416 protein-coding genes, 6 tRNA genes and 5 pseudogenes (2 of these 427 only partly in view) are annotated in these 453,847 nt (G+C 63.4%); 265 read left to right on the top strand and 162 right to left on the bottom strand.

Annotated elements, in window-relative coordinates; genetic code table 11:
* Positions 1-213 (bottom strand): annotated as a pseudogene (locus ABIA40_RS07995) (FAD-binding domain-containing protein); its annotated part reaches 9 nt to the left of the window's first position; the annotation flags it as partial.
* A complete protein-coding gene (locus ABIA40_RS08000; RefSeq protein ID WP_404546185.1) occupies positions 213-521 on the bottom strand; it encodes a deoxyribodipyrimidine photo-lyase in 309 nt (102 codons plus the stop codon). The gene ABIA40_RS08000 and the pseudogene ABIA40_RS07995, both read right to left, overlap by 1 nt.
* Positions 522-662: 141 nt before the next feature.
* On the opposite strand from ABIA40_RS08000, the gene ABIA40_RS08005 reads away from it, so the two are divergent.
* Positions 663-2,393, top strand: a complete 1,731-nt coding sequence (locus tag ABIA40_RS08005) for a methyl-accepting chemotaxis protein (RefSeq protein WP_404540407.1) — start codon at positions 663-665, stop codon at positions 2,391-2,393.
* Positions 2,394-2,514: 121 nt separating this feature from the next.
* Here ABIA40_RS08005 and ABIA40_RS08010 read toward each other — a convergent pair whose 3' ends face one another.
* Positions 2,515-3,174, bottom strand: coding sequence for a peroxiredoxin (locus ABIA40_RS08010; protein ID WP_157280498.1), 660 nt, complete (start codon positions 3,172-3,174; stop codon positions 2,515-2,517).
* A gap of 394 nt (positions 3,175-3,568) precedes the next feature.
* Here ABIA40_RS08010 and ABIA40_RS08015 point away from each other — a divergent pair, with 394 nt between their 5' ends.
* The gene (locus ABIA40_RS08015) at positions 3,569-4,141 is read left to right on the top strand and encodes a hypothetical protein (RefSeq protein ID WP_198399586.1); all 573 of its coding nucleotides are present in this window, start codon (positions 3,569-3,571) and stop codon (positions 4,139-4,141) included.
* Between the two features lie 830 nt (positions 4,142-4,971).
* Here ABIA40_RS08015 and ABIA40_RS08020 read toward each other — a convergent pair.
* The 4 genes from ABIA40_RS08020 to ABIA40_RS08035 are packed head-to-tail and all read right to left on the bottom strand — an operon-like array spanning position 4,972 to position 8,701.
* The gene (locus ABIA40_RS08020) at positions 4,972-5,292 is read right to left on the bottom strand and encodes a response regulator transcription factor (RefSeq protein WP_198399585.1); all 321 of its coding nucleotides are present in this window, start codon (positions 5,290-5,292) and stop codon (positions 4,972-4,974) included.
* Positions 5,293-5,334: 42 nt separating this feature from the next.
* Positions 5,335-6,558, bottom strand: a complete 1,224-nt coding sequence (locus ABIA40_RS08025) for an ABC transporter permease (RefSeq protein ID WP_404540411.1) — start codon at positions 6,556-6,558, stop codon at positions 5,335-5,337.
* The gene (locus ABIA40_RS08030; protein ID WP_404540414.1) at positions 6,555-7,280 is read right to left on the bottom strand and encodes an ABC transporter ATP-binding protein; all 726 of its coding nucleotides are present in this window, start codon (positions 7,278-7,280) and stop codon (positions 6,555-6,557) included. Before ABIA40_RS08030 ends, ABIA40_RS08025 begins: the two co-directional genes overlap by 4 nt.
* A complete protein-coding gene (locus ABIA40_RS08035; RefSeq protein WP_404540416.1) occupies positions 7,277-8,701 on the bottom strand; it encodes an efflux RND transporter periplasmic adaptor subunit in 1,425 nt (474 codons plus the stop codon). The genes ABIA40_RS08030 and ABIA40_RS08035 overlap by 4 nt, the downstream gene beginning before the upstream one ends.
* A 587-nt stretch (positions 8,702-9,288) precedes the next feature.
* On the opposite strand from ABIA40_RS08035, the gene ABIA40_RS08040 reads away from it, so the two are divergent.
* From ABIA40_RS08040 to ABIA40_RS08070, 7 genes are all read left to right on the top strand, one after another.
* Entirely contained in the window at positions 9,289-9,930 is a 642-nt protein-coding gene (locus ABIA40_RS08040; RefSeq protein WP_271544417.1) for a response regulator transcription factor, read from the top strand.
* A 133-nt stretch (positions 9,931-10,063) separates the two neighbouring features.
* Complete coding sequence (locus tag ABIA40_RS08045; protein ID WP_036029057.1) at positions 10,064-10,465, top strand: hypothetical protein; 402 nt, start codon at positions 10,064-10,066, stop codon at positions 10,463-10,465.
* Positions 10,466-10,583: 118 nt separating this feature from the next.
* The gene (locus ABIA40_RS08050) at positions 10,584-10,976 is read left to right on the top strand and encodes a curlin (RefSeq protein ID WP_271544414.1); all 393 of its coding nucleotides are present in this window, start codon (positions 10,584-10,586) and stop codon (positions 10,974-10,976) included.
* Positions 10,977-11,002: 26 nt separating this feature from the next.
* A complete protein-coding gene (locus tag ABIA40_RS08055; RefSeq protein ID WP_157280482.1) occupies positions 11,003-11,413 on the top strand; it encodes a curlin in 411 nt (136 codons plus the stop codon).
* Positions 11,414-11,458: 45 nt separating this feature from the next.
* The gene (locus ABIA40_RS08060) at positions 11,459-11,920 is read left to right on the top strand and encodes a curlin (protein WP_404540419.1); all 462 of its coding nucleotides are present in this window, start codon (positions 11,459-11,461) and stop codon (positions 11,918-11,920) included.
* 12 nt (positions 11,921-11,932) lie between these two features.
* Positions 11,933-12,214, top strand: coding sequence for a hypothetical protein (locus ABIA40_RS08065; protein ID WP_271544409.1), 282 nt, complete (start codon positions 11,933-11,935; stop codon positions 12,212-12,214).
* 175 nt (positions 12,215-12,389) lie between these two features.
* On the top strand, positions 12,390-12,839 hold the full coding sequence (locus ABIA40_RS08070) for a hypothetical protein (RefSeq protein ID WP_404540422.1): 450 nt from the start codon (positions 12,390-12,392) through the stop codon (positions 12,837-12,839).
* A gap of 1 nt (position 12,840) precedes the next feature.
* Here ABIA40_RS08070 and ABIA40_RS08075 read toward each other — a convergent pair whose 3' ends face one another.
* Positions 12,841-13,683, bottom strand: a complete 843-nt coding sequence (locus ABIA40_RS08075) for a GNAT family N-acetyltransferase (protein ID WP_404540425.1) — start codon at positions 13,681-13,683, stop codon at positions 12,841-12,843.
* A 131-nt stretch (positions 13,684-13,814) separates the two neighbouring features.
* Between ABIA40_RS08075 and ABIA40_RS08080 the strand changes: the two genes are divergently transcribed.
* Positions 13,815-14,519, top strand: coding sequence for an SDR family oxidoreductase (locus tag ABIA40_RS08080; protein ID WP_157280473.1), 705 nt, complete (start codon positions 13,815-13,817; stop codon positions 14,517-14,519).
* 10 nt (positions 14,520-14,529) lie between these two features.
* Here ABIA40_RS08080 and ABIA40_RS08085 read toward each other — a convergent pair whose 3' ends face one another.
* Entirely contained in the window at positions 14,530-15,585 is a 1,056-nt protein-coding gene (locus ABIA40_RS08085; RefSeq protein WP_404540428.1) for a serine hydrolase, read from the bottom strand.
* 276 nt (positions 15,586-15,861) lie between these two features.
* Between ABIA40_RS08085 and ABIA40_RS08090 the strand changes: the two genes are divergently transcribed.
* From ABIA40_RS08090 to ABIA40_RS08105, 4 genes are all read left to right on the top strand, one after another.
* Positions 15,862-16,248 (top strand): ArsR/SmtB family transcription factor, encoded by a 387-nt coding sequence (locus ABIA40_RS08090; RefSeq protein WP_404540431.1) that lies wholly within the window; start codon positions 15,862-15,864, stop codon positions 16,246-16,248.
* Positions 16,249-16,250: 2 nt separating this feature from the next.
* Complete coding sequence (locus ABIA40_RS08095; RefSeq protein WP_404540434.1) at positions 16,251-16,742, top strand: SRPBCC family protein; 492 nt, start codon at positions 16,251-16,253, stop codon at positions 16,740-16,742.
* Positions 16,743-16,904: 162 nt separating this feature from the next.
* Positions 16,905-17,402 (top strand): ferritin-like domain-containing protein, encoded by a 498-nt coding sequence (locus tag ABIA40_RS08100; RefSeq protein WP_036013491.1) that lies wholly within the window; start codon positions 16,905-16,907, stop codon positions 17,400-17,402.
* Positions 17,403-17,531: 129 nt separating this feature from the next.
* Entirely contained in the window at positions 17,532-17,798 is a 267-nt protein-coding gene (locus tag ABIA40_RS08105; RefSeq protein WP_271544396.1) for a hypothetical protein, read from the top strand.
* 16 nt (positions 17,799-17,814) lie between these two features.
* Here the strand turns inward: ABIA40_RS08105 and ABIA40_RS08110 are convergent, their stop codons facing one another.
* From ABIA40_RS08110 to ABIA40_RS08120, 3 genes are read right to left on the bottom strand one after another with little or no spacing between them, the layout of a single operon-like run.
* On the bottom strand, positions 17,815-19,029 hold the full coding sequence (locus ABIA40_RS08110) for an ABC transporter substrate-binding protein (RefSeq protein ID WP_404540438.1): 1,215 nt from the start codon (positions 19,027-19,029) through the stop codon (positions 17,815-17,817).
* A gap of 21 nt (positions 19,030-19,050) precedes the next feature.
* Positions 19,051-20,025 carry a tripartite tricarboxylate transporter substrate binding protein gene (locus tag ABIA40_RS08115; protein WP_157280468.1) on the bottom strand — a complete coding sequence of 325 codons (975 nt, stop codon included), beginning with the start codon at positions 20,023-20,025 and terminating at the stop codon, positions 19,051-19,053.
* Positions 20,026-20,060: 35 nt separating this feature from the next.
* Positions 20,061-20,945 carry an IclR family transcriptional regulator gene (locus ABIA40_RS08120; RefSeq protein WP_404540441.1) on the bottom strand — a complete coding sequence of 295 codons (885 nt, stop codon included), beginning with the start codon at positions 20,943-20,945 and terminating at the stop codon, positions 20,061-20,063.
* 216 nt (positions 20,946-21,161) lie between these two features.
* On the opposite strand from ABIA40_RS08120, the gene ABIA40_RS08125 reads away from it, so the two are divergent.
* Positions 21,162-22,004: a hypothetical protein gene (locus ABIA40_RS08125; RefSeq protein WP_036013504.1), complete on the top strand. Its 843-nt coding sequence runs from the start codon at positions 21,162-21,164 to the stop codon at positions 22,002-22,004.
* A gap of 63 nt (positions 22,005-22,067) precedes the next feature.
* Here ABIA40_RS08125 and ABIA40_RS08130 read toward each other — a convergent pair whose 3' ends face one another.
* The 4 genes from ABIA40_RS08130 to ABIA40_RS08145 all read right to left on the bottom strand — a co-directional run bounded on the left by ABIA40_RS08130 (position 22,068) and on the right by ABIA40_RS08145 (position 26,584).
* Positions 22,068-23,279, bottom strand: a complete 1,212-nt coding sequence (locus tag ABIA40_RS08130; protein ID WP_404540444.1) for an ABC transporter substrate-binding protein — start codon at positions 23,277-23,279, stop codon at positions 22,068-22,070.
* 42 nt (positions 23,280-23,321) lie between these two features.
* Positions 23,322-24,173, bottom strand: coding sequence for a fumarylacetoacetate hydrolase family protein (locus ABIA40_RS08135; RefSeq protein WP_404540447.1), 852 nt, complete (start codon positions 24,171-24,173; stop codon positions 23,322-23,324).
* A 23-nt stretch (positions 24,174-24,196) separates the two neighbouring features.
* The gene (locus tag ABIA40_RS08140; RefSeq protein WP_404540450.1) at positions 24,197-25,720 is read right to left on the bottom strand and encodes a bifunctional 3-(3-hydroxy-phenyl)propionate/3-hydroxycinnamic acid hydroxylase; all 1,524 of its coding nucleotides are present in this window, start codon (positions 25,718-25,720) and stop codon (positions 24,197-24,199) included.
* A 72-nt stretch (positions 25,721-25,792) separates the two neighbouring features.
* Positions 25,793-26,584, bottom strand: a complete 792-nt coding sequence (locus tag ABIA40_RS08145; RefSeq protein ID WP_404540453.1) for a DNA-binding transcriptional regulator — start codon at positions 26,582-26,584, stop codon at positions 25,793-25,795.
* A 147-nt stretch (positions 26,585-26,731) separates the two neighbouring features.
* Between ABIA40_RS08145 and ABIA40_RS08150 the strand changes: the two genes are divergently transcribed.
* Positions 26,732-27,715, top strand: a complete 984-nt coding sequence (locus ABIA40_RS08150) for a VOC family protein (protein ID WP_404540456.1) — start codon at positions 26,732-26,734, stop codon at positions 27,713-27,715.
* Positions 27,716-27,733: 18 nt separating this feature from the next.
* Here the strand turns inward: ABIA40_RS08150 and ABIA40_RS08155 are convergent, their stop codons facing one another.
* Positions 27,734-28,396: a response regulator gene (locus ABIA40_RS08155; protein WP_404540459.1), complete on the bottom strand. Its 663-nt coding sequence runs from the start codon at positions 28,394-28,396 to the stop codon at positions 27,734-27,736.
* Positions 28,393-29,775: a histidine kinase gene (locus ABIA40_RS08160; protein ID WP_404540461.1), complete on the bottom strand. Its 1,383-nt coding sequence runs from the start codon at positions 29,773-29,775 to the stop codon at positions 28,393-28,395. The genes ABIA40_RS08155 and ABIA40_RS08160 overlap by 4 nt, the downstream gene beginning before the upstream one ends.
* 186 nt (positions 29,776-29,961) lie before the next feature.
* On the opposite strand from ABIA40_RS08160, the gene ABIA40_RS08165 reads away from it, so the two are divergent.
* A complete protein-coding gene (locus ABIA40_RS08165; protein WP_404540464.1) occupies positions 29,962-30,846 on the top strand; it encodes a DUF2380 domain-containing protein in 885 nt (294 codons plus the stop codon).
* On the opposite strand, the gene ABIA40_RS08170 is transcribed toward ABIA40_RS08165, so the two are convergent.
* The 4 genes from ABIA40_RS08170 to ABIA40_RS08185 all read right to left on the bottom strand — a co-directional run bounded on the left by ABIA40_RS08170 (position 30,836) and on the right by ABIA40_RS08185 (position 36,687).
* Entirely contained in the window at positions 30,836-31,867 is a 1,032-nt protein-coding gene (locus ABIA40_RS08170) for an L-idonate 5-dehydrogenase (RefSeq protein ID WP_271544373.1), read from the bottom strand. The genes ABIA40_RS08165 and ABIA40_RS08170 overlap by 11 nt on opposite strands.
* Positions 31,868-31,893: 26 nt before the next feature.
* The gene (locus tag ABIA40_RS08175) at positions 31,894-32,661 is read right to left on the bottom strand and encodes an SDR family oxidoreductase (RefSeq protein ID WP_271544371.1); all 768 of its coding nucleotides are present in this window, start codon (positions 32,659-32,661) and stop codon (positions 31,894-31,896) included.
* Between the two features lie 145 nt (positions 32,662-32,806).
* A complete protein-coding gene (locus ABIA40_RS08180) occupies positions 32,807-34,057 on the bottom strand; it encodes an arsenic transporter (RefSeq protein WP_271544369.1) in 1,251 nt (416 codons plus the stop codon).
* A 152-nt stretch (positions 34,058-34,209) separates the two neighbouring features.
* On the bottom strand, positions 34,210-36,687 hold the full coding sequence (locus tag ABIA40_RS08185; protein ID WP_271544367.1) for a PAS domain-containing sensor histidine kinase: 2,478 nt from the start codon (positions 36,685-36,687) through the stop codon (positions 34,210-34,212).
* A 217-nt stretch (positions 36,688-36,904) separates the two neighbouring features.
* Between ABIA40_RS08185 and ABIA40_RS08190 the strand changes: the two genes are divergently transcribed.
* The 4 genes from ABIA40_RS08190 (at position 36,905) to ABIA40_RS08205 (ending at position 41,497) form a co-directional block, all read left to right on the top strand.
* Entirely contained in the window at positions 36,905-37,975 is a 1,071-nt protein-coding gene (locus tag ABIA40_RS08190) for a putative zinc-binding metallopeptidase (protein WP_271544365.1), read from the top strand.
* Between the two features lie 179 nt (positions 37,976-38,154).
* Positions 38,155-40,170, top strand: a complete 2,016-nt coding sequence (locus ABIA40_RS08195) for an acetyl-CoA carboxylase biotin carboxylase subunit (protein WP_404540469.1) — start codon at positions 38,155-38,157, stop codon at positions 40,168-40,170.
* Positions 40,171-40,334: 164 nt separating this feature from the next.
* Entirely contained in the window at positions 40,335-41,201 is an 867-nt protein-coding gene (locus ABIA40_RS08200; RefSeq protein ID WP_404540472.1) for an oxaloacetate decarboxylase, read from the top strand.
* The gene (locus tag ABIA40_RS08205; protein ID WP_157280453.1) at positions 41,198-41,497 is read left to right on the top strand and encodes an acylphosphatase; all 300 of its coding nucleotides are present in this window, start codon (positions 41,198-41,200) and stop codon (positions 41,495-41,497) included. Before ABIA40_RS08200 ends, ABIA40_RS08205 begins: the two co-directional genes overlap by 4 nt.
* Before the next feature lie 129 nt (positions 41,498-41,626).
* Here ABIA40_RS08205 and ABIA40_RS08210 read toward each other — a convergent pair whose 3' ends face one another.
* Entirely contained in the window at positions 41,627-43,144 is a 1,518-nt protein-coding gene (locus tag ABIA40_RS08210; RefSeq protein WP_271544358.1) for a PAS domain-containing sensor histidine kinase, read from the bottom strand.
* Between the two features lie 136 nt (positions 43,145-43,280).
* On the opposite strand from ABIA40_RS08210, the gene ABIA40_RS08215 reads away from it, so the two are divergent.
* Genes ABIA40_RS08215 through ABIA40_RS08225 form a run of 3 tightly spaced genes read left to right on the top strand, consistent with a single transcriptional unit; the run spans position 43,281 to position 45,953 of the window.
* Positions 43,281-43,838: a GbsR/MarR family transcriptional regulator gene (locus tag ABIA40_RS08215; protein ID WP_271544356.1), complete on the top strand. Its 558-nt coding sequence runs from the start codon at positions 43,281-43,283 to the stop codon at positions 43,836-43,838.
* 16 nt (positions 43,839-43,854) lie between these two features.
* Positions 43,855-44,520 carry a DUF4166 domain-containing protein gene (locus ABIA40_RS08220; protein WP_271544354.1) on the top strand — a complete coding sequence of 222 codons (666 nt, stop codon included), beginning with the start codon at positions 43,855-43,857 and terminating at the stop codon, positions 44,518-44,520.
* The gene (locus ABIA40_RS08225) at positions 44,517-45,953 is read left to right on the top strand and encodes a TIGR01777 family oxidoreductase (RefSeq protein ID WP_271544352.1); all 1,437 of its coding nucleotides are present in this window, start codon (positions 44,517-44,519) and stop codon (positions 45,951-45,953) included. Before ABIA40_RS08220 ends, ABIA40_RS08225 begins: the two co-directional genes overlap by 4 nt.
* A gap of 57 nt (positions 45,954-46,010) precedes the next feature.
* Here ABIA40_RS08225 and ABIA40_RS08230 read toward each other — a convergent pair whose 3' ends face one another.
* Positions 46,011-46,862 (bottom strand): LysR family transcriptional regulator, encoded by an 852-nt coding sequence (locus ABIA40_RS08230; protein WP_404540476.1) that lies wholly within the window; start codon positions 46,860-46,862, stop codon positions 46,011-46,013.
* Between the two features lie 111 nt (positions 46,863-46,973).
* Here ABIA40_RS08230 and ABIA40_RS08235 point away from each other — a divergent pair, with 111 nt between their 5' ends.
* The gene (locus tag ABIA40_RS08235) at positions 46,974-47,393 is read left to right on the top strand and encodes a 4-oxalocrotonate tautomerase family protein (RefSeq protein WP_157280447.1); all 420 of its coding nucleotides are present in this window, start codon (positions 46,974-46,976) and stop codon (positions 47,391-47,393) included.
* A gap of 45 nt (positions 47,394-47,438) precedes the next feature.
* Here the strand turns inward: ABIA40_RS08235 and ABIA40_RS08240 are convergent, their stop codons facing one another.
* On the bottom strand, positions 47,439-48,152 hold the full coding sequence (locus ABIA40_RS08240; RefSeq protein WP_404540478.1) for a DNA helicase: 714 nt from the start codon (positions 48,150-48,152) through the stop codon (positions 47,439-47,441).
* Positions 48,153-48,349: 197 nt separating this feature from the next.
* Entirely contained in the window at positions 48,350-49,087 is a 738-nt protein-coding gene (lipB, locus tag ABIA40_RS08245) for a lipoyl(octanoyl) transferase LipB (protein ID WP_271544346.1), read from the bottom strand.
* A gap of 82 nt (positions 49,088-49,169) precedes the next feature.
* On the opposite strand from lipB, the gene ABIA40_RS08250 reads away from it, so the two are divergent.
* Complete coding sequence (locus tag ABIA40_RS08250) at positions 49,170-49,412, top strand: FliM/FliN family flagellar motor switch protein (protein ID WP_018647371.1); 243 nt, start codon at positions 49,170-49,172, stop codon at positions 49,410-49,412.
* Between the two features lie 196 nt (positions 49,413-49,608).
* Positions 49,609-49,693, top strand: a tRNA-Leu gene (locus tag ABIA40_RS08255).
* 123 nt (positions 49,694-49,816) lie between these two features.
* On the opposite strand, the gene ABIA40_RS08260 is transcribed toward ABIA40_RS08255, so the two are convergent.
* Entirely contained in the window at positions 49,817-49,993 is a 177-nt protein-coding gene (locus tag ABIA40_RS08260; RefSeq protein ID WP_404540481.1) for a hypothetical protein, read from the bottom strand.
* Between the two features lie 702 nt (positions 49,994-50,695).
* Positions 50,696-50,911: a hypothetical protein gene (locus tag ABIA40_RS08265; RefSeq protein WP_074448160.1), complete on the bottom strand. Its 216-nt coding sequence runs from the start codon at positions 50,909-50,911 to the stop codon at positions 50,696-50,698.
* A gap of 696 nt (positions 50,912-51,607) precedes the next feature.
* Between ABIA40_RS08265 and ABIA40_RS08270 the strand changes: the two genes are divergently transcribed.
* The 3 genes from ABIA40_RS08270 to ABIA40_RS08280 all read left to right on the top strand — a co-directional run bounded on the left by ABIA40_RS08270 (position 51,608) and on the right by ABIA40_RS08280 (position 54,243).
* Positions 51,608-51,853, top strand: coding sequence for a hypothetical protein (locus tag ABIA40_RS08270; RefSeq protein ID WP_271544344.1), 246 nt, complete (start codon positions 51,608-51,610; stop codon positions 51,851-51,853).
* Between the two features lie 283 nt (positions 51,854-52,136).
* Positions 52,137-53,177, top strand: a complete 1,041-nt coding sequence (locus tag ABIA40_RS08275; RefSeq protein WP_271544342.1) for a serine/threonine protein kinase — start codon at positions 52,137-52,139, stop codon at positions 53,175-53,177.
* Between the two features lie 37 nt (positions 53,178-53,214).
* On the top strand, positions 53,215-54,243 hold the full coding sequence (locus ABIA40_RS08280) for a nucleotidyltransferase family protein (RefSeq protein ID WP_157280442.1): 1,029 nt from the start codon (positions 53,215-53,217) through the stop codon (positions 54,241-54,243).
* Between the two features lie 146 nt (positions 54,244-54,389).
* Here the strand turns inward: ABIA40_RS08280 and ABIA40_RS08285 are convergent, their stop codons facing one another.
* A complete protein-coding gene (locus ABIA40_RS08285) occupies positions 54,390-54,776 on the bottom strand; it encodes an H-NS family nucleoid-associated regulatory protein (protein ID WP_081493007.1) in 387 nt (128 codons plus the stop codon).
* Between the two features lie 705 nt (positions 54,777-55,481).
* Between ABIA40_RS08285 and ABIA40_RS08290 the strand changes: the two genes are divergently transcribed.
* Positions 55,482-55,850: an H-NS family nucleoid-associated regulatory protein gene (locus ABIA40_RS08290; protein ID WP_404540485.1), complete on the top strand. Its 369-nt coding sequence runs from the start codon at positions 55,482-55,484 to the stop codon at positions 55,848-55,850.
* 41 nt (positions 55,851-55,891) lie between these two features.
* Here ABIA40_RS08290 and ABIA40_RS08295 read toward each other — a convergent pair whose 3' ends face one another.
* The 3 genes from ABIA40_RS08295 to ABIA40_RS08305 form a co-directional block, all read right to left on the bottom strand.
* Positions 55,892-57,361: an exopolysaccharide biosynthesis polyprenyl glycosylphosphotransferase gene (locus ABIA40_RS08295; protein ID WP_271544336.1), complete on the bottom strand. Its 1,470-nt coding sequence runs from the start codon at positions 57,359-57,361 to the stop codon at positions 55,892-55,894.
* 147 nt (positions 57,362-57,508) lie between these two features.
* On the bottom strand, positions 57,509-59,521 hold the full coding sequence (locus tag ABIA40_RS08300; RefSeq protein WP_404540487.1) for a hypothetical protein: 2,013 nt from the start codon (positions 59,519-59,521) through the stop codon (positions 57,509-57,511).
* 78 nt (positions 59,522-59,599) lie between these two features.
* On the bottom strand, positions 59,600-61,936 hold the full coding sequence (locus ABIA40_RS08305) for an AAA family ATPase (RefSeq protein ID WP_271545081.1): 2,337 nt from the start codon (positions 61,934-61,936) through the stop codon (positions 59,600-59,602).
* 341 nt (positions 61,937-62,277) lie between these two features.
* On the opposite strand from ABIA40_RS08305, the gene rfbC reads away from it, so the two are divergent.
* The 19 genes from rfbC to ABIA40_RS08400 all read left to right on the top strand — a co-directional run bounded on the left by rfbC (position 62,278) and on the right by ABIA40_RS08400 (position 90,007).
* The gene (rfbC, locus tag ABIA40_RS08310) at positions 62,278-62,835 is read left to right on the top strand and encodes a dTDP-4-dehydrorhamnose 3,5-epimerase (protein WP_404540490.1); all 558 of its coding nucleotides are present in this window, start codon (positions 62,278-62,280) and stop codon (positions 62,833-62,835) included.
* Positions 62,836-62,849: 14 nt separating this feature from the next.
* Positions 62,850-63,908 carry a dTDP-glucose 4,6-dehydratase gene (gene rfbB / locus ABIA40_RS08315; protein WP_404540493.1) on the top strand — a complete coding sequence of 353 codons (1,059 nt, stop codon included), beginning with the start codon at positions 62,850-62,852 and terminating at the stop codon, positions 63,906-63,908.
* 7 nt (positions 63,909-63,915) lie between these two features.
* The gene (rfbD, locus tag ABIA40_RS08320) at positions 63,916-64,902 is read left to right on the top strand and encodes a dTDP-4-dehydrorhamnose reductase (RefSeq protein WP_271544328.1); all 987 of its coding nucleotides are present in this window, start codon (positions 63,916-63,918) and stop codon (positions 64,900-64,902) included.
* The gene (rfbA, locus tag ABIA40_RS08325) at positions 64,811-65,698 is read left to right on the top strand and encodes a glucose-1-phosphate thymidylyltransferase RfbA (protein ID WP_157280437.1); all 888 of its coding nucleotides are present in this window, start codon (positions 64,811-64,813) and stop codon (positions 65,696-65,698) included. Before rfbD ends, rfbA begins: the two co-directional genes overlap by 92 nt.
* Before the next feature lie 866 nt (positions 65,699-66,564).
* Positions 66,565-73,089, top strand: coding sequence for a DUF4082 domain-containing protein (locus tag ABIA40_RS08330; RefSeq protein WP_404546187.1), 6,525 nt, complete (start codon positions 66,565-66,567; stop codon positions 73,087-73,089).
* Positions 73,090-73,099: 10 nt separating this feature from the next.
* Positions 73,100-73,420 (top strand): hypothetical protein, encoded by a 321-nt coding sequence (locus ABIA40_RS08335; RefSeq protein ID WP_404540495.1) that lies wholly within the window; start codon positions 73,100-73,102, stop codon positions 73,418-73,420.
* The gene (locus ABIA40_RS08340; RefSeq protein WP_404540497.1) at positions 73,398-75,617 is read left to right on the top strand and encodes a peptidase domain-containing ABC transporter; all 2,220 of its coding nucleotides are present in this window, start codon (positions 73,398-73,400) and stop codon (positions 75,615-75,617) included. Before ABIA40_RS08335 ends, ABIA40_RS08340 begins: the two co-directional genes overlap by 23 nt.
* A complete protein-coding gene (locus ABIA40_RS08345; protein WP_404540500.1) occupies positions 75,614-77,041 on the top strand; it encodes an HlyD family type I secretion periplasmic adaptor subunit in 1,428 nt (475 codons plus the stop codon). Before ABIA40_RS08340 ends, ABIA40_RS08345 begins: the two co-directional genes overlap by 4 nt.
* A gap of 689 nt (positions 77,042-77,730) precedes the next feature.
* Entirely contained in the window at positions 77,731-78,243 is a 513-nt protein-coding gene (locus tag ABIA40_RS08350; protein ID WP_271540793.1) for a glycosyltransferase, read from the top strand.
* Positions 78,244-78,527: 284 nt separating this feature from the next.
* Entirely contained in the window at positions 78,528-79,592 is a 1,065-nt protein-coding gene (locus ABIA40_RS08355) for a Gfo/Idh/MocA family protein (protein ID WP_271540854.1), read from the top strand.
* Positions 79,593-79,640: 48 nt separating this feature from the next.
* Complete coding sequence (locus ABIA40_RS08360; protein ID WP_404540503.1) at positions 79,641-81,113, top strand: lipopolysaccharide biosynthesis protein; 1,473 nt, start codon at positions 79,641-79,643, stop codon at positions 81,111-81,113.
* Positions 81,114-81,127: 14 nt separating this feature from the next.
* Positions 81,128-81,655: an acyltransferase gene (locus ABIA40_RS08365; protein WP_271540795.1), complete on the top strand. Its 528-nt coding sequence runs from the start codon at positions 81,128-81,130 to the stop codon at positions 81,653-81,655.
* A gap of 89 nt (positions 81,656-81,744) precedes the next feature.
* Entirely contained in the window at positions 81,745-82,917 is a 1,173-nt protein-coding gene (locus ABIA40_RS08370; protein ID WP_271540796.1) for a DegT/DnrJ/EryC1/StrS aminotransferase family protein, read from the top strand.
* Positions 82,918-82,922: 5 nt separating this feature from the next.
* On the top strand, positions 82,923-83,915 hold the full coding sequence (locus ABIA40_RS08375) for an NAD-dependent epimerase/dehydratase family protein (protein ID WP_271540856.1): 993 nt from the start codon (positions 82,923-82,925) through the stop codon (positions 83,913-83,915).
* 276 nt (positions 83,916-84,191) lie between these two features.
* Positions 84,192-85,049 carry a glycosyltransferase gene (locus ABIA40_RS08380; RefSeq protein WP_271540797.1) on the top strand — a complete coding sequence of 286 codons (858 nt, stop codon included), beginning with the start codon at positions 84,192-84,194 and terminating at the stop codon, positions 85,047-85,049.
* Between the two features lie 170 nt (positions 85,050-85,219).
* Entirely contained in the window at positions 85,220-85,735 is a 516-nt protein-coding gene (locus ABIA40_RS08385) for a UDP-N-acetylglucosamine--LPS N-acetylglucosamine transferase (RefSeq protein WP_404540507.1), read from the top strand.
* A 506-nt stretch (positions 85,736-86,241) separates the two neighbouring features.
* Positions 86,242-87,390, top strand: a complete 1,149-nt coding sequence (locus ABIA40_RS08390) for a DegT/DnrJ/EryC1/StrS aminotransferase family protein (protein WP_271540800.1) — start codon at positions 86,242-86,244, stop codon at positions 87,388-87,390.
* 115 nt (positions 87,391-87,505) lie between these two features.
* Positions 87,506-88,663 (top strand): glycosyltransferase family A protein, encoded by a 1,158-nt coding sequence (locus ABIA40_RS08395; RefSeq protein WP_109143417.1) that lies wholly within the window; start codon positions 87,506-87,508, stop codon positions 88,661-88,663.
* Positions 88,664-90,007: a glycosyltransferase gene (locus ABIA40_RS08400; protein WP_271540803.1), complete on the top strand. Its 1,344-nt coding sequence runs from the start codon at positions 88,664-88,666 to the stop codon at positions 90,005-90,007.
* A 130-nt stretch (positions 90,008-90,137) separates the two neighbouring features.
* Here the strand turns inward: ABIA40_RS08400 and ABIA40_RS08405 are convergent, their stop codons facing one another.
* Complete coding sequence (locus tag ABIA40_RS08405) at positions 90,138-91,034, bottom strand: class I SAM-dependent methyltransferase (RefSeq protein ID WP_271540805.1); 897 nt, start codon at positions 91,032-91,034, stop codon at positions 90,138-90,140.
* Between the two features lie 813 nt (positions 91,035-91,847).
* Here ABIA40_RS08405 and ABIA40_RS08410 point away from each other — a divergent pair.
* The 5 genes from ABIA40_RS08410 (at position 91,848) to ABIA40_RS08430 (ending at position 97,354) form a co-directional block, all read left to right on the top strand.
* On the top strand, positions 91,848-92,861 hold the full coding sequence (locus ABIA40_RS08410; protein WP_271540807.1) for a glycosyltransferase family A protein: 1,014 nt from the start codon (positions 91,848-91,850) through the stop codon (positions 92,859-92,861).
* Positions 92,862-93,087: 226 nt separating this feature from the next.
* The gene (locus tag ABIA40_RS08415) at positions 93,088-94,362 is read left to right on the top strand and encodes an O-antigen ligase (RefSeq protein WP_271540809.1); all 1,275 of its coding nucleotides are present in this window, start codon (positions 93,088-93,090) and stop codon (positions 94,360-94,362) included.
* 72 nt (positions 94,363-94,434) lie between these two features.
* Positions 94,435-95,418, top strand: a complete 984-nt coding sequence (locus tag ABIA40_RS08420) for a glycosyltransferase (protein WP_271540811.1) — start codon at positions 94,435-94,437, stop codon at positions 95,416-95,418.
* Positions 95,419-95,465: 47 nt separating this feature from the next.
* Positions 95,466-96,632, top strand: a complete 1,167-nt coding sequence (locus tag ABIA40_RS08425) for a glycosyltransferase family 4 protein (protein WP_271540813.1) — start codon at positions 95,466-95,468, stop codon at positions 96,630-96,632.
* Complete coding sequence (locus ABIA40_RS08430; RefSeq protein WP_271540815.1) at positions 96,629-97,354, top strand: polysaccharide deacetylase family protein; 726 nt, start codon at positions 96,629-96,631, stop codon at positions 97,352-97,354. Before ABIA40_RS08425 ends, ABIA40_RS08430 begins: the two co-directional genes overlap by 4 nt.
* 4 nt (positions 97,355-97,358) lie before the next feature.
* Here the strand turns inward: ABIA40_RS08430 and ABIA40_RS08435 are convergent, their stop codons facing one another.
* Entirely contained in the window at positions 97,359-98,042 is a 684-nt protein-coding gene (locus tag ABIA40_RS08435; protein WP_057029397.1) for a bifunctional 2-polyprenyl-6-hydroxyphenol methylase/3-demethylubiquinol 3-O-methyltransferase UbiG, read from the bottom strand.
* A gap of 699 nt (positions 98,043-98,741) precedes the next feature.
* Here ABIA40_RS08435 and ABIA40_RS08440 point away from each other — a divergent pair.
* From ABIA40_RS08440 to ABIA40_RS08485, 10 genes are all read left to right on the top strand, one after another.
* Complete coding sequence (locus ABIA40_RS08440) at positions 98,742-100,406, top strand: FAD-dependent oxidoreductase (RefSeq protein WP_404540516.1); 1,665 nt, start codon at positions 98,742-98,744, stop codon at positions 100,404-100,406.
* Complete coding sequence (locus tag ABIA40_RS08445; RefSeq protein ID WP_271540817.1) at positions 100,403-101,419, top strand: aldo/keto reductase; 1,017 nt, start codon at positions 100,403-100,405, stop codon at positions 101,417-101,419. Before ABIA40_RS08440 ends, ABIA40_RS08445 begins: the two co-directional genes overlap by 4 nt.
* A 767-nt stretch (positions 101,420-102,186) precedes the next feature.
* A complete protein-coding gene (locus ABIA40_RS08450; protein ID WP_404540520.1) occupies positions 102,187-104,616 on the top strand; it encodes an Ig-like domain-containing protein in 2,430 nt (809 codons plus the stop codon).
* A 93-nt stretch (positions 104,617-104,709) separates the two neighbouring features.
* Positions 104,710-106,644, top strand: a complete 1,935-nt coding sequence (locus ABIA40_RS08455) for a type I secretion system permease/ATPase (protein ID WP_404540523.1) — start codon at positions 104,710-104,712, stop codon at positions 106,642-106,644.
* Positions 106,641-107,954: an HlyD family type I secretion periplasmic adaptor subunit gene (locus ABIA40_RS08460; protein WP_404540526.1), complete on the top strand. Its 1,314-nt coding sequence runs from the start codon at positions 106,641-106,643 to the stop codon at positions 107,952-107,954. The genes ABIA40_RS08455 and ABIA40_RS08460 overlap by 4 nt, the downstream gene beginning before the upstream one ends.
* A gap of 932 nt (positions 107,955-108,886) precedes the next feature.
* Positions 108,887-109,408: a transglutaminase-like cysteine peptidase gene (locus ABIA40_RS08465; RefSeq protein ID WP_333919223.1), complete on the top strand. Its 522-nt coding sequence runs from the start codon at positions 108,887-108,889 to the stop codon at positions 109,406-109,408.
* Positions 109,409-109,505: 97 nt separating this feature from the next.
* Positions 109,506-110,309, top strand: a complete 804-nt coding sequence (locus ABIA40_RS08470; protein WP_157287843.1) for a hypothetical protein — start codon at positions 109,506-109,508, stop codon at positions 110,307-110,309.
* A gap of 361 nt (positions 110,310-110,670) precedes the next feature.
* Entirely contained in the window at positions 110,671-111,744 is a 1,074-nt protein-coding gene (locus ABIA40_RS08475) for a glycosyltransferase family 2 protein (RefSeq protein ID WP_404540530.1), read from the top strand.
* 6 nt (positions 111,745-111,750) lie between these two features.
* A complete protein-coding gene (locus tag ABIA40_RS08480; protein WP_157287847.1) occupies positions 111,751-112,665 on the top strand; it encodes a polysaccharide deacetylase family protein in 915 nt (304 codons plus the stop codon).
* The gene (locus ABIA40_RS08485; RefSeq protein WP_157287849.1) at positions 112,659-113,495 is read left to right on the top strand and encodes a formyl transferase; all 837 of its coding nucleotides are present in this window, start codon (positions 112,659-112,661) and stop codon (positions 113,493-113,495) included. Before ABIA40_RS08480 ends, ABIA40_RS08485 begins: the two co-directional genes overlap by 7 nt.
* A 112-nt stretch (positions 113,496-113,607) precedes the next feature.
* Here ABIA40_RS08485 and ABIA40_RS08490 read toward each other — a convergent pair whose 3' ends face one another.
* From ABIA40_RS08490 to ABIA40_RS08500, 3 genes are all read right to left on the bottom strand, one after another.
* Complete coding sequence (locus ABIA40_RS08490; protein ID WP_404540534.1) at positions 113,608-118,830, bottom strand: DUF4082 domain-containing protein; 5,223 nt, start codon at positions 118,828-118,830, stop codon at positions 113,608-113,610.
* 262 nt (positions 118,831-119,092) lie between these two features.
* A complete protein-coding gene (locus ABIA40_RS08495; RefSeq protein ID WP_271540833.1) occupies positions 119,093-119,335 on the bottom strand; it encodes an acyl carrier protein in 243 nt (80 codons plus the stop codon).
* Positions 119,322-121,196 (bottom strand): HAD-IIIC family phosphatase, encoded by a 1,875-nt coding sequence (locus ABIA40_RS08500; protein WP_404540537.1) that lies wholly within the window; start codon positions 121,194-121,196, stop codon positions 119,322-119,324. Before ABIA40_RS08500 ends, ABIA40_RS08495 begins: the two co-directional genes overlap by 14 nt.
* Positions 121,197-121,326: 130 nt before the next feature.
* On the opposite strand from ABIA40_RS08500, the gene ABIA40_RS08505 reads away from it, so the two are divergent.
* Both ABIA40_RS08505 and ABIA40_RS08510 read left to right on the top strand, forming a co-directional pair.
* Positions 121,327-121,950, top strand: a complete 624-nt coding sequence (locus tag ABIA40_RS08505) for a GNAT family N-acetyltransferase (RefSeq protein ID WP_404540540.1) — start codon at positions 121,327-121,329, stop codon at positions 121,948-121,950.
* A 76-nt stretch (positions 121,951-122,026) separates the two neighbouring features.
* A complete protein-coding gene (locus tag ABIA40_RS08510; protein ID WP_404540542.1) occupies positions 122,027-122,425 on the top strand; it encodes a VOC family protein in 399 nt (132 codons plus the stop codon).
* Here the strand turns inward: ABIA40_RS08510 and ABIA40_RS08515 are convergent.
* Positions 122,406-123,503, bottom strand: a complete 1,098-nt coding sequence (locus ABIA40_RS08515; RefSeq protein WP_404540545.1) for a hypothetical protein — start codon at positions 123,501-123,503, stop codon at positions 122,406-122,408. The genes ABIA40_RS08510 and ABIA40_RS08515 overlap by 20 nt on opposite strands.
* 353 nt (positions 123,504-123,856) lie before the next feature.
* Between ABIA40_RS08515 and ABIA40_RS08520 the strand changes: the two genes are divergently transcribed.
* Positions 123,857-124,078 carry a hypothetical protein gene (locus ABIA40_RS08520; RefSeq protein ID WP_271540841.1) on the top strand — a complete coding sequence of 74 codons (222 nt, stop codon included), beginning with the start codon at positions 123,857-123,859 and terminating at the stop codon, positions 124,076-124,078.
* Between the two features lie 51 nt (positions 124,079-124,129).
* Here ABIA40_RS08520 and ABIA40_RS08525 read toward each other — a convergent pair whose 3' ends face one another.
* The gene (locus ABIA40_RS08525) at positions 124,130-124,447 is read right to left on the bottom strand and encodes an H-NS family nucleoid-associated regulatory protein (protein ID WP_404540547.1); all 318 of its coding nucleotides are present in this window, start codon (positions 124,445-124,447) and stop codon (positions 124,130-124,132) included.
* Between the two features lie 928 nt (positions 124,448-125,375).
* On the opposite strand from ABIA40_RS08525, the gene ABIA40_RS08530 reads away from it, so the two are divergent.
* The 3 genes and pseudogenes from ABIA40_RS08530 (at position 125,376) to ABIA40_RS08540 (ending at position 127,606) form a co-directional block, all read left to right on the top strand.
* Positions 125,376-126,065: a response regulator transcription factor gene (locus ABIA40_RS08530; RefSeq protein ID WP_271540845.1), complete on the top strand. Its 690-nt coding sequence runs from the start codon at positions 125,376-125,378 to the stop codon at positions 126,063-126,065.
* A gap of 635 nt (positions 126,066-126,700) precedes the next feature.
* Positions 126,701-126,961, top strand: a pseudogene (locus ABIA40_RS08535) (hypothetical protein); the annotation flags it as partial.
* Positions 126,962-127,333: 372 nt separating this feature from the next.
* Positions 127,334-127,606, top strand: a complete 273-nt coding sequence (locus ABIA40_RS08540; RefSeq protein ID WP_404540550.1) for a hypothetical protein — start codon at positions 127,334-127,336, stop codon at positions 127,604-127,606.
* Between the two features lie 151 nt (positions 127,607-127,757).
* Here ABIA40_RS08540 and ABIA40_RS08545 read toward each other — a convergent pair whose 3' ends face one another.
* On the bottom strand, positions 127,758-128,549 hold the full coding sequence (locus tag ABIA40_RS08545; RefSeq protein ID WP_404540553.1) for a Crp/Fnr family transcriptional regulator: 792 nt from the start codon (positions 128,547-128,549) through the stop codon (positions 127,758-127,760).
* A gap of 585 nt (positions 128,550-129,134) precedes the next feature.
* Between ABIA40_RS08545 and ABIA40_RS08550 the strand changes: the two genes are divergently transcribed.
* On the top strand, positions 129,135-133,640 hold the full coding sequence (locus ABIA40_RS08550; RefSeq protein WP_404540556.1) for a LuxR C-terminal-related transcriptional regulator: 4,506 nt from the start codon (positions 129,135-129,137) through the stop codon (positions 133,638-133,640).
* Positions 133,641-134,033: 393 nt separating this feature from the next.
* A complete protein-coding gene (locus ABIA40_RS08555; RefSeq protein WP_157286682.1) occupies positions 134,034-134,642 on the top strand; it encodes a cysteine hydrolase family protein in 609 nt (202 codons plus the stop codon).
* 50 nt (positions 134,643-134,692) lie between these two features.
* Here ABIA40_RS08555 and ABIA40_RS08560 read toward each other — a convergent pair whose 3' ends face one another.
* The 6 genes from ABIA40_RS08560 to ABIA40_RS08585 all read right to left on the bottom strand — a co-directional run bounded on the left by ABIA40_RS08560 (position 134,693) and on the right by ABIA40_RS08585 (position 140,450).
* The gene (locus tag ABIA40_RS08560) at positions 134,693-135,475 is read right to left on the bottom strand and encodes a Crp/Fnr family transcriptional regulator (protein ID WP_271540053.1); all 783 of its coding nucleotides are present in this window, start codon (positions 135,473-135,475) and stop codon (positions 134,693-134,695) included.
* 129 nt (positions 135,476-135,604) lie between these two features.
* Positions 135,605-136,759 (bottom strand): DUF305 domain-containing protein, encoded by a 1,155-nt coding sequence (locus tag ABIA40_RS08565; RefSeq protein WP_271540055.1) that lies wholly within the window; start codon positions 136,757-136,759, stop codon positions 135,605-135,607.
* Entirely contained in the window at positions 136,756-136,935 is a 180-nt protein-coding gene (locus tag ABIA40_RS08570) for a hypothetical protein (RefSeq protein ID WP_027575113.1), read from the bottom strand. Before ABIA40_RS08570 ends, ABIA40_RS08565 begins: the two co-directional genes overlap by 4 nt.
* A 161-nt stretch (positions 136,936-137,096) precedes the next feature.
* Entirely contained in the window at positions 137,097-138,701 is a 1,605-nt protein-coding gene (locus ABIA40_RS08575) for an alpha-amylase family glycosyl hydrolase (RefSeq protein ID WP_271540058.1), read from the bottom strand.
* On the bottom strand, positions 138,682-139,263 hold the full coding sequence (locus tag ABIA40_RS08580) for a hypothetical protein (protein WP_128265364.1): 582 nt from the start codon (positions 139,261-139,263) through the stop codon (positions 138,682-138,684). The genes ABIA40_RS08575 and ABIA40_RS08580 overlap by 20 nt, the downstream gene beginning before the upstream one ends.
* Before the next feature lie 11 nt (positions 139,264-139,274).
* Positions 139,275-140,450, bottom strand: coding sequence for a zinc-dependent alcohol dehydrogenase (locus tag ABIA40_RS08585; protein ID WP_404540562.1), 1,176 nt, complete (start codon positions 140,448-140,450; stop codon positions 139,275-139,277).
* 153 nt (positions 140,451-140,603) lie between these two features.
* On the opposite strand from ABIA40_RS08585, the gene ABIA40_RS08590 reads away from it, so the two are divergent.
* Positions 140,604-141,386, top strand: coding sequence for an SDR family NAD(P)-dependent oxidoreductase (locus ABIA40_RS08590; protein ID WP_404540565.1), 783 nt, complete (start codon positions 140,604-140,606; stop codon positions 141,384-141,386).
* Between the two features lie 345 nt (positions 141,387-141,731).
* Here the strand turns inward: ABIA40_RS08590 and ABIA40_RS08595 are convergent, their stop codons facing one another.
* A complete protein-coding gene (locus ABIA40_RS08595; protein ID WP_404540568.1) occupies positions 141,732-142,130 on the bottom strand; it encodes a response regulator in 399 nt (132 codons plus the stop codon).
* Positions 142,131-142,222: 92 nt separating this feature from the next.
* Here ABIA40_RS08595 and ABIA40_RS08600 point away from each other — a divergent pair, with 92 nt between their 5' ends.
* The 7 genes and pseudogenes from ABIA40_RS08600 to ABIA40_RS08630 all read left to right on the top strand — a co-directional run bounded on the left by ABIA40_RS08600 (position 142,223) and on the right by ABIA40_RS08630 (position 148,693).
* On the top strand, positions 142,223-143,230 hold the full coding sequence (locus ABIA40_RS08600) for a chemotaxis protein CheB (protein ID WP_404540571.1): 1,008 nt from the start codon (positions 142,223-142,225) through the stop codon (positions 143,228-143,230).
* 10 nt (positions 143,231-143,240) lie between these two features.
* Positions 143,241-143,516 (top strand): hypothetical protein, encoded by a 276-nt coding sequence (locus ABIA40_RS08605; protein ID WP_404540573.1) that lies wholly within the window; start codon positions 143,241-143,243, stop codon positions 143,514-143,516.
* Between the two features lie 313 nt (positions 143,517-143,829).
* Positions 143,830-144,473: pseudogene (locus tag ABIA40_RS08610) on the top strand (chemotaxis protein CheB); the annotation flags it as partial.
* A complete protein-coding gene (locus ABIA40_RS08615; protein WP_404546190.1) occupies positions 144,474-146,879 on the top strand; it encodes a CheR family methyltransferase in 2,406 nt (801 codons plus the stop codon).
* Positions 146,879-147,637, top strand: a complete 759-nt coding sequence (locus ABIA40_RS08620; RefSeq protein ID WP_404540576.1) for a Crp/Fnr family transcriptional regulator — start codon at positions 146,879-146,881, stop codon at positions 147,635-147,637. The genes ABIA40_RS08615 and ABIA40_RS08620 overlap by 1 nt, the downstream gene beginning before the upstream one ends.
* A gap of 477 nt (positions 147,638-148,114) precedes the next feature.
* Positions 148,115-148,297 carry a hypothetical protein gene (locus ABIA40_RS08625; protein ID WP_271540076.1) on the top strand — a complete coding sequence of 61 codons (183 nt, stop codon included), beginning with the start codon at positions 148,115-148,117 and terminating at the stop codon, positions 148,295-148,297.
* Positions 148,298-148,495: 198 nt separating this feature from the next.
* Entirely contained in the window at positions 148,496-148,693 is a 198-nt protein-coding gene (locus tag ABIA40_RS08630) for a hypothetical protein (protein ID WP_271540103.1), read from the top strand.
* A 159-nt stretch (positions 148,694-148,852) separates the two neighbouring features.
* Here the strand turns inward: ABIA40_RS08630 and ABIA40_RS08635 are convergent, their stop codons facing one another.
* Positions 148,853-149,137, bottom strand: a complete 285-nt coding sequence (locus ABIA40_RS08635; protein ID WP_271540078.1) for a hypothetical protein — start codon at positions 149,135-149,137, stop codon at positions 148,853-148,855.
* 270 nt (positions 149,138-149,407) lie between these two features.
* Between ABIA40_RS08635 and ABIA40_RS08640 the strand changes: the two genes are divergently transcribed.
* From ABIA40_RS08640 to ABIA40_RS08660, 5 genes are all read left to right on the top strand, one after another.
* Entirely contained in the window at positions 149,408-149,617 is a 210-nt protein-coding gene (locus tag ABIA40_RS08640; protein ID WP_271540081.1) for a hypothetical protein, read from the top strand.
* Positions 149,614-149,817 (top strand): hypothetical protein, encoded by a 204-nt coding sequence (locus ABIA40_RS08645; RefSeq protein ID WP_404540579.1) that lies wholly within the window; start codon positions 149,614-149,616, stop codon positions 149,815-149,817. Before ABIA40_RS08640 ends, ABIA40_RS08645 begins: the two co-directional genes overlap by 4 nt.
* A 64-nt stretch (positions 149,818-149,881) precedes the next feature.
* Positions 149,882-150,958, top strand: coding sequence for a flavodoxin family protein (locus ABIA40_RS08650; protein WP_404540582.1), 1,077 nt, complete (start codon positions 149,882-149,884; stop codon positions 150,956-150,958).
* Positions 150,955-151,857, top strand: coding sequence for an NAD(P)/FAD-dependent oxidoreductase (locus tag ABIA40_RS08655; protein WP_404540585.1), 903 nt, complete (start codon positions 150,955-150,957; stop codon positions 151,855-151,857). The genes ABIA40_RS08650 and ABIA40_RS08655 overlap by 4 nt, the downstream gene beginning before the upstream one ends.
* 54 nt (positions 151,858-151,911) lie before the next feature.
* A complete protein-coding gene (locus tag ABIA40_RS08660) occupies positions 151,912-152,100 on the top strand; it encodes a hypothetical protein (protein WP_036013742.1) in 189 nt (62 codons plus the stop codon).
* A gap of 22 nt (positions 152,101-152,122) precedes the next feature.
* Here the strand turns inward: ABIA40_RS08660 and ABIA40_RS08665 are convergent, their stop codons facing one another.
* Complete coding sequence (locus ABIA40_RS08665) at positions 152,123-152,380, bottom strand: hypothetical protein (protein ID WP_036013744.1); 258 nt, start codon at positions 152,378-152,380, stop codon at positions 152,123-152,125.
* 284 nt (positions 152,381-152,664) lie between these two features.
* Here ABIA40_RS08665 and ABIA40_RS08670 point away from each other — a divergent pair, with 284 nt between their 5' ends.
* Entirely contained in the window at positions 152,665-153,039 is a 375-nt protein-coding gene (locus ABIA40_RS08670; protein WP_404540588.1) for a hypothetical protein, read from the top strand.
* Positions 153,040-153,043: 4 nt separating this feature from the next.
* Here ABIA40_RS08670 and ABIA40_RS08675 read toward each other — a convergent pair whose 3' ends face one another.
* Together ABIA40_RS08675 and ABIA40_RS08680 are read right to left on the bottom strand one after the other, a co-directional pair.
* A complete protein-coding gene (locus ABIA40_RS08675; RefSeq protein ID WP_404540590.1) occupies positions 153,044-154,384 on the bottom strand; it encodes a polysaccharide deacetylase family protein in 1,341 nt (446 codons plus the stop codon).
* A 157-nt stretch (positions 154,385-154,541) separates the two neighbouring features.
* Positions 154,542-155,369 carry a polysaccharide deacetylase family protein gene (locus ABIA40_RS08680; protein ID WP_404540593.1) on the bottom strand — a complete coding sequence of 276 codons (828 nt, stop codon included), beginning with the start codon at positions 155,367-155,369 and terminating at the stop codon, positions 154,542-154,544.
* 83 nt (positions 155,370-155,452) lie between these two features.
* Between ABIA40_RS08680 and mgtE the strand changes: the two genes are divergently transcribed.
* The 4 genes from mgtE (at position 155,453) to ABIA40_RS08700 (ending at position 159,304) form a co-directional block, all read left to right on the top strand.
* The gene (gene mgtE, locus ABIA40_RS08685; protein WP_128265350.1) at positions 155,453-156,874 is read left to right on the top strand and encodes a magnesium transporter; all 1,422 of its coding nucleotides are present in this window, start codon (positions 155,453-155,455) and stop codon (positions 156,872-156,874) included.
* Positions 156,875-157,109: 235 nt separating this feature from the next.
* The gene (locus ABIA40_RS08690) at positions 157,110-157,427 is read left to right on the top strand and encodes a helix-turn-helix domain-containing protein (protein WP_404540597.1); all 318 of its coding nucleotides are present in this window, start codon (positions 157,110-157,112) and stop codon (positions 157,425-157,427) included.
* 148 nt (positions 157,428-157,575) lie between these two features.
* A complete protein-coding gene (locus ABIA40_RS08695; protein ID WP_157286670.1) occupies positions 157,576-158,394 on the top strand; it encodes an aldo/keto reductase in 819 nt (272 codons plus the stop codon).
* A gap of 49 nt (positions 158,395-158,443) precedes the next feature.
* Entirely contained in the window at positions 158,444-159,304 is an 861-nt protein-coding gene (locus ABIA40_RS08700) for a hypothetical protein (RefSeq protein ID WP_404540600.1), read from the top strand.
* A gap of 1,089 nt (positions 159,305-160,393) precedes the next feature.
* Here the strand turns inward: ABIA40_RS08700 and ABIA40_RS08705 are convergent.
* Entirely contained in the window at positions 160,394-161,110 is a 717-nt protein-coding gene (locus ABIA40_RS08705; protein WP_404540603.1) for a DUF599 domain-containing protein, read from the bottom strand.
* A 135-nt stretch (positions 161,111-161,245) separates the two neighbouring features.
* Here ABIA40_RS08705 and ABIA40_RS08710 point away from each other — a divergent pair, with 135 nt between their 5' ends.
* The 4 genes from ABIA40_RS08710 to ABIA40_RS08725 all read left to right on the top strand — a co-directional run bounded on the left by ABIA40_RS08710 (position 161,246) and on the right by ABIA40_RS08725 (position 164,027).
* Positions 161,246-161,908 (top strand): glutathione S-transferase family protein, encoded by a 663-nt coding sequence (locus ABIA40_RS08710; protein WP_157286667.1) that lies wholly within the window; start codon positions 161,246-161,248, stop codon positions 161,906-161,908.
* A gap of 275 nt (positions 161,909-162,183) precedes the next feature.
* Positions 162,184-162,387: a hypothetical protein gene (locus ABIA40_RS08715; RefSeq protein WP_085969273.1), complete on the top strand. Its 204-nt coding sequence runs from the start codon at positions 162,184-162,186 to the stop codon at positions 162,385-162,387.
* A gap of 155 nt (positions 162,388-162,542) precedes the next feature.
* Complete coding sequence (locus ABIA40_RS08720; RefSeq protein WP_404540606.1) at positions 162,543-163,544, top strand: hypothetical protein; 1,002 nt, start codon at positions 162,543-162,545, stop codon at positions 163,542-163,544.
* A gap of 42 nt (positions 163,545-163,586) precedes the next feature.
* Positions 163,587-164,027, top strand: a complete 441-nt coding sequence (locus tag ABIA40_RS08725; RefSeq protein WP_036015220.1) for a DUF1489 family protein — start codon at positions 163,587-163,589, stop codon at positions 164,025-164,027.
* Here the strand turns inward: ABIA40_RS08725 and panC are convergent.
* Entirely contained in the window at positions 164,024-164,875 is an 852-nt protein-coding gene (panC, locus tag ABIA40_RS08730) for a pantoate--beta-alanine ligase (RefSeq protein WP_404540609.1), read from the bottom strand. The two genes, ABIA40_RS08725 and panC, sit on opposite strands and share 4 nt — an antisense overlap.
* Before the next feature lie 283 nt (positions 164,876-165,158).
* Here panC and ABIA40_RS08735 point away from each other — a divergent pair, with 283 nt between their 5' ends.
* The 4 genes from ABIA40_RS08735 to ABIA40_RS08750 all read left to right on the top strand — a co-directional run bounded on the left by ABIA40_RS08735 (position 165,159) and on the right by ABIA40_RS08750 (position 169,018).
* Complete coding sequence (locus tag ABIA40_RS08735) at positions 165,159-166,082, top strand: division plane positioning ATPase MipZ (protein ID WP_225125063.1); 924 nt, start codon at positions 165,159-165,161, stop codon at positions 166,080-166,082.
* 343 nt (positions 166,083-166,425) lie between these two features.
* Entirely contained in the window at positions 166,426-167,286 is an 861-nt protein-coding gene (locus tag ABIA40_RS08740; RefSeq protein ID WP_157286663.1) for an alpha/beta fold hydrolase, read from the top strand.
* Positions 167,287-167,472: 186 nt separating this feature from the next.
* On the top strand, positions 167,473-168,222 hold the full coding sequence (locus tag ABIA40_RS08745; protein WP_404540613.1) for a VWA domain-containing protein: 750 nt from the start codon (positions 167,473-167,475) through the stop codon (positions 168,220-168,222).
* Between the two features lie 70 nt (positions 168,223-168,292).
* The gene (locus ABIA40_RS08750; protein ID WP_404540616.1) at positions 168,293-169,018 is read left to right on the top strand and encodes a DnaJ domain-containing protein; all 726 of its coding nucleotides are present in this window, start codon (positions 168,293-168,295) and stop codon (positions 169,016-169,018) included.
* A gap of 232 nt (positions 169,019-169,250) precedes the next feature.
* On the opposite strand, the gene ABIA40_RS08755 is transcribed toward ABIA40_RS08750, so the two are convergent.
* A complete protein-coding gene (locus ABIA40_RS08755; protein ID WP_404540619.1) occupies positions 169,251-171,101 on the bottom strand; it encodes a serine hydrolase in 1,851 nt (616 codons plus the stop codon).
* Between the two features lie 387 nt (positions 171,102-171,488).
* Here ABIA40_RS08755 and ABIA40_RS08760 point away from each other — a divergent pair, with 387 nt between their 5' ends.
* Positions 171,489-171,827 carry a phasin family protein gene (locus ABIA40_RS08760; RefSeq protein ID WP_028135884.1) on the top strand — a complete coding sequence of 113 codons (339 nt, stop codon included), beginning with the start codon at positions 171,489-171,491 and terminating at the stop codon, positions 171,825-171,827.
* 72 nt (positions 171,828-171,899) lie between these two features.
* On the opposite strand, the gene ABIA40_RS08765 is transcribed toward ABIA40_RS08760, so the two are convergent.
* The gene (locus ABIA40_RS08765) at positions 171,900-173,261 is read right to left on the bottom strand and encodes a TadE/TadG family type IV pilus assembly protein (protein ID WP_275510167.1); all 1,362 of its coding nucleotides are present in this window, start codon (positions 173,259-173,261) and stop codon (positions 171,900-171,902) included.
* A gap of 479 nt (positions 173,262-173,740) precedes the next feature.
* On the opposite strand from ABIA40_RS08765, the gene clpS reads away from it, so the two are divergent.
* Together clpS and clpA are read left to right on the top strand one after the other, a co-directional pair.
* Positions 173,741-174,073, top strand: a complete 333-nt coding sequence (clpS, locus tag ABIA40_RS08770; RefSeq protein ID WP_036015195.1) for an ATP-dependent Clp protease adapter ClpS — start codon at positions 173,741-173,743, stop codon at positions 174,071-174,073.
* A gap of 287 nt (positions 174,074-174,360) precedes the next feature.
* Complete coding sequence (clpA, locus tag ABIA40_RS08775) at positions 174,361-176,769, top strand: ATP-dependent Clp protease ATP-binding subunit ClpA (protein ID WP_036015184.1); 2,409 nt, start codon at positions 174,361-174,363, stop codon at positions 176,767-176,769.
* 78 nt (positions 176,770-176,847) lie between these two features.
* On the opposite strand, the gene ABIA40_RS08780 is transcribed toward clpA, so the two are convergent.
* The 3 genes from ABIA40_RS08780 to ABIA40_RS08790 form a co-directional block, all read right to left on the bottom strand.
* Positions 176,848-178,269, bottom strand: coding sequence for an MFS transporter (locus tag ABIA40_RS08780; RefSeq protein WP_271538209.1), 1,422 nt, complete (start codon positions 178,267-178,269; stop codon positions 176,848-176,850).
* A 133-nt stretch (positions 178,270-178,402) separates the two neighbouring features.
* On the bottom strand, positions 178,403-179,428 hold the full coding sequence (locus tag ABIA40_RS08785; RefSeq protein ID WP_157286657.1) for an aldo/keto reductase: 1,026 nt from the start codon (positions 179,426-179,428) through the stop codon (positions 178,403-178,405).
* Positions 179,429-179,549: 121 nt separating this feature from the next.
* Positions 179,550-180,455 (bottom strand): LysR substrate-binding domain-containing protein, encoded by a 906-nt coding sequence (locus ABIA40_RS08790; protein ID WP_404540626.1) that lies wholly within the window; start codon positions 180,453-180,455, stop codon positions 179,550-179,552.
* A gap of 227 nt (positions 180,456-180,682) precedes the next feature.
* On the opposite strand from ABIA40_RS08790, the gene ABIA40_RS08795 reads away from it, so the two are divergent.
* Positions 180,683-182,005, top strand: a complete 1,323-nt coding sequence (locus ABIA40_RS08795) for an aspartate aminotransferase family protein (protein WP_271538205.1) — start codon at positions 180,683-180,685, stop codon at positions 182,003-182,005.
* Between the two features lie 20 nt (positions 182,006-182,025).
* Positions 182,026-182,928 carry an amino acid ABC transporter substrate-binding protein gene (locus tag ABIA40_RS08800; protein ID WP_271538203.1) on the top strand — a complete coding sequence of 301 codons (903 nt, stop codon included), beginning with the start codon at positions 182,026-182,028 and terminating at the stop codon, positions 182,926-182,928.
* Positions 182,929-182,933: 5 nt separating this feature from the next.
* Here the strand turns inward: ABIA40_RS08800 and ABIA40_RS08805 are convergent, their stop codons facing one another.
* Positions 182,934-183,890, bottom strand: coding sequence for a helix-turn-helix domain-containing protein (locus tag ABIA40_RS08805; protein WP_404540630.1), 957 nt, complete (start codon positions 183,888-183,890; stop codon positions 182,934-182,936).
* Positions 183,891-184,084: 194 nt separating this feature from the next.
* Here ABIA40_RS08805 and ABIA40_RS08810 point away from each other — a divergent pair, with 194 nt between their 5' ends.
* Together ABIA40_RS08810 and ABIA40_RS08815 are read left to right on the top strand one after the other, a co-directional pair.
* Positions 184,085-185,101, top strand: a complete 1,017-nt coding sequence (locus tag ABIA40_RS08810; protein ID WP_404540633.1) for a carbon-nitrogen hydrolase family protein — start codon at positions 184,085-184,087, stop codon at positions 185,099-185,101.
* 29 nt (positions 185,102-185,130) lie between these two features.
* Positions 185,131-186,171, top strand: a complete 1,041-nt coding sequence (locus tag ABIA40_RS08815; RefSeq protein WP_271538197.1) for a phenylacetaldoxime dehydratase family protein — start codon at positions 185,131-185,133, stop codon at positions 186,169-186,171.
* Here ABIA40_RS08815 and ABIA40_RS08820 read toward each other — a convergent pair.
* On the bottom strand, positions 186,168-186,806 hold the full coding sequence (locus ABIA40_RS08820; RefSeq protein WP_271538195.1) for an HAD family hydrolase: 639 nt from the start codon (positions 186,804-186,806) through the stop codon (positions 186,168-186,170). The two genes, ABIA40_RS08815 and ABIA40_RS08820, sit on opposite strands and share 4 nt — an antisense overlap.
* A gap of 88 nt (positions 186,807-186,894) precedes the next feature.
* Here ABIA40_RS08820 and ABIA40_RS08825 point away from each other — a divergent pair, with 88 nt between their 5' ends.
* The 4 genes from ABIA40_RS08825 (at position 186,895) to tsaA (ending at position 189,676) form a co-directional block, all read left to right on the top strand.
* Positions 186,895-187,848 (top strand): lytic transglycosylase domain-containing protein, encoded by a 954-nt coding sequence (locus ABIA40_RS08825; protein WP_271538193.1) that lies wholly within the window; start codon positions 186,895-186,897, stop codon positions 187,846-187,848.
* A gap of 216 nt (positions 187,849-188,064) precedes the next feature.
* Positions 188,065-188,805, top strand: a complete 741-nt coding sequence (locus tag ABIA40_RS08830; RefSeq protein WP_036039333.1) for an AzlC family ABC transporter permease — start codon at positions 188,065-188,067, stop codon at positions 188,803-188,805.
* Entirely contained in the window at positions 188,802-189,152 is a 351-nt protein-coding gene (locus ABIA40_RS08835; RefSeq protein ID WP_404540637.1) for an AzlD domain-containing protein, read from the top strand. Before ABIA40_RS08830 ends, ABIA40_RS08835 begins: the two co-directional genes overlap by 4 nt.
* Before the next feature lie 32 nt (positions 189,153-189,184).
* Positions 189,185-189,676, top strand: coding sequence for a tRNA (N6-threonylcarbamoyladenosine(37)-N6)-methyltransferase TrmO (gene tsaA, locus ABIA40_RS08840; RefSeq protein ID WP_275510157.1), 492 nt, complete (start codon positions 189,185-189,187; stop codon positions 189,674-189,676).
* A gap of 121 nt (positions 189,677-189,797) precedes the next feature.
* On the opposite strand, the gene ABIA40_RS08845 is transcribed toward tsaA, so the two are convergent.
* The 4 genes from ABIA40_RS08845 to ABIA40_RS08860 form a co-directional block, all read right to left on the bottom strand.
* Positions 189,798-190,223 (bottom strand): HIT family protein, encoded by a 426-nt coding sequence (locus ABIA40_RS08845; RefSeq protein ID WP_275510156.1) that lies wholly within the window; start codon positions 190,221-190,223, stop codon positions 189,798-189,800.
* Between the two features lie 53 nt (positions 190,224-190,276).
* Positions 190,277-191,518 carry a GNAT family N-acetyltransferase gene (locus tag ABIA40_RS08850; protein WP_404540640.1) on the bottom strand — a complete coding sequence of 414 codons (1,242 nt, stop codon included), beginning with the start codon at positions 191,516-191,518 and terminating at the stop codon, positions 190,277-190,279.
* A gap of 200 nt (positions 191,519-191,718) precedes the next feature.
* Positions 191,719-192,465 carry a glycerophosphodiester phosphodiesterase gene (locus ABIA40_RS08855; protein ID WP_404540642.1) on the bottom strand — a complete coding sequence of 249 codons (747 nt, stop codon included), beginning with the start codon at positions 192,463-192,465 and terminating at the stop codon, positions 191,719-191,721.
* 6 nt (positions 192,466-192,471) lie between these two features.
* On the bottom strand, positions 192,472-192,939 hold the full coding sequence (locus tag ABIA40_RS08860; RefSeq protein ID WP_404540645.1) for a RidA family protein: 468 nt from the start codon (positions 192,937-192,939) through the stop codon (positions 192,472-192,474).
* Positions 192,940-193,168: 229 nt separating this feature from the next.
* Here ABIA40_RS08860 and ABIA40_RS08865 point away from each other — a divergent pair, with 229 nt between their 5' ends.
* Positions 193,169-194,014, top strand: coding sequence for a cell envelope integrity EipB family protein (locus tag ABIA40_RS08865; RefSeq protein ID WP_271538180.1), 846 nt, complete (start codon positions 193,169-193,171; stop codon positions 194,012-194,014).
* 218 nt (positions 194,015-194,232) lie between these two features.
* The gene (locus ABIA40_RS08870) at positions 194,233-194,634 is read left to right on the top strand and encodes a RidA family protein (RefSeq protein ID WP_018646938.1); all 402 of its coding nucleotides are present in this window, start codon (positions 194,233-194,235) and stop codon (positions 194,632-194,634) included.
* A gap of 101 nt (positions 194,635-194,735) precedes the next feature.
* Here ABIA40_RS08870 and ABIA40_RS08875 read toward each other — a convergent pair whose 3' ends face one another.
* Genes ABIA40_RS08875 through ABIA40_RS08885 form a run of 3 tightly spaced genes read right to left on the bottom strand, consistent with a single transcriptional unit; the run spans position 194,736 to position 196,755 of the window.
* Positions 194,736-195,143 carry an ACT domain-containing protein gene (locus ABIA40_RS08875; RefSeq protein ID WP_157286641.1) on the bottom strand — a complete coding sequence of 136 codons (408 nt, stop codon included), beginning with the start codon at positions 195,141-195,143 and terminating at the stop codon, positions 194,736-194,738.
* Positions 195,143-196,447, bottom strand: a complete 1,305-nt coding sequence (locus ABIA40_RS08880; RefSeq protein WP_275498696.1) for a DNA polymerase IV — start codon at positions 196,445-196,447, stop codon at positions 195,143-195,145. The genes ABIA40_RS08875 and ABIA40_RS08880 overlap by 1 nt, the downstream gene beginning before the upstream one ends.
* A complete protein-coding gene (locus ABIA40_RS08885) occupies positions 196,444-196,755 on the bottom strand; it encodes a DUF3572 domain-containing protein (protein ID WP_338122813.1) in 312 nt (103 codons plus the stop codon). Before ABIA40_RS08885 ends, ABIA40_RS08880 begins: the two co-directional genes overlap by 4 nt.
* A 242-nt stretch (positions 196,756-196,997) precedes the next feature.
* Here ABIA40_RS08885 and ABIA40_RS08890 point away from each other — a divergent pair, with 242 nt between their 5' ends.
* Both ABIA40_RS08890 and ABIA40_RS08895 read left to right on the top strand, forming a co-directional pair.
* Complete coding sequence (locus ABIA40_RS08890) at positions 196,998-197,363, top strand: response regulator (RefSeq protein ID WP_008566616.1); 366 nt, start codon at positions 196,998-197,000, stop codon at positions 197,361-197,363.
* A gap of 14 nt (positions 197,364-197,377) precedes the next feature.
* Complete coding sequence (locus ABIA40_RS08895) at positions 197,378-198,751, top strand: PleD family two-component system response regulator (RefSeq protein WP_225152436.1); 1,374 nt, start codon at positions 197,378-197,380, stop codon at positions 198,749-198,751.
* A gap of 346 nt (positions 198,752-199,097) precedes the next feature.
* Here the strand turns inward: ABIA40_RS08895 and ABIA40_RS08900 are convergent, their stop codons facing one another.
* A complete protein-coding gene (locus ABIA40_RS08900; protein WP_333919199.1) occupies positions 199,098-199,706 on the bottom strand; it encodes a TetR/AcrR family transcriptional regulator in 609 nt (202 codons plus the stop codon).
* A gap of 130 nt (positions 199,707-199,836) precedes the next feature.
* Here ABIA40_RS08900 and ABIA40_RS08905 point away from each other — a divergent pair, with 130 nt between their 5' ends.
* Together ABIA40_RS08905 and ABIA40_RS08910 are read left to right on the top strand one after the other, a co-directional pair.
* Positions 199,837-201,075 (top strand): MFS transporter, encoded by a 1,239-nt coding sequence (locus ABIA40_RS08905; protein ID WP_271538166.1) that lies wholly within the window; start codon positions 199,837-199,839, stop codon positions 201,073-201,075.
* Between the two features lie 345 nt (positions 201,076-201,420).
* Positions 201,421-202,839, top strand: coding sequence for an amidohydrolase family protein (locus ABIA40_RS08910; protein ID WP_271538164.1), 1,419 nt, complete (start codon positions 201,421-201,423; stop codon positions 202,837-202,839).
* A 170-nt stretch (positions 202,840-203,009) separates the two neighbouring features.
* Here the strand turns inward: ABIA40_RS08910 and ABIA40_RS08915 are convergent, their stop codons facing one another.
* The 8 genes from ABIA40_RS08915 to topA form a co-directional block, all read right to left on the bottom strand.
* Positions 203,010-203,363, bottom strand: coding sequence for a DUF3551 domain-containing protein (locus ABIA40_RS08915; protein WP_404540652.1), 354 nt, complete (start codon positions 203,361-203,363; stop codon positions 203,010-203,012).
* Positions 203,270-203,500 carry a DUF3551 domain-containing protein gene (locus ABIA40_RS08920; protein WP_271538160.1) on the bottom strand — a complete coding sequence of 77 codons (231 nt, stop codon included), beginning with the start codon at positions 203,498-203,500 and terminating at the stop codon, positions 203,270-203,272. Before ABIA40_RS08920 ends, ABIA40_RS08915 begins: the two co-directional genes overlap by 94 nt.
* A 352-nt stretch (positions 203,501-203,852) precedes the next feature.
* Positions 203,853-204,020: a 50S ribosomal protein L33 gene (gene rpmG / locus ABIA40_RS08925; RefSeq protein ID WP_007603295.1), complete on the bottom strand. Its 168-nt coding sequence runs from the start codon at positions 204,018-204,020 to the stop codon at positions 203,853-203,855.
* A 126-nt stretch (positions 204,021-204,146) separates the two neighbouring features.
* The gene (locus ABIA40_RS08930) at positions 204,147-205,466 is read right to left on the bottom strand and encodes an LLM class flavin-dependent oxidoreductase (protein ID WP_404540655.1); all 1,320 of its coding nucleotides are present in this window, start codon (positions 205,464-205,466) and stop codon (positions 204,147-204,149) included.
* 263 nt (positions 205,467-205,729) lie between these two features.
* Positions 205,730-206,482 (bottom strand): NUDIX domain-containing protein, encoded by a 753-nt coding sequence (locus ABIA40_RS08935; RefSeq protein ID WP_271538158.1) that lies wholly within the window; start codon positions 206,480-206,482, stop codon positions 205,730-205,732.
* Positions 206,483-206,511: 29 nt separating this feature from the next.
* Complete coding sequence (locus ABIA40_RS08940) at positions 206,512-206,952, bottom strand: DUF983 domain-containing protein (RefSeq protein ID WP_271538157.1); 441 nt, start codon at positions 206,950-206,952, stop codon at positions 206,512-206,514.
* Complete coding sequence (rnr, locus tag ABIA40_RS08945; RefSeq protein WP_404540658.1) at positions 206,946-209,294, bottom strand: ribonuclease R; 2,349 nt, start codon at positions 209,292-209,294, stop codon at positions 206,946-206,948. Before rnr ends, ABIA40_RS08940 begins: the two co-directional genes overlap by 7 nt.
* A 20-nt stretch (positions 209,295-209,314) precedes the next feature.
* Positions 209,315-212,071 (bottom strand): type I DNA topoisomerase, encoded by a 2,757-nt coding sequence (gene topA, locus ABIA40_RS08950; protein ID WP_271538154.1) that lies wholly within the window; start codon positions 212,069-212,071, stop codon positions 209,315-209,317.
* Positions 212,072-212,299: 228 nt separating this feature from the next.
* Between topA and ABIA40_RS08955 the strand changes: the two genes are divergently transcribed.
* Positions 212,300-212,539, top strand: coding sequence for a hypothetical protein (locus ABIA40_RS08955; RefSeq protein WP_036025554.1), 240 nt, complete (start codon positions 212,300-212,302; stop codon positions 212,537-212,539).
* A gap of 117 nt (positions 212,540-212,656) precedes the next feature.
* Positions 212,657-212,932: a hypothetical protein gene (locus ABIA40_RS08960; RefSeq protein ID WP_271538151.1), complete on the top strand. Its 276-nt coding sequence runs from the start codon at positions 212,657-212,659 to the stop codon at positions 212,930-212,932.
* 20 nt (positions 212,933-212,952) lie between these two features.
* Here ABIA40_RS08960 and ABIA40_RS08965 read toward each other — a convergent pair.
* Positions 212,953-213,430: pseudogene (locus ABIA40_RS08965) on the bottom strand (winged helix-turn-helix transcriptional regulator).
* 110 nt (positions 213,431-213,540) lie between these two features.
* Between ABIA40_RS08965 and ABIA40_RS08970 the strand changes: the two are divergent.
* Positions 213,541-214,314 carry an SDR family oxidoreductase gene (locus tag ABIA40_RS08970; RefSeq protein ID WP_271538148.1) on the top strand — a complete coding sequence of 258 codons (774 nt, stop codon included), beginning with the start codon at positions 213,541-213,543 and terminating at the stop codon, positions 214,312-214,314.
* A gap of 61 nt (positions 214,315-214,375) precedes the next feature.
* On the opposite strand, the gene ABIA40_RS08975 is transcribed toward ABIA40_RS08970, so the two are convergent.
* The gene (locus ABIA40_RS08975; protein WP_271538146.1) at positions 214,376-214,984 is read right to left on the bottom strand and encodes an FMN-dependent NADH-azoreductase; all 609 of its coding nucleotides are present in this window, start codon (positions 214,982-214,984) and stop codon (positions 214,376-214,378) included.
* An 83-nt stretch (positions 214,985-215,067) separates the two neighbouring features.
* Here ABIA40_RS08975 and ABIA40_RS08980 point away from each other — a divergent pair, with 83 nt between their 5' ends.
* A complete protein-coding gene (locus ABIA40_RS08980) occupies positions 215,068-215,508 on the top strand; it encodes a helix-turn-helix domain-containing protein (protein WP_271538143.1) in 441 nt (146 codons plus the stop codon).
* Positions 215,509-215,647: 139 nt separating this feature from the next.
* On the opposite strand, the gene dprA is transcribed toward ABIA40_RS08980, so the two are convergent.
* Entirely contained in the window at positions 215,648-216,790 is a 1,143-nt protein-coding gene (gene dprA, locus ABIA40_RS08985) for a DNA-processing protein DprA (protein WP_404540664.1), read from the bottom strand.
* 91 nt (positions 216,791-216,881) lie between these two features.
* Between dprA and ABIA40_RS08990 the strand changes: the two genes are divergently transcribed.
* Complete coding sequence (locus ABIA40_RS08990; RefSeq protein WP_271538139.1) at positions 216,882-218,126, top strand: amidase; 1,245 nt, start codon at positions 216,882-216,884, stop codon at positions 218,124-218,126.
* On the opposite strand, the gene ABIA40_RS08995 is transcribed toward ABIA40_RS08990, so the two are convergent.
* The 4 genes from ABIA40_RS08995 to ABIA40_RS09010 all read right to left on the bottom strand — a co-directional run bounded on the left by ABIA40_RS08995 (position 218,118) and on the right by ABIA40_RS09010 (position 222,531).
* A complete protein-coding gene (locus tag ABIA40_RS08995; RefSeq protein ID WP_404540667.1) occupies positions 218,118-219,323 on the bottom strand; it encodes a patatin-like phospholipase family protein in 1,206 nt (401 codons plus the stop codon). The genes ABIA40_RS08990 and ABIA40_RS08995 overlap by 9 nt on opposite strands.
* 309 nt (positions 219,324-219,632) lie before the next feature.
* On the bottom strand, positions 219,633-220,229 hold the full coding sequence (gene plsY, locus ABIA40_RS09000) for a glycerol-3-phosphate 1-O-acyltransferase PlsY (protein WP_404540670.1): 597 nt from the start codon (positions 220,227-220,229) through the stop codon (positions 219,633-219,635).
* Between the two features lie 47 nt (positions 220,230-220,276).
* The gene (locus ABIA40_RS09005; protein ID WP_404546192.1) at positions 220,277-221,578 is read right to left on the bottom strand and encodes a dihydroorotase; all 1,302 of its coding nucleotides are present in this window, start codon (positions 221,576-221,578) and stop codon (positions 220,277-220,279) included.
* Positions 221,579-221,583: 5 nt separating this feature from the next.
* Entirely contained in the window at positions 221,584-222,531 is a 948-nt protein-coding gene (locus ABIA40_RS09010; protein WP_128265307.1) for an aspartate carbamoyltransferase catalytic subunit, read from the bottom strand.
* A gap of 225 nt (positions 222,532-222,756) precedes the next feature.
* On the opposite strand from ABIA40_RS09010, the gene ABIA40_RS09015 reads away from it, so the two are divergent.
* The 4 genes from ABIA40_RS09015 to ABIA40_RS09030 all read left to right on the top strand — a co-directional run bounded on the left by ABIA40_RS09015 (position 222,757) and on the right by ABIA40_RS09030 (position 227,613).
* Positions 222,757-224,103: an NADase-type glycan-binding domain-containing protein gene (locus tag ABIA40_RS09015; protein ID WP_404540673.1), complete on the top strand. Its 1,347-nt coding sequence runs from the start codon at positions 222,757-222,759 to the stop codon at positions 224,101-224,103.
* A complete protein-coding gene (locus tag ABIA40_RS09020) occupies positions 224,100-224,873 on the top strand; it encodes a M15 family metallopeptidase (RefSeq protein WP_404540676.1) in 774 nt (257 codons plus the stop codon). Before ABIA40_RS09015 ends, ABIA40_RS09020 begins: the two co-directional genes overlap by 4 nt.
* A gap of 185 nt (positions 224,874-225,058) precedes the next feature.
* On the top strand, positions 225,059-226,702 hold the full coding sequence (locus tag ABIA40_RS09025) for an acyl-CoA dehydrogenase family protein (RefSeq protein ID WP_404540679.1): 1,644 nt from the start codon (positions 225,059-225,061) through the stop codon (positions 226,700-226,702).
* Positions 226,703-226,848: 146 nt separating this feature from the next.
* Entirely contained in the window at positions 226,849-227,613 is a 765-nt protein-coding gene (locus tag ABIA40_RS09030) for a CPBP family intramembrane glutamic endopeptidase (protein ID WP_275510131.1), read from the top strand.
* Positions 227,614-227,742: 129 nt separating this feature from the next.
* On the opposite strand, the gene ABIA40_RS09035 is transcribed toward ABIA40_RS09030, so the two are convergent.
* Together ABIA40_RS09035 and ruvX are read right to left on the bottom strand one after the other, a co-directional pair.
* The gene (locus ABIA40_RS09035) at positions 227,743-228,666 is read right to left on the bottom strand and encodes an AEC family transporter (protein WP_404540682.1); all 924 of its coding nucleotides are present in this window, start codon (positions 228,664-228,666) and stop codon (positions 227,743-227,745) included.
* A 3-nt stretch (positions 228,667-228,669) separates the two neighbouring features.
* Positions 228,670-229,161, bottom strand: a complete 492-nt coding sequence (gene ruvX, locus ABIA40_RS09040; protein WP_404540685.1) for a Holliday junction resolvase RuvX — start codon at positions 229,159-229,161, stop codon at positions 228,670-228,672.
* Between the two features lie 47 nt (positions 229,162-229,208).
* On the opposite strand from ruvX, the gene ABIA40_RS09045 reads away from it, so the two are divergent.
* Positions 229,209-229,421, top strand: a complete 213-nt coding sequence (locus ABIA40_RS09045; RefSeq protein ID WP_157287544.1) for a hypothetical protein — start codon at positions 229,209-229,211, stop codon at positions 229,419-229,421.
* Between the two features lie 274 nt (positions 229,422-229,695).
* On the top strand, positions 229,696-231,942 hold the full coding sequence (locus ABIA40_RS09050) for a DNA/RNA non-specific endonuclease (RefSeq protein ID WP_404540688.1): 2,247 nt from the start codon (positions 229,696-229,698) through the stop codon (positions 231,940-231,942).
* A gap of 119 nt (positions 231,943-232,061) precedes the next feature.
* Here the strand turns inward: ABIA40_RS09050 and ABIA40_RS09055 are convergent, their stop codons facing one another.
* Both ABIA40_RS09055 and ABIA40_RS09060 read right to left on the bottom strand, forming a co-directional pair.
* A complete protein-coding gene (locus tag ABIA40_RS09055) occupies positions 232,062-232,997 on the bottom strand; it encodes a cyclase family protein (RefSeq protein ID WP_036025535.1) in 936 nt (311 codons plus the stop codon).
* A gap of 199 nt (positions 232,998-233,196) precedes the next feature.
* Positions 233,197-234,087: a LysR substrate-binding domain-containing protein gene (locus ABIA40_RS09060; RefSeq protein ID WP_404540691.1), complete on the bottom strand. Its 891-nt coding sequence runs from the start codon at positions 234,085-234,087 to the stop codon at positions 233,197-233,199.
* 97 nt (positions 234,088-234,184) lie between these two features.
* Here ABIA40_RS09060 and ABIA40_RS09065 point away from each other — a divergent pair, with 97 nt between their 5' ends.
* From ABIA40_RS09065 to ABIA40_RS09100, 8 genes are all read left to right on the top strand, one after another.
* Complete coding sequence (locus ABIA40_RS09065; protein ID WP_404540694.1) at positions 234,185-235,162, top strand: NAD(P)H-dependent flavin oxidoreductase; 978 nt, start codon at positions 234,185-234,187, stop codon at positions 235,160-235,162.
* Positions 235,163-235,212: 50 nt separating this feature from the next.
* Positions 235,213-236,289 carry an NAD(P)H-dependent flavin oxidoreductase gene (locus ABIA40_RS09070; RefSeq protein WP_404540697.1) on the top strand — a complete coding sequence of 359 codons (1,077 nt, stop codon included), beginning with the start codon at positions 235,213-235,215 and terminating at the stop codon, positions 236,287-236,289.
* A gap of 76 nt (positions 236,290-236,365) precedes the next feature.
* Complete coding sequence (gatC, locus tag ABIA40_RS09075) at positions 236,366-236,653, top strand: Asp-tRNA(Asn)/Glu-tRNA(Gln) amidotransferase subunit GatC (protein WP_404540700.1); 288 nt, start codon at positions 236,366-236,368, stop codon at positions 236,651-236,653.
* Between the two features lie 14 nt (positions 236,654-236,667).
* A complete protein-coding gene (locus tag ABIA40_RS09080) occupies positions 236,668-236,892 on the top strand; it encodes a hypothetical protein (protein ID WP_404540703.1) in 225 nt (74 codons plus the stop codon).
* Positions 236,889-238,364 (top strand): Asp-tRNA(Asn)/Glu-tRNA(Gln) amidotransferase subunit GatA, encoded by a 1,476-nt coding sequence (gene gatA, locus ABIA40_RS09085; protein ID WP_271538108.1) that lies wholly within the window; start codon positions 236,889-236,891, stop codon positions 238,362-238,364. Before ABIA40_RS09080 ends, gatA begins: the two co-directional genes overlap by 4 nt.
* Positions 238,355-238,657, top strand: coding sequence for a hypothetical protein (locus ABIA40_RS09090; protein WP_404540706.1), 303 nt, complete (start codon positions 238,355-238,357; stop codon positions 238,655-238,657). The genes gatA and ABIA40_RS09090 overlap by 10 nt, the downstream gene beginning before the upstream one ends.
* Entirely contained in the window at positions 238,654-240,132 is a 1,479-nt protein-coding gene (gatB, locus tag ABIA40_RS09095; RefSeq protein WP_128265294.1) for an Asp-tRNA(Asn)/Glu-tRNA(Gln) amidotransferase subunit GatB, read from the top strand. The genes ABIA40_RS09090 and gatB overlap by 4 nt, the downstream gene beginning before the upstream one ends.
* Positions 240,133-241,689: 1,557 nt before the next feature.
* Positions 241,690-241,956, top strand: coding sequence for a hypothetical protein (locus ABIA40_RS09100; protein ID WP_157287348.1), 267 nt, complete (start codon positions 241,690-241,692; stop codon positions 241,954-241,956).
* A 59-nt stretch (positions 241,957-242,015) separates the two neighbouring features.
* Here the strand turns inward: ABIA40_RS09100 and ABIA40_RS09105 are convergent, their stop codons facing one another.
* Both ABIA40_RS09105 and ABIA40_RS09110 read right to left on the bottom strand, forming a co-directional pair.
* Entirely contained in the window at positions 242,016-244,037 is a 2,022-nt protein-coding gene (locus ABIA40_RS09105; protein WP_404540709.1) for a tetratricopeptide repeat protein, read from the bottom strand.
* A gap of 526 nt (positions 244,038-244,563) precedes the next feature.
* Positions 244,564-244,656 (bottom strand) — tRNA-Ser (locus tag ABIA40_RS09110).
* 759 nt (positions 244,657-245,415) lie between these two features.
* Between ABIA40_RS09110 and ABIA40_RS09115 the strand changes: the two genes are divergently transcribed.
* Positions 245,416-246,945 (top strand): porin, encoded by a 1,530-nt coding sequence (locus ABIA40_RS09115; protein ID WP_271538105.1) that lies wholly within the window; start codon positions 245,416-245,418, stop codon positions 246,943-246,945.
* Positions 246,946-247,066: 121 nt separating this feature from the next.
* Positions 247,067-247,378 (top strand): DUF3551 domain-containing protein, encoded by a 312-nt coding sequence (locus ABIA40_RS09120; protein WP_157287352.1) that lies wholly within the window; start codon positions 247,067-247,069, stop codon positions 247,376-247,378.
* A 317-nt stretch (positions 247,379-247,695) separates the two neighbouring features.
* On the opposite strand, the gene ABIA40_RS09125 is transcribed toward ABIA40_RS09120, so the two are convergent.
* A complete protein-coding gene (locus ABIA40_RS09125; RefSeq protein WP_404546194.1) occupies positions 247,696-250,119 on the bottom strand; it encodes a transglycosylase SLT domain-containing protein in 2,424 nt (807 codons plus the stop codon).
* A 282-nt stretch (positions 250,120-250,401) separates the two neighbouring features.
* Here ABIA40_RS09125 and dapA point away from each other — a divergent pair, with 282 nt between their 5' ends.
* From dapA to ABIA40_RS09145, 4 genes are read left to right on the top strand one after another with little or no spacing between them, the layout of a single operon-like run.
* Positions 250,402-251,292, top strand: coding sequence for a 4-hydroxy-tetrahydrodipicolinate synthase (gene dapA, locus ABIA40_RS09130; RefSeq protein WP_028179703.1), 891 nt, complete (start codon positions 250,402-250,404; stop codon positions 251,290-251,292).
* A gap of 53 nt (positions 251,293-251,345) precedes the next feature.
* On the top strand, positions 251,346-251,759 hold the full coding sequence (gene mscL, locus ABIA40_RS09135; protein WP_157287375.1) for a large conductance mechanosensitive channel protein MscL: 414 nt from the start codon (positions 251,346-251,348) through the stop codon (positions 251,757-251,759).
* A gap of 59 nt (positions 251,760-251,818) precedes the next feature.
* Positions 251,819-252,292 carry an SsrA-binding protein SmpB gene (gene smpB, locus ABIA40_RS09140; RefSeq protein ID WP_128265290.1) on the top strand — a complete coding sequence of 158 codons (474 nt, stop codon included), beginning with the start codon at positions 251,819-251,821 and terminating at the stop codon, positions 252,290-252,292.
* 4 nt (positions 252,293-252,296) lie between these two features.
* Positions 252,297-252,890 carry a peroxiredoxin gene (locus ABIA40_RS09145; protein WP_404540712.1) on the top strand — a complete coding sequence of 198 codons (594 nt, stop codon included), beginning with the start codon at positions 252,297-252,299 and terminating at the stop codon, positions 252,888-252,890.
* An 85-nt stretch (positions 252,891-252,975) separates the two neighbouring features.
* On the opposite strand, the gene ABIA40_RS09150 is transcribed toward ABIA40_RS09145, so the two are convergent.
* Together ABIA40_RS09150 and ABIA40_RS09155 are read right to left on the bottom strand one after the other, a co-directional pair.
* Positions 252,976-253,650, bottom strand: coding sequence for a uracil-DNA glycosylase (locus tag ABIA40_RS09150; protein ID WP_404540714.1), 675 nt, complete (start codon positions 253,648-253,650; stop codon positions 252,976-252,978).
* Positions 253,631-254,275, bottom strand: a complete 645-nt coding sequence (locus tag ABIA40_RS09155) for an NYN domain-containing protein (RefSeq protein WP_157287358.1) — start codon at positions 254,273-254,275, stop codon at positions 253,631-253,633. Before ABIA40_RS09155 ends, ABIA40_RS09150 begins: the two co-directional genes overlap by 20 nt.
* 330 nt (positions 254,276-254,605) lie before the next feature.
* Between ABIA40_RS09155 and rpoZ the strand changes: the two genes are divergently transcribed.
* From rpoZ to ABIA40_RS09195, 8 genes are all read left to right on the top strand, one after another.
* Positions 254,606-254,998 (top strand): DNA-directed RNA polymerase subunit omega, encoded by a 393-nt coding sequence (rpoZ, locus tag ABIA40_RS09160; RefSeq protein WP_007603391.1) that lies wholly within the window; start codon positions 254,606-254,608, stop codon positions 254,996-254,998.
* Between the two features lie 205 nt (positions 254,999-255,203).
* Positions 255,204-257,492 carry a bifunctional (p)ppGpp synthetase/guanosine-3',5'-bis(diphosphate) 3'-pyrophosphohydrolase gene (locus ABIA40_RS09165; protein WP_271538102.1) on the top strand — a complete coding sequence of 763 codons (2,289 nt, stop codon included), beginning with the start codon at positions 255,204-255,206 and terminating at the stop codon, positions 257,490-257,492.
* Positions 257,493-257,537: 45 nt separating this feature from the next.
* Complete coding sequence (locus ABIA40_RS09170) at positions 257,538-258,290, top strand: pyridoxine 5'-phosphate synthase (RefSeq protein ID WP_157287360.1); 753 nt, start codon at positions 257,538-257,540, stop codon at positions 258,288-258,290.
* On the top strand, positions 258,287-258,706 hold the full coding sequence (gene acpS, locus ABIA40_RS09175) for a holo-ACP synthase (RefSeq protein WP_025036721.1): 420 nt from the start codon (positions 258,287-258,289) through the stop codon (positions 258,704-258,706). Before ABIA40_RS09170 ends, acpS begins: the two co-directional genes overlap by 4 nt.
* A 249-nt stretch (positions 258,707-258,955) precedes the next feature.
* Positions 258,956-259,720, top strand: a complete 765-nt coding sequence (gene lepB, locus ABIA40_RS09180) for a signal peptidase I (RefSeq protein ID WP_036015031.1) — start codon at positions 258,956-258,958, stop codon at positions 259,718-259,720.
* Positions 259,717-260,538 (top strand): ribonuclease III, encoded by an 822-nt coding sequence (gene rnc / locus ABIA40_RS09185; RefSeq protein ID WP_271538101.1) that lies wholly within the window; start codon positions 259,717-259,719, stop codon positions 260,536-260,538. The genes lepB and rnc overlap by 4 nt, the downstream gene beginning before the upstream one ends.
* Entirely contained in the window at positions 260,528-261,454 is a 927-nt protein-coding gene (era, locus tag ABIA40_RS09190) for a GTPase Era (RefSeq protein ID WP_157287362.1), read from the top strand. The genes rnc and era overlap by 11 nt, the downstream gene beginning before the upstream one ends.
* A 21-nt stretch (positions 261,455-261,475) precedes the next feature.
* The gene (locus ABIA40_RS09195) at positions 261,476-261,856 is read left to right on the top strand and encodes a hypothetical protein (RefSeq protein ID WP_275510117.1); all 381 of its coding nucleotides are present in this window, start codon (positions 261,476-261,478) and stop codon (positions 261,854-261,856) included.
* A 4-nt stretch (positions 261,857-261,860) separates the two neighbouring features.
* Here the strand turns inward: ABIA40_RS09195 and ABIA40_RS09200 are convergent, their stop codons facing one another.
* Positions 261,861-262,268, bottom strand: a complete 408-nt coding sequence (locus ABIA40_RS09200) for a hypothetical protein (protein ID WP_404546460.1) — start codon at positions 262,266-262,268, stop codon at positions 261,861-261,863.
* Between ABIA40_RS09200 and recO the strand changes: the two genes are divergently transcribed.
* From recO to ABIA40_RS09225, 5 genes are all read left to right on the top strand, one after another.
* Positions 262,224-262,976, top strand: a complete 753-nt coding sequence (gene recO / locus ABIA40_RS09205) for a DNA repair protein RecO (RefSeq protein WP_271538098.1) — start codon at positions 262,224-262,226, stop codon at positions 262,974-262,976. The genes ABIA40_RS09200 and recO overlap by 45 nt on opposite strands.
* 100 nt (positions 262,977-263,076) lie before the next feature.
* Complete coding sequence (locus tag ABIA40_RS09210; protein WP_404540719.1) at positions 263,077-263,361, top strand: hypothetical protein; 285 nt, start codon at positions 263,077-263,079, stop codon at positions 263,359-263,361.
* A gap of 64 nt (positions 263,362-263,425) precedes the next feature.
* Positions 263,426-265,684, top strand: a complete 2,259-nt coding sequence (gene parC / locus ABIA40_RS09215) for a DNA topoisomerase IV subunit A (protein ID WP_404540721.1) — start codon at positions 263,426-263,428, stop codon at positions 265,682-265,684.
* 391 nt (positions 265,685-266,075) lie between these two features.
* Positions 266,076-267,626: an ABC transporter substrate-binding protein gene (locus ABIA40_RS09220; protein WP_404540723.1), complete on the top strand. Its 1,551-nt coding sequence runs from the start codon at positions 266,076-266,078 to the stop codon at positions 267,624-267,626.
* 4 nt (positions 267,627-267,630) lie between these two features.
* The gene (locus ABIA40_RS09225; RefSeq protein ID WP_404540725.1) at positions 267,631-269,172 is read left to right on the top strand and encodes a GMC family oxidoreductase; all 1,542 of its coding nucleotides are present in this window, start codon (positions 267,631-267,633) and stop codon (positions 269,170-269,172) included.
* A 634-nt stretch (positions 269,173-269,806) separates the two neighbouring features.
* Here ABIA40_RS09225 and ABIA40_RS09230 read toward each other — a convergent pair.
* The 3 genes from ABIA40_RS09230 to ABIA40_RS09240 form a co-directional block, all read right to left on the bottom strand.
* A complete protein-coding gene (locus ABIA40_RS09230) occupies positions 269,807-270,070 on the bottom strand; it encodes a hypothetical protein (protein WP_404540727.1) in 264 nt (87 codons plus the stop codon).
* Positions 270,071-270,158: 88 nt separating this feature from the next.
* Positions 270,159-271,541, bottom strand: coding sequence for a chromate efflux transporter (gene chrA, locus ABIA40_RS09235; protein WP_404540729.1), 1,383 nt, complete (start codon positions 271,539-271,541; stop codon positions 270,159-270,161).
* Entirely contained in the window at positions 271,541-272,359 is an 819-nt protein-coding gene (locus tag ABIA40_RS09240; protein ID WP_404540730.1) for a chromate resistance protein ChrB domain-containing protein, read from the bottom strand. The genes chrA and ABIA40_RS09240 overlap by 1 nt, the downstream gene beginning before the upstream one ends.
* Positions 272,360-272,553: 194 nt before the next feature.
* Between ABIA40_RS09240 and dmeF the strand changes: the two genes are divergently transcribed.
* The 4 genes from dmeF (at position 272,554) to ABIA40_RS09260 (ending at position 278,862) form a co-directional block, all read left to right on the top strand.
* Positions 272,554-273,516, top strand: coding sequence for a CDF family Co(II)/Ni(II) efflux transporter DmeF (gene dmeF, locus ABIA40_RS09245; protein WP_404540732.1), 963 nt, complete (start codon positions 272,554-272,556; stop codon positions 273,514-273,516).
* 288 nt (positions 273,517-273,804) lie between these two features.
* On the top strand, positions 273,805-275,637 hold the full coding sequence (locus ABIA40_RS09250) for an adenylate/guanylate cyclase domain-containing protein (RefSeq protein ID WP_404540733.1): 1,833 nt from the start codon (positions 273,805-273,807) through the stop codon (positions 275,635-275,637).
* 39 nt (positions 275,638-275,676) lie between these two features.
* Complete coding sequence (locus ABIA40_RS09255) at positions 275,677-276,825, top strand: phosphatase PAP2 family protein (RefSeq protein ID WP_404540735.1); 1,149 nt, start codon at positions 275,677-275,679, stop codon at positions 276,823-276,825.
* Positions 276,826-276,861: 36 nt separating this feature from the next.
* Entirely contained in the window at positions 276,862-278,862 is a 2,001-nt protein-coding gene (locus ABIA40_RS09260) for a hypothetical protein (protein WP_404540737.1), read from the top strand.
* A 195-nt stretch (positions 278,863-279,057) separates the two neighbouring features.
* Here ABIA40_RS09260 and ABIA40_RS09265 read toward each other — a convergent pair whose 3' ends face one another.
* Both ABIA40_RS09265 and ABIA40_RS09270 read right to left on the bottom strand, forming a co-directional pair.
* Positions 279,058-279,249: a hypothetical protein gene (locus ABIA40_RS09265; protein WP_157283483.1), complete on the bottom strand. Its 192-nt coding sequence runs from the start codon at positions 279,247-279,249 to the stop codon at positions 279,058-279,060.
* Positions 279,250-279,280: 31 nt separating this feature from the next.
* On the bottom strand, positions 279,281-280,438 hold the full coding sequence (locus ABIA40_RS09270; RefSeq protein ID WP_404540739.1) for an MFS transporter: 1,158 nt from the start codon (positions 280,436-280,438) through the stop codon (positions 279,281-279,283).
* Positions 280,439-280,602: 164 nt separating this feature from the next.
* Here ABIA40_RS09270 and ABIA40_RS09275 point away from each other — a divergent pair, with 164 nt between their 5' ends.
* A complete protein-coding gene (locus ABIA40_RS09275; RefSeq protein ID WP_404540741.1) occupies positions 280,603-281,862 on the top strand; it encodes an adenylate/guanylate cyclase domain-containing protein in 1,260 nt (419 codons plus the stop codon).
* 114 nt (positions 281,863-281,976) lie between these two features.
* Here the strand turns inward: ABIA40_RS09275 and ABIA40_RS09280 are convergent, their stop codons facing one another.
* Positions 281,977-283,221: an MFS transporter gene (locus ABIA40_RS09280; RefSeq protein WP_275499958.1), complete on the bottom strand. Its 1,245-nt coding sequence runs from the start codon at positions 283,219-283,221 to the stop codon at positions 281,977-281,979.
* A gap of 168 nt (positions 283,222-283,389) precedes the next feature.
* On the opposite strand from ABIA40_RS09280, the gene ABIA40_RS09285 reads away from it, so the two are divergent.
* Positions 283,390-284,742 (top strand): Nramp family divalent metal transporter, encoded by a 1,353-nt coding sequence (locus ABIA40_RS09285; protein WP_157283487.1) that lies wholly within the window; start codon positions 283,390-283,392, stop codon positions 284,740-284,742.
* A 67-nt stretch (positions 284,743-284,809) separates the two neighbouring features.
* Here the strand turns inward: ABIA40_RS09285 and ABIA40_RS09290 are convergent, their stop codons facing one another.
* From ABIA40_RS09290 to hemB, 3 genes are all read right to left on the bottom strand, one after another.
* Positions 284,810-285,586: an arginyltransferase gene (locus tag ABIA40_RS09290; protein WP_225151846.1), complete on the bottom strand. Its 777-nt coding sequence runs from the start codon at positions 285,584-285,586 to the stop codon at positions 284,810-284,812.
* Positions 285,587-285,654: 68 nt separating this feature from the next.
* Positions 285,655-286,197 (bottom strand): RDD family protein, encoded by a 543-nt coding sequence (locus tag ABIA40_RS09295; protein WP_057029747.1) that lies wholly within the window; start codon positions 286,195-286,197, stop codon positions 285,655-285,657.
* 242 nt (positions 286,198-286,439) lie between these two features.
* Positions 286,440-287,501 (bottom strand): porphobilinogen synthase, encoded by a 1,062-nt coding sequence (gene hemB, locus ABIA40_RS09300; RefSeq protein WP_271538085.1) that lies wholly within the window; start codon positions 287,499-287,501, stop codon positions 286,440-286,442.
* A gap of 138 nt (positions 287,502-287,639) precedes the next feature.
* Here hemB and ABIA40_RS09305 point away from each other — a divergent pair, with 138 nt between their 5' ends.
* From ABIA40_RS09305 to ABIA40_RS09380, 16 genes are all read left to right on the top strand, one after another.
* Positions 287,640-288,143 (top strand): DUF6163 family protein, encoded by a 504-nt coding sequence (locus tag ABIA40_RS09305; RefSeq protein WP_271538084.1) that lies wholly within the window; start codon positions 287,640-287,642, stop codon positions 288,141-288,143.
* Between the two features lie 504 nt (positions 288,144-288,647).
* Positions 288,648-289,166, top strand: a complete 519-nt coding sequence (gene ldtR, locus ABIA40_RS09310; protein WP_025036696.1) for a transcriptional regulator LdtR — start codon at positions 288,648-288,650, stop codon at positions 289,164-289,166.
* A gap of 202 nt (positions 289,167-289,368) precedes the next feature.
* Positions 289,369-289,605, top strand: coding sequence for a hypothetical protein (locus ABIA40_RS09315; RefSeq protein WP_157283491.1), 237 nt, complete (start codon positions 289,369-289,371; stop codon positions 289,603-289,605).
* A gap of 37 nt (positions 289,606-289,642) precedes the next feature.
* Complete coding sequence (locus ABIA40_RS09320; protein WP_128265268.1) at positions 289,643-289,864, top strand: hypothetical protein; 222 nt, start codon at positions 289,643-289,645, stop codon at positions 289,862-289,864.
* Positions 289,865-290,103: 239 nt separating this feature from the next.
* Complete coding sequence (gene glyA, locus ABIA40_RS09325) at positions 290,104-291,402, top strand: serine hydroxymethyltransferase (RefSeq protein WP_036010474.1); 1,299 nt, start codon at positions 290,104-290,106, stop codon at positions 291,400-291,402.
* 70 nt (positions 291,403-291,472) lie between these two features.
* On the top strand, positions 291,473-291,955 hold the full coding sequence (nrdR, locus tag ABIA40_RS09330) for a transcriptional regulator NrdR (RefSeq protein ID WP_011087793.1): 483 nt from the start codon (positions 291,473-291,475) through the stop codon (positions 291,953-291,955).
* Complete coding sequence (gene ribD, locus ABIA40_RS09335; RefSeq protein WP_271538083.1) at positions 291,952-293,100, top strand: bifunctional diaminohydroxyphosphoribosylaminopyrimidine deaminase/5-amino-6-(5-phosphoribosylamino)uracil reductase RibD; 1,149 nt, start codon at positions 291,952-291,954, stop codon at positions 293,098-293,100. The genes nrdR and ribD overlap by 4 nt, the downstream gene beginning before the upstream one ends.
* On the top strand, positions 293,100-293,729 hold the full coding sequence (locus ABIA40_RS09340) for a riboflavin synthase (protein ID WP_271538082.1): 630 nt from the start codon (positions 293,100-293,102) through the stop codon (positions 293,727-293,729). The genes ribD and ABIA40_RS09340 overlap by 1 nt, the downstream gene beginning before the upstream one ends.
* A 62-nt stretch (positions 293,730-293,791) precedes the next feature.
* Complete coding sequence (gene ribH, locus ABIA40_RS09345; RefSeq protein ID WP_271538081.1) at positions 293,792-294,283, top strand: 6,7-dimethyl-8-ribityllumazine synthase; 492 nt, start codon at positions 293,792-293,794, stop codon at positions 294,281-294,283.
* 4 nt (positions 294,284-294,287) lie between these two features.
* Positions 294,288-294,785, top strand: coding sequence for a transcription antitermination factor NusB (gene nusB / locus ABIA40_RS09350; RefSeq protein ID WP_036010453.1), 498 nt, complete (start codon positions 294,288-294,290; stop codon positions 294,783-294,785).
* A gap of 175 nt (positions 294,786-294,960) precedes the next feature.
* On the top strand, positions 294,961-295,959 hold the full coding sequence (gene thiL, locus ABIA40_RS09355) for a thiamine-phosphate kinase (RefSeq protein ID WP_271538080.1): 999 nt from the start codon (positions 294,961-294,963) through the stop codon (positions 295,957-295,959).
* A gap of 236 nt (positions 295,960-296,195) precedes the next feature.
* Positions 296,196-298,316: a sodium-translocating pyrophosphatase gene (locus ABIA40_RS09360; protein ID WP_271538079.1), complete on the top strand. Its 2,121-nt coding sequence runs from the start codon at positions 296,196-296,198 to the stop codon at positions 298,314-298,316.
* Between the two features lie 306 nt (positions 298,317-298,622).
* Positions 298,623-299,510, top strand: coding sequence for an AraC family transcriptional regulator (locus ABIA40_RS09365; protein ID WP_271538078.1), 888 nt, complete (start codon positions 298,623-298,625; stop codon positions 299,508-299,510).
* Between the two features lie 134 nt (positions 299,511-299,644).
* On the top strand, positions 299,645-301,294 hold the full coding sequence (locus tag ABIA40_RS09370) for a flavin-containing monooxygenase (RefSeq protein WP_404540748.1): 1,650 nt from the start codon (positions 299,645-299,647) through the stop codon (positions 301,292-301,294).
* Between the two features lie 26 nt (positions 301,295-301,320).
* Positions 301,321-302,376, top strand: coding sequence for an alpha/beta fold hydrolase (locus tag ABIA40_RS09375; RefSeq protein WP_404546196.1), 1,056 nt, complete (start codon positions 301,321-301,323; stop codon positions 302,374-302,376).
* 68 nt (positions 302,377-302,444) lie between these two features.
* Positions 302,445-303,650: an FIST signal transduction protein gene (locus ABIA40_RS09380; RefSeq protein ID WP_404546198.1), complete on the top strand. Its 1,206-nt coding sequence runs from the start codon at positions 302,445-302,447 to the stop codon at positions 303,648-303,650.
* 305 nt (positions 303,651-303,955) lie between these two features.
* Here ABIA40_RS09380 and ABIA40_RS09385 read toward each other — a convergent pair whose 3' ends face one another.
* Positions 303,956-304,957 (bottom strand): Bug family tripartite tricarboxylate transporter substrate binding protein, encoded by a 1,002-nt coding sequence (locus ABIA40_RS09385; protein ID WP_404540750.1) that lies wholly within the window; start codon positions 304,955-304,957, stop codon positions 303,956-303,958.
* Positions 304,958-305,171: 214 nt separating this feature from the next.
* Positions 305,172-305,657 (bottom strand): outer membrane protein assembly factor BamE, encoded by a 486-nt coding sequence (locus tag ABIA40_RS09390; RefSeq protein ID WP_036010444.1) that lies wholly within the window; start codon positions 305,655-305,657, stop codon positions 305,172-305,174.
* 98 nt (positions 305,658-305,755) lie between these two features.
* On the opposite strand from ABIA40_RS09390, the gene ABIA40_RS09395 reads away from it, so the two are divergent.
* The 10 genes from ABIA40_RS09395 to ABIA40_RS09440 all read left to right on the top strand — a co-directional run bounded on the left by ABIA40_RS09395 (position 305,756) and on the right by ABIA40_RS09440 (position 311,865).
* The gene (locus ABIA40_RS09395) at positions 305,756-306,307 is read left to right on the top strand and encodes a ubiquinol-cytochrome C chaperone family protein (RefSeq protein ID WP_036025467.1); all 552 of its coding nucleotides are present in this window, start codon (positions 305,756-305,758) and stop codon (positions 306,305-306,307) included.
* Positions 306,304-306,867, top strand: a complete 564-nt coding sequence (locus ABIA40_RS09400) for a YceD family protein (protein WP_404540752.1) — start codon at positions 306,304-306,306, stop codon at positions 306,865-306,867. Before ABIA40_RS09395 ends, ABIA40_RS09400 begins: the two co-directional genes overlap by 4 nt.
* A gap of 299 nt (positions 306,868-307,166) precedes the next feature.
* Positions 307,167-308,228, top strand: coding sequence for a phosphate acyltransferase PlsX (plsX, locus tag ABIA40_RS09405; RefSeq protein ID WP_404540754.1), 1,062 nt, complete (start codon positions 307,167-307,169; stop codon positions 308,226-308,228).
* On the top strand, positions 308,225-309,205 hold the full coding sequence (locus ABIA40_RS09410) for a beta-ketoacyl-ACP synthase III (RefSeq protein WP_036025462.1): 981 nt from the start codon (positions 308,225-308,227) through the stop codon (positions 309,203-309,205). Before plsX ends, ABIA40_RS09410 begins: the two co-directional genes overlap by 4 nt.
* 132 nt (positions 309,206-309,337) lie before the next feature.
* Positions 309,338-309,679, top strand: a complete 342-nt coding sequence (locus tag ABIA40_RS09415) for an integration host factor subunit alpha (RefSeq protein WP_036010431.1) — start codon at positions 309,338-309,340, stop codon at positions 309,677-309,679.
* A gap of 24 nt (positions 309,680-309,703) precedes the next feature.
* Positions 309,704-310,279, top strand: coding sequence for a MerR family transcriptional regulator (locus ABIA40_RS09420; protein WP_271538071.1), 576 nt, complete (start codon positions 309,704-309,706; stop codon positions 310,277-310,279).
* Between the two features lie 110 nt (positions 310,280-310,389).
* Positions 310,390-310,467, top strand: a tRNA-Pro gene (locus ABIA40_RS09425).
* An 85-nt stretch (positions 310,468-310,552) separates the two neighbouring features.
* Entirely contained in the window at positions 310,553-311,008 is a 456-nt protein-coding gene (locus ABIA40_RS09430) for a PadR family transcriptional regulator (protein WP_404540757.1), read from the top strand.
* Positions 311,005-311,481 carry a permease prefix domain 2-containing transporter gene (locus ABIA40_RS09435; protein ID WP_404540759.1) on the top strand — a complete coding sequence of 159 codons (477 nt, stop codon included), beginning with the start codon at positions 311,005-311,007 and terminating at the stop codon, positions 311,479-311,481. The genes ABIA40_RS09430 and ABIA40_RS09435 overlap by 4 nt, the downstream gene beginning before the upstream one ends.
* Positions 311,482-311,508: 27 nt before the next feature.
* Positions 311,509-311,865 (top strand): 4-fold beta flower protein, encoded by a 357-nt coding sequence (locus tag ABIA40_RS09440; protein ID WP_404540761.1) that lies wholly within the window; start codon positions 311,509-311,511, stop codon positions 311,863-311,865.
* 15 nt (positions 311,866-311,880) lie between these two features.
* On the opposite strand, the gene ABIA40_RS09445 is transcribed toward ABIA40_RS09440, so the two are convergent.
* From ABIA40_RS09445 to ABIA40_RS09455, 3 genes are read right to left on the bottom strand one after another with little or no spacing between them, the layout of a single operon-like run.
* Entirely contained in the window at positions 311,881-312,564 is a 684-nt protein-coding gene (locus ABIA40_RS09445; protein WP_404540763.1) for a hypothetical protein, read from the bottom strand.
* On the bottom strand, positions 312,555-313,313 hold the full coding sequence (locus ABIA40_RS09450; RefSeq protein ID WP_404540765.1) for a phage terminase large subunit: 759 nt from the start codon (positions 313,311-313,313) through the stop codon (positions 312,555-312,557). The genes ABIA40_RS09445 and ABIA40_RS09450 overlap by 10 nt, the downstream gene beginning before the upstream one ends.
* The gene (locus ABIA40_RS09455; protein WP_404540767.1) at positions 313,307-313,945 is read right to left on the bottom strand and encodes a hypothetical protein; all 639 of its coding nucleotides are present in this window, start codon (positions 313,943-313,945) and stop codon (positions 313,307-313,309) included. Before ABIA40_RS09455 ends, ABIA40_RS09450 begins: the two co-directional genes overlap by 7 nt.
* A 485-nt stretch (positions 313,946-314,430) precedes the next feature.
* On the opposite strand from ABIA40_RS09455, the gene ABIA40_RS09460 reads away from it, so the two are divergent.
* Positions 314,431-314,595, top strand: a complete 165-nt coding sequence (locus ABIA40_RS09460; RefSeq protein WP_404540769.1) for a hypothetical protein — start codon at positions 314,431-314,433, stop codon at positions 314,593-314,595.
* Positions 314,596-314,919: 324 nt separating this feature from the next.
* Here the strand turns inward: ABIA40_RS09460 and ABIA40_RS09465 are convergent, their stop codons facing one another.
* The 6 genes from ABIA40_RS09465 to ABIA40_RS09490 form a co-directional block, all read right to left on the bottom strand.
* Positions 314,920-315,903: an AAA family ATPase gene (locus ABIA40_RS09465; RefSeq protein WP_404540771.1), complete on the bottom strand. Its 984-nt coding sequence runs from the start codon at positions 315,901-315,903 to the stop codon at positions 314,920-314,922.
* A 34-nt stretch (positions 315,904-315,937) separates the two neighbouring features.
* Entirely contained in the window at positions 315,938-316,165 is a 228-nt protein-coding gene (locus ABIA40_RS09470) for a hypothetical protein (RefSeq protein WP_404540773.1), read from the bottom strand.
* Positions 316,162-316,362, bottom strand: a complete 201-nt coding sequence (locus tag ABIA40_RS09475) for a hypothetical protein (RefSeq protein ID WP_404540775.1) — start codon at positions 316,360-316,362, stop codon at positions 316,162-316,164. Before ABIA40_RS09475 ends, ABIA40_RS09470 begins: the two co-directional genes overlap by 4 nt.
* Before the next feature lie 128 nt (positions 316,363-316,490).
* Positions 316,491-316,703 (bottom strand): hypothetical protein, encoded by a 213-nt coding sequence (locus ABIA40_RS09480; RefSeq protein ID WP_404540777.1) that lies wholly within the window; start codon positions 316,701-316,703, stop codon positions 316,491-316,493.
* Between the two features lie 86 nt (positions 316,704-316,789).
* Entirely contained in the window at positions 316,790-317,281 is a 492-nt protein-coding gene (locus ABIA40_RS09485; protein WP_404540778.1) for a hypothetical protein, read from the bottom strand.
* The gene (locus ABIA40_RS09490) at positions 317,278-318,696 is read right to left on the bottom strand and encodes a tyrosine-type recombinase/integrase (protein ID WP_404540780.1); all 1,419 of its coding nucleotides are present in this window, start codon (positions 318,694-318,696) and stop codon (positions 317,278-317,280) included. Before ABIA40_RS09490 ends, ABIA40_RS09485 begins: the two co-directional genes overlap by 4 nt.
* 539 nt (positions 318,697-319,235) lie before the next feature.
* On the opposite strand from ABIA40_RS09490, the gene ABIA40_RS09495 reads away from it, so the two are divergent.
* From ABIA40_RS09495 to ABIA40_RS09505, 3 genes are all read left to right on the top strand, one after another.
* On the top strand, positions 319,236-319,727 hold the full coding sequence (locus tag ABIA40_RS09495; RefSeq protein WP_157283499.1) for a DUF421 domain-containing protein: 492 nt from the start codon (positions 319,236-319,238) through the stop codon (positions 319,725-319,727).
* A 571-nt stretch (positions 319,728-320,298) separates the two neighbouring features.
* Complete coding sequence (locus ABIA40_RS09500; protein WP_404540781.1) at positions 320,299-321,552, top strand: OpgC domain-containing protein; 1,254 nt, start codon at positions 320,299-320,301, stop codon at positions 321,550-321,552.
* Positions 321,553-321,694: 142 nt separating this feature from the next.
* Positions 321,695-321,850 carry a hypothetical protein gene (locus ABIA40_RS09505; protein WP_404540783.1) on the top strand — a complete coding sequence of 52 codons (156 nt, stop codon included), beginning with the start codon at positions 321,695-321,697 and terminating at the stop codon, positions 321,848-321,850.
* A gap of 87 nt (positions 321,851-321,937) precedes the next feature.
* Here ABIA40_RS09505 and ABIA40_RS09510 read toward each other — a convergent pair whose 3' ends face one another.
* Both ABIA40_RS09510 and ABIA40_RS09515 read right to left on the bottom strand, forming a co-directional pair.
* Positions 321,938-322,444: a septal ring lytic transglycosylase RlpA family protein gene (locus ABIA40_RS09510; protein WP_271538068.1), complete on the bottom strand. Its 507-nt coding sequence runs from the start codon at positions 322,442-322,444 to the stop codon at positions 321,938-321,940.
* A 376-nt stretch (positions 322,445-322,820) separates the two neighbouring features.
* On the bottom strand, positions 322,821-323,441 hold the full coding sequence (locus ABIA40_RS09515; RefSeq protein WP_338122638.1) for a TetR/AcrR family transcriptional regulator: 621 nt from the start codon (positions 323,439-323,441) through the stop codon (positions 322,821-322,823).
* A 121-nt stretch (positions 323,442-323,562) separates the two neighbouring features.
* Between ABIA40_RS09515 and ABIA40_RS09520 the strand changes: the two genes are divergently transcribed.
* On the top strand, positions 323,563-324,537 hold the full coding sequence (locus tag ABIA40_RS09520; protein WP_404540785.1) for an alpha/beta hydrolase fold domain-containing protein: 975 nt from the start codon (positions 323,563-323,565) through the stop codon (positions 324,535-324,537).
* Positions 324,538-324,684: 147 nt separating this feature from the next.
* Here ABIA40_RS09520 and ABIA40_RS09525 read toward each other — a convergent pair whose 3' ends face one another.
* Positions 324,685-324,924 carry a hypothetical protein gene (locus tag ABIA40_RS09525; protein WP_025036674.1) on the bottom strand — a complete coding sequence of 80 codons (240 nt, stop codon included), beginning with the start codon at positions 324,922-324,924 and terminating at the stop codon, positions 324,685-324,687.
* Between the two features lie 409 nt (positions 324,925-325,333).
* Here ABIA40_RS09525 and ABIA40_RS09530 point away from each other — a divergent pair, with 409 nt between their 5' ends.
* Complete coding sequence (locus ABIA40_RS09530) at positions 325,334-326,305, top strand: SDR family NAD(P)-dependent oxidoreductase (protein ID WP_157283505.1); 972 nt, start codon at positions 325,334-325,336, stop codon at positions 326,303-326,305.
* Between the two features lie 374 nt (positions 326,306-326,679).
* On the top strand, positions 326,680-327,792 hold the full coding sequence (locus tag ABIA40_RS09535; protein ID WP_404540788.1) for an alpha/beta hydrolase family protein: 1,113 nt from the start codon (positions 326,680-326,682) through the stop codon (positions 327,790-327,792).
* 15 nt (positions 327,793-327,807) lie between these two features.
* Here the strand turns inward: ABIA40_RS09535 and ABIA40_RS09540 are convergent, their stop codons facing one another.
* Complete coding sequence (locus tag ABIA40_RS09540; RefSeq protein WP_025036671.1) at positions 327,808-328,314, bottom strand: MarR family winged helix-turn-helix transcriptional regulator; 507 nt, start codon at positions 328,312-328,314, stop codon at positions 327,808-327,810.
* Positions 328,315-328,722: 408 nt separating this feature from the next.
* Here ABIA40_RS09540 and ABIA40_RS09545 point away from each other — a divergent pair, with 408 nt between their 5' ends.
* A complete protein-coding gene (locus ABIA40_RS09545) occupies positions 328,723-330,210 on the top strand; it encodes a porin (RefSeq protein WP_271538062.1) in 1,488 nt (495 codons plus the stop codon).
* Positions 330,211-330,480: 270 nt separating this feature from the next.
* On the opposite strand, the gene ABIA40_RS09550 is transcribed toward ABIA40_RS09545, so the two are convergent.
* The 3 genes from ABIA40_RS09550 to ABIA40_RS09560 form a co-directional block, all read right to left on the bottom strand.
* The gene (locus ABIA40_RS09550; RefSeq protein WP_404540790.1) at positions 330,481-330,957 is read right to left on the bottom strand and encodes a GcrA family cell cycle regulator; all 477 of its coding nucleotides are present in this window, start codon (positions 330,955-330,957) and stop codon (positions 330,481-330,483) included.
* Between the two features lie 75 nt (positions 330,958-331,032).
* A complete protein-coding gene (locus tag ABIA40_RS09555; protein WP_024341172.1) occupies positions 331,033-331,230 on the bottom strand; it encodes a hypothetical protein in 198 nt (65 codons plus the stop codon).
* Positions 331,231-331,430: 200 nt separating this feature from the next.
* A complete protein-coding gene (locus ABIA40_RS09560; protein WP_404540793.1) occupies positions 331,431-332,372 on the bottom strand; it encodes an acetamidase/formamidase family protein in 942 nt (313 codons plus the stop codon).
* A 168-nt stretch (positions 332,373-332,540) separates the two neighbouring features.
* Here ABIA40_RS09560 and ABIA40_RS09565 point away from each other — a divergent pair, with 168 nt between their 5' ends.
* Genes ABIA40_RS09565 through ABIA40_RS09575 form a run of 3 tightly spaced genes read left to right on the top strand, consistent with a single transcriptional unit; the run spans position 332,541 to position 335,334 of the window.
* On the top strand, positions 332,541-333,308 hold the full coding sequence (locus tag ABIA40_RS09565) for a YdcF family protein (RefSeq protein ID WP_036010382.1): 768 nt from the start codon (positions 332,541-332,543) through the stop codon (positions 333,306-333,308).
* A gap of 55 nt (positions 333,309-333,363) precedes the next feature.
* Positions 333,364-334,146: a DUF169 domain-containing protein gene (locus ABIA40_RS09570; protein ID WP_404540795.1), complete on the top strand. Its 783-nt coding sequence runs from the start codon at positions 333,364-333,366 to the stop codon at positions 334,144-334,146.
* A gap of 9 nt (positions 334,147-334,155) precedes the next feature.
* Positions 334,156-335,334 carry a trans-acting enoyl reductase family protein gene (locus ABIA40_RS09575; RefSeq protein ID WP_271538058.1) on the top strand — a complete coding sequence of 393 codons (1,179 nt, stop codon included), beginning with the start codon at positions 334,156-334,158 and terminating at the stop codon, positions 335,332-335,334.
* A 99-nt stretch (positions 335,335-335,433) separates the two neighbouring features.
* Here ABIA40_RS09575 and ABIA40_RS09580 read toward each other — a convergent pair whose 3' ends face one another.
* Positions 335,434-336,630, bottom strand: coding sequence for an FAD-dependent monooxygenase (locus tag ABIA40_RS09580; protein ID WP_404540797.1), 1,197 nt, complete (start codon positions 336,628-336,630; stop codon positions 335,434-335,436).
* Between the two features lie 147 nt (positions 336,631-336,777).
* Between ABIA40_RS09580 and ABIA40_RS09585 the strand changes: the two genes are divergently transcribed.
* A complete protein-coding gene (locus ABIA40_RS09585) occupies positions 336,778-337,254 on the top strand; it encodes a MarR family winged helix-turn-helix transcriptional regulator (protein WP_404546200.1) in 477 nt (158 codons plus the stop codon).
* Here ABIA40_RS09585 and ABIA40_RS09590 read toward each other — a convergent pair.
* The 3 genes from ABIA40_RS09590 to ABIA40_RS09600 form a co-directional block, all read right to left on the bottom strand.
* On the bottom strand, positions 337,223-338,479 hold the full coding sequence (locus tag ABIA40_RS09590) for an O-antigen ligase family protein (RefSeq protein WP_404540799.1): 1,257 nt from the start codon (positions 338,477-338,479) through the stop codon (positions 337,223-337,225). The genes ABIA40_RS09585 and ABIA40_RS09590 overlap by 32 nt on opposite strands.
* Before the next feature lie 77 nt (positions 338,480-338,556).
* A complete protein-coding gene (locus tag ABIA40_RS09595) occupies positions 338,557-340,107 on the bottom strand; it encodes an undecaprenyl-phosphate glucose phosphotransferase (protein ID WP_404540801.1) in 1,551 nt (516 codons plus the stop codon).
* Positions 340,108-340,223: 116 nt separating this feature from the next.
* Positions 340,224-341,357: a glycosyltransferase family 4 protein gene (locus ABIA40_RS09600; protein WP_404540803.1), complete on the bottom strand. Its 1,134-nt coding sequence runs from the start codon at positions 341,355-341,357 to the stop codon at positions 340,224-340,226.
* Positions 341,358-341,558: 201 nt separating this feature from the next.
* Here ABIA40_RS09600 and ABIA40_RS09605 point away from each other — a divergent pair, with 201 nt between their 5' ends.
* Positions 341,559-343,904 carry a GumC family protein gene (locus ABIA40_RS09605; RefSeq protein ID WP_404540805.1) on the top strand — a complete coding sequence of 782 codons (2,346 nt, stop codon included), beginning with the start codon at positions 341,559-341,561 and terminating at the stop codon, positions 343,902-343,904.
* A gap of 249 nt (positions 343,905-344,153) precedes the next feature.
* Here the strand turns inward: ABIA40_RS09605 and ABIA40_RS09610 are convergent, their stop codons facing one another.
* Positions 344,154-345,335, bottom strand: a complete 1,182-nt coding sequence (locus ABIA40_RS09610) for a GNAT family N-acetyltransferase (protein WP_271538052.1) — start codon at positions 345,333-345,335, stop codon at positions 344,154-344,156.
* A 128-nt stretch (positions 345,336-345,463) separates the two neighbouring features.
* Between ABIA40_RS09610 and ABIA40_RS09615 the strand changes: the two genes are divergently transcribed.
* Positions 345,464-346,510 (top strand): polysaccharide deacetylase family protein, encoded by a 1,047-nt coding sequence (locus ABIA40_RS09615; protein WP_271538051.1) that lies wholly within the window; start codon positions 345,464-345,466, stop codon positions 346,508-346,510.
* Here the strand turns inward: ABIA40_RS09615 and ABIA40_RS09620 are convergent.
* Positions 346,494-346,715, bottom strand: a complete 222-nt coding sequence (locus tag ABIA40_RS09620) for a DUF2842 domain-containing protein (RefSeq protein WP_225156946.1) — start codon at positions 346,713-346,715, stop codon at positions 346,494-346,496. The genes ABIA40_RS09615 and ABIA40_RS09620 overlap by 17 nt on opposite strands.
* A 110-nt stretch (positions 346,716-346,825) precedes the next feature.
* Here ABIA40_RS09620 and ABIA40_RS09625 point away from each other — a divergent pair, with 110 nt between their 5' ends.
* Positions 346,826-347,908 carry a COX15/CtaA family protein gene (locus ABIA40_RS09625; RefSeq protein WP_271538050.1) on the top strand — a complete coding sequence of 361 codons (1,083 nt, stop codon included), beginning with the start codon at positions 346,826-346,828 and terminating at the stop codon, positions 347,906-347,908.
* A 19-nt stretch (positions 347,909-347,927) separates the two neighbouring features.
* On the opposite strand, the gene ABIA40_RS09630 is transcribed toward ABIA40_RS09625, so the two are convergent.
* The 4 genes from ABIA40_RS09630 to ABIA40_RS09645 all read right to left on the bottom strand — a co-directional run bounded on the left by ABIA40_RS09630 (position 347,928) and on the right by ABIA40_RS09645 (position 351,246).
* Entirely contained in the window at positions 347,928-348,272 is a 345-nt protein-coding gene (locus tag ABIA40_RS09630) for a hypothetical protein (RefSeq protein WP_271538049.1), read from the bottom strand.
* A gap of 107 nt (positions 348,273-348,379) precedes the next feature.
* Entirely contained in the window at positions 348,380-349,660 is a 1,281-nt protein-coding gene (locus ABIA40_RS09635) for an O-acetylhomoserine aminocarboxypropyltransferase (protein WP_157283522.1), read from the bottom strand.
* 150 nt (positions 349,661-349,810) lie between these two features.
* Positions 349,811-350,395, bottom strand: a complete 585-nt coding sequence (locus tag ABIA40_RS09640; protein ID WP_157283523.1) for a CoA-binding protein — start codon at positions 350,393-350,395, stop codon at positions 349,811-349,813.
* A 26-nt stretch (positions 350,396-350,421) separates the two neighbouring features.
* Positions 350,422-351,246: an enoyl-CoA hydratase gene (locus ABIA40_RS09645; protein WP_404540809.1), complete on the bottom strand. Its 825-nt coding sequence runs from the start codon at positions 351,244-351,246 to the stop codon at positions 350,422-350,424.
* Positions 351,247-351,331: 85 nt separating this feature from the next.
* On the opposite strand from ABIA40_RS09645, the gene ABIA40_RS09650 reads away from it, so the two are divergent.
* From ABIA40_RS09650 to ABIA40_RS09675, 6 genes are all read left to right on the top strand, one after another.
* Positions 351,332-351,760: a PaaI family thioesterase gene (locus ABIA40_RS09650; RefSeq protein ID WP_024341189.1), complete on the top strand. Its 429-nt coding sequence runs from the start codon at positions 351,332-351,334 to the stop codon at positions 351,758-351,760.
* Between the two features lie 158 nt (positions 351,761-351,918).
* On the top strand, positions 351,919-352,383 hold the full coding sequence (rplM, locus tag ABIA40_RS09655) for a 50S ribosomal protein L13 (RefSeq protein WP_018642440.1): 465 nt from the start codon (positions 351,919-351,921) through the stop codon (positions 352,381-352,383).
* A gap of 1 nt (position 352,384) precedes the next feature.
* A complete protein-coding gene (gene rpsI / locus ABIA40_RS09660; RefSeq protein WP_018642439.1) occupies positions 352,385-352,864 on the top strand; it encodes a 30S ribosomal protein S9 in 480 nt (159 codons plus the stop codon).
* 229 nt (positions 352,865-353,093) lie between these two features.
* Entirely contained in the window at positions 353,094-354,314 is a 1,221-nt protein-coding gene (locus ABIA40_RS09665; RefSeq protein WP_157283525.1) for a GGDEF domain-containing protein, read from the top strand.
* Positions 354,315-354,374: 60 nt separating this feature from the next.
* A complete protein-coding gene (locus ABIA40_RS09670) occupies positions 354,375-354,611 on the top strand; it encodes a hypothetical protein (RefSeq protein WP_157283526.1) in 237 nt (78 codons plus the stop codon).
* A gap of 100 nt (positions 354,612-354,711) precedes the next feature.
* Positions 354,712-355,008, top strand: a complete 297-nt coding sequence (locus tag ABIA40_RS09675) for an antibiotic biosynthesis monooxygenase (protein WP_025036647.1) — start codon at positions 354,712-354,714, stop codon at positions 355,006-355,008.
* Positions 355,009-355,085: 77 nt separating this feature from the next.
* Here ABIA40_RS09675 and ABIA40_RS09680 read toward each other — a convergent pair whose 3' ends face one another.
* Positions 355,086-356,237, bottom strand: a complete 1,152-nt coding sequence (locus ABIA40_RS09680; protein WP_404540813.1) for an AI-2E family transporter — start codon at positions 356,235-356,237, stop codon at positions 355,086-355,088.
* 137 nt (positions 356,238-356,374) lie between these two features.
* Here ABIA40_RS09680 and ABIA40_RS09685 point away from each other — a divergent pair, with 137 nt between their 5' ends.
* From ABIA40_RS09685 to ABIA40_RS09695, 3 genes and pseudogenes are all read left to right on the top strand, one after another.
* Positions 356,375-357,079 carry a hypothetical protein gene (locus tag ABIA40_RS09685; protein ID WP_404540815.1) on the top strand — a complete coding sequence of 235 codons (705 nt, stop codon included), beginning with the start codon at positions 356,375-356,377 and terminating at the stop codon, positions 357,077-357,079.
* A gap of 90 nt (positions 357,080-357,169) precedes the next feature.
* Positions 357,170-357,943 carry a gamma-glutamyl-gamma-aminobutyrate hydrolase family protein gene (locus ABIA40_RS09690; protein WP_036025392.1) on the top strand — a complete coding sequence of 258 codons (774 nt, stop codon included), beginning with the start codon at positions 357,170-357,172 and terminating at the stop codon, positions 357,941-357,943.
* Between the two features lie 145 nt (positions 357,944-358,088).
* Positions 358,089-358,295: pseudogene (locus ABIA40_RS09695) on the top strand (transposase); the annotation flags it as partial.
* 209 nt (positions 358,296-358,504) lie between these two features.
* Here the strand turns inward: ABIA40_RS09695 and ABIA40_RS09700 are convergent.
* Entirely contained in the window at positions 358,505-358,759 is a 255-nt protein-coding gene (locus tag ABIA40_RS09700) for a hypothetical protein (protein ID WP_404540817.1), read from the bottom strand.
* A 190-nt stretch (positions 358,760-358,949) separates the two neighbouring features.
* Between ABIA40_RS09700 and ABIA40_RS09705 the strand changes: the two genes are divergently transcribed.
* Entirely contained in the window at positions 358,950-360,332 is a 1,383-nt protein-coding gene (locus tag ABIA40_RS09705) for a nodulation protein NfeD (protein ID WP_404540819.1), read from the top strand.
* On the top strand, positions 360,329-361,111 hold the full coding sequence (locus tag ABIA40_RS09710; RefSeq protein ID WP_404540821.1) for a slipin family protein: 783 nt from the start codon (positions 360,329-360,331) through the stop codon (positions 361,109-361,111). The genes ABIA40_RS09705 and ABIA40_RS09710 overlap by 4 nt, the downstream gene beginning before the upstream one ends.
* Positions 361,112-361,230: 119 nt before the next feature.
* On the opposite strand, the gene glnA is transcribed toward ABIA40_RS09710, so the two are convergent.
* Positions 361,231-362,640: a type I glutamate--ammonia ligase gene (gene glnA / locus ABIA40_RS09715; RefSeq protein ID WP_036010292.1), complete on the bottom strand. Its 1,410-nt coding sequence runs from the start codon at positions 362,638-362,640 to the stop codon at positions 361,231-361,233.
* A gap of 153 nt (positions 362,641-362,793) precedes the next feature.
* Positions 362,794-363,132 (bottom strand): P-II family nitrogen regulator, encoded by a 339-nt coding sequence (locus ABIA40_RS09720; RefSeq protein WP_007603495.1) that lies wholly within the window; start codon positions 363,130-363,132, stop codon positions 362,794-362,796.
* Positions 363,133-363,513: 381 nt separating this feature from the next.
* On the opposite strand from ABIA40_RS09720, the gene ABIA40_RS09725 reads away from it, so the two are divergent.
* On the top strand, positions 363,514-365,013 hold the full coding sequence (locus ABIA40_RS09725) for an NAD(P)H-hydrate dehydratase (protein ID WP_404540823.1): 1,500 nt from the start codon (positions 363,514-363,516) through the stop codon (positions 365,011-365,013).
* A 4-nt stretch (positions 365,014-365,017) separates the two neighbouring features.
* Here ABIA40_RS09725 and ABIA40_RS09730 read toward each other — a convergent pair whose 3' ends face one another.
* Positions 365,018-366,319 (bottom strand): multicopper oxidase family protein, encoded by a 1,302-nt coding sequence (locus tag ABIA40_RS09730; protein ID WP_404540825.1) that lies wholly within the window; start codon positions 366,317-366,319, stop codon positions 365,018-365,020.
* Positions 366,320-366,473: 154 nt separating this feature from the next.
* Here ABIA40_RS09730 and ABIA40_RS09735 point away from each other — a divergent pair.
* From ABIA40_RS09735 to ABIA40_RS09745, 3 genes are all read left to right on the top strand, one after another.
* Positions 366,474-366,558, top strand: a tRNA-Leu gene (locus tag ABIA40_RS09735).
* 174 nt (positions 366,559-366,732) lie between these two features.
* On the top strand, positions 366,733-368,094 hold the full coding sequence (gene tig / locus ABIA40_RS09740) for a trigger factor (protein ID WP_271538039.1): 1,362 nt from the start codon (positions 366,733-366,735) through the stop codon (positions 368,092-368,094).
* A gap of 282 nt (positions 368,095-368,376) precedes the next feature.
* Entirely contained in the window at positions 368,377-369,012 is a 636-nt protein-coding gene (locus tag ABIA40_RS09745; RefSeq protein ID WP_025036638.1) for an ATP-dependent Clp protease proteolytic subunit, read from the top strand.
* A 62-nt stretch (positions 369,013-369,074) separates the two neighbouring features.
* Here ABIA40_RS09745 and ABIA40_RS09750 read toward each other — a convergent pair whose 3' ends face one another.
* The gene (locus ABIA40_RS09750) at positions 369,075-369,281 is read right to left on the bottom strand and encodes a hypothetical protein (RefSeq protein ID WP_225150083.1); all 207 of its coding nucleotides are present in this window, start codon (positions 369,279-369,281) and stop codon (positions 369,075-369,077) included.
* 182 nt (positions 369,282-369,463) lie between these two features.
* Between ABIA40_RS09750 and clpX the strand changes: the two genes are divergently transcribed.
* The 3 genes from clpX to ABIA40_RS09765 all read left to right on the top strand — a co-directional run bounded on the left by clpX (position 369,464) and on the right by ABIA40_RS09765 (position 373,956).
* Positions 369,464-370,735 carry an ATP-dependent Clp protease ATP-binding subunit ClpX gene (gene clpX / locus ABIA40_RS09755; protein ID WP_157283535.1) on the top strand — a complete coding sequence of 424 codons (1,272 nt, stop codon included), beginning with the start codon at positions 369,464-369,466 and terminating at the stop codon, positions 370,733-370,735.
* A 320-nt stretch (positions 370,736-371,055) separates the two neighbouring features.
* On the top strand, positions 371,056-373,479 hold the full coding sequence (gene lon / locus ABIA40_RS09760) for an endopeptidase La (protein WP_036010279.1): 2,424 nt from the start codon (positions 371,056-371,058) through the stop codon (positions 373,477-373,479).
* Between the two features lie 72 nt (positions 373,480-373,551).
* Positions 373,552-373,956 carry a GFA family protein gene (locus tag ABIA40_RS09765; RefSeq protein WP_271538038.1) on the top strand — a complete coding sequence of 135 codons (405 nt, stop codon included), beginning with the start codon at positions 373,552-373,554 and terminating at the stop codon, positions 373,954-373,956.
* 142 nt (positions 373,957-374,098) lie between these two features.
* On the opposite strand, the gene ABIA40_RS09770 is transcribed toward ABIA40_RS09765, so the two are convergent.
* The 3 genes from ABIA40_RS09770 to ABIA40_RS09780 form a co-directional block, all read right to left on the bottom strand.
* Positions 374,099-374,175: transfer RNA gene (locus ABIA40_RS09770), tRNA-Val, on the bottom strand.
* Between the two features lie 216 nt (positions 374,176-374,391).
* On the bottom strand, positions 374,392-374,754 hold the full coding sequence (locus ABIA40_RS09775; protein ID WP_271538037.1) for a hypothetical protein: 363 nt from the start codon (positions 374,752-374,754) through the stop codon (positions 374,392-374,394).
* 231 nt (positions 374,755-374,985) lie between these two features.
* Complete coding sequence (locus ABIA40_RS09780) at positions 374,986-376,500, bottom strand: outer membrane protein (protein WP_271538036.1); 1,515 nt, start codon at positions 376,498-376,500, stop codon at positions 374,986-374,988.
* 481 nt (positions 376,501-376,981) lie between these two features.
* Between ABIA40_RS09780 and ABIA40_RS09785 the strand changes: the two genes are divergently transcribed.
* Together ABIA40_RS09785 and ABIA40_RS09790 are read left to right on the top strand one after the other, a co-directional pair.
* The gene (locus ABIA40_RS09785) at positions 376,982-378,937 is read left to right on the top strand and encodes an acyltransferase family protein (protein ID WP_404540829.1); all 1,956 of its coding nucleotides are present in this window, start codon (positions 376,982-376,984) and stop codon (positions 378,935-378,937) included.
* 111 nt (positions 378,938-379,048) lie between these two features.
* The gene (locus ABIA40_RS09790) at positions 379,049-379,909 is read left to right on the top strand and encodes a class I SAM-dependent methyltransferase (RefSeq protein ID WP_271538034.1); all 861 of its coding nucleotides are present in this window, start codon (positions 379,049-379,051) and stop codon (positions 379,907-379,909) included.
* Positions 379,910-380,056: 147 nt separating this feature from the next.
* Here ABIA40_RS09790 and ABIA40_RS09795 read toward each other — a convergent pair whose 3' ends face one another.
* From ABIA40_RS09795 to ABIA40_RS09820, 6 genes are all read right to left on the bottom strand, one after another.
* On the bottom strand, positions 380,057-381,037 hold the full coding sequence (locus ABIA40_RS09795; protein ID WP_404540831.1) for a cation diffusion facilitator family transporter: 981 nt from the start codon (positions 381,035-381,037) through the stop codon (positions 380,057-380,059).
* Between the two features lie 2 nt (positions 381,038-381,039).
* Positions 381,040-384,258 (bottom strand): efflux RND transporter permease subunit, encoded by a 3,219-nt coding sequence (locus tag ABIA40_RS09800; protein WP_404540833.1) that lies wholly within the window; start codon positions 384,256-384,258, stop codon positions 381,040-381,042.
* Positions 384,251-385,237, bottom strand: a complete 987-nt coding sequence (ihpB, locus tag ABIA40_RS09805) for a divalent metal ion exporter adaptor subunit IhpB (RefSeq protein WP_404540835.1) — start codon at positions 385,235-385,237, stop codon at positions 384,251-384,253. The genes ABIA40_RS09800 and ihpB overlap by 8 nt, the downstream gene beginning before the upstream one ends.
* Positions 385,234-386,508: a divalent metal ion exporter subunit IhpA gene (gene ihpA, locus ABIA40_RS09810; protein WP_275499863.1), complete on the bottom strand. Its 1,275-nt coding sequence runs from the start codon at positions 386,506-386,508 to the stop codon at positions 385,234-385,236. Before ihpA ends, ihpB begins: the two co-directional genes overlap by 4 nt.
* Before the next feature lie 55 nt (positions 386,509-386,563).
* Positions 386,564-386,926, bottom strand: a complete 363-nt coding sequence (locus ABIA40_RS09815; RefSeq protein WP_271538030.1) for a hypothetical protein — start codon at positions 386,924-386,926, stop codon at positions 386,564-386,566.
* Positions 386,927-387,046: 120 nt separating this feature from the next.
* A complete protein-coding gene (locus ABIA40_RS09820) occupies positions 387,047-387,277 on the bottom strand; it encodes a hypothetical protein (protein WP_275510062.1) in 231 nt (76 codons plus the stop codon).
* Positions 387,278-387,638: 361 nt separating this feature from the next.
* Between ABIA40_RS09820 and ABIA40_RS09825 the strand changes: the two genes are divergently transcribed.
* The gene (locus ABIA40_RS09825; RefSeq protein WP_404540837.1) at positions 387,639-388,529 is read left to right on the top strand and encodes a hypothetical protein; all 891 of its coding nucleotides are present in this window, start codon (positions 387,639-387,641) and stop codon (positions 388,527-388,529) included.
* Positions 388,530-388,547: 18 nt separating this feature from the next.
* On the opposite strand, the gene ABIA40_RS09830 is transcribed toward ABIA40_RS09825, so the two are convergent.
* The 3 genes from ABIA40_RS09830 to ABIA40_RS09840 form a co-directional block, all read right to left on the bottom strand.
* Positions 388,548-389,405, bottom strand: coding sequence for an alpha/beta fold hydrolase (locus ABIA40_RS09830; protein WP_271538027.1), 858 nt, complete (start codon positions 389,403-389,405; stop codon positions 388,548-388,550).
* On the bottom strand, positions 389,402-390,652 hold the full coding sequence (gene pepT, locus ABIA40_RS09835) for a peptidase T (protein ID WP_036025351.1): 1,251 nt from the start codon (positions 390,650-390,652) through the stop codon (positions 389,402-389,404). Before pepT ends, ABIA40_RS09830 begins: the two co-directional genes overlap by 4 nt.
* A 98-nt stretch (positions 390,653-390,750) precedes the next feature.
* Positions 390,751-391,095, bottom strand: a complete 345-nt coding sequence (locus ABIA40_RS09840) for an HU family DNA-binding protein (protein WP_275499854.1) — start codon at positions 391,093-391,095, stop codon at positions 390,751-390,753.
* A gap of 233 nt (positions 391,096-391,328) precedes the next feature.
* Here ABIA40_RS09840 and ABIA40_RS09845 point away from each other — a divergent pair.
* Positions 391,329-391,405, top strand: a tRNA-Asp gene (locus ABIA40_RS09845).
* Positions 391,406-391,504: 99 nt separating this feature from the next.
* Here ABIA40_RS09845 and ABIA40_RS09850 read toward each other — a convergent pair.
* Positions 391,505-393,004, bottom strand: a complete 1,500-nt coding sequence (locus ABIA40_RS09850) for a caspase family protein (RefSeq protein ID WP_271538024.1) — start codon at positions 393,002-393,004, stop codon at positions 391,505-391,507.
* Between the two features lie 16 nt (positions 393,005-393,020).
* A complete protein-coding gene (locus ABIA40_RS09855; protein ID WP_404540840.1) occupies positions 393,021-395,216 on the bottom strand; it encodes a caspase family protein in 2,196 nt (731 codons plus the stop codon).
* 238 nt (positions 395,217-395,454) lie between these two features.
* On the opposite strand from ABIA40_RS09855, the gene ABIA40_RS09860 reads away from it, so the two are divergent.
* Positions 395,455-395,706, top strand: a complete 252-nt coding sequence (locus ABIA40_RS09860) for a hypothetical protein (protein ID WP_271538022.1) — start codon at positions 395,455-395,457, stop codon at positions 395,704-395,706.
* A gap of 395 nt (positions 395,707-396,101) precedes the next feature.
* Positions 396,102-397,019 (top strand): hypothetical protein, encoded by a 918-nt coding sequence (locus tag ABIA40_RS09865; protein WP_404540842.1) that lies wholly within the window; start codon positions 396,102-396,104, stop codon positions 397,017-397,019.
* A gap of 167 nt (positions 397,020-397,186) precedes the next feature.
* Here the strand turns inward: ABIA40_RS09865 and ABIA40_RS09870 are convergent, their stop codons facing one another.
* A complete protein-coding gene (locus ABIA40_RS09870; protein WP_036010204.1) occupies positions 397,187-397,390 on the bottom strand; it encodes a hypothetical protein in 204 nt (67 codons plus the stop codon).
* A 361-nt stretch (positions 397,391-397,751) separates the two neighbouring features.
* Between ABIA40_RS09870 and ABIA40_RS09875 the strand changes: the two genes are divergently transcribed.
* The 22 genes from ABIA40_RS09875 to ABIA40_RS09980 all read left to right on the top strand — a co-directional run bounded on the left by ABIA40_RS09875 (position 397,752) and on the right by ABIA40_RS09980 (position 419,919).
* Positions 397,752-400,007: a TonB-dependent siderophore receptor gene (locus ABIA40_RS09875; RefSeq protein WP_404540844.1), complete on the top strand. Its 2,256-nt coding sequence runs from the start codon at positions 397,752-397,754 to the stop codon at positions 400,005-400,007.
* A gap of 677 nt (positions 400,008-400,684) precedes the next feature.
* Entirely contained in the window at positions 400,685-401,050 is a 366-nt protein-coding gene (locus tag ABIA40_RS09880) for an NADH-quinone oxidoreductase subunit A (RefSeq protein WP_008136158.1), read from the top strand.
* Positions 401,047-401,631, top strand: coding sequence for an NADH-quinone oxidoreductase subunit B family protein (locus tag ABIA40_RS09885; protein WP_193760674.1), 585 nt, complete (start codon positions 401,047-401,049; stop codon positions 401,629-401,631). The genes ABIA40_RS09880 and ABIA40_RS09885 overlap by 4 nt, the downstream gene beginning before the upstream one ends.
* Before the next feature lie 11 nt (positions 401,632-401,642).
* Positions 401,643-402,257, top strand: a complete 615-nt coding sequence (locus tag ABIA40_RS09890) for an NADH-quinone oxidoreductase subunit C (RefSeq protein WP_036010195.1) — start codon at positions 401,643-401,645, stop codon at positions 402,255-402,257.
* Positions 402,258-402,259: 2 nt separating this feature from the next.
* Positions 402,260-403,456, top strand: coding sequence for an NADH-quinone oxidoreductase subunit D (locus ABIA40_RS09895; protein WP_036010192.1), 1,197 nt, complete (start codon positions 402,260-402,262; stop codon positions 403,454-403,456).
* Positions 403,456-404,448 carry an FkbM family methyltransferase gene (locus ABIA40_RS09900; RefSeq protein ID WP_404546202.1) on the top strand — a complete coding sequence of 331 codons (993 nt, stop codon included), beginning with the start codon at positions 403,456-403,458 and terminating at the stop codon, positions 404,446-404,448. Before ABIA40_RS09895 ends, ABIA40_RS09900 begins: the two co-directional genes overlap by 1 nt.
* 12 nt (positions 404,449-404,460) lie before the next feature.
* On the top strand, positions 404,461-405,072 hold the full coding sequence (gene nuoE / locus ABIA40_RS09905) for an NADH-quinone oxidoreductase subunit NuoE (RefSeq protein WP_036025344.1): 612 nt from the start codon (positions 404,461-404,463) through the stop codon (positions 405,070-405,072).
* The gene (locus ABIA40_RS09910; protein WP_157283554.1) at positions 405,072-405,272 is read left to right on the top strand and encodes a hypothetical protein; all 201 of its coding nucleotides are present in this window, start codon (positions 405,072-405,074) and stop codon (positions 405,270-405,272) included. The genes nuoE and ABIA40_RS09910 overlap by 1 nt, the downstream gene beginning before the upstream one ends.
* 15 nt (positions 405,273-405,287) lie before the next feature.
* On the top strand, positions 405,288-406,613 hold the full coding sequence (gene nuoF, locus ABIA40_RS09915; RefSeq protein WP_036025343.1) for an NADH-quinone oxidoreductase subunit NuoF: 1,326 nt from the start codon (positions 405,288-405,290) through the stop codon (positions 406,611-406,613).
* Positions 406,614-406,618: 5 nt separating this feature from the next.
* On the top strand, positions 406,619-408,694 hold the full coding sequence (gene nuoG / locus ABIA40_RS09920) for an NADH-quinone oxidoreductase subunit NuoG (protein WP_271538018.1): 2,076 nt from the start codon (positions 406,619-406,621) through the stop codon (positions 408,692-408,694).
* 10 nt (positions 408,695-408,704) lie between these two features.
* A complete protein-coding gene (gene nuoH, locus ABIA40_RS09925; protein ID WP_085969087.1) occupies positions 408,705-409,772 on the top strand; it encodes an NADH-quinone oxidoreductase subunit NuoH in 1,068 nt (355 codons plus the stop codon).
* A gap of 8 nt (positions 409,773-409,780) precedes the next feature.
* On the top strand, positions 409,781-410,275 hold the full coding sequence (gene nuoI / locus ABIA40_RS09930) for an NADH-quinone oxidoreductase subunit NuoI (RefSeq protein ID WP_157283556.1): 495 nt from the start codon (positions 409,781-409,783) through the stop codon (positions 410,273-410,275).
* A 9-nt stretch (positions 410,276-410,284) separates the two neighbouring features.
* Positions 410,285-410,923, top strand: a complete 639-nt coding sequence (locus tag ABIA40_RS09935) for an NADH-quinone oxidoreductase subunit J (RefSeq protein WP_036010173.1) — start codon at positions 410,285-410,287, stop codon at positions 410,921-410,923.
* Positions 410,920-411,228, top strand: coding sequence for an NADH-quinone oxidoreductase subunit NuoK (nuoK, locus tag ABIA40_RS09940; protein WP_036010170.1), 309 nt, complete (start codon positions 410,920-410,922; stop codon positions 411,226-411,228). The genes ABIA40_RS09935 and nuoK overlap by 4 nt, the downstream gene beginning before the upstream one ends.
* Positions 411,229-411,289: 61 nt before the next feature.
* Positions 411,290-413,389, top strand: a complete 2,100-nt coding sequence (gene nuoL / locus ABIA40_RS09945; RefSeq protein WP_157283557.1) for an NADH-quinone oxidoreductase subunit L — start codon at positions 411,290-411,292, stop codon at positions 413,387-413,389.
* Positions 413,390-414,898, top strand: coding sequence for an NADH-quinone oxidoreductase subunit M (locus ABIA40_RS09950; protein ID WP_036025336.1), 1,509 nt, complete (start codon positions 413,390-413,392; stop codon positions 414,896-414,898).
* A gap of 22 nt (positions 414,899-414,920) precedes the next feature.
* Complete coding sequence (nuoN, locus tag ABIA40_RS09955; protein WP_225113103.1) at positions 414,921-416,357, top strand: NADH-quinone oxidoreductase subunit NuoN; 1,437 nt, start codon at positions 414,921-414,923, stop codon at positions 416,355-416,357.
* Between the two features lies 1 nt (position 416,358).
* Complete coding sequence (locus ABIA40_RS09960) at positions 416,359-417,165, top strand: biotin--[acetyl-CoA-carboxylase] ligase (protein WP_404540848.1); 807 nt, start codon at positions 416,359-416,361, stop codon at positions 417,163-417,165.
* A complete protein-coding gene (locus ABIA40_RS09965) occupies positions 417,165-418,835 on the top strand; it encodes a ribonuclease J (RefSeq protein ID WP_404540850.1) in 1,671 nt (556 codons plus the stop codon). The genes ABIA40_RS09960 and ABIA40_RS09965 overlap by 1 nt, the downstream gene beginning before the upstream one ends.
* Positions 418,836-418,845: 10 nt before the next feature.
* The gene (gene mce / locus ABIA40_RS09970) at positions 418,846-419,250 is read left to right on the top strand and encodes a methylmalonyl-CoA epimerase (protein WP_157283560.1); all 405 of its coding nucleotides are present in this window, start codon (positions 418,846-418,848) and stop codon (positions 419,248-419,250) included.
* A gap of 9 nt (positions 419,251-419,259) precedes the next feature.
* On the top strand, positions 419,260-419,535 hold the full coding sequence (locus ABIA40_RS09975; protein ID WP_025036606.1) for a DUF1467 family protein: 276 nt from the start codon (positions 419,260-419,262) through the stop codon (positions 419,533-419,535).
* Between the two features lie 30 nt (positions 419,536-419,565).
* Entirely contained in the window at positions 419,566-419,919 is a 354-nt protein-coding gene (locus ABIA40_RS09980) for a hypothetical protein (RefSeq protein WP_036025327.1), read from the top strand.
* Here the strand turns inward: ABIA40_RS09980 and ABIA40_RS09985 are convergent, their stop codons facing one another.
* Positions 419,920-420,183 (bottom strand): GlsB/YeaQ/YmgE family stress response membrane protein, encoded by a 264-nt coding sequence (locus ABIA40_RS09985; RefSeq protein ID WP_028178196.1) that lies wholly within the window; start codon positions 420,181-420,183, stop codon positions 419,920-419,922.
* Between the two features lie 31 nt (positions 420,184-420,214).
* Positions 420,215-420,664 (bottom strand): YidB family protein, encoded by a 450-nt coding sequence (locus tag ABIA40_RS09990; protein ID WP_036025325.1) that lies wholly within the window; start codon positions 420,662-420,664, stop codon positions 420,215-420,217.
* 230 nt (positions 420,665-420,894) lie between these two features.
* On the opposite strand from ABIA40_RS09990, the gene mtnK reads away from it, so the two are divergent.
* Positions 420,895-422,184, top strand: a complete 1,290-nt coding sequence (gene mtnK, locus ABIA40_RS09995) for an S-methyl-5-thioribose kinase (protein WP_404540853.1) — start codon at positions 420,895-420,897, stop codon at positions 422,182-422,184.
* A 68-nt stretch (positions 422,185-422,252) separates the two neighbouring features.
* Here mtnK and ABIA40_RS10000 read toward each other — a convergent pair whose 3' ends face one another.
* Positions 422,253-423,080: a hypothetical protein gene (locus tag ABIA40_RS10000; protein WP_404540855.1), complete on the bottom strand. Its 828-nt coding sequence runs from the start codon at positions 423,078-423,080 to the stop codon at positions 422,253-422,255.
* A 282-nt stretch (positions 423,081-423,362) separates the two neighbouring features.
* Between ABIA40_RS10000 and ABIA40_RS10005 the strand changes: the two genes are divergently transcribed.
* The 5 genes from ABIA40_RS10005 to ABIA40_RS10025 are packed head-to-tail and all read left to right on the top strand — an operon-like array spanning position 423,363 to position 428,747.
* The gene (locus ABIA40_RS10005) at positions 423,363-424,952 is read left to right on the top strand and encodes an ABC transporter substrate-binding protein (protein ID WP_404540857.1); all 1,590 of its coding nucleotides are present in this window, start codon (positions 423,363-423,365) and stop codon (positions 424,950-424,952) included.
* Positions 424,953-425,007: 55 nt separating this feature from the next.
* Positions 425,008-425,931: an ABC transporter permease gene (locus tag ABIA40_RS10010; RefSeq protein WP_404540859.1), complete on the top strand. Its 924-nt coding sequence runs from the start codon at positions 425,008-425,010 to the stop codon at positions 425,929-425,931.
* A complete protein-coding gene (locus ABIA40_RS10015; RefSeq protein WP_225140052.1) occupies positions 425,928-426,749 on the top strand; it encodes an ABC transporter permease in 822 nt (273 codons plus the stop codon). Before ABIA40_RS10010 ends, ABIA40_RS10015 begins: the two co-directional genes overlap by 4 nt.
* Positions 426,746-427,726, top strand: a complete 981-nt coding sequence (locus ABIA40_RS10020) for an ABC transporter ATP-binding protein (RefSeq protein ID WP_275499812.1) — start codon at positions 426,746-426,748, stop codon at positions 427,724-427,726. The genes ABIA40_RS10015 and ABIA40_RS10020 overlap by 4 nt, the downstream gene beginning before the upstream one ends.
* Positions 427,719-428,747, top strand: coding sequence for an ABC transporter ATP-binding protein (locus tag ABIA40_RS10025; protein WP_404540862.1), 1,029 nt, complete (start codon positions 427,719-427,721; stop codon positions 428,745-428,747). Before ABIA40_RS10020 ends, ABIA40_RS10025 begins: the two co-directional genes overlap by 8 nt.
* 518 nt (positions 428,748-429,265) lie before the next feature.
* Here ABIA40_RS10025 and ABIA40_RS10030 read toward each other — a convergent pair.
* The 3 genes from ABIA40_RS10030 to ABIA40_RS10040 all read right to left on the bottom strand — a co-directional run bounded on the left by ABIA40_RS10030 (position 429,266) and on the right by ABIA40_RS10040 (position 435,186).
* Entirely contained in the window at positions 429,266-432,592 is a 3,327-nt protein-coding gene (locus ABIA40_RS10030; RefSeq protein WP_404540864.1) for an AAA family ATPase, read from the bottom strand.
* An 18-nt stretch (positions 432,593-432,610) separates the two neighbouring features.
* The gene (locus ABIA40_RS10035; RefSeq protein ID WP_271538009.1) at positions 432,611-434,053 is read right to left on the bottom strand and encodes an FAD-binding oxidoreductase; all 1,443 of its coding nucleotides are present in this window, start codon (positions 434,051-434,053) and stop codon (positions 432,611-432,613) included.
* Positions 434,054-434,559: 506 nt separating this feature from the next.
* Complete coding sequence (locus ABIA40_RS10040; RefSeq protein ID WP_271538236.1) at positions 434,560-435,186, bottom strand: LysR family transcriptional regulator; 627 nt, start codon at positions 435,184-435,186, stop codon at positions 434,560-434,562.
* Between the two features lie 127 nt (positions 435,187-435,313).
* On the opposite strand from ABIA40_RS10040, the gene ABIA40_RS10045 reads away from it, so the two are divergent.
* Positions 435,314-435,706 carry a RidA family protein gene (locus ABIA40_RS10045; protein ID WP_157283570.1) on the top strand — a complete coding sequence of 131 codons (393 nt, stop codon included), beginning with the start codon at positions 435,314-435,316 and terminating at the stop codon, positions 435,704-435,706.
* 45 nt (positions 435,707-435,751) lie between these two features.
* Complete coding sequence (locus ABIA40_RS10050; protein WP_404540867.1) at positions 435,752-436,441, top strand: L-2-amino-thiazoline-4-carboxylic acid hydrolase; 690 nt, start codon at positions 435,752-435,754, stop codon at positions 436,439-436,441.
* 335 nt (positions 436,442-436,776) lie between these two features.
* Here ABIA40_RS10050 and ABIA40_RS10055 read toward each other — a convergent pair whose 3' ends face one another.
* From ABIA40_RS10055 to ABIA40_RS10070, 4 genes are all read right to left on the bottom strand, one after another.
* Entirely contained in the window at positions 436,777-437,802 is a 1,026-nt protein-coding gene (locus ABIA40_RS10055) for an ABC transporter permease (RefSeq protein WP_225125179.1), read from the bottom strand.
* An 11-nt stretch (positions 437,803-437,813) separates the two neighbouring features.
* Positions 437,814-439,316: a sugar ABC transporter ATP-binding protein gene (locus ABIA40_RS10060; RefSeq protein ID WP_404540869.1), complete on the bottom strand. Its 1,503-nt coding sequence runs from the start codon at positions 439,314-439,316 to the stop codon at positions 437,814-437,816.
* Positions 439,317-439,331: 15 nt separating this feature from the next.
* A complete protein-coding gene (locus tag ABIA40_RS10065) occupies positions 439,332-440,351 on the bottom strand; it encodes a sugar ABC transporter substrate-binding protein (RefSeq protein WP_036010114.1) in 1,020 nt (339 codons plus the stop codon).
* 142 nt (positions 440,352-440,493) lie between these two features.
* Positions 440,494-440,898, bottom strand: coding sequence for a globin (locus tag ABIA40_RS10070; protein ID WP_404540871.1), 405 nt, complete (start codon positions 440,896-440,898; stop codon positions 440,494-440,496).
* 469 nt (positions 440,899-441,367) lie between these two features.
* Here ABIA40_RS10070 and ABIA40_RS10075 point away from each other — a divergent pair, with 469 nt between their 5' ends.
* The 8 genes from ABIA40_RS10075 to ABIA40_RS10110 all read left to right on the top strand — a co-directional run bounded on the left by ABIA40_RS10075 (position 441,368) and on the right by ABIA40_RS10110 (position 450,328).
* A complete protein-coding gene (locus tag ABIA40_RS10075; protein WP_036010108.1) occupies positions 441,368-441,754 on the top strand; it encodes a DUF2946 family protein in 387 nt (128 codons plus the stop codon).
* A gap of 85 nt (positions 441,755-441,839) precedes the next feature.
* Entirely contained in the window at positions 441,840-444,050 is a 2,211-nt protein-coding gene (locus ABIA40_RS10080) for a TonB-dependent receptor family protein (protein ID WP_404540873.1), read from the top strand.
* Between the two features lie 67 nt (positions 444,051-444,117).
* Positions 444,118-444,651: a copper chaperone PCu(A)C gene (locus ABIA40_RS10085; RefSeq protein WP_157283577.1), complete on the top strand. Its 534-nt coding sequence runs from the start codon at positions 444,118-444,120 to the stop codon at positions 444,649-444,651.
* 29 nt (positions 444,652-444,680) lie between these two features.
* Complete coding sequence (locus ABIA40_RS10090; RefSeq protein WP_404540875.1) at positions 444,681-445,199, top strand: YcnI family protein; 519 nt, start codon at positions 444,681-444,683, stop codon at positions 445,197-445,199.
* Positions 445,199-446,761 carry a copper resistance CopC/CopD family protein gene (locus ABIA40_RS10095; RefSeq protein WP_404540877.1) on the top strand — a complete coding sequence of 521 codons (1,563 nt, stop codon included), beginning with the start codon at positions 445,199-445,201 and terminating at the stop codon, positions 446,759-446,761. Before ABIA40_RS10090 ends, ABIA40_RS10095 begins: the two co-directional genes overlap by 1 nt.
* A 164-nt stretch (positions 446,762-446,925) precedes the next feature.
* Positions 446,926-448,245 carry a proline--tRNA ligase gene (gene proS / locus ABIA40_RS10100; protein ID WP_271538002.1) on the top strand — a complete coding sequence of 440 codons (1,320 nt, stop codon included), beginning with the start codon at positions 446,926-446,928 and terminating at the stop codon, positions 448,243-448,245.
* A 90-nt stretch (positions 448,246-448,335) separates the two neighbouring features.
* Complete coding sequence (locus tag ABIA40_RS10105) at positions 448,336-449,616, top strand: lipoprotein-releasing ABC transporter permease subunit (RefSeq protein WP_157283581.1); 1,281 nt, start codon at positions 448,336-448,338, stop codon at positions 449,614-449,616.
* A gap of 7 nt (positions 449,617-449,623) precedes the next feature.
* Positions 449,624-450,328, top strand: a complete 705-nt coding sequence (locus tag ABIA40_RS10110) for an ABC transporter ATP-binding protein (RefSeq protein WP_036025279.1) — start codon at positions 449,624-449,626, stop codon at positions 450,326-450,328.
* A gap of 177 nt (positions 450,329-450,505) precedes the next feature.
* Here ABIA40_RS10110 and ABIA40_RS10115 read toward each other — a convergent pair whose 3' ends face one another.
* Positions 450,506-451,585, bottom strand: a complete 1,080-nt coding sequence (locus tag ABIA40_RS10115) for a zinc-binding alcohol dehydrogenase family protein (protein WP_275510036.1) — start codon at positions 451,583-451,585, stop codon at positions 450,506-450,508.
* 119 nt (positions 451,586-451,704) lie between these two features.
* Here ABIA40_RS10115 and ABIA40_RS10120 point away from each other — a divergent pair, with 119 nt between their 5' ends.
* On the top strand, positions 451,705-452,478 hold the full coding sequence (locus tag ABIA40_RS10120; protein ID WP_271538000.1) for a helix-turn-helix transcriptional regulator: 774 nt from the start codon (positions 451,705-451,707) through the stop codon (positions 452,476-452,478).
* A gap of 151 nt (positions 452,479-452,629) precedes the next feature.
* On the top strand, positions 452,630-453,847 hold the 5' portion of the coding sequence (locus ABIA40_RS10125; protein WP_404540881.1) for a GAF domain-containing protein. It continues 1,932 nt past the right edge of the window; only the first 1,218 of its 3,150 coding nucleotides appear in the window; the start codon lies at positions 452,630-452,632; its stop codon lies beyond the right edge, outside the window.

A 453,847-nucleotide genomic window follows, 5' to 3' on the forward strand; every position in this document is an offset into this window, starting at 1 on the left:
GCGAATTTCTGCGTAGGCGGCCAGCGCGCGTTCGCGTGCCTCGGCATGATCGACGATCGGCTGCGGATAGGTCTTGCCGATGATGCCCGCACTCGCAAGCTCGATCGGCGTTGCCTGCCAGGGCCGGTGGATCAGCTTGGCCGGCAGGGCCTTCAGTTCCGGAACCCAGCGTCGAACATAGGCTCCGTCAGGATCGAACTTCTCGCCCTGGATTAACCGCCTGATGAGGCGCCTGCGCGATCTCGTTCCAATAGACGGCGCGGGCACCCGCTCTGTCGCACCACCTCAGGGATCACCTTGGCCGCCGGTCCTCTGCGCAGGACAAGCGAGCCGCCGCGCGCGCCGATCTCGGCGCCGAGCGCCCGCAGCGACTGCGCCAGCCACCAGCGTGCCGCGCCGCCCGGCGCTCGCCCCGCCGCCTCGTCCAGTACGTAGAGGCAAAGCACCGGCGCTCCGGACGTGGCGGCGTGGAGGGCGTGTTGGTCGGACAGGCGGAGATCGTCGCGAAACCAGACGATGATGGACGGCTGACTGGGGCCGGGTCAGGGAAGGCCTCGTTTACCAATTGCAAACCATGCCGCTCGCCGCGGTGGGAACCCGTCGTTAATGCGGCTGTAAGTCAATTGCACCAATATGCAGGAATTACGGGGGTCATTCCATCCATGTCCAATCTTCTAACGGCGAAGTTCCTGCCGCGTTTCAAGCTCGGCACCAAGGCGGTCCTGTGCGCGGTGCTGCTGATCGCAATGAACACGGCGCTCGTTGTCGGCGCCGGCTATTGGTCGCTGACATCCGCCTTCAACGACCGCGCCCTGCGCGACATCGAGGTCAATCTGCGCACGCTGGCGCAGGCCTTTGCGGAGACCGTTCCCGAGGCCAAGATCACGATCCGGGACGGCGCGGTGGTCCGCGCCGAGATCCCCAAAATGCCCGACTTCAGGGATCACGCCATCGTCGACAGGGCGGTGTCCTATGTCGGCGGCAACGCGACGCTGTTCGTGTTCGACGCGGCGAGCGGACAGTTCATCCGCCGCTCGACCAACGTGAAAAAGGAAAACGGCGACCGCGCCGTCGGGACCCAGCTTGCCGCCGATCATCCGGGGCAGGCCCCGCTGCGCCGTGGCGAGGCCTATAAGGGGCCGGCGACGCTGTTCGGCAAGACGTTCATGACGGCCTATTTCCCGATCGCCGATGGCACCGGCAAGGTCGCCGGCATTCTCTATGTCGGCATCCCCATGACGCAGTTCGAGGGCATGCTGTCCCAGGCGATGGAGAGCATGGCTGCCGCTGCCGGCCTTGCCGCGCTTCTGGTGCTGGTCCTGACCCTGCTGGTCGTCCGCCGCATCACGCGGCCGCTGACCTCGGTGACGCATTCGCTCACCGCGCTTGCCAACGGCCAGGGCGACGTCGCGATCGAATGCGAGGACCGTGCCGACGAGATCGGCGAGATCGCCCGCACGCTCGCGGTGTTCAAGAGCAACTCGCAGGAGCGGGCGCGCCTACGCACCGAGCAGGCGGCGGCAACCGCTGCCGCAGCCGAGCAGCGCAAGGCCGAGCTGCGCAACTTCGTCGAGGGGTTCCGCGGCAGCGTCGGCGGCATTCTCGACAAGGTGCTGGCATCGTCCGGCGAGTTCGAGCGCGCCGCGCGACAACTGACCGACGCCGCGCGCTCCACGGCAGATCTGTCGGCGCAGTCGGCGGGAGCTTCCGAAAGCGCCTCCGAGCATGTGCGTTCGGCCGCGTCCGCTTCCGACGAGCTGTCTCAATCCATCTCCGAGATCACCCGCCGGGTGCAGGAATCGAACGAGATCTCCGCCGAGGCGGTGCGGCAGGCCGAAGCGACGGACCAGCGCATCGCGCAGCTCTCGGAGGCCGGCTCGCGCATCGGCGACGTCGTCAAGCTGATCACCTCGATCGCCGAGCAGACCAATCTGCTGGCGCTGAATGCGACCATCGAGGCTGCGCGCGCGGGCGATGCCGGCCGCGGCTTCGCGGTGGTGGCTCAGGAGGTCAAGACGCTCGCCGGCCAGACCGCGAAGGCGACCGACGAGATCTCGAACCAGATCGAGAGCATGCAGCTTGCGACCGAGGAATCGGTTGCAGCCATCAAGGCGATCAGCCAGACCATCGAGCGCATCAGCGGCATCGCAGGCTCGATCTCGGCGGCGGTCGAGCAACAGAAAAGCGCGACGCACAACATCGTGGCCAGCGTGCGCGCCGCGGTGTCAGGCACGGCCGATGTCGCGGTCAATGTCCGTCACGCCGCCAAGGGCGCCAGCGAGACGGGTGAAACGTCGAGCCGGATGTTTGCTTCCGCCCAGGCGCTGTCGGGCGAGAGCCTGCATCTGAAGGCCGAGGTCGAGAGCTTCCTCGACCGCGTGCACGCGGCGTGATTCTGGGTCGTCATCCCGGGATGGTCCTAAGGACCACCCCCGGGATCTCGAGATCCCGGGTTCGATGCTGACGCATCGCCCCGGGATGATTTTTGCGGCCGCTATCCGCGACCGCCAAAAGTCATCTGGGCTGCGGGACGATGCGGATGTAGGGCTTCGGCTCCTTCCACCCCTGCGGATAGATCGTCTTGGCCTCGTCGTTGGAGACCGAGCCCGCGATGATGACGTCGTCGCCCTGCGACCAGTCGGCCGGGGTGGCGACGCGATGCTTGGCGGTCAGCTGGAGCGAGTCGATGACGCGCAGGATCTCCTGGAAGTTCCGGCCCGTCGTCATCGGATAGACCAGCACCAGCTTGATCTTCTTGTCCGGGCCGATGATGAAGACGTTGCGGACGGTTTGGTTGTCGGCCGGCGTGCGGGTGAGGGGATCGCCAGAGGTCGAGGCCGGCAGCATGCCGTAGAGCTTGGAGACGTTGAAATCGGTGTCGCCGATCATCGGGTAGTTTGGCGCGGCGCCTTGGGTCTCCATGATGTCTTCCGACCATTTGGCATGACGGTCGACCGGATCGACCGAGAGGCCCATCAGCTTCACCCCGCGCTTGTCGAATTCCGGCTTCAGCTTGGCGAGGGCGCCGAGCTCGGTGGTGCAAACCGGCGTGAAATCCTTCGGGTGTGAGAACAAGAGGGCCCAGCTGTCGCCGATCCAGTCGTGGAATTTGATCTTCCCTTCGGTGGTTTCGGCTTCGAAGTCAGGGGCGGTGGCGCCGATCGGAAGTGTCATGATCTTACCTCATCTCATTGAATCTAATCGAGAATTCGTCTCCGGCCGTCACATCCATTATAAGGGCTTCGCCGGCCTAAGTGAACGCCAACTGAACCGGCTCAAGCAAAATGTGAATTCCTTCTTTGAAGGGCCGATTTTCTAGCAACCTTATTGTTACAGCGGCAGCTGCGGCGAAACAGCTCCACCCGGGGTCACACGGTCTCGCTCGCCCCGATAATGCCTTTTATGACTTTCATCACGCTCGCCCGGCGCGTTCTAGAACCAGATTGGTCCTGATAGCGACCAATTGGCAACCATCTAGAAAAGTCGCGATCCCCGTATCGAATCGTTAACCACCCCTTTACGCCGGCATGGAAATGCTGGTCGATCAGAAGAAGTCTGGAAGTGAACTATGTCCGCCGCTGCGCCTAAGCCTACCGAGCCGTCGTCCCTCGTGCCGTCCTGCCGCGATACTGCAGCTCATGCCCTTTCCGTCGTGCGCGACGGTGTGATCACGGGCGAAGGCCCGACCACCAAGGGACGGGTGCATTTCTCCCGCTCGCTCGACGCCGATGACACCGCCTGGTGCATGCGCATCCTCACCGCCACCGCCGTCAACGACCAGCCGGTCAGCCGCGCCGAGGCCGAAGTTCTGTTCGAGATCAACGAGGCCGCGACCGAGCGCACCGATGGCGGCCGGTTCGACGACCTGCTTGCCAAGGCGGTCGCCCATTATGCCGCGAGCGCCTCGGGCCTGAAGGTGCCGCCGCGCAGCGTCGCGCTGTCGGCCGACACCGAGATCGAGAGCTGGGCGCCGTCCTATGCTTCCAAGGTCAACAGCGAGATGCTGGAGTGGATCGCCGGCCAGATGCGCGGCAAGCGCCAGAACAACCGTCGCCTGATGGCGATGGTGGCGACCTTCCTCGGCGCCACCGCACTGCCTCTGGCGGGCCAATTGCCGAACGTGTTCGACATCGGGATGTAAGGCAAATGGGCCGCGGTCGCGGCTCGCAGCTTCGTTTCACGCTCGTGTCCAGCGCACGAGACTACTGCATTGTGACACCGCTGTCTCAACACCGTCATTGCGAGCGCAGCGAAGCAATCCAGAATCCCTCCGCGGAAAGACTCTGGATTGCTTCGCTGCGCTCGCAATGACGGAGTGTGTGGTGGGCAGCGCGTTCTTCAATTCGCATTTCGGTCGCGGACACGCCTTCGCATCCTCGCGGCGGACTCGCCCGAGCTTTGCTTCTTGCTCACCCTCATAATTGAAAGAGGGCGCAGGGAAGACCGGGTGCCGGCCGGGCACCCACGGTCCACTGTGCGAAAGTGGCAACGAAGAATTTGCACAGCGGCATACAGGTGAAGCCAAACATCCGGCCTTCCCTGCGCAGTGGCTTTACGGCTTATGTCGTGCTCTCCCCGGGGAGCGATGCACTATTGCCCCCGTCGCCTTGCGGATGGCTGATGCGTGGGCCCGGTTGGGCCGCTCACATCACCGCAAGACTTGGCGCACAGACCCCGGGCGCCAGGACCACACGATTTTGCCGTACGCCGATGACACCGGTCGTATGCGCGAGGTCTTTGCTCACGGCTCTCCGCCCTGCAAACCCTTTCGCGCCAACGCCATCAGCGTCCACCGCCCCCCGGCCCGCGTTCGTGACGATCGCGATACGCCCCTCTTCCTTGGGCCGGGTTGCGCGACACATATGTGATTTCCGAATTTCGGTAAAGTGGAATATTTTAGGCCGCGTGCGTTGACCCATAGATTGAATGTTTTGCCCGTCGGGCAACGCAAGGGATGGTAGCTGCAACCATTCAATCCGGCGCGGTCTGCGCCGCCGGTGGATTCGGTGCAAGCGCCTGCGCCGGCTTCGTCGCGGCCGGATAGAGTTCGGTCTTGGCGAGATCACGGCGGAGCGACGATGGTGCGGTGTGCAGGGCAAAGGCGATCGCGATCTGCGTTCTGTTCTGAAGCCGGTACTTGCGCATGATGTTGCCGATATGCGCCCGCACCGTGTTCTCCGAGATGTTGAGCTCGTAGGCGATGTTCTTGTTCTGCATCCCCCGCGCGATCAGCGTCATCAGCTCCCGTTCGCGCGGCGTCGGTGCGATCAAGTCCTTCGGATCCGAGCTCATGGCTGATGCCTCCCTGGCCTTTGCGAACATCCCGGCATGCTCTCACTCCGTCTTGAGCGCCTGGATCGGGCTCAGCTTGGACGCCTTGTGGGCTGGATAGAAGCCAAAGACGAGGCCGGTCGCGATCGAGAAGACGAGAGACAGGCCGATCGCCTGGCCGTCGATCGAGGTGACCCAACCGGCCATGCGGGCGACCGTCATCGAGAGCGTGATGCCGCCGGTGACGCCGATGGCGCCGCCGAGCAGGCAGAGGACGAGCGCTTCGCAGAGAAACTGCAGACGGATGTCGCGCATTCGCCCGCCGAGCGCCCGGCGGATGCCGATCTCCCGCGTGCGCTCGGTGACCGACACGATCATGACGTTCATGATGCTGATGCCGCCGACGAGCAGCGAAACCGAGGCGATGGCGACGAGCAGCAGCGCGACGGTGCGGATCGCGCCCTGCTGCGCCTCCATGGCGGCGGCGGGATCCTGGACCTTGAAGTCGTCGTCCTGGCCGGCGGGGATGCGGTGGCGCTGCCGCAGCAGGTTCGCGATCTCCGCGCGCGCGCCCGCCATCTGACCGTCTGCGGCCACCTTGGCGATGATGTAGGCGACCGCGTCGCGGTTGATCTTGCTGGCGCTGCCGAGGAAGCGCAGCTTGGCCGTGGTGAGCGGCACGAAGGCGACGTCGTCCTGAGCCGGTCCCTTGCGGTCGAGCACGCCGACCACCTCGAGCGGGACCTTCATGATCCTGATCTGCGCGCCGATCGGATCGTCGCCGGGTGCGAACAGCTCGCGCGCGACCGTGCTTCCGAGGATCACGACCTTGCCGGCGCCGGCTTCCTCGGTGGCGGAGAAATAGCGCCCGGCCGCGAGCTGCCAGTCGCGCACCATGAAGTGGCCGGTGGTCGTGCCGTTGATCGTCGTGTTCCAGTTCTTGCCCTCGTGGATGACCTGCGCCGTTCCCGCGATGGAGCCGGCTGCGGCCTGGATTTCCGGGATCTGCTCGAGAATGGCCTGCACGTCGCTCTCGGTCATCGTCAGCTTGCTGCCGTCCTTGAGACGCACGCCGCCCTGGTAGACCGCGCCGGGGGTGATCATTAGCACGTTGGCCCCGATCGAACGGATCTGCTCCTGGAGGCGGAGCTGCGCGCCGGCCCCGATCGCGAACACCGTCACGATCGAGGCGACGCCGATCACGATGCCGAGCATGGTGAGGAAGCTGCGCAGCGGATTGAGGCGCAGGGCGTGCAATGCGATCTGGAAGCCCTGCAGCATCGTCATGACACAGCGCTCTGTTTCGGCAGAGCAGGGGCCTGCGTTTCGTCGCCGACGAGCTCGCCGTCATGCAGGTGGATCGTGCGCCGGCACTGGGCCGCGATGCCGGGATCGTGGGTGATCATGACGATGGTCTGGCCGATCCGGTTGAGCGCGGCGAACAGGGACAGGATCTCGGCACCGGTGCGGCTGTCGAGCGCGCCGGTCGGCTCGTCGGCGAGCACGATCAGGGGGGAGGCGATCAGTGCGCGCGCGATCGCGACGCGCTGCTGCTCGCCGCCGGAGAGTTGCCGCGGGAAGTGATGGGCCCGGTGCAGCATGCCGACCGCCTGAAGGCTCGCTTCCGCGCGCGCCATGCGTTCCTTGCGCGCGATGCCGCAATAGACCAGCGGCAATGCGACGTTCTCGATGGCATCGTGGCGGGCGAGCAGATTGTAGGATTGGAACACGAAGCCGATGCTGCGAGCGCGCAGGGACGACCGGCGATCTTCCGTGAGATCGGCAACGTTGGCGCCCTGAAGATAGACCGCGCCCGCGCTCGGCAGGTCGAGCAATCCGATCATGTTCATCAGCGTCGACTTACCGGAGCCGGACGGTCCCATCACGGCGACGATCTCGCCTTGCGCGATGTCGAAGCTGACATTGCGCACCGCGGCCACCGCGACGCCCTCGGTGCGATAGGTCCTGCTGACCGACTGGAGGCTGATGAGGGGCGCAGCGGCGGTCATGACCCAAACCTGATTCCGAGAATTTCCATGCCCGCCGGGCGAATGGCCTGGCCGACCGCGACCTCGCTGCCCTCGACGAGGTCTCCGCTCCGGAGCGCGACCTGCTCGGTGCCGGCGGCGCCGACCGTGACGGCGACGCGCTGCAGCGCGCCGCTGGCGGTGCGCACCCACACGCCGCTGCGTCCGGCGTCCGGCCGCGTGCCGGTCGGCTGGAATCGCAGCGCTGCAAGCGGCACTTTCAGCACGTCGTCCTGGCGTTCGATGACGATCTTCACCAGGGCAGTCATTCCCGGCAGCAGCGCGCCGTCGAGGTTGGCGGTCGCCAGCACCACGGTGTAGGTGACGACGTTCTGCTGGGTCTGCGGCGCCTTGCGCACCTGGCGCACCACGGCCTCGAAGCGGCGGTCCGGGTAGGCGTCGACGGTGAAATGCGCGCGCTGCCCGGGTGCGATGCGGCCGATATCGGCTTCATCGACCTGCGCGTGAATCTCCATGTCCTCCAGGCGGTGCGCCACCATGAAGGTGGTGCGCGCTTCAAGTCCGACCGCGAGCGTCTGCCCCTCGTTGACGAACCTGCCGACCACGACGCCGTCGATCGGTGAACGGATCATGGTGCGGTCGAGATCGGCCTGGGCTGCCGCGAGAACGGCGGCTTTCTCCGGCACCGCCATGCGCGCTTGCTGCAACTCCGCCTCGATGCGGCGGACGTCGGCCTGTGCACCCTCCACCGAATAGGAGTTGAGGGACATCAGGATCTCGGCTTCACGTTCCTGGGCGAGGCGCGCGGTGAACTCAGTCTGCGCGTCGTCGACCGCGGTCGTCGCCACCACGTTCTGCGACTGCAGCGCCAGCTTGCGCTGCAGCGTCTTCTGAGCCGAGGACTTCACCGCCTGCGCGCTCTCGAGCTTGGCCGCGAGCACGTCGCGGCTGCCCCTCGCGTTCTGCAGATCGATCCTGGCCCGGTCGAGCTTGGCCCTGGCGATGTCGACCAGGGCATTGGCGACGGCCAGCGACGCCCGGGCCTCGTCGACCTTGGCCGCGAAGCTGCGCGGATCGATCAGAGCGAGCGGCTGATCCTTGGCGACGGCGTCGTTGAAGTCGACATAGACGCGGGCGAGCTGCCCCGACAGTTGCGATCCCACCTCGATCGTCTTGACCGGCTGCAGGGCGCCGGTGACGGTGACGGTCTGCTCGATGCTGCCGCGCTGGATCGAGGCATAGCGGAACAAGGGGGCATCCGATCCGAAGGTCGGCGCTTCGCGGCCGCCGGGCACGAGCAGCCGCCTGGTCTGCTCATAGGCGCGAGTCGCCGTGTCCGCCGCGCTCCCGGCAGCGCCGGCGATCGTGCCCGGAGCGGCGTAGAGGATCGCAGCGAGGCCGCATGAAGCTCCGAGCAAGGCAAATGCTGGCACAAATCGCATATCAAAACTCGCCGATTGAATTGACTTCGGGTAATCGGGAAGAAGTGGCAAACTCGCTATGGTTGTAAAACGTCTAAGGTTGTATCGAATGTCAGTATGTCGTCCTCGCCGGGCTGACGGTCGGGCGTGGCGCATCATCCAGTGGTAAAGCAGGTGGGGTGCTACTTTTCGTGATTTGATCAGGATGCATACGGAGCGTATCGATATGAGGCGCGCGGTATCGAACTCGATAAGCTGACTGAACGTCCCGTCTGATCCGGCCGGAGCGGCAGCAGCTGGCGTCGAGTCGTCACATGGGTGGCGTGCCATGATGCAGCCGGCGAGACCACGACGCAGCATTGCCGCATTCTCGATGTCGTTGCTCCCCGATGCCGCCGGCGGCAAGATGGACGCCCTTCCATCACGAAGCCCGATATGTGAACGCCTTCACTCGCCTCCGGCGCGCGTTGGCCCTATGACTTCGAACCGGCGGACCGACGCGCTTCGCTCGATCTGCGCGAATCATCCAAGCACCTTGATCTCGCTTGCAAGAAGAATGGATAGCTCGCTGCCTTTTCATCGAGCCCCAAGCCGGGGAGCCCATTGCCATGAGTTCGGACCAAGCCACAGTTTATGTCGTTGACGACGAAGCCCAGATTCGAGCCGCGATCGGAAGTCTCTGCGAGGAGACCGGGCATCAGGTGAAGTTGTTCGCCTCGACCGACGAGTTCCTCACCGAGACCGTTTCGCAAGGGCCGTCATGCCTCGTGCTCGACGTGAGGTTTCCCGGCACGTCGCCGACCGGGCTCGAGCTTCAGCGCCGGCTGGCCGAGACGGGCGTATCCATTCCGATCGTCTTCATCAGCGGCTACTCCGACGTCCGCGTCTCGGTCGAGGCGATGAAGCGCGGCGCGGTCGAGTTTCTGCCAAAGCCGTTTCGCGAGCAGGAGATCCTCGATGCGATCAGGCACGGCATCGAGCGCGACCGCAGGCGGCTGCAACGCGAGGATAGCGTCCGTGAAGCCCGCCAGCGCGTCGAGACGCTGACGGCCAGAGAGCGCGAGATCATGCTGCTGATGGCGGAAGGGCTCGTCGCCAAGCAGATCGCCGCGAGACTCGGCGTGAGCGAAGTGACGGCGAAGGTTCATCGTGCCAGGATGATGCGAAAGCTGCAGCTGCGTACGCCGATCGAGGTGGTGCGGCTGGTCGACAGCATGGGGCGCCAAGCCGAGACGACACGCAGCGTCTAGTCCGTAGCGACTAGCATGAACTGCAGTCTGTCGCGCCGGCCGCGATCGGTTCAGTCTCACCCCTACGATGTCGGCCTGTTTCCGGGAAGGCATCCGAAACCAGTCAGACAACTTGGCCAGAAAGGGATACTCCATGCGTAAATTGTTTTTTGCTTCCGTTGCCGTGTTCGCTCTGTCCTCCGCAGCTCAGGCCGCCAACACCTCCACCACCGTGCAGGTCGGCGTCGTGAACTCTTCGAGCGTTTCGCAGCAGGGACTCACCAACTCGACCTCGTCGACCAGCCAGCTCGGCATCATCAACGGTGCGACGACGATGCAGGGCACCAGTGCTGCCTCGCTCAACAACGGCAGCACCGTGAACCAGATCGGCGTGCAGAACACGGCGGCCACCGGCCAGGTGGCGCTCGGCAACAACGGCAGCGCGATCACCCAGAACTCGTTCGGGCCGGCCGCGCTCCAGAACAACTCCGCCGCCGTCGGCCAGCTCAGCGTGTTCGGCATCAACGGCAGCACCGTCTCGCAGACGGCGAACTGAGCCACGGTTGGTTTGGGTCGGACGCACCAGGTTGGTGCGTCCGGGCCACTCTCTAGAGCACCGCTACCGGGCAGGACGGTCAATTGCGACGCCGGCTCATTCTCGCGGAGGACAGGACATGCGGATCACCTATTTCATTGCAACTCTCGCAGCATTCGGTGCACTGACGGCAGCCGATGCCCGGGCCGGCAACTCGGCCAGCGTGCTGCAATTCGGCACGACCAACTCTTCGTTCATTTCGCAGAGCGGCGGCACCAGCAACAACGCCACCACGATGCAGTTCGGCGCCACCAATGCCGCGACGACCTTGCAGACGGGCTCGCTGCTCACCGTCAACACCTCCGTGATCGGGCAGGGCGGCACCACTGCGACCGCAACCAATACCGCACTGGCCGGCCAGGTTGGCGGCTCCAATTCGAGCCTGATCGGCCAGATCGGCGCGAACAACACCGCCGGCGTCGGACAGCTCGGGATCCTGAACGGATCGACTGTCCTCCAGCAGGCTCCGTGAGCTGATCCGAAGTGGTGAGGCATGTCATGAAACGTCATTTTGGCGGCGCATGTGCCGCAACGCTCGCTCTGTACCTGGCCGGCGCCCTTTCGGCGCAAGCGCAGACGGCCGACATCAAGACCATCGTGTCGGTCGGCGGGCCGCCCGTCGTGCTGAACCAGAACAGCCAGCTCAACATGGCGGGCGTGTTCATGATCGGGGGCACGACCAGCGCGACGGTCACCCAGAACGGCACCAACAACGCCACCGGCGTGCTGCAGTTCGGCGGAACGAATTCCGCATCGATCGGGCAGGCCGGCGTCAACAACTTCGCCTATGTCGGCCAGGCCGGTCAGTCGGCGACCAGCCTGATATCGCAGCTCGGCACGATGAATGCGGGCACGGTGGCGCAGTTCGGCACCGTCAACGCCTCGACCATCGTCCAGACCGGTCCCTGATGCGCGAGCGATCTCGCCAGTGTCGACAGCGAACGAGGAAGCGCGATGCGAGGCGGCAGACAGGTGCTGAGGCGGGCTTTGGTCCTGGCGGCGATGCTCGCCGCCGTCGGTGCGGCAACGCAGGCATGCGCCGGGACCGTCCAGCGCAGCGTGACCAACCGGAACGTAAGCATCCAAACGGTCGTGCAGTTCGGCGACAATGTTCAGCCTGTCACGATCGAGGAGAACAGCCGCATCAACATCGCGCGGGTGATCCAGATCGGCGGGACCGGCACGGTGGACGCGACCATCATCCAGAACGGCACGCACAACTATGCCAATGTGATCCAGGTCGGCGGCACCACCAATGCGGCGATCGGTCAATCCGGGGTGAGCAACACCGCCGAGATCACCCAGATCGGCAATTCCACCAATGCGCTCCTGCTCCAGATCGGCGACATGAACACGGGAGCGGTGAGGCAGTTCGGGCGTTTCAACTGGCTGGCGATGTTCCAGTTCGGCCGATGATGGAGGTGTAAGATGAAGCTGCTTCTGCTCGCATCCGGACTGGGATTCATGACCGTGGTTGCAATGGCGCCGGCCGGCGCCGGCGACGGTCACACCACCGTGGTCCAGGACGAGAACGGCACCTCGGTGATCACGCAGAGCGGTGATCCGGCGGAGGCCGAGGTCAAGATCGAGAAGGAGCCCGGGCGCACGACGGTCACTCGCCGCAGCGGCGGCAACACCGCGATCGTGACACAGGGCAGCGCAAGCCCGCAGGACATGCTCGACTGGCTTCGCAAGCTGCAGGGCCACTGACGCACGAAGCCATTGAAATGAGAGGGGAATTCCGGGCGTTCTGCCGCACTCTTGTTCCCGGTTATTCGCGTGCCTTAACCAATAATTAATTATACGTTTGCGGGTGGGCGACAGCCCGGCCTAGCCTCCTTCCGGGGAGCCGCTATCGCGAAGCCAAACGAGTGTGGTGCGTATCATGATTGCCAGATCATATGGGGCGTTGTTCGCCTCGCTCAGCGCAGCTGCGCTGCTGCTTAGCTCCAGTGACAATCCTGCCAGAGCTGCTGGCGCCACGGCGTCCGGCGTCGCCGCCGTTGCTGCCCCGCCGGCTGCGGCACGTCCGCACGTTGGGCCGGGCGCCAGGTTCCACCGCCGCAGCGCTCCCTGGGTCTATTGGCCGGGCGGCGGCAGCTACTTCTACGACGGCGCCGGCTACAGCCAGCCCTTCGCCGATGTGAACCAGTCGCTCTCCGCCGATGTGCGCTACACCTACACGTATGATGTGCCCTGGGACTGGACGCATCGCTATCCGCCGAACGTCGTGCCGTCCAATCGGCCCTACGTGCCGAGCTGCCCGACCGAGCAGGTGACGGTGCCCGGCCGCGGCGGCAGCGAGCACACCGTCAACATCATGCGGTGCTACTGAGCTAACCCAGCTCGAAGCTGGTGACGCCGAAGACGCGGTCGAGCCGCAGCGGCGGGATCGGCCCCGTATACATCCGCGCCGTCTCGAACACCGGCTCGAGGCCGAGCGCCTCGGCGAGCGCGATCGCGGCGGGATTGACGGCGGGGACGTCGAGGAAGACCTCGCCGGCGCCCGCGCTTCCCATTAGGGCCTGCACGACGTCATCCGCGGCGGCGCGATCGTCGGCTACGAGCGGGCCGATCTTGTAGCCCGTCCGGCAGGGGCGGATCACGCCCCATGCAGCGAGCCTGCCCTCGCGCAGCAACGCGCGGCCGACATGACCTCGCGTGTTGATCCAGGCGCGCAGGAAGGCGCTGCGCGCGGCGGGGAATACACGGGCGTCATCGGCTTCCACCAGCGCAAACGGGACCTTGTCGAGCGCAACGACATCGGCGGGCGGCTTCACCGATCCCGCGACGGTGCCGCCATAGCGGATATTGGCGTAAGCGAGCTGGAAACCCGACTTCTTGTAATTCTCCTGCTGCGCCACCACGCCGTCGAGGCCGATCACGCGCGCGCCTGCATGCGCGATCGCGGCATTCCAGATGCGCAGGCCATGGCCCGCGCCGCGAAAGCGCTCGCGCACGATGTAGAAGCCAAGGAAGGCGAAGCGGTCGTCGTAATTGACGCAGGAGACGGTCGCGACCGGCTCGCCCTCGATCTCGCCGACGAAGAAGCCTCGGGCGTCGGGGATCGCGAAGCAGGCGGCATCCGCCAGCCCCGGATTCCAGCCCTCCGCCGCGGCCCAGTCGACGGCGAGGGCGATTTCGTCGGGACGCAAATTGCGGATCTGCAAATCACTCATTTTCAAGCCGCTCATGATGGTGGCTGGATGATGGATGCCTTGGGCCATGGACCTGCCGACGGGTCTGGCTGTAGAAGGCCTCATGATAGGCCGAGCCTGCGGCTCGCCTCAACTGAAGGGATCATCGGATCATGGCAGTAGAGAAGGTTGCGCTCGTCACCGCCGGCGGCAGCGGCATGGGGGCGGGGGCTGCGCGGCGGCTGGCGGCGGACGGGTTTGGCGTCGCGATCCTGTCGTCCTCGGGCAAAGGCGAGGCGCTGGCGGCCGAGCTCGGCGGGCTCGGCGTTACCGGCTCGAACCAGTCGAACGACGACCTGAAGCGCCTCGTCGAGGCTGCGATGGCGAAGTGGGGACGGATCGACGTTCTCGTCAACAGCGCCGGGCACGGGCCGCGTGCCCCCATCACCGAGATCACCGACGAGCAATGGCACACCGGCCTCGACACTTACCTCTTGAATGTGATCCGTCCGACCCGGCTGGTAACGCCGCTGATGCAGGCGCAGAAGGGCGGCGCCATCATCAACATCTCGACCGCCTGGGCGTTCGAGCCCAGCGCGATGTTCCCGACCTCGGCGGTGTTCCGCGCAGGGCTCGCCGCCTTCACCAAGATCTTCACCGACACTTACGCGGCCGACAATGTCCGCATGAACAACGTGCTGCCGGGCTGGATCGACAGCCTGCCGCAACAGGACGCGCGGCGCGACAGCGTGCCGATGAAGCGCTACGGCAAGGTCGAAGAGGTCGCGGCGACAATCTCGTTCCTGGCCTCCGACGGCGCCGCCTACATCACTGGCCAGAACATCCGCGTCGACGGCGGGCTGACGCGCTCGGTCTGAGGCGGCCGCCTCAATGTGAGGCGATAAGCTGCGCCAGCTCCGGCAGGATCTTGTAGCGGGCGATCTCGTGCGGATACTCGCCGCGATTGGCCAAGAGGACGATGCCGATCCGCCGCGCCGGCACCAGGCCGATATAGCCGGAGGCGTTGTTGAGGCCGCCCGGCTTGTCGACGATGGTGATGCCTGGAAGGCGCACGGTCTCCCAGGCTAGGCCCTGTCCGAATTTTTCGTCGACGCGGAAGGCCTCGCGCTGCGTCAGCCGCAGGGCTTCGCGCAGATGCGGATCGATCGCGCGGCCATCGACGCAGGCGGCCGCGAAGGCGGCAAGGTCCCGGACGGAGGCGAACATCTGGCCCGTGCCGGGAAAATCAAAGTAGCTTTGCTGATTGCCGATCGGCCCGATCGCCATGCCCTGGTCGGAATAGCCCTGGACCGCGCGCTGCATCGCCGCCGCATCCATGACGGCGCGATTGTCCGGGCCGCGCTCGGGGACGAAAGTGGAGCCCATGGCGAGGGGGCGGAGAATGCGGTGCTGGATCAGCGCATGGATCGGCTTGCCGTAGCAACGCTCGAGCACGAGCTGAAGCAGCACATAGCCGGCATGGGTGTAGACGCGTTGCCGGCCGGGTGCGATGCCGGGTGCCGGCGTGAAGGCGTTCAGCATCGCGATGAACTGCTCGCGCGTATACTCTTCGTTCGGCCAGGGCGGATGATCGGTTGGGAGCAGCAGGCCCGAAGTGTGCGTTGCTAACTGGCCCACAGTGACGTTGCGGATGTAGTTGCCGCTCAGCTCGGGCAGGTATTTCGCCAGACGATCGTCGAGCCGCAGCTCGCCGCGCAGCACGCCGAGCGCCACGAGCGTGGCCTCGAACGGCTTTCGCAACGAGGCGAGGTTGAACAGCGTGTCGGGCGTCACCTTCCGCCTGGTGGCATCATCGGTGAACCCGTAGCTGAAGAATTCGACATGGCGCCCGGCATAGATGGCTGCGGCGAGGCCGCCCGCATGGTCCGCCGTCGCGGTCGGCGCCAGCTCGCCGGCGACGATGTCGCGCATTTGCGCAATCATGTCGGAATCGGCCGAGGCGCGGCGGGGGCAAAGCGCCATCGCCATAGCAATGGATGCGGCCTGGGCGAAGCCTCGCCGGGTGATCGGGGATGAGATGACAGGCGCCACGTGCTCTGATCGATCATGCTGTGCGCCCCCGGGATGGTTTTAGCGAGGAGGGCGCGAGGTCCCAATTCACGATTGCGCGTTGTGGGTTCCCGCCAATCCAGATCACAAAACTGAGCCGTTCGGCTAACAATTGTTGACGTCCGGGACCCGGCGTGTATAGTTAGCTTCATGGCTAACCAATTATCCGATCTCGACCAGATCTTCGCCGCGCTCGCCGATCCGACGCGGCGGGCGATCGTGATGCGGCTGTGCGCGGGCGAGGCGTCGGTCGGCGAGCTCGCCGATCCCTTCGATATGGCGCTGCCGAGCTTCATGAAGCACATCCACGTGCTCGAGACGAGCGGGCTCGTTCAGTCCGAGAAATCGGGACGCGTGCGCACCTGCCGTCTCAGCGCGGATGCGCTTGTCGGCGCCGAGGATTGGTTCCAGCAGCAGCGCGCGGTCTGGGAAGCGCGGCTCGACCGGTTCGAGGCCTATGTGATGAAGCTCAAGAATGAGAAGGAAAGGGCGGCTGCCAAGCGGCCGTCCCGAGCAACCAAACGGAAAGGTTCCTGACAATGACGAGTTCTGCCAATCCCGCTTTGTCGCAATGGTCGCTCGACCGCGAGATCGTGATGTCGCGCGTGATCGACGCGCCGCGCGATCTGGTGTTCGAGGCATGGTCCGACCCGAAGCATCTGCCGCAATGGTTCGGCCCGAAGGGATTCAAGGTCGAGACCTTCGAGATCGACGTTCGTGTCGGCGGCGTCTGGCGCTTCAACATGATCGGCCCCGACGGCACGGTCTATCCGAACCGGATGCGCTTCCGGCGCATCGAGCGGCCGTCGCTGATGGAGATGGATCACGGTATCGACCAGGATGACGATCCCCGCATGTTCCGCTTCACCGTCACCTTTGCCGAGCAGAGCAACGGCAAGACCGTGCTGATGATGCGCCAGCTGGCCTCGAGCACCGAGCAGCGCGATGGCATGATCGGCTTCGGCGCCGTCGAATACGGCTACCAGACGCTCGACAAGCTGGCGGCCTATGTGGCGGGCATGAAGCGGTGATGCGAGGTGATCGTTCTATCGCAGGTTAGCGCCGGATCCCTCGGCCGGAACAGGCGATGAAGACGGTCGTCTCTCCTGCGGCAATCAGCGCGGCATTGTTAGGAACAATCGCCTGTGCTTGCCGGTTGCGCGAACGACGCCAGTCAAATGGAGAACAGGAAAATGGCCAATGCAGCCCGCGATACGTTCGTGGTGGGACTACGCAATGCGCATGCGATGGAAGTGCAGGCGCGAGAATTGATGGAGCGCCAGTCGGAGCGGCTGGACGAATATCCCGAGGTCAAGGCGAAGATCACGGCGCACCTTCAGGAGACCAATGAGCAACTGCGTCGCCTCGAAAAGTGCCTGGAAGCCTGTGGCGAGAGTACGTCGAGCCTGAAGGATACGGCGCAGTCGGTGATGGCCAACATGATGGCCATGGCGCATTCGGTTGCCGGCGACGAGATTCTGAAGAACACTTTCGCGAACAACGCCTTCGAGAATTTCGAGATCGCCGCCTACAAGTCGCTGCTCGCGCTGTGCGGCGCCGCCGGCATGCCGGAGGCGAAGGAGCCGCTCGAGACGTCATTGAAGGAGGAGCAGCGCATGGCGGCCTGGATCGATTCCAATGTCGAGAAGGTCACCATGGAGTATCTGACGCATCAGCGCCAGGCCGCGTAGTTCTTCGCGTTCCTCGCCGACAGCGAACCACCGGCACGCACAGCGGCCGGTGGCTTTTTCGCTCCGCCGGGTTCCCTGCCATCTGCGCGTGAGCCTAGGAACGATCGCTGCGATCAGGCTTTGGCAGTGATGACGCACATCATCTTCAGCGACTACCGCAACCCCGCGGCGGAGCAAGCCTACGAGATCGCCTGGGACTTTCTGGTGCGAACGGGCGCCATCAGCGACGAATTCGACGCCTGCGTGTTCCTGGCGCAGCGTATCACCGTGATGGTCGAGGAGGGACACACGAATCGGATCCGCATGGCGAACCGCGCGATCTCCGAATTTCAGCGCCATGCCGCGGAACGCGACGATATCATCCGTGGCGGCGGCCGTTACGCCGAAGGGCGTTGAGCGCCGCGAAGCGGGTTCACTCCCTGGCTTTGTCCGTGACGATGTCGCCGAGCTTCTGCCAGCGCACGCCATCGAACTGTACCATCTGGAACTGCTTGTTGACGCGATAGTCCGTTGGCGTGGTCGTCACAGAGATTCCGGGGAGCGTCAGGTCGAGCTCGACGTTCTTGAGGTTGGCCGCCTGTCGCATCACGTTCTCGCGGGTCAGAGCGTCGCCGCATTGCTTCAGCACCTGCACCAGGAGCTGCGCGGTGATGTAGCCATAGACGTTCAGGTTCGAATCCTTGTCGCCCTCGGGATAGTACTTGGCCATGAAGGCGAGGTAGCGCTTCATGCCCGGGTCGTCCTTCCATTCGGGATCCGCGGCATCCTTGACGTAGCCGACGCTGATGATGCCCTTGGAATTGTCGAGCCCGGCGGGCTTCAGCACGGCGCTGAGCGAGGAGGCGTTGATGTCGATGATGTGCAGCGCCTTCCAGCCGATCTCGGCGACCTTTTTGATGGCCTGCGCCGCCTGCTTCGGCGTCGTCGCGCTGAACAGCACGTCGGCGCCCGCATCCTTCAACCGCAGGATCTGCGAGTCGATCGTCGGCTCGCTGATCTCGTAGGAGGTCTCGGCCACGACCATGCTCGCCTTGTCGCCGAGGCCCGCCTTGAGGCCGGCGAGATAATCCTTGCCGAGATCGTCGTTCTGGTAGAGCACGCCGATCCTGGCGTTCGGATGGTTCTTCAGCAGGTACTGCGCGTAGATCCGGCCCTCGACGAGGTAAGACGGGTTGAAGCCCATGGTCCAGGGGAAGTTCTTCGGATCGGTGAACCGTGCGGCGCCGGTGGCGGCGAAGAGCTGCGGGATCTTCTTGGCGTTGAGATATTTCTGCACGGCGACGTTCGGCGCGGTGCCGATGATCTGGAAGGTCAAAAGCACTTCGTCGCTTTCGACGAGCTTGCGGACCTGCTCCACCGTCTTTGGCGGCGAATAGGCATCGTCATACTGGATCAGCTCGACCTTGCGGCCGTTCACGCCGCCCTGGTCGTTGATCATCCTCATATAGGCGGCCTGGGTCTTGCCGATCACCGCATAGGCCGAGGCCGGGCCGCTGAGCGGCACGGTCTGGCCCACCTTGATCGCGGTGTCGGACGCGCCGGGATCGTATTTCATTTGTGCCTGCGCTGCCGCGACCGAGAGGAGAAGCGCGGAGGCTGCGACGAATTTTGTGACGACGTTTTTCATGTCGGTCTCCCCCAGCAATCCTCATTCGCCCTTGAGGCCGGCGTCGCGGATCAGCTTGGTCCATTTCTGCGTTTCGGCGTCGATGAACTTGCCGAACTCGGCGGCGGTGCCTGGGCGCACTTCGAGCCCCTGCGCGGTCAGCTTGTCCTTGATCGCAGGCTCGGCGAGCGCGCGCAAAACCTCGGCCTGGAATTTGTCCACGATGGCGCGCGGCGTCGTGGACGGCACCATGAAGCCGTACCAGCCGGCGGCGGCGACGTTGGGAAAGCCCTGCTCGCGCAGCGTCGGCGCCTGCGGGTAGAGCGCGCTGCGCTCGGCCGAGGCGACGCCGAGCACGGTGAACTTGCCGCTCTGGATGTAGGGCAAGGCGGTCGGCAGCGCGGTCAGCGTGGCGTCGACGCGGCCCGCGAGCAACTCGGTGTAAGAAGCCGCATCGCCCCGGAACGGGATGTTGAGGCCTTTGACGCCGGCATCGCGGAACAGGAGCTCTCCGGCGAGATGCGGCTGCGAGCCGGCGCCGGGGGAGGCGAAAGTCAGTCCGTCCGGCTTCGACTTGCCGTAGGCGATCAGGTCGGGAAGCGTCTTGAATGGCGCGTCGGCGCTGATGATGAGGAAGAGCGGCGCGATCACCACCATCGCCACCGGCTGCAGATCCTTGCGCTCATAGGTCAGCTTGCCGAACAGCGCCTCGGCGGTCGCGTAGGGCGCCGCGACATAGAGGATGGTATAGCCGTCGCCCGGCGCATGGGCGACCATGTCGTTAGCGATGCGCGTGCCGGCGCCCGGCTTGTTCTCGACGATGAATTGCTGGCGCAGGCTGCGGCCGAACTCCTCGGCCAGCAAGCGCAGCGAGATGTCGTTGGAGCCGCCCGGCCCGTAAGGCGAGATCAGCCGCACCATCCGCGACGGCCAGACCTCCTCAGCGCGCAAGGAAAATGGTGAGGCCGATACGCCGGCGGCGACGGCGCCCAGCAGTGCTCGGCGTGTGATGGTCATGACGGCCTCCCGGGGATGGGCGCCAGCTTGTTTGTTCATGTCCTGGCGCTCTTCTTGTTCTGCTTGTGCGTCTCGGCCGTCGGCATCGCCGCGTCGACCATGGTCCGGATGCTATCGGCGAGCGCCGCGATGCGCGGACCGATTTCGCCCTCGAGCTGCCCGGGCTGGAGCCGGAAGGCGGGGATGCCGCAATTGATCGAGAATGATTGTTTCGCTTCGCTGATGTGAAACAGCGGCGCGGCGACGGCATGGATCGAGGCCATGTACTCGCCCCAGCAGGTGCAAAAGCCGCGCCTTTTGCATTGCGCGATGCCGGCGCGGTATTTGTCGCGGAGCGCCGACCACAATCCGGCATCCTCGGCGGCGAGATTGCGTTCCAGCCGGTCTGCGTCGGCCGGCGGCAGGCTCGCCGCCGCAGCGCGGCCCATGGCGGTCATCACGACGGGAATGGGCATGCCGATGTCGGGCACGTGCGGGCCGACATCGCCGGAGCGCGCTGTCTCGACATAGATCATCGATGTCGCATCGAGCAGGCCGATCGAGACCGTGCCGCGGACGCTGTGCGCCAGCTCCTGCATCATCGGCCGCGCTACTTGGCGGAATTGCATTCCGGCGAGCAGGGGATGCGCCATCCGCAGCGCCCGTGCACCGACGCGGTACTTCGACCGCTCGGCGTCGTAACGGAGATAGCCGAGCTCGGCCAAGGTATGGGTCAGCCTCGCCACCGTCGGGCGCGGGATGCCGGTCAGCGTCGACAGCTCCATATTGCCCAGCAGCGTGCTCCCGGCCTTGAACGCCTCGAGCACGACGAGCCCCTTTGCCAGCGTCGTGGCGAAAGCGGCGTCATCGGCGCTCTCGGCCAGCACGGCTGCGGCAGAGGAGAGCGGGCGCTGCGGCTTGGGTGAGTCAGTCGGAGCCATCCCGGAATATCAGACGGACAGATTTCGAATGTCCAATAGATTCGCCATCTGCGACAAAATTGTCCGATATGTGGACACTCGGCTCGCAGCGCTTCTTGCGCCTTCCGGGCACCGCTGCAACGACTGGGCACACAGATTTTTGTCGTGATTGCATGCCGTTCTGTGACAGGATTATTACGACGACGTGTCAGATCGATAATTTTTGCGGAGCGGTTCATGTTGCAGTGGCAGGCGCGGTCAAATCCCCTGGCGTGGTGGTGGGGATCCCTCACGCTTGTGAGCAGCGCCAATATCCTCGTCTGGTTCATGCTCTATCGTGAGTTCTATCCGACGCCTTCGGCCAGCCTCGGTGGCGGCTCGGACATCGGGCTGATGTTCCTGCTGTGCGCCGGCTATGTGTTCGGCTGCGCCTTCCGTTCGGTGCTGCCGCGCGCCGACGTGCAGCGCATCTGCCTGTTCGACACCTGGCTCTCCAGCGTCGCCGTCGGCCGGACGGTGGCGACGGTGGCCGAGCTCTGCTTCGCCGCGCAATGGGCCATCATCCTGCATCAGCTCGGCAAGATGACGGGCGCGGAGACCGCGGTGAACATCGCGCTCGTGATCGTGCCGATCATCATCATCGCGGAATGTTTCTCCTGGTACGCGGTGGTGACGACCAACTTCCTCTACAACGCGATCGAGAATTCGCTGTGGGCTGTGACCTTCTTCCTGGCCGGCATCGCGCTGTGCCGTCTGATGCCGGAATTCCAGGGCGTAGTGCGCTGGGCGCTGATGTCAGGTATCGTCGGCATCGCCTGCTTCCTTGCCTTCCTCATCACAGTCGACGTGCCGATGTATCTCAGCCGCTGGCGGGCAGGGCATGAAGAGGGCAACACATTCCTCGGCTTCCTCGAAGGGCTGCATGACGTCTCGACGCGCTGGGTGGTGACCCACGACATCGCGCACTGGAAGGGCGAGCTAACCTGGATGTTCCTGTATTTCAGCGCGGCGGTGTGGTCGAGCCTCGCGCTCTGCGCGCTCTACGCGATGGAAGGCTATCTGACGCGCTATCTCGCCTGACGGTCAGATTCCAACTTGACGCGTTCTTTGAAGCGAAGCGGTATCCACTTCGCATCAGAGGGCTTACTTGCCGACCAGGCTGCATTTGCTGCGATCGAGCGGGCGGAAGGCCTGGTCGGGCGGGATCGTCGCGACCAGCTTGACGAAGTCCCACGGGTCCTTGGATTCCTCGGGTGTCTTGACCTGCACCAGATAGAGATCGTGCACCATGCGTTGGTCCTCGCGGATGCGGCCGTTGGGGGTGTAGGCGTCCGACACCGGCGTCGCCTTCATCTTGGCCATCACGATGGCGCTCTCGTCGGAACCGGTGTCCTTGATAGCCTGCAGATAGTGGCGTACGGCGGAGTAGACGCCGGCCTGGATCTGCGAGGGCATCGCCTTGCGGCGAGCATAGAACGCATCGGAGAATTTCCGGGCGGCCGGCGAGACATCCTCGAAGAAGGAGGTGACGATGAGATCGCCGCGCGTCGCTTTGAGCCCGACCGCTTCGATGTCGACGTTCTGGAACGACATCGGCACGATCTTCATGCCTTGGCTGGCGAGGCCGAATTCCTCGGCCTGCTTGATCGCCGTTGCATTATCGCCGGCAACGTTGATGGCCAGGATCTTGGCGCCCGACGACTGCGCCTGGAGCAGGAATGAGCTGTAATCGGGCGTGCCGAGCTGCGCCTTGACGCTGCCGGCGACCTTGCCGCCGAGTGCGGCGATGCGCTCGCGTGCGGTCACCTCGATCGAATGGCCGAAGGCGTAGTCGCCGGTGATGAAAAACCAGGGCTCCTTGCTGGTCTGCATGATGCCGGAGACCACGGCGGTCGCGGTGGAATAGGCGTCCTGGGTCCATTGCACGCTGGTTGGCGCGCACGCTTCATCGGTCAGCTGGTTGGCGCCGGCGCCGGAGATGAGGAATATCTTGCCGTTGCTGCGCACCAGCTCCTGCACCGCCAGCGCCGAGCCGGAGCTTCCGCCATCGGCGACGGCCTGGACCCCATCGCTGAACCATTTTCGCGCCAGCGATGCGGCGAGATCCGGCTTGTTCTGGTGATCGGCCTGCAAGATCTCGATCGGCTTGCCGTTGATCTTGCCGCCGAACTCCTCGGCGGCCATTCGCGCCGCTTCGACCGAGCCCGGACCCATGGCGGTCGCGAACACGCCGTTCATGTCCGTGAGGACGCCGATGCGGATGGCCTCGCCCTTGATCTCGGCCCGCGCGGGGAGGGGCGCGAGCGCAAGTGCGATCAGGAGGGTGGCGACGGAGGTGGTGCGGGTCGTGCCCATGGCGTTTCCTTGATGTTATCGTTGATTGATCGATGTTGACGGTCAGGCCGGTTCGGCGATCACCGTGTTGCGCAGGATGCCGATGCCGGAAATCTCGACCTCGACAGTGTCGCCGGGGCGCATCCACAGCGGCGGCGTGCGCTTGGCGCCGACACCGCCCGGCGTGCCCGTGACAATGACGTCGCCGGGCACGAGCGGGCAGATGGTGGAGATGTAGGCGATCAGCTCGGGGATGGCGGTGATCAGGAGATCCGTCGTGGTGTCCTGCACGACATTGCCGTTCAGCCTTGTCTGCAAGGTGAGCTTCGACGGATCCGGAATCTCGTCGGTCGTCACCAGCCACGGACCGAAACTGCCGCTCTCGGCAAAGGTCTTGCCGGCGAGGAATTGGCTGGTGTGGCGCTGCCAGTCGCGGATGCTGCCTTCGTTGTAGCAGGAATAGCCGGCGACGTGATCGAGCGCGCGGTCGGCCGGGATGTGACGGCCCGCTTTGCCGATGACGAGCGCGAGCTCGCCTTCGTAGTCGAAGTCGTCGCTCACCCCAGGTTTGACGATGGGCTGGAGATGGCCGACCTGGCTGCAGGCAAATCGCGCAAACAGCGCCGGCTTTTCGGTGACGGTGCGGCCGGTTTCGGCGACGTGATCGCGATAGTTGAGGCCGACGCAGATGATCTTGCCGGGATCGGGAATCACGGGCGCGAAGCTGATCTTGTCGAGCGGATGATCAGGGGCCGCGGAGGCGGCCAGCCTTGCCGCCTCGGCGAGCCGACCGGTTTCGAACAGCTGCCGCAGCGTGGCGCACCCCGCCATCCGCGCGCCGAGATCGACGACACCATTGTCCTTGACGGCGCCGAAGGTGGGGCGTCCATCCACACTGAATGAGAGCAGCTTCATGAAATGTCCTTGAGAGGGTTCGGTCAGGCCGCGGAGGGCGCTTGGGCTGAGGGAATATGGGTTGGAGGCGCGATGGCGGCGATGAGGCGGTCGAGCTCGGTCTCGTTGCGGGCGGAGCCGCGGATGTAACGGTCGGGGCGAACGAGTGCGGCAATGATGCCGTGCTCGCGCAGCCAGGGCCCAAGGCCGTTGGTATCGTCGCTGGTCAGGATCTTGATCTCCGTCTGCGACAGCGCGAGACGCGATGAGAGTGCCGCCGCCGTCTCGACGAGCAGCACGTGGCTGTAGCCGGTCCGGTCATCGCTGCGGCTGGCGTCGGTCAACGTGAACTGCGGCGCGAGATGTCCGGCGAGCGGCGGGTCGCCGAACGCGAGTCCAGGGCCGAGCAGGGGCTTCTTCACGTCCAGCTTGACCGGCGCGTTCTCGCGCGCTTCGCCGGCAGCAAGGCCGGCCTCGATCGCCTTGGTGTTGATGACACCGCCGAGGCGAATGGCGAGCGCGATGAACTCGCGTACATGCGGCAGCCGCTCGCTCTGATAGGTGTCGAGCAGATCGGGCGCGGCGCCTTCGCGGATCACGCTCGCCAGCTTCCAGGCGAGGTTGGCGGCATCGCGGATGCCGGCGCACATGCCCTGGCCGAGGAAGGGCGGGGTCTGGTGCGCGGAATCGCCGGCAAGCAGCAATCGCCCGTTCCGCCATTGCTGCGCGATGACCGAATGGAACGTGTAGACAGAAGCGCGCTCGATCTCGGCATCGTCGGGCGTGATCCAGCGCGACAGCAGCTCCCAGACTTTCGCGGGTTGCGCGACCTCCTGCGAATCCTCGTCCGGGAGAACCGTGATCTCCCAGCGCCGCCGCGTGCCGGTGCCGCGCACGTAGGTTGCGGGCCGGCGGGGATCGCAATGCTGGAGACTGTAATCACCGAGGTCGTCGCGCGCGCGCTTGAGCAGAACGTCGATCACGAGCCAGCGCTCGTGGAAGCCGAGGTCGTCCATGCCAGAACCGATGAAGCGGCGCACCAGCGAGCGGGCGCCGTCGCAGCCGATCACGTAACCGGCCCGGACCTCGCTGAGCCTCCCGTTGGAGAGGTCTTCGCAGCGGACGCGCACGCCGTGCTCGTCCTGATCGAGCGCGAACACCTCGCAGCGGTTGCGCAAGGTGACGTGCGGCCAGCGGGCGAGGCCGCCGATCAACACGTCCTCCAAATCCGGCTGGTGGAAGCGGTAGCTGAGATGCCAGCCCATCGGCGTCAGCGTTTGCGGACGGGACCAGTCCAGCAGCATGCGGCCGGCTGCATCGAGAAACAGCATGCCGGGACTGAGAATGACGTGCGGCAGGATCGCCTCGGCAAGCCCGATGGTCTGGAACACGCGCATGCATTCATCGTCGAAATGCACCGCGCGCGGCAGATGATAGGTCCGCGCCTCGCGCTCCAGCACCAGCGTCCGCACGCCGCACAGGCCGAGCAGGTTGGCGAGCGTGGCGCCTACCGGCCCGCGGCCGACGATCACGACGTCAAACTCTTCAGACGTGGATTTACCTTGCATGGGGTATCTCTTCCCCAAGCAGGGCCGGCGCTTCAACGCCGGCGTGGCAAGTGTCCGCCCAGCGGACGGCCTCTATTCCGCAACAGGAATGGCCGACGCCGTTTCCAGCAGCTGGCTCGCAAACTGCGCGACCGCTTCCTCGATCCCCAGCGCCGAGCGGATCCAGATGATCGAGATGCAGCCGAATACGGCGCCGTCCCGCACGATGGCAACGGCGATCGACGCCGTCTTGGGATTGTATTCGCCCTCGCTGCGGATGGCGTAGCCTCGCGCGGCGGTCTCAGCGATCATGCGGTCGAGCCGGCCCTGGTCGAGGAAGGGGCGGTCGTCGGCCTCATCGATGCGGCGGAGATGATTGATGATGAGATCGCGTTCGCGCGCCGGGCAGGCGGCGAGATAGGCGCGGCCCGCAGACGTGCGCAGCATCGGCAGGCGCTTGCCGATCATGCCGCGATCGATCGAAAGCGGGCTGCGAGAGTGCGTGGTCTCCTGCACCACCATCGCCGCGTTCTCGTAAGTCGAGAGATCGACCGGCCAGACCAGCTTCTTGCTGAGATCGGCGAGATAAGGCGCCGCCGCCTGGCAGATCACCACGCTGGGATCATAGCCGTCGCCGAGGCTCAATGCGCGCCGGGTGACCCGAAACCGGTCGTCGCTGGCGCTTCGGGCGATATAGCCGAGCTCCTCCAGGGTTTCGAGGAGGCGGTAGACGGTGGGTCGAGGCAGCTCGAGCGCGCGGGCAACGTCGCCGGCGCGGATGCCGCCGGAGCGGTTGACCTCCTGCAGCACGTCGAGTCCGCGCTTGAAGGCGCGGACGCCCTCAGACTGCCGGGGCTGGCCGTTTCGCGTCCGCTCCTTGGACACTTCCTATTTCCTCCCTTGTGGCACATCGCGGCGCGCTTATTGTCGTTGCGAACGCGAGGCGATTGCGGAACGCCACCGTAGGATCGCGCGCGGCCGGTATCAAGCTCGCCGCAGTACGGCGACCGCGATGCCTCCGGGAGGAATTCGATGGAAATCGCAGCGCTCGGATATATCGGAATCAGTTCATCCCAGATCGACCAGTGGAGCCGGATGGCGACCGGCCTGCTCGGCATGCAGCAGGTCGATCGCGGCGGCAAGATGCGGGCCTTCCGCATGGACGACCGCAAGCAGCGGCTGATCGTCGACGGCGGCAGCGATGCCGGTCTTGCGGTGATGGGATGGGAAGTTCCTTCGACCGCCGAACTGGATAAGCTGGCAGGACGGCTCGAAAGCCATGGCATCAAGGTGGCGAAGGGCTCGCGCGCACTCGCTGACGAGCGGCATGTCGCCGAGCTGATCGCGTTCACTGACCCCGCCGGCAACCGGCTGGAGGCTTTTTGCAAGCCGGAGCTTGCGAGCGAGCCGTTCAGGCCAGGCCGTCCGATCTCGGGCTTCCGCACCGGGGCGCTCGGCATGGGGCATGTCGTGCTCAACGTGGAGAATGTCGAGATGCTGTTGCCGTTCTATCGCGACGTGCTCGGCTTTCACGTCTCCGATTTCGCGCTGAAGCCTTACGGGCTTTATTTCTTCCACGTCAACGGCCGCCACCACTCCTTTGCGATGGTCGGCTCGGGACGGAAGGCGATGCATCATTTCATGGTCGAGCTCGGCTGCCTCGATGATGTCGGGCAGGGCTACGACCTCGCGCAGATGGACGAGGGACGCATCGCCTACACACTGGGCCGGCACACCAATGACCACATGACCTCGTTCTACGTGAATACGCCGTCCGGCTTCTTCATCGAATATGGCTGGGGCGGACGCGTCATCGATCCCGAAAACTGGCAGCCGCACGAGACCTTTGATGGGCCCTCCCTTTGGGGCCACGAGCGGCTGCATATGCCGGAAGAGCAGCGCACGCGATTGCGCGACATGCGGCTCGACGCGGCTGCCCGCGGCGTGCGCGTCGCCGATCCGCGCGTGCCGCCGCTCAATTGCGCGTGGCTGGACTCGGTGGTCGCGCGTGAGTGATCTGCGGCGACGCCGCGATCAGGCTTCGCCGAGATCGACCTCGGTCAAGATGCCCTGGCGCAGCGCCAGGCGGACCAGCTCGATGTCGGAGCCGACGCCGAGCTTGTCCTTGATCAGCGAGTGCAGGTTCGCCACCGTCTTCGGGCTGACATGCAGCGTCTCGGCGATCTCCTCCGTCGTGTTCTCGGCGAGCAGCAACCGCAGCACCTCGAATTCGCGCGGCGTCAAGACGTCGGCGGCGAAGGTTTCGCCGCTGATGCGGCTCAGCGCAAGCTCGTGGTCGATGTCAGGGCTGATGGCAATCTTGCCGGCGAGCACGTCCTTGACCGCGCGCACCAAGGTCTCGGGCGGGCTGGTCTTGGTCACGTAACCCCGTGCACCGGCGCGGATCGCCTGCACGGCAAAGCCGGCATTCTCGTGCATGGTGAAAACGAGGATTCGCGCCGCCTTGTCCCACTGCCGGATCCGCCTGACGGCCTCGATGCCGCCGATGCCGGGCATGCTGAGGTCCATGATGACGAGATCGGGCGTCTCGGATTTGTAGAGGCGATAGGCTTCTGCTCCGTCGGCCGCCTCAGCGACGACGCGCAGGCCCGGCTGCTTCTGCAGCACCGAGCGATAGCCCTCGCGGACGACGGAATGGTCGTCGACCAGCAGGATGGTCGCATCCGCCGCACTCATGCCGCGTGCTCCAGGGCCTCAGACGCGGCAGCCGCGAGCGGAATGAATACGCGCAGCGAGGAGCCCTCTGGGCTGGTCTCGAAGCTGAGCCGGCCGCGAAGCGCGGCGACGCGTTCGCGCATGCCGAGCAGGCCCATGCCCGATTTGGCCGAAGCCTCGTTCGGCCGGCCGTCGTCTTCGACCACGAGGGCAATCTCGCTTCCGGTCGCCGTCAGATGCAGGCTGACCCTTGTTGCGCCGGCATGCTTGGCCGCATTGGTGAGCGCCTCCTGCACGATCCGATAGAGATTGGCGCTGACGTCGGCGGGCACGCTGTCGAAGGCGCCGTCGAACCGGATCTCGAAGCGGGGCTGCCCGCGGCTGCGGCCGTTCCACCCCGAGACCAGACCTTCGAGGCTGGCGACGAGGCCGAGTTCGTCGACATCGGGCGGCCGCAGCCGGAACAGTGCGCCGCGCAGCGTCTCCATCATGCCGGTCGCGGTGCGGGCGATGCTGTCGCATTCGCCGAGCAGGTCGGGACAGTCCTGCGCCGCAGTCTGGCGGGCGGATGCGGCCAGTGCGCGGATCGCGGCGAGGGACTGGCCGAATTCGTCGTGCAGTTCGCGGGCGAGATGGCGGCGCTCCTCGTCCTGGAGTGCGATCAGCTTCCGCGTCAGCTCGTTGCGCTCGGCAAGCGCCGTGTCGAGGCTTTCGGCGAGGTGGTTGAAGACGTCGCGAATAGCCGAGAGCTCGGCGAGGTCGAACGGCGGCAGCCGCGTGGTGAGGTCGCCGGCGGCGATGCGTTCGAGGCCGCTGCCGATCATGCGGGTGGGGCGCAGGGCACGGGCCAGTGCGGCATAGACCAGCGCGCAGAGCAGCGGCAGCGCGATCGCAAGCGCGATCATCAGGCGGCCGGCCTCGTGCCAGGCCTCCGCCGTCTGCACCGCCGGATCGATAGAGACCACGGTCTCGCCGAGCTTGGTTCCGCGCACGATCACGGGCCGCGCCGCCTCGCGGCCGGGGTCGAACAGGCTGCGATAGAAGGCGGCGAAGGCTTGCGGCGGCGGGCTCGCCGGGGCAGGCGCGCCGCTACAGAAGCGCTGCAGCATGTCGCCGCTCGCGCTGCGGAAGCCGAGGCAGAGGCCGGGCGTCATCACATGGGCCGACACCGGGTCGAGGTCCGGAAAGTCCGAGCGGGGGCTCGCCCCCCATTGCACCTTGCCTTGCTGCAGCTCGAGCGTCTTGGCCACGATGGCGGCGATCCCGTCGATCCGCGCATGCGCGGCGTTATCGGCGGCGACGAGGAAATAGGTCGAGATCACGGCGAAGCAGGCAGCCGAGATCGCGGCCACGCGCAGCGTCAGACGGACCTTGAGATCGAATCTCGGGCGATTCCACATCGGCTTGCACCTGGTGCGAACGGGCTTGTCGCGCCTCATTAAAGGGCAGAACGCCGGCGGCGGGAAGCGTTCCCGACTTGCCGCACCGCAATGTCGTGAAAATTTCCCGGCATTGGTCGGGATAGTGGCAGCTGCGGGGCCTCAGGCGGCCCATCCAGATTTGCGTTGCATCCACGAGGTCCGTTCATGCACCGCTGCCGGCTGGTTCTCTCTGCCTGTCTCCTCCTCGTCCTCTCTTGCTCGCCCCTCGCTGCGCAGGCCGCCATCGGCGTCGCCATGGACGATTTCAGCTACACCGATACTTCGGGCGAGCCGACCGACCAGACCGCGGCCCACGAGCGGCGGCTGGCGGCGTTCATGGCCGCGCTTCGAAGGGACATTGAGGCAGACCAGCGCTACCGCTTGGTGCGATCCGCCCAGGACGGAGCGGTGTTCAAGGTGGTCGGCGGCATTCAGAAGACGAGCACGCTGGTGCAATGGGCCAAGGTCGCCGTGATCGACGTCGGCGCCAAGACGCTCGTGCTGGACAAGCTCTACAGCTTCCGCGGCGACAATGACCAAGCATGGGAGCGCGCCCAGATGTTCGTGTCCCGCGAGGTCATGGCCGCGCTCGGCGCGCCTGCGCCGGTCGCGCTGGCCGTGTTCGATTTCGAGCTCGAGGACATGACGGCCGCCTCAGCGGGGGCGTCCGCTGCGTCGGATTCGTCATATCTCGCGGAGGTCACTGGCGGTGTGCGCGAGGCGCTCGGCCAATCCGGCCGTTACCGCATCGTCGAGGTCGGCGCAGAGGCGGGGAAGGCCGGCGCTTTGCGGGATTGCGGCGGCTGCGAGGCCTCCATTGCGCGCAAGCTCGGCGCGGACCAATCACTGATCGGCGTAGTGCGCCGCGTCAGCCGCACCGAATACACGCTTGGTTTCCAGGTGCGCGATGCCAGGACAGGCGCGGTGCTGGCGCGCGGCGACAGCGGACTGCGCATGGGCGCGGACTATTCGTGGAAGCGCGGGGCCGTGCGGCTGGTCACCGACCGGCTGATCGAGGGGCAACAGGCCAAGGACGCGCCTAGAAGGTAAGCTGGACCTTCATCGACTGCGCGCGGTCGCTGGCGAGCTCGAAGGCGGCGACCGCGTTCTCGAACGGCATGGTGGCCGTGATTAGCGGCTTGACGTCAATCAGGCCTTCGCCCATCAGGCGCACCGCCAGCTCGAACTCGGGATCGAAGCGGAATGTGCCGCGCAGCTGCAATTCCTTGGCGACGATGGAGTTGATCGGCAGCGTCATCTCGCCGCCGAGGCCGAGCTGCACCAGCGTCGCGCCGGGCCTCAGCACGTCGAGCGCGGTGCGGAGCGCGGCCTGGTTGCCGGAGGCCTCGAACAGCGTGTCGAACACGCCCTTGCCGGCGCGCCAGGAATCGAGCGCAGTGGCATTGGTCGCGACGTTGATGGCATGCGTGGCGCCGAGCTTTTTCGCGACCGCGAGCGGGGCGTCGGCCACATCGGTGACAACGATCTCCGACGCGCCGCCGAAGCGCGAGACCAAAATCATCAGCGCGCCGATCGGACCGCAGCCGGTGATCAGCACGCGCTTGCCGAGCAGGGGACCGGCCTGCTTGCCGGCATGCAGGCACACCGCAAGCGGCTCGGCGACCGCGGCTTCCGCCAGCGACAGCTTGTCTGAGATCGGCACGGCCTGCGTCGCGTCGACCGTGATGAACTCGCGAAAGCCGCCCTGCACATGGGGAAAGCGCATCGCACTGCCGAGGAAGCGCATGTCGAGGCACTGGTTGCGCATGCCCTCCTGGCAATGCAGGCACGCCCCGCACGGCTTGCTCGGGTTGACCGCGACGCGCGTGCCCGGCCTGACATTGGCGACGCCGTCACCGACGTCAGCGACGACGCCGGCGATCTCGTGACCCAGGGCCATCGGTTGCTGAATCCGCACGACACCGAAGCCGCCGTGATGATAGTAGTGCAGATCGGAGCCGCAGATTCCGCCATTGGCGATCTTGACGCGGACCTCGCCAGGGCCGGGGGCGGGATCGGCATAGTTGTCGATCCGCAGGTCCTTCGGGGCGTGGATGACGACGGCGCGCATGGCTTGCTCCTTCGTAGTCTTGGCGGTCACATCGCGGCGATCATGCCGCCATCGACATAGATGATCTGGCCGTTGACGTAGGTGGAGGCATCCGAGGCGAGGAAGATCGCGGCGCCCACCAGCTCATCCGGCTTGCCCCAGCGCTTGGAGGGGATGCGGCCCATCAGCCAATTGTTGAAATCGGTGTTGTTGACCAGCGCCTCGTTCATGTCGGTGAGCATGTAGCCGGGGCCGATCGCATTGGCCTGGATGCCGTGCTGGGCCCATTCCACCGCCATCGATCGGGTCAGGTTCTTGATGCCGCCCTTGGCCGCGGTGTAGGGCGCAATGGTGGGGCGGGCGAGCTCGCTGCCAAGCGAGCCGATATTGATGATCTTGCCGTGCTTGCGCGGGATCATGCGCTTGGCCGCCTCGCGGCCGATCACGAAGGCGCTTGTGAGATTGGTCTCGATCACCTTGCGCCATTCGTCGGTGGTGAACTCCACCAGCGGCTTGCGGTGCTGGATGCCGGCATTGTTGACGAGGATATCGACGGCGAGGCCTTGTTTGTCGAACTCGTTGAAGGCGGCGACGATTGCGGGCTCATCGGTGACGTTGAAGGCGGCACCTTCGGCCTGATGGCCCGCGCTGCGAAACTCGGCGACGGCCTGCTCGACTCGCTCAGGATCGACGCCGTTGATGATGATCTTCGCGCCGGCCTTGGCCATGCCTTCGGCGATGGCGCGGCCGAGACCGCGGGACGAGCCGGTCACGAGCGCGGTGCGGCCGGAGAGATCGAAGAGGGAAGTGCTCATCTCAAGAATTCCTCAGACGTTGGAGCGGCGCACGGTAGATCGGTGCGCTCGAAAACGGAAGCAGGAGGTCGACGCCAAGGCCGGGTCCTTCCATCGGGTTTTGGTACCAGGCCGGCTTGTAGGGCTCGAGCGCACGGGCGATCTCTCACCAGATTGCAGCCGCCAATGCCGCGATCAGGGCCGGCGGCGTCACCAGGAAGCCGAGCTTGAGGAACGGCCAGGCACCGACCTCGATCTTCTCCCGCCGGAGCGCCACCAGCCAGAGGATTGTTGCGAGCGAGCCGGTGACCGACAGATTGGGGCCGAGATCGACGCCGATCAGGATGGCGCTGACCACGGGCGCGGGCAGATGATCGCTGGCGGCGACCGAGCCGGCGACGAGGCCGACCGGAAGGTTGTTGGCGATGTTGTCGGCGAGCGCGGTGGCAATACCGACGCTCCAGGCCGCCTGCGGGACCGATTGAGCCACCGCCTGGTGCAGCAACGCGCTGAGCTGCCCGATCACGCCGGTCTTGATCAACGCCTCCACCATGACGAAGAGCCCGCCGACGAGCGGCAACACGCTCCACGATACGCCCCTGAGCATAGGCAGTGGTGACTGGCGGCTGAGCAGCAGCACGAGAGCGGCTGTCACCACGCCGCAAATGAAGGTCGGCAGGCCCAGTTGCTTGTCCAGCGCAGACGCGGTGACCAGCACGACGCCGATCGCGACGATGCCTATTGCGGTGAGCTTGCCGCCGCGGCTGAGCTTGGGATGCGGCACGCTGTGCGCGATCGTCTCTTCCTTCAGCGCGCGGTGCTGGGTCAGGCGCAGCACGATGTAGGTCAGCAGGATCGACGCCGCCGAGGGCAAGGCGAACAGGCGCAGCCATTCCGTCAGATGCGGCATGCGCGCGCCGAACACGACGAGGTTGGCGGGGTTGGAGATCGGCAGCACGAAGCTCGCGGCATTGGCGATGAAGGCGCAGACGAACAGATAAGGCAGCGGCTTCGCGCCGGCTGCGCGCGTTGCGGCATAGACGGCCGGCGTCAGCACGATCGCGGTCGCATCGTTGGAGAGCAGCACGGTCACGAGCGTGCCGACGAGATAGATCAGCAGGAACAGCCGCTGCGGCGAGCCACGTGCGTATTCCACCGCAAGCGCGGCGAGATAGTCGAACAAGCCTTCGAGCCGCGCGAGCTCGGCGATCAGCATCATGCCGATTAGGAAGAGATAGACGTCGAGGCCTTTCTCGATGCCGACAAGCGCGTCCTGCCATGGCAGCAGGCCTGATAGCACCAGGGCGCTCGCGCCGATAGCGGCCCATATCGCTTCGGGCAGGGATAAGGGCCGGATGATGACGCAGGCGGTCGCGACGGCGATGATGCTCCAGGCCCAGATGGCGTCAGACGGCACGGTCAGTCCTTGAGATTCGGTCAGTCATTCGGCATCGATAACCGATGCGGGAACGGCTGTCTTCCCCTAGAGTCTTGCCGCGGTAACAGTCTGGATTGCTTCGCTGCGCTCGCAATGACGGAGTATGTGGCACCTTGGCGAGAACCCCACGCTCACCTTGCCACCGATAACTTCTCCATGATCGCCTTGCGCAGGATTCGCGAGAGCGACTCGACCGAATACGGCTTCTGGATCAGCTCGAATCCGCGGTGGGCGTTCTCGGCCAGCACGTTGCTGTAGCCGGAAGTGAGCACCACGGGCAGGCCCGGATAGCGCTCGCGGATGATGCCGGCGAGCTCGACCCCGTTCATGCCGGGCATGATGACGTCGGAGAACACGAGGTCCACGGCGAATTCATTCTCGCCGAGGATCGCCAGCGCCGCGTTGGCATTGGCGACGCGACGGACGACATAGCCGAGATCCTCCAGGAGCTCGGTGGAGAAGCGGCCGACCTCGTCGTCGTCCTCGACCACGAGCACGCGATAGCCACGCCCGGTCGTGGCCGCCTCGTGGCTCAGGGCCGCGGCTTCCTTCTCCGTGATGGGGCTTTGCGCCTGCGGCAGGTAGATGGTGAAGGTGGTACCTTCACCTTGCGTGCTCGTCACCGCAATGTCGCCCTCGGACTGCTTTGCGAACCCGAAGGCCTGGCTGAGCCCGAGGCCGGTGCCCTTGCCGACCTCCTTGGTGGTGAAGAACGGCTCGAAGATCGAGTCGAGATGTTCCGGCGCGATGCCGCTGCCGGTGTCGGTGACGGAGATCGCGACATAGTCGCCGCGGCGCGCCGATTGTGCGCGCAGGCTCGGTATTCCCGAGACCTTGCGCACGGCGATGGTGAGGCGGCCTTCGCCATCCATGGCGTCGCGGGCGTTGATGGCGAGGTTGATCAGCGCGGTCTCGAACTGGGCGATGTCGGCCACCGTGAAGCAATCGGCATCCTGAAGCTCCACGGCGATATCGATGCGGGCGCCGACCAGCGGCCGCACCAGCTGCGCCACGCCCTCGACCTGGCTGCCGACGTTGAAGATCTGCGGCTTCAGCGGCTGCCGGCGCGCGAAGGCCAGAAGCTGAGCGGTCAGCTTGGAGGCGCGCTCGACCGTCTCGGAGATGGCATCGACGTAGCGTCGGCGGCGCTCCTCCGGCAGCTCGCGCCGGCGCAGGAAATCGGTCGCGGAACGAATGATGGTGAGGAGATTGTTGAAGTCATGCGCGACGCCACCGGTGAGCTGGCCGATCGCCTCCATCTTCTGCGACTGCCGCAGCGCTTCCTCGCCGCGGCGACGCTCGGTGATGTCCACCGCCTCGGGCACGGCGCCGGTGATGTTGCCGTGGCGGTCGAGCACGGGGCGCATGCCGAAGTCGAAATCGCGCTCGCCGATCGGAAGGCGCAGGCGCATCTCCAGCCGCACGGGTTCGCCCTTGAGCACGGTGTCGAAGGCCTCGCGCACGGCGGCACTCATGCCCTCCGTGCCGGTGAACCAGGGTGTGTCCCAGAACGGCTTTCCGACCGCGTCCGCGGAATTCGCCTTGATGCCGGCGAGCGCGGTCTTGTTGGCGTAGACCAGCTGGCCCTCGAGATTGACCAGGCCCTGATACTGATTGCTGGTCTCCAGGATCGCGCGCAGCCGCGCCTCGTTGGCTTCGAGCTCGGCGGTGCGCTGGGCGATGCGCTCTTCCAGCGTCTCGTTGAGTTGCCGGAGCTCGATCTCCGCCTGCTTGGCGACGGTGATATCGTGGGCGACGCCGATGAAGCCGATATGCTTGCCTGTCGCATCCCAGCGCGGCTGCGATTCCGAGCGCAGCCAGCGCCATTCGCCGCCGGCGTTTTTGTAGCGCGCTTCCAGCACGAAGGGTTTGAGGGACGCTTCACCCTGCACGGATTGCTGCAGCACGTGCGGCAGGTCGTCGGGATGCAGCACCTTGCGCCAATCGAAGTCGATGGCCTGGTCGTAGGGCAGGCCGACGAAATCGACATAGGCCTGGTTGGCGAAGGACCGCTTGCGGTCGAGCTTGGTGACCCAGATCGGCACCGGCGCGCTGTCGGCGATCAGCCGGAAGCGCTCCTCGCTTTCGCGCAGCGTCTCGCGCGCCAGCGCCTGATCGGTGATGTCGATATGAGCGCCGACGAGCCGGATGGCGCGGCCGTCCTTGTCGCGCTCGATCTTTGCGACTACGCGGATCCAGCGGGTCTCGCCGTCGCTGGGGCGGACGATGCGGTATTCGGCGCTATAGTCTTCGCTCGCTCCGGCGAGCGCTTCGAAGAAATGCTTGACGGTGGCGTCGCGGTCGTCGGGATGGATACGGTTGACCCAATCCTCGTGCGACTCCTCGGCGGCTTCCGGCGGAAGGCCGTGGATCATCAGATATTCGGGCGAACGTCGGTTCTTGAAGCCTTCGCGGAAATCGACCTCGACGCCGCCGACCTTGCCGATGCGCTGGATGCGCGCCAGCTCGGCCTCGCGCTCTTGCAGCGCGCGATAGGCGTTGTCGCGCTCGCGCGCGACGTCTTCGAGGTGCTGGCGCAACCTTTCGGCGGCGATGGTCTCGGGCAAGGGATCGTTCAAGGCATCGGCCGTTGTCATGCAGGTGCGCACGTGCCGGACCGATATTCACACAGACGGAGCGTGATGGCCATTGTTTAGAGGGCAGGTGGTGCCGGGAAATGGGGGCGCGCGCCTGAACGCGGAGAAGTACGCGGTGGTAACGTCCGGTATGGCAATTTGTTCCGAATACTGGAACGATCGGCGGATTGAGGCGTCGTCGCGACGTACCAGCGCGCTCATAAGCTTTCCTTTCCCACGAGGCTAAATCTTGAAGCTCTTTATCTGCCAGGCCTGCGGCAACGTCCTTTATTTCGAGAACCGCGCCTGCGAACGCTGCGGCCATCGGATCGCCTTCCTGCCAGAGAAGGAGACGATGTCGGCGATTGAGGCCGACGGAGAGGCCTGGAGCATCCTCGCCGACAAGGGCGAGAGCCGGATGCTGTGCCGGAATGCCGAGTACGACGCCTGCAACTGGCTGACCGACGCAGGCGATAGCACCGGCTATTGCCGCGCCTGCCGCCACAATGGGACAGTGCCAAACCTTTCGGATCCGGCGCAGCTCGCCGGCTGGCGCGAGCTGGAGGTGGCCAAGCACCGGCTGTTCTATTCCCTGATCCGCTGGAAGCTGCCGCTCCAGACCCGCCAGGACAATCCCGAGCATGGCCTGATCTTCAACTTCCTCGCCGACGATCCGCACAGCGGCGAGAAGGTCATGACCGGCCATGACAACGGCCTGATCACGATCGCGCTGACCGAGGCCGACGACATCGAGCGCGAGCGGCGCCGGCTCGAGATGGGAGAGCCCTACCGGACGCTGCTCGGGCATTTCCGCCACGAGGTCGGACATTACTTCTGGGATGTTCTGGTGCGCGATGGCGGCAAGCTCGACCAGTGCCGCGCCGTCTTCGGCGACGATAGCGCCGATTACGGCCAGGCACTGCAGCGCCATTATGCCGAGGGCGCGCCGCCGGACTGGCAGCAGAACTACGTCTCGGCCTATGCCACGACGCATCCGTGGGAGGATTTTGCCGAGACATGGGCGCATTACCTCCACATCGTCGATGCCCTGGAAATGGCCGCCGAGTTCGGCATGGAGGTGCGTCCCAAGGTCGACCGCGACGGGGAGCTGACGGCGCGCATCCGCTTCAACCCGTACGAGGCGAGAGATGTCGAGGTGCTGGTCAACGCATGGCTGCCCTTCACCTTCGCCATGAACAGCGTCAACCGCGCCATGGGCCTGCGCGACCTCTATCCTTTCATCCTGTCGCCCGCGGTGGTCGGCAAGCTGGGCTTCATTCATGACCTGGTCCGGGACGCGGCCAAGGTCGGGAAGCCCTAGGGATGCCGCACGGCGGGCGCGCCCGGCGCATTTCGGTCTTGCGCTGGTACGCCAAAGGCGGCCCGATTTAGACCGTTGCCTCCGGCCCATTTTGATGTACCACGGGAGCCACACGGCCCCTCCCAAAGGCCCCAACGGCCAGGGAAGGGTCCCGCCCAAGGTCGAGACTCAAGAAAAGCATGTTCAAACGCATTCTGATCGCCAATCGCGGCGAAATCGCCTGCCGGGTCATCAAGACTGCCCGCAAGATGGGAATTCAGACGGTCGCGGTCTATTCCGAGGCCGACCGCGATGCCCTCCATGTCGAGATGGCCGATGAGGCGGTGCTGATCGGCCCGCCGGCCGCGGCCGAGAGCTACCTGGTGATCGAGAAGATCGTGGAGGCCTGCCGGAAGACGGGCGCCGAGGCTGTGCATCCCGGCTACGGCTTCCTGTCCGAGCGCGAGGCGTTTCCGCGGGCGCTGGAGGCCGCAGGAATCGTTTTCGTCGGCCCGAATCCCGGCGCGATCGCCGCAATGGGTGACAAGATCGAGTCCAAGAAGGCCGCCGCAAAAGCAAAAGTCTCGACCGTGCCGGGCTATCTCGGCGTCATCGAGGACGACAAGCACGCGGTGCGGATCGCCGACGAGATCGGCTACCCCGTCATGATCAAGGCCTCCGCCGGCGGCGGCGGCAAGGGAATGCGCATCGCCCATTCCAAGGCCGAGGTTGCCGAGGGCTTCAACCTCGCCAAGGCGGAGGCGAAGGCCTCGTTCGGCGATGACCGCGTCTTCGTCGAGAAGTTCATCGTCGATCCCCGCCACATCGAGATCCAGGTGCTGGGCGACAAGCACGGCAACGTGATCTATCTCGGCGAGCGCGAATGCTCGATCCAGCGCCGCAACCAGAAGGTCATCGAGGAAGCGCCGTCGCCGCTGCTGGACGAGGCGACCCGCCGCAAGATGGGCGAGCAGGCGGTCGCGCTGGCCAAGGCCGTGAACTACGATTCCGCCGGCACGGTCGAGTTCGTCGCAGGCCAGGACAAGAGCTTCTACTTCCTTGAGATGAATACTCGCCTCCAGGTCGAGCATCCCGTCACCGAGCTCGTCACCGGCATCGATCTCGTCGAGCAGATGATCCGCGTCGCGAGCGGCGAGAAGCTCGCCATCGCGCAGAAGGACGTCACGCTGACCGGCTGGGCGGTGGAATCGCGCCTCTACGCCGAAGATCCGTTCCGCAACTTCCTGCCCTCGATCGGACGCCTGGTGAAATATCGTCCGCCGGCGGAAGCGAGCCACGACGGCATCACCATCCGCAACGATACTGGCGTGCAGGAGGGCGGCGAGATCTCGATCCACTACGATCCGATGATCGCCAAGCTCGTTACCCATGCGCCCTCGCGCGCGGCGGCGATCGAGGCGCAGGCGACTGCACTGGACTCGTTCTATGTCGATGGCATCCGCCACAACATCCCGTTCCTGTCGGCCTTGATGCATCATCCGCGCTGGCGCGAGGGACGGCTCTCGACCGGCTTCATCGCCGAGGAATTCCCCAAGGGTTTTGCGGTGCGTGTGCCCGAGGGCGAGGTCGCGCGTCGCATCGCCGCGGTCGGCGCCGCGATCGATCACGTGCTCGGAGCGCGCAAGCGGCAGATTTCCGGCCAGATGGGCGGCCGCGTCGTGCAGCGCGAGCGGCGTCGCGCGGTCTGGCTCGACCGCCAGGAGATCCTGCTCGAGGTCGCGCGCGAAGGCGAGGCGATCGCGATCCGCTCCATCGACGCCGACGGCAAGGCCGGCAACACGCATCTGTTGCAGTCGCCGTGGAAGCCGGGCGATCCGGTCTGGCAGGGCACCATCGACGGTCAGTTCGTGGCCGTGCAGGCCCGCCCGATCGCCAACGGCATCCGCCTCGCGCATCAGGGCGTCGAGGTGCCGGTCTATGTCTGGACCGAGGCCGAGGCGGCCTCCGCGCGTCTGATGCCGGTGACCACGGCCTCCGACAGCGGCAAGAAGCTGCTCTGCCCGATGCCGGGCCTTGTCGTCTCGATCGCGGTGAGCGAGGGGCAGGAGGTCAAGGCCGGCGAGACGCTGGCGGTGGTCGAAGCCATGAAGATGCAGAACGTGCTGCGCGCCGAGCAGGACGGAACCGTGAAGAAGATCCACGCCAGCGCCGGCGCGACACTCGCGGTCGACGCGCTGATCCTGGAGTTTGCGTAAGATAAAAGATGTGAGTGGGGGTCTTGCCGGGCCCCAAGCTCACCGTCATTGCGAGCGCAGCGAAGCAATCCAGACCGCCGCTAGGGAAAGACACTGGATTGCTTCGCTGCGCTCGCAATGACGGAGTACGTTGCGGCTGCGTCGCAATAATTGGGAGGGCAACCATGGCCTTTCGTTCCCGCCGCGAGAAACTGCGATCGATCCTGTCGGGCGGGACGTGCGTCCATCCCGGCTCGGTCTATGATGCGATCTCGATCCGCATTGCCGAGGATCTCGGCGTTCCGCTCGGCATGTTCGGCGGATCGGTGGCTTCGCTCGCGGTGCTCGGCGATCCCGATGTCACGCTGATCACGCTCACTGAGCTCGCCGAGCAGATGCGGCGGATGTCGCGGGCCTCGGCGCTGCCGGTGCTCGTCGATGCCGATCACGGCTATGGCAACGCACTGAACGTGCGCCGCACGGTGCAGGAGCTGGAGACGGCAGGCGCGGCGGGCCTCACCATCGAGGACACGCTGCTGCCCGCGGCATTCGGTGAGACGAAGGCGCAGCTGATCTCGCTGGAGGAAGGCGTCGGCAAGATGAAGGCGGCGCTCGCGGGCCGCAGCGATCCCTCGCTGGTCATCATGGGCCGCACAGGCGCAGCCGCGATCACCTCGATCGAGGATGCGGTGCGCCGCGCCCAGGCTTATGAGGCCGCCGGCGTCGATGCGCTGTTTTTCACCGGCATCAAGTCGCGCGCCGAGCTCGAGGCCATCGTCTCCGCCACGCGGCTGCCGATCGTGCTCGGCGGCGCGCCGGAGGAATTGAGTGGGCTCGATTATCTCCAGGGCCAGCGCGTGCGCATCGCGCTGCAGGGCCATGCGCCGATCGCCGCCGCGACGCAAGCCGTCTACGAGACGCAGAAGGCGTTGCGCGAGGGTATGGCGCCAAAAAGCCTCAAGGGCCTGGCATCGTCGGAGCTGATGGCCCGCGTTACGCGCGAGGCCGCGGTCAAGGCGCGCAGCGCCGATTTGCTCGGATCGAAGCCATGAGCCGGGCGATTCTCCAAGTCATGGTCCGCGGCCGCGTGCAGGGCGTCGGTTATCGAGCCTGGGTGGAGTCTCAGGCCACCGCGTATGGCCTCGAAGGCTGGGTCCGCAACCGCCGTGACGGCAGCGTGGAAGCGCTGTTCGCCGGCGCGCCGACGCACGTTGCCGACATGGTCGCGCTGTGCCGCCACGGGCCGCCATCCTCGCGCGTCGACAGTGTCACCAGCGAGACGGCAAGCGTGGATGAGCTGAATTTGCGCAGGGCAGGGGAAGCATTTTCGGTGCTGCCGACGGTGTGATAGTTCACAAGCGATCGTCATGCCCGGGCTAGTCCCGGGCATCCACGTTCTTGGTGCACGTGTCCAGGCGTGGATGGCCGGGACAAGCCCGGCCATGACGGCGAGTTGGCCTTGGTAAGCGGTGAACATTCACCTCGGCAATTTCGCGATCGCCTCGCTCAGCTCGTGGATCTCATAAGGCTTGCGCAGGATCGGGAAATCGCCGCGGACGCCGGCGGCGACCTCGCTGTAGCCGGTGGCGAGCAGGATCGGCAGGCCGGGACGGATCTGACGGAGGTGATGGGCGAGGCTGAGGCCGTCCATCTTGCCGGGCATGACAATGTCCGAGAACACGAAATCGACGCCATCGCTCTCGAGCTCGCGCAATGCCGCTTCGGCATCGGCGACACGGCGCACCCGGTAGCCGAGCTGCTCCAGAAGACCGATGCTGACCAGCGCGACGTCGGGATTGTCCTCGACCAGCAGCACCGTGCCGCTGCCGCGGAACGCCACTTCCGGTACCTCCCGCGACGGCACATCTGTGCCGCGCGGCAGGACGATGGTGAATGTCGTGCCCTTGCCGAGCTCGCTCGCGACCTTCACCGTGCCGCCGGCCTGGTGGGCGAAGCCGTGGACCTGCGAAAGGCCGAGGCCGGTGCCCTTTCCGATCGGCTTGGTCGTGAAGAACGGCTCGAAGATCTTGTCGAGAACATCGGAAGGAATTCCGAGCCCGGTATCGCGGACGTCGATTGCGACGAAATCGCCGATGAGGGGGGCCTCGTTCAGCATGACGTTGCGCGCACCTATCGTCACCGTGCCGCCGTCCGGCATCGCGTCGCGCGCATTGATGACGAGGTTGAGCAGCGCGGTCTCGAGCTCGGAGACGTCGGCCTTGATCGGCCAGGTGTCGGAGTCGATCTCGAAAGCGAGACGCACGGAGCTGCCGACGCCCGCGTCGAGCACCTCGCGAATGGCTGCGATGCGTTCGCTAAAATCAATTGCCTGCGGGTTGACGCTTTGTCGCCGCGCGAAGGTGAGAAGCTGGTTGGTCAGCGCTGCGCCGCGCTTGGTCGCGGTGTCGATCGCCGAGATGGCTCGCTCGAGCTTGGGATCGTCGGCAGCGCCCTTCTTCAGGATGTGAAGGCTGCCGCTGATGATCATCAGAAGATTGTTGAAGTCGTGGGCGACCCCGCCGGTGAGCTGCCCGAGCGCATCGAATTTCTGCGACTCGGCCAACTGCCTCTGCATCGCCTCGAGCTTGAGCTGGGCATTGCGGCGCTCTGTGATGTCGCGTGTGATCTTGGCGAAGCCGATCAGCCTGCCGTCCTCGTAGATCGGGTCGATCACGACGCTCGCCCAGAAGAACGTACCGTCCTTGCGGACGCGCCAGCCTTCCTCCTCGTACCGGCCCTTTTCGCGCGCGATTCCGAGCGCCCGCGCCGGCTTGCCGTTGGCGCGGTCGGTTTCGGTGTAGAAACGGGAAAAATGCTGGCCGAGGATCTCCTCGGGGGAATAACCCTTGATGCGTTCGCCGCCGATGTTCCAGCTCGTAATGACCCCGTTGGGGTCGAGCATGTACAGGGCGTAGTCGGCAACCCCCTCAACTAACAGCCGGAAACTGCGCTCGCTCTCGAACAGGTCTCTCTGTTGACTGAACTTTTCGGCCATTCCGGACCCCGCCTCGACGGGAGCAAACGCGCCAATTGCGGGATGGTTCCCGCTCTGTGGGACATTTTTAGGCAGGACTGACGGGCGGCATGCAAGGCGTCTTGACAAGAAGGCGAGTTCGTCAGATATTTCTGTCATGACAGAAATAACCGGAAAGAAGAAACTCCCTGCTGCCGTCGAGCGCTTCATCCTGCACTGGGGCGACATGGGGGACGAGTGGGGAGTGAACCGCTCGGTCAGCCAGATTCATGGGCTGCTTTATCTCGCCGAGGCGCCGATGACGGCCGAGGACATCGCCGAGACGCTCGGCATGGCACGGTCCAACGTCTCCAACTCGCTGAAGGAGCTGCTCGCCTGGAATCTGATCCGGCGGGTGCCGATCCTGGGCGACCGCCGCGACCATTACGAGGCTGAGACCGACATCTGGGAGATCGCCGCGAGGATCGCGGCGCGGCGCAAGGAGCGGGAGATCGACCCGGCGATCGCGGCGCTTCGCGCCTGCGTGTCCGATGCCACGGACGATCCCGGCATCAGTCCCGTCGCTGCCAAGCGCCTGAAGGAGATGCTGGCGTTCACCGAACTCGCCGACCACTGGTTCATGCAGATGCTGAAGGTGCCGCGGCCGCGGCTGGTCGCCTTGATGCGGCTTGGCGAGAAGATCGCCAACCTGCTGCCGATCGGCAAGGTCAAATAGGATCGAGGAGGTTGCGATGACGTCGGCAAGACTATCGGGCTCCAACGCATCGACCTCCGCTCACGTAAGACTGCTCGACGACCGGCGTTTCCGCACGCTGCTGTCGGACGAGGATTGGGGCCGCCTGCCGCTCGCGACCTGGCGCCGCTTCTCGAAACGCGTCGCCGACGGCGACACTATCGTCTATGTCGGCGTGGTCGACGAGATCGCCTTCAGCGATTTCGGCTGGTGGTTTGCGCAGGCCGCACGCCTGATCGGCGGACCATTGCCGACCGGCCGCGATATCGGCATGCCCTTGATCGTCACGGTCACCGAGGACGGCGCGACCGGCGGCCAGACCTGGACACGCATCTGCGCGCGCAAGCGCGGCTTTCCTCAGGTGATCCATTCCGCAAAGCGTTTTGCCGGCCCAACCGGGCTCGAGGAATATGTCGGCTTCGGCGTGTCGATGGCGCTGCGCATCGCGGTCGAGGATCAGGTGCTAATCTTTCGCAGCGCCGGCTACGGCCTCCAGCTTGGACGGCTGTGGCTTCCGGTGCCGCGCTGGCTGACGCCGGGCGAGCTCATCGTGACACATCGAGATCTCGGCGAGGGCGCCTTCCGCTTCACCCTCGATGTCACTCACCCGCGTCGCGGCGCGCTGATCCATCAATCCGTCCTGTTCAGGGAGGCCGTATCATGACGCCGCTGTTGTGGACACTCATCGCCATCCAGATCGTGATGGGCGTGTTCGACACCTTCTATCATCACGAACTGACCGAGCGCCTGGCTTGGCGGCCATCACAGCGCTTCGAGCTGAAGCTGCACGGCATCCGCAACATGCTCTATGCGCTGCTGTTCCTGGTGCTCGGCTGGCTCGAGGTGCACGGCGTGCTGGCGCTGTTGATCGTCGCGGTGCTGGTTGCCGAGATCGTCATCACCTTGATGGATTTCGTCGAGGAGGATCTGAGCCGCAAGCTGCCGCCGAGCGAGCGCATCAATCACACGCTGCTTGCGATCAATTACGGCGCCATCCTGGTGCTGTTGATGCCCGTCCTGATCGCCTGGGCGATGCAGCCCGTCGGCGTGATCGTCGTCTATCAGGGTCTGCTCAGCATCGCCGCGACGGCCTGCGCAGTCGGCGCGGCACTGTGCGGCATCAGGGATTTTGCGGCGATGCGCCGGCTCGGCCGCATGCGAAGCGCGCCGGCGGCCGGGCTTGTCGAACAGCTACCAGGCCGCAAGACCGTGCTAATCACCGGCGCCACCGGCTTCATCGGCAGCCGGCTTGCGGCAAGCCTCAGCGGGGCAGGGCACCATGTCATCGCACTGATCCGCAATCCTGCGAAAGCCGAGATGCTGCCGCTGCCGGTGACGCTGATCACCAGCCTCGATCAGCTCGCCTCGGACACACAGATCGACGCCATAGTCAATCTCGCGGGTGAGCCGATCGGCAACGGCCTGTGGACCGATGCGAAGCGTGCGAAGATCGTCGGCTCGCGCATCGACACGACCGGTGAGGTCGTCAGGCTGATCGCGCGGCTCGCGCGCAAGCCAGAGGTGCTGATCAGCGGCTCCGCGATCGGCTGGTACGGCCTTTGGGCCGACCAGGTGCTGACGGAATCGGCAAAGTCGCATGCCTGCTTCAGCCACGAGCTGTGCGCGGCCTGGGAGACAGCGGCGCGGCCGGCGGAGGAGCTCGGCGTGCGCGTGGTGTATTTGCGCATCGGCCTCGTGCTCGGCACGGAAGGCGGCTTCGTCACGCGCATGCTGACGCCGTTCGAGTTCGGCCTTGGCGGCCCGCTCGGCACCGGGCGGCAGTGGATGTCCTGGATCGAGCGCGACGATCTGATCCGGCTGATCGCCTATCTGATCGCGACGCCGGATCTGTCGGGTCCCGTCAACGCCACGGCGCCGATCCCCGTCACCAATGCGAAATTCACCGAAGAGCTCGGCCGCCGCCTGCACCGGCCGGTCGTGTTCCGCATTCCCGGCGGCCTGTTGCGCCGGATCGGCGGCGGCTTTGCCGACGAGCTTCTGCTTGGCGGCCAGCGCGTGCTGCCGAACAAGGCGCTGAGCCGCGGCTTCGTGTTCCGCCACGAGACGCTGCGCAGCGCGTTCGAGGCGATCCTGTGAGGTGATGATATGCCTTGCGCGACTTGCGCACGAACAAGGCGAGGTTGGCTTGGCGCCCTAAGCTGCCAGGCTCCGGAATGTCGCCGCCACCGCACGCAGCGCGGCAAGTTTCGCGGGATCGCTGATCTTCGAATGCAGCATCACCTTCGAGCTGCCGAGCTTCGGCAGCTTGTGCGTGGGCCCGATGTCGATCAACCCAGGTGGCGCGATCCGTCGCGCCAGCGGCGCAATGGCGAGACCGGCGAGTGCGGCTGCGACCACGGCCGTGACGCCGCCGCCCATAAAGCGCTCGCGCCAGGCGATGCCGGCCTTGTCGAGCGCGCGCACGGCGACGGCGCGCACCCCGCAGGGTGGGGCGAGGGTCGCAAGCGGCAATGGTTCGCCCTTCGGCAGCGTGAAGCGGCGTGCGGCGAACCAGCCGAACTCGTCCTCAGCCAGCTTCTCGCCGCCGCGGCGGCTGCCTTCCTGGCGCACGATTACCGCATCGAGCTCGCCCGAATCGTAGGCATCCTGCATCTCGCGTGAGAAGCCGATGGTGACGGCGAGGGTGAGGTTCAACGACATCGCATGCAGGCGCTCAAGTAGCGGCACCAGTTCGGGCCCTGCGGCGTGATCGGAGATGCCGAGCGAGAGCGACTGCGCGGCCGGCGCGCCGCCCGACAATGCGAGATCGTGCGCCGCGATCAGCGCGCGGGCGCGATCGAGGAACGCGGCGCCATCGGCGGTAAGGCGGACTGCGCGCGGCGAGCGCTCGACAAGGCGCTTGTCCAGTACGGTCTCCAGCCGCTGCAGCTTCAGGCTAACCGCGGCCTGCGTCGTGCCGAGTGCTTCGGCCGCACGCGTAAAGCTCTGGAGGTCGGCGACCAGAAGGAAGGCCTGGACGGTAGCGATGTCGAGTGTGGCGGTCATTATAATCTGTTATCACTGATATCAATATTGATAAGATACCAAAATGACAGCGGCAGGTCTAGTTTCTTCCCGACCCCGCGCAAGTTGCGCGGCATATCGAGGAGAAAGACAATGCCCCTGATCACCGTGTCTTACACCACGTCCCGCCAGTCCCCCTCGCTGAAGGCCGATATCGCGAGCGCGGTATCCGCGCTCACAGCAAGTATCCTGCACAAGGATCCCAAGGTGACCGCGATCATCGTGAAGTCGGTCGAGGCAGGCGACTGGTTCGCTGGCGGCAAGTCGCTCGCCGAGCAGAAGCTTGCAAGCTACTGGATCGATATCCACGTCACCGAAGGCACCAACACCAAGGACGAGAAGGCAACCTATCTCGCCGCCATGTTCAAGCGCATGGCCGAGATCCTGGGGCCGCTGCATCCCGAGACTTATCTGCATGTCGACGAGGTCAAGGGCGACGCCTACGGCTTTGGCGGCCTGTCTCAGGAGCGGCGCTACATCGCAGGCAAGCTCGAGGTTTCGCTGCAGGCGTGATGCGAGAGGCCGCGGGTGAGCCATCTCACCCGCGGCCTGCAGCCATCAGCTCGCCGCGCGGAATTGCACTTCGGCGTTGTTGATGAAGCATGTTTTATCGAACAGCTTCAGGTCCAGCGGGTTCGGCAAGCGGACATCGCTGAGATCGGGGCAGGGCTTCGCTGCGGGATCATAGGATCGATCGATCTGCGAGATGAAGACGACGATCAGCCCCGTGTCGCGCGCGAACGACCTCAGCGCGCGCACCTGCACCGTCAGGTCGGGGTTTTCTCGCCTCTGATCGAGCAGTTGCAGATAGTCGATCACGACGAAGGTGCCGCGCGGCGCCGCTTCCATCTGCTTGACGATGTAATCGGCGCTGATTGCGTCCGAGCAATCCACCTCGAACAGCTTGACGAACTGTGCAGGCTCCACGCCGATCGCACGGAGGCGGTCCAACACATCCTTCTCGGTATATTCGAGCGAGAAGAACGCGGCGCGATGGCCGGACTTCATGGCTTCGACGGCAAGTTCGAGGCTCATCAGCGTCTTGCCCAGTCCGGGACGGGCCCCGACCAGCACCAAATCGCCCGGCCGGAATTGCGGGAACAGTTTGCTCGCGGGCGTCAGTGCGGCTGCTTTCGCCGCGAGCATGCTCCAGGCGGAAAAGCCCTCCGTCGCAGCGATGCGGTCAAGCGCGTCGTGGAGCGGAATGCCGGCCTCGCGGGACAGGCGCCTGGCCTTGCGCTTCAGATGGTAGATGGGCGCAGACAGTTTCATCGTCAAAACCTCCCATTGCGAGCATGGATCGCAACCCCTCCTGATGCCTGGCGCTCGAACAGTCGGCCGATGATCAACTCGCCCGGCATGAGGTCTGCTTTCCCGGCGGAGGGGGGAGGCGTGGGCGGCACCGAAATGAAGCGTAGCTGATTCCGCGGCGGGCGGAGAGCGGCGCGGTCGGCTCAAACAAAAAAGTATTAGACTGCCGCTTCCGGCAGCAGCGCGCGGGTCGGTCCGAACAGCTCTTCGAACGCCTGCCTGAGCGCGATATCGAGATCGGCCATGGTCACGAGCTGGCCGAGATCGACCAGCGAGGTGACGCCGTAACGGGGATCGACGACACCACAGGGCACGATGCCGGCGAAATGCGACAGCTCCGGCTCGACATTGATGGCGATGCCGTGAAACGAGACCCAGCGCTTCAGGCGGACGCCGATCGCCGCGATCTTGTCTTCGTGCTCAGGTCCCTTGTCGGGCCGCCTGACCCAGACGCCGACCCGGTCCTCGCGCCGCTCGCCGCGGACGTTGAAGGCGGCGAGCGTCTTCAGGATTAGCTCTTCCAGGCTCGCGACATAGGCCCGCACGTCCGGCCGGCGGCGCTTGAGGTCGAGCATGATGTAGGCCACGCGCTGGCCGGGCCCGTGATAGGTGAGCTGCCCGCCGCGCCCGGTCGCGAAGGTCGGGAATCGGGCCTCGAGCAGGTCGCCTTCCTTGCCCGAGGTGCCGGAGGTGTAGAGGGGGGGATGCTCGAGCAGCCAGACTAGCTCCGGCGCCTCGCCCGCGGCAATCGCCGCGACCCGCGCCTCCATGGCGGCCACGGCCTCCGGATAGGGCACCGGTGCGTCCGAAATCCGCCATTCGACGACCTCGCCGCCTGCGGCGGAAAACGACGTCAAATCGAGGTGTTGGCGGTGGCTTTCAGGGGAATTAACCATTGGCTAACCATAACGTGGTGATGATCTCTGGAGCAAATGAAGAGTCCCAAGTCCCAAGTCTCAAGTTGCGGCGGTCCTGACAGTGCCCACTCTCGACAAAGTCACCGTGGATCTCATGGTCGTCCTCGGGACGACCACCATGCCGATCCATCAGGTATTACGTCTTTCCCGCGGCGCCATCATCGAGCTGGACGCAACTGAGGCCGACGAGGTCAAGGTGCTCGCCAATAATCTGCCGGTCGCCTCCGGCGTTGTGCTGGTCGACCGCAACAGAATCGCGGTCGAGGTCAAGCAGATGCTGCCGCGCTCGCCGGGGACGCGGTAGGCCCCGGGTCACACGGGACCGGGCAAGCGGTAGCGGCCTGGGTATCCTATAAGGCCGATCTCCTGGGGGAGGGCGGTGTTTTTCCTGCCAAGCTTGTGGAATTCAGGGCTTTTGCAGGCTTGTATCCCCCTGATGGATTTGTTAGATCGGCGCCGCTGATCCGGCCGCCCGAACGACCTCAGGCCGGCATCTCCTAGCGCTCGTGGCGGAACTGGTAGACGCGCTGCCTTGAGGTGGCAGTGGGTAACACCGTGGGGGTTCGAGTCCCTCCGAGCGCACCATAATTTGCAAATCGATGGCGGGTTGCCCACCGCGGCGGTGAATACGAGTGTGCCAGAGCTGTCGAAAGTGAACGCAAACTCACTGTGTGGCTTGCTCGTTGCCTTCAAAATTTCACCCCCATCCTAAGTAATGATGAGTTTCAGCGGAGAGCTGGCCGCAATGACCTCACGCCCTCGGGCACGTTGCGGACGATTGGGGGCGGGGTAATCCGGGAAAATGCCTGGCATGCTCGGCAAGTTGCCGACGCTGCTGTTGAGCTCGCCAAACAAGCGGCGGATCGCGTCCACGTTCTTCGTCATCGAGTAGAGGTTGCACACGTTCAGGTTTCGGAAGGTGCCTGGCGAGGACGGTTGTCAGTTGCGGGTTGGGCATGCGCCAGCTCGCGGGTCGGTCAGACATACCAATTAGAACAGAATGGGAACGAAAGAGGCGATACCGTCGCTTGTTATCGACCGGGGGGCCACCAATGTTCTCCTGGGCCGTTGGGTATCGATGAAGTGGTCCTACACTAACGGGGTCCAGAAGAGCGCTTGCAATTCCATGCTGGCCTTCAACTCCAGGGAGCATAGTCGTCACAAATGCCCTGAACTGCGGATGCCTTGCATGCGATGTCTCATGCTCGGCGGCCTCGGGCGCGCGATGCGGACGCTGATCGTCGTCGTTGTCCCGAGCGCCGTGCTTCCGCCCTTCTTACTCTCTCGCGGAGCCGCCTCAATTGAGCCAGCAGGCTGACGAGCTCGATTCTTGTGTCACGCAGAACAGCCAGGCTGGAAATCCCACTACTCACTACAACACCCCCAAACAGGCCTTTGCCGAACTCGTGACGGAAGCTCGGATTTGTGGCGACGTGCCAACAACGTCTAAGCGATGGCCACCGGGGGCGTCGGTTCGTTTTACGACAATGCGCGAAAATATTCTAAATGGTTGCAATGCGTTGCAACAGCAACGCGCTATCGGAAGGGAACATCAACACACTCTCCGAAGCGCGCGCGTCATTTGCATCAGCACGTTGGCGCTGTACGAGCTACCTCTACTGTTCTGACGATCGGCTCCTCGACCCAGGCCTCGCGGGCAAACCAGTTGTGATTGGCCCGACAGTCCGGACAAAGAGTATTGCCGAAAAACACGATGCTTCGCAGGAAAGTCTCACGATCGGATTTGATGCCGGTCGGAATCGCGCGGCCGGATTGCGGACACTTGACCATGATCATGCCCATACGAGCCTCCCTGAAACACGTATTTGTGGGTAAAAGGGCCGGCCGGCTGGAGTGCGCTCTCGTCGGTGCGGGTGACTTGGGGGGCATCGCACCTGGGGTCGTTGTCGAGCAAAAGGGCAGCTTGCTCGTGACGACGCTTCTCCAACCGACCGGATTCCTGCTTGGCGAATTCTTGGGATAGCTGCGGGCTTTCGCCGCAACTCTGAATAATGTCCGACCTCAACCGAACGCTTCTGGGAGGCGCCTAATAACCGTCATGTCGAAATACCCGCGACTTCGTGTCGAACGTTCCCCCTGCGACGAAACCATCAATTTCCTCTCGACGGACAGATCAGCCAACCGCATCACTGGTGTCACTCCCCTCGGTGCAGTCCGTTAACTATTCTCTTTTTTATTATTTGTGCAAATTAAAACTCGCCTTGTCGGTCTGATTTACGACTCTCGGCAGATTTATCTTTTTGCGCGGCGCGATGCATTGCCGAAAAACGTCAGTCCCTTTTCTCGTAGGCTTCTGCAGGCCATCATTCTCAAGTCGGTTCGGCACGTGGTTGCGCTTTGTCAACGGTATTGAATGCTCGCCCGAGGTTCAAATATGAAACAAATTTTGATTATAAGCAAAATCTGTAAATCTCGTTGGTTAATTGCTGCCGATCACGTAAGGTACACTCGTCCAGGTTTCTTCGGCTGGAGGAGACAATGTGGGAATTAATTCTTAACCAGTGCAACCTCACCTCGGAGACGCTGCAGCTGGCTCAGATGCGCGCAGAATTGGTCAGCATTGGCGAGAAGGAGCGCATTCTAAGAGAACGGAGTGCCGATCGCGAAGCTTATCGGTACCTATTGGATGCTCATCGGTTGATCGCCAGGCCGAACCTCATGGGAGAGCAGGGGTTGAACATTTCTCCTCAAGACGGGGGCAAGGACGGTCAGCTCGCGGCATGACCAGCCGGATTGACATGTCCAAACGAGCCGGACAGGGTCGTGTATGTTCGTGTGAACGAAATCGCAGGCGCCGCAGGCCGGGCTAGATTGAGTCTCGCAGGTGGCGGCGGTCCGCTTGTCCGGTGCCGCGACAACATCGCATCCCGGAGGCTGTCGCCGCCTCGCCGGTACAGGCGAGGCAGAATGGTTCACATTGGTGGAAGCCGTGCTGGAAAGATCGTCGGCAGAGATAGTGTTGAGACCGGCTCCGGATGCAGTATTCGCGCTGTTGGATGGTCGACCAATGATCTTCAGCGAAGCGGGGCAGAAGATTTTTGAACTCGACCGAGTAGGGGCATTCATCTGGTGTAAGTTAGGGGAAGGCGCCTCGCTTGGAGACATTTATCGGGGGCTTGCCGCGCAAGGCATTGACGAGCACACGGCACGCCAGTTCACGCGACAGGTCGTAGATGTCTGGATCGATCGAGCGTTGCTCGAAGTCGATTGGCGAATGCCGACCGATTGCGCCTTCTCAGCTCATCTCGGTCGCCACAGAATAGACATCCGGGCTGCAAATCCGGACCTCTTGAGGCGGCTGCTGTCGCCATTCAGTGTGTCGGACCAGAGTGCCGGCGGCGACGGCGACATCGCGATCGAGGCAATGATACTGGATGAGCAAGTGTTCTTGCGCGCAGAGGATTCCAGCATTTCCAGATGCGAAGTCGATGCACTAGCCCCTACGATCAAAGCTCACGTCACCGAGCGGCTTATTCGAAACATTCGTTGGGTGTTCTCCCTTCATGCCGCTTCTCTCGTGAACGACGGCATGGGCCTGTTGTTATGCGGCCATCCGGGAGCAGGAAAGTCTACCCTCACACTGCAGCTGGTGGACGCCGGATTTCGGTACGCTGGCGATGACGTCGCGCTGGTTGGCGGTGACGGAACGATCTGCGGAGTCCCGTTTGCGCTCACCCTCAAGGAAGGATCGTGGGACTTGCTCTCGCGACTACATGGCGACCGCTACGATGCGACGCATTGCCGCTCCGACGGCGTTCGGGTGCGGTACGTACCCATTCCTGATGCGCAGAACGAAAGCTTCTCCGCAGGCTGGATCATCTTCTTGAACCGGGTCGCGAACGGTCCGACCGAGCTAACCGAAATAGATCGTGTGGATTCGATGAAGCGGCTCATCGAGCACGCATTCGCCGGCGATGGTAGACTGTCGCAGACTGGCTTTCTTGCTTTAAGGCGGATTGTCGCCGGCGCGCAATCGCTTCAACTCACCTACTGCGAGGCCGGAGAGGCTCGGCGCCTGCTTGTGGATCTGTGCAATGGCAAGGCATAGCAGCGCGGTCAGGAGCCTCTGCAACTGCTTGCGCGGCATGCCGCCCGTCGACGTAGAGTGGACCTCCGTCATCGGGCTCGCAAATCAGACCCTGACGACGCCGGCGCTCATCGACTTTGTCGACAAATTCGCGTCGGTGCTGCCGGAGGACGTCTGCGCCTATATTCGCCATATCCACCGCCGAAACGGGCTGCGCAATGACCGCCTCGTCGCTCAACTCGAAGAGGCCGTCGTTGCGCTGAACGGTCATGGCATTACGCCGGTCCTACTCAAGGGAGCTTCGACACTGGCGACCGCGCCCGAGGCGCGAAGAGGTGTTCGGATAATGTCCGATCTGGATATCATGGTCATGCCGGACGAGGCCAGAACGGCTGTCGCCGCGCTATCTGGAATTGGTTACGATATCCATAACCAGACCCCTCCCGAAAGCCATAGATGGTATGCCGATCTGAATCGCCCCCAGGATGTCGGGTCCATCGACCTGCAGCAGGCAGCTCCAGGTCCTGCGTACCTCTACCAGAACTTCGGGCATGCGCTGAACCATTGTATTCCTGCGCCGCTCGGACGGGCACGCGTATATATCCCTACGCCAACCTTCCAAGCGCTGATGTTGATCATCCATGACCAGTTTCAAGACTATGGTTATTGGCTTGGCGACCTCGACCTGCGGCACCTTGTTGAACTGCGCGACCTAAGCCATTCAGCCGAGCCTGTCGATTGGGAGAAGCTTACCTCTCGTGTCTCCGGCGACTTGATGAAGAACGCGGTTGAAACCCAGCTGATCGCCGTTGCCGAGCTGCTTGGCGTCGATATTCCACACGCGTTGCGCTCCCGACTGATTCCTCGCCTGCAGTTCATGCGTCAGTTGATGCAAGCACGCTTTCCGGCTACGCGCGTGCCTCTCCTGGCGATGAGCCTTCTGGACTTCAGAAACTACCGCAGAGAGGCAACTATCGTCTCGACAAAAACAGGGGCGAACCGACGGGGATTGTGGACTGTGCCAAGAGCTAGCACCTTACGACTTCTTTTGAATGCGACGACCGCAGCTCGTGCGGGCAAGGTCTAAGGCCAGCGAACTTCAGCGCTTTCGCGATTGAGGCGTCGGTTGGCCAAGCGGGTTTTCGATCCGCCGCCTGTTCGAGGCGGAATTCGCCGCTCGGGACGCACGGTGGAAATTCCCAGCTCAATGCGGTGTGTCCGACTTTCGCGCTTCTAGGAATGCTCTCGACCACCAGCATTCCGTTCGGACGATTCACCGTTCTCGGGGATCTTGAACTCCTCGAGCGTGTGGCCCGATTGCAGGGCGGCAACGAGCCAGCGGGGCTGCTTACCACGTCCGGACCAAGTCTCTGTTGGCTGAAGCGGATTGAAGTACTTCGGCACGACCTTCGGGTATTTGCGACGGGGCGGCTGGCCTGTTCCCGCCTCAGTCGCCCCGCTTTCAGCTCCACCGAGTTGATCCGGCTGGTTGAGCTGCGCAAGACGCTTTTCTAGCTCTCGCTTTTCGGCGGTGATCTTTTCGGCGAGAATCTTTGTCAGCTCCTCGTGAAGGAGCCAAAGTTCCTCAAAATCCATGGCTTCGAGATCTTGCCTTCGCATTAGCATCTCTCGACTGACCCGTCGTCATCCAGCCATTCTTCGTCAGTGACGAATGAATGTTTGACCAAATCAGTGCTCAAATTGACCATGCAATAAATCTATTATATATTATTTAATAATTATTGCGACGATTATTTTATTAATTGATCTCGGTGGCAAAGAATCTTGCGAAGATGCGTAGAGGAGGCATGGTTTGATAGAGTATCCTCTTGAACGTCTTCAGGATTCAGTCGGCCGGTTTGCGGCTCCGCCGACCGTGTTGTCCAATATCCGGGCCCTGAGCTTCCAAATCGAGCTCAGACGGCGCGCGCTGAAGGAGATTGGGATTATTAGCTGCCGTTTGCGTCTCGGGGGAGGCCGCAAGGCGGTAGGCAAGCCGAGGCTTAACAAAAAGCAGTCCGGCGCGTCAGCATCTAATGCTGCGGCGTGGCAGGTCCCTGACGGGATCGGCCATATGCCATCTCTGATGGGGCTTGAGCAGTTCCCGCACGGCGATTAAGCAAATAGATGTGCTCATGTCCTGTCCGTAGTTAAATTGTGCGGATCGCTCATTTTCCCGGCTTGATTATTAACGTGGACCCAGTTATCTGGAGCGACAGTTCCAGTTCGGTTCCCCACATTCTCTTGGGATAATCGGGATTCTCTGTCTTGATTAATATATGGACAGAGGCGATATTTGATTGGGCGCAACTACACGGTGAGACCATGTCGGCTAAGAAACTTGAGTTAGAGGCGATGTCCCTTGACGATCTCTGGTCGCTTCATGAGGAAATCAGCGGGATCCTGTCTGACCGGATCAAGGCGGAAAAGAACGAGCTGGAAAAGCGCTTAGCGGCACTTGGGGGCGGGATGGCTGTTTTGGCGGATTCGAGCCCGGCAGGCGCGTCTTCGACCGGCAAGCCGAGACGCAAATATCCTCGGGTGCTGCCGAAGTATCGGAATCCGCAGACGGCCGAGACCTGGTCGGGACGTGGTAAGCGGCCGCGCTGGTTGGTTGCCGCAATGAAGTCTGGCCGGAGAATTGAAGAGTTTCGCATTGGCGCAGCAAGTCCGAAGCTTCGCCAGCGGGCGTGACTAGTCGGCGATTGGCAGGCGCTACTCGCATGATCTGTGCTCTAGTAGGCATTGCGCCCTCGCAAGACCTCTACCGGAGTTCGCAGGAGGATTGCGAGATCCAGCCCAAGACTCCAGTTGTCGATGTACCAGAGATCATATTGGACACGTGTTTCGACCATGACTGCTGTGGGAGTGGCGCCCCGGCAGCCATGGACTTGAGCCCAGCCAGTCAATCCTGGCCTGACCCGATGCCGAAGCGCGTAGTTTCGCACAAGCTTGTCAAATTCACTGTCGTGAGCCACGGCGTGAGGACGTGGGCCCACGAGCGACATGCTGCCATCGAGAACGTTTAACAGTTGCGGCAATTCATCGAAGCTCATTCGGCGCAGCCATTTGCCGACGCGGGTAACGCGTCGATCGGCGCGGTTGGCCTGAAGGATTACGGGTCCGTCCTCGAGCACACGCATGGTCCGGAATTTACGGATCAAGAAGATTCGGCCGTTAAAGCCACAGCGTTGCTGCCGAAAGAATACAGGCCCGGGGGAATCTAACTTGATCGCCACCGCGGTGAGCGCAAGCAGCGGGGCGAGCATCACCAATGCGAGGCCCGCACCGATTACGTCAATCGTCCGCTTGATCGCGCACTCCAGCGGTGTGAGGGGGCCACGCTGGAGTTCTACACAAACGGCGCTTCCAAGACTCCGCTTGGGGTGTCGAAGCAATTCGGATGTCGTGCCAACGGGCACGAATATAATCGGGAAGGGCAAAACGCGCAGATCGGCAACAAAGGCTCGCAGTTCGGGCCATCGCTCCGGTTCAGCTTCCACCACCACCTGATCGAGATTGCAGGTGCGGATGTAGTCGATGACGCGCGTCGTGAGCCGCCTTCGGCAGGCAGGACCGAAGCCTAACGGAGGCAAGCTGAACCGTCCCTTGATGAGATACCCGTGCATCGACAAGGTCTCGGACAATCCCACGTTCTTCGCCAATGGTTGATCGCTGATCAGAACAATGTTTGTAGTGGCGAACCTCCTGCCGCTCAGGGCCCTTCCGAGAAGCACCTTGACTCCCCACCGTTCGCCCAAAAGTAAGCTCAGGCCCAAGACGGCGAAGAGCAGGACTGGGTGCTGAGAGGTGTCCGGGCGAATTGCGAAGCCGTACACCGCCAAGATGAAAAGTACTGAGGACATCCAAGCCAAACAGACCGCGCGCATCTGGTTCCGGAGGACGAGGAGCTCAACCGGCTGATAAAGGCCGTAGGTCTTCAGCAGGCAAACGAGACAAGCTGCGCTAACCAGCGCCAGGCCAAGCGCGTTGGCGAAGTTGGCCGCGGCTTGCCCATACTGAGCTTGGTAAAGCAATGTAGAGACGAGGCTGGCAAACAGAATAGTCGCAACATCAGCACCGAGCACCACGTGCTCGACCGCGTCATAACGGAGGGGCCATTTGGGCTCGCGGGATACCGTCGGTTCGGGACTGAGACGATCCGTAACCTCCCGATTGGGGAAATGTCGGTTCACGAAGTTCATGTGCCGGGGCTCTGCTATTTAATATTTAATTATTTATTAATTAATCGCTCTTATCAAGCAAAAACCCCGGTTCCGCGCATTTAATGGCGTGCGCCCCTTTGTCGCCGATCTGCGATCGCGGCTTGGGCTGAAGGCGCGCTCTTGAAGTTAGCGAGAACCCCTTCGCGAACTCTGCGCGTGCACCTGGTCGAGGAACGCCGGATCGAGTTCCGAAATCAGGCCTTCGAAATAGATCTTCCCATCAGCCGAGGCTAACCGGTACGCGGTCACAAGGGCTGGCTTGAGGGCAGGCCGATGTCTAACGACGAGGCTGACGTCCCGTTTGATCAATTCACGCAGGTCGGGCTCCCGCACCATGACATCTGCGGCGAGTGCGACCGATACGCGCAACGGAAGCAGGTCCAAATCATTCGGCGCAGTATAGTATGACATTCTAAGCATCGCTGCCGTGTTGGGCTGAGGCGAACTGTGCTTCGACGTCGCCGCGAGCAAGAGCCAAATGTCACCGCGGAGTGGCGAAGAGCGCAATGCGCGGGCAAACTCGTCCGAAGTCATGGGGGGAGCTGTCCTTTGTTCGTCGGCAGCCAGAGCCGAATCCCGGTTGAATCTTGATCCCCCTCGGATCCATAGATCTTCACGCGCTGCCGCAAGGGAACTCGTCTTTGACATCGCGCTCGGCCCTGCTGCTGCAGTCGACAGAACTGACGGCAAAGACGATCTTGCGCCGAGATACCGCTCAGGAAGAGCCATCCACGCTGCTTCCACGATCAGCACAATACCAAGTACCATCAGGCTAACGCGGGGCCAAATGGCGACTAGCGTTGGGGTCAACGTTCGGCGAGGCGCAGGTGCTTGATCTGCAATTTGGTCAGACGTCGCTTTCGACCCAGACGATATGGCATCACGTGCTGCGTCGGAGAGGCTTTGACCGAACGCCAGACCAATAAGCGCAGCGACCAAAAGCGATGCTCCCAATCCCAGAATTCCATGATCGGAGAACGCGAGTATCGTCACTGCAATCAAAGCGCCGGCGCCCAGCGCTGGGAAGACGTAATCGTAAGCACGTAACAGAGCACGTCGGATCAGCACAGTAGCGCAGAGCAAGGCAGCAACCACGACGGCGCAAAGAAAAGCCCATCCCATGTCTATAACGATTGTGGCGGCGGCGGTTGGTCTCTCTGGCGAGTCGCCAACGCCGGCGTCCTGGTAAATCGGCAAAAGTACCGTCGAAGCACCCGCACCGGATCCTGCCGGCGCGACGTCCTGCAGCATCCGTTCTGTTGCGGCCTGACTGCTCGTTGACAAGACGATCGTCAGGTCGGTGTTCGTTCTGAAGGGAATGACCGTAGCCGTGGCAATGAAGACAATCGTGGCAGTCGCAAGGACGCCAGCAGTACCCCACAATCCCGGGAACCACCTGCGAACCGCGAACACCGAGAGCAAGATTTCTAAGCCGAGGATGGCCGAGACGACTGCAGTCGCGTTGCCCCGAATGAGCAGCGCCGCCATACAGACAATCAATGCGATGGTCGCGACTGACAGCGCAGGGAGCGGGCCTAGCGCAATTGTCCCTGGTCGACTGCGTCGGAGTATTTGATCGACCGCACGAATTGCCGTTGCGCAGGAGAGCAACACACCGAGCACCGCGACGGTCGAGCCATCGGGCCCAGCCACACCGGCTATTTCCCTGCCGAACCACAAGGCGGTAACGATTGTGGCTATCGACAGCAGAATATGTAGCAGTTGCGCTGCGCGATACCGGTCAAGCGCGATGACTGCTGCAGCGAGAGCTGCAGCAAGCACGGCGCAATACTGCACGAGCGAGACCATGGTCGCCGTGGTGTCGACTGTGATTTTTTCGGCGAGGGGCTCGTTTAAGGTCGCCGATGCAGTTGCCCAAATGGGATTGCCGAGTTTGCCAATCGGCATCGGCACCGCCTGCAAAGCCATCCAGAGCGCCGGAGCCGCGAGTACAACGACGAGACTAGGACGGAGTAGTTTAGCGAGCCCGAGGGAGGAGGGCGGTGGAAAGATCGCGACCATTAGCGCCGCGGTTGCGAGTACCACCGATATCAATACCCAGGCCTGCAGGCTCTCCGGCATTGCGAACGCCGCGGCAATCGCCACCAACTCGGCCAATATGACAAGCCGGACCATCATGTGAACACCCGTGGTGTTGTGCGGCCACTCCGCTGGTCCCTCAGGCCAGCTAAAGGGGCAGGCCGCTATGAGCCAGCCTCAAGAGCCAGAAAGGCCATAACGGATGTAATGGCTATCATGGTAGTAGTAGCTCCGATGCCCGTCATATCGAGCCATCGCCTTGGTATCGGTCTTGCTGAGAACTGCCCCAATCAGAGATTCGTGAATGTTCGGTGCCGTGTGCAGTGCGTGTTGCACTACATCAATCTTGGTCCGGCCCCATTCAACAACGAGAATGTAGCAGTCAATCAGGGATGACGTGGCTCGAACATCCACCAACGGTGTCAATGGCGGAAGGTCGACGATGATGTAGTCATACTCGGCCCGTAAACGGTCGAAGAGCTTGCTTATCGAGTCCGCACAAAGAATTTCGCTGGTGTGAAGCAAAGGTCCCCGGCGCACGGCGGGCAGAAATGCAAGATTGGTCGCCGGGTCCCTCCAGACAGCGTCGGCGAGCGACCGGCTACCGTTTGCAACTTCGATGATCCCACAGGCCGCCTTGGGCGCGAAGATGCCGGTCAGTGAGGGATTCCTGAGGTCGCAATCGACGATGATAACTCTTTTGCCGGTGTGCCCGATCAACTGTGCGAGCGAGGCTGCAATCGTGGTCTTCCCCTCATTCGGTAACGCAGAGGTAATGCCGATGACCTGGGAGGAAATTTTCGCCGGGTTGTGGTCGATGGCTAGCTTGATGGAACGAATGGCCTCCGTATATCGAGATAGTGGCATCCCGACCACGGTCTGATGAATTGCGGTTGGAGACGAGGCTATTCGTCGCTGAACATCATCATCGGTCTTCTGAAGGCGGATTGGTGGTTTGGGAGATTTGCGGGCCGGCAGCAACGGGACCAAAGATAGACAAGGCAACTCCAGTACGGTTTCCACCTGTGAAGAGGTCCGAAAGACGCGGTCCATGAGGTCTCTGAGGAGCGCCAAGCCGATGCCCAGCGCGAGGCCGCCGAGAATACCAAACGCCAGGATCAACCTTGCTTTCGGCTTGCTCTTGCTCGCCGGCGGCGAAGCCGGAAAAAGTACCCGCGTATCCGAGGTGGGAAACGTCTCCTGCTGTGTAGAGCCCATGTAACGCTGAAGGAAGGTCTCGTACAAGCTATGCAGGCCCTTTGCCCTGCTTTCCAAGTCCTTGATGGTCAGCTCAGCAGAATTGACCGAACGGGATTGCGAAACGGCTTTGGTCAATTGCTTTTCGATCTCTTCCTGGCGCTGTTTAGCCAGTTCGAATTCGCTTCGGCTGACCTCGGCAAGTCTCTTGACCTCGTCAAAAATGGAGACGCGGAACTCTCGTGCGCGGTTCCGGATATTGACGACTGCCAAGTGGTCACGACCGACTCTCGCGGCCAACTCGGCCTCACGCCTGGTGAGCTCCAGATATTGCTGGCGCAGCCCCGTAATAATCTGGCTGTTCAGCGCATCCGTCCCGATAGCATCCAGATTGTCTATCGAGGACGGCCTTTTCGGGTCGACGGCAAGGAGAGTTTCATAACGAGCCAACTTGGCGGTGGCTTCAGATGTCTGAGCACGTGCGGCGGCCAGTCGATTGTTGATCTCCGTGATCTGCTGCTCGTCGATGGGCTTTCCACCCAGAGAAACAATGTTGTTCTGAGCCTTGTAGACGTCGACGGCACGTTGCGCGGCGAGGGCTTGGTCGCCGAGATCACGCAGCCTCTCCTGCAGCCAACTGGTTGCCTTGCGATTGGCGTCGAATTTTGCATTGAGCTGGTCTGCAACATAAGTGTCGGCTATCGCATTCACGATCTCCGCGGCTCGAGCTGCGTTGCTCGAACTGTAGCTGATCTCAATGACCCGGCTGTACCCGACACGTCCAGCGGAAAGCCGACTGAGAAATGCGTCTACGAGAGTGTCCGACGGTTCGCCATTCGTCTCGTGTGGCGCATCCTTCTTCGATCTGATCGACGGCCATGGCCAAATTCGTTGCCAGATCGCCTGCAAAGTGAGGCCGGACGCGCTAAAGTCCGGATCGTCGGCCAGTTTCAACTTGTCGATTACCGCAACCGCATTGGCCTTTGACCTCAGGAGCTGAAGCTGGGTCTCGATTTGACTGAGATCGAAGGCCGGTTCGGCAAGGAGTGATTGCTGCTGGACAAATTGAGGCCTGGGATTGGCCAACAGGATCTGAACCTGCGCCGTATAGGTTGGGGAGACCAAACGGAGATAGAGCAAGCTGGCCGCAGTGGCGAGTACGGCGGTAACAAGGATTACGAGATACTGGCGCCGTAGAAGCCCGATGCCGAAATTGATGATGTCGGTGATCCCTCCGCCGTCTGCCTGGGCGGGTTGAGCCGGTCCGTTCACCGGCAGCCGCATTCTATCCGCATGTTGAAGATTGTTCTGAAGCATCACGTACCTGTCCGACGATTGGTCACATTGCGCCCGCCCGCCCGCAGGCGGCATTTAAAGCGATCTGCGAGATGGTATGAAATTATATACCTTATAAAAACCTGCTTGCCAAATTAAATAGACAATATATTAATCTAAGCGGAGATGAAAAATGCAGGTGTGGCGGTTTTGCTCAAAGGGGCGTTTGCTAATGCCCTGAGATTTCCGTGACTTGCAGGCTGATCAACGGCTTTCGCCGAAATCGTGCGACGGTTTCGTGGTTGATTGTGAGCGTGAAAGATTAATCTCGACGGGGATTATGGTCCGCCTCAACGAATTGAGAGCGGGCAGAAGGGTACCCAATGTTGGAGCTGCGATCCTTGGCGATCCCTGATGTCAAAGTCATTCGCACAGATCGGTTTTCCGACGCCCGCGGTTACTTCTCTGAGACCTTCCAGCGATCAGCGTTTGCAGAGAAGGGAATTCTCCATGACTTTGTTCAAGACAATCAGTCCAGCTCGGATCGGATCGGCACGGTGCGCGGCCTGCACTTCCAGCGGCCGCCCTTCGCCCAGGCGAAGTTGATCCGGGTGTTGAGCGGGGCGATTCTCGATATTGCAGTTGACCTTCGGCGTTCATCGCCCAGCTTCGGCAAGCACATCTCGATACAGCTGGATAGTGAACGCGGCGAGCAGGTATTCATTCCGAAGGGGTTCGCGCACGGCTTCTGTACGCTGCAGCCCAAAACCGTCGTCTTATACAAAGTCGACCAGGTCTATGCCCCAAGTCATGACGGCGGCGTTTACTGGGCTGATTCAACATTAGCGATCGAGTGGCCCGTGACGCCCTCAGAAGCCCACGTGTCGCCAAAGGATCAGACTCTTCCTACGCTCAGCCAGCTCGGTTGCGTTTTCGACTAGTGGAGACGAGTAGAATGCGTATCTTGGTGACCGGCGGAGCGGGCTTTATCGGTTCTGCGGTCTGTCGCCGTTTGGTGCTACAGACTGGTGCCGCAGTGATCAACATAGACAAGTTGACGTATGCAGCCAATCTGGCTTCGCTCGCGAGCATCGAGAAGCTGGAGACTTATGCGTTCCTGCAATCCGACATCTGCCATCGCGCGGCCATGGATCTTGCGTTCGCCGACTATGAGCCTGACGCGATCATACATCTGGCCGCCGAAAGCCACGTCGACCGCTCCATCAACGGACCCGACGCCTTCGTCAATACCAATGTGGTTGGCACCTACACGCTCTTGGAGACGGCCAGAGCCTACTACGAACGCCTACCGGCTTCGAGGCGGAAGCACTTCCGATTCATCCATGTGTCGACAGACGAAGTCTACGGCTCGTTGGGACCAGATGATCTATTTCGCGAGGATACGCCCTACAGGCCGAGCTCGCCCTATTCGGCGAGCAAGGCCGCCGCGGACCACCTCGCACTCGCATGGTTTCGGACCTACGGCCTGCCGGTGATCGTGTCGAACTGCTCGAACAATTACGGGCCGTATCAGTTTCCGGAAAAGCTCATCCCGCTGACGATTCTCAATGCGATCGACCGGAAGCCTCTGCCGGTCTATGGCGACGGAAGGAATATCCGCGACTGGCTTCACGTCGATGATCATGCCGCGGGCTTGATACGACTTTTGCACGAAGGAAGGCCCGGCGAGAAGTACAACTTCGGCGGAGATGCCCAGCGATCCAACCTGGAGGTCGTCACCCGGATCTGTGACGTTGTGGATCGCTTATCTCCGGGCGCAGGGTGCAGACGTTCTCTCATTACGTTCGTGCCGGATCGACCCGGGCATGATGCCCGCTATGCAATAGACGCATCGAAAGCACATCGCGAGCTCGGCTGGAAACCGATCAGAACCTTCGAACACGGCCTGTTCGAAACCGTCGGATGGTATCTCAAGAACCGTGCCTGGTGGGAGCGTGCTCGCAGCGGAGTCTATGACGGCTCGCGTCTGGGTCTCCTGGCCGCCCAAAGCTGAGGTCGAGATGACAGATCGACCAATCCTCTTTGCCGGACGGAATGGTCAGCTGGCAATGTGCCTTCGTGATCTTGCCACAAGGCGCGGTTTGCCTGCGATCGCTCTCGGGCGCCCAGAACTCGATCTAGAGAACCGGGAAGGTATCGACAAGCTCATTGCGTCGATCGGGCCGTCTGCGATCATCAACACGGCCGCCTATACGGCGGTAGATCAGGCCGAATCTGAAGTGGCGAGGGCCTTCAGCATCAATCGCGATGGCGCGGCCGCGCTGGCGGATGTCGCGTGGCAAATGAACATTCCGCTCATCCATCTCTCGACCGACTATGTATTCGACGGTGCGAAACCCGAGGCGTACGACGAAAGCGACATTCCGGCGCCGTTGAACGTCTACGGCGCATCCAAGCTTGCTGGGGAGGCTGCTGTATTGGCAGCGCACCCGCTCGCGACCGTGATCAGATGCTCCTGGCTTTACAGTCCCTATGGCAGCAACTTCGTCCGAACGATGCTGCGGCTATGCGAGACGCAGCAGGTCGTGAGGGTTGTCAGCGACCAACATGGTAACCCGACTTACGCGTTCGACCTCGCGGAAGCCGTCCTCCGGATCGCACAACAGTCAGTAACGGAAGATCGCAGGGCCACCGCCGGGATCTTTCATCTCGGTGGCCAAGGTGAGGCAAGCTGGCACGATTTTGCGCAGGCAATCTTCCACGAGTGTTCCCGTCGTGGAGCGCGGATTCGGGCGCTCGAGGCGATAACGACTGAGGAGTTTCCGACCGCTGCGCGTCGGCCTCGGAACTCGCGCCTGGACTCATCCAAGGCCGAACGCGTGTTCGGGATTCGCCTGGCGCCTTGGCGCCATTCACTCCAAGCTTGTCTGGACCAGCTGGTCGGAGGAGAAACCGATGCTGAAGGGAATCGTGCTGGCTGGCGGCAGCGGAACGCGCCTCTATCCGATCACACGAGTGGTCAGCAAGCAGTTGCTCCCGATCTATGACAAGCCCATGATCTACTATCCCCTGTCGACGCTGATGCTGGCAGGGATCCGCGAAATTCTGATCATTACCACGCCTTCGGATCGGTCTCAGTTCGAGGGATTGCTAGGCGACGGCAGCCAATGGGGGATCAAGCTTAGCTATGCCGAACAAACCCGACCCGCTGGTCTGGCAGACGCGTTCATTGTCGGGGCCGATTTCATCGGAAGCGATCGCGTGGCGATGGTGCTTGGGGATAATATTTTCTTCGGCGATGGCCTGAGCGAGTTGCTTGCCAGGGCGGCAGGTCGCGCGGAAGGCGCAACCGTCTTTGCCTATCACGTGCGAGACCCAGAACGGTACGGCGTGGTCGCGTTTGATGAAGCGGACCGCCCCGTGTCGATCGAAGAGAAACCCAAACGGCCGGCTTCGAACTGGGCAATCACAGGGCTGTATTTTTTCGACAACCGCGTCGTCCGCTACGCTCGCCGTGTCGAGCCATCGGCGCGCGGCGAGCTCGAGATTACCGATCTTCAGATGCGTTACCTTTCGGCCAATACGCTCCACGTTGAACGCATGGGGCGGGGATTTGCGTGGTTGGATACCGGCACGGTCGAATCTCTCATCGACGCAGGGACGTTCGTCCAGACCCTGGAAAAGCGGCAGGGAATGAAGATTGCGTGCCTCGAAGAGGTCGCGTTCAGACTTGGCTTCATTGATCGCGATCAACTTCTAGCGTTGGCTCAACCGTTGGAGAAGAGCGGCTACGGCAAATATCTGAGCGAAATCACGCGACTGCCGCAGTTTGCCTCGCGTTAGCACCACTCGGCCGATATCGATGCCGGCTTAAATTATATGTATTGAATTGACCGTGGTTTAAAATGCAATTAAAATATTAAGAGGCGATTAATCATTTAATCGGTATGCTCATGCTGATTCAAAAGGCGACCGCCTTCGGCCGGGGAACTCGGCACGTTTTTTGGGAGCAGGATATTCCAGCCCTTTGGCAGGAATCGCCGTTCGCCAGCGCTTTCGCGAGTTTCGACGCACTTGGCCTCTGGGCTCCGCGGGTTGTTGATCGGTCAGTAAGCGGGTCATTCGCGGCAGGGGGGGACGCCTCGTTCTTCGAACGGACGTCTCGGGCCGACTCGGCGGGCTTGCGCGGCGTTATGCCCGCTCTCTTCGCTGCACCTTCCCGCTCGCGACTGCCTGCGCTGCTGTCTTCGACGTCTTTGACGAGCGGTCATAATGGCCTGGCGCCAACGTTCTCATCTGTGGCGGGCGAAGCGGCGCAGAAATCACAATCGGCTTCCACTCCCGGCGCCACTCACTGGGTCCATCCGACTGACGGCGCCTGGAATGTCGCAGCGAACTGGAGCGCCGGGCTCCCAGGCGCCATCGACGCTGCCTTCCTCGATGCGGCAGGAACGTATGTCGTCACGAGCTCGGCCGGTGTTGATATTGGGAGTCTGATCCTCGATGCAGGTGCGACGCTTTCGTTGGATGCCGGCTCGCCGTTTATCGTCGAAGGCGATGTGCTGAACAATGGGACAGTCGAGGTAGGAGCGTTCCTCGGCAATCGCATTCCGACCGGGGAGTTCAAGGGTGACGTCAGCGGTTCTGGATCTTTCGAGATTGCAGACAAGGCGATCCTGGATATCGGAGGTTCGGTTTCCGGCCAGTTCTTGAATGGATCGTTCTCCGGCATAACGGTGTCGTTCGAAACGGGAACTGGCACGCTTGTCCTCGATCAGTCGGCCAACTTCCACGGCTTGATCGCGGGTTCGTCGCCGGGAGCGCCGCTTGCGCCAGGCAACCTCATCGACTTGAAGGATCTTCCCTTTACATCGTCGATGTCGGCGACCGTCCACTACGACAATAGCTCGAACATCAGCACGGTCGATTTCAGCAATGGTGCGGCCAATGTCTCCTTGCTGTTCTCGGGGATGAACTCGAATTGGAAGTTTGAAAGCAATGGGCAGGGAGGCACCATTGTTTCCGATCCGCCCACGAATCCCATCGTGCTGGAAAACCAGAAGCCAGGTACGCCGAAGAGTGTCTGGCAGATTCAGCCGGGCGAGAATTCAACTCTGACCGAAGGGTTTGCGACAGCGATCAGCACCAATGTCGGAGGGACGGTCCAATTCAAGATCAACAACCTGACCGGCAACCCGAACTATCGCGTCGATGTCTTCCGGCTCGGCTATTACGGCGGGGATGGTGCCAGGCTGGTTACGAGCCTGCAGCATCAGGCCGCAACGGCGGTCGTCCAACCCGATCCATTGCGCGATCCGTCGACCGGCCTCGTCGATGCCGGCAATTGGAGCGTGACCGATTCCTGGAGCGTACCGAGCGATGCGGTCTCGGGCGTCTACATCGCCAGCGTCGTCAACGGCAACGAGATTTTCCAGATCCCATTCATCATAAGGAACGACGCATCGCACAGCGACATCGTCCTCCAGACAAGTGATCAGGACTGGCAAGCCTACAACGGCTGGGGAGGGGCCAACCTATATTTCGGGAATGGTCCGGGCGTCCGTGGATCAGCCTACGCGGTCAGTTACAATCGTCCCCTCATAACGCGTGACGGCGAGGGAACCTTTTCCGAGGGGGGAGACTCCCCGTTCACGGCTGAGTTTGCAGCCATTCAGTGGCTCGAGCAAAACGGGTACGACGTTTCTTACATTTCGGGAATCGATGCTGCGACGAACGGCTCGTTGTTGCTCAATCACAAAGTCTTCATGGACGCGGGGCATGACGAGTATTGGACCGAAGCTCAGCGTGCCAACGTACAGGCCGCAGCGCATGCTGGCGTGAACCTTGCCTTTCTCACGGGCAACGAGATCTATTGGAAAACAAGGTTGGCACCCAGCATCGATGGCAGCGGATCAGCCAATCGCACACTCATTAGCTACAAGGATACGCACGCAAATGCGTTGATTGATCCAACAGGACAGGCGACCGGCAATTACTCTGACCCGCGGTTCGGTCCGCCTCTCCCTTCGAACGAGTTGACCGGTACATTGTTCGCGGTCAATGCATTCCGGTATGATACGATCACGATACCGTATCCGATGACCCAATTGCGCTTCTGGCGCAATACGGCCGTCGCGCAAACGTCACCCGGGCAGACCGCCTCGCTGGTACCTGGCCTGTTAGGCGTTGAATGGGACACGGCGCCGGACAACGGATTTCGCCCAGCGGGGTTGATGAGTGTCTCATCTACCACATTGCAGGTGAATGGACAGCTTCTCCTCGATTATGGCAACTCGTTCGCAAACGGCACGGCAACCCACAATCTCGTGCTGCATCGGGATCCCGTCAGTGGCGCACTGATATTCTCGGCAGGTTCGATCAACTGGCCGTGGGCGCTTGCAAGCGACCACGACGGACCTGCGACTCCGGTAGACCCTAATGTCCAGCAGGCGATGGTCAACCTTTTCGCTGATATGGGCGTTCAGCCGGCGACGCTGCAAGCAAACCTGACGGCCGCGATTCGGTCGACCGACACAGCGGCGCCGACGTCTAGTATCGGCAATCTCTCCGCCGCCAGCGTTGTCGAGGGGCAATCGATCACGGTGACGGGAACGGCCAATGACGCGGGCGGAAAGATTGCCGGCGTCGAAATTTCTACAGATGGTGGAAGCACCTGGCACCCAACCAACAGCAATGTCGGCGCGGCGACCGTGACCTGGTCATACACGTTCGTCACAGGGGCCCAAGGGACCTATAATCTCAAAACCAGGGCGGTGGACGACAGCCTGAACCTGGAAACATCCGGTGCGGGCGCAACCTACACGGTCACACCATCTTCCAACCTGACACTCTTCAGTAGCACCGATACGCCTGCGTTGCTCTCAGACAGCGACTCCGCCTCGGTTGAGCTTGGCGTCAGATTCGTCCCGGCCGTGTCGGGGAAGATCACCGGCATTCGCTTCTACAAAGGGCCTCAGAATACTGGCACCCACAGCGGAAATCTCTGGACCGCAAACGGCACGCTGCTTGCGAGCGCCACCTTCACCAACGAAACCGCGAGCGGCTGGCAGCAGGTTAATTTCGCCACGCCTGTCAGTGTGAACGCTGGCACGACGTATGTTGCTTCCTACCACGCGAACACCGGTCACTATTCCGCAACCGACTTCTACTTCATCGGTTATGGAGGCGTTACGAAAGGTGCGCTCACCGCGCCGGGTAGCAGCCTTAACGGTGTCTATGCCTATGGCAGCGGCCCGACCTTCCCCGGCAACGTTTCCTCCACGAAAGCCCCGAATTACTGGGTAGACGTCGTTTTCGATGATTCAGGCGTGGCTTCGCCACAAGCTAATGGCGACAGTGGCTTCACGGTTACCCAGAATGGCTTGCTGAATATTGCGGCATCGACGTTGCTTGCGAACGACACCCATCCCTCCGGGCTGGCTTTCTCGCTCACCAGCGTCGGTAACTCGGTCAACGGAAGCGTAAGCTACAACTCGCAGAACCAGACGGTGACCTTTGCTCCTACCAATGGCTATGCCGGCGCGGCGAGTTTCACGTACACGATCACAGACACGAGCGGCCAAAGTGGTTCCGGCCAAGTGTCCCTCAAGGTCAACTATCCGGTCTTCGCGCAGAGCCTGTTCGGCACCAATGATGCGCCAAGCGTCCCCAATTCCGGGGATACCAGCTCCGTCGAAGTCGGAGTCAAGTTCACCGCATCGGTAAACGGGACGATAACCGGCCTGCGCTTCTACAAGGGATCGTTGAATACGGGTCCCCATATTGCGGATCTCTGGAGCTCGACCGGAACCCTGCTCGCAACTGCGACATTCACGAACGAGACAGCCAGCGGCTGGCAACAGGTCAACTTCTCCACGCCTGTGGCGATTACGGCAGGCACCACCTATGTCGCATCCTACCACACCAACGGCAATTATTCCGGTACCCAGAACTATTTCGCGACATCGCTTGCCAACGGGCAGCTAACGGCTCCGGCTGGCAGCAACGGGGTCTATGCCTACGGATCCGGAAGCACGTTCCCGACGAATACCTTCAGATCCTCCAATTACTGGGTCGACGTCGTCTTCAACGGCTCCTCCAGTCCGAACAATACGGCGCCAACCGCGGTCGCCGACAGCGGTGATGCCACCGAAAAGGGCGGCGTGAGCAACAGCGTCGGTGGCACGGCGGCGACTGGCAACGTGCTGACCAACGATACCGATCCCGACGCGGGCGATACCAAGACGGTCACCGCCGTCAGCTTCGGCTCGACCGGCGGTACACTCGGTTCAGCGCTGTCTGGAGCGCACGGCAGCCTTGTGCTCAATGCCTCGGGCGGCTTCACATATACGGTCAACGAGACGGATGCGGCCGTGCAGGCCTTGCGGCAGTCGACCGACACGCTCAGCGATATCTTCAATTACACAATGCGCGACACCGCCGGCGCCACGTCATCGACCACGCTCACCGTCACGATCCATGGCGCCAACGACGCGCCGGTGCTGGCCGCCCAGACCGGCAATCAGACCGCAACGGTCGGTACGTCATTCTCCTTGACGCTGCCTGCGGGTACCTTCACCGACGTCGATTCCGGGGATTCGCTCGCCTACACGGCGACAGCCGCCGACGGCACGGCGCTTCCCGCATGGCTGACCTTCAATGCCTCGACGCGGACCTTCAGCGGTACCCCAACGTCCAGCAATGTTGGCACCCTCAGCATCAAGACCTCGGTCACCGATCTCGGCGGCCTGTCAGCCAGCGAGACGTTCAATCTCACGGTGACGACAACGCCCTCAACCGTGAGCCTGTTCTCGAGCTCGGACACGCCGGCCATCCTGTCGGATTCCGATGCGTCGCAAGTCAATCTCGGCGTGAGATTCACGTCCTCCGTGGCCGGCACGATCACTGGCGTCAAGTACTACAAGAGTGCAAACGATCCCGGAACCCATACGGGCTCGTTGTGGAGCGGTACCGGCACGCTGCTGGCGAGCGCGACGTTCATCAACGAGGGCAGCAGTGGCTGGCAGACCGTCACATTCAACAATCCCGTGTCCATCTCGGCTGGCACGACCTACGTGGCGAGCTTTCACAGCAATGGCCATTATGCGTCCACCACCAACTACTTTACCACCGCGCGCACCAGCGGTCCGCTCACGGCTCCTGCGAGCATCAACGGCGTCTACACCTACGGCGCCGGCAATCTGTTCCCGACCAGCACGTACAACGCCAGCAATTACTGGGTCGACGTCGTCTTCAACGGCTCCTCCAGTCCCAACAATACGGCGCCAACCGCGGTCGCCGACAGCGGTGATGCCACCGAAAAGGGCGGCGTGAGCAACAGCGTCGGTGGCACGGCGGCGACTGGCAACGTGCTGGCCAACGATACCGATCCCGACGCGGGCGATACCAAGACGGTCACCGCCGTCAGCTTCGGCTCGACCGGCGGCACACTCGGTTCAGCGCTGTCTGGAGCCCACGGCAGCCTTGTGCTCAATGCCTCGGGCGGCTTCACATATACGGTCAACGAGACCAATGCGGCCGTGCAGGCCTTGCGGCAATCGAGCGACACGCTCAGCGATATCTTCAATTATACGATGCGCGATGCCGCCGGCGCTACGTCATCGACCACGCTCACCGTCACAATCCATGGCGCCAACGACGCGCCGGTGCTGGCCGCCCAGACCGGCAATCAGACCGCAACGGTCGGTACGCCATTCTCCTTGACGCTGCCTGCGGGTACCTTCACCGACGTCGATTCCGGGGATTCGCTCGCCTACACGGCGACAGCCGCCGACGGCACGGCACTTCCCGCATGGCTGACCTTCAATGCCTCGACGCGGACCTTCAGCGGTACACCAACGTCCAGCAATGTTGGCACCCTCAGCATCAAGGCCTCGGTCACCGATCTCGGCGGCCTGTCAGCCAGCGAGACGTTCAATCTCACGGTGACGACAACGCCCTCAACCGTGAGCCTGTTCTCGAGCTCGGACACGCCGGCCATCCTGTCGGATTCCGATGCGTCGCAAGTCAATCTTGGCGTGAGATTCACGTCCTCCGTGGCCGGCACGATCACTGGCGTCAAGTACTACAAGAGTGCAAACGATCCCGGAACTCATACGGGCTCGTTGTGGAGCAGTACCGGCACGCTGCTGGCGAGCGCGACGTTCACCAACGAGGGCAGCAGTGGCTGGCAGACCGTCACATTCAACAATCCCGTGTCCATCTCGGCTGGCACGACCTACGTGGCGAGCTTTCACAGCAATGGCCATTATGCGTCCACCACCAACTACTTTACCACCGCGCGCACCAGCGGTCCGCTCACGGCTCCTGCGAGCATCAACGGCGTCTACACCTACGGCGCCGGCAATCTGTTCCCGACCAGCACGTACAACGCCAGCAATTACTGGGTCGACGTCGTCTTCAACGGAACCAGCGGCAGCAACCAGCAGCCGGTGGCTACGACTGACAGCGGCTTCCACGCCACTCAAGGCGTCCCTTTTACTATCGACGGGGCGGCACTGCTTGCCAACGATACCGATCCGAACGCAGACGCTCTGACGATCACTGGCGTGAGCGGTGCCGCCAATGGGACCGCCAGCTTCAACGCCCAGAACAATTCGGTAACGTTTACGTCAGCGAGCGGCTTTACCGGGCCGACTTCTTTCGACTACTCCATCTCAGACGGCCGGGGCGGCACCGCAAGCGCCTCCGTCAACGTGACGGTGCATGCCCCATCGTCCAACGTCGCTAGCCTGTTCAGCTCCAATCCCACGCCGAGTGTTGTATCGGCCAATGATGGCCAGGCGATCGAGGTTGGTATGAAATTCCAGGCCTCCACCCCAGGTGATATCATGGGGCTACGTTTCTACAAGGGACCGTCCAACACGGGGACGCACGTTGCCGATCTGTGGAGCAGTACCGGCACGCTTCTGGCGACGGCCACGTTCACCAACGAAACGGCGAGCGGCTGGCAGCAGGTCAACTTCAGCACTCCGGTGACGATCGCGGCGGGGACCACGTATATTGCGTCTTACCACAGTGCGGGAGGCTATTCTGCGGATCCAAACCTCTTCGCCAGCTCCTTCACGAGCGGACCGCTAACGGCTCCGTCGTCGTCGTCGAGCGGCGGCAACGGCGTCTACGCGTATGGGACCGATAGTTTGTTCCCGACGAGCAGTTTCAACGCGACGAGTTACGCCGTGGACGTCCTATTCAGACCCCAGCTAGCAGCATAGGAGACGTAAGATGCACGCCGAACTTTATACCGATGGAATCGAAGAAATCACCGTCAGCGGAACCATCGTCCGCGTCGATCTGGTCAGTCTTTCACCGACAGAGCGTGACGCCAACAACGCCCCGAAGCGCGTATTTTCTCAGCGGCTGATCTTCTCGGTCGAATCCTTCGCCAACTCGGTCGACGTGATGCAGAAGGCGCTTCAAGGCCTGGTTGATGCGGGCGTGGTCCGGCGGAACCAGCCAGCTCAATCGCACAACGGTGCGTCGGGAGTACGTGATACGCTGGCGCCCAACACACGGTCTTTGAATGTCTCTTCGAACTTCCGCTGACATCGATGCCGCTGGCGGCGCGAAGGATCATGTTGCGGACGCGCCCGCGCCCGAATTGTCGACCCAGACGGCGTTGGAATGCCTGTCCAAGGTTTCCAGTCACCATGGCATAGATCTGCCGGTCGAACGCTTGAAGCATGCGTATGCGGTAGCCGGCCCGCTCTCGTTGAATCTCCTGCTGCGCATGGCGAAGGATGCAGGCCTGCGCGCGAGGAGCACGAAGCTGGATTGGGGCGCGCTGATTCGTCTTGGAGAGGCCTATCCGGCGCTCGCGAGGCTCGCCAATGGCAACTGGATCGCTGTCCTTGGTGCAGGACAGCGAACTGATGGCACCGAGGTCGTCAGCATCTTCGACCCGCTCGCCGACCGCAAGCACGAGGTCTTGGTTGTCGAGCGCGATCGATTCTGTGCGCAGTGGATCGGTGACGCGATCCTGATCAAGCGCGAGCAATTGACACAGGATGGCCGAGGAAGTTTCGGCCTCCGGTGGTTTGTGCCGGAACTGCTTCTTCAATGGCGGCTGTTCAGGGACGTCGCCATTGCCGCCATCCTGCTCTATGCGTTGGGCCTCGTCATCCCGATATTTTTCCAGCTCGTCATCGACAAGGTTTTGGTTCACGAGAGCTTCACCACTCTGTACGTACTCGCGGCAGGAGCGGCCGTAGCGCTCGTCTTTGACGCGATATTCGGCTTTCTGCGGCGCTACTTGTTGCTATATGCGACCAACAGGGTCGACATTCGCGTTGCTACGAAGACGTTCGGTCATCTCCTCGGGCTGCCGGTCACGTTTTTCGAGCACATGGCCGCCGGGGTCCTGGTCAAGCACATGCAGCAGGCGGCGAGGATCCGTGAGTTTCTGACTGGGCGCTTGTTTCTGACGATCCTCGATGCGCTTTCGCTATTCGTCTTCCTGCCAGTCCTTGCGCTTTATAGCGTCAAATTGACTTTGATGGTCCTGGCCTTCACCGCCATGAGCGGCGCCGTCGTCGGCTTGCTTATGGGTCCATTTCGGCGACGACTGTACGATCTGTACCAAGCGGAAGGTGCGCGGCAGGCTCTCCTCGTCGAAACAGTTCACGGCATGCGCACCGTGAAATCGCTGGGGATGGAGCCAGCGCAGAGCAGAGTTTGGGATAGCCGCTGCGCGCAGTCCGTGACCATGCGATTCGGTGTCGAGAAGATCTCCGCAGGCGCTCAGGCACTTACCGGGCTTCTCGAGAAGATCATGACGCTCGGAATCATCTCCGTCGGGGCACTCGATGTCTTCGCCGGCGAAATGACAATCGGCGCGTTGGTCGCCTTCAATATGCTGGCCGGCAGGGTCTCCGGACCCCTGGTTCAGCTCGTGACCATGGTGCACGAATACCAGGAAGTGGCTCTTGCCGTCAAAATGCTCGGCGAGGTGATGAATCAGAAGCCTGAGCGCGACGGTCGGAAAGATGGGCTGCGGCCCGACCTTGCCGGCAAAATCGAGTTCGAAGGTGTCTCTTTTCGCTACGGATCCGAGGGATCGCCGGCGCTTGATGATGTCTCCTTCACTGTCGAGCCAGGATCGATCTTCGGGATCGTGGGACGGAGCGGCTCAGGCAAGACGACTCTCACCAGGCTGATTTCGGGCATGTATCCGGTGCAGCAGGGACTGCTGCGCATCGACGGATATGACTCGCGGGAGCTCGACCTCGCGCATCTGCGCCGAAACCTTGGGATTGTCTTGCAAGACAATTTCCTTTTTCGTGGGACGATTCGCGACAATATCGCCTGCGTGAAACGTGATGCCACCTTTGCCGAGGTCGTCGCTGCAGCGCAGCTCGCAGGCGCCGACGAGTTCATCGAACGGTTGCCGCGTGGCTTCGACACCACGCTTGAGGAGGATGCCTCGAACCTGTCCGGCGGGCAGAAGCAGCGGCTCGCGATCGCGAGAGCTCTGATCGTCAATCCAAGGATATTGATCTTCGATGAAGCGACGAGTGCCCTCGATGCCGAAAGCGAAATGATCATCAGGCGCAATCTCCGCCGTTTGGCGGCAGGACGTACCGTTATCGTCGTTTCGCATCGGTTGTCGATGCTGACCGAAGCAAGCCAGATCCTGGTGATGGACCGCGGCCGAATCGTCGATTTGGATCGCCACGACCACCTGCTATCGAAATGCACCATCTACAGGCATTTGTGGAATCAACAGATGAAGCAGATTGCATGAGGGAGACAGGGCCATCACGCGCGGATGTGAAGCCGAACGGACTTGTTCCGGCCAGATCTGTCGAGCGCCGCCGCAAGCTATTCAGGCCAGGACCGAGGCGAGCGCCAGTCATCGCCGAATTCCAGTCCGATGCGACCGAACTCGAGCAGCAAGCGCCACCGCGGCTCGCGCGTTTCACCCTCTACAGCGTACTTGCACTGATTGCTTTCGCGGTCATCTGGGCTTCCGTTTCGCAGGTGGAGATGATCGTCACGGCGCAGGGAAAACTCACCACGACGCGTCCCAACCTGGTCGTGCAGCCGTTGGAAACGTCGGTCATACGCGAGATCCACGTCAAGGCCGGTGATCGCGTCAACCGCGGCGACGTTCTGGCGACCCTCGATCCGACGTTCTCGCAGGCGGATTTCGACCAACTGCGCGGCAGAGTGGCTGGATTCGATGCGTCGATCGATCGTCTGAGCGCTGAATTGAATGGAATCGAGTATACCGCCAAAGAGCTGACGAATGCGGATCAGATCCTGCAAGGCAAGTTGTTCCTGCAGAGGAGAGTCGCCTACGAGGCGCAGATCCAGAACTACGACGCACAGATCGCTTCCGCGCAAGCCAATCTCAAGACAGCACAGAATGAAGAGGCGGTTCTCCTTCAGCGGCTCGACACGATGCGTTCGATTGAAGCGATGCGAACCACGCTGATGGATAAGGAGGTCGGTTCGAGGCTGAACTTCCTACTGTCTCGCGATGCACGACTCGAGGTCGAAAGCAATCTGGCGCGTGTTCGCGGCAGTATCGCCGATAGTACCCATCGGCTGGAGAAGGCCCGCGCCGACCGAAAAGTATTCGCCGAGGAGTTGCGTCGCACCACTTATCAGGAACTGGTGGAGACGTTGCCGAAGCGCAATAGCGCAGCAGAGGAGTTGAAGAAGGCCGAGCTCCGTCGACAGTTGATCGTACTGCAGGCGCCGGCAGATGCCGTGGTGCTGGATATCGCGAACCGGACAGTCGGCTCGGTTGTTCGCGAAGCCGAAACGCTGTTTGTGCTGGTTCCGCGCGACGTGCCGTTTCAGGCGGAGGTCAACGTCGAGGGGCGGGATATCGGTCAGGTGGCGCTCGGACAGTCGGTTCGGATCAAGTTCGAAGCGTTTCCGTTCCAGAAGTATGGAACCGCAACGGGAGAAGTCCGCGTCATCAGTCAGGATACGTTCTCGCCGGATACGAAGGCCGAAGGTGCGCGCCGCGCGCCAGCTCCCTATTACCGCGTACTGGTCGATTTGTCGGACACGCACCTTCGGCTGCCGGCTGAACGCATTCAACTGATTCCGGGTATGGCGGTGACGGCCGAACTGAAAGTCGGCAAGCGCACCGTGATCTCTTACTTCCTCTACCCATTGCTGCGCGGATTGGATGAAAGCATCCGGGAATACTAGGCAATTCAGCGTAGATGCCGGCCGCCGGTCGCACGTCCATCGTCTGGATGGATGTTCCTCGCCCAATAAAATCCCTCGCACAGAAGCGTGATCTCCAAACGCTCAATGTGTTGCTTGTCTGTCTACCCGCCGCCTGAGAGCACCGGCCTTAGCAATACTTCGTCCAACGTCCCTCAGCTGGACTCCACTTCAGGAGTCGAAGCATGCCTTCGGGGTGGCGTTACAGGCAATTGTCGAAGAATGCTGCGCGCGCGTCGGGAGCGCGTGGTCGGAACTTGCATCGAACCGACGGAGCGAGTCGCGGCGGCTGCGGCAAGAGCGCCGCACGCTGTCCAGGCTAGATTTAAAATTATTATTATTTATCTTCTTGAAAATAGCCTCTCGCGCGGTATTATAAAATAATAATTAAACTGAAATTCAATTGAATGAAACAGTTTTCTGCGAGGCTGCGGTGCGTGCGTGGATGGTGCGATGGTCCTTCGATACTCAAGGTATGGCCGGCACGGTCGATCTCGCGAGCGCGGTTGTGGGCTGGCCGGCGTACGACATCTTCGCAGGCGCAGAGGGCGTCGCCTCGTATGTAGTTCGACCGCGAATGGCGGGACCGCATTTGTCAGGAGCCAAGGCGCGTGTGGTGGAGGTACGTCTCCTCGTTCGCATGTCAAACGCATCTATGAAGGATCCGCGTTATGATCTTCGTAACAGTCGGTACGCAAGTGCAATTCGACCGTCTGATCCGAACGGTCGACGAATGGGCCGGTGCACACGCAGGAAGCGATGTTTTCGCTCAGATCGGGCCATCAAACTATCCATTCAGGCACATCCGTACCGAACGATTCATTGACCCAAGTCGATTCAAAAGTTGCGTCGAGGCGGCAAGCGTGGTGATCGCTCATGCAGGCATGGGCTCCATTATCACCGCCCTCGAGCTCGGAAAACGAATCATTGTCATGCCACGTCGTGCGTGCCTGGGTGAACACCGAAACGATCATCAGATCGCAACGGCAAAACAGTTCGCTGCGCAAGGCCGTATCGAAGTCGCTTTCGAAGAACGGGAATTAACGGAGAAATTGGATCAATTGGACATCGTCAATCGATGCGAACGCCTCGGTGGTGAAGCATCGCCGCAGCTGATCATGGCAATTCGCACTTTCATCGAAACGGGACATGTTCGTTCCGGACCTAACAGCGCTTCAGCTTAGGCGGTGGATATGAAGTTACAATACGGCCGAGCTTCTTCTCCTCTCCAGTCGTGCCGTAACGATGACGGAGACCTCCGCCTAAGCCAGCAACGAAGATTGCCAGAAAAAGCGCACAGCCATGCTCGGCGTCGCCATGGCAACCGTGAGCTGGAATGTCCTAGACACACTGAGCGTCTGTCCGCGTTCATTTGGCCGCGTAGGCCACCGGTGTGGCCATCGCCAGGACTATCGAACTAACCAAGCAAGTTGAAAACCTCACGCGAGTTTTGATCACTGGTGCAATTATGTCGAGCGATACAGTTGGAATTGGGGTTATCGGATACGGCTATTGGGGACCGAACCTGGTCCGCAATTTCGCTGCTCATCCTTCGGTACGTCTAATCGGCATAAGCGACCTTGATCCGGAGAAGCTCGCGACCAGCAAGCGTCTCTATCCGGGAGCGATAACGACGTCCTGTTACGACGAACTGTTCAAGAACCCGGCCATCGATGCCGTGGCCATCGCTACGCCGGTTCATACACATTATGAATTGGCGCTATCCGCGCTCAAGGCAGGAAAGCACGTTCTGGTTGAAAAGCCGCTGGCACAGAATTCAGATTTGGCCCGACGCCTGATCGATGAGGCGGCTCGGCGCGGTCTGATATTGAGCGTGGATCACACTTTCGTCTATACGCCAGCCGTGCGGAAAATCCGCGAGCTCTTGCTTAAGAAAGAGCTCGGTGAAGTCTATTACTACGACAGCACGCGGGCCAGCCTTGGCCTGTTCCAGAGCGACGTCAATGTGATCTGGGACTTAGCGGTGCACGACATTTCGATTATCCACCATATCTTGGATGAGAAGCCTGTTGCAGTTTCGGCGACGGGATCGTGCCATGTGGCCGGCTCGCCGGAAAACATGGCCCATATCACATTGTTCTTCGATAGCGCATGCGTTGCCCATATCAGCGTCAACTGGCTCTCGCCAATCAAGGTCCGCCAGACGTTCATTGGAGGCAGCAAGAAGATGATCGTCTATGACGACCTTGAACCGACGGAAAAGATCAAGGTGTATGACAAGGGTATCACCGTGGACGGCCCCTCCGACCACGCCCATCAATTCCGGATCGGTTATCGGGCTGGCGATATGTGGGCCCCCCACGTCGCCCCTAAGGAAGCGCTGCAGGTCGAGGTCGAGCATTTCGTCGCTTGTGTGCGCAATGGGACGCCATCGATCTCGAGCGGCATGTCCGGACTGCGGGTGATCGAGGTCCTGGAGGCTGCATCTCGGTCGATCGCCGAACACGGCAAGCCAGTCCTACTGAAGCGGCAGGAGTACAGGAGTCCGGATCGTGCGACGGCGACGGTCTGAAGCATTGGCAGGCGACACGCTATCCGCGAACAGCGCGACGGTCTCGCGATGAATTCGGTAGAACGTTCCATCCTGTTTTCAGCGGCCGATCGCTATGGCAGCCTTATCCTGGTCTTCGTTGCCACCGCTATCCTCGCTCGTCTGCTTTCGCCGGCAGAATTCGGGGTCTACGCAGTCGTCACTGCCATCACGACGGTGATTGGCGCATCCTTTTTTGAGTTCGGGGGCGGAAACTACCTGATTCAGAAGCGTGAATTATCCACGGCGGACGTTCGCTCCGCGTTCACCATCACGCTCGGAATATCGGTAGCAATTGCGCTTCTGCTGTTCGTGCTTGCGAGCCCGCTCTCGGAGCTCTTCGCCCAGGACAGTCTCAGAAAGGGCATACAGGTGTCAGCGCTGAATTTCGTTCTAGTCCCGTTTCACGGAACCATATCTGCTCTGCTCCGCCGCGACATGAAATTCGGCACGCTGGCCGTGTGCAACCTGGCAACCGGGGCGGCGACTGCGCTCACATCGATCGTGCTTGCGATGGCGGGATTCAGCTACATGGCGCCGATCTGGGGCGGATTGGCGGGGAGCATTGTATTCACCGTGATGCTGCTAGCCAATCATCGTGACTGGGGCGCGTTGCGTCCATCGCTGCTCGGGCATCGCGAGGTAGTCAACTTCGGTCTTTACTCCAGCGCGGTCAGCGTCATCAATCTCATCTACAATCTGGCGCCGCAGCTGCTGCTCGCCAAGATCCTGGATTTTGGATCTGTCGGTCTGTACACCCGGGCTACCAATCTGACACAAATGTTCGACCGGCTCGTCGCGCAGGCTCTAAGTCCTGTCATCATGCCGGCGATTGTCGCACAACGCAGGGCAGGGGCGGATCTGAAGGCCGTCTATCTCGAGGCCGTTGAACTCCTTTCGGCTGTGCAGTGGCCGTTCTTGATTTTTGTCGCGCTCATGGCTCGGCCGATCGTTCTGATTTGGCTCGGGCAGACGTGGCTGGAAATAGTTCCTTTGGTCCGCATTCTCTGCATTGCAAATCTCGCGCTATTCGCGGCTTGCCTTACCTATCCCGTGTTCCTCGCGGTCGGAAGCGTGCGCGACGCCTTGGTGTCTTCGCTCATCTCGCTACCACCTTCGCTTCTGGTGGTTCTGTGCGCGTCGTTTTTCGGCGTAGAGGCTGTCGCAAGCGCGGCCCTCGCAACACTGCCGTTCCAGGCAGCCGTGGTGATATATTTCGTCAAACGTCATCTGGCCTTCAGTTCAGGGGAGTTTTTCCGCGCCTCTCTGAAGAGCGGCCTGGTGACGTTCACTATGGCCCCCGGTGTACTGGCTTGCGCCGCGTTGATCGAAGTGGGCATGCTAACTTCCCTGACCGGCCTGATACTCTCGTTCCCCATTGCCGGCCTCGGCTGGTGGTGCGGATTGATAATGACCGACCATCCGCTGCTGCATCAGCTTCGCCACCTTGTAGACGGGCTCCTCCGGAGTGCGCCGAGGCTGCGTCGATCACGTCCGGCATAATCTGGAGAACAACCATGCCCATAACGAAGGATGTAAAGCTCGGCCGTGACGTCAGGATATTTCATCCCGAGTTGGTCAACCTGTATGGTTGCACCGTTGGCGACGAGAGCAAAATTGGAACCTTCGTCGAGATTCAGGCGGGGGCAAAGATAGGTGCGCGTTGTAAGATTTCGTCGCATACCTTCGTCTGCGAGGGCGTCACGATCGAAGACGAAGTTTTCGTGGGTCACGGCGTGATGTTCACGAACGACAAATATCCGAAGGCGACAACCGCAAATGGTCGTCCTCAGCTGGCTTCGGACTGGACACTTCAGCGCACTCACGTCGGCAGGAGAGCCTCCATCGGCTCGAACGCGACCATTCTATGCGGCGTGACGATCGGAGAGGGGGCCTCCGTAGGTGCGGGAGCGGTCGTGACAAAGGACATTCCCCCCGGCGCAGTCGTGGCCGGCGTGCCCGCTCGGATTCTGTCCGCTGCTGAAGACGGGGTGCCAAGCGGTCGTAGCTCAGCAGAGTCGCTTCAGAAAGACTATCACCGGTAATATATATTCCGCTTGAATTAGCGCTTGATTAAATTAATAGGTGGATTTAAATGGCCAATATAATCTCGGTCAAATCAAGGCTTTGAATCTTGATACCCTTCCTGGACCTGAAAGCGCAGTACAGCCAGATCAAGCCGGAAATCGACGCCGCAGTGGCGAGGGTCGTCAGTAGCGGGCACTTTGTGCTCGGACCCGAGGTCACAGCCTTCGAGGAACGTTTTGCAGACTATTGCAGGACCACCGCTTGTCGCGCGGTGAACAGTGGCACCTCGGCGCTTCACCTTGCTCTGCTGGCGGCCGGCGTCGGATCCGGTGACGAAGTCATCACGGTCTCCATGACGTTCGTCGCAACAACCGCAGCTATTCTCTACAGCGGCGCCAGGCCGGTATTTGTCGACGTTGACCCGGTAACATGGACGATGGATCCCAGCTTGATCGAAGCTGCGATCACGCCGCGAACCAAGGCGATTCTGCCAGTTCACCTCCACGGGCTGATGGCCGACATGGATCCGATAATGGCCATAGCGCGTCGTCACGGGCTGGTGGTCATTGAGGACGCCGCGCAGGCGCACGGCGCGGAATATCGCGGACGTCGCGCAGGCTCGATCGGCGATCTGGGATGTTTCAGCTTTTATCCGGGCAAGAACCTCGGAGCGTTTGGCGAGGGTGGGGCGGTCGTCACCGACCGGCCTGAATTCGCACGCCGCGTATCCCTGTTGCGGGATTGGGGGCAGGAGGCGAAGTACGACCACGTCATCGCCGGATACAACTATCGCATGGACGAAATCCAGAGTGCGGTACTGAATGTCAAGCTGGACTATATTGAGCATTGGACGGATGCACGTCGGTCGCTGGCTGAGCGATACAATGCACTGCTTTCTGGTCTTCCATTCGCGCGTCCCCAGCCGCCCCAGTACGCCCGCCACGTGTATCACGTCTATGCGGTCAGATCGGAGCGCCGCGACGACGCGCTGAAGCGATTGCGTGATGCCGGGATTGGCGCCGGGATTCACTATCCCGTCCCGGTGCATCTGCAGAGGGCATATGCAGAACTCGGCTATCGGGCCGGTGATCTCCCCGTCACTGAGATGCTCGCGAACGACTTCCTCTCTCTTCCCATCTATCCCGAGCTGCCGCCGGAACGGACGGCCGAGGTTGTCGGAATATTGAGGAGTGGGGCGCTGCAGCCTAGCGCGGCCATCAGCACCCGGTCGGAGCATCCACAAAGCTTCACATGGTCCCACAACAGGAGAGCGTTTTGATCGATATCAAGGGTAAACGCGTTCTGGTCACCGGCGGGGCGGGATTTATCGGCTCCCACATCGTTGATTTGCTCTGCGACGAGGGCTGCATCGAGATTGTTGCCCTCGACAACATGATCAGAGGCCGCCCGGAAAATCTCCGGCGGGCGCTCGGGCGTGGGCCCGTAAGGCTGGTTCACGGCGACATTCGCGATCGCAAGCTGATGGAAGCGTTAGTCAAGGCTGCCGACATCGTCTTTCATCAGGCCGCGCTCCGCATCACTCATTGTGCGGCCGAACCGCGCCTGGCCAAGGAGGTCATGGTGGATGCCACCTACGACCTGCTGGAGCTGTGCATCAAGCACGATATTGAGAAGATCATCGCGGCCTCTTCGGCATCGGTATATGGAATGGCCGAGGAGTTTCCGACGACAGAGCGGCAGAATGCCTACAATAACCGAACCCTCTATGGGGCCGCCAAGGCGTTTAACGAAGGGCTACTGCGGGCTTTCAACGATGCATGCGGCCTCGACTATGTGGCATTCCGGTATTTCAACGTCTATGGCAGCCGGATGGACATCCACGGACGGTACACCGAGGTCTTGATCCGCTGGATGGAGCGGCTGGAAGCCGGATTGCCTCCGGTTATCTTTGGCGACGGCCGTCAGACCATGGATTTCGTCCACGTCCGTGACGTCGCGCGTGCCAACATCCTTGCCGCCAGGGCAAAGATTACCGATGAGGTCTTTAACGTCGGGAGCGGCACTGAAACAAGCCTGACCGAGCTGGCCAAGGTGCTTGCCTCGGTGATGGGGCACCGCGGCCTCACGCCCGAATTCGCGCCGGAGCGCTCGGTCAATCCGGTACCGCGACGGCTGGCCTCGACGGGTAAGGCAGAGCGTTTGCTGGGCTTCCGCACCACGGTATCGCTGGAGCAGGGGCTCGCAGATCTCGTGAAATGGTGGCGATCCGAGCGCGAGCTCGCTTCGGATCATCAGCGGCAGGCGGCGGCATCGTGATTCCGATCGCAGCGGCGCGCCCGGCCGTTCTCTCTGCTTGGGCGTCGGAGCGTTCGAGGGCGAGGCGGAACGCGCGGCCCTGCCATCCGGCTAGGTTAGGTAGAGTCCGCAGACGGGGGTGAGCACGGGTTCGCCCCTGTTGTCGGCTCGGTCGATGCCTGTGCCGCGCCCCCGCAAAGCCATCGCCTGTGAGGCTGAACCACCCCATGAGGCTGATCGAACCTGTGGCAGCCTCAGAGAGGTACGCAAATTTGATCGATCTCGACCGGACCATTCATGATTTCGATCGTCGTCCCAGCCCACAATGAGAGTTCTGTGATCGCACGGACGTTGAGGCAATGGGTTGGCAACCCAGCTTCGGACCAGATCCGTGTGGTCGTCGTCTGCAACGGGTGCTCAGACGACACTGCGAACGTCGCCCGGCGTTTCGGCCCAGCCGTCAATGTTGTGGAATCGAACATCGCAAGGAAGACCCACGCTCTGAACCTTGGCGATCAAATCGCGGACGCTTTTCCGCGGATTTATGTTGATGCCGATATTCTGATTACCGTTGATGCCATTCTGGCTTTGGCAAGACGCCTCGATGAAGGTGACGTTCTGGCGGTTGCGCCTACAGCCGACATCAATCTGGCAGGGTGTTCCTGGCTCGTCCGTAAATACTTCGGAATCCGGTCACGGCTGCCATCTTCGCGGGAAGGTATCGGCGGTTCTGGCGTCTATGCCTTATCTGAGGCGGGACGCAAGCGGTTCGGCCAATTTCCAGACATCACCGCTGATGACACCTTTGTTCGACTTCAGTTCAGACCAGAAGAGCGGGAGACACTGCCCCGCGTTAGGTCCACGGTATTCGCCCCACGCACTCTGCTGCAGCTTATCGCCGTCAGAACTCGTGCCTACAGGGGAACATTCGAGCTCGCCCGGCGCTTTCCTGAATTGCGCGTCAACAAAGGACCGGCGAATGGCCGGGCCCTCATTGCGCTGTTCAAGGAACCTCGCTTATGGGCCGGACTCTTGATTTATTGTGGGGTCAACATTGCTGCTCGCTGTAAGGCTACCCTGGGCTCCCGACGTGGAGCTCATCCTTGGCAGCGCGACGAAACTTCCCGCGCGATGCTACCAGATTCAATCAAATAGGATTGTAGTTGAGTGGCCGCATTGCAGGGAATCGGACGTTGCGGGCATATAAATCACTTGATTATAAATGGCGGCCTGTTAATTTAAATTTAAATATTAAATGCAGGCGTCGAGGACCCGATCCGTTCATGGGAGCTTGCGAGCCTGCAGCGTTCGAGGGAGGCCAGCCCATGCTTCTCAGCCCGGTCTTTCACCGCAAGCCGTTGCTCAAGAACAACACGCCGCGGTCACCCGGCACTCGGCCGAAACTGCTGGCGGTCTCTTCGGGTGGGGGCCATTGGGTGCAGCTGTTGCGAATCAAACCCGCCTTCGAGCATTGCGAAGTCACGTTCGTTACCGTCCACGACTCCTATCAAGCGCAGGTGCCCGACCACAAATTCTACCTTGTCAATGATGCTAACCGGTTGACCAAACTCGCGCTGTTGAAGGCGGCGCGCAGAATGGCCTGGATCGTTTGGAATGAAAGGCCGGACATTGTCGTTTCGACGGGTGCCGCTCCGGGATATTTGGCACTACGGTTTGGACAAATGATGGGTGCGCGCACTATCTGGCTCGACAGCATCGCCAACATCGAGCAGCTTTCGATGTCGGGCGACCGTATTGGTCATTGCGCCGACCTCTGGCTGACGCAGTGGCCCCATCTGGCGCGACCTGAGGGACCTCATTACACAGGCGCGGTGCTATGAGTTTCCTGGCGGTCGGAATGCCGTCGCAGCTGGACCAGCAGCTCCATGTCTTCGCGCACCGTGATTTCTCGTGACGGCATTGCTTGCATGATTACCTCAAGCTTGAAAGTGGATGATAGTCATGCCTCCTCGAGGGGGACTGGATCGCGGCTGCCCCCGGGCGACCATCTGCGCTGACGCGGTGGTGTCGCGTGACGTTCGGCTAGGCGACCGTAGTGCGTGCGCGTCGGCTGCAAGGAAGGCAGGTTGGCGCCTGAAGCTGCCCCCGACAGTGGCGGACATCTACATTAGATTGATTTATTATCTTTGGGTTTATTGACTTAATATAATAATCTATGACAAATAAATCGCCACACCGCATCGCGCTCCAGGATAGGAATAGTCCTTGATGCCCTTGTCAGGTTTGAAAGCTCAAGATCGTCGGGCCAGTTCTGAGATCGATGTAGCGCCAGGTCCGGGGGCGGGGGTTGGTCTGGGCGGCTCGCCAGCAGGAGGGCGATAATCCCATGATTCCAATCGCATTACCGTTCGTTGCTGAGGAGGAGGCCGACGCAGCTCGCGCAGCTGTACTCTCCGGCTGGGTCTCGCAGGGCCCACAGGTGGCAGCCTTCGAGCGCGATTTTGCGGCCCTGGTTAGTGCGCCTTATGCCTGCGCCGTTTCCAACTGCACAACCGCCCTGCATTTGGCGCTCGTCGCCCTGGAGATTGGGCCTGGCGACGAGGTCATCACGGCCAGCCACTCGTTTATCGCCACGGCCAATTGCATCCGGTATTGCGGCGCGACTCCGGTCTTTGTCGACATCGATCCCGGTACATACAATATCGACCCTAAGCGGGTTGCCGAAGCGATCACTCGGCGCACACGCGCGGTGATCGCCGTCCACCAGATGGGTATGCCCTGCGATCTGACAGCCCTCGCCACGCTGGCCGATCGCCAGGGCATCATCTTGATCGAGGATGCGGCCTGCGCCGCTGGCAGCCAGATCCGAGTGGATGGCGGCTGGGAGCGCGTCGGCAAGCCGCATGGGCGGATCGCATGCTTCTCCTTTCATCCCCGCAAGGTCATCACGACCGGCGAGGGTGGGATGCTCACCACCTCCGATCCGAAGCTCGACCATAAGTTCAGGCTGTTGCGCCAGCATGGCATGAGCGTTCCGGACATCGTGCGGCACGGCTCACAGCAGGTGATCTTCGAGGACTATCTGGTAGTCGGCTACAACTACCGCATGACCGATATACAGGCCGCGGTCGGACGCGAGCAGCTCGAGCGGCTGCCTGCACTGGTATCTCGACGCCGCGCGATCGCGGCCCGCTATCGAGAAATGCTCGGCAATTTCAGAGGCCTGAGACTGCCGATCGAGCCCGAATGGGCGCGGTCCAACTGGCAGAGCTATTGCGTTGGGCTGCCGGACCGCGTCGACCAGCTCAAGATCATGCAAAGCCTGCTCGATCAGGGCATCGCGACTCGACGCGGCATTATGTGCTCGCACCGGGAAGCGCCCTACGCCAAGGACAAGCACCGCCATGATCTGCGGCACTCCGAGTTCGCGCAGGACAATTCGATTCTGTTGCCAATTTACGCGCAGATGAACGAGGAAGATCAGGAGCGGGTCGCCTGCGCGTTGCGAAGGGAGCTCCAAGCCTCTGCATTGTAATAGGCCGCGTTCCTCAAGGCCCAAGACGCCCTGTGCGCTCTTCATGGCGCGTCATCGAGCAAGTTACGGCTTAGGCTCTTCAAAGTGCGGATCCACAATAGGCGAGTTATTCCAAATGCAAAAGCCGCTTGTTAGCTTTGTCGTCCCTTGCTACCGACTGGCTGCTTTCCTGCCAGAATGTGTCGACAGCATCCTCTCGCAGACCTTTGAGGATTTCGAAATCCTCATCATGGATGATTGCTCTCCGGACAACACGGAAGAAGTTGCCAGAACATTCACAGATAGCCGAGTTACCTATGTCAGGAACGAGCAGAATCTGGGAGCGCTCCGGAATTACAACAAGGGAATACTTTTAAGTCGAGGGAAGTACGTTTGGCTTATATCGGCCGATGATCGCTTGCGCCGACCGTACATACTGCAAAGATACGTCGAAACCCTGGAAAATCATCCGGAGGTCGGCCTTGCCTTCTGCCCCGGGGTTAGCCTGAGACGTGGAAAAGAAGGTGCAGTGATAGATTACTCGACCTATGGAGACGTCGATACGATCGTCAGGGGAGAGGAGATCATCAAGCACTCATTGAAAGTAAAAGGAAATGCGATTCTGGCTGCGTCGGTGCTTGTTCGACGTGACTGTTACGAGAAACTGAGCCTCTATCCGGTCGACGTGGTATGGGCCGGAATTCCGGTCGATTTCATATGGGGCGGCGATTGGTACATGTGGCTATTGTTCTCCTTGAACTATCACGTCGCATACTTTGCAGAGCCGATGGTGTGTTACCGTGAACATGAACTCAGTATGACAAACGCCATCACTCAAGAGAAGATCGATATCTGCTGGCACTCCGAGTTGGCCGTCATCACGATGATATCGCAGGCTGCCAAGGAGAAAGGCGCCCTGACAGTATATAAGGCTTGCTTGGGTGCGCTCGCCAACTTCTATGCCAAACATTGTGCCTCAAAACCCTATTCGTGGATGGGGCAGACATCCTGGTCCACTATAGATCTTCAGCAGGTGGAAGCGACACTCGATCGCAGCCCTTATACCGAGCAGGAGAAGGCGTGGATCCGTTCACGCATCATGGTGGCGTTGGCTGAGATCTATTATTCAGAGGGCGATTCTGTATCAGCGAGATCATATTATTTGAAGGGATTGAAGCTGAAGCCTTTCATGCTGCCGGTGTTCTTGAAATTGATTGTTCTTTCATTCGGTGGTCCAGGCCGGCAGGTTCGCGAGTTGCTGCGAACCGCTCGAGAGCATTTGGTGCGAGGCTGATTGAAGGATCAGTTTCCGAGTTTAACCGACTCTTTTGCTGTAAGTTCGATGAAGAAGACCCTAGTGATCAGCGACAGGTTTCCTCTGCCTGAGAAGTTTGGCGCTGACATCAGAACCATGAATCTCGCACGTTACTTTGCCGGCCTTGGGCCCGTCGATATTGCGTATCTCTCGGATTTGCCCTCCAGTCTGCGACAGATGGCAGGAGCGGGGGAACATCTCGAAAAGGATGACGTATTCTCTGGGAAGTATTGTTTACAGAAGCTGGAGTACCCTAGAACCTTGCGGGGACGGTTCGGAATTTCGGTTCGTGGCTTTCCGTATCCCGTTAGAGAGTATAGCAAAGCCTCGATGGAGAAGTTGGTCGCGCTAATAGAGTTTGGCGGCTACGATTTTGTGCTGGTGCGATACCTCCGGAACACCGCCGGCTTTTTTGGATTGTCACAGACGGCGAAAATGAAGGTCATAGTTGATATTGATGACGTCCTGACTCTTTCACTCTATGATACGCTGTTTACTCCGACGAATAATGCCCTAAGGAAACTGTTCCGCGCCATAAACAAGCTGCTTCTGACCTACTATCAAACGCGTTGTGTGACCGGCTTTGGCGCCTGCTTGGTATGTTCCGAGAAGGATAAATCAGATCTGTGGGGTGAAAGGGCCTCTGAAAGTATCTTCGTTGTGCCAAACACGTTGGGGATGCGAAGTTCAGGAAAACTTCCCATGGGGAGCGGGTTCGCCAGGCGACACATTCTGTTGTTCATTGGTGCGCTTCACTATCAGCCTAATGTCAGCGGCTTGCTTTGGTTTTTGGAGAACGTGTATCCGCTCTATAGGAATATGTACCCCGATGCCGTTCTTTTGGTTGTTGGACGTGAGCCATTGCCAGAGGTGATCGAAGCTTGCGCTCGCTCAAAGGGAGTCGAGTTGCATCCCGATGTCCCTGATGTGATCGAGTATTACAAGAAATGTAGAGCGGTTATTGTGCCGTTGCTTGAGGGTAGTGGGACGCGGTTAAAGGTTCTGGAGGCGGCACTCTTGGAGAGGCCCATTATGTCTACAAGGAAAGGTGTAGAAGGGCTGGATGTGGTGTCTGGCGTCCATTTTTTGGAGTTCAGTGATGATCGTAGCTTTTGCGAGGCGTATAGAACCTTAAGCAACGAAACGGTCTATGACGCGCTTGTGGCAAACGCCGAAAGCATGGTTCGAGAAGAATATTCGAACAGCGCTCTTTCTGCTTCAATGAGCAAAGTGGTTGCATATGTCGATGCAAGGAAGGCAAAAGAGTCCTCGCCGAGGTCTCACGCCGCCCCAGGGCAACCTTCCGATGAAGCTTTCAATTAGCTACGAGTTCTCATCGGTCCAAGCGCCCCTACAGTCCGCATGTCGCAGGCTGGCCGATCCCTCAGGCAATCACTCTCATGCCCTTGCACTTCAGGCCTGAGCCTCGGCTCGGACTTACGGTGATCCAGCCCTAGGCAGCGTTCAGCAGGAAAGCGACCTGGTCGCCCTGTTGTTCAATATTCAGCTTTGCCGCTCTCTTGGCAAACCCTCTCATTTCCCGCCGGCTGAACACGTCATTTGGTCTGGATGACGCGAGCGGCTTGGAGCTCCTGTACATTTCGCTCCCCCAGAACTGAAATGCAGTCGAATCGTCGATTGATTGCCTTACGCGCAAACCGCAGCGCTCCGCCAATGCATTCATTCCCTTGCGAGAGGGTATTACAACGTGGCGTGGCGCATCCAGTTGCACCCAGTTCGGGCCGTACGCTCTCCACGCATGCGAGGATGAGGTTGGAATGCGAACCAGAATGCGACCGCCGGGCGCAAGTAGCCTTCTTGCATTGCTAAGACTGTGGTCCGGCTCAGGCACGTGTTCTAGTGAATGATTGAACATGATGAAGTCAAATTCGCCGGACATACTCTGAAGATCCGATTTTTGAATCGTCACGGCACCTGCTGTCGGTTCGACGATGTAGGGATCGACCCCTGTAAGGTTCTTGAACCCTGCCGCAGACATTCTGTAGAGAAGTTTCCCGGACCCGCAGCCTACGTCCAGCACCCGAGAACTGGGATCAATTCCAAAGGATCCGATGACCGCTACGATGGGGTCGTACCTCACAAAGGACGCCAGGGCTCCCAATATGCTTTTGGTGCCAAGCGCGTGCGCGTCCCTGACGGCGGTAATACGCGAATTTCGCGAAGGTTTGGAAAATGAGTAATACCCATCGGGGTAAAGGCAGCTCTCATCGGCTACATCCGATAGGCGCTGGATCGTCCCACAATCACTACATTCCTGGTATTCAAACCGCTCTCTTGTGCCAAACATCATTTCAATGAACACGTGGCGGCGATGTTTGCCGTCAGACAAGCAAGTTTTACAAATCATATCGAGTACCTAGCCACAACGGCGGATCGAATTCCGGCACAGCGATCGGTGCGGCCGTAGAGGTGCAGTGTCCTAACTATGATGCGAGACTGACGAACTTGCTATGCCTTCGGCCGGATCCCTCTGTCCAACTTTTTGATCGGGCTGTCACTTCGCATGCCCCGCCTGTCGTTCTCGCCGGGTCGCGGCCCGCGGGCAATCAAGTGGAACTCCGTTGGTGCCCGGGGTCGAAGCTTCTTGTATTTGTCGTGAATATAATAAACAAATTGAATGTTGTCCAAATTAAATCGTTGACGGCCGCATGTTTTAATCCCAGGAACTCTCTCTGTAGTCAACCGAAGTCCGCATTGCCGGGGGATCAGGCTGCGCCGGCGTGGGCTTCGCCGGCCGCACCCCGTGAATGTGGAGCGTGATCGGGGGTGCGGGGCCGGTACTTCAGTCGAAGCCCCCTGTTATAATATAACCAAAGACGCTTTTGCTGCATTTAATCAGAAGGCGATTGAAATTTAAAATCGATTTAATTATGTTGGGCGGCGAGGGGGCCTTCCGAGGGGCTCCGGGTCTGACAGGCGGTATGCCATGCCTCCCGAGGTGACGCCGAGGTTTATTCTTGAGCGCAGACAAAGCGGTGAGTAGGCGAAGTTTGATGTGCTTGCGGACTGCGTCACCGGCGGAACCCGAGAAAGGCATTCTTGGCTTGTGCGCTGAAGCATTGCAAAAGTCTGGGCCAGCGAACCGGGAGGTCTTGCAGATGGCGCTGGCGTGTCAGGCTCGACTGACCAGGAGCATTTCGTGATGTCCAAGGCACATCCGCCCAAGGCTGGAGGAATGGCCGAAGGTCCCTTGGTTACGGTCGTGATGTGCGTGTACAACGCCGGCAAGTATCTTCGACCGTCGCTATTGAGCATAATTAATCAGACATACAGGAATCTCGATATTCTCATCGTCGACGATGGTAGTTCGGACGGCTGCTTCAGCTCAGTTCAGGATTTGCTGGTAGATGAGCGCGTTCGCGTGATCCATCAAGCGAACTCAGGCAAGCCTGTTGCTGTCAATCGAGCGCTCGATCAGATCCGTGGCGAGTTTTACGCAATTCAAGACGCGGACGACATCAGCTATCCAACAAGAATAGAAAAGCAGGTTCGTGCGCTGCTCAACAGCCCGCATTTGGCTGCCGTATTTTGTGGTAACGAGCTCATCATCAACGAGAGATTCATGGCACCCGTGTTTTCGCCGAAAAGCGAGAGCGACTGCCAGTCCGAGATCAGAGCCTTTCAAATGCCGGCTCTCGATCCCACGGGAATGTTTCGAATGTCGTTGGTTGGCGATATCCGGTTCGAGCCGTCGTTAATGGTTGCCGAGACCTGCGATTACATATGGAGAATCGGGGAGGTGCATCCGATGGTCGTATTGGGGGAGTGCCTCTATGCCTACCGCATTCTTCCCAATTCCCTCAGCCGGCGGGCGCCAACCTGGCGGAAGCAGTTTGAGGTCGATGTCTTCAAGCGAGCATGCGAGCGGCGCGGTTTGCGGTTTGAGCAGGGCTGCGCAGATGCGATGTGCGGCTACAGACGGTCTAACAACAGTTTACTAGACAACAACATCGCCGCCCATTTCATCAAGAGCGTGCTGGATTGGCGTAAGTCGAACCGTCGGTTGTCTGCATTAAAGACGGGTTGGCAATGCGCGTGTTTGCACCCAGCGGATCCGCACTACTATAAGGCGCTGGTTTACGCCTTGATTTCACCCAGCGTAGCGAGCCGCCTGCGTCGTGACTTCCTGGCGACTCCCCTGGAGACGACGAAATGAAGCGCCTCGTAGCGAGGAACCGTCCCTTTGTGCGGCGCCTCGGCTTCGAGCGCGTTGGCTGTTTGCAGAAACGTCTCAGATATTTGAGGTACTCGCGTTGACTCGCAAAAGCTTAGAATTGGAGCCGGGTTCTCAGCTTACGTATCTGTACGGTCGGCAGCGGAGTCCAGTTGTTCGCGCGGCGGGGGCGTCGCGTTGGGGGACCGAACTGTATCTGAAGTTATTGTTGGTCGCTATTTTTTTGCCCGAAGGGTTGTCTTTCTTCGTCGGCGATTTTCGCCTCTCGGTTGCTCGAGTTCTAATTTTCTGCTCCTTCATCGCCGCGCTACAGCAGCTTGGACAGCGTCTAGGCACGCGAACCGTCGTCTGCGTCCCATCGGATATCTTGGCCCCGCTTGCGGGCGTTTGGATGATGTTGGCTGCCACAGTCACTGATGGTCCGGCAGGTTTTAAAGGAGCCGGAATCGAGGCGCTTGCGTTTGTGGGCGCATACTTGACGTTCCGGTTTCTCCTCGGTCCGGTCGATAGTTCCGTTCGAATAGCACGGTTCTCCTGCAAGCTGATGATTCTGATCGTCGGCATAGCGCTTCTCGACCCGCTGAGTGATAAGCTGTTCACCTATGAGTTCATCAAAGGTATTACTGGCTATACGAAGCTCAGTTACGATGGACCATTGGCAATCAGGGCTGACACGTTCTACCGGGATGGTGTCGCTCGCGCCATGGGGCCGCTCGAGCATTCCATATTGTTCGGTGCTGTTTGCGTTTGGTTTGGGGTCGTGGCCTTCACTACGTTCAGGCACCAGGCACTCGGCTGGGGTGTGGCGGGCATCGCCCTCATCGGTGTGTGGTTTTCGCAGGCGCGCAGTCCATTGCTGGCTTATCTGATCGGGTTTGCGCTGGCGAGTTTCTATGCTGCAAGCCCTCGCTTCACTGCCCGATGGAAGTTAGTCGGGTTGTGTGTAACCGCTCTACTCCTTGTTGTTTTCACTTTCTCGGGCAGCCCGGTCGCAACCCTTGTGCGACTCAGCGGAGTAAGCCCGGAGGCGGCCTGGGCCCGTCAAGCAATTTGGGACACGGGAGGGCCTGTGGTCCTCGGTTCGCCGATCTTCGGAATTGGTTTGAACGGCGACTGGAATTGGCAGTCGCATGGCGCGCTCGTGAGTTCGAGCGTGGATGCCTTTTGGCTTGCCACCGCAATGTCGTATGGAATTCCGGGGAGCGCGTTGATCCTTCTGACAATTGCCAGCGCATGCTGGCTCGGCTCGATCGACAAATCGCCTAGTCTTACTTCCGAAGAGCGACGGCTATCAGTGGCGCTCGGAATTGTAATAACGACGATCGCTTTTCTAGGGTTCATTGTGCACTTTTGGGGCATCTGTTGGATCCTCATCGCCGTGTTTACCGGAATGCGAGCGAACCTCGCGGAGACCGCGATATTGCGCGATAGAGCCGCACCAGCGGCGCAAACGAGGTGCGACCCCATTAGCGGAGGCATTTGAGGACGGTGGACCGCGAGGTCATTACGCTGGCAGGGATGCCGATCAGGATTTCTCGCTGCGCAGGACTAAAGCATGAAAGTTTCCATTATCATACGAACTTTCAATCGTGCGTACATCATCGGCGAAGCGATCGAGAGTGCCTTGAATCAGACGTATGGGAATTTTGAAATAATCGTCGTTGATGATGGATCTACAGACGGCACGGCCGCGGCGGTGGAACAGTTTCGAAGCGATAAAGTGCGTTACATTCGGCACGATCGCAATCGCGGGGTCAGTGCGGCAGGCAACACGGGCATAAAGGCCGCCAACGGCGATATCATTGCTCATCTGGATTCGGATGACCTGTGGAAGCCGGAGATGCTCAGCAGTCTCGTCGATGTTTTGCTGCGTCATCGTCAGGTTGGCGCGGTGTTCTGTGACGTTGAGGTCGATCGCGGCAAATCCGTCTCGTCAATTGTTTCAAGCATGCGTGCATTTCCGAAACTGCTCGCATCGCGCGCGCGCTCTGATTTCGATGTTGTTCTCTTCAGCAGCCGTGAGATGTATCTGTGTTTGTTGGAAGAAGTGCCTATCAAACCGACTGCGGTATTGATCCGGCGTACTGTTCTGGATGAGTTTAGAGGTTATGATGAATCATGGTGTTCGGGCGAGGACTGGGAACTGTACCTGAGAATCTCGAAGCATTACGGATTTGGATACGTCGATCGCAAGCTTGCAGTTATGCGGGTGCTCGAGGATTCAACCCTATCGAGACTCCAGGAGGAGGATAAGTTGTCCTTGCTGCAGCTGGCAGTGAGCGAGAAGAAGGGGCTTCGGCGAGATCGCGAAGCACTCGAGGCGGCAAATCGTGCAATCGCTCGGCATTGCAAGGATCTGGGATGGATCTATCTGCACTCGGGAAGACGAATGAAATCGATCTCAACCTACGCTCGAGGATTTGCCGAAACGGGGCACGTACCTCTCGTTATGAGAGCCGGCGTGGCTCTTATACCTCTGTCGCTTACTGCGGGTTTGAAAAAGCTACTTCTATCCAGCGATCGCTCGCTCGCTCCATGAGAGATCTTTCCGGCGAAGTGGTCGATGGCCGTGTGTGCGGGAATAGAATGACTCAGAAACACATTTCCGACAGGCCGGCGGCACGGCGGATTGCATTCGCCACGATCGGGGATGGGCGCCTGGTCAGGTTCTGGTCCGGTACCCCGTTTCACATGTCGAGATCGCTCGCAGGTGAGGGTCACGAGGTGGTCCATATCGGTCCCTTGAGCGCACCGATACTGCCTCTCTACAAGGCGTATTCCAGGCTTTGCCGTGCCTTTCGCGGGCGCGGTCGTTCCCCTTTGCATGCGGGGGCGGTCGTTGCACAATATGCCGCGGACTCAGCGCGTAAAATCCGAGCGGTGTCGCCCGATATCGTCTTCGCGCCGGCCGGGTCTACCTTTGCATGGAGTGTGCCTAACGGCGTTCCGCTCGTCTATGCGTCCGACGCGACCTTTCGGCTCATTGAGAACTACCATCCCAACTATCGAAACTTGTCGCGAGGTGCTCGGGACGTCGCTGAACGCGTGGAGCGGGACACGATCGCGCGTGCGAATCTGATCCTCTACCCGTCGGAATGGGCAGCCGAATCTGCCATCAGGGACTACGGTGCCGACCGTAGCCGGGTGCATGTCATTCCTTGGGGCGCCAACCTCGAAGAAGCGCCGGATCGTGCCTCCGTGCTAGGTTGCCGCAAGCCGGGTCCCTGCCGTCTCCTCTTCATTGGCGCCAACTGGGAGGAGAAGGGCGCTGACATCGCGGTCGGCGTCCTCGCTGAACTGAGGAAGAGGGGCATGGAAGCGGAGCTCGTGATCTGCGGATGTACTCCGCCGAAGCCAGTCGCTCAGGATGGCCTGACGATCATCCCTTATCTCGACAAGCGTGATCGCGAACAGCGCGACCGATTGGATCAACTGTATCGGGACGCGGATCTATTTCTGCTGCCAACCCGGGCGGATTGCTATGGAATCGTGTTCTGTGAAGCCGCAGCCCATGGAGTACCGAGCATTGCGCCGGCCACTGGCGGCGTCCCCTGTGCTATCCGCAACGGGGAGACGGGCTTGTTGTTGCCACCGAAAGCGACGAGGGCGGACTATGCGGCGGTCATCTTCGAGACCTTTGCTAACCAGGATCGGCTGGCACGCCTGAGACAATCAAGCCGCGACGCCTTCGAGGCCCGATTGAACTGGCAGGCTTGGGCCCGGCGGGTTTCAGATCTGATAGAAACTCTATGATCGTCTTGAACTATCATGAGCTGGTGGAAGCCTCGCCGTCGAACGCGTGGTGCCTGACTCATGAAACGTTCGAAGCGCATCTCGCACTTTGCGGGGAAGCGCTGGTCTCGCCTCGGAGTTTTCTGGAGCACTGCTCCGATCCGACATCCTACGGCACCGGCACGGTCCTGTTGACTTTCGACGATGGATTTCTTTCGGACTATACGCATGTCTACGCCCGTTACATGACGGCCGGTCGTATTCCGGGTTTCATGTCCTTTATCCCGGTAGATTTTGTAGGCTCGCCGGGACGTATGAGTTGGGAGATGATCGAAGAGCTTGCAAAGGGGGGTGTTGCAATCGGCTCACATGGCATGGCCCACGTCGATTTGACGACTGTCTCGGACGCAGAGCTCGAGCGCGAGCTCGGTGTTTCCAAGTCGATGCTCGAGGATCGCCTCGGCCGACAGGTAGCTCTCTTCGCTTTCCCATATGGACGGTTTTCCCGACGGGTCTGGGAGGCGGCGTTGAGGGCTGGCTACACACACCTCTTTACAATCCAGCTTGGATATCATCGCGGCTTCGAATCTTTTCTGTACTCCCGCCTTTGTCTGACGAACAACATGGATGCGGAGTACATGCGCCGCCACTTGCGCGATCCGGATGCGATGCGCGGCGTTTCCTGGAAAATCAGCACAAGGCTCGGGCTCTATCGCCAACTGATGCGCTTGCGGTATCACTAGCGCTTTAGTATTTGGGCGGTTTCAGTGCTGTGCAAAGCCAGGACATCGCTCGTTGAGTCGTCTTGGCCTCGTCGATCACCTCGAATGCGCGCTTTGCCTCCCGCAACACTGCCAATGATCGCCGCGATGCGGTGTAGTTCGAGACGATGATGCAGCCCCCCGGTTTGAGTGATTGTGCGTAGCGCTCGAGCGACCGAACGGGGTCGCGCAAATAGAAGAGAGACTCGTTGAAGACGATGACATCGAAACGGCCGTCGGGCTCGTACACGTCGCCGTCAGCCTGAGAAAAGTCAGTGCGATCGTCGTTGTACAGACGGAGCTTCTCGATTGCCACGTCAGAGATGTCCACTCCGACATAGCGTTCATATCCAAGCTGCTTGAAGCGCTCGAATAGCATGCCGTCTCCGCAGCCGATTTCCAGGTACTCGCCGCCACGTCTAAAAGCGTCCATGAAACCAATGAGTGTCCAGTAGCGAGCTACTTCGCGCTGCATGTAGGTCCAGAGACCATCGCTGTACTCGGCGTCCCAAGTGGATTTTGCTTTTGGGCTGTCACCGAACCCCTGCGCAGTCTCCCACTCGCTAACGGCGCGCCCCAGCGCGTCGCCAAAAGGCAGCCGGGCCAATCCGAAGGCATAGTACGCGGCGCGCACCCGGCGCCATGCGTGGTAGTGAAGTGCTGCGAGCATTCCCAACCTGCCAACGCGTATTCGACGTCAGATAGTTTAATACAGGTGAAGTTATCGACAGATCAAGAGTGTACGGCAGGCGAGAACTGCGGATTTCATGGTACCTGTGAGGTGAGCTTTCGCCCAGCCAATTCGCTGGCGCATCTCGAACCTTTGTCCGTGGGCCGCCAAGGAACGATTACCGCAAACGTCTTGGCTCCTATCCTTCGGTGATCGGATCGAAAGTACCACGCCCCGCAGAATCACGGCACGTCCCCGGTAACTCGCCCCCGCTGCCAACGCGCGAGCATCATTAGGTAATGGCTGGACGCTGCCACATTGGGTCTTCCCGTGTGCCTTTTTGGCAGGAGCTACACACCCCAGATATTCCGAGAAATGGGTTGGGTTGTGCAGTGCAGAAATTAAATGCCTATTAACAGTTGACGGACGTATTTAACTGCGCCTATCATTATTTGTATTTTTCAATTTGTCACAGAAAATCAAAGCCATGAGTAGTGGTTTTGCAGAACTTGCCCAAGCGATAATTTCCCTTTCATTGCGTGCATTGCCGGGGCGGTTGCGCCTAAGGCTTAGACCCGGGGCACTCGGTTACCGGGTTCGTCGATGCATTTGTCTTAAATCGCTGCTTACAGCTGGTGGCCCATCGCTATCCGTTTGGCATGCTAGCCCTCGACCAATTTTCGCCTGAAGGGAGTTGTTATGCAGATCGGGCCGGCGCTTTCAGGTGTATTAGGTACCACGACGATTGAGGAGTTGCAGCGCGCCGGAGCGCAGGATGCGATCGTGATCGGCGGGGGAGCCGCCGGAGGATTGGCGGCGCTCTTACTCGCCGAGGCTGGCCTGCGCGTGCTCGTGCTCGAGGCCGGGTGGCAGAATTCGCCGCGAACGACCGGGATGCGCCGAGCCATAGCCAGCGTGAGCCGTAGGCTCGCGGACCCTGCGACACTTCGCTTGCTCCCTCCTGCGGTCGTTCCCTTTGGCAAGATGGCCTTGAGAGGCCTCGGCATGTTGCGCCAGCCCGTCCAATCTCGCTGCAGCATCTGGGGCCGAGCACCGGACTCGTTTGTAGACGATCATGACCTGCCTTACGTGACGCCACGGAACCAACCTTTTGTCTGGATACGCGCGCGAACGCTCGGCGGACGCGTGGGCCTTCCAGGGCACGGCCGGCAATACTATCGGCTGAACTCCTCCGACCTTACGCCGTGCGATGGATTGAGCGAGCCTTGGCCGCTAGAGCCGGGTGAGTTGGACCCCTGGTATTCGATGGTCGAGCGACGGCTAGCGCTTGCCGGTGCCATGGATGGCGTACCATGGCAGCCTGACAGTCACCTCTCGCGAGAACTTGCCCCTTCACTGAATCAGTTCGCGCTGATGGCAGCGATTCGCGCACGGTGGCCTCACTCGCGGCCGATGCTCACGCGCTTTGCGGCACCGCTGGATGCCTTGGAAACTGCTGCTCTTACAGGGCGCCTTCGATGCCGTGAGGGCGCAGTCGTACGGCAAATCGATGTTGATCGATCAGGTCGCGTACGCGGCGTAGTCTGGTTCGATCAGCAAAGTGGAGCCGACGTACGGGCTTCCGCTCCGTTGGTCTTTCTGTGCGCGTCCTCGTTAGAGTCGACCCGAATACTCTTGCTTTCACGTTCATCCAAAGGGGACCAGGGGCTAGGTGCAGGATCTGACGCGCTGGGGCGCTACTTGATGGACCATATTGTCGTAACTGGGTGGGGTGGGGGGGCATCGCTGAAGCCTAGTCCAGTGCTCGAAGATGGATGCGCGATTTACCTTCCACGCTTCGATGCGCGCGACAGGCCCGCGCCCCTCGGCGGGCGAGGTTTTGGCGTGCAGTTGTATCAATTTCCAGGAGGGCACGGGCGCTCCCATTTTACCGCGGTTAGCTTCGGTGAAATGCTTCCTCGTGCCGAAAACCGAGTAACGCTACATCCTACGCGACGGGATATATGGGGAATCCCCGTATTGCATATCGACTGCCGCTATAGCGAAGCAGACTTGGCGCGTGCCCGCGATCAGGCAGCTGCCATACGCGAGATCGCCGCAACAGCTGGCGTGACGTTGAGCCGCGTCAATGAACGGCCGGCCCCGCCTGGCTCCGCGATTCATGAATGCGGGACCGCCCGGATGGGTGTCGACCCCGCGACCTCCGTGCTCGATCCAAACAACCAGTGCTGGGACGCACAGGGATTGTACGTTACGGATGGCGCCTGTTTCCCGTCCCAGGGCACGCAAAATCCCACGTTGACCATTCTCGCTCTAACCGCGCGCGCATGCCATCACGCGGTGGGCACCGTCGCCCAACCAAAGCGAGAAGCTGCATTCGGCCTAGCCGGAGGCGCGTCATGACGGTTGCTGCTGCCGCGCCGTTTCGAGAAATCCTTCCGCGAAACATGCTTCCCCTAGGTTTTGGATCCGGCGCACTGTTGAGCAAGCGACGAACCCGCCGTGAGGCTCTTAAGTTGCTCGAAGCAGCCATGGATTGTGGGGTCACATATTTTGATACTGCGCGAATGTACGGTGCCGGTCGCGCAGAGAGCATTCTGGGAGAGTTGGCGGCGCGAAAGCGGCAGCGCCTGGTTCTGGCAAGCAAGGCGGGCATTGTCCCACAAAGTCGCGCACTTCATGTCCGCGCAATGGGTCGCAGCATTCGGCTTCTGCACAATGTCGCACCAAGTTCAAAGAATTACCTGCCTGTGCCGTCCAACTATCTGCCGCGTTTCGGAGCCTTTGGTCTCGTGGAGTTCCGAAAAAGTGTCGAGACCAGTCTCAAGGAATTGCGTACAGATTATCTCGATATTCTACTCCTGCACGAGTGCAGCGCTGCCGACATAGAGGAAACGGACCTGATCCGTTTTCTCGATGATCTTAAGCGTGAAGGGAAGGTTCGCGCCGTTGGCATAGCGACAGGCATGGAGGAGACGATGTCCATCCTCCAAAGGAATGCAGCCCTGTTCGACGTTGTGCAGATTCCAAGTGCCATCTGGAATATGAACGTTAGGAAAGTTCCGGCAACCAACCGCCTCGTGATTACGCATTCGTCCCTTACCAGCCGATTTAAAGTACTGCTCGATAGATTGTTGTCCGATGAGCGGATTGCAGCTGAATGGCGTTCGCTGACGCAGGTAGATCCACGCGATTCGACAGAACTGGCTCATCTACTGCTGGCTCATGCGCTGAATGCAAATCAAAACGGGATCGTCATCTTTTTCTCGTCCAATCCGTCGAATGTTGTGGCAAACGTGAAATCTGTCAGCAGTCGAGCTATCGATGAGAAGCAGATCGCGGGCTTGAACGCATTATTGGCGAGAAAGCACGTTGCCGAGTTCCTTGACGCGAGCTTCCGAGATCTGAGCTTCTGATCGGTGCAGACCGGCGACAGTGGCCTGACTTTGCATCAGTCGGACGCGACGGTAGTCGCCGGCGGGACCTGATCGAACGTCCGCGCGTTGCGACTTTGCCGGGGCAGCAGGTGGTTGTGTGCTGGGCTCGGGGACATCAACGATCAGGATAATCGGCGCGCGCTCGTAACTCTCGATCTGAGTGGTGTGTCCGCAACGGCATTCGCTTTGCTTGGCGCTTTGCGGATGGCGCTGGATGGGCCATTACCTGAATCGTGCCATACGGTTCGGATTGTTCGCAGCGCGATGTGTGCTCAAATGCCCTTGCTGAACGGTCGCTCTCTTGATTGTCCGAGACAAAAGTTATGTCGCATTTAGCGGCAGATAATCTTGTGGATCGAACTATTTAATTGGTTTTCTGCTGTGGCGCCGTCGACGACGCTCCTAGTAAGCTGTTGTCGAGTGGCGAAGGCGTAACATCGATTCCGGCATACTTTTGTATATCTTCGATCGCTCCGTGTGGCACTCGTTCAATGCGGTGCACGAGTGGTTGATCGGACTGAAGAAATTTCCGGCATTTAATTCGCGCGATGCGAATGTGTCTAGGGTAGCTCAGGAAATTACCTTGGGTGAGCCGTCGTGTCGTCGCAAAAAAGCCTCCACCCGCCGGGAAGACGCACTCCAACGGCGCTGCGCCAGCAGAGTCGCACTTGGGGTCGCGTCGCTTGGGGAAACAATTGGGCGCGTACCAGGGGCAAACTAGATTGAAATTAACAGGAGAAAACTAGATGGCATCCATTCCTCTGACATGGAATGATCCGATGTTTAGCGACCAGACCAATTCGGGGACGGTCTGGCTTCAAGATGGAGAGACGATTTCGGGTGTGAGCATTTCCGACCAGAGCGACACTGTCGCCGTCGGAGGGAGCGGCTCGTTCACCATCGACGACGTCCGTATTTCTTCAAGGGAAGGCGTGCGCATTGGGGGCAGCGGTGATGTCACCATCAACAATTCGTACATCGAGACAACGGGACTGTCGGGCGATCACGCCGACGGAATTCAGGCCTATGCTCCCGGCGCCACCGGGAATCTGACCATTACAAACTCGACGATTGTATCGCACGACCAGAATGCCACTGCTGGGCTGTTCATCGCAGATGGTTATAGCGGAACGTTCACTTTCAATAACGTGGTGTTCGACGGTGGCCCATTTGGTCTGCGCATTGCCGCGGACGCAGGAGCCGGTCACGATGACTACCTCGCCCTCAAGGACGTGTATTTTGTGGGGCCATTTGCGTATGGCGCGCTCTGGTTGGAGGAGGTCAATGCGAACATACACATCACGCAATGGGAGAATGTTCGTTACGCCACGATCGTGGACGGTCAACTCATCCCCGGCGATCTTATCCCGCCTCCCCTTCCGGTAGAAGGACCGACCGCACCCAGCACGCCGACCGCGCCGGATGCTCCGACTATCGCGTCGTTCTCGACCGACAGCGGCACCGCTGGCGACAAGATTACCAACGACAATACCATCGAGCTCAAGGGCACCGCGGCTGCCGGCAGCACGGTCAAGATCTACGACGGTACGACCCAAATTGGTTCGACGACTACGGACTCGAGCGGCAGTTGGGACTACATCACCAAGGTCCTGACCGACGCCAAACATACGCTGACCGCAACGGCGACCAGCTCGTCGGGTCAGACCAGCGCGGCGTCGTCTGCGTTGGCAATCACTGTCGATACCAAGGCTCCGACTGCGCCGACCATTGCCAGCCATACCGTGAACACCGCCAATCAGGTGGTGATGTCGGGCAGTGCCGAAGCGAGCAGCGTCGTGAAGGTGTTCGACGGCACGACCCAGATCGGGACCGCGACTGCCAACAGCACCGGCGGGTGGAGCTATACAACCAGCGCCCTTGCGGCCGGTTCGCACAGCCTTACCGCGACGGCAACGGATGCAGCAGGCAATACCGGCCCGGCGTCCACTGCGTTCACCGCCAGCATCACCGGCACCTCGGCGCCAGCCACACCGACCTCGCCGACGTCACCGACGTCGCCGACTGCCGGCACGGTGGTCGAGTCAGCTGGCGCGACAACTCTCGTTGAGAGCGGCGGCAAATATTACCTCAATGGCAGCACCGGATCGGGCCCCACGCTGAAGGACAACGGTGTGCAGTTTGTGAAAGGGTCGGATGGCACCTGGACTCCCATCGGTGCGGAGAAGACGGCGACGGGCTATGTGGTTGCGTGGAAGGAGACGAGCACGGGTCAGTACACGGCGTGGAACACCGACAATAACGGCAACTACGTGTCCCATGTCAGCTCCCTGACCGGCTCCACAGACGGTGGCTCGGTGTCGGGTACTGACTCTGGCCTTAAGTCGCTCGAGACGAGCTTCCATCAGGATCTGAACGGTGACGGGCAGGTAGGTACTTCCACTGCGACCATCCCGACGTCGCCAACCCCGACGACTGGCAAGGTCGTCGAATCGGCTGGTGTGACAAGTCTCGTTGAGAGTGGCGGAAAATACTACCTCAACGGCAGCACCGGCACTGGCCCGACGCTAAAGGATAACGGCGTGGATTTCGTGGGCGGGTCCGATGGCACCTGGACTCCCATTGGCGCGGAGAAGACGGCGACGGGCTATCAAGTTGCCTGGAAGGAGACGAGCACCGGTCAGTACACGGCGTGGAATACCGACAATAACGGCAACTACGTGTCTCATGTCAGCTCCCTGACCGGCTCCACGGACGGTGGCTCGGTGTCGGGTACGGACTCTGGCCTCAAGACGCTGGAGACCAGCTTCCATCAGGACCTGAACAGTGACGGGCAGATCGGTACGTCCAGCGTAGCTACGTCATCCACTGCAACCGGTAGCAACGCGGCTATTGCGGGCAGTACGTTCATCGCTTCGCCGGGCAACACGACCCTGACCAGCACTTCCGGCGATGACACCTTCGTTGGCAGCAGCCAGGCCGATACTTTCGTGTTTGGCGCGAACTTCGGCAACGACGTCATCAAGGGCTTCGTTGCCCGCGGACCTGCTCACGACACGATCGAGTTCAGCAAGAGTGTGTTCGACAGTTTTGCCAGCGTTCTTTCCCACGCGACCCAGTCCGGCACCGATGTCGTGATCGCGACGGGGAGCGATACGCTCACGCTGAAGAACGCCAAGCTCGGCTCGTTGACCAGCAACGACTTCCACTTCGCGTAGGGGACGGCATCCACAGAAAGCAATCTTCAACAACTGCCTTGGGGGATCTCTTGAGGGATCTTCCGACAAAGGCGCGTTTCAGGGGCAGAAGCCATGATTGACTTTGGACGGCGGGGGGTATTCCCCCCGCCCGCAAATCTCTATCGAATTCCATTTCTTCACATATCAGGACTCTGGTCAGCCGGACGGCAGTGGGCGGAAAACGCTCAACTGCAGGCGCCGCAACTGATCGGCTGGGCAAAGGGCCTGATCGAAGTGCTGCGGCAACGGATATTCGCTGGTCGACCCCGGCCAGTGGATCACTATGACGAGTCGCAGTCAGAGTTGTCGGCGTTCCTGCGGTCTTGCCGCCGGATTTTCTGGGCGCTAGCGGCATTCAGCGGCATGAGCAACCTTCTCATGCTCACCGGCTCGTTCTTCATGCTGCAAGTCTATGATCGGGTGCTGCCCGGACGCAGTATACCGACTCTTGTCGCTCTGTTGGCTCTGGCAACGGTGCTCTACCTGTTTCAGGGCGGGCTCGACTTCGTCAGGAGCAGGATCAGCGCCCGGGTGGGCCGGTATTTCGATGAAAGTCTCGGGGTTCGCATCTTCGACGCTCTTGTTCGCCTGCCTTTGAAGACCAGAGCGGATGGCGACGGCCTGCAGCCGGTACGGGACCTCGATCAGGTCCGCAGCTTCCTGTCGAGCGGAGGGCCGACGGCGCTCTTCGATCTGCCCTGGATGCCGATCTATCTCGGCGTCTGCTTCCTCTTTCACTTCTGGATTGGCATCACTGCGCTGGCTGGTGCGTTGGTGCTGGTCGGCATTACGATGCTCACGGAAACGCGTACCCGAGGTCCGGCAAAGGCGAGCTCGCGTCTTGCCATTTCGCGAACGGCCCTCGCGCTCGAGGGACGGCGCAATGCCGAAGTTCTGCAGGCCATGGGTATGCGGCAACAAGCGGCTTTGCGTTGGCAGGATGCCAACGCAAAGTACCTCGCAGCCCATGAACGGGCCAGCGATGTCGCAAACGGACTCGGTGGTGCCTCGAAGATTTTCCGCGCGATCTTGCAATCGCTGGTTCTTGCCGTTGGCGCCGTCCTCGTCATCAACCAGGAATCGACGGCCGGCATCATCATTGCCGGATCGATCCTCACCGCGAGGGCCCTTGCGCCTGTCGAAATGGCAATTGCGAACTGGAAGGGGTTCGTCGCGGCGCGCCAATCGGGACAACGGCTCGATTACTTGCTGAAACTTCTCCCTCAGGAGGAGGAGCGGTTGGCATTGCCTGCGCCTGTTGAAACCCTTAGCGCCGAGAACCTCTATATCGGTGCTCCGAACTCCGAAAGACCCACTCTCAGCGACGTGTCATTCCAGCTGCGGAGTGGGCAGGCGGTCGGAATCATCGGTCCGAGCGGATCCGGCAAGTCGACGCTGGCGCGTGCGCTGGTTGGGGTGTGGCCGTGCATTCGAGGCAGGATCCGGCTCGACAACGCCGCCCTCGATCACTGGTCTTCGGACGACCTCGGCAAGCACATCGGTTATCTGCCCCAGGACGTAGAATTGTTCGACGGCAGCATTGCGATGAACATTGCACGCTTCGACCCGGACGCAACCGCCGCCGCTGTTCTGGAAGCCGCCCGTGCCGCGGGCGCGCATGACCTCGTGCTCTCACTGCCGGACGGGTACAGCACGAAGATCGGCGAGGGAGGGCTGGCGCTGTCGGCGGGGCAGCGGCAGCGTATCGGGCTTGCGCGCGCCTTTTACGGCAAACCCTTCCTGGTCGTGCTTGACGAACCCTCTTCCAATCTCGATGCGGAGGGCGAGGAGGCCCTGACCGAGGCGATCCTGAACGTGCGACGCCGCGGAGGGATTGTGGCCGTTGTCGCTCATCGGCCGAAGGCGCTGGAAGGTGTGGACCACGTATTGTGCCTCGGCGAAGGCAGAGTTCAGTCCTTCGGCAAGCGAGAGGAGGTTCTCAAGAGGGTGCTGCGGAATCCGGTGCCGCTGAAGGTCGTCGCGGAAGCTCAAGGAGGCGGCCGATGAACGGTCAGGTAACGCCGGCGTTGCAGTCCATCCAACGTTACATGATCGTCGGAATGATCATGTTCGCTATGGTGACCTTTGGGGTCGGCGGCTGGGCGACGACTTCCCAGTTGTCGGGCGCGGTGATCGCGCAGGGCGTGGTCGTGGTGGATTCGAGCGTCAAGAAGGTCCAGCACGCCACGGGTGGAATCGTCGGAGAGTTGCGCGTGCGCCAGGGCGATCGGGTGAATGCAGGCGACATCCTGATCCGCCTCGACGAGACGCAGACGCTCGCGAATGCAACGATCGTCACGAATAGCATTGACGAACTGCTGGCGCGGCAGGCCCGTCTCGAGGCCGAGCGCGATAGTGCCGAGCAGGTCGTGTTTCCAAAGGTACTGCTCGACCGGGCCAAAGAAAGCAACTCCGAGGCGAGCCGTGCAATCGCCGCGGAGCGGAAGCTGTTCGATCTGCGTCGTCAGGCGAGGAGCGGCCAAAAAGCGCAGTTGCAGGAGAAGAGTGCGCAGTTGGAGAACGAAATCAAGGGCTATATGGGGCAGACGGAGGCCAAGCAGAAGGAAGTGGAATTCATCCGACAGGAGCTGGAGGGCGTGCGCAGCCTCTGGCAGAAGAACCTGGTGCCGATCACCCGGCTCAATTCCCTCGAGCGCGATTCCGCCCGCATCGAGGGCGAGCGCAGCCAGCTCGCAGGAATGATCGCTCAGTCGAAGGGCAAGATCTCCGAAATCGGACTCCAGATCATTCAGATCGACCAGGACCTCCGAACCGAGGTCGGCAAGGACTTGATCGAAACCCGCTCGAAACTCTCCGAGCTGGGCGAGCGCAAGACTGCGGCGGTGGATCAGTTGAATCGGGTCGATATCCGGGCGCCACAATCCGGTCGGGTCCACGAGCTCAGCGTCCATACGGTCGGGGGGGTGATCTCTCCGGGCGAGCAAATCATGCTGATTGTCCCTGACGCGGACTCGCTCGCGGTCGAAGTCAAGATCGCACCGAAGGATATCGACCAGGTCTACGTGGGGCAGACCGCGACAATGCGCTTCGCAGCATTCAACCAGAAGACCACGCCCGAAATCGACGGCGAGGTCAGCATGGTCTCGGCAGACATCACGCAGGATCAGCGTGCCGGCACGAGTTACTACACAGGCCGCGTCTTGCTGAAGACGGAAGAGCTGGCGAAGCTCGGCTCGGCCAAGTTGCTGCCCGGCATGCCCGTCGAGGTCTTCATCAAGACGGCAGGGCGGACCGCGCTGTCCTACCTGCTCAAGCCGCTACACGATCAGGCGCAGCGCGCATTCAAAGAGCGCTGAGCCCTTGCTGGGTGAAATGACACAGCCCCGAGTGCACGCGCACTCGGGGCTGCAGATCAGCGACCACCGAGGTCGCGATCAAAAAAGGTGATGCGTTGGCCGCATCAACGAGCACCGAGCTGACGACGAGCCCGTGCAATGCGCCTGGAGGTGGACGGCGTGGCTTGAGGGGCCTCTGGCCGCCAGGAACGAGCCACGAGGGTGGACAGTTTTCGCACCTTCGTCAGGCTTGATTGGGCGTGTCTGAGCAGCCGCGAGAGATTGGCTGGGGTGAGCCTGGCAGTACCGACCCACGTCGTCAGCGGCGGCAGCAAAGCCCCTGCGCGCGCACGGACCGAGTATGGCGCAGGCTTGCTGTGTCGGCCGGCGGACCTGCTAACCGCCCGGCGGTGCAGCCCGCTCAGCACATCCATTCGTTTGCTGTGCAGAGTCATCGCTGTGACGAAGACAAGCAGGATGGCTTCAGCCCCCAGAATGACGAGCAGTTCTTCCGGCATGCGCGCGCAATCTCGATTGTGAGGGGGGGAGGGTCGTTCGGAATACGATCTGCCGAGGGGCGCATTGAATCAACGATTAATTCGTCGGAATCGTTAAATTGTCGCCTTAATTCTGAGCGCAGCCGAGCAACTCATAGCGGCCGGCGATGCGCCCGCAACGGCATGCGTCTGCGGGGGATCTGGTGTGGCCGTATTGGATAATGCGCAAAACGGATTATTGTGGCTCGACCGTTATATTTAATTGACAATTAAATTAAATAAATTAAAGAAGAAATGTGGTTGCCGCGGGGCTGACAATGTCAGCCCTGCCAGCGGATCCGAGCCTCAGTCTTGCGTTTGCGAGGGGATCGGCAGATGTATCGAACCTTCGGCTCCGTCGTGGCGGTCGCTATCATGCTCGGAGGAGTTCAATGGGCAGGAGCTGGGCGCCTGTCTTTGCCGGCGACGCCGCGGGCAGTGCAGCACATCGAACTGGGAAACCCGACGCTGCCGCCCCTTGCGTACACCGTGTTCTGCCTGCGCTACGAGGCGGAATGTCCTCCGCCGCGCTCGTTCCGCGGCGGGCCGATCCGGCTGACCGAGGACCGCTGGGCGGCTCTGCAGGAGGTCAATCGCGCGGTCAATCTCGCCATCGTGCCGGCGCGCAACGAGCTCGGCCTTGCCGGCGAGGAATGGGTCATCAACCCCAAGCACGGCGATTGCAATGACTACGCGGTGAGCAAGCGCCACGAATTGCTTCGGCGCGGCTGGCCTGCGCGAGTCCTGCTATTGAGCGAAGTCGTCGTCAGTTCTGGAGAGCACCACCTCGTGCTTCTCGTGCGCACGCGAAATGGCGATTTCGTCCTCGACAATCTCTCACCCGAAATCAAACCATGGTCGCAAGTTCGCTATCGCTGGGTTCGGGTGCAAATGCCACGGCACATTCTTTGGGCGAGAACCGACGGGAAGGGAGCGTGAGCCCGACAGCCATTCAATGAAATGTCTCTGGTTAAGATCGCCTGCGGTCTGTGGCACGCGCAATCCGCATGGTCGCAATCGTTTGAAGGGGAAATCCGTGAAGAAAGTAACGCGTTGGCGAGGCTTTGGCTGGGCGCAGATAATCGCCGGCTTGTGTTACGCCGGTTCCGCACTGGCGGATCAATCACTTTCCACCAGCCAAGCGCCAGGTCCTGCCTCCTCGCCTTCGCCTTTTCCTGCTCCGGCGTCGACTCCTCCACTCTCATTTGATGACGCCCGCTTTGCTGGAAATGCCTCCGAGCCATACACCCGTTACGGGAAGTTCTTCAGCAACGGTGAAGTCGTCGAGCATCGTTCCTGGGATCACAACAACGATGGAAGCTCGGTCGTTTGCGGCGATTGCACTCTGAAAAATTCGCGGATTCGATCCAACGAGGGATTCCGGTGTATTGGCACCGACGGTGCTGGCGGCATCAAGATTGATGGCGTTTACATCGAGACCAAAGGTCTGCCGGGCGATCACGCAGACGGGCTTCAGTGTTATGATCCTGGCAAAACCAACACCATCACGGTTCGCAATACAACATTCAAGACCTATAACAACACCAATGCAACGGCCGGATTCTTCTATGCTGATGGACTAGGGGGCTCAGTTAGCTTTGAGAACGTCTTGTTCTGGGGTGGACCGTATGGGTTGCGAATGCATCCCGATGGCATGAACGTCGCCGTCTCCCTGAAGGATGTGTATTTCGTTGGCCCGTTCCTATACGGCGCATTTCTGATCAACAATGCGGGCGGCGGAACGATGACGATCACCAAATGGGAGAACGTCAGGAGTGCAACCATCGTAAATGGCCGGCTCGTCCCGGGCAGTTTGCTTCCTCAGCCTCGGATCCGCTGATCCATTTTCCTGCCAGGCCCCCGCGCTTTTGGACGCTCGCGGCTTGCATCCTCGGATTAAGGTCGCTCGTTATGAAATATCAGCTTGCAAATTAAACCAATTTAATAATATAAATGTTTAATTCGTGAGCTCCGGTAGGTTATGCCTTACAGAAGACGGAGAGCTGTCGTTTCCATTTGAGCTGGGATTTGGAGTGGAGGCGCGTGGTAAAATGGTACGCGATCCGGGGTAGCGCGCGGCGTTGGCGACCTTCGGAAGGACGAGCTGACAAGTCGCGCTCGAGCAAGTTGGTTGTCGAAGATGGGTTCGGTCGAACATTGAGCGGGAGTGGGTCCTGACGTATCGCACGAGACTGAATCCCATGCCGGATGCCATTTATCGAGCCGCTGAGCCCGACATTTCGATCATCATCGTGAGCTACAACACGCGCACCATGACGCTCGAATGTATTCGATCTGTCTTGGCACAAACAACGACGGTACTCTACGAAGTCATCGTTTTCGATAACGCTTCAACAGACGGATCTCCGGAAGCCATTCGCGCAAGCTTCCCTCAACTCGAGCTCATCGCGTCGCAAGAAAATCTTGGGTTTGCCGGCGCCAACAACATCGCCGCGATGCGGGCGCGGGGGCGCCGGTTTCTGTTGCTCAACCCGGACACCCTGATCTTGAATCACGCAATCGATCATCTGCACGAGTTCGCCGACGCGAATCCGCGCTTTGGGATCTGGGGCGGGCGCACCGTGCTGTCTGACGGCCGCTTGAATCCTGGCTCCTGTTGGGGAGATGCCACCTTATGGAGCATCTTCTGTTTTACTACTGGTCTGACCAGCTTGAAGCGCAGCAGCGCGGTTTTCAATCCCGAAGGATACGGTGGTTGGAAGCGTGACAGCATTCGTGCAGTCGACATTGTCACGGGCTGCTTTCTTCTCATAGACCGCGAACTTTGGAAGCAACTTGACGGCTTTGACCCCGAGTTTTTCATGTACGGTGAAGAAGCGGACTTGTGCCGCCGGGCGCGCAAGCTTGGTGCATCCCCGACCATCACGCCTGCAGCTACCATCATTCACTACGGCCAGTCTTCCGAGCCCGATCAAGCAGAGCAACGCATCAAGGTCCTTGCCGGCCGGATCACGCTGCTGCGGCGTCACAATTCCGCTGCGACGATTCTCGCAGGCAAGTCACTGTACATGATGCTTCCCCTCCTGCGCTTGCTTGCGTACGGAACGGCCGGCCTAGTCTCCGGCAGAAGTGATTTGCGTGAAAAGGCGCGAAACTGGCGCTATGTCTGGCAGCATCGTCAACGCTGGGTGAATGGCTGGAGCAATGTCGGCGTGAGGAGCGCGCGCGGCAATCCGCGCAACAACCTGTCAGAGGAGATAGCTGCTGTGGAACGTCCGTCAGGGGACGCGTTATCCCGCTCGCGCCAGGGATAGCCACCGATGCGGCGCGACGTTACCATTGTGGTCTATCATCATATCGCGGACTATGAAGACCCGTTAACCAGCAAGCTTGGAGTTGTTACAAGGCCAGAGGTTTTTGAGAAGCACGTCAAGTATTTCGTGCGTCATTTTGACGTGGTGAGCGGATCGGACCTTGTAAGCGGCGCTCTGCCGCGTAAACCTTTGCTGATCACCTTCGATGACGCATATCGCTCGGTCCTCGATACCGCAAGTACTGTCTTGAAAGCGGCAAACGCACCTTCGCTGTTCTTCGTCAATCCGACAACGTTGCTCGGAAGCAGATTGCCAGTGGATAACATCCTTTCGTTGGCAGCGGTGGTGCTCGGTAAACAGCAACTGATAGCTCTCCTGAACATCAACGAAACCGGAACAACATCAGTCTCTAGGCTCATCGCCAACGTGATTTCAAAATGGACTCAGGCGCAAATTGCGGAGGCGAAGCAGCAGCTGTGTACCGCAATGGGCACCAACGAATTGGAGCTCCGGCGTACATCGAAGCTCTTTCTTGATATCACCGACATCAAGCGGTTTGCGAGCTTAGGGATTGAAGTAGGAAACCACTCGATGAGCCACACGTTCTTCCGTTCGCTTTCATCGAGCGAGTTGGAGACCGAGATCGTGCAAAGCCGAGAGCTTCTGGAGAAATTATCCGGACAAACGGTTCAATGCCTAAGTATTCCTTATGGGAATGCATTGGACGCGACCGAAGGTGCGCTGCGCGCCGCACGGCGTAATCACAAGGCGATCTTTCTGGTGCATGCGAAAAGCAACCGCTTTAAACCGGCGGCTGACATTTTCTATCGGATTAGCCTGGGGAACGCCGCGCCAGAAGAGATTCCCTTCAAGCTCCGGATTATGCCTGTACTGCGGTGTGCGAGAGATTGGCTATGGTAGCTGCGCAGCCCGAACAAAAGAGAATAGTGATTCTGACGCGGGATGGCCCAGAACATCGCTATGTCGCAAACATGCTTTGCGCTGGACTCTCCATTGACCGCATCATTGTGGACCGGTCGACACGGAGGACAAGACTGCGGCGCGCCGTACGGAAAGGGTTAGTGCACTTCTTAGGAAAAGCAACCCGTGCTGTGTTTCTCAAGTTGATTCGAGACGATGAGGCCCGAACTCGGTCACTTGAAAGTCTGTTGGGGCAAAAGGCTCAAGCATTCTATGCATCTGATCGAATCGACTATGTCGAAGGCATAAACGGCGCCGAAAGCTTGGAAGTCCTGCGGCAGAGGCGCCCCGATGCGATTCTTATTTACGGCACGTCGGTCGTGAAGAATGCGGTCCTCGACTCTGCAAGCGATATGTGTGTCAACCTGCATACAGGTATTAGCCCCCAGTATCGCGGAACCGCGTGCAGCTTTTGGCCTGTAGTCAACGACGAGTTGGACATGCTCGGTGCGACCATTCATGAATGCACGTCCGGTGTCGACAGCGGGCCGATCTTTGAGACAGTGCATTCGAGATACGAACCAGGGGACGACTTGCATACGATTTTTGGCCGAGCCGTGATGGTCGGTGCCGAAGCGTATGTACGAGTGGTTCAACGCTATGTGGCGGGCACCTTGAGCGGAGTTTCGCAAGATCTCAATCTTGGGCGCGAGTACCGTGGAGCCGATTTAACCATTGGTCCGGAATTGGTGGCGCGATGCCGGCTCGCCCGTCTGAGGTCCATCGCCGAAACCTCGATCATTGGTCAAAACGACAGGGCAGTTCGCTGACGGGCGATCGTGCAAAAACTCGCCTTACCGGCCGAAGTCGTCGTTGAGGGCGGCGCCGACTAGCCGCCCCAGCAGATCGTCATCGATGAACGAAAGCCGTGACCGGCGTCTACTAGGACGACGCTGCGAGCCCCAGCGCCGTAACCGCTGAGGGGTCGACCCAACGTCGGATAGTGCCATCAATCAAATTGGCCCCGTACATCCAGCCATCGGGACCCTTCTGCATGTCGACGATGCCTTGTACGTTGTCCACCAACTGGACGCTGGTGACCTGCCGGCTTGCGTTCAAGGTCGCAGCGAAGATCGTTCCGTTTTGGACATCGTCGAAAAAAATGGTGTTCTGATTGTAGAAATCTCCCGCGGTAATCACGTGGGCATTGTCGGGAGCCCCGTGGCTTAGAGACAGGATCGGAAATACGGCGGGCGGGTCTGACGTATTGTTCCGATTGCCATTGTTATAGAAGGTGATCGCCTGCGCGAGATTTTGGTAGCTGCCGGTCCTGTCGGGGCCTTCGAGATAGGGCCATCCGAAGTTCGAGCCGGCTGGCCCCGTATTCAGCTCTTCCCAGCTGTTCCAGCCCACATCTCCGAGCACGGGAAGATTGGTAACTGGATCGAAGCTGAAGCGGTACGCGTTGCGAACACCGTAGTAGAACACCTTCGACGCATTGCTGTTTGGATCGCTTGCCTGATAGAACGGATTGCCGGGCACTCCCTCACCTGTAACGGGATCGATCCGCAACAACTTGCCCGATAGATTGTGGATGTCTTGGACGCGCACTCCCCGGGGGTCGACGAAGTTGTACGACACGCCATCGCCGACGGTGAGGTAGAGATAGCCGTCCGGGCCGAAATGAACAGCGCCTACGCCGTGCGAATCGCTATCAGTCGCCAGATAGTCACGAATGTTTTGGTTCTGGATGCCGGTCCGGTCCGGATCGTTGTCCTGCGATCCACTCTCGATGTGGCTCGCCGGAGCTGTGATCGTGGTGCCGTTGACGATACCGGAAGGGGCGATGCTCGGATCGCCTGTGCTGTTTACGTCGGGACGGCTCGTATAGGCCCAGATGCTGTTCTTTCCGACCAGCACTACCTCGCTCGCCGGATCGGCAATCATTGTGGTTGGGTCAACGGTGACCCTCACCAGGCGAGCAGGTCGGTTGCCGGCCTGATCGGGGCCGGCAAGGCCGGGCTGGCCCGCCGTCTCGGGTGGATCGTAGGTATAGAGCAGGTAGACATAGTGGTTCGTTGCGAAATTCGGGTTCACCGCGATACCCAGCAGTCCGCGATCATTGACGCCATTTACCTCGCTCGAAATGTCGATCAGCGGAGTTGATCGAAGTTCTCCGTTATCCACCACCCGCACCACGCCGTCCTTCTGGGCAACCAGCATGTAGCGGCCGTCTGGAGTCCAATCGATCGCCGTTGGCCCGCCGGCATACCCCTGGCCCAGTCCCGTCACGTACGTCTCACCCGCCAGATTGCCGAGATCGGGGTTGTCATTATCCAGGATCTTCACGGTCGTCGTCGTCTCGGCGCCGAGAGTGGCGCCGGTCGGGTTGCTCAAGGTGACCGTGAAGGTCTCGTCATTCTCCGGCGTCGCATCGTTGATGATCGGGACCGTGATCGTCCGGGTCACCTGGCCAGCAGCGAAAGTCACCGTGCCTGACGAGGCGCTGTAGTCGGAACCCGCGAGGGCGCTGCCGTTGCTTGTCGTGAAGCCGACAGTAGCTGTTTGACTGGTGCTGCCGCTGCGCAGCAGCGTAATCGTTGCCGTCTGTGTATTCTCGGTAACGCTGATCGCCGCGTCCGCCATTGAGATCGCGACGGGCGAGTCGTCGTCGATGATGGTCACGAGCACTGTGCGCGGGGTCCCGAGGGAGCCGGAACCGGGATTCTGAAGCCCGACCGCGAACGTCTCGTTACCCTCGGTGAGCTGATCGTTCACAATTGGGATAGTGAAGCTCTTGGTGCTCTCCCCGGGGTTGAAGACGACCTGACCGGTGTTCGACCGGCCATTAAACGAGGGCTGGATGAAGTCCTGGCCCGCCGTAGCTGTGCCACCGGTGCCGATTTCGTTCGTCGTGTACTCCACGGTCGCTTGAGATTGGAGGTCGCCGGAGCGTACGACGGTGATAGTAGCCATCCCTCCCGTCTCACTGACATAGACAGTGGAACTGCTAAGTAGCGAGATGACGTTGCCCGCGGCGAACACGACGTCGCGGAAATAGTTTGCATTCTGATAGACGTTGGTGGGGAAGGCGCCCTTGGACAGGTCGAAGACGCCGGCACCGACCGGGGCGTTCAGGCCGCCATTGCTGATGGGTGAGGCGAAGCCCTGCGTGGTGGAGACGTAGGAGCTGTTGATGTTGACGGAGACGATGTAGGTCGTGCCGGCCTGGATGGTCAGCGGCGTGGCGAGCGCCTGCTGCTGCCAGCCCGATGCGCCTTCGTTGGTAAACGTGACCGTCGCCAGCTCCTGGCCGGTGGCCGACCAGATGTGGCCGATATGCGTGCCCGTCTCGCCCGGGGCCCTGTAGTACCGGATTGCCTGGATCGAGCCGGAGGTGTCGCTGGTGAAGCGCATCCCCAGCTCATAACCTACTCCGTCGTTGGCATTGGTGATGACAGGCGTCTGGGTGGTGAACAGCGTAGTGGTGGCACTCGCAGCGGCAACCGTCGCCGTGGCCGCGCTGGTCACATTCTCGCTGGCGCCGAGCAGGTCGGTGTAGGTGGCATTCACGCGGATCCGCTTGCCGACCAGGCTGCTGTCGAGGGTGAGGCTCGAGGTCGTGGCGGCCAGGTTCGTCCAAGTGGTGCCGTCGGGGCTGCTCTGCCAGTGATAGGTGATGCTGGCGGGCGCGCCGTCGGGGTCCGTGACGCTGGCCGTCAGGGTCTGGTTCTGGGCGGCGGTGCCGTTGATCGTGACAGCGCCGGGGTCGTTGACGTTGGCCACTGTCGTGGCGGTCGCGGTGCTCACCGGGGCCTCGGTGCTGCCCGAGAGGTCCGTGTAGCTGGCGGTGACACGTATGAAGCTGCCGACCTGGGCCTGCCCGAGGACTAGCGTGCTCGCGGTCGCGCCACTGATGTTGCTCCACGAGTTGCCGTTCGCACTCTGCTGCCACTGATAGGAGACGGTGCCCGGCACTCCATCCGCATCGCTCACGGTCGCGGTCAAGGTCTGGTTCTGCGTCGGCGTCCCGCTGACGCTTACCGCACCGGGGCGGTTATTGGGCTGTGACGAGCCCGCAGCGAACACGACGTCGCGGAAATAGTTTGCATTCTGATAGACGTTGGTGGGGAAGGCGCCCTTGGACAGGTCGAAGACGCCGGCACCGACCGGGGCGTTCAGGCCACCATTGCTGATGGGTGAGGCGAAGCCCTGCGTGGTGGAGACGTAGGAGCTGTTGATGTTGACGGAGACGATGTAGGTCGTGCCGGCCTGGATGGTCAGCGGCGTGGCGAGCGCCTGCTGCTGCCAGCCCGATGCGCCTTCGTTGGTAAACGTGACCGTCGCCAGCTCCTGGCCGGTGGCCGACCAGATGTGGCCGATATGCGTGCCCGTCTCGCCCGGGGCCCTGTAGTACCGGATTGCCTGGATCGAGCCGGAGGTGTCGCTGGTGAAGCGCATCCCCAGCTCATAACCTACTCCGTCGTTGGCATTGGTGATGACAGGCGTCTGGGTGGTGAACAGCGTAGTGGTGGCACTCGCAGCGGCAACCGTCGCCGTGGCCGCGCTGGTCACATTCTCGCTGGCGCCGAGCAGGTCGGTGTAGGTGGCATTCACGCGGATCCGCTTGCCGACCAGGCTGCTGTCGAGGGTGAGGCTCGAGGTCGTGGCGGCCAGGTTCGTCCAAGTGGTGCCGTCGGGGCTGCTCTGCCAGTGATAGGTGATGCTGGCGGGCGCGCCGTCGGGGTCCGTGACGCTGGCCGTCAGGGTCTGGTTCTGGGCGGCGGTGCCGTTGATCGTGACAGCGCCGGGGTCGTTGACGTTGGCCACTGTCGTGGCGGTCGCGGTGCTCACCGGGGCCTCGGTGCTGCCCATGACGTCCGTGTAGCTGGCGGTGACACGTATGAAGCTGCCGACCTGGGCCTGCCCGAGGACTAGCGTGCTCGCGGTCGCGCCACTGATGTTGCTCCACGAGCTGCCGTTCGCACTCTGCTGCCACTGATAGGAGACGGTGCCCGGCACTCCGTCCGCATCGCTCACGGTCGCGGTCAAGGTCTGGTTCTGCGTCGGCGTCCCGCTGACGCTTACCGCACCGGGGCGGTTATTGGGCTGTGACGAGCCCGCAGCGAACACGACGTCGCGGAAATAGTTTGCATTCTGATAGACGTTGGTGGGGAAGGCGCCCTTGGACAGGTCGAAGACGCCGGCACCGACCGGGGCGTTCAGGCCGCCATTGCTGATGGGTGAGGCGAAGCCCTGCGTGGTGGAGACGTAGGAGCTGTTGATGTTGACGGAGACGATGTAGGTCGTGCCGGCCTGGATGGTCAGCGGCGTGGCGAGCGCCTGCTGCTGCCAGCCCGATGCGCCTTCGTTGGTAAACGTGACCGTCGCCAGCTCCTGGCCGGTGGCCGACCAGATGTGGCCGATATGCGTGCCCGTCTCGCCCGGGGCCCTGTAGTACCGGATTGCCTGGATCGAGCCGGAGGTGTCGCTGGTGAAGCGCATCCCCAGCTCATAACCTACTCCGTCGTTGGCATTGGTGATGACAGGCGTCTGGGTGGTGAACAGCGTAGTGGTGGCACTCGCAGCGGCAACCGTCGCCGTGGCCGCGCTGGTCACATTCTCGCTGGCGCCGAGCAGGTCGGTGTAGGTGGCATTCACGCGGATCCGCTTGCCGACCAGGCTGCTGTCGAGGGTGAGGCTCGAGGTCGTGGCGGCCAGGTTCGTCCAAGTGGTGCCGTCGGGGCTGCTCTGCCAGTGATAGGTGATGCTGGCGGGCGCGCCGTCGGGGTCCGTGACGCTGGCTGTCAGGGTCTGGTTCTGGGTCGCGGTGCCGTTGATCGTGACAGCGCCGGGGTCGTTGACGTTGGCCACTGTCGTGGCGGTCGCGGTGCTCACCGGGGCCTCGGTGCTGCCCGAGAGGTCCGTGTAGCTGGCGGTAGCCCGTATGAAGCTGCCGACCTGAGCCTGCCCGAGGACGAGCGTGCTCGCGGTCGCGCCACTGATGTTGCTCCACGAGTTGCCGTTCGCACTCTGCTGCCACTGATAGGAGACGGTGCCCGGCACTCCATCCGCATCGCTCACGGTCGCGGTCAAGGTCTGGTTCTGCGTCGGCGTCCCGCTGACGCTTACCACACCGGGGCGGTTATTGGACTTCACCGGCACGTCAGTTGCACTCCCCAGCTAGTCAGCGTGATCAAATGCTATCTAACGTAGCAACGCCAACTGTGCGGGTTGTAGTTTCGGTCGCGGCTGTCATGTTATTCACAGATAATATTAAATACCATTAAAAATATTAAATCAAAAGCGGATTTTGCCTTGGGAGTAGCGCCGTTCGTCAATTTCTCTTGAGCTTTGAAGAAGCCGGCGCGCGGATCTCGTGCACTCAGCGGGACGCAGCTTCGAACGCACTCGCTATGTCCAACTCTTATGGTTTCATCCGCTTCGCGATCAGGTCGGCGAACTCACCCAGATTCCGCGCCGCCTCGACCTCGCCAACGCGAAATCGGACGCGAAACTTCTGCTCGACGGCGATGACGAGCGAGATCTGCATGAGCGAGTCCCACTCATCGACGTCCGCCGCCGAGAGCTCGGGGGTGGCCGCGACCTTCTCGAGGAAGATTCCGTCGAATACTTCCTGCAACTTCGCCAATATTTCAGCCTGCTTCATAAGCTCTCCGGGCAACATCTATCTTTGTCGAACGCACCTGATACTTCCTCACCTCCAGCTCGAACTCTTTTCGGGTTGCGGAGTCTTCCGTGCGCGCGAAACCAAACTCCTCGTAAACTTCCGCGACGATACCGTTCTTGGTTGTCGGAAGATAAATGCCGCGCACTGTCGTGCAACCGGCCACCTCTGCGAGTCGAAAAATCTCATTCATGATCTCGTCCTCGACCTGGCGCTTCAGCACGCGGCAACTCATGAGCCACGTATCGAGAACGAAGACGCCGCCATCGACCTTTGCAATGACTACGGAGATGAGCCCGGAATCACCGAACTTGTCCTCGAGCCGCATCGTGAAGCACCGGTAGTCCGGCCTTCCCAGCAGTGCCTTGATCTCAGTCTCGGACCGACGCGTCGTCGTCAGGTTGAACTGGTTGCTGCGCGCGATCAGCTGGGCGATGCGAGGAACGTCGAGCGAATCGAATTCTTTGATCGTGCCTCGCATCTCAAGCGAGGCGAGGTAGGCAGGCATGTCGGTGACGCTCGCTGCGAGTTCTGCGCGTCGCCGTTCTTGCCTGTACTGCGCAGTCCGTTCGAGATCCTCCTCGGTGACGGTCCGTGGCTCGAAATGACGTCCGGCCTGGATGCGAACGATGAATTCGGCGGGGTCCGGCCCGAGGAGTACACCTGTCACCAACGGTTGAAACTGGCGCACGATCTCGATTTCCGCCGGGTTGTCGTCGGCAAACACGAAGCTGTCCAGGCCAAGGCGGAGTTCCTCCGCGATTCTCTGCAGGTTGTCGGACTTCGGGTCCCAATTGGCTTTGAAGGCCGCGAAATGCTCGAGCCGGACAACCATCTCAGGATGCTTCTCGAATACCTCGATTGCGCGTGCATGGTCGTTCTTGCTGCATACCGCAAGCAGGACGCCGCGTTGGGAAAGTCCAAGCAGGTATCTCTGGAAAGCCTTGAACGCTTCACCACGGGGGGACGAGTCGCCAAGTTCGATTCCCTCGATACCGTCCTCCGCGATCACGCCGCCCCATAGCGTGTGATCGAGGTCGATCGCCAGGACCTTCTTGGGACTCTGCTTCCGGGAGGCGATCAGGTGGCTTAGCTCTTGCGCGATGTCGACGAGAAAGTCAGGTGAGCCGAGCTGCTTCGATTCATACCACGCTCGCGCATCCGCCGCGGCTGAGATCCCTCGCCGCGCCGAGAGGAACTCGACGTCGCAGATCTGCACCTCAGCTGGGGCCCGAAGCCCGAGCTCGAGATTGACCGCCTTTCGGAAACTCCAGTCGGTGCCAAGCGTGCGTGAACGAAACGAGCCGAGATCGAGGTCGCCGGGCAGCGCAAGGTTGGCGAGGATCGCCGCCGCGCCGGAGCGCGCGGTGAAAGTCCGCGCGAGGTTGAGGAGGTGCTCAGCGGCGCAGACTGCGGCTTCGCGCTGATGTTCGACGGCATCGAGGAGCGAGCCGGAAAACCGGCAGTGGCTCGCGTTCGGCAGTATGAAGGCGAGATCCGGCCTGAAGGCGTACAGTGAGCTCGAGCCGTCTAGGATCTCCGAGACGAAATTATCGTACGCGCCGAGGAAACGTTCGCACTCGATTCCACGAATGGCCAGGAGATGTTCAACCAGTTCGTGCAATGGATAAAGGTTGTAGCCGCCTATCAGGGCGAGGCGGAGTCTTGGCTGGACGCTTCCGGGTGCATAAAGCTTCGTCTTTTTTCGAAGGGTCGACAGAAAGAACAGCTCGGAGAAGCTCGTCGCTTGCCGCGAGCGGGCGACAAGATGCCCCCAGAACGTGGCATCGCCTGACAACGCCAGGGACTTGAGTTCGGCATCATTGATGGGCCGGTCCGGCACGGGTACTGCAGCTAGAATGGCGAGCCTCCATTCAGGACAGCGACATCACGTGATTGTCCCCTACATTAAATGATGATATGGCTTGGGTCAATTAAATGAATTAAAGCTTAAATTAAGGTACAATAAATAGATGATGGTGCATGACAGGCCGGAGCCGGTGAGCCCAAATACGCCTTCCACCAAAGCTGAGAATCTGAAGCGGCTTCCCGCAGGAAACAACCTGCTTCTCCGAGAACTTCGGCTGGAGGACTCCGCGCAAGTCATCGCCTGGCGGAACGATCCCGTTCTCGGCAAGTTCCTGACCCGCGAGAAGCTGACCTTGGCTCAGCAGGAAGAGTTTTTCCGGAAATATCAGGCGAGGGTCGACGATTACTATTTCATTGCCGAATTCAAACGCTCGAAGAAGCCGGCTGGCAGCATCGCGCTTGCGAACCTGGATTTCGCGGCGGGACAGGGCGAAGTTGCGCGGTTGATCGTTGATCCTGCCGCGCGCCTTTTTCTGGCAGAGATGTTCGACCTTCTACTTGAATTCGCATTCGAGCAGCTGGGGCTTTCGGCCGTCGTGGCCAATGTTCAAGGCAGGAATAAAGCCGCGAAGAACTTTCATATTCGCCTCGGCTTCCAAACTGAAAAGGTTTCGCCGAAAGCTTGGTGGAACGGCGACGACGTGATTACGTTTCGGATGTCGCGCGCAGACTATCCACGGCTAAAACAGGTCTGGTCCGCGCTGCTCCTCGATGCACGAGAAGGTTAAACTGTTGGAGCAACCCGCCAGAGTCCGTTCGACGCCGCCCGTCTCCCTAGGCTGCCAGGGAAGGGAGGAGCAGCGCATGGATTTGCACTTTCATCACGTGGGAATGGCGTGTCGAAAGATTGCGGCGGAACTGCCCGAACTCGCGGTCGTTGGCTACAGTCCTGAAGGCCCCATGTTTGAGGACCCCATCCAGCAGGTTCGGATTCAGTTTGTGTCGGGCGGCGGTCCGCGCCTGGAGCTTATTGAGCCGACCGGCGCACAATCGCCGGTGGCGGGTATCTTGAAGCGCGGCAGCAAATTCTATCATCTTGCTTACGAGGCGGCTCGCTTCGACGACGCGATCGCTTGCTTTAGGGCGCAGCAATATCTTCCTGTATCGTCACCCGCGCCGGCGGTCGCGTTCGACATGCGCCGCATAGTGTTTCTTGCCTCCGCGACGCTCACGCTCGTTGAGCTCATCGAGGCGAGGGCCTAGCGCGAGTTGGCGATTGATCCGGATGCCAGGTAACGATTTGCGCGAGCCCGTCAGACGACACAGCTCCGCTGCGCCGAACCCATTCAGCAGCGCGCAGGCCGCCGGCCTGCAGTCTCACGACCGGCTCGGGGCCGAGGTCGGACAGCAGAATGCCCATGTGCCCCAGTTCCGGAGGCGTTGTTGGCCAAACACCCAACCCGTTTGCTGACAATGCGGTTCGATCCATGTCGCCCCAAAACTGCACGACAATGGCGCCAGGGGGCGCGCACGCAACGAGGTGAGCTGCTTCAGCCGAGCCGATGCGAGGCTCAGCCGCCGGTCGCAGCGCAACGATGATTGCGTCCCATTGGTCATGATACAAGGTCCGGACGTCCTCGAAGACGACCACGCTCGCTCCGGAGCTCACGAGACCGGAGCGAAGCGAGCCAATGAAGTCGTTGTCGCACAGCAGGGCAATGCGATTCTTGTAAGCGGATAAGCCGCTATCGTGCAGTTGCTTCACGCACAGCGGACCGAGGAACGAGAAGATATCGACTGACGGGTGACGTTCGTTCACGCCGACGATTGGAATTCCGCGCCGCAAGCATGCGTCCATGTCGAGGTCCTCGGAGCGAAATTCCCAGGCCTCGAACATCAAGGCGATGACGGCCTCCCTCGGTAGCTCATCAATAAGCGAAGCGGTAAGAGGCCGAAGATGGCCGCTGTTGGTTACGATATCCGTCTGATGGATGATATCGAGGGTGATCTGCTCCAGGATCTCGATGCGATGGGCCACGCCGACGGAATCTGCGAGCTTGAGGGTCTGGTCCCTGGCTTCAGCTGAGGTGCCGTGCTGCGTAGTTTTCGTAAAGGCATAGACGTGCCTGGCTCCGGCCATCGCTGCGAGAACGGCCGTCACGGCATACGCCCCGGTCGCAGCCTCGGTGAGAACCGTCAGTTCCGAAAGGTCTAAGAGAGTTTCGGTGAGGGCGCGGCTCATCAGGGCGCCCAAACGTGGCAATGAGAAGCCTGGTCGGAAGGTGGCGTCGAGGCGAGACCGCAATTGGCCGAATGCTGCACCGGACTCGGCCCCGATCATGAATCGCCTCTCGTTTTCGCCAGTTGGGAAAGCGGCCGTTTGGGCGCATGTGCGGCGACTGCTCTAGCCCCGTTCTGTGCCGAAGCGGCGGCTAAAGAGCGATATCGCATCATTTAATGCAGTTGAAATTACAATAGTTACAAACGCGCCCTGTGCATATAATGCGTTCGGTATAAGCTGCCTCTGGATCTCGCTTTGCGCGGGACTTCACCGATGTCGTGACGGATGCTGGCATGCAATAGCACTCGAGGTGTCGTTTGCGGGGGATTTAAAGTTCGAGATTAACATATTTAACTTGCGGCGCATCCAAATCCGCTTATTTTCTGTCCTCGACCATTGCAGGGAAAGCGCCGATGAATCCACTCGACTCCAATAGTGAAGACCGTCGTGAGTTCTTGAGGAGCTGCGGAAAGTTTGCCGCCGTGACTCCTCCCGTGATGACGCTGCTGCTTTCGACCTCTCTGACCTCAACCGCCATCGCTAGTTCTGGCGGAAAACTTGTGCAGGGCAACAATGGCAAGGGCAACCGTGGTGGCGACGGCAGTCCTAACGGGAAAGAAGATAGCACTCGCTAGAGTGGCGCCCGCGGCCAAGTCCTGAAGGCTGCCGCGTTGACCGCCCGAGGTTCAGCCGGCCCTGCGGCGCCGTTGTGCGGACGAACGGTCGATCAGGAGATCGTTCAGCTTCTTGCCGGCGCGAAGCTGCGCCTTCAGCCATCGAGGCTGCTTACCACGGCCGGACCAGGTTTCGGACGGGTTCTTAGGGTTCTGATACTTCGGTAGCACGGGAGGGTAGGGGCGACGTGCACGCCCCTCGTTCTGCCCCCCGGCCTTCCCCTCAATCCTGCGAAGCCGCTCTTCAAGCTTGGCTTTTTCCGCGGTCATCCTTCGACTGAGAACAGCCGTGACCTCATCATAGAGCTGCCACAGCTCTGCTGTGGTCATGGATCCCCAGTCCTCATTCCCCATGGAAGCCGTCCCCACTACCTCCGAACCAAATCAGGAGGGGGATTATCAGGTCAAACCGGGGTCCGGCAAGCACGATCCACTCGCGCAGCTTCGTGAGTTGTGCAACGCGGTAATGGAGTTACCGGCTGAGGCTGTACCTCCGAACGAGCGGTCGCTTCCCCCGCCCCCGGGCTCGTCGTTTCGGCGCAAGCAATCGGTGCTCGGCCTTCAACACGCGGTTACGCAAGTTCTGCAATTCAGTGAATTGAACGATGAGAGCCTGATGAGTTTGACGCAAAACTGCTGAAGAATACATGTGACCACCTACTCATTGCCAACGATGCCCTCCATGACCGCTCATTGAAGTTGCTGAATTACGAAGATGCAGCTCCAATTTGGGTGACCGGTTTTCATCGCTGCTACACTGGCTGCGCGGCGCAGCCGTTTTTACCCAGCTCGGCCTTGGTGAATAGTATTACTTTTCCTCCTTTCAGAAGCGCGGCTTGTTGAACGGTCTCGCGTTCGTCGAAATTTCGTCGAATGTTAGATTTGAATCGTGAATGACCCAATATATCGTTGGTAATAACAGTGCCACCCTAGTTAATTGAATGTTGACCATCATAACACAGCAGTCTATCCCCGCGCCGATGACATTCTTTGGGAGAATTTGCTGATTGAATCTATCAGACGTTGTCGTAAGAACGCCGGTTTGGTCGAGCTTGCGGCCTCGAATCTTGACCGCATTCTTACGGTGCTGCGCATACTTGCCCATCAAGTTACGGTGGCGCGGTCGCCGAATGTTGGGCTGTCATGGTTTTGAGGCAGTGTGACGTTGTGGCCGAGCGGACTGGTCATCCTCGCGTTTCGAAGAAATTGTTGGATTAAACGGCTGCACGGGGGGTTTTTAGCGATAGGCAGGGGAAGCATGCACCGCACCAGAATTGTCATCGCGGACCGACATCCGATCGTTTTGCAAGGGATCAGGAGCGTTCTTGCAGCGCAGCGCGATTTTGCGATCGTTGCGTCCTGCAGCGATGGTGCAAGCTGCAACGAGGCAATCCGACTTCTTGTGCCGGACGTCGCGCTTGTCGATGCTGCACTGCCCGATGTAAGCCGGCAGCAGATCCTCGCTCCTGCGAACGCTTCAGGCCCAGCTCCCGCGGTGGTCTTCTTCGCCGGTGTCGCGGCCGATTGTGAGTTGCAAAGGCTAGCCTTGAGCGGCGCCTGCATCGTCCTCTCCAAGGATTCGGATGCCGAGATGCTGGTCTCAACCCTGCGGAAGGCCGCCCAGGGCCAAGCAGCGGCATCGCCGGGCCCCTGGCAAACCAATGACGAGCCCCGTCCCGATGAGAAGCCCCTCACACAACTGACGGACCGGGAGCGGCAAATCATGCGGCTCGTGTCGGAGGGTCTATCGAACAAGGAGATTGGACGTCGGTTGAACCTTGCCGACGGCACGATCAAGGTCCACCTTCATCATATCTTCCAAAAGCTGGACATCAGCAATCGCACGGTTCTCGCGGCATTGGCGATTTCGCGAAACGAGCTGAATGCCCCGTCACGTGAGCTGGATTCCCCTGATCTGTTGCGTCAGGATCCGGCGGGCGTGAAATGACCGGGGCGTCTGGCTTCTTCCCGAGCGTGCGCGGGGGGTTATCGTGGCGCCAGATGCCCAGCCATGTCGCTGCAGGCCCCTTCGGCCTCTTCTAACGTTTGGAAAGGGCGAACCGCCGATCTTGATTGCGGCTTGGTTTCTGTGGAGCGGACGCCAACTCGCCAAATAGCCGGTGCGTCCATGAAAGCCGGGGCCTCTCGGGCTTTCGAAGCTGATCACGAACGAGAAGCCCTCGCTGGTCGCGCTCCAGATCTCCATGTCGCGGACAGACCGGTGGAATTGCAGTGGCATCGTCATCATCCGTTGCATCCGTTGCAATCGAGCCCTGCGCTCGACGTCCGTTAAAACGTAAATTAATCATATTAAATGGCGAGCGCAACTCCGAAGCTGCGCCCGAAAGGCCAGGAAGTACAGGAACGAGTACGGAAATTGCCACGATCAATTGACAGCGCACGTCAAGCAACGCCACTCGGATAAAGAAAATTATCGGTTGAAAATACATTTAATGTATAATACCATAAATTGATATTTTAAACCGAGGAGAGCGTATTGTGACCCGGGACGGCAACGAAGATGACGACCGGCGGGCGTTCTTGAAAACCTGCGGAAGATTTGCGGCCGTCACACCCCCAGTGATGACTCTGCTTCTATCCACTTCCCTGACCTCAAGAGCCATTGCAAGCTCGGGGGGGCTGCATCGAGTGACGCAGAAGGACGGGAGGCAATCGTCGTTCTTCGATAACGACCGGTCGTCCGTATCGGGACCGGGGAGCTCCAGCGGCGGGTCAACAGGGGGCGGGGGAGCCCCTGGCGGGGGCTCTGCTAAATCATCTCGCGCCGGAGGAGGGGCAGCCGGTGGCGGATCCGGCGGTAGCGGCGGGTCTGGTGGTGGCGGAGGCAATGCGAAAGGGCCTTTCGCAACTGGCGGCGGCTCTGGAATTCCAAACGCACAAGGTGGGCTCGATTGCGCAGAAGAAGATGAGGAAAAGCGCAAGGCCGAGTGTCCGGGAGCCAACACCAGGATTTCGAGTGCAGCCGAATCCAGCCGATAGCAGTCTTCTCAGCCCATGCGTGAGCCTGCGGCGCCGTACGGTTTAGCAGGGCTGGACCTTTCTTAAACGTTCGGCCGAGTCGTCCCTTGTTGCACCGCAGCAGCGCGATTTGCGGTGCAAATACTGCCAAATGTTCATGCGATTGTGGTGAACTGCATACTTTTTCTGACCTTATCAGTAGGCGACTTTCCTCAAGACCTCGATCAGGAGCGTGTCATGAATATCCGCGTTCGAGCGGAGAGACCTGCGGCGCTGCTTCGAGAGCGTCTCGAGGCGCTGGTCGCAGAGCTTGCGGAACTTGAAAAGCTCAGAGAGCGGGTAGGTCGAGAGGAGAATCTTCAGCGCAAGCTGCGCAAGGCGGGCGGCGCCAATAACCCAGCTCGGACCGCGGGTGAGCCTTCCGGCTTTGCACAGGCAAAGCTCATGGCCATACCGCTTATTCGCAAGAAGTCGGGCTGTTGTGACGAGCGTCCCAAGGCGAATGGATGACAGGAATTTTCGTCATTGTTCGCTTCGGCCGGGAGCCGGCCGCAAAGTCGAAAAAATGCCACGCAGGATCGGACGTTTGCAGCGACTGAGCTTCGCGCGGTTTGCCGGATGGCGCGGGCACATGCGGGTGGTTCGCGAAAACGAACTGGTTCTAAGAGCCTGTCCCGGCTATTCGACTGCCAGGCGAGCGGGAGGCGCTCCGCGCTGGAGGCCTATGAACGAGCCCGACCGTGCTCTGCGAGACGATCCGATCGATTCTGCGGCTCATGACCTTGTAGCATTCGCATGCCATGGCTTCGAGCCGCGGCCGATCGATTTCAAGCTGGCCACGTCGATTGGATCTTAGCGCTCTCGATGTCCGCATTGTGCTCACGACATGTGTGACGGTGGTGCGGCGGACGCCCAGCAATTCCGACAACGTTTCCTGGGTCAGCGGGAGGAGATCGCTGCCATTTGCCCGATCGTGAATGTGAAGCAGCCAGCGCGCCAAGCGGGATTCGACGGAATGTAATGCGTTGCAGGCAGCCACGTGCTGGAGTTGCGTCAGCAACGATCTCGTGAACACTTGCACCATCGCTGCGACGGCGGGGCTGCAATGTTGCGCTGTCAGGAATTGCGCGGGCGAGATCTGCAGCGCGGTCCCGGCGATGCGAGCAATGGCCGTCACGGGCGAGTGGGAGGCGCCAAGCGCTGATGTCAGACCCACAGCCCCTTCATGGCCCACTATCGTCGTGGCGACCGTCTGCCCGTTCGGCAGTTCCATGATAGTGGCTATCGCGCCGCTCAGGGGGAAGAGAAGATGTTCGATCCGATCGCCTGATCGGACGAGCACCGTATCGCGCTCGATCCCGATCTTCCGCAGATGAGGTGCAAGCAAAGCAAAATCCGCCGGCGGCAACGCTGCTAACAACCGATTACCAACCCTAGTCGCGTGGTCCATCATGGGATCAACCCCCCGACGGATGTTCGGCGCGAGAACTCATGCCGGCTCGTCGAGCTGCTGTCCGGCGTGCAGCTCAACAGCAGTCAACTGGCAACCACAGATATGGTTCCTGCGATGAAAGCCAGCACGCGCTGGTCTGCCATTCAACGGACGGCCTGCGCCCGCGACTCCAGCTTGCGCTTATACGGACCTGTCGCGGACCTGCAGTTGATGTCGCCGACTCGCCGACGGCAGCCTGCGCTGCGGCTGAACGGCATCCCAGCCAACGATCATTCTCCGAACAGCTGATCGGCCTTGAGAGTGAAGCGCGCAGGCGCGCATCGCGAGCGCGCTCTGAAAGTCTCGTCTCGGGGACGGCCAATTTCCAAGATGGTGTTCTGGGCGCCGGGACCAAAAGCGTTGGAATGACGGCCGTGAGCCGTTCGTGTGCCCCACTCGAAGCCCACCCAACGGCTTGGCGTCGCCGTACTATTCGGCAAAAGGCTAGGACTTACGGCAAATGGGCACATTTGCCGTCAAATTTGCGATTTTAGATATGGTTAAATCTGATTAAATCTCTTTCTTTATTCTATTCGTTGTATTTTAATGACCTCACTCGGCCTCGGCTATATGCCGAAGGACATAGACGGCCGGGTCGAGGCAGAGTCCATGTTAGACACGTCTGCGAAAGAGCGGGTACTCAAGCCCGTCCGGCTTGTGATCGTAGATCGACAGCCGATCGTTCTACGGGGGCTTGAGTCGGTACTCGGGGCACAGCCGGACTTCGACGTCATCGCGTCGTGCAGCGACGGGACAAGCTGCATCCAAGCGATGCGGAATTTGACACCCGACGTTGCACTTCTTGCTGACACCCTGCCAGATCTGACGGCATCCGAGATCCTCGCCATTGCGAAAGCTGATCGGCTGCCCACGCGCCTGGTGTTCTTTACAGATTCCGACACGGACCACGATCTAACCTTAGCCATCGCTGCTGGCGCGTGTGATGCAATCGCGAAGTATGTCGCACCGGACGCTGTGCTCCGATCGCTGCGACTGATGACGAAGCGTAGCTTTTTGGAGCAGTCCGATCTCTCGCCAACCGTCGAGAAAACCGACAGCAGCAAAATCGAGAACCTACTGGAGCTATTGACGCCGCGCGAACGTCAAGTTGTACGACTTGTTTCAGAAGGAATGTCGAACAAGGAGATCGCGCACCAGCTAAACGTTTCCGATGGAACCGTTAAAGTACACCTGCACAACATATTTCAGAAGCTTGAAATAACCAACAGGACGGTGCTCGCCACCCTCGCATTGCTGCAACGCCCGTCCGGGTTCGGAATGTTCTCGCTTGCACTCCTGGCGGTCGCCATTGCGGACGAACTCAAGGCGTCGGAGGCAAACGACATGCTTCCGCATGACGACAGCACCGGCCCCGCGGTGGAGTATGCCGAATATGAGCTCTGGAAGCGAGCTATCCTCCGTCACGCCATCGTCGCGGATTCCGACGAAAAGCCGTCGCTCACTCAGAGAGGCGTTTTTGTCGGGGCGAGCCAAATCTCGACCGCGGCATCGGCAATGGAAGCGCCTCGCACCGCTGAGCAATCCGCAGGCTCGAAATCGTGGAAGGACTACAGTTCTGTTGGATCAAGCACGCCCGGTTTGGCCACACCTTCCCTGCGAGGAGTGAACGACGCGAAGATTGGAGGTGACTCCACCGCGGAACATCTATTCTCGCGGCTGACATCCAATCCGACGTTGATTCACGGAGGGTATGGTACTTTCGCCACTCTCACCGGTGCGTTGATCTACACACTCAGCGATCCCCATTTGGCATCGCTGTCGCATGACCCGGCCAAAGCGCCGCTCGACAGCTTCGTGGACGTTACCGGATACAATGCGGCCACCAAACTGGCTGCGATCACCAATGCCGACGATCATCATGTAGACGATTCAGTCCCGGGTTTCGTTGCGCAGGCTTCTCGCCTGCCTTCGGCGTTTGTGGTCGCTGAAAACGAAAGCGCCGCCGGAGAAGGCACTCGGGGCCACTCGAGTGATGGTATCGTAGGGGAGACTCTCCAAAAACTTGCCGGCCTCGTGCACTTCAGTCACGATGCCGGCAGTAGCGGATATAGCCACGATCAGCTGATGGGCGGCAACGTCGCTGAAAACGTTGTTCATCGCGACCCGACCGATTCCAGTTCTACCTCTTCCGACTCTGTCTTCAACTTCGCGTCTGGGCCGAGCAGGATCAATCTTGCGGCTTTCGGAGCCCTTGCAAGGCTTCATATGACAGCAGCAAGCAAGTCCATACCGCCACACACCGTCGCTTGGATCTTCAACTCCACAACCAATGAAACGATCGTCTATGTGAATGCGACCGATCGTGTTCTGGAGATCGGAGACCGCGACCTGTTGGAAATCCATCTGCAGGGGATTGTATCCATCGCAGAATCGGATGTCGTCGGCCAGCCGACAGCCGCGGCGGCCGCTCTCACCTTGGAGCAGCTCGAAGAAGCGCTGACATCCGTAATTGCAATCGAAGCTATTCTGAGTACCGACAGTGCCCATGCAAGTATCGGGACGAGAGAGAGCACATTCGGGACCGCTGGAGTTTGGGACAGTCTGGCTGATGCCGGCTTGAGGACTGAATTCGCGCCGGCCCGCACAACGGAAGAGAGCGTCGATGGGACCGAGGGGTCGGCTCGCATATCACCGATCGTGCTTGCTCATGCTGCAGCGGTAACGGAAGTTGAAAGTCTTACATTGAAGAGTCAGCGGAACGATGCAGGCACCGGCCCCAGCATCGCAGCGGCCGGTAGCGCGGGCGGCAGTAACTCACAGCATGTTCTGGAGCCATGGCCTGCAAAGGAAACAGGTGCGGAGCAGACGGACGGTGGCTTCATACCTGGGAGTGATGTCGGTGATGAGAACGAGCATCAATCCCCGGCTTCGGACCCTTCGGGAAAGTCAGAAACAGGCAGCGCGGAACATGGCAAGCCGGTGCATTCAACCTCTAAAAGCGCACCGGAAGCAGCCGATTTTGGTGAATCGAGCCTCGCGACAGCGCACAGGGACGACCGCGAAGGGACGCGGCACGCTCCCGAGCAAATGTCTGCAATGGCCGCCGCCAGAGATGCGGCCGACGTGAAGTCCATACCGGGCAATCGCGCCGGCAAGGACAACGCGCATGATTCACCGGCTTCGGACCGTTCGTCAGGGTCAGCGAAAACGGTCGAACCGGGCGGCCTCGACGACAGCAACTCGCACGCGTCGGAGCGAGGGTCGGCAAAGGCGGCCACGGAGACGGCCGAAGCGAAGTCCATGCCGGGCAATCGCGCCGGCAAGGACAACGCGCATGATCCACTGGCTTCGGACGATTCGTCGGGGTTAGCGAAAACGGTCGAACCGGGCGGCCTGGGCGACAGCAACTCGCACGCGTCGGAGCGAGGGTCGGCAAAGGCGACCACGGAGACGGCCGAAGCGAAGTCCATGCCGGGCAATCGCGCCGGCAAGAACAACGAGCATGATTCACTGGCATCGGACGATTGGTCAGGGCCAGCAAAAACGGCCGAACCAGGCGGCCTGGACGACAGCAACTCGCACGCGTCGGAGCGAGGGTCGGCAAAGGCGGCCACGGAGACGGCCGAAGCGAAGTCCGTACCGGGCAATCGCGCCGGCAAGGACAACGCGCATGATTCACTGGCATCGGACGATTGGTCAGGGCCAGCAAAAACGGCCGAACCAGGCGGCCTGGACCACAGCAACTCGCACGCGTCGGAGCGAGGGTCGGCAAAGGCGGCCACGGAGACGGCCGAAGCGAAGTTCGTACCGGACAATCGCGCCGACAAGCACAACGCGCATGATCCACTGGCTTCGGACGATTGGTCAGGGCCAGCAAAAACGGCCGAACCAGGCGGCCTGGACCACAGCAACTCGCACGCGTCGGAGCGAGGGTCGGCAAAGGCGGCCACGGAGACGGCCGAAGCGAAGTTCGTACCGGACAATCGCGCCGACAAGCACAACGCGCATGATCCACTGGCTTCGGACGATTGGTCAGGGCCAGCAAAAACGGCCGAACCAGGCGGCCTGGACCACAGCAACTCGCACGCGTCGGAGCGAGGGTCGGCAAAGGCGGCCACGGAGACGGCCGAAGCGAAGTTCGTACCGGACAATCGCGCCGACAAGCACAACGCGCATGATCCACTGGCTTCGGACGATTCGTCGGGGTTAGCGAAAACGGCCGAACCAGGCGGCCTGGGCCACAGCAACTCGCACGCGTCGGAGCGAGGGGCGGCAATGGCGGCCACCGAGACGGCCGAAGCTAAGGCCATACCGGGCAACGGCGTCGGCAATGACAATGAGCATCATTCCTGGACTCCGGCCGATGCGCCTGGGCCAGCGAAAATGGCAGAGCCCAGCGGCATGGAGCACAGCAACAAATGGTGGCACTCGACCTCTGCTCACGGGCCGAAGGCTGACGAAAGTGTTGCAACGGCCGGTCGCGCGGATCGCGGTAGTACGCAAAACGTCGCGGAGCCGGAGCATGTAAAGGCGACAACCACCGAGTTGGCTGAAACTGTCATGTCCGAGATGAGTGTCGGCGATGGCGGCAATCATCGTGCATCGAACGCAAGCGCGTCGGCAGCAGTGGCCACGGCAAAATTGGCTGACCTGCAGCACAGTAATTCAGGATACAATTCACATTCGTCACACTCGACCTCCGCAAAGGCATCAGCAGCAGCCGAGATTGCCGAATCGAGCGCCACAAAAGGCGATAGTGCAGGGAACGGAAACTCGCAGCACGCTGCGCAACCTGCTGGAATCGCATCGGAGGCCGCACAGCCGGCTAAAGCTGCGTTCGAGGCCGGCGGCGCCGATCGAGAGCGGGTGTTCCGCTTCGACAGCGACGCAACTCCTTTCACTCCCATCGTCACGATTGAACCTAGAGAGGTCCACATTCCGCTCGATCCACGCGCCAAGCCCGGTCAGGCGGCCAACCTCGATATCCTCGTCAAAATCCTGCCCAACGGACTGGATGATCCCGCGGCCAACCATGGCAATAACGGTCCCCATCACGCCCCTGTAGCTGCGCATCATGACCTGCTGATTTGAAATGTTGCATTGTCTCGCGAGCAGGACGCAGGGCCGATGTTGAACAGCTTGCTCCGTATACTGGTCGGTTGATATGCGGCCTGGATCCTTGAGTGGCCGGCCGTGGGACCAAACCGTGCCGTGGGACAGCGCGATCTCTCGAAAAGCGCCACCCGACAAGACGCGCCTTGGGTGGCCTTCCTGAAAGATATTCTTAGACTTGAAATGCCCCTTATGCATTGATAGTCCTCGATAACTCATTGAAATCACAGAAAATGCGACCGCCCTCCGAGCGCACCACCTTCATTTTGTAGCTTTTCTGGGCGGGGTTCGCGCTGCACGCCGCGATTCGGAACCAAAGCCCTCGCGCCGCATTCGCAACTGGTCGCCGAATGCGCTTGAAGGTGGAGGACGATGAGGGACGCTATGGCCGATGTTGCCGAGATCCGCGGCGCCGTTCACTTGTGCATCGACATGCAGAACATTTTCGCCCCCGATGGCCTTTGGGCGACGCCCTGGATGGAGCGGGTGCTGCCGACGATCGTCTCGGTCGTTGCGCGCCATGCGGAGAGAACGATCTTCACACGCTTCATCACCCCGCAGAATCCCGAGGATCGCCCGGGGCAGTGGCAGAGTTATTTCCGCCGCTGGCGCCAGGCGACGCGCAGGCATCTGCCGTCATCGGCTCTGGAGCTCGTGCCGGCCTTGGCACGTTTCGTTCCGCCGGCGGCAATGATCGACAAGCCGGCCTATTCCGCGTTCAGCAATCCCGGTCTTGCGAGTCTGCTGGTCGAGAAGAACGTCGGCACCGTCGTGATATCGGGCGCGGAGACGGACGTCTGCGTGCTCTCGACGGTCCTGAGCGCCGTCGATCTCGGCTTCAGGATCGTCATCATCGAGGACGCGCTGTGCAGCTCGTCCGACGTCGGCCACGATGCGCTCATGACGATGTACCGCACCCGCTTCCACGGCCAGGTCGACCTGGTGACAGCAGAAGAGCTGGCCGAGGTCTGGCGGGAGTAGGCTCCCGACGTCATTGAGCCGCGCAAGGTCCTCGCGTCCCACGAGGCGGATCAAGCAACCGCGACGTCTGCCGCCACCGGTCTCGCATGCGGCGGCCGAGCATCGTCCGCGCCGGACCGCATGCTCAGGTAGGTTGGGTCGAAGCCGGCGAGCCGGACCAGCCCCGGCCAGTCCGCGATGGTCAAGGTCTTGCCCTGCCATTGCAGCAGATGGCAGCGGCGCAGCTCCTGGATGGTGCGGTTGGCATGGACCGGGGAGATGCTGCAGGCTGCGGCGAGGTCGGACTGGGTGAAGGGCGAGGACAACCTGAAATCCCGGGCAAGCCCGACGGTTTGCAGCCGCACCGTGATCTCGCAGAGCAGATGCGCCACGCGCGTCAACGCGTCCCGGCTGCCGAGATTGACCGTCCAGTTGCGCTGAATGGCGTGATCGGCAAGCAGCATCAACAGCAGGGCGTGCGACATCGCCGGAGAACGCGCCGCGAGCTCGCGAAAGAAGCGGTGCGGTACGAGCGCGACGATTGCGGAGCCGAGCGCGGTCAGATTGCCCTCGATGCGTGGGCGATACAGGCTTTGCAGGTTGGCGATGTCGCCGGGCACGCAGATCGCGGTGATCTGGCCATCTGCGCTTTCGTCATTCTGCCAGGACAGATATCCCTGGAGCACCAGGCAGCATTGCGTTGCCTCATCGCCGTGCCGCAGGATGGTCTGATGCCCGCCGAAATGCGCGATGCTGCTCGGCATGTCCGCCAGCAGATCGAGATGTTCCGGGGTCAGTTCGACGAGGCTCGTCAGGCGGTCGGCCAGCCTCGAGAAAGCAAATCCTGCCTGCATTTGATCTCCGACGGCCCCCATCGGCTCCAAGTGTGGCCTATAACGACGGCGGAAAGCATTAACGTTTGATAGGTTCGTCTGGAGTATCGGCGAGGCAGCAGGCCGCTTGCCGATACAAGATCCTCACGTTCAATTGACGTTGTCGCCGAGCATGTTGCGGACGCCTGTGGTCACGGCGGCGAGGCCGCGCGTGCCGTGCATCAGCGCGATCTCGCCCTGCTGCTCGTGGCGGATGGCGTGCGCCATGATGCGCAGCCGAGGGTCGCCGCGGCTGTGCCACATCTGGTCGGCCATCCTGACCGCACCGCGGTGATGCCGACTCATCGCCTCGACGAACAGCATGTCGAACTGGTCCGGTGGCGCGGTCTTGACCTGGCGCATCTCGGCCGGCGTCAGGAAGCCCGGCATCGCCGCCCGCTCCTCGGTGCTGCAATCGGGCATCTCCGTGTCGAACCAGCTCAGCCACCAATTCTCGAAGATCCGGTTCTCTCCGGTCTGGCTCGCGACCATCAGCATTGCGAGCTTGCGCAGATGCGGATCCTGCGCGCGCTCGGCAGCCGTCCGCGCCAGCTCGATGCCCTGGGCATGATGCGTTGTCATGTGCCGGATGTAGGCCTGGTCTTGATCCCTGTCGCGGCCCATCCACGGCAGCTCGTAGCCATGACCGCCGAACAATGCGACCGCCCCAAGTAGCGCAATCACGGCCAACGCGCCGGTCGTCCACATGTTGGTGAAGCGCACGTCGCGCGCCGGCGCAAGCCCGCGTCGCCAGCGCAGGCGCGCGAACAGGGGATACATCACGGCCGAGGAGCCGTGGACCAGCAGCCCGATCCAGTAGGGTTGTTGCAGCGTGAACAGCGGTTGCCAGAATGGAAACAGCGGCACCAGCACGAACCATTCCATGCCCGAGGAGAACACGGCCCAAGGCAGCGCCAGCAGCAGGATCGTCATCGGCCGCAAGTCGGCCGTCCAGCGTCCGAGCACGCCGAAGAAAACCAACGCCCAGGAAAAATCGGCCCATTGGTGAAAGGCGATCCCGGCCAGGATCGCGCTCCAGGATGGCTCGGAGCTGATCGCCCAGTCGCGCGCAGGAATTGCGGCGACGGTCATCCAGTCGACTGCCGCATCGCGGCCGATGCGGGCAGCGAAGAGCTGGCTGACGATGGTCGAAAAAGTGCTGCTGATCAGGCCGAGTGCGGCCGCGGCAATCCAGCGCGAACGCCGCCGCTCGCCAGTGGTGCGCCGCGCCTCACTCGTGAGTGCTGGTCGCGGCTCCGCGTTCACGTCAGCTGCTTGAGCTTCTTCAGCGGATTGAGTTCGCTCGGCTTGTCCTGTTCGTCGCGCCCGCGCTCGGCCTGCGCCTTGCCGTCATCGTGCAGATCCTGGTCGCCGATGATCTCGCCGACGGCCTGCTTGGTCTTGCCGGCGATCCGCTGCTGCAGACCTTTGGTCTTGCCCATGAGCTGCCTCCGATATGTCCTGCCGTGGCTCACGCCGCTACCCCGGCGCCTGAAGGGGCGTGGGCGCCGGGGCTGCGGTCTTGCAAATTGCTTCCGGCGGCGGGGGGAGACGCCGGAAGCGTTGTTCAGACTCTTCGCGACGCGGATGGTTCCTCCTGACGTCACCGAGGCTCGAGCGCGATGATCACGCCTTCGTTGCCCCGGAGCAGGATGGACGCATCCGGCACCGGCTCGGGAGGCCGATCCAAATGCGTCGACATCAAAAGACGGCCGCGACCTTGCCAATGGAATTTCCGCGGTTCGGCCGCGAGATTGAGCGCGACCAGGATTTCGTTACGGCCATCCTTCCGCTTGTACGCCAGGACATCGTTCTGCGACCGCAACGGTTCGTAGCCGCCCCGTTGCAGGCCGGCATGCTCGCGCCGCAGCGTCATCAGCGCACGAAACAGAGCGAGGATCGAGCGTTCGCCGCGCTGCTGTGCGGCGACATTGGCCGCACCATCGGGCGGCTCGAGCGGCAGCCATGGGTGGCCCGCCGTGAAGCCGCCGTCGGGGCTGTCATCCCACCGCATCGGTGCGCGTTCGGGATCGCGGCACAGGCCGTAGCCGGGCACGAGCTTCTCGAAGGGATCGCGGACGCGGCCAGGCGGGATCGGCACACGCTTGCGGCCGATCTCGTCGCCCATGAAGAAGAACGGCGTTCCCCGCAGCGTCATCAGCAGCATCGCCAGCACGCGCATCTGCGCCTCGCCGATCTTGCTCGCGATCCGTTGCTTATCATGGCCGCCGATGACCCAAACTGGCCAGCCATCGTCGGGGATGGCGTTGAAATAGGCGTCGATCGTGGCCTGCAGCGAGAGGGCGTCCCATTTGGAATCGAGCAGGGCGAAGTTGAGCGGCAGATGCAGGCGCGGCCGGTCATTGCCGTAGAAGTGGCCGATGCGATCGGTCTTACCCTGGACCTCGCCGCACAACATCCTTCCAGGATAGGCGTCGATCACCTCACGGATGAACTCGATGCAATCCATCGTCTCGGGCCGGTCATCGGTGAACACGGGTGTGTGCCGCTGCGGCGGCGGCTTGCCCTCTGCGTTGGGGTTCGACGGATTGTCGCGCAAGAGCCGGTCCTTGATCAGGACCGCACTGGCGTCGACGCGAAAGCCGTCGACCCCGCGGTCGAGCCAGAACCGCATGGAATCGGCGACCGCGGCGCGCACTTGCGGGTTGCGCCAGTTGAGGTCGGGCTGCTCCACCAGAAAGGAATGATAGTAATATTGCCGGCGCGCCTCGCACCATTCCCAGCCGCTGCCGCCGAACCGGCTCAGCCAGTTGTTGGGCGGCCCGCCGTTCTCGGCCGGATCAGCCCAGACGTACCAATCGGCTTTCGCGCTGTTGCGCGAGCTTGCGCTCTCGACGAACCATGCATGATCGTTCGCGGTGTGATTGGGGACGAGGTCGAGGATAAGCCGGATGCCCGCAGCGTGCAGCGCTTCGAGCACGCGATCGAACTCCTCGAGGCTGCCGAAGGCGGGATCGATCGAACAATAGTCGGAGATGTCGTAACCGAGGTCGCGGAAGGGGCTTTTGTAGATCGGCGTCAGCCACACCGCGTCGACGCCGAGCCATTTCAAATAGTCGATGCGTGACATCAATCCGGCAAGGTCGCCCTTGCCGTCGCCGTTCGAGTCCTGAAATGAGATCAGCGCGATCTCGTAGATGACGGCGGATTCCCACCACACAGCTTCGTCACGGGACTCGACGCTCATCACCTTGCTTCACCTCGTTTGTCTCGGCATGTGTCTTGGCATGGGCCGCGATCTGCCTTGCCGCAGTCCGGGCGCTCTCGATGCCCTTGGGAAAGCCGCTGCGGTTCGGATAGAGCTTGCGCCGCGCATCGCGCGGCGGACGGCGCGGCTTGGTGTCCTGGGCCGCACGGTAGTCGAGCACGGCGATGCCGCCGACCATCAGCAGCGCCAGCGCGATATTGCCCTTCTTGGGATTGTCCGACGTCAGTCCGGACAGCAGCGCGGCGGCATCGAGGCCGTCGCCGCCGACGCGGGCCCACAGGCCGGCGTTCTTGTCGACGGAGAGTGACATGATCCCGGCGAGGATCTCGCGCACGCCGAAGGCGCGGACCAGCGTCTCATGGCCTTCCATACCCAGCGTGCGCGTGACGCGCCTCGGCGCGAACAACTCGACGACGCCGAGGCCGATGCTGAACCAGCCGAGTGCGCGCGCGAGCTGGTCCGCCGGCTGCTTCAGGCTCGGTCCGCCCTCGACGATCTTGGGGTCGCCCTTGGTGCGGACGATGTTGGAGAAGTGAAACATAGCTGGCTCCTTCAGGGCTTCAGCACGACCTTGACGCAGGAATCGCGCTTGTCGCGAAACACCTGGTACATCTCCGGCCCCTGGGCGAGCGGGACGGTATGGGTGATGACGAAGGACGGATCGATCTCGCCCTCTTCGATGCGGCGGAGCAGGTCGTCGGTCCAGCGGTTGACGTGGGTCTGGCCGGTCCGCATCGTCAGGCCCTTGTTCATGAAGGCGCCCATCGGGAGCATGTCGGACAGGCCGCTGTACACGCCTGCGACCGAGATGATGCCGCCGGGACGGCAGACATAGATCATCTCGCGCAGCACGTGGGGCCGGTCGCTCTCGGCCATCACCATCTGCTTGGCGCGGTCGAGCAGGGTGTCAGGCAGCGATGGCATCACATGCGATTCCATGCCGACGCAATCGATGCATTTTTCCGGACCCTTGCCGTCGGTCAGCTCCTGGAGCCGCTCCACCACGCTCTCGGTCTCGAAGTTGATCGTGGTGGCGCCGCCGGCCTCGGCCATGCTGAGCCGCTCCGGCAGGCAATCGATCGCGATCACCTGGTTGGCGCCGAGCAGGATGGCGCTGCGGATCGCCATCTGCCCGACCGGGCCGCAGCCCCAGATCGCGACAGTGTCGGTCGGCTCGATGTCGCATTGCACGGCCGCCTGCCAGCCGGTCGGGAAGATGTCGCTGAGGAACAGCAATTGCTCGTCGGGAATGCCCGGAGGCACCTTGATGTGCGTGGCATCGGCAAAGGGCACGCGGAGATATTCGGCCTGGCCGCCCGGATAGCCGCCGGTCAGATGCGTGTAGCCAAACAGGCCGGCGGTGGTGTGTCCGAACACCTTGTCGGCCAGGTGGCGCTTGCGGTTGGTGGTCTCGCACACCGAGAAATTGCCGCGCTTGCACTGGTCGCATTCACCGCAAATGATCGTGAAGGGCACCACGATCCGGTCGCCCTTCTTCAGCTTGCCGTCGACGCCGGAGCCGACCTCGACCACTTCGCCCATGGTCTCGTGGCCCATGATGTCGCCGGGCAGCATGCCCGGAATGAAATTGTGGAAGAGATGGAGGTCGGAACCGCAGATGGCGCAGCTCGTGACCTTGATGATGGCGTCGCGCGGGTCCTGGATCTCGGGGTCGGTGACCGTGTCGCAGCGAATATCTTCCTTGCCGTGCCAAACCAGCGCCTTCATCTTCCGTCCTCTCGGCTGAACCAGTTGGCACTTAAGTCCAGGAATGAACGATGGTTGCTAATCGACGTGCATTTCTTCGCAAGCGCACCCGATAGGAACGAGATGGCGGCGGCGCGATTGGGCGTCATCATCCTCCTCTCAAGGACCTATGCCATGCCCGCCAATCAACTCGCCGTCGTCACAGGCGCCTCCACCGGCATCGGCCTGGAACTCGCAAGGTGCTGCGCGCAGGCCGGGTTCAACCTCGTCATCGCGGCGGACGAGCCGCAGATCGAGCGGGTGGCCGTCGATCTGCGCCGGCATGGCGGCAGCGTGGAGCCGGTCGAGACCGATCTCGCCACCACCGAGGGCGTCGACAAGCTCTGCGACGCCATCAGTGACCGGCCGGTGGATGCGCTGCTGGCCAATGCCGGAATCGGCCTCGGCAAGGCGTTCCTGGACCAGGACTTTGCCAGAGTGAAACACCTCATCGACACCAACATCACCGGCACGCTGTATCTGATCCACCGCGTCGGCAACGAGATGCTCCGCCGCAAGGCCGGCCGCATCCTGATCACCGGCTCGATCGCCGGCTTCATGCCCGGCAGTTTCCAGGCCGCCTACAACGCCAGCAAGGCGTTCCTCGATTCATTCTCGTTTGCGCTGCGCGAGGAATTGCGCGACAGCGGCGTCACGGTGACATGCCTGATGCCGGGTGCGACCGACACCGAGTTCTTCCGCCGCGCCGACATGATGGACACCAAGGTCGGCACCGAGAAGAAGGATGGCGCCTACGACGTCGCCAAGGCCGGCTTCGACGCCATGCTGCGCGGGGAGGCCGACATCGTCACCGGGCTGAAGAACAAGATCCAGACCACGGTCGCCAATGTCACGCCGAACGAGATGCTGGCCAAGCGGCATCGCAAGTTGGCCGAGCCGGGTACGGCAAGGTCGTGAGCTGAAGTTCGCCGCAAGCCCCGCGACCAACAGCCGCCCAACGAAATGCTGGACAAGGCGCGGCGGCTGATTCACATAGCCTAATGCGCTGGGTTCGCCGCCAGGCCAGACTGCATTCGTCAGGACGGGGCTGTAATGGCGATGGACCGCGTTGAAATAGCCTTTGTGGCGACCGCTATTACAGGTTTCCTGGTGATGATGGCCGCGATCGTCTGGATGATGCTGAGCTGATGGGGCAGGAGGCAGTCTTGCGGATCGCTCTGCCCTATGCGGCAGTCATCCTTTGCCTGGCGGTGACCGCCTGGCTCGCATTCGCGCATCTGTTCTGATCGTAGTCGATCGTCGTCAGCTTCCAGGCTCAACGAGCAGCGCCGCGAGCTGACGCGCCATCTTGGCAAGATCGATCGGTTTTTCAAAAAGCGGTACATCCTGAAATTCCGGTCCGACGGTGACCCTATCGTACCCCGTGGTGAACACGAACGGCACGTTGCGCGCCCTTAGTTCGCGAGCGACCGGAAAGATCCTCTCGCTGTGAATGTTCACGTCCAGGACCGCCGCATCCAGCGTGCTGCCGTCACGCAGGATCTTGAATGCATCCTCGATGTGCCCGGCAGGACCTGCCACCTCGGCACCCAGCGCCCGGAATGCCTCGCTGATGTCGTCGGCGAGGAAATACTCGTCCTCGACCACGAAAACCCTGCGCCCGGTGAAAGGCGCAGGCTGACCGGATGTTGTGCGCAACATCGTTATGATGCCTCAGCCTTCGCTTCGGCCCCGTAGGAACATAAAACGGGGCCCCGCCTTGATCCGAAACGATCAAATCGAAAACAGGTTCCATGAGCAACCGCGACATCATCGTGATCGGTGGCTCGGCAGGAGCGACCCAGCCACTGAAGCAGATCCTGAGCCGCTTGCCGCCGGATTTGCCCGCAGCCGTCTTCATCGTTCTGCACATTCCCGCGCAGGGCATCGGCATTCTGTCAACGGTCGCCAGGAGTGCCGGGCCGCTTCCGGTCCGCCAGGCCGAAAACGGCATGGAGATCGAGCCGGGGCAGATCTATTTAGCCGCCCCGGACCACCATTTGCTGCTGTCCAGGGATCGGGTGTTGCTCGGGCGCGGTCCGCGCGAGAACCTGGTCCGGCCGGCCATCGACGCCCTGTTTCGTTCCGCAGCCATCGCTTACGGGCCGCGGGTGATTGGCGTGCTCCTGAGCGGCTTGTTGTCCGACGGCGCGGCGGGTCTCAACGCCATCAAACGCTGCGGCGGGATGGCGGTGGTCCAGGACCCCACGGATGCCATCTCCGACGAGATGCCGCGGCGCGCGATGGAGGAGACCACGGTCGACCTCTGCGTTCCCGGCGCCAGTATGGGTGACGTCCTGTCCGAGCTCACCCGGGAGCAGGCCGGCGCGGCGCTGCCGATCCCGCCGGAGATCAGGCTGGAGGTCGAGATCGCGGCCGGAGACCGGATTGGCAGCGACAAGCTGCTCGCATTCGCCGATCCCGTCGCGCTGACCTGTCCGGCCTGCGGCGGCGTTCTGTCCGAGGTGAAGGAGTCGCGTCCGATGCGCTTCCGTTGCCAGGTTGGCCATGGATTCTCGGTCGATACGCTCGCCAAGGAGCAGGAGGGACGCGTCGACGAGGCCTTGCGTGTCGCCTTGCGCATCATCGAGGAACGGGCAGAGCTGGTCCAGCGCATGGCTGCCGACGGCCGGCGCAGCGGCCGGTCCGCGGTCGCCGAGATGTACCAGGCGAGGGCGGTCGAATATCGCGAATATGCCGATATGATCCGGCGGGTGGTGCTACAATCGCTCGATGCTCCCGGCCGCAAGCGGGAGACGTGAAGGGACTGCCATGGCCATCTCCGAACAAGCCCAGCAGCTCGGTGTCGAGCAGCGCCTTTTGGTCAAGGCCGACCGGGACATCGAAGAGGGCTCGCAGCGCATCCGCAAGCAGGAGGATCGTGTGCGCGAACTTCGCGCCGGCGGTCATGATACCCGCGAGGCGGAACGGCTGGTCGACGTGTTCAAGCAGAACCTTGCCGAGTGGGAGCGCCACCGCGTTCTGATCGCGCAGCGCATCACGTATCTGCAACGGCAGTTGGCTGCAGAACAGCCGGAAGCTGGTTGATGATCCCAGCGTTCAACGCCGCTCGTCGCCTAGCTGGCCGAGATGCTGCGCAGCCCCCTGGGCCGAGACTCGCGAGAGATCGAAGGAAGCTCTGTGACATCATTGTCTTTCAACTGTTGGGATCGAGCTAATTTCTGCTATCTGCAAGGATCGGGCGCCCGTTGGTGCCGGCCAGTGAGAGAGAGCTACCAGGTCCATGACTGAAGTCGGCGAGCAAGCGGCGGAAGGAGAGCGCCAGACCAAGTCCCCGCTCGTGATCGGCGTCGGCGCCTCACCGGCCGCTCTGGACAGCATCGGGCGTTTCTTTGCCAAGATGACCTTGAGCGACGACCAGGCGATCGTGCTGGCGCTTCAGCACCACGAGGCGTTCGACGAGGCTCAGCTGCGTCAGATCGTGCAAGGCTCGAACGGCTGCAGGTTGTCCGACCCCCGTCACGGCCAACCGATCGAAGGCGGGAACATCTATCTGTGCCCGCCGGCGATGATACGACGATCCAGGGCGGCCGTTTCGCGATCCGCAAGGCCGAGCAGGCACCGGGCGAGCGAGCCACGATTGACAGCTTCCTGGTATCACTGGCGGAGGAGCACGCCGAGAAATCCATCGGTGTGATTTTGTGCGGGACCGGCGGCGACGGCACGCTGGGTACTGCGACGCTGAAAGATCACGGCGGTCTTGCCATCGCTGAAAGGGTCGCCAGCGAAAAATCGGCTCCTCTCAAGGATGCCAACACGGCGGCGGCGATCGCCGACTATGTGTTGCCGGCCGAGGAGATTCCCGAGCACATCCATGTCTATGCTCGCCATCTGCGTCGTCTGGAGGAAAAGCAGGGGTTCGACGAGGTGCTCGCCGCCGCTGCGACCTCGCTCTCGCGGATAGCCGACATCCTGCGTAACAAGACCGGCAACGATTTTCACGGCTACAAGCAAAATACCTTCCTGCGCCGGGTGCAAAGGCGCATGCAGGTCGTCCAGATCGAGGACATCCCCGCCTACGTGGATTTCCTGCGCAACGACAAGGATGAGGCGCAACACCTTTTCAATGATCTCCTGATCGGCGTCACCGAATTCTTCCGCGACAAGCGCGAATTCGAGGTTCTGGAGACCCAGATCATTCCAAAGATATTCGAGGGCAAGGGGGCCGCTCAGCAGGTTCGCGTCTGGGTGCTCGGTTGCGCCACTGGCGAGGAGGCCTATTCGATCGCCATCCTGCTGCGCGAACACATGGCGCGGATGGACTCCTTGCCGCAGGTGCAGATCTTCGCCACCGACATCGACGGACGGGCGCTGGCCACCGCGCGGGTCGGCCGTTATCGCACCTCGATCGAGGGCGACATGACCAGCGAACGCCTGGCGCGCTGGTTCGTGCGGGAGGGGGACACCTATTGCGTGGTCAAGGAGCTGCGCGAGATGTGCATCTTCTCCCAGCACAACGTCATCAAGGACGCGCCGTTCTCCAGGCTGGACCTGGTTTCGTGCCGCAATCTGCTGATCTATCTCAACGCGGAGCTTCAGAACCGCGTCATACCGCTGTTTCACTTTGCGCTGTTGCCCGACCGCTATCTATTCCTCGGAAATTCGGAGAATGTGACGCGGCATCCAAAGCTGTTCGTGCCAATCGACCGCCGTGCACGCATCTTCAGGAAACTCGATACCGGAACGCGGCTGCCTCCCGAGTTTCCGATCACGACCGCTGCGAGCAGGGCGCCGGTCGACGTGCCGCCGGTGCGCTCGCTCAGCCCTGACGTCGGCCTGGAGCGGCGCGCGCAACGGATCGCGGACCGATATGCCCCGGCTTACGTCATCACCGACGAGAATTTCCAGATCTTGCACTTTTCGGGACGTACCGGTCGGTACATCGAGCCAACCGCCGGCGCCGCTAGCCTCGATCTGCTTCAGCTCGTGCATCGCGATCTCCGCCTCGAGCTGCGGACCGCGCTCGGCCGCGCGGCGGAAACCAACGAGCCTGTCAATGCCGAGCAGGTGCACCTCGGCGTGAACGGGCACCGCATCCTTGTGAGCATCACGGTGGAGCCCATTCAGGACGACGCCGGCGGTCACCGGAACTTCGTCGTTTTGTTCAAGGACGGACCGGCCCAACCGATCAGGGACGACCAGGGCAAGTCCAACGCCCTCATTCGCACCGAGCATGTCGAGCGCCTCGAGAGCGAGCTGCGCGCGACACGTGAGCGCCTCCAGGCCACCATCGAGGAGCTCGAAAGTACCAATGAAGAGCTGAAATCCTCCAACGAGGAATACCAATCGCTCAACGAAGAGCTTCAGTCCGCCAACGAGGAGCTCGAGACTTCACGCGAAGAGTTGCAGTCGGTCAACGAAGAGCTGACGACGGTCAATGGCGAGTTGGCGCACCGCGTCCAGGAATTGACGCGCGCCACCAGCGATCTGAAGAATTTCCTCGAAAGCACGCAGATCGCGACCGTGTTTCTCGACAACGATTTACGGGTGATGACTTTCACCCCGGCTATCACGCAAGTCTTGCACCTGGTGGAAACCGATGCTGGCCGCCCGATATCTCACATCAAGGCGCGCATTCCGATCGAGGCGCTCTACGACGATGTCCGCCGCGTGCTGCGCACCCTGGCCAGCGCCGAGCGCGAGCTGACCTCGCCGGATGACCGCAAGAGATATATCGCGCGCGTCTTGCCGTACCGCAGCGTCGACAATTTCATCGCAGGCGTCGTCATCACGTTCATCGATGTTACGGAGATTACCCGCGCCGAGGAGCGGCAGCGCCTGCTACTGGCCGAATTGCAGCATCGCGTCCGCAATACGCTTGGTGTCGTGCGTTCGATCGCCCGCCGTTCGGCGGAGACGAGCACCACCGTGGAGGAATACGCCTCCCATCTGGACGGACGGCTCAACGCCTTCGCCCGGACCCAGGGACTGGTGACGCGGGATCCCGAGGGCGGTGTCGATCTCGAATACCTGGTGGTGGAGGAACTGCTCGCCTACAATGCCCGCGAAGGCGAGCAGATGCGCGTTTCGGGCCCGAAGGTCCGCTTCCAGCCCAAGGCCGCCGAAACGTTCGCTCTAGCCATTCACGAACTCGCGACCAACGCGCTGAAATACGGAGCGCTGAGTCAGCCGTCAGGCCGCATAGACGTGTCCTGGCGCATCGACGAAAGCACGGAACCCGCACAATTGACGGTCGAATGGCGGGAGCGTGGGGGGCCGCAGGTGCCGCCGCCGCTGCGGAAAGGTTTCGGAACCGAGCTTCTCGAGCGTACACTGGCGTTCGAGCTGAAGGGCCAGACCACGCTGACCTTCCATTCGGGGGGGCTGCAATGCACGATCATGATCCCAGTGACCAAGGGCTCCTTCCACACTCCCCCTGTGGCTGAGTGATGTCCTTGTCGATCGCCGACCGCAGCGTTTTGGACCCGGCCATTCGCCGGTTGAATGCGCTGAGGCCGCTTTCGTCGGAGGCTCGCGCGTCACTTGAATATGCGATGCTCGAAGGGGTGCAGCACGCTGGAGCAAACGAGGACCTGATCTCCGAGGGAGACACCGTCGACAGTGTCCGCATCGTGCTGTCGGGCTGGCTCTGCCGCTATAAGATGCTCGAGGATGGCCGGCGCCAGATCGTTAACTTCATCTTTCCCGGCGAAAGCTGCGACGCTCATGTATTCCTGCTCTCGACCATGGATCACACCATCGGTACGTTGACCCCGGTCGTTTACGCCGAGGTCAAGCGCGCGCGCTTCGATAGCCTGCTGGCGGCCGACCGTTCGCTTGCCGAAGCATTCCTTTGCGAGACGCTCGTCAACAACGCGGTTCAGCGCGAATGGGCCGTCAATCTCGGCCGTCGCGTCGCGCTCGAGCGCGTGGCGCATCTGTTCTGCGAGATCTTCGAGCGGTTGCGTCCCGTCGGCATGGTCGACGGCAACAGCTGCGCAATGCCCGTGACGCAGACGGATCTTGCCGACGCCACCGGCCTCTCGGTGGTCCATCTCAATCGCACACTTCAGGAACTGCGCGCATCAGGACTGATCGTGCTGCGCGACCGTACCCTGGTCATCAAGAATCTCGACGCGCTCAAAGATGTGGCTCTGTTCTCGCCGGGTTATCTGCAAGTCTATCGCGGTGGTCGAAAGCGCGGATGAAAAGCCGCCGTCGGCCGTCTGCACACTAGGAACAGCGACTTACCTGAGCTAGTCTACCGGTATCACCGGCCAAGGCCCTGTCCGTAGGCGCCGGTGGCTGAGAGATCGCGCGCTCCCGCCTGCATGATGAGGAGCGCGGCCATGGATGGTGATCATCTTGGTCTGGAAACTCGGCAACTCCTGGCACGTGCCGATCGAGCCATCGAAGAGAGCATTCGCCTGCGGGCTATCAATGCCGAAGTCAGGCGGCAGCTCCGGTGGGCCCGCTATGAAATGGAACAGCAGCTTGCCGAGTCCTTGGCGAGGCACGACCCAGCGAGCGGTCGTGCACCCATCTTCGATCCATGAGGTCGCGCAACTTTCGACCTAATGAAAGTGTGCACATCTGCGCAATTACTCATTTTGAGTAACCTAGGTAAATGCGCGGCTTGGACACGTGGCTACCATGCGACCATGCGACCATGCGACCATGCGACCATGCGCGACGCCCTCTTTCTTCGCGCCTCTTGCGCGATCGATGCCAACCACGCTCTGCGGGAGGAGCGTCGGCTGCTCATGGAGCATCGCGATCGAATCGTGGCCGAGATGCGCCTGGCCGTGTTTGAGAGCGCCATGCTTCGTACGGAAATCAAGGCTTGCCGCGAGAATGAGGACAATTAACCCGCGTTTGGCGCAGTTGGCGTCTCCGAGGAATGATGTTTCCTCAGTCACTTAAGGCTCCAAGCAGATTTTTTGGGCAGCGCGGGCAACCGTTTCGGTTCCAGAACGTTAGATGCAGGTCAGCGCGACTTTGCCTGGCATTATCACCATATGAACGCAGTGGCGCGTTCCGCTGACTACAGGGATACGCCCATGACGATGATGCGGCGTCGGATCAAACACGAGGATACCTTGGAGACCCGGCTGGCAGCCGAAGCGGAGCGGTTGCGCGAAGAGGCCAAATTGCTGCCGCCCGGCGCGGCGCGCGATGAAATGTTGCGCAAGGCGCGACAGGCGGAAACGGGGTCTCAAATGAGCGAATGGCTGCGCTCACCGGGCCTGCAGCCGCCGAATTGACGGGCGCAGCGCCTGCAGCCTGGCAGGGCTGCACGCGCCGGGAACGGGTTAGATGTCGGCGCGTACCGATGCGCTGATATCGTGGGCAGAAACCGGAAAAATGAGCGCCACGTCCATCGTTCCCCGTTGCGTCCGGTTGTCACCCGGCGGTGCGGGGAATCAACGCCGCTTCGCGGCTTTGGTTCGCCGGTTGTAGGGCGAGCGATTGGCGGGCCGCAGCGAAATTCCTTCGCGCTGCGCCTTGCTGCGAATGGCCGCGACAGGGCGCTGAAGCTTGATGCTCATCACGCCGGTTGGCGTGTTGCCTTTCGCAAGCTGCTTCAACTTGCTCACATCCGCAGGCGTCCACGGCTCGCGTGCGCGGCGCTTGTAAGCGGGATTTGCCTTGCGTGGTCCTTTGCGGCCAATCGGCGAGCCCGGCCGCTTCCATGCTGCTTTTGCCATGATGATCTCCTTCAAGTCGTTCTTGAACATACGAATCAGCATTTCGGTTCCGGCGCAGCCCGGATCGATCGGACGCTGCGGTTGTGCTTTGCGCAAAATCGCGCAGCGTTAACTTATTGAAATGCTGGAACCGCGAATTGCGGCGGAAGCTACCAGCATTGCCGGGCTGGGCCGCCCCGACCGGCAAGTGACTTGAGACACTAGAGAACTTGGGCCCCGGCGCCTGATCCCCCGCCGGGGCCAATTTCCCCCGCATCATGCGTGAGTCCCATGACCGCCAAACGTAACCGCAGGAAACAGACTCAGTCGCTCCAGGAGCGGCTTGCTGCCTTCGCCGAGAAGGCCCGCGAGCGCGCAAGCAGCCTGCCGCCCGGTAGGGAGCGCGAGATGCTGCTGCAGCGCGCCAAGCAGAACGAAATGACCTCGAACCTTACAGACTGGCTGAGCACACCCGTGTTGCCGCGACGAGGACCGTCATGACGGGAAGCTTCAAGCACTACCGCGCGTTCCAGATCGATCCGGACGGACATGTGTTCGGATGCATCAACCTCGTCTGCGACAATGACGAACAGGCCAAGCGCGAAGCCGCCGCGCTCGTGCTCGTGCATCGTATCGAGCTGTGGCGGCTCGATCAAAGGATCGCCAAGTTCGATGCACCGCAGGAGCTTGCTCGCCAGTAAAGCTTGGGAACCGTGCGCTCGGCGCTGGGTTGGTCGGAGGACACCGACCTCGCCAGGAGCCAGCATGACGGATGCCGACATTCGCAAGGGGATGCCGCCCGTCAAGCTGTCGCGCGAAGAGTTCGCGCAGCGCTACAAGCGCCAGTTCGTCGATCCCGCCTTTGCTCCGCTCGGGCGTGAGCTCGACGCCATCACTGCGGCGGCCTGGGATGCCTACAGCCATTCGCGCAAGGCACCGTTGACGCGGAAGGCCGGCGCAGGCTTTTCCGACCCGGACTACGATCTCGCCGTCGACTGGCTCGATGCGCGCGCAAAAATCCTGGAGGCGCAGCGTCGCCACGACGATGCCGACGAGACGCCGCGCATCCTGATCATCAACGGCTCGGCCCGCAGCGAGCACACCTGTCCCGGCGAGATGTCCAAGACCTGGCGACTGGTCAAGCTGGCCGAGCCCGTCTTCATCGAGATGGGATTTATTGTCGACATCCTCGATCTGTCGCGCCTCGCCTCGGAATTCGGCAAGACCATTCATCCCTGCAAGTCCTGCGTCGGCACCGCCATGCCGCTGTGCCACTGGCCGTGCAGCTGCTATCCGAACTACTCGCTGGGCCAGACCCACGACTGGATGAACGAGATCTATCCGCTCTGGGTTGCGGCCCACGGCATTCTGATCGTGGCACCCGTGAACTGGTATCACGTGCCCGCCGGGCTCAAGGCGATGATGGACCGGATGGTTTGCGCCGACGGCGGCAATCCCGATCCGACCTCGACCCACGGCAAGAACGCCGCGGAGGCGAAGGCCATCGAGATGAAGGGCTGGCCCTATCCGCGCCATCTCGCCGGCCGCCATTTCGGCCTTGTCGTTCACGGCGATGCGGTCGGCGCCGAGGGCGTGCGCCGGGCCTTGTCCGACTGGCTGACCGACATGCAGCTGATCTCGGCAGGCCGCTACGCCGAGCTCGACGGTTATGTCGGCTACGACGAGCCATACGCCACATCCCATCGCGAGCTCGATGAGGACCGCGAATTCCAGCAGGAAGTGCAGAATGCGGCGCGCGCGCTCGGCAATGCCGTCCGGCTCGCGCGAAGCGGGCGCCTCGATGAGCCCGGCGCCGGTCTTGCGGACCCGAACCCCAAATGACCGGCGCGCCACCCCTTGAATGCCTGATCGTAGGAGGCGGGCCGGCAGGACTGATGGCCGCGATCTATCTGGCGCGCTTCCGCCGCCGCGTCTGCGTCGTGGACGCCGGCGCGAGCCGGGCGGCCCTGATCCCGCGCAGCCACAATGTCCCCGGCTTCGTCCACGGCCTGTCCGGCGCGGAGCTGATCGAGCGGATGTCGGCCCAGCTGAACGAGCTCGCCGTCACACGCGTGGAGGCCGAGGTCACGGCGTTGCAGCGTCACGAACACGGTTTCGAAGCGAGCTGGAATGGCGGCATGCATGCGGCCGCCACCGTCATTCTCGCCTGCGGGATCGTCGATACCCATCCGCCGTTCGACGATTGGCGCGCCGCCGTCGCGGATGGCCTGCTGCGCTATTGCCCGGTCTGCGACGCCTTCGAGGCGACCGGCCGCCGCATCGGCGTCGTCGGGCCGCTGGATCGTGCCGCCGCAAAGGCGCTCTTCCTGCGTGGCTATGCGCGCGACGTGACGCTGCTTGCGACCGGCGCGGACGACGCGAAGGCCGCAACGTCGGAGCTGTCCGAGGCGGGCGTCGGAATCGTGTTCGCGCCCGAGCTGCGCCTGGCGCGGCGAGACGGCGGCGTTGAAGCGGATTTCGCCGACGGACGTACCGCGCAATTCGACATCGTCTATCCTGCGATGGGCGCGGAGGTTCGCTCCCAGCTCGCGACGGCGCTGGGCGCCGACCACACTGCGGACGGTCATTTGAAGGTCGACGATCACCAGCGCACGTCGATCGCCGGGCTCTACGGCATCGGCGACGTCGTCACCGACCTGCACCAGATCTCGGTCGCGTTCGGCCACGCGGCCATCGCGGCCTGCACGATCCACAACAGCCTGCCGCCGCGATTTGCGTGATGGGAACGAAGCGTGGGCTGCCGTCTTGACTGATCGGATCCGAAGGAAGAGCCCATGCTGGAAGAGAAACTCAAGGAAGCGATCGTCGGCGAATTGCAGCGTCAGGCCGCCGACCGGCCGCAATCGCTGAAGGTGCAGGGCGCGGGAGACGCAGCGGCCTCGGAGGAGCTGACCGTCAACGGCAAGATCGACCTCGGCGCGCTTGTCATGGTGATCGCAGGATCGGTCGCCGGCGGGCCTTGAGCTCGATCGTCGACCGGCGGCCTCAGCCATACTCCTCGCCGATGCCGTATTCCCGGTAGATCTGCAGCGGGTCAAGCTCGGGAAACAGACGGCATTTGGCCTGCGCAAGATGCAGGCTCACCGCAGCCGGCTCCTTGCCGTTCGCGAGCAGCTTGCGGATGTCCTCCATATGCGCGTTCGGCTGGTGCTTCGGTTCGAGCTGCTCCAGCGCGACCAGGGCGGTCGCGAGTGCCTCGGTCAGAACCCAGTCGTCGTGGCCCGTGATTCCCTTCTTCGACATCGGAAGAACCCCACATCTGGTGGCGGTCACAGTTTACCGCGCCTTCGGCCAAATCGCCATTGAGCCGTTGCGGGCCGTTCGCGCGCGCGAGGCCAGGGGGCCATGCTCCGGCTTGCCTTATGGCCGCGTCAGGCTAAAAGGCAGCTAGTTGCGGGGGCGGCAGTATCTTTGTTGAAACAAACTTGGCGTAGACGGGCCGTATCCAGGCTCGCCGTTCCGGTCTGGTCCCGATCCCGCGCGTCGCAACACCATAGGGTTGCGACCCCCTCAAGCTTCGAGCCAGCATGGTTTTTCTCAGTTTCGTCTACCGCTTCCTCACCAATTTCGCCTTCATGGCGGTGGTCTATTTCAGCTTGAACTTCATGGAAAAGTATCCGAACCGCGCGATCCTGGCGATCCTGGTGCTGGTCTATGCCGCCATGCGCGCGGCCTCGACGCTGCGGGCGTTCTACTTCTTCCAGAAGATCGAGAAGCTGGAGGCCGAGACCAAGCGCCTTCAGGCTCCGCTCAACGACGGTTCGGGCAGCACCACTGCGCGCAAGCAGGTGATCACCGACGTCGCGCGGCTGCGGCGGGACGGCGAGCTCAAGTCCTACATGGACCTGTTCTTCCTGGCGCTGATCGTGCTGCTCTGCGTCGCCGCCATCATGCGGCAATAGCAGCTCAGGCGCGCTTTTTCAGGCTGGCGACGCGGGTCGGACGGGGCGGCACGCCCTTGGAGGCCGCGCCATTTGCCGCGGCGCTCTTCGCTGCGGTACTCTTGGGTACGATGTCGACGGGCTGCGCGGCATGATCCGCTGCAGCCGGCGCCGCCTGGGCGGTACGCCGCCCATGCAGCTTGGCCGTCTTGCCCTTCGCGCCTCTGCCCTGTGCTGCCTTGTCCTTGGCCGGATGCGGCCTCTCGGCCCCCATGGCGAGCCGGGTCGCGGCGCGCCGCGATGAGGTCGTCGACATCAGCACCTCGACCGAGCCTTCCGGAATCGCGAACAGATCGCGACCCGGGACGGGCAGGGTGGATGCGAGGTCGATCTGGCCCTTGCTCCGGCGCGGCAGCAGCGACTGATGCTCGCCCTGCACATTGAGGTTCGCGAGCGCAGGCGCCGGCAGCGTCCTGGTCTGCGTGAACACGAAATGCGGCACGCGCGGCCAGCGCGCGATCGGCGTCGTCTCGGATGGCGGATGCATCAGCCATTCGACCGGCGTGGTCGGCGTCGCCGGCCGCTCGGGACTGGCGGGCACCACATGCACAATGCGATAGCCGCGTGCCTTGAGGTCGCGGATGATCTTGGGCAGCGCCGCCACCGTGCGAGCCTGAATGTCGTGCAGCAGCAGGATGCCCTTGCCCTTGGCCTCCAGCCGCTGGATCGCGAGCTGGTAGACGCGGTCGGACGACACGTGCCGCCAATCGTCGGCCGGGAAGTCGGCGCTCCAGACCTGGAGGCCGCGCGCAATCAGATGGTTCTCGATGCCCTCGGCGCGCATCAGCCCGGGAATGCGGAAGAACGGGGCGAGCTGCGACGGATCGGTCATCGCGGCTGCGGTCCATTCGATGCCGCCATTGATCTCCGCCTCGGCCTTCTCGATCGGCATCCGGTCGAAGGTCAGCGGATGGTCCATGCTGTGCGTGCCGACGGTATGGCCCGCCGCGACCAGCTTGCGCACGCCTTCCGGATTGGCCTTGGCCTGGTTGCCGACGATGAAGAAGGTCGCCTTGATGCATTCGTCGGCCAGGATCTTGAGCACCTGGTTGGAATATTTCGGGATCGGACCGTCGTCGAAGGTCAGGACGACCTCATGGTCCTTCAGCGGCAGCGTCTCGCGGTACTGCATGGTGCCGATCAGCGGATGTTCGCGCGGATCGACAACGAGGGTGCGGGAGGTGCCGAGGGCGTCGGGGTGGCCGGGACACTCCGCCGCGAGCGCGGCCGGCGAACCGGCGATGAGCATTCCCAGACAGAGGACGATCCACGATCGCGTCCGCAAAACAACGCTACTTCCGATCATGAACCTCGTCTGCCCCCATGCAATTTGGCGCCCTAGATAGGTCGGAGATGGCTCAAAACGGTTCAGCCGCAGCCGCTCTCATCTTCACGGGGTAGCATGAACAGAGTGTTAATTGGCCCCAAATCACCCCATTTTGCCCGGGCGTGACATTCCGGCATCAGCGCGTATCGGCGCTCTTCTGTGAAGTGCCCGCCGGGACGATGTGGACCACCCGATAGTCGTTCTCCCTCAGATACCGGAGAAACGCCGGCATCATTGCGGCCGTGCGCGCCTTGTTGTCGTGGAAGAGGATGATGCCCTTGCCGCTCGCGGCGAGGCGCTCGGTGACGAGCTTCAATTGCTGCTCGGGCGTCATCTCCTCCCAGTCGCTGGCCCATAAATCGGCCCCGAACACAATGATGCCGCGCGACTGGAGCAGGTCGAGCTGCGCTTGGGTCGACTCGAAATAGGGAAAGCGGAAGAACGGCGTCGAGGGTGTCGTCGTCGGGGCCCCGCGCAGCGCCATCTCGTCTGCGGCAATGCCCCGGTCGATGTCGGCCATGGCCTTCTCGAACGGAATACGCCCCATGAACGGATGCGAGTAGGAGTGATGGCCGACGGTGTGGCCCTCGCGGGCGATGCGCTTGACCATGTCGGGATGCTCGGAGGCGTGCTGGCCGATCAGGAAAAAGGTCGCGCGCACGCATTCCTGTGCCAGCGCCGCCAGCACCTTCGACGTCGTCGGCGGGTTAGGCCCGTCGTCGAAGGTCAGCACGACCTCGCGATCGGCCAGCGGCAGCGTCTGCGGAAAGCTCTTCAGGCCCACGCGCGGATAGGTCTTGGGATCGACGCTGAGGACGCGCGAGGTGCCGAGCGCATCCTTGCGCGGGCACTCGGCGGCCTTCGTCTCGGCGGCGCCGATGACGGTTGCGGCAGTGCCGCCGATGGTCGCCGCGAGCGCGCCCGCCATGGTCGAGGTCCACCTCAGTCGCAGCATCTTTGCCATTGCGCTCGGCTTTGCCTTGTGGGTATTGCCTGAAGCCTCAGCTCACACCACCGGTTCCAACCTGTCAAACGGCGAGGCGCGCCATGGATGAACATCTGGACGTTGCCACACCCGCTGCGGATTCGGTACTCGACCACGTGCCGATGCGCAATGAAGACGGCGATATCAGGCACGAATTCGTCGAGGAAGTCGCCCGTGCGATCGAGGCCGGCGACAGCGCGGCGCTGCGTGCCTGCGTCGCGGAGCTGCACGAGGCCGATCTCGGCGATCTGATCGGCGCCCTCGAGCCCGACGACCGCGTCCGCCTGGTCGAGCTCACCGGCCGCGATTTCGACTTCTCGGCGCTGAACGAAGTCGACGAGACCGTGCGCGAGGAGATCCTCGAGGAGCTGCCGCCGGAGACGGTCGCCGAGGGCGTCCGTGAGCTCGAATCCGACGATGCGGTCGAGCTCTTGGAAACCCTCGGTGCCGAGGAGCAGGAAGAGATCCTGGAGAAGCTGCCGCTCAAGGAGCGCGTCGCACTCGAGCGCAGCCTGCTATACCCGGAGAACTCCGCCGGCCGCCGCATGCAGACCGAGTTCATTGCCGTGCCCCAGGATTTCACGGTCGGCCAGGCGATCGACTACATGCGCGAGACGCCGGATCTGCCCGACCGCTTCTACGAGATCTACGTCGTCGACAAGGAGCAGCACTGGCAGGGCGCGGTGCCGCTCGACGTGCTCCTGCGCACGCGCCGGCCGGTGGCGCTGACCGAGCTCACCGACGAGGATCGCCGCCGCGTCTCCGTCCTGGAGGACCAGGAAGAGGTGGCGCGCATGTTCGGCAAATACAATCTCGTCGCCGCACCCGTGCTCGACACCCAGGACCGCCTCGTCGGCGTCATCACCGTCGACGACGTCGTCGACGTCATCGAGGAGGAGGCGGACGAGGACCTCAAGGCGCTCGGCGGTGTCACCAGCGACGAAGAGCTATCGGACACGTTCCTCACCATCGCCCGCGGCCGCTTCAACTGGCTGCTGGTGAACCTCGCCACCGCGTTCCTGGCGTCCTCCGTGCTCGGCCTGTTCGAGGGCCAGCTGGAGAAGATGGTCGCGCTCGCGGTGCTGGCGCCGATCGTGGCGAGCCAGGGCGGCAATGCCGCGACCCAGACCATGACGGTGGCGGTGCGGGCGCTGGCGACGCGCGAGCTCGGTTCCTCCAACGCCTGGCGCGTGGTGATGCGCGAGGCCCTGGTGGGCCTCGTCAACGGCCTCGCCTTCGCCGTGATCACCGGCATCGCCGCGGTGGCCTGGTTCAAGATCCCGGGCCTCGGCATCGTCATCGGGCTCGCCATCGTCTGCAACCTCGTGGCCGGCGCGCTCGGCGGCATCCTGATCCCGATGGCGCTGGATCGCGTGCGGGCCGACCCGGCGGTGGCGTCGGGCACGTTCGTGACCACCGTGACCGACGTCGTCGGCTTCTTCTCCTTCCTCGGGATTGCGACGCTCTGGTTCGGGTTGAAGTAGGGTTGCCTCGCTCTCGGGTCCCGGGCGCGCTGCGGCGCGTAGCGCTGCGGCGCGTAGCGCTGCTGCGCAGAACCGGGACCCAGAAAGCGTCAGGGTCGGCTGCGGCAAGATGGGCCCCGGCTCAGCAGCGCACCACGCCGCAAAGGCGGCGCACTGCGCTGCGTCCGGGGCATGAGACCGTCATCTTTAATCCGACTTTAAGCGACCTGCCGCATCATCGCCTTTGCTTGGGGGAATGGGCATGCGGTTGCGGCTGAAGGCGGATGGACGGATCGTCGAATTGCGGGATGGGCAGGAATTTCCGGTCCAGCCGCTTGCGGTTCAGCCGACGGCCAATGCGGCGCCGGCTGACAGCGGCCCGCTCGCGGTGCGCGATCTGCGCCGGCGCGCCTGCTTGACCCAGATGGAGTTCGCCGCCAGGCTCGGCGTTCCCGTCGAGACCATCCGCAACTGGGAGCAGGGCAAACGCGCCCCGCGCGGCCCGGCCCGCGCACTGCTCACGGTGATCGCGCATGCCCCCGACACGGTGTTCCAGGCGCTCGCCAAGGCCTGACGCCAAGGCCTGACGCCAAAGCCTGACGCACAACCTCCCGTTAGGCCTGCATCGAATATCCCGCCTGGCTGCCGCGGCTTCCGTTGGCAGCATCATCGACCGGGTCCATAATGACGTCCGGGGCTGTCGCAACGGAAGAGGATTCCTCATGCTGTTCGTCGAGGCCAATGGCGCAAGGATTCCGGCGATCGGTCTCGGGACCTGGGAGCTGAGCGGAAGGCCGGCCGCGCGCGTGGTCGAGCAGGCGCTACGGCTCGGCTATCGCCATATCGACACCGCGCAGGTCTACGACAATGAGCGCGAGGTCGGCGACGGCTTGCGCGGCTCCGGCGTGCGCCGCGACGACGTATTCCTCACCACCAAGGTTTGGACCAACCATTTCGCACCCCATGATCTCGAACGCTCGGTGAAGGAGAGCCTCGCTCGTCTGCGGCTTCCCTCGGTCGATCTGTTGTTGCTGCACTGGCCCAATCCTCATGTGCCGCTCGCGGAGACGCTGGGCGCGCTGTCGCATGCGAAGAGGATGGGCCTGACCCGCCACATCGGCGTCTCCAATTTCACCGTGGCACTGATCGAGCAGGCGGTCGCGCTGTCGGCGGAGCCGCTGGTCTGCAATCAGGTCGAGTATCACCCCTATCTCGATCAGGCGAAGGTGAGGGCAGCCTGCGACCAGCATGGCCTTGCCCTCGTCGCCTACAGCCCGATCGCCAAGGGCCGCATCAAGTCCGACCAGACGCTGGCCGAGATCGGTCGCGTCCACCGCAAGACACCGGCGCAGGTCTGCCTGCGCTGGCTGGTGCAGCAGAATGTCGGTGCGATCCCGCGCACCTCGCGCATCGAGCGCCTGTCGGAGAACATCGAGATCTTCGATTTCGAGCTGTCGGAAGACGAGATGGACCGGATCGCCGCGCTCGCCAATCCGAAGGGACGCCTGACCGACTTTGGCTTCGCCCCGAAATGGGATTGAGAGGGACCCGGGGTATGCTAGGACCGCGGCGGCAACCCAAGATCGGTCGATGGAACTGTGGAAGATCATACGGACGGACATTGCCGCCTCGGCAATCGCCCATCTGACGCTGGTGGCGCTGATCATCGTGATCAGCGAGGTCCGTCCGTTTCATAGCCAGCCGCCCGAAACCGTCGCGGTCGACATCGTCACGCCGGAGCAGGTGAAGCAGGAGGAAACCAAGGCCGAGGAGAAGAAGGAAGAGGCGATGCCGCCGGAGCCGCTGCCCGATCTGAAGCTGCCGAAGCCGGATATCATCGACCAGGCGGGGGCATCGAAGCCCGCGGCAAGGCCGCAGGCGGCAGCACCATCGCCATCACAGCAGGCCTCGCCCGAGCCGCAGCAGAAGCAGCCGCAACCTTCGCAGGCCTCGAAGCAGCGTGAGGCCAACGCGCAAGCCCAGCCACAGCCCATGCCGCAGGCCGCGCCGCCGCCGGCCTACCAGACGCCGCAACCGGACGTCACCATCAAGTACGGGGTCATGCTGGGCCTGCCGCCCGAATTGCCGGTCGAGCCGAAAGGCGCCAAGGACGACGGCGGGGATGCCAACGATTCAATCGCTGCGAAGCTTCCGCCCGAGGTCATCGCGGAGCTTCGCCGTCACTTGCGCGGCTGCGCCAAGCTGCCGCCCGGCGTCGCACCGACCGACAACGTCCATGTCAAGCTGCGCACCGTGTTCGCCACCGACGGCACGCTGGCGCGCGAGCCCATCCTGATCGAGGCGCCGCCGTCCGCCAAGGGCGTGGCCATCGTCAAGTCCGCAACGAGCGCGCTGCAGAACTGCCAACCCTACAAGATGTTGCCGGCCAATCTGTACGGGGAATGGAAGGTGCTGGATCTGCCGTTCAGCCCGAAGGATTTCGGCGGATAGCGCTGCCGTAGCCTGGATGGAGCGAAGCGTAATCCGGGGCCGCTCGCCCGGCGTCTCGCACCGTCCCGAATTACGCTCGCGCTCGATCCGGGCAACGACATCGTGCCTGTTTCGGTCCTCTGTCAATCCATTCACGCGAAAATATTCCGCTTTACCGAAATTCGGAAATGACGTATGTGTCGCCCATCCCGGCTCAATCTCGAGGGGCGATCATGAGGTCGTCATTGTCGCGAGCCGGGCTTGCGGTGGACGCGGCAGCGTCGTGTACGAGAGTTGAGGGCGGGGCGGATTGCTCTCCGTGAGCCCGAGGCTTCGTACGGACGAGCGGCGCTGTCAGGTTCGTCGCGCCGGCATTTCGATGGCAACGTGCACAACGCCTTCGAACCCTGCGGCGCCAACGAACCGCGCGTACGGCAAAACCGTGTGGTCCTGGCCGTCGTTGCTACGGTCAAGCTCTGGCGAATGCGGCATTGGCGTCAACCGGCGCGGTGCCGGCGACTTTTGCGAGAGCGAGGGAGGCCAGAGGGAACTCGGCTCCCGGGAGAGCGCGGCATAAGCCGTCCGACCATCGCGCAGGGAAGGCCGTGTGTTGGGCTTCACCTGTATGCTGCTGTGCGGTTCTTCCTGCGTGTGCTTTTCGCGCAGCGGACCGCGGGTGCTGCCGGCACCCGGCCTTCCCTGCGCCCTCCTGACAAGAGGGTGGAGTGACCAAGCAAAGCTCGGGCAAAATGCGCCGCGAGGCCGAGTACGCACGTCTGTAGCCCCTCGCTGTCATCGCCCGCCTCCGCGGGGATGACAAGTGCTACTTGGAGAACGCAGCGTCGCCTCACACTCCGTCATTGCGAGCGCAGCGAAGCAATCCAGAATCTTTCCGCGGCGGGATTCTGGATTGCTTCGTCGCAAGGGCTCCTCGCAACGACGAGGAGGAGAGTGCGAGCGCTACACTCTCTCGTGCCCCGGACGCAGCGCAGCGTCACTTCGACGGTGCGCTGCAGAGCCGGGGCCCATGTCTCCGAGCAATCCGTGTGGCGCTGGGTCCCGGCTCGGCGAAGCAGCGCTTCGCGCTGCATCGCGTCCGGGACACGTGCCTCAATGATCGCGCTTCATACCCTCATCACCATTCACCGCCTCCGGTGCCATCGCGGCCCAGGCGCTGGACGCGAACTGCCGGCGCCAGGTCACGACCACGACCGCTGCCGTGGTCACGAACAGCACCCAGGGGCTGACGAACCAGCCGAGATAGCCGAGCGCAAAGAAGAAGGCGCGCTGGCCGCGGTTGAAGTGGCGGCCGGCGGATTCGAACAGGCGCGAGGTGCGGATGACGTGGGCTTCGGCCTCGGGGGTGTCGCGCTGCGAGGCCGGCGGCATACCGCCGAACAGGATGGCGACATAGTTGAACAGGCGATAGGCCCAGGCGAATTTGAAGAAGGCGTAGACGCAGATCAGCACGAGGCCGACGCATTTCAGCTCCCACAAAGCGGGCGAGGTGCTGAGGTCGATCGGCAGTTTGCTCAAAATCGTGATCGCGTCGTTGGTGGCGTGCAGCAGCGCCAGCGCGCCGCCGAGCGCGAACAGGCTGGTGGAGGCGAAGAAGGCGGTGCCGCTCTGCAGCGAGGCCATGATCTGCATGTCGACCATCCGCGTCTCGCGCTCGAGCAGCCGGCGTACCCAGACCTCGCGATAACGGTTCATGCGCGCCGACAGGCTGTCGCGGCCATAGGCCGAGTGCTCTAGCGTCAAGGCATAGGCCAGCCATTCGATGATGAAGAAGCCGACGGCGGTAATGTCGACCCAATGCCTGCTCATGTCTGTCTCATGTCTGTCTCTTGGCAAGGATCGCAACGATTGCCACGCAGGAGAGGACGCAGCAACGATTGATTGGCGGCAGGCGATGGCGCTAAAAGCGGCTGCAACTGCAGGACTCAACGAAGGACCAGTGACATGGCTGCGCTGAAACTCGCGATCGGCAACAAGAACTATTCGTCATGGTCGATGCGGCCCTGGCTCGCGCTCCGCGCCAACGACATCCCGTTCGTGGAGACGTTGATCCCGCTCTACACCGACGATCCCGCCGACAAGGCGCAGATCCTGTCCTTCAGCCGCGCCGGCAAGGTGCCCGTGCTGGTCGACGGCGACGTCACCGTGTGGGATTCGCTTGCCATCATCGAGTACGTCGCCGAGCGCTATCCGGAAGCGAAGCTCTGGCCTGACGACGTCGCCGCGCGCGCGCATGCCAGGTCGGTATGCGCCGAAATGCATTCCGGCTTTGTGGCGCTGCGCAACGAATGCGGCATGAACCTGCATCGGCCGATCCGCGCCGTGGCGCTGTCGGCGGATGCCAAAGCGAACATCGCGCGCATCGAGGAGATCTGGCGCGAGTGCCGCACCCGCTATGGCGCACAGGGACCGTTCCTGTTCGGCCGTTTCGGTGCGGCGGACGCCATGTATGCCCCCGTCGTGCACCGCTTTCGCACCTACGCGATCGAGGTGGCGCCGGACACCAGGGCCTACATGGAGACCATGATGGCGCTGCCGGCGTTCCAGGAATGGACCCGGGATGCACTGGCCGAAACGCTCGTCATAGCCAAGTTCGAGGACGCCTGAGCGGCAGTCCGACCGGCGCCGGCCGGAGGCGGGGACGCCAGCCGATCGGGAGGAGGGTGCGACAGGCCTGCGACATGTCGGCGGAATAAGCAGCTCCGCCGGTATCATCGCCCCACCGGCTGCCCCGTTATCATCCTGAAATAACTGGAAAAATTGTGCGCGGGCCATGCCGGCATGGCGCTGGCCAAAAGCATCGGACGCGTGCTATACACCCGCCCGGGTTTCCGGCCGGCCCTCGCAGTGGGACACTGGGCGAGGCGGGCGCTGTTTGAGTAATGGAGAGGGTGTTGAAGCACAAATTCCCCGTGGGAACGCGCGTCCTGTTCACGGCCAGCAATGTCGCGCGTCCGGCTGCGAGCGGCGCGTATGAGGTCATCCGTCTGCTCCCGACCGAAGGCGACGACTGCCAGTATCGGATCAAGAGCTCGACCGAAGCCTTCGAGCGCGTCGCCAAGGAAAGCCAGCTCGCGCTCTCCTGAAGGCCGACGCCGTCAGTGCATAGGCGCCTTCCGGGAATTGTACTCTGCCGCCGTCAAAAGGCCCGCTTCACCTTCACAAGGGTGGGCGGGGCAGTTGCCGACTCGCGGTGCTCGCTTGACCATCCGCTCTTTGCTCGCGTGAGGGGACGTCGCGCATGAACTGGGCATGGGCCACTTCGCTCGACCAAATCTGGCTCTCGCCGGCCTTCCCGATTTGGATGACCCTGGCGGCTGCCGGATTCTTCGGATTGATTCTGCTGATCACGCTGTTGCGCGCCGACAGATCGGTCGCGAATGGCGCGCTGACCGTCATTACCCTGCTATCCATCGCGATCGCCGGCGCAGCCACGGTGCGTCTCTATGGACCGGACGCGCCGTCCGCTCCTGCCGAGGCGCGCGCGCAAGCTGTGGTGAGCGCGAGCCTGCCTGCGCTGTCCTGTCTCGACGATCTCGCCGGCGATGCCGTTGGCGCCGGCTGCGAGAAGGCGCTGTTCGGCGCGCCTGACGCTGCGGCCGCGGCGGTCTCCTACACCGCCGCCAGGATCGACCGCCTGACCGCGCTCGGCGATGTCGCCACGGCGGAGAAGAGCCTGACCCTCGACATGAAGGTGCTGCGCAAGTCGCTCGAGCGGGATCGTTACGGTCTCGTTGCACATGTGCTGGTGGCGCGCGACGGCTGCACGCAGTTCGATTGCGCTGCGTTCCGCTCGCTGACCGACCAGCAGCAGGTTGCCGCCAACATGGACTCCCATCTCTACGAGACCCTGGTCGCGCGCTATGCGCCGACCTGGAACGCGCCCGCAGCAGCCTCAGCGGCGATGCCCGCCAACGCCGCGCTCGCCGGACTGCCGCCGTCAATGCCGACGGGCAGGCCGACCAATGCCGAGTTCCCGAGCGCGTCCTCGACGCCGCCGGTGAGCATCATGAATCCGGAGCCCACGGCGGCGACCCGCCAGGCCGCGCCGGCCGCAAATGCGGCGGCAGCACCGCGTGCGCCGGCCGCGGCCTCCGCACAGGCCGCAGCGCCTCCGGCATCGAGCCCGCCGGCTGCGAAGAAGCCGCCGCCCCAAAAGGCTGCGCGTGCGCCTGCGGCGCCGGTTCCGCTCGCGCCGCCGCCGGCCTCGACCGCCGCCCCCGCGCCTGCGGATAACGAGTAGATCGGCATTCCAAATGCTGGGTTGCCCGGCTAATGCTTGGGCATGCCACTCCATCTGATCAAGCTCGCCGTCGGCTGCGACTCCGTCAAGGAATTGAAGGAGTGGGTGGCCGAACGGATGCAGACCGCCAAGAAGAAGGGTCTGCCGCAACATCACATCCACATCACCCGCATGGTGCCCAAGCGCGACGCCGAGATCCTCGCCGGCGGCTCGCTCTACTGGGTGATCAAGGGCGAGATTGCCGCGCGCGAAAAGATCATCGGCATCGAGCCGTTCCGCGACAAGGACGGCATCGGGCGCTGCCGGATCGTGATGCAGCCGAAAGTGATCTCGGTCTCGCCGCGGCCGATGCGCCCGTTCCAGGGCTGGCGCTATCTGACCGACGATTCCGTGCCGGCCGATCTCGGCAAGTCCGCGGCCGGCTCGATTGCGGCGATGCCGGAGCCGATGCGGCGCGAGCTGCGTGACCTCGGACTGCTCTAAACAGCCATATTGTCGATCAGCCGGGTGGTGCCGAGCTTGGCCGCGACCAGGATCCGCAAGGGGCCGTCCTTGCGCGAGGTGACCGGTGCCAGCGTCTCGGCATGGCGGACCTCGTAATAGTCGAGCACCAAGCCGGCCGCCTTGATCATCTCCGCACCGCCGGCCATCGCCGGCGCGATCGAATCGCCGGCACGGATGCGCCCGGCGCTCTCTCTCATGGCGCGGTAGAGGACAATGGCGGTCTGGCGCTCCTCGGGCGAGAGGTAGACGTTGCGCGAGGACATCGCGAGTCCGTCGCGCTCGCGCACGGTGCGGGAGCCGATCACCTTGACGCCGAGGTCGAGGTCGCGCGCCATCTGCGTCACCACGCGCAATTGCTGGAAATCCTTTTCGCCGAAGATCGCGACATCCGGCCGGACTTGCGTGAACAGCTTGCCGACGACAGTGGCGACACCGCCGAAGAAGTGCGGGCGGAAGCGGTCCTCGAGGCCGGCGAGCGCCGGCCCCTCCGGCACGATGCGGGTGGCAAACCCCTCCGGATACATGGCCGCGACGCCCGGGTGCCAGACGATATCGACGTCCTCGGCCGCGAGCTTGGCGATGTCTGCCTTCCAGGTGCGCGGATAGGCGCCGAAATCCTCGGTCGGAGCGAACTGGGTCGGGTTGACGAAGATCGACACCACGACGCGGCTGGCGCGCCGCTTGGCGAGGCGAACCAGCGACACATGCCCGTCATGGAGCGCCCCCATGGTCGGGACCAGCGCGATCGTGGCCTTTCGCTTGCGGAGATTGTCGACGGCGCGTCGCAGGGCAGGGACCGTGCGGGCGATCAATGGGCTTGCTGACATCGGGACTCGACGATTGGGAAGGGGCGCAGGTGCGGGCGTCGCCCCCGGCCGGCTAACCTTAACAAGCGGAGATCGTGGACGCCATGCATCCGGATGCGGCACAGCATCCCGCGCAAGGCGGCGTAGAACGTCGCGACGTTGTGGACTGGTTCACAGACGAAAGACGGCGCCGCGATACATCGTGAAGAACGGCGCATTGCAATTTGCATTTCCTGTCACGCATTTCACTTGACCGGTGACGCGGTCAACTCGAAGATATTCGCAAGGGGTGTTGAGGATCGCCATGCTTGTGCAGGCTAGCCAAGGCCAATCCGGCTCGGCGCACGTGATCGTGCTGGGCAACGAGAAGGGCGGCTCCGGCAAATCGACCACGGCCTTGCACATCGCCGTTGCGCTTCTGAAAGCCGGCCAGCGCGTTGCCACCATCGACCTCGACTGCCGCCAGCAGAGCTTCACGCGCTACATCGGCAACCGGTCCGCCTGGGCGCAACGTACCAAGCTCGACCTCGAGCTTCCGGTGCATCGCTGCATCAAGCTCGGCGAGACCATGCAGATTGCCGAGAACGAGAATTCCGAGTTCCAGCAGTTCATGGAAGCCGTCTCCGCGGTCGAGAGCAGCTTCGACTTCATCGTTATCGATACGCCCGGCACCGACAGCTATCTGATGCGGCTCGCGCATTCGATGGCCGACACCCTGGTCACGCCGATCAACGACAGCTTCCTCGATTTCGACGTGCTCGGCACCGTCGATCCCGCGACTTACGCAGTGACGGGCGAGAGCCACTACGCCGAGATGGTGCGTGATGTCAGGCGCAAGCGACGCCAGCTCGACGGCGCGACCACCGACTGGATCGTCGTGCGCAACCGCCTGTCGATGCTCGGCTCGCGCAACAAGCAGCTCGTCGCCGAGGGCCTGAAGGATCTGTCGCTGCGGCTCGGCTTCCGCTACGTCGATGGCTTCGCCGAGCGCGTCGTGTACCGCGAATTCTTCCCGCGGGGTCTGACCGCCCTGGACGATATCGACGAGGCCACGCTGGGCATGCGGCCCAATCTCGGCCATCTCACCGCGCGGGAGGAGGTGACGAGCCTGCTCCGCCAGCTCAAGCTCCCGCTCGACGAGCGCGGCCGCCGCCGCGCGGCCAACCGGGCCGAGTGGTTCAGCCAGGTCGACAAGCCGCTCGAGGTCCACGATATCCTTGGCGCCTGACCTCGCGGTATAAGGCTACTCCCGGCCGATCCGGGCCTTCGGCTGGCGCGGGAACCGGGACTGCGCCGCGTGCGTTTTCACCCTGCGTTTACCGCGAGTCGAACCCGATCAAGACCGGTTGCGTCGAATAGGGACCTGCACCCTCACGTAGCGGTATGAGAATGGGGTGCTCACCGAACGAGTGCAACGCACAATGAAAGGGCTGCCGGTTCACAACATTTAGCCTTCCTGTCACGCTGCTGTGACATATATTAGGGAATAGGCGACAAGGGGACGAAGAGCCCCGGAGAACACGATTTTCAACAGGGATTCAGGCCGCTTAGGCCTGAGGCTGAGGACGAAAATGAAGCGTGGAATTGCCGTTCTGGTTTCGGTCAGTGCCCTCTGCGGCATCGCCTATTTCACGGCGAGCAAGTGGGCGATCAGGCACGAGACCATCACGTTCTACGATGCCTCGCGCGACAACCGTCCGGTGCCCGTGTCCATCGCGGTGCGCCGCGACAAGGAAATGCAGGCCAATGCCGGCATGATCAAGTTGCCCGTCGCAGTGATCAATCACGGCAACACCGTCAAGAACACCGAGTATGGCTTCCTCGCCAACATCTTCGCTGCGCGCGGCTACATGGTCATGAGCCCGCAGCACGATCTGCCGACTGATCCTCCGATGGTCACCAAGCCCGGCGAGCTCTATGTCGGCCGGCTGCCGCAGATACTTCGCGGTGTCGCCAACATCCATCTCGCCGTGCAGGAGATGAAGAAGGTTCAGCCCAACGCCGACTACGACAAGGTGACGATGGTCGGCCATTCCATGGGCGGCGACATCACCATGTACTTCGCCAAGCAGTATCCGGATGAGGTCAAGAAGGTCGTCACCCTCGACAATCTGCGCGTGCCCTTCGTCACCGCCGGCAAGTTCAAGATCCTGTCGTTCCGCTCCCAGGATCCGCAGTTCAAGGCCGATGCCGGCGTGATTCCGACCGACGAGGAATGCGAGAAGGCGGGCATTCAGGTCGTGAAGACCGAGTTCCAGCACAACGACATGCGTGATACCGGTCCGGATGTGGCGAAAAGCTCGATCCAGAGCATGCTCGACAAGTTCCTGAGCGCGACCGACAGCGAGATCGCGCCGGTCGACACGCAGTCCGCCCCGCCCAAGATCCTCGAGCCGGGCCCGGTTGCCTTGATGGCTCCTGCCAAGAGCTGACTTCCAAGATCTGACTTCCAAGCGCTGACCTCCAAGAGCTAACTTCCAAGAGCTTGCCGAGCTGACGTCGCCGCTCGACTGCACCAATCCTCGAAGCCTCCGCCGGTACCCGCCTGCGGAGGCTTTGCGCATTGACCGGGCCGCATGTGCTGACCACATTAGCTGCTGACGCAAGGTGTAGCAGCGATGTCGGGCGAACCCATCAAACCGCGCGGCCGCGATGCCGTCACTGCGCGAGCAGACAGCGTGCTGCCGCAAGCGCAAACCTCGACCTCGGAAGACATCGCCGCGTTCGTTGCCAAGGCGCGGACCCTCTCGCCGCATGCCCCGGGCGCGAGGGGGCGGCTGATCTTCGCGCTGGATGCGACCATGAGCCGGCAGCCGACCTGGGACATGGCCTGCGCGCTCCAGGCTGACATGTTTCGCGAGACCGCAGCGCTCGGCAGTCTCGACATCCGGCTGGTCTATTATCGCGGCCTCAACGAGTGCCGCGCCACGGCTTGGATTTCAGACAGCGCCAGGCTGGCGACGCTGATGAGCAAGATCGATTGCCGCGGCGGCGATACCCAGATCGGCAAGGTCCTGAGCGAGGCCAGGCGCGAGGCAGTCGCATCCGGCGTGCGGGCCGTGGTCTTCGTCGGCGATGCCATGGAGGAAGACATCGACGAGCTCTGCGCCAAGGCCGGCGAGCTCGGCATGCTCAAGGTGCCCGTATTCGTCTTTCAGGAAGGCCATGACGCGGTCGCCGAACAGGCGTTCCGCGAGATCACGCGGCTGACTGGCGGTGCCTGGTGCCGGTTCGATCCCGGTGCGGCGGCGCAGCTGCGCGAGCTGTTGCGGGCAGCTGCGGCCTATGCCGCGGGTGGACGTGAGGCGCTGTTGAAGCTGGCCGGAAGCGTGAGTGGCGCGGCGAAGCTGATCAGCCAGATGAAATAGCGGCCCGGCCGGTGCGGCTTGCGGCGCTGGACGCCATGCTTTTTGACAACAGCACGACTATATTCCGGCCATGACCCTGATCGCCGGCGCTGTCGCCGTTATCACGCTGTACCTGCTGCTCCAGATGTTCCGCTCCGCCAATCCAGCGGTGCTGGCGCGCACCCTCAAGTTCGGCGGCGGCGTGCTGGCGCTGGTGGTTGCGGCCTTCACCGGCTTGCGCGGCGAGCTGGCGGTTGCGATCCCGCTCGGAATTTTCGGCGCGGGCCTGCTCGGCTGGACACCACTCGCGAAAGCCGGCTTCGGCAATGTCGGCGGGGTGTTCGGCGGCGGTGCGACGCGCCCGTCCGGGCAGGCCTCGCGGGTGCGCTCGCAATTCCTGGACATGCGGCTCGACCACGATTCCGGCCAGCTTTCCGGCCAGATCGTTGCGGGGCCTCATGCCGGGCGCAATCTCGACGAATTCGATCTCGCCGGCTTGCTCGCGATGGTCTCGACGTTCGACGCAGAGAGCGTGGCCTTACTTGAAAGCTATCTGGACCGCCGGTTTCCCGCTTGGCGTCAGAACGCGCAGGGCGATACGGCAGGGCGGCAGCGCCGCACGGCGGCGAGCAGCAAAATGACGGCGGAGGAAGCCTATCAGATCCTTGGCTTGCAGCCGGGAGCGGGGCGCGACGACATCAGCCGGGCCCACAAGTCCCTGATGAAGAAACTCCATCCCGACCAGGGGGGCTCGACGTATCTCGCTGCCCGGGTAAACGAGGCCAAGGATACTCTGCTTCGCACGCATAACGGCTAACTCCGGCACCAACGCTACAAACGCCCGTACCGCGTGAGCTCCGTTTGCTCTGTCTGCCGTTGCCCGCCCTTGTCGGCGTGGTCGATCCCCTTGAGCAAAGTTTTAACCGTAAATCCTTGACGAGAGGTTGTCGTGGAACAGCCTTGTCCGGAACAGCCTGCGCATCACCGCCGCACCAAAACGAAAATGCCCGCGCAAGGCGCGGGCATTTGGTCTGGAGCGGAGAAGGAAATCAGTTGCGAACGGTGATGCAGGAGATCTCGGCACGCTTCAAGGTGCGGCAGACGGCTTCGGCCTGATCGCGCTCGAGCCCGGCGAAGCGGGCGCGGTAAAGCTTGCGATTGTCCTTGGCGACGACGGGCTCGGTGAACGGGTCCGCCTTGCTGAGCAGGCCGCGGGCCGAGTTGCGGGCCGCGTCGATGCGCTGCTGAGCTTCGTTCTCGCTCTCGAGCGCACCGACCTGGACGATCCAGCCGCTGTGGGTGACGGCGGGCTTGGCGGTGGCGCTCATCTGGATCGGCTGCGGCGTCGGGTCGGCCGAGGCGAGCTTGGGTGCGGCGGGAGCCGGTGTGGCGGCGGTTGCCGCCGGCAGCACGCCGAGAATGCCGTTGCCGGTACCGAAGCCCGCCGGCTGCCGCGGCAGTTCGGTGCGGGCCATCTCGGCCTTCGGCGCTTCGGGCTGGCTCACCGCCTCCGGCTTGTTGATGAGATCTGCCCTGGCGACGACGGCGCCGGAGGTTTCCGCGACGTCGGAGCGGTGCGGGACGGTGCTGGTGACCGGTGGCGCAACGACCTGGACACCACCCTGGGCCGGAGCCGCGGAGGCGACCTTCACGGCGCCGGCCTTGACCTGAACGGTCTTGACCCGAACCGGCTTCATCGGCTCGGACGAGCCGGGGATGATGGAGAGCGGCTGGCTCGAGATCACGCCATTGGTGAGCGGCGCCGGCTCCACCTTGGACTCCGTCGGCCGAGCTTCGGGTTTGGAGTGAGCGGGCGGCATCGCCGCAGTCGCTGCGGCCAGCGTCGACAGACGCGCGGCGAGGCGCGACGGGGCGGCTTCGGGAGCAGGGGCCGCCGCGGCCTGGACCGGCAGGGCGGGCCGTGCCGGCATATCCGAGGCATCGGCGACATCGGTGTTGGCTTCAGTGCCGTTGCGCTCCGTGACCGCGGCGACGGTGCGGACGGTCGCACCCTTGTCGAGGTTCTCCGCGAGCAGGTTGCGCATGATGGCGTCGCGCGAGCCACCGCTGCGGCCGCCGAGCACCACGCCGATCAGGTGCCGATTGCCGCGGCGGATCGAGCTGACGAGGTTGAAGCCGGAGGCGCGGGTGTAGCCCGTCTTGATGCCGTCCACGCCTTCGACACTGCCGAGCAGGCGATTGTGGTTGCGGATCGACTGTCCGCGCCAATTGAACGTCGAGGTCGCGAAATAGCGATAGTAGCGGGGGAAGCGCTCCTGAATGGCGCGACCCAGCGTGGCCTGGTCGCGCGCGGTCGTGACCTGCTCGTCGTTGGGCAGGCCGTTGGCATTGCGGTAAACCGTCCTGGACATGCCGAGCGAGCGCGCCTTGCGCGTCATCATCCGGGCGAAGTCGTCCTCGTCACCGGCGATCGCTTCCGCGATTACCACAGCTGCGTCGTTGGCCGAACGGGTGACGAGGCCCTTGATCGCGTCCTCGACGCGGATGGTCTGGCCGGCACGCAGATTCAGCTTGGTCGGATCCTGGTCGGCGGCGTGCTTGGACACCGGCATCTCGGTGTCGAGCTTCATCTTGCCGGATTCGAGGCGCTCGAACAGCAGATAGAGCGTCATGATCTTGGTCAGCGAGGCCGGGTGGCGGATCGCGTCAGGGCTCGTCGCCTGGAGCACTGCGCCGGAATTGCCGTCGATGATGATGGACGCGAATTTCGAGCTGGAGCTCTCGGACACGTCGTGCTGCACCCGGTGGTGCGCATAATGTCGACGATGGCGCCGCGCCTCGGCTGCGTCGATGGTGAAGATGACTGCGGTGGTGACCGTAAGAAGCCCGAAAACGCCAACCCGCGCCCAGCGCGAGGCAGACAAGTTTTTACGAAGCATGGAACCCCGTCCCCGTTTCTGACTTGATCACCGGCTCGTGAGGCGAAATTGTGCCCGACCGACCCGGGATCATTACCTGCTCAGGCTGTCCCTCCGCTGGTGTTGGCCGCGGGGGAAGTTGGACCCGAGCCGCTGTTCTGGCTAAGGTGATGTTCTCAAACGGCTTTTGGCCGCTCGCGGAAGTGACCACGTCCAGGGAATCAAGGTAGGGTGGCCCGGTTTCCAAAAGCTTAAGGAACCCTTGCGGGAAACCCCGGGAATCTCTGCGATTTGCGCCGGATTTGTGCGACGCACAAGATTCTTGACTTTTTTTGTGCGTTGCACTAATTTTGGGCGGAGTCAGGGAGCCGGGGCTTCCCGACGCGAGCCAGGGAAAAGGATTCCGAAATGTTCAAGGTTGAAGACTTCCAGAGCTACGGGAAAGAGCAGTTCGAGCAGTGCGTTGCCTCCGCGACCTCGGTGCAGCACGGCCTCCAGGCGATCGCCAGCGCCTATGGCGACTACACGAAGAAGTCGTTCGAAGACACCAAGTCCTTCGTCGAGAAGCTTTCCGGCGTGAAGTCGCTGGACAAGGCGATGGAAGCGCAGACCGATTTTGCCCGTTCCGCCTACGAAACCTTCGTCGCGGAATCGCAGAAGATTGCCGGCCTCTACAGCGACCTCGCCAAGCAGGCGTTCAAGCCGGTCGAGACCATCGTGTCGAAGTTCACCCCGGCCGCTCAGTAACGTCTCGAGACATCCTGGAATCGAAAAGCCCGGCTGAACCAGCCGGGCTTTTTGTTGTGAGCGATGCGACCGTCAGCGTGCGACGCGCAGCTTCGACAGCGAAGTGCCGATATCCTTGAACACCGAGACCGTCTGGCTCGCCGAAGTGACCAGATAGAACTTGTCGCTGCCGCTAGCACAATATTGCAGCACGCTCGAGGTCGGATCGCCGCCGGTGTTCACCTGCACCGTATAGATCGTGATGTTGTTGGGCTGGGCCTTGGCGTTGTCGCAGAGGATCTTCTGCCGGGCGTCGATCTGCGAAGCGCCGCTATACCAGCGGTTCTGCGTGTTGAGACCGTCGGAGAGCAGGACGATTGCGTCCTTGTAGGTGTAGTTCGTGTCCTTGGCCGGGGCATTCATGGGCTCGCCCGCCGACAGCGTCATCCAGCCCCAGGCAAGGCCGATGCCCTGGTTGGTGTTGCCGGTCGGAACCAGCTTGTCGATCAGAGATTTGAGCGAGGTCCAATCGTAGCTGAGCGGCATGACCGGCTGGATGTAGGCCGAATTGCTGGAGTTGCAGTAGGAATATTGCTCGGCCGGGAAAAGCGTAGCCGAATTGCTGCTCACTGGAGTCGTGTTCTTGGTGTCATAGTCCTGGTCACGATCGGTGACACACCCGTTCCACGTGTTGTGGTTCCTCGGTGTCCAAGTCTTGCCGTTGTTAACGCAGGTCCACTGTCTCGTGTAGGAAGAGTTGCTACAGGTCCCGTTCACAGCCTCCCAGTCGGACCAGTCGATCCAGCTCTTCGTGTAGTTGCTGCTGCCGACGTTGACGTCCTTGGCGAACGGCACGATCGAGATATAGACGTCGCCGTTGGTCTTCGCGAGCGCGCTGAGCTGGTCGACCAGGTTCTTCGCGGCCGTCTGCATCGCCGGCATCTTGCCGTCGGACGCCATCGATCCCGTAACGTCGAGCACCAAGGCCACGCGCATGCGCGTCAGGCCCCAGGCGCTGGTGGATGAGGTGCCGACGTCGAGGGTCGGGAAGCCGGCGATCTTCATGAAGCTGGTCGTGTAGGTGCCGGTTCCGGTCAGCTGGATCGTCGAGCCGATACTGGTGCTCGCGTTGTAGGTGGCGCCGACGCTGACCGAGGGCAGGGTCTTGGTGTCCGTGAACAAGGCGTTGAAATAGGATTGGGCCTTGGTGGCGATCTGAGACGTCGAGATGGTGCCGGCGGACAGGTCCCGTGACAGCATCAGCGCGGTGGAATCGAGGGCCGACTGCATTGCGGTACGCGCCTGGGCCGCACGGCTATAGTCGATCGCCGCGCCGACGAAGCTCAGCACTGGAACGAGCGCAATGGCGAAGATCACTGCGATGTTGCCTTGCTCGGCCGCTGCGAAACGGGCGAGTTGTCGACCAAGGCGGCTGACGAGGGGCAGACCAGACATGACGATCCCCGAAATCTGTATTTTGCCCGATTTCGCGCCATGCCATTGAATGGCAGGTAAATTGGACCGTAGAAAACCGGAGCGTTTTGCGGAAAACCGTCGCAGCCGGGTTAACGGCCGGGTTCCTGGTCAATACGTTCTAAACGTGCCCGGCGGAAGTTTTTGTCAAATCGCTCCGGATTGATTAACCTAATCAGGATCGCCCGGACCGGGAATCGGGACTGCTGCGACCGCCTGGGCTGAACCCCCGCGAGCTTGCGGCGGGCCGGGGGCAGGGCCATATTGCTGGCGAGCGATCCGGCCTCGACCGCATTTGCCGGGAGCGGCGATCCAAGGCGGCGCGCCTGCGCCAGGCTCCGAAGGGCGGGGTCGCGCGGTGACCGCCATTCGCTTCCGTGGGGAATTTGAACGCCTGTGCCATGCTGCAATTGACTTCCAGCCTCGATCTGTCCGCGCCAGCCGCTGCCGACGCGCCTCGCATGAGCAATGACGACAACCGTTCGGGTACTCCCTCGGGTCCGAGCACGTCGGTCATCACCAAGGTCAAGCCCAAGACCAAGCGGCCGAACCTGTATCGCGTGCTGATCCTGAACGACGACTACACGCCGATGGAGTTCGTCGTTCACGTGCTGGAGAAGTTCTTCAACAAGGACATCGAAGCCGCGACCAAGATCATGCTGCACGTCCATCATCACGGGATCGGCGAGTGCGGCGTGTTCACCTACGAGATCGCGGAGACCAAGGTGACGCAGGTGATGGATTTCGCCCGCAAGCACCAGCACCCGCTGCAATGCGTGATGGAAAAGAAGTAAGACGGCTTGCGGCGCGTTTGAAGCCCGCTCCTGTACAAGCCGCAGTGTGATTGTCGCGTAGCGGCTGCGCGCGGTGGGCTGCAGCCGGCAAAACTACGGAATTCTGCGCCGGCGCCGATCCCGCCCAAACCGGAACGGGTTTTGCATCGAAAAATGCCGCAAGTGTGTCGCCGCCGAGTGGCGGAACCGGTCTTTCGCCGCGGTCTTGTATAACTATATGTGACAAAGGTTGTTGTTGCCTGACCGGGCGATGACGATCATGATGGTGGGGGCCATAGAGGACGCGAATGCCGACTTTTTCCCAAAGCCTTGAACAATCCCTGCATCGTGCGCTGGCGATCGCAAATGAGCGTCATCACCAATACGCGACGCTCGAGCATCTCTTGCTCTCCTTGATCGACGACTCCGATGCAGCCGCGGTCATGCGCGCCTGTAGCGTCGATCTCGACAAGCTCCGTACGAGCCTCGTCAACTACCTTGAGACCGAATTCGAGAACCTGGTGACGGATGGCGCCGACGACGCTAAGCCGACCGCCGGTTTCCAGCGCGTGATCCAGCGCGCGGTGATCCATGTGCAGTCGTCCGGTCGCGAAGAGGTGACCGGCGCCAACGTGTTGATCGCGATCTTTGCCGAACGCGAGAGCCATGCCGCGTATTTCCTGCAGGAGCAGGACATGACGCGTTACGACGCTGTCAACTACATCAGCCACGGCATTGCCAAGCGGCCGGGCGTCTCCGAGGCGCGGCCGGTGCGCGGCGTCGACGAGGAGACCGAGACCAAGGGTAACGAGGACGCCAAGAAGAAGGGCGAGGCGCTCGAGACCTATTGCGTCAACCTCAACAAGAAGGCGCGCGACGGCAAGATCGATCCGGTGATTGGACGCAATTCCGAAATCAATCGCGCGATCCAGGTGCTGTGCCGCCGGCAGAAGAACAACCCGCTGTTCGTCGGTGAAGCCGGCGTCGGCAAGACCGCGATCGCAGAAGGGCTCGCCAAGCGCATCGTCGACAGCGAAGTGCCGGAGGTGCTGGCGGCGGCCACCGTGTTCTCGCTGGACATGGGCACGCTGCTTGCCGGCACCCGCTATCGGGGCGACTTCGAGGAGCGCCTGAAGCAGGTGCTCAAGGAGCTCGAGGCGCATCCCAACGCCATCCTGTTCATCGACGAGATCCACACCGTGATCGGTGCGGGCGCGACGTCGGGCGGGGCGATGGACGCCTCGAACCTGCTCAAGCCCGCGCTCGCCTCGGGCACGATCCGCTGCATGGGCTCGACCACCTACAAGGAATATCGCCAGCACTTCGAGAAGGACCGCGCGCTGGTGCGGCGCTTCCAGAAGATCGACATCAACGAGCCCACGGTCGAGGACGCCATCGCGATCCTCAAGGGCCTCAAGCCGTACTTCGAGGACTATCACCGGCTGAAGTACACCAATGAGGCGATCGAGGCGGCGGTGCAGCTCTCCTCGCGCTACATCCACGACCGCAAGCTGCCCGACAAGGCGATCGACGTGATCGACGAGTCCGGCGCGGCGCAGATGCTGGTCGCCGAGAACAAGCGCAAGAAGACCATCGGCATCAAGGAGATCGAGACCACGATCGCCTCGATGGCGCGGATCCCGCCGAAGAGCGTGTCGAAGGACGACGCCGAGGTGCTCAAGCATCTCGAGCAGACCTTGAAGCGCACCGTGTTCGGGCAGGACAAGGCGATCGAATCACTCGCCGCCTCGATCAAGCTGGCGCGTGCCGGCCTGCGCGAGCCGGAGAAGCCGATCGGCTGCTACCTGTTCTCGGGCCCCACCGGCGTCGGCAAGACGGAAGTGGCAAAACAACTCGCGGCGACGCTCGGCGTCGAGCTGCTGCGCTTCGACATGTCCGAGTACATGGAGCGGCACACCGTGTCGCGCCTGATCGGCGCGCCTCCCGGCTATGTCGGCTTCGACCAAGGTGGCCTGCTCACCGACGGCGTCGACCAGCATCCGCATTGCGTGGTGCTGCTCGACGAAATCGAGAAGGCGCATCCCGACCTCTACAACGTGCTCCTCCAGATCATGGACCACGGCCGGCTCACCGACCACAACGGCAAGCAGGTCAACTTCCGCAACGTGATCCTGATCATGACCACGAATGCCGGTGCGGCGGATCTCGCCAAGCAGGCGTTCGGCTTCACCCGGTCGAAGCGGGAAGGCGACGACCACGAGGCGATCAACCGGCAGTTCGCGCCGGAATTCCGCAACCGTCTCGATGCCATCGTCTCGTTCGGCCATCTCAGCGTCGAGGTGATCGGCACCGTGGTCGAGAAGTTCGTGCTTCAGCTCGAGGCGCAGCTCGGCGACCGCGACGTGACTATCGAGCTGTCCGAGCCGGCGAAGGCTTGGCTGGTCCAGCACGGCTACGACGAGCAGATGGGCGCACGTCCCATGGCGCGCGTGATCCAGGAGCACATCAAGAAGCCGCTGGCGGACGAGGTGCTGTTCGGCAAGCTGAAGGGCGGCGGCCACGTTCGCGTCGTGCTCGTCAAGGACGAGGCCGACGAGACCAAGGAGAAGATCGGCTTCGAATTCGTCGAGGGCCCGGTCACGCCGAAGCAGGAGAAGCTGCCCGGCACCCGCAAGCGCCCGCCGGGCAAATCCAAGCCGGGTGGCCCCGGCGGCTCGAAGGGGCCGACCTCCAAGGGGCCGCTGGTCAAGGTTTGATCGGCACAGGTGACAAATCGAAAAAGGCCGGCTGAGAGCCGGCCTTTTTTTGTTGGCTATCCGTACAGTGAACCGGTTTCAGTCGCCCCGGAGGCGCTGATCGTCCTGCACGCGGACGTGCTCGGCACCGCGCGCGCCGGCTGTGGAAAGCCGCAGCATGCTCAGCATCGCGCCGCAGAGCGCAAATCCAACGCCGACAAGGAGCGCCAGCCTGGTCCCCTCAACCGGATACCGTCCGAGCAACAGCGCCACCAGCGCCGCTCCGGTGGTCTGGCCGAGCAGGCGCGCCGTTCCCAGCATGCCGCTGGCGCCGCCGGCGCGCTCGCGCGGGGCGGCTGCGATCATGGTACGGTTATTGGGGGTCTGGAACAGACCGAAGCCGGCGCCGGCGAGCGCCATCCGCCAGATCACGTCGAGCGGCGTTGGCGTCGCCGGCAAGAAGGCCAGCGCGCCAAGGCCGCAGGCGAATAGCGTGAGCCCAATACCGCCGAGCAGGCCGGCCGGATAATGCTCGACCAGGCGGCCGGCGAGGGGGGCCGCAAACGCCAATGCAATCGGCCATGGCGTGATCAACAGGCCCATATGCACGGCCGAATAGCCGAAGCGGCTCTGGAGATAGAAGGGGATAGCGACGAAGGCGAGCATCTGCCCGCAGAACGACGCGATCGAGGTCGCAATCGACAGCGCGAAAACGGGGATACGCAGCAGGTCGACCGGCAAGAGCGGCGAGGTCATGTGAGTCTCGCGATAGATCAGCAGCGCACCCGCGGCGATCGCGATGGCGAATTGCACGAGACAGGTGATCGCGGCCTCGCCATGACCGACGCTGTCGACCGCCGCGATGCCGACGCCGAACGTGATCGCCGACAGCCCCGCACTCTGCCAGTCGAAGGAGCGGCTCGCGGGCTTGGTGTGCGGCAGGCTGCGCAGGCCCAGCACCAGCGTCACCACGCCGAGCGGCACGTTGATCGCGAACAGCCAGGGCCAGCTTCCGACTGCGAGGATGCCGGCGGCGAGCGTCGGGCCGATCGCGGCCGAGAAGGCGACGACGAGCGCGTTGAGCCCGATGCCGCGGCCGAGCAGGCTACGCGGATAGGTGAAACGCACCAGCGCCGCGTTGACACTCATGATGCCGGCCGCGCCAAAGCCCTGGAGGATGCGCGCGATCGTCAGCGTCGGCAGCGTGTGGGCCAGCGCACAGAAGGCCGATGACAGCGTGAACAGCGCCAGCCCGACCAGATAGACGCGTCGATAGCCGACGATCTCGCCGAGCGAAGCCAGCGGCAGCAGCGAGATCGTGATCGCGAGCTGGTAGCCGCTGACGATCCAGATCGACAAGGCCGGGGTCGCATCGAGATCGGCCGCGATCGTCGGCAGCGCCACATTGACGATGGTGCTGTCGACCACCGCCATGACGATGCCGAACGCAATGGTCAGCACCGCCTGATTGCGTTGCGGCTGCGGCAGGCCGTCGGCATGCTCGATGGTGACTGTCGACATCGTGAGCGGCGTATCGTTGGCGAATCGAACTCGGCCACATGCCGAGTATTGCGCCAACAGGGCAGGGTCGCGATAGTTCCGGAACCGCGCTGCCAGCGCGCCGGCTTACCCAAGCGCGCTTGATGCAGCTGTCCTACACCGCCGGTGGATTGCGGTCGCTGAAGGTCACGCGCTGGTGCCAGTAGGGATAGGGCAGCGTCACCGTGCTCGCGGCATCGAGCTTTGCGACCTGGTCCTTGGTCAAGGACCAGCCGACCGCGCCGAGATTTTCGCGCAGCTGGGTCTCGTTGCGTGCGCCGATGATCAGCGTCGAGACCGTCGGGCGCTGCAGCAGCCAGTTCAGCGCGATCTGCGATACGCTCTTGCCGGTCTCCTTTGCGATCTCGTCGATCGCATCGACGACACGGTAGACGTGCTCGTCCGAGACGGGCGGTCCGAATTCGGCCGTCTTGGGCAGGCGGCTGACTTCCGGTTTCGGCTGACCGCGGCGGATCTTTCCGGTGAGGCGCCCCCAGCCGAGCGGCGACCAGACCACGGCGCCCAACCCCTGGTCGAGGCCGAGCGGCATCAACTCCCATTCGTAGTCGCGCCCGATCAGGGAGTAGTAGGTCTGGTTGGCGACGTAACGCGGAAAACCGTGCTTGTCGGCGACAGCGAGCGACTTCATCAGGTGCCAGCCCGAGAAATTCGAGACGCCGACATAGCGGATCTTGCCGGCGCGCACGAGCACGTCGAGAGTCGAGAGCACCTCTTCGGGCGGCGTGAAGGCATCGAAACCGTGGAGCTGGAACAGATCGATGTAATCGGTGCCGAGCCGGCTCAGCGAACCGTCGATGGCTTTGAGCAGGTGCTCACGCGACGAGCCGATATCGTTGGGACCGTCGCCAAAGCGGAAGGTCGCCTTGGTCGAGATCAGGACCTTGTCGCGGCGACCCTTGATGGCCTCACCGAGCACCCGCTCGGACTCGCCGAGCGAGTAGACATTCGCGGTGTCGAACATCGACACGCCGGCCTCGAGGCAGATGTCCAGAAGACGCCGCGCCTCGGTCGCGTCCGTCGTGCCCCATGCCGCAAGGCGGCCGACGCCGCCGAACGTGCCCGTTCCCAGGCTCAAGGCAGGCACCATGAGGCCGGACCGGCCCAAGCGTCGGTATTCCATCGATCTGCTCCTCGGCTGGCCGCTCGTTGATCGGTACGGCCTTGGTGCCGAGTTTAGCGCAAGCGGGTGCCTTGTCCTATCACGCGCTCACATGGCGGCTCTGCTTGGTAGTCCGTATTTGTTAGGCTACGCTCGTGGTCTGCAAGTTTGCAGCCGAGATCTTCGCGCGCAGCCAAGCCTCGAACGCGCTGACATGGCTACGCCCTTTCGTCTCAGCCGAGCGCACCAGATAGTAGGAGATCGTCTCCACTTCGAATTTGGGTTCGCGGAACGGTACGATGAGCGTGCCCTTGTCCAGCTCCTCGGCGGCAAGGATCTCGCTCTCCAGCACCACGCCAAGCCCCTCGACGGCTGCATCGATCGCCATGGTGGAGCGGTCGAACCACAATTCGTGACGCGCCTTGATGATCGCGCCTGTGACCTTGCGCAGATAATCGGTCCAGGTCAGCGCGTTCGAGGAATGGATCAGCGTGGCGCGCGCGAGATCGCCGGGCTCGCGCAGGTCGAGCTGCTCGATCAGCCGCGGGCTGCAGAGCGGGCGCAGGCGCTCGGCGAGGAGCGGCTCAATCTGCCTGTCGTTCACGACTGGTGGGCGCCCATAGGCGATCGCGAGGTCGAAGCGGATGGTTTCGAGATCGCGCAGATCGGCGATGGTCGACAGTCTGATCCCGATCTCCGGATGCTGGCCGATGAAATCTCCGATCCGCGGTTGTAGCCATTTGGCGGCAAAGCTCGGTCCGCTGGCGATGAACAAATGATCACGCTGCGATTGCGGCGCCACCAGCCGCGTCGCACCCATGATCGTGCCGAACGCGCGCTCGATCTCGCCGGCATAGAGGCGGCCGGCGTTGGTAAGTACGGCACGGCCGGCCTGCCGCGAGAACACGCGCACGCCGAGAAAATCTTCGAGGTTCTGGATGTGATGGCTGATCGCGGAAGGCGTGACCCCGAGCTCCTCGGCAGCGCGGCTGAAGCTGCCGTGGCGGGAAGCAGCTTCGAACGCCGACAGCGCTTTCAGCGGCGGCATGCGCGGCCGCCCCGTTGAGCTTGCTTCATCGGCTGCTGAGTTTTTTGAACTGGCGCCCATCATGTCTGCCCGGTTACGAATTTCTCCATTGCACTGGCAAGTTTCGTACCGCGAACGCCCCGACGCAACAGCTGCGTGCCCACAACCTGACCCGAGACCGGCGAGCAGGCTCCGCATCGCCGCCCGTGCCCCGCGCGCGGCAGATGCCGCTTGCTTAAGGAGACGCCATGACTTCAGCGCTGAAACAAGCCGCCGACGAATTCCTGGTGCGGTACGGCGGAGACGTGTTCCCGAACCTTTTTACGACCGCGAAGGGGACCATCGTCACCGACAGCGACGGGCGCGACTATCTCGATTTCACCTCGGGGCAGATGTGCGCGACGATCGGCCACAACCACGCTGCTATTGTCGCGGCGGTGGAGCGGGCCGGGAAGAAGGCGTTCCATATGTTCAGCGGGATGATTCCCGAAGTGGTGGCCGAGCTCGCCCAGGTGCTGGCGACGGATTGGCTGCCCGGCGATCTCAAGCGCTCGATCTTCATCAACACCGGCTCGGAGGCGACTGAAGTCGCGCTCCGGATGGCCAAGATGTACACCGGCGGCTATGAGGTCCTTGTCCTCGGCGGCTCCTGGCACGGCATCACCGGCGGCGCCGCCTCGGTCTCGATGGCGAGCGACCGCAAGGGCTATGGTGTGCCGCCGCCCGGCGTGTTCGTCATCCCCGAGCCGAATGCCTATCGTCCCTACATCGACAAGGGGAGTGAGGAAGCATCCGCGCTCGCCAATCTCGAGCTGGCGCTGAAAATGTTCGACATGCAGTCGAGCGGGCGGGGCGCGGCGATCATCGCCGAGCCCGTGATCAGCGCCGGCGGCGTGCTGGTGCCGCCAAAGGCCTTCATGGAGGCGCTACGTAGAGCCGCCGACGACCGCGGAATGCTGCTGATCTTCGACGAGGCCCAGACGGCGTTCGGACGCATCGGCCGGAAGACGGGATCGGAACATTTCGGTGTCGTGCCTGACATCATAACGATGTCGAAAACGCTCGGCGGCGGGCTGCCGCTCGCGGCTGTATCGACCACCGAGGCGATCGAGAGCAAGCTGCACGAGGATCACTTTACCTATTACACCAGCCACGTCTCCGATCCGCTGCTGGCCGAGGTCGGGCTCGCGGTGCTGCGTGTGATCGCGGAGGAGAAGCTGGTCGAGCGTGCCAACGTCATGGGCGCCTATCTGCGCGACCACTTCGAGGGTCTTCAGCAGAAATACGAGCAGATCGGCGACATCAGGGGCATGGGGCTTCTGCTCGGCGTCGAGCTGGTCACCGACCGCAACAGTCGGCGCGCGGCCCACCAGCTCGGCGGCCTGACGACGAAGAAGTGCTTTGAACATGGGCTGAGCATGAACATCCGCCGCCGGCCCGAGCGCGGATCGGTGTGGCGCATCGCCCCGCCGCTGACCGTCTCGACCGAGGAGATCGACCGCGCCGTCGAGATCCTGGATCGATCCTTGAGGGAAAGCCTCGACGAGTTGTCGCGAAATTCCGCCGCATGATCAACAGTCCGGAGGCCGACATGATCCGCAGACACGCGCCGACGCTTGCCCTGGCCGTACTTTCGCTTGCGCTGTTGGACGTTCCGACGGCGCAAGCGGCCAGCCCAACCCTCGACAAGATCAGAGAGGTCGGCAAGATCAGCCTCGGCTATCGGGAGGCTTCCATCCCATTCGCCTATCTCGGATCGGACCAGAAGCCGATCGGGCTCTCGCTCGATCTCTGCTCCGCGGTGGCCGACAAGATCAGGATCGTGCTGCAGCGGCCGGAGCTGGGGATCGACTATGTCCCGGTGAATGCGTCCAATCGCATCCCGCTGCTCCAGAACGGCACCATCGACGTCGAGTGCGGCAGCACGACCAACACTGCCGAACGTCAGAAGCAGGTTTCGTTCTCCGTTGCGACCTATGTGGCATCACCGCGCTGGCTGGTGTCTGCGGCGTCGCGGGTGATGGAGCCGAAGGGCCTCGACGGGCAGACGGTCGTCATCACGCAGGGCTCGTTGAACGTTGCGGTCGCAAAGCAGGTTCTCGGCGAGCAGAAACTGAACGTGACGATCATCCAGGCCAAGGATCACGCCGAGTCCCTGCTGATGCTGGGAACGGGCCGCGCCGCGGCGTGGTTCGAGGACGACATCCTGATCGCCGGGCTCGTCGCGAACGCGTCCGATCCGAAGGCCTTCCGGATGCTGGGCGCGACCTATGCGCCGTCCTACTACGGATTGATGACCCGTCGGGAAGATCCCGAGTTCAAGGCCTTGGTCGACACCGCGATCAAGGAGAACATGGCCTCCGGCGCGTTCGACAAGCTCTATGCCAAATGGTTCGAGGCGCCGATTCCGCCGAAGGGACAGAACCTCCGGCTTCCCATGAGCGAGGCGATGAAGGCCCGCGTCGCCTCACCGAGCGAAACGCTCGCGCCGTAGGAGCGTCAATGCCGCAACTGGCTCTGCCTGAAGTCGCGCGGCGACATCCCGAAATGATCGCGGAAGACGCGGCCGAAATGCGAGAGGTCGTTGAAGCCCCAGGCGAAGGCGATTTCGCTGATGTGGCGATGGGCGAGCAGAGGCGAGGCGAGATCCCTCCGACATCGGGCGAGGCGTTCGGCAAGGACATGACGCTGGAAGGAGGTGTCCTCGTCTGCGAGAAGATCGTTGACATAGCGCGGGGAGATGCCGAGCGCGGCTGCGGTCTCAGCGACCGAGAGATCGGGATCGGCGAGGTGCGCGCGGATGTGCGCCTTCACTCGGTAGAGCAGGGCCGAGCGGTGGGTCGAGGACGGCAGCGGTGACTTGCCGAGCCGCTCGCTCAACGCCATCGCGAGCAGATCAACTGCCTGCTCCGACAGCGCCGTGGCCGTATCCGGAGCCAAGCTATCCGCATTCTGGCAGAGCCGGACAATGAAATCATAGGCGAGCCGCTCGAGCGGTGCGTCGACGCCAAATGACATTGCGGTCAGCGTCTCGGTGCCGCCGAGCCGCCGCTGCAGCATCTCGCGTGGGACCTTGAAGATGGTCTGCGTAAAACTGTCGTTGAACTTCAGCTCGTACGGGCGCGTTGTGTCGTAGATCGCGAACTCGCCAGGGTGGATCACGGTCTCGCGGCCGTCCTGCGCAACGCCACCGTTGCCGCGGTTGCCGAGCGCGACGAGGACGAAGTCCTGATCCGAGCGCGCGATGCGCGACGGTGTGCGGAAGACGTGCTGGCGGTCCGAGCAGACCTCGGAGCACACGGCCTTGCCGAGCGAGGCCTGCGTGACCGAGCCATGAAAGGCGCTGCCGAGGTCGGACTTGCAGTCGAGCCCGACGAAGACGTCGCAGACGATGTCCTGCCAGAGCGCGAGCCGCCGGTAGCCGGGACTGCCGTCTGTCGTGAACTGGATTGGCATCAGGACAGCCTCCCTTTCACATCCTGCAAAACCGCATGTTGGCGCAGATCGAGCCTGACCGGAGGCAAATTCCGTACCGGGCGATCCCTTCCAGTCGAGTTTTTGTTCCGCCGTGGTCGAGCGCCTGGCCGCCCGGCTTGGCCAAATAGACTGCATCGGACGTGGCTTGCGATCAACCGGCAATGGAGGCGGCAATGGGCATCGAACATCCGAAATACAAGGTTGCGGTGGTGCAGGCGGCTCCGGCCTGGCTCGATCTCGACGCTTCGATTGACAAGTCGATTGCGCTGATCGGGGAGGCCGCGGAAAAGGGCGCCAAGCTGATCGCCTTTCCGGAAGCTTTCATCCCCGGCTACCCCTGGCACATCTGGCTGGATTCCCCGGCCTGGGCGATCGGGCGGGGCTTCGTGCAGCGCTATTTCGACAACTCGCTGTCCTATGACAGCCCACAGGCCGAGCGCCTGCGCGAGGCCGTGCGCAAGGCAAAGCTCACCGCCGTGATCGGCCTGTCCGAGCGCGATGGCGGCAGCCTTTACCTCGCGCAATGGCTGATCGGCCCCGATGGCGAGACCATCGCAAAGCGCCGCAAGCTGCGGCCGACCCATGCCGAGCGCACGGTCTATGGCGAAGGCGACGGCAGCGACCTTGCCGTGCATGCGCGGCCCGACATCGGCCGGCTCGGCGCGCTGTGCTGCTGGGAGCATCTGCAGCCGCTGTCGAAATACGCGATGTACGCTCAGAACGAGCAGGTCCATGTCGCGGCCTGGCCGAGCTTCTCGCTCTACGATCCCTTCGCGCCGGCATTAGGGGCCGAGGTCAACAACGCGGCTTCGCGCGTCTATGCGGTGGAAGGCTCCTGTTTCGTGCTCGCGCCTTGCGCCACCGTCTCGCAGGCCATGATCGACGAGCTCTGCGACCGGCCGGACAAGAATGCGTTGCTGCATGCGGGCGGCGGCTTTGCGGCCATCTACGGCCCCGACGGCAGTCAGATCGGGGACAAGCTGGCGCCCGATCAGGAAGGCCTGCTGATCGCAGAGATCGATCTCGGCGCCATCGGCGTTGCCAAGAATGCCGCCGATCCCGCAGGCCATTATTCGCGGCCCGACGTCACACGGCTGCTGCTCAACAAGAAGCGGTACCAGCGGGTCGAGCAGTTCGCGCTGCCGGTCGACACCGTCGAGCCTATGGACATTGCCGCGGCGGCAAGCTGATCGCCGCGATCACGGGAGAGGATCCGGCCATGGAATCAGCAATTCCTGCGCATCTCGAAACCCCACGCACGCGCCACAAGCGCGTGCCGGACGATTACCAGCCGCCATATCCGTCCTTCGTGGCGCGCTACAAGCCTTCGGTCAGCCGGGTCGTGATGGCCTATTTCGGTGTTCAGTATGGCGGTGCGGCACCGGCGGCAGCAATTGACGCGTCGAAAGAACTCGCAGGATTGTTCGCAATGGATGGCGGCCCGTCACATTGGGACCGTGCGCGTTATGCCGATCAGTCCGGCTCCGAGAATGTTGTCACAGTCGCTTATTGGGACAATCTCGCGCGCTTTGATGCCTGGTTCGCGCGAGCTCGCGAGATGTGGACCGGGCGGCAGCGCGAAGGCATCGGTACCTTCATCGAGGTGTTGCGTCCCATTGTGACCCGTCACGAGACGCTGTTCTCCTCGCCCGATCGGCCCGAAGGTATCGCCGTCGTTGCGGAGGGCATGAGCGGTGAGGTGCAGGAGCACGCCTATTGGGGCGGCATGCGCGATCGCATCCCGCAATCACAGACCGATGCCATGGCGCCCGCGGGGACTCTAGGGCTGATCCGCGACGGCGCGCGGCTGAGAGTCGTGGCGCACGATAATCTCTGCCTGATCCGGTCCGGGCAGGACTGGAGCGATACGGAAGCATCCGAGCGAAAGCTCTATCTCGACGACGTCGAACCGGTGCTACGCGAGGGCATGGATTTTCTGCGCGATGATGGCCTCGCGATTGGCTGCTATGCCAACCGCTACATGCAGGTGCTGACGGCCGACGGCAGCGCGAGCGAAAAGTCCTACGGTCAGAGCTGGTGGAAGAGCCTCGCCGCGCTCGAACGCTGGGCGGAGTCGCATCCGACTCACGTCAAGATCTTCGGCGCGGCTATGAAATATCTGTCGACGCTCGGGCCGTCAGCCAAGCTGCGGCTCTATCACGAGGTGACGGTGGCAGCCGCCGATGAACAGTTCTTCGAATATCTGAACTGTCACTCGAAGACGGGTATGCTTGCTGCGGTCGAAACGGTCAGCACCTAAGCGACGCAATGGCCGAGCAGCTCGGGATGTGCCGCGCAGATGTGATGCGCGCCGGCCTCTCGCAGCTCGGTCTCGCTGCCATAGCCGTAGAGCACGCCGATGGCGGTCATTCCGTTGGTGCGGGCGCCGACCACGTCGTGGCTGCGGTCGCCGATCATGATCGCGCTGTTCCCATCGACCCTGGCCTCATCGAGCGCGTAGCGGAGCAGGTCGCGCTTGTCGACGCGCGTGCCGTCGAGCTCGGATCCGAACACGCGTTCGAAATACGGCTTCAACCCGAAATGATCGACGATGCGGCTGGCGTAGACGGCGGGCTTGCTGGTCGCCACGAACATGCGCTGACGTGTCGCTGCGAGCGAAGATAACGTGTCCGTAATTCCGCTGTAAGCCTCGTTCTCGAACAGGCCGATATCGCTGAAGCGCTCGCGATAGAGCAGCAGTGCGCGGTCGGCGAGCTCATCGGCTCCGGTGAGCTTTCGCAGGCTGGCAAGCAGCGGAGGGCCGATGCACCAGGTCAGTTCGTCCTCGCTCGGCACGGGAACGCCGAGCCGTTCCAGCGCATATTGGATCGAGCGGGTGATCCCGGGCTTCGGGTTCGTCAGCGTGCCGTCGAGATCAAAAAAGATTGTCACCATCGGGCGGGACCGGTGTTGATACTGCCGTCTGTTGCTAGTTGGCTCTGGTTCCAAGTCAAGGTCCGATTTGTCCTGTTACGTCGATGCCATGCGAATAGCTCGGGTCATTGCTGTCTTGTGCCAGGTCCTCGTGCAGTCGCCGGCGCTTGCAGAGGAGGCGCCCCCCATCGATGCGCCTCCGAAGGCCGAGGAACCCGAGAGGCCGCCGGAGAAACCGAACGACGCGCGCGAGAGCGACACGCGGGAGTCGATCTGCCTGATCGTGGAGGCGGCCGCGCGCGACAATAGCCTGCCGCTGGAATTCTTCGCGCGCGTGATCTGGCAGGAAAGCCGCTTCCAGGCCGATGCGGTCGGGCCCATGACGCGCAGCGGCCAACATGCGCAAGGGATCGCGCAGTTCATGCCGGGCACTGCCAGCGAGCGCGGGCTGCTCGATCCGTTCAATCCGGTGCAGGCCTTGCCGAAGTCGGCCGAATTCCTGAATGAGCTGCGCAACCAGTTCGGCAATCTCGGCCTTGCCGCCGCCGCCTACAACGCCGGCCCTCGGCGGGTGCAGGAATGGCTCGCCGGCACCGGACCGATGCCCGAGCAGACCCGCAATTACGTCTATGCCATCACCGGCACCAGTGTCGATGCCTGGGCCAAGGCGGGGAGCACCGGCAAGGGACCGCCCAGCTCACCCCCGACGAGCTGCCGTGATCTGATGGCGCTGCTCAAGCGTGCTCCCAATCCGTTCGTCGCCGAGCTCGAGCAGCATGTCGAGCTTGCAGCCGCAAAGATCTGGGGCGTCCAGCTCGCGGCCGGCTTCGACCGCAACAGGGCGCTGACGATGTATTCCCGGGCCGTGACGAAACTGAGCACCGTGATCGGCGAGCGTGATCCGAGCCTGCTCTCCTCGGTGATGCGCAGCCGCGGCACACGCGCGTTCTATCAGGTCCGCATCGGCACGGATACGCGCGCCGAGGCTGATGATCTGTGCAACCGCATCCGCAAGGCGGGCGGGGCGTGCTTCGTGCTGAGGAACAGGGGTGTGGCGGGGTAGGATAAGCTGTCATTCCGGGGCGCGACGAAGTCGCGAACCCGGAATCCATCGTCAGCGATTTCTGTGGCCTGATGGATTCCGGGTTCGCGCCAAGTGGCGCGCCCGGAATGACGGCGGTGGGTGTGTCACGCATGCCAGCCCCGCCGCACCCTTCCTTGACGCGCGCCCCCGTCTCGCCCGTTATGCCGGCACGATTCCTCACCGGCCAAAGCTTCCGTGGCGCTTCCTCCGCTCGATTCACCGCAATGGAATAGTCCCTGGCGCGCCTTCGCGTGGGGACTGCGCTCGATCACGCAGACGATCCTCACCATCGTGCTGTTCGTGACCTATCTCGGCATCGGTGCGCTCGCTCACGACACCCATTTCAGCCTGCTCTGGGCATTGTGCTCGACGCTGTTCGTCTGGGCAGGTCCGGCGCAGATCATCCTGATCACCACGCTCGGCTCGGGCGCCACCATCATCCAGTCGGCAATCGCGGTGACCGTCAGTGCCATCCGCCTGTTTCCGATGGTGGTCTCTGTGCTGCCGCTGATGCGCACACCCACGACCAAGCGGCGCGAGCTGATTTTCGCCGCGCATCTCACTGCAGTGACGCTGTGGGTCGAATGCCATCGCTTCCTGCCGCAGGTGCCGCGCGAACGGCGGATCGCCTTCGTCCACGGGCTCGGCTGCGGGCTCGTCTCCGTGTGCCTCGTCGCCAATATCGTCGGCTATTTCCTCGCCGCCAACCTGACGCAGACGCTTGGTGCGGCGATCCTGCTGTTGACGCCGCTGTCGTTCCTGTTCTCGACCGCGCGCAACAGCCGCGAGGTCGCCGATGTCGTCGCGCTCGTGCTGGGCATCGTGCTCTATCCTCTGGCGGCGAAGATGAACTCCGGTCTCGACATCCTCGTCAGCGGCGTGGTCGCCGGGACGATCGCTTATGGCGTGCACTGGTGGCGGGAGGTGCGCGCATGAGCTTTGCGCAAGCGATCGGCGACTGGCACGCGCTGGCGGTGCTGTTCGTCGCCGGCGTCATTCCCAACCAGATTTGGCGTATGCTGGGCTTGTGGTTCGGCGGTGGTATCGACGAGGGCTCGGAGCTGCTGGTCTGGGTCAGGGCGGTCGCCACCGCGATCCTGGCCGGCGTCATCGCCCAGATCGTGATCCAGCCACCGGGCGCGCTGGCCAGCGTGCCTGACGTCCTGCGCTATGGCGCGGTCGGTGCCGGGCTCGTCGTTTTCCTGCTGACCCGCCGTTCGATCTTCGCGGGCGTGGTCACGGGCGAGGTCTTCATGCTGGCCGGCAAGTGGTGGTTGGGCTAAAACCGCCAGCGAACAGCCAGGGAACAGGACATATGGTTCGCGAACAGGAGCTCCGCGAGGGCGAGGTCGCCATCGAGCTGCCGCCGACGCAAGATGCCGGCCTCGTCTTCATCGGTCGTATCCGCACGCCCTGGTCGTCGCGGCTGGAGACGCCGCGGCAGGGACGTCACGATGGCCCGATCTGCCGGCTCGAGATCTTCGAGCCGTTCGTGCCCGCGATCAAGGGCGTCGATTTCTACAGCAATCTCGAGGTCCTGTACTGGCTCGACAAGTCGCGCCGCGACATCATCCTGCAGAGCCCGAAGAACAACGAGAAGACCCGCGGCACGTTTTCGCTGCGCTCGCCGGTGCGGCCCAATCCGATCGGCACCTCGATCGTCAAGCTGGTCGGCATCGATGGCAATGCCATCCTGGTGCGCGGCCTCGATTGCATCGACAACACGCCGCTGATCGACATCAAGCCCGACCGCTGCGAGTTCACGCCGCTGGCCGCGCCGCAAAAGGGTGATTTCGAGACGGAGTGAGGGGCCTCCGCTCTAACCCCGTCATTGCGAGCGCAGCGAAGCAATCCAGAATCCCTCCACCGAGGCAGTCTGGATTGCTTCGTCGCAAGAGCTCCTCGCAATGACGAGGATGCAGCGCCGGCTATCCCTTCAACGCCGCCATCAGCTTCGCCGCGTGTTCTTGCAGCACCTTGTCGTCTTCCTTGCGGCTCGCCGGCGGCAACATGGCGACGCCGTCGTGGCGCGGCATCACGTGCATGTGCAGGTGAAACACCACCTGTCCGCCGGCAGGCTCGTTGAACTGCTGCACGGTGATGCCGTCGGCGTCGAACGCCTTCATCGCGGCGGCCGCGATCTTGTGCGCGCCGCGGGCGACATGGGCGTAATCGTCGGGCTTAATGTCGAGGATGTTGCGGGCAGGGGCCTTCGGGATCACCAGCGTGTGACCGGGCACCCGCGGCATGATGTCGAGGAAGGCGAAGACGTGCTCGTCCTCGTACACCTTGTAGCAGGGCAGTTCGCCGCGCAGGATCTTTGCGAAGATGTTGTTGCTGTCGTAGGCGGTCATGGCGGCGGCTCCTCGGACGATTTGCGCTTACTGTCACCAGCCGTGGCGAGGCGTCAAGGCGCCTCGTCGGCCCCTTTGCGGAACGGGCCGAGCTCGGCGAGCTCTCGTCCGGCTTCCGCAACATAGGCGCGCTCGCGCCTGAGGTAATCGTCGATGGCGCGGCGCAGGCCAGGATCGGCGATGAAGTGGGCGGAATGCGTGGTGCGCGGCAGGTAGCCGCGCGCGATCTTGTGCTCGCCCTGCGCGCCGGCCTCGACGTGTTTGAGGCCGCGCTTGATCGCGAAATCGATCGCCTGGTAGTAGCAGACCTCGAAATGCAGGAACGGGTGATGCTCGACCGCGCCCCAATTGCGGCCGAACAGCGTGTCCGAGCCGATGAAGTTGATCGCGCCCGCAATCCAGCGATTGTTGCGGCGGGCCATCACCAGCAGCACGTCCTCGTTCATGGTCTCGCCGATCAGCGAGAAGAACTCGCGCGTCAGATACGGCCGACCCCATTTGCGCGAGCCGGTCTCCATGTAGAATGCGAAGAAGGCATCCCAGGCATCCTCGGTGATGTCCTTGCCGGTGAGCCAATGGATCGTGATGCCGGCCGCAAGGGCATCGCGCCGCTCGCGCTTGATCGACTTGCGGTGGCGCGAGTTCAACGTCGCCAGGAAGTCGTCGAAGCTCGCAAAGCCCTCATTGTGCCAGTGGAACTGCTGGTCGGTGCGCTGGAGGAAGCCGTGCTCGGCGAGCAGCTTCCATTCCGACTCCCGCGCGAAGGTGACGTGAACGGAGGAGGCCTTGCTGACGCCGCACAGCGCGATGAGCCCGCTCGCCAGCGCCTCATTGATGCGCTCGCGATCGATGCCGTCGCGCACCAGCAGCCGCGGCCCCGTGGCCGGCGTGAAGGGAACCGAGACCTGGAGCTTCGGATAGTAGCGTCCGCCGGCGCGCTCATAGGCGTCCGCCCAGCCGCGGTCGAAGACGTACTCGCCCTGGCTGTGCGATTTCAGATAGCAGGGCACGACGCCAGCCACGCGGCCGCCGAGCTTGGCGACCAGATGCCGAGGTCCCCAGCCAGTCCGGATCGTGGCCGAGCCCGATTTCTCGGCCGCAGAGAGAAAGGCGTGGGAGACGAACGGGTTATAGGCGGGTCTTGAGAGGTCGAGGGAATCGCTTGGAAGAGCGGATAAGGTTCCGGCGCCAGCCCCGTTGCACCGTCCGCCGGGATTGGCGCAGGCGTCCCAATCCTCCGGTGACACGTCGCCAATCGAAGGTACGGCCTCGAGCGTGATTTCCGATGATGCCATCGTGCCCAAGATCGTGCATTGCAGCAGCGACTTCAAGAGGGCGGGGGAACACAGGTCTCGTGCCCCGGACGCGGCGCAGCACTCCTTCAGCGGTGCGCTGCAGAGCCGGGGCCCATGTGGCAGCGCGCTCGCGGAGAGATGGGGCCCGGCTCTGCGCCGCAACGCTGAAGCGTTGCAGCTTGTCCGGGACACGCGAGGTGCTACGGCACGAACCCCTCGAAGATCATCTGGTCCGCATACCGCTCGACCCGGCTCCGCTGCTCCGGGGTGCGGACGGTCCAGCCGAGCAGGGCGCAGCCGAACAGGTTGCGGGCGATCCAGGGGGCGGGGGCCGGCAGGTGGTCGACCTTGAAGGCGACGAAATGCGGCCGGGTCTGCAAGCCGTGGCGCAGGTACAGCATGCTGTCGCGCTGTTCTTGGGTGAGGTTGGCCCAGTACTCGTCCTCATAGCTCCGCTGCGCGACGATGCCGCGCGGACGGTTGGGCAACAGGTCACGCAGCGCCAGCACCTGGTCGGGATCGAAGGACATGCCGACGGCGGGGCCGTCATACGAGGCCAACACCTCGGCCATCCGCTTCACCAGCTTGCGATCGCCACCGAAATGGCTCTTCACCTCGATCACCAGGGGCACACGTCCGGCGACCATGGCGCAGAGGTCGGCGAGCGACATCATCCGCTCGTCGGTGTCCTTGAACCTGACGGCCTTCAGCTCGGTCGCAGTCTTTGCGATAACCTCGCCGGTGGCCTCGGTGAGTCGGCCCAGGGCATGGTCGTGATGGACCATGGCCTCGCCGTCGATCGAGAGCTGGATATCGACCTCGATCGCAAAATTACCAGCAATCGCAGCCTGCACCGCACCCGGCATGTTCTCGACGATGCCGCGCGAAATGTCATGCAGGCCGCGATGGGCGACCGGCCGCGCTGTCAGCCAATCTGGAGCGCGCATTTGGCGTCAGGCGACCTCGAACACGCCTTCGACCTCGACCGCCGCATCCGCGGGCAGCGAGGCGACGCCGACGGTGGTGCGGGCGTGGCGGCCCTTGTCCCCGAAGGCGGCAACCATCAGGTCGGAGGCGCCGTTGAGCACCTTCGGCCCATCCAGGAAATCGGGGGCCGAGTTGATGAAGCCGCCGAGGCGCACCACGCGCACGACCTTGTCGAGATCGCCGAGCGCCGCCTTGACCTGGGCCAGCAGGTTGACGGCGCAGCCGCGCGCGGCTGCGGCGCCGTCCTCGATCGAGACGCCGGCGCCCAGCTTGCCCTTGGCGATCAGCTTGCCGGCGGGGTCGAAGCAGACCTGGCCGGAGACGAACAGGAGGTTGCCCGTGCGCATGAAGGGCACATAGTTGGCGACGGGGGAGGGGGCCTCGTGCAGCTTGATGCCTTGCTCCGCCAGTTTCTGCTCGACCGTGCCCGCCATGTCCGACCTCGTTGTCCAAAAATCCTTCGCTCCGGCGCGTCCCCTGGATGGCCGGGCGCGCCCTGTTTCGCCCATCGTGCCGCCACATGCAAGCAACCGGAGGGGGGCGCATTGTGTTGGGGGGCAGCAGGTTCAACGTGGAGGGGCAATTTTACGTGTACGGCCTCAGTTGCGGCGCAATGGAACGGTCATTAAAATGTCGAATCTGCGCTTTCCTCAGGGAACAGACATGTTGCACCTTTTCCGGACTTCGCTCGGTGTGATGGCGCTCGCCGCAGCCAGTGTTGGCCTTGGCGGCGAAGCCCAGGCCGCCAACGGTCCGTTTCTTGCGCACCAGGCGCTCTATGACCTCCGCCTCGTCAAATCGCGCACCAATTCGGTCAATAGCGCCCGCGGCCGGATCCTCTACAATTTCACGGGGAACGCCTGTGAAGGCTATACCTCGGAATTCCGCCAGGTCTCCGAGCTCGACAGCGGCGAGGGCAAGGTCACGCTCAGCGACCTCCGCTCCAACTCCTGGGAGGATGCCGCGGGCAAGAGCTACCGTTTCAAGATCGAGACGCGCATGAACGAGACGGATGCCGGCCGCGTCGACGGCTCTGCCGAGCGCGACGGCGACCACATCAACGTCAAGCTGAAGCTTCCGGCGCCGAAGACGTTCACGCTCGACGGCAAGATCGTGTTCCCGACCGAGCAGATCCAGCGCATCATCGCAGCGGCGAGGCAAGGCAAATCGCTGCTCGAACTCTCCGTCTATGACGGCTCCGATGACGGCCAGAAGGTCTACAACACGCTGACCGTGATCGGTCAGCCGATCCCCGCCGACCGCGCCACCTCGTCCGATCCGTCGACTGCGGACGAGCACATGAAGTCGCTCAAGCGCTGGCCGGTCACCGTCAGCTATTTCGACCGCGACGCCCAGCAGAAGGAGGGCGAGCAGACGCCGGTCTATGCGATGGCGTTCGAGCTCTACGAGAACGGCGTCTCGCGCCAGCTCATGCTCGACTACAACGATTTCGTCATCTCCGGCGCCATGGGCAAGTTCGACGTGAAGGACAGCAAGCCCTGTAATTGAGGCACAGAGCTCTCCGCGCGCGCAGTGCCCGTAGGGTGGGCAAAGCGTAGCGTGCCCACCACTTCGAGGCGCGAGTGATGAAAGATGGTGGGCACGGCGCAAGGGCGCCTTTGCCCACCCTACAAGATGCCTCTTCGCCGCTTCACCGTGACAGGGCTAGCTCTCGTCACACTCTCCCGCTACGCTCCCTCACAACCACAAACTCGGGGAGCCAGCCCATGCCGAAGCTCGACCATCTCCGCCCCAGCGGCCTGCATCACAATCCAGCCTATTCCCACGTCGTCACCGCGACGGGCGCGCGCACGATCTACATTTCCGGCCAGGTCTCGACCGACGAGGAGGGGCGGATCGTCGGCGAGGGCGATATCGCCGCGCAGACGACGCAGGTGATGCAGAATCTCGGCCTCGCGCTGAAGGCCGCGGGGGCAAGCTATTCCAACATCGTCAAGATCACGACCTTCGTGGTGAACTACAAGCCGGAGCTGCGCCCCATCATCGGCAAAGCCCGTTCGGCCTTCTTCGAAGGCATGGAGCCGCCGGCCTCGACGCTTGTCGGCGTCTCCGCGCTCGCTGCGCCGGAATGGCTGATCGAGATCGAGGCGGTCGCGGTTGCGGATTGAGGTTTTCCTGTACCCCGGATGAAGCGCAAGCGTAATCCGGGAAGCCTGTCGCCACGGAGCACTGTCCCGGATTGCGCTGCGCTCCATCCGGGCTACAGGTGCTATGAGTGCTTCGCCTCCGACAGCTCTTGCAGAACGGCTATCGCCTCATCCGCACGGCCAACGGGTACGAAGAGATGGTCGTGGTGGAACGCCGACACGGCATTCACGCTGATGCCGGCGTCGGCGAGGCGCGCCGTGATTGCCGCCAGGAAGCCGACGGCATCGAGCGCGGAGTGAACCGTGAGCGTGATCAGGCGTGAGGCGAATTCGTAGCGCAGTCCCGCCCGTTCGGCATCCTCCAGCGGTGCTACGACCGTTGTGCTCTCCTGCTCGCGGAAGATCAGGAGCGGATCGACTGCTGCGGGAATAATCTCGTCTGCCGCGATCGTGCAAAATGCGAAGGTGCCCGGTCGCAGCTCCGGCTTCATCTGTCTCAGCAGCGCATTGAGATCGCGTTCGCCCGTCATCACTCCTGCGCCTTCTCCGGGCCCTGATAGGCAATGCCGCGGATCACCGCGGCGCTGCCGAACTTCTTGCGCAGGCTGTCGACCGCGCGTTCGGCGTGGGCGGCGCGGCGGTCGAGCATGTCGGTGTCGTCGATCGCGGAGCCCTCGCGCAGCGCGCTGACGCCGGCGCCCATCAGGCGGAAGGCGGTGCCGTCGATTTCCTTGGCCAGCATCTCGCGGCAGATCGAGAAGATCTTCGCGGCCAGCTGCGTCGGGGCGGCGATCGATTGCGAGCGCGTGCGCTGGCGGAAATCGGCGGTCTTCAACTTCAGCGTCACGGTGGAGCCGGCGAGCTCGCTGCTCTTCAGGCGCGACGACGTCTTCTCGCAGAGCCGCCACAGGATCTTCTCCAGCGTCGCGAAATCGCGGATATCGGTCTCGAACGTCGTCTCGCTGGAGATCGTCTTGGCGCCGCGGTCAGGCTCGACGCGGCGGTCGTCGATGCCGCGTGCGAGCCGCCACAGCCTGCGGCCCTCGCTCGGAAATTGCCGCATCATCTCGATCTCGTCGGCCTTCTGCAGATCGGCGATGATGCGGAAGCCGCGCTGCACCAGGCGTTCCTGCGTCGCGGGACCGACGCCGAAGATGAAGCCGACCGGCTTTTCCGCCAGCATCAACCGCGCTTCCTCCTGGTCGAGCGCGGCAAAGCCTCTGGGCTTGTCGAGGTCGGAGGCGATCTTGGCCAGGAACTTGTTGCAGGACAGGCCGACCGAGACGGTGATGCCGATGTCGCGCTCGACGTCGCGGGCAAAGCGCGCCAGCACCTTGGCGGGGATCATGCCGTGCACGCGCTCGGTGCCGGAGAGATCGAGGAAGGCCTCGTCGATCGAGAGCGGCTCGACTAGCGGCGTCAGCGCCTGCATGGCCTGGCGGACCTCGCGGCCGACCCGGACGTACTTTGCCATATCCGGGCGGATCACGGTCGCATGCGGGCAGGCTTCCAATGCCTTGAACATCGGCATCGCCGAGCGAACGCCATAGGTGCGCGCGATGTAGCAGGCCGCCGACACCACGCCGCGCTTGCCCCCGCCGATGATGACAGGCTTGTCGGCGATGTCAGGGTTGTCGCGCTTCTCGACCGTCGCGTAGAAGGCGTCGCAGTCGATATGGGCGATGGTCAGGCCGGCGAGCGAGCGGTGGCGGACGAGGCGGGGGGAACCGCAGGCCGTGCAGCGCCGCACGCCGAGGTTCTGTACGCCCATGTCGAGGTCGGCCAGACAATCCCGGCAGAAGCAGCGGGGCCCGGCCGGCTCTGGGACGCTCACGGCACGTCGCGCTCCCAGGAGGGGTCGCCGAGCGCATCGCCGAGGACCTGCCGCGCCGCGGCAACGTTGGTCGGGTGCAGTTCCGCGGCCTTGGCAAAGGCCTTCACGGTAGCATCGTCCCGCATCACGAAATCGAGCACGCTGAGGAGGAAATTCGGGTTCGCGGCGGCGTTGCGCAGGGTCTCCGGACCGACCCCCGTCTCGGCCAGGAACAGGCCCAGCCGCTCAGGCTCGCCCGCGACGAAGGACAGGGCCTGAATCGCAACGATTTCAGCGACTTCGCGGGGGTTGTGAACAGGCTTTTTCACGGGGACGGTTTGCCTTTCCGTTAACTTTCGGTCTCTAATTTGGAATCATCATGCCCGAGTCTCGTGCTCAAGTCTTCCGGCCCCGGACAAGCAACTGGAAACCACATCGCAGAAAGTGGACCCTCGGGTTTAACGAAACTCAAGCGAATCTGAGGCTAGTTTGAATCCAGTTTTCGAAACGCCGGGAAGCGGCGTCTGAGGCGTCATATGTACCGGTCCTTCGGACCAATCAGGAGGGCGGGATGGCTAAGACCGTCCTGATCGTGGAAGACAACGAGCTCAACATGAAGCTCTTCCGCGACCTGTTGGAGGCGCACGGGTACCAGACCTCCGGCACCAGCAACGGCTACGAGGCGCTCGACCTCGTGCGCAAGATGCGGCCCGACCTCGTGCTGATGGACATCCAGCTGCCGCAGGTCTCCGGCCTCGAGGTGACACGCTGGATCAAGGACGATCCGGAGCTGCGTGCCATTCCCGTTGTCGCGGTCACGGCGTTCGCGATGAAGGGCGACGAAGAGCGCATCCGCGAGGGCGGCTGCGAAGCCTATTTGTCCAAGCCGATCTCGGTCGGCAAATTCATTGAGACGGTCCGGCGTTTTATCGGATAGGAAGTGAGTTCACAGTGTCCGCGCGTATCCTGGTCGTCGATGACGTTCCCGCCAACGTCAAGCTGTTAGAGGCCCGCCTTTCCGCCGAATATTTCGACGTGATGACCGCTGCGAACGGCACCGAGGCGCTCGCGATCTCAAGGCGTGCCGAATGCGACATCATCCTGCTCGACGTGATGATGCCCGACATGGACGGCTTCGAGGTCTGCCGCCGCCTCAAGACCGATCCGGCTACGCATCACATCCCGGTGGTGATGGTCACCGCGCTCGACAGCCCCGCCGACCGCAACCGCGGGCTCGAGGCCGGTGCCGACGACTTCCTGACCAAACCCGTCTCCGACGTCGTGCTGATCGCGCGGGTGCGCTCGCTGACGCGGCTGAAGATGATGACGGATGAGCTGCGCATGCGCGCCATCACCTCGCTCGAGATCGGCATGCAGGCGCCCGAGCGCAGTGCGATCGCCGACACCGGCAAGGGCGGCCGCATCCTCCTGGTCGACGACCGCCAGTCCTCCTACGAGCGGCTGGCGACGATCCTCGCTGCCGAGCACACCATCGACGTCGAGCCGAACCCGACGGAGGCGCTGTTCCACGCCGCCGAAGGCAATTACGACCTCCTGATCGTCTCGCTCGACCTCAACAATTTCGACGGCCTGCGCCTGTGCAGCCAGGCGCGCTCGCTGGAGCGCACGCGGCACGTGCCGATCCTGGCCATCGCCGACCCCGAGAACTCGACGCGGCTGCTGCGCGGCCTCGAGATCGGCGTCAACGACTACCTGCTGCGTCCGATCGACAAGACCGAGCTCTTGGCGCGCGCCCGCACCCAGATTCGCCGCCGCCGTTACACCGATCATTTGCGCGACAATGTGCAGAACTCGATCGAGATGGCGATCACCGACGCGCTGACCGGCCTGCACAATCGCCGCTACATGGAGAGCCATCTGGCGACGCTCGCCGAGCAGGCCGCGACCCGCGGCAAGCCGCTGGCGCTGATGATCCTGGACATCGACTATTTCAAGTCGATCAACGACAATTACGGCCACGATGCCGGCGACGACGTGCTGCGCGAGTTCGCGGTGCGGGTGCGCAAATCGATCCGCGGCATTGATCTCGCCTGCCGCTACGGCGGCGAGGAATTCGTCATCGTGATGCCGGAGACGGATCTCCACGTCGCCGGCATGGTCGCCGAGCGCCTTCGCCGCTCGATCGCGGGCGAGCCGTTCGCGATCCACAAGGGTGCCAAGCGCATCGAGGTCACGATCTCGATCGGCCTCACCACGCTGGAGCGCAAGGGCGAGGCCGTCGCCGACGTCCTCAAGCGCGCCGACACCGCGCTCTACCGCGCCAAGCACGACGGCCGCAATCGCGTGGTGTCGCACGCAGCGTAAGGGCCGTCCGCGCAAAGTTGCGAAAACAACCCCATGCACAGTAGCCGGTGCGAGCCGGATCAATGGGTTACGCGGGTGGCGAGTTGGCTTGCGCCGGCGGCAGCGTCATTTGACCCGTCGGGCAAAACAGGAGCATATTGGTAGGGTCGCGAAATGGTCCTGACGGGTAGTCAGGCGCCCGCGCTTCCTCCGCAAATTCCGGTGTCATTCTCCGCCTTGTGCGCAGTCGCGCACTGGAGCGGGGAATCCAGTACGCCGCAGCTTCTCGGGTCTAGCCTCACTGTCTCTGGAATACTGGATCACCCGCTTTCGCGGGTGATGACAGCGAGCGATCAGGCGAGAGCGGTTAGTCTGGAGCGCGCTTGCTCCGTTTCTCCGCCGGGTTCGCATCCTCGCCCACATCCACCCCCGCATTCCGCAACAACACCTTCGCCGCTTCCTTCGCGGCCCTTGCCATCGCGGGATCGTCACGCACCAAGTCCTGCGCGATGGAGCCGTCGACCAGCAGCACCAGCTGTGTCGCGAGAGCTTCCGCATCGGCGACGCCGAGCTCGGTCAGGCGGTCGCGAAACCAGAGGCGGCGGCTTTCCTTGAAGGCGATCGCGATCTTCTTCACGGCGCGGTCGGCGGGGCCGAGCTCGGCGACCGCGTTGACGAACGGGCAGCCGCGAAAGTCTTTCGCCGCGAAGCGTCGCTCCAGCGAATCGAACGTTGCGAGGATCTGCTCGGCGGGCGGCTTGTCGGAGGGGCGTGCGCTGACGAAGCGGCGCTCGAGATAGGCCGCGATCAGCGCGTCCTTGGACGGGAAGTGATTGTAGAGCGTGCGCTTACTGATGCCGACCTCGGCCGCGATGGTGTCGACGCCGATGGCGCGAATGCCTTGCAGATAGAACAGCTTGTCGGCGGTCTGAAGGATCCGCTCTTTCATCGTCTGTGGGGCAGGCGGGGGAGCCATGCAGCGGAATGCGTCCTGTTCGCTTGACAGCCGCTTCCATCTATAGCCTAAGTAGACAGGTCTGTGTACCCAAAAACATCGGCAAAAGCAGACGACGGCACGCGTGCCGCGCCCAAAAGGGAGAAGAAAAATGCCCCTGCTGCAGGTCCTGCGTCCGACGTTGCCGATCCTGATCGGCGCCTCGATCATGCTGACGCTGAGCATGGGGCTGCGGCAGTCGCTCGGCATTTTCATGCAGCCGCTGACGCACGACATCCACATTTCGATCTCGGATTTCACGCTTGCACTGGCCGTGCAAAACCTCGCCTGGGGCTTCCTGCAGCCGCCCGCCGGTGCACTCACCGTGCGCTACGGCTTCCGACCGATCATGATCGCGGGCGCGCTGATGTACATCGCGGGCCTCGCGCTGATGGCAACGGCGAATGGGCTTCTCAGCATCATGATCGGCGCGGGCGTGCTGATCGGGACCTCGCTCGCCTGCACCGCGGCGGCGATCGCGATGTCGGTGGCGGCACGTGCGGTGCCAGAGACGGTGCGCTCGACCGTGCTCGGCATCGTCTCCGGCGCGGGCTCGCTCGGCGCGCTGCTGTCGGCGCCGATCGGGCAGATGCTCAACGAGGGCTTTGGCTGGCGCGTCGGGCTTGCCGGCTTCGTCATCATGTCGGTGCTGATGATCCCTGCGGCCTGGTATGCCGGGCGCGTCGACAAGATTCCGTTGCCGAAGCCGGCGGCCGACGAGATCGATGATGCCACGGCTGCAGCCGCGGCGAGGACCGCGTTCGGCAATGCCTCCTTCGTGGTGATGACCTGCGCCTATCTCGTCTGCGGCATGCAGCTCGTGTTCCTCACCACGCACCTGCCGTCATATCTCGCGATCTGCGGCCTCGATCCGATGCTGAGCGCGCAGACGCTCGGCATGATCGGCGGCTTCAACGTGCTGGGCTCGCTGTTCTTCGGCTGGGCCGGCCAACGCTGGAACAAGCTGGCGCTCTTGGGCGGGATCTACATCCTGCGCTCGCTCGCGCTCGCCTGGTACTTCATGCTGCCGGCAAGCCCGTTCTCGACGCTGCTGTTCGGCGCGATCATGGGCTTTCTGTGGATGGGCGTCGGCCCGCTGGTCGCGGGCGCGGTCGCCGAGATGTTCGGCCTGCGCTGGCAGGCGATGATCCAGGGCCTCGCCTTCATGAGCCACCAGATCGGCAGCTTCCTCGGCGCCTACGGAGGCGGGCTGCTCTACGACGCGCTCGGCTCCTACACCATGGCCTGGCGCATCGGCGTCGCGCTGGGCCTTGCCGGCGGCATCGTGCAGGTCGCGTTCGCGCTGATCAAGCCGTCGCAGCCGCCGGCGCCGGTGTTGCGGACGGCGTAGCAGGGCTGCGGTCGAAATCGCGCGCAGCCGGGACCAAGGCAAGTTCGCGTAGCAGATGGCCAGTACGGCCCATGTGACGAGCATGTTCCGAACGAGAAAGCCGATCGGCTTTCTCGGCCACATCACCAACATTGATACGAATTTACGCACTGAAGTTACCTGGCCTGCTCCTGCCGCGACGTTTCGGCGATGCCTTCGACAGCCCCGTTGCGTCAAATCACTTGTCGTTTCATTATGAATGGTTACACGCTACAGTAGTCTTCGCGAACGAGAAGCGAAGGCCTCGTCTTTTACGTTGCGTTCAAGGGGCCGCGCGACATTTCGTTCGGAGAGGGGCCGTGCGCGATGATGGCAGGAACTCTCTTGAATGCGTTGTACAGTGCGCGGCGCATCCGACCGCCGATCAGCGTAACATGTCGCTCGCTGTCGATCGCAGTCATGCTCTCGGCCTGGCCCGGTGGAGCGAGCCTGGCGCAGCAAGCGCTTCAGACCGGTGGCGCGGGCACGCTCTTTCAGAACGTCCGCATCTTCGATGGCAAGAGCGCCACGCTGTCTGCCTCCTCCAACGTCTTGGTGCGCGGCAACAAGATAGAATCAATCTCGCTCCAGCCGATAGCGGTGGATAGCCCGGCGGAGATTCGCATCATCGAAGGCGGCGGGCGCACGTTGATGCCCGGCCTCATCGACAACCATTGGCATGCGATGCTGATCCGAGTGACGCCGGAACAGTCGCTCGGCGACGTCGGCTACGTCAATCTTGTCGCTGGCGACGAGGCTGCGCACACTCTGATGCGCGGTTTTACCAGCGTTCGAGACGTGGGCGGGCCGGTGTTCGGGCTCAAGAGCGCCATCGACGAGGGTATCATCAAGGGGCCGCGCATTTTTCCGTCCGGCGCGATCATTACGGTCACGAGTGGGCATGGCGACTTCCGCCAGCTTACCGACCTGCCGCGGACGATCGGCGGCATGCTCAGCCGCATGGAACAGACCGGCGGGGCAATGGTTGCGGACAGTCCCGACGAGGTCCGCGTCCGTGTCCGCGAACAGCTCATGCAAGGCGCCTCCCAAGTCAAGTTGACGGCTGGCGGCGGGGTGTCGTCGCCTTTCAGTCCGATCGACGTGACCACCTTCACCGAACCGGAAATACGCGCCGCCGTCGAAGCGGCCGAGAACTGGGGCACCTATGTCGCTGCGCATGCCTTTACGCCTGCTGCCATTCGGGGAGCCATTGCGGCTGGGGTGAAGTGTATCGAGCACGGCTTCCTGATGGACGAGGCAACAGCGAAGCTGATGGCGGAGAAGGGTGTATGGCTGAGTCTACAGCCTCTCCCCGACGATTTGAGGCTGGGCTTTCCTGTAGGCTCGGTCCAGCGAGCCAAGGCGGATGAGGTCTGGCCCGGCATAGTCAGGTCCTACGAGTTGGCGAAGAAGTACAAGATCAAGACGGCGTGGGGCACCGACGTCCTGTTCTCTGCAGCGCTCGCGCGCCAACAGGGGGCCATCCTGGCCTCGCTCGCTCGCTGGTACACGCCCGCCGAAGCGCTGACGATGGCGACATCGACGAACGCCGAACTGCTGGCGCTATCGGGCAAGCGGAATCCTTATCCCGGCAAACTCGGCGTCGTGGAGCAGGGCGCGCTCGCGGATTTGCTGCTCGTCGACGGAAATCCCCTGGACAATATCGGCCTTCTTGCCGACCCCGCCAACAATTTCAGGGTCATCATGAAAGATGGGATTATCTACAAGGATGCGCTCGCCCGTTAAAGCGCGATGAGATTAGGGATGAATCATCATCGCGCTTTAGGTTGTCGTTCACGCATGATCTTTCCGGAGCCGCTTCGCACTTTTCCAGATCATGCTTGAGCACGACATCGTACCGGTGCCGGCGAATGCTCCGACAATCGCTGCCTGACGCTTCCCTTCCGCGACCGCCTCTATCGGGGATGCGGGCTGCGGCGTGGCTGGGGCGGCTGTTGCACGTAGGGGTTTTCCAGGCACATTGCCGACTGGCCCGCGGCGCTCGCTCTGCACTCGTCCCATGAACGATACTGGCACGAGATCCAGGTGATGCCGCCCCGTTTCCAGCTCTGAAGGCATACCGGCGAGTTGCCGCCGAACCGCTGCGCTGCGGCTGGACTGGGCGCGGACATGGTGATCAAGACGAAGAGGAGACAGGCAAGCGTGCGCACCACGATCAGCGCTGCCGGGGCGGAGGCGGCTGCTTGAACCTCACGCGTGGGTTCACATCGCAATACATGTTCCATCGCCCGGACGCCGACGCCAGGCATTGTTCTCGCGTCGAATACATGCATTCGCCGGGATAGCCGAGGTGCCCGCCAAAGACGCACCAGGGATATTCACGCTCAGCCTTTGCTGCGGAAGAAAATCCGATGACCATGACGACGATGAGTAGGGCGGTGCGCATGCGATTCTCCCATCATGTCTGAGCGGCGCAAGAGGTTCACTCTCGAAAGATAGCCGCTCGATGATCGTGGCTCAACAATGATGGCTCAAGCGGGTTCCTATCTCGCGCCGGAGTGTCGCAGGTAGGCGCTCGCAGAGGCGTGCGAGCGGTGTTGTCGCCACGCGCCGTCAGTGAGGGCCTTTTGCGACGAAGCAATCCAGATCCTTCTGCAGAGACGTCAGGAGCACATCAGTTTGGTCTCGTGCTCTCGATGCAGCGCAGCGCCCGATAGCTTGGCCCCGGGGCACGTGCGCCGAAACGACAACGGGGCCCGCAAGGGCCCCGCAAAAATCCTTAGCGCTACGCCGCGATCTTACTTGATCTTGGCTTCGCGGAATTCGACGTGCTTGCGCGCGACCGGGTCGTACTTCTTCTTGACCAGCTTGTCGGTCATGGTGCGCGAATTCTTCTTGGCGACGTAGTAGAAGCCGGTGTCGGCCGAGGACACGAGCTTGACCTTGATGGTGACCGCTTTGGCCATGTTCTGAACCTCAGAATATCAGGGGGAATCTGGAGCCGGCCAAACGGCCCGCGTTGGCCGGCAACCTAGTCAGAAACGGCGGGAAGTCAAGGTTTCAGGCTGCGGAAACTGCTCAAATCGGGCCCATTAGGCCGCAAAGAACCGGTTTTTCGGCCGCGGCAGGCCCAGATTCTCCCTCAAAGTGGGCCCTTCATACTCTTTGCGGAAAATCCCGCGCTTCTGCAACTCCGGGACCACCTTGTCGACGAAATCGTCGAGGCCGGCGGGCAGGAACGGGAACATGATGTTGAAGCCGTCCGAGCCGCGCCCGACCAGCCATTCCTCCATCTGGTCGGCGATGGTCCTGGCGGTGCCGACGAAGGACAGCCCACCATAGCCGCCGACTCGCTGGGCGAGCTGGCGCACGGTGAGCTTCTCGCGGGCGGCGAGATCGACCAGGCGCTGCCGGCCGCTCTTGCTGGCATTCGTCTCGGGGATTTCGGGAAGCGGCCCATCGGGATCGAAGCCGGAGGCATCGGTGCCGAGGATGACGGAGAGCGAGGCAATGGCGCTGTCGTAATGCACGCGGCTGTCGAGCAAAGCGCGCTTCTCCTTGGCCTCGTCCACGCTGTCGCCCACGACGACGAAGGCGCCGGGGAGGATCTTCAGGTGCTCGGGGTCACGGCCGATCTTCTCCATGCGGCCCTTGATGTCGGCATAGAGTTTTTGGCCATCGGCGAGGCTGCCGCCGCCGGTGAACACCGCTTCCGCGGTCTCGGCGGCGAGCTGCTTGCCGTCTTCGGAGGCGCCGGCCTGCACGATCAGGGGCCAGCCTTGCACGGGGCGGGCGATGTTGAGGGGGCCGCGCACTTTGAAGTATTTGCCCTTGTGGTCGAGGGTTTGCATCCTGGCGGGATCGAAGAACAGCCCGCTCTCGACGTCGCGCACGAAGGCATCGTCGGCGAAGGAGTCCCAGAGACCGGTGACGACGTCGTAGAACTCGCGGGCGCGCTTGTAGCGCTCGGCGTGCTCCATATGATCGTCGAGGCCGAAATTCAGCGCCGCGTCCGGGTTCGAGGTGGTGACGATATTCCAGCCGGCGCGGCCGCCGCTGAGATGGTCGAGCGAGGCGAAGCGGCGCGCGACGTGATAGGGCTCGTCGAAGGTGGTCGAGCCGGTCGCGATCAGGCCGATGCGCTCGGTCACGGCTGACAAAGCCGATAGTAGCGTGAACGGCTCGAACGAGGTCACGGTGTGGCTGCGCTTGAGCGCGTTGATCGGCATGTTCAGCACGGCGAGGTGATCGGCCATGAAGAAGGCGTCGAACTTGCCGGCCTCGAGCTTTCGGATCAGCGTCTTGATGTGGCCGAAATTGAAATTGGCGTCGGGCCAGGCCCCGGGATAGCGCCAGGCGCCGGTGTGGATGCTGATCGGGCGCATGAACGCGCCAAGCTTGAGTTGTGCCATCGACCGGTGTCCGTTCTTGGTGACGCTCGCAAAGACATAGGGACGCAGCGGAACTCCGCCATTGGGGGAGACGGGAAGATTATTTTGTTTTTCGATGCTCTCTCAGCACGTCATTCCGGGGCGCGCCTCTTGGCGCGAACCCGGAATCCATCGAATTGCGGAGACAATGGATGAATGGATTCCGGGCTCGCGCTGCGCGCGCCCCGGAATGACGGAGGAGAGAGCCGCGCTGGATGACGAACGAGGGCTTGGCACCTCGAAGCCTAGCTCAAAATATCCTTCTGCATCCTGCCGCCGTAGAAGTGGAAGAACGGCACCGGCGCGTCGTGGCGGAGCGGGCCGGTGGCAAGGCGGGTGTCGAGCTCGTTGAGCACGTTGCGCGTCATCGGATGCAGGTCGGCGAGCGGTTTTGAGCCGAGCTCGACCCAGACCAGCTCGACCAGCTCCGCATCGGCATGGATCACGCCCTCGACGCGGTGGGTGATCGCGGAGGCATCGGCGGTGAAGAAACGCGTGTCGAAGCGCTTGACGCGGCCGGGCGGGGTGATCGCGCGCGCGATCAGGAACAGGCTGGAGGGATCAGGCAGCAGGCCCGCATCCGCGAACGGCTGCCAGGGGCCTTCGAGCTTCGGCACTTTGCCTTCGGCCTTGCGGCCGAGGCAGAGGCCGGTCTCCTCGCAGGCTTCGCGGATGGCGGCAATGGCGAGCGATTTCGCGCGCGAGGCCGGCGTCTTCGGACTGCCCTTGGCGAGATTGGCTTCCAGCTCGGCGGTGATCGGCGCAGCGCAGGGTACGCGATAATCGGCCTTGTCGACGCGCCCGCCCGGGAAGACGAATTTTCCCGGCATGAACACCACCTTGTCGTGGCGCTTGCCGACCAGCACTTTCGGAATGGCGCCGCTGCGGTCGACCAGGATCAGCGTCGCTGCATCCTTCGGGCGGAAGTAAGGATGATGGTCGGCTTCCTTCTCCTCGTGAACCCTGGTCTTCTCCTCGGCCTGCGAAATATCGGTCATGTCCTCACCCGAACTGTTCTTGTACGTGTTTACACAGGCGGAATACCATCGGGAGGGTTGTCGTCAAACCCGTGCATGCGCAGAGCCCATTGCAAGCCGACCACAGCTCCCTTCACGGGCTGCAGCAGCGCGAGCGAGGCGACGAAGGTGAAGGGCAGATAGGCCGCGAAGCTGAGCCAGACCGGGGTCGAATAATTGGTCTCGATCCAGAGGATGGCCGGCACCACGATGTGGCCGACGATGACGATGACGAGATAGGCAGGCAGATCGTCGGCGCGATGCGGGGTGAAGTCGAGGCCGCACCTGGCGCAATGATCGGCGGTCTTCAGGAAGGCGCGGAACAGCTTGCCGTCGCCGCAGCGCGGGCAGCGGCCGCGGAAGCCGCGCTTCATTGCCGACCAGACGTCGCGCTTCTCGACGAGGCCGCTCTCGCGCGTCCAGATTTTCGGGGCCGTCCTCATCGTCACCACGCCTTGCCCTTCTTGCCCTTGCCTTTGTTCTTTCCTTTGGCCTTCTTTCCCTTGCCGGACTTTTGCTTCTCCGGCTTGCGTTTTCGCTCCGGGCTGCGCCCCGGATGCGGCTTGGACGATTTGCGCTGCGGACGGAGCGGCCTGCGCTCGCGCGGCCCGCCGTCGCTCTCCGACGACAGCAGCTCGAAGCGCAGTGCGCCCGCGATCGGAGCGGCCTCGATCAGGCGGACGTCGATGACGTCGCCGAGCTGGTACATGGTGCCGCTGCGCGTGCCGACGAGGGCATGGCGGCTCTCGTCATAGTTGAAATATTCCGTGCCGAGGGATCGGATCGGGATCAGCCCGTCAGCGCCGGTCTCGCTGAGCTTCACGAACAGGCCGGCGCGGGTGACGCCGGAGACGCGGCCCTGGAAGCTGGCGCCGATGCGGTCGGCGAGGTGATGGGCGATCAGGCGGTCGACGGTCTCGCGCTCCGCCTTCATGGCGCGCCGCTCGGTCAGCGAGATATGCGCGGCGACTTCGCTCAAGCTTTCCGGCGTCTCGCTGTCGGGCAGGGCGCCTTCGCCAAGGCCAAGCGCACGCACCAGCGCGCGGTGCACGACGAGGTCGGCATAGCGGCGGATCGGCGAGGTGAAATGCGCATAACGGCGCAGGTTCAGGCCGAAGTGACCGTAATTCTCCGAGGAATATTCAGCCTGCGCCTGCGCGCGCAGCACCACCTCGCTGACCAGCGGGTAATAGTCGTGGCCTTCGAGTTGAGCCAGCACGCGGTTGAACGTGGTCGGGCGGAGCGCGCCGGACTTGGCGAAGGGAACGTCCAGCGTCTCCAGGAATTCCGCGAGCGCGTGAACCTTCTCCAAGGTCGGCTCGTCGTGCACGCGGTAGATCAGCGGCAGCGATTTCTTCTCCAATGTCTCCGCTGCAGCGACGTTGGCGAGGATCATGAACTCCTCGATCAGCTTGTGCGCATCGAGACGCTCGGGGACCACGACGCGGTCCACGGTGCCGTCGCTCTTCAGGAGGATCTTGCGCTCGGGCAGGTCGAGATTGAGCGGATCGCGCTCGTCACGTGCGCGCTTGGCGCAGGCATAGGCGGCATAGAGCGACCTCAGGATCGGATCGAGCAGGGGGCCGGTGGTGTCGTCAGGCCGGCCGTCGATCGCGGCCTGCGCCTGCGCATAAGCGAGCTTGGCGGCCGAACGCATCAGGATGCGATGAAAACTGTGCGAGCGCTTGCGGCCGTCGGGGCCGAGCACCATGCGCACCGCCAGCGCGCCGCGCGGCTCGCCGGGCACCAGCGAGCAGAGATTGTTGGAGATGCGCTCGGGCAGCATCGGCACGACGCGGTCGGGGAAATAGACCGAGTTGCCGCGGTCGAGCGCGTCGCGGTCGAGCGCCGTGCCTGGCCGCACGTAGAAGCTGACGTCGGCGATGGCGACGTTGACGATGAAGCCGCCCTTGTTGTTGGGATCCGGATCGGGCTCGGCATGCACCGCGTCGTCGTGATCCTTGGCGTCGGGCGGATCGATGGTGACGAGCGGGACGTCGCGCCAGTCCTCGCGGCCCTTCAGATTGGCCGGCTCCGCCGCGTCCGCCTCGCGCTCGGCGGCGGAGGAGAATTGCAGCGGAATGTCGTGGGCGTAGATCGCGATCAGGCTGATCGCCTTCTCGGATTTGACCGAGCCGAGCTTCTCCTTGACCCGGCCGGAGGCGAGGCCAAAGCCGCGGCTGCGGACGATGTCGACGCTGACGAGGTCGCCATCCTCAGCGCCGCTAGTGTCGGTCTTGGCGATGTTCAGCTCGCGGTCCGCCATCTTCTTGTCGACGGGAACGAGCCGGCCGCCGCCCTCGGGCAGGCTGCGGAAGACGCCGAGGATGCGGCTCTTGGCCTTGTCGATGACCTTGATGATGCGGCCGCGATAGGGGGGACCTTCGTCGTCATCGCTGCGCTCGACGCGCAGCAGCGCGCGGTCGCCTACGCCGGCGGCGGTGCCGGGCCTCGGCCGGCGCGGCATCTCGATGAGGATCTTCGGCGGCTCGCCGTTCTCGACCTCGTCCCATTCGGCGGGGGAGGCGATCAGCTCGCCATCGGAGTCGCGGCCGGTCATGTCGGCGAGCAGCGTCGGCGGCAGCGCGTCCGGCTCGGAGACCTTGTGGCGCTTCTTCTTGATGATGCCGTCGTCGGCGAGCTCGCGCAGCATGCGCCTGAGCTCGGCGCGATCGGCGTTCTTCAGGCCGAACTCGCGCGCGATGTCCCGAGTCCCGACCTTTCCTGGATTTGCCTTGATGAAGGCGACGATGGCTTGTCTGTCGGGAAAGCCACGGTCTCTCTTTGGTTTCACTTAACCTCTAATTCTTGATCTCAGGTCTTGCCGGCACTCTTCTTGGCCGGAGTATTTGCCGGATTCTTGGTGGCAGCTGCCTTGGTCGGCGACGTCTTTGCGGTCGACGGCACGGCGGCGCGCGCCTTGCTGGTGGATTCGGATTTGGATTTGGCCGAGGCTTTCTTCGCAGCCGGCTTCTTCGGCTTCGGTGCGGCGTCCTCGCCGTCCGCAGCCTTCTCTGACGCTTTCTTGGCCTTGGTCGGCTTCGCCGCCTTCTTGGCCTTGCCGCCACTCTTGGCGGCGCGCTCGTCGATCAGCGCGATCGCCTGCGGCAGCGTGATGGTGTCCTTCTCGAACTCGGCCGGGATGGTCGCGTTGACGCCGCCCGCGGTGACATAGGCGCCGTAACGGCCGCTCTTCACGGTGACCGTGCCGAGCGTCGGATGATCGCCGAGCGCCTTGCCGGGATCGGCGCCGAAGCGGCGGCTCGGGCCCTTGGCAACCTTCTCCGCGATCAGCGTCACGGCACGATTGAGGCCGATGTCGAACACCTCATCGCCGGCCTCGAGGCTGGCATAGGTCTTCTCGTGCTTCACGAACGGTCCGAAGCGGCCGAGGCCCGCGGTGATGGGCTGGCCGGTCTCCGGATGCTTGCCGATCTCGCGCGGCAGCGACAGCAGCTTCAGCGCGAGCTCGAGATCGACGTCGCTGGGCGAGGTGCCCTTCGGAATGCCGGCGCGCTTGGGCTTCTCGCCTTCTTCATAATCCTTCTGCTCGCCGAGCTGGATGTAGGGGCCGAAGCGGCCGGCCTTGACCCAGACATCGCGACCCGTGTCGGGATCCTGGCCGAGCGAACGGTCAGCAGTCGCCTCGCCATCGGCGGCGAGCTGACGGGTGTAGCGGCATTCCGGATAGTTCGAGCAGCCGACGAAGGCGCCGAACTTGCCGGCCTTGAGGTTCAGCCGGCCGGTGCCGCAGTTCGGGCACTGCCTGATATCGCCACCATCGGCGCGCGGCGGATAGATGTGCTGGCCCAGCATGTCGTCGAGCACGTCGAGCACCTGGGCGACGCGCAGCTCCTTGATGTCGTCGACGGCGCCGATGAAGCCGGTCCAAAAGTCCTTCAGAACCTGTTGCCAGGAGATCTCGTTGTTGGAGATGCGGTCGAGTTGCTCTTCGAGGCTCGCCGTAAAGTCGTACTCGACATAGCGGGCAAAGAAGCTTTCGAGGAAGGCGACCACGACGCGGCCCTTGTCCTCGCCGTGCAGACGCTTCTTCTCCAGCTTGACGTAGCCGCGGTCCTTCAGGACCTGCAGGATCGAGGCATAGGTCGAGGGCCGGCCGATGCCGAGCTCCTCCATACGCTTGACTAGTGAAGCTTCCGAGAAGCGCGGCGGCGGCTCGGTGAAATGCTGGGTGACGGACAGGCTCTGCCGCTTCAGGGCGTCGTTCGGGCTCATCGCGGGCAGGCGGCGCGAATCCTCGTCCTCCTCGTCGTCGCGGCCTTCCTGGTAGAGCGCGAGGAAGCCGTCGAACTTGACGACCTGGCCGGTGGCGCGCAGCTCCAGGGTGCGGGAGCCGGCCTTCGCCGTGATGTCGACGGTGGTGCGCTCGAGCTCGGCGGATTCCATCTGGCTCGCGATGGTGCGCTTCCAGATTAGCTCATACAGCTTGGCCTGATCGGCATCGAGCTTGCGGCTCATGCTGTCGGGGCGGCGGGAGAGGTCGGTCGGGCGGATCGCTTCGTGCGCTTCCTGGGCGTTCTTGGCCTTGGCCTGGTACTGGCGCGGGCTATCCGGCACGTAGGCGTTGCCGTAGTCCTCGCCGATCACCTTGCGCGCCTGGGTGATCGCCTCCGGGGCGATCTGCACGCCGTCGGTACGCATATAAGTAATGAGTCCGGTGGTCTCGCCACCGATGTCGATGCCCTCATAAAGACGCTGGGCGATGCGCATCGTGTGCGCCGGCGCAAAGCCGTATTTGCGGCTGGCTTCCTGCTGCAGCGTCGAGGTGGTGAAGGGCGCCTGCGGATTGCGACGGGCCGGCTTGGCGTCGACCGCGGTGACCGCGTAAGTCGCCAGTTCCAGCGCCTTCTTGAAGTCTTCGGCTTCCGCGCCGGTGCCGATGTCGAGGCGCTGGATCTTCTTGCCGTCGGCGCCGACGAGGCGCGCCTCGAAGGCATCGCCCCGCGGGGTGAGCAGGGTCGCGATCAACGACCAATATTCGCGCGGCACGAACTTCTCGATCTCGAGCTCGCGGTCGCAGACGAGGCGCAGCGCCACCGACTGCACGCGGCCGGCCGAGCGGGCGCCCGGCAGCTTGCGCCACAGCACGGGGGAGAGAGTGAAGCCGACCAGATAGTCGAGCGCGCGGCGCGCCATGTAGGCGTCGACCAGGGCGCCGTCGATCTCGCGTGGATGCTTCATCGCCTCCGAGACGGCCTGCTTGGTGATGGCGTTGAACACCACGCGCTCGATCTTCTGATCCTTCAGCGCGCGCTTCTCCTTCATCACCTCCAGCACGTGCCAGGAGATGGCTTCGCCCTCGCGATCGGGGTCGGTGGCGAGAATCAGGCGGTCGGCGCCCTTCAGCGACTTCGCGATATCGTTGAGCCGGCCGGCCGCCTTGGGGTCGACCTCCCAGATCATCTTGAAATTGGCGTCGGGATCGACGGAACCGTTCTTCGCCGGGAGATCGCGGACATGGCCGAACGAGGCCAGAACCTCATAGGACGAGCCCAGATATTTGTTGATCGTCTTGGCTTTCGCCGGCGACTCCACAATGACGATATTCATTTAGTTCCAGTGGCTTACGGGAAAATCTTGGGCCGAAAACGAAAGGACTCGGGTCGGCCGTTTCGACCCGAACATGGGTGGTGAGCGGCCCCCTGTCAAATCGTGGGGTGTTGAAAGGCGCCGCAATGGGAAAAGTTTCATATCGAAAAAGTTGCAGAATACCACCTTGGAGTTGCGGTTGATGTGGGCGTAATGTCCTGTCGGGGCATGGATTCGGGTGGGGTACTGGTGACCAAGCCAGGAAAAAAACGGGCGCGCGCCGGGTCCGGCGCGCCGGGGGGCACGCGTCACGAGGAACCGGGGGAGGGCGGTGCGGACGAGGCCGTGGCCTTCATCGCCGAGCAAACGGGGGCCCTACGTAAGCTGGCCGAGCGCCACAAGCTGGACGTGCTGCATTACCTCCTAGGCATGACCAAGCTCGAGGCCGACGAGCATCTGCGGCTACGGACCAAGCGCAAGCTGTCGTGACAGGCTGGACGAATTGAACTGCCGCGCTCGACCCGCGACCAACCAAGCGTGAATAGCGCGTCCAATCTCTCGACCCTGGCTGACAAGCTCCGCAACGACATTCGTAGCCTCGTCATCATGGCGGCCTTGATCGGAGGGTTGATCCTCTGGTTTGCGGCTACCGGCTCGACCGACCGGGTGATCTATCGCGGCGTCGATCAAGCCTGGGCCGAGCCCGGCCGTGTCTATCTCATGACAGAGCCTTCCGGTCATTACATGATCGAGCGGAACGCAGATTTCGCCGCCATGAAGGTCGGCTGTGTTTATGACCTGAGCTACGACGTCCAGTTCGGGCGGCATCAACGCGCAAACCGCCTGAAAACCGTCCGCAAAGCCAGCCTGGTCGGATGCTAGCGAAGCTCAGCTTCGCCAGACTAGTTCGCTTCGGCCGACCTTCGTCGCCGCGCCGGCCGCGGCTTTAGGGTGGTGTCGGCGGGGCTGAGCAGGCGGCCGTCATCGGCGCGCATTTCCAGCTTCTTCACCGGACGGCCTTTCGCGCGATCGACCAGGATGGTCGCGATCTCCTCCGGGTGGTCGTCGAACTCCTCGCTCCATTGCCGCAGCGCGACCAGGATCGGGAAGGTGCCCGCTGCCCTTCGTCGTCAGCACATATTCCTGATAGGCGCTGCCGTCGGAGGCGGGGGCGGTTTCCAGAATGCCGTGGTCGACCAGCGATCGCAGCCGCGCCGCCAGGATGTTCTTGGCCATGCCGAGCTTGTTCTGAAACTCGCCGAAGCGGCGGACGCCGAACAGCGCCTCGCGGATGATCAAGAGCGACCACCAGTCGCCGAGCGCCTCAAGCGACCGCGCGATCGGGCAGGCATCACCGGCAAAGCTCGTTCGTTTCACCATCGTCGTCCATCCGGTCGCGTTCAGTCGATCACGCGCTTGTGTGGTTGCATCATAAAACCATATGGCCTAAATCGCAATATGGTTTCATCATGCAACTACTGGAGGCGAGCGTGAGACTGAAGGACAAGACGGCGCTGATCACCGGCGGCAATAGCGGCATCGGGCTGGCGACGGCAAAACTGTTCGTGGCCGAGGGCGCCAAGGTGGTGATCACCGGGCGTAACAAGGAGACGCTGGCCGCGGCCGCGAAAGAGCTCGGGCCGAACGCGCTCGCGCTGCCAGCCGACGCGACGGACATCGCGGCGACGGAAGCTGCGATCAAGCAGGGCGCGGAGAAATTCGGCAAGTTCGACATCGTGTTCGCCAATGCCGGCATCGCCGGCGGCACTCCGCTGGGATCGGCGACACCAGAGGTGTTCGAGAAGGTGATCAGCACCAATCTGACCGGCGTGTTCTTCACCGTTCAATCCGCGTTGCCTTTTCTTAAGGACAGCGCCTCGATCATCCTCAACGGCTCGGTGATCTCGGTGCTCGGCATTCCCGGCTACTCGGCCTACGGCGCGGCGAAGGCCGGCGTGCGGGCGATGGCGCGGATCATGGCCTCAGAACTGTCGCCGCGCGGCATTCGCGTCAACGTGGTCGCGCCGGGCGCGATCCGCACCCCGATCTGGGGACCCGCGACCGCGACGCCGGAAGCCGAAAAGGTGTTCGAGAAGCGGATCGCGCTGTCGACGCCGCTCGGCCGCATCGGCGAGACCGATCACGTGGCGAAGACGGTGCTGTTCCTCGCCTCCGATGATTCCGCGCATGTGCAGGGCCAGGAAATCTTCGTCGACGGCGGCGCGGTGGCCTCGCCGAGCGGCGCGCCGATCTATCGCGGCTGATCACATCAAGCGAACCTGCTCGGGCGCAACATTCGCGTTGCGCCCGACGCGTTAGCCGCGGCTAGGCCGCGCGCAGGCTTGTTGCCGACTGGAGCGCACCGGCGATCGCCTTCTCGCGGTGCTCCGGCCCGAGTTGGATGCCGTCAGCCGGGATGAATTCGACGCTGGTGATACCGATGAAGCCGAACACCCAGCGCAGATAGGTTTCGAGATGCTCGCCGGCTGCGTAGGGCGTCTCTGCGCCGTAGTGGCCGCCGCGCGAAATGGCCACGATCACGCGCTTGCCGCCGGCGAGTCCCTCCGGCCCGGCCGCGCCGTACTTGAAAGTCTTCCCCGCCACGAGAATGCGGTCGATCCAGGCCTTGAGTTGGCTCGGAATGGTAAAATTGTACATGGGCGCGCCGATCACGACGATGTCGGCGGCCAGGAACTCCTCCAGCGCCGCCGCGCTTGCGGCAAGGTCGGGCCCGAGTTCCGCCGGCGCGGCGGCGCCTTGCGCGGCGGCGAGGTGCGAGCCGGAGAGGTGGGCGAGCGGCGTCTCGGTCAGGTCGCGGTAGACGACTTGAAGCGAGGGCGTCGCCTGCCGGAGCCGGTCGACGATGGCGGCGGAAACCTGCCGGCTAACGGAGTGGGGGCCGAGCACGCTGGAGTCGACATGGAGGAGTTTCATGTGGGGTCACCCTGGTATAAGTTTGTAACCAGCGCTACATGTGTGACTATCGAAATCCCCGCAAGAACGCACTTTTTTGAGCCATGGGCACATCATTGAAACCTGCGCACACCGATTTGCCTGCTCCGCCGCGGCCAAATCCGAGGCCGGATACCAGGCCCATGCCGGATCCCAACCATGCGGACTGCCGCGGGGTCGCCTCCGTGCTGTCCCGCGTCGGCGACAAGTGGAGCGTGTTCGTCATCATGATGCTGAGCGACGGGCCAAAGCGCTTCAACGAGCTCAAGCGCATGATCAACGGCATCTCGCAGCGGATGTTGACCCTGACGTTGCGTGGCCTCGAGCGCGACGGCCTCGTCACGCGCACGATCTTTCCGACCATCCCGCCGCGGGTGGATTATGAGCTGACCGATCTCGGCCGCGGCCTCCAGCAGCCGGTGCAAGCGCTCGGAGAATGGGCGATCGCGCATCTGGAGCAGATCGAGGCGGCACGAACGCGGTTCGACCAGCGCAAGGAAGGTTAGCGTACGGCCTCCATTTCGTCATTCCGGGGCCCGAGCGGAGCGAGGGAGCCCGGAATCCATTTGGCCGCAGATCAAGTGGATGAAATGGATTCCGGGCTCGCGACTTCGTCGCGCCCCGGAATGACAACTGGGGACGACGCTAAACCAGCGACACCAATCCGCCGCCGTGGCGTTCCAGCTTGCCGGCGAGCTCGAGCTCCAGCAGCACGGTGCGTACGATCGCGGGCGAGGCGCCGGACATCCGGACGAGGTCGTCGATCGTAACAGGGGCTGGGCCGAGCAGGGCGGTGATCTGGTCGCGATCATGGCTTTGCGGATCGCTTTCGAACGGTTCGCTGTCGGGCTCGCCCGCGGGATGCATCAGCGGCCGCTCCATGATCGGCTGAACCGCGTTGATGATGTCGGCAGCTTCGGTGACGAGCGTTGCGCCCTGCTTGATCAGGTCGTTGGTGCCGGCGGCGCGCGGATCGAGCGGCGAGCCCGGAACGGCGAACACCTCGCGGCCCTGTTCGGCCGCCATGCGTGCCGTGATCAGCGAGCCCGAGCGGTGCGCCGCCTCGACCACGACGACGCCGAGCGAAGCGCCCGAGATCAGGCGGTTGCGACGGGGGAAGTCGCGAGCGCGCGGCTCGTGGCCGAGCGGCATCTCGGAGATCGCAGCGCCGGCGTGATCCAGAATCGCGGCGAGCAGGTCGCCATGCTCGGGCGGATAGATGCAGTCATGGCCGCCGGCGAGTACGGCGATCGTGCCGCTCTTGACGCTGGTGCGATGCGCGGCCTGGTCGACACCGCGGGCGAGCCCGGAGATGACGACGAAGCCGGCTTCGCCGAGCTCGCGCGCGAGCTGGCCGGCGAATTTAAGTCCGGCGCCGGAGGCGTTGCGCGAGCCGACGATCGCGATCATCGGCCGCATCAGGGATTTGGTGTCGCCGCGCACCGCGAGCAGCGGCGGCGCATCGTCGATCATCACCAGCCGCGCCGGATAGCCGTCCTCGCCGGGCGCGCGCCAGGCGATGCCGAACTTGCGGCTCGCGGCGAGCTCGGCCTTTGCTTCATCCGGGCTGCAGATGCGCCCCGATCGCGCCGCGCCGCCGCGCCGGGCAAGGTCAGGCAGCCGCTCCAGCGCGGCGCGTGGGCTGCCGAAATGATCGACCAGCGAGCGGAAGGTGCGCGGCCCGACATTGTCGGAACGGATCAGCCGCAGGCGGTCGATCCGCTCGGCCTCGGTCAGCTCCACGCTTCTGTTGATGGCGTCCACGGCGGCTCCTTGCAGGGACAGCATGGAACAACCTGAGGGCGTTGCGCAACAGGGACGTACGCTTGCACGACCTCGCTGCGATGCTAAAAGCGATCGCAATAAGAAGGATGTTGCCATGATCTCACTTGCCGACCTCCAGCGCCGCATCGAAGCGGGGGAGCTTTCGCCCGACGCCGCCATCGCTCAGTCGCATGCGGCGATCGAAGCCAAGGAGAAGGACGTTCAGGCTTTCGTCCGGCACGACAAATCCGCGAAGGCGCAAGCCTCGGGCCCGCTGCGCGGCATTGCCGTCGGCATCAAGGACATCATCGACACCGCCAACATGCCGACCGAGATGGGCTCGGAGATCTATCGCGGCTGGCAGCCGCGCGCTGATGCGCCGGTGGTGATGATGCTGAAGCGGGCGGGCGCCACCGTCATCGGCAAGACCACGACCACAGCATTCGCTTCGCGCGATCCGACGCCGACGCGCAATCCGCACAATACGGCGCATTCGCCCGGCGGCTCGTCCTCGGGCTCGGCGGCGGCCGTCGGCGCCGGCATGATCCCGCTGGGGCTGGGTACTCAGACCGGCGGCTCGGTGATCCGGCCGGCGGCCTATTGCGGAACGGCGGCGATCAAGCCGTCGTTCCGGATGCTGCCGACCGTCGGCGTCAAGTGCTATTCGTGGGCGCTCGACACGGTCGGCCTGTTCGGCGCCCGCGCGGAGGATCTTGCGCGCGGTCTCTTGGCGATGACGGGGCGCACGGAATTCTCCGGTATCACCCCGGCGAAGTCGCCGCGCATCGGTGTGGTCAGGCAGGAGTTCGCAGGCGCCGTGGAGCCGGCGGCCGAAGAGGGGCTGCAGGCTGCGATCAAGGCGGCGATGCGCGCCGGTGCCAAGGTGCAGACCATCGATCTGCCCGAGGCGGTGCAGGAGGCCTGGCGCATCCACCCGATCATCCAGGATTATGAAGCGCATCGCGCGCTCGCCTGGGAGTTTTCGGAACGTCACGACGAGATCGCGCCAATGCTGCGCGCCAGTCTCGATGCGACGGTCGGGCTGACGCCGAAAGACTATGACGAGGCGCGCCGCATCAGCCGTCGCGGCCGCCGCGAGCTCAGTGAATTGTTCGAAAGCGTCGACGTGCTGCTGACCTATTCCGCGCCCGGCACTGCGCCGGCCAAGGAGCTCGCGAGCACCGGCGATCCGCGCTACAACCGGCTGTGGACGCTGATGGGCAATCCTTGCGTCAACGTGCCGGTGCTGAAGGTCGGTGGCCTGCCTGTTGGCGTGCAGGTGATCGCACGCTTCGGCAACGATCCTTTGGCGCTCGCGGTGGCCTGGTTCCTGGAGGACGCGTTGGCAAAATCAGGCTAGCACAGGTTCGGAAGGAGCGAGGGCCTGAGCGGGCGCTGAGGGCGCCGCGCCGGCGCCCGCGCCTTGCCCGAGCCATTGCTCGGCGGCTGCGCGGCCGCTCCGGTGCAGCAGGCGAATAAAGCCGCGGCCGAGATCGGTGGATGAGCGCTGCGCCAGACCGTCAACGGAGTCTTCCGCCGCGATCCTCGTGAGCCGCAGCGGAGAGGTCATGTGCGACTGCGCCCATTCGATCGCGGCGATCTCGGCCTTGAGCGCGGCGTTGGCCGCGATCTGGTCGAGCCGGCGGTCGATCGCGGCGAGCGTGATCGGCACGTAGCTGTCGCGCGTTGGCGTGACCTGGACCAGCAGCAGATCCGTTGCCGCCGTGTCCTGCACCAGGCGCAGCAGCGGCGGATTGCCGCCAAAGCCGCCGTCCCAATAGGCCTCGCCGTCGATCTCGACCGCACAATGGACCAGCGGAGGGCAGGTCGAGGCCAGCGCGACGTCGGCGGTGATGGCCTCGTTGCCGAAAATCTGCTGCTGCCCGTCGCGGATCCGCGTCGCCGCGATCAGCAGTTTTGGGCACCGCGCATGGCGCAGGACGGAAAAGTTGATGTCGCGGGAGACCGCCTGCCGCAGCGGATCGAGGTCGAACGGATCGAACTGCCCGGAGCGCAGGGTCGGGCCGAACGCGACCGAGCTTCCCGCCGGCGAAAAGCCGCCGATCAGCATCAGTGAGCGGAACGAGGCCTCGTGCATCAGCCGGACCCAGAACCGGTTCAGCCTGGAACGGGCGCCTTCGCGGCCGCCTTCGGCCAGGCCGCAAGCGAGCAGCAGCGCATTGATGGCGCCGGCGCTGGCGCCGCTGACGGTGTCAATCTCGATGGACGTCTCTTCGAGCAGGCGCTCCAGCACGCCCCAGGTGAAGGCCGCAAAGGTGCCGCCGCCCTGCAGCGCCAGCGAAAGCTTTCGCGGCGGCCATTGGTCGGAACGAGCCCGCGCGGGCGCGGCCGGTGCAGCCTTGGCGACGACGATGTCAAGTGGAGCGTCAGGTTTAACGGTAGGCTCCGGCTGCTGCGCTGGCCGCGAAACGGGGGCAGGCGGGGGCAGCGGCGCGTCGGACCAGATATTGGTCGCCGAGAGCAGCCGGCTTGCTGCAGTGCCGGAAGCACCGAGCGAGCCGATCCCGTCATTCACGCCGACAATCTTCTCGCTCATTCTGAGCAACCGCCTAACGCCGTTTCCCGTGTCAGGATGACAGGCATGGAACCCGTTCGCTACAGCCTGCCGTGACTCGCACGGCAATTGCGAACAGGATTTGGCATATAATGCGGAAGGGGTGCGGCAGTATCCGTACTTTTTCCGACCTCAGATACTTGTTGACGCGTCTTCTTGACGCGAACCGGCATTCACTTCGCCCGAAAGCGCTCTAAAGCGCGATGCGATTAGGAATCGTCATCGCGCTTTAGGTTATTGTTTGAGCATGATCTTTTCGGAAAACCGCTACGCACTTTTCCGGATCATGCTCTAGGCTTTCTCGCCGATCCGGCTTTCCTTGCCCGCTTGCAGGCGCTTGATGTTCTCGCGATGCGCGTAGAACAACAGCAGGGTCAGCACGGCGGCAAGTGCCGACAATGCGAGATGACCGAACCACCACAGGAACATCGGCGTGATGAATGCCGCCACCAGCGCCGAGAGCGAGGAATAGCGGGTGGTGAAGGCGGTCGCCAGCCAGAGCAGGCAGAACACGACGGCGCCCGGCCAGAACAGCCCCAGCAGGATGCCGATATAGACCGCGACGCCCTTGCCGCCTTTGAACTTCAGCCAGACCGGGAAGAGGTGGCCGAGGAAAGCGCCGAGCCCGGCTACCATTGCGGCATAGGGGCCTGCGATGTAGCCGGCGATCACCACCGCCACGGTGCCCTTGAGGGCGTCCAACAGCAGGGTGCCCGCGGCGAGGCTCTTGCGTCCGGTGCGCAGCACATTGGTGGCGCCGATGCTGCCGGAGCCGATCGAGCGGATATCCTGGGTGCCCGCGAGCCTGGTCAGGATCAGCCCAAACGGAATCGAGCCGAGGAGATAGCCGATGACGAAAGCCACCGGCAGAAACGGTTCAAGCGCCATGGCGGCATCTCCAAAGGCCCATTCTCCACGTCGAACGAAGCCGCACGTCAGACATGCTCATATACCGTTCGTCCGCCGACAATGGTGCGCACCACCCGGCCTGTAAAGCGGGCCTCGTCGAACGGGGTGTTCTTGCAGGGCGACTTGAGGTCGGCGGGATCGACCACCCAGGGCACGTCGGGGTCGATCACGATGACATCCGCGGGGCTGCCGGCGCGCAGGGTTCCGCCCGACAGCCCGAGCAGCTCGGCCGGGCGGGTCGACATCGCGCGGATCAGCGTCTTCAGCTCGATCTCGCCATTGTGCACCAGCCGCAGGCCGGCCGGCAGCATGGTCTCGAGCCCGACGGCGCCGGGCGCGGCTTCCGCGAACGGCAGGCGCTTGCCCTCGACGTCCTGCGGATTGTGGTCGGACATGATGACATCGAGCAGACCGGAGCCGATTGCCGCCACCAGGGCGCGGCGGTCGTCCTCGGTGCGCAGCGGCGGCGACAGCTTCAGGAACGAACGGTAAGGACCGATGTCGTTCTCGTTCAGCGCCAGATGATTGATCGAGACCGAGGCGCTGACGGCGAGCCCGGCATCGCGCGCGCGCTGAAGGATGTCGAGGGAATCGATGCAGGTCAGCGACGCCGCGTGATAGCGGCCGCCGGTGAGGGCGACGAGGCGCAGATCGCGCTCCAGCATCACGGCCTCGGCGGCATTCGGGATGCCCATCAGGCCGAGCCGCGAGGCGAACTCGCCCTCGTTCATCACGCCTTCGCCGACGAGATCGGGGTCTTCGGTGTAATGCACGATCAGCGCGTCGAAATCGCGCGCATAGGTCAGCGCGCGGCGCATCACCTGCGCATTGGTCACGCTTCTGGCGCCATCGCTGAAGGCGACGGCGCCAGCGGCCTTGAGCAAGCCGAACTCGGTCATCTCCTGGCCGTGCATGCCCTTGGTGAGGGCGGCCATCGGCTGGATGTTGACGATCGCGGTGTCGCGGGCGCGGCGCATCACGAAATCGACCGTCGCCGAATTGTCGATCACCGGCGAGGTGTCGGGCTGGCAGATGATGGTGGTGATGCCGCCGGTCGCAGCCGCCTGGCTCGCCGTGGCAAAGGTCTCGCGGTGGCTGAAGCCGGGTTCGCCGACGAAGGCGCGCATGTCGATCAGGCCGGGTGCGACGATCTTGCCGGAGCAATTGACAATGTCGGTGCCCTCGGGGACGCCGGCCGCGCCAATGCCGCGGCGGGTCTCGCGAATGCTGCCGTCGGCGATCAGGACGTCGCCGAGTCCGTCGAAATCCCTGGAGGGATCGACGACGCGGGCATTGGCCAGCAGGATGGGGCGGCGATCGGTCAACATCGGCATCACGCGTTCGGCAGGTTACGGGCGAGCGCTTCCAGCACCGCCATGCGCACGGCGACGCCCATCTCCACCTGCTCGCGGATCAGGGATTGCGCACCGTCGGCGACCGCCGTGTCGATTTCGACGCCGCGGTTCATGGGGCCGGGATGCATCACGAGCGCGTCCGGCTTGGCGTAAGCGAGCTTCTTCTGGTCGAGCCCGAAATAGTGGAAGTATTCGTTCGACGAGGGCACGAAGGAGCCGTTCATGCGCTCGCGCTGCAGCCGCAGCATCATGACGATGTCGGCGCCGTTGAGACCCTCGCGCATGTCGCGCGCGACCTCGACGCCCATCCGCTCGATGCCCGGCGGCAGCAGCGTGGAGGGCCCGACGACGCGGACGCGGGCGCCCATGGTGTTGAGCAGGATGATGTTGGAGCGGGCGACGCGCGAATGCAGCACGTCGCCGCAGATCGCGACCACCAGCCCCTCGATCCGGCCCTTGTTGCGGCGGATGGTGAGCGCATCGAGCAGCGCCTGGGTCGGATGCTCGTGCGCGCCGTCGCCGGCATTGATCACGGAACCGTCGACCTTGCGGGCCAGCAGTTCCACCGCGCCGGAGGCGTGATGGCGCATCACCAGGATGTCCGGGTGCATCGCATTGAGCGTCATCGCGGTGTCGATCAGTGTCTCGCCCTTCTTGATGGACGAGGAGGCCACCGACATGTTCATGACGTCGGCGCCCAGCCGCTTTCCCGCAAGCTCGAACGAGGATTGGGTCCGGGTGGAGGCCTCGAAGAACAGGTTCACCTGCGTCCGTCCGCGCAGGACGGTGCGCTTCTTGTCAACTTGGCGGTTGAGCTCGACATATTCTTCGGACAGGTCGAGGAGGCCGCTGATGTCGGCCGCGGAAAGGCCCTCGATGCCCAGCAAATGCCGGTGGCCGAGGACGAAGGTCGATTTCGATGTCATTAAAAGCAGAGCTATAGGGGCGGACGGCGGGGGGAGCAAGCTTCAAATCCCGCCGCCGGACTTATCCACGGCGCTTTGCGGCGGAGGCGGCGCCGCCAGCCGGTGTTCGGGGCAGCCGCTTTGCGCTAGACTCGCAACATTGGTTGCGTCACGGGCTGGATCATGACGGGCACGCGGTATTTTAATCGACTGGCGCGCAATGTTGCTGCGCTCGCGACCGCGTGCATGGCTGGCCTTGCGACACCGGCTTGGGCCGAAAAACGCGTCGCACTCGTGATCGGCAACGATCTCTATCCGAACCTGCCGGCCGACCGGCAATTGAAGAAGGCCGCCAATGACGCAACGACCGTGGCTGACGCGCTGAGGTCGCTCGGGTTCGACATCGTGCTCGGGACCAATCTTGGCCGCCAGGGCATGATCGACCGGCTTGCGGATTTCACGTCGCGGCTCGAGCCGGGCGATACCGCCGCATTGTTCTATGCCGGACACGGCGTTGCGATCGCGGGGGTGAACTACCTCGTGCCGAGTGACGTTCCCACCGTCAATGAGGGCGCCGAGGCGCGGGTGCGCGGGGCCTCGATCGCCGAGCCCGACGTGATTTCGGAGCTTCAGGCCAAGGCGGTGCGGGTCGCCTTCGTCGTCATCGATGCCTGCCGTGACAATCCGTTTCCGCGCGCCGCGGGACGTTCGATCGGGAACAGGCGGGGGCTTGCTGACGCCCGGCCCGCGCGCGGGATCTTTACGCTCTATTCCGCAGGCATCGGCCAGACCGCGCTCGACCAGCTCGGCAGCAACGATACGGCGCACAACTCGGTGTTCACGCGGATATTCGTCGAGCAGCTCAAGCGGCCCGAGCTGCATCTCGGCGACCTCGCGGTCGAGGTGCGCGAGCGCGTGGCGGCGCTGGCGCTGAAGGCGACGGATGCCGGAGGACAAGCAGCACCGCACGAGCAGACGCCCGCTTATTACGACCAGACGCTCGGCGGGCGCATTTTTCTCTGGAATGCGGAATCGTCGAACGGGGCGCCGAAAGTGGCGGGCATGCTGGCGAAGCCGCCGGCAAGGCTTGCGGTCGCGGAGCGCGCCACCATGCGTCCGCCGCGTCCCTCCGCGGCAGGCGAAAGCTGCGCCCGCAGCGGCTTCGAGACCTATTGCGTCAGCTCGATGCTGAAGCCGCAATTCGGCAATTCGTACGGCGCAGCGAATTTGTTCGACGCCTCTACGGGGACGGCCTGGGTGGAGGGCGCATCCGGCAACGGCATCGGCGAATGGATCACCATCGAGTTCGAAACCGTGCGGCGGGTCAAATCGATCCACGTGCAGAACGGCTACCAGAAAAGCCCCGACATCTTCGCCAAGAACAACAGGGTCCGCCAGATCCGCGTACTGTTCTCGGGCGGCGAGTCGCAGACCTTCATTCTCGACGACAAGCTGTCGGCGCAATTGCTGACATTGCGGCCGCCCGTGTCGGCCCATTGGATGCAGTTCATCATCGACGACGTCTGGGCCGGCAACAAATATACGGACACCGCGATCACGAAGCTTCTGGTCAACTCGGATCCGGTGCAATGACCGCAAGGACCGGAACCGCGGCGCGCGCCGCGCTTGTCGTGCTGCTCGCACTATCGTTTCTCGTTCCCGCGCGGGCGCAGACCTTGCCCGGCGACTTCGTCTATCTGCGCGACATCGATCCCAGCATCATCCAGGACATCCGTTACGCCACGTCGAACAATTTCGTCGGCCGTCCGCTCGCCGGCTACGATGCCGGCGAATGCGTGGTGAAGCGCGAGGTGGGGCTGCGGCTGAAAGCGGTGCAGCAGGAGCTGGCGGCGCAAAATCTCTCGCTCAAGATGTTCGACTGCTACCGGCCGGCGCGGGCCTCGCTCGACATGGTCAAGTGGTCGCAGAACGGCCGCGAGACCGCGTCGGAGCGGCGCTACAATCCGAAGATCCCCAAGACCGAGCTGTTCCGCCTCGGCTACATTGCGAGCCGTTCGCAGCATTCGACCGGTGCGGCACTCGATCTCACGCTGGTCGATCTCAGGGCGGACAATTCCGCCAAATATGATCCAGCCAAGACCTATTCGGATTGCACGGCGCCGGTCGAGGCGCGGGCGCCGGAGGGCAGCGTCGACATGGGCACAGGCTACGACTGCACCGACCCGAAGGGGCACACTGCGGCACCATCGATCACTCCGGAGCAGCGTGCCTGGCGCAAGCGGCTGGTGGCTGCGATGGCCAGGCAAGGCTTTGTGAACTATTCGAAGGAGTGGTGGCATTTTTCCCTGCCGGGGACGGGCGGGGCGGCCTATGATTTCCCGATCCAGCCGCGGACGAGGTAGAGTTCGGTTGAAACGGAAGCACCTGCGAGCAGGGTTACCTCTCCCAAGGGGAGAGGTCGGCGCGAAGCGCCGGGTGAGGGGATCAGGTCCCTCGATAGAGCGTAGCCCCTCACCCGCGCCTCCGGCGCGACCTCTCCCAATGGGAGAGGTGGCGCCCGAGCCGAGATAGATTCGATGGAAGCAAAATGACCCAGCCCACATTTGCGACCCACGAGGTCTTCAACCAGTCGCCGCCATTCGAGGACATTGATCTTTTCGCCGTGGACCGACCGCTGATCGAGGCGGTCAGGGCCAATGGCGGCGCAGCGGCCGAGCGTGAGCTCTCGGAGTTCGGCAGGCACTGGGGCTCGGCGGCGATGGCCGATCGCGGGCGCGTGGCGAACGAGAACACGCCGAAGCTGCGCAGCTTCGATGCCAAGGGCAATCGCCGCGACCAGGTCGAGTTTCATCCCGCCTATCACGAACTGATGGCGCACAGTGCGCATGCCGGCGTTCACAATTCTACCTGGACCGCGGATGGCAAGCCGGCCGGCGATGGCGCCGAGGTCATTCGCGCCGCAAAGTTCTACATGGCTGCGCAAGTCGAGACCGGCCATCTCTGCCCGATCACGATGACGCGCGCCTCCGTCGGTGCCCTGGCGATGCAGCCCGACTTGCTCGCGCGGGTGATGCCGGTGCTGTCGACCAAGAGCTACGATCCGAGCTTTGCGCCGTGGTGGCAGAAGCGCGGCATGACCCTCGGAATGGGCATGACCGAGAAGCAGGGCGGCACCGACGTGCGCGCCAACATGACGCGCGCGGTGCGCGAGACGGACGGCTATCGCATCACCGGGCACAAATGGTTCATGTCGGCACCGATGTGCGATGCATTCCTGGTGCTGGCGCAGGCGGATGGCGGGCTGACCTGTTTCTTCATGCCGCGCTTCGCGCCGGACGGATCGGTCAACGCCGTTCAGTTCCAGCGGCTGAAGGACAAGCTCGGCAACCGCTCCAATGCCTCGTCCGAGGTCGAGTTCGTCGGCGCCTATGCCGAAAGGGTCGGCGAGGAAGGCAAGGGCATCCGCACCATCATCCAGATGGTGCAGCTGACGCGGCAGGATTGCGCGATCGCCTCCGTTGGCCTGATGCGCTCGGGGCTTGCGCATGCGCTGCACCACGCCCGGCATCGCAGCGTGTTCCAGAAGCATCTGGCCGATCAGCCCCTGATGCAGGCCGTGCTGTCGGATATGGCGCTGCATGTGGAGGCGAGCACGGCGCTGGTGATGCGGCTCTGCCGTGCCTTCGACCGCACGCCGCACGATGCGGCGGAGGCGGCTTATATGCGACTGCTCACGCCCGCGATCAAATACTGGACCTGCAAGAGCGCGCCGCCGTTCCTGTTTGAGGCGATGGAGTGCCTCGGCGGCAACGGTTATGTCGAGGACGGCATTCTGGCGCGCCATTATCGGGAGTCGCCGGTCAACGCGATCTGGGAGGGCTCGGGCAACGTGATGTGCCTCGACGTGCTCCGCGCGCTCTCGCGCGAGGGCGAGGCGGCGACGGCGGTGCTGCAAGCGCTGGCGGCCGAGACCAAGGGGCTGCCGGGGGCGGGCGAGGCGGCCAGCTTCATCGGCAAGACGTTTCGGCGCGCCGACGGCGAGCGCGTCGCGCGGCTTGCGGTCGAGAGGCTGGCATTGCTGGCCGCGACGGCCGCGCTCAATGGCGCGTCGTCGCGCCAGGCCGAATTGTTCGCGGCCACGCGCCTTGCGACCAATCACGCCAGCATGTACGGCGCAGTCGAACTCGATGGCGCCGACGTGCGCGCCCTGCTGGAGCGGGCGCTGCCGTGACTGGGCACGGTCTCTCCGCAGCGTCATGGCCGGGCCTGACCCGGCCATCCACGTCTTGCTGCGCGGCAAGAAGAACGTGGATGCCCGGGACAAGCCCGGGCATGACGATCGCTCGATAGTTTGCGCTCTCCAACGAAAGCCTGCTGATGGACTCCCTCAACCCCGATCATCCGCCGTTGACCGCGACGCCGGCGACACCGCGTGTCTGGAAGTTCTGGGGCACGGCGCTGTGGGGCCTCTTCATCTTCGTCGCGATGTTCGTCGGGCAGATCGGCGCCGTCCTTCTGCTGGCGGCGCAGCGTGGACTACCCATGGACCTCGCTTCGCTGCAGGTCGTCGGCCGCGAGCCCCAGACGCTTGCGCTCTCGGTCATCATGGGCTTGCCGGCGACACTGGCCGCGGTCTGGCTCGCCATTCGCATCAAGAAAGCTTCGTTCGTCGATTATCTCGCGCTGCATTGGCCGTCCTGGAAGCAACTGCTGTTCGGCGCCGTCGGCCTCATCCTGATCGTGCTGCTCTGGGAGACGATGTCGCGTGCGCTCGGCCGCGAGGCGACGCCGGGCTTCATGACCGATCTGTTGAAATCGGGCCGCGACAAGGGCGCCGCGCTGCTGCTGCTCGCCGCATTCGCGGTGGCGGCGCCGATGTCGGAAGAGGTTCTGGCGCGAGGCTTCCTCTTCCGTGGCTGGTCGGCGAGCTTCCTTCGCGCGCCCGGCGCGATCCTGCTGTCGTCGCTGGTCTGGACAATCGTCCATCTGCAGTACGACATGTACTTCCTCGCCGAAGTTTTCGCCATCGGCCTGTGGTTCGGCTACATGCGCTACCGCTCCGGCTCGCTGTGGCTCACCATCGTGCTGCACGCGCTGAATAATCTCACCGCGGTGGTGCTGACGATGTGGCTGGGGAGCTAGGCCGCAACTCCGTCATTGCGAGCGCAGCGAAGCAATCCAGAATCTCTCCGCCGCGGCAGTCTGGATTGCTTCGTCGCAAGAGCTCCTCGCAATGACGAGGTGAGAGAGGTGCGCTCGTCATGACGAGTGCTAGGCCGCCAGCCCGATCGCGATCGGCATCGTAATGGCTGCAAAGATCGTCTGCAGCGTGATGATCTGCGCCAGCAGCGGGGCGTCGCCGCCCATCTGGCGGGCGAGGACATAGGCGCTGGACGAGGTCGGCACCGCCGAGCAGATCGCCACGATCGCCAGGCTGTTGCCGGAAAGCCCGAACCAGAGACCGAGCCCCATCGCGAGCGCGGGCATCAGCAAGAGCTTTAAAACGACGCCGACGGCTGCGCCGAGGCTTGGACGGAAGAGCCCTTCGAGATGCAGGCCCGCGCCTGTGACGAGCAGGCCGATGGCGAGGGAGGAACTGCCGAGCGCGTCTGCAACCTCATGCCAGAGCCTTGGCAGCGGCAGGTGGGTGACATTGAAAGTAAGGCCGATGATGCAGGCCCAGATCAAGGGATTGCGCACCAATGTCATGACGATGGCGCGGCCGGATTGCTTTTCCGGCGATGCGTAACGAGCGAGCACCGAGACGCTGAACACGTTGACGAGCGGGATGATCGCCACCATCGCCACGGAGGCGAGCGCCAGCCCGACATCGCCGAACAGATTGGCGGCGATCGACAGGGCAACGAAGGTCTGCCAGCGCGTCGCACCCTGGAAGATCGACGTGAAGGCGGGGCCGTCGATGCCGAGCCGCGAAAGCGCAGGGCGCAGCGCGAGGCACAAAAGCGACATCGCCAGCGCCGACAGCAGCAGCGCGCTGCCGACGCCAGTCACCGGCACCTTGGAGAGGTCGGCTTTTACCAGGGTCTGGATCAGCAGCATCGGAAACAGCACGAAATAGGTCAGCTGCTCCAACCCGTGCCATTGCGTGTCCAGCCGCATCAGGCTGCGCTTCAGCACGACGCCGAGCACGATGAGGATGAAGACCGGCAGCAGCGCCGCGATGACGACGGCCATGGATCAGTCCGGTCCCGGGCTCGTGCGAAGATTGGCAAGGCGATCGAGCGCGCCTTGCAGGATGAAGATCGCGGCGTGCTCGTCGATCACCTCGGCGCGCTTGGCGCGGCTGACGTCCATGCCGATCAGCTCGCGCTCGACCGCCGCGGTCGAAAGGCGTTCGTCCCAGAGACCGATGGGCAGCGCGGTCAATCCGGCCAGATTTCGCGCGAAGGCGCGGGTCGATTGCGCGCGTGGACCTTCGCTGCCGTCCATGTTGATGGGCAGGCCGAGCACGAAGCCGACCGCCTTGCGCTCCGTGGCGATGGCCAGCAGCTTGGCGGCATCCTGCTTGAACTGCTTGCGCTGGATCGTCTCGACGCCGGTCGCCAGCCGCCGGTCCGGATCGGATACGGCAACGCCAATGGTCTTGGTCCCCAAGTCGAGCCCGACCAGCGCGCCGCGCGCGGGCCAGTGGGTTGCAGCATCGATGAGAGGCAGGATAGGAGCCGGCATGGCTTTAGCGCATATCACGCGTTGCGCTGCGGGGTGAACTGATAACCATGGATGCACTGACACTATTCGGCCTGTTTGCCGTGACGGCGATGCTGGTCTGCTATGCCCTGGAGGATCGCAGCCACTGGTTCGTGCTGCTGTTCGCGGCGTCCTGCGCGCTCGGTTCCGCCTATGGCTTCCTGCAAGGCGCCTGGCCGTTCGGCCTCGTCGAGGCGATCTGGGCCGTCGTGGCATTGCGGCGCTGGTACCTGAAGCCGTAGATCGCCAGAGGGCCGCAAGCAGCGCGCGAAATCGTGATGCACGGCTGTATCGATCAAATGTGGGAAATCTCACACTGGTGATGCTGCAGGCCATGGCATGATGCCGCGTGGTTGCGTGGCAATAGAGTTACCGGTCTAAAGTAGTATTGGGTGCATGCCCCCGATTTCGGGAACGATCGGCTGCGACCGGCGGTCCGGCCCGCCGCTGCAACTTGGCGCCAATTTTTTTGGGGGCGCCGACGACGTCCAATATTCGCCAATCATTTGAGAGGTCATGATGCTCATCAAGCCAAGTCTGATCGCGGGCTCAGAACGGCGATTCAAGCAAGCCGAGTTCTCACCCGAAGCCTTGAACCGGAAATTGGGCGACGGTCCGATCGACATGTCGGTCGAAAAGATGCGTCTGCGCCAGCGACAACTGCTGGCCGAGACGCGGGACGTGGAGAAGGCCGAAATTGGCCTGGAGCGGATCATCCAGGGCAATGATCTCGACAGCATCAATTATCTTGCCAAGGGGACCGCAGCCTCGCGCTCGGTCTGCCGTATCCAGCTCAGGGATGCCAAGTCGAATCTGCTCGGCTATGGCTCCGGCTTTCTGATCGGGCCCGGTCTGCTGCTGACCAATCATCATGTCTTCGGCCGGCCCTCCGACGCAGCCCATTCGATCGCCGATTTCAACTACGAACTGGACGCTTCGGGACAAGAGCGTGTGCCGGTGAGGTTCGGATTCGAGCCGGGCAGATTCTTCTACACCAATGACCGGCTGGATTTCTCGGTCGTCGCGGTGGCGCCGGCCTCGCTGTCAGGCCACGAGGAACTCGAGGATTGGGGATGGCTGCCGCTCAGTGACGCGCCCGGCAAGGCAGATCCGGGCGAGTATCTCACCATCATCCAGCATCCCAGCGGGCAGATGAAGCAGGTCTGCGTCCGCGAGAACAAGCTGCTCAAATATGTCGGTGACTTCCTCTGGTACAATACCGACACGACGGCCGGATCGTCAGGGTCGCCGGCGTTCAACCGCTTCTGGCAGGTGGTTGCGCTGCACCACAGCGGTGTTCCCCGGAAGAATGCGCAGGGTCGCATCCTGACCAAGGACGGCAAGGTGTGGAAGCCGTCGATGGACGAATCCTCGATCGAATGGATCGCCAATGAAGGCATTCGGATCAGCGCGATCGTCGCCGATCTGAAGGTGGCCGTCGGCTCTCACCCTCTGATCAGGCCTGTGCTGGACGAGATGGACCCGCCAGGCCGGCCCGAGATCGAGCGAGCCTTGCGGCCCCCGATTGACGCAACTCCGTACGGCGCCAATGTCTGGGTCGAGCAATCCGTCGACGGCACGTCTCTGGTGGTCCCGATCCGCGTTCCGCTGCCGATGTTCAGGAAGGAGATTCCTCTCGCTCCAACGCCGCCGCTACCGAGCCCGGCGGGAGGTCATGGCAATGGCCGGACGCCGAACGGCGGCACGAACGGCGGCAAGCGGAACGGCGGCACGCCATTGATTGCTCCGCCGACCGGCCTGTTGCCTTACATCAGCGCGAGGAACGGCCTCCCGATGGAGGCCGTGCACATCGATCAGAGCACGCTGAAATCGCGTCCCGGATACAAGGCGAACTTCCTTGGCACCGGCAGATTCTCGGTGCCCTTGCCGAAGATTCCGGCCTCGCTCAAGCCCAGGATCGCGATGCTCAAGGGAAGCTCCAGGCAATCCGAGCTGAAATATTTCAACTACAGCGTTGTCATGAACAAGGAGCGCCGGCTCGCCTTCTTCAGCTGCGTCAACATCGACGGCGGCAAGCAGCAGGACGTCGGCAAGCGCGAGGGTGATTCCTGGCTGCGCGATCCGCGCATCGACGACGATGCCCAGATCGGTGACGAGTTCTACCGCAAGCAGGCCACTTTCGAGGCGGATCGTAGCAAGAATCCGTTCGACCGCGGTCATCTCGTGCGCCGCCTGGATGCGACGTGGGGCGAGACCGTCGCCGCGGCCAAGCAGCATGGCGACGATTCTTTCCATTTCACCAATTGCTCGCCGCAATTCTTCTCGTTCAACCAGGGCAAGCAGCTGTGGGCGGGATTGGAGGATTATACACGCGATGTCCTGCTCGAAGGCGAGGAGAAGGGCATCGTCATGAACGGTCCGGTGTTCGACGGGCCCGACGCCGATGGATCCGATCTGCCCAATCCGGCCGGGCGGCCGCACAAGGATCCAAGCTTCGGCGGCGTCCAAATCCCGAAATATTTTTGGAAGATCCTGATCCGACGCAACGAGGATGACGATGCTCTCAAGGCGGCGGCCTTCCTGATGAGCCAGCGAAAGCAGGTCATGGAGATCGATCGCATCCAGGAGGCGGATCTGCGCGAGCGGATGTCCGAGGAGGATGTCAGCGTCTTCCAGGTCTCGATCGCGGACCTGACGAGGTTGACCAAGCTGGATTTCGGCAATCTCACTGATGCGGATTCGCACGAGGCGACCTCGGTCGGTCCGCGGCGGATCGAGTCCTACGAGGACATTCGACTCTGAGGAGCGCTTGTTTCGCCAAGCAGTGAAACCGACGCGACGTTCGGGTGAGGGCAGCGGTGCGCTCTATCGAGACACTGCAAGACCTCACCCGGCTTCTTTCGACGGACGCGCGTGTGGCGTCAGCGGATCGCGATCGGGTTGATCATGGCCTGCACGGCGCCGGTCCAGCGCGGCTGGCCCAGCACGAACAGGAATTCGTAGCCCTTGTCCCGGGCGAGCGCGGCGGTGTCCATGTTCTCGAGGATATAGGTCCCGTTCATCGCGAGCAGAATCTGGTGGACCTCGAACACGGTCTTGCCTTCGAACGGAAGCACCTCGAGCCCCCAGGTGTCGGCGCCGACCGCGACGACGCCCTTGCCGGCGAGGTACTTCGCGCCTTCGACGCCAAGGCCGGGCTCGCCGGCCGAGTAGCGCTTGTCGTCCTTGCCGATCAGGCTGAGCCAGCCGGTGTGGAAGATGACGACATCGCCCTGGCGGATCTCGACGTTCTGCTGCTTGGCGGCTTCCTCGATCTCCTTGACGTTGAAGGCGGTGCCTTCCTTCACCACGTCGGTCTTGAAATAGGCGGCCATGTCGAGCAGCACGCCGCGGGCGACCATCGGCGGCACCTTCTCGATGCCGAGCTTCTTCAAGCCATTGGGATCGGCGAAATCGGCCAGCTTGTTGCCGTTGTAGTAGACGTGCTCGACGCCGAGATGGCCGAGCCCGTCGAGCTGACTGCCGATGCCGACCCAGCTGTCGAGGATGTCATCGTTGTAAGTGGCCTTGTTCGGACCGAGACCCGGGGTGCCGGCCTGTCCGGGCTGCACGATGGTGAGCTTGAAGGTGCGCGGCGGGTAGGCGGGCGTCTGCGGCGTGACGGGGATGCCGAGGGCGTAGGTCTTGCCGGTCTTCACCAGCGATGCCGCCTTCACCACGAGCTCGGGCGTCATGTAGTTGGCGGCGCCGATCTCGTCGTTCGGCCCCCATTTCGATTTGGTCCAGTCCTGTGCACTTGCGGTTCCTGAAATCGCCGACAACGCAGCGACGCAGCACAACACGAGCGTATTGCGCATCAATAGTCCTCCCGATGTTTCTGCCGGTGTTTGGCTTCGTTTATGGTTTCGCGCTGGCCAGTCACTCATCCTAACGTAGAAGAAGCGGGGGCTTCAAAGCTTTTCGAAGTGCTGCGCTGCGATGGCGGCACGCAGCGCGGATCGATTCAAACGCGATGGATTTGTGACGAATTTCGTGGCGTGGAACGTTGGCGCTCCGTCATGCCGCGATGACGTCCTCGTCCTTCTTCAGGCAATCGGCAAAACCGCTCAGCGCGCTGTATTGATGTCCGGCGCGGCGCTGGATGAAGAGTGTTTCGACACGGGCATGTGACGGGCTCAGCGTGTGGACGGCGACGGCGCCGTTCATCGCGCTGCGTTCCACGACGGCGCGCGGCAGCAGCGTCACGCCCATGTCGGCGGCGACGCAGCCGATCATGCCGTCGAGCGTGCCGAGCTCGAAGCGCGCCGCCGACGGCCAGCCGAATTCGACGAAAATCTGTTCGAGCCGCTGGCGATAGGTGCAGCCGGTGCGGAACACCAGCGCGGTCGGACCCGACTCCGACGTGCCGGCGCGCAGCTCGGCGAGCGAGGCCCAGCGGCGCGCGCTGACCAGCACCAGCTCTTCGCCGAACGCGCTCGTCGTGGAGAGGTCGTCATGCGCGATGGGTCCGGCGACGAAGGCGCCGTCGAGCGTACTGTCGAGCACGCTCGCGACGAGGTCGGCGGTCGGCGCGGTGCGCAAGGACAGGCGCACGGCCGGGAAGCGGCGGTGGAAATCGGCGAGCAGCGGCGGCAATCGCACGGCTGCCGTGGTCTCCATCGATCCAATCGCGAGCGGTCCTTTCGGCTCGCCATCGTCCCGCGCGGCGAGCAAGGCTTCGCGCGACAGCGCCGCCATCTTTTGCGCGTAGGGGAGGAGGCGCTTGCCGGCACCGGTCAGCGTCATGCCGCGCGAATGCCGTTCGAAAAGCGGTGTGCCGATCTCCGCCTCCAGCGCCTTCACGCGCTGGGTGACGTTCGACTGCACGGTGTTGAGTTCTTCGGCGGCGCGGGTGATGCCCCCGGTGCGGGCGACGGCGGCGAAGGTATTGAAATCGCTGAGTTCCATGGCGTCGTTTCGCTTTCGAGATGGCAGCGTTCGCAACAATTCAATTTTCGAGAATGCTAGTCGCGCCTAATCTCGCTGTCCAGATCGGGGAGGAGCCATGCCGATGACGATGTCGCTGACCACGCTGCTGAGGATCAAGCATCCGATCCTGCTGGCGCCGATGGATGTCATTGCCGGCAGCCGTCTGGTCGCCGCGGTGAGCCGCGCCGGCGGATTCGGCATTCTTGGCGGCGGCTATGGCGAGCGGGTCTGGCTGGAGCAGGAGACGGCGAAGCTCGCCGACCTCAGCGCGCCGTTCGGGATCGGCTTCATCACCTGGAGCCTCGCCAAGCGGCCCGAGCTTCTCGATCTCGCGCTCGCTGCAAAGCCGGATGCGATCATGTTGTCGTTCGGCGATCCCGCGCCGTTCGCGCCCAAGATCAAGTCCGCCGGCGCGCGCCTGATCTGCCAGGTTCAGGACGAAGCGATGGCGCGGCAGGCGCTCGATGCCGGTGCCGACATCCTGATCGCGCAAGGCACGGAGGCGGGCGGTCATGGCGCTTCGCGCACCACCGTCGATCTCGTGCCTGCCATCGTCGATCTCGCCGCGGGTCGCGTTCCCGTGGTGGCGGCCGGCGGCATCGCGGACGGGCGCGGGCTCGCTGCCATGATGATGCTGGGCGCGAGTGGCGTGCTGCTCGGCACGCGCTTCTATGCGAGCCAGGAGGCCGACGGCGCCGAGGAGGCCAAGCGCCGCATCTGCGCGGCGAGCTCCGGTTCGACCGTGCGCGGCATCATCTTCGATCTCTCCCGCAACAACGTCTGGCCGGCGCCGTTTACCGGGCGGTGCCTGGTCAACGATCATGCCAGGCGCTGGATCGGCCGCGAGGTCGAGCTGATGCAGAATGTTGCCGCAGTCGCTTCCGAGTATGCGGCAGCAAGAGCGGCGGGCAATTTCGATGTCGCGGCCGTGATCGCCGGCGAGGCGGTTGGGTTGATTCATGATATCCCACCGGCGGCGGAGATCGTCGAGCGGATTGCGGCGGAGGCGGAGCAGTTGATCGCCGGGCGGAGAAACTCGGTGATCGCGGCGTAGGATTCTTCACCGCCCCTGGAGGGGGAGGGTAAAAGAGAGAGAGAACAACCATGTGGCCTGACCGTCGACTGATCGATCTCTTCAAGACCGAATTCCCGATCGTGCTGGCGCCGATGGCTGGCGTGATGGATGCGGAGCTGGTGATTGCAGCGGCGCAGGGCGGGGCGCTGGGGTCGCTGCCTTGTGCGATGATCTCGCCGGAGAAGGCGCGCGAGCAAGTTGGTCTCATCCGCCAGCGCGTCAAGGCGCCGGTGAACATGAATTTCTTCTGCCATACGCCGGTCGATCTGACGCGCGAAGCCGAGGCGCGGTGGAAGCAGCGGCTCGCGGAATACTATTCCGAGCACGGTCTCGATCCCTCCGCGCCGATCGCGGCTGCGAACCGCGCGCCATTCGATGCGGCGTTCTGCGAGGTGGTCGAGGAGCTGAAGCCGGAGGTCGTCAGCTTCCATTTCGGCCTACCGGAGCAAGCGCTGCTGAGGCGCGTCAAGGCGGCGGGTTGCCTCGTCATCTCGTCTGCCACCACAGTGAAAGAGGCGGTCTGGCTGGAAGAGCGCGGCGTCGACGCCGTGATCGCGCAAGGAGCGGAAGCGGGTGGCCATCGCGGCATGTTCCTGACCGACAAGATCGCCGAGCAGCCCGGCACCTTCGCGCTGGTGCCGCAGGTCGTCGATGCCGTGAAGGTGCCGGTGATCGCGGCGGGCGGTATCGCCGACGGGCGCGGCATTGCCGCGGCCTTCGCGCTCGGTGCCGCCGGCGTGCAGATCGGCAGCGCCTATCTGCGCTGCCCGGAATCCAAGCTCAGCGCGGCCGGCCGCAAGGCGCTCGCTGAGGCGGGGGACGATTCCACCGTGATCACCAATGTCATGACCGGCCGGCCCGCGCGGGGGATGCAGAACCGGCTGATGCGCGAGGCCGGCCCGATCTCGCCGGATGCGCCGCCATTTCCCCACGCCGCGACGGCGCTGGGGCCGCTGAAGGCGGCTGCCGAAAAGCAGGGCATGGTGGATTTCACCAATCTCTGGGCAGGGCAGGCCGTTGCGCTGGGCCGCGAGCTTCCCGCCGCCGAATTGACCCGGGACCTCGCCAAATCGGCGCTGGGGCGCATAAAGGCCCTCGCCGGATAGGGGGAAGCGCCGGTTGCGGCGCAAAACCGGCCTCTGCTATACGGCACATAGGTTTTGCCGTAAGAGGCCTTATATAATGTCCGTCGACGCCGCTACCGTCCGCCGCATCGCGCATCTGGCGCGCATTGCGGTTTCCGAGGACGAGGTTCCGCATCTGCAGGGCGAGCTCAACACCATGCTCGCTTTCGTCGAGCAGCTCTCGGAGGTCAATGTCGAGGGCGTGGAGCCGATGACCTCGGTCACCCCGATGCAGATGAAGAAGCGGCAGGACGTGGTCGATGACGGCGGGATCGCCGACGATATCGTTGCCAACGCGCCCGCGACCGAAGGTCACTTCTTCCTGGTGCCGAAGGTCGTTGAATAAACAGGTTAGGTTCGATGTGCCTGCTTTGCGACGATGAGAAGGCCTATCAGGCCTACATGAATTACCTCGACAAGATGGAGCGGCAGGGCAAGGCTGCCGATCCCGACGTCGCCGTCAATGCCGTGCTCGACGAGATCGAGGCGGCCGCGAAAGCCGCCGCCAAGAAAAACGTCATGCAAGACGACCCGGCCGACGACAAGACCCTGTCTCCGTTCTTCTGCAGCCCGATCAATAAATGACCGATTTGACATCGCTGACGCTCGCCGAGGCCCGCAAGGGTCTCGCGGCAAAAACTTTCACGTCGCTCGAGCTCACGGATGCGCATCTGTCCGCGATCGAAGCTGCGCGCGTGCTCAATGCCTTCGTGATGGAGACGCCGGACCAGGCGCGCGACATGGCCAAGGCGGCGGACGAGAAGATCGCCAGGGATGAGGGCGGCCCGCTCGCCGGCATCCCGCTCGGCATCAAGGATCTGTTCGCGACCAAGGGCGTGCGCACCACGGCGTGCTCGAAGATCCTCGGCAATTTCGTGCCGACCTATGAGTCCACCGTCACCTCGCAGCTCTGGCGCGACGGCGCGGTGATGCTCGGCAAGCTCAACAATGACGAGTTCGCGATGGGCTCGGCCAACGAGACCTCGTGCTTCGGCCCCGTCGGCAATCCCTGGCGGCGCGAGGGCAGCAACACGACGCTGGTGCCGGGCGGCTCATCCGGCGGCTCGGCCTCGGCCGTGGCGGCGCTGCTCTGCATGGGCGCGACCGCGACCGATACCGGCGGCTCGATCCGCCAGCCGGCCGCGTTCACCGCGACCGTCGGCATCAAGCCGACCTATGGCCGCTGCTCGCGCTGGGGCATCGTCGCCTTTGCCTCCTCGCTGGACCAGGCGGGTCCGATCGCGCGCAGCGTACGCGATGCCGCGATGCTGCTCCGCTCGATGGCGGGCCACGATCCCAAGGACACGACGTCGGTCGATATCCCCGTACCGAATTACGAGGCGGCGATCGGCAAATCCGTGAAGGGCATGAAGATCGGCATCCCCCGGGAGTATCGCCTCGACGGCATGCCGGCCGAGATCGAGAAGCTTTGGGAAGCGGGCGCGGCGTGGCTGAAAGCGGCGGGCGCCGAGCTCGTCGAGGTGTCGCTGCCGCACACCAAATACGCGCTGCCGGCCTATTACATCGTGGCGCCGGCGGAGGCTTCGTCGAATCTCGCGCGCTATGACGGCGTACGCTACGGCCTGCGCGAGCAGGGTAAGAACATCACCGAGCTCTACGAAAACACCCGCGCCGAAGGCTTTGGCGCAGAGGTGCGCCGCCGCGTCATGATCGGCACCTACGTGCTCTCGGCCGGCTATTACGACGCCTATTACCTGCGCGCGCAGAAGGTGCGCACGCTGATCAAGAAGGATTTTGAGGACTGCTTCGCCAAGGGCGTCGACGCCATCCTCACCCCGGCGACGCCGTCGGCGGCCTTCGGCATCGGCGAGAAGGGCGGCGCCGACCCGGTCGAGATGTATCTCAACGACATCTTCACGGTGACCGTGAACATGGCGGGCCTGCCCGGCATCGCGGTGCCCGCCGGCAAGGACGCGCAGGGCCTGCCGCTCGGGCTGCAACTGATCGGCCGTCCGTTCGATGAGGAGACGCTGTTCTCGCTCGGCGAGGTGATCGAGCAGGCCGCCGGCCGCTTCACGCCCGCGAGGTGGTGGTGAATGTCGCTGATTTCATCGCGAGCCTCGGCGGCGCGGCGCCCGCGCCGGACCTGAACGCGCCGCTCGCCGGCCTCTGGTGGGCGGCGAAGGGCGACTGGGACCGCGCGCACACGATCGTTCAGGACGAGAGCAGCCGCGAGGCCGCCTGGGTGCACGCCTATTTGCACCGTGTCGAAGGCGATCTCGGCAATGCCGGCTATTGGTATCGCCAGGCCGGTCAGCCGGTGGCAAAGGATTCATTGGAAGCGGAGTGGGAGCGGATCGCTGCCACGCTGCTCGGGAGCAGGACATGAGCACGGCCACGCACAAGCTTCTCAAGGGCTCAACCGGTGACTGGGAGATGGTCATCGGCATGGAGATCCATGCCCAGGTGACCTCGAACGCCAAACTGTTCTCAGGCGCGTCCACCGCCTTCGGCGGCGAGCCGAACAGCCACGTCTCGCTGGTCGACGTCGCGATGCCGGGCATGCTGCCGGTCATCAACGAGGAATGCGTCAGGCAGGCTGTCCGGACCGGGCTCGGCCTCAACGCGCAGATCAACCTGCGCTCGGTGTTCGACCGCAAGAACTATTTCTATCCGGACCTGCCGCAGGGCTACCAGATCAGCCAGTACAAATCGCCCATCGTGGGCGAGGGTGAGGTGATCATCGATCTCGATGGCGGCAAGACGGCCACCATCGGTATCGAGCGGCTGCATCTGGAACAGGATCCCGGCAAGATGCTGCACGACCGGTCGCCGTCGCTGTCCTACATCGATTTCAACCGCTCTGGCGTGGCGCTGATGGAGATCGTCTCGAAGCCTGATATCCGCGACGCCGAGCAGGCCAAGGCCTATGTGACCAAGCTGCGCTCGATCATGCGCTACCTCGGCACCTGCGACGGTGACATGGAGAAGGGATCCCTGCGCGCCGACGTCAACGTCTCCGTGCGCAGGCCCGGCGCGCCGCTCGGCACCCGCTGCGAGATCAAGAACATGAACTCGATCGCCTTCATCGGCCAGGCGATCGAGTATGAAGCGCGGCGCCAGATCGAGATCCTGGAGGACGGGGGCGAGATCGAGCAGGAGACGCGCCGGTTCGATCCCAACAAGGGTGAGACGCGCTCAATGCGGTCGAAGGAGGAGGCGCACGACTATCGCTACTTCCCCGACCCCGACCTGTTGCCGCTGGAGTTCAGCCAGGACTTCGTCGACGCGCTGAAGGCGAAGTTGCCGGAGCTGCCGGACCAGAAGAAGGCGCGCTTCGTCGCTGATTTCGGCCTGTCGGCCTATGATGCGAGCGTGCTGGTCGCCGAGCGCGAGAGCGCGCTGTTCTACGAGACGGTGCTCGACAAGCTCGCCAACCGCGCCCGCGACGGCAAGATGGCGGCGAACTGGGTGATCAACGAGCTGTTCGGCCGTCTCAACAAGGAAGGCCGGGATATTACGGCCTCGCCCGTCAATGCCGGGCAACTGGCTGCGATCATCGACCTGATCGGCGAGGGCACGATCTCGGGCAAGATCGCCAAGGATCTGTTCGAAATCGTCTGGCAGGAGGGTGGCGATCCCCGCGCGCTGGTCGAAAGCCGTGGCATGAAGCAGGTCACGGATCTCTCTGCGATCGAAAAGGTGGTCGACGACATCATCGCGGCCAATCCCGACAAGGCGGCGCAGGTGAAGGACAAGCCGCAATCGCTCGGCTGGTTCGTCGGCCAGGTCATGAAAGCATCCGGCGGCAAGGCCAACCCGCAGAGCGTCAACGACCTGCTCAAGTCCAAGCTCGGCGTCTAAGCCTCACGCATTCGAACGAGGTGACGGACGCGTTTCGTCACCTCGCTTTCGGTTCTCGATGCGACGCTCGCGCATCCTCGACGGCAAACTTCATCCTGATCGACGGCGATGCGGCGGGGCGAATCGCCGCCGCGCGATTCGCCCGAAACGGCGGCTTGGACGCGCTCCGGCGAGCGCCCGCGCCGTTAAGCATGAAAATATTTTCGTTGCCAAAAATCGCGACTCAGAGTCCGCGAAACGCCTTTGCGAGGCGACCGCACGATTGTCGATGCGCATCGCTGCGTTGGTCGCGCGCGATGCGCGCGTGCGAAAAAATACTTGCTGCATAGTGTTTTCGTGCAATCGCATCGTTCGCGAACGTCGGCGATGCGAGCGCTCGGCATGATCGCAAGTGCACGTCGTGCGAAGCGCCTGCGTCGCGCCCGCCAAGCGCAGGCGCCTTGCTGCGTCAACACTTCTTTAAGCGAGAAGCTGTTTTTTTCTTCGTGTTGGTGTATTCGGGATGAAGTGCATTCGATCCCCGAGTGCACGCAGCGATTAAAGCCATCTCACACATCGGAGGGCAACATGGCCAAGAAAGCGAAGAAGGCGAAGAAGGCGAAGAGCGCAGTGAAGAAGACTGCGAAGAAGACCCGCAAGGTCGCGAAGAAGAAGAAGTAACTTCGCTTCTGAAGTTGCCGGCTCCAGATAGCCGGCACGTCATCAGCGCCTCCTAGAGGTTCTGGTCGACGATAGAGGGTGTCGGCGAGACATCAGGTCAACGGTCGGACCGTTCTCTTTCGCGGTCCGGCAGAAGAAACGAGTTTTCTTCGTTCGGTGCGGTTCTCCTCAAACGGGCTCCGCAATTTCACGACAGGCCTTCGGGCCAAAGTGGAATCTGGTCCTGACGTGTTCGCCGACGCCCTCGTTCCCTTGAAGCCGGGGCATTGCCGGCATTCCTCTCCCTCACATCGTTGATTTGACCGCGTCGCGTCCGAGCGCGCTTCTGTCATGCCGGCTTGATCGCTTGGCTTGGAGAGGCAAGGCGGCCTGTGGCGTGATCGCGCGTCGTTTCGCCCTGCGGTGTCGCCGCCCGGCTCCGACGGGCCGATCCAGCACGCGCGGCTTGTCGTGGAACGATTGCGGCGGCTGGATACTGGATCACCCGCCTGCCGCCTTCGCCGAACTTGGACGGCCCGAGACCGAATGCCTAGGGCGAAGCCGGGGCGCGGATGACGACAAGAAAAGCAGCCACATGACCTGCGCCACCGCGCGCGATGGTTATCGATGTCCTGAAATCCCAGGGTAAACCGAATCTGACGAATGACAGAAGCGCCTGCGAATCAAGGACTTCTTGAATTCTCGGCAGAGGAGGCGCCCGCTCGCGTTTACGTCTGCTTCATCGCGATGCTTAAACTGCCATTCAAATTTGCCCGCCATCATCGCCTCCAACAAGCCGGCAAACGGCGGTGGGGAAGAGTTGAACGTTGCACGATCCCGGCAAGGGTCATGCACATCAGAGTTGGACGGGAGCCGCGCTCGGGGGACGAGGCGGCATAAGAACAAAGGGGATGCGTGATGTTTCAGGGTACTTTCGATCTGGAGACGGCGACGCCGGTCGATGCGAGCGCGCTGTCGGACGTGCTGTTCGAGCGCGGGATCTATTGGGCGAGCGGCCGCTCCGGCATCGTCGATCTCGTCGCCGCGCACAAATGGTTCAATCTCGCCGCGCTGAAGGGCCGCAAGGACGCCGTGGTGCTGCGCCAGGAAATCGCCGGCCAGATGTCGGACGCCGAGATCTCCGCCGCGCAGCGTGAGGCGAGAGCCTGGGTCTGCGCGCACTGAGCGTCACGTCGCTTGGGAACCGGACCTTGACCGTGCGGCGCCATCGCGCCGCGGCGGCTTCATAGTAAGGTTTGCACGGCAAACGAGGCCGGCGCTTCGCCGGCGCGATGCCTGCGCCAGATTTCGTCGAATGCCTTTTCGATATCCCGCGTCATGCGGACAGTATCGAAAAGCGGCCAAGTGGTCCGGCGCGCCGCCAGCTTGCTCCTGAGCGCGACGCGAAGCTCGGAATCGTGCGCGATCCGAAGCGCCAAAGCCTCATATTCCTCCAGCGATCGCGTCACCAGCTCGGGAAGGCCTACGGCGTTCAGGAGACTGGCTGCAACGCGTCCGGCAAAAGTGGTCCCAATGCACGTCAGGACCGGCAGGCCAGCCCAGAGGGCGTCGCTGGCCCCGGTGTGGGCGTTGTAGGGCAATGTGTCCAGGAACAGATCGGCGACCTGGTGGCGCGCCAAATGCTCGTCAGCTGGGACGCGCGGAGCGAACACGATTCTCTCGGCGGCAATCCCCCGCGCAACGGCTTCGCGCTTCAGATTCTCCGTGGCGACCGGGTCACCATCCAGCAGCCAAAGGACGCTTCCGGGGGTCTTGTCGAGCAGCCGCATCCAGACGCCGAACAATGGCGGCGTGATCTTGGGGCTTCTGTTGAACGCGCAGTAGACGAACGCATCGTCCGCCAGTCCGAGCTGGCTCCGACTCGGTGGATTTGAGGGGAGCGGTCGCTTCGCGTCGGTCGCCTGGTAGCTATTGGGAAGATAGATCACCTTCTCGGCGTAATAAGGCTGCTCTGCTTCGGGGATGACGATCCGGTCGGCCATGAGATAGTCGACATAGGGGGCGCCCATCGTGCCGGGAAAGCCGAGATAGCTCACCTGGATAGGAGCCGGCCGGCGCGCAATGATTTTCGGCCGTGCACCGGCGGTGAAGCCGCCGAGATCGACGAGAACCTCGATCTCGAGCTGGCCGATCAGCTTGACGACGTCCTCGTCGGCGAGATCGCCGACATCTTCAAAACGTTCGAATGCGGCCCTCAGGCGGTCGCGCATCTGGCTGTCGTCGTCGGGCCCGCAGGAGATGGCGGTGACGTCGAAGCGCTCGCGGTCGTGCGCCTCGAAGATTCCGGCCATCAAATACGCGGTGGCATGACTGCGAAAATCGGCCGACATGTACGCGACCCGGAGCCGGGGCGCCGGACGCGGCGTTGCGGGCCTGGCGGCACCGCCGTCGGGGGTCACCTTGGCGACATAGGCCTTCGCGCAGGTCAATTGGCGTGCAGGCGATGAGGAGACATGAAAGAAGGCGAAGGGGTCGATCGGCACGCCCGCCTCGACAGCTTCGTCCATGGCGGCCTGTTCACATTCGAAACTGCTCCAGTCGGCGCGCTTCCGCTTGCAAGCAACCAGGTTGCTCAGCGCAAACGGGAACGTCTTATCAAGTGCGACTGTTCGTTCCAGAGCCACGATCGCTTCGTCGTCTCGTCCCAGCTGGCCAAGAACCTCGGATAACGCGAAATGGTTCTGTGGGTCGCCCGCTGCAAGCTCGATGGCGCGGCCGTAGCTGTCACGCGCTTCCTCGAGTCGGCCAAGCTGGTGCAATGCGCTGCCTCGGTTGGCGAACGCGGCGCTCGACGGTGCGACCGCAATGGCGCGATCAAACTCGGCTATGGCGTCGCCAAGCTGCTGCCGTGCAATGAGGATCGCTCCGCGATTGAGATGCGCGTCCGCGAAGTTCGGAGCCAGGGCGATCACTTTCGCAAGCCAGACGAGCGCATCGTCCGGCTTGTTCAGCGCGCGCAGCACGTTGGCATAGTTGAAAAGCACGTCGGGATTGCCGGGGTCGACGCGCGCAGCCTTCTTCAGCAAAGGCTCGGCGTCGGCAAACTGTCCGCGCTGGGCGTGCAACAGTCCCAGCATATGGAGCGCGACGGCATGCGTTCTGCTCCCCTTCAGGATGGTCGTGTAGGCCCGTTCCGCTTCCGACAGATTGCCCGAACGGTGCGCCGCAATTGCCTGGTCCAGAATAGCCGACGGATGGAGTGAGGAGGGGGCCGAGGCTCCCTTGTTGCGGCCTTGTTGCGACATGCGATGGGTTTCTCGACCCGACGTAGGGGGGTCTGTGCTCGGGCGAAATGGTGCAAAAACTCTAGTCACCTTTGCCCGCGAGAACAACGGCCGCGCCGCCTGCGCTTGTTTCGCACGGGCAGGCCCGGTGCCGTGAAGTTTCTCCGTCACACCGCCGCCTGGAATCCGACGGCATGAGCAACCAGGCTACGAATAGACGATGGCTGCCGATTCAGATCGCTCCCGACGAGTGCGACCTGGAGCTCGGGCGTCTGCACCAAACAGGAATTGTGCCATGGTCCTTTCCATGCCGGCGCAAGAGCGGCATCTGGCTCAATGTCTGGGCCGACGAGGCCGTGCTGATAGCGCCCTCGCATTGGCGGGTCTGGCGATCCGGCATTTTGGGTGGGGGCTCACATATATAGGGAGCGCGCGAATCGGGGGGCTCGCCGCCCTCATCCTTCTGCGGAACTTTCGTGCCGGCGTCGCCCTTCGCCTTCCGCTGGACGCGCGCAGAGACCTTGATTCTGCTTCCGGGATTCTGGGGTGGCGGAGAGGGAGGGATTCGAACCCTCGATACAGCTTGAGACCGTATGACGCTTTAGCAAAGCGTTGCCTTCAGCCACTCGGCCACCTCTCCGGTGCGAGCCTTATGCATCTATTTGCTCGGGCTGGTCAATTTGGAAGCGCGTGTTTTCGCTCGAATATTCCCAGTGATTTGCGAAACGAGACGGGTTTGCGCTCGAACGAGGGCATGGCGCTGAATTTGCGAGGAAATTCAAAGGTGCAAAGAAAGGACGAGCACCTCCAGATCCTGCTTCGCCGAGCTGTCCGGCCCGGTCGTCCCGCCCCGCAACCTCCATATCTCCATATAGAGAGGGATAGAGCGCGCGACCCGGGCGGCCGAGGCATTGCAGGGACCTGCTTCGTCAGATTGCGGCGGGGAGGCAGGTCGATGCCTGCCCATTGAGTCTCCTTCTGATTCCACGATTCGAGCGCCTCAAAGCTGGCTCAAGCCGAGCTCTCGCGCGCGGCGCCTCATGTGCGGAACTTTGATGGCATTTGGAACCGCTCCGAAAACCTCAATGTAAACAACGCGTTATGAGAGCGGTTTGATCACATCTGCGTGTTATTTGTGCAACACCCGTTGGAAAACACGCTGCAACGGCCCGTTTCGGAGCGTTCTCTTGTTGTGTGTGCAAGGACGTTCGGTAATTGTGACTGAGCGACGGAGGGGGGCATCCCGAGGTCGTCCCGTTTAGGTCATTCGCTTAAGTCCCTCGCGTTCATGCGGGTGTGTCCGAAGACGCGAAGGGGCCGAAAGCGGTGATTTAGAGGGGGTTGGGGAATTGGCCGTCCGGTCAGTGACCTTCCCTGAAGAGCAACTTGGAGGTTTAACATGAAGTTGGTTAAGAGCCTTTTGCTCGGCTCAGCGGCGGGTCTGATCGCCGTGGGCGGAGCTCAGGCAGCCGATCTCCCCGTGAAGGCCAAGGCGGTCGAGTACGTGAAGATCTGCTCCCTGTACGGTGCTGGATTCTACTACATTCCGGGCACCGACACCTGCATCAAGTTCGGCGGCTATCTGCGTGCCGACATGCTGTTTAACACGAACAGCGACTACGGCATTGGCCAGGGCGCTCCCGGCGGCGCCAACAACCGTCTGGACAACTACTACCAGACCCGCGCTCGTTTGGACTTCACCATCGATACCCGCACGGCAACCGAGTACGGCGTGGTCCGCACCTACGCCGATACGGTTTTCAGCTGGGATGCCACGTCGGTGACCGGCAGCGCCCCATCTGCCTTCTCGGTCGGTTCGGCTTCGCTCGGCCTCTACCATGCGTTCATCCAGTTCGCTGGTTTCACCTTCGGCCGCACCGTCTCGATCTTCGACGCACCGTGGCAGAGCTATCCGGCTGGCGGTCCCGACTTCCTTCCGGGCGGCAGCAACAACGTCACCGGTGTGAACCAAGTCGCCTACACGGCTGATTTCGGCCAGGGCATCACGGGTTCGGTCGCGTTGCAGGATATGACGACCGCCGCTGGCGGCCAGTCGAACCTTTGGAACGCAAGCGTGACGGGCGTTGCGGGTGCAGTTGGTGGCTTCGCCACGACCGCAGCTGCGGGCGCTGCCTTCATCCAGGGCATCTACGGTGTCAACGATTGGGGTGGCACGCGCATGCCCGACATCGTCGGTCAGGTTCGTGTCGATCAGGCCTGGGGTCTGTTCCAGATCTCGGCGGCGGCGCACGAACTCCATTCGGCTTATTACGGTACGACGGAGCCCACTGGTCATCCGTCGGACAAGTGGGGCTGGGCGGTTCAGGGTGCGTTGTCGATCAAGAACATCCCGACCGGTGCGGGCGACTCGATCAACTTGCAGGCGGTCTACACCGACGGTGCTTCGCGGTACAACTTCCAGAGCCTGTTCCCGCAGACCATCTTCATCTACGGCGGCAGCGGCATTGCCTATCAGAGCGTCGGCTTCGCCGGTATTGCTGATGGCGTGTTTGGTTCCGGTACCGGGATCGAGACCGTCAAGACCTGGGGCTTCCGCGGTGGTTATACCCACAACTGGTCCCCGAACTGGTCGTCGGGCATCTACGGTGCTTATGCATCGCTCCGCTATGGCGATGCGAGCAAGGCTCTGATCTGCGCCAACTTCGCTGCTGCTCTGGCCCCCGTCGCTGGCTCGACCTGTAACCCCGACTTCAACCTCGCGGTTGTCGGTGGCAACTTGGTCTGGACTCCGGTCAAGGGTCTCGCCTTCACGGCTGACGTGAGCTACGTCTGGCTCGACCAGAAGCACTCTGGCGTCGTCACGGGCGCCAACACGGCCAACCTGGCTGTTGCCAAGCCCGCAGCGACCTACGAGCTGAAGGATCAGGGTAACCTCCAGATGCTCCTGCGCGCTCAGCGCAACTTCTAAGATCGACCCTAGGTTGATCGAAGAACCCCGGCAGGAAACTGCCGGGGTTTTTCTTTGCGGGTCATGAAGCGGGCACCTAAAAGGCAGATCGTTCGAGACCGCGGTAAGGGAGCTTCTGACCATGACCATTTCGACGAGCTGGGGACGGATGCTGAGCGTGCTGGCCGTGACATCAATGGTCGCCGGGGTTACGGCCGTGTTCGCACCGGCAGCTGCCGAACCCTTGAACCCCAATTATCCGGTGTGCCTCCAGCAATGGGAGTGGGGCGGCAGCAACCGGATCTACTGCAGCTACCGGTCCTGGGAGGATTGCAAGGCTTCTGCGATGGGATTGCCCGCGATGTGCCTTGCGAACCCATATTGGTCCCAGCCGACTTCGGCCCGCCCGGTCCGCCCGCCTCACGGCCGGTCCGCCCCCGACAGGATGTGGTGAGAATCGGATCCCGTGCTTGAGGCGTTTCGCATTCGCGGGCGAGCTGCGCCCTCTCGACGAGAGCGATCAGGTCACCATGTTGGCCCCTTCACTCCTTGAAGGCATAGGTCGGGTTGAGACCGCAGGCACCGATTGTTCCGACGCGATCGCCATGCACTGCTGTAAGTGGAACACTGGCAGTTGAGGTATAAGCTAGCCGGAGCGTGGGAACGAAACGCTCGTTCCAACTCTATCGTCAGGTCGCTGGTGCCGTCGACGAATCCTGCCGAGCCCTGCCCAGCAACCAGGCTCTGTTTCTATCGGGCCATCGACGCCCGTTACTGCACGCTGACGGCTCCGCGGCGCAGATCGGCTTCGATCTGCAAGCGGGTGCCGCCGCCGAAACGGGCGCGGTAGACCTGAAGGTTCTCCATGATCCGCTGCACATAGTTGCGCGTCTCGGAGAACGGAATCAGCTCGACCCAGTCGACCGCGTCGACCTTGGGGTCGCGCGGATCGCCGTAACGCTCGACCCACTTCTTCACGCTGCCGCGGCCGGCATTGTAGGCGGCGAACGTCATGATGTAGGAGCCGCGATAATCCTCGAGCAGTCCGCCGAGCTCGGCCGAGCCGAGCGTGGCGTTGTAGACGGAGTCGTTCTTCAGCCGCCCCAGGTCGTAGGTTGCGCCGTGGCGCTTGCAGACGTAGCGGGCGGCATCCGGCGTCACCTGCATCAGCCCGTAGGCCTGCGCCGGCGAGACCACCGACGGGTTGAACGCGCTCTCCTGCCGCGCAATCGCATAGATGATGCTGCGTTCGACCTCGGGGCCGATCGGCGTGAACTGAGGAATGCCGTTGACGGGGTAGGCGTAGAAGTCGAACGGCAGGCCGCGGTTGAGCGCGGCCTTGCCGAGCAGCAGCATGCCGCGCGCGTCGCTGTAGCGCTGGGTGAGCTCGCCGAGGCCGGCGAGCGCCTCGGGATCGCCGTTCTCGCCCATGTCGGCGAGCAGCGGTATCGCGAACTCGCGCTCGTCCAGCTCGTAGAGCAGTTGCGCGGCGCGCACGATCTCGAGCCGCTCGGCGCCGCGACCGCGCGGCTGGCTGTTGAGCTCGATCTGCGGCAGGCCGAGCTTTGCGCGCGCGAGCTGGCCGTAATAGCTGGTCGATTGCTCGGCCGCCCGCGCATAGGCATTGCGTGCCTCCTGCTGGCGGCCCATCGCCTCGGCAGCGCGGCCCTGCCAATAGCCGGCACGCGCCAGCGCGGTCGGATTGACGCTGCCGACCCCGATGCGGGCGAAATGCTGCGCGGCTGTCGCGGGATCGTTGAGGAAGCGCAGCGCGATCCAGCCGGCGGTAAACTCCTGCTCGGTCTTGTAGATGTCGCGCGAGGGCAGGGCGGCGTCGCGCGCGATCAGATAGGCGCTACGGAATTCCTCGGTGTCGATCATCTTGCGCGCCAGGAGGCGCCGCTCGATCCACCATTCATCGAGATTGTGGAGGCGACCCGGATCCTTCGGCGCGGACAGCATCAGCTGGGCGGCTTCAGTGAACTTCTCTTCGCGACGCAGCAGCTGGATCTTGCTGAAGACGAAGCCGGGATCGCCGTGCAGCTCGCGCGGCACGGCATCGAGCAGCGCCCGCGCGTTCGGCGCCTTCTTGACCGCGGCGATGCGGGCCTTGGCGAGCGCGACATAGCCGGCGCCGAGACGCTTGGCGGCGCGTAGCGCCGCCTCGTTCTCGCTGCCGTAGAGCAGGTTGTCCATCCGCGCTTTCTGGTCGCCCGGCGTGAGCAGGGCGCCGAACTGATCGAGCGCGTTGTTCTCGGTGTCCTCCGACATCGGATCGGCGCGCCAGGCATCGCGCACCAGCCGCTCGGCATTGGCGCGGTCGCCGCGCGCCAGCATCGCCTTGGCGAGCATGAAGCGGCCCTTGGCGGAGATTGGCGATTCGTTCTCGAACCACGACCACGCGACGGCCTCGTCGCGCCTGTCGTCCCACATCGCGGCCTCGAGGCGCCGGCGCAGGAAGGTCTGCGACGGCCAGCTCGGATTGGCTGAGAGGAAGGCGCGATAGCGTTCCACGGTCGCGCCGTTGTCCTCGCTGCGCAGGATGATCCATTCGGCGAGCTTTCGCGCGACCGGATCGGAGATGCCGGCCGCGGCATTGGTGGCGTCGGCGGCCTTGCGCTTGCGCACGAGCTCGATGACGCTCTCCAGGGTGTCCTTGTCAGCCTGCGACGTCGATGACGTCGCGGCGACGGCGGCCGGGATGACCGGCTTGCGCGGCGCTGCATGCTGGCGCGTTGCAGGCGCCAGTATGGGAGCTGCGGCCGGTCTCGCTGGGGCCGGCGCAGTCGGTTTGACGGTGGCAGTCACGGCCGGGGCGGGGGCTGCCTTGGGCGGCGCGCCGCTCGCAGTCGGCGCTGCCTTTGGTGCGGAAGCAGGTGCTGTCGCAACGGGAGCGGCGGCCGCAGGCTTGGGTTGGTCTTTGGGCTTGTCCTTCGCCGGTTCCTTGCTGGCGGTCTTGCCGGGGTCCGGCTTCTTCGCGGCGTCCTTGGCGGGGGCGCCAGGCGCGCCCTTGCTTGCAGCCTTCGCGGCGTCCGTGCCGGTTCCCTTGGCTGCGTCCTTCGCCGTTTCCTTGGTCGACCCCTTGGGAGGGCCCTTCGCCGCGTCCTTGGCAGCTGGTTTGGCGGGATCCTTGGTCGCCGCGGCCGTCTCGTTGGACTTGGCGAACGCGGCGCAGTCCATCGACAGGCCGGCCATCAGGCACAATGCCATACCCAGGGATCGCCACGCGGCAGAAGCAAAGGAGGTCACGGCGTTTCGTCGCCCCGAATCAGTGAAGTGGCTCAAGACCTAGCTGAATTTGCTTGAATATGCGGAGAAAATACCAACAGCCGCTTACCTCGGGGCCGATTTGCACCAGCACCGCGGCAAAATCGCGGCCTAAACGCAGCCTCGCACCGACCCCGGGTCTTTTACCAGCCGGATAGACCCGATATGAAGGGGGCTTGCTCAAGAGATCGCCGCGTACGGAGGAAGTCCATGGCAGCCAAGACGAAATTCCGAGGGTCGTTCACCGCCTTGGTCACCCCGTTCAAGAACGGCTCGCTCGACGAGGCGGCGTTCCGCTCCCTGGTCAACTGGCAGATCTCCGAGGGCACCAACGGCCTCGTTCCGGTCGGCACCACCGGCGAGAGCCCGACGCTCAGCCATGACGAGCACAAGAAGGTCGTGGAATGGTGCATCGCTGAAGCCAAGGGCCGCGTGCCCGTCATCGCCGGGGCCGGCTCCAACTCGACCAAGGAGGCGATCGAGCTGTCCCAGCACGCGGAAAAGGCGGGCGCGGACGCCGTGCTGATCGTCACGCCCTATTACAACAAGCCGACGCAAGAAGGCATGTACCAGCACTTCAAGGCGATCAACGATGCGATCGGCATTCCGATCATCATCTACAACATCCCGCCGCGCTCGGTGATCGACATGTCGGTCGACACGATGAAGCGGCTGTGGGAGCTGAAGAACATCGCCGGGGTCAAGGACGCCACCGCCAGCATGGTGCGCGTGTCGCAGCAGCGCGCGGCGATGGGCGAGGACTTCAACCAGCTCTCGGGCGAGGACGCCACCATCATCGGCTACATGGCCCATGGCGGCCATGGCTGCATCTCGGTGACCTCGAACGTCGCGCCGCGCCTGTGCTCGGAGTTCCACGCCGCCTGGCAGAAGGGCGACACCAAGGCGGCGCTCGCGATCCACGACAAGCTGATGCCGCTGCACAACAACCTCTTCATCGAGAGCAATCCGGCGCCGATCAAGTACGCGATGTCGCTGCTCGGCAAGCTGGACGAGACGCTGCGGCTGCCGATGGTTCCGGTGTCCGAGCCGACGCGGGTTGCCGTGCGCAGCGCGATGGTTCACGCCGGCCTGATCAACTGACGCATGAGACGTTCGGGGAGCCTTTCATGAGCGTGGAGGAAAAGGGCGCGCGGATGCTCAAGGAGTTCCGCGAGTTCGCCATGAAGGGCAACGTCGTCGATCTCGCGGTCGGCGTCATCATCGGCGCGGCCTTCGGCGGCATCGTCACCTCGCTGGTGGGTGACGTCATCATGCCGATCGTCGGCGCCGTCACCGGTGGCCTCGACTTCTCGAACTACTTCATCCCCTTGTCGAAGGCGGTCACCGCCACCAACTTGGCGGATGCCAAAAAGCAAGGCGCCGTCCTTGCTTACGGCAGCTTCCTGACGCTGACGATCAACTTCATCATCGTCGCTTTCGTGCTGTTCCTGGTGATCCGCGCCATGAACACCTTGAAGCGCAGGGAGGAGGCGGCACCCGCTGCTCCGCCCAAGCCGACGGCCGAGGTCGAGTTGCTGACCGAGATCCGCGATCTCCTCAAGAAGTGACGCGCCCACTTCATCCGAACTGTTAGAATCCGAGCGCATCTCGATCAGGTTTGCCCGTCATGGCCGATAAGAACGAACGTCCGATCAAGGTGATGGCGGAAAATCGCAAGGCGCGCTTCAACTACGCCATCGAGGACACGATCGAGGCGGGCATTGCGCTGACCGGCACCGAGGTCAAGTCGATCCGCAACGGCAAGAGCACGATCGCGGAATCATATGCCGATTCCAAGAACGGCGAGATCTGGCTGATCAACGCCACCATTCCCGAATATCTCCAAGGCAACCGCTTCAACCATGAGCCGAAGCGGCCGCGAAAGCTGCTGCTCCACCGCCGCCAGATCAACAAGCTGATCGGCGCGGTCGACCGCGAGGGCATGACGCTGATCCCGCTCAAGCTTTACTTCAACGAGCGCGGCCGGGCCAAGCTGCAGCTGGCGATTGCGAAGGGCAAGAAGCTGCACGACAAGCGCGAGTCCGAGAAGAAGCGCGACTGGAGCCGGGAGAAGGGCCGGCTGCTGCGGGCGAGGGGATGACGAGATGAATCAACGGAACCTGCTCGAGGTCGACTGGAGCCAGATTCCCGCGCCTTCCGACGATGGCGCCGCCGCGCATCTTGAGGGCATGACGTTGCCGCCGATCGGCCTGCTCGCGACCGACGACACGTCGGTCACCCTGTCGGCGCTGGGCGGCCGCACCGTGGTGTTCGCCTATCCCCGCACCGGCGAGCCCGGCAAGATCGCGCTGGTCGACGATTGGGACATGATCCCCGGAGCGCGCGGCTGCACGCCCCAGACCTGCGCCTTTCGCGATCTCTACGCCGAGCTGAAGGCCGCCGGCGCCTCGCACGTATTCGGTCTCTCGACCCAGAGCAACGACTATCAGATCGAGATGGCCTCGCGCCTGCATCTGCCGTTCCCGGTGCTCTCGGACGAGAAGCTGGCGCTGACGCGCGCCTTGAACTTGCCGACCATGGAGGTCGCGGGCTTGACGCTGATCAAGCGCCTCGCGCTTGTTATCGACGACACCAGGATCACGCACGTGTTCTATCCGGTGTTTCCACCGGACCGGAACGCCGGCGACGTGCTGGCCTGGCTCAAGGCGAATCCCGTCAATAAAGCGCGATGCGATTAGGGTGAATCGTCATCGGGCTTTAGCTTATTGTTTGAGCATGATCTTTTCGGAAAACCGCTACGCACTTTTCCGGATCATGCTCTAGCTAATCGAGATCCGCCTTCACCTTCGCGAACACGGATCTGAACATGTCTGGCGTCAGCACGCCGGTGTTCGTGTTGTAGCGGGAACAGTGATAGCTGTCGTAGAGCCGGAACGCGCCCGCCTGATGCACCGCGCCGTGGCCGAAGGGGGCTTGCGAGGCCTTCAGATTCAGCGGCTTGAGCACGCTGTCGTGCGCAATTCGCCCGAGCGCGACGATCGCGCGCAGCTTCGGCATCGTCGCCAGATTGGCCACGAGAAACTGGCGGCAGGTGTTGATCTCGATCGGCAGCGGCTTGTTCTGCGGCGGCACGCAATGCACGGCATTGGCGATCCGGCAGTCGACGAGTTTTAGGCCGTCGTCGGGACGCGCCTGATAGGTGCCCCGGGCAAAGCCGTATTCGATCAGCGTGGCATAGAGCAGGTCGCCGGCATAATCGCCCGTGAACGGCCGCCCCGTGCGGTTGGCGCCCTGCATTCCCGGGGCGAGGCCCACGATCAGGAGGCGGGCCTTGATGTCGCCGAAGGGCGCAACCGGCGCATTGTGCCACGAGGGCTCGCGCGCGCGGTTCGCCTGGCGGAAGGCGACCAGGCGCGGACAGAGCGGGCAGTCACGGTCGGGAACGATTGTGAGAGGCTGGCGGCTTGACCGGGCCGCCTCACTCCTCGAAGTCGTCATCGCCCCTCGGCGCCGTCGTGGTCGCGCGCTGGAGGAATTGCGGGGCGTGGTGGCGTTCACCACGCTCGCCGCGGTCACGCGGGGCGGGGCGCTCGGACGGATCGCGGCCGAGCTTGGATTGCAGCTCGACGAGGTCGGTGAAGACGTCGGCCTGGCGGCGCAGCTCGTCGGCGATCATCGGCGGCTGGCTGGCGATGGTGGAGACCACCGTGACCCGCACGCCGCGGCGCTGGACGGCCTCGACCAGGGAGCGGAAGTCGCCGTCACCCGAGAACAGCACCATCTGGTCGATGTGCTCGGCGAGCTCCATGGCGTCGACGGCGAGCTCGATGTCCATGTTGCCCTTCACCTTGCGGCGGCCGGAGGCGTCGATGAATTCCTTGGTCGCCTTGGTGACGACCGTGTAGCCGTTGTAATCCAGCCAGTCGATCAGCGGGCGGATCGAGGAGTATTCCTGGTCTTCGATGATGGCGGTGTAATAGAACGCCCGCAATAACGTCCCGCGGCTCTGAAACTCCTTCAGCAGGCGCTTGTAGTCGATATCGAAGCCGAGGGTTTTCGCCGTCGCGTAGAGATTGGCCCCGTCGATGAAGAGCGCGATCTTGTTGGTAGAAGAAGGTGACATTCAGTTTGCTCGCGTAGCGTTCGTGATTGATCGTTTTTTGTTGGCGCGGCGACAACAGGCCGCGCAGTTCTAGAGTGCCGCAGAAACCCGTCGAAACCGCAAATCCGGAGAAGTCGGGGCAATCAAGGTATAGTTATGGCGGACTTGCATACACCCCGGGGCCGCCCCCAACGGCAGCCCGGAAAACCACCCGTCCCAACCCCAATGTGGGGGTAGCAGAGCGGTTTGGCGAGGCCAAATCACAAAATGGTCTTGCGAAACCGTCCCGCCCCCTATAACTAGCCCCAATCATCCACATAATTCGTCCCACCCACAACGGAGCGACAGTCCATGGCTCGCGTCACCGTAGAAGATTGTATCGACAAGGTCGACAACCGGTTTGACTTGGTCCTGCTGGCCGCCCACCGTGCCCGCATGATTTCATCCGGTTCACAACTAACGGTTGACCGCGATAACGACAAGAACCCTGTTGTGTCTTTGCGTGAAATTGCCGAGACGACGATCTCGCCGGAGGACCTCCGCGAGGAGCTGGTCCACTCGCTGCAGAAGTTCGTCGAGGTGGACGAGCCCGAGCCGGATACGGTGCCGCTGATCGGTTCCGCGGGGGCAAGCGTCGATGCCGACGACACCGAGGTCGCCGTGGAGCGCATGACCGAAGAGGAGCTGCTGAAGGGCCTGGAAGGCCTCGCGCCTCCCGAGGAGCAGCCCGAGGAAGACGAGTAATTCCTCCATCGCGATCATCTTCTTCTTGTGATCATATCAAAGGCCCGAACGATCGTTCGGGCCTTTGCTTTTGTTGACCTTTTCGTGGTTACCATAGCGCTGCGGTCGGCGCTTGGCCCTGTCACTGAATTGATCGGACACGAGCGCGATCGGAGTTAGGATGTATGCAACGGGCCGGTTCAAGCCCGTTTGAAGGCAGGACGGCATGGTATATCGGCGCCGCAGATCCACGCAGATGCAGGCCGCAACCGAATCGGTTGCCGTGGCCCCGACTGCGCCGGTCGCGCGCCCCGCCAGGCCTCGCGCCCGGATGATGCGTCAATATGACCTCGTCGAGCGCGTCAGGTCCTACAACCCCAACACCAACGAAGACCTGCTGAACCGTGCCTACGTCTACGCCATGAAGGCCCACGGCTCGCAGACCCGCGCCTCGGGCGATCCGTATTTCTCGCACCCGCTCGAGGTGGCGGCGATTCTCACCGACCTCAAGCTCGACGACGCCACCATCGTGGCGGCGCTGCTGCACGACACGATCGAGGACACCGAGGCGACGCGGGCCGAGATCGACCAGATCTTCGGACCTGAAATCGGCGCGCTGGTCGAGGGGCTGACCAAGCTGAAGCGGCTCGAGCTGGTCTCGCGCGAGGCCAAGCAGGCCGAGAACCTGCGCAAATTGTTGCTGGCCATTGCCGACGATGTCCGCGTGCTTCTGGTCAAGCTCGCCGACCGCCTGCATAACATGCGCACGCTGGATTTCGTGCCGACGGAATCGCGCCGGCGCATCGCCGAGGAGACGCTCGACATCTACGCGCCGCTGGCCGGGCGCATGGGCATGCAGGAAATGCGCGAGGAGCTGGAGGATCTGTCCTTCCGCACCCTCGATCCCGAAGCCTATTCGGTGGTGATGCAGCGGCTCGACGCGCTGGCTGAGCGCAACCGCAACCTGATCGGCGAGATCGAGGACCAGCTCTCCAACAATCTGCGCCACCGGGGCTTGGGGGCGCGGGTCTATGGCCGCCGCAAGAAGCCGTTCTCGATCTGGACCAAGATGGAGCGCAAGTCGGTCGGCTTCGAGCAATTGTCCGACATCTTCGGCTTCCGCCTCGTCGTCAGCGACGTCGAGGCCTGCTATCGCGCGCTCGGGATCGTCCACACCACCTGGCCGGTCGTGCCCGGACGCTTCAAGGACTATATCTCGACGCCGAAGCAGAACGACTACCGCTCGATCCACACCACGGTGATCGGCCCCGGCAACCAGCGCGTCGAGCTGCAGATCCGGACCGAGGCGATGGACCAGATCGCCGAGCGCGGCATCGCCGCGCACGTCTTCTACAAGGAGGGCGTGGGTTCGCCGACCGAATTCCTCAAGCGCGAGTCCAACGCGTTCGCCTGGCTGCGCCACACCATCGGCATCCTCTCGGAAAGCGCGAACCCGGAGGAATTCCTCGAGCACACCAAGCTCGAGCTGTTCCACGACCAGGTGTTCTGCTTCACCCCGAAGGGCAAGCTGATCGCGCTACCGCGCCATGCCAACGTGATCGACTTCGCCTATGCGGTGCATACCGACGTCGGCAACAGCGCGGTGGGCTGCAAGATCAACGGCAAGTTCGCGCCGCTGTCCTCGGAGCTTCAGAACGGCGACGAGGTCGAGGTGCTGACCTCGGAGGCGCAGTCCGCGCCGCCGTCGGCCTGGGAAACGCTCGCCGTCACCGGCAAGGCGCGCGCCGCGATCCGCCGCGCCACGCGCACCGCGGTACGCGATCAATATGTCGGGCTCGGCCGGCGCATCGTCGAGCGCCTGTTCGAGCGCGCCAAGATTGAATACGCCGACGACAAGCTCAAGGGCGCGCTGCCGCGGCTCGCGCGCACCTCGATCGAGGACGTCATGGCGGCGGTCGGGCGCGGCGAGATCAAGGCCTCCCACGTCGCGCGCGCGATGTACCCCGACTATAAGGAGGAACGCATCGCGCGCTACGGCGTCAAGAAGGGGCTTGCGGCCAAGCTCAAGGAGAAGGGGGTCTCCGAGCCAGCGCGCAGCCCGGTCGCGATCCCGATCCGCGGCATCAATTCCGACCTTCCGGTGAAGTTCGCGCCGAACGGAGGCGCCGTCCCCGGCGATCGCATTGTCGGCATCGTCACGCCGGGCGAGGGCATCACGATCTATCCGATCCAGGCGCCGGCCCTGAAGGATTTCGAGGAGGAGCCGGAGCGCTGGCTCGACGTCCGCTGGGACATCGAGGATTCCGCGCCGCAGCGCTTCCCGGCCCGCATCAAGGTCGAGAACGTCAATGAGCCCGGCGCGCTGGCGCAGATCGCGACCGTGATCGCCGAGCACGACGGCAACATCGACAATATCAGCATGCAGCGCCGCTCGCCCGATTTCACGGAGACGACGATCGATCTCGAAGTCTACGACTTGAAGCACCTCAGCGCGATCCTGGCCCAGCTGCGCGCGAAGGCGGTCGTCGCCAAAGTCGAACGTGTTAATGGATAGGCGCATCTCGCATGCGCCGCTCCCTCTGATTTCGCGAGTTCTGAAATGCCCGCACCTCCGCTCCGCCTCGGCGTCAATATCGATCACGTCGCAACCGTGCGTAACGCGCGCGGCGGCCGCCATCCCGATCCGGTGCGCGCCGCGCTGCTCGCGATCGAGGCCGGCGCCGACGGCATCACCGCACATTTGCGCGAAGACCGCCGGCACATCCGCGACGAGGACATGGCGCGCCTGAAGGCGGAGATCTCCAAGCCGCTCAATTTCGAGATGGCCGCGACGGACGACATGATGCGGATCTCGCTCGCCACCAAGCCGCACGCGGTGTGCCTGGTGCCGGAGCGGCGCCAGGAGGTGACGACCGAAGGCGGGTTGGACGTGGTCGGCCAGCACAACGCGCTCGCGCCCTATATCGCGCGGCTGAGCGAAGCCGGCATCCGCGTCTCGCTGTTCATTGCGGCCGATCCCGCCCAGATCGAGATGGCGGCACGGCTGCGCGCCCCCGTGATCGAGATCCACACCGGTGCCTGGTGCGATGCCGTCGTCGACGGCCACACCGACAAGGCCGAGGCCGAATGGCAGCGGATCGTGGCCGGGGTGAAGCTGGCGAAGGACGCCGAACTTGAGGTTCACGCCGGCCACGGGTTGGACTATGCGACGGCGGAGAAGATCGCGAGCTTGCCCGAAATCATGGAGCTGAACATCGGCTATTACATGATCGGCGAGGCGCTGTTCGTGGGGCTGGCCGAGACCGTGCGCAGCATGCGCGCGGCGATGGATCGTGGCCGGAGCCGGGCATGATCATCGGCATCGGCTCCGACCTGATCGACATCACCCGCGTCGCCAAGGTGATCGAGCGCCACGGCGAGCGTTTTCTCGACCGCATCTTCACCGCGGCCGAGCGGGCCAAGGCGGAACGGCGCGCCAAGAACGAGAAGATGGTGGTGGCGACCTACGCCAAGCGCTTCGCCGCCAAGGAGGCCTGCTCCAAGGCACTCGGCACCGGCATCAGGCGCGGCGTCTGGTGGCGCGACATGGGGGTGGTCAACCTGCCGGGCGGGCGGCCGACCATGCAGCTGACCGGCGGCGCGCTGGCGCGGCTCCAGGCCCTGACGCCGGAGGGGTTCGAGGCGCGGATCGACCTTTCGATCACCGACGACTGGCCGCTGGCGCAGGCCTTTGTCGTGATTTCCGCCGTCCCGCTGCCGAAACCTTGATCGCGGCTCGGGCGTTTTGTGTTTTTCTTTGTAAATCAATATCTTAATCAGTTTTGATGCGATCCTTGATTGCGTGGCCTCCGACAACCGTCTAAAAGTCCGCGAACGCAAATCAGCCTGGGCGAATTCGGCTTTACGCCGGAATTGGCCCTCACTATCAGAATCAGGACAATCTCCTTGCGCCGCGAACCGGTGGGCCGTTCGCGGGAGGAGGGCGCTCTATGATCGCCGGCCGGAATTGAGAGAGCAATGAGCGTGACTTCGGGAACGAAAACTGAGAGCGGCGTCGGCGAAACGATCCGGGTCGTCATTCATGCTCTCCTGATCGCGCTCGTGATCCGCACCTTCCTGTTTCAGCCCTTCAACATCCCGTCCGGCTCGATGAAGGCGACGCTGCTGGTCGGCGACTATCTGTTCGTCTCGAAATATTCCTACGGCTACAGCCATTATTCGATTCCGTTCTCGCCGCCGCTGTTCTCCGGGCGGATCTGGGGCTCGGACCCCGCTCGTGGCGACATCGTCGTGTTTCGCCTGCCGAAGGACGATTCCACCGACTACATCAAGCGCGTGATCGGGCTTCCTGGCGACCGTGTCCAGATGCGGGACGGGCTGCTCTACATCAACGATACGCCCGTCGAGCGGCAGCGCATGAGCGAATATGTCGGCGAGGACCCTTGCGGCTCGGAAGGCGGCGGCATCTCCCGGGTGAAGCGCTGGAAGGAGACGCTGCCGAACGGCGTGTCCTATGAGACGCTGGATTGCGCCGACAACGGCTACATGGACAACACCAACGTCTACACCGTCCCGGCCGGCCACTTCTTCATGATGGGTGACAACCGCGACAACTCCACCGATAGCCGCTTTCTCGGCCAGGTCGGCTACGTCCCGCAGGAGCACTTGATCGGCCGCGCCCAGATGATCTTCTTCTCCATCGCTGAAGGCGAGCACGCCTGGATGCTCTGGCGCTGGCCGTGGGCGGTGCGCTGGAATCGGTTCTTCAAAATCGTCCGATGAAAGACGAAGCCAAGGACATCGCGATCCAACCGACCGAGGCGCAAGCCGCTCCCGAGGGCGAAGCTGCGGCGAAGGCGCCTGCCAAGAAGAAACGGCCGCGGAGCAGCAAGGCCAAGGGCACGAATGCCAACGCGGCGCTCGAGGCGCGGATCGGCCACAGCTTCGCCGATCCAAATATGCTGATGCAGGCGATCACGCATGTCTCGGCCCTGAAGTCCGGGCGCAAGCGAGGCGACAGCTATCAGCGGCTGGAATTCCTCGGCGACCACGTGCTCGGGCTCGTCGTCTCCGACATGCTGTATCACGCCTTCCCGAACGCAGATGAGGGCGAGCTGTCCAAGCGGCTTGCCGAGCTCGTGCGCAAGGAGAGCTGCGCGGACGTCGCCAAGTCGCTCGGTCTCGTCGACGACATCAAGCTGGGCTCGGTCGGCTCCAGTGCCGATGCCCGCCTGCGCAAATCCATCCTCGGCGACATCTGCGAGGCCGTGATCGGCGCCATCTACCTCGACGGCGGCCATGCGGCGGCAGCCGAATTCGTCAAGCGCAACTGGACCGAGCGGATGCACAAGCCGCGCCGGCCCTTGCGCGATCCCAAGACCGTGCTGCAGGAATGGGCGCAAGGCAAGGGACTGCCGACGCCTGTCTATCGCGAGGTCGAGCGCACCGGCCCGCATCACGATCCGCAGTTCCGTGTCGCCGTCGATCTGCCGGGCCTGGCCCCGGCCGAGGGTATCGGCGGCAGCAAGCGCGCGGCAGAGAAAGTGGCAGCGTCAGTGATGATCGAACGCGAAGGCGTCGGCGGCAGCAATGACGGTTGAAGCAAGCGGCGGGGCACCCGGCGCGACGCGCTGCGGCTTCGTCGCGCTGATCGGCGCCCCGAATGTCGGCAAGTCGACGCTGGTCAACGCGCTGGTCGGCGCCAAGGTCACGATCGTCTCGCGCAAGGTGCAGACCACGCGCGCGCTGATCCGCGGCATCGTCATCGAGAACAACGCGCAAATTATCCTTGTCGACACGCCCGGCATCTTCTCGCCCAAGCGCCGGCTCGACCGCGCCATGGTCTCGACCGCCTGGAGCGGGGCGCATGATGCCGATCTGGTCTGCGTGCTGCTCGATGCGAAGACCGGGATCGACGAGGAGGCGGAGGCGATCCTCGCCAAGGCCGCCAGCGTCAATCACGACAAGATCCTCGTCATCAACAAGGTCGATCTGGTCCAGCGCGAGAAGCTGTTGGCGCTGGCGCAGGCCGCCAACGAGCGCATGACGTTCGCAAGGACCTTCATGATTTCGGCGATCTCGGGCGATGGCGTCGACGACATCCGCAAGACGCTCGCGGACATGGTGCCGCCGGGTCCGTTCCTCTACCCCGAGGACCAGATGTCGGACGCGCCGATGCGGCAGCTGGCGGCCGAGATCACCCGCGAGAAGATCTATCAGAAGCTGCACCAGGAATTGCCGTACCAGTCCACGGTCGAGACCGACAAGTGGGAGGAGCGCAAGGATCATTCGGTGCGGATCGAGCAGACGATCTACGTCGAGCGCGAAAGCCAGCGCAAGATCGTGCTCGGCAAGGGCGGCGCCACCATCAAGTCGATCGGCGCCGACTCGCGGAAAGAGCTGATGCAGATCCTGGACATGCCGGTGCACCTGTTCCTTTTCGTCAAGGTACGCGAGAACTGGGGCGACGATCCCGATCGCTATCGCGAGATGGGCCTGGACTTCCCAAAAGAATAGCCAAGAATAGATCGGCATTCGATGAGCCTACCTACCAACGTCCAGCGCTTCGAAGCGCTGCTCTATGCATCGTTGATGCTGGACGCCTTGTCCGTTGCGGTGCAGGACCGCACGCCCAATGCCGAGCTGACCGAGCAGGTGATCATGACGAGGACGTTAACGGGAGGGGTCATGATCCTGCTCTTCGTCTATCTCGTCTGGCTGGCTGCGCATGGGCGCAAGAACTGGCCGCGCTTGTTGTTGACGGTCGCGCAGGCACTGTCGGTGATCGGGCTTGCCCGGATCATAGCCCAAAACGGCTTGGAGCTCGACAGCGCCATTGAGATCGTCTCCTGCGTGCTGACGACGCTGGGCCTGTGTTTCTCCTTCACCGGCGATGCGAAGGGCTGGTTCAACGCCTGAGGCGTTACGACCGGTAGGCGTGGAAGATGACGACCGCGCTCACGACGATGGCCCAGACGACGAAGCCCACGATCACGCCGAGCGCTGGGGACAGTGTCATCCGGCCTTCGACCGGGCGCCTGATCTGCAAGAGGCCTGTCCAGCCGATCCGGCTCAAGCTTTCCGGGAATTCGACAGTGATCCTGCCGAAGGTGGTTACGAATAGCAGCGCCAGTGCAGTGAAATAGAAAACGGTCGGCAAGGCCGCCCAGACGACCCAGAACACCAATTCGAGAACGAGCGCGATCAAGTCGAAAATGATGCTGGCCATCGTAATCCGGGCGTGTCCGAACTTCTGCATAAAGGCATATCCCGCTATACTTAGCACATGGAATGGACCGACGAAGGCATCGTGCTGGGTGTCCGGCGGCATGGCGAATCAAGCGCCATCGTCGAGCTGTTGACGCGCGCGCATGGCCGGCATCTCGGCCTCGTCCGCGGTGGCGCCGGCTCGCGGATGCGGCCGCTGCTGCAGCCGGGGAACAGCGTCAGTGCGGTGTGGCGGGCGCGGCTCGACGAGCATCTGGGCACCTATGCGATCGAGGGATTGAAGCTGCGCGCGGCAACGCTGCTGGCATCGTCCCACGGCGTCTATGGCGTCACCCATCTCGCCTCGATCGCGCGGCTGCTGCCGGAGCGCGATCCGCATGAGGACATCTTTGCGCTGCTCGAACATTCGCTCGACGATTTCGACGACATCGGCAGCGCGGCCGTGCACCTGATCCATTTCGAGCTGGCGATGCTCGCCGAGCTGGGCTTCGGCCTGGCGCTGGACAATTGCGCGGTGACCGGCGAGACCACGAACCTGATCTATGTCTCGCCAAAATCCGGCGGCGCGGTATCGCGCGGAGCGGGCGAGCCGTGGCGCGACCGGCTGTTGCGCCTGCCGCCATTCCTGCGCAAGGGCGAAACGGCGGGCGATCTCACCGAGCAAGATCTCCAGGACGGTTTTCGGCTCACCGGCCTGTTCCTGCTCCGCCACGTGCTGGAGCCGCGCGGCCAAGGCCATTCCGATGCGCGGGCCGGCTTCATCAACGCCCTGATGCGGCAGCAGGCGAGAGCGGCGATCCCGGCGCCATGACGGAATAGCTGGCCAGCCTTGCCCAGCAGCATGCAGTTCCCTGGAACGAAATCGGCCTGAGCGGATTGGCCGTCAGGTTCCACATCGGGGGACAGCCCAAATGTTGATCAAGGGATTCGCCTTGTCCGCGACGCTGCTTGCGTTCGCGCCCGACGCCATGGCCGGTGAGCCGCAGCCCGGGGCGTTTCGCCGGGCCTCGTGCACGGTGGTGCGGTACTATGTGGCGAAATATTCCGCTGCCACTGCAGAGACATGGGCGCGGTCACGGGGCGCGACCGACGCCGAGATCGAGACCGCCCGCCGTTGCCTGACCAATGCGCCGGCGCCTGCGCAAACACCTGGTCCGGCCCCAACCCAGACCGTCACAGCCGGCTGGGCAGGCTAGCAGGCCGCCCACAGGGAACCATTCGATCCTTGCCCGATTCGCTTCCACGGTTTAACCGGGCGGCATGGGAAAACGAATCGTTCCGCCGGAAGAACCGGCTGAAATCCACGAGGTGCCGCTGCGTGAGGCGCTGGAAGAGCGCTATCTCGCTTATGCCCTCTCGACCATCATGCACCGTGCGCTGCCGGACGCGCGCGACGGCCTGAAGCCGGTGCACCGGCGCATCCTCTACGGCATGCGCCTGCTCAGGCTTGACCCCGGCACGGCCTTCAAGAAATCGGCCAAGATCGTCGGCGACGTGATGGGCTCGTTCCATCCGCACGGCGACCAGGCGATCTACGACGCCATGGTGCGCCTCGCGCAGGATTTCTCCTCGCGCTATCCGCTGGTCGACGGCCAGGGTAATTTTGGCAATATCGACGGCGATAACCCCGCCGCCTATCGTTACACCGAAGCGCGCATGACCGACGTCGCGCGGCTTCTGCTCGAGGGCATCGACGAGGACGGCGTCGAATTCCGCGCCAATTACGACGGCCAGTCGAAAGAGCCCATCGTGCTGCCCGGCGGCTTCCCGAACCTGCTCGCCAATGGTGCGCAGGGCATCGCGGTCGGCATGGCGACCTCGATCCCGCCGCACAACGCCGCCGAGCTGTGCGATGCCGCGCTGCACCTGATCGAGAAGCCCGACGCGAAGTCGAAGGCACTCTTGAAGTGGGTCAAGGGCCCGGACTTCCCGACCGGCGGCATCATCGTCGATTCCAAGCAGGCGATCGCGGAGGCCTACACCACCGGCCGCGGCTCGTTCCGCGTTCGGGCGCGGTGGACGCAGGAGGAGGGTTCGCGCGGCACCTGGGTGGTCGTCGTCACCGAGATTCCGTTCCTGGTGCAGAAGTCGCGCCTCATCGAAAAGGTCGCCGAGCTGCTCGACCAGAAGAAGCTGCCGCTGGTCGGCGACATCAGGGACGAGTCGGCCGAAGACGTCCGCATCGTGATCGAGCCGAAGTCGAAGAACGTCGATCCAGCGCTGATGATGGAATCACTGTTCCGCCTCACCGAGCTCGAGAACAAGATTCCGCTGAACCTCAACGTCCTGATCAAGGGGCGCATCCCCAAGGTCGTGGGGCTCGCGGAGTGCTTGCGCGAATGGCTCGACCATCTGCGCGACGTGCTGATCCGCCGCAGCAACTATCGCAAGGCGCAGATCGAGCACCGGCTGGAAGTGCTCGGCGGCTTCCTGATCGCCTATCTGAACATCGACAAGGTGATCAGGATCATCCGCACCGAGGACGAGCCGAAGCCCGAGCTGATGAAGGCGTTCAGGCTCACCGAAGTACAGGCGGAAGCCATCCTCAACATGCGCCTGCGCTCCTTGCGCAAGCTCGAGGAGATGGAGATCCGCACCGAGGACAAGAACCTCCGCGCCGAGCTCAAGGGCATCAATGCGGTGCTCGCCTCCGAAGCCGAGCAGTGGAAGAAGGTCGGCGAGCAGGTCGGCAAGGTCCGCGACATGTTCGGACCGAAAACGCCGCTCGGCAAGCGTCGCACCACCTTTGCGGATGCGCCGGAGCACGACCTCGCCGCGATCGAGGAGGCCTTCGTCGAGCGCGAGCCGGTGACGGTGGTCGTCTCCGACAAGGGCTGGATCCGCACCATGAAGGGGCATGTCGAGGATCTCTCGGGCCTCGCCTTCAAGCAGGACGACAAGCTCGGCTTCGCGTTCTTCGCCGAGACGACCTCGAAGCTGCTGCTGTTCGCCACCAACGGCAAGTTCTACTCGCTCGACGTTGCCAAGCTGCCTGGCGGCCGCGGTCACGGCGAGCCGATCCGCCTGTTCATCGATTTGGAGCAGGAGGCCGCGCCCGTCGCGCTGTTCGTCAACAAGGGCGGACGCAAGTTCCTGGTCGCCAGCCACGAAGGCCAGGGCTTTGTCGTCAACGAGGACGATTGCGTCGGCACCACGAAGAAGGGCAAGCAGGTCCTCAACGTCGACATGCCGAACGAGGCGCGCGCGATCACCGAGGTGACGGGCGACACCGTCGCGGTCATCGGCGAGAACCGCAAGATGCTGGTCTTCCCGCTCGACCAGGTGCCGGAAATGGCGCGCGGCCGCGGCGTGCGCCTGCAGAAATATAAGGATGGCGGCCTGTCCGACGTTACGGTATTCGACGCCAAGGCGGGCCTGACCTGGAAGGACTCCGCAGGACGCGAATTCTCCGCGACCATGAAGGAGCTGGCGGAGTGGCAGGGCACGCGCGCCGACGCCGGCCGCCTGCCACCGAAGGGCTTCCCGAAGTCGAACAAGTTCGGCCGGGTGATCGGGTAGGGCACTCTGGTGTCCCGGATGCGCTGCAACGCATCTTGCGTTGCTGCGCAGAGCCGGGACCCACGCTGCACGGATTGCTCGGCGACATGGGCCCCGGCTCAGCAGCGCACCGTCGAAGTGACGCTGCGCTGCGTCCGGGGCACGAGAGTGTTGTGCACTCTGCTTCCCCACCATCATTGCGAGCGCAGCGAAGCAATCCAGAATCCCACCGCGGAGACACTCTGGATTGCTTCGCTGCGCTCGCAATGACGAGGTGCGATAGCGCCGCTCACCAACTTAAAAGTGTGAATCCTGCAAACGCGTGGCAGCTAGCTATGAGCGCATACGTGCGGGCACGAACATTGCTTTTTCCTGACGACTGCAAACGGCTGGTCAAAGGCAAAAACACCCAATGCTCAAACTGAAGGCTTTTATTCCCGCGCTGTTCGGCCTTGCGCTGGTGGCGGCGCCCGCGCATGCGGCGGGCAATCTCGTCGCGGTGCTCGAGGCGGAGATCGTCACGCTCGATCCGCATTTCTCCACGGCCTATATTTCGCGCACGTTCGGCTACATGGTGTTCGACACGCTGTTTGCGAAGGATGCCAAGGGCGACATCAAGCCGCAAATGGTGCAGGACTGGAAGGTCTCGCCCGATGGCTTGACCTATACGTTCACGCTGCGCGACGGCCTGAAATGGCACGACGGCCAGCCCGTCACATCAGCCGATTGCGTGGCCTCGCTGCGCCGCTGGGGCACCCGCAGCGCGCTCGGCCGCCGCATTTTTGCGATCACGGCGTCGCTCGAGCCGGTCGATGCGAAAACCTTCGTGCTGACGCTGAAGGAGCCGTCCGGGCTCGTCATCGACGCGCTCGGCAATCCCGTCAGCCCGGTCGCTTTCATGATGCCCGAGCGCATCGCGAAGACGCCCGGCGACCAGCGCATCACCGAGATCGTCGGCTCCGGCCCGTTCGTCTACAGCAAGGCCGACCACCGCACCGGCGACCGCATGATCCTGAAGAAGTTCGGCGACTATGTGCCGCGCCCCGAGCCCGCGGACTTCCTGGCCGGCGGCAAGCGCGTCAATGTCGACACGCTCGAGATCCGCGTCATTCCCGATGGTGCGACCGCAGCCTCTGCGCTGCAGGCCGGCGAAGTCGATTTCATGCAGTACGCGCCGTTCGATCTGTTGCCGCAGCTGGAGAAGAACTCGCGCGTCAAGCTCGTCAACTTCACCGGCGGCAACATGTTCGCCGGCGCCTACCGTCTCAACGCCGCATCGAAGCCGTTCGATGATCCGGAAATCCGCCGCGTGCTGTGGAAGCTAGTCGACCAGCGCGAAGTGCTGGATGCGCTCGGGCTCGACGCCAAATACGCCACCCCTTGCGCGACCTACTTCACCTGCGGCACCACATACGAGAGCAAGGCCGGCACGGAAGCCGCCGCAAAGCCTTCGATCGAAGCGGCGAAGGCTGCACTGAAGGCGACCAAATATGCCGGCGAGCCCGTCATCGTGATGCAGGCCAACGATCTCGAAGCCCCGCGCGTTTCGGCGCAGGTGCTCGCCGAGCGGCTGAAGGCGGCCGGCTTCAATGTCGATCTGCAGGTGATGGACTGGGCGAGCGTGCTGGCGCGCCGCGCCAAGAAGGAGGGCTGGAGCGTCTATGGCGTTCACGCCGGCGGCTTTGACCTCGGCTCGCCGCTGACCAATGTCATGGTCGCCTTCAACTGTGCCGACTTCACCGGCTGGCAATGCGATGCGCGTATCACCCCGCTGATGGAAGCCTTCGCCAAGGCGCCGGCCGAGGCGGACCGGAAGAAGATCGCGGGCGAGATCCAGGCCGTCATGTACGATCAGGCGCCCGGAATCCCGTGGGGCCAGTTCGCGCAGCCGGCCGCCTATCGCGCGACTTTGCGCGGTCTGATACCGTCCGCCATCCCGGTGTTCTGGAACGTTGAGAAGTAGCGCGATGCACGATGTCATTGTTGTCGGCGGCGGCTCCGCCGGCGCCGCCGTGGCCGCAAGGCTCTCCGAAGATCCCGCACGGCGGGTCCTGCTGCTCGAAGCGGGGCTCGATTGGCGCGCCGACGAGGCGCCCTGGGAGGTTAGGACGCCGAATCCGATCCCGATCATCCACAAGCGCGAGTATCAGGAGAAATGGCAATGGCCCGATCTTCTGACGCGCCGCGTCGCGGGGCAGGAGCCGCGCTTCTACTGGCGCGGCAAGGGGCTCGGCGGCTCGTCGATGATGAACGGCCAGATCGCGATCCGCGGCGTTGCCGACGCGTTCGACGAATGGGCGGCCAATGGCTGCACCGGCTGGTCGGCGAAAGAGGTGATGCCGCTGTTCTCGGTGATCGAGGACGATCTGGAATTCGGCGATGTCGAGGGCCATGGCCGCGGCGGGCCGCTGCCGGTCTACCGCGCGCCTCCTGAAAAGTGGGGCCCGATCGATCGCGGCTTGCGCGATGCGGCGTTGGCGAGCGGCTATCCCTGGTGCGCCGACGTCAATGGTCCGGACGGCGAGGGCGTTGCGTGCTACCCCATCAACAGCCGCAACTTGCGCCGCATCACCACCAACGAGGGCTATCTCGAGCCCGCGCGCGGGCGCGCCAACCTGGAGATCCGCGGGCATGCGCTGGTCGATCGCGTGCTGATCAGCGACGGGCGGGCGACCGGCGTCCGCGTTCATGTCGAGGGGCAGGGCACCCACGAGATCAGCGCACGCCAGATCGTGCTGTGCGCCGGCGCCATCCACAGTCCGGCGATCCTGCTGCGCTCGGGCATCGGGCCGGCCGAGGAATTGAAGGCAATGGGGATCGCGGTCGCGCGCGATCTGCCGGTCGGCCGCCATTTCTTCGATCATCCGCTGTTTCGCGCCACGATCCAGCTCCGGGACGAGCTTCGTCCCACCGATCCCGATACGCGCCACACCAATTGCTGCGTGACCTATTCCTCCGGCCTCGCCAATGGCGGCAAGCGCGACATGATCCTGATCGCCTTCAATCATCGCGGCATCGGGAACCCCGGAGCGATCGGCGCGGGGCTGTTCAACGCCTATTCGCGCGGGACGCTCAAGCTGACCTCGACCGATCCTGCGATCGATCCGGTCGTCGAGGAGAACATGCTGGCCGATCCGCGCGACATGCTGCGCATGATCGATGCGGTGAAACGGCTCGCGGTCATCACGTCGCAGCCGGCGCTGTCAGGCATCGCCGACTGGATCAGGCTCGCTGACACGGATCTGACGCTGCCGCAGGCCGCCAGCCTGCCCGATCACGAGCTCGACGCGGTGCTGCGCCGCGAGACCGGCGACATCCAGCATGCCGCCGGCAGCTGCCGCATGAGCGGCGGGAACGACGATGGCGTGGTCAACCCCGACGGTACCGTGAAAGGGATCAGCGGCCTTCGCGTCGCCGACGCCTCGATCATGCCGTCCGATTGCCGCGCCAACACGCACTTCACGACGGTGGCGATCGGGGAAGCGATCGCGCGGATGATGATGCGGTAGCCGGCGGCCAGGATCGAAGCCCGCCATGTGATGAGTCGTGCGCGCTACGCGGAAGGGTACGTCGAGTGGCCGCGGGACTGGAATCAATTGAACGTTGCGCAACATCGTTCCTAGCGATGTTGAAAGCCTCCGACGAATATCATCAGGAACGTTTGCGCGCGGCTTCGATTGGCATGTCATCGTCAATCGGAGTTTGAACCATGCGAAAGACAATCTTCTCAGTAGCCATGTGTGCGTTGCTTGCTGGCGCGTCGATCGGGTTCGCCCATGCGCAGGCGGGCGGAGGTGCCGGAGGCGGGGCAGGCGCAGGTGGAGCGGGCGGCGCAGGTGCGGGCGCTAGCGCCGGGGCCGGAGGAACCAGCGGCGGAACGAGCGGCGCGGCGGGTGGAACAGGAGCGGGCGATGCAGGTACCGGCAGTTCGACGGGATCCAGCGTAGGCGCCGGCGGCAGTGGCGCGGGTTCCGGCCAGGGCGGTCCTCAGACCATCCGTCCGGGCGGCACAAACGATCCAACCCGACGCTAACAAACGTCGGCGCTTATACGTGAAGCTTATACATGAATAAGGGAAGGCTGCTGAGTTCGACTCAGCAGCTTTCCCGCGGCATCAGCGAGCCGGCCCAAGGTGGAACGGGTCTATGGACTGAACAAGCTGCGGAGAAACCGCTCCTTTTCGCCGGGCGCGTAACCTTGAGAAGCGCCGAAATAAGGTTCAGTGGCGCCAGGATAAGCTGAGGTTTCCGGCGGCGGCGCGTAGGCGAAGCCCGAAGCTGGACCGGACGGGACCATACCCTGACCGGAATGCACAATCGCGTGCCGCCGGTGTGAATGACGCGGCTGTGCGGCGTCGGCAGCGCCGACCAAGGTGATCAGAAAACTCAAAGCCAGAATGAAACGCATCGCTGTTTCTCCAAACCCCCTGCTTAGGTGGCGTTCGGCCGCGGCGTTCCAACTCATCCTGGACTCACGATTAGTCACGTCCCTGGCATCAGATCACCCCGGCCATCCGCAACGCCACGCCCGCCGCGCAGCTGCCCGCGAGCACCGTCAGCATGCCGAGCTTGAAGCGGAAGATCGCGGTGGCCGCCGCGATCGCCAGCACCAGGGCCGGCACGTCGACGCTTCTCAGCACCGGCATGTCGAAGTTCAGCGGAAACGCATGCACCGGCACCGTCTCGCGGAACAGGGTATGCAGCGTGAACCAGATCGAGAGGTTGAGGATCACGCCGACGACGGCGGCGGTGATCGCACTGAGCGCGCCGGCGAGGCCGGTGTTGCCGCGCAAGCGCTCGATATAGGGGGCGCCGACGAAGATCCAGAGGAAGCAGGGCGTGAAGGTGACCCAGGTCGCGAGCAGGCCGCCGTAGGTTGCCGCCAGCATCGGCGACAGTCCGCCGGGGTCGCGATAGGCCGCCATGAAGCCCACGAATTGCAGCACCATGATCAGCGGGCCCGGCGTGGTCTCGGCCATGCCGAGACCGTCGAGCATCTCATGCGGCTTGAGCCAATGATAATGCTCGACCGCCTGCTGGGCGACATAGGCCAGCACCGCATAGGCGCCGCCGAACGTGACCAGCGCCATCTTCGAGAAGAACAAGGCGATCTGGCTAAATACGTTGGCCTCGCCGAAGCCCATTAGCAGCGCGATCACCGGCACCAGCCAAAGCGCCAGCCACAATGCACCGACGCGGATCGCGCGCGCCGTGTTGGGGCGGACGTGATCGGGCACGGCCTCGCCCAGCATGCTGTCGATCGCGCCGCCGCCGCCATGGCCGTGGCCGGCCGGCGCGAATTCCGGACGGCCGCTTCGGGCGCCGGCATAGCCGATGAGGCCGGCAGCGATGATGATGATCGGGAAGGGGACCGCGAAGAAGAAGATCGCGACGAAGGCCGCGGCCGCGAGCGCGATCATGATGCGGTTCTTCAGCGCGCGCTTGCCGACGCGCACTACGGCCTCGACGACGATGGCGAGCACGGCCGCCTTGAGCCCGAAGAACAGCGCCTCGACGAAGCTGACATTGCCGAAGGCAGCATAGATGTAGCTGAGGCCCATGATGGCGATGATGCCGGGCAGGATGAACAGCCCGCCCGCCATCAGCCCGCCGGCGGTGCGATGCATCAGCCAGCCGACATAGGTCGCGAGCTGCTGCGCCTCGGGTCCCGGCAGCAGCATGCAATAGTTCAGCGCATGCAGGAAACGGCCCTCGGAGATCCACTTCTTCTCCTCGACCAGGATGCGGTGCATCACGGCGATCTGGCCCGCGGGCCCGCCAAAGCTCAAGCAGGCGACACGGAGCCAGACGCGGAAAGCTTCGCTGAAGCTGATGCCGTGACCGGCACCAGCTCCCGTTTGATCGGCGCGAACGTCCATTACGCCTTCACCTTGTTGGTCGGCCAGTTGTGGGTCTCGGTGGTGGCGTCGCGGCACCAGCGGTAGAAGGCATCATAGAGCAGCATGCCGGCCTCGAGCTGCTCGAGGTCGTCGTCATACATGCGCGACAGCCCGAGCGAGGCTGCGAGCAGGCCGGGCGCCTCCGGTGCGAGGTCGGGTCGCGCGGTGTCGGCGCCGCGCACCAGCGTCGCGAGGCGCAGCAGGGGCGGAGTCGCGATGCCGAACTCCTCGATCATCACGTCGAAGGTGCAGAGCTCGCCGCGGTGGCTCCAGAACACGTTCTCGATGTCGAAGGGCGCTGCGCCGAACCGCTCGCCGACGGCGACCACCTCGGACGGCGCGACATAGAGGAACACTGCGGCCGGATCGATGAAGCGGCGGATCAGCCACGGGCAGGCGATGCGGTCGACCTTCGGCCGCGCCCGCGTCACCCAGACGGTGCGCCCCTTGGCATCGCGCGGCGGCAGCTTGCGGGCGTCGACCAGCGGCAGCTTGGCCGCCTTCCAGCCCTCGAAGCCGCCCTCCAGCGTTTCGGCCTGCGCGCCGAGCTGGCGTAACCAGGCCGCGGTGCCTTGCGCGAGCTTCTCGCCGCGGAGGCAGGAGACCACGGCGCGGCGGCCGCCGAAGGCGCCGCCCCATTCCGCCACGTTGTCGTGGCCGAGCTTGATGGAGCCGGGAATCAGCCGCCGGTCGGCGACGAAATCCTGCTCGGTGCGCACATCGATCAGAACCGGCGCATTCGCCGTGCCGATCAGCCGTGCCATTTTGTCGGATGAGATGGTCGTGAATGTAGACATGATGCGTCCTCGAGAACCAAACGGGACGCGATGCTTGGGCCTGTCGCCTCGTGGGGAGATCGCTCAAATCCCCATGGCACAGATTACAGCGAAACTAAGAAGCACTGTCAATCCGCGGGACCATTGGTCCTTAGAAAATTGGTGCCTGCCGTCTATATTGGAGGCCAACAGAGCTGAATCTTCGGGAGAATTCGATGCATTCCCATTCCATCGAGCAATGGACCCATGACCACGCCTTCCTGGGCGAGAAGCACGACGACAACGAGCGCCGCACCTGGTTCGTGGTCGTGCTGACGCTGGTCATGATGGTCGGCGAGATCGTCGCCGGCTCGCTGTTCGGTTCGATGGCGCTGCTCGCCGACGGCTGGCACATGGGCACCCATGCGGCGGCGCTCGGCATTGCCGCCTTCGCCTATCGCTTCGCGCGGCGGCATCTGGGGAATGCGCATTTCACCTTCGGCACCGGCAAGTTCGGCGATCTTGCCGCCTTCGCCAGCGCGATCATCCTCGGCCTGATCGCGGTCGAGATCGCCTATGAGAGCGTGCTGCGGTTGATCAATCCGGTGCCGATCGTCTACGGCGAGGCCATGTCCGTGGCTGCTCTCGGACTGTGCGTCAATCTCGCCAGCGTGTGGCTGCTGCGCGACAGCCACGATCATCACCATCACGGTCATGGCCATGCGCACGACGACCACGCCGGGCATGACCACGAGCACGATCGTCACCACCATCACCACGACAACAACCTCCGCGCGGCCTATGTCCATGTCATGACCGATGCCGCAACGTCCGTGTTGGCGATCGCAGCGCTTGCCGTCGCGATGTATTCGGGCTGGATCTGGGCCGACCCGGCGGTGGGCCTGATCGGCAGCGCCGTGATCGCCAGCTGGGCATTCGGCCTGATCAAATCATCGGGTGCGGTGTTGCTGGACGTGCGCGCCGACGAGAAGCTGGAGCGGGTGATCCGCGCCCGCATGGAGGTCGGTGAGGATCGCGTCACCGACCTGCATCTCTGGCAGGTCGGCCCCGGCCATTGTGCCGTGCTGCTTTCGGTGGTGTCGGACAAGCCGAAGCAGCCGGCTGTCTACAAGCGGCGGCTCGCGGGGCTGAAGGGCCTCAGCCACGTCACGGTCGAGGTCGAGACCTGCCCGCATTAGCGGTGAGTGAACGTGACTTCGCGCATGACGAGAAGAAGTTTGCGTTTTCATTTTGAGTTGTCGCGATTGCGACCCACCCGGGCGTTTCGCAAATCGTGATCTGGTTCATAACCGAGCGGCCAGCTGCGCAGTATGGATTGACGTGCGCTCGATGAGGGCGTGCGTGCGCTGAGTTCGCAACTGCCGGGCAAGGTCCGGTCAACATCAAGGAAGTGAAGCAGTACCGGCCTTAAGGGCCATTCACCTGAGAGCCCGGTCAGCGGAGGCCGGGCTTCGGAGAGACGAGCAATGGGCCTCGTGCAGCAGGACACCGTGGTCCTCTTGGTCGACCTCGTCGAGTCCGTGCGTCTGATGCGGGAGCATGAGGCGTCCGCGGTGCGTCGATGGACCGACTTCGTCCAACTTGCCACCGGCCAAATTCTGCCGCGTTATCGCGGCGGCCTCGTGAAGAGCCTCGGAGACGGGCTCATGGCCCGCTTCGAATCCGTGCGCGATGCCGTCAATGCCGCCGCCGAAATGCACCGGAGTATCTCCGTTCAGAACACCGGGCGGCCTGAAGATGAACACTTCCAGCTTCGTGCGGGGATCAACTCCTCCACCGCCTGGAGTGACGGCACCGACATCTATGGCACCGGTATCAACCTCGCAGCCCGGCTCGCAACTCTTGCCGGTCCCGGTGAAACCATCGCCAGCGAGGCCGCGCATGAGCAACTGGCGACAGCTCTTGCCAGCCTGGCCAGTCCGGGGGAGACGATTGGCAGCGAGGCGGCGCGCGACGAGCTGACGCACGGAGTGGATGCGCTGTGCGAAGATTTGGGCGACTGTATCCTCAAGCACTTTGACAAGCCGGTTCGCGCCTACCGCGTTGGTCCGGCCAGTCCACACCCAAGCCTCGCAGCTCGGCGAGACTATGGAACTCCCATGGAGCCGACAATCGCCGTCATCCCCTTCGACGCGCGCAAGGACGCGGAGGAGCATCTCGACGTCGGTAACCTGATCGCGGACAGCGTGATCTGGTGCCTCTCCAGATCGGCGAACCTCAAGGTGATCTCGCGTCTGTCGACCAATATATTTCGCGGCAGGGTCAGCGATGTGGCGGAAGTATCGGCGCATCTCGGTGCCACCTACATTCTCAGCGGCAGCTATGTGGTCAATGCGGACCGGATTCTGGTGACGGCGGAGCTGTCCGCGGCGCGAACCAATCAAGTCGTCTGGACCGACCGCCTGAGCGGCAATATCGGCGATCTGCTGCAGCCGGAGAGCGAACTGGCTCACCGCATCGCCGCTGCAGTGCATCTGTCGGTCTTCGATGCCGAGGTCGAGCATATCCTGACCCAGCCGTTACCGACGCTAGAAAGCTACTCGCTGCTGCTTGGCAGCATCCGCCTGATGCACCGGTCGAGCAGAGAGGAGTTTCTCCAGACCCGGACGGTGCTGGAGGAACTGATCAATCGCCACGGCCGAATAGCTGCCCCGCGCGCCTGGCTCGCCAACTGGTACATCCTGCGCATGACGCGCGGCTGGTCCGAGGACCGCAAACGCGAGGCCGCCGAGGCCTTGAGCGCCACTCGCGCGGCGCTCGACCGTGACCCGTCCGACGCGCTTGCGCTTGCGACCGAAGGCTTCGTCTATTGTCACATGTTGAAGGACCTGGACGCTGCCCGAAAGCGGTGTGAGCAGGCCGTCGATGCCAACCCCAGCCACGCGTTGGGCTGGCTCTACCGCGGCACCGTCGACGCCTTCAAAGGCGACGGCGAGGCAGCCGTGGACGCAACGCGGCGCGCTCTGAAACTCTCCCCGCTCGATCCGCAGCGGTATTATTTCGAGTCCCTGGGCGCCACGGCGCTTCTATCGGCGCATCGATACGACGAGGCGGAAGAGCTCGCGCGCTCATCTCTCATTCTCAATCGCATGCATCCGTCCACGTGGCGGGTCCTCGCTATCGCACTCGTTTCGCAGGGACGGGTCGCGGAGGCCCGCGAAGCCTTGGGCAAGATGCGCGAGCTCGAGCCGCATTTGACCGTAGATCGATACATCGGGCGCCTCCCCAATGCGCATCTCGAAACAGGCAGGCACTGGGCTCGTTGCCTCGAAGTGGCAGGACTACCGACGACAGGCTAACTAACCTCATACCGACTTGTTTTCATAAGGAGGCAGGCAATGGCTCAACTAGGCGGGGCGGGAGGAGCAGGCGGTGCAGGTGGTGCTGGCGGAGCCGGCGGCGCAGGGGGGGCAGGAGGTGCAGGCGGAGCGGGCGGCGCTGGAGGGGCCGGTGGGGCGATAATTGGCACGCTCGGCGACGTCTGGGCCAATCCCATCATGGTGGATGCACTCATCCACGCTCGCGAAGGGACGATCGTTGTTCCCGAAATTTCGACACCTCCATACTTTTATTTTTACGCGCCGGGCTTGCCGACAACGATCGACGACCCCGCCCAACTGGATCGCTGGGAGCCGTGGGTGCGCGCCTACACGGCGGTCGGGGAGATGCTGCAGGGCATCACCCTTCAGGTGTCGGCTACCGATCCAAACGCATTCCTGGTTCGGTCGCCCGCATACGTGATTGCGGAGATCGGACGTCCGAGCGCGTCGACGTTTCAAGACCAGATTGCGATGGTCCTGAGTTGGGCCGAGCTGCGCAACGAACGCGCCACGGAAATCATGGCGCAGATCGATCCCCAGTATGCCTTCTGGTCTTCGATCGTCTATCTGCATCCCGAGAGGACCAGGCGCACGTTCGAGCTCATCAACATGGTCCTGCAATTCTGCGTCTACGTGGAAATGCGCTTCAAACATGCGCTGGCCTGCTGGCGGCCGGTCGAATACAACGCCGAGATACAGCCGATGCTCACGACGCCGGGACACGGAAGCTTCCCGAGCGGACATGCAACGCAGGCCTATGCGGTGGCCTACGTGCTGAAACGGCTATTGAGCCTGCAGAAGTCGACATCCGGATTCCCGGAGATCGTCGAGCAGCTCGACCGGCAGGCCGCACGGATCGCAACCAATCGGGTCGTGGCCGGAGTTCATTTTCCGGTCGACAGCATGGCAGGGCGGATGCTGGGTATCGCCTTGGGCGAGTACTTCGTCGGCCGTTGTCTGGGGAGCACAGGGACCAAGAGCCGCACGTTCAACGCGGGCTACGCGGACAGCAACTCCAGGACGGACTTCAATCCCTTCCACGCTGACCAGGCGCTCAATGCCAACAAGTTCTATTCGGAAACCACAGGAGGGACTGTTACGCAGTCCCTCCTAATGAAGGAACTATGGGACAAGGCCTACTACGAAGTTTCGACAAGATTTCCGTAGGAAACACGTCCCTGCAGCCGAAGTGGAGTGCATTCCATGGCCGAGGAATTGCCGAGATGCTTTGACCCGTATCTCCGATACGCAATCGCGAGCGAATTCAAGAACTTCGACTTTTTCGACGAGCGGGAGTCCAAGCTATTCCTGTTCGTGGAGCTTAAGCACGCCGGGCTGGCCGGTGACTTTGTGAGAGCTCTAAGTCGTGACATCTTCGGCGCCGAATTCGGATTGACCAGTCCGAACTCGCGATATCTGACCATACGGGCTTACAAGGCGGCCGTCAGGTCGGAAAGTTTCCGGGCATGGAACGACAACGTATCCCGGGTCGAGTTGTCGCTTCCGTTGAAGCCGACAGCCATAGAAAAGGGGGCGCAGCGGGTTAGGTCCGCGAGCGAACAACCACCAACATCTCTCCTCATCGGCGTGATCGACGATGGCTGTCCGTTCGCCGCCGCTCCGTTTGTCAAATGGACCGCGGGTGTCGCAACCGGGACACGCGTGCGCGGCATCTGGGACCAGAACGAGGATCCAGCCAGAGCCCCGATCCCGGTCGGCGCCGACGTTTTCGGCGAGAAGCCGTTCGACTTCAATTACGGCCTCGAGTTCTTTCGCGAATCCGTACCAGGCGTGATCGGGCTCGACGACTGGATCCTGTTGCACAAGAGGGCGAACACGGTCGACGAGGATGGCTGCTACGCCGATGCGGGTTTCAGGAGCTTGAAGCATCAGCGTTCGCATGGCGCACACGTGATGGACGTCCTCGCGGGACGCATACCGCCCTCGGCGCGCATCGCGCGGCGCGATCCGCCGAGTTGGAATCCCGGAGATCCCTTGACCGATCCCGCTTGCGAAGCCGATATCGTGTTCGTGCAGTTTCCGGAGAGTTGTCTTCGTGATGCGACCGGCGTTTGGCTGAAGGGTTACGTCGCGGACGCAATCGAATACATCATGTCATTTGTCGATTCCCGCATAACGAACGTGGTGATCAATGTCAGCTACGGACCGACGACCGGACCTCACGATGGCACCGCGCCGCTCGAGGAGAAGCTGAGGGAGCTTGTCACTTACTATGACGGTACTTCCGGAAATCCAAAGCTTGATATCTTCCTGTCCGCCGGCAACACGTATCTGAGCGAGGGCCACGTCCGTTTCCTCAGGCAATCCATGGCAGACCCCGATCATGTCGAATGGACCTGGCGCCTTCCTCCCGACAACACCGTGCTCTGCTTTGTCGAAGTCTGGATGAAGAAGAACCACAGCGACGATGTCGTTGTTACGCTCACCTCGCCGGGCGGTTGTAGCTCCTCGTCGACCACCGGTCCTGCGCCCCCCGGCCCCCCACCTCCACCGCCCGCGGTACCCGCTCTTCCGCCCTACACCGGCGCGTATGCCCCGGTTGACTGGGGTGACAACAGGGTGTGGCTGCTTGCGGTCGAGCCCACCATCGCCGGAGCCGGGATGGTGCCCAAACATGGGAATTGGAAGATCAAGGTCGAGGGCATCGAGGCGGGGAACGAGGTTCATGCCTATGTGGCTCGTACCGATCCGAACATGAACATGCGCACCGGCGCGAAGCGCTCGTATTTTGTCGATGCCGGCTGGGAGACGGCCCGCGCGGCCGAGGCCGGCTGCAAATATGCCGGTGGAGAGTTCGACAAGACCGGGTCGCTTGTTTCTCGCCTGGGCACCCTTAACGGGATTGGTACGGACAGCGTCGCGGGTGTGCACGTGGCGGGCGGCTATATTCTGTCGGCGCCGAAACGCAAGTCGCCTTATTCGTCGGCGGGCCGCGCACGAACCGGGCCCCTCCCACGGCGAGTTGGTCCCGACTACGCGCTGTTTTGCGACGAGTCGGATGCTCTCCAGGGCGTACGCGCCGGTGGCAATCGAAGCGGCGCCGTGTTTCGCCTCGTCGGTACCAGCGCCGCCGCGCCGCAGCTCGCGCGACTGGTTGCGAACGGGGTGCCTTTAACGGCACACGATCCGCCAACCAGTCCTCCGGACGAGAAGCGAGGTGATGGCGATCTCTATCCGCCATGATGTGGTCGAAGAGCGCGCCAACAGGAAGGGCATCCGGTCGGGGCAAGCGTCAATCCGGCCGCCGCCCGGCCTCGATGCACAAGATTGCCGACACGCTCGCCGTCGTGCTGGTGCTGGCTGGATTGGCGAAGGGCAGCTTTGCACCGCTCGAGCACTTCACGTCGGCACAATGGATTGCCGGCGTCTAAGGGTGGCTTAGCCCTTCGGCGCGGTTGCTGTCGGCGGGCTCGCCTCCGGCGTCTTCTTCGGTTTCAGCGTGCCGGCATAGAACGAGATCAGCCAGACCAGGAGGATCGCGAGCAGATAAACGCCCCAAGCCTGCGGCGGCGTGGTCGCCCAGCGCACGAGGCCTTTGAATGTGCGGGGCGGGCTGTTGTCGTCGCTCATAGCCCGCTTGTGCGCGAAAGCTAAGGTCTGGTCAATCCGGCCGCCGCCCGGCGCGGATCAGGAACAGCGCGGCCAGCGCCGAGAGGCTGAGCGCGGATGAGACAATCAGCACCTTGGCGCCCATGAGGTCGATGAGCAGGCCGAAGGCGAGCGGCGCCACCGCCTGCGCCATCCGTGCCGGCGCGCCGATGATGCCGAGGCGGTAGCCGAAATCCTTCGGGCCGAAGATCGACAGCGGCAGGGTGCCGCGGGCGATCGTCAGAATGCCGTTGCCGGAGCCGTGGAACAACGCGAACGCGCTCGCCGCAGCGCCGCCGAAGATTGCGACGATCACGGCGCCGAGCGGGTGGGTGAGGCAGGCGAGCCGCGTCGACCACAGCGGATGGAAGCGGCTGAGGAAGCCGGCCTCCAACATGCGTGCACCGACCTGCGCCGGCCCGATCAATGCGCCGGCCGCGATCGCCTCGGCGGGCGTTGCCCCCATCGCCTCCAGGATGCGCGGAAAATGCGCGGCCATCGCGCCGGTGACAGTCCAGACCGCAGCGAAGATGAAGGCCAGCAAGATCATGGTGCGGTCGAGCGGCACATGCGGCTTCGCGGCCGCGGCTGCCGCCTGCTTGGCGCCCTTGATGACCGGCAGCATGAAGAAATTGAGCGGCAGGCCGATCAGGATATTGGCAGCGGCCCAGGCAAAACAGGTTTCGCGCCAGCCGAAATGCGACAGGCCCCAGGCGGTGAGCGGCCAGCCGACGGTGGAGGCGAAGCCCGCCATCAGCGTGATGCCGGTGATCGGCCTGCGCGCCTCGGTGCCGTAGATGCGCCCCAAAGCGGCGAAGGCGGCATCGTAGAGCCCCATTGCCATGCCGATGCCGAGCACCAGCCAGGCGATCGCCATCACCATCACCGACTGCGAGATGCCAAGCAGCACGAGGCCGGCGGCAATGGTCACGTTGGACGCCGACAGCACCTGACGGCCGCCGACGAGATCGATCTGCCGTCCAATGCGCGGGCCCAGCATTGCGGAGAGCACCAGCGCGGCCGAAAACGCGCCGAAGATCCAGTTGGAGGAGACACCGAGCTCGCGTCCCATTGGATCGGCGAGCAGCGCCGGCAGATAATAGCTGGAGGCCCAGGCCAGAGTCTGCGTGGTGCCGAGCGCCAGGATGATCGGAAGCTGGCGCTGGGTCATGTCCTCGTATTTCCGATCGGCCGTGTCATCGGCGCATTTGCAGCCCGCGGCGAGAGCGCGTCAACCGCGTCTGCGGCATATTCGACCTGCTGCCGGCGGGGAGCCTTTGGGTTGTATGCGGACATCCGCCTTCCGCTCGTCACGAATGCACGCCATAATGGCGCATGCAATTGACCTCGCGCCTTACGCTGATGAACTGGCTGACCGGCCAGGGGCTCACGGGCCTGCCCGAAATTGAACTGCTCCGCGGCTTCTGCGAGCGTTGCTGCGCCGAGGGGCTGGAATTGTCGCGTGGCCTCGTCGTCATCGACACGCTGCATCCGATCTATGAAGGCCGCGGCTTCCGCTGGAGCGATCGTCCCAGCAACGAGAGCGATGCCTTCGAATACGGCTCGACCGCCGACGGCGACGCCGCCAAGAGCTGGCGCCGCTCGGTGTTCTTCCACATGCTCGAGAATGGCCACGACGAGATGGTGATCGATCTCGCCGATGCGCCGTCGATGGATTTCTCGCAGATCGGCGAGCTCGCCGAGAAAGGCCACAAGCACTATCTCGCCTTCGTCCACCGCTTCGGAGAGAACGGCGCGCTCGGCCTGATGGATTGCCTCTATTCCTGCTGGACCACCCGCCGCGCGAGCGGGTTCTCCGGACTGGAGCTGGAAGCGCTGCGCGATCTGGTTCCGGTGTTGGGGCTCGCGATCAAGTCGGCGCAGCAGGTCGACATCGCGCGCACGCTCGGCCGCGTCTATCTCGGCCGCGACGCCTCCGAGCAGGTGCTGCGCGGGCGCATCTCGCGCGGCGTCACCGAGCGCATCAATGCCGTGCTGTGGTATTCGGACCTGCGCGGCTCGACCGGCATCAGCGAGAGCATCGGTCCCGACGAGATCATCCCATTCCTCAACGACTATGCGCAGGCCGTGATCGATCCGATCCACGAAGCCGGCGGCGACGTGCTGAAGCTGATCGGCGACGGGGTGCTCGCGATGTTCTGGGGCGAGGACATGGCGGATGCGCGGCGGGCCGCGCTCCGCGCCGAGCACCTGTTCCGCAAGAATGTCGCTGCGCTGAACGAGCGGCGGGCGGCGGAGGGCCGTCCGACCACGTCAGCCTATATCGGCCTGCATGTCGGCGAGGTCTTCTACGGCAATATCGGCAGCGAGGACCGGCTTGATTTCACCGTGGTCGGCCCGACCGTCAACGAGGTCAGCCGCATCGCCTCGATGAGCCGCTCGGTCGATCGTGAGCTCCTGGCCTCGACCGAATTCTACAAGGGCCTCGATGCCGCCGGCCGCCGCTACCTCGTCTCCACCGGCCGCTACGCGCTGCGCGGCATCGGCCGCGCGCAGGATCTCTACACGCTTGATCCGGAAGTCGACGCGAGCGAGCCGGTCAGGGGCAGCTACGAGCGCTATCTGGCGGGTTAGTCTCCGCGGCCTCAACAGACGCCGTCATTGCGAACGCAGCGAAGCAATCCAGAGTCCCGCGACGGAGGGACCCTGGATTGCTTCGTCGCTACGCTCCTCGCAATGCACTTGTGGTCAGCACCGCGCCGCCACCTCGTCTCCCACCATGTCCGGCTGCCGGTCCAGTCCCACCGCCGGGGACAGCAGGATCACCAGCGCCTGCATGCCGAACAATGCGGCGGCGACATAGAGGCATGCCTCCGCGCTCCAGAGGCCGCCGACGAGCGCGCCCAGCACTGAACCGAGCGGGCGGGCGCTGTAGCTCATGATGTTGATGGCGGAGACGCGGCCGAGCAGGCGCGGCGGCGTCACGGACTGGCGCAGCGTTGTGGTCGAGATCACCCACAGGATCGGGCCGACGCCAAGCAGGAAGAAGCTCAAGCCCGCGAGCCAGGGCGAGGGGACCAGCACCGTCAGCGCCATCACCAAGGCGGCGACAAAGCCGGCGACGGGGCCGAGGCCCACCACAGTGCCAAAGGCGATGCGCTTCATCACGCGCGTGGCGAGGAGCGCGCCGATCACCATGCCGACGCCGTACATCGTCAGCACCGTGCCGACACCGGCGGCGCTCAGACCGAGATGGCGCACGGCGTAGGGCACGAACACGGCGATCTGCAGGAACCAGCCGGTGTTGAAGATGAACTGGGTGATGAAGACCGGCCGCAGCAGCGGATGGTGAAACACGAAGGCCGCGCCCTCGCGGATCTCTTGGAGCGGATGCCGCCGGGGCGCAGGCGCGCGTGCGGGCTCGTAGATGCCGGAGAGCAGCACGACCGCGATGGCCGAGAGCGCCGCGGCAAAGCCGAACGCCGGGCTCGCGCCCCACCACCCAACCAGCGCACCGCCGAGGGCAGGGCCGCTGGCGAAGGCGATGGTGCGCGCCAGCTCGATGCGCGCATTGGCCGCCGGCAACAGGTCGGAGCTCACCAGCGAGGGCACCAGCGCCGGTGCTGCCACGCTGTAAACGACGGTGCCGCACACGGCGGCGAAGCCGAGCAGGGCCAGCAGCGGCAGGTTGAGGGCTCCCAGCGCGAGCAGCAGCACGACGGCCGCGAGCGCCACCGCCCGCAGCGCCTCGGCGCTCGCCATCAGCCTGCGGCGGGAAATTCGGTCGGCAAGCACGCCGGCGGGGATGGCGAACAGGACGAAGGGCAGGGTGAGTGCGGTCTGGAGCAGGCCGGTCTGCCCTTCGGCCACTCCCAGCGTCAGCACGGCGACGATGGGCGCTGCCGCGAGCGCAATCTGCTCGGCCGACTGCGCTGCGAGATTGGACCAGGCGAGGCGGTTGAAAGTGTCAGGGAGGCGAGGCGGCGTTGACATGGCGCATATCCCGTAAAGGCGAATTTGCCGATGTTGGCCCCCGATGACCACCAAACCCACCCGCTTCCCGACAAGAGGCGATCTCCCCACAATCCGCGGCGGTACGTTCGCCGCTAGATGCAGTTGCAAATGAGTTGCAATAAGAACGAAGTTGGGTATTCTGCCGACATGGATGCCAGATCACCCCACATCACTCCCGACCTCGCCGGCTGGCGCGCTGACGCCCCCATCACCAAGAGCCTCGCTGAGGTCAATTCCACAGTCGCCATTCCGGCCGCCGGCCGGTGGTGGCGGCGGTTGCTGGCCTTCGTCGGGCCGGGCTACCTCGTCTCGGTCGGCTACATGGACCCCGGCAATTGGGCGACCGATCTCGCCGGCGGGTCGAAGTTCGGCTACACGCTGCTCTCCGTCATCCTGATCTCGAACTTGATGGCGATCCTGCTCCAGTCGCTGGCGGCTCGGCTCGGAATCGTCACCGACCGCGATCTCGCGCAGGCCTGCCGCGCCTCCTATCCGCGGGTAGTGAACTTCCTGCTTTGGCTCGCCTGCGAGGCCGCCATCATCGCCTGCGATCTCGCCGAGGTGATCGGCACGGCGATCGCGCTGAAATTGCTGTTCGGCATTCCCCTGATTGGCGGCGCATTGATCGCCGCGCTCGACGCCTTCCTGCTGCTGCTGCTGATGAATCGCGGCTTCCGCTTCCTGGAGGCTTTCGTCATCGCGCTGCTGGTGGTGATCGCCGTTTGCTTCGCGGTGCAGATCGCGGCGGCGGCTCCGCCGGTGGCAGAGGTCTTGCGGGGTTTCGTGCCCAAGAGCGAGATCTTCACCAATTCCGACATGCTCTACATCGCGATCGGCATCATCGGCGCCACCGTGATGCCGCACAATCTCTACCTGCACTCCTCGATCGTGCAGACGCGCGCTTATGAACGCAACGACACCGGCCGGCGCGAAGCGATCAAATGGGCGACGACGGACTCGACCATCGCGCTGATGCTGGCGCTGTTCATCAACGCCGCGATCCTCGTCGTCGCTGCTGCGACCTTCCACAAGAGCGGCCATTCCGACGTGGCCGGGATTGAGCAGGCGTTCGAGCTGCTGTCGCCGCTGCTCGGCCTCGGCATCGCCTCGACGCTGTTCGCGGTAGCGCTGCTCGCCTCCGGTCTCAACTCGACGGTCACTGCGACGCTCGCCGGCCAGATCGTGATGGAGGGCTTTCTCGACCTGCGCCTGCCCAGCTGGGCGCGCCGCCTCTTGACGCGCGGCATCGCCATCGTTCCCGTGATCATCGTCACCGCGATCTACGGCGAGCGCGGCACGGCGGATTTGCTCGTGTTCAGCCAGGTCGTGCTGTCGATGCAGCTGCCTTTCGCGGTGATCCCGCTGGTCCGCTTCGTCTCCGACCGCCGCAAGATGGGCAAGTTCGCGATTCCGATGTCGGTTGCCGCGGTCGCCTGGATCGTCGCGGGCATCATCGTGATTTTGAATCTGAAGCTGCTGGCCGATACGTTTTTTGGGTGAGTGGCGAATGGCGAGTAGCGAGCAGGTGGGGTCGTTCTCCTATTCGCTACTCACCACTCACCATTCGCTAATCCTGCGGCTCGGATGCCGTGTCGCCCTGCGCGTCGATGCGGAGCCAGCCTGACGGGGCGAGGCGCTGCTGCGGCAGGAAGCGGGCCTTATAGTCCATCTTCTTGGAGCCTTCGATCCAGTAGCCGAGATAGACGTAAGGCAGCCCTTGCCGGCGGGCGCGTGCGATGTGGTCGAGGATCATGAAGGTGCCCATCGAGCGGCTGACCTGGCCAGGATCGAAGAACGAATAGACCATCGACAGGCCGTCGCTGAGGACGTCGGTGAGCGCCACCGCGATCAGCTCCTCGCCGCGGCCGGTGATGCCGCTGTCCGGGCCGCGCTTGCGGTATTCGATGATGCGGGTCTCGACGTGGCTGTCCTCGACCATCATGGCGTAGTCGAGCACCGTCATGTCGGCCATGCCGCCGTGGCGGTGGCGGGCGTCGAGGTAGGCGCGGAACACGGAATATTGCTCGGAGGTCGGCACCGCGCTGCGCTGCTCGCCGATGATGTCGGCGTTGCGGGCCATCACCTTGCGGAAGTTGCGCGAGGGGCGGAACTCGTTGGCGATGACCCGGACCGAGACGCAGGCCCGGCACTGGTCGCAGGCGGGACGGTAGGCGATCGACTGGCTGCGGCGGAAACCGCCATGGGTCAGGAGGTCGTTGAGGTCGCCGGCCCGGTCTCCGACCAGATGCGTGAACACCTTGCGCTCATGCCGGCCCGGCAGATACGGGCAGGGGGAAGGCGCCGTGAGGTAAAACTGGGGGGTGTCGCGCGAGTGCTGGGTCAAGGGACGTCGTGAGCCTCCGAAACAGGCATCAGCATCGCGCTCCCAAAGCCCCGGGTCAATCGATTAGCTCACCATGTCCGCGCCGCCTGCGGTGCGGGTATCCGAACCGAATTGTTGATCACGACCGTTCCCAGCACGAAATCGTGCAGCAGGCGACGGCGGCCGTTGAACAGGCCGACCAGCACCACGAACGGCGACAGGAACGAGACCGTCACCCAGAACAGCACGGCATGGGTGGCGCCGAGCACGAAGTAGCCGGGCGCGCCGTACCAGGTGCGCAGCTCCAGGTCCATCAGGCGCATGCCGACCGTGGCGGAGGACGCACCGCCGATGCTGGCGCCGTAATAGACGATGGCCCAGATCACGGAGGCCGGCCAGGCGATCCAGAACAGCGCCCAGCCGATGCCGAGGGTGACCACGCCGAACAAGGCGATGAAGATGTAGCCGAGGATCACCGGCACCGAGATCACGACCATGTCGATCAGGAAGGCGAACACCCGCCGCGTCGCGACGCCCCGGAACAGCTCCGGATGCAGGTCGGGGTCGTAGGCATGCGGTTGCATGGCGCCGTCATTGCGCCAGCCGCCCGAATTGCCCGAGTTGTACGACATGGTCCGTTCTCCCAGCGAAGCCCCCTCGCAGGACATGGGAACAGGCCATGCCCGTGCCAAGGGCGCGCGGGCGGCAGCAAGCCGAAATATTCCGGCGATTCGGGGGCGAAGGGAGGCCACAAGCGCGGATGCTGTAGGGGGCAAAGGCGCGCAGCGCCGTGCCCACCATTGCCCGCCGACTTAAACGATGGGTGGATCGGTGGGCCCGCTTCGCTTGGCCCACCTACGACAGCTGCGAGACCCTACGCTTGGCTGCGCAGCTTCTCCGCCGCCTTCGGCGCAAAATAGCTCAGCACACCGTCGGCGCCGGCGCGCTTGAAGGCGAGCAGGCTTTCCATCATGGCACGGTCGCCGTCGAGCCAGCCGTTGTTGGCGGCTGCGGCGATCATCGCGTATTCGCCGGAGACCTGGTAGGCGAAGGTCGGCATCGCAAAGGTGTCCTTCACGCGGCGGACCACGTCGAGATAGGGCATGCCGGGCTTCACCATCACCATGTCGGCGCCCTCGGCGATGTCGAGCTCGACCTCGCGCAGCGCTTCATCGGTGTTGGCGCTGTCCATCTGGTAGGTGCGCTTGTCGCCGGTGAGCGTCTTGGCCGAGCCGATGGCGTCGCGGAACGGGCCATAGAAGGCGGAGGCGTATTTCGCGGCATAGGCCATGATCTGCACGTCGAGCAGGCCGGCGCGGTCCAGCCCCTCGCGGATCGCGGCGACGCGGCCGTCCATCATGTCGGAGGGCGCGATGATGTCGCAGCCGGCTTCGGCCTGCACCAAGGCCTGACGCACCAGCACGGCGACCGTCTCGTCATTCAGGATCTTGCCGTCGGAGATCAGGCCGTCATGGCCGTGGCTGGTGAACGGATCGAGCGCGACGTCGCAGAGGATTCCGATCTCGGGAAACTCCTTCTTGATCGCGCGCACGGCCTGGCAGACCAGGTTGTTCGGGTTGGTGGCTTCCGAACCTTCCTCGTCGCGCAAAGAGGGATCGGTATAGGGAAACAGCGCGATGCAGGGGATGGTCAGCTTCATCGCGCGCTCGGCCTCGCGCAGGGCCTGGTCGACGCTGAGGCGGTCGACGCCCGGCATCGAGGCGACCTGCTCGCGCTTGTTGGTGCCGTCGATCAGGAACAGCGGCCAGATCAGATCGTCGGTGGTGAGGACGTTCTCGCGCACCATGCGCCTAGCCCACTCGGCCTTGCGGTTGCGGCGCGGACGAACGGTCAGATCGAGGGCATGCGGCACCGCGGTGCTGTCCCGGCGCGAAACGTCGCGCAATTCGATCGGACGTCCGTATTTGATCGCCATTACTCTTCCTCCGGCTGGAATTATTCTTATACCAGCTCGCATGGTTCCCGTCACCGCGGCTTGACCTGCCGCAAGGCAGATCTGAACCTGACTTGGGCAGCCGATTGATTTTGCGGGCCGAAGCAGCCAGAAGGGGCCATGTCCGAGATATCCACCCGCGATGCGGCCCAGGGCGGCGCCAATGCCAGGGACGCTGCCCGTGACACTGCCCGAGAGAGCGCGCTCTCGGTGGCGGCGATCTCCTCGGAGCGCCCGGAGTCCGACGACAATGTCTGGACCCGCCGGCTGGTGCTGTTCCTGCGGGTGATGGCGCTGCTCTCGATCCTGAAAGGCCTCTATCACTGGGCGCAGGTCACGGGCTTCGTCGGCGGCGAGGACGAGGCGTTCGAGAACCAGTCGATGGCCTGGCAGGCCGCGACCGTGTACTTCGCGGTGATCGAGCTCGTCGCCGCGGTCGGCCTCTGGCTGGCGACGCCCTGGGGCGCGGTGGTGTGGCTGACGACCGTGGTGTCGATGGCCGTGATCGAGCTGATGTTCCCGGGAATCTACGGCGGCAGCCTGGTCGTGGTCGGCGTCGAGGTCTTCATGCTTGCCGCTTATCTCGCGCTCGCCTGGATGGCCGCGCGCGAGCGGCCGCCGTAGGCGCAAACGTGCCCCGGACGCAATGCAGCGCGCCGCACTTGCGGCGTGATGCGTTGCAGAGCCGGGGCCCATCTCTCCGCGATCTCGTTTCCGGCTATCTGGGTCCCGGCTCGGCGATGCATCGCTGCGCGCTGCATGTTGTCCGGGACATGAGAGTGTGCGCGTTTGGTTGACCGCTGGTTGCCTAAAATTCGCGGCAAGTTTTCATTGACCAGCCGGTTCCGCCACAGCTCTTACGCGTGCGTTTCGAAACGGAGCGGGGCTGTTCTGGAATGCGACAACAGGGGCGGACGGAGGGTGAACAGGACCTTGCGAAGGTCAACAGAGGCTTTCAAAAAGTACTTGTGGCACAGGCTTAATGCGCAATTCACTGTCTTAAATTCATGATCTCTTTATTCTCTTATTTAAGCCGATCTTCAAACGCCCCTCTTAAGTTGCACCTATCAGACGGGACAAAAGTTTCGTCGAATAAGTGTCGATAAAAACGACAACAGGGGAAGTGTCATGATGAAAGCCGTCGCAACTGCGGCAGATACCGCAGAGCGCGTCTCCGGCCAGCAGGGTTCGGTGCAGTCGCTCTATCTGGAAGCTTTGACTCTGGTGGAGCGGCTGCATCGCCGGCTCCTCGACGTGATCAAGGACGAATTCGATCGCCGCGGCCGCGCGGACATCAACTCGGTCCAGGCGCTCTTGCTCTACAACATCGGCGACAAGGAGCTGACCGCGGGCGAATTGCGCACGCGCGGTTACTATCTCGGCTCCAACGTCTCCTACAATCTGAAGAAGCTCGTCGAGCTCGGCTTCCTCGATCATCAGCGCTCGCGGGTCGATCGCCGCTCGGTGCGCATCCGCCTGACCCCGCAGGGCCAGGAAGTCCGCCGCATCGTCGATGCGCTCTACCAGAAGCACGTCAAGACGGTGGAGCAGGTCGGCGGCATCTCCGGCGACGAGTTCGCGACCCTCAACAAGTCGCTGCACCGCCTGGAGCGGTTCTGGACCGACCAGATCCTCTATCGCCTTTGAGTTCTAAAGGGATCTGGGCGAAGCCGGCCCGCAACAAGACCGGCAGCCCTCCCGAACGTGCCTGACTTCCCCAAGCGCGCTGGTCCGGAGTTGCCCCGGACCGGTGCGTTGATATCTTTTTTGCACCTGCGAAAAAATCCCCCGGCAGCCAGGAACCAGTTCCGGGCTCGGCGCTTATCTTCTTCGGATCGGAGAAACGGCGATGCTGGTCGAGCGCGGGCTTCGGGTGATGAACGTGGAACTCGTCAGCGAGGCCTACGCCATCGCCGCGAACTACCTTCGCCGCTCCGGCGCAATCCCGGACACTCTGGTTACCGACGACCGCCTGCTTCACCTGATCGTCAAACTGCTCCAGCAGGGTGAATTCAACAAGATCAGGCTGGCCAACAAGGCGATCGGCCGGTTCCAGGCGCGGACCGAGGCCAAAGCGGTTGCCTGATCGAAACTCCCACAATCCCCCCGAACCAGAGGATGCCATGGAAGCCGCCATCGACCGCATCATGCAGACCTACGACCTGCTCGCCAACCGCACCGCGGCGGCCAGCGCCGAGGCGCGTGAAAAGGTTACGAATTACCTCAACATCCTGATGGAAGCCGGCGAGACCGACAGTCACAGGTTGACCGTCTGCGGCCTGACCTATCTGCGCCAGCTCGACGGCAGCGTCGACCCAGTGAAGGCGGGGTACACGGGGCTTTAGCACGACCTTCAGGAATGAGGCCCAAGGCGGCCCCAGCCCGGATCTTGACAGGGAGCGGTCTCGCAACCGCTCCCGGGCTGAAAACCTACAATCCCACCATATCTTGCATAAATATCAGGCCCGACCCGCAAATGCTTGGCCGCGGTCGGCCGATGTGGTAGATCGCGCGTGCTTCCGACCGCCACACCAGACCCGCCCGTAGCCCGCCAAAAGGCTGCGGCGGTGGAGATATTCGCAAGATGACCGCACCCAAGTCCGCCTCCGCGCCCGATTCGTTTTTCACCGCCTCGCTCGAGCAGGCTGATCCGGAAATCGCCGCCGCCATCAAGGGCGAGCTCGGCCGGCAGCGCCACGAGGTCGAGTTGATCGCCTCCGAGAACATCGTCAGCCGGGCCGTGCTGGAAGCGCAGGGTTCGGTCATGACCAACAAATACGCGGAAGGTTATCCGGGCGCGCGCTATTACGGCGGTTGTGAGTGGGTCGACGTCGCCGAGAACCTTGCGATTGATCGCGCCAAGAAGCTGTTCGGTGCCAGCTTTGCGAACGTGCAGCCGAACTCCGGCAGCCAGATGAACCAAGCGGTGTTCCTGGCGCTGCTGCAGCCCGGCGACACCTTCATGGGTCTCGATCTCGCCGCCGGCGGCCATCTCACCCATGGCTCGCCCGTGAACATGAGCGGCAAGTGGTTCAAGGCGGCGCACTACACCGTGCGCCGCGAGGACCAGATCATTGACATGGATGCGGTGGCCAAGCAGGCCGAAGAGGTCAAGCCGAAGCTGATCATCGCCGGCGGCTCGGCCTATTCGCGCGCCTGGGACTTCAAGCGTTTCCGCGAGATCGCCGACAGCGTCGGCGCTTACCTGCTGGTGGACATGGCGCATTTCGCCGGCCTCGTCGCCGGCGGCGTGCATGCCTCGCCGGTGCCGTATGCGCACGTCACCACCACCACGACGCACAAGTCGCTGCGCGGTCCGCGCGGCGGCCTGATGCTGTGGAATGACGAGACGCTGACCAAGAAGCTCAACTCGGCGATCTTCCCGGGCCTGCAGGGCGGTCCCTTGATGCACGTGATTGCAGCCAAGGCGGTCGCCTTCGGCGAGGCGCTGCGTCCGGACTTCAAGGTCTACGCCAAGAACATCGTCGAGAACGCCAAGGCGTTGGCCGAGACCCTGAAGGGCCATGGTCTCGATATCGTCTCCGGTGGCACCGACAATCATCTGATGCTGGTCGATCTCCGGCCGAAGGGCCTGAAGGGCAACGTCTCGGAGAAGGCGCTGGTCCGCGCCGCCATCACCTGCAACAAGAACGGCATTCCGTTCGACCCGGAATCGCCCTTTGTGACCTCGGGCATTCGGCTCGGCACGCCGGCTGCGACCAGCCGCGGGTTCGGCGTGGCCGAATTCCAGCAGGTCGGCGGCATGATCGCAGAGGTCCTCAACGCGATCGCGCAATCCTCCGACGGCAAGGCGCCGCTGGTGGAGGCTGCGATCAAGGAACGGGTCAAGGCGCTCACCGACCGGTTCCCGATCTACCAGTAAGGCGCCGCATGATCCGGAAAAGTGGGTACCGGTTTTCCGAAAAGATCATGCGAAAATAAAGGTCACACGGATGCGCTGCCCGAACTGCAACAGTCTCGATACGCAGGTAAAGGACTCGCGTCCGACCGAGGACTCGTCCGTGATCCGCAGGCGGCGCGTGTGCGTCGCCTGCAATTTCCGCTTCACCACCTTCGAGCGCGTGCAGCTGCGCGAGCTCACGGTGATCAAGCGCAACGGCCGCCGCGTGCCGTTCGACCGCGACAAGCTGATGCGCTCGGTGCAGATCTCACTTCGCAAGCGGCAGGTCGAGCCGGAGCGCGTGGAGAAGATGGTCTCCACCATCGTGCGCGAGCTCGAGACCGGTGGCGAGGCCGAGATCTCCTCGGAGGTGATCGGCGAGACCGTGATGGAGCATCTGCGCACGCTCGACGATGTCGCCTATGTGCGCTTTGCCTCGGTCTACCGCAATTTCCGCGAGGCCAAGGATTTCGCCGACGTGCTCGGCGAGCTCTCCGGCGAGGAGGAAGCGCGGCTCGCCGCGATCCGCAAATGATCTTCCGCATCCTGGAAGACCAGTTCGCGCAGAAGGCCCGCGAGGCCAAGGATGCTGATCGCCGTTTCATGGAGCTGGCGCTTGCGCTCGGTCGGCGCGGGCAGGGGCGTACCTGGCCCAATCCGGCCGTGGGCGCCGTCATCGTCAAGGACGGCGTCATCGTCGCCCGCGGCTGGACACAAGCAGGCGGACGTCCGCACGGTGAGCCCGAGGCGTTGCGGCGGGCGGGCGAAGCGGCGCGGGGGGCCACGCTCTACGTCACGCTGGAGCCATGCTCGCATTTCGGCAAGTCGCCGCCTTGCGCCGATGCGCTGATCGCGGCCGGCATCAAGCGCGTGGTGGCGGCGATCGAGGACCCCAATCCGGAAGTTGCGGGCCAGGGCCATGCGCGCCTGCGCGCAGCCGGCATCAATGTGGACGTCGGTCTGTGCGCGGCGGAGGCCGCGTTCGATCATGCCGGACATTTCCGCCGCATCCGGGACCAGCGTCCTCATGTGATCCTGAAGCTCGCGGTCTCGCCCGACGCCAAGATCGGCGCGGCCGGCGGCAAGCCGCTTGCGATCACGGGGGAGGCGGCACGCAATCGCGTGCATCTGCTCCGCGCGCAAAGCGATGCCATCCTGGTCGGCATCGGCACGGTGCTGGCGGATGATCCGCAGCTCAACTGCCGCCTGCCGGGCATGACGGCGCGCTCGCCGGTGCGTGTGGTGCTCGACCGGAGCCTGCGCATACCCGCATCGAGCCAGCTGGTTCGATCCGCGCGCGAGACGCCGCTTTGGGTGATCGCTTCCGAGCTTGCGGAAGCGGCCGCCGCGACGCGCCTTGGCGCGGCCGGTGCGCAAATCATGCGCATGCCTCCAGGGAGTGCATCCGGGCTCGATCTTTCGGCCGTGCTGCATGCGCTGGCGGAGAAGGGCATCACGCGGCTGATGGTCGAGGGCGGCAGCCGCGTTGCGGCATCGTTCGTCGCGGCCGATCTCGTCGACGAGGTCTGGCTGTTCCGCGGAGCGGAAGCAGTCGGCGAAGGCGGCGTCGATGCGCTCGATGCATTGCCCCTGTCGAAAATCACGCAGTCGCCGGCCTACAAGGTTCATGCTAGCGAGACCTGCGGCAAGGATACTCTCACCATCTACGAGCGCGCGTAATGTTCACCGGCATTGTCACCGATATCGGCGAGATCGTCAGCTTCACGCCGACGGCGCAGGGGCAGCTGCACCGGCTCCGGATCGCCTGCCGCTACGATCAGAGCACGATTGCGGACGGCGCCTCGATCGCCTGCAACGGCGTCTGCCTGACCGTGGTTGGCTCGGGCGTTGCGGATGGCATGGACTCCAAGCCAAGGACCTGGTTCGACGTCGACACCGCGGCCGAGACGCTGGCGCTGACGACGGCCAAGCGCTGGAAGGTCGGCACCAGGCTCAACCTCGAGCGCGCGCTGAAGATCGGCGACGAGCTCGGCGGCCATATCGTCGCCGGCCACGCCGATGGCATTGCAACCATCGTCAGCCGGGAGGACTTGCCGGATATGGCGCGGTTCGTGCTCTCGACGACGCGGGAGCTGGCACGGTTCATCGCCACTAAGGGCTCAATCACGCTCGACGGCGTCTCGCTGACGATCAATACGGTTGCAGACGTGACCTTTTCGGTGCTGATCATTCCGCACACGCTGGATGTCACGACAATCGGCAGCTGGAAGGCGGGGGATGAGGTTAATATCGAGGTCGACCTGATGGCCCGCTACGCGGCGCGGCTGACGGAAATGACGGTCTCTTAGAACTTGGCTTACATGCTTCCGGCTACTACATAGCGCCGACCCCTTTCGAAACGGATTGAACGATGGCAGACGCGCGGCGCGCACCCCTGAAGGACCAGACCGACATTTCCGGCGCGCGCGCGCTGATTGTCGAGGCGCGGTTCTATGACGATCTCCAGGATGCGCTGCTGGACGGCGCGGTTGCGGAGCTGAAGGTGGCCGGCCTGACCCACGACGTCATCACGGTTCCCGGTGCGCTGGAGATCCCCGCGGCAGTCGCCATCGCGGTCGATGCCGCGGCGGCGAACGGCAGGCCCTATGATGCGGTGATCGCGCTCGGCTGCGTGATCCGCGGCGACACCATTCATTTCGAGATCGTCTCGCAGGAATCCTCGCGCGCGCTGATGGACCTCGCCGTGGCGCGAAAGCTGCCGCTCGGCAACGGCATCCTCACCGTCAACACCGAGGCGCAGGCCTGGGCGCGGGCGCGTGCCAGCGAGCTCAACAAGGGCGGCGATGCCGCGCGCGCCGCGCTTGCGATGCTGCGCATAAAACGCCGCCTGGCGCAGGCCTGAAGCCATGGCCGATAACACCAAGAAGCCGACAGGCGTTGTCGAGAAGAAGGCGAACCGGCGCGGTGCGGCACGGCTCGCAGCCGTGCAGGCGCTGTACCAGATGGACATCGCCGGTGCGGGCATCAACGACATCTTTGCCGAGTTCGAAAGCCATTGGCTCGGCAACGAGGTCGAGGGCGAGACGTATCTGCCGGCGGAAGCCGCCTTTTTCCGCGACGTCGTTTCCGGCGTCGTCCGCGACCAGAAGAAGCTCGATCCCCTGATCGACGAGGCGCTGTCGAAGGGCTGGCCGCTCAAGCGGATCGAGGCGATCCTGCGGGCAGTGCTGCGGGCAGGAGCCTATGAGCTCCAGCATCGCAAGGACGTGCCGGGCCGGGTGGTGGTCTCCGAATATGTCGACGTCGCCAATGCCTTCGTCGACCGTGAGGAGACTGGCATGGTCAATGCCGTGCTCGACCAGATCGGCCGCCAGTTTCGCGGCGACGAGTTCGGGCGGGGGTAGTTTCCCGCGAGGGCGGTGAAGTGATGCGAGACGACTGCCCCATTCTCCGTCGTCATCACCCGCGAAGGCGGGTGATCCAGTACGCCGCGGCCTATCGGGCTAACACGACTGTCTCTCGAATACTGGATCGCCCGGTCAAGCCGGGCGATGACGGCGGAGGGTGGAGTTGGCGCCGATGACGAACGCACAGGACCCCTCCGGCGAAGACTCCCTCATCGCGCGCTATTTCAAGCCGCTGGCGACCGATCCGGGCGCGTTCGGGTTGGTCGACGACGCTGCGGTGCTGTCCTCGTCCGGCGAGGACATCGTCGTCACCACCGACGCCGTGGTGGAGGGCGTGCATTATCTTGCCGGCGATCCGCCCGACACCATCGCGCGCAAGGCGCTGCGGGTGAACCTGTCCGATCTCGCGGCGAAAGGAGCGACGCCGGCCGGCTTCGTGCTGACGCTGGCGCTGCGCAGCAAGGAGGATGCCTGGCTGCGTCCCTTTGCGGACGCGCTGGGCGAGGATGCGAAGACCTTCGCTTGTCCTCTGCTCGGTGGCGACACGGTGTCGACGCCGGGCCCGCAGATGATCTCGATCACCGCCTTCGGCCGCGTGCCTCGGGGGCGGATGATCGGCCGCACCGGGGCAAGGCCGGGCGACCGCGTCCTGGTGACGGGCACGATCGGCGATGCCGCGCTCGGCCTCGACGTGCTCAAAGGCGGCGCTGCCGCCAGCGCGCTGACATCCGATCCCGCGGCACGGGATTTTCTGGTCTCGCGCTATCGGGTGCCGCAGCCGCGCAACGTGCTGGCGCCGGCCGTGCGCGATCATGCCACCGCGGCGATGGACGTCTCCGACGGCCTCGCCGGCGATCTGACCAAGCTCTGCGCCGCCTCCGGGGTCTCGGCTTCGGTCGACGTGACGAGCCTGCCACTCTCGGCCGCGGCGGCCGGCCTTCGCGCCCGCAACGTCGCGTCTGTCGAGGCGCTGCTTGCGGGCGGCGATGACTACGAGGTGCTCTGCACCGTTCCGCCGGCGCAATGCGAGACGCTGATTGCCGCGGGGCGGTCCCTGGGCGTTGCCGTGACCGCAATCGGTGCGATCACCGAGGGGCAGAAGCCGCTGCGCTTCCTGGACGGGCAGGGGCAGGACCTGCTTTTGACGCGGCTGTCCTACAGCCATTTCTAGCAATTGCTCCAAACCGGCATCCTGGTTCTCAGCGCTTGGTCCTAAATACCTGCCGAGATCGGCCTTTTCGGCCTCATCCGGCGTTGCACCGTCAATTTGATTTTGGCAAGCTCGCGGCCGACTGAAGCCGCCCCTTAAGGGCAAGGGGGCGGCTTTGTTCAAAATCAAGGCGCTGCACCGCACGACGGACAACAAAAGGCGCCGGGGGTACATCAAGGATCTGAGGCAAACATCACATGACAGCATTATGGTTGATAGTGCTCTGCGGAGCGCTTTCCGTCGCCTACGCGATTTGGGCGACGTCTTCGGTCTTGGGCGCGGATGCGGGGTCGCCGCGCATGCAGGAGATCGCAGCGGCGGTGCGCGAAGGCGCACAAGCCTATCTCCGGCGCCAATACACCACCATCGGTATCGTCGGCATCGTCATCTTCGTGTTGCTTGCCTATTTCCTCGGGCTCTACGTCGCCATCGGTTTCGCCATCGGTGCGATCCTGTCCGGCGCCGCAGGCTTCATCGGCATGAACGTCTCGGTCCGCGCCAATGTGCGCACCGCCCAGGCCGCGACGACGTCGCTGGCCGGCGGCCTCGAGCTCGCCTTCAAGGCGGGCGCCATCACTGGCCTTCTGGTGGCCGGTCTCGCGCTGCTGGGCGTGACCCTCTATTTCGCCTTCCTGGTCCATTCGCTGAAGCTGGCGCCTGACAGCCGCGTCGTTGTCGACGCCCTGGTGGCGCTCGGCTTCGGCGCCTCGCTGATCTCGATCTTCGCCCGTCTCGGCGGCGGCATCTTCACCAAGGGTGCGGACGTCGGCGGCGACCTCGTCGGCAAGGTCGAGGCCGGCATTCCCGAGGACGATCCGCGCAATCCCGCGACCATCGCCGACAACGTCGGCGACAACGTCGGCGACTGCGCCGGCATGGCGGCCGACCTGTTCGAGACCTATGCGGTGACCGCGGTCGCCACCATGGTCCTGGCGGCGATCTTCTTCGCCAAGACGCCGATCCTCGCCAACATGATGACGCTGCCGCTCGCGATCGGCGGCATCTGCATCATCACCTCGATCATCGGCACCTTCTTCGTCAAGCTCGGGCCGAGCCAGTCGATCATGGGCGCGCTCTACAAGGGCCTGATCGCGACCGGCATCCTGTCGCTGATCGGCATCGCCCTGGTGATCTACTACCTGATCGGCTTCGGCAAGCTCGAGGGCGTCAACTACACCGGCATGGCGCTGTTCGAATGCGGCGTGGTCGGCCTCGTCGTCACCGCGCTGATCATCTGGATCACCGAATACTACACCGGCACCGACTATCGTCCGGTGAAGTCGATCGCCCAGGCCTCGGTCACCGGCCACGGCACCAACGTGATCCAGGGCCTCGCCATCTCGATGGAAGCGACCGCGTTGCCTGCGATCGTCATCATCGCCGGCATCCTGGTCACCTACAGCCTCGCCGGCCTGTTCGGCATCGCGATCGCGACCGCCACCATGCTGGCGCTGGCCGGCATGATCGTCGCCCTCGACGCCTTCGGCCCCGTCACCGACAATGCCGGCGGCATTGCCGAAATGGCGGGACTGCCGAAGGAGGTGCGTAAGTCGACCGACGCCCTCGACGCGGTCGGCAACACCACCAAGGCGGTCACCAAAGGCTACGCGATCGGCTCGGCCGGTCTGGGTGCCTTGGTGCTGTTCGCGGCCTACAACGAGGACCTCAAGTTCTTCGTGGCCGGCTCCGCGCAGTATCCCTACTTCGCCGGCGTCAATCCGGACTTCTCGCTGAACAATCCCTACGTCGTGGTGGGCCTGCTGTTCGGCGGTCTGTTGCCGTATCTGTTCGGCGCGATGGGCATGACCGCGGTCGGCCGTGCGGCAGGCGCGATCGTCGAGGAGGTGCGGCGGCAATTCCGCGAGAAGCCGGGCATCATGCAGGGCACCGACAAGCCTGACTACGGCAAGGCGGTCGACCTGCTCACGCGCGCGGCGATCAAGGAGATGATCATCCCCTCGCTGCTACCGGTGCTCTCGCCGATCGTCGTCTACTTCCTGATCTATGCGATCGCGGGCGGCGGCGCGGCCGGCAAGTCGGCGGCGTTCTCGGCCGTAGGCGCCATGCTGCTCGGCGTGATCGTGACGGGCCTGTTCGTCGCGATCTCCATGACCTCGGGCGGCGGCGCCTGGGACAACGCCAAGAAGTACATCGAGGACGGCCATTTCGGCGGCAAGGGCTCTGATGCCCACAAATCCGCGGTGACCGGCGACACCGTCGGCGATCCCTACAAGGACACGGCGGGACCCGCGGTGAACCCAATGATCAAGATCACCAACATCGTGGCGCTGCTGCTGCTGGCGATCCTGGCGCACTGAACTGCAAACGACGAAAGGCAAAACCCCGCGGCGTGAGCCGCGGGGTTTTTGTTTTGCATTGTCATTCCGGGATGGCCCGAAGGACCAGACCCGGGATATCGAGATTCTCAGGTGCGCAATTTGCGCACCGGAGTTCGGTTCTTCGAGCCGCCCCGGAATGACGCTGCGCGTCACCGCATGTCCATCTGTAGGGCTTGGTTCTGGCGGGCGCACGCCGCGCAATTCAGGCTCAGCTTGACACGTACAAACCTGCTGTTGACAATAGTTCGCACAGGTGCCGTCAGTCCGCGACGTTGGAAAAATCCCATGGCACTGCTCATTCGACCGGATGAACTGCCGCGCTTTGTACCGGGCGAGTTGCTGCGCTGCAGTGCCGGTCAAGGCTGGAGGGGCGTTGAGCTGCGGACCTATCGCTATCGTGGTCTCGACGTCCCAGTGCCCGCGATGGCCGACTTCATGATCGTCTCCTACAAGCGCGGCAGCACCATGATGGAGCGGCGTTTCGAGGGGCGCTGGACCCGGACCGAGTGTCATCCGGGCGATATTTCGCTATTGACCCGCTCGCAGGCATCGCACTGGCACTGGACCGAGCAGATCGACGTCTCGCATGTCTATCTCTCGGACACTGTGGTCTCCCGCGTGGCTGCCGACGTCCTTGAGCGGCCGATCGCAGCGGTGCGGCTGCACGACATATTGCGCACGCAAAGTCCGATCGTGACCGAAGCCGTCGAGGTCATATCTCGCGAAGCCGGCGGCAACGGCATCGGAGGTGCGTTATACGTCGACGCGCTGAGTACGCAGCTCGTCGTCAATCTGCTTCGCAACTTTGCATCCGTTCAGTTTGTCGACAAGTCCGGAAGGGGCGAACTGCCCCCGGCAATACGCAAACGCATTGTCGACTACATCGAAGCCCGGATCGATCAGGCGCTCTCGCTCGAAGAGCTCGCCGAAGTCGCCTCGATGGGCGTATGGACTTTCGGGAAGCGCTTTCGTGCCTCGTTTCAGACCAGCCCCCACCAGTATGTCCTCGACCGTCGGCTCGAAAAAGCTCAGCAAATGCTGGCTCTTGGCCGCCTGCCGGTGAAGGCGATCGCGTCGGAATGCGGCTTCGCGGATCAGGCCCATTTAACGCGCGTCATGCGCGCACGGCTGGGCCGGACACCGGCCGCCCTCAGGGACGATAGTCCTCGCTAGCGCTTCTTCACCCGATCCTTCAACAAGCTCACTGGTTCCTTCAAGACGACACTGCACGTCGCTTCTAACGTCCTTCCCACAGCCGAATGGCCATTCGGTCGCTCAAGCGGCCGGTACAAAAGAGGGGAAACGTTATGGGCACCTTGTTGGAGTCGACACATGCGTCGCGTGCGGATGCACCGACGACGCACTTGGACGCACTGGTCATCGGCGCCGGGATCGCCGGCCTCTATCAGTTGTATCGCCTGCGAGAGATGGGACTGAGCGTCCGCGCTTACGATACGGCATCGGGGGTGGGTGGCACCTGGTACTGGAACCGCTATCCGGGTGCGCGCTTCGACTCCCAAGTCGAGGTCTACCAGTATTGGTTCTCCGAGGAGCTGTACAAGGCCTGGAAGCCGAGCGAGCGATTTCCCGCGCAGCCGGAGACTGAGCGCTGGCTGAACTTCGTTGCGGACCACCTCGACCTGAAGAAGGACATTCAATTCAACAGCCGCATCGTCTCGGCCCACTATCGCGAGAAGGACGGCCGCTGGACGGTCACGACGGAGGCTGGCGAGACGATCGACACTCAATATGTCCTTGCTTGTTGCGGCATGCTGTCGGCTCCGCTCGTGGACCGCTTTCCCGGCCAGTCGACGTTCCGCGGCGAGATCCACCATACCGGACGATGGCCGAAACAGGGCGTCGATCTCAAAGGCAAACGGGTCGCGGTGATCGGCACCGGCGCGACCGGAATCCAGGTCATCCAGACCATCGCCCCTGACGTGGCCGAAATGAAGATCTTCGTGCGGACCCCGCAATACGTGGTGCCGATGAAAAATCCGCAGTACAGCCAGGCCGAATGGGACCTTTGGGCCAGTCAATTCCACGATCTGAAGAAGCGCGTTCGTTCGACCTTCGCCGGCTTCCATTACGACTTCGAGAACCGTCCCTGGGCGGAGCTGACGCCCGGAGAGCGCACGGAAGTACTGGAAAAGTTCTGGAAAGAGGGCTCGCTGTCGATGTGGCTGGCGACCTTCCCGGAAATGTTCTTCGACGAATCGGTCAGCGCCGTCGTGTCCGATTTCGTACGGGGCAAGATGCGTGAGCGCCTGCGCAACGATCCAAAACTGTGCAGCCTCCTGATCCCGTCCGATTATGGCTTCGGCACGCACCGCGTGCCGCTCGAGAACAGCTATCTCGAGGTCTATCTGCAGAACAACGTCGAAGCAATCGACTGCCGGTCCACGCCGATCGAGCGCATCGTGCCCGAGGGTATCCAAACCTCTGACGGCAAGGTTCACGAGGTCGACGTCATCATCCTCGCTGTCGGCTTCGACGCCGGGTCCGGCGCGCTGAGCCGGATCGACTTCCGCGGCCGCGACGGTCGTTCGCTGAAAGAACAGTGGAAGCAGGAGATCCGTACCGCCATGGGCCTTCAGGTCCATGGCTATCCGAATCTGTTCACGACCGGCGCGCCGCTCGCACCTTCGGCTGCTCTCTGCAACATGACCACCTGTCTGCAGCAGCAAGTCGACTGGATCGCCGACTGCATCGACTACGCGCGGATGCAAGGCAAGCAAACGATCGAGGCCACCCGCGAGTTCGAAGACAATTGGGTGAAGCACCATGACGACACCGCTGCGGCGACGCTCGTGGTCAAAACCGACTCTTGGTACATGGGCTCTAACGTCGACGGCAAGCCGCGCCGGCTGTTGTCCTATATCGGCGGCGTCGGCAACTACAATCGACAATGCGACGAGCTCGCCGCCAGCGGCTATCCCGGTCTCGCGATGACCTGACCCTACGGCTCCAAAGGAAAAGCCAAATGAGCAACAATCCCTATTACGGGCCTGAAGGTCACGGCCCCTACGAGATGATCAACATCGGCGACCTTCTGCTCGAGGATGGCGGGGCCATTCCCGACTGCAAGCTCGCCGTCGCCACCCACGGCACGCTCAACGCTGCGAAGGACAACGCCATTCTCGTCCCCACCTGGTACTCGGGCACGAGCAAGATCATGGAGCAGGTTTATATCGGCGCGGGCCGGGCACTCGATCCCACGAAATACTTCATCATCGTGGTCAACCAAATCGGCAGTGGATTGTCGACATCGCCGCACAACGCCAGCGGAGCGATGGTCGGACCAAATTTCCCAAAGGTCCGCATCGGGGACGACGTTCGCGCCCAGCACCGGCTGTTGACCGAATACTTCGGGCTAACGAGCCTTGCTCTCGTGGTCGGGGGCTCGATGGGCGCGCAGCAAACCTACGAATGGGCTGTGCGCTATCCGGATTTCGTCAAACGCGCGGCGCCGATCGCCGGTACGGCGAAAAACACCGAGCACGACTTCCTCTTCGCGGAGACGCTGAATGAGGCCATCACGACCGATCCGGGCTTCAGCGGGGGACACTACGGCTCGCCGGCCGATGTCGCTGCGGGCCTCAAGCGACAGGCGAAGCTCTGGACCGTGATGGGTTGGAGCACCGACTTCTTCCGTGCCAACCGACACAAGGCGCTAGGTTTCGAAACCATGCAGGGCTTTGTCGACACCTTCATGACCGGATACTTCGCGCCGATGGACCCGAACAATCTGCTATCCATGGCGTGGAAGTGGCAGCGCGGCGACGTCAGCCGCAACGCCGACGGCGACCTTGCTGCCGCTCTCGGGCGGATCAAGGCGAAGACATTCGTGATGCCGATCAGTCACGACATGTTCTTCCCGCCGGCCGACTGCGAGGCCGAGCAACGGCTCATTCCGGGGAGCGAGTTGCGCCCGCTGGCCAGCATCGACGGGCACCTGGGCTTGTTCGGCACCGATCCGCAGATGCTCGCGCAGCTCGACGCCAACCTGTCCGAGTTGCTCGCCACGCGTGTAAACTGAACGAGCTAAAGCGCGATGATGATTCAATCGGAATTCGTCGCGCTTCAGCGATCAGGTTCTTGACGCGGATGCTCGATCGATGCTCATTCGGCGTTGTAGCCGTCGAGAGCAAGGCGTCTACCCCCGCCGGTGCGGCAGCGGAGCTGGCAAGCGTTCTCCCGGCCAGCGGTGTTGCGGCGGTGCTCGTCTTTGTTTCACCGCGTTACGATCCGCAACGGTTTGCGGCCGAAATGAGGACCCGCTTTGTGGGCATCCCCGTCTTCGGCTGCACGACCGCCGGCGAGATTGCGCTCAATGGATGGGATGAAAACAGCATCGTCGCGCTCGCCTTCAGCGCTGCCGACTTCGACGTGACCGCTCACCCCATCCTGGGGCTCTCAAATTTTCGCATCGAAGACCATCGCGCGATTGGCGCAGATCTTCGACATAGCTTCTTCCGAAAGGGCCGCAATGCCGACGGTGAGCGCTGCTTCGGGCTCTTGCTCATCGATGGCATGTGCCAGCGAGAAGAAGTCGTCTTGGCGGCGATTCATGCCTCGCTTGGTCATATTCCGCTGGTCGGCGGCTCGGCCGCAGATGGTCTGCGATTTGACCGCAGCTGGGTCTATTTCGGGGGCCGCGCCCATACGGATGCGGCGGTGCTCCTTGTGTTTAAGACAGCGTTGCCGTTCCTTATCTTTTCTTGCGACACTTGCGAGCCTTGCGCAGAAAAGATGGTGGTGACGGAGGCTGATCCGGATCGACGCACTGTTAGCGAGTTGAATGCCGAGCCAGCAGCAGCCGAATATTCGCGCATGGCGGGCATCACCGACAGTGTACTCGATCTCGCTGCGTTTGCATCCCATCCTGTGCTCGTACGGATCGGCGATGCGTATTTTGCACGTGCGATACGACGGGTCGATGCGGACGGCACGCTGCATTTTGCCTCCGCCATCGACAAAGGCCTCGTGTTCACTGTGGCCACTCTGCGTGACCCGGTCGACCCAACCGGCAACCTTTTCGCGCAAATCCAGCAAGAAATCGGGGAGGTCTCGCTCTATATCGGATTCGAGTCCGTTCAGAGGCGTATGGGCGTCGAGCATCAATGCGCCCGCGACATGTCACGACTGTACCGAACCCATCGCGTGTTTGGGTGCAATACCTATGGTGAGCTGTATGGTCCGATGCACATGAACGGAACGCTCACCGGTGTGGCGATCGGCACCCCCGGGCGAAGTAGGTGCGCCGATACGAAGATCTCCGAGTTTGCCCGACGCGTCCCACGGGATTCGTAAAATGCCAAATGCGCGCTGGCCTTGAGCTGCGATTCCGGAGCTATTCCTGCGCCTTGACCAATCGGCGTTGCGCGTCGATGTTTCGCGACGGACAACACGAGCTGCGTTTGCTGCGTTCCATGCTCCCTTGCCGCTGATTTGCTCGACACGGCAATAGCTTGATCGAGCGGACATCGTGCCGTCCTGCGACAGCGCCTCTACTGTGCATGGGGTTGTTTTTCACTTTTTTGCCGGAAGGGGGCGGCGTGGCCCGGCAGGGAGGGGAGGGAGCACTATCGGCTCCCCTCGCAATGACGGGGAGGGACCTACTGCACGTCCATCTGCAGGCCTTCCTTCTGGATGATGCCGGCGAACTTCTTCGTCTCGGCGTCCACGAAGGCGGCGAACTGCTCGGGCGTGCCGTAGTCGGCGCGGGCGCCCATGGCGGCGATCTGCTTCTTGACGTCCTCGCGCTCCAGCATCGCCTTGACCTGGAGATTGAGCGCGCCCAGCACCTCGGGTGAGGCGCCCTTCGGCAGGAAGACGGCGAACCAGGAGGACACGTCGAAATTCGCCAGCTCCGGCGCACTCTCGCGCATGGTCGGCAGGTCTTTGGCGAGGTCGCTGCGCTCGGGTGTGGTGACGCAGAGACCGTTGAGCGTGCCGCTCTGCACCTGAGGCAGGGTCGGATAGAGATTGTCGAACAGGATCTGGATGTCGCCGGCAAGGGCGGCCTGGAGCGCGGGGCCGGCGCCGCGGAACGGGATGTGCGTCATCTTCAAGCCGGTGAGCTGGAGAAACCAGGCGCCGGTGAGATGAGGGCTCTGGCCGACGCCGGAGGAGGCGTAGCTGAGCTTGTCCGGATTGGCCTTCAGATACGCGATCAGCTCGGGAATCGTTTTGACGCCGGTCTTCGGATGCGCCGAGACGATGTTCGGAATCCGGATCATGTTCGAGACCGGCTGAAGCTGGTCCGGCTTGTAGCTGAGGTTCTTGAAGATGCTGTAGGCGATCGCGTTCGGGCCGGGGTTGCCGACCAGGATGGTGTGACCATCCGGCTTGGCGCGCACGGCCTCGGCGGTGCCGATCGTGCCGCCGCCGCCGGAGCGGTTTTCCACCACAGTCGACTGACCCCAGGCGGCTTGCAGATGCGCGGCCAGGAGGCGGCCCATCACGTCCGTCGAGCCGCCGGCCGCGGCCGGCACGATGAGACGAACGTTTTCAGTGGGCTTCCAGTCGGCAAGGCTCGATCGCGGCAGAATCGCTGCGGCCGAAAGGCCGGCAGCACCGGCGAGCACACGACGGCGGGACAACAAAGGCTTATGCACGAATCCACTCCTGCTTCTTGCTTTGCGGAAACCGTAGGGAACGGCACGTGCGACCGCAAGTCGCGCGCGACGACAAGTGCCGCGCAGAGAGCGGCACGACGACGCAGGCGTAAGCTCATATACCTTGCGATGGAATTAAACGGCTTCAGGAGTCTCGTTCGACGCGCATTTCGATCGAAGCGACAAGCCGCTTCGATCGAATCCTTCGACGGCCTCAGTTGAAGCTGAGCAGCTTGAACAGCGGGGTGAGGTAGCTCATCTCCTGACCCGACGTCGGCGTGGTGCGGCTGATGAAGTCGAAGATCTTGCCGTCCTGGAGACCGTAATTCGCAAGCCGGCGCACGCGCCGGGTCTTGTCGAAATAGACTGCGATGACACGCTGATCGACCACCTTCTGGTTCATGAAGGCGACCGGGCGCTCCGAGCGCTGCGAGATGTAGTAGAACACTTCACCGTCGAGGGTCGCGACCGTCGAAGGCGTGCCCATCACGATCAGCACCTGATCCTGGCTCGCGCCGATCGGAATCTGCTCGAGCGCGCCGGGCGGCAGGATGTAACCCTTCTGGAACTGCTCGCCGGTGCAGGCTGCAAGGGCCACGCCGATCACGGCGGTGGCCGCGAGCATGCGCAGGCCGCGCCAGCAGGCATGAAGGCCGCGCCGCATATCCGCGCGCAGGCTGATCTGGTTCGTTGTCGTCATAGCGGAACTGATTCCGTCCCCTTGCGTCGCGCGAGGCGCTGAAGTACCGGGCTGGGCGTCTGAATGCAACTCGCGCGCGCCCGCTTGCGGAAACCACAATGCTTTGGCCGTTCAATCACTTCAGGAAACCCCGGCGAACCCCGCCCGGCACCATTGAGGCGATCTATGGCATGATCGTGACGCAGGCGCGAGAACCCCTGTTTTACCGGGTCTTGGGTGTGCCCGATACGGTTAACGGGCGTTTCGACCTGTTGCTGCTGCATCTCTGGCTGCTGCTGCGCCGTCTGCGCGCGGTTCAGGGCGCCGCGGAGCTGTCGCAGGCGCTGTTCGACCGCTTCTGCGAGGACATGGACGACAATCTGCGCGAGATGGGGGTGGGCGACCAGACCGTGCCGAAGCGGATGCGGGCCTTCGGAGAGGCTTTCTACGGCCGCGTCCAGGCCTACGACCAGGCGATGGAAGCCGGCGGCGAGGCGCTGGCAGCGGCGATCTGCAAGAATATCTTGAATGGGACCGGCTTCGACCAGGCGGAGCGGCTCGCGGCCTATGCGAGGGCCAGCGAGGCCGATCTTGGTCGGACCGACGAGGCCGCGCTGCTGCGCGCGTCCTTCAAGTTTCCCCGGGCGCTGTCAGAGGATGTCACGCCATGAGCCGACCAGATACCGAGCGCGATCCCTGGCGGGCGCCCGTCATCGTTGCGCAAATCCCGGACGGCGGGCTGCACCGCGAGCTCGAGGCCTCAGTGGCCGAGCGGCAGGCGATGGCGGAGGTCGCGGGCTTGCGCGAGATCCTGTCCGCCGATGCCAGCTTCGATGTCGTGCCGAAAAGCGGGGGGCGGGTCCAGGTCACGGGCCTGGTTCGTGGCCGGATCGGCCAGACCTGCGTCGTCACGCTGGATCCGATCGAGAGCGAGATCGAGGAGGTGGTGGACCTGATGTTCGCCCCCGAGGCCGAGGCGCGCCGCCTGGCCGATCTGATCGAGGAGGGGCAGGACGACGAGGCGCCGCCCGAGGTTGCCGACCCGCCCGAGCCGATCACGGGCGGCATCATCGACCTCGGCCGGCTCGCCACCGACGTCCTGTTCCTGGCGATCGATCCCTATCCGCGCAAGGAGGGGGCCGTGTTCGAGGCGGAGGTCACCGCTCCCGATCCCGAAGACCATCCCTTCGCCGTGCTGAAGGCATTGCAGGACAAGAAGAAGGGCCAATGAGGGGCATTTTGGCTCGCGGCTGCCTTGCCAGGGGACGCGAGCCATTTGCCCTGATGGTTTGAGGCAGCTGTTGATCTGTCTGAATTCAATGGATTTTTCGCGAAATCCACGGCCGGCGGCCGGATTGCCCCGAATGCAAAAGGCTGGGGGCAAGAGGTTGTTTCGGGGGTACAAAACGCTATTGTCGCGCCCCGGTCCGGGTGCGGCGTGGCGCTTGGCCGGCCGCCGTCCCGGTGGCGAACCCATTTTGCGGCCCCGCTGATCCCAAGACCGCACCAGACCAGGTTTCCAGGACTTACATGCCAAGCAAGGTTCGCATCGCGCTGGACGCCATGGGGGGCGATGTCGGCCCCGCCGTGGTCATTCCGGGCGCCGCCATCTCGCTTGGCCGGCATCGCGACACCGAGTTCCTGCTGGTCGGCGACCGCGCCAGGATCGAGCCCGAGCTCGACCAGCACCCGAAGCTGAAGGCCGCCTCCAAGATCGTCCATACCGACGTCGCCGTCAGCATGGAGGACAAGCCGAGCCAGGCGCTGCGGCGCGGCCGCAAGACCTCCTCGATGTGGCTCGCGATCGACGCGGTCAAGAAGGGCGAGGCGGACGTCGCGATCTCCGCCGGCAACACCGGCGCGCTGATGGCGATGGCGCGCTTCCATCTGCGCACACTGCCGGGCATCGATCGGCCGGCGATCTCGGCGATCTGGCCGACCCTGCGCGGGGAGTCCGTCGTGCTCGACCTCGGCGCCACCCTCGGCGGCGATGCCCACCATCTGGTGTCGATGGCGGTGATGGGCGCGGCCAAGGCGAGCGTGCTGTTCAACAAGACCCGGCCCACGGTCGGGCTGCTCAATATCGGCGCCGAGGAGATCAAGGGGCACGAGGAGATCCGCGAGGCCAGCGAGATCCTGCGGGCGCGGAACCTGCCGGAGCTCGAATATATCGGCTTCGTCGAGGGCGACGGCATCGGCAAGGGGCTCGCCGACGTGATCGTCACCGAAGGCTTCAGCGGCAACATCGCGCTGAAGGCGGCCGAGGGAACCGCACGGCAGATGGCGGAATTGCTTCGTCACGAGATGCAGCGGAGCTGGATGTCCAAGCTCGGCTATCTCTTCGCGCGCAGCGCCTTCCAGGCCCTGCGCGACAAAATGGACCCCAACAAGTCCAATGGTGGCGTGCTGCTGGGACTGAACGGGGTGGTGGTCAAGAGCCACGGCGGAACCAACGCCGAAGGCTTTGCCTATGCGATCGATGTTGGCTATGAGATGGCTCACTACGATCTCCTGAACAAGATCAATCAGATGCTCAACCGCGAGGGTGGTGCACTCAAATTCGTGCAGCCCGCGCCGGAGGATGTTTCGTGACTCAGATTCGTTCGGTCGTGCTCGGCTGCGGCTCTTATCTGCCGGAGCAGGTGGTGACCAACGCCCAATTGGCGGCGCGCATCGATACCTCCGACGAGTGGATCGTGCAGCGCACCGGAATTCGCGAGCGGCACATCGCGGCCGAGGGCGAGTTCACCTCGCACCTCGCCATCAAGGCGGCACAGGCGGCGCTCCGCGATGCCGGCGTTGACGCGCAATCGATCGAGCTGATCGTGCTGGCGACCTCGACGCCCGACAACACCTTCCCCGCGACCGCCGTCGCCGTGCAGCACGGCCTCGGCATCAATCATGGCGCGGCCTTCGATCTGCAGGCGGTGTGCTCGGGCTTCGTGTTCGCGCTTGCCACCGCCGACAATTTCCTGCGCACCGGGGCCTACAAGCGGGCGCTGGTGATCGGCGCGGAGACCTTCTCGCGCATCCTCGACTGGAACGATCGCGGCACCTGCGTGCTGTTCGGCGACGGCGCCGGCGCCGTGGTGCTGGAGGCGCAGGAGCAGCCCGGCAATGCCGCGACCGACCGCGGCATCGTGACCACGCATCTGCGCTCCGACGGCCGCCACAAGGCAAAGCTGTTCGTGGACGGCGGGCCGTCCTCGACCCAGACCGTCGGCCATCTGCGCATGGAGGGCCGCGAGGTCTTCAAGCATGCGGTCGGCATGATCACCGACGTCATCGTCGATGCCTTTGCGGCGACAGGGCTCAATGCCGACGGCATCGACTGGTTTGTGCCGCACCAGGCCAACAAGCGAATCATCGATGCTTCCGCGCACAAGCTGCACATCGCGCCGGAGAAGGTGGTGCTGACGGTGGACCGCCACGGCAACACCTCGGCGGCCTCGATCCCGCTGGCGCTCTCGGTGGCGCGCAAGGACGGCCGCATCAAGAAGGGCGACATGGTCCTGCTGGAGGCCATGGGTGGCGGCTTTACCTGGGGCTCGGCGCTGGTGCGCTGGTAAGCCACACCGATAAAATTTTGCCGGAATCACCGCCGATTATCGCTACGTCTGCATTGATGTGCGGTGTTGACCGCCGTATCGTAAGCTCATAATTTCAGACAAGAATTGTTCGCCGTGAGGTGGGGCAGGGCGATGAGCGAGACCAGCAAAACCGTAACGCGTGTCGATCTGTGCGAAGCCGTCTACCAGAAGGTGGGCCTGTCGCGCACGGAATCGTCTGCCTTCGTGGAACTCGTGCTGAAGGAGATCACCGACTGCCTGGAGAAGGGCGAGACGGTGAAATTGTCCTCGTTCGGCTCCTTCATGGTGCGCAAGAAGGGCCAGCGCATCGGCCGCAACCCGAAGACCGGCACCGAGGTGCCGATCTCGCCGCGCCGCGTCATGGTGTTCAAGCCATCGGCGATCCTGAAGCAGCGGATCAACGCCCAGCACCGCACCAACGGCGACGCCACCCAGGCTCAAGAAGAGGCGTAACCGCCTTTCGGAAAGGACTGGCCTTTGGACAAGGCGCCGGATGCGTTCCGAACCATCAGCGAAGTAGCGCAGGAACTCGACATTCCGCAGCACGTGCTGCGGTTCTGGGAGACCCGCTTCTCCCAGATCAAGCCGATGAAGCGCAGCGGCGGCCGCCGCTATTACCGCCCCGACGACGTCGACCTGCTCAAGGGCATCCGCCGGCTGCTCTACGGCGAGGGCTACACCATCCGCGGGGTGCAGCGCATCCTGAAAGAGCACGGCGTCAAATCGGTGCAGGGCCTCGCCGACAGCGCGGCCGCGGTCTCGTTCGGCGCGATCGAGGACGCGATCGGCGCGAGCCTGATGGAGCCGGAGGACGAGGCCCCCATCAAGGGCGTCACCGACACCGACGATGACGACTATCAGGGCGATGAGGAGGAAGGCATCGACTTCCGCTTCACCGAGATCGACGACGAGGAGATCCTCACCACCTTCCGCAAAGGCGGCGCCGCCGCGCCCGCCGGCCCCAGCGCGCTCGACCGGGAGCGGCTGGAGCGGGTCCTCGGCGACCTCGTCGCCTGCCGGGAGATGCTGGATCAGGCCCTGAAGGAGGGCTAGGGCGGTCCCGCGGGCTTTCCGGGGCAGTTCCGGAAGCTTTGGGCGGATCCAGCAAAATGCTGCGGCCTCGCCTTGCGCAAAGCGGCGATCCTAGCTAATGGAACGGCATTCGGAGCGTGGCGCAGCCCGGTTAGCGCACTAGTCTGGGAGACTAGGGGTCGGAGGTTCAAATCCTCTCGCTCCGACCAATAATTAGCCGGATTTTAGGGCGTCCGGAATTTCCTCAGGGTAACGGACAGGGTAACAGGCGCCGGCGCGGTGTTCTGTTTTATCGTGGATATCTTCCAGGCATTGGAAGATTTGACGGCCACGCATTTCTTCTATATGTTAGAAGATACCGGCGAAGGCCGGCCCAAGAAGCAACGAAGCAAAGAAGCAACCCAAGTCTCATCAGGCAGGATCATGAACGACACCCTCAAGCAGACGGAGCAGGTCGTAATGCTCGCAATTTTGCGAAAGCAGCCCGACGCGTATGGCGTCTCCATCTACGAGGAACTGGAAAAACGTCTCAACAAGGCAGTTCCAATGGCGACGATCTACGCCACCCTCGAAACTCTGGAAAAAAAGGGGTTCGTCCAGAGCAAGCAAGGTCAAGCAACTGCAGAACGCGGTGGCCGAGCGAAGATGTTCTTTGAAATTACCGGTAAGGGGCAAATGGCCCTCAATGCATCACTCTCCGCGCTGGACCGGCTGCGCGCAGGGACCAAACTGGCAGGAGCCATGGCGTGACTGATAACAACGGGGACGACGAAAAGCAGGATATTTCTACTCGGGACGTCTGGATCACGTACTACGACGAAAAAGTCCTCAAGGTCGCACTTGGCAATCTCTTCATTCAGAAACAAATCGAGTCGGCGCGAATCGAGCGCAAGAAGCTCAGAGTGATGATTGAAGCGGCCCAAGAGCATTTGGATAAAGTATCGCAAGAATCCGCGACGCAGCGGCCCAAGCGTTCCTCGCCGCCTGCGTCAGCCGCAATCCTCCTTGCCTTCGTAGCGCCCAAGCATTCAGCGCAAGCGCTACTCGGCGATCTTGAAGAGATGTTCCAAAAGAACGTCGACAAGTTCGGTGATCGCGCTGCCCGACGAATGTATTGGTTCGAGGCCGCGCGATCAGTGGGGCCGCTCGTGTGGCAGTGGATCAAGCGAATGGGGTTTATCACGCTCGTGGTCGATTACGTTCGATCCAAGTTCGGTCTTTAAGCTTGCTTCTAAAGTTAGGAACAGGTGATGGCCCAAGATTTTTATGATCGCAGCGGTCGCGCGACTCACTATGTCGACGACCGAGGGACGTTTTACACGTGGGGCGGCCAGCCTGTTGGCTTTGTCCAGGGGGAAGAACTCTACACATCTTCCGGACGTCACGTTGGCCGCATTTCGTCGGGTTGGATCAGAGATCACAACGGACACGGCGTGGCTTTCTCTGAGAATGCCTCTGGCGGCCCGCTGCCCCCGTTAAGGTCGCTTCCCTCTCTGAAATCGCTGCCATCCTTGGCTCCGTTACGTGGGCTTCCATCATTGCCCCCGCTGCTCGCGTTGCCGTCTTTGAGTTGGAGTCAATATAGCGTCGACGATCTCTTCCGTTAGCGCAAGGTCAATTACCTAAAACGGAAACTCACTGACGCTCGTCACCGGTCCCTGCGTCGCCATCCATAGCGTTATGGCGACCGACAGCACCAAGTCATCGTGAGCGCCGACGCGCGCCGCGTAGGTCGTGCGGCCGGCCTCCGAAATCTTCCGTTTGAAGTCCTTCATTTCCTCTTTCAGCGCCGCGGCATCATTCGCGGCGGCCGCGATGCGCAGTTCTCCGCTGTGCGAGTGCGCTTCGAGGTTTGAGATCAGCAGAGCCTTGGGCACGTGCCAGGTCTTGGCGCCGTGCTGTGTCGCTTCCAGTCCTGCGGTGATCGTGATCCGGCTCGGGTGCAGCCCGGCAGCATCGAACATGTCGCCAACCGGCCGGCCGACGCCCGTCTCGTCAATGACCAATTTGGGCTTGAGCGCGTTCAGCGGCGGGCGCGCGAGCAAGTTGACCACACGCTGAATCTGTTGCGGGTAGGACATGCCGAGCGGCAGGCGCTCCAAATGGCGCACGTCGAAGTGCTCGGTTCGATCCTGGCGCCAGTACCCGGCCTTGATATTCTCCGTCCACGTGTCCAGCGGCACGACGCGGTGGTTCATGACGCTGATTGCAGTGGGGTCGGTGCTCTGGCCAAGGTCGACGCCGACGAACCACCGGTCGACCGCGCGCGCGGGGATCTCACGTTTGCTGATTGCCGTCATACCCATAGCGGTCGAACCTCATTGGTGAACATGGCATCGATGATCGCGGTCGAGAACGCTGCGTCCTCTGTGTCGAGGAATTCGCACAGATACTCTTGGCGATACTTCGTCTCACCGAGGTTCTTGCGCTCGCGAGCCAGGAATTCTGGCGTGATGCGGGAGCAAGATCCCAACTCGACGCGGATTTTGTGCCAGTCCGGATCGTCGGCGAACCAAGTTTCATAGAACGCGCCGCGCTTGCCGGCCGGCGTCGACAGATAGACGAGTTGCGCGCGCGGGTTGGTCGCCAGCATGGGGCGGATGGCCGTGATCAGTTCGTCCGAGCACCGCGACGCCTCGTCGATGATCGCCAGGCGCACGTTTGCCAGGCCGCGCAGCGTGTCGCCGTCATTGTCGCCGGGCAGCGCCAGCACGCGGCTGCCATTCTCGAACTCAAGACGGCGGGCGTTGTCGCCGACCAGCGGTGGCGCGTCGGGCAACCGGCTGAAGGTCTTCCGAGACCGGCGAACAAACTCGTCTGAGAGGCGCTGCGCCGGCGAGGCGATCAAGATCAGGCTGTCCGGTTCGGTGGTAGCCACCGACAGGCCCTTGATGGTAGCGGCTTCGGTCTTACCGTGTTGGCGTGGGATCAGCATGGCGATCTGCGGCGCGTTGGAGCGGACGAAATCGGCTTGCCATGGATCCAAGGTGATTTCTGCGTCGGCTGCCAGCAACGCGGGGTCCAGCGCGCGCGCGATGTCCATTGCCATCAGCATGGCGGCGTCCCGGGTAGCGGCACCGGGCAGGGCGGCCGGACTGGCTTGGCCTCGATGACCAGGGGCGGTTTGCCGGCACGTTGGGTGATCGCCGCAGCGGCGTCCGTCTCCAACCGGTGCAGGGCCGCGCCGACGGCACGCGCTGCCTCGGGGAAGGGCCGCAGGGCGGTGGTGATCGCCTGGCGCAGCGCCAGGTAATCGGCGCTGATCAGGAGCGACGTCGACCGCACGTCGTGCCGCTGGACGATCATGCCGAGCAGCTTGCCGACCAGGGCCAGGTTCGCGGTAATGGCACCCTCGGCACTAATCGCCGCTTTGATGTCGGCGAAGTCGATCGCGGTGGCCACATGCTGTTGCAGCCGCGCGCGCTGGTGAACGAGCTGCGATAGCAAGCCTTCCTGCTCACTGGCCTGCAGCGCCTCTAGGTCGATCTCGGTGGGCTTCTGCGCGGACAGGATCGCCGCGCGCATCGCGGGGCTGACGTGGTTCGCAGCGTGCCGGCCGACGGCATCAGCGCTGACATTGAAGCGGCGGGCGAGGGCGTTGTGCGCAATGCCGTGCGCGAGTCCGATCTCGATCTGATGCCGGGATTTGTGAGAGCAGATAGAACACTTCGGGCCGGTCTTGCCCATGACTCAACGCACCTGCGATTTGACAACGCGAATTCGCGTTTCGATACCCCTATGTTTACCCCAGCATACCAAAGAATCAGTGAATCAACAAAAGTGCTGCAATATGCGTCACAATGTGTAACGGAGCACTAGTCAGTAGAACTAAAGCGTCGCAATTTAGGCGAGCGGGGCGGCGCGATCAGGTGCAGAAGTGCGCGCGAATTTGACATCGCTGTCGACGTGCGGTCCAACGAGCATTATGGGAAACCCGCCACACATTGAGACGAATATTCGTTATGCATCGATCCGCCAAATCCACTGCGCAATCGAACATCTTCACCGTGGTGATTTCGAAGCTGCCATCACGTTGGCGGCAGCAGCAGAGGGGATGCTCCCCGATCCTGGCAAGCCCTTCATGTTTCAGAAAGTGAAGGCGTTGACGCCGGAGCCATCAACAGACTCATCGGAGTCCGATGGTGCAAACGACGTCATCGTTTGGCTGAAGCATGGAACTGGCCCGAACGGTCAGCCGCGAGAATACGCTTTCCGAAATCGAGATGTATGCAACGGTGATGAGGGCTATATCCAAGTTCAAAGCCGTGTACGACGACGTTTCTCCGCAAATGAGGCAGTTCGGAAAAGACGCCCGCGAGCGCTTTGGCGTTGCTTAAGATCTTCCAGTTCAGACGCCCCTTTCTGATTCTCGTATGACGGGAACAGTGATCTTTGCAGGTTTCTGGACTTGGCCAAACGCGGAGGAGCCAAAGCCATGAATGGGGATCTTGGATAATCGATTTAATCATTGTCATCGCAGCGGTGCTTTCGTTCTTCGGCTTGTGAACATTTCCAGCTCATTTTGATGTTGAGATTCTAAGTCATTGAAATCTAACGGACCGACCGGACCAAACACGGACCGCGGTCCGACCGGTCCAGCGCCGGCCATACGGACCGACCGGACCGCCCCCTATAAGGGCGGTACGGCGGTCCCGGTCCGGTCAGGTTTGACGTGGAGGGATTGGCGGAAATTGTCCGGCGAGTGCTGCCATGGGAATTGCAACACTGGCGCTCGCGGTCTGGTCAATAATCCGCACAAGCTGGTCCTGAACGAGGATCATTCGGTTGGCGAGCAACTTCACTTGTCGGCGGTGCAGATCGCGCATCGGCTTTGCGGCGTCCGGGCTGACGCCGCCGATCTTGAAGCATTGGTCCAGCCACTCGCTCAGCGTCACCGACCGCCCCGGAAACTCCGGCCGCAGTTGCCCTCTTGCCCTCAGGGCCTCGCCAAGTGCCTGCAGGGCGAGTCTGTCGTCATCGGACAGCTTGAGCGCCTTGCCCATCATGTCGCCGCCCTCGGTCACGGAGGCCACCACAAGGCTACTGGCGGCCTTCCCGTAGTCGACCCGTCTTTTCCAACCGTCCTCGCCGTCTTTCATTTTGGCGCATGTGATCTTGCCTCGGACCAACTGGCCGTCGCCCTCGCGCTCCACCAGGAACATGAAGTCGGAGCTGGCGCCAAAGTAAACCGACCCGAACGCGTCGCCGCTTTTGTTGACGTGATGCACGCCGACGGCGACGCCTTGCCCGATCTCCCCGAGCTGCTGAAGCCTCTCCATGAACCCGGTAATCGATTTGGCGTCGTAAAAATCCTCGCCAGGTAGGGCTCGCCCGACCGTATCGACCGCAACGACTTTGAACCTTCGCCCGCTCGCCGCGATCGCCGCTTTCAGCTCCTCGAATTGCGCCGGGTCGCCAAGGTTTGTCGGGGATCGCATGAACACGAGCCGGTCAGGGTCTGCGGTGATGCTGTGATGCGCCTTGAACGCATCGATGCGCTCGCCGAACCCCTTCGAGCCCTCGCGAGCGATCAACAGCACGTCGCGGGGCTCGCCCGGCAGCTTATCGCGCGGACCTTGGACTTGAATTCGGTAATTGTGCCGTCGTCCAGATACGCTGCTGCGTCCGTCGCGATCCAGATGCAATTGTGCTTTTTCGAGGCGATCAGGTTGTTCGCGGTCATTTGCGCACCGCCTCGATCGCCAAGCCGGCCTTCGTTCCGATCTCCAAGGCTGCGGCGAAGATCGCTTCGAGCATTTCGCCGTCGGCGCCAGCCTTCAGCGCGCGCAGATTGTCGACAGCGTCGTCGCGCGCCTGCTCGATGTCCGACGCGTCGCCGCCGGCCGCCACGGCGCGGAGGGCCGCAGCTTCGAAATCGATGACGATGTCTCTGATAGCGTTGGTCATGCGAAACCGCCGCCAAGCACAAATTCAGCGGAGGCGCTATCCGCATTCTTGGCCATGGGAATGGGCGGCGACGAGGTATGACGACCAAACGATCCGTCGGACTCCGCGCGATGCTGGCCGCGCTCGGCGACGTGATGGCCAAACGAGCCATCGGATTCCATGAGGGGGGTGTTGGGAACGATGACGACTTTGGGCATTGTGATCTCCTTGGATTGAGGGGTGACGCGACGCCGGCGGAGGAACGGGACACCAGCGTCGCGCCGTCAGCCTCCGCACGAAGCGGCGACCAAATGTTGAAAGTAAACGTCTATGTTGATTGTCAACATCACGCGGCGATTGGCTCGCGACGTGCGGCGACAGAGCGTTCCCACGCGGCAAGCTCGCCGAGACGCCAGAAGCGACGCTTCGCGATGTAGAGCGGGCGAGGGAAGTCGGGATCGTCTTTCAGACGGCGCTCGACCCACATATGACTCACGCCGCCGTAACGGGCGCGAACCTGTGCCGTGGGAATTAGAGCATTGGGATCGTCAGCGGACATCGTGACCTCATGTGTTGATCACAAGGTCTCACGAAGCAGCGCCAGCTATCTAGCGGGGGAAAATATGCAGAATTATTGCCGGGAATTCAAACGCCCCAATATGAGCGCTTGCGCTCCATATCGCGCGCGATCGTTGACGGCGATTTGTTGCGGCCCCGGGGATCTCCCGCCGCCCATTCTGCCGCGCGGTTTCGAGCGGCGGTCCCGGGGAATTTGCGCTTCGCTTCATCAAGCAATGCGACGTAAGCACGAACGTCCGCCACTTTGTCACGGGGGCGACCGGCAGAATTGAGTTCGCCGGCGAGTAGGTTTGCGAGACTGCGCCGGTCACCGCGGCTCAACGGACGTTCTGACAGCAGTTGCAAAATTAGGTCGGCCGTAGGACCGCCGTCGTCGCATGCCGCGCGAAGCTTTGCACCGTTGAACGCTTTGATGGCTTTGACAATGGAACCGAAGAAGTCATCGTCGGGAGCTGTGATAGTGATGTCGTGATTTGCCAGGCGCAGCGCCTTTTCAACCGTTCCAAGGCGCTTGCCGACCACGAAGGGAGCGGTCTTGTAGCCGTTTGACTTGCTCATGCGGGCTCCCTCTGAAACTGGTGCACGTTGCTCGCTGGACGATTGTTCACCAGATCATCGACATATCGAGCCCACGCGGTGAGCGCCTGCGTTTTTTCACGCAGGTATTTGTGACGGGCGTAAACCCGCGCAACGCCGCGAATCGCGCCCGATGAGTGGTTGACGCATGCCTCCGCGATCTCGATGGAGAACCCGAGCGCCTGAAGACCGGAATAGAATGTCCGCCGCAGATCATGCAGCGTCCAAGGCTGCCACTGGTGGTCGGGATCGGCCTTCCGCAGTTCGGCAAGCATCGCCTCGTCGAAGCGCTTTTTTGCTTTCGAGAGACCGCTAATAGGTGTCTCGCCCGTGGTGGTGAATAGCAGCCCCTTACCCTTGATCGTTGGCAGGGACTTGAATAGCGCCACCGCCTTCGGACTGAGCGGCACAAGATGCTCCCTCCCGTTCTTCGTCCGCTCTTTCGGGATCGTCCACAATGGCTCGCTCCAACGACTGCCGTCGTCGAGCAGGATGGACGGTCCGTTCATGTCCAGTTCGGTCCGGGGCAGCTCGCGCAGCTCGTCGCGCCGCTGCCCGAGCAGGATCAGGGATTGCACGAGGCGGCCGAAAGGGTAGCCCTCCCGTTCGGCGACTTTCCAGGCCGCGACCAGTTCGGGTGCCGATAGCACGCGCTCGCGGCTGGTCTCGTTCGCGAAAGCATCGAGAGATGCGACGGGGGAAGACTCCCGCATATCGCGGTCGACGCACCAGTCGAAGAAAGTTTTGAGGGTGGTCAGTGTCCGATTGGCGGTCACGCCGCGCCCGGAATCGACCAAGGCATCGAGCAGAACGATCGCGTCGTGCTTGGTGATGGAGGCGAGGGAACGACCTGACCACTTTCCAAGCACGCCGTTCCCGGTGGTCTGCCATTCGCCCGGCTTCTCGGAGTCGGGCTTGAGACCGAAATAATGGGCGGTGAGCAGGCGGGTCGATTCGCGCAGCCCTTGCCGCTTGCGACCCTTATAGCGTTTCAGGAACTCGACCATGGCCGCGTCGATCGTGTCGTCGCGCATGGCCTCTCGCTTCGCTTCAGCCTTCTCCTGGCGCCGGACATGAGTGGGATCGATCCCGCGCCGGACATCCTCCGCGGCCGCCGTGGCGAGCATGCGAGCCTGCCCGGGCGTAAGGGGGTGGCCGATCTGAGGTTCGGCTCGGGATGCCGTGAGCGCGAGCGTGCCGAGTGTCAGCTTTTTGGGCGCGCGTTGCCCGCCCTCGCGCTCCACCGGCGAACGGAACCGGAAAACCCACGATTTGACGCCGGAAGGGTGGACGACCAAGAACAGGCCGGCGGCGCCGCCATCTGACCTTTCGTAGCGAACCGCCCGCGGCTTGAGCGCTTCGATCGCCAAGTTGGATAGCGCCTTAGTCTTCGCCATGCCGTTACCCCAAGGTGCTGTGGGGTAACGTCCCGGTGCTGTTAGCGAGCGTTACCCTGTGTGACTAACATGGCGGAACAATCGTCAAAAATCAATAAAAAACAAGCATGTCTGGCGCTCAAGACGTTCAGTCTCGTTACGCTTCGTTACGGGATCACCTTCGTCTGGGAGACTAGGGGTCGGAGGTTCAAATCCTCTCGCTCCGACCATTTTTTCAACATCTGTCGGGTTGACCGTCGGCGCGAAGCCTGCTCCGGGCCGCGAGGGATGCCTGTGACCAGAAGCGGGGCCTGCGGCGGGCGGTACATCAAGACGCCGAAAACAACCCCATGCACAGTAGCGATGTCATTGGGACATAAGGTTTTTCCGAAACGATGTGACTCGTCGGACCGGGGTAAGGAGCGGATCGTCGGACAATGACGACCGAGCTGTCGGCGAGAGGCTCAATCTTGACCATTCTCCTCGCAATCCGAAACCGTTCGTGTCGATAAGAGTTTCGATACGCGGCATCAGGACGCTTCCATTTAGGCGAGGGCAACATGTTTCAGCTATCGTGGAGCGAGATCTTCGTCCCGACGCATTCCGTCACGGAAATAATCGTGCGGGGCACCATCATGTATCTCGGCATCTTCACGCTGATGCGCTTCATTTTGAAGCGGCAAACCGGCGGGCTCAGCATCCCTGATGTGCTTCTCGTCGTCCTGCTGGCGGACGCGGCGCAGAATGGCATGGCGGGCGAATACCGCTCGATCACAGAAGGTATCGTGCTCGTTGCCACCATCATTTTCTGGAATCTCGCCATCGACTGGGTCGGGTATCACGTGCCTTTCGTGGAGCGGCTTGCTCGCCCGGCGCCGCTCCTGCTCATCAAAAACGGGCAGGTCCTTCGCCGCCACATGCGGCAGGAACTGGTGACGATGGACGAGTTGATGAGCAAGCTGCGCGAGGAGGGCATAGCGAGCCCCTCGGACGTGGTAGAAGCATATATCGAGGGCGATGGAAATATTAGCGTGAAAAAGAAGGAAGCCTGACGGCCTTCCTCTGCCCGCCGAAATGATCGGCGTTGCGGAGCATCGACGATAGACTAATTGTTATCCTGCGAGGAGCTTCCGCCGGCTTCCATAAAGGCACACGCGCCGAGGACTGACGCCACCACCTCGAATACCCCATCGCGATCCGCGTGGTCCACCAGCGTGCGCACCATCTCCCACGACCAACCGAGGAAACGCCCATCAGGTCAGGCCCGATGACACAGCGCGCGCGTTTTGCTCGGAACCAAGATTCCCTGCCAGCTATCCGTGGGAAAATCCGAACGCCGGTTAGCCTCCGCGCGTTCGAGGTCATGCATGTACAGTACTGGGGCACTCGGCGGGTCGCTTGACTCAGGTCAATATCCGGCTGACCTCAGTGCGCCAACATTGTTCTATTGACCGCATCAAACTTCACTCGCTCTCGGCGAGACCGACGTGGTGCAATTGCCTTTGGGCGAAGTCGCTCCTCAAATGAGGCTCTCAGCCCGGCATCTAGCGTGAGCGATCTCGGCAGCTTCTCGGTGCTGGGTCGCGTACATCGATCGCGAATCGTTGCACGACGGAAAGCAGAATGAAGCTCGGGCTTGCGCTGCCGCCACCTCAACGTGATTTGCGTCTCGACCTGTTTCGCGGCCTCGCCAACTGGGCGATGTTTCTCGGCCATGTCCCCGGCACGGTGCTGGTGTGGTGTTCGTTCCGAAATTATGGATTCAGCGACGGGGCCGACCTGTTCGTATTCATCTCCGGCTACACCTCAGCGCTCGTATATACGCGAAAGATGGAGCGAGGCTTTGTGTTCGGAACCAGCAGGCTATTCAGGCGCGTATGGCAAATCTACACGGCGCATATCCTGCTATTCCTGATCTACCTGGCTTTTGTCCATTTCCTGTCGGAAAGGTTCAACGCCCCTGATCTGGTCAATCTGTTCAACGCCGGACCGGTCACCAGCGCGCCGGTAGAGATGATGACGCAGGGGCTTTTGCTGAGATACAAGCCTCTGAATTTGGACGTGCTGCCGCTCTACGTCGTTTTGATGGGGCTGTTTCCTCCCATCCTCTGGTTGATGTTGAGATTTCCCGACGCCGTCATGATCGGGTCGGTGCTGTTGTATCTGGCTGCGCGGCAATTCCATTGGAATCTGCCTTCCTACCCGTCGGGAAGCTGGTACTTCAATCCGCTGGCGTGGCAGCTTCTGTTTGTGACGGGCGCATGGCTCGCGTTGACCGGTGCGGGGCGCCTGCATTTCCTGCTACGGTCCAGGTTCGTGCTGGTCGTTGCGATTGCCTATTTGATTTTTGGGGCGCTCATGACGTTAGCTGCTCACCAGCCTCAGCTCCGGGCCTTGTTTGGGCCCGCCTTGTTCGAGCTTTTCAATCCCAACGACAAGACCAATCTGGCGCCCTACCGCTATCTTCATTTGATGGTGCTGATTATCCTGGGTGCCCGGTTCATACCGATCGATGCGCGCGGGCTACAAGCCACCATCTGGCGACCGCTGATAAAGTGCGGCCAGCAGTCCCTCGAAGTGTTTTGTGTGGGCATTCTGCTGGCCTTCATCGGGTACTTCATCCTGCAGTTGGCAGGGAACGGCATCCTCGCTCAACTGCTCGTCGGAGCGGCAGGAATCGCGATCATGACGGCGGTTGCCTACTACAGAGCCTGGTCAAAGCGAGTGGAGAAATCTTCACATGAGAGTCCGGTAGATGGAAAGAGAGCGCCGGAAAGCACCGGCTCCCTCGAGCATCTTGTCCTGCGCGGCGGCGGAAGGGTGCCGCAGGTCGCTCGCGGGACGGATTCGCGGCAGCCGCCCTTAACCGAGGTTTGACAACCGCCGCCGGCGCTGACGAAGAGTGCCTCGACAAAGTCGCCCCGGGTACGCGGTTCAATACTCCTGTTCGTAGGCAGAGCCGGCGGCCTTTGTCGCCCAGATAAGCGGGAGGCGAAGCCTTTACTGCGAGGTCCACGCGTTGGTGCGCACCTATCTCGAAAGCCGCCGCAACGAGATGCGCAAGATCGACCTCGATCCGGCGACCTTCATCCGCGTCAGCACGATCGAGTCGGCGGCGCACAACGTGGCCATCGCGCCAGTGCGGTATTGTGCGCGACCGGCTTTATCGCGCTGATGCCGATGAAGGCGGCGAGCCACTCGAGCGGGCAGATCCACAAGCGCGTCCGGTTATTCAATGTCACGGCGCTTCAAGAGTCATCTGCTACAGCACCTCGGCACGAACCTGGGCTACGCCGCGACTCGTAATCCCCAAGCTGCGCGCGGCAGCGAGCGAGAGATCGAGGACGCGGCCACGAATGAACGGGCCTCTGTCGTTGATGGTGACGATGACGCTGCTTCCTCCATGGGTCACGCGGACCTTGGTGCCGAACGGTAGGGTGCGATGCGCCGCCGTGAGGTGATTCCGATTGAATGTCGAACCGCTCGCTGTCTTGCCTTTGGAATATGAATAATAGGAGGCCTTTCCAGTAAAGACTCGATTGAAAGATCGCATGCCCGAGCGATCAGCCGATGGCTCTTGTGCGGTTGGAGGTGGCGCCTCAATCTGATCCTTCTTCGGCTGTTCGGGTCCAGCAGGCGCCGGCTCTGCCTGAGCCTTCGGAATGATGGACCACCGGTCATGGAAATCCTGTGCTTGAGCGCCGTTCGCGTTCAACCCGATCCAAGCAGGGACTGTCGCAATCGCCGCCATTCTGACGAGAAGATGCATTGTCGACCTCATGAACGATTGAAGATCAAGCCGACAATGCAAGCTCAGAGGTCGCGTTCCTTAAGACGCGCAAAACGGTGATGACATACCGACATCGCGGAGCAAGAGCGTGCCTGACTGAGGTTGACCACGCTCCGGCTCTCCCCGGCCTCAAATAATAATTATTTAATTTTTCAAAATTAAATATATTTAAATATTTAAATTGGCGGAGGCGAGTTACCGCGCGACGACTGACGCGGTCGCGTCCCGGCGGAGGATGAGTCGCGCAAATACGATCAGCTTTGGACGCGGGCAGTGCGATCGTCATCAGGCCAGATGCGAAGCTCAAGAAGGATCGTGCGGAGCTAGATCGCAAGTGCCCTGGCTTGTCGCCCACCTACCTCAAATACCCCACCACCATCCGCGTCGTCTCGTCCACCAGCACCTTCACCATCTTCTCCGACAGCATCTCGCCGTTCAGCACCGTGTTGTGCGCGATGGCTTCGATCGCGCTCACGCACATGAACGCTGCGAGCGCGGGGTCGAGCTTGCGCATCTCCTTGCGGTGACGTTCGAGATAGGCGCGCACGAGGGCGTGGATTTCGTGGCTGTAGGCTTCGACCTCGGCGAGGTGGCCGGAGCGGGGGATCTGCTCGGCGAGGACGCGATGCAGGTTCGGGTCGATATGATGGGCCTCGATCGCGACGGTGACGAGGCGGCGCACAGCCTTCTCGATCGGCAGATCGGCGACCTCCGCGAAGGCGGCGCGGACGACATTCATGATCGCCTCGTTGTGGCGGTCGATCACGGCGGCGACGAGCGCCTCCTTGCTGGGAAAATATTGGTAGAGCGAGCCGACGCTGACGCCGGCGATCTCGGCGATGCGGTTGGTACTGGTCTTCTCGAAGCCTTCCTTGACCAGAATGCGAGCAGTTGCCTCGACCAGCGCGTCGACGGTGGCACGGGATCGCTTCTGCGAGGCATTTTTCCGGGGTGTTGTGGACGGTTTGCGGGCCACGGACTTGTGATCTGAATGCGAGTAGGAAAAGCGAGTCAATGCTCGCATTATATCGTCCAATGGCGGCGGGTCGGCAACCCTCTTCGTCGCCGGGTCGAAACAGCCGGATGGGGATGTGGCGATGAGCGTTGCGAGACTTGTGTCGGCCTTTCAATTCTGTCCGGGCGGCTGCGTATTCGGCGCGCGGACGTCGCGCGATCCTGCACCAAGCCTGCAAAGCCGGGCCTTCAACCTGCTGCTGCGGCAGCTTCCGTACAAGGCGCAGCTCGCATCCGCCGAAGCGGTGCAGGAGCGCGTGCAGAAGCTGGCGCTGGCCCCGGCCTCTCACGAGCCGATCGGGGTCGGCGGCGGCGTCGAGGTGACGCTGACCAGGATGGGCGGCTGGCCGGTCTACTACACTGCTCCGGCGTCGGGCTACGAGGGCTGCAACTACGTCATGTTCCTGCATGGCGGCGGCTACATCAACGAGATCGCGCCGGCGCATTGGCGCTTGATCGGCGAGATGACGCGCAAGGCGCGAATCTGCTGCGTCGTGCCGATCTACCCGCTGGCGCCGCGGGCGACCGCCAAGGACGTCGTGCCGGCGACGGGCGAGCTGCTGCGCATGCTGCTGGAAGACGCGGGCGATGCAAAGGTGACGGTCGTCGGCAATTCGGCCGGCGCCGGCCTTGCGCTCGCCGCCTGCCAATGGCTGCGCGATCGCGGGCATCGGCAGCCGAGCCGGATGCTGCTGATCTCGCCCGCGGCCGATGCCTCGGTCAGCCGTCCGGAGCAGGTTGCGATCGCCGCGCGCGATCCGATCCAGGATATTCCGGGCATCGTTGAGGCCGCGCGGCTCTATGCCGGCGAGCTCGAGGTCGGCCATCCCTTCGTCAGCCCGCTCAACGGCGGTTTCCGCGGGCTCGCGCCGATGACGATCTTTTCGGGCACGCGCGATCTTCTCTATCCCGACAGCGTCGACCTTGCCGCCAAGGCGAGGGCGGTGGGCGTGCCGATCGAGCTGCATCTATTGCGCGAGCAGCCGCACAACTTCGCGCTGATGGCGACGCCGGAAGGACGGCGGGCACGCGCGATCATCTTGCGTGAAGTGGCTTAGAGGGAGGGCGTGATCATTGTCACAGAGCGCCTGCCGTGATCGGTCTGGCGCCGTGTCCGCGCGGAGGGATAAGCGGTCCCCGGGCGTTTCCTCTTGGATTGATCGTTCTGGTATCCGTGGTCTCGATACCAGTGGTTTTGCGGGGCCTTAGGCGTGGCCCTTGATCTCATAGTGACCCGGCACGCATTTGTAGCGCTCGAGGCGCCAGTTCGCGTGATAGATCGGATGCTCACCCATCCACTTCGCGAGAGGCGCTTGTGCGCCGATCGCGCACTGCATCAGCGAAATCTCGGGTGTCATGTTGCTGTCGGTCACGATTTCCTCGACACAACTGCCTGAGCTGGCTGCGCCAAGCCGGCAAAGCACGGCAACGACGGTCACGAACATTCCTATCACCTCGTTGGTTGTTTCTGACCACGAAGAGGATGCAAGCGGAGTGCCAGAGCCTGTGAAACGCAAACAACACGCTGGCCTGGCCGACTCAAATCCAGCGTCCAACCCCCATTTGGCGATTCGGATTGTAAAAAATTGCCATTAACCCGAAGCCGGACAAATACGGGGAACCCGCTGGAAAACACCTGGGAATGATCGAATGTCCGGGCCGTGTCGCCTATTAGCCACTTCACAAGGCCCGCGCGCGGCATCGCGCGTAGTCCGCCCGCCGAAATTACCGAAGGCGAAGAGGGCAACGCGCGGCTTTTACCCGCGGATGTCGCGCTGCTACAGTTTTGCGCGCGCCGCGGTCAGCGGCGCCGTGACCAAGAAACACACCGACAAGGGGAGGGACCGAAGTCCCATGAAGGATTTTGCTGGAAAGATCGCAGTCATCACCGGCGGCGGCACGGGAATGGGGCGTGAGCTCGCGCGGCAGCTCGTCGCCGAAGGCTGCAACGTCGCGATGTGCGACGTCTCGGAAGCGGCGATGGCCGAGACCAAACGGCTCTGCGAAGTCGAGAAGCTGCCGCAGGGCCTGCGCGTCACGACGCACGTCGCCGACGTGGCGATCGAGGATCATCTGAAGCGGTTTCGCGATGAGGTCGCCGAGCAGCAGAAGACCGAAAAGGTTCATCTCTTGTTCAACAATGCCGGCATCGGCGGCGGCGGCAGCCTGTTCACCAACACCCGCGAGCAATGGGAGCGCACCTTCAACATCTGTTGGGGCGGGGTCTATCTCGGCGTGCGCACCTTCCTGCCGATGCTGGTCGCAGCGGACGAGGCCCACATCGTCAACACCGCGAGCGTCAACGGCTTCTGGGCTTCGATCGGCATGGGGCAGGCGCACACCGCCTATAGCTCCGCGAAGTTCGCGGTGAAGGGATTTACCGAAGCGCTGATCAACGATCTTCGCCTGCACGCCCCACACGTCAAATGCTCGGTGGTGATGCCCGGCCATATCGGCACGTCGATCGTCTCCAATTCGCGCAAGGTGCAGAGCGGCGACGGCTCGGAGCGGCTCAACGCCGACGAGGTGGCACTGACCCGCAAGCGCATGGCCGCCGCCGGCGTGCCGGATGCAGACAAGATGTCGGACGAGGACATCCAGGCCGCGTTCGCCGAGCGCGCCCGCAGCTTCCTGGAGGACGCGCCGACCACGGCCGCCCAGGCGGCGAAGATCATTCTGGACGGCGTCAAGGCGGAGCGGTGGCGCATCCTCGTCGGCGAGGATGCCGAGCGCCTCGACGAGCGTGTGCGCGCCACGCCGGAGCAGGCTTACGACCGTGCCTTCTACGAAAGTTTTACGCAGGAGGTCGGCTGGCGGCTTGGTTGAGGCCGCCGGCGGGGCGCCCACCCATCGCACCCGAAAGCCCGAGGAGGCGCGTCAGCGCCGTCTCGAAGGAGAGGCGTGCGCGCACGCCGCCGCTAGGAGTCATATTCGTTAGCGCGCCAACGAGGCGCGCTAATATGGCTATGATGGTCGTCATGGCAAGAGACGCTCGGACAATTCTATGTGTCAGCTGCTGCCAATGTTCGTCGCGCACCATGAGCTGTTGGAATGTCATCCATCCGTCATGACGATGTTCAAGCGATGTTGATCTCAAATGCCTGTAATGCTGCGCGAGGCGGCTTGGTCGGCGATCTGAAATGGTTTAGTCAACCGCGTAACGCGACGATTAGAGCGTAGCTTTTAGAGCGTAGCTTTCGATGATGCCCGCATGCCTCTCCGACGACTGGACCTTTTGCCCGGAGCGAGAGGACATTTCAGCTGAGTTCACGCGGCTGCTCACGGCGGCCCAGGAGGGCGGCGCCACGATCGCGGAATGCCTGATGATCGCGCGGCAGCTGAAGCCCGACGACGACCGCTCTTGGCATCGCGAGTGGAAGAAGCTGGCGCAGACCAATCGGCAGCGCGCGGAGGCCGCGTTCGCGGAGGGCCACCGCGCCAGTGCGCAGCGCAATTGGCTGCGCGCCATGAACTATTATGGGGCCGCAGCGATGCCGCTCGACGCCGCCGACGAGCGCCGCTGGGTGGCCGTGCTGGCCACGCAGGAATGCGCGCGCAGCTACCTCACCGCGCGCAGGCCGGCCGGCGAGGTGGTGACGATACCCTGGCTCGACGGGCATTCGCTGCAGGGCTATTTCCTTCCTGCGTCGTCGGGGACGGAGCTGGCGCCGACTGTGATCTGCATCGGCGAGCCCGGCCACCGCAAGGAAGAATTTCTGTTCAAGCTCGAGCCGCACGCGCGCGAGCGCGGCTTCTCGATGCTGGCGCTCGACCTGTTCGGCGACCAGCGCGACGATTTTCTCGATACGCTCTTGCGGCGCAGGGATCTCGAGAGCGCGATCCCCGGCGTCATGGACTATCTGGAGACGCGGCAGGACGTCGATTTCGCGCGCGTCGCAATCGTCGCCGATGGCTGGGGCTCGTCCTTCGTGGCGCGCGCGGTATTGCAGGAGCCGCGGCTTGCCGCCGCCGTCTGCGACGGCGGCCTGTGGGACCTGCACGAGCGAGCCTTCTTCGCCAGCCGATTCGCGATGAGCGACGTCAGCATCGTGCCGGTGCCGCATGCGCCGCTGATGGCCTCCAGCGCCGACTGCCCGGTGCTGATCACCCTCGGCGAGGACGGCTGGCTCAAGGCCGACCGGGCGCGTCAGTTGGTCCAGAACTCCCGGCTCGGCAGCTCGGACGTCATGCTCAAAGTGTTCACTGCGGCGGAGACCGGCGCGGCACAGGCCCATGCCGACAATCCGAGCCTTGCCAACGAGTACATCTTCGACTGGCTCGAATCGCGCCTTCGCGCGCCCAGGCGGGTCTAGCCGCCGGCTTCCGCCTCAGAAGTCGAGACTCAGGCGGACGCAGGCCTTTTCCAGCCGGGTCTTCAGCGTCGCGAGCTTGGTGGTGAATTCGGCGAGCTCGGCCTCGTCGAACTCCTGGAAGACGAATTCCTTGATGGTCTTGTACTGCTCGTTGAGGCTTGCCAAGTGCTTCTGCGTCTTCTCGGTCAGGGATAGCCGGACCACGCGCGCGTCGGTCGGCGAGGGGCGGCGGCGCAACAGACCCTTCTTTTCCAGCAGCTTGGACTGGGTGGTGACGAAGGACGGATCGACGTGGAGGAGCTTGGACACGACGTTGACCGGAATGCCGTCGTCCTTGTCGAGGTCGGAGATCGCCATCAGGATCAGCCATTGCGGCCCGCTGATGCCGAGCGTCCTCGCCCAGAACTGACGCAGCTCCTCGAGATACATGTTGATCGACGATATCTCCCAGGTGAATCGCCTGATGATATCCAGGTTGCCGATGGTGCGCAGGCGCGCCCCTTCTTTCCTCGTCGCGGACACAGCGTCACTCCCGCAAGCTGATTCTCTTTTCGATCGTTCGTTTGTGGGCATAGTCCACGCAACTCTGCTCTGACGCAAGTGCAGAGCAGGCTAATTGTGTCACGAAAACTACAAATATGACCCGATCAACCTTCTCGGGCCCACCCCGGTGTTGCGCCGCGGACACACGGTTAGTGAAACTACAAAGCTGATCTAATAAACTATTTTGATTAACGGAGCTGCGCGGGCATATTGATCCGTGACGGTGGGGGGTTCTCGATCGTCCCGTTGCAGGTGGTTCGCTCACGTCCCTCGCGAATGCGGGTACGTCCGAAAACGCGAAGCGGCCGAGCGGATTTGATGAAGAGACGGGGATCTGGGGGGCCTCATGGTCCGGTCTCCGTTAAATGAGCAACTTGGAGGTTTTAAATGAAAGTGGTGAAGAGCCTTTTGCTCGGCACTGCGGCGGGATTGATCGCCGTTGGTGGAGCTCAGGCAGCTGATCTTCCGGTCAAGGCCAAGGCGGTCGAGTACGTGAAGATCTGCTCGCTCTACGGCGCAGGTTTCTACTACATGCCGGGCACCGATACCTGCATCAAGCTCGGTGGTTACGTCCGCGCCGACATGCTTCTCGGCGGCGGCGGCGACTATGGCTTCAGGAACAGCTCGAGCAGTGTGAACGGCGGGTCCAACAACCGTCTGACCAACTACTATTACACCCGCGCTCGTCTGGACTTCAACATCGATACCCGCACGGCGACCGAATACGGCGTCGTTCGTACCTACGCCGACCTCGTCGTCAGCTATGACTCCACGAACGTCACTGGCAGCAATCCCTCGGCGTTCTCGACCAGTTCGGCTTCGCTCGGTCTCTACCATGCGTTCATCCAGTTCGCCGGCTTCACCTTCGGCCGCACGGTCTCGATCTTCGACGCTCCTTGGCAGAGCTATCCGGCGGGCGGCCCCGATACCATTCCGGGCGGCTCCAACCACGTCAACGGCGTGAACCAGGTTGCCTACACGGCCGACTTCGGCCAGGGCATCACTGCTTCGTTCGCGCTGCAGGACGAGACGTCGGCGAACAATGGTCAGTCGAACCTCTGGAACGTGTCGTCGGGTACGGCGGCGCAGTTCGTGACCGGCGTCTATGGCGCCAGCGCTTGGGGCGGCACGCGCATGCCCGAGGTGATCGGTCAGGTTCGTGTCGACCAGGCCTGGGGTCTGGCGCAGATCTCGGTCGCGGCCCATGAGCTGCATTCAGCCTATTACGGCGCGACTGAAGTCTCCGGTCATCCCTCCGACAAGTGGGGCTGGGCCGTGCAGGGCGCCTTGTCGATCAAGAACATCCCGACCGGCGCGGGTGACGTCATCAACCTGCAGGCCGTCTACACGGACGGTGCGACCCGCTACAACTTCCAGAGCCTGTTCCCGCAGAGCTTCTTCATGTTCAGCGGCAGCGGCAACGGCGCCTATCAGAGCACCGGGTTCGCCGGTGTCGCCGACGGCGTGTTCGGAACCGGTACCGGTATCGACACCGTCAAGACCTGGGGCTTCCGTGGTGGCTATACCCACAACTGGAGCCCGAACTGGGCCAGCGCCATCTACGGCGGCTATGCTCAGCTGAGGTACGGCACGACGGGCAAAGGCCTGATCTGCACCAACTTCGCCGCGATCGCCGTGGCCGGTTCGACCTGTAATCCGGACTTCAACTTCGCGGTGGTGGGTGTGAACACCGTGTGGACCCCGGTCAAGGGCCTGGCGTTCACGGCCGACCTCAGCTGGTCGCGTCTGGACCAGAAGTACTCTGGCGCCATCAACAGCCCGGGCATTCCCTCGGCTGCGAAGCCGGCGGCCGTGTACGAGCTGAAGGACCAGGATTCGGTGAGCATGCTGCTGCGCGCTCAGCGCAACTTCTGACCATCGATCGCGCAAATCGATCGGAGAACCCCGGCGGGAAACCGCCGGGTTTTTTCATGGGCATAGTTTCGGAAAATCGAATGGCTGATGCGGAACACGAAGGCGAGCCATGCGATTCGAATGCATCAAGCTTATTTACTTACCTGAGTTACTAAGCTATATAGCTCTCAGCCAAATACGAAAGTTGCGGCTCTTAGCTTCATGCTAAGCCTCCAGAAACCTCCGGCGATGCCCCGCCGGAGGTTTTTTGTTGTCCAGATGCGCGCAACGTCAGCGTATCACGCGGGTGCGCGCCGGCGGCCGGTAGGCGAGGCGGCTGTGGCCGACGCAATAGGGGTGGCCGTCCGGCGCCGTGTTGCCGCAGAAGCAGAAATCGTCTGCGCCCGGCGTCGAGATCGGCCAGCGGCAACGATTCTCCGACAGCTCCAGCAGCGAGCAGCGGTTGGCCTCGTCGATCGGGCCGGCAACCACCGGCGCATCGGTCTCGCCATAGAGCGTGGCGAGCATCTCGTATTGCAGCCGCGGCACAGCCTTGCGCATCCGCGCCGGCGCCAGGCCTCTGTCCTGGACCTTGCGGTCGTCGACCGTCCGGCCGCGCGTCAGATTGAGCCGCGACAATTTGCCGATCACCGCGTTGCGGGTGACGCCGATGTCGGCGGCGATCTCGCGACAGGAGAGGCCGGCCTCGAAGTGCTGCTTCAGGAGTTCGATTCGTTCGTCGGTCCAGGTCGGTGAGAGAACAGGCATTTGTCGGCGATCCCAGGTTGCAGATGTCGGCCATCCGCGGTCTCGAGATCCGTCCGCCTCACGTACCGAGCGCGCTCACGTCCTGCCATTGTCGCGGATCGACAGAAGACCGTCCTTGATGGCGAGACGGATGCCTTCCTCGATCAATGTCCGTGCGACGCCGGGAACGCTGGTGCCGTGGGTGCCCTGTCTCACCAGCTTCTCCAGATACGCGATGGTCGAGAGCGCCAAGGTTACGGGAATGCGGTCAGTCTCGGCTTTTTCGGTGGCCATGGCCCGAACGCTAGCCTCTTACTCGGATACATAAAAGTAACGATTAAGACTCTATTTAGGTTCGGGGGCGGAAGTCAAATGCAGGCTGTGCGTGACGCTCAGCATGTTGGAATCGCACGGGAAATTACCCACGACTCAGCGCGCCGCGCGGTAGACCGGGCGGCGGGGGTCGTCAATCGGTCGGGAAGGGGCGGCCCGGCTCAGCCGTGCACGATCGCCTTTTCGATTATGCAATGGATGCCTTTGGCGCCGTTGACGGTCTGGGTCACCCGGAGATCGGCGGCGAGGCTGCACAGCGTGTAGGCGTCCTCGCGCGACAGATTTCGCGTCTCGCCGAGCAGCGCGATCATGTCGCGCAGCGCGCGCACCACGCACTGGTCGAGATCGGGGTCCATCGCCATGGTCATGTAATGCGTCGGCGTCTCGGCGCGGGGGTAGTCGAGCTTCAGGTCCTTGCGCAGCGTCAGGCGGAAGCGGCCCTGCAGCGCGGTCTCGATTGCGGTGACGCAGACCTCGCCGTCGCCCTGCACGCCATGGCCGTCGCCGCAGGAGAACATTGCCCCTCGCACGAATACCGGCAGATATAGCGTCGCACCTGCGCCGAGCTCCTTGTTGTCGAGATTGCCGCCCATCGCGCGCGGAATCAGCGAGGAGATGCGGCCCCAGGCTGGCGGCGGCGATACGCCCATCACGCCGAAGAACGGCTTCAGCGGCAGGTCGAGGCCCCACGGCATGCGGCCGACCATCCTGGTACGGTCGAGCGGAATGTTCAGGATCCGCGTCTCGTGGAAATCGTCGGGCAGGGTGCCGGACAGCGGCTTGATCATGTTCCAGCCCCAATCCTGCCGGAGCTGCACGTCGAGGATCTCGACCGCGAGCACGTCGCCGGGCTCGGCCCCTTCGACCGCGATCGGACCGGTGAGGATGTGGCCCGGCAGCATGCGCTCGTTTCTGGCATGAACCTGGTGCATCTCGGGCGGAATGTGAAACCTGTCGCGATCAGGCAGCATGTCGGGACCACCGCTGATGGTGTCGACCGTGACCTCGTCGCCGCTGGCCACGGTGAGGACGGGCTTGAGTGCGGCTTCGAAGAAGCCCCAATGGCAGGTTTCAGGGCTGGAATGCAGGTGATGATGGGTCATTTGCCGCGTCCGGTTGGTTTGATCGGTCCGGGCTTGACCCGGCGATCGATCCTCTTTCAAGAAGGATTTCCGAACAAGGCCGGGCCGGCCAAGCCCGCGCATGGCAGGCACGATCATTCCAGCGAGGCTCCTCTGTTTTTCGCTCTCTCAAAGACCATCGGCGTCGCGCTGCTGCCGATCAATCTTCTGGTCGAGCTCGGAATTGTGTCTGTCGTGCTGATGGCGACGCGCTTTGCCGCGTTTGGCCGCCGGCTTGCCGTGACCACGCTGGTGCTGCTGGCGCTCGCGGCGTTCTCGCCGCTCGGCAATCTCCTGATCTACCCGCTGGAGTCGCGCTTCCCGGCGTGGGACGCCTCGCGCGGCGCGCCCGACGGCATCATCGTGCTCGGCGGCTCGGTCGACACCGATCTGTCGGCGGCGCATCGCACGCCGGTCGTCGCGCACGCGGCCGATCGTCTGTTTGCGCCGGCCGAGCTTGCGCGCCGCTACCCCAATGCGCGCATCGTCTTCACCGGAGGCTCCGCGAACCTGGTATCGAGCGAGGCCAGGGAGGCCGACTATTCCGCGCCGATCCTGGAGAATCTCGGCATCGCGAAGGACCGCCTGATCCTCGAGCGTAACTCCCGCAACACCTGGGAGAATGCGATCTTCACCAAGCAATTGGTATCACCAAAGCCCGGCGAGCGCTGGCTCCTGGTGACGTCGGCCTTCCATATGCCGCGCTCGATGGGAATCTTCCGCAAGGCCGGATTTGACGTCGAGGCCTATCCGGTGGACTGGCGGATGGGGGGACGTGAGGATCTATTCTCCTTCACCAATATGGGCGCGGACGGCTTGAGACGAACCGAAGTTGCGGTGCGCGAGTGGATCGGTCTTACCGCTTACCGTCTGATGGGCAGGATCTCCGAGTTGCTTCCGGGACCGGGCAGGGACTAGAACAAAGCCGCAAAACAAGAATACGCGGCGCACCATCGCCGGCGCGGAGGAAGCCATGCAACAGCAGAGTACGGACAGGATCGACCTTGCCGGCCTCGTCGCCGATCTCAACAGCCTGCTGCGGCTGAAGACGAACGTGATCGGCATGAAATTGTTCGCGAGCATCGCGGAGATGGAGGCGATCCCGAAGATCCGCCGCCCGAACGCAATTCACACCACCGACCAGATCGTCAGCATGGCCGCGCGCCTGGGCTGGACCGTCGGCATCACCGCCGACGATCTCGTGGGTAGCCAATGCCGTGCGGTGATCGGTCTTGCGCCGCAGGACGAGAAATGGCTCGCCGGCGAAAACTATGTCGGGGTCTGGCACGGCACGGCGGAGGACGCGCGCAAGCGCCAGGCGGCGCTGGACGTGGTTCCGTTCGGGCACTATCAGGCGCTCGCCGTCAGCCCGCTCGCCAGCGGCCGGCTCGATCCGCCCGATATCTGCCTCGTCTATGCGACGCCGGGGCAGATGATCATCCTGATCAACGGGCTGCAATATACCGGCTACAAGAAGTTCGAATGGGGCGTGGTCGGCGAGACTGCCTGCGCGGATTCCTGGGGGCGGGCGCTCAAGACCGGGGAGCCCAGCCTGTCCTTGCCATGCTATGCCGAACGGCGCTATGGCGGCGTGCCGGACGAGGAGATGCTGATGGCCTTGCAGCCCTCGCATCTCGCCAGGGCGATCGAGGGCATGAAGGCGCTGGCGAAGAACGGCCTGCGCTATCCGATCCCGCCCTATGGCATTCAAAGCGACGTCCGTGCCGGCATGGGCGTGAGCTACGCGAAGAAGTAAAGGCCGATCATGAGCTCTGCGAAATTCGACATCGTCGTCTACGGCGCGACCGGCTTCACCGGCCAGCTCGTCGCCGAATATCTGGCGGCGCATTACAAGGACGACAAGGCGCTCAAATGGGCGATGGCGGGCCGCAGCCTCGACAAGCTGACATCGGTGCGTGACGCCATCGGCGCGCCGGCCGACACGCGGCTGATCGTGGCGGATGCGTCGGATGCGGCGTCGCTGAAGGCGATGGTGGCGCAGACCAAATCGGTGATCACGACCGTCGGTCCCTACCAGTTCTACGGCGAGGATCTGCTCGCTGCCTGCGTCGCTGCGGGCGTCGATTATTTCGATCTTTGCGGCGAGCCGGTGTGGATGCGGCAGATGATCGACAAGTACGAGGCGGCGGCCAAGGCGAGCGGCGCGCGCATCGTGTTCTCCTGCGGCTATGATTCCGTGCCGTTCGAGCTCGGCACCTTCTTCGTGCAGGAGGAGGCAAAGCGCGTGTTCGGCGCGCCGGCACCACGTGTGAAGGGCCGCGTGCGCGACATGCGCGGCACGTTGTCAGGCGGCACCGCGGCGAGCGCGAAGGCGACCTTCGATGCCGTCGCCAAGGACCTCAGCCTCGTCGCCATCCTCAACGACCACTTCGCGCTGACACCTGATTTCACCGGCCCGAAACAGCCCAAGGGCAACAGGGCGGTCTTCGAAGAGGACCTGCAATCCTGGGCCGCGCCGTTCATGATGGCTCTGATCAACACCCGCAACGTCCATCGCTCCAACATGCTGATGGGCTTTCCCTACGGGAAGGACTTCGTCTACGACGAGATGGTGCTGACCGGTCCCGGCGAGAAGGGCGAGGCCAACGCCAAGCGCGTGATGGCAGCCAATGCCGAGAAGACCGGGCCGAACGCGCCGAAGCCGGGCGAGGGCCCGTCGAAAGAGGAGCGGGAGAACGGCCTGTTCAACCTGCTCTATGTCGCGATCGCCCCCGACGGCCGCATGGTCCGCGCCGGCGTCACCGGCGACCGCGATCCCGGCTACGGCTCGACCTCGAAGATGATCTCCGAATGCGCGATCTGCCTGCTGCGCGATGCGAGCGACGTTCCCGCCGGCTTCTGGACGCCAGGCGCGGCGATGCAGCACAAGCTGATCAAACGGCTGCAGGACAATGCCGGGCTGACGTTTGGGGTGGAGAGCTAGGTCGGCTCTCGTAGGATGGGCAAAGGCGCAACGCGCCGTGCCCACCATCTCTCAGTGGTGGGCACGCTGCGCTTTGCCCACCCTACGGCACCGTCTCTGTCACGCCGCCCTGGCATCATACGCGTACATGAAGTCCATGCCCTTGGCGCCCAGCGGCAGCAGCCATTTCAGCATCTGATTGCGCATCCAGGCGCCGGTGGCGCTGAACTCGCGCTTGCTGTTGCCGTTGCGGCGGGCGATCGCGACGATCTTCTCGGTGCGCGGGCGGCGCTCGGCCTCGAAGGCCTGGAAGGTGGCGCCGAGCTCCTGGCCCTCCTGCATCAGCCGAGCAAATCGCATCGCGTCCTCCAGCGCCAGCGAGGCGCCCTGGCCGGCATGGGGGCTGGTCGCGTGCGCGGCATCGCCGATCAAGAGCGAACGCTTGCGCGACCAGGCCGGCAGGGTCGCGACGTCGAGCGTGTCGGTGACCACGATGTTCTCGGCCGCTTCGATGATGGCGGGGATCGGATCATGCCAGCCGTGATGGACGCCGCGCAGATGCTGCTTCAGCGTCGCATGGTCGAGCGCGCGGAACGTCGCCGCGTCCATGCCGTGCGCCGGCTGCGTGCTCCACCACATCACGCCGTCTTTCGGATCGGAGCTGCAATAGCCATAGCCGAAGAAGCCGCTCTGGCCGAAGGTCGTTTCGACGTGCTGGCCGATGGATCTGCCGTCGAGCACGGCATGCGGCACGAAGCCGCCGAAGCCGATCAGGCCGGTGTCGAACGGCTGCGGGCCGTCAGGCACGACCTGGCGGCGCACGACCGAGTGCACGCCGTCGGCGCCGATCAGGAAGTCGCCTTCGGCGGTGGTGCCGTCGGCGAAGTAGGCGATGATCGGCTGGTCGCCGCGATCCTCGATCTTGATCAGGCGCTTCTCGAAATAGAGCGAGACAGAGGCGCACCATGCCTTGTCGATCAGGATCTCGTTCAGCGTGGCGCGCGCGATGTTGACGGCCGGCTGGCCGAAGCGCCGCGCCAGGTCGCGGTTGATCGAGCCGAGCTTCTCGCCGCCCTGCGAATAGAAGTTGAAGGCTTCCGCGACCGAGCCGCGGTCGATCAGCTGCTTCGCCAGCCCGATCTCGTTCAGGACATGCATGCCGTTCGGTGCGATCTGCAGGCCGCCGCCGATGCCCTTCGAATAGGGCCAGGCCTCGTAGATAGCGGACTCGATGCCGGCGCGGCGGAGCAGCACCCCGGCGACGGGCCCGGCGATTCCGGCGCCGATGATCAGGGCCTTGCGGCGAGGATGGGACATGGCTTGCTCCCGACGTTTCCGTGGTGCTAGGAGAAATTACGGTCACTAATTATCTTAGTTGCTAAGATATATATCGCCTAAGAGATGAGGTGGGCCTTGTCAAGGACGAAGGCGCGCGCTGCGCTGCTGCAGGAGCTCGAGGACGCCATGCGCAGGTCCTCCGCGCAGGGCGTGCTCTACGGACAGACCGTTGCCAACGTTGCCGGAATTGCCAATTCCGATCTCGAATGCATGGACATCCTGTATCTCGAAGGCCGCGTCACGGCAGGGCGGCTCGCCGACGTCACCGGCCTAACCACCGGTGCCATCACCGGTGTTGTCGACCGGCTCGAAAAGGCGGGCCTGGTGCGGCGCGAAAGAGACGAGAAGGATCGTCGCAAGGTCTTCATCGCGGTCGTGCCGGAGGCGATCGCCGGCCTCGGCCAGTATTACGTGCCGATGCAGGAGGCGATGGAGAATGTCTGCAACGGCTATTCCGACGAGGAATTGCGGCTGCTGCTTCGCTTCTCCAATGAAGCATACAAGGGCACGCTCGCGGCGACCGAGGCCCTGAAAGGTCTGCTCGACACGCCGCCGGAAAAGCGGCCGGATCTCAAGCTGAAGAAGCGTCCTCGCCGGACCTGAGCTTGTAGGCTTGCGCGGCTGCGATCATCCCCCACACTGCGCCTAGCATCATCCAGAAGTGCCGCCAGTGGTCGGTGTCGATCACGAAGCTTTCGCCGACGGTGCCGAGGAAGGCGGAAAAGACCGCGAGGTAGGCGCGCTGCCACGGCACACGGATGAAGACGTGGCGGAAACCCATGATGACGGTGGTGAAGACCAGCGCGGGATAGCACACGCCGGAGAGCCAGCCGCCGGACATGAAGGCGTTGAGGTAGGAGTTGTGGGTGTCCTCGGGGAAGTAGCGGTTGAATTGCAGTGGACCGATGCCGAACGGCAGATCGAGCGCCATCTCCGCACCCAGGATGTGCCGGCCGAACCGGCCGAAGCGGCCTTCGTCATAGCTCTGGCCGAAGCTCGCGCGCTGCTTGAACATCTCCGCCGTGGAGTCGAGCGACAGCAGCACGGCGATCAGCGCGAGGCCGAGCACCGCGGCGACGATCGCCATGATGACGATGCGCGAGCGTTGCGCATTGGTGCGGCTGGTCAGCACCATCAGCGCCAGCATGAAGGCGGAGGTCAGCACCAGGCCGCCCCAGGCCGCACGCGAGAAGGCGAGCAGGATCGCCAGCGACATGATGCCGAAGGCGATGACGTTGCGGAATGCCTTGGCCATTTTATCGGAGACCACGCTCTGAAGCGCGAACAGCGCCGGCAAAATCAGGTATGCGCCGAGCACGTTCGGGTCCTTGAAGGTGCCGCGTGCGCGGCCGTAGAGCGTCAGAAGGTCGTTGCCGCCGGGAACCAGGTGGAAGTAGCCGGCGATCGCCAGCAGCGCGGCAATCATCGCGCCGACCACGAGGCCGCGGCGCAGCATGTCGAGCCGGGCCTCGGTGTCCTCGGAGATGACCATGGCGAAGAACAATACGGTCACCGCCATGTACCAGGAGGTCGCGATCCAGCTCACCACCTCGGTCCGCTGGTACAGCGGAATCGCGCTGATGGTGTAGCCGACATTGAGCAGGATCAGCATCAACAGCAGCGGCATCAGCACGAGACGCAGGCGCAGGCCGGTGGCGAAAAAGGTGACGGTCGCGAGCAGCGTCGCGATCTCGTAAGGGCTCGGCTCGATGAAGACGATGGCGCCAGAGGCGCCGACCAGCCACACCAGCGTGCGCTGCAACGCCAGCACGCCGGGCGCGGCCGTTGCGGCTGCGTTCACTCCACCGGCTGTCGCCGCATACGCCATCAAACGCTCACGCTACTCGCACGCCACACAACGCCGTCATCGCCCTGCCTTCGCGGGCCATGACAGAGAAACTCAACTCAATACGCGTTCTCGTTCTTGGTCAGCAGCGAGACCGGCGTCTTCAGGAGAATGACGAGGTCGAACAGCACCGACCAGTTCTCGATGTAATAGAGGTCAAACTCGACGCGCTTCTGGATCTTCTCTTCGTTGTCGATCTCGCCGCGCCAGCCGTTGATCTGGGCCCAACCGGTGATGCCCGGCTTGACGCGGTGGCGGGCGAAATAGCCGTCCACGGCTTCGTCGAACAGCCGGCTCTGCAGCTTGCCCTGCACCGCATGCGGGCGCGGGCCGACCAGCGACAGATTGCCTGAAAACACCACGTTGAAGAGCTGCGGCAGTTCGTCCAGGCTGGTCTTGCGGATGAAGCGGCCGACGCGGGTGACGCGCGGATCGTTCTTGGTCACCACCTTCGAGGCGGTCGGGTCGGCCTGATGGTGGTACATCGAGCGGAACTTGTAGACGTCGATGCGCTCGTTGTTGAAGCCGAACCGCTTCTGTCGGAACAGCACCGGGCCGGGGCTGTCGAGCTTCACGGCGAGCGCAACCAACGCCATCACCGGCAGGGCTGCGAGCAGCGCAAGGCTGCCGACAATACGGTCGAACAGCCATTTCATCACCAGGTCCCAATCGGTGATCGGCGCCTCGAACACGTCGAGCGTCGGCACCTCGCCGAGATAGGAATAGGAGCGGGGCCGGAAGCGCAGCTTGTTGGTGTGCGCGGAGAGGCGGATATCGACCGGCAGCACCCAGAGCTTCTTCAGCATCTCCAGGATGCGCGTCTCCGCCGAGATCGGCAGCGCGAACAGCACGAGGTCGACGCGGGTGCGGCGGGCGAACTCGACGATGTCGTCGACCTTGCCGAGCTTGCGCGCGCCGGCGCAGGTGTCGAGCGCGCGGCTGTCGTTGCGGTCGTCGAACACGCCGAGCACGTGGATGTCGGAATCCTCCTGCGCCTTCAGCGCCTCGACCAGTTCCTCGCCGTTGCTGTCGGATCCGACGATGATGGTGCGGCGGTCGAGCCGGCCCTGGCGCGCCCAGGCGCGGACCAGCGCGCGCAGCACCAGGCGCTCGGCAATCAACGCGGCGAGTCCGAGGAAGTAGAAGGCGGCGAGCCACAGCCGCGAAATTTCGCTGCCGAACTTGGCGAAGAAGGAGATGCCGATGAAGAGCAGGAAGACGAACGACCAGGACGAGATCATCCGCGTCATCTGCCGGAGCTGACCACGGAACAGCTGCACCTGGTAGATGTCGGCGGCCTGGAAGCAGACCACGGCGGCGATGGCGACGGCGATGACCTCGGCCGGATAGATCCAGCTGAACGCCCCCGCGAGCGGCATGACGTAGCCGAGATAGATTGCGATGCCGACGAGGCTCAGCAGCGCGAAATCGGCAAGGCGCACGAAGCCGGCGATCACGATCGGCGAATAGGCGCGGGCGACCTTCTGGTTGACGACGTCGAGCGCGGCAGGCGAGAGCCGGCGACGGCGCTCCACGAAGGGCTGGTCAGCAGGCTTTGCCGCAGCGTTGGCCGCGGCATCGAGCATCGAGCGTGCGTTGAGCGGTTCCACGGGCGTTCACGTCCATTCCAGACCCGCGGCACGGCCTTGCGCGCCCGGGCAAGCATCCCCTGGCGCTTCGATTATCGAACAAATCGGAAGATTTTCTAAAGCTGGCTTAAGGATGGTTAATGATTGGCAAATGCGTCGCGATAGCCGGCGAGCACGCCCTCGACCATCGCGGCTTGCGAAAAGTGCGCCGAGATACGCTCGCGCAAGGAGAGTGCCCGTTGCGCGGTCGTTTGCGGATCGTCCAGCGCTGCGGCGATCGCCTCCGCCATGGCCTCGGGATCGCTGGGCGCGAACAGCGCGGGGCTGTCGACGCCCAGGATCTCGGGAATGCCGCCGATCTTGGATGCGATCATCGGAATGCCCGCGGCGCCGGCCTCGATCACGACGTAAGGCATGGAATCGCCGCGCGAGGGGACGACGAGCAGCCGCCCCTTGGAGAAGCCGTAGCGCGCCTTGACGTGACCGATGAAGCGGATGGCGCTCGCCAGGCCGAGCCGCTCGACCTGTGCTTTCAGCGCGGCCGTCTCCTCGCCGTCGCCGCCGAGCGTGAGCGTCACCTTCTTGCCGCCCTCGTGCAGGCGCGCCACAGCATCGACCAGCAGGTCGGCGCCCTTGATGTGCCTGAACTCGCCGACATAGCAGAGGTCGGTCGCATCCTCGGCGGTGACGACCGGCTCGAATTCCTCCGGCGTCACGCCATTGAAAACGCAGTGCACCACGCCCTTGGGCGTGCCGACGATGCGCTGATAGGTGTCGCGGGCAAAGGCGCTCTCGAACAGAAACAGGTCCGTCGAGTCCATCAGCGCGCGTTCGAGCCGTGCGTAGAATTCGCCTTTGAAGGTGTTGAGCGGATAGTGCAGCGAGCCGCCATGCGGGGTGTAGATCCGGATCGTGTCGTCCGAGCGCCGCCGCATGCGGATGAAGGCACCGGCCTTGGCGCCGTGACCGTGCAGCACGTCGGGCTTGAGCGTGGCGATGAGCCGCCGCATGCGGAGCCATACCAGGACGTCGTCGGGCGACGGCTCGCGGCGGATCGCCATGCGGTGGACGCCGAGCTTCAGGCGCGGCGCAAGCTCGGTCAGCGCCTTGTCGGCGCGCTCGCCGCCGGTGAGGCTGTCGGCGAGGATGCCGACATGATGGCCGCGGTCGACCTGGCCGTTGGCGACGTCGAGGATGTGGCGGAAGATCCCGCCGACCGGAGCGCGCACGGCGTGAAGGATGCGAAGCGGCCGGTCGGGAGAGGGGGGCATGATCAAAACCAGCTCGACGGCGACTGCCGAACAATTCTCACGAAATAATCGAGATGGATTAAGGGGCCTCGTGGTTAACAAACGGTGACGGCTCGGCGCGCGCAAGGCGCGTGTCGTGGCGATTAACCCAGCGGCAACCTTAATGGAGTGTAATCGCCCCGGTTGAGGTAGAGTCGCAGCGTTGCCCTGCGGGAGTGTTCGATGCGTTTAGCGTTCTGGCGTGCCGGCAAGGACAAGGCTGTGATCGCGCGGGCCGTCGCGAAGTCCAAAGGCGAAGCTGCGCCCAAGAGCGAAACGAAGGCTGAAAAGCGCGAAGCGAAGGCCGAGAAGATCGAAGCCAAGGTTGAGGCCAAGATCGAAGCGAAGCCCGCAGCGAAGTCCGCTCCCGTCATCGCCAAGCCTGGGCAGGTCGAATCCGGCGACATCGACCTGCACGCGCTCGGTGCGGCCCTGGCGCGCAAGCGCGGCTGGGTCATCGTGCCGACGGTGCTGGCGCTCGTTGCCTCGCTCGCCATCGTCAATCTCGTCACGCCGCGCTACAAATCTGAAACCCGGATTCTGATCGACGGCCGCGAGAACGTGTTCCTGCGTCCGAACAGCGACCGCACCGAGGAGCGGCAGGCGCTCGATGCCGAGGCCGTCACCAGCCAGGTGCAGCTGGTGCTATCGCGCGATCTGGCGCGCGAGATCATCAAGAAGAACAAGCTCGCCGAGCGCCCCGAATTCGATCCGGTGCTGCAGGGCATCTCGCCGCTCAAGTCGCTTGCCGCGCTCGTCGGCATCGTCCGCGATCCGTTCGCGATGACGCCGGAAGAGCGCGTGCTCGATTCCTATTACGAACGCCTTCAGGCCTACGCCGTCGACAAGTCGCGCGTGATCGTGGTCGAATTCCAGTCCGCCGATCCCGAGCTTGCCGCGCGCGTCGCCAACTCGATCGCAGACGGCTATCTCGTGCTGCAGCAGGGGGCGCGCCAGGAGCAGGCCAAGAACGCCAGTCAATGGCTGGCCGGCGAGATCGAGAGTTTGCGCAAGAAGGTCTCGGACGCCGAAGCCAGGGTCGAGGACTTCCGTTCAAAGTCCAGCCTGTTCATCGGTACCAACAACACCACGCTGTCGAACCAGCAGATGGGCGAGGTCAACACCCAGCTCAACAATGCGCGCTCGATGAAGGCGGATGCGGAATCCAAGGCACGGCTGATCAAGGAGATGCTCCAGAGCGGCAAGCCGATCGAGGCATCCGAGGTCGTAAACTCCGAATTGATGCGCCGGCTGTCGGAGCAGAGGGTCACGCTGCGCGCCCAGCTCGCCGAGCAATCGTCGACGCTGCTCGGCAATCATCCCCGGATCAAGGAGCTGAAGGCGCAGCTCGGCGACCTCGACAATCAGATCCGCGATGAAGCCGCCAAGATCTCGCGCTCGCTCGAGAACGACGCCCGCATCGCCAGCGGCCGGGTCGATGGCCTCACCGTGAGTCTCGAGCAGCTCAAGAAGCAGGCGGCCTCCACCAACGGCCAGGACGTCCAGCTCCGCGCGCTGGAGCGGGAAGCCAAGGCGCAGCGCGATCTGCTCGAGACCTATCTCGCCAAGTACCGCGAGGCCAACACCCGCGAGACCATCGACACCGCGCCGACCGACGGCCGCATCATCTCGCGCGCCATCGTCTCGAACACGCCGGCCTATCCGAAGAAGCTGCCGATCGTGCTGATCGCGACGATCGCAACGCTGCTGCTCTCGTCCGGCGTCGTCGTCACCGGCGAGCTGCTGCGACAGACCGCGCCGGGCGCGGCGATGAGCTCTGCGCCGGCGCCGGTGCGCGAGGAGCCGCTGGTCGTTCAGCGGGCCATCGAACCCGTGGTCGACAGGGGCGGCGAACCAATGTTGGATCCGATGTTGGCGGAGCCCGCGCCGCTGCAGCCGGAGATAACGGCCGATTTGGATACGAGCGAATTCGCCGAGATCGAACGTCTGGCCGACGAACTGCGTGCCGCAGGCACTGCGGCCAAGAAGGTCACGGTGCTCGGCACGGCGCCCGGCGAAGCCATCACGCTGTCGACGCTGACGCTGGCGCGGAACCTGGCGCGCGATGCACGCGTCGTCGTGGTCGATCTCGCCGCCTCCTCGCCGACCATTGCCGCAGTCTCCGCCGATGCGCAGGCTCCCGGCCTTGCCGAGCTGATGCAGGGCGAGGCCTCGTTCGCGCAAGTCATCACCCGGGACAAGCTGTCGCGGCTGCATCTGGTGATGGCCGGCCGTCCCGGCTTCGACCGCAGCCTGCTGCAATCGCCGCGCGTCGCACTCGCGATCGACGCGCTGCTGCGGGCTTACGACCACGTGCTGATCGATGCCGGCAGCGCCTCCGACCTTCCGGCCGAGCTGTTGACGGCGCATGCCCGCGCCGTCGTGGTGCCCGACGCCGCGATGGCACCGGATGCGCGCGCGCAGATGTGCGAGCAGCTGAGAGCCGTCGGCTTCAGCGCGGTGGCGATGCTGAGCAAGCCGGTGCAGCCGTCCGATGCCGCCGAGACGCCGCGCGTTGTCGCGGCGTAGGTGAGGGACGCCGCTGCCGGGCGTTCGAGAGACTGAGTGAAATTGGTGCTGCTCTTACCCTCCCCTGGAGGGGGAGGGTCGATCGCGCGCAGCGCGAGCGGGGTGGGGTGATCTCTCCACTCGGGCACTGTTGGATGTGGAGGGACCGTCACCCCACCCCGTTACGCATTTCGCTTCGCTGCATGCGTAACGACCCTCCCCCTCCAGGGCCCTCCAGGGGAGGGTGCAAGGCTCGCTGGTGGAGAGGTCTTACCCGAACGCCTGCCGCAGCCGGCGGGCCATGTCGAACAGCATCTGGTTCTGCTTCACCAGCCGCTTGCCGTGGCTGAGCGAGGACATCGCCATCGCCGCGAGCCTGCCGCGCGAGGTCAGGGGCACGAAGCTGTCGAAGATCTCCTCGTCGTCCTTGCAGAACATCCGCTTGTAATCGTCCGAGCCGATGCCGAGGTCGAGCGAGCGGTAGCCGCGCTCGCCGTAGCGGTCGATGATGTAGCGCATCAGGATCAGGCCGGGGCTGTAGCGGGCGTGCTCGGACATCGTGTAGGTGTTGAACATCATCGAGAAGCGCTCGCCGTCGGCGACGCCGGCGAAGATCGCGATCACCTCCTCGTCGCATTCGAGCGCATGGATGTCGATCACGTGACCTTCGCCGCGCGGCGCGAGGCAGGCGCTGCGGACGAATTGCTCGACGCCGGGTTCGGAGAAGACGTTCGGCAGCTTCTGCTCCGCCATCCGCGCCGGCTTGACACGGAAGAACCAATCCAGCAGGCGAATGACGTCTGCGTCCGACGTCGCCAGGTGATAGCGGTAGCCGGCGAGGGACTGAAGCTTCTTCTCCTTGCTCTTGAGGCGGCGGCGGAGGGAATTGCTGATCCGCGATGCCGGCGGGCCGTCCGGCTCCATCACCAGTCGCGGACAGCCGTTGATCGGGCGCTGCCGCGGCAGGGCTGCAAACGGGTTTTGCTGGTCGTGCCAGCGCTCGGGCTGCTGTGTCAGTGCGAGCACGTCGGCGTGCTCGCCGAGCGGCGCAAGCAGTGCATCGAGATCGGCGCTGGCGGCCTCGGCTGCGAACTCGGCGTTCCAAAGGCCCATGTTGAAGGTGGTGTGCTTGCCGCCCATGAAGCCGGCGGTGCGCACGCCGTGGCCCTGCCGCAGCGAGAGCGGCAGCAGCAGGAGCGGGCGGCGATCGGCGTCGCGGGCGATCACGATGAACGGCCGGGCACCTTCACGGGCGCCGACCAGCCGCTGCCACGGATCGAGCAGATCGAAGCGCTGGTAGGGCGTGAAAAGATGGCCACTGGCCTCGAAGCCGCGCCAGACCGCCTCGGCCTCAGCGAGATCGGTGACGATGTCGACCTGTGCGATACGGCTCGCTCTCGACCGCGCTGGCGCTTCTGCCGTCCGGCTTTGCATCGCCGCAGCCATGGTCATTCGCGAAACCTGTCGAGAAATCGAAAATACGTACTTCGGCCCGTGGCCGACCTTTGCAAACAAAGGTCAACAAAGGGTAATGACTTGGGCGAGGGAACTGACCGCCGGCGCGCGCGAAGGGTGGGATTTTGGCTTCCGACGACAGATGGCTGGAACGGCTGCGCCTCGAGCTGGCCTGGTTCACCGGCCAGGCCGCGCTGCGTAGTCGCGGTGCCGGCGCCATCCTGCGCTTCCGCTACGTGCGGCCGCGGCGGCGCGGATTTCAGCCGCTGCGCGAGCACGAGATCACGGCACAATTCCTCGACCGCGCCATCCGCGCGCTGAAGCGGTGGAACTACGATTTCCTCGGCATGGACGAGGTCTGCCGGCGTGCGGTGACGCTGCCGGAGAAGCGGCGCTTCGTGGCGCTGACCTTCGATGGCGCCGGCAAGGATCTCATCAGCTTCGCCTATCCGGTGCTGGCGCGTCACGCCGTGCCATTCACGATCTATGTGCCGACCGCTTTTCCCGACGGGGTCGGCGAGGCCTGGTGGCTCGGGCTGGAGCAGGTGATTGCGCGCGAGAGCCGCATCGACCTGATGATGGGCGAGAAGGAGCAGCGCTTCACGGTGGCCGACAAGGCCGGAAAGCAGGCGCTGTTCTCGCATCTGGAGAGCTGGCTGCGCTCGCTGCCGCCGGCGGATGTGTCGGCAGCGATCGCCGATCTCTGTACGCGCTATCGGATCGACCTCGCTGCGCTCTCGCGCGAGGCGTCGATGGATTGGGAGGACCTCGCCAGGCTCGCCGGCGATCCGCTCGTGACGATCGGCAGCGCAACGGTGAACTATCCGATGCTGGCCAACATGAAGGACGCGGCCGCACTGCGCGAGATGACGATGGGCAAGGCCGTGGCGGAATCGGCCTTCCAGCGCGAGATCAGGCATTTCGCCTATCCGTTCGGCGACCGCGCTTCGTTCCGGCGCAGCCACGTCGTGATGGCAGAGCAGGCGGGCTTCGCCAGCGCGGCCTCGACGATCCCGGGCATCGTGGAGGCGGAGGGACGCACGAACTTGCGCGCGCTGCCGCGGATCTCCTGGGACGGGCGCGTGCGCTCGCTGCGGATGCTGCGCGTGCTGGTGTCGGGCGCCGCCTTTGCGCCGGTGCGGCCGACCGGGAGCGCTACGAGCCAGACCTGAGGCGATCGGGCCGCTGCATCCAGCTCACGATCGGCATCGCCGGCAGCACCCAGCCCATGCCGACCACGACGTAGTAGATCGCCTGCCGCCAGCCGGATTCGGCGATCCACGGCATCTGCGCCACCGCCATGCCGAGCAGGGCCCAAACGGTGGCCAGCACCAGCAGCAGGATGGCGCCGAGGAACTTGCGGGTGCGGATCGTCATGGCGGGAACTTTAAGGCTTTCGCGTTACTTGCGCTGCGGGAGCGGGGGACTATAAGGGGCACGCAATCCGGTTCAAGTCTCTTCGCCACGGGCTTGGTTTTGTCCTTGAAATGACGACGAATTCCGCCCCATCCGAGCCGCATCGCGCCGTGCGCTGGTGGCTTATCTGTGTGGCCGCGCTGATCGCGTTGATGGTGCTGGTCGGCGGCGCGACACGGCTGACGGAATCGGGCCTGTCGATCGTCGAATGGAAACCGGTCACGGGCAGTGTTCCGCCGCTGTCGGAAGCGGCATGGGCCGAGGCGTTCGAGGCCTACAAGAAGATCCCGCAATATCGCGAGCTCAATTCAGGCATGAGCCTGTCCGAGTTCAAGACGATCTTCTGGTGGGAGTGGAGCCACCGGCTGCTCGGCCGTTTCATCGGCGTCGCCTATCTGCTGCCGTTCCTGTTCTTCCTCTGGCGCGGCGGATTGTCGATTGAGCTGAAGCGCAGGCTGTGGCTGCTGTTCGCGCTCGGCGGCCTCCAGGGCGCGGTCGGCTGGTGGATGGTGGCTTCGGGCCTGACGGAACGCACCGAGGTGTCGCAATATCGGCTGGCGACGCATCTTTCGCTCGCGCTCCTGATCTTCGCCGGTATCGTCTGGACGGTGCGGCGGCTCGAGCAGCGACCTCAGATCGCGGCGTCCGCGCGGCTACGGTTCACGAGCGCGGTGCTGCTCGTGGTGACCTTCGTGCAGATCTATTTCGGTGCGCTGGTCGCGGGCCTGCGGGCCGGGCGGGCCTACAACACCTGGCCTGAGATTGATGGGGCGCTCATCCCCTCGGCGGAACGGTTGTGGTTCGAGACGCCGTGGTGGCGCAACATGTTCGACAATGTGCTGACGGTGCAGTTCGAGCATCGCATGACCGCCTACGTGTTGATCGTGCTGGCGCTGCTGCATGCGATCGACGCGGTGCGCTCGCGTGCAGGTGCGGCAGCGAGCGGCGCGTTGTGGCTGTTCGCGGCGGTGAGCGTGCAGGCGGTGCTCGGCATCCTCACGCTGCTCAACCAGGTGCCGATCGATCTCGCGCTGACCCATCAGGCGGTTGCGATCGTGGTGTTGACGCTGGCAGTGGTGCAGGTGGAGCGGCTGGCGTCACGGCAGTCGGCGCAGGCGCAGCCGCGCGCGGTCCCCGTGGGTCAGCCCGGCTGATCACCATCAGCCCGGCTGATCAGCAATAGCCGTAGACGCCGCACGCATAGGGCAGGCGCCAGAAATAATCGACCTGTTTCCCGCCGTAATAGGCGCCCTGATAATCGTAGCTCCAGGGGCGGCCGTAATAGCCGGGCAAGGTGTGGGAGCCCGGCAGCAGCGGCGTGCCCGGCAGGTTGCGGATGTAGCTGCCGATGCCGTAGGCCGGCGAGATCAGCGCATCCGGATCGGTTTCGACATAGACCTGAGGTGGTTCCTGCGGCGGCCCGGCCGCGCGCCGCTTCGGCGTCGCCGGCAGATCGGCGGCAATGGCCGCCGAGGCCGTCAGCATCACAGCCAGGGCGGGCACCATCCAGCGCAGCATCGTCGGCTCCGAATCAAAAGGGGCGATCCAAGCACGACGTATGGGGCAGATATGGTTAATGAGGGTTAACCGGCGGCGGCCAAAACGGCCGCCGTCGTTCCCAGGCGCTACGCCCCCAGCGCCTGTTCCAGATCCGCGATCAGGTCCTCCTTGTCCTCGATGCCGACCGAGATCCGGACCACGTCCGGGCCGGCGCCGGACTTGATCTTGGCGGCATCGTCGAGCTGGCTGTGCGTGGTCGAGGCCGGATGGATCACCAGCGAGCGGGTGTCGCCGACATTGGCGAGGTGCGAGAACAGCTGCAGCTTCGAGACCAGGCTGACGCCGGCGTCGTAGCCGCCCTTCAGGCTGAAGGTGAACACCGCGCCGGCGCCCCGCGGCGCGTATTTGCGCGCGAGCTGATTGTACTTGTCGCTCGGCAGCCCGGCATAGCTCACCGAGGCCACCGCCGGATGTCCCGCGAGGTATTCGGCAACGGCCTTGGCATTGTCGCAGTGCTTCTGCATGCGCAGGGGCAGCGTCTCGATGCCGGTCAGGATCATGAAGGCGTTGAACGGCGACAGCGCCGGGCCGAGGTCGCGCAGGCCGAGCACGCGGCAGGCGATTGCGAAGGCGAAATTGCCAAACGTCTCCTGGAGGCGGATGCCGTGATATTCCGGGCGCGGCTCCGAGAGCATGGGGTACTTGCCGCCCGTGGACCAGTCGAAGGTGCCGGCATCGACGATGATGCCGCCGAGGGAATTGCCGTGGCCGCCCAGGAATTTCGTCAGCGAGTGCACGACGATGTCAGCGCCATGATCGATCGGGCGGATCAGATAGGGCGAGGCTAGCGTGTTGTCGACGATCAGCGGCACGCCCGCCTTGCGCGCCACGGTCGAGATCGCCTCGATGTCGGTGATGCTGCCGGCGGGGTTGGCGATGGACTCGATGAAGATCGCTTTCGTGCGCGGCGTCACCGCACGCTCGAAGCTCGCGATATCGTCGGGATCGGCCCACACCACGTTCCAGCCAAAGCTCTTGAAGGCGTGCGTGAACTGGTTGATCGAGCCGCCATAGAGCTTTCGCGCGGCGATGAATTCGTCGCCGGGTTGAAGCAGCTGCTGCAGCACCACGACCTGCGCGGCATGGCCGGAAGCGACCGCGAGCGCGGCCGTGCCGCCTTCGAGCGCGGCGACGCGTTCTTCCAGCACCGCATTGGTGGGATTGCCGATGCGGGTATAGATGTTGCCGAACGCCTGCAGGCCGAACAGCGAGGCGGCGTGGTCGGCATCGTTGAAGACGAAAGAGGTCGTTTGATATATCGGAGTCGCGCGCGCGCCGGTGGTGGGGTCGGGCTGTGCACCGGCATGCACGGCGAGCGTTGAAAATCCCGGAAGGCGATCGCTCATTTGGGCGTCCTGTTCTTGTGGCCTGAAATTCGCGCGGCATGCTGATCGGCGCCGTGCCCGCCGTCAAGGCGCGGCGTCACATCGGAATCATTTTGGGAACGATCGTGCTGCGCATTGTCGCGTTTGCGAAACGAAGCCTTCGCAATCGCGTCAGCTTTGCTCGCTCTTGTTCTTCGCGGCGCGGTCCGATGCGGCGGTGTCGCCACCGCCGACACTCATCCGATTGAGGGACAGCCGCATGCCCTGCGTCGGCACCGGCGCGCGCTTGGAACTGAGCGTGCGCGAATTCACGCCCATCCAGGAGATTTCTGACGACAGGCGGCCATATTCGATCTTGGGACAGCGGTTCATGACCACCTTGATCCCGACTGATTCCGCTTTCGCCGCTGCCGCGTCGTCGCGCGCGCCGAGCTGCATCCAGATCACCTTCGGCAGCGGGTCGAGCGTGAGCGCCTCCTCGACGACGGGCATGATGTGGCTGGAGTTGCGGAAGATGTCGATCATGTCGACGGGACGGCCGATGTCCGACAGTGACGCGACGAACGGCTTGCCGAGCAGCTCCTTGCCGACATGGCCGGGATTGACCGGGATCATGTCGTAGCCGCGCTGCATCAGGTATTTGAACGCGAAATAGCTCGGCCGCACGTTAACCGGCGAGGCCCCGACCATCGCGATCGATTTCACGCTGTTGAGGATGCCGCGGATGTAATTGTCGGGATAGGCGTCGTGGTTCATCACTTATCTTTTCTTGTTGGCGGGGGTCATTCATCCCGCCATGTCGGCGCGCGCTTCTCGATGAAGGCGCCGATGCCTTCCTCGGCGTCGCGCGCCATCATGTTCTCGGTCATCACCTCTGCGGCATAGCGATAGGCGTCTGCAAGGCTCATCTCGGCCTGGCGGTAGAAGGCCTCCTTGCCGAGCTTGATCGTGTAGGCGGATTTCAACGCGACCTGTTGCGCGAGCTCGATCGCGGCGCCGAGTTCGGTGCCGGCGGGAACGACACGGTTGACGAGCCCGATCTCGCGGGCGCGTTCGGCCGTGACAGGCTCGCCCGTCAGCAGCATCTCCATGGCCTGCTTGCGCGGGACGTTGCGCGACAGCGCCACCATCGGGGTCGAGCAGAACAGGCCGATATCGACGCCGGGTGTGGCGAACTTCGCCTCCTCCGATGCGATCGCAAGATCGCAGCTGGCGACGAGCTGGCAGCCGGCAGCGGTCGCGATGCCCTGGACGGCCGCGACCACGGGCTTCGGCAGATGCACGACCGCCTGCATCATCGCGCTGCAGGCCGTCATGATCTGCGCAAAATAAGCCCGGCCCCGATCCGGATCGGTGCGGCGCGCGGTCAGTTCCTTTATGTCGTGGCCCGCGGAAAAAGCGGGGCCGTTGGCCGCGATGACGGCCGCGCGGATGTGCTTGTCTTCCGCGATCGCGTTGAGGCTCGCATGCAGCTGTCCGATCATCGCCTCGGAAAGGCTGTTGCGCGCGGCTGGTCGGTTCAGCGTGAGCACGGCGACGCTGCCGACGATCTCGCGCAGCAGGATCGGCGGTTGCGGGGTGGGGGCGCGGGCGGCCTGAACGGACATTGACGCGATTTCCGCTAAATGATTGCAATTGGATGACACCGATAACTTAATGTAACAGGGCAGGCGAAGCGAGGGTGGGGACGGCATGGCGTTAGCGAAAATGAGCGTGGCGGAGCTCGAGCGGTTCCTCCGTGATGAGTTTCCCCAGGCCTTCAGCGGTGACGACATCACGATCGAGAGCGCGGACGGCCAGACCAGCCTCTTGCGCCAGCGCTACAGCGAGCGGATGTTGCGGCCCGGCGGAACCGTGTCCGGGCCGACGCTGATGGCGCTCGCGGATTTCGCGATGTACGTGGTGCTGCTGTCCGCGATCGGGCCGATCGGGCTCGCCGTCACCACCAATCTCAACATCAACTTCCTGCGCAAGGGCCAGCCCGGGCAGGACGTGCTGGCCGAGGCCCGGCTGCTCAAGCTCGGCAAGCGCCTTGCGGTCGGGGAGGTGAACCTCTTGTCCGGGACCTCACCCGATCCGATCGCCCATGTCACCTCGACCTATTCCATTCCAAACGTTTGAGCTTTTTGCAGGTAATATCGCACCATATTTTTAAGTTATTGAATTTGCTTAGCTATTTTCAGATCTGGGGCATTGACCGTTGCGCCGCTCTTCTCTAGAACCGCGCGCAGTCTGGTGCGGTGTTCGCGCCGATATCTCCCGTCCACGGAAACTCCGACATGAAAACCTTTTCGGCAAAGCCGGCTGAGGTGACGAAGAAGTGGGTGCTGATCGACGCCAAGGGTCTGGTCGTCGGCCGCCTCGCCACCATCGTCGCCATGCGCCTGCGCGGCAAGCACCTCCCGACCTACACCCCGCACGTCGATTGCGGCGACAACGTCATCATCATCAACGCGCAGCATGCGGTCCTCACCGGTCGCAAGCGCGAGCAGAAGACCTACTACAAGCACACCGGCTATGTCGGCCACGTCAAGGAGCGCACCGCGCGCCAGATCCTCGAAGGCCGTCATCCCGAGCGCGTGCTCGAGAAGGCCGTCGAGCGCATGATCCCGCGTGGTCCGCTCGGCCGCGTGCAGATGGGCAACCTCCGTGTCTACGGCGGCGCCGATCATCCGCACGAGGCGCAGCAGCCCGAGAAGATCGATATCGCCAAGTTGAACCGCAAGAACACGAGGGCCGCATAACATGGCCGAATCCATTCAGTCGCTCGACCAGCTCTCGCAGCTCAAGACGGCGGCCGCGCCCGAGGCGCCCAAGCACGAGAAGAAGGTTGACAAGTTCAATCGCGCTTACGCCACCGGCAAGCGCAAGGACGCGGTCGCCCGCGTCTGGATCAAGCCGGGCGCCGGCAAGGTCACCGTCAACTCGCGCGAGGTCGAGGTCTATTTCGCCCGTCCCGTGCTGCGCATGATGATCGAGCAGCCGTTCTCCGTGGCTCAGCGTTCGGGCCAGTACGACGTGATCTGCACCGTCGCCGGCGGCGGCCTGTCCGGCCAGGCCGGCGCGGTCCGTCACGGCATCTCTAAGGCGCTCACCTATTTCGAGCCGGAGCTGCGCTCCGTGCTCAAAAAGGGTGGCTTCCTCACCCGCGACTCGCGCGTGGTCGAGCGCAAGAAGTACGGCAAGGCCAAGGCCCGCCGCTCCTTCCAGTTCTCGAAGCGTTAATCGCTTTTGTCGCATTCGCCGCGAAAGCGGCTTCAATGAGATGCAAAAGGGCGTTGATTTCAGCGCCCTTTTTGTTGTTCGTTTGTATGCAAATTGATGGCGTGTTTCCCGAAAACTTAGGGACCGGCGAAAACCTGAATGGAACTCGCGAGACCTAGCGTCGCCTTCGGAAGGGCGCGCAAATCGGCTGGGCCGATCGCGTAACTGCTATGTTCTAGAGGGGGCCGACATGATGTCGCTCGATAGCATCACGCTCTATTTAGTCGCCACAATGGTTGCCGCACTGCTCGGCGCCATGATGGTGTTTTTCGGCAAGCAGGAGAACAGCCCGGCGCTGAAATGGTGGGGCACCGCCTATCTGCTCGGTGCCGCCTCCGTCGCACTATGGACCGCGGCGGGCGACAAGCTGGGGCCGCACATTTACCTTGCACTGAACGCCGTTGGTTTCGTCGCCTGCGGCATGGTCTGGAACGCGGCGCGCGTCTTCCACGGCCGCAACCCGAACTGGCCGGGGCTCGTGCTCGGCGCGCTCGCCTGGGTCGCTGCTGCGACGCTGCTCGATCCCGCGGCATCGATGCTGCGCATGCTCGTCGGTGCCGGCATCGTCTCGGTGTACGCGGCGCTGACTGCGAGCGAGCTCTGGACCGAACGGCGCAAGAGCGTGCAACGGCGCTGGCCCGCCTTCGTGATGCCGGTGATGCACGGCTGCGTGTTGATGCTGCCGATCCTGATCGGCAGCTTCCTGCGCCCGCATGATGCCGGCTTCTCCTCGAGCATCTGGGTCACCGTGTTCGCGGTCGAGCTCATACTCTACGCCGTCGGTACCGTGTTCGTGATCTTCATGCTGGTGTCGGAACGCACCGTCACCGCGCACCGAACGGCGGCATCGACCGATCCCTTGACCGGCATGCTCAACCGGCGCGGCTTCTCGGAGGCCTGTGCGCGCGTGATCGAGCGCGAGGCCAAGGCCGGGCGGCCGGTGACCGTGATGATCTTCGACATCGACCATTTCAAATCGATCAACGACCGCTTCGGCCATCCCGCCGGCGACGAGATGCTGAAGCTGTTCTCGACGGTCGTGGTCAGCAATTTGCGCATCTCCGACCTGTCGGGCCGCATCGGCGGCGAGGAGTTCGCCGCGCTGTTGCCGTGCTCGCTGGAGGAGGGCGTGCTGGTCGCCGAGCGCGTGCGCGAGGCGTTCGAGACCTCCGGCGTCGTCGTCGATGAAGGCCCGGTCGATACCACCGTCAGCATCGGTGTCGCCGGCGGTCCGGCCGGCACCGAGCTCGAGGTGTTGCTGGCCTCGGCCGATACCGCGCTCTATCAGGCCAAGCGCGGCGGCCGCAACCGCGTCGAGGCGGCCGAGGAGCTGCCGCTGTCGCTGGAGAACTGGCGCCGCCAGAGCGCGGCGCGGACCGGCGCACCGCAGGCGCGTCCGGTCACCGCGTGAGAATGCAGGGCGGGCTTGCGGTAAATCTCTGTTTACCATTCGATCCCTACCATCGTGGTCATGGAATCGATCCGTCGACGGAATCCGCAAGCCGCCCTGATGTCGCTCGAAGCCGAAGCTGCCTCGGCCCGCGGCGGTTTCGCCTGTCTGTTCTCCACCGCGGACGAATACGAGAGCGCGCTGATCACCGAGCGCCGCGCGCAAGGGCGCTACACGCAGCAACGCAGCTACTGGCCGTTCGTGTTGTTCACGGGTTGTGCGCTGATTGTGACGGGCACCGTCCTGCTGTTCGCCTGACGCACCCGCAATTTGGCCGGGCAGGGCGCCGTTTCGGCGCCTTTTTCTTTGGCGCCGGCTACGCTAGACACGGGCATCGAACAAACAGGGTGGAAAGCCGATGATCACCGAGATCGCGCAAATCGACGTCAAGCCGGGCAGCGAGAAGGACTTTGAGGCGGCCGTTGCCAAGGCCAAGGCCGCTTTCGGCCGCTCCAAGGGCTTTCACGGCTTCGAGCTGCACAAGTCGATCGAGAAGCCGCAGCGTTACCGGCTGATGGTGAAATGGGCGACGCTGGAGAACCACACCGTGGACTTCCGCGGCTCGGAGAATTTCACCGAATGGCGCGGCCTGGTCGGCCAGTATTTTGCCGCGCCCCCCGAGGTCGAGCACACCGAGACCGTGCTGACGACCTGAGGCTTTATGTCGGGAGCATGATCGGAAAACCGCTCCACACTTTGCGCTAACGCGGCCCTCCGGGGCCGGATCATGCTCTAGGCCGCCTCCGCGAGAGGCGACGCCTCGTAGGTCTTGACGTGGTCGATCATGACCTTGGCGATCGCGACCAGCGGCAGCGCCAGCGCCAGGCCCCAGATGCCGAACACGACGCCGAGCAGGATCTGGAACGCGAACAGCGTGGCCGGCGGGATGTCGAGTGCCTGGCGCTGCAGGATCGGCGTCAGCACGTAGCTTTCCATCGCGTGCACGCCCATGAACAGCAGAAATGCCGACAAAGCGGGGATCCAGCCCGAGGCGAGGCTCGCCAGCACCACGATGACGCCGGCGATGATGGCTCCCACCGTGGGGATGAAGGCGAGCAGGCCCGCCTGGATTCCTAGGATGAACGCGCCGGGGATGCCGATGACGGCAAGTCCGATCCAGGTTACGGCACCGACCGCGATCATGACGATGATCTGGGCGATCAGCCAGCGCTCGAGCGTTTCAGCGATACGATCGATGACCAGGGCGACACGGGTACGGTGCCGCGCCGGTGCCAGGAACAGCAGGCCGTCATGATAGACGCTGGGCTGGGCGGCGAAGGCCAGGCCCAGGAACAGTACGATGAAGATGTTGCCGACGCCGTGGATGGTGCCGAGCAGCAGCTTGAATGTCTGGCTCACGATCGCCCCGCCGCTGGAGGCGAGCGTGCCGGCACTGGGCAGCGGAGCGCGCGAAGGAGTTGCCGGCGCGGGCGTTGCCTCCGAGGAGGTGTTGGCGGCGGGGTCCGATGCAGCGTTGCCGAGATCGAAGAAGCTGGTGTCGATGCCGTGGCTCTCGAGCAGGGATCTGACATTGGTGATCTGCGACTTGATGGTCTTGCTCAGCAGCGAGGCCTGTTCGGCAATGGTAGCGCCGCCGAGATAGGCGACGCCCGCGAGCAGCAAAGCGAGCGCGACGCAGACGATTGCAAGCCGGATCGTGTGAGGCAGCTGGACCCGGCGGCCGAGCGCATTGACCAGAGCGTTGAGACCGAGGCCGAGCAGCATGCCGGTGAAGATCAGCAGCAGGGTGGCGGCAAAATACCAGGTGAAGGCGAGCAGCGCGGTGAACAGCACGACGCCGATGCCTCCGACCGCGATCGCCCAGGCCTGATCCCGCGCGAGGTCGGCACGGGAGCGGGATCGTTCATCTGCGGGAAAGGTCACATCGTATCCTGTCTTTGGTGGCTGCAATGGGGGGCACTCTTTCGACAAACGCGCCTCCGATCAAGAGCGGCAACGCGCCGGTTTGACGCTGCCGCGCGAACGGTGCAGAGCGGTGGCGAAAAGGAAGTGAGGGGCGCTTGGGCATTATCAGCAAGTGGGCGGGTCTGCTCGGGCTGTTGGCTTTGCTCGTCGGCGGCGACCAGATCCGGATCAACAGGCCGGACCACAAATACCGCCTGACGGTCGAGGTGACGACGCCCGCCGGGATCAAGACCGGGTCGGCCATTCTCGCTGTCGTGCCCGATCGCAACTATAACCGCAGCGGCCGCACCACGACGCGCGGGGAGGCCGTGTTCGTCGATCTCGGCCAAGGCAAGAACATCGTGGTGTTGCTGGCGCACCAGCAGGGCGCCAAGCTCGACCTCGACGACATCAACTATGTGGCGCTCCGCGCCTATGGCGCCGCGCGCGGCAGCCGGGTGTCGTTCAAGGACATGAGCCGGCAGACCGGCATTGTCCCGGTGCAGGGGGAGCTCATCCCCGTGCTCGTGAGCTTTGCCGACCTCAGGGATCCCAACACCGCGCGCCTTGTCGCCAGCGACAAGGCAGAGGCAATCCTGGGCGAGGGCTATGCGATCCGCGGCTTCTCCGCCGAGGTGGTGCCCAACGGGCTCTGGCCGATCGACTTCGGAGGCGCGCTCGGGGAGCCCGTGACGCGCGGAATCGAGGCCAAGCTTCCCTGGCTGGCCGCGCCGGGCGAGACAGCGGCAATTGCGCTGAAGGCCGCGGGCCTGCCCGTCGAGGGTGGGTTGGACGCCCGGGAGGCATTTGCGCGGAAATAGCATTGCCGTCCCGCGATCCCCTCTGTTGAATTTGTTCCATCGGAGGGGCATGTTCGGGGAATCTTCTTATCCGGAGGCGCGGAACGAGAGATGAGAAAGCCGGTCGTCGGCGTGATCGGGAATTCCTATCGCGTCGAGAATCGATTTCAGGTCCAGATGGTTGGCGAGCGAAACCTGCGCGCCGTGGCCGAAGTCTCCGGCGGCTTGCCGCTGATGTTCGCTGGAGCCCCCGACATCACGGATATCCCGGCGCTGCTCGATACCGTCGACGGCATCATCCTGACCGGGGCCCGGGCCAACGTTCACCCAACCCGCTTCAACGTCGATCCCTGCGAGAAGCACGAACCCTACGACATCCACCGCGACGAGGTCGCGCTGGCCCTCTCGGTCGCCTGCGTCGCCCGCGGCATTCCGCTGTTCGGCATTTGCCGCGGCCTGCAGGAGATGAATGTCGCCTTCGGCGGCTCGCTGCATCCCGAGATCCGCGAGATCCCCGGCCGCATGAACCACCGCATGCCCCGGCTCGAGAACGGCGAGATCCATCCCGATCCGACCGTGGTGTTCGCCGACCGCCACGACGTCGAGCTGACGCCCGGCGGCGCTTTCGCCACGATTCTCGGCTGCGAGAAGATCCGGGTCAATTCGCTGCACGGACAGGGCATTCTCGATCCCGGCAAGCGCGTGCTGATCGAGGGCATCGCCGAGGACGGCACCATCGAGGCGATTCGCATCGCGGAAGCCCCGAGCTTTGCCCTCGGCGTGCAATGGCACGCGGAGTACGACCCGCAGCACAATCCGATCAACCGCAAGCTGTTCGAGGCCTTTGGCGAGGCGCTGGTGACAAGGCAGAAGGCGGAGGCGTAGCCGCGGTCGTGTCCCGGACCAGCTGCAACGCGGAGCGTTGCGGCGCAGAGCCGGGAATCCAGCTTCTGCCACGTTGCACTCGGCTTGGACTGAGTAGGGCGGATTAGCCGAAGGCGTAATCCGTCATCTTTAGTTCATGGGGAACAGGTCCTGGGAGCACCTCATCCGCGACGAAACCGACTATGCACGCCATATCGAGTATTGCTACATCAACCCAGTCAAGCGCGGATATGTGACCCGCGTGTTGGATTGGCCGCATTCGTCATTTCACCGAGATGTCGAGGCCGGACTGTTTCCGGCGGATTGGGCAGGAGATAGCAACGCGGATGGTAACTTTGGCGAACGTGCGTGAGCGTCGCACGCAGTAGGCGGATTACGCCTTCGGCTAATCCGCCCTACGAGGACTGTTTATCCAAGGTGCATCCCGAATTTCCGACGGAGTAAACCAATCAGTAGGAATTGCTCCGTCCTGGTTTTTGCGGCTCTGATTTGTTCTTCGAGAACGAATTGGAGTCAGATGCAGAACGAAAGCTGATGGCCTCTCCGTGGCGCGGGGTTTCTCTACTGTGTTGAATCGTAGGTGCGCACAGGCTGTGCCCAGCGAAGCGCCGCGACCGGACTGCGTCCATCGGTCATGCCACCGGCACCAGCCTCACACCGCCCGCTCCATCCGTCGCGCACGATAGGATTGCGTGACATCAGTGCCAGCTTGCGGAAGCTGCTCTCATCCTCATAGCCGGCAGCGCGCGCGATAGTCTTGATCGGCTGCGTCCTCGATTCCAGCAGGGTGCGCGCGTGCTCGACACGGCGGCGCATGATGAAGGATTGCGGCGGCTCGTGCGTGAGTCCTGGAATTTTCGGTTCAACGTACGCTGGCCGAGGCCGAGCGCGTCGGCAATCCTGCATGGGCATTCCCATTGCGTTGCACAATCGCAATGTTGATCTCCACGCGCAGCATTGAGGTTCATGAGAAGAATACCATATGCTCTGCAAGGGAGCCCGTGCCGTGCAGACCATGAAGGCGGCCCTCGTTGCGGCGATCACCGCCGTGGCTTTGAGCTGCTGCCTCCTTCCCAGCTCAGCGGAGGAGAGCAAGCGCGTAGCCCTTGTTGTTTCGATCGACGGGGCGATTGGCCCGGCGTCAGCCAGTTACGTGCGAGAGGCTTTGGCCATGGCGAGCGAACGGCGCGCCGAGGTCGTGCTTCTGAGGATGAACACGCCCGGCGGGCTCAATTCCAGCATGCGCGAGATCATCGCGGATGTGCTCGCCTCGCCCGTCCCTGTCATTGGCTACGTCGCTCCCTCCGGCGCCCACGCGGCGAGTGCGGGGACCTATATCCTTTACGCGACCCACATCGCGGCGATGGCACCAGGTACCAACATCGGTGCGGCGACGCCGGTCCAGATTGGCGGGCCGCTGCCGGGCCTGCCGAGCGGCACACCCGACAAGGATGGCAAAGACAAGAGGGATGAGCCGAAGGACGCGATGACGGCGAAGGCCACGAACGATGCCGTCGCCTTCATCCGAAGCCTCGCCGAGCTGCGCAACCGCAATGCGGAGTGGGCGGAGAGGGCGGTCCGCGAGGCCGCAACACTCTCTGCCAACGGCGCGCTGGAGGCACATGCCATCGATCTCGTCGCGCGCGATCAGGCTGAATTGCTGCGGCAGGTTGATGGCCGTGTGGTGGAGCTCGCAGGCGGCAAGACGCAACGCCTCGCAACAAAGGATGCTGTCGTCGAAGCCATCGAGCCCGGACGGATATCCCGGTTCCTGGCGGTCATCACCAACCCGAACGTGGCGTTCATTCTCCTGATGGTCGGTATCTACGGCCTGATCTTCGAGTTCATGTCTCCCGGAGCCGTCGCCCCGGGAGTCGTCGGCGCGATCTGCCTGCTGATCGGCCTCTATGCGCTCAATTTGCTGCCGATCAACTATGCCGGCCTCGCCCTGATGCTGGTGGGACTCGTGCTTCTCACCGTCGAAGCCTTCAACCCGACCGTGGTGGTCGGCTTCGGCGGCATCATCGCTTTCGTGCTGGGAGCAATGATGCTCTTCAGGAGCGAGGCGCCTGGATACCAACTGTCCTGGTGGGTGATCGGCACCACCGCGGTCGTGTTCAGCGGCTTTGCTCTGGTCGTGCTTGGCTCGCTTCGGCGCGTCCGCAAAGCTCCTGCGCTGGTCGGCGCACAGGCCATGCGCGGCTTGCCCGCCGAGGTTCTCGACTGGAACGGGAACGAAGGTCATGTCTTCGCCCATGGTGAGCGCTGGCAGGCGCGCGGCGCCGAAACCTTCAAGCCCGGAGAGACGGTGGAGGTCGCCAATGTCGTCGACCTGACGCTGCTGATACGCCGCACACCCGCCCGGACAGGCGAGGGAGGTACATCATGACGCTGGAATATCTGACGTATGCGGCGCTTGCGCTGCTTGTCATCGTGTTTCTATCCCAGGCTATTCGAATCCTGCGCGAATACGAGCGCGGCGTCGTCTTCACGCTCGGCCGCTTTACCGGTGTGAAGGGCCCGGGCCTGATACTCCTCATCCCGATCGTGCAGCAACTCGTCAAGGTCGATCTGCGGGTGATGGTGCAGGTGGTGCCGCCGCAGGACGTGATTTCGCGGGACAACGTCTCCGTCAAGGTCAACGCCGTCCTGTACTTCCGCATCGTCGACCCCGAGCGCGCCATCATCAAGGTCGGCGACTACATGGCGGCGACCAGCCAGCTCGCCCAGACCACGTTGCGTTCGGTGCTCGGCAAGCATGAGCTCGACGAGATGCTTGCCGAGCGCGACAGGTTAAACGCCGATATCCAGGAGATCCTCGACAAGCAGACTGACGTCTGGGGCATCAAGGTCACCGGCATAGAGATCAAGGACGTCGATATCAACGAAACCATGGTTCGCGCGATTGCCAAACAGGCTGAGGCGGAGCGCTTGCGGCGAGCCAAGGTGATCAATGCGATGGGCGAGCAGCAGGCCGCCGAAAAGCTCGTCGAAGCCGGCCGGATCCTGGCGCAGGAGCCTCAGGCAATGCAGCTGCGTTACTTCGCGGCTCTGCACGACATCGCCGGTGAGCGCTCGTCGACCGTGGTGTTTCCGCTCCCCACCGGCCTGCTCGACCATTTGATGCCGCGACCTAACAACCCGCAACAGAAAGCGGCGAGGTGCTGATCGCGAGCGGGCGTCACGGCTTCGACCGAGCTGCAGCGGCGATGTGGTCGAGACTCCTCAAACGAAAAGGCGCCTCCTTCCGGAAGCGCCTTTTGCTTGTCGCGGATGGTTCAGGCCGATCAGCCCGAATAGTACATGTCGAACTCGACCGGATGCGGGGTCATCTCGAAGCGCTCGACCTCGGTCATCTTCAGCTCGATATAGGCGTCGATGAAGTCGTCGTCGAACACGCCGCCGGCCTTGAGGAAGGCGCGGTCCTTGTCGAGGTTTTCGAGCGCCTCGCGAAGCGAGCCGCACACGGTCGGGATCTGCTTCAGCTCTTCCTTCGGCAAATCGTAGAGGTCCTTGTCCATCGCCGGACCCGGATCCATCTTGTTCTTGATGCCGTCGAGGCCGGCCATCAGCATCGCGGCGAAGCCGAGATAGGGATTGGCGAGCGGATCGGGGAAGCGCACCTCGACGCGCTTGGCCTTCGGCGAAGCGGTGTAGGGGATGCGGCACGACGCCGAGCGGTTGCGCGCGGAATAGGCGAGCAGCACGGGGGCCTCATAGCCCGGGACCAGACGCTTGTAGGAGTTGGTCGACGGGTTGGTGAAGGCGTTGATCGCCTTGGCGTGCTTGATGATGCCGCCGATATAGTGGAGGCAGGTCTCCGACAGGTCGGCGTACTTGTTGCCGGCGAACACCGGCTTGCCGTCCTTCCAGATCGACTGGTGCACGTGCATGCCCGAGCCGTTGTCGCCGTAGACCGGCTTCGGCATGAAGGTGGCGGTCTTGCCGTAGATGTGCGCGACCTGGTGGATGCAGTACTTGTAGATCTGGATGTGGTCGGCCATCAGCGTCAGCGTGTCGAACTTCATGCCGAGCTCGTGCTGGGCGGAAGCGACCTCGTGGTGATGCTTCTCGACCTTGACGCCCATCTTGGCCATGGCGCCGAGCATTTCCGAGCGCATGTCCTGCACCGAGTCCTGCGGCGGAACCGGGAAATAGCCGCCCTTGGTGCGGACGCGGTGGCCGAGATTGCCGCCTTCATATTCGGTGTCGGAGTTGGTCGGCAGCTCCGAGGAGTCGAGGCGGAAACCGGTGTTGTAGGGGGTGGAGGAGAAGCGCACGTCGTCGAACACGAAGAACTCTGCCTCGGGGCCGACGAACACGGCGTCGCCCACGCCCATCGACTTCACCATCGCCTCGGCCTTCTTGGCGATGCCGCGGGGGTCGCGGTTATAGGGCTCGCCGGTGGTCGGCTCGAGCACGTCGCAGGTGATGACCATGGTGGTCTCGGCGAAGAACGGGTCGATCGTCGCGGTCACCGGATCGGGCATCAGGCACATGTCGGACTCGTTGATCGCCTTCCAGCCGGCGATCGAGGAGCCGTCGAACATCGTCCCTTCGGCGAAGATGTCTTCATCGATCATGCTGACGTCGAACGTGACGTGCTGCCACTTGCCGCGCGGATCGGTGAAGCGCAGGTCGACGTACTTCACGTCGTTGTCCTTGATCGATTTCAGGACGTCTTTGGCGGTCTTCATGCATACCCCTTATGGCTCTGCGGGTCGGTTTCCAGGTGAGCAAGATTGTTCTCGCTTTTGGCGAGTTCGCGCGCGACCGCACAAACGAAATCAGGCCGCCGAAGCAGCCTTATTTCTTGTCAGAGTGTCGCAAAATGCGGGATAGCACCCGGCTCAGATAGCGTCCAGCCCGGATTCGCCGGTTCGGATGCGGATCGCCTCTTCGATGTTGGAGACGAAAATCTTGCCGTCGCCGATGCGGCCGGTCTGCGCGGCGCGGCGGATCGCGTCGATGGCGCGCTCGACCAGATCGTCGCCGATCACGATCTCGATTTTGACCTTCGGCAGGAAGTCGACGATGTATTCTGCGCCGCGGTAAAGTTCGGCGTGACCCTTCTGCCGGCCAAAGCCCTTGGCCTCGGTGACGGTGATGCCCTGCAGACCGACTTCTTGAAGCGCTTCCTTCACCTCGTCGAGCTTGAATGGCTTGATGATGGCTTCGATTTTCTTCACTGCGCGACTCCCGGCCTTTCGATCCAATAGCAACGTCTTCGTCAGGACGCGCATTTCTCAACGCACGATCTTGTCTTCTCTGTGCCGGGATCCCTGACCCGTCCGGCAACAACGGCCGGCCACGCCCTTCAAGATGTCAGTGAGCACGACGAACCGAAGCGGCTTCCTCGAAAGCAGGGTCTATGCCAAGTTGCAAATGCCCTGATTATCGGAGCGTTATCAGCCTTTTAACGAGCATCTCTGAGTGATGGTGCCGACCTGCACAAAATACCGAAGACCGCAAAATAGGCAAACGGTTCAATATATGTGCAGTTCGACGTTCCCGCCGCCGGATCGGCGCCAAATATGCCTGTTCAAGAGGCGTTTGTACTAGGAAGTGGCATGGAAGTTCTGACCAACGCCGAAATGCAGCGCGCCGACCAGCTCGCCATCGCGGCCGGCACGCCCGGTTTCAAGCTGATGCTCAGCGCCGGCCAGGCGGTCGCCGAGGCCGCCCATGCGCTGGTGGAGGAGGGGCCGATCCTGATCGTGGCCGGCCCCGGCAACAATGGCGGGGACGGTTTCGTGGCCGCGGCCGAGCTCGCCGCGCAGGGGCGCGAGGTCTCGGTGATCCTGATGTGCGAGCGGGACCAGCTCCAGGGCGATGCCGCCTCGGCCGCGCGCGGCTGGAAGCACCCGGTGCTGCCGTTCAACCCGCAGGCGATCGGCAGGCCTGCGCTGATCATCGATGCGCTGTTCGGTGCCGGCCTCAGCCGCACCGTGGATGGCGAAGCGCGCGCCATGATCGAGGCGATCAACGCCAACGGTGCCCCGGTGCTGGCGGTCGACCTGCCGAGCGGCATCAACGGCACCAGCGCGGCCGTGCTGGGCGTGGCGGTGAACGCCACCGAGACCGTCACCTTCTTCCGCAAGAAGCCGGCGCATCTGCTGTTGCCCGGGCGCATGCATTGCGGCCGGGTGCGCGTTGCCGACATCGGCATCGATGGGCAGGTGCTGGAGGAGATCGCGCCGCAGACCTTCGAGAACGATCCGGATCTCTGGCGCGCGGCCTTTCCGGTGCCCCGCATCGACGGCCACAAATACGCGCGCGGGCACGTGCTCGCGGTCTCGGGCGACGCAGCCGCGACCGGCGCGGCACGGCTCGCCGCGCGCAGCGCGCTTCGCGCCGGCGCGGGCCTCGTGACGCTGGCGAGCCCGCGCGATGCACTCGCGATCAATGCTGCCGCGCTGACCGCGGTGATGGTGCGCCCCCTCGATACCGCGGTCGAGTTCGGCGAGCTGCTCGGCGACAAGCGCTACAACACCTGCATCATCGGCCCCGGTGCTGGCATCGGTGAGCGCACCTGCGATCTCGTCCACACCGCGCTTACCGCGCACCGGCATCTGGTGCTCGATGCGGATGCGCTGACGAGCTTTGCCGCAACGCCCGAGCGCCTGTTTGAATCGATCAAGTCCTCGCAGGACAATGCGGTGGTGCTGACCCCGCACGAAGGCGAGTTTCCGCGCCTGTTCTCCGACCTCAGCAACAAGCATCCCGGCCGCTCCAAGCTCGAGCGCGTCCGCGCCGCCGCCGAGCGCTGCGGCGCCGTCGTGCTGCTGAAGGGCCCGGACACCACCGTCGCCGCCCCCGACGGCCGCGCCACCATCGCCGCCAATGCGCCGCCCTGGCTCGCCACGGCCGGCGCCGGCGACGTGCTGTCCGGGATCATCGCCGGGCTCCTGGCGCAAGGCGTGCCGGCGTTCGAGGCCGCCAGCATCGGTGTCTGGATGCACGGCGAGGCGGCGAGCGAAGCCGGTCCTGGCCTGATCGCGGAGGACCTGACCGAGACGCTGCCGGCCGTGCACCGGCGGATCTATGACGCGCTGGGCATCGAATACTGAACGTTCACTCCACCCCGTACCACCGCACCAGGCGCGGCGCGGCCCAGTCGGTCGCGACGGATTCGATCAGCCAGCGTCCGGGCGTGGTCGCGGCGAAGGCGATGCGCTGGGTCTGGCCGGGCTCGATCGCGAGTGTGTCGAGCCAGTAGGGCTTCCAGCCGTCGTCGAGCTTGTCGAGCAGGCGGAAATGGTGGCCGTGCAGGTGAAACACGGTGGTGATGGGGGCGGGGTTCTGCAGCGCCAGCACCACGATGCGGCCGGTCTTGGCGCGGAAGGCGGGGGCGGAGGCGGTGGAGAAGGTCGCGGGCCGTGCCCAGCCGGCATCGGTTGTACCGAGCGCGACATCGAACCGCAGGGCGCCTCTCAGATCGAGCTTCTCGGGCAGATCATTCGGCGGGAGCGGTTGGGGCGGCGGCAGCGGGGCGCGCTCCAGCGTCCTGGAGACGGTCAGGTTTCCGACCCGGCGCGCCTCCTTGCCATCATGCAGCAGAAATGGGGCCGAGGTGGCCGCATCCACGAAGGCGTCGGCCCGCGCACCAGGGGCCAGCACCAACGCGCCGTTGCGCGCGGGGAACGGCTCGGCCGGCTGGCCGTCGAGGGCCATCACGCGGACTTCGTGTTTTTCCAATTTGATTGCGAGAACAGAGCGTTGCGAGCCGTTGATGAAGCGTAGCCGCAGCCGCTCGCCCGCCGAAGCTGAGAGTTCGAATGAAGTCTCTCCGTTGATTGTGTAAAGCGGCGTCGTGTCCTTCGGGTCCTGGCCCGGCGGGACCGCGGTGCCATCCGGCCGTAGGCGCCATTCCTGGATCAGCAGGAGCTCGTCACGATCGACGGCGACCGGGCCGGTTTCGGCCACGATGATCGGAAGCGCGCGTGCGGGCTGCTGCAGGCGGTGCTCGAAGAGGCGGAAGTCGGCCAGCAGGGTGCCTGCATTAGGCACTGAAATAATTGATGTTTCCGTCGCATCCGGCGCTGCCGGGGCGCGGCCGCGGAGCGGGTCGGCGGCCATCGGCGCGTGGAGGCCGTACCAGACTGGCGCAATCGGCACAGGGAGGTTGTTGCTGAAGACCAGTTGGCAGCGGTCGAAACGCTTGAGACGCACGTCTCTGAGGTGGCTTACGGCGGCCAGCTCCCAGACTGGTGTAGCCGGCTGACCCGGTCTCAAAGCCAGCGTTGCCGGCCTCGCCTGCAGCGCGAGCTGGGCCGTGACGGAGGGGCCTGCGCCGCCCACGATCATCCCGGCTGCCGAGGCCCCTAAGCCGGCCAAAACCTCGCGCCGATGGGGAGCATGGATCCGCGTTGTCATGACACGATCCGGACCACGCCGTGCTGGATAAGTCCAGCCGCAGTGCCTACTTGAAGCTTGCCTCCATCAGGCCATTTTTTTGCTGCGAACAGTCAGGCACATGCTATAAGCCCGGCCGCCCGCGGCATCGCGGCCGGTCTTGATGCGAATTCACGCGGGCGTGGCGGAACTGGTAGACGCGCTGGATTTAGGTTCCAGTGACGAAAGTTGTGGGGGTTCGAGTCCCTCCGCCCGCACCAAGCGCTTATCGCGTTTGCACGGATTACGAGGCCTGCTTTCGCGCGGATGATCATCCGCCTGGAGCGGGTCCGATGAACCACCGGCGTGGAGGCGATCGCCTCGCGCCGGATCGATTAACGACAGCGTCCCGACGCGCGACGTGCCGGGGCCGAACGAAAAGAAGATTGGACGCCATGCAGGTCACAGAAACCCTCTCGGAAGGTTTGAAGCACGAGTTCAAGATCAGCGTTCCCGCGTCTGATCTCGACGCCAAGGCCGGCGCCAAGCTCGTCGACCTCAAGGACAAGGTCCGCATCAACGGCTTCCGTCCGGGCAAGGTGCCGGTCTCGCACCTGAAGAAGGTTTATGGCCGCTCGGTGATGGCCGAGACCATCGACCAGACCATCCGCGACACCAACACGCAGCTGTTCTCCGAGCGCGGCTTCCGCCTCGCGACCGAGCCGAAGATCACCATGCCGACAGAGCAGAAGGACGTCGAGGAGCTGCTGAGCGGCAAGACGGATCTGACCTACACGGTGGCCATCGAAGTGGTGCCGGCGATCGCGCTCGCCGACTTCAAGAGCTTCCAGGTCGAGAAGCCCGTTGCCGAGGTCACCGACGCCGACGTCGACGAGGCGATCAAGCGCATCGCCGATTCCAATCGCACCTACGCCGACAAGGGCGAGGGCGCCAAGGCAGAGCAGGGCGACCGCGTCACCATCAACTTCACGGGCCGCATCAACGGCGAAGTCTTCGAAGGCGGCACCGGCGAGGGCATCCAGGTCCTGATCGGCTCCAATACCTTCATTCCGGGCTTCGAGGAGCAGCTCATCGGCATCGGCGCGGGTGAGACGCGCACGCTGAAGGTGTCGTTCCCGAAGAACTACATGAACGACAAGCTCGCCGGGCAGCCGGCCGAGTTCGAGACCACCGCGACCCTGGTCGAGGCGCCGCAGGACCTTGCGATCGACGACGAATTCGCCAAGTCGCTCGGCCTGGAATCGCTGGACAAGCTCAAGGAAGCCGCGCGCGAGCGCCTGACCGCCGAGTTCGCCACCGCCACGCGCCAACGCGTCAAGCGCGCGTTGCTCGACCGCCTCGACGAGGCGCATCGCTTCGAGGCGCCGCCCTCGCTGGTGGACGAGGAGTTCAGCCTGATGTGGAACTCGGTCAAGGCTGAGATGGACTCCGCCGGTAAGACCTTTGCCGACGAGGACACCACCGAGGACAAGGCGAAGGAGGAATATCGCAAGATCGCCGATCGCCGCGTGCGCCTTGGCCTGGTGCTCTCCGAGATCGGCGAGAAGAACAAGATCACGGTGACCGACGACGAGGTCGGCCGCGCCGTGATCGAGCGCGCGCGCTCGATGCCCGGCCGCGAAAAGGAGGTCTGGGACTTCTACCGCAACAACGCCCAGGCGTTGGCCCAGCTTCGTGCACCGATCTACGAGGACAAGGTGGTCGACTTCATCCTCGAGCTCGCCAACGTGACCGAGAAGAAGGTTTCGCGCGAGGACCTCTACAAGGACGACGACGCGGAAAAGACCGCGGCCTGAAGGGTTTGAGATAGTCCGCTATTAAGGATGATGAGCGAAGAGGCCCAGCTAGCCAGGTGGCCGGCTGGGGCTCTTTGTGCGAATCAGCTTCAACTGCCGCCACGGATTAAGCCTTAATGCGCTGCGCACTTGTCAGAAGCGAAATGGGCTATATCTGTCGCTACGCCTTTCTACTTCTTACCCAAGTTCCTGCATCACAGGACGTCCATTCGCCTTCCGGCAAATCCAGCCAAGCTGGCAAGCCTGCCCGGCGATGTCCGTCTCCGAAACCCTAGGTGACTCATGCGCGATCCGGTTGAAACCTACATGAACCTCGTGCCCATGGTGGTCGAGCAGACCAACCGTGGCGAGCGCGCCTACGACATTTTCTCGCGCCTCTTGAAGGAGCGCATCATCTTCGTGACCGGCCCGGTCGAGGACGGCATGTCGACGCTGATCGTCGCGCAGCTCTTGTTCCTCGAGGCGGAAAATCCGAAGAAGGAAATCTCGATGTACATCAACTCGCCGGGCGGCGTGGTGACGTCGGGCCTTGCGATCTACGACACCATGCAGTTCATCCGCCCGCCGGTCTCGACCCTGTGCACCGGTCAGGCGGCTTCGATGGGCTCGCTGCTGCTTTGCGCCGGCGAGAAGGACATGCGCTTCTCGCTGCCGAACGCGCGCATCATGGTGCACCAGCCCTCCGGCGGCTTCCAGGGCCAGGCGACCGATATCATGCTGCACGCCCAGGAGATCCTGAACCTGAAGAAGCGGCTCAACGAGATCTACGTCAAGCACACCGGCCAGACCTACAAGTCGATCGAGGATGCGTTGGAGCGCGACAAGTTCCTGACCGCGAACGACGCCAAGGAGTTTGGCCTGGTCGACAAGGTGATCGACAAGCGCGCCGAGGAGCCGGCGCCGGCGAAGGCCCCGTAGCACTACTGGGGCGTCACGACGAGCCCTCGGTTTGCCGTGGACCCGTCAGGGCGGCGTTCACGTTAGGTGCGCGTGCGCACGGCGCAAAACGCGGTTTTGCGCCCTGCGACAAGCAGAAAGTTCCGCTTTCGTGCTTGTTTTTCGTGGCAATCCAGCAACGCCGGGGTGTTTTCGATCACTTCGCCCGTGCCAAGACCGGAAATCACGGTATTGTCACGGGTAGCCGGCGACCCCCGATTAGCGAATTCTTGATAGTCGGGTGACAGCATGGTTGGCTACGATTGATCGGCTATGATCGCGGGAGAATCGAGCCACCGTGATTCGCACCGAATGTAGTAAAGCGTAGGGTCTTTTTTGGTACGGAATTTGCTCTACTTAAGCTTCATGCCGACCATCGTGTCGGAATGGAGCGATCGAGCGGAACGGGATCGAACCGCGGACGGAGACATGAATGAGTAAGGTCGGCACGAGCGACTCCAAGAACACGCTATATTGCTCGTTCTGCGGCAAGAGCCAGCACGAAGTCCGCAAACTGATCGCGGGTCCCACGGTCTTCATCTGCGACGAGTGCGTCGAGCTCTGCATGGACATCATCCGCGAGGAGAACAAGTCCTCGCTGGTCAAGTCGCGCGACGGTATTCCGACGCCGAAGGAAATCTGCAAGGTGCTGGACGATTACGTCATCGGCCAGAGCCATGCGAAGAAGGTCCTCTCGGTCGCGGTGCACAATCACTACAAGCGCCTCAACCATCAGACCAAGCACAACGACGTCGAACTCGCGAAGTCGAACATCCTGCTGATCGGTCCGACCGGCTCGGGCAAGACGCTGCTCGCTCAGACGCTCGCCCGCATCCTGGACGTGCCATTCACGATGGCCGACGCCACGACGCTGACGGAGGCCGGCTATGTCGGCGAGGACGTCGAGAACATCATCCTGAAGCTGCTCCAGGCCGCCGACTACAACGTCGAGCGCGCCCAGCGCGGCATCGTCTACATCGACGAAATCGATAAGATCAGCCGCAAGTCCGACAACCCCTCGATCACGCGCGATGTGTCGGGTGAGGGCGTGCAGCAGGCGCTGCTCAAGATCATGGAAGGCACGGTGGCTTCGGTCCCGCCGCAGGGCGGCCGCAAGCATCCGCAGCAGGAGTTCCTGCAGGTGGATACCACCAACATCCTGTTCATCTGCGGCGGCGCCTTCGCCGGCCTGGAGAAGATCATCTCGGCCCGCGGTCGGTCGACCTCGATCGGCTTCGGCGCCCACGTGCTCGCGCCGGAGGATCGCCGGACCGGTGAGATCTTCCGTCACGTCGAGCCTGAGGACCTCCTGAAGTACGGCCTCATCCCCGAATTCGTCGGCCGTCTGCCGGTTGTGGCGACGCTCGAGGACCTCGACGAGACCTCGCTGAAGAAGATCCTGACCGAGCCGAAGAACGCGCTGGTGAAACAGTACCAGCGGCTGTTCGAAATGGAGAACATCGAGCTGACCTTCGCCGACGAAGCGCTTGGCGCGGTCGCCCGCAAGGCGATCGAGCGCAAGACCGGCGCGCGAGGCCTGCGTTCGATCCTCGAGGCGATCCTGCTCGAGACCATGTTCGACCTGCCGGGCCTGGAGGGTGTGGAAGAAGTCGTGATTTCCCGCGAAGTCGTGGAAGGCACGGCGCGTCCGCTCTACATCTACGCCGATCGGTCCGATCGCGCGGTCGAGAACGCCAGCGCCTGATCTGACGGCGCTGGAACGCTCCAATCGTCTCCTCGAGTTGGCTGCGGAGCCGTGGTTCCGCAGCCGGTATTGCGTCGCTTACCGCGTTGCGTAAGCGCCTGATGGCGCGCGTTTTTCAATGACTTGACACCCCCCGGGTCGATAGCCACCTAATGTCGGCGGCGAGCGAAAATTCTCTTCAAGATTCGCCTCAGTTCCGTTCCGGCGAGCCGGTCCAACTTGTAGAGGACCGACCGGTTCTGCGGATCACCTCGGCACCTTGTGGCGGTTGCGCATGATCGCGGGCTGCGTGCAAGGGGGCAAAGCAAAAGGAAAAGGCCATGACCAATCCAAAACCCCGGCCAACCATCGTTCATGGCGAAGCGCACGCCTATCCCGTGCTGCCGCTGCGCGACATCGTCGTCTTTCCGCACATGATCGTTCCGCTCTTCGTCGGTCGCGAGAAGTCGATCCGCGCACTCGAAGAGGTGATGAAGAACGACGCGCTGATCATGCTCGCGACGCAGAAGAACGCGTCCGACGATGATCCGGCGCCCGATGCCATTTACGAGACCGGGACGCTTGCCAGCGTGCTGCAGCTCCTGAAGCTTCCCGACGGCACCGTGAAGGTGCTGGTCGAGGGCCTCGAGCGTGCGCGCGTGGCGAAGTACACCGACCGCGCCGACTATTATGAGGCGACCGCCGTCGCGCTCGCCGACACCGATGCGAAATCGGTCGAGGCGGAAGCGCTGGCGCGCTCGGTCGTGTCCGACTTCGAGAGCTATGTGAAGCTCAACAAGAAGATCTCGGCCGAGGTCGTCGGCGTCGTGCAGGCGATCACCGATTTCGCCAAGCTGGCCGATACGGTCGCCTCGCATCTCGCCGTCAAGATCGCCGATCGGCAAGGAATCCTGGAGACGCTGTCCGTCACCACGCGCCTGGAGAAGGTGCTGGGCCTGATGGAGAGCGAGATCTCGGTTCTGCAGGTCGAGAAGCGCATCCGTTCTCGCGTCAAACGACAAATGGAGAAGACCCAGCGCGAGTATTATCTCAACGAGCAGATGAAGGCGATCCAGAAGGAACTCGGCGACGACGACGGTCGCGACGAGCTCGCCGATCTCGAAGAGAAGATCTCCAAGACCAAGCTCTCCAAGGAAGCGCGCGAGAAGGCGCAGCATGAATTGAAGAAGCTGCGCCAGATGTCGCCGATGTCCGCGGAGGCGACCGTCGTGCGCAACTATCTGGATTGGCTGCTGTCGATCCCGTGGAACAAGAAGTCCAAGGTGAAGAAGGACCTGGAGCAGGCGCAAGCCATCCTGGACTCCGATCACTACGGTCTTGAGAAGGTCAAGGAGCGTATCGTCGAGTACCTCGCGGTGCAGTCGCGCGCCAACAAGCTGACGGGGCCGATCCTGTGCCTGGTCGGGCCTCCCGGCGTCGGCAAGACCTCGCTCGGCAAGTCGATCGCGAAGGCGACGGGGCGCGAGTTCGTGCGCGTCTCGCTCGGCGGCGTGCGCGACGAGGCCGAGATCCGCGGTCACCGCCGCACCTATATCGGCTCGATGCCCGGCAAGATCATCCAGTCGATGCGCAAGGCGAAGTCGTCCAATCCGCTGTTCCTCTTGGACGAGATCGACAAGATGGGCGCCGATTTCCGCGGCGATCCGTCCTCGGCGCTGCTCGAGGTTCTCGACCCCGAGCAGAACGGGACCTTCAACGACCACTATCTCGAGGTCGACTACGATCTGTCCAACGTGATGTTCATCACCACCGCGAATACGCTCAATATCCCGGGGCCCCTGATGGACCGCATGGAGATCATCCGGATCGCGGGCTACACCGAGAACGAGAAGGTCGAGATCTCGCGCAAGCACCTGATCCCGAACGCGGTGTCCAAGCATGGCCTCGACTCCAAGGAGTTCTCGATCGACGACGAGGCGCTGCTGCTGCTGATCCGCCGCTACACCCGCGAAGCGGGCGTGCGCAACCTGGAGCGTGAGCTCTCTACACTGGCCCGCAAGGCGGTGAAGGAGCTGATGATCTCCAAGAAGAAGTCGGTCAAGGTCACCGAGAAGACTCTGGAAGAGTTGCTCGGCGTGCCGAAGTACCGCTTCGGCGAGATCGAGAGCGAGCCGCAGGTCGGTATCGTCACCGGCCTTGCCTGGACCGATGTCGGCGGCGAGCTGCTGACGATCGAAGGCGTCATGATGCCCGGCAAGGGCAAGATGACGGTCACGGGCAATCTGCGCGACGTCATGAAGGAGTCGATCTCCGCGGCGGCGTCCTACGTCCGCTCGCGAGCGATCAACTACGGCGTCGAGCCGCCGCTGTTCGACAAGCGCGACATCCACGTGCACGTGCCGGAGGGCGCGACGCCGAAGGATGGTCCGTCCGCAGGCGTTGCGATGGCCACCGCGATCATCTCGGTCATGACCGGCATCCCGGTTCGCCATGATGTCGCGATGACCGGCGAAATCACGCTGCGCGGCCGCGTGCTGCCGATCGGCGGCCTCAAGGAGAAGCTGCTGGCTGCGGCCCGCGGCGGCATCAAGACGGTGCTGATCCCCGAGGACAACGCCAAGGATCTCACGGAGATTTCCGATGCGATCAAGGGCGGAATGGAGATCATCCCGGTCTCGCGCCTCGATGACGTCGTCGCCAAGGCCCTGGTGAAGAAGCCTACGCCGATCGTCTGGGAAGAGGACACCAAGGTGACGGTGAAGCCGGACGGCGATGAAGCCGCCGGCGGCCTGACCGCTCACTGAGATCGCAGCTCGAAAATGATGATAAAACGGCGCCTTCGGGCGCCGTTTTTGTTTGGGGAAGGGGAGGAGGCAATGCACGTCGATGGGCAATGCCATTGCGGGAAGATCGCGTTCGAGGCAGAGATCGACCCCGAGGCTGTCTCGGTCTGTCACTGCACCGATTGCCAGACGCTGACCGGCTCGCCGTTCCGGGTGACGGCCATCTGCACCAAGGCCGATGTCCGCCTGACCCGCGGCTCGCCCAAAATCTACGGCAAGCGCGGCGACAACGGCCGCATGCGCTTCCAGCATTTCTGTGCCGATTGCGGTTCCCCGCTGTTCACCAGCGGCGAGGGCGATCAGGCCGACGATTGGGGCATCCGCTGGGGCAGCATCCGGCAACGGAACGCGCTACGGCCGGTGCGGCAGATCTGGTGCCGGTCGGCGGCGGTGTGGATCGATGCCGTGCCGCTGCTGCCGGGGCGGCCGCAGGATTGAGGGCTGAGATTGCCGGGCTGAATTTCGCCGCGATAAGACCGCCTTCGCCCGTTGGGCTTCGGCGCGGCAGCCTTCGCTCGCTTCGCGCCCATGACCTGCTGTGCTGGCCTGCCGAGCCGTAGCTCGCGAAGCGAGCGAAGGCTGGTGGGCGGTCACGGATTCGAACCGCGGACCCTCTCGGTGTAAACGAGATGCTCTAACCAGCTGAGCTAACCGCCCAATTGCGCCTCTTTAGCGCCCCGGCGGGTGCCGAAGCAAGAGGCGAGCGCGTCCGACCCGGCTCCAGGCTCGTGAGAGCATTTGCGCCGGACATGAGCAGCCCTGCAGCGGGCCCGCTGCAGGGCAAAGCTCTTTCGTGCTGCGGATCGCGTCTTTCGGCCGAGGAGACGACGATCATACTCGGCCGCCATGCACGGCCTCGAAGCTCGCCTGATGTCAGGACGTCTTGGTGAACATCGTCAGCACGCCGTCGACGATGTTGATCGCGACCACCTGTGCCGAACTCAAGCCCTTGGCCTTGAGCACGGAGGCAGCCTGCGGTGTGGCGTCGATGGACTGCCGAAGCGACTGGATGTCTTTTTCGTTGGTATGCGCCACGAGTTCATCGACCTTCGCGCGCACGGCCGGCTGCAATTCCTTGACGTCCATCACCTGTATGCTCCGGATCGCCGTGCTGGACTGCGTGGATTGCTGTTCCGCGCCGGGTTGCGACGATGCGCCCTGTGCCTGCGCAAGAGCGGGTGTTCCCAGCGAGAGAGCTGTAACGATGACGGATGCCGTGAAGGTGCGCATGGTCATGCCTTTCCTATTTGAGAAGCCCGCGAACCTAGCGAGGAAATCTGGTTGGCGTCTGATTCCGATGTGGCCGTTCGGTGAAACCAATGCGGCCGCAATGCGCGGATGGGGCGCTCGTGTCGGGTCTGGAGCCCAGAGCGCAACTCTGTTCCCGACTTCCACACGATCGAATGCAGAAAGCGAAAGCCCCGGAGGAACCGGGGCTTTGCGTTAGCGAGAGATCAGCATGGAAGATCAGTATTTCGCCACAACCGGGCCTCCGCCCCAGTTGAAGCGATAGACCAGTTGGCTGCGAACGGCATGAACCCATTTCTCGGAATCGATTGACGCTCCGACCGACAGACCCGTTGCAGTGTCGCGGATGGCGTTCGTCCCGGTGTTGAATTCAGAGAATCGATATTCAGTCTTCCAGAACAGGCCAGGCACGATCTTCAGCGCGTGTTCTTGGCCGGCGCCGATGAACCAGCCACGGTAGGTACGCTTGTCCATGAACTCGCCGCTTGGTCTTCCGAATGGCGCAGCGTTGAGGGTGAAATCAGTACGGTCAAAGTTGGCTTCGGTATAGCCGACTGAGAAATAGGTCAGAAGGCTCGGGGCGGCCAGCCAGCCGAGCCGGCCGCCACCCGCCCAGGCCGAGCTCATCTTTTCCTCGCCGACGATCCCGAAGCGCGGCGGGCTGAGCTGGCCCTTCAGGCTGCTGAGATCGTAATCGCCGAATGCGCCGACGACAAAGGCGGCGCCCGCTGCCGCAAACTGGTAGTCGCAGCCGCCCTGCACCGTGCCGAAGAAGCCGCGGCCTCCGGTCGTTGCCGTATCGCTGAAGCGGGTCCTTGGCGGTCCGTCGAGATAGGTCGTGTTGTCCTGATTCCACAGCCCGTAGCCGCCGCCACCACCGACGTAGCAGCCAGTCCAATTCGTAACCGGCATCGGAGTCGGAGGCGCCTTCAGGTAGGCAGGGGAAGTTACATCGGCGGCCGATCCGCTCGAATTGAAGCGGTAAACCAACTCGCTGCGGACCGTGTGGACGTACTTCTTCGAATCTTCGGAAAAGCCGATCGGCAAGCCGCTCGCCGTGTCCCGGATCGGATTTGTCCCGACATCGAAGTCGGAGAACCGGTATTCCGTTTTCCAGAAGAGACCCGGCAGGAAGCCCAGCGCATATTCGGCGCCGGAGCCGATGAACCAACCATTGTAGGTCCGCTTGTCCTGATAAAGTCCGGCCGAAACGCCGAACGGCGGGAAGTTCAGATTGAAGTTCGTGCGGTCGAAGGTTGCTTCGGTGTAACCCGCCGAGACATAGGTCAGCAGGCTGGGAGTCGCCAGCCAGCCGAGACGGCCGCCGACAGCCCAGGCCGAGCTCATCTTCTCGTCACCAACCATGGAGAAGCCGGAGGGAGTGAGCCGTCCGGTCAGGCTGGAGAAATCATAATCACCGAAAGCTCCGATCACGAAGCGCTCGCCGGCCGCGGCAAACTGATAGTCGCATCCCGCCTGTACCGTGCCGAAGTATCCGCGGCCGCCCGTGGTGGTGGTATCGGCATTCTGAAAGCGGGCCGGACCGTCGACAAAAGTCGAATTTTCCTGATTCCACATGCCGTAGCCGCCGCCGCCCGCGACGTAGCAGCCGGTCCAGTTGGCGACTGCTGCGGCGACAGCCGGTGGCCTGGAGGATTTGCGCGGAAGGTCGGCTGCCAATGCTGATCCGGAAAACGTCACCAATGCCACGAGGGCGGGCGCAACCTGCTTCATTCCAACATCCCCATTCCACCAAGCCGTGGCTCAGCGACCGCTCGCCCGCCAAAGTCGACTCCTCGGGGACAACATACGAAGTTTGGTTCAGAATGCTGTTGCAGGAAGGCTACAATCGCGGAAAGTGTGCTGCTCGCCTGTGCATTTCCAACCGCGAGCCGGGCTTTTTGCGACATTCCGTTTCTGGTGTCGGTCTCGCGGACGCAGAGGCTACGGCGCTTGGTCCTTCGAAGGGACCGGGTGGCGTTCGGAAGAATGTCTTTGCTACCAGAGGGCCAAGTGTGCGGCCCGTCGAGACATCTCCGAGCGTCAGTCTGCGATCCGACGCGGCTCGGACGGGCCGGATGGAACGGGCCGACTGCCGTCGGTTCCGGCCGCATCTTGTGCTTGCGGCCTGTCTTCGCCTCGGGCATATCGGCCCGAACCGGGACGCGTAGAGCGGCTGCCCTCCCAAGCACCATCTGGATCCGACGCCGGCCATATGCCGACCAAGCTGCCCTACCGACCGGAGATCGACGGCCTGCGAGCAATCGCGGTCCTGCCCGTCATTCTCTATCATGCCGGAATTCCCGGATTCTCGGGCGGCTTCGTCGGTGTCGACGTCTTCTTCGTGATCAGCGGCTATCTGATCACATCGATCATCCTGGACGAATATGAGAACGGCGGCTTCAGCTTTGTCCGCTTCTACGAGCGGCGCGCCCGGCGCATTCTGCCGCCCCTGTTCCTGGTCTGCCTCGTGTGCATTCCGTTCGCGATCTACTCGCTGAGCCCGCACGATCTCGAGGAGTTCGCCAAGAGCCTGCTCTCGGTTTGCGGTTTCGTTTCGAACTTCTTCTTCTGGTCGCAAAGCGGCTATTTCGACGGGCCAACCGAGCTCAAGCCGCTCATCCATACCTGGAGTCTGGCGGTCGAAGAGCAATTTTACCTGGTGTTTCCGATCGCGCTGTTCTGGTTTCTCAAGCTCGGTCGGCGTCACGCCATCGCGTTGTTTGTCGCAACCGCGATACTGAGCTTCGCCCTCGCTGTGTGGGGATCGCATCACGCGACGGCAGCGACCTTCTACCTCTTGCCGGCAAGGTTCTGGGAGCTTGCAATCGGTGCACTGCTGCCGTTGTGCCGTATCGAGGCCGGAGCACGGCGCTTGCCGCGTCTGGTCGCGGAGCCGCTAGCGCTGCTCGGCCTTGCGTTGATCGTGATCCCCATTTTCACCTATCACAACATTCCCTATCCCGGCGTCTACACGCTGCCGCCGACACTCGGCACGGCGCTGGCGATCGTGTTCCTGCGACCTGGCACGCTATCGGGCCGTATCGTTGCGACGCGCGGATTGGTTGGCATCGGCCTGATCAGCTACAGCGCCTATCTCTGGCATCAGCCTGTGTTCGCGTTCGCGCGGCTCGGCGCAATCTATGATGCCAACATCCCGGTCTTCATCGGCCTTTCGGCAATTACATTGCTCCTGGCCTACCTGACCTACGTGCTGGTCGAACGCCCGGTGCGCGATCGCAAGCGCTTCACCCGGAACGAGGTGTTCGCCTATTGCGGCGCTGCATCCGCTGGACTTGCTTGCCTCGGCCTCGTCGGCATCTTCACGGGCGGGCTCGAGAACAACTATCTCGCCCGCAACGACATGGCGACCCAGCGGGCCTATGCGCTCATCAAGCAATACGGCTTGCGCGACATCAAGGCCCGACTTATCGACAGCGGCTGCCGGTTCTGGTCTCCCCGTCCGGACGAGGCGTTCGAGGCGCGGTTTCGATCCTGTGCCGAGAAGCATGGCGCGGCGACCATGGTCGTCGGCGACTCGCATGGCGAGAACGTCTACAACGCGGTTGCGAAAGCCAAGCCCGGCGAGTTCGTCGTTGGCCTCGTCAACGAAGGCTGCCGAGCGTGGAACGACAGCGATGCTTGCCCGTATTCCAGGCTCGCAGGCTTCCTGGAGCGCAACGGCGCTTCGGTGCGCGGCATTGTCTTCAACGTGTCGGGAGCTCACCTTCTGACGGACTTGCAGGGTAACTCGGAGAACCACCATCTGTTCGAGTGGAAGACTGGTTTTCTCATCAACTACGAGAAGGTGCGCTTCACCATCAATTATCTCCGGACCATCGCGCCGCTGGCGAAGGTGGTATGGCTCGGTCCTTTTGTTGAAGCACGGGTCAATTTCCGCGATCCGCCCTCAATCGCCAGGGATGGCTTCAGGATGAACCCCGTCTCGCTCCATCATTTCAAGGCGCTTGACAGCGAGATTGCCAAGGAGGTCGCCGAGGGGCCGCAGACCTTCAAGTACCTGTCATTCTATGACGTGTTCAAGGTTGATCAGTATTTCCTGGTGACCGGCGATTGCCTGACGTTCAGCGATCCCGATCATCTGAGCGCTTGCGGCGAGGAATTGCTTGGCGAGAAGCTCAAGGCGCATCTGCCCTGGGCGAATTCGTAGGCGAGCTGCGGAAGCATCCGAGGCCTGTGCGCCGATCCTTCAATTTGATGCGCCGGGACTTGACTTCGTGATATGGCGCTGAACAGGGCAAGGGTACGTGATGAGGTTCCGATGCAACAGCCGAGCGGACACGAGCAAAACGCCGACCAGATCGCCTATTGGAACGGCCCGAGCGGGCAACGCTGGGCCGATCGCCACGCGGTGCAGGAGAAGCTGCTCGGGCCGATCGCCGATGTGCTGATCGATCGCGCCGGACCAAGGCCGGGCGAGCGCGTGATCGACGTCGGTTGCGGCTCTGGTGCAACAACATTTGCATTTGCAAAGGCGGTGGCGCCCGATGGTCTTGCGCTCGGGCTTGACGTCTCCGGGCCGATGCTGTCGCAGGCGCGCGCGCTTGCGCCGAAAGGCCTGCCGCTCGATTTCATCCTGGCAGATGCGACGGTGCATCCGTTCGAGCCGGCGAGCTTCGATCTGCTCGCCTCTCGTTTCGGTGTGATGTTCTTCGCCGACCCGATTGCGTCCTTCACCAATCTTCGCCGCGCGCTGAAGCCGACGGGACGGCTCGCCTTTGCTTGCTGGCGAGAGCCGAAGGAGAATCCGTGGGCGATGGCGCCGCTGATGGCGGTCTACAAGCACGTGCCCAAGATGCCGCCGGTCGGCCCCGAAGAGCCGGGCCCGTTCGCCTTTGCCTCGGAAGAGCGCGTGATGCGCATCCTGAGAGGCGCAGGCTTCGTCGACGCGGCGATGGAGCCGCATGATCTTCCGATGGATATCGCGATCGGCGGCGGTCTCGATGCGGCCGTGGAGGGCTCGCTGCAGATCGGCCCGGCCAGCCGCGCGCTCCAGGGCCAACCCCCTGAGACGTATGAGGCAGCCAAGGCGTCGATCCGCGAAGCGCTCGCGCCGTTTTTGAAGGGGCAGAGCGTGACGCTGCAGGGCGCGATCTGGATCGTGACGGCGAAGGCTGCGTAGGCGCTGCTCCTCCGCCGTCATTGCGAGGAGCCCGCGACAAATTCCGAAGCAATTTTGCGCCGGCGACGACGCAATCCAGACTATCTCTGCGGAGGACGTCTGGATTGCTTCGCTGCGCTCGCAATGACGCGGATAGTCCGGGGACTCCTACACCACATCATCCGGCGCGAGCGCGCAGCCGTTGTCCGGATGTGTCTCGACCTGGAGCGTGGTGTGACCGATGCGGAAGGATGTCTTGAGGAGCTGCGTCGTCTGCATCAGGAATGCGTCGTCGCTGCCCGCGGGCATGACGAGATGGCAGGTCAGCGCCGTCTCGGTGGTCGAGATCGGCCAGACGTGAAGATCGTGAATCCCCGAGACGCCGGGACGAGCGAGCAAAAACGCCCTGATTGCGGCGAGGTCGGTTCCCTTGGGCGCGGCCGCCATCGACATGTCGATGGAGCCGCGCAACAGGCTGGTCGTGCTCCAGAGGATGGTGGCGCAGATGACGAGGCTGGTGATGGGATCGAGCCAGAGCCAGCCGGTCCAGATAATGAGCGCGGCCGAGACCACGACGCCGAGCGAGACCGCGGCGTCGGCGGCCATGTGCAGGTACGCGCCTTCGATGTTGATGTCGTCCTTGCGCCCGCTCGCGAATAGCAGGGCGGTGAAACCGTTGATGAGGATCCCGATGCCGGCGACCACCATGACGGTGGCGCCTGCGACCGGCTCCGGCTCGCGCAGGCGCAGGATCGCCTCCCAGCCGATCGCGCCGGTCGCGACCAGCAGGAACACCGCATTGGCGAGCGCCGCCAGGATGGTGGAGGCGCGAAAGCCGTAGGTAAAGCGGCCTTTGGGCGCGCGGCGGGCTGCGATCGAGGCGCCCCAGGCAATGACGAGGCCGAGCACGTCCGACAGGTTATGGCCGGCATCGGCGAGCAGGGCGGTGGAGTTGCCGACATAGCCGTAAACCGCCTCGGCGACGACGAGCGCGATGTTGAGCGTAATGCCGAGCGCGAACGCCTTGCCGAAATTGGCGGGTGCATGGACATGGCCGTGTCCATGACCATGATCGTGCGTATGGCCATGCGCATGCGAGTGGCCCGCATGATCATGGTCGCGATGACCGTGGTGGTCGTGGCTGCCCAAATCTAGCGCTCCGCAGACGCCGCCAAATCAGGGGCCATTGTAGGCGTTTCCTTTGCCACGTCACGGCGGAACAGCACGTAGAGCGCCGGCAGCACCAGCAGCGTCAGCACGGTCGAGGAGAGAATGCCGCCGATCACCACGGTTGCGAGCGGCCGCTGCACCTCGGCGCCGGCGCCGGTGGCGAGCGCCATCGGCACGAAGCCGAGCGAGGCGACGAGCGCCGTCATCAGCACCGGGCGCAGCCGCGTCAGTGCGCCTTCGCGCACGGCCTCCGCGACCGAGCGTCCCTCGCTGCGCAGACGCTCGATGAAGGCGATGATGACGAGCCCATTGAGCACGGCAACGCCGGACAGCGCGATGAAGCCGACGCCGGCGCTGATGGATAGCGGAATGCCGCGCAGCAGCAGCGCGGCAACGCCACCGGTCAGCGCCAGTGGCACGCCGGAGAACACCAGCGCCGCATCCGCCGCCGATCCCATGCCCATGAACAGCAGCAGGAACACCAAGAGCAGCGCAACCGGCACCACGATCGTCAGCCGCTTGGTGGCCGAGACCAGCTGCTCGAACTGGCCGCCCCAGCCGATCCAGTAACCCGGCGGCAGCTTGACCTTCTCGGCAACGGCCGCCTCGGCCTCCGCGACGAAAGAGCCGAGGTCGCGCGCGCGGACATTGGCCGTGACGACGATGCGCCGCTTGCCGTTTTCGCGGCTGATCTGGTTCGGCCCCGGCGTCGCATCGACGGTGGCGACCGACGACAACGGCACGTAGCGCATCTGGGCGAGGGGAGAGCTGACCAGCGACGTTCGAACGGCGCTGCCGATTGCTGCGTCCTCGGCGGGCGGCAGCGGAATCGGAATCGCCCTGATCGCCTCGAGATTGCCGCGCAGGTGCTCCGGCAGGCGCACGACGATGTCGAAACGGCGATCGCCTTCGAACAGCTTGCCGGCCGACTTGCCGCCGACCGCGATCTCGACGATGCCCTGCACCTCGGCGACGCTGAGCCCATAGCGGGCGAGCGCCTGACGGTCGAGGCGGACGGTGAGGATCGGCAAGCCCGAGACCTGCTCGATCTTGACGTCGCTGGCGCCGCGGATGCCGCGGATCGCGGCCTCCACCTGTTTTGCGGCGCCTTGCAGGATGTCGAGATCGTCGCCGAAGATCTTGACGCCGACATCGGTGCGGACGCCCGAGATCAGCTCGTTGACGCGGAACTGGATCGGCTGGGAGATTTCGTAGGCGCTGCCGGGAATCTCGTCTGCCGCATGCTCGATGGCCCCGACCACCTCCGATTTCGACTTGCCGGGGTCGGGCCATTCGGCACGCGGTTTCAGCATGACGTAGCCATCGGTCTGTGCCGGCGACATCGGGTCGGTGGCGATCTCCGCGGTACCGATGCGGGTGAAGAACTCCTTCACTTCCGGGATTTGCATGACGCGCTTCTCCAGCGCCTTCTGCAGGTCCAGCGACTGGGTGAGGCTGGTGCCGGGAATCCGGATCGAGGCCAGCGCGACGTCGCCTTCGTCCAGGCTCGGGATGAACTCGCCGCCCATGCGCGAAGCGGCGATGCCGCTCGCGACCACGATGATCACGGCCATGACGGCGACGGCGGCGCGATTGTCGATGGCAAAGCGGAGCAGGGGCAGGTAGGCGCGCTTCGCCGCACGCATGAACAGGTTCTCATGTTCGGACACCTTGCCGGTGACGAAAATGGCAACAGCCGCCGGCACGAAGGTGATGGAGAACAGCACAGCAGCGCCGAGCGCCATCAGCACGGTCAGTGCCATCGGCGTGAACATCTTGCCCTCGACGCCGGTCAGCGTCAGCACCGGCAGGTAGACCACCGCGATGATCAGCGTGCCGAACAGGCTCGGCTTGATGACCTCACTCGACCCGCGCAGGATCGCGCGCAGCCGTTCGGGCGTCGTCAGCAGCCCGCCTTTCTCGCGCTGAGCCACCGCCAGCATGCGCAGGCAGTTCTCGACGATGATCACGGCGCCGTCGACGATGATGCCGAAGTCGATCGCCCCCAAGCTCATCAGGTTGGCGCTGACCTTGGTCTCGACCATGCCGGTGATCGTCAACGCCATGGACAGTGGGATGACGCAGGCCGTGACCAGCGCGGCGCGGAAGTTGCCGAGGATCAGGAACAGCACGGCGACCACCAGCGCCGCGCCTTCCAGCAGGTTGTTCCGGACGGTGCGGATGGTGGCTTCGACCAGGTCGGTGCGGTCGTAGACGGTCCGCGTCACGACGCCCTCGGGCAGCGACTTGGCGATGTCCTCCAGACGGGCTGCGACGCGGCGGGCCACGGTCCGGCTGTTCTCGCCGATCAGCAGCATGGCGGTGCCGAGCACGGTTTCCTCGCCGTTCCAGGTCGCAGCGCCCGTGCGCAAATCGCGCCCCTCGCTGACAGCAGCGACGTCCCTGATCCTGACGGGATTGGCGCCGCGCGAGCCGATGACGATGTCCTGGATTTCGCTGACGTTGCCGACCTGGCCCGGCGAGCGAACCAGATATTGCTCGCCGTTGCGCTCGATATAGCCGGCCCCGACATTGGCGTTGTTGGCGGCGAGCGCGGTCATCACGTCGCGGAAGCCGAGCCGGTAGGCCATCAGCTTGCCGGGATCCGGCAGCACGTGGAATTGCCGCTCGAAGCCGCCGATCGTGTTGACCTCGATCACGCCCGGCACGTTGCGAAGCTGCGGTCGAATGATCCAGTCTTGCACGGTGCGCAAATCGGTCAGCGAATAGTCGCGGTCACCCTGCGTCTTCGCGCCCGCCTTGGCCTCGACGGTGTACATGAAGATTTCGCCAAGGCCGGTCGAGATCGGACTCATCGCGACCTCGACACCCGCCGGCAGCTGGTCTTTCACCTGCTGGATGCGCTCGCCGACGAGCTGCCGGGCGAAGTAGATGTCGGTGCCGTCCTTGAAGACGATTGTCACCTGGCTGAGGCCGTAGCGCGACAGCGAGCGGGTGTAGTCGAGCTTGGGCAGGCCGCCCATCGCAGTCTCGACCGGGAAGGTGATGCGTTGCTCGGTCTCGAGCGGCGAATAGCCGGGGGCGCGGGTGTTGATCTGGACCTGGACGTTGGTGATATCAGGGACGGCGTCGATCGGCAGGCGCTGGAAATTCCAGGCGCCAAAGGCGACGGCGCCGAGCGCGAGGACGAGGACCAGCCAGCGCTGCTGCAGCGAGACGGCGATGAGACGCTCAATCATGCTCGGCCTCGCCCTTGCCCATCTCCGCCTTCACGACGAAGCTGTTCTCCGCGACGTAATGCTCGCCGGCCGAAAGGCCGGCCTTGATCTCGACATGGCGCGGATCGGAATCGCCTGTTTCGACCGGGCGCGCCTCGATCTTGTCGCCGTCCTCGCGCACGAACACGATGGTCTTGTTCTCCAGCGTCTGGATCGCGCTGCGGCGCACGGCAACCGCGACATTGCGCGCCGCGAGGATCAGCCGCGCCGTGACGAACAGGCCGGGCCGCAGGCGGCCGTCCGGATTTGGCAGCACCACGCGCGCCAGCGCGGTCTGGGTCTCGCTTGAGCCGATCGGCGCCATGTAGGAGATCGTGCCCTTGATCTCGCCGCGGCCGTCGTCGGGATCGATCAGGACCTCGTCGTTGAGGCGGACGCGGCGGAGGTCCTGCCGGTAGATCGACAGGTCGACCCAGATGGTGGAGAGGTCGGCGACCACGAAAGCCGGCTTCTGCTCGGAGGCGTATTCGCCGAGCGAGATCTGCCGCTCGATGATGGTGCCGGCAATCGGCGCCTTCAGCTCGTAGACGGTGAGGCTCTGGTTACTCTCGATCGCGGCGAGCAGGTCGTCCTTGCCGACCTTGTCGCCGATCCGCTTCTGGATGGATTTGGCGAGGCCCGGAAAGCGCGGCGTCACCTGCACCACGGCTTCCTGGTTGGCGCGCAGGATGCCGTTGAAGGCGAGCGTGTCGGTCAGCGTGGCGCTCGCGGCTTCCGCCAGCGTGACGCCCGCGGCCGCCAGCTTGACGTCGGAGATGCGGATGCGGTCGGCGCCATGCTCGTCCTGCTCGACGCGATCGTTCGGCTTCTTGTGCTCGGAATGCTCGCCATGCTCGGCATGCTCGGTGTGCGCAACTTTGTCCGGCGCGAGCAGGGAATGGCCGTAAGCCCCGAGCGCGGCGGCAACGATGGCGACGAGAATGGTGGAGAAGGTCCTCATCGTGCGCTCTCCCGCGCCAGCGTGAACGGATTGCCGACGAGGCCCTCGATGATGGCTACGCCCGCATGGAAATTCTGCAGCGCCTCCTGCTCGCGAAGCCGCGCCTGCGCGACGCTGGCTTGGGCATCCAGCACTTCGAGCAGGGTAAAGCGGCCCTGGCCGTAGCCTTGCGAGATCGCCTCGGAGGCCTCGACGGCCTTGGGGATCGCGGTCTCGCGCAGCACCGCGAGCTCGCGCAGGGAGCCTTGCAGAGAGTCATAGGCGCGGCCGGCGATCACGATCAGCGCGTTGCGGTTGGCCTCGCGCTCGGCTTTGGTCTTGGCGAGGCTTTCCTGGGCCGAAAGGATGTTGCCCTGGTTCTGGTCGAACACGGGGATCGGCACGGAGACGGTCAGCCGCGCCGCATCGTCGCCCGTTTCGTTGAAGTGGCGCCAGCCGGCCGCGATCCGCACGTCCGGATAGGGCCTGAGCCGTGCCAGCAGGAGCTCGGCATTGCGCTGGGCGTAGACCGCGGTCCAGCGCACCAGCTGCGGATTGGCGTCGATGGCGGCGACCACGGCCTGGAACGCCGGTGGGCGTCCGGTGGTGTCGAGCCGGCCGGACACCTCGCCGAATTTGGCGGCGGGATCGCCCATTAGCACCGCAAGCTCGCGCCGGGCGCTCGCCAGCGTCGCCTTGAAGCGCTCGCGGTCCGCCTTCACCAGGGCGGAGGCGACCTCGGCGCGGCCGGTCTCCGCCGGCGAGGAGGCACCGGCCTCGACACGGCGGCGCAGGAGCGGCGTCAGCCGGTCGATCGCGGCGATCTGCTCGTCGAGGATCTGGATGCGCCGCTGCGCGCCGAGCACGCTCAGGAAGGCGATCGCGGTCTCCGACAGCACTTCCAGCCTGATCGCCTTGCGCTGGATCGCCGCGACCTCGACGCCGGCTGCGCCTGCGGCAATCCGCGCCTCGCGCTTGCCGAACAGCTCGAAGGCCTGGCTGATCTGGAGCGTGGTCTCGGCCGAGCGCGTTCCGCGATATCTGCCGGAGCCAAACGAATCGTCCTGTTCGTAGGACAGTTCCGGATTGAGCAGGGCGCCCGCCTGGATGCGCTGGCCGGTGGCGATGCCGACGTCGCGCTCTGCCGCCGTCAGGCGCGGGCTCGCCGCCAGCGCGCGCGACAGCGCGCTCCGCATCGTCAAAGTCTGGGCGTGAGCCGGTGCAAGCGCCGATGCTGCAATCAGACACGCTGCCGCGCACGCGAGACGCGCGGTCATTCCCCTGCAAAACATGAAATCGACCTGTGAAGGATGAACCTAATGGGCGCGCGGCGCCCGACCAATCCGTTCAGGCAATGGATCTGGGAGGGGGCGAGTCGGTATCGGGCACAATTCCGGCGAGGCGGGGGGCCTGTTGCGGGCTCGGGGCCGACACCAGCACGATCGCCGCGGTCGACGGCGTCGGCTGCGCCACGGTCAGCGAGAAGCAGCCGTGGCAATGATGTCCGCCGATGGCCTTGTGGTCGCCATGGCCTGTGGCGCCGTCGAGGAACGCGGCGATCTCCGAACCGCCGCGGGGCGTGGTGACGTCGATGTCGTGCGCGCCGTGCAGCGCGCCCGCGAGCAGATAGACCGCCGCGATCAGGACGGACAGCAGCCCGCGCCAGGGGCGCGAGCGGCGGGATCCTGAGGGCTGGCGGTTTGCGAGCACGAGGTCACTCTGGTTGCGGTCTGTGCCCGGCCTAGCATGGGCGCGGGAACAGTGTCGACCCGCAACATTGTTACATCCCTGGAACAATTGCCGCAGCAGCGCATACGCTGCCTGCGCCTCTCACTGGCGGACAATGACGCGCCGATGCGGCGCGATGGTTTCGAACGCGGGGGCCGGAGCGTCGCTGCCATCGTCACCTTCCATGGTGATGACAGCCCGACAGCTCGCTTCCATCGCCCGTTCCAGCCATTTGATGGCTTCGTCGATCCATTGGTCGTGGTGCTCGGGATCGGCGAGGGCCTTCTCCCGGAATGCATTCGCCTGATGCAGGCACGCCGTTCTGCGGTCCACGCGCCACTCCTGATCCGGAGGTTCCGCCCCTGATCGCATCATTGATGATCCCGGCCCCGGCGTCGTTAACATACGACAGAAGGAGACGCCCCGGCCGCAACGCGGAAAGGCCCCAGCCGGACGAGCCAGCTGAGGCCTCATGTGCTCACAATCTCTATCCCTAGGACTTGGACAGACAACCCGCATCCTCCAAGTTCGTTCCATACGATCTGTCCAATTTGGAACGTTCCTCATACCTCGCGATTAGCCAGCAGAAGAAACTGAGGAGGACGGACAATGGACGGACTGATTTATCTGATCGGCTTGATCGTCGTCATCATGGCGATCCTGTCGTTCTTCGGCCTGCGCTGAGAGCGCCGCGATGACGGTCGAAACTCTGATGCGGGAAGAGGTCATCGAAGGCGGCCTGGCAGCCGAGGCGCCTCGAACGATCCAGTGGAGCTCGGTGTTTGCGGGCGCTCTTGCTGCGAGCGCAATGTCGTTCATCCTGATCGGTTTTGGTGTCGCGGTCGGCCTCGGCGTCAGTTCGGCCTCGCCGACCTGGCGCGATGCGTCGGCGGCGCTGGCGCTGCTTTCCGGACTGTATCTGATCATCCAGGCGATCGTCAGTTTTGGCTTTGGCGGTTACATCGCCGGCCGGACCACCCGGCCCGAGCCCACTCTCACAACCATCGAGGATGACGGCGAGCGGCGGGACGGGCTTCACGGGTTGACCGCCTGGGCGCTGGCGGTCCTGGCCGGCGCCGCGCTGCTGGCGCTTCTCGGCGCCGCCGCGATCGACCGCTCGCCGATGCGCAGTTCGGCGAGCAACACCTCGGCGGCCGAGCCCTTGTTGAGCTATGAGCTCGACAAGCTGTTCCGCGCGCCGCGCCGCGCTGCGAACACCGACCTGAGGGAAGCGCGCGCCGAAGCCGGACGTATCCTGATGACGTCGTCCAGCCACAGCGGCGTCGCCGCCGATGACCGGACGTACCTCGTGCAGCAGGTCGCCGCGGTCACGGGGCTGGCGGCCCCCGACGCCGAAAAGCGCGTTGACGCCCTGATCGCAGACGCGAAGACGGCGATCAACCGCGCGCGACGCAACTCGATCATCGTGGCGTTCTCGGTCGCAGCCGCGACCTTGATCGGCGCTGCAGTGGCCTGGGCCGCGGCGGTTGCCGGCGGACGCCATCGCGATGGAGAGCCGTTGCCGAACTGGATGGCGAGAGCCAACCGCTTCCACCGCAACCCGCGCGCGATGCCGGTGCCGTAGGCTAAATCGGGGGTGGACCTACCTGTCCGCCCCCGCATGTTGCTGAACGAACGCCGCAACGAGAGCTGTGATCTCCGCTGGGCACTCGAGGCTCGGAAGATGGGCCACATCACGAACCTCATGGCCTTCCGCGCCCGGAATTGCCGCGACGAGATGACGGCAGCGGTCCTGCACATAGGGGAAATCGAGGTCGCCCCATATGATGAGGGTCGGCACTGCGATCTCATGAAGCCGGTTGAAGAAGGGTCTAATATCGACGTCCGATCCGAACGGCGGCGAGCGGAGTGCGATGCCGTTCATATCAAGGAACAGATCGCGAGCCGGACCGCCAACGCGACCTTCGGCAGCCCGTGGTCCGTCCAGCCAGAGGCGCGCCTTCATCGCGTTCATCCGATCAAGATCGCCTGACGCTTCGATCTCCTTCCATCGCATCATCAGCGTCTCGATGTCGGCGGGATAGACCGGATCGGGTGCACCCGCGACATTGGGGGCGATCAGAACCAGGGCGCGAACGCGCGAGGGATGCCGGACGGCGGCATCAAGCGCGATGCGCCCGCCAAGTGAGCAGCCGACGAGGATTGCGGGCTCGCCGCCTGCGGTTGCTTCCAGCACTACGAGGAGATCAGCAAGCGCGGAAAAGTCTTCGGGCTCGGCGCGGGTTTCGCCGAACCCGCGTCGGTCATACCCGACCGCCCTGTGCGTGGCGCTCAATTCATCGCATTGAGCGCGCCACATGCGCCGGTCGCACACATTCGCATGAAGAAAGACGACGGCAGGACCGTCGCCTGCCACTTCTGTCGCAAGGCTGGCACGGCCGGACGCGACGTATTGCATCGAAGCGCGGTGATGATTCATTCCAGTCTCGTCGCGCTTCAAGCCTTCTCTTCCCAGATCATCGCCAGATGCACGATGGTCTGCACCGCCTTTTCCATGTCCTGTCGGCTGACCCATTCGAGCCGCGAATGGAACGCGTGCTCGCCGGCAAAGATGTTGGGGCAGGGTAGGCCCATGAAGGACAGGCGCGAGCCGTCGGTGCCACCGCGGATCGCGGTGCGCATCGGGCGCAGGCCGGCACGGCGGATCGCCTCGATGGCGTATTCCAGCACGTGCGGGTGACGATCGATCACCTGCTTCATGTTGCGGTACTGCTCCTTGACCTCGAACGTGTAGGTCGAGCGCGGATAATCCTTCATGACGTCCTTGACGATGCCCTCGAGCAGCGCCTCCTTCTCCTTCAGCCCTTCCTCGGTGAAGTCGCGGACGATGAAGGAGAGCGTCGCCTGTTCGAGCGCGCCGTCGATGCCGATCGGATGCAGAAAACCCTGCTTGCCCGAGGTGGTCTCGGGCGAGCAGCCCTCCTTCGGCAGACGCTCGACGATGGCCGCGGCGATCTTGATAGCGTGCTCCATCTTGCCCTTGGCGTAGCCGGGATGGGCGCTGACGCCGTTGATGGTGATGGTGGCTCCGTCGGCCGAGAAGGTCTCGTCCTCGACGCAGCCCGCGCTCTCGCCGTCCATGGTGTAGCCGAAATCGGCGCCAAGCTTGTTCAGGTCGACATTGTCGACGCCGCGGCCGATCTCCTCGTCCGGCGTGAACAGGATCTTGATGGTGCCGTGCTTCACGTCGGGATTGTTGATGAAGAAATGCGCGGCATCCATGATCTCGGCGACGCCGGCCTTGTTGTCGGCGCCCAATAGCGTCGTGCCGTCGGTGGTGATGATGTCGTTGCCGATCTGGTTCTTCAGCGCGGGATGCTCATTGAAGCGGATCACCTGGCTGGTGTCGCCGGGCAGGACGATGTCGCCGCCGCGATAGTTCTTCACGATTTGCGGCTTGACGTCCTTGCCGGTGACGTCGGGCGAGGTGTCCATGTGCGAGCAGAAGCAGATCACCGGCACCTTCTTGTCGGTGTTGGCCGGGATCGTTCCGTAGACGTAGCCGTAATCGTCGAGATGCGCGTCCACAACGCCCATGGCCTTCAGCTCGGCAGCGAGCACGCGGCCGAGATCCTTCTGCTTCTCGGTCGACGGCGAGCTGGGAGATGCCGGATCGGACTGGGTATCGATGGTGACGTAGCGCAGGAAGCGCTCGGTCACGGTATGCGAAAAGGAGAGGGAGGACATTTCTGGTCAAACCGCCGAATGTTCGGGAAGCAGGCGGTATATCAGAAAAGCGGGCCGGGATGCGGCCGGAACGGGCTCGGGGGCAGGCTTTAGTGGCCTCAGATCGCTTCCTTCAGTTCCTTCACCGGGCGGAACGCGACCTTCCTGGTGGCCTTGATGTGGATCGCTTCGCCGGTGGAAGGATTACGGCCGGTGCGGGCGGCGCGCTTGCGGACCTGGAGGATGCCGAGGCCGACGATGCGGACCCGGTCGCCCTTCTTGAGGTGCTTGGTGATCAGATCGACCATGTCGGTCAGGACGGCCTCGGCATGCTTTTTGGAGACATCCTGGCGCTCGGCAATGTCGGCGGCGAGGTGCTTGAGCGTGATCGTGGCTGGCGCGGCCGCCTTCTTCGCCGAATCCTTCTTAGCCGGATCCTTCTTAGCCAAATCCTTCTTGGACATGTCTGGCCTCCTCGATCTTGCAGGTCGTCCGCAGGGAGATGGCCCGTGACCCGCAAGTTCCCGGAGGCGTAGACGATTCGGGACCGGACTGACTACGCCGCCGGCGTTGCCGAGGGCCGCGTTCGTGTGTGCCAGCAGTGGAATCCGCCGGTTTGGGCTGCGGCTGCAACATCCTTGACTTCACCAGATCGGGCCTTTAAGTCCCCCCTCGTTCCGCAGACATTGCGTGTCACGCGGGAGTAGCTCAGTTGGTTAGAGCGCCGGCCTGTCACGCCGGAGGTCGCGGGTTCGAGCCCCGTCTCTCGCGCCATTTTTGGCAAATAGATCAAATAGTTGCTGTCTTTTGCGGCCAAGAGCGCCGCTTGGACGGCCGTTTCATCCCGATCGCTTCCTCCCCGCCAGAATGCGTTTATTTCGGCTTGGACTCCTCGATATGCGCGAGGATGCGCCGTGCGTCGGTGCTGCCGGCCTGCGCCGCCTTGGCCAGGAGCCGCCTGGCCTCGGCAAGGTCCCGTCGGCCGCCGATTCCGTTGGCGTTGCACCGGGCGAGATTGACCAGGGCTTCGAGCCCGCCCATCGCGGCGCCCCTCTGGTACAGCGCCCGAGCCAATTTCAGGTCTCGCCTGGCTCCCAGTCCCTTCTCGGCAAGCTCCCCCATCCTGTTGATGGCCGTCGCATCGCCGAGCTCGGCGGCCCGCTGATACAACGCATAGGCCTTTGCGGGATCGCTGGCCGCGCCGATTCCACGCTCCTGCTGTAGGCCGAGGCTGACGAGTGCTGGCGCAATCTTTTTCTCGGCGGCCATTTCGTAGTAGAAGCGCGAGCGGGCCGGATCTTTCTCGACGCCGTTGCCGTTCTCATACATCAATCCGAGCTCGTAGAGCGCGCGTGCGTTGCCGAGCTCGGATGCCGCCTTGTAGCTCGCCACGGCTCCCGCGTAATCGCGCATGGCGAACAATGAACGCCCGAGCTGGTAGTGCAGGCGGTCCACCCCTGGCGACCGCTTGACCGCCTCCGCGCACGCCGCAACCGCGCCCGCCACCTTTGTATCGTCGCGCGTCTCGCCTTGGTCGGCGCCGGCTGCCCTCAAATCCGCGAGCCCGGCAACGGCGCTGTCGCAGTGCTGCATGACGGCGGTACCGTCCTGGACGACTTGCTTGACGGGATGGAGATAGATCTTGTCCTTGGAAAGCTGACCATACATGTAGGGCGTCTGCTTCCGGTGCGTTGCCTGCCGAACCTCGTCGCGAACGTTGCGAAACACGAAGTTGATCTCGAGGTCGGCCTGCCGGAGGTATTTCAGCAGCGCCGCAGCGAAAGGGCTGTTGCGGCCTTCGCCTTCTTCCGCGGTCCGCCCCGGCTCCGCTGGAAAGAACACGAGCGTGTTGCGGATCGGTGCGCTTCCGGCTGAGGTCAGGGAAGAGCTGCTGCTGCGGCCATTCGGTATCGCAGGGAACGGGTTCTCCCGCATGGCATCCGGGATCACCAGACCCAGCCTGCGCGCCCGCCCTGCGGCAGCGGTCACCGCAGCCAGGGGAACGGTCTCTGCGTTGGCCGACTCAGGTGTCGCAAGATGCGCATCCACGGGGATCAGGTAACTGCCGACACCGGCAGCTGCGCTGTATCCGGCAAAATAGAAGACCGCGATGTCCGCAGCGGCGGACTTCTCGGTGAAGGCGACGAGCCCCACGCGCAGATCGTCGATGGTCGTGTTCTTGCGCAGATCGACGTCGAAGCCGAGGCCGGCGAGAGCCGCGGCAATGTCCTCGGCATCGTTGACGGGAGAGCCGAGCGGCGGCGCGTTCGCGTAGCTCGCGTTTCCAATGACCAAGGCGACACGACGGTTGGAAGCTTCCGCTTCGCAGTCGAAGAGAAGCCCGATGGCAATGAACAGTGCCAGCCAGCGCAAGATGGAGTCGCGTCCCTTAGTCGATGCCCGAACGGAGCTGCCGCCTCATCCAGTCGCGGTCGGTGAGGAAATCGAGGCCGAGCAGACCATAGTCGACGCGCAGAAACCCGTCCACTCCAGACGACACCGCCGCGGGAGTCTGCAGCGCGACCTCCTGCGCCATCACGCCGACATAGAACCTCGCATCGCCCTTGTATCGATAGCGATAGAGGCGGAGGCCAGTATCGGTCCAGCCGAGTGCCGTGATGTCTTCCTTGAGGCGGATGTCCGATGGAATGGTGACGCGGCTCGCGGCATTCGAAGCGGCGGTGGAGGCCGCTCTGCTGGCCGCGCTCGATGCGGCGCTCGAGGCTGATCGGCTGGCAGCGCTCGACGCCGCGGATGATGCCGCCTGCGATGCCGCCCGGCTTGCTGCGCTCGACGCGGCATTGCTGACCGCAGTCGAAACGGCATTGCTGACTACGTTGCCGACGACGTTGCTGACGACGCCGCTGACCACATTGCCGACATTCTGGTTCACGCGTGCAACCACTCGCCGATATTCGCGATTGCGAACCTTTTCCTGTTCCGAGCGGGTGTAGGCGGAAACCAGGAGCCCGCGCCTGCGCGCCTCGGTCACCGCGTTGATCATGCATCCCTTGGGATTGCCCTTGGTCCGGCAAAGCTGGAATTGAAGCTGGACGTAGTCGGGGTATTTTTTGATGGATCTGGCGCACGCCCCGGAATCGCCGTCGAAACAGGCGTTCACGTCGCTGTCGTGCGCTGATTGCAGCATCAGTTCGGTGGAATTGACCGGTCGCAGGGCAAGGTCGCTGCCCGGCGGCAGGCGGTTATGGCGCGAGCTCGGATAGCGCTCGGCAAACCTGCCAACCACGCTCTTGTCGCGTGATTCCTTGAGGACGTCCCATGCCTTCTCGACTGCCTCCGAATTGCCGGTGGTTGTCTCGGCCGAGGCGAGCTGATAGCTCGCCGGTGGCGGACCGGGCATGTCGATCTGCCCGGTGGCTTGGCCCGGCTTAGCCGACTTCTCGAGCGAAGCCAGCGCGACCCGGGCGCTCTCGACATGCTCGCCAAACGGATAGAGATCCAAATAGGCGCGGTAGGCCGCGAGCGACTTCTGTCGCTCGACGATCTTCCAGGCGTTCGTTTCAGCCGTCTGCAATTGCGCAATGCGCTGGTCGATTTCGGCCGTATGCGCGCTCGCCGGGAATTGCTGGGCGAAACGGCGCAAGGTCGCGATCTCGTTGGTCGAGCGGACGAACTCCCAGGCGAGCTGCTCGGCATCTGCTCCACCATCGCCGCTTGCGATGGCGGCTTCGCCGTTGAGATAGATGTCGCCCTTCGGCAGCGTCCCGTAGATTGCCGGCTCTTGTGTCCCGGTCTCCTTCCAGACTTCGTCGTGCACGATCCGGAAGAGATAGTTGATCTCGAGTTGCGGCGTTTCGACATGGCGCAGGAGCGAGCCGGAGTAGGGGCTATTCCGCCCGGCCCCGTCGCTCGCCGTCGTGCCGGCAGCGGCCGCAAAGGCAACGAGCACGTTGTCGCTCACCTCGACAGGGGCAAGACCGCGCGTGTCGGCCGCGAAAGGCGTCGGGGAACGGGGTGTGCCGGACACTGGCGCGGCCACCTTCGATGGCCGCGACGACAGCGCGCGTCCCGCGGCGGCGACCTTCGTCGTTTCGAACGGGTCGTTGCGACAGGCGTCGAGAACCACGAGGCCGATGATCTTCGGCATCACGGAGATATCGATCAGGGTCTCGAGATTGATCGCCTCGGCATAGACATCGATCTCGGACTTGATTTCGGCATCGACCGGAATCAGCCAGTTCTTTCCGTCCATTTCGACGCCATGGCCTGCGAAGAAGATTACCGCCTTGTCGGCCGTCTTCGCCGCATTGCCGAATTCGATGAGGGCCTGCCGGAAATGATTGTAGTCGAGGTCGGCGAGGTGCCTGACGGAATATCCCAGACGACCCAGCGACGTCGCCATGTCGGCGGCGTCGTTGGCCGGGTTGATGAGTTTTGGGACCTTGCGATAGTTGCTGTTGCCGACAACGAGCGCGATCCTGTCTCCGGCGGCCGCCTGCAGTATTGTCGAAACGAGCAGCGACAACGCTACGCAGCCGAGAACGGCGATCCGGCGTGCCAGATCCTGCAACATGAAGACGGGACGCGAGCTCGCGAGAACGAAAATCCCGAAATGGGCAGGCATCGGCAGAAACTCAGAAAATGAAAAATCGCAGAGGTGGGCTAAGGCGGCTTGTTCGTCGATTTTACATCAGGGGATGCTGGATGACGACATCAAAGGCCTCGGTGTTCAGGATTTCGTGAACCGGGAGTGGCGATGCTTCGACCAAAAGGCTGCACATCGCGAGCGGTGAAACCAGTCGCGCTGCGCTGGTGTTGATGGCGCAGGCGGCCGAGGCCGGCGACATCTTCGGAGACTGCGGATGACCAGGACAGTCAAGTTCGCCCGTGCGCCGATTCTGGCCCTGCCGCTGCTCGTCGCTTTGTGCAGCGTGGCCCGCTGCAATGATCCGGCCGAATCGTCACGCGACTCGATCATTCAGAACGTTCGAGAGGACGTGCGGCGGCACATCCGGGCACGCGATGCAGGCAAGGCCACGAAACGTCCGGAAGAGAGCCAAGCGGCAACGCAGATTCGCGCCACGAAGAAGCGAAACCGCGCGAGGGCGGAGTAGACGGAGATCGGCGCGCACCCCCGTGGCCCGGGAAAGTGTTGCAAATGAGCATCAGGTGGGCGCGCTTGATGGACCCGCCCCCACAATTCAGCCAATCGGGTGAAGACGCGGCGGGTGCTGTGCCAATAAAACTCTGCGCCAGAAGCTTGCGGGATTTGTCTCCCGCCAAGGCTCGGGCTGAACCAGCAGGGGGCTGATCGAAGACCATGAGGGCAGGAGTTCTCCGCCGCGGCTTTGCCGTTGCCGTACCTTTTTTGCTTAGTCTGTTTGCGACGCGACCGGCCTCGGCACAGGAGGTCAATGTTCCGCAGCAAGTCATCAACAACACCGTCCAGAACATCATTCAGAACGTCCGCGACCAGGTCCAGCATCGCAGGGTCGTTGCTCCTCCTGGAATGCTGCGCTTCAGCGGCGAGGAGTCGGATTTCGACCGTCGTAATCCGTTCGCCGCAAGGGGTGTCAGCAATCCGTTCGGTGCCTTGGCCTACGCCAAGGCTCCGGCACTTGCAGCGCCGCCCCCGGCGGCTTGGCTTTACGGCGCGAACCTCGTCGGCAGTGGCGACAGTGCGCAATCGAGCGGGGTCCAGGTCAGCGTTGCGACGGTGACCGGCGCAGTCGATGTGACCAAGATCGGTATCTTCACTGCAACCGACGCGCTGACCTTCATCGGGACTGGCTCCCACTCATGGGCGCACACCTTCACGAATGGCGGACTGACTACCGATGGTTCAATTCCATCGACTTCCGGCACCCTGTCGTATCTCAACGGCGGTTTCTCGACTGACTTCACCGCGCTCGCGAGCTGGACTCGCAGCACATCCAATCTGCCCCTTGCCGCGACCGCGGACGGCAGCGGCATCGCCTATACCTGGAACGGCCAATACCGGTTCGACTTCCCCTACACCGTGTGGTTCGAGCCCACGGTCGGCGTAACCTATTCGGAGAACTATACCGCCAATTTCGGCAGCAAGACGGGCGATTCAACCGAATTTCACGGTGGCATGCGCGTAGGATTCGAGGCGGACTGGCTGGGCTTTAAGGTCCAGCCGTCGATCTCGGGTCAGTACTACAGGATCGTGGATGCGAGCGGCGCCGGCGCCGTGGGAGGTGCGGTCCCCGTTGCGGCCGGCATGATCGGTACCAATGGCCTTCGCGGTTCCGCAAAGGTCAACGTGCTCTGGACGCCGCAGCTGTCGTCCTACCTCGAAGTTCATGGCAGCAGCATCACCGTGCCGGACCCGCTTCTGCCTGGGGTTGGCGGACTCGGAACCTCGATCGCCGGTACTCAGGCCGGCCTTCGCTATACCTGGTAAGTGATCTCGAAGACGGATGCCCGCCGTGCCCGGCGGGCATCTTGTTGCGCTCCTCTCGCGTCTGGCGGAGGGCAACATCCCCCACGGCGCCGTCGCATGGGCGAAACCAAACGAAAAGGCCGCCCGAAGGCGGCCGTTTGGTGTCAAACCGGACCTTTTCCGGTAGGTCAGCGAATCTCCGACGTCCCCGCGCTGGTCACGACCACCGGCTTGCCGGCCTTGATGACCTGGGTGGACTGGGCGGTCTGGCTGTAATCGGCGTGGGTGCGGGCCGCGATCCCGAAGCCGGCCACGGCAATGCCGGCCACCAGCGCCACCACCACGATCTTTAGGTGGGTCGCACGATCAGCGGAATGAATTGAGTGGTTCATCTGAGCCTCCCGACGGGCTTTGCCGCCGTCTATAGGCTTATCTTCTACGGGCCATCTGTTTCCGGATGGTTTCGCGGGTTCCGCAAAATGGTTTCATCTTCTGCTTGGCGGGGCTCGCCCGGAGTGCGAGTTGGAGGCGGCGCCCTTCCGAGGCCTGGCATGTCGATCCGGAGCGAGGGGGCCCCGGAGGGGCGGACGCCAAGCTCATCTGGACTGCTTCTAAGAGTCTTTCTAAGAAGCTTTCAATTAGGGAAATCGCGCGCCCTCACATAAGCGTCACTGCAAGCGCATGCCGTTGGGGAACAGGCGGCATGACGCATCGAACATGCAGCTTTGGGGTGGCGCGTTGAACAGTCTTGGAATGCTACGGTCGGCCGTGTTGGCGACCGCATCCGCTTGGGTCTTGATGCCTCAGGCATCGCTTGCACAATCTTCCGCGCAGAGTGGCGCGCAGAACATTCCGCCGGTGACGGTCACGGCGCCGGAAGCGCGCCGCCGCACCGCGGCGACGCCTCAGCGCCGCGCAACGCGGATCTCGGTGCAGACCCCCGCCACGAACAGGCCGCAGCCACGGCGCGACGTCGGCTTCGTCGAGACGCCGCGCGGGCCGGTGAACGGCTACGTCGCCGGCCGCAGCTCGTCGGGCACCAAGACCAACACGCCGATCATGGAGACGCCGCAGGCGGTGTCCGTCATCGGTGCCGAGCAGATCCGCGACCAGAAGCCGAACAAGCTCGACGAGGTCCTGCGCTACACCGCCGGCGTGCGGGCAGGGACTTTCGGCACGGACACGCGCAACGATTGGTGGCTGATCCGCGGCTTCAAGTCAGAGGATATCGGCCTGTTCCTCGACGGCATGCAACTGTTCTATACGTCTTACGCAAGCTGGAAGCTGCAGACCCCCAACATGGAGCGGGTCGAAGTGTTGCGTGGTCCGTCGGCAGTGCTTTACGGCGGATCGAGCCCGAGCGGCATCGTCAACGTCATCAGCAAGATGCCGCCGGCGGAGCCGATCCGCTACATTGAGGCGGGCGTCAACAATTTCGGCAACGCCTATGTCAGCTTCGACATGGGCGGCCCGGTCGCGACCAGCCCTGACAACGGCAAGCTGTTCGCACGCGTGGTCGGTCAGGTCCAGAACGGCGGTACGCAGGTCAACTTCACGCCTGACAACAACTACTTCATCGCCCCGTCGGTGACGTGGAAGCCCGATGCCGACACGACCTTCACAGTGCTGGCCTCGGCCTCGAAGCAGGATACCCGCGGCATCAACTTCCTGCCGTATCAGGGCACAGTGACCAGCGCGCCGTTCGGCAAGATCCCGACCAGCTTCTTCGTCGGCGATCCCAGTGTCGACAAGTTCACGCGCGAGCAGGAGATGCTCGGCTATCAGTTCGAGCGCCATCTCACCGACGATGTGACGTTCCGGCAGAACGCTCGCTTCGCGCATGTCGACATCACCTATCGCGGCTATGTCGGCAACGGCTGGGACAACATCAACACGGCGACGATGGGCCGCTATAACTGGTATGCGAAAAACACCGCGAACCAGGCCAATCTCGACAACCAGCTGGAGTATCGTTTCAACACCGGCGCCGTCAGGCACACGATGCTGTTCGGTGTCGATCTGCGGGGCTATCAAATCGACGATTACCAGGCCTTCGGGTTCGGTGTGCCCTCGATCAACGTCTTCAATCCGGCCTATGGAGGAGCTGAGGTTCCGCTACCCGGCTCGCCGTTCCGCAACTTCCTCATCACGCAGAAACAGGCTGGCACTTACGTTCAGGACCAGATGAAGCTCGGCAATTTCACGCTGGTGCTGAGCGGCCGCAATGACTGGGTCGAGACGACGCAGGAGGCTCGGGACACCGGCGCCAACCTCGCCAGCCGCGACGACAGCAGGTTCAGTGGTCGCGCCGGGCTGATCTACAATTTCGACAACGGCATCGCGCCCTATGTCTCCTATTCGACCAGCTACAATCCAATCATCGGCCTTAATGCGTCGAACCAGCTTTTCCTGCCGGAGACCGGCAAGCAGGCCGAAATCGGCGTGAAGGTCGCGCCGATCGGATTCGACGGCTATTTCACGGTCTCGGCTTTCGATCTGGTCCGTCAGAATGTCGCGACCACGTTGCCGGGCAGCGTTCCGCTCCTGCAAAATCAGACCGGCGAGGTGACCTCGCGCGGCATCGAGCTCGAAGCGGTGGCCAATGCCACGAAGGAGCTGAAGTTCATCGGCGCCTTCACGGCCTATAATCTCTTTGTGAGCAAGGATCTCGATCCGACGCTCGTCGGCAAGACGCCGACCAACACACCCGAACTCCTGGTGTCCGGCTGGGCCGACTACACCTTCAAGGACGGACCGCTCGCAGGGTTCGGCTTCGGCGGCGGCGTGCGTTACATCGGCTCGTCCTGGGCCGACCAGGCCAACACGCTCGAGGTTCCCGCGGTCGTGCTCGGCGATCTCGCGCTCCACTATGAATGGCAGAACTGGCGGACGGCGCTGAACGTGATCAACCTGACCGACAAGATCTATGTCGCAAGCTGCGCGTCAGCCACATCCTGCTTCTACGGCGACCGTCGGCGCGTCACCGCCAGCGTCTCCTACAAATGGTGAGGGCAGCCGAGGGCAGGGCCGGAAGGCTCTGGGACTTGGAGAAACCGACCGTGACGTTCGCCCGGCTCCGCCTGGGCGTCCGCTGATCCACCGTCAAGATGAGCTTCGCGGGCCATGCCCCCCGGCCCAAAGCTCATCCGGGCGCGGCGCGAGCGACCGGCAGGTCGCCGCCGCGCCCGCGGTCGGCTTGGAGCCAGTCGCGGATACATTCGCCGGACGAGCTCCGGTCCCGTGATGACGCATGGCTCCTCCGATTACTCTGAGCTGTGGACAGGTCTTTCCTGCACCTGAGGCGGCGGCACCAGCATTGGTGTCGGGGCCGCGCCGATCGGCAAATCTGTCGCCGCGACAACAGGGGGAAGTTGCCCCTACGGCGCTGCACTGCCGCACCAAAACCCGAGCATTTGGTCGGTCAGCGCGCAGCGAATAGCTGCCTCGGCCCGAGTGCCGCAATCTCAGAACGGCTGACCTGCGAGACCGTCGCAGCCCTTGCTGGCACTGGCGATCTGCTCCATACCAGCCGCGGGGTGATTCCGGGATTTTCACCGCTCTGGGGGCGGCAAAGGGCCTGAAAAGAGCGTGTCTTGCGCCCATTGGTGCACTGCGCTAAGGCTCAGAATAATTCCAAATCGGACGAATCCGTGGCTGTCCCGAGGCTGCGGGAAAAGGGCTCGCCAATGAGCGGCATTCTGCAGAACTATCTTCCACTCGTCGTCTTTATAGGGGTAGCGGGCCTGATCGGCCTCGTGCTGTTGATCGCGCCGTTCATCGTGGCGTTCCAGCAGCCGGATCCCGAAAAGCTGTCGGCCTACGAGTGCGGCTTCAACGCCTTCGACGACGCCCGCATGAAGTTCGACGTCCGCTTCTATCTCGTCGCCATCCTCTTCATCATCTTCGATCTCGAGGTGGCGTTTCTGTTTCCCTGGGCGGTGGCGTTCGGCAAGCTTGGCGCGACCGGCTTCTGGTCCATGGTGGTGTTCCTCGCCGTACTGACGGTCGGGTTCGCCTATGAATGGAAGAAAGGGGCCCTCGAATGGGATTGAACCCGAATACGCAGTCCGCAGGTCCGGTGATCGCACCGGCCCCGAAGGGCATTCTGGATCCGTCGACCGGCAAGCCAGTCGGGGCCAATGATCCGTTCTTCCTCGAGGTCAATTCCGAGCTGTCCGACAAGGGCTTCTTCGTGGCGGCGACCGACGACCTCATCACCTGGGCGCGTACCGGCTCGTTGATGTGGATGACCTTCGGTCTTGCCTGCTGCGCGGTCGAGATGATGCAGGTCTCGATGCCGCGCTACGACGTCGAGCGCTTCGGCTTCGCCCCGCGTGCCTCGCCGCGTCAGTCCGACGTGATGATCGTTGCGGGAACGCTGACCAACAAGATGGCGCCGGCGCTGCGCAAGGTCTACGACCAGATGCCCGAGCCGCGCTACGTCATCTCGATGGGCTCCTGCGCCAATGGCGGCGGCTATTATCACTATTCCTACTCGGTCGTGCGCGGCTGCGACCGCATCGTGCCGATCGACATCTACGTGCCGGGCTGCCCGCCCACGGCGGAGGCGCTGCTCTACGGCGTGCTGCTGCTGCAGAAGAAGATCCGGCGCACCGGCACCATCGAACGCTAAGGTTTTACGTCATGGACGACGCCAAGCTCGACGCCCTGGGGCAGACGATCGTTAGCGCGCTTCCGGGCGCCGCGACCGGTCACTCGGTGGCCTTCAACCAGCTCACCGTGGACGTCGAAGCCGCCAGGATCGTCGAGGTGGTCAAGTACCTCCGCGATGACCCGAACTGCCGGTTCGTCAACATCACCGACATCACGGCGGTGGACTACCCGGATCGCGAGAAGCGCTTCGACGTGATCTATCACTTCCTGTCGCCGACGCTGAACGCGCGCATCCGGCTCAAGGCGCAAGCCGACGAGACCACGCAGGTGCCCTCGCTGATCGACGTCTTCCCGGGCGCCGACTGGTTCGAGCGCGAAGCCTACGACCTCTACGGCGTGTTCTTCGTCGGCCATCCCGACATGCGCCGCATCCTCACCGACTACGGCTTCGAGGGCCATCCGCTGCGCAAGGATTTCCCGCTCACCGGCTTCGTCGAGGTCCGCTACGACGACCAGGAGAAGCGGGTGGTGTACGAGCCGGTCCGGCTCAACCAGGAATTCCGCAAATTCGACTTTTTGTCTCCTTGGGAAGGAGCCGACTATCCGGTGCTTCCGGGCGATGAAAAAGCGGGGCCGAAGGTCTGATCATGAACGAGCAACCGCAGAACCTCCGCAACTTCACCATCAACTTCGGACCGCAACACCCGGCGGCGCACGGCGTGCTGCGCCTCGTGCTGGAGCTGGACGGCGAAGTCGTCGAGCGTGTTGATCCGCATATCGGCCTGCTTCACCGCGGCACCGAGAAGCTGATCGAGCAGAAGACGTACTTGCAGGCGATCCCTTATTTCGACCGCCTCGATTACGTCGCGCCGATGAACCAGGAGCACGCCTTTTGCCTCGCCGCAGAAAAGCTGCTCGGCATCGAGGTGCCGCGCCGCGGCCAGCTGATCCGCGTGCTCTATTGCGAGATCGGCCGCATCCTCTCGCATCTGCTCAACGTCACCACGCAGGCGATGGACGTCGGCGCGCTGACCCCGCCGCTGTGGGGCTTCGAAGAGCGCGAGAAGCTGATGGTGTTCTACGAGCGCGCCTCGGGCAGCCGCATGCATGCGGCTTATTTCCGTATCGGCGGCGTGCATCAGGACCTGCCGCAGAAGCTGGTCGACGACATCGAGGCCTGGTGCGATCCGTTCCTCAAGGTGGTCGACGATCTCGACCGTCTGCTCACCGCCAACCGCATCTTCAAGCAGCGCAACGTCGATATCGGCGTGGTGCCGCTGAAGGAAGCCTGGGAATGGGGTTTCTCGGGTGTGATGGTGCGCGGCTCGGGTGCGGCCTGGGACTTGCGCAAGTCGCAGCCCTATGAATGCTACGCCGAGATGGATTTCGACATCCCGATCGGCAAGAACGGCGACTGCTACGACCGCTATTTGATCCGCATGGAAGAGATGCGCCAGTCCGTGCGCATCATGAAGCAGTGCATCCAGAAGCTGAACGCGCCCGACGGCAAGGGCCCGGTCGTCGTCGAAGACAACAAGGTCGCGCCGCCGCGCCGCGGCGAGATGAAGCGCTCGATGGAAGCGCTGATCCACCACTTCAAGCTCTACACCGAAGGCGTCCACGTGCCGGCCGGCGAGGTCTACGCCGCGGTCGAGGCGCCCAAGGGCGAGTTCGGCGTCTATCTCGTCGCCGACGGCACCAACAAGCCCTACAAGTGCAAGATCCGCGCGCCGGGCTTCGCGCATCTGCAGGCCATGGACCACATCTGCCGCGGCCATCTGCTGGCCGACGTCTCGGCGATCCTGGGCTCGCTCGACATCGTGTTCGGAGAGGTCGATCGGTGATGGCGCAGGCGCCGATCCAGTTTGACCGTGCCTCGGGGGCCCTTGAAGGGGCGAACCTGTGGGAGCGGACGGCTGCCTTGGCGCTGGTGACCGGATCGAAGATCTCCTCGCACTTCTCGCACATGGGCTACATCGCCTGCGCGAATTTGCTGCGCAAGACGCTGCCCGAGCGCAACATCGCGATCAGGCTCAATCCCGACGCGGTGTTCGAATTCCCTTACGGCGACGGCTATTGGAGCAAGCTGCTCAACCGCTCCTACATTTACGAGGACGAGCTCGAGCTCTTGTTCGCCGATTCCATCGACGTCGACTACACGCTGCTCGATTGCGGCGCCAATTACGGTTATTGGTCGGTGTTGGTCTCGAGCAAGCCATTCGGCGCGCACAAGGCGATCGCGATCGAGCCGTCGGGCCAGAACTATTCGAAGCTTGCCAACAATGCCCGCATCAACGCTGGCCGCTTCGAGACCATGAAATGCGCCATCGGCGCGGCGCGCGGCACCGCGCGTCTGTCGGGCACCAAGCACGAAGCCTTCAGCATCGCCGGCGATCAGTCGGCGGGCGGCGAGGAGGTGCCGGTGATCGCGCTCGACAATTTGATCGAGGACGGCAAGGTCGCGGCCACCGGCAAATACCTGATCAAGCTCGACGTCGAGGGTGTCGAGATCGAGGCGATCAAGGGCGGGGCGCGACTGCTGCAGGCCGACAGCGTCATCATGTGCGAGGAGCACGGCAGCGACCGTTCTCACGCCGTGTCGCGCTTCATCCTCGAACAGACCCCGCTGAAGCTGATCGTGTTCGATCCGCGCAGCAACCGCATGGAGACCGTGACCGAGCTGTCGATCCTCGACCGCATCAAGGTCTCGACCCACGTCGGCTACAACGTTTTCGGCACCGCAAGCGCATTCTGGCAGGACAGGATCGAGGCCATGAACGCCAAGAACCTGAATGCCAAGAATCTGAATGCCAAGTCCGCGCGCCGCATGCAGTGAGAGATTGAAGAGATGTCCGTTCGCCGATTAGCACCGAAGGAAGTCCAGCCCGCGAGCTTTGCGTTCACGGAGGAGAACCTCGCATTCGCCCGGCAGCAGATCGCAAAATATCCCGAAGGCCGTCAGGCCTCCGCCGTCATCGCCATCCTCTGGCGTGCGCAGGAGCAGAACGAGGGTTGGGTGTCGGAAGCCGCGATCCGCGTCATCGCCGACATGCTCGACATGCCCTATATCCGCGTGCTGGAAGTCGCGACCTTCTACACCATGTTCCAGCTCGCCCCCGTCGGCAAGAAGGCCCACGTCCAGGTCTGCGGCACCACGCCGTGCCGGCTACGCGGCGCCGAGGATCTGATCCACGTCTGCGAGCACCGCATCCATCACGAGCCCTTCCATCTCTCCAAGGATGGCAATTTCAGCTGGGAAGAGGTGGAGTGCCTGGGCGCCTGCGTGAACGCGCCGATGGTGCTGATCGGCAAGGACACCTATGAGGACCTGACCAAGGAAAGCTTTGGCAAGGTGCTCGATGGCTTCGCTTCGGGCAATCCGCCCAAGCCCGGTCCGCAGAACGGCCGCCAATTCTCGGCGCCGATGACCGGACCGACCACGCTCAAGGAGATCACCTGATGCGTGATCTCGCCATAACCGGAGGGACCGCGGCCGTGAAGAAATGGGGCTTTGTCGCCATGCACGCCGCGATCGCGGCTGCTTTCATGTTCCTGCTGCAGCGTTTCTTCATGAACGCCTCGCAGGAGACCAGTCTGCTCTGGGCGCTGTTCTTCGCCGTCTGCGCCGCCGGACTTGCCTACAAGCAGTCCATTCGTTGATCGGAAAGCACTGATATGCTCGAGGACAAGGACCGCATCTTCAAGAACCTCTACGGCCTCCATGATTGGGGGCTGGAGGGTGCGCGGCGTCGTGGCGCTTGGGATGGCACCAAGAACATCATCGACAAGGGCCGCGACTGGATCATCAACGAGATGAAGGCCTCGGGCCTGCGCGGCCGCGGCGGCGCCGGCTTCCCGACCGGTCTCAAGTGGTCCTTCATGCCGAAGGAATCGACCGACGGCCGTCCGAGCTATCTCGTCGTCAACGCCGACGAATCCGAGCCCGGCACCTGCAAGGACCGCGAGATCATGCGGCATGATCCGCATCTGTTGGTCGAGGGCTGCCTGATCGCGAGCTTCGCGATGAATGCGCATGCCTGCTACATCTATGTCCGCGGCGAGTTCATCCGCGAGCGCGAGCGCCTTCAAGCCGCGATCGACCAGGCCTACGAGGCCAAGCTGATCGGCAAGGACAATCTCAACGGCTGGCCGTTCGACCTCTACGTCGCCCACGGCGCCGGCGCCTATATCTGCGGCGAGGAGACCGCGCTGCTCGAAAGCCTCGAGGGCAAGAAGGGCCAGCCGCGGCTGAAGCCGCCGTTCCCGGCGAATGTCGGTCTGTTCGGCTGCCCGACCACCGTCAACAACGTCGAGTCCATCGCCGTTGCGCCCGATATCCTGCGCCGCGGCGCGGCGTGGTTCGCCGGCATCGGCCGCCCGAACAATGTCGGCACCAAGCTGTTCTGCATCTCCGGCCATGTCGAGCGGCCCTGCAACGTCGAAGAGGCCATGGGCATCCCGTTCCGTGAGCTGATCGAGAAGCATTGCGGCGGCATTCGCGGCGGCTGGGACAACCTCAAGGCCGTGATCCCCGGCGGCTCGTCGGTGCGCATGGTGCCGGCCGAGCAGATCATCGACACGCCAATGGATTTCGATAGCCTGAGCAAGTTGCGCTCGGGCCTCGGCACCGCCGCCGTGATCGTGATGGACAAGTCGACCGACCTGATCCGTGCGATCGCCCGCATCTCCTATTTCTACAAGCACGAGAGCTGCGGCCAGTGCACGCCGTGCCGCGAAGGCACGGGCTGGATGTGGCGCGTCCTGACCCGCATGGCTGAAGGCCGCGCCCACAAGCGCGAGATCGACATGCTGCTCGAGGTCACCAAGCAGGTCGAAGGCCACACCATCTGCGCGCTCGGCGACGCCGCGGCCTGGCCGATCCAGGGCCTGATCACGCACTTCCGCCACGAGATCGAAGCGCGCATCGACCAATATTCGCACAAGGCCGATGTCGATGACATCGGCGTCCGCGATCCCGTGAACATGGTCGCGGCGGAGTAAGAGACATGACCAAGCTCATCATCGACGGCAAAGAGATCGATGTCCCCGCCGAGTACACGCTGCTTCAGGCGTGCGAGGCGGCCGGCGCCGAGATTCCGCGCTTCTGCTATCACGAGCGGCTGTCGATCGCCGGCAATTGCCGGATGTGCCTCGTCGAGGTGAAGGGCGGCCCGAAGCCGGTCGCGAGCTGCGCCTGGGGTGTGCGCGACTGCCGTCCGGGCCCCAAGGGCGAGCCGCCGGAGATCTCGACGCGTTCGCCGATGGTGAAGAAGGCACGCGAAGGCGTGATGGAATTCCTTCTGATCAACCATCCCTTGGACTGCCCGATCTGCGACCAGGGCGGCGAGTGCGACCTGCAGGACCAGGCGATGGGCTATGGCGTCGACACCAGCCGCTTCGCCGAGAACAAGCGTGCCGTCGAGGACAAATATCTCGGCGCGCTGGTCAAGACCTCGATGAACCGCTGCATCCAGTGCACGCGCTGCGTCCGCTTCTCGGCGGAAGTGGCCGGCGCGCCCGAGATGGGCGCCACGGGCCGCGGCGAGGACATGGAGATCACGACCTATCTCGAGCACGCCCTGACGTCGGAATTGCAGGGCAACCTCGTCGACATCTGCCCGGTCGGCGCGCTGACCTCGAAGCCCTACGCCTTCGCGGCGCGGCCGTGGGAGCTCGGCAAGACCCAGTCGATCGATGTCATGGACGGCGTCGGCTCTGCGATCCGCGTCGACACCCGCGGCCGCGAGGTGATGCGGATCCTGCCGCGCATCAACGAGGCCGTGAACGAGGAGTGGATCTCCGACAAGACCCGGCACGTGGTCGATGGCCTGCGCACCCAGCGTCTCGACCGGCCCTATATCCGCGAAGCCGGCAAGCTGCGCGCAGCGAGCTGGACCGAGGCCTTCGCTGCGATCGCCGCCAAGGCGGCGCGCACCGACGGCAAGCGCATCGGCGCGATCGCAGGCGATCTCGCCGGCGTCGAGGAGATGTTCGCGCTGAAGGACCTGCTCGGCAAATACGGTTCGAGCAATCTGGCGGTGCAGGGCGGCGATGCCTTCGATCCCGCGCTCGGCCGCGGCTCCTACATCTTCAATCCGACGCTCGCCGGCGTCGAGCAGGCCGATGCGCTGCTCATCATCGGCGCGAACCCGCGGAAAGAGGCGGCCGTGTTCAACGCCCGCATCCGCAAGCGCTGGCGCGCCGGCGGCTTCAAGGTCGGCGTGATCGGTGCCAAGGCCGACCTGACCTATGATTTCGACCATCTCGGTGCCGGTACCGAGACGCTGGCCGAACTCGCGGCCGGCAAGCATTCCTTCATGGACGTGCTGAAGAACGCTGAGAAACCGATCATCCTGGTCGGTGCGGGCGCGGCCGCCCGTCACGACGGCGCCGCCATTCTCGCCGCCAGCGCCAAGCTCGCGCTCGATGTCGGCGCAGTCAAGGACGGCTGGAACGGTTTTGGCGTGCTGCACGAGACCGCCTCGCGCGTCGGCGCGCTCGACATCGGCTTTGCCGCAACCAGCGGCGGCCTCAATGCTGCGCAGATGACGACCTTCGGCACGCTCGACTTGCTGTTCCTGCTCGGCGCCGACGAGATCAAGGCGCCGGACGGCACTTTCGTCGTCTATATCGGCACCCATGGTGATCGCGGCGCACACCGCGCCGACGTCATCCTGCCGGCGGCCGCCTACACCGAGAAATCCGCGATCTACGTCAACACCGAAGGCCGCGTGCAGATGACGGGCCGCGCCGCGTTCCCGCCGGGCGAGGCCCGCGAGGACTGGGCGATCATCCGCGCGCTGTCGGAAGCGCTCGGCAAGAAGCTCGGCTACGACTCGCTTGCGCAGCTGCGCCAGGCGATGTTCAAGGCCGTGCCGCATCTCATCCGTCTCGACCAGATCGAGGCCGGCTCGGCCGACCAGATCAAGAAGCTGGCGGGGAAGGGCGGCTCGCCCGAGAAGGCGCCGTTCAAGCCTCTGGTCGAGGACTTCTATTTGACCAACCCAATCGCGCGTGCGTCCGCCGTGATGGCGGAATGCTCGCGCCTCGCCTCCGGGCAGATGCTGACCGCAGCGGAGTGAGCGTGATCTGATGGAATTCTTCGAAAGCGCATTCTGGACCGGGTTCCTCTGGCCGCTGATCATCATGGTCGCGCAGAGCGTTCTCGTGCTCGTCGTCCTGCTGGTCGCGATCGCCTACATCCTGCTCGCCGACCGCAAGATCTGGGCGGCGGTGCAGATCCGGCGCGGCCCGAACGTGGTCGGCCCGTGGGGCCTGCTGCAGTCCTTCGCCGACCTGCTGAAGTTCGTGCTGAAGGAGCCGATCATCCCGGCCGGCGCCAACAAGGGCGTGTTTCTTCTTGCTCCCTTAGTCTCATGCGTGCTCGCGCTCGCCGCCTGGGCCGTGATCCCGACCAATCTCGGCTGGGTGATCGCCGACATCAATGTCGGCGTCCTCTTCATCTTCGCGATCTCGTCGCTGTCGATCTACGGCATCATCATGGCCGGCTGGTCGTCGAACTCGAAGTATCCGTTCCTCGCCGCGCTGCGCTCGGCCGCGCAGATGGTGTCCTACGAAGTCTCGATCGGCTTCGTCATCATCACCGTGCTGCTCTGCGCCGGCACGCTGAACCTGACGGCGGTGGTCGAGGCCCAGCACGCGCGCGGCCTCGCCAGCCTGATCGGGTTGCCGCAGCTGACGATCCTGAATTGGTACGTCTGGCCGTTGTTCCCGATGTTCGTGGTGTTCTACGTCTCGGCGCTGGCGGAAACCAACCGTCCGCCCTTCGACCTCGTCGAAGCCGAATCCGAGCTCGTCGCCGGCTTCATGGTCGAGTACGGCTCGACGCCGTACCTCTTGTTCATGCTCGGCGAGTATGTCGCAATCGTCACGATGTGCGCGCTGGCGACGATCCTGTTCCTCGGAGGCTGGCTGCCGCCGGTGGACCTGCCGCCCTTCAACTGGGTGCCGGGGATCATCTGGTTCTCGCTGAAATTGTTCTTCATGTTCTTCCTGTTCGCGATGGCGAAGGCGATCGTGCCGCGCTACCGCTACGATCAATTGATGCGCCTCGGCTGGAAGGTGTTCCTGCCGCTGTCGCTGGCGATGGTGATCGTGGTGGCCGGCGTGCTGCATTTCGCCGGCATCGCGCCGAAGTGAGGGCCGTCATGGGTATCAACGTCAACGCCACTGCACGCTCGCTTCTGCTGTCGGAATTCGTCTCGGCGTTCTTCCTCGCCATGCGTTATTTCTTCCAGCCGAAGCCGACGCTGAACTATCCGTTCGAGAAGGGCCCGATCTCGCCCCGCTTCCGCGGCGAGCACGCGCTGCGGCGCTATCCGAACGGCGAAGAGCGCTGCATCGCCTGCAAGCTGTGCGAGGCGGTCTGCCCGGCGCAGGCCATCACCATCGAGGCCGGCCCGCGCCGCAACGACGGCACCCGCCGCACCGTGCGCTACGACATCGACATGGTGAAGTGCATCTATTGCGGCCTCTGCCAGGAGGCCTGTCCGGTCGATGCCATCGTCGAGGGCCCGAACTTCGAGTTCGCGACCGAGACCCGCGAGGAACTCTATTATGACAAGGCCAAGCTGCTCGCCAACGGCGACCGCTGGGAACGCGAGATCGCCAAGGCGATCGAGCTCGACGCGCCGTACCGGTGAGGTGAGGGCATGATCCTTCCCGCGCTCTTCTTTTATCTCTTCGCCGGCGTCTGCGTCGCCTCGGCCGTGATGGTGATTGTCTCGCGCAATCCCGTGCACTCCGTGCTGTACCTGATCCTGGCCTTCGTCAACGCCTCCGGCCTGTTCGTGCTGATGGGCGCCGAGTTCCTCGGCATGATGCTGATCGTCGTCTATGTCGGCGCGGTCGCGGTGCTGTTCCTGTTCGTGATCATGATGCTCGACGTCGACTTCCTCGAGCTGCGCGAGGGCTTCATCGAGTACCTGCCAGTCGGCCTCGTGATCGGCGGCATCTTCATGTTCGAGTTGCTGCTCACCGTCGGCTTCTGGGTCATCAATCCCGGCGTCTCCAAGACGATCACGGCGGCGATCCCGGCCAACGTCAGCAACACCGAGGCGCTCGGTCTCGTGCTCTATACGAAGTACATCCACTACTTCCAGCTCTCGGGCATGGTGCTCCTGGTCGCCATGATCGGCGCCATCGTGCTGACGCTCCGCCACAAGGAGAAGGTCAAGCGGCAGGACATCAACGTTCAGAACGCGCGCACGCCCGACATCGCGATGGCGGTGCGCAAGGTGGCGCCGGGGCAGGGGCTCTCGGACGCGGACGCGGCGGAGTGGGTGAAATGACGATCGGGCTCGGACATTATCTGGCGGTCGGCGCGATCCTGTTCACGCTCGGCATCCTCGGCATCTTCCTGAACCGCAAGAACATCATCGTCATCCTGATGTCGATCGAGCTGATCCTGCTCTCGGTCAACATCAACCTCGTGGCGTTCTCGAGCTTCCTCGGCGACATCGTCGGCCAGGTCTTCGCGCTGCTGGTGCTGACGGTCGCGGCTGCCGAAGCTGCGATCGGTCTCGCCATCCTGGTGGTCTATTTCCGCAACCGCGGCTCGATCGCGGTTGAGGACGTCAATCTGATGAAGGGCTGAGCGCATGATCCGGAAAAGTGGACGCCGGTTTTCCGATCAGATCATGCGGAAAGAGTAAGTCATGGTTCAGGCAATTGTCTTTCTGCCTCTGCTGGGCGCCATTCTGGCTGGCCTGATCGCGCTGTTCGGCGCGCATGCCCGCAACCCCTCGGGCGACGAGCTCGAGCATCACGGCGACCACGGCCATGGCGCTCATGCCCATGCGTCCGACAAGATCAACGAGGATGCCTCCGTCATCCACGAGAGCCATCACGACGACGCTCACGACGATCACGGCCATGGCCCGACCGAGCCGCCGGCGGCGGGCTCGCGCGCAGCCGAGCTGATCACCACCGGGCTGCTGTTCGTCTCGGCGGCCTTGTCCTGGATGACGCTGGTCGACGTCGGCTTCATGCATCACGACTACAGGATCCAGCTGCTGCCCTGGATCTTCTCCGGCGATCTCCAGGTCTGGTGGACGCTGCGCGTCGATACGCTCACGGCCGTGATGCTGGTAGTGGTGACGACCGTCTCCTCGCTCGTGCACCTCTATTCCATCGGCTACATGGACGAGGACCCGAACCGGCCGCGCTTCTTCGGCTATCTCTCGCTGTTCACCTTCGCCATGCTGATGCTGGTGACGGCCGACAATTTGGTGCAGCTGTTCTTCGGCTGGGAAGGCGTGGGTCTCGCCAGCTATCTCTTGATCGGCTTCTGGTACCAGAAGCCCTCGGCGAACGCCGCCGCCATCAAGGCCTTCGTGGTCAACCGCGTCGGCGACTTCGGCTTCGCGCTCGGCATCTTCGCGGTCTTCATGCTGGTCGGCTCGACCGACTTCGAGACCATCTTCCACGCCGCGCCCGGCCTCACCGGCAAGACCATCAACTTCCTCGGCTGGCACGCCGACGCGCTGACCCTGACCTGCCTGTTGCTGTTCATGGGCGCGATGGGCAAGTCCGCCCAGTTCCTGCTGCACACCTGGTTGCCAGACGCGATGGAAGGCCCGACCCCGGTGTCGGCGCTGATCCACGCCGCGACCATGGTCACGGCCGGCGTCTTCATGGTGGCGCGCCTGTCGCCGCTGTTCGAGCTCGCCCCGACCGCCCAGGCCGTCGTGATGTTCTTCGGCGCGACCACGGCGTTCTTCGCGGCGACCATCGGCCTCGTCCAGAACGACATCAAGCGCATCGTCGCCTACTCGACCTGTTCGCAGCTCGGCTACATGTTCGTGGCGATGGGGGCGGGGGCCTATTCGGTCGGCATGTTCCACCTGTTCACCCACGCCTTCTTCAAGGCGCTGCTGTTCCTAGGCTCCGGCTCGGTGATCTACGCGATGCACCACGAGCAGGACATCCGCAACATGGGCGGCCTCTGGAAGAAGATTCCCTACACCTATGCGGTGATGGTGGTCGGCACGCTGGCGCTGACCGGCTTCCCGCTCACCGCCGGCTACTTCTCCAAGGACGCGATCATCGAGTCCGCCTACGCCTCGCACAATCCGTTCGCGGTGTACGGCTTCCTGATGACGATCATCGCCGCCGGCCTGACCTCGTTCTACTCCTGGCGCCTGATCTTCAAGACCTTCCACGGCGAGCCGCATGACGAGCATCATTACGAGGCCGCGCATGAGGCTCCGCTCTGGATCCTGATCCCGATCGGCGTGCTCGCAGTCGGCTCGTTCGTCGCCGGCCTGCCGTTCAAGGAGCTGTTCGCCGGTCACGGGGTCGAGGAGTTCTTCCGCGAGTCCGTGAAGATGAACCCGCACATCATCGAAGAGATGCATCACATCCCGCAGACCATCGCCTTCCTGCCGACGGTGATGATGGTGCTGGGCTTCCTCGTCTCCTACCTGTTCTACATCCGCCGGCCCTATCTGCCGGTCGAGCTCGCGAACACCCAGCCGATGCTGTACCAGTTCCTGCTCAACAAATGGTACTTCGACGAGCTCTACGACATCATCTTCGTCCGTCCGGCGAAGTGGATCGGCTACCAGCTCTGGAAGAAGGGCGACGGCTTCATCATCGACGGCTTCGGCCCCGACGGCGTCTCGGCCCGCGTGCTGGACGTCACCCGCAACGTCGTCAAGATCCAGACCGGCTATCTCTATCACTATGCTTTCGCCATGCTGATCGGCGCCGCCGGCCTGATCACCTGGTTCATGTTCGGCTTTGGAGGCCAGTAAATGACAACCTGGCCCATTCTTTCGGTCACGACGTTCCTGCCCCTGGTCGGCGCGCTGATCGTCTATCTGAGCCGCGGTGACGACGAAGCGGCGCGGCGCAATTCGCGCTGGATCGCGCTCTGGACCACGCTGATCACCTTCGCGGTGTCGGTGATCCTGGTCATGCGCTTCGACCCCAGCAACCCCGACTTCCAGTTCGTCGAGAAGGCGAACTGGCTCGCCACCGGCATCACCTACCACATGGGCGTCGACGGCATCTCACTGCCGCTCGTGATCCTGACCACCGCCGTGATGCCGTTCTGCATCGTCGCGAGCTGGAAGGCGATCACCAACCGCGTCCGCGAATACATGATGGCGTTCCTGATTCTGGAAACGCTGATGATTGGCACCTTCTCGGCGCTCGATCTCGTGCTGTTCTACCTGTTCTTCGAGGGCGGCCTGATCCCGATGTTCCTGATCATCGGCGTCTGGGGCGGTCCGCGCCGGGTCTATGCCTCGTTCAAGTTCTTCCTCTACACGCTGCTCGGCTCGGTCCTGATGCTGCTCGCCATCATGGCGCTGTACTGGAACGGCGGCACCACTGATATCCCGACCCTGATGCACACCGCGGTGCCGCGGTCGTTGCAGACCTGGGCGTGGCTCGCCTTCTTCGCGTCCTTTGCGGTGAAGATGCCGATGTGGCCGGTGCACACCTGGCTTCCCGACGCGCACGTCGAGGCACCGACCGCGGGCTCCGTGGTCCTCGCCGCGATCCTTCTGAAGATGGGTGGCTACGGCTTCCTGCGCTTCTCGCTGCCGATGTTCCCGCTGGCCTCGCACGACTTCGCGCCGCTGGTGTTCACGCTCTCGGCCATCGCCATCATCTACACCTCGCTGGTCGCCCTGATGCAGGAGGACATGAAGAAGCTGATCGCGTACTCCTCGGTCGCGCACATGGGCTTCGTCACCATGGGCATCTTCGCCGGCACCATGCAGGGCGTCGCCGGCGGCGTGTTCCAGATGATCTCGCACGGCATCGTCTCCGGCGCGCTGTTCCTCTGCGTCGGCGTCGTCTACGACCGCCTGCACACCCGCGAGATCGCGGCCTATGGCGGCCTCGTCAACCGGATGCCGCTCTATGCGATGACCTTCATGGTGTTCACCATGGCCAATGTCGGTCTGCCCGGCACCAGCGGCTTCGTCGGCGAGTTCATGACGCTGCTCGGCACCTTCAAGGTCTCGATCCCGACCGCGTTCTTCGCCAGCTTCGGCGTGATCCTCTCGGCGGCCTACGCACTATGGCTCTATCGCAAGGTCGTGTTCGGAGCGCTGGTCAAGCCGCAGCTGGCGAGCATGAAGGATCTCACCTTGCGGGAGTGCGTCATTCTATTCCCGATGATCGCGCTGACGATCCTGTTCGGCGTCTATCCGAAGCCGGTGCTCGACATGTCGGCCGCCTCGGTCCAGCAACTCGTCAACAATTACAACACCGCCGTGACGGCCGTGAAGGCTGCCGCACTGCTCCAGTGATCGGGCAGGTCAGGATATCGCCATGAGCTTTTCGACTGCAGGTTATCAACTGGCGCCGGTGCTGCCCGAGCTCGTGCTCGCGGTCGGCGCGATGGCGCTTCTCATGCTCGGCGCCTATCGCGGGCAGGAGACGACCAGGACCGTGACGTCGCTGGCGGTGGTGCTTCTGATCGTGGTCGGTGCGCTCGTCTACATGCAACCCGCCGGCAAGCAGGTGACGTTCGGCGGCAGCTTCATCGTCGACGACTTCGCCCGCTTCATGAAGATCCTGGCCCTGATCGGCTCGGCCGTGACGCTCGTCCTGTCGACCGAGTTCCTGTCCGACCCGTCGCGCCGGATTTTCGAATACGCCATCCTCGTGCTGCTCTCGACGCTCGGCATGATGGTGCTGATCTCGGCCGGCGACCTGATCTCGCTCTATCTCGGCCTCGAATTGATGTCGCTGGCGCTCTATGTCGTCGCGGCCTCGAACCGCGACAACGCCAAGTCGACCGAAGCCGGCCTGAAGTACTTCGTGCTCGGCGCGCTGTCCTCGGGCATGCTGCTGTACGGGGCGTCGCTGGTCTATGGCTTCACCGGCACGGTGAGCTTCACCGGCATTGCCGCGGCCGCGACGGTCTCGAATGTCGGCCTCGTCTTCGGCCTGGTCTTCCTGCTCGTCGGCCTCTGCTTCAAGGTCTCGGCCGTGCCGTTCCACATGTGGACGCCTGACGTCTACGAGGGCGCGCCGACCCCGGTCACCGCCTTCTTCGCGTCCGCGCCGAAGGTCGCCGCGCTCGCAGTCTTCACCCGCGTGACGCTCACCGCATTCCCCGGCATCGTCTCGCAATGGCAGCAGATCCTGGTCTTCGTGTCGATCGCCTCGATGGCGCTCGGCTCCTTCGCCGCGATCGGCCAGAGCAACATCAAGCGCCTGATGGCCTATTCATCGATCGGCCACATGGGCTTTGCGCTGGTCGGCCTTGCCTCCGGCACGGTGGAAGGCGCGCAGGGCGTGTTGATGTACATCGTGATCTATGTCGCGATGACGCTCGGCTCGTTCTCGATCATTCTCGCCATGAAGCGCAACGGCCAGGCCGTGGAGCAGATCAGCGATTTCGCCGGCCTGTCGCGCACCAATCCGCTGCTCGCCTTCATGTTCGCGATGCTGCTGTTCTCGCTCGCCGGCATCCCGCCGCTCGCCGGCTTCTTCGCCAAATGGTACGTCTTCGTCGCCGCCATCAAGGCGAACCTGTTCACGCTCGCCGTCATTGGCGTGCTGACCAGCGTCGTCGGCGCCTACTATTATCTCGCCATTGTCAAGACGATGTATTTCGACGAGCCGGCCGGCCGGGTCGATCCGGTCCGCATCGAAGTGCGGACGGTGCTGGCGGTCGCTGGCCTGTTCAACCTGCTGTTTGCGCTGTTCGCGGGGCCCGTGGTGAGCGTCGCCTCCGCCGCGGCAAAGTCGTTGTTCTAGGATGGCCTTCGCGCTCGGTCCTCGCGCATCGGCTGCGGGCTACAGGCTCGCGGCGTTCGAACGGACCGGCTCGACCAATACCGAGGCGATCGATTACGCCAGGGCCGGCGAGCGCGGCCCGATGTGGTTCGTCACGTCCGAGCAGACCGCCGGCCGCGGCCGGCGCCAGCGCGCCTGGATCGCGCCGCGCGGCAATCTCGCTGCCAGCATCCTCGAAGTCATGGACGTTGCCCCCGCCGTCGCCGCCACGCTCGGCTTTGCCGCGGGGCTGGCCGAGGAGGCGGCGCTGGAGAAGGTGAGCCTCGAGGCTTCGCTCCGTCTCGGCGAAGGCCGGCCCCGCTACGCGCTGAAATGGCCGAATGACGTGCTCGCCGGCGGCAAGAAGCTGGTCGGCATTGGCCTCGAGGCCGAGGCCGTCGGTGGCGGCCTTGCCGTCGTGGTCGGTATCGGGACCAATGTGGTCGCCGCGCCCGAGGGCACCCCGACGCCCGCGGTGTCGCTGGCCGCCCTCGGCGTCCAGATCAGCGCCGAGGAGCTATTCATGGCGCTGTCGGATGCCTGGGTCGAGTTCCGCGGCATCTGGGACAATGGCCGCGGCTTTGCCGAGATCCGCAGGCTCTGGCTGGAGCGCGCCGCCGGTCTCGGCGAGAAGGTTGCCATCCACACGGGAATCATGACGCTGGAAGGTGTTTTTGACACGATCGACGACACCGGCTGCCTGATCGTCCGCACCGCGGAGGGCCGCCTCGTGCCGGTGGCGGCCGGCGAGGTGTTCTTCGGCCCCGCCGCCTCGGTGGGAGCAGCGTGATGGCAAGGCCGGACGAATTGGTGTTTGCGCCGCTCGGCGGCGTCGGCGAGATCGGCATGAACCTGTCGATCTACGGCCTCGGCAACCGTCACCAGCGCGCCTGGCTCGCGGTCGATCTCGGCGTCTCCTTCGGCGATGAGGAGCATCTGCCCGGCATCGATCTGATCATGCCCGACATCTCCTTCCTGGAGAAGGAGCGCAAGAACCTGATGGGCCTCGTGCTGACCCACGCCCATGAGGATCATTTCGGCGCCATCATCGACCTCTGGCCGAAGCTGAAATGCCCGATCTACGCCACCAGGTTCAGCGCCGCGCTGTTCGAGGCCAAATGCACCGCCGAGCGCAACGCGCCCGAGATTCCGGTCACCGTGGTGCCCTCAGGCGGCCGTGTCGATATCGGTCCGTTCAACGTCGAGTTCATTCCGGTGGCGCATTCGATTCCGGAAGCGCATGCGCTGGCGATCCACACCGACGCCGGCATCGTGCTGCACACCGGCGACTGGAAGATCGACCCGACCCCGACGCTTGGAGCCGCGACCGACGAGAAGCGGCTGCGGGAATTGGGCGAAGAGGGCGTGCTCGCCTTGATCGGCGATTCCACCAATGCCGTGCGCGACGGCCGTTCGCCCTCGGAGGCCGAGGTCGCCCGAACCATCATCGACCTCGTCAAATCCGCCAAGGGCCGCGTCGCGGTGACGACGTTCGCCTCCAACGTCGCCCGCGTCAAAGCGGTGGCTGACGCCGCGAGGGCCGCGGACCGCGAGGTCGTCGTGGTCGGCCGCGCCATGGAGCGCGTGGTGCAGGTCGCGCGCGAGACCGGTTATCTCGAGGGCGTGCAGAATTTCCGCTCGCCCGAGGTCTATGGCCACCTGCCGCAGGACAAGGTGCTGGCGCTGTGCACCGGAAGCCAGGGCGAGCCGCGCGCCGCGCTGGCTCGCATCGCCAATGACGACCATCCTGAAATCACGCTGAACCGCGGCGATAGCGTCATCTTCTCCTCGCGCACCATTCCCGGCAACGAGAAGGCGGTCGGCTCGATCATCAACAATCTGGTGCTGCAGGGCGTCGAGGTCATCACCGACCGCGATGCGCTGGTCCACGTCTCCGGCCATCCCCGTCGCGACGAGCTGCGCGATATGATCTCGTGGGTGAAGCCGCAGATCCTGATCCCGGTCCACGGCGAGGCCCTGCACTTGCATGAGCACGCCAAGCTCGCCCGCGCCGCCGGCGTGCCGCGCGTGCTGGTCTGCCGCAACGGTGACCTCGTCAAGCTCGGCCCCGGCGATCCCGGCATCGTCGGCGAGGTGCCATCGGGGCGGCTCTACAAGGACGGCACGATCCTGGAAGACTCCAAGTCCCGTGCCGTCGTGGAGCGGCGCCGCATGGGCTTTTCCGGCTGCGCCTTCGTCGCCATCGCCATGAACGCGCAGGGTGAGCTCGCCGGTGATCCCGAGCTCGATTTGGTCGGCATCCCCGAGAAGAACAGGGCCGGCGAGACCTTCGACGACATCGTCTTCGATGCCGTGATGTCGACCATCGAAGGCCTGCCGAGGGCGCGCCGGCGCGATCCGGACGCCTTGGCCGAGTCGGTGCGACGCGCTGTCCGGGCCGTGATCAACGAACATTGGGGCAAAAAGCCCCCCTGTCTGGTACATGTACTGACGGTATAGGGAGGGGAACATGTTGGGCAGGCTCAACCATGTCGCGATCGCGACCAGGGACGCGGTCAAGGCCGCGAAGATCTACGGTGCGGCCTTCGGCGCCCAGATTTCCGAGGCCGTGCCGCTGCCCGAGCACGGCGTCACCACCGTGTTCGCGACCCTGCCCAACACCAAGATCGAGTTTATCGAGCCGCTCGGCGAGGCCTCGCCGATCGCAAAGTTCATCGAGCGCAATCCCGACGGTGGCATCCATCACGTCTGCTACGAGGTCGTCGACATCATCGCCTCGCGCGACACGTTGGTGAAGGAGGGCGCGAGGGTGCTCGGCGACGGCGTGCCGAAGATCGGCGCCCACGGCAAGCCGGTGCTGTTCCTGCACCCGAAGGATTTCTCCGGCGCTCTCGTCGAGATCGAGCAGGCATAGGGCCGCGTCATGGCCATCCAGATTTCAACCTGGCTCGCGATCTATTTCGTGCTGTGGTGGGTCATGCTGTTCGTGACGCTGCCGTTTGGCGTGCGCAGCCAGCACGAGGACGGTGTTGGCGCGCCCGGCACCGACCCCGGTGCTCCCATCCTCACCCGCATGGGGCACAAGCTGATCTGGACCACGATCATCTCGGCAATCGTGTTCGGCATTGGCCTTGCGGCCTATCATGCCGGCTATCTCTCGATCGAGCGCCTGTCGAAGATGATGGGAATGCCATTTTAAGTTTTGATTGGCGTTGTTATGGGGTCAAAAATGACATTTCAGCGTATCGTCATTGCGCTTCTGGTGCTGATCGTCGCAGGGCTCGGTGCCATCGGCTATTTCGAATGGCGGATGGCGGTGCAGGTGCGCACCCTGAAGGCGTTCGTTGAGGGCTATGTCTTCAACGAGGCCGTGCTGGCCTGCGAGCAGGCCAAAAGCTCGACGCCGTTCAAATGGAACGGCGGCAAGAGCACCTCGGTGATCGGCCTGAACTCGGTCAAGACGGACAAATACACGGTCAGCGCCAGCTACACGCTGGTCGCGGACAGCGTCTATTGCGACTACGATCCGATCAAGAGAAAGGCCGACATCGGCTCCAGCTTCCTGGAGCGGGAGACCTTCTAGCTAGATCGCGCGGCGCTGCCGGCCGGCGAAGAGACCGTAAACAAACAGCACGACGATCGCGCCGACCACGGCACCGATCAGGCCCGCACCCTCGCCAGGGCGATACCAGCCCAGCGCTTGCCCAAGATACGAAGCGACGAAGGCGCCGACGATGCCGAGGATGGTCGTCAGGATGAACCCGGACGGTTCATTGTCGCCCGGCATGATGAACTTGGCGATCACGCCGGCGAGAAAGCCAATGATGATGGTCCAGAGAATGCTCATGAGTACACCTTTTCGAGTTGAGCCGCTGCTTCTATGCGTCGGGCAGGCGTCCATCCGGCGTGTATTTGTCGATGGCGGAAGGAAGCTCGCGGGTTAGCCGTGAGACGATCTCCTCCTGGGAAAGCCCGGTCTGCTGCGCGAGCTTCTCAAGGACGTCGCTGCCGATGGCTTGCTTGAGCTCCGGCGGGGAGATCTCCTTGTTGGGGCCTGGCTTCACCCATGAATCGGCGATCTCGCCCTGCCCATTCTGGTTGAACCTCTCCAGGAGCTCGCCAATCCCGCCATTGAGCAGGCCCCCGATTCCGCCAGCGCCGAGCATGCCGCCGAGATTGCCGAGCATGCCTCCGAGCGGCTGCTGGCCGCCCGTGGACGAGCCGGCGCCGGCGCCTTTCAGCAGCTCCGCCAGCTTGTCGCGATTTTGATACCCGGCGATGGCCAGCATCGCCAGCAGGGCAGTCATGGAAGGCATTCCGCGGCTCATCGCTAGCTCCTTTTAGAAGGTCAGAAACCCAAAACCGTCTCAGCCTGCTTGGGTTCCTCAATCGACCAATCGGAGCTCGCGACCAAGCGTCCCAGCTTGGCCGCCACCAAAGCAGCGGGTGGCAGACAGCGTACATTGTGGCTACGATCCGATGAAAAGAATGGCCGGATCGGCTCGAGCTTGCCAGCATCGGGAGTAGCGATCCGGCCCAGACATGGGATGGGATCGCAATGACCGGGGACCGGGCAGGGGACTATCGGATTTTGCACGAGGCGGACTTGCGGGACTATCTCGCAGGCTTGCCTGATATCTCCGCGCTCCTTGGCGGCGAACCGGCGTCTTGGGCGATCACCGAGGTGGGCGACGGCAACCTCAACCTCGTCTTCATCGTCAAGGGCGCACGCGGCGGCATCGCCGTGAAGCAGGCGCTGCCTTACGTCCGCCTCGTCGGCGAGAGCTGGCCCTTGCCGTTGTCGCGCGCCCATTACGAGTATCTGGCGCTGTCGCGCCAGGCCCAGCTCGCGCCTAGCCTGGTGCCGGCCGTGCTGCATCACAACGAGACCCTGGCGCTGACCGTGATGGAGCTGCTCGAGCCCCACATCATCATGCGCAAGGGCCTGGTCGCGGCAACGCGCTATCCACGCTTCGTGGACGACATCACCACCTTCATGGCGCGGACGCTGTTCTTCACCTCCGACCTCGCGCTATCCGCGGCCGAGAAGAAGGAGGCCATCGCGGCCTTTGCCGGCAACCATGCGCTCTGCAAGATCACCGAGGACCTGATCTTCACCGATCCCTACCGCATCGCCGAGCAGAACCGCTGGACCGCGCCCCATCTCGACGGCCTTGCCGCGCGCTTGCGCGAGGACTTGGAGCTGCACGTCGTAATCTCCCGGCTGAAGCTGAAATTCATGGCGGGTCCGGAAGCGCTGATCCATGGCGACCTCCACACCGGCTCGATCATGGTCACGGATAGCCAGACCCGCGTGATCGACCCGGAATTCGCGTTCTACGGTCCGATGGGCTTCGACGTCGGCGCGGTGCTGGCCAATCTCCTGATGGCCTATTTCGCTTCCGCCGGCCACGAGCGCGCGCCGGGCGAACGGGCGGCATTCGAGGCCTGGGTGCTGGAGACGGTCGAGCAGGTCTGGACCGAGTTTACCCGAAAGTTCCTCGATCTCTGGCGGGCGGGAGGCACCGGCGATGCCTATCCAGTCTCGCTTTTCGCCGGCGAACAGGGTGCCGCGCGGTTGGAAGCCGAGCGACAAAGCTACATGCAACGCCTGTTCGCCGACGCTGTCGGCTTCGCAGCCGCAAAAATCATCCGCCGCATCTTCGGCCTCGCCCACAACATCGATTTCGAGCTGATCGAGGACCCGCGCACGCGGGCGGTCAGCGAAGCCCGTGCCGTGCGGCTGGCGAGGGCGATGATGGTGGAGACGGCGTCGTTCCGGACCATCGCGGATGTGACGAATGCCGCGCGAAAACTGCGGGACTGGATGCCGGAATTGTCGGGCTGAACCAGCCACATGATGAGGCGCCCGCCCCACGCTCCGTCATTACGAGATGAGAGATCGTCCCCGGAACGTTAGTAAAGCCGCATCGGCAGCAGGACGCCGTCCGCGCCGGCCAGCAAACCCCAGGTCTCGTTGGCCGCGACCTCGAACTCCCGGCTCACTGCCGCTCCGCCATCCACCTTGAGGGTGACCTTGTACCTGCCGGGCGGCAGATCGAGCTTCTGGCTGTCCGGCAATTTGCCTGCGGCACCGTCGGAGTTCGCCAGTTCTTCGCCGGCGTGCGCCGCCAGATGGACGGCCTGGTCGGCGACGGTGATCACCGCCGCTTCATCCGTCTTGTTGCCGAGCATCAGCCTCACTTGCCCCGGCTTCGGCAGCAGGCCGATGGTCGCCGGAGCGAATTTGCGCCTCGACAGCTCGGCAATTGTCTTGCCGTCCTGACGTGAGAGCCGGAGCAGGAGCGGTCCCTCTCTCGTCAGGAACGTGATCACGGCCCGGTCCGGCTCTTCGAGCGCACCGTCTTTCTCCGTCCCGCCACGCTTGCCGAGTGCGTCGCGATAGAAGCCGAGCACAGAGGCGAAATCGCGCGGCGTCTCGGCGTAGATCGACCGGATCTGCGGCGATTCTTTCGCCGTCGCGAGGGCCCACCCTTCGGGCAGCGGCAGGCCGGTATGCTCGGAGAGCTTGGCTTCGAAACGTGCCCCCGCACCGCGCGCCATCATCCCGACGGGGATGCTGAGCAGTCGTTCGACGAAATTGTCCAGAGCGTCATGGCTCCGGACCGCCCACCAGGTCTGGTCGACATTGTCGTTCGCGCCGGAGGTGCGACTCCAGCCGAACTGGATAGCGTTTGTCGCGCTCTCTCCACCCAGGCCGGCCGCGACCGGGCGCGCCAGCACGGCCGTCGCGGCGACCAGACCCGTGGCGAGCAGGGCACCTAGCGTTCGGCGATGCATTTTTGCGCCATCCCTTGGGGCTCAGATAATGATCCTGAGCTTGGTCGCCTCGATCACGAAAAATGTTCATCGATCCTACCCGCCCGATGACGCACCGCGTCATTGCGCCTCCGCCGAAAGCATGCCTCAGGAACCGGCATCATTTGCCGTCAAAACGAAGCTTGCTTTCGGCAGGCGACGAATGATCAAATCACTTGTCGGAATAAGCCTGCGTCGGGGGGACACATGATGTTCAAGACCATCGCGATCGTTGCCGGTTTGGGACTGGCGCTCGCCGCCACAGCGGAGGCGCAGACACCGCGCAAGGGCGGAACCATCCGCATGACGGCGCCCTACGGCTCGAGCTTCACCAGCCTCGACATTCACACCACGCAGCGGGCCCAGGACGAGATCTACGCCAAGGCCCTGCACCGTTCGCTCTACATCTGGAATTCGGCGGAGGGCAAGCCGGTGCTGGAGCTCGCCAAGGAGAGCGTGGTCTCGGGCGGAGGCCTCGTTCACACCTTCAAGCTGCGCGACGACGCCTATTTCCATAGCGGCCGCAAGATGACCGCCGACGACATCATCTGGTCCTACAACCGCATCATGGACGGCAGCAAGGCCTATCCCGGCGCGCGTTACGTTCGCGTCATCGAGGGCGCGGCCGCAGTCGAGAAGGGCCAGGCCAAGGAGATCTCCGGCCTGAAGAAGATCGACGACTTCACCATCGAGATGAAGCTGACCGAGAAGGTCGATCCGGGCTTCTACTTCTTCACCGCGCTGACCTCGATCTATCCCGCCGACGAGGCCGCCAAGGAAAGCTTCATCCAGAAGCCGATCGGTCTCGGTCCGTTCAAGTTCGTCGAGCATGTGCCGGGATCACGCATCGTCCTGGAGCGCTGGGACCGGTTCTACAAGCCAGGCAAGCCCTATGCCGACAAGATCGTCGTGTCGGTCATGGGCGAGGCCGCGGCGCGCGACGTCGCCTTCCGCAACAAGGAGATCGACACCTCGGTGCTGGGACCTGCGCAGTACGTCGCCTACCAGTCCGACGCCGACCTCAAGGGCACCATCGTCGAGGTCGCCGAGGTGTTCACGCGCTACATGGGGATGAATCCCGCGGTCAAGCCGTTCTCCGACAAGCGCGTGAGGCAGGCGATCAATTACGCCATCGATACCGATTTGATCATCAACAAGCTGGTCAAGGGCAAGGCCTACCGCGCCACCAGCTGGCTGCCGCTGACCTCGCCGGCCTACGACAAGGCGATGAAGCCTTACCCCTTCGATCCCGCCAAGGCCAAGCAATTGCTCACCGAGGCGGGCTACGCATCCGGCTTCGAGTTCGAATGGACCACCAGCCAGAATGAAAGCTGGGGCCTGCCGATCGTCTCGGCCGTCATCCCGATGCTGGACAAGGTCGGGATCAAGGCCAAGGTCAAGCAGGTCGAAACCGCGGTGCTGGCGGAGGTGGTCCGCACCGGCGATTACCAGGCCTTCATCTATTCCCAGGCGAGCGGCCCGGATCCTCAGGCCGCGCTCAAATGCTTCCATTCGGCGACGCCGCAGGCGGCCTGCAACTACACGACCTACAAGAATCCCGACTTCGACAAGATCCTCGATGAAGCCGGACAGGCCGACGATCCCACAAAGCGCATCCAGCTGATGCAGAAGGCCAATGCGCTGCTCTACGAGGAGGCCCCGGTCTGGTTCTTCAACTACAACAAGGCTGTCATGGCGGTGCAGCCCTGGCTCAAGGGAATTCAGCTCAACGCGACGGAGCTGACCCACCAGAACGTCGAGGACCTCTGGGTCGACGAGACCTCGCCCGCGAAGTGACACGCGCGCTCCCTCCGGCGCGACCCGGCGGGGGAGGGAGCGGGGAAAAGTTGAGATGCTCGCGTTCCTGATCCGCCGCGTCCTGCAGACCATTCCGACCGTGCTCGCCGTGGTGCTGCTGGTGTTCGTGCTGTTCAGCGTCGTTCCCGGCAGCATCGTCTCGAGCATGAGCGACGACAGCGATCCGCAGGTCGAGCTGCGCATGAAGAAGCAGTTCGGCCTCGATCAGCCCGTCTATATGCGTTTCGGCACCTATATCGCCGGGCTCGCGACCGGCGATTTCGGAACCTCGTTCCGGACCCGTGAGCCTGTCACGACGATGATCGCCAAGCGGGCTTGGCCGACGCTGCAGCTGATCTTCGCGTCCATGGCGTTTGCGGTACTGATCGGCGTGCCGCTCGGCTTCGTCGCGGCCTTGCGGCCGGGCAGTCTCGTCGACACCGTCTCGATGATGCTGGCAGTGTCCGGCCTGTCATTGGCCAAGTTCTGGCTCGGACTGCTCTTGATGTACCTGTTCGCGCTCAAGCTCGGCTGGCTGCCGAGTTTCGGCTATGGCGATGGTGGCCTCAAATACCTGATCCTGCCCGCCGTAACGCTCGGTGTCTCGCCGATGGCGCTGCTGGCGCGGACCACGCGCGCCGCGGTGCTCGAGATCATGACCGCGGATTTCGTCCGCACTGCGCGCTCCAAGGGCATGAGCGAGACCAGGGTCGTCAAGTGGCACGTCATGCGCAACGCGCTCGTCCTCATCCTCACGACCATGGGCCTGCAGTTCGGCGCACTGATGGGGCAGGCGGTGGTGGTCGAGAAACTGTTCTCCTGGCCGGGCATCGGCTCGCTGCTGGTCGACAGCGTGCTCCAGCGCGACATTCCCGCCGTCCAGGGCTCCATCCTCGTCGTGGTGATGTTCTTTCTCGCGATCAATCTGTTGATCGACATGCTCTACGGCGTGATCGATCCCAGGATCAGATACGCATGAAGCTCCGCGCCAATCTCGTCATCGGGGGAGCGTTGTTCGCGCTGGCGATCGTCGTCGGCCTGCTCGCGCCATGGCTGGCACATACCGATCCCGTGATGGACGCCAACCTCATGAATGCGGAGGAGCCGCCGAGCTGGACCTGGTGGTTCGGTACCGACGCGCAGGGCCGCGACATCTATTCCCGCGTTCTCTACGGCGCGCGCGTCTCGCTGACGGTCGGCATCGTCTCGCAGCTCATCAACAGCGTCATCGGCGTGGCGCTCGGCCTCAGCGCCGGCTATTTCGGCGGCTGGTGGGACGATGTCGTCAACGCGCTGACCAATCTCATGCTCGCGATCCCCTCGCTGATCTTCGCGCTCGCCATCATGGCGGTGCTCGGTCCCGGCCTGACCAGCCTTTTGATCGCGCTCGGGCTGACCAACTGGTCGTTCACCTGCCGCCTCGCACGGGCCTCGGCACTGTCGCTGCGGAGCCAGGGCTATGTGCAGGCGGCCACCGTGCTCGGCTACGGTGATGTGCGCATCATGATCACGCAGCTCCTGCCGAACATGCTGGGACCGATCGTCGTCATCGGCACGCTGGGCATGGGCAGCGCGGTCCTCTCGGAAGCCGCGTTGTCGTTCCTGGGCCTCGGCGTCCGCCCGCCCTTTCCGAGCTGGGGCAGCATGCTGTCGGAAGCGCGCGAGCAGATCACGACGGCGCCGTGGCTTTCGATTTTCCCGGGCCTTGCCATCTTCCTCACCGTGCTCGGCCTCAATCTGCTCGGCGATGGTCTGCGCGACATCCTCGATCCGCAATCGCGGAGCCGGCGCATATGACCGGCGCGCCGCTGCTCGAGGTCGAGAATCTCCGCATCGATCTCGATGACGGAGCGAGGCGCGTTGCGGCGGCCGAAGGCATTTCATTCCGCATCGATGGCGGCGAGACGTTCGGCCTCGTCGGCGAGTCCGGTTGCGGCAAGAGCATCACGGCGCTCGCTTTGATCGGCCTGCTGCGGCCACCCTTGTCGATCGCCGGCGGCGTCATCCGGTTCCAGGGCCAGGAGATCCAGCACCTGTCCGCCGCCCGGCAAAGGCAGCTGCGCGGCAATCGCATTGCCATGATCTTCCAGGAGCCGATGACGGCACTGAACCCGGTCTCGCCGGTGGGGCGGCAGATCGCCGAGATGTTCGTGCTGCACAAGGGCAAGAGCTGGCGGGAGGCCAACCAGCTGGCTGTCGAGGCGCTCGCGAGCGTCCGCGTCCCAGCGCCGGAGCGGCGCGTGAAGGACTATCCGCACCAGCTGTCCGGCGGCATGCGCCAGCGCGTGATGATCGCCATTGCGCTGGCCTGCGGTCCGGACCTGCTGATCGCGGACGAGCCGACGACGGCGCTCGACGTCACCGTGCAGGCGGAGATCATCGAGCTGATGCGCAATCTGTGCGCCGAGCGCGGAACGGCGATCCTGATGATCAGTCACGATCTCGGTCTTGTTGCCAACGTCTGCCGCCGCGTCGCCGTCATGTATGCCGGTCGCATCGTCGAGGAGCGCGGCTCGGCCGACATCTTCCGAGCGCCCTCCCATCCCTATACGCAGGGCCTCGTCGATTCCCTGCCGCGGCTTGGCAGCCGCGCTGCGCTCGGCCGCAGCAGGCTCAAGGAGATCGCGGGCGTCGTGCCGGCGATCACGCGCTTCCCTGATGGCTGCCGGTTCAATCCGCGTTGCGCGCAGGCGACGGATATTTGCCGAACCACCGCGCCGCAGACGGATGGGCTGGAGGCGGGCGGTTTCGTCCGGTGTCACCACCATGCATGAGCCAAAGGGGAGAGCGGATGACGATGTGATCCTCAGCGTGGAGGATCTCGCCGTTCATTTTCCGCTTGGAGGCGGCCTGCTGGGCCGCGGCCGTCGGCTGCTCCGCGCCGTCGACGGCGTCGACCTCAGGCTGAAGCGCGGCGAATGCCTCGGCCTCGTCGGCGAATCCGGCTCCGGCAAGTCGACGGTCGCGCTCTCGATCCTCGGCCTGCTGACGCCGACGCGCGGCCGCATCGTGCTGGACGGGCACCTCGTCACGAACCGGCAATCCGGAGACCGGAAAGCGCTCGCCCGCATCGTGCAGATCGTGTTTCAGGATCCCTACGCCTCGCTCAATCCGCGCCAGACCGTTCGCCGCACGTTAGAGGATCCCCTGCGCGTGCACGGCGTGACCGCGAAAAGCGAGATCGAGGACCGCGTCGCGACGATGCTGAGGCATGTCGGCCTGCGCCCCGAGCAGGCCGACCGCTATCCGCATGAATTCTCCGGCGGCCAGCGCCAGCGCATCGGCATCGCGCGGGCGCTGATCCTCAACCCGAAGATCGTCATCTGCGACGAGCCGGTCTCGGCGCTCGACGTCTCGATCCGCGCCCAGATCATCAACCTGCTGCTGGAATTGAAGGACACGCTCGGCCTGTCCTACATCATGATCAGCCACGACCTCGGTGTGGTCGAGCACATGAGCGACCGCGTCGCCGTGATGTATCTCGGCCGCATCGTCGAGAACGGCGATTGGCGCGAGATTTTCGAACGTCCGGCGCACCCCTATACGCAGGCCCTGATCGCGGCCATCCCCGATCCCTTGCGCCACGCTCCGCTGGCAACGACCGGCGGCGACCTGCCCAACCCGCTCAACCCGCCGAACGGCTGCGCCTTCAGCCCGCGCTGCCGCTACGCGGAGGCGGTGTGCCGGAGCGAGCCGGGGCCGTCGCTGGAGACGCGGGTGGATGGGCACGCGGTGCGGTGCTGGCGGCGTGAGGAGATTGCGGGACGGATGGCGTTAGTCTCGACCACGGGCTAATGCGCCGAAGGGGGTACGTCCATTCCACACCAGGCGGTGGTTTTTCGCCGTTTCCATGTAGCGACCAGGTACGCGTAAAGACCCAAAATCGCGGTCCACAGCATGATCCGAAGTGGTTTCGATCCGCCGCTATCGACGAGGCCGTATAGCGTCAGGAGGAAGTAAACGACTGCGCATCCTAGGAGGGTCCATTTCAGCGCGCCTCTCGACATTCCAGAACCCTATCACACCCCGGCGGCCCAGTTGACGATCTCCTTCATACCATACCGAGGTCGGGTTGTGGCCCATCGGCGAAGTTGCGCCTCGGCGGTAGGTAGTCCGCTCGTTGAGCCAGAGCGGACCAGATTTGCTCAAATCTGAGTTCTTCGCGTTTTAACACGCAGCAGAAGTGGCGCGTCAGCAGGATGTCCGCTTGGCGCCATTACAGGCCGGGTGGGCCAGGTAGCACTTTGACTCCAAAGCATGCGAAAGCTCAGTCTTGTCCGGAACCTGATCGCACGGTTATGGCGGTAACTTCGTCACAAGTCTGTTAGCATCTTGCGGGCTTCCACGAGATCGAGCGTTTCTAAGCCTTCGCTGAACCAGCTGTAGATCGGCACAAGAACGTCGCGCGCCTCTCGCCGCATGCCGCGTGACGCTTGCAGCTTGGCGCGCGCAATGCTTGCGCGAAGCTCGGGCAACTTTGCTCCCTGGGCGGCGGCGATTTTGATCGCGGTCTCGAACTCCGCGTCCGCTTGATTTTCCGCCTGCTCCCCGCCTGTCAGCAACAGCAGTTCACCGCGCTCCCGGTGAAGCTCGACGGCGCACCAGCTCTCGAGACTTGCGTCCGCAATTGCGACCGCTTCGTCGATGATCCGAAGCCCGGTCATGGCGTTTCCGGCCTTGCGATGAAGCGCCGCGCGCAACCCAAGATGGTGCGGAATGCGTAGTCCCGCGCTGGTTCGCCGGAGATCCTCAAGCCCAGTATCAAAGTCCGCCAGACCTTCCTCAAGCCTGCCGGATTCAGCGATCGCCCAGGCGCGAACGAGGCTGGCCCATGCACGATAGTAGTCGAAGCGGTACTCGGTGCAGACGTCGCGCGACTCTGCCGCGGCTTTCAGTGCGGCATCGGGCTCTCGCCGGAATTGACAGAGCATGGCCAGATAATTGAGCGCGAGCGCGATGCTGAATGGATGTGAAATCTCGCGCGCGATGGCGAGCCCTTCCTCAGCAATCTTAAGGCTACGAATCGGATAACCGAGATGCCAGTCGCAATGACTCATGTAGGCGCGGCAGAATACGCTCATGTCGATTCCGTACACCTCGGAATAATAGCGGCCGCGGTATTCGCCGGCTTGCGCACTTCTCTCAAGCTGGTCGCGCGAGAATTGAAACTGGCCGAGGTGGAATGAGAGCACGCCCGCAAGATGATCGGCTTCGGCCTGGCGTACCGGATCACCGCTTCGTTTTGCTATCGCCTCCGTCTCCGCGACGATGCTCGCGGCTTCGCGCAATTTGGCGCGCACGTGGTAGACGTGGCCGAGCCCCTTCAGCGCGGCGGAGAGATCGGCCTCGCTCTGCAGCTCACGGCTGAGCTCCTGCGCCCGCTGGAATGCCGCTTCTGCCTCGCCTGAAGCAAACCCTTTTGTTGCAATCAGCGGTCCTCCAAGTCCGAGCTGTAAATCAAGCTCGAAGCGCGAGCGTGATGCTCCGGAAGGAAGTGTCTGGGCGCACTCTAGCCCCGATCTCAGATGGGCAATTGCTTCCATATTCGCGGATCGGGCGGCCGCAAGTCCCCCCGCCCTCAGCCAGTATGGAATGGCCTTCTCTGCCAAGCCCGCCTCGCCGAAGTGACGGGCGACCAGCTCCGGCTGCGCTTCGACAAGTTGCGGAAAGAGCGCTTCGATCGATGTGGCAATCCGTGCGTGCAGCTCCTGGCGGCGCCGCTTGAGAAGGCTTTCGTAGGCGGCGTCGCGCACAAGGGCGTGCTTGAAAACATAGGTGGCGGCAGGTGCGAGGCCCCGCCGGAAAACGAGCTCCGAGGCTACCAAGCGATCAAGCGCCGCGGCGAGCTCCACCTCTGGCATCGACACGACCGCAGCAAGCAACTCGTGATCGAATTCGCGGCCGATACAGGCTCCGATCTGGGCGACCTCCTTGACTGGAGCAAGACGGTCAAGCCGCGCCATCAATGAATCGTGCAGCGTCGCGGGGATCGCCAACGACGGGAATACGCCCGCGAGGACGTAGCGAGCGCCGGTGTAGCGGAGGATCCCGGCTTCAAGAACAGCCTTCGTGAGCTCCTCTGTAAAGAGCGGCACTCCCTCGGTCCGCGCCAGAATCTGGTCGAGGACCTCGGCGGGAAGCGCTTTGCCTTCGGTGATCCGGTCGACGAGTACAACCACCTGCGCCTTTGGCAAGCGATTCAGCATGAGCAACGTGACGTGAGGAAAACCGGTCCATGGCGGCGGGAGTTCCGGGCGGAATGTAGCGACGAGCAGCACTGGCAGGTCCTGAATACGATCCACGATCTGGTCGAACAGCTCGCGCGAGGTCGGATCAAGCCAGTGCGCATCTTCAAGCACCATCATCACCGGGCCACGACCGGCAAGTCGATCGAGCCGGGCCACGAACGTGCGAAACAGGAGCGCCTTCCTTTGCTGCGGCGACATCTCTGGCTGGGTGCTCGGCCTCTCAGTTAGAATGCCGAGCAGATCGGCAAGGAGCTGGATTGCATCGCCAGATAGCCCCTCGCCGTTTTCGCCAAGGAGTAGTTCGAGGCGCTCGAGCCGTTTTTCCGCAGCATCCTCAGGTGCGAACCGCGCCTCCCGCTCGAGCTGCGAGATGAAGGGAAAGAGCGAGCTGTTCAGGTGATGCGGCGAACAGGCGTAGCTAACGAGCGTGATTTGTTCAGCCTGTAGCCGTTCGCGCAGCGCGCGCACCAATCGTGATTTTCCGATTCCCGGCTCGCCAAAAATAGGGACGGCCTGTCCAGCCCCTCCTTCTGCAAGCCGCCACCGTGACATCATCAAATCGAGTTCCTCGCCGCGCCCGACGAGTGGCGTGACGTGGGCGCCGTGCAACGCCTCGAACCTGCTCTCTGCCCTGCCTTCGCCGATGACCCGCCACGCTTGCACCGGCTCCGCAAAGCCCTTGAGCTGAAGGGACCCGAGCTCAACAAATTCGAAGAGATCGCCGACCAGCCGGCGCGTGCTGTCGGCGATAACGACCGTACCAGACTCCGCAACCTGCTGCAGACGGGCCGCGAGATTAGGGGTCTCTCCAGTGACCGCTTCCTCTTTCGCAGCACCTTCCCCGAGCAGATCACCTACCACGACCAGGCCGGTGGCGATGCCGACGCGTGCTGCCAGCAGACCTCCCGCGCCTGATGACATGCCGCTGACCGCTGTTGCGACCGCAAGTCCTGCCCGGACTGCTTGCTCTGCTGCATCTTCGCTTGCGCGCGGCCAGCCGAAATAGGCCTGCACACCGTCTCCCAGAAACTTCGCGACGTGGCCCTCCAGTCGCACAATCTCTGCCGCCACTGTGTTCGAGTAGGCTCGCATGACCTCGCGCAGCTCCTCGGGATCGAGACGGCGGCTGAGGTCGGTCGAGCCGACGAGGTCGACGAACATGAGCGTGAGCCGACGGCGCTCCACCAACGCGGGCGGCCGCGCCGCCAGGTTCGCTGGTAGTAGACCGATTGCATCGAGAAGCTTCCTACGGTGGCCGACGGCCTGGACTCCAATCTCCTTGAGATCTTCAACCGTCAGTTGGGGCAGGATCTCGAGATCAATTCCGTTGTCGCGGAATGTCTGCTCATAGGATTGGAGGCCTAGGCTGCGCAGCCATTCTCCGATGTCCAACTTCGTCTCCGTAGCCCGTCAGGCGGCCGGTCGCTGTGCGGTGGACGGCCTGACGTTCTGGTTTAACCGGAACAGATTGCCGGGATCGTACTTGGCCTTCAGCGCGGCAAGACGAGCGTAATTCGCGCCGTAGGCGCCAGCGACGCGATCGGTCTCGTCCTCCGGCATGAAGTTAACGTAGACGCCGCCGGTTGCGTGAGGTGCGGTCTCAGTAAAGAGCCTGCGCGCCCAGGCGATCGAACGTTGCGCATCTGCCGGATCGCGCCATCGCGTGTGAACGTTCATGACAAAGTTCGCGTCGCGGTGGGGGAACGCCGTGGCGTCGACGGCCATGCGACTGGTGGCGCCACCAAGCTGACCAATGAAAATCTCGCACTCTCCGGTCGGCAGGCTGGTCGTATGGCTCTCCAGCGTATCGAGAAGGCCGTCGTTGAGCTCAACGAAATTGTGCGACTTCCAGTAATTGTAGGCGCCGGGCGTAAGCAGTGGGTCAAAGGCGGTCTGCCAAGCCGCGAAGGGCTGCATGCCGATCACGTCCGCGATCGGCTCTCCGAGCGCGCGCAGCGGCTCCAATGCGCGCTTGCCCTCGTTCTCCTCTCCCGTGTAGCAGACGGCGAACGCGACAATCTCCTTGCCGTGAACCTCGGCTGGCAAGAACGGCAGCGGCGGCGCCTGCCTCAGCACCACCCACACCGTCAGTTCGTCCGGCGCCTTGGCGGCGACGTCGCGATAGCCCGCGAGCAGCTCCTTCGCCCGCGCAAAGGGATGGACGATGAGTCCGGCCAGAACCATTGGGCCAACAGGATGCAGGCGGAACTCGAACGAACTCACCACCCCGAAATTGGCTCCGCCTCCGCGGAGCGCCCAGAACAGGTCGGTATTCTCGGCGATGCTCGCCCGGACAAGCTCGCCTTCGGCCGTCACCACGTTCGCCGAGATCAGATTGTCAGCGGCAAGCCCGAACTTGCGGCTGAGCCACCCAAAGCCGCCGCCCAGTGTCAATCCCGCAACGCCGGTCGTCGAGTTGATCCCGAGCGGGGTCGCAAGGCCGAAAGCCTGCGCCTCCGTGTCGAAGTCGCCAAGCGTCGCGCCCGGCTCTACTTGCGCGGTGCGGTGAAATGGATCAACCCTGACGGAGCGCATGAGGGAAAGATCAATTAAGAGCCCGCCGTCACAAACAGCATTGCCCGCGATGTTATGGCCGCCGCCGCGCACGGCGATCAAGAGGCCATGCGCACGGGCAAAGCGTACAGCACGAATGATGTCAGCGGCCCCTCTGCAGCGCACGACCGCGCCCGGGTAGCGATCGATCATTGCATTCCAGATCGTACGTGCTTCATCATAGCCCGGCTCCTCGGCCAGACAGACGTTGCCTCGCAAGGTTTGACGAAAGGCAGCAATTGCATCGCTTTCAAGCGTAATCGCCCCGCCCTGCAGCGAGGCCAGCCGGATCTCCGTCATGGTATCTCCTCCGTGACTAGTGGTCAGTATTGCGGCAGTCCACTTCACGCTCTTGGACAGATCGGCAAAGGGGCGACCACGCCCACGGCTCTTGCAACCTTGACGGCGCAGATCGCCCGTTGCATGCCGTTCGGCTTGCGAACGACAGATTTCCGCCTAGAGATTAGTCCTCCGGCAAATCGAATGGTTCTGCGACAGAATGTCTCGCGGATGAGAAGCGCCCACAAACCTCCGCATCAAGAAAATGCGGTCCGCAGAAGGAACTGCTGGGGTAGAGAAAGGATGGTCCCTTTGTCCTATTGCTGAAGCCAACTCGCCGGCCGATGTCCGTTTTACGTCAGCAGCTGCCACTTCTCGCAATTCAGCTCCTGGCCCTGCACAGCGGACCTCATCTAGGGCGCGGGTTTATGACGACGCGCCATAGACGGTCATCGCGATTTTCTCTTTACGGGTAGGGCGTTGAGTTGAAAGAAAGTCCGGGCCTCGACGCGCAACGTTGTGCCCCCTCAGCTCCCGACACCGCCAACCAGACGCGGGCGACGATTTGCGAGCGTTTTCGCCGCGGGCAGCGCGCGCAGCCATGCCCGAAAACGCACGATCTCCGGACAATCTGCCGTGCCTTCCGGCGCAACCAGCCAATCACCCGGGCCCGATCCCTCATTGATCCGCTCGCAGCGATAGCCTGGATGGTGGCTCACGCCGCGGGCGATCAAGAGGTCGACCTTGCCTTCGACGAGCTCGTGCAGGCCGGCGGGCTGCAGCACGCTCAAACCGATCTCTGCATGTGCGCTGCGAAACCCCGCAAGTTCGAGGCGGCGCAGGTCGTAACTGCCGTGGATCCCCACTTGCAGCAGCACCGTGCCTGCCGGCTTCAGCTGCGAGGTCGCCTCGGCAATGTGGCGGAAGCCTTCGGAGATCCCGGGCAGATAGGCCCGGCCGGCCTCGGTGAGGATGAGCTGCTTGTGCAGACGCTCGAACAGCTGCACGCCGAGGCGCGCCTCCAGCGCTTTCACCTGCTGACCAACGGCAGCGGGCGTGACGTGCAATTCGTGCGCGGCCAGCTTGAAGCTGAGGTGTCGGGCGGCGGCTTCGAAGGCGCGGAGCGCGTTGAGTGGGGGAAGAGCGTAGGTCATCGAGTGCACTTTGACACCGATAGGCCGCGGCCTTGCAATAGATTTTCTTGCGCTGAACCGCAGGAAGTATGCTTTGCGCAGCGCTGATGCCGCCGGCTAGGTTGGCGCGCAAATCCGGAGAAACGCCATGCCATCAGCTCACGTCGTCAGCCACAATCCCGCAACGGTTCATCCGCCCGCCGGCGGCTACTGCATGGGACTCGAGCTGCAGCAGCATCGCCGCCTGCTGTTCATCAGCGGACAGGTCCCTCAAAAGTCCGACGGCACCGTGCCTGACGGCTTCGAGGCGCAATGCGAGCAGGCCTGGCGCAATGTCAGGGAGGTGCTCGCCGCGGCAGGCCTTGGCGTCGAGCACCTGGTCAAGGTCACGACGTTCCTGACCGATCGCAGCCAAGTCGTCGCCAATCGCGCCATTCGCCGCGCGATGCTCGGGGAGCACCAGCCGGCACTGACCGTCGTGGTGGTCGAGACCGTCGACAGCAATTGGCTGCTGGAGATCGAGGCGATCGCCGCGGAATGAGGCGGCTCGTCGATGTTGCAATGAGCCAATCATATCAGGTGTCCAATGGCTGAGATCCATCCGTTCTACCAGACGCACCGCCACGCGATGGAGGCTGCCATGCGCGAGCGACTAGACCTTGCCGAAGCGATGCTCCGCGAGCGCACGGATCTCTCCGACATCCACGCAATCAGGCTGGAGGTGATGGACGAATTCGAGATCGTCCTCACCCAGATGCCCTATGTCGGCGGCGCGGCGAGCCGCATGAGCGATTTCTTCATGCGCCTGACCGGCTTCATGGCCATCAGTCGGGTGCTGCGGCGCCACGGCGTGCCGGTACCCGTGATCGGGGAGATCGAGCGGGAAATCTACAAGGCGCAGCTGCTGATGATTCCCGAAGCCGAGCGTCTCGCCGCAGGGCGTCAGTTCATGTCGCCGGAGAACCAGGCCTTGATGCGTGAGCAGGCGGCAAGGAGCGTCACAGAGGCTCACCAAGCGGAGTTTCCGGAAGATTTCGTCTACGATTTCGTCGAGCCGGGTCCCGAGGACACTTTCGAATTCGGCATCGACTACAAGGCCTGCGGCTTCTGCAAGCTCGCGGCGCGCCGTGGCGACACGGAGATCCTGCCGAACATCTGCGGCCTCGACTTTGTCGCCTACGCCACGCGAGGCATCCGCCTGGAGCGGACCCAGACGCTCGCGGGCGGCGCCAGCCACTGCAATTTTCGATTTTCGCGATTAGACCGCACCCGCTGACCGCGATATAGCTGATCCCGAATCCACGTCGTCATTGCGAGCGCAGCGAAGCAATCCAGAAATGCATCCGCGGAGAGAGTCCTGGATTGCTTCGCGGAGCCTGTCATCGGGCCGCGCTTCGCGCGGACCCGGTGGCTCGCAATGACGGGGGACGGGCGTGCACCGGCCTTTCAAAGCCGGCTGCCGATGATGCCACTATACCCCTGTTTTGCCCGACGGAGCAAATCGAATTCGTAAAATCCGCAATTTCACGACACCCGTCGGCAAGTCATTGATTCCGCTGGCCCCGGCTACTGTGCATGGGGTTGTTTTCGAACTTTTGTCTTGCCGGCCGTCTATTCCGCCGCTTTCTCCCTCAGCCGCTGCGCATAAACGTTGATGACCAGCGCCGCCAGCAGGATCAGGCCGCGGATCAGGATCTTCAGGAAGCTGTCGATGTTGACGTGGTCGAGGCCGTTGTTGAGCACGCCGAGCACGAAGAGGCCGACGATGGTGTTGCCGATGCCGCCGCGGCCGCCGAACAGGCTGGTGCCGCCGACCACGACCGCGGCGATGGAATCGAGCAGGTAGGTGTCGAACTCGTTCTGCTGCGCGCTGCCGAAATGGGCAACGCCGAGCATGCCGCCGAGGCCCGAGCACACCGCCGAGATCACCATGACCGCGCCGAGGATCAGCTTGACGTTGAGGCCCGAATATTCGGCCGCTTCGCGATTGCCGCCGACCATGTAGACGTAGCGGCCGAAGCGCGTGTAGGTCAGCACCAGATGGCCGCCGAGCAGCATGATGGCGGCCACGATGACGATCCAGGGGATGCCGCCGATCGAGCCGGAGCCCAGCGTCGTGATCAGGCTCGGCACCTTGTAGGCGATCTGGCCGCGCACCAGCAGCGCGGAGATGCCGGCGGCGATCTGCATCATTGCCAGCGTCATGATGAAGGAGGGGATGCCGATCACGGTCAGCCCCACCGCGTTGACGAGACCGAGCAGGGCGCAGAGCAGGAGCGACAGGATGATCGCGACCGCGCCGGGCAGGGGAATGTTGGCGATGTTGACGTAGGATTCCTGCAGCGTGAAGTAGGCGACCGCAATGCCCGTGACGTTGGCGATGCTGGCGACCGACAGGTCGATCTCGGCGCAGAGGATCACGAAGGTGAGGCCGACGGCGATGATGCCCGTCACCGATACCTGGGTCAGGATATTGCCGAGATTGTCGAGCGTCGCGAAGGAGGGGCTGGCGAAGGCGAAGAAGGCGGTGAGGAAGATCAGCGTCAGGAACGGGGCGATGTTGCGCATCTGCGAGCGCAGGAAGGGCGCAAGGCCCCGTGCCCGTTGTCCTGTCGCCAAAGCCGTCTCGCTGCTCATGTGCTTCTCCGTCACGCCGCTTCCAGCAGGCGGTCCTTGCTGACCGGCTCGTTCTTGAATTCACGCACCAAGGCGCCGCGCTTGAGCACGAGGATGCGATCGGCCAGCGACAGCACCGTTTCCGGCTCGGTCGACAGCACGATGATCGCGAGCCCCTTCGTTCTGAGGTCGCGCACGATGTTGATGACGTCGTTCTTGGCGCCGACATCCATGCCGCGGGTCGGCTCGCACAGCACCAGCAGCTTGGGCGGATAGGTCAGCCATTTCGCCAGCGCGACCTTCTGCTGGTTGCCGCCCGATAGCATGCCGAGATCGAGGCCGACCACCGGCGGCCTGATCTGCAGCTGCTCGACCTGGCGTTTGGCGATGTCGCGCTCCTGCGCCGGCTTGAGCAGCAGCGAGGAGATGCGGTCGAGAATGCTGATCGAGATGTTCTTGTAGACCGGCTCCTGGTGGAACAGCATGTCGCGCCGGCTCTCCGGCACCAGCGCCACGCCGGCGCGCCGCGCCGCAGCCGTGCTGGCGAAAGTTTTCGGCACGCCTTCGACTGCAAGCGTGCCGCCGTCCGGCTTCAGCTTGCCGAACAGGATGCGCGACAGCTCCTGCTGGCCGCAGCCCATGAAGCCGTAGATACCGAGCACCTCGCCAGCACGGGCCTCGAACGAGACGTCCTGAAGGCTGCGTGACAGCGACAGCTGGTCGACCCTGAGAATGACCTTGCTGTCGCTCGGCTGCGGCAGCATCAGGTCGTCGGTATAGCTATGCTCGAGCGCCTCGCCGCCGCGGCCGATCATGGCCTCGATCAGCGCGCCCTTGCTGGTCGCGGCGCTCGCCGTCTCCGCAACCTTGCGGCCGTTGCGGAACACGGTCACCGTGTCGGACACCAGCAGGATGTCCTCGATGAAATGCGAGATGAAGACGATCGCCGTGCCTTCCTCGCGCAGCCGCCGGAGCGTTGCGAACAGGCGCTCGACCTCGGGCGGGGAGAGGGCGGAGGTCGGCTCGTCCAGGATGACGATGCGCGCGCCGGAGAACAGCACGCGCGCGATCTCGATCAGCTGCTGCAGCCCGATCGGAAGGTCGCCGAGCCGCGCCATCGGATCGACGTCGATGCCGAAGCGGGCAAGCTGCTCGCCCGCCTCGCGCGCCATCCGCCGCCATTGCACGAGGCCGAAGGCGTTGGTCGGCTGGTTGCCGAGGAAGACGTTCTCCGCGACGGTCAGGTCGGGCGCGACGCTGAGCTCCTGGTGCACCATGGCGATGCCGGCGGCGTGCGCATCGCGCGCCGAGCGAAAATGCATCTCCTGGCCGTCGACCAGGAAGCGGCCGGAGAACTCGGTGTGCACGCCGGCGATGATCTTCATCAGCGTGCTCTTGCCGGCGCCGTTCTCGCCGACGAGACCATGGATCTCGCCGGGATAAAGCGCGAAGTCGACACCACGAAGCGCTTCGACGCCGCCGAAGCTCTTCGTGATGCCCTGCAGTTCCAGGATGGGCTGTTGTCCCACGCTCATGAAGGATCTGGAGGCTCAGATCAGGAAGTGATCCTGCATCCACTGCATCCCGGCCGCATTCGCCTTGGTCACGACCGGACCGTCGGTGACGACGTTCTTCGGGATGCCCTGTCCGCTCTTCTCGCCGCCGACCACGGCGGAGACGCCCGCGACGATCGCGCCGCCATGGATGCGGCAGGACGGATTGCGGACGGTCGCGAACATGCGGCCTTCGCTGACCGCCTGGATCGCCGGCGGCATGGCGTCGACCCCGCCGATCAGGATGTTGGTGCGATTGCGCGCCTTCATGATGTTGGCGGCGGCCAGCGCCATATCGTCATTGTGGAAGAAGGCCGCATCGATCTGCGGGTATTTGGTCAGATAGGTCTCCCAGAGACGGGCGGTCTTCGACACGTCCCAATCGGCCGGCTGGGTGTCGAGCACTTCGATGCCCGGGAATTGCTTGACGACCGAGTTGAAGCCCTTGGCGCGGCCCTGCGCACCGGTGTGGCCGAGCGCGCCCTGCGTCATGATGATCTTGCCCTTGCCGCCCATGGCGTTGCACAGCGCCTGCGTCACCGAAGCGCCCATGAACTCGTTGTCGGGAGCGAGGAAGGAATGGACGTTGATCTGATCGAGCGGCGCGATCAGCGTGTCCATGTCGATCACGGGCGTGCCGGCGTCGATCATCTTCTGCACCGGCTGGGTGAGGGTGCCGATGCCGAAGGCCTGGATCGCGACGAAGTCCCATTTCTGCGAGGCCATGTTGTCGATCGCCGCGCGCTGCTTCACCGCATCGAGCTGCCCGTCGAACCAGGTCACCTCGACATTGAACAGCTTGCCCCAGAATTCCGCCGCCTGCTTGCCTTGCGCGCACCAGGTGGCCTGGAGGCCGGCGTTGGAGAAGGCCGCCTTCAACGGCTTCTCGCTGCGTCCGACTGCGGCCAGTGCGGGGTTTATGCCCATGCTGCCGAGGATGGCAGCTCCGGCGCCGGCGGCCGCAGCCGCCTGAAGAAGATCGCGCCTGGTCGTCGAGAAATCTTTCGTCCCGGACATCGCTCGCTCCCATATATTTTGTCGTCGGCGCGTCATTGGTAGCGCTACCGATCTCCGAAAGTCTCTCACAAGAGTTGTTCGCACTCAATCTGCATTCAGCCGCAGCGTCGTCGCAGCCCGCGCGTTGGTGCAGCGCAAAGCGTCAGCTGGCCGCGGCGGCGAATGCGTCGATCTCGGCGAGCAATGTATCCCAGGCCCGCGCGATCTCGGGCGTCCATTCATCGCCGAGCAGATCGCGGAGCACGTCCCTGATGACGACGAAGAACGCGATGAACAGCTCGCGCGGCGCGCCATAGGCATCGTGCGAGGCGACCTCGCACGCGATCAGCCGGAAATGCCCGCGGCGCTCGCCGGCGAAGTCGAGAATCGCCTCGATCGTCAGCCCTAGCATCGACCCCTTCACGAGGTCACCGCTATCCGCGCGGAACATCGCCTGCGTTTCCGGATGGAGTTCGAACAGACGTCGATAGACGAGCGGCGTGAGGTCGGCGCAACGCGAGGCCGCACGTTCAAAGCTGTCGTGGATGGGATGAAAGGCCGCGTTCATCGACAGTTCAGTGCCGCGGGCAAAAAAAGAGCGGGGCCCTGGCCCCGCTCAAAAATTGTGTCGACCCTATTATCCCCGATCTTAAGATTTGATCTTGATTGACGGGGCGACGCTGCGTTTTGCGCGCCAGGGGCTCCTCCCGAGACTTGGACCACCAGGCCTCGACCTCGCGGTCAGCGCCTGAGCAAGAGGGATGCTAGATCAACTTTTCTCACTTGTCATCATTTTCGGCAACGAATGTTCAAAATAGGAGCAGCTGACGAAACGATCGGGCTTTCGCTCCCCTAAATATATGACAGATATAAGAAATTTGTGGATTGCCGGGCGGGTCTCCCTGCCTCAGATACCGGCCCGCCGGGGGTGGGGGTCGTCCGACCACAATTTTTCGAGCAGTTTGCGCAGGGCCCAACAGGCGGCGGAACTGGCCTCGACTCAGCTGCGCCCGAGTGATTAGTTGGCGCACGAACGAATGGTCCGGCGGATGCGCGCACGCCTGCAAAAATTCCTGCCTCTGGTCCTGCTCGCCCTTGTGATGCAGGTGCTGGCGCCGATCGCCGCCTGTCTCGCGGCCGGCCAGGCTGCGGCCGATCCGTTCTCTGCAGGCGTCATCTGCCACAGCGCAAGTGAGCAGGGCGGCCCGGTCGACGAGACCGGGACACCGGCCGCGAAAGCTGGCGCATGCGCGCTTTGTTGCCTCGCGCACGCTGACGCCTCGCTTGACGCGCCGCCCCATGCGGCGTTCTCAACGCCCGTCCGCCCCATCGCCCGCATCGTCTGGCACGTGGCGAACGCGCCGGTCCTCGCCGCCATCGACGGTTCGAGCGCTTGGGCGCGCGCTCCCCCTCGCATTTCCTGATCCGCGAAACCTTCAGCTCCGCGCCGGCTTCCGCCGTGCCGGGATCGCAATGCGCCGGCTCTCTGCCGGCATCAGGAATGACCTCATGCCTCGTTCAGGCTTCTTTCGACTGCTTTCCGCACGTAAGATTCTGCTTGCCTCAGCTTCTGCCCTCGTCGTGCCGTCCAATGCAATCGCCGAGGAAAACCGACGCGAGCTTCCTCCCGTCACGGTCGACGCGCCGCGGGAGAAACGGGCCTCACCAGCCCGCGCACAGCGAACCGCCGCGCGATCAACGCGGGCCCGCGCGCCCGCAACTGCGCGTCCGCAACCGACGGCAGCTTCCGAAGGGGGCCCCGGCCCTGGTGCCCTGACGGTTCTCACCGCCCAGCAGGCGCTGAGCGAGATCAACCAGACGCCGGGCGGCGTAGCGCTGGTCACAGCGGAGGCCTACCGGAACTCGACTCCCGCCAGCACGATCAAGGATGTCCTGGACTACGTGCCCGGCGTATTTGCGCAACCGAAATGGGGCGACGACACCCGGCTTTCGATCCGCGGATCCGGCCTGTCGCGCAATTTCCATCTGCGCGGCGTGCAGCTTTACATGGACGGCATCCCGATCAATACGGCGGACGGCTACGGCGATTTCCAGGAGATCGACCCGACCGCCTACAAATATGTCGAGGTGTACAAGGGCGCGAACGCGCTGCAGTTCGGAGCCAATTCGCTGGGAGGCGCCGTCAACTTCGTGACGCCATCGGGGCGCGACCGATTTCCGAATGGCGTCTCGCTCGACGTGGGAGCCTTCGGGTTCAGGCGACTGCAGGCCAATGCAGGAGGCGCCAACGGGCCGTGGGATGGTTTCGTCACCGCATCAACGCAGGCCACGGACGGCTTCCGCGATCACAGCTTCGGCTCGGGCAACCGCGTGAGCGGCAATGTTGGCTACCAGTTCTCGCCGGATTTCGAGACGCGATTCTATCTCAATGCCAACGAGGTGCGGCAACGCATTCCAGGAACCGTCACCAAGGCGTCTGCCTTGAGCAATCCGGAGGCCGCGGCTCCGGCGAACGTTGCGCTGGACCAGCAGCGCAACATCGACACGGTCAGGCTGGCAAACAAAACGACGATCCGATTCGACGACACCAGGTTCGAGTTCGGCGCCTTCGGCCTCGACCGGCACCTCATGCATCCGATCTTCCAGTGGCTCGATTATCGCTACAGGGATTACGGCGGCTTCGCGAAGGTCACGGACGACCGCATGATCGGCGGTTACCGCAACAGGCTGGTCGCGGGCGTCAACCTGTTGAATGGCAGCATCGACAACCAGCAATTCGCCAACATTGCCGGACAGAAGGGGGCATTGCTGTCGTCGTCGTTCGATCGCTCGGAGAACACCTCGGTTTACGTGGAGGACAGCTTCTATTTTCTGCCGAACGTCGCCGCGATTGCCGGCACGCAATTTCTGCATGCGACCCGCAATCGGCGGGACCGGTTTCTTAGCGACGGCGACCAGTCGGGAGCAACCCGCTTTGATCTTTGGTCGCCGAAGGCGGGCCTGCTGTGGCAGATCGACCCGACGTGGCAGGCCTTCGCCAATGTCTCGCGGAGCGCCGAAGTGCCGAGCTTCGGCGAGAGCGCGCGCGGTCCTGGCATTCCGACGATTCCGTTCACCAGCATCCGCCCGCAGATTGCGACGACCTACGAGATAGGGACCCGCATGCGACGGCCCGACTATTCGTGGGAGTTGACCGCCTATCGTGCCGATATCCGCGATGAGCTGCTGTGCCTGTACAGCGCGTTCGGCAATTGCAACGTGACCAATGCCGACCGAACCGTCCACCAGGGCGTCGAGGCGGGGGCAGGGGCAGCAATCTTCCGCGATATCTTCGTGACAGGAGGCGCGCCCGATAAGGTGTGGCTCAACCTCGCTTATACTTACAGCGATTTTCGCTTCGACAGCGACACGGCGTTCGGCAACAACCAGCTGCCCGGCGCGCCGCGTCACTATTTGCGCGCCGAATTGCTCTACAAGCATCCGACCGGATTCTACGCTGGTCCGAACGTCGAATGGGTGCCGCAGGCCTATTTTGTCGACAGTATGAACACGTTGACGACCGAGCCGTATGCACTGCTCGGATTGAAAGCGGGCTTCGACAATGGCGGGCCGTTCTCCGCCTATATCGAGGGTCGAAACCTCACCAACAGGACCTACATTGCAAGCGCCAGTATCATCGATCGCGCCACGGCGACGTCGGCCTTGTTCGAGCCAGGTGCCGGCCGGGCGGTCTACACCGGAATGAGGTATCGATGGTAAGCGCACTGAGGCTGCCGAGACCACCAAGACGGACCGTGGTCGATCAGATCAAAACCGAGGGAACAAAATGAACAGGATCAAGCTATCACTTCTCGCCGCCGCCATGATGCTTGGCACCAGCGCGGCGGTCGCAGCCGAGGACGTCAAGGCCGGCGATCTCGTGGTCTCGCAGGCCTGGAGCCGGGCGACGCCGGGTGGCGCCAAGGTCGCCGGCGGCTATCTGACGATCGAAAACAAGGGCAACGCGGCCGACAGGTTGGTCAGCGTGTCCGCCGATATCGCAGGCAAGGCCGAGATTCACGAGATGGCCATGGACAATGGCGTGATGAAGATGCGCGCGCTCGACAAGGGACTGGCGATCGAGCCCGGCAAGACCGTGAAGCTCGCGCCCGGCGGCAATCATTTGATGCTTCAGGAGCTGAAGGGGCCGTTCAAGCAGGGCGACAAGGTGCCGGTGACGCTTCAGTTCGAGAAGGCCGGGAAGGTCACTGTTGCGCTCGCCGTCCAGGGCGTCGGCGCGCAGGCGCCGGGCGATGGCGGACACTCGGGCCACATGGACATGAAGAAAATGCCGGATCATTCGGGAATGAAGATGAAATGAGACTGTTCTGGATTCTCGGGAGGCCGAATGTGTCGAAGCGATCCTGTCTGATCCTGATTGCCGCGCTCGCCGCAACACCAGCGGCGGCGCATGTCTCGCTTGAGACCAAGCAAGCCACGATCGGCGCGTCCTACAAGGCGGTGTTCACCGTGCCGCATGGCTGCGCGGGCTCGCCGACGGTGAAGATCCGCGTGCAGATTCCGGAAGGGGTGATCGCGGTGAAGCCGATGCCGAAGGCCGGCTGGACCGTCGACGTCGTCGAGGGCAAATATGCGGGGGAATACGACTATCACGGCAACAAGCTCTCGTCCGGCGTCAAGGAGGTGGCGTGGTCCGGCGGCAAGCTGCCGGACAAGAACTATGACGAGTTCATCATGCAGGCGGTGCTGACCGACAAGCTCAAGGCGAATACGACCTTGTACTTCCCAGTGGTTCAGGAATGCGAGACCGGCGTTCGTCGCTGGATCGAGATCCCAACCGACGCGTCAAGCCATTCGCATGAGGGCAAGTCGCCGGCGCCTGGCGTCAAGCTCCTGCCGAAACCCTGATGCGCCTCCTCGCCGCGCTCGCGACGCTGCTCTTCGCTGCCAGCTTCGCGAGCGGTGCGCTCGCGCATGCGGCGCTGATCTCGGTCGAGCCGGCGAGCGGCAGCACGCTCGCGACCGCGCCGAAGGTGGTCGAGCTGCGGTTCAACGAGCCGGTAACGCCGGGCGCGATCCGGCTGATCGACGGGACGGGCAGGGCGCGGGACGAGACGCGCGTCAGTGCGTCCGGCGACACGATTTCGATCCAGATACCAGCGGATCTGCCTGAGGGGACCGCGGTCGTCAGCTATCGCGTGGTCTCGCAGGACGGCCATCCGATCGTGGGATCGGTGATGTTTTCAGTCGGCATGCCGTCGGAAACGAAGCTGCCCGCGAGTACGGACCATTGGTCGGCCGCGCTGATCTGGCTGGCGCGCGTTGGCCTCTATCTCGGTCTGTTCGTAGGCGTCGGCGGTGTGTGGTTTGCGCGCTGGATATCATGGTCTCTGGCCGGCATGACCGTGCCGCGCGTGGCGCTCGCGGTCGGCCTTTCCAGTGCGGTGGTGTCGCTCGGTGCGCTGGGTCTCGATCTCCTTGGCCTGCCGCCGGCGGCGCTCGCGACGGCCGCACCTTGGAAGGTCGCGGTGGCAACCAGTGCCGGCCGCGCGTTTTTAGTTGCTGCCGCCGCGATACTGTTCGCTCTGCTGGCGCTGCGCAGCGCATGGTCCTCGCGGGCTCTTGCGATCATTGCCATGGTCGGCGTGGGCCTGTCGCTCGCCATGAGCGGGCATGCCGCAACGGCGCCGCCTCGAATGATGATGCGCCCGGCGATGTTTCTTCACGGCCTCTGCGTTGCGCTGTGGATCGGCGCTCTTGCTCCGCTCGCGGCTTTGCTGTCGAAGCCGACGCCGGCAACACTCGCCGTCGTGAAGCGCTTCTCGGGCATCGCCATGCCGGCGGTCGGCGTGCTGGCATTGACGGGCCTCGCCCTTGCGATTGTTCAGCTCGAAAAAGTTTCGGCGTTGGTCGAGACCCGCTATGGCCTCATCCTCTCGATCAAGCTCGGCCTGGTTCTCATGCTGCTCGCCCTTGCGGCGCTCAACCGCTTCCGCCTCACTCCGGCACTCGCCCGCGATCGTGGAGCCCAAGCCATCCTCAAGCGCTCGATCCTCCTCGAATGCGTGATCGCCCTCGCCATCTTCGCCGTCGTCGCCGGCTGGCGCTTCACGCCGCCGCCGCGAAGGATCATTCCCGAGACGCCTTTGGCGATCCACATCCACGGCGACAAGGCGATGTTCCAGGTGCTGGTGTCGCCTGGAAAGGTCGGCAAGGACGATTTCGTGCTCCAGCTCATGACCGGCGATGGGACGCCCCTGGCGGCCAAAGAGGTGACGTTGACGCTCAGCCTGCCCGAGCGCGGCATCGAGCCGATGGAACGGGACGCCTTGCTCGGGCCGGATGGCTACTGGCACGTGCGCAAGGTCGAGCTGCCCTTCGCCGGCCGCTGGCGTGTGCGCATCGAGGCGCTCGTGAGCGATTTCGAGAAGATCACGCTGGCGGATGAACTCGAGGTGCCACCGCCCTAGGCTCACCGGCTTTGCTGAGCACGGTGCTCCTGAAGTCAAACCTGAAGGCAACGGAAAAATGACAGGTATTTCGCCGCGTTAGCGGCTTTTCCTCATTCCCGTCTTGTGTTTTCGCTCCCAATCCGGTTTCACTGCAGGCGATCACTGATTCCCAGAGTATTACCATGCGGTTGTCGCGGTTCTTTCTGCCCATCCTGAAGGAAAATCCGAAAGAGGCGGAGATTGTCTCGCATCGGCTGATGCTGCGTGCCGGCATGATCCGGCAGGAGGCGGCGGGCATCTATGCCTGGCTGCCGCTCGGCTTTCGCGTGCTGAAGAAGATCGAGCAGATCGTGCGCGAGGAGCAGAATCGCTCCGGCGCGATCGAGGTCTTGATGCCGACGCTCCAGCTCGCCGACCTCTGGCGCGAGAGCGGCCGCTACGACGCCTACGGCCCGGAGATGCTGCGCATCGCCGACCGCCACAAGCGCGAACTGCTGTACGGACCGACCAACGAGGAAATGATCACCGAGATCTTCCGCGCCTATGTGAAGTCCTACAAGAACCTGCCGTTGAATCTCTATCATATCCAATGGAAATTCCGCGACGAGCAGCGTCCGCGCTTCGGCGTGATGCGCGGCCGCGAGTTCCTGATGAAGGACGCCTATTCCTTCGATCTCAACGAGGCCGCGGCGCGCGTCGCCTACAACAAGATGTTCGTCGCGTACTTGCGCACCTTCGCGCGGATGGGGCTGAAGGCGATCCCGATGCGTGCCGAGACCGGGCCGATCGGCGGCGATCTCAGCCACGAGTTCATCGTGCTCGCCGAGACCGGCGAATCCGGCGTGTTCATCAATCGCGACGTGCTGGACCTGCCGGTGCCGGGCGAGGACGTGGATTATGAGAGCGATCTGACGCCGATCATCAAGCAATGGACCTCGCTCTATGCGGCGACCGAAGACGTCCACGATGCCGCGCGGTTCGAGCAGGAGGTGCCCGTGGACAAGCGGGTGAACACCCGCGGCATCGAGGTCGGCCAGATCTTCTATTTCGGCACCAAATATTCCGAGCCGATGAAGGCGCTCGTGGCGGGGCCTGATGGTGTCGACGTGCCGATCCATGGCGGCTCGTACGGCGTCGGTGTCTCGCGCCTGCTAGGTGCCATCATCGAGGCTTGCCATGACGATGCCGGCATCAAATGGCCGGAGGCGGTGGCGCCGTTCCGTGTCTCGATCCTCAACCTCAAGCAGGGTGACGCCGCGGTCGATGCGGCCTGCGAGAAGCTTTATGCCGATCTTACGGCCAGGGGTGTCGACGTGCTCTATGACGACACCGACCAGCGCGCCGGTGCCAAATTCGCCGCCGCCGACCTGATCGGAATCCCCTGGCAGATCATGATCGGGCCGAAGGGCCTTGCCGACGGCAAGGTCGAGATCAAGCGGCGCAGCGACGGCGCGCGCGAGACCATGTCGCCTGCCGACGCGGTCGCAAGACTTGTGGGCTGATGAGGCCGGTCGGCTGAATATTGTTCATCGCGCGATATCGCGGCCGCCAATCCGGCCACAATTGACCCCGAATCATGGGATTATCGAGCGATGGATGAGACCATGACCGAAACCGTGCAAACCGCGCCTTTCGCGCCCTTCGAGTGGATGCTGTCGGCGCGCTATTTGCGGGCGCGCCGGAAGGAAGGATTCATCTCGGTCATCGCCGGGTTCTCCTTTCTCGGCATCATGCTCGGCGTCGCGACGCTGATCATCGTCATGGCCGTGATGAACGGCTTCCGCAAGGAGCTGCTCGACAAGATCCTGGGCCTCAACGGCCACATCCTGGTCCAGCCACTGGAATCGCCGCTGACCGACTGGAAGGACGTTGCCGACCGTCTCAGCCAGGTCCAGGGCATCCGGCTCGCGGCGCCGGTGGTAGACGGTCAGGCGCTGGCGTCATCGCCATGGAACGCCTCGGGCGTCCTCGTGCGCGGCATCCGCTCCGACGATCTCAACAACCTCACCTCGATCGCCAAGAACATCAAGCAGGGCTCGCTCGAGGGGTTTGACGAAGGGCAGGGCGTTGCGATCGGCCGGCGCCTCGCCGATCAGCTTTCGCTGCATGCCGGCGACAGCATCACTCTGGTGGCGCCGAAGGGCGCAGTGACGCCCATGGGAACGACGCCGCGCATAAAGCCGTACAAGATCGTCGCGGTGTTCGAGATCGGCATGTCCGAATACGATCTCGGCTTCGTGTTCATGCCGCTTGCCGAAGCGCAGGCCTACTTCAACCGCAGCAACGACGTCACCTCGATCGAGGTGTTCACGACCAACCCCGACAGGATCGACGCCTTCCGCAAGGCGGTGACGGAGGCGGCGGGCCGTCCGATCTTCCTGGTCGATTGGCGGCAGCGCAACTCGACCTTCTTCAACGCGCTCCAGGTCGAGCGCAACGTGATGTTCCTGATCCTGACCATGATCGTGCTGGTCGCCGCGCTCAACATCGTCTCCGGCCTGATCATGCTGGTGAAGGACAAGGGCAGCGACATCGCGATCCTGCGCACCATGGGCGCCTCGCAGGGCTCGATCATGCGGATCTTCCTGATCACGGGCGCTTCGATCGGCGTCGTCGGCACGCTGGTCGGCTTCTGCGTCGGCCTCGTGATCTGCGTCAACATCGAATCGATCCGGCAATTTCTGTCCTGGCTGACCTCGACCGAGCTGTTCTCGCCGGAGCTCTACTTCCTGTCGAAACTGCCCGCCGAGATCGACGTCGGCGAGACCACGGCCGTCGTCATCATGGCGCTGACGCTGTCGTTCCTGGCGACGCTCTATCCGTCGTGGCGCGCCGCGCGCCTCGATCCCGTCGAAGCGCTCCGGTACGAGTGAGGGACTGATGGAGCAGCAGCAGGGGGCAGAAGATGTGCCGGTCATTTATCTCCACGAGATAAAGCGGCAGTACTTGCAGGGCGAGGTGCCGCTGACGATCCTCGACGGCGCCAAGCTGGCGCTGTGGGCCGGCCAGTCCGTCGCCCTGGTGGCGCCGTCTGGCTCGGGCAAGTCGACGCTGCTGCACATCGCAGGGCTGCTGGAAGCCCCCGATTCCGGCGAGGTCTATGTCTCGGGCGCGCCGACCTCGCAACTGCCCGACATCGAGCGCACGCAGCTGCGCCGCACCGATATCGGCTTCGTCTACCAGTCGCACCGGCTGCTGCCGGAGTTCTCGGCGCTCGAGAACGTCATGCTGCCGCAGATGATCCGCGGCCTGAAGAAGTCCGAGACCGTCAAGCGTGCCAAGGAGATCCTCGGTTATCTCGGCCTCGGCGACCGCATCACCCATCGTCCGGCCGAGCTGTCGGGCGGCGAGCAGCAGCGTGTCGCCATCGCCCGTGCAGTGGCCAACGCGCCGCGCGTGCTCTTTGCGGACGAGCCAACCGGCAATCTCGACCCCGGCACCGCCGAGCACGTGTTCCAGGCGCTGATGCAGCTGGTCAAGGCGACGCATGTGTCGATGCTGATCGCGACCCACAACATGGAGCTCGCCGGCCGCATGGACCGGCGGGTCTCCCTGTCGCACGGTCAGGTGGTCGAGCTCGATTAGCTAACCGAAGCCAGTCGCAGGCGCGTTCACCTCTCCGGAGGGAGAGGTGCAGTCCCGACGCGGCGTGCGTTCAACGTCAAAATAACAACTGCGAAAACAACCCCATGCACAGTAGCCAAGTGCTTGGTGGGACTTCCGAAAAAATCGGCGACGGCGCTGCGCCGCGCGCCTCGGGACTCAGGGCCTGATTACCGTCGATTTGAACGGCCCGCCATTGGCCGCGGCGTGCTCCACGGCGGCATTGGCGTGATCGAGGTCGAAGGCTGTCGTCTCATACTCCTCCAGCTTGAGCAGTCCCGCGCGTACCAGCGCGACCAGGCGAGCCGCGGCATCGCGCGGGTACATCCAGACGCCATGGATTGTGATGCATTCGCGCATGATCCAGTTGTAGGGCAGCTCCAGCCCTGGACCGCCCTGCATGTTGACGCCGCCCATCAGCACGATGCGACCGTTGGGCCGCACCGTCATGATCGCGGCGCGCACCACCGTCGTGGCGACGGAGGGCGGCATGATATCGAACGCGCAATCGATCGGGCCAGGCGCGGCGCGCTTCATCAGTTCGCGGTCGTCATTCTCGTTGCCCGTCAGCTTCACCGGCCTGACGCGCGTGCCATGGCGACGCACGAGCTCGGCCAGCATCTTCTCGTTTCGGCCCGGCGCCACGACACAGGCCGCGCCCATCGCGAGCGCCACGGCCACGGCGGCACTGCCGAAATTGCCGGTCGCGCCGCTCACGAGCACGGTCTCGCCGGCCTGCAGCTTTGCGGCAAGGAAGCCGCCATAGGGCACGAGCATGGTGCCGAGCACGCTCCATTGCGTGGCTTCTGCTTCGCTGAGTTCGCCGAGCCGCGTGAGGTTCTCCGTCGGTACCATCATCCGCTCGGCGAAGGAGCCGTGGTGGAAATATTTCTGTAGCCGCATGCCGCCTTCGCCGCGCGCGCTCACACCCTGCAGGTGAATGTCGGGAGCGATCGCGTCGTCGCGCGAGCGCACCGTGGGATCGCAGAGCACCCAGTCGCCCACGGACAGTTTCGTTGCGTCCGGGCCGACCGAGCGTACCCGGCCGACCCCGCCGGCTCCGGGAATGACGGGCAAGTCCAACGCGTACTTGCGTTCACCGCTGAACACTTCCTTGGAATAGGACAGCACGCGGGTGGCGACGACATCGACGATCACCTCGCCGGTGCCCAGCACCGGTTCGGGGACGTCCTCGATGACCAGCGGGGATCCGAAAGATTTAAGTACGGCAGCCTTCATGATGTTGACCTTCGTTCGCACCTCATTGTGAGGTGCACGGAATATGCAAGGGCTGTCGGCGGGCAGGAAGGCCTGGTATTATCCTAGTATTGTCTTGTCCCTCCCTACGGGAGCACGTCATGGCCGACCCCCGCCGCGTCGAATTCGGCGACTTTCTGCGGTCCCGCCGCGAGAAGCTCACGCCAAAAGCGGTCGGACTTCCCCTGACCTCCAGGCGGCGTACCGCGGGGCTGCGTCGCGAGGAGGTGGCTCAACTCGCCGGGATCGGTGTCGATTGGTACATCCGGCTCGAGCAGGGCCGAACGGTCAGCCCGTCGGTCGCCACCATCGATGCGCTCGCCCGTGCGCTGCGGCTCAGCAAGACCGAGCATGCGCATCTGAAAGCGTTGGCCCGTGACGGTGCGAGAAACGCGTTCACCCGCGAGATCGTGCCGCCGCCCATCCGGCGGATGATCGAGAGCCTAGAGCAGCCAGCCTACATCACCGGGCGTCGCTGGGACGTGCTGGCCTGGAACGCGGCGGCCGAGGAGGTCTTTGGCTTCGGTCAGTTCCCCGAGGAGGATCGTAACACGCTGCTTCTGGTGTTGACGAACAAGCAGACGCGAAAATTCTACGGCGCGAGCTGGACCGACGTTGCCAAGCGCATGGTGGCGATGTTTCGCGCCACCCACGACGTCTGGGCCGGCGATCCCGCCTTCACGGAGCTGCTGATGCGGCTGCGCGAGGGCAGTCCGGAGTTCGTCAAATGGTGGGGGGCGCACGACATCCGCAGCACCATCTCGGGCCGCAAGACCATGAACCATCCGAGCAAGGGCGTGCTGCAGTTCGAGCACACCAGCTTCCAGGCCAACGACGATCCCGCGCTGAAGCTCGTGATCTATACGCCGGTCTAAGCCCGCTTCAGAGCGCGCTTCCGCCGTATCACGCCACGTCCGCTCTGCAGGACCGCGAGGTGCTCCCTTAGCCGGGGAACCTAAGGGCCATCCTACGGTTACCGTTTCATCATTATGCAGGTGGAGCGAGGGACGTGTTCGGGGTTGACCGATGACGAGAGCGACCGAGGGGGCCTCGGCCGATCGCAACGCCGTCTTGGCTACCCTCGGCGATCATATTCGAGAGATCGGCAGCCCCGACGATCTCGCCTATGCGGCGGCGGAGCTGCTGGGCCGCAGTCTCAATGTCAGCCGGGCAGGTTACGGCACCGTCGACACCTCAGCAGAGACCATCACGATCGCGCGCGACTGGAATGCGCCTGGGATCTCGAGCCTGGCCGGTGTGCTGCGCTTTCGCGACTATGGCAGCTATATCGAAGACTTGAAGCGGGGTGAGACGGTCGTCTGCGCCGATGCTGAAAAGGACCCTCGCGTCGGCGACCGCGCCCGAGCTCTCGAGGCGATCTCGGCGCGCGCATTCGTCAACATGCCGATCTCCGAGCCCGACGGGGTTGTGGCGCTGTTGTACCTGAACAATGCCACGCTCCGCGAATGGAGCCCAGCGGAGCTGGAGCTCATCCGCGAGGTTGCCGAACGCACCCGCACCGCGGTCGAACGTCGGCGCGCTGAGAGCGCGGTGCGCGAGAACGAAGCACGGCTCCTCTTCCTAGACGCTCTCAACAAGCAAACGGCCAAGACGCGCGATGCGGACGGCGTCATGGCGGTGACGACGAGAATGGTCGGTGAGTATCTCGGCGTCTCCAGCTGCGCCTATGCCGACATGGATCCTGATCAGGACGGCTTCACCATCCGCGGGGATTGGGCGGCCCCCGGTGCGATGCACATATTGGGGCACTACAGCCTTGCCGACTTCGGCGAGAAGGCGGTGCGAGAGCTGGGCGCCGGGCGGCCCCTCATCATCAACGACAATCTGAAGGAAATCGCTCCCGAGGAAGCCGCCACTTTCCAGCGCATCGGGATCGGTTCGACGATCTGCATGCCCTTGGTGAAGGAGGGGCGCCTGACCGCCTTGATGGCCATTCATCACCGTGGCCCCCATCTGTGGACGCCGCGCGAACTTGCCTTGCTCACCGAAGTGACGGAGCGATCATGGGCCCACATCGAGCGCGTACGATCGGAGCAGGCGGCGCGCGAAGCTGCCGAACGGCTGGTCCTCGCCAACAAGGCCGCAGGGATCGGCACCTGGGACTACGATCCGGTCAACGATATCCTTCGATGGGACGCCCGCTGCAAGGAGGTGTTCGGTCTCTCGCCGGATACCGAGGTCAGCTATGAGGGCTCATTCCTGAAAGGCATTCATCCCGACGAC

The organism is Bradyrhizobium sp. USDA 223, assembly GCF_044909005.1.
Taxonomy (GTDB): Bacteria; Pseudomonadota; Alphaproteobacteria; order Rhizobiales; family Xanthobacteraceae; genus Bradyrhizobium; species Bradyrhizobium yuanmingense.

Bases quoted from the DNA above. Each gene is read 5' to 3' on its own strand.
- nuoN (WP_225113103.1), top strand. From the start codon at position 414,921: ATGAGCTTTTCGACTGCAGGTTATCAACTGGCGCCGGTGCTGCCCGAG.
- ABIA40_RS10070 (WP_404540871.1), bottom strand. From the start codon at position 440,898: ATGAACGCGGCCTTTCATCCCATCCACGACAGCTTTGAACGTGCGGCC.
- ABIA40_RS08520 (WP_271540841.1), top strand. From the start codon at position 123,857: ATGAATCCACTCGACTCCAATAGTGAAGACCGTCGTGAGTTCTTGAGG.
- ABIA40_RS08040 (WP_271544417.1), top strand. From the start codon at position 9,289: ATGAGTTCGGACCAAGCCACAGTTTATGTCGTTGACGACGAAGCCCAG.
- ABIA40_RS09575 (WP_271538058.1), top strand. From the start codon at position 334,156: ATGAGCTCTGCGAAATTCGACATCGTCGTCTACGGCGCGACCGGCTTC.
- ABIA40_RS10110 (WP_036025279.1), top strand. From the start codon at position 449,624: ATGGAGCAGCAGCAGGGGGCAGAAGATGTGCCGGTCATTTATCTCCAC.
- ABIA40_RS09490 (WP_404540780.1), bottom strand. From the start codon at position 318,696: ATGGCGAAGACTAAGGCGCTATCCAACTTGGCGATCGAAGCGCTCAAG.
- gatB (WP_128265294.1), top strand. From the start codon at position 238,654: ATGAGCACGGCCACGCACAAGCTTCTCAAGGGCTCAACCGGTGACTGG.
- ABIA40_RS09445 (WP_404540763.1), bottom strand. From the start codon at position 312,564: ATGGGTATGACGGCAATCAGCAAACGTGAGATCCCCGCGCGCGCGGTC.
- ABIA40_RS08810 (WP_404540633.1), top strand. From the start codon at position 184,085: ATGGGCATCGAACATCCGAAATACAAGGTTGCGGTGGTGCAGGCGGCT.
- ABIA40_RS10085 (WP_157283577.1), top strand. From the start codon at position 444,118: ATGAACAGGATCAAGCTATCACTTCTCGCCGCCGCCATGATGCTTGGC.
- ABIA40_RS08680 (WP_404540593.1), bottom strand. From the start codon at position 155,369: ATGGCAAAGATGCTGCGACTGAGGTGGACCTCGACCATGGCGGGCGCG.
- ABIA40_RS09010 (WP_128265307.1), bottom strand. From the start codon at position 222,531: ATGACATCGAAATCGACCTTCGTCCTCGGCCACCGGCATTTGCTGGGC.
- ABIA40_RS08360 (WP_404540503.1), top strand. From the start codon at position 79,641: ATGAATTCGGTAGAACGTTCCATCCTGTTTTCAGCGGCCGATCGCTAT.
- ABIA40_RS09470 (WP_404540773.1), bottom strand. From the start codon at position 316,165: ATGACCAACGCTATCAGAGACATCGTCATCGATTTCGAAGCTGCGGCC.
- ABIA40_RS09305 (WP_271538084.1), top strand. From the start codon at position 287,640: ATGTCCGAGATATCCACCCGCGATGCGGCCCAGGGCGGCGCCAATGCC.
- ABIA40_RS09055 (WP_036025535.1), bottom strand. From the start codon at position 232,997: ATGCGCAATACGCTCGTGTTGTGCTGCGTCGCTGCGTTGTCGGCGATT.
- ABIA40_RS09360 (WP_271538079.1), top strand. From the start codon at position 296,196: ATGACAGCATTATGGTTGATAGTGCTCTGCGGAGCGCTTTCCGTCGCC.
- ABIA40_RS09320 (WP_128265268.1), top strand. From the start codon at position 289,643: ATGGAAGCCGCCATCGACCGCATCATGCAGACCTACGACCTGCTCGCC.
- ABIA40_RS09450 (WP_404540765.1), bottom strand. From the start codon at position 313,313: ATGCTGATGGCAATGGACATCGCGCGCGCGCTGGACCCCGCGTTGCTG.
- ABIA40_RS08740 (WP_157286663.1), top strand. From the start codon at position 166,426: ATGAAGCGTGGAATTGCCGTTCTGGTTTCGGTCAGTGCCCTCTGCGGC.
- ABIA40_RS09480 (WP_404540777.1), bottom strand. From the start codon at position 316,703: ATGTCCGCTGACGATCCCAATGCTCTAATTCCCACGGCACAGGTTCGC.
- ABIA40_RS09975 (WP_025036606.1), top strand. From the start codon at position 419,260: ATGGCCATCCAGATTTCAACCTGGCTCGCGATCTATTTCGTGCTGTGG.
- mscL (WP_157287375.1), top strand. From the start codon at position 251,346: ATGCTCAAGGAGTTCCGCGAGTTCGCCATGAAGGGCAACGTCGTCGAT.
- ABIA40_RS09065 (WP_404540694.1), top strand. From the start codon at position 234,185: ATGCCGATGACGATGTCGCTGACCACGCTGCTGAGGATCAAGCATCCG.
- ABIA40_RS08385 (WP_404540507.1), top strand. From the start codon at position 85,220: ATGCTTCTCAGCCCGGTCTTTCACCGCAAGCCGTTGCTCAAGAACAAC.
- ABIA40_RS09050 (WP_404540688.1), top strand. From the start codon at position 229,696: ATGATGCTCATCAAGCCAAGTCTGATCGCGGGCTCAGAACGGCGATTC.
- ABIA40_RS08760 (WP_028135884.1), top strand. From the start codon at position 171,489: ATGTTCAAGGTTGAAGACTTCCAGAGCTACGGGAAAGAGCAGTTCGAG.
- ruvX (WP_404540685.1), bottom strand. From the start codon at position 229,161: ATGCCGGCTCCTATCCTGCCTCTCATCGATGCTGCAACCCACTGGCCC.
- ABIA40_RS09890 (WP_036010195.1), top strand. From the start codon at position 401,643: ATGGACGACGCCAAGCTCGACGCCCTGGGGCAGACGATCGTTAGCGCG.
- ABIA40_RS10020 (WP_275499812.1), top strand. From the start codon at position 426,746: ATGACCGGCGCGCCGCTGCTCGAGGTCGAGAATCTCCGCATCGATCTC.
- ABIA40_RS08055 (WP_157280482.1), top strand. From the start codon at position 11,003: ATGAAACGTCATTTTGGCGGCGCATGTGCCGCAACGCTCGCTCTGTAC.
- ABIA40_RS08150 (WP_404540456.1), top strand. From the start codon at position 26,732: ATGGAAATCGCAGCGCTCGGATATATCGGAATCAGTTCATCCCAGATC.
- ABIA40_RS09985 (WP_028178196.1), bottom strand. From the start codon at position 420,183: ATGAGCATTCTCTGGACCATCATCATTGGCTTTCTCGCCGGCGTGATC.
- ABIA40_RS08935 (WP_271538158.1), bottom strand. From the start codon at position 206,482: ATGACCGATATTTCGCAGGCCGAGGAGAAGACCAGGGTTCACGAGGAG.
- ABIA40_RS09070 (WP_404540697.1), top strand. From the start codon at position 235,213: ATGTGGCCTGACCGTCGACTGATCGATCTCTTCAAGACCGAATTCCCG.
- ABIA40_RS09495 (WP_157283499.1), top strand. From the start codon at position 319,236: ATGTTTCAGCTATCGTGGAGCGAGATCTTCGTCCCGACGCATTCCGTC.
- ABIA40_RS08210 (WP_271544358.1), bottom strand. From the start codon at position 43,144: ATGGCCGAAAAGTTCAGTCAACAGAGAGACCTGTTCGAGAGCGAGCGC.
- ABIA40_RS08060 (WP_404540419.1), top strand. From the start codon at position 11,459: ATGCGAGGCGGCAGACAGGTGCTGAGGCGGGCTTTGGTCCTGGCGGCG.
- ABIA40_RS08485 (WP_157287849.1), top strand. From the start codon at position 112,659: ATGGTAGCTGCGCAGCCCGAACAAAAGAGAATAGTGATTCTGACGCGG.
- ribH (WP_271538081.1), top strand. From the start codon at position 293,792: ATGGCAGACGCGCGGCGCGCACCCCTGAAGGACCAGACCGACATTTCC.
- ABIA40_RS08780 (WP_271538209.1), bottom strand. From the start codon at position 178,269: ATGTCGACAGTCACCATCGAGCATGCCGACGGCCTGCCGCAGCCGCAA.
- ABIA40_RS09455 (WP_404540767.1), bottom strand. From the start codon at position 313,945: ATGGGCAAGACCGGCCCGAAGTGTTCTATCTGCTCTCACAAATCCCGG.
- ABIA40_RS09900 (WP_404546202.1), top strand. From the start codon at position 403,456: ATGGCGCAGGCGCCGATCCAGTTTGACCGTGCCTCGGGGGCCCTTGAA.
- ABIA40_RS08230 (WP_404540476.1), bottom strand. From the start codon at position 46,862: ATGACCGCCACACTCGACATCGCTACCGTCCAGGCCTTCCTTCTGGTC.
- ABIA40_RS09210 (WP_404540719.1), top strand. From the start codon at position 263,077: ATGTTGATCAAGGGATTCGCCTTGTCCGCGACGCTGCTTGCGTTCGCG.
- ABIA40_RS10115 (WP_275510036.1), bottom strand. From the start codon at position 451,585: ATGAAGGCTGCCGTACTTAAATCTTTCGGATCCCCGCTGGTCATCGAG.
- ABIA40_RS08655 (WP_404540585.1), top strand. From the start codon at position 150,955: ATGACCGGCGCGCCACCCCTTGAATGCCTGATCGTAGGAGGCGGGCCG.
- ABIA40_RS08870 (WP_018646938.1), top strand. From the start codon at position 194,233: ATGCCGAAGCTCGACCATCTCCGCCCCAGCGGCCTGCATCACAATCCA.
- ABIA40_RS08850 (WP_404540640.1), bottom strand. From the start codon at position 191,518: ATGGCATCATCGGAAATCACGCTCGAGGCCGTACCTTCGATTGGCGAC.
- ABIA40_RS08590 (WP_404540565.1), top strand. From the start codon at position 140,604: ATGCCCGCCAATCAACTCGCCGTCGTCACAGGCGCCTCCACCGGCATC.
- ABIA40_RS08660 (WP_036013742.1), top strand. From the start codon at position 151,912: ATGCTGGAAGAGAAACTCAAGGAAGCGATCGTCGGCGAATTGCAGCGT.
- ABIA40_RS09150 (WP_404540714.1), bottom strand. From the start codon at position 253,650: ATGACGACTTCGAGGAGTGAGGCGGCCCGGTCAAGCCGCCAGCCTCTC.
- ABIA40_RS10005 (WP_404540857.1), top strand. From the start codon at position 423,363: ATGATGTTCAAGACCATCGCGATCGTTGCCGGTTTGGGACTGGCGCTC.
- ABIA40_RS08920 (WP_271538160.1), bottom strand. From the start codon at position 203,500: ATGCGCACCGCCCTACTCATCGTCGTCATGGTCATCGGATTTTCTTCC.
- ABIA40_RS08455 (WP_404540523.1), top strand. From the start codon at position 104,710: ATGATTGACTTTGGACGGCGGGGGGTATTCCCCCCGCCCGCAAATCTC.
- ABIA40_RS08480 (WP_157287847.1), top strand. From the start codon at position 111,751: ATGCGGCGCGACGTTACCATTGTGGTCTATCATCATATCGCGGACTAT.
- lon (WP_036010279.1), top strand. From the start codon at position 371,056: ATGACCAATCCAAAACCCCGGCCAACCATCGTTCATGGCGAAGCGCAC.
- ABIA40_RS08450 (WP_404540520.1), top strand. From the start codon at position 102,187: ATGGCATCCATTCCTCTGACATGGAATGATCCGATGTTTAGCGACCAG.
- ABIA40_RS08705 (WP_404540603.1), bottom strand. From the start codon at position 161,110: ATGAGCAGGCATTGGGTCGACATTACCGCCGTCGGCTTCTTCATCATC.
- ABIA40_RS08440 (WP_404540516.1), top strand. From the start codon at position 98,742: ATGCAGATCGGGCCGGCGCTTTCAGGTGTATTAGGTACCACGACGATT.
- ABIA40_RS08505 (WP_404540540.1), top strand. From the start codon at position 121,327: ATGATGGTGCATGACAGGCCGGAGCCGGTGAGCCCAAATACGCCTTCC.
- ABIA40_RS09370 (WP_404540748.1), top strand. From the start codon at position 299,645: ATGGGCACCTTGTTGGAGTCGACACATGCGTCGCGTGCGGATGCACCG.
- proS (WP_271538002.1), top strand. From the start codon at position 446,926: ATGCGGTTGTCGCGGTTCTTTCTGCCCATCCTGAAGGAAAATCCGAAA.
- ihpB (WP_404540835.1), bottom strand. From the start codon at position 385,237: ATGAGGACCTTCTCCACCATTCTCGTCGCCATCGTTGCCGCCGCGCTC.
- ABIA40_RS08085 (WP_404540428.1), bottom strand. From the start codon at position 15,585: ATGATTGCGCAAATGCGCGACATCGTCGCCGGCGAGCTGGCGCCGACC.
- ABIA40_RS08365 (WP_271540795.1), top strand. From the start codon at position 81,128: ATGCCCATAACGAAGGATGTAAAGCTCGGCCGTGACGTCAGGATATTT.
- ABIA40_RS08550 (WP_404540556.1), top strand. From the start codon at position 129,135: ATGACCTCACTCGGCCTCGGCTATATGCCGAAGGACATAGACGGCCGG.
- ABIA40_RS09025 (WP_404540679.1), top strand. From the start codon at position 225,059: ATGACCCAGCCCACATTTGCGACCCACGAGGTCTTCAACCAGTCGCCG.
- ldtR (WP_025036696.1), top strand. From the start codon at position 288,648: ATGATGAAAGCCGTCGCAACTGCGGCAGATACCGCAGAGCGCGTCTCC.
- ABIA40_RS08410 (WP_271540807.1), top strand. From the start codon at position 91,848: ATGTCCAAGGCACATCCGCCCAAGGCTGGAGGAATGGCCGAAGGTCCC.
- ABIA40_RS09030 (WP_275510131.1), top strand. From the start codon at position 226,849: ATGGACTCCCTCAACCCCGATCATCCGCCGTTGACCGCGACGCCGGCG.
- ABIA40_RS09580 (WP_404540797.1), bottom strand. From the start codon at position 336,630: ATGTCCCATCCTCGCCGCAAGGCCCTGATCATCGGCGCCGGAATCGCC.
- ABIA40_RS09500 (WP_404540781.1), top strand. From the start codon at position 320,299: ATGAAGCTCGGGCTTGCGCTGCCGCCACCTCAACGTGATTTGCGTCTC.
- ABIA40_RS08995 (WP_404540667.1), bottom strand. From the start codon at position 219,323: ATGAGCGAGAAGATTGTCGGCGTGAATGACGGGATCGGCTCGCTCGGT.
- ABIA40_RS08340 (WP_404540497.1), top strand. From the start codon at position 73,398: ATGTCTCTTCGAACTTCCGCTGACATCGATGCCGCTGGCGGCGCGAAG.
- ABIA40_RS10065 (WP_036010114.1), bottom strand. From the start codon at position 440,351: ATGTCCGGGACGAAAGATTTCTCGACGACCAGGCGCGATCTTCTTCAG.
- ABIA40_RS09585 (WP_404546200.1), top strand. From the start codon at position 336,778: ATGCGCAGGTCCTCCGCGCAGGGCGTGCTCTACGGACAGACCGTTGCC.
- hemB (WP_271538085.1), bottom strand. From the start codon at position 287,501: ATGGCGATCAAATACGGACGTCCGATCGAATTGCGCGACGTTTCGCGC.
- ABIA40_RS08260 (WP_404540481.1), bottom strand. From the start codon at position 49,993: ATGACGAAGAACGTGGACGCGATCCGCCGCTTGTTTGGCGAGCTCAAC.
- tig (WP_271538039.1), top strand. From the start codon at position 366,733: ATGCAGGTCACAGAAACCCTCTCGGAAGGTTTGAAGCACGAGTTCAAG.
- ABIA40_RS09400 (WP_404540752.1), top strand. From the start codon at position 306,304: ATGAGCCGACCAGATACCGAGCGCGATCCCTGGCGGGCGCCCGTCATC.
- ABIA40_RS09315 (WP_157283491.1), top strand. From the start codon at position 289,369: ATGCTGGTCGAGCGCGGGCTTCGGGTGATGAACGTGGAACTCGTCAGC.
- ABIA40_RS08620 (WP_404540576.1), top strand. From the start codon at position 146,879: ATGTCCTTGTCGATCGCCGACCGCAGCGTTTTGGACCCGGCCATTCGC.
- ABIA40_RS08080 (WP_157280473.1), top strand. From the start codon at position 13,815: ATGGCAGTAGAGAAGGTTGCGCTCGTCACCGCCGGCGGCAGCGGCATG.
- ABIA40_RS08140 (WP_404540450.1), bottom strand. From the start codon at position 25,720: ATGCAAGGTAAATCCACGTCTGAAGAGTTTGACGTCGTGATCGTCGGC.
- ABIA40_RS08220 (WP_271544354.1), top strand. From the start codon at position 43,855: ATGACGTCGGCAAGACTATCGGGCTCCAACGCATCGACCTCCGCTCAC.
- ABIA40_RS08420 (WP_271540811.1), top strand. From the start codon at position 94,435: ATGAAAGTTTCCATTATCATACGAACTTTCAATCGTGCGTACATCATC.
- ABIA40_RS09225 (WP_404540725.1), top strand. From the start codon at position 267,631: ATGCACGATGTCATTGTTGTCGGCGGCGGCTCCGCCGGCGCCGCCGTG.
- ABIA40_RS08390 (WP_271540800.1), top strand. From the start codon at position 86,242: ATGATTCCAATCGCATTACCGTTCGTTGCTGAGGAGGAGGCCGACGCA.
- ABIA40_RS09950 (WP_036025336.1), top strand. From the start codon at position 413,390: ATGACAACCTGGCCCATTCTTTCGGTCACGACGTTCCTGCCCCTGGTC.
- ABIA40_RS09790 (WP_271538034.1), top strand. From the start codon at position 379,049: ATGCAACAGCCGAGCGGACACGAGCAAAACGCCGACCAGATCGCCTAT.
- ABIA40_RS08615 (WP_404546190.1), top strand. From the start codon at position 144,474: ATGCAGGTCGTCCAGATCGAGGACATCCCCGCCTACGTGGATTTCCTG.
- ABIA40_RS08165 (WP_404540464.1), top strand. From the start codon at position 29,962: ATGCACCGCTGCCGGCTGGTTCTCTCTGCCTGTCTCCTCCTCGTCCTC.
- ABIA40_RS08525 (WP_404540547.1), bottom strand. From the start codon at position 124,447: ATGACCACAGCAGAGCTGTGGCAGCTCTATGATGAGGTCACGGCTGTT.
- ABIA40_RS09535 (WP_404540788.1), top strand. From the start codon at position 326,680: ATGATGCCCGCATGCCTCTCCGACGACTGGACCTTTTGCCCGGAGCGA.
- ABIA40_RS08435 (WP_057029397.1), bottom strand. From the start codon at position 98,042: ATGCTCGCAGCACTTCACTACCACGCATGGCGCCGGGTGCGCGCCGCG.
- rplM (WP_018642440.1), top strand. From the start codon at position 351,919: ATGAAAACCTTTTCGGCAAAGCCGGCTGAGGTGACGAAGAAGTGGGTG.
- ABIA40_RS09045 (WP_157287544.1), top strand. From the start codon at position 229,209: ATGGATGCACTGACACTATTCGGCCTGTTTGCCGTGACGGCGATGCTG.
- topA (WP_271538154.1), bottom strand. From the start codon at position 212,071: ATGAATATCGTCATTGTGGAGTCGCCGGCGAAAGCCAAGACGATCAAC.
- ABIA40_RS08425 (WP_271540813.1), top strand. From the start codon at position 95,466: ATGACTCAGAAACACATTTCCGACAGGCCGGCGGCACGGCGGATTGCA.
- ABIA40_RS09745 (WP_025036638.1), top strand. From the start codon at position 368,377: ATGCGCGATCCGGTTGAAACCTACATGAACCTCGTGCCCATGGTGGTC.
- ABIA40_RS08990 (WP_271538139.1), top strand. From the start codon at position 216,882: ATGATCTCACTTGCCGACCTCCAGCGCCGCATCGAAGCGGGGGAGCTT.
- ABIA40_RS08395 (WP_109143417.1), top strand. From the start codon at position 87,506: ATGCAAAAGCCGCTTGTTAGCTTTGTCGTCCCTTGCTACCGACTGGCT.
- ABIA40_RS09730 (WP_404540825.1), bottom strand. From the start codon at position 366,319: ATGACAACGCGGATCCATGCTCCCCATCGGCGCGAGGTTTTGGCCGGC.
- ABIA40_RS10035 (WP_271538009.1), bottom strand. From the start codon at position 434,053: ATGACGGAGATCCGGCTGGCCTCGCTGCAGGGCGGGGCGATTACGCTT.
- ABIA40_RS08045 (WP_036029057.1), top strand. From the start codon at position 10,064: ATGCGTAAATTGTTTTTTGCTTCCGTTGCCGTGTTCGCTCTGTCCTCC.
- ABIA40_RS08005 (WP_404540407.1), top strand. From the start codon at position 663: ATGTCCAATCTTCTAACGGCGAAGTTCCTGCCGCGTTTCAAGCTCGGC.
- ABIA40_RS10040 (WP_271538236.1), bottom strand. From the start codon at position 435,186: ATGACCTACGCTCTTCCCCCACTCAACGCGCTCCGCGCCTTCGAAGCC.
- ribD (WP_271538083.1), top strand. From the start codon at position 291,952: ATGATCTTCCGCATCCTGGAAGACCAGTTCGCGCAGAAGGCCCGCGAG.
- ABIA40_RS09785 (WP_404540829.1), top strand. From the start codon at position 376,982: ATGCCGACCAAGCTGCCCTACCGACCGGAGATCGACGGCCTGCGAGCA.
- ABIA40_RS08120 (WP_404540441.1), bottom strand. From the start codon at position 20,945: ATGGCTCCGACTGACTCACCCAAGCCGCAGCGCCCGCTCTCCTCTGCC.
- ABIA40_RS09060 (WP_404540691.1), bottom strand. From the start codon at position 234,087: ATGGAACTCAGCGATTTCAATACCTTCGCCGCCGTCGCCCGCACCGGG.
- ABIA40_RS09395 (WP_036025467.1), top strand. From the start codon at position 305,756: ATGCTTTGGCCGTTCAATCACTTCAGGAAACCCCGGCGAACCCCGCCC.
- ABIA40_RS09800 (WP_404540833.1), bottom strand. From the start codon at position 384,258: ATGATTGAGCGTCTCATCGCCGTCTCGCTGCAGCAGCGCTGGCTGGTC.
- ABIA40_RS10080 (WP_404540873.1), top strand. From the start codon at position 441,840: ATGCCTCGTTCAGGCTTCTTTCGACTGCTTTCCGCACGTAAGATTCTG.
- ABIA40_RS08725 (WP_036015220.1), top strand. From the start codon at position 163,587: ATGCCACTCCATCTGATCAAGCTCGCCGTCGGCTGCGACTCCGTCAAG.
- plsX (WP_404540754.1), top strand. From the start codon at position 307,167: ATGCCAAGCAAGGTTCGCATCGCGCTGGACGCCATGGGGGGCGATGTC.
- ABIA40_RS08125 (WP_036013504.1), top strand. From the start codon at position 21,162: ATGTTGCAGTGGCAGGCGCGGTCAAATCCCCTGGCGTGGTGGTGGGGA.
- ABIA40_RS08335 (WP_404540495.1), top strand. From the start codon at position 73,100: ATGCACGCCGAACTTTATACCGATGGAATCGAAGAAATCACCGTCAGC.
- ABIA40_RS09675 (WP_025036647.1), top strand. From the start codon at position 354,712: ATGATCACCGAGATCGCGCAAATCGACGTCAAGCCGGGCAGCGAGAAG.
- ABIA40_RS09605 (WP_404540805.1), top strand. From the start codon at position 341,559: ATGCGTTTAGCGTTCTGGCGTGCCGGCAAGGACAAGGCTGTGATCGCG.
- ABIA40_RS09750 (WP_225150083.1), bottom strand. From the start codon at position 369,281: ATGCTGTCACCCGACTATCAAGAATTCGCTAATCGGGGGTCGCCGGCT.
- ABIA40_RS09080 (WP_404540703.1), top strand. From the start codon at position 236,668: ATGTGCCTGCTTTGCGACGATGAGAAGGCCTATCAGGCCTACATGAAT.
- ABIA40_RS09600 (WP_404540803.1), bottom strand. From the start codon at position 341,357: ATGCCCCCCTCTCCCGACCGGCCGCTTCGCATCCTTCACGCCGTGCGC.
- glyA (WP_036010474.1), top strand. From the start codon at position 290,104: ATGACCGCACCCAAGTCCGCCTCCGCGCCCGATTCGTTTTTCACCGCC.
- ABIA40_RS09725 (WP_404540823.1), top strand. From the start codon at position 363,514: ATGGAAGTTCTGACCAACGCCGAAATGCAGCGCGCCGACCAGCTCGCC.
- ABIA40_RS09630 (WP_271538049.1), bottom strand. From the start codon at position 348,272: ATGCTGCGCTGGATGGTGCCCGCCCTGGCTGTGATGCTGACGGCCTCG.
- ABIA40_RS08665 (WP_036013744.1), bottom strand. From the start codon at position 152,380: ATGTCGAAGAAGGGAATCACGGGCCACGACGACTGGGTTCTGACCGAG.
- nuoI (WP_157283556.1), top strand. From the start codon at position 409,781: ATGGGTATCAACGTCAACGCCACTGCACGCTCGCTTCTGCTGTCGGAA.
- ABIA40_RS08475 (WP_404540530.1), top strand. From the start codon at position 110,671: ATGCCGGATGCCATTTATCGAGCCGCTGAGCCCGACATTTCGATCATC.
- ABIA40_RS08825 (WP_271538193.1), top strand. From the start codon at position 186,895: ATGCGAATAGCTCGGGTCATTGCTGTCTTGTGCCAGGTCCTCGTGCAG.
- ABIA40_RS09870 (WP_036010204.1), bottom strand. From the start codon at position 397,390: ATGAACCACTCAATTCATTCCGCTGATCGTGCGACCCACCTAAAGATC.
- plsY (WP_404540670.1), bottom strand. From the start codon at position 220,229: ATGGCGCTTGAACCGTTTCTGCCGGTGGCTTTCGTCATCGGCTATCTC.
- ABIA40_RS08860 (WP_404540645.1), bottom strand. From the start codon at position 192,939: ATGGCGGGCACGGTCGAGCAGAAACTGGCGGAGCAAGGCATCAAGCTG.
- ABIA40_RS08890 (WP_008566616.1), top strand. From the start codon at position 196,998: ATGGCTAAGACCGTCCTGATCGTGGAAGACAACGAGCTCAACATGAAG.
- ABIA40_RS09855 (WP_404540840.1), bottom strand. From the start codon at position 395,216: ATGCCTGCCCATTTCGGGATTTTCGTTCTCGCGAGCTCGCGTCCCGTC.
- ABIA40_RS09875 (WP_404540844.1), top strand. From the start codon at position 397,752: ATGCTACGGTCGGCCGTGTTGGCGACCGCATCCGCTTGGGTCTTGATG.
- ABIA40_RS09390 (WP_036010444.1), bottom strand. From the start codon at position 305,657: ATGACGACAACGAACCAGATCAGCCTGCGCGCGGATATGCGGCGCGGC.
- ABIA40_RS08710 (WP_157286667.1), top strand. From the start codon at position 161,246: ATGGCTGCGCTGAAACTCGCGATCGGCAACAAGAACTATTCGTCATGG.
- ABIA40_RS08580 (WP_128265364.1), bottom strand. From the start codon at position 139,263: ATGTTTCACTTCTCCAACATCGTCCGCACCAAGGGCGACCCCAAGATC.
- lipB (WP_271544346.1), bottom strand. From the start codon at position 49,087: ATGGTTAATTCCCCTGAAAGCCACCGCCAACACCTCGATTTGACGTCG.
- ABIA40_RS09670 (WP_157283526.1), top strand. From the start codon at position 354,375: ATGGAATCGATCCGTCGACGGAATCCGCAAGCCGCCCTGATGTCGCTC.
- ABIA40_RS08800 (WP_271538203.1), top strand. From the start codon at position 182,026: ATGATCCGCAGACACGCGCCGACGCTTGCCCTGGCCGTACTTTCGCTT.
- ABIA40_RS08980 (WP_271538143.1), top strand. From the start codon at position 215,068: ATGGGCACATCATTGAAACCTGCGCACACCGATTTGCCTGCTCCGCCG.
- ABIA40_RS08295 (WP_271544336.1), bottom strand. From the start codon at position 57,361: ATGAACTTCGTGAACCGACATTTCCCCAATCGGGAGGTTACGGATCGT.
- ABIA40_RS08545 (WP_404540553.1), bottom strand. From the start codon at position 128,549: ATGATGGACCACGCGACTAGGGTTGGTAATCGGTTGTTAGCAGCGTTG.
- ABIA40_RS08930 (WP_404540655.1), bottom strand. From the start codon at position 205,466: ATGGCACAACTCAAGCTTGGCGCGTTCATGCGCCCGATCAGCATCCAC.
- nuoL (WP_157283557.1), top strand. From the start codon at position 411,290: ATGGTTCAGGCAATTGTCTTTCTGCCTCTGCTGGGCGCCATTCTGGCT.
- clpA (WP_036015184.1), top strand. From the start codon at position 174,361: ATGCCGACTTTTTCCCAAAGCCTTGAACAATCCCTGCATCGTGCGCTG.
- ABIA40_RS08855 (WP_404540642.1), bottom strand. From the start codon at position 192,465: ATGCGCGCTCCAGATTGGCTGACAGCGCGGCCGGTCGCCCATCGCGGC.
- ABIA40_RS09115 (WP_271538105.1), top strand. From the start codon at position 245,416: ATGAAGTTGGTTAAGAGCCTTTTGCTCGGCTCAGCGGCGGGTCTGATC.
- ABIA40_RS09700 (WP_404540817.1), bottom strand. From the start codon at position 358,759: ATGCGCCGCCGTGTCGAGCACGCGCGCACCCTGCTGGAATCGAGGACG.
- ABIA40_RS09340 (WP_271538082.1), top strand. From the start codon at position 293,100: ATGTTCACCGGCATTGTCACCGATATCGGCGAGATCGTCAGCTTCACG.
- ABIA40_RS09120 (WP_157287352.1), top strand. From the start codon at position 247,067: ATGACCATTTCGACGAGCTGGGGACGGATGCTGAGCGTGCTGGCCGTG.
- gatA (WP_271538108.1), top strand. From the start codon at position 236,889: ATGACCGATTTGACATCGCTGACGCTCGCCGAGGCCCGCAAGGGTCTC.
- nuoG (WP_271538018.1), top strand. From the start codon at position 406,619: ATGACCAAGCTCATCATCGACGGCAAAGAGATCGATGTCCCCGCCGAG.
- dmeF (WP_404540732.1), top strand. From the start codon at position 272,554: ATGCATTCCCATTCCATCGAGCAATGGACCCATGACCACGCCTTCCTG.
- ABIA40_RS09555 (WP_024341172.1), bottom strand. From the start codon at position 331,230: ATGGCCACCGAAAAAGCCGAGACTGACCGCATTCCCGTAACCTTGGCG.
- ABIA40_RS10050 (WP_404540867.1), top strand. From the start codon at position 435,752: ATGGCTGAGATCCATCCGTTCTACCAGACGCACCGCCACGCGATGGAG.
- ABIA40_RS08745 (WP_404540613.1), top strand. From the start codon at position 167,473: ATGTCGGGCGAACCCATCAAACCGCGCGGCCGCGATGCCGTCACTGCG.
- ABIA40_RS08235 (WP_157280447.1), top strand. From the start codon at position 46,974: ATGCCCCTGATCACCGTGTCTTACACCACGTCCCGCCAGTCCCCCTCG.
- ABIA40_RS09020 (WP_404540676.1), top strand. From the start codon at position 224,100: ATGACCGCAAGGACCGGAACCGCGGCGCGCGCCGCGCTTGTCGTGCTG.
- ABIA40_RS09550 (WP_404540790.1), bottom strand. From the start codon at position 330,957: ATGCCTGTTCTCTCACCGACCTGGACCGACGAACGAATCGAACTCCTG.
- ABIA40_RS09710 (WP_404540821.1), top strand. From the start codon at position 360,329: ATGACGCTGGAATATCTGACGTATGCGGCGCTTGCGCTGCTTGTCATC.
- ABIA40_RS08285 (WP_081493007.1), bottom strand. From the start codon at position 54,776: ATGCGAAGGCAAGATCTCGAAGCCATGGATTTTGAGGAACTTTGGCTC.
- ABIA40_RS09105 (WP_404540709.1), bottom strand. From the start codon at position 244,037: ATGTCGCAACAAGGCCGCAACAAGGGAGCCTCGGCCCCCTCCTCACTC.
- clpX (WP_157283535.1), top strand. From the start codon at position 369,464: ATGAGTAAGGTCGGCACGAGCGACTCCAAGAACACGCTATATTGCTCG.
- ABIA40_RS08650 (WP_404540582.1), top strand. From the start codon at position 149,882: ATGACGGATGCCGACATTCGCAAGGGGATGCCGCCCGTCAAGCTGTCG.
- ABIA40_RS09840 (WP_275499854.1), bottom strand. From the start codon at position 391,095: ATGTCCAAGAAGGATTTGGCTAAGAAGGATCCGGCTAAGAAGGATTCG.
- ABIA40_RS08750 (WP_404540616.1), top strand. From the start codon at position 168,293: ATGACCCTGATCGCCGGCGCTGTCGCCGTTATCACGCTGTACCTGCTG.
- ABIA40_RS08795 (WP_271538205.1), top strand. From the start codon at position 180,683: ATGACTTCAGCGCTGAAACAAGCCGCCGACGAATTCCTGGTGCGGTAC.
- ABIA40_RS09650 (WP_024341189.1), top strand. From the start codon at position 351,332: ATGGCGTTAGCGAAAATGAGCGTGGCGGAGCTCGAGCGGTTCCTCCGT.
- ABIA40_RS08510 (WP_404540542.1), top strand. From the start codon at position 122,027: ATGGATTTGCACTTTCATCACGTGGGAATGGCGTGTCGAAAGATTGCG.
- ABIA40_RS09690 (WP_036025392.1), top strand. From the start codon at position 357,170: ATGAGAAAGCCGGTCGTCGGCGTGATCGGGAATTCCTATCGCGTCGAG.
- ABIA40_RS08215 (WP_271544356.1), top strand. From the start codon at position 43,281: ATGACAGAAATAACCGGAAAGAAGAAACTCCCTGCTGCCGTCGAGCGC.
- ABIA40_RS09880 (WP_008136158.1), top strand. From the start codon at position 400,685: ATGAGCGGCATTCTGCAGAACTATCTTCCACTCGTCGTCTTTATAGGG.
- ABIA40_RS09980 (WP_036025327.1), top strand. From the start codon at position 419,566: ATGACATTTCAGCGTATCGTCATTGCGCTTCTGGTGCTGATCGTCGCA.
- ABIA40_RS09440 (WP_404540761.1), top strand. From the start codon at position 311,509: ATGGCCCAAGATTTTTATGATCGCAGCGGTCGCGCGACTCACTATGTC.
- ABIA40_RS08090 (WP_404540431.1), top strand. From the start codon at position 15,862: ATGGCTAACCAATTATCCGATCTCGACCAGATCTTCGCCGCGCTCGCC.
- ABIA40_RS10025 (WP_404540862.1), top strand. From the start codon at position 427,719: ATGCATGAGCCAAAGGGGAGAGCGGATGACGATGTGATCCTCAGCGTG.
- ABIA40_RS09510 (WP_271538068.1), bottom strand. From the start codon at position 322,444: ATGCATCTTCTCGTCAGAATGGCGGCGATTGCGACAGTCCCTGCTTGG.
- ABIA40_RS08240 (WP_404540478.1), bottom strand. From the start codon at position 48,152: ATGAAACTGTCTGCGCCCATCTACCATCTGAAGCGCAAGGCCAGGCGC.
- ABIA40_RS08105 (WP_271544396.1), top strand. From the start codon at position 17,532: ATGACGCACATCATCTTCAGCGACTACCGCAACCCCGCGGCGGAGCAA.
- ABIA40_RS08735 (WP_225125063.1), top strand. From the start codon at position 165,159: ATGCTTGTGCAGGCTAGCCAAGGCCAATCCGGCTCGGCGCACGTGATC.
- ABIA40_RS08495 (WP_271540833.1), bottom strand. From the start codon at position 119,335: ATGAAGCAGGCTGAAATATTGGCGAAGTTGCAGGAAGTATTCGACGGA.
- ABIA40_RS08305 (WP_271545081.1), bottom strand. From the start codon at position 61,936: ATGCTTCAGAACAATCTTCAACATGCGGATAGAATGCGGCTGCCGGTG.
- ABIA40_RS08445 (WP_271540817.1), top strand. From the start codon at position 100,403: ATGACGGTTGCTGCTGCCGCGCCGTTTCGAGAAATCCTTCCGCGAAAC.
- ABIA40_RS09380 (WP_404546198.1), top strand. From the start codon at position 302,445: ATGCTCGATCGATGCTCATTCGGCGTTGTAGCCGTCGAGAGCAAGGCG.
- ABIA40_RS09125 (WP_404546194.1), bottom strand. From the start codon at position 250,119: ATGGCCGGCCTGTCGATGGACTGCGCCGCGTTCGCCAAGTCCAACGAG.
- ABIA40_RS09935 (WP_036010173.1), top strand. From the start codon at position 410,285: ATGATCCTTCCCGCGCTCTTCTTTTATCTCTTCGCCGGCGTCTGCGTC.
- ABIA40_RS08200 (WP_404540472.1), top strand. From the start codon at position 40,335: ATGGCCTTTCGTTCCCGCCGCGAGAAACTGCGATCGATCCTGTCGGGC.
- ABIA40_RS09155 (WP_157287358.1), bottom strand. From the start codon at position 254,275: ATGTCACCTTCTTCTACCAACAAGATCGCGCTCTTCATCGACGGGGCC.
- ABIA40_RS09895 (WP_036010192.1), top strand. From the start codon at position 402,260: ATGAACGAGCAACCGCAGAACCTCCGCAACTTCACCATCAACTTCGGA.
- ABIA40_RS09240 (WP_404540730.1), bottom strand. From the start codon at position 272,359: ATGTCTACATTCACGACCATCTCATCCGACAAAATGGCACGGCTGATC.
- ABIA40_RS08115 (WP_157280468.1), bottom strand. From the start codon at position 20,025: ATGACCATCACACGCCGAGCACTGCTGGGCGCCGTCGCCGCCGGCGTA.
- ABIA40_RS08135 (WP_404540447.1), bottom strand. From the start codon at position 24,173: ATGAAGCTGCTCTCATTCAGTGTGGATGGACGCCCCACCTTCGGCGCC.
- ABIA40_RS08640 (WP_271540081.1), top strand. From the start codon at position 149,408: ATGACCGCCAAACGTAACCGCAGGAAACAGACTCAGTCGCTCCAGGAG.
- ABIA40_RS10055 (WP_225125179.1), bottom strand. From the start codon at position 437,802: ATGAGCAGCGAGACGGCTTTGGCGACAGGACAACGGGCACGGGGCCTT.
- ABIA40_RS10010 (WP_404540859.1), top strand. From the start codon at position 425,008: ATGCTCGCGTTCCTGATCCGCCGCGTCCTGCAGACCATTCCGACCGTG.
- ABIA40_RS08460 (WP_404540526.1), top strand. From the start codon at position 106,641: ATGAACGGTCAGGTAACGCCGGCGTTGCAGTCCATCCAACGTTACATG.
- ABIA40_RS10105 (WP_157283581.1), top strand. From the start codon at position 448,336: ATGGATGAGACCATGACCGAAACCGTGCAAACCGCGCCTTTCGCGCCC.
- ABIA40_RS09485 (WP_404540778.1), bottom strand. From the start codon at position 317,281: ATGAGCAAGTCAAACGGCTACAAGACCGCTCCCTTCGTGGTCGGCAAG.
- ABIA40_RS08345 (WP_404540500.1), top strand. From the start codon at position 75,614: ATGAGGGAGACAGGGCCATCACGCGCGGATGTGAAGCCGAACGGACTT.
- ABIA40_RS09145 (WP_404540712.1), top strand. From the start codon at position 252,297: ATGAATCAACGGAACCTGCTCGAGGTCGACTGGAGCCAGATTCCCGCG.
- ABIA40_RS08075 (WP_404540425.1), bottom strand. From the start codon at position 13,683: ATGAGTGATTTGCAGATCCGCAATTTGCGTCCCGACGAAATCGCCCTC.
- ABIA40_RS09990 (WP_036025325.1), bottom strand. From the start codon at position 420,664: ATGAGCCGCGGAATGCCTTCCATGACTGCCCTGCTGGCGATGCTGGCC.
- ABIA40_RS08030 (WP_404540414.1), bottom strand. From the start codon at position 7,280: ATGACCGCCGCTGCGCCCCTCATCAGCCTCCAGTCGGTCAGCAGGACC.
- ABIA40_RS09255 (WP_404540735.1), top strand. From the start codon at position 275,677: ATGGCTCAACTAGGCGGGGCGGGAGGAGCAGGCGGTGCAGGTGGTGCT.
- ABIA40_RS10095 (WP_404540877.1), top strand. From the start codon at position 445,199: ATGCGCCTCCTCGCCGCGCTCGCGACGCTGCTCTTCGCTGCCAGCTTC.
- ABIA40_RS08555 (WP_157286682.1), top strand. From the start codon at position 134,034: ATGAGGGACGCTATGGCCGATGTTGCCGAGATCCGCGGCGCCGTTCAC.
- ABIA40_RS08100 (WP_036013491.1), top strand. From the start codon at position 16,905: ATGGCCAATGCAGCCCGCGATACGTTCGTGGTGGGACTACGCAATGCG.
- ABIA40_RS09365 (WP_271538078.1), top strand. From the start codon at position 298,623: ATGGCACTGCTCATTCGACCGGATGAACTGCCGCGCTTTGTACCGGGC.
- panC (WP_404540609.1), bottom strand. From the start codon at position 164,875: ATGTCAGCAAGCCCATTGATCGCCCGCACGGTCCCTGCCCTGCGACGC.
- ABIA40_RS08265 (WP_074448160.1), bottom strand. From the start codon at position 50,911: ATGGGCATGATCATGGTCAAGTGTCCGCAATCCGGCCGCGCGATTCCG.
- ABIA40_RS09035 (WP_404540682.1), bottom strand. From the start codon at position 228,666: ATGGCCGTCGTCATCGCGGCGCTGCTGCCGGTCTTCATCCTCATCGTG.
- ABIA40_RS08690 (WP_404540597.1), top strand. From the start codon at position 157,110: ATGGGCATGCGGTTGCGGCTGAAGGCGGATGGACGGATCGTCGAATTG.
- ABIA40_RS08130 (WP_404540444.1), bottom strand. From the start codon at position 23,279: ATGGGCACGACCCGCACCACCTCCGTCGCCACCCTCCTGATCGCACTT.
- ABIA40_RS08785 (WP_157286657.1), bottom strand. From the start codon at position 179,428: ATGGAATACCGACGCTTGGGCCGGTCCGGCCTCATGGTGCCTGCCTTG.
- ABIA40_RS08605 (WP_404540573.1), top strand. From the start codon at position 143,241: ATGGCCATCTCCGAACAAGCCCAGCAGCTCGGTGTCGAGCAGCGCCTT.
- ABIA40_RS08630 (WP_271540103.1), top strand. From the start codon at position 148,496: ATGATGCGGCGTCGGATCAAACACGAGGATACCTTGGAGACCCGGCTG.
- ABIA40_RS09170 (WP_157287360.1), top strand. From the start codon at position 257,538: ATGCCCGCACCTCCGCTCCGCCTCGGCGTCAATATCGATCACGTCGCA.
- ABIA40_RS09960 (WP_404540848.1), top strand. From the start codon at position 416,359: ATGGCCTTCGCGCTCGGTCCTCGCGCATCGGCTGCGGGCTACAGGCTC.
- ABIA40_RS08195 (WP_404540469.1), top strand. From the start codon at position 38,155: ATGTTCAAACGCATTCTGATCGCCAATCGCGGCGAAATCGCCTGCCGG.
- ABIA40_RS09640 (WP_157283523.1), bottom strand. From the start codon at position 350,395: ATGAACCACGACGCCTATCCCGACAATTACATCCGCGGCATCCTCAAC.
- ABIA40_RS09275 (WP_404540741.1), top strand. From the start codon at position 280,603: ATGCAATTGACCTCGCGCCTTACGCTGATGAACTGGCTGACCGGCCAG.
- ABIA40_RS09460 (WP_404540769.1), top strand. From the start codon at position 314,431: ATGGAACTGGCCCGAACGGTCAGCCGCGAGAATACGCTTTCCGAAATC.
- ABIA40_RS08805 (WP_404540630.1), bottom strand. From the start codon at position 183,890: ATGCCAATCCAGTTCACGACAGACGGCAGTCCCGGCTACCGGCGGCTC.
- mce (WP_157283560.1), top strand. From the start codon at position 418,846: ATGTTGGGCAGGCTCAACCATGTCGCGATCGCGACCAGGGACGCGGTC.
- ABIA40_RS08050 (WP_271544414.1), top strand. From the start codon at position 10,584: ATGCGGATCACCTATTTCATTGCAACTCTCGCAGCATTCGGTGCACTG.
- ABIA40_RS08015 (WP_198399586.1), top strand. From the start codon at position 3,569: ATGTCCGCCGCTGCGCCTAAGCCTACCGAGCCGTCGTCCCTCGTGCCG.
- ABIA40_RS08570 (WP_027575113.1), bottom strand. From the start codon at position 136,935: ATGGGCAAGACCAAAGGTCTGCAGCAGCGGATCGCCGGCAAGACCAAG.
- ABIA40_RS09280 (WP_275499958.1), bottom strand. From the start codon at position 283,221: ATGTCAACGCCGCCTCGCCTCCCTGACACTTTCAACCGCCTCGCCTGG.
- ABIA40_RS08910 (WP_271538164.1), top strand. From the start codon at position 201,421: ATGATGGCAGGAACTCTCTTGAATGCGTTGTACAGTGCGCGGCGCATC.
- ABIA40_RS08290 (WP_404540485.1), top strand. From the start codon at position 55,482: ATGTCGGCTAAGAAACTTGAGTTAGAGGCGATGTCCCTTGACGATCTC.
- ABIA40_RS08700 (WP_404540600.1), top strand. From the start codon at position 158,444: ATGGAACTGTGGAAGATCATACGGACGGACATTGCCGCCTCGGCAATC.
- ABIA40_RS08020 (WP_198399585.1), bottom strand. From the start codon at position 5,292: ATGAGCTCGGATCCGAAGGACTTGATCGCACCGACGCCGCGCGAACGG.
- smpB (WP_128265290.1), top strand. From the start codon at position 251,819: ATGGCCGATAAGAACGAACGTCCGATCAAGGTGATGGCGGAAAATCGC.
- ABIA40_RS08175 (WP_271544371.1), bottom strand. From the start codon at position 32,661: ATGAGCACTTCCCTCTTCGATCTCTCCGGCCGCACCGCGCTCGTGACC.
- ABIA40_RS09780 (WP_271538036.1), bottom strand. From the start codon at position 376,500: ATGAAGCAGGTTGCGCCCGCCCTCGTGGCATTGGTGACGTTTTCCGGA.
- ABIA40_RS08715 (WP_085969273.1), top strand. From the start codon at position 162,184: ATGGAGAGGGTGTTGAAGCACAAATTCCCCGTGGGAACGCGCGTCCTG.
- ABIA40_RS09230 (WP_404540727.1), bottom strand. From the start codon at position 270,070: ATGCGTTTCATTCTGGCTTTGAGTTTTCTGATCACCTTGGTCGGCGCT.
- ABIA40_RS08915 (WP_404540652.1), bottom strand. From the start codon at position 203,363: ATGCCTGGCGTCGGCGTCCGGGCGATGGAACATGTATTGCGATGTGAA.
- ABIA40_RS08280 (WP_157280442.1), top strand. From the start codon at position 53,215: ATGCCGCCCGTCGACGTAGAGTGGACCTCCGTCATCGGGCTCGCAAAT.
- nuoF (WP_036025343.1), top strand. From the start codon at position 405,288: ATGCTCGAGGACAAGGACCGCATCTTCAAGAACCTCTACGGCCTCCAT.
- ABIA40_RS08820 (WP_271538195.1), bottom strand. From the start codon at position 186,806: ATGGTGACAATCTTTTTTGATCTCGACGGCACGCTGACGAACCCGAAG.
- ABIA40_RS09775 (WP_271538037.1), bottom strand. From the start codon at position 374,754: ATGACCATGCGCACCTTCACGGCATCCGTCATCGTTACAGCTCTCTCG.
- ABIA40_RS09910 (WP_157283554.1), top strand. From the start codon at position 405,072: ATGCGTGATCTCGCCATAACCGGAGGGACCGCGGCCGTGAAGAAATGG.
- ABIA40_RS08595 (WP_404540568.1), bottom strand. From the start codon at position 142,130: ATGTTGCGCACAACATCCGGTCAGCCTGCGCCTTTCACCGGGCGCAGG.
- ABIA40_RS10075 (WP_036010108.1), top strand. From the start codon at position 441,368: ATGGTCCGGCGGATGCGCGCACGCCTGCAAAAATTCCTGCCTCTGGTC.
- ABIA40_RS10060 (WP_404540869.1), bottom strand. From the start codon at position 439,316: ATGAGCGTGGGACAACAGCCCATCCTGGAACTGCAGGGCATCACGAAG.
- rnc (WP_271538101.1), top strand. From the start codon at position 259,717: ATGAAAGACGAAGCCAAGGACATCGCGATCCAACCGACCGAGGCGCAA.
- ABIA40_RS08010 (WP_157280498.1), bottom strand. From the start codon at position 3,174: ATGACACTTCCGATCGGCGCCACCGCCCCTGACTTCGAAGCCGAAACC.
- ABIA40_RS09270 (WP_404540739.1), bottom strand. From the start codon at position 280,438: ATGACCCAGCGCCAGCTTCCGATCATCCTGGCGCTCGGCACCACGCAG.
- ABIA40_RS09005 (WP_404546192.1), bottom strand. From the start codon at position 221,578: ATGTTGACCGATCGCCGCCCCATCCTGCTGGCCAATGCCCGCGTCGTC.
- nuoE (WP_036025344.1), top strand. From the start codon at position 404,461: ATGTCCGTTCGCCGATTAGCACCGAAGGAAGTCCAGCCCGCGAGCTTT.
- ABIA40_RS08530 (WP_271540845.1), top strand. From the start codon at position 125,376: ATGCACCGCACCAGAATTGTCATCGCGGACCGACATCCGATCGTTTTG.
- ABIA40_RS08790 (WP_404540626.1), bottom strand. From the start codon at position 180,455: ATGCCGCCGCTGAAAGCGCTGTCGGCGTTCGAAGCTGCTTCCCGCCAC.
- ABIA40_RS09965 (WP_404540850.1), top strand. From the start codon at position 417,165: ATGGCAAGGCCGGACGAATTGGTGTTTGCGCCGCTCGGCGGCGTCGGC.
- tsaA (WP_275510157.1), top strand. From the start codon at position 189,185: ATGGTTCGCGAACAGGAGCTCCGCGAGGGCGAGGTCGCCATCGAGCTG.
- ABIA40_RS09475 (WP_404540775.1), bottom strand. From the start codon at position 316,362: ATGCCCAAAGTCGTCATCGTTCCCAACACCCCCCTCATGGAATCCGAT.
- rfbD (WP_271544328.1), top strand. From the start codon at position 63,916: ATGACAGATCGACCAATCCTCTTTGCCGGACGGAATGGTCAGCTGGCA.
- ABIA40_RS08350 (WP_271540793.1), top strand. From the start codon at position 77,731: ATGATCTTCGTAACAGTCGGTACGCAAGTGCAATTCGACCGTCTGATC.
- ABIA40_RS08695 (WP_157286670.1), top strand. From the start codon at position 157,576: ATGCTGTTCGTCGAGGCCAATGGCGCAAGGATTCCGGCGATCGGTCTC.
- ABIA40_RS09220 (WP_404540723.1), top strand. From the start codon at position 266,076: ATGCTCAAACTGAAGGCTTTTATTCCCGCGCTGTTCGGCCTTGCGCTG.
- ABIA40_RS08755 (WP_404540619.1), bottom strand. From the start codon at position 171,101: ATGCTTCGTAAAAACTTGTCTGCCTCGCGCTGGGCGCGGGTTGGCGTT.
- ABIA40_RS08300 (WP_404540487.1), bottom strand. From the start codon at position 59,521: ATGATGGTCCGGCTTGTCATATTGGCCGAGTTGGTGGCGATTGCCGCG.
- ABIA40_RS08160 (WP_404540461.1), bottom strand. From the start codon at position 29,775: ATGTGGAATCGCCCGAGATTCGATCTCAAGGTCCGTCTGACGCTGCGC.
- ihpA (WP_275499863.1), bottom strand. From the start codon at position 386,508: ATGTTTTGCAGGGGAATGACCGCGCGTCTCGCGTGCGCGGCAGCGTGT.
- ABIA40_RS09165 (WP_271538102.1), top strand. From the start codon at position 255,204: ATGGTATATCGGCGCCGCAGATCCACGCAGATGCAGGCCGCAACCGAA.
- ABIA40_RS08270 (WP_271544344.1), top strand. From the start codon at position 51,608: ATGTGGGAATTAATTCTTAACCAGTGCAACCTCACCTCGGAGACGCTG.
- rpsI (WP_018642439.1), top strand. From the start codon at position 352,385: ATGGCCGAATCCATTCAGTCGCTCGACCAGCTCTCGCAGCTCAAGACG.
- ABIA40_RS09375 (WP_404546196.1), top strand. From the start codon at position 301,321: ATGAGCAACAATCCCTATTACGGGCCTGAAGGTCACGGCCCCTACGAG.
- acpS (WP_025036721.1), top strand. From the start codon at position 258,287: ATGATCATCGGCATCGGCTCCGACCTGATCGACATCACCCGCGTCGCC.
- nusB (WP_036010453.1), top strand. From the start codon at position 294,288: ATGGCCGATAACACCAAGAAGCCGACAGGCGTTGTCGAGAAGAAGGCG.
- ABIA40_RS08225 (WP_271544352.1), top strand. From the start codon at position 44,517: ATGACGCCGCTGTTGTGGACACTCATCGCCATCCAGATCGTGATGGGC.
- ABIA40_RS08575 (WP_271540058.1), bottom strand. From the start codon at position 138,701: ATGAGCGTCGAGTCCCGTGACGAAGCTGTGTGGTGGGAATCCGCCGTC.
- ABIA40_RS09525 (WP_025036674.1), bottom strand. From the start codon at position 324,924: ATGTTCGTGACCGTCGTTGCCGTGCTTTGCCGGCTTGGCGCAGCCAGC.
- ABIA40_RS08585 (WP_404540562.1), bottom strand. From the start codon at position 140,450: ATGAAGGCGCTGGTTTGGCACGGCAAGGAAGATATTCGCTGCGACACG.
- rpmG (WP_007603295.1), bottom strand. From the start codon at position 204,020: ATGGCCAAAGCGGTCACCATCAAGGTCAAGCTCGTGTCCTCGGCCGAC.
- ABIA40_RS09570 (WP_404540795.1), top strand. From the start codon at position 333,364: ATGCAACAGCAGAGTACGGACAGGATCGACCTTGCCGGCCTCGTCGCC.
- glnA (WP_036010292.1), bottom strand. From the start codon at position 362,640: ATGAAGACCGCCAAAGACGTCCTGAAATCGATCAAGGACAACGACGTG.
- ABIA40_RS09100 (WP_157287348.1), top strand. From the start codon at position 241,690: ATGTTTCAGGGTACTTTCGATCTGGAGACGGCGACGCCGGTCGATGCG.
- ABIA40_RS09865 (WP_404540842.1), top strand. From the start codon at position 396,102: ATGCTGCGCTTCAGCGGCGAGGAGTCGGATTTCGACCGTCGTAATCCG.
- ABIA40_RS08430 (WP_271540815.1), top strand. From the start codon at position 96,629: ATGATCGTCTTGAACTATCATGAGCTGGTGGAAGCCTCGCCGTCGAAC.
- ABIA40_RS09620 (WP_225156946.1), bottom strand. From the start codon at position 346,715: ATGACGATCCGCACCCGCAAGTTCCTCGGCGCCATCCTGCTGCTGGTG.
- ABIA40_RS10120 (WP_271538000.1), top strand. From the start codon at position 451,705: ATGGCCGACCCCCGCCGCGTCGAATTCGGCGACTTTCTGCGGTCCCGC.
- dapA (WP_028179703.1), top strand. From the start codon at position 250,402: ATGGCAGCCAAGACGAAATTCCGAGGGTCGTTCACCGCCTTGGTCACC.
- ABIA40_RS08865 (WP_271538180.1), top strand. From the start codon at position 193,169: ATGTTGCACCTTTTCCGGACTTCGCTCGGTGTGATGGCGCTCGCCGCA.
- mtnK (WP_404540853.1), top strand. From the start codon at position 420,895: ATGACCGGGGACCGGGCAGGGGACTATCGGATTTTGCACGAGGCGGAC.
- ABIA40_RS09610 (WP_271538052.1), bottom strand. From the start codon at position 345,335: ATGACCATGGCTGCGGCGATGCAAAGCCGGACGGCAGAAGCGCCAGCG.
- ABIA40_RS09015 (WP_404540673.1), top strand. From the start codon at position 222,757: ATGGCTGGCCTTGCGACACCGGCTTGGGCCGAAAAACGCGTCGCACTC.
- ABIA40_RS09285 (WP_157283487.1), top strand. From the start codon at position 283,390: ATGGATGCCAGATCACCCCACATCACTCCCGACCTCGCCGGCTGGCGC.
- ABIA40_RS08835 (WP_404540637.1), top strand. From the start codon at position 188,802: ATGAGCTTTGCGCAAGCGATCGGCGACTGGCACGCGCTGGCGGTGCTG.
- ABIA40_RS09625 (WP_271538050.1), top strand. From the start codon at position 346,826: ATGACGACGAATTCCGCCCCATCCGAGCCGCATCGCGCCGTGCGCTGG.
- ABIA40_RS08900 (WP_333919199.1), bottom strand. From the start codon at position 199,706: ATGGCTCCCCCGCCTGCCCCACAGACGATGAAAGAGCGGATCCTTCAG.
- ABIA40_RS08670 (WP_404540588.1), top strand. From the start codon at position 152,665: ATGGTTTTTCTCAGTTTCGTCTACCGCTTCCTCACCAATTTCGCCTTC.
- ABIA40_RS08875 (WP_157286641.1), bottom strand. From the start codon at position 195,143: ATGACGGGCGAACGCGATCTCAATGCGCTGCTGAGACAGATGAAGCCG.
- rfbC (WP_404540490.1), top strand. From the start codon at position 62,278: ATGTTGGAGCTGCGATCCTTGGCGATCCCTGATGTCAAAGTCATTCGC.
- ABIA40_RS09415 (WP_036010431.1), top strand. From the start codon at position 309,338: ATGAGCGAGACCAGCAAAACCGTAACGCGTGTCGATCTGTGCGAAGCC.
- ABIA40_RS09635 (WP_157283522.1), bottom strand. From the start codon at position 349,660: ATGAGCGATCGCCTTCCGGGATTTTCAACGCTCGCCGTGCATGCCGGT.
- ABIA40_RS08025 (WP_404540411.1), bottom strand. From the start codon at position 6,558: ATGACGATGCTGCAGGGCTTCCAGATCGCATTGCACGCCCTGCGCCTC.
- ABIA40_RS09295 (WP_057029747.1), bottom strand. From the start codon at position 286,197: ATGTCGTACAACTCGGGCAATTCGGGCGGCTGGCGCAATGACGGCGCC.
- ABIA40_RS09825 (WP_404540837.1), top strand. From the start codon at position 387,639: ATGACGGTCGAAACTCTGATGCGGGAAGAGGTCATCGAAGGCGGCCTG.
- ABIA40_RS08380 (WP_271540797.1), top strand. From the start codon at position 84,192: ATGATTTCGATCGTCGTCCCAGCCCACAATGAGAGTTCTGTGATCGCA.
- lepB (WP_036015031.1), top strand. From the start codon at position 258,956: ATGAGCGTGACTTCGGGAACGAAAACTGAGAGCGGCGTCGGCGAAACG.
- ABIA40_RS08355 (WP_271540854.1), top strand. From the start codon at position 78,528: ATGTCGAGCGATACAGTTGGAATTGGGGTTATCGGATACGGCTATTGG.
- ABIA40_RS08845 (WP_275510156.1), bottom strand. From the start codon at position 190,223: ATGACCGCCTACGACAGCAACAACATCTTCGCAAAGATCCTGCGCGGC.
- ABIA40_RS08675 (WP_404540590.1), bottom strand. From the start codon at position 154,384: ATGATCGGAAGTAGCGTTGTTTTGCGGACGCGATCGTGGATCGTCCTC.
- mgtE (WP_128265350.1), top strand. From the start codon at position 155,453: ATGGATGAACATCTGGACGTTGCCACACCCGCTGCGGATTCGGTACTC.
- ABIA40_RS10045 (WP_157283570.1), top strand. From the start codon at position 435,314: ATGCCATCAGCTCACGTCGTCAGCCACAATCCCGCAACGGTTCATCCG.
- ABIA40_RS08515 (WP_404540545.1), bottom strand. From the start codon at position 123,503: ATGATCGGGGCCGAGTCCGGTGCAGCATTCGGCCAATTGCGGTCTCGC.
- ABIA40_RS08065 (WP_271544409.1), top strand. From the start codon at position 11,933: ATGAAGCTGCTTCTGCTCGCATCCGGACTGGGATTCATGACCGTGGTT.
- ABIA40_RS08625 (WP_271540076.1), top strand. From the start codon at position 148,115: ATGCGCGACGCCCTCTTTCTTCGCGCCTCTTGCGCGATCGATGCCAAC.
- nrdR (WP_011087793.1), top strand. From the start codon at position 291,473: ATGCGCTGCCCGAACTGCAACAGTCTCGATACGCAGGTAAAGGACTCG.
- ABIA40_RS09765 (WP_271538038.1), top strand. From the start codon at position 373,552: ATGCACGTCGATGGGCAATGCCATTGCGGGAAGATCGCGTTCGAGGCA.
- gatC (WP_404540700.1), top strand. From the start codon at position 236,366: ATGTCCGTCGACGCCGCTACCGTCCGCCGCATCGCGCATCTGGCGCGC.
- ABIA40_RS08110 (WP_404540438.1), bottom strand. From the start codon at position 19,029: ATGAAAAACGTCGTCACAAAATTCGTCGCAGCCTCCGCGCTTCTCCTC.
- nuoH (WP_085969087.1), top strand. From the start codon at position 408,705: ATGGAATTCTTCGAAAGCGCATTCTGGACCGGGTTCCTCTGGCCGCTG.
- ABIA40_RS09250 (WP_404540733.1), top strand. From the start codon at position 273,805: ATGGGCCTCGTGCAGCAGGACACCGTGGTCCTCTTGGTCGACCTCGTC.
- ABIA40_RS08975 (WP_271538146.1), bottom strand. From the start codon at position 214,984: ATGAAACTCCTCCATGTCGACTCCAGCGTGCTCGGCCCCCACTCCGTT.
- parC (WP_404540721.1), top strand. From the start codon at position 263,426: ATGGGAAAACGAATCGTTCCGCCGGAAGAACCGGCTGAAATCCACGAG.
- ABIA40_RS08155 (WP_404540459.1), bottom strand. From the start codon at position 28,396: ATGAGTGCGGCGGATGCGACCATCCTGCTGGTCGACGACCATTCCGTC.
- ABIA40_RS08205 (WP_157280453.1), top strand. From the start codon at position 41,198: ATGAGCCGGGCGATTCTCCAAGTCATGGTCCGCGGCCGCGTGCAGGGC.
- clpS (WP_036015195.1), top strand. From the start codon at position 173,741: ATGAGCAATGACGACAACCGTTCGGGTACTCCCTCGGGTCCGAGCACG.
- era (WP_157287362.1), top strand. From the start codon at position 260,528: ATGACGGTTGAAGCAAGCGGCGGGGCACCCGGCGCGACGCGCTGCGGC.
- ABIA40_RS08170 (WP_271544373.1), bottom strand. From the start codon at position 31,867: ATGCGCGCCGTCGTCATCCACGCCCCGAAGGACCTGCGGATCGACAAC.
- ABIA40_RS09545 (WP_271538062.1), top strand. From the start codon at position 328,723: ATGAAAGTGGTGAAGAGCCTTTTGCTCGGCACTGCGGCGGGATTGATC.
- recO (WP_271538098.1), top strand. From the start codon at position 262,224: ATGGAATGGACCGACGAAGGCATCGTGCTGGGTGTCCGGCGGCATGGC.
- ABIA40_RS09560 (WP_404540793.1), bottom strand. From the start codon at position 332,372: ATGACCCATCATCACCTGCATTCCAGCCCTGAAACCTGCCATTGGGGC.
- ABIA40_RS08645 (WP_404540579.1), top strand. From the start codon at position 149,614: ATGACGGGAAGCTTCAAGCACTACCGCGCGTTCCAGATCGATCCGGAC.
- ABIA40_RS09860 (WP_271538022.1), top strand. From the start codon at position 395,455: ATGACCAGGACAGTCAAGTTCGCCCGTGCGCCGATTCTGGCCCTGCCG.
- ABIA40_RS08070 (WP_404540422.1), top strand. From the start codon at position 12,390: ATGATTGCCAGATCATATGGGGCGTTGTTCGCCTCGCTCAGCGCAGCT.
- ABIA40_RS09590 (WP_404540799.1), bottom strand. From the start codon at position 338,479: ATGGCGTATGCGGCGACAGCCGGTGGAGTGAACGCAGCCGCAACGGCC.
- pepT (WP_036025351.1), bottom strand. From the start codon at position 390,652: ATGTCCTCCCTCTCCTTTTCGCATACCGTGACCGAGCGCTTCCTGCGC.
- ABIA40_RS08960 (WP_271538151.1), top strand. From the start codon at position 212,657: ATGGCGGCCTTGATCGGAGGGTTGATCCTCTGGTTTGCGGCTACCGGC.
- ABIA40_RS08635 (WP_271540078.1), bottom strand. From the start codon at position 149,137: ATGGCAAAAGCAGCATGGAAGCGGCCGGGCTCGCCGATTGGCCGCAAA.
- thiL (WP_271538080.1), top strand. From the start codon at position 294,961: ATGACGAACGCACAGGACCCCTCCGGCGAAGACTCCCTCATCGCGCGC.
- chrA (WP_404540729.1), bottom strand. From the start codon at position 271,541: ATGGACGTTCGCGCCGATCAAACGGGAGCTGGTGCCGGTCACGGCATC.
- ABIA40_RS08815 (WP_271538197.1), top strand. From the start codon at position 185,131: ATGGAATCAGCAATTCCTGCGCATCTCGAAACCCCACGCACGCGCCAC.
- ABIA40_RS08765 (WP_275510167.1), bottom strand. From the start codon at position 173,261: ATGTCTGGTCTGCCCCTCGTCAGCCGCCTTGGTCGACAACTCGCCCGT.
- ABIA40_RS09200 (WP_404546460.1), bottom strand. From the start codon at position 262,268: ATGCCGCCGGACACCCAGCACGATGCCTTCGTCGGTCCATTCCATGTG.
- ABIA40_RS09530 (WP_157283505.1), top strand. From the start codon at position 325,334: ATGAAGGATTTTGCTGGAAAGATCGCAGTCATCACCGGCGGCGGCACG.
- ABIA40_RS08600 (WP_404540571.1), top strand. From the start codon at position 142,223: ATGAGCAACCGCGACATCATCGTGATCGGTGGCTCGGCAGGAGCGACC.
- rpoZ (WP_007603391.1), top strand. From the start codon at position 254,606: ATGGCTCGCGTCACCGTAGAAGATTGTATCGACAAGGTCGACAACCGG.
- ABIA40_RS08275 (WP_271544342.1), top strand. From the start codon at position 52,137: ATGATCTTCAGCGAAGCGGGGCAGAAGATTTTTGAACTCGACCGAGTA.
- ABIA40_RS09195 (WP_275510117.1), top strand. From the start codon at position 261,476: ATGAGCCTACCTACCAACGTCCAGCGCTTCGAAGCGCTGCTCTATGCA.
- ABIA40_RS09265 (WP_157283483.1), bottom strand. From the start codon at position 279,249: ATGAGCGACGACAACAGCCCGCCCCGCACATTCAAAGGCCTCGTGCGC.
- ABIA40_RS08720 (WP_404540606.1), top strand. From the start codon at position 162,543: ATGAACTGGGCATGGGCCACTTCGCTCGACCAAATCTGGCTCTCGCCG.
- ABIA40_RS09645 (WP_404540809.1), bottom strand. From the start codon at position 351,246: ATGTCCGTTCAGGCCGCCCGCGCCCCCACCCCGCAACCGCCGATCCTG.
- ABIA40_RS09520 (WP_404540785.1), top strand. From the start codon at position 323,563: ATGAGCGTTGCGAGACTTGTGTCGGCCTTTCAATTCTGTCCGGGCGGC.
- ABIA40_RS10015 (WP_225140052.1), top strand. From the start codon at position 425,928: ATGAAGCTCCGCGCCAATCTCGTCATCGGGGGAGCGTTGTTCGCGCTG.
- ABIA40_RS09260 (WP_404540737.1), top strand. From the start codon at position 276,862: ATGGCCGAGGAATTGCCGAGATGCTTTGACCCGTATCTCCGATACGCA.
- ABIA40_RS08905 (WP_271538166.1), top strand. From the start codon at position 199,837: ATGCCCCTGCTGCAGGTCCTGCGTCCGACGTTGCCGATCCTGATCGGC.
- dprA (WP_404540664.1), bottom strand. From the start codon at position 216,790: ATGCTGTCCCTGCAAGGAGCCGCCGTGGACGCCATCAACAGAAGCGTG.
- rfbA (WP_157280437.1), top strand. From the start codon at position 64,811: ATGCTGAAGGGAATCGTGCTGGCTGGCGGCAGCGGAACGCGCCTCTAT.
- ABIA40_RS09665 (WP_157283525.1), top strand. From the start codon at position 353,094: ATGATGTCGCTCGATAGCATCACGCTCTATTTAGTCGCCACAATGGTT.
- ABIA40_RS08540 (WP_404540550.1), top strand. From the start codon at position 127,334: ATGAATATCCGCGTTCGAGCGGAGAGACCTGCGGCGCTGCTTCGAGAG.
- nuoK (WP_036010170.1), top strand. From the start codon at position 410,920: ATGACGATCGGGCTCGGACATTATCTGGCGGTCGGCGCGATCCTGTTC.
- ABIA40_RS08095 (WP_404540434.1), top strand. From the start codon at position 16,251: ATGACGAGTTCTGCCAATCCCGCTTTGTCGCAATGGTCGCTCGACCGC.
- ABIA40_RS08560 (WP_271540053.1), bottom strand. From the start codon at position 135,475: ATGCAGGCAGGATTTGCTTTCTCGAGGCTGGCCGACCGCCTGACGAGC.
- ABIA40_RS08035 (WP_404540416.1), bottom strand. From the start codon at position 8,701: ATGCGATTTGTGCCAGCATTTGCCTTGCTCGGAGCTTCATGCGGCCTC.
- rfbB (WP_404540493.1), top strand. From the start codon at position 62,850: ATGCGTATCTTGGTGACCGGCGGAGCGGGCTTTATCGGTTCTGCGGTC.